Source organism: Rhodococcus sp. RS1C4 (genome assembly GCF_002258225.1).
Lineage (GTDB): Bacteria > Actinomycetota > Actinomycetes > Mycobacteriales > Mycobacteriaceae > Rhodococcoides > Rhodococcoides fascians_E.
Genome location: NZ_NOXZ01000023.1, coordinates 1 through 456631 on the forward strand (window position 1 = coordinate 1; position 456631 = coordinate 456631).

A 456631-nucleotide genomic window follows, 5' to 3' on the forward strand; every position below is an offset into this window, starting at 1 on the left:
GCAGTGATCTGCGCACGAACAGTGTCACTGAGCAGACCAGTGTTATTGGGCAGACCGGTGGCGCTGGGCAGACCTCTGCCGTTGGTGGGTGTGGGTACGGTTCCTGCTCGGCGGATCCGGCCGCGGTGGATCAGGCGCGGCACCCGAATCCGTAGGGGCGAGAGCATTTTTCTCGGTACTTGTCGTTGATTCGTCGCGGCAGCGCCGGTTCCTGCGTTCCCGGGACCGTCGGTGCCGGGCCGATCAGCTGCCTCGTCGTCTGTGCTCTCGTGGTCTTCGGTCTCGGTGTCACCTAGGCCCGCGTCAACAGGTGTGCCCGTGTCGGTATCGGTGTGGGTCCCTGTGTCGCCGGGTATCTCGGTGTCCTGTGCTGCCTCGGTCTTCTCCGCTTCCTGTGTCTGTGTTTCGGTTGAGCTGGGTTGGTGGGTGTGTGATGTTCGGGCGGTGAGGACGTCGTGGAGTTCGGTGAGCAGGCCTTGCCAGTGGGCGTCGGTGGCGATGAGGCGGGCCAGTTCCGGGTCGAGTGGGGTTCCGTCGGCCAGTACGGCGGGGTTCTGGCGTAATCCGAGCAGTGTTTCGGCGTCGAGGAGGATCTGCACCAGCGGACCCCGCCGAGGATCGGGCCGGTCCGCGGCACCGTCCAGCGGGCAATGCTCACCGCGCCCGCACTGGCATTCGAGGGCGTGTTCGCCGTGGATCAACGCCATCAACCCATCGACGCGTAACGCTGTGGTCGATCTGGGGTCTTGCTGGCAGACCGTTGCGGCGATCTCGGTCACCAATGCGTCGACTTCGGCGCCTTCGAGGTCGGTGACGATCGCTTCGAGTACCGACGCACCGCCGGAGTCGCGGCGCACCCGCATCCCCCGGCTACTGCGTACCGTGCGCTCTTGTGCGGCTGCGGCTTCGTCTCGGTCGTGGGTGAGCCACAGTCGCCACAACCACAGTCGTAGTGATCGCGGGGTCAACCGTTCCGCTGCAGCGACGGCCTCGTGTTCGAGGGCTGCGATGGTGGCATCGGATGCTTTGCCCAGCACGGCGGTCAGTACCTGGATCCGCGGCCAGTCGATTCCGCCGAGGACGAACCGCAGTGCTGTGAGCGGCATCCGCGACAGCTCTTGCCCGACGGTCAGCAACGGTCGCGTGGCGCTCTGCGACAGGCCCAGCGTCACCGCCACCTCGGTGACCACCTGCGCCAGAACAGTCAACGCATCACCACCAGTGGTGTCGGCGTCGGTGAGGCGGATGTCGGCGATCTCGCACACCGCTTCCACCGTTCTCGCGCGGGCTATGTTCTCCCGCACCCGGCACACCGCGGCATAGCCCGCCAAGCCGGCCACGCACGCCCTACTCGATCCCGCCGAAACCCCCGTATCGAACATACTTTCGAATATACGCAGAGGGTCCGACAGGTTCACCCAAAAAGCTGGTCAGGCCTCAGTGAAGCACCCGGTCGAGGAGGTGTTCGATGAGTTGCTCAGCGGAATGGCTTGTGCTGTAACCCTGCAGCATGCCTTGTGCGAGTCCGCCGACGGCCATGAGCACGAGGTCGGCATCGAGTTCGGCAGCGACTGAGGGAGATTCGGCGTCACCGCGCGCACGCGTGAGCTGGTCGGCGACGAGTGTTGCGAGTGCTCGCGGTGCGGCGAAGGTCTCCTCTGCTGTGATGCCTTGCCCAGTGATCGCGGCCCACCCGAAGGAGCCGAGTACCAGCACTTCCTCGCGGCGAGGTTCGTCCAGTGGCAGCAGTTCGGTCAGTACGGCGCGGAGGGCTTCGCGTGGCGTCGGATCGGCGCCGAGCTCGGACCAACGTTTCATGAAGCGCGCGCCTGCGTCGTCCATGACCGAGCGATGAGTAGCGAGCAGGAACTCCTTCTTGGTGCCGAAGTAGTACTGCACGAGGCGTACCGAGAACCCGGCCTCGGCTGCGACCGTCTGGAACGTGACGGACTCGAGTCCGCCGGTGCAGATGACGCGTCGCACTGCGTCGGTGACCTGACGCCGCCTGACTTCGTGGTCGACCAATCGTGGCACGAACGTCTGCCGCCTTCCTAGATGCTGGTTCAACAATGATAAGCCCGTACCAAGAAGTCTGATATGGATGTATCATCAACAGTGATATGTCCATATCAATTAAATCGGGGAGGCCGGACAATGCCGAAGATCGGACGTTTCAGCAGCGAGAAGGACAGCCGAAGGTTCACCGACGTTTACGACGCCATCGCTGATCGGTGGCCGGTGCCGTCCACTTCGGTCGACGTCGACACCTCGTTCGGATCGACGTATGTCCGACGATCCGGCACTGGCGAAGGTCTGCCGATCGTCGTGTTGCCCGGGATCGGAGGGAACAGTCTGGTGTGGGGACGATTCATCGATGCTCTGGCGCATGACCACGTCGTCTACACGCCGGACGTCATCGGATGGGCAGGGCGGTGCAAGCAAACCGCCCCGGTAAGGAACTCGGAAGACGTTGCCCGCTGGCTCGTGGAAGTCATGGACGGCCTGGGGGAGAGGCGATTCCATCTGGCGGGGAATTCAGCGGGCGCCTGGTTGGCTGCATGCGTTGCGGTCCACCAGCCGGGCCGTCTTGCCAGCTTGGCCATGGTGGAGCCGAGCGCTGCAGTCTTCGCCAGACCGCGGATCGGTCTGCTGCTGAAGTTCCTCTGGGCGGGAATTGCGCCGACGGAGAAGCGGTTACGAAAGCTCAACGAATGGCTTCAACCTCGGACTGTGCTCAGCGACGACGAATACGCTCTCGCACTGGCCGCGGTGAAGTTTCGTATGGCAATGCCGTGGGACCGCACGTTCACGGACGCGCAGCTCGGCGCGATCACTGCACCGAGCCTTGTACTGTTCGGTGCGGAGACGGTCGTCGCCGATCCGAACCTTGCTGCGGCCCGGGCACGTCGACACATCAGGTCCGTGGACGTCGGGTTCTACGACGGGGTTGGTCATGATCTGATGTGGGCCAACCCCGACGACGTGATTCCGCGGTTCTTGGCATTCACCGACAGCCATGATCCGGTTCGTGCCTGACCGAGCGTCACCAGTTCCGTAGGTACTCGAGTGCGCGTGCTTGGGCGGCGTCGGATTCGGGGTGGGTGTAGAACGCGAAGTGGGTGCCGCGGTCAAGGGTCAGCAATTCGGACTCGGCGATACCCACGTGTGCGTGCTCGCTGTTCTCCGGCAGTACGTCCGAATCCGCGCTGCCCTGCACCAGCAAGGTGGGCGCTTCGATCGCTCCCCATCCCGGGTCGGCGGATTTGGCGAATTGCACCAGATCGTTGTCCCAGCCCGCTTTGCGCCTGCCCACCTGTGAGGCGGTGAGGGCCATGTCGAGGACGAACTGCTTCTTCACCGGATCGGAGTCGATGTATTTCACGTGTTCGTCGAATTCGTCACCACTGAGGGAGCTTTCGTCCGACACGGCGCCCTGGATTACCTGAAGTGGTTGATGCGCAACGAGTTTGCGCATCAACCAATCACCGATTCTGGTGGTCTGAAAGATGCGCGACGCGATGTCCGGAGTCGGGTTGACCCAGTGTTCGCTCAGGCACGCAATGGCCACGAGCGCACCGGTTCGGTCCGGGTGTGTGGCCGCGAACTGGTAGGCCGACGGCCCGCCTCCCGACCATGCCAGCACGCCCACCTTGGCGATCCCCAACTCGTCGAGCAGCGCGGCGTACAGATCAGCCTGCTCTCGCGGCGTCGCGCGATCGCCCAGTTCGGTTCCGAGGTAGCCGGGCCTCGACACCAAGATCGCCTGGAACTCGTCGACGGGGAGGAAGCCCGCCATCGCGGCGGCGGCGTCGATCCCGCCCGGCGAACCGTGCAGCACCAACACCGGTTTTCCGGAGCCTTTGACTGCGTACTCGATGGGCCCACGCGCAGTGGAGATCACCTTCACATCGACCAGTTGTTCCATGGCTCCTCATCAGCGCTCGGCGACTGAGGATCGATTCTGCTCGCCTGCTGACCTCCTCGCTTCGCCCGAATCGTGTGAGAACAGGGCTCTACATACTGAACGCGCCGCTGAAGTCGAGGGGCGCGGCTTCGACGTGCCGTCCGCGGGGCGTTGCGTCGACCAGTACACCGCCGTCGACGACGATGTCACCGCGGACGAGGACCGTGACGGGCTTCCCTCGCAGCGGTATCCCTTCGTAGGGTGTGTAGTCGGTTGCCATGTGCAGGGTGTCCGTCCCGGCGGTCCATTCGAGGTCCGGGTCCCAGATGGCGATGTCTGCGTCCGCCCCCGGCATCAACGATCCTTTGCGGGGATACAGGCCGTTGGTGCGGGCGGGATTGGTGGAGGTGAGCTCCACGAATCGGCTCGGGGTGAGCCCACGGCCGTTCACGAACGTCGAGAAGATCACCGGCAATCTCGTTTCGACGCCGGGTAGCCCGTTCGGCATATGCCTGACGTCGTGGCTGTGCACCTGCTTCTGGGCGGTGTCGTAGCAGCAGTGGTCGGATCCGATGGTGGTGATGTGGCCGGTGAACAGGTGCTGTCCCAATTCCTCGACGACATCGGCTGCACGCAACGGAGGGCAGCACACGAAACGTTCCGGGTGCTCGCCCTCGTACGCGGAATCGTCGAGGATCAGGTGGTGTGCGACGGCTTCGGTGAAGGCGACGAGCCCACGCTTGCGGGCGTCGGCGACGAGTTCCACGGCTGCCGAGCTGGATTGGTGGACGAAGTAGACGGGTGCCTGCTGTGACTCTGCAATCGCGAGAACGGCGGCGACCGACGCGGTTTCCGCCAGTTCGGGTCGTGTCTGCGACATGTGGGCCGCGTCCACACCGTCGGATGCCGCGGCCAAGTTCTGGGCGTCGGTGACGATCGCGTCGGATTCGCAGTGGATGATCACCATTCCGCCGAGGTCGCGTGTGGTCTGCATCGTGTTGAGGATGGTGTGTTCGTTCGCCATCGTCTCACCGGCGTAGGTGGTGAACATCTTCACCGTGCGGATGCCGGCGTCGGCCATGGTCGCGAGCTGATCGGCCGTCGTGTCGTTCCAGTCCACGACGCATGCGTGCAGCGCGGAATCGCACACACCTTCCTCGGCTTTGGCGCGTTGCTTCTCCGCTGCATCCAGCGGTTCCTGGCCGGGACGGGGAATGGCGAAGTCGACGATCGTCGTCGTTCCACCGAACACCGCAGCTGTCGTGCATTCGAGATAGGAATCGAGGGAGGTGAACTCACCGGAGGTGAAACCGACGTGGCAGTGCGGATCGACACCGCCCGGCATGACGAGTTTTCCGGTCGCATCGATCGTTTCGGCGGCTTCGTCGACCTCGCTGCCGGGGCTGAGTACGGCGACGATCTTGCCGTCGTCGATGAGTAGGTCCGCCGGGCCCGCCCAATGGGGCTCGACGAGAGTTCCGCCGCGGACGACCTTCATCGCTGTGCCTCCAGGTATGCCAACCAGCCGCCGCGGTCGCTGATGTCGACGACTCCCGCTGCCGTGAGGGAGTTCTCGCGCATCCGCATCGACAACGATCCCGTGCCGTCGGCCAATTCGATGACACCGAGTTCCAGTTCGGCGGGCTCACGCGGCAACAGTTCCTCGCGGAGTACGTCGTACTCGACCTCGTACAGTTCGCCTGGGACGACGAAGCCCGCGGTCGTCACCGGATGGAGTCCAGGAAACTCGTCGCGCACGGAGTAGAAGCGATACTTCGGTGCGGTGTCGACCGCGCCGAGAAACTTCGCGCGATTCAAGGCGTCGTTGAGCGTGCCACCGGACATTGCCTGCCCGTTGACGAACATGGTGACCAGAGCCATCGTCTTCCTTCTTTCGGGGTGGAGCGTTCAGTGAGCGGTGAGTTGGGTGAGTCGTGCGGGCGAGAAGGTGGAGACGTCCAGCTGCGGGGTCGATCCGTGCACCAGAGCGGTCAGGACATCCGCCCACAGTGGCGCGAACGTGAACGAATACGTCCCGCCTGCCACGAACAGTCCGGGTGCACCGTCGAGTTCGCCGATGACGGGCATCTCGTCCGGAGTGGTGACGACAGGTCCGGTCCAGGTGTCCGTGGGCGTGTCGCGATGCAGGGACGGCAGCAGCCGCGCGACCTGTGCGAGGTTGCCGACGGTGCTCTCGGCCAGCGTCGGCGCTGCATCATGGTCGTGGAACGGCCCCGCCGGCCAACCGCCTCCGAGGACGAGACGACCACGTCGGTCCTGCTTGATCGACATTCCCTCTCCCACATGCTGAACCAGCACCTCGAGTGTGCCGGGCGCGGCGTCCAGGGAGTGCATCTGAAGGGATGTCGGAACCAGATCGAGCGAGACGCCGGCCATGGCGGCGATCCGAGCCATCCACGGTCCGGCCACATCGACGACGACGGGCGCGGTCCACGTGCGTGCCGGGCTGGCGACGTGCCACACACCGTCGACGCGGTCGAGTCCGGTGACCGGGGTCTCGGGGTGCAGGACTGCGCCTTCGGCGACAGCTTGGCGCAGCAATGCCGGTCCGGCGAGGTCCGGTTCGGCGAACCCGTCCCACGCGCACCAGGTGGCTGCCGTGACGCTCGGCCCGAGCAACGGGAGGGCGCGGCGTGCTTCGTCGCCGGTCAGCACTTCGGTCGGGATCCCTGCTGCGTCTTCCCAGGTGTGCTTCGTCTGCAGCGTGAGGGCCTGTTCGTCGGTCTCCGCGACCATGAAACCGCCGCAGCGGTTCAAGCCGAGGCCAGGAACACTCTCGCCGAGAACATCCCACAGTGCGCTGGTCGACTTCTGCAGTGGCAGCAGCTGTTCGACGTCGACGGCCGTTCCCTGACCGGGGCGTCGGGTGTGAATGGTCTGAATGTGCAGATTGCCGGCGGTCGTACCGGATCCAGCGGTGTTGGGCAGCGTTCGATCCAGCACGGCGACGCGGGAGCCGGCCCGCGTGAGTGCAAGGGCTGTCGCGGCGCCGACGATTCCGGCACCGATGACGACCACGTCGACCTCAGAGTGCATGACTTGCCCCTACCGGCCGCGCGTACGCATCCTGAATGCCGGACTGCACGACGATGTTCTGCAGCACGTCGAGGGTCTCGGGATCGGTGACCGGCAACAGTGGGTCGCGAACGTATCCGCCGGGTTGTCCGAGCAGGTTCATCACGGCCTTCAGCTGAGGAATCGGAGATGCGTGAATTCCGCTGTAGTCGCCGTTGATCAGGCTTCCGGAGAACGCGCGGTACTTGTCCACCCAGCCGCGTGCGGAGTCGGCGTCACGTTCCGCGACCGCTCGATAGAAGGGAACGGCGAACGGGGCGCCGACGCCACCGCCGTCGATGTTGCCGTCGCCACCGAGCTCGAGCAGCGTGGCCAATCCTCGGCGGTGCAGGAAGCTCCCGAACACGCGCACTCGATCGGATACTGCTTCGACGGTGTCGAGCATCCTCAGCCAGTCGCCGGTGCTGTCCTTGATCGCCACGACGTTGTCCAAGTCGGCGAGGCGTGAGAACAAGCCTGGTACCGCAGCCATGTCGACGGCCACACCGCGTGGCCAGTTGTACGCCATGAACGGTAGTTCGGTTGCTGTGGAGACTTTTTCGTAGAACCGGAAGGTCTCCTCGCCGGAGGTGTGCACGTACGGCGGGGGAGTGGACAGCACACCGTCGGCGCCTGCCGATGCGGCATGCGCCGCGAGTTCACTCGACTCGCGTGCGGTGTAGGCGCTGACGCCGATGACCACGGGAAAGCGTCCGGCGACGGCGTCGATCGCGATCTCGGCGACCTGTCGGCGTTCGTCGTCGGTCTGGCTGAACCATTCACCGGTGCTTCCGTTGACGAGGACTCCGTCCACAGCGACATCGGCGTAGAGGTTCATCAGGTCGCGGAGACCGTCGGCGTCGACGGCGCCGGACTCGGTGAACGGGGTGGGGGATGCGGGCCAGTAGCCGGACCACGCGACATCATCGCGATTCATGATGGAGACCTTTCGAACGAGATCGGTCGGACGAGCGACCGTCTCGGAGAAGTTTTGGGATCGATTGCATAGACTGCCGTCGGGTGGCCGCGATCGTCAAGCCGGAAACGTACTTGTAACGAGGGCACTGTCCAATATCCCTACCGGCCACCGAGAATGTCCGAGTGAACAGCGAGAGGAAGGTGAGGCGACCGATGGCGGTCACCTTGATCGACGTGGCCGACGCCGCCGGAGTGTCACGGAGTACGGCGTCCCGCGCGCTGAGCGGATCGTCGTTGATCTCGGCCGAGACTCGCGCTGCAGTGCAGGAGGCGGCGCGCTCGCTGGGATATCGACCGAATCGTGCCGCGAGTGCCCTCCGGTCCAATCGTTCGCATCTGATCGGCCTGGTCATGAACAACCTGATCAACGCCTCGTTCCACACTGTTGCCGAAGTGGTGCAGAAGCGTGCGTCGGCGAGCGGCTTCCAGGTTCTGCTGTGCATCACCGACGCTGATCCGGCTCGGGAGAACGACGTGCTCGCGATGCTCGGCGACCACGGAGTCGACGGCACCATCGTCATCGGCAGTGGCCGAAGCGCTGCGGCGTCGAACGCGCTGCTCGCCGAGGGCCGAGCCGTGGTCAACCTCATCAGGTCCGTGCAGGGCAGCAAGGCGTCGACGGTCCTCGCCGACGATCTCGACGGTGCCCGTGATGCCATCGCTCACCTCGTGTCGTTGGGACATCGCCGGATCGGTTACATCGGCGGCACCGAGGACGCGACATCGGGCCGGGAGCGCTACGAGGGATATCGGTCTGCGTTGTTCGACGCGGGCATCGACGTCGACCAGGCCATCGTGAGGAAAGGGCCGTTCACGACCGAGTTCGGCGCCGAGGCCGTGAACTCGCTGTTGGACGGGCCCGAGCCCATGACCGCGCTCTACGCGGCCAACCATGAGGCGGTGTTCGGGATTCTGCCGACCCTGGCGTCGCGAGGGGTTTCCGTGCCCGACGACTTGTCCCTCATCTGCCACGAGGACATGCCCTGGTTGGCGTTGTGGCAGCCGGCGATCACCGTGGTCGACAACGGTGCGGCTCAACTGGCGAATGTGGCGATGGATCTGCTGTTTCAGCAGATCAACGGGGCCGCGGTGCCGGACAGGCGGACCTACCGAGTCGGGGCCCAGCTGGTCGAGCGTGCCTCGTGTGGCGCGGTGACGGGCACAACATGAGCGGCGCGGTACGTGGGGCCGCCACCCTCGAATGGTTAAAACTTCATGTATCGCGTGTCATCCGTGTTAACCACGTTGACGCTGACGAAATGCTCTGAGACGCTTTATGCAATCGATCCCATCGGGATCGGCTCGCACCTCGCGAACATTCGAATGGTCACTGCTGCAGTGCAGTTGACGAACGAAAGGCACACCCATGCGCAGGATCATCACGCGGACTCCGCTCCTCGGAATCGCCGCCGCGGCCGTCGTGGCAGCAGGGCTCACCGGCTGCAGCTCCGCTGCGGACGAGCAGGCAGCGCCGACGGACTGTACGCCGACGCTCGGGGCCTCCGATCTGGCCGAGGAGGGTGCGTTGACGATGGCAACGAACGCCACGTTGCCTCCCATGCAGTACGTCGACGCCAATGGCGACGTCGTCGGAATGCGGGTCGAACTGGGCAAGGAAATCGCCAAGCGTCTGTGCCTGACGCCGAAGTTCGTCAACATCGAGTTCGAGGCGCAGATCCCCGGAGTGCAGAGCGGACGCTGGGACATGATCGACACAGGCATGTTCTACACCCCGGCGCGTGCGGAGACGATCGACCTGGTGCCGTACGAGGTTCAGGCGGTGTCGATTTCGGTGCCGTCGGGTAATCCCGAGTCGATTTCCAGCGTCGACGATCTGGCCGGCAAGACCATCGGCGTCGAGGCGCCGGGTTACGAGTTCGACACGCTCACTGCGTTGTCCGAGCAGTTCGCGTCCGAAGGCAAGCCGCCGCTGACGGTCCAGACCTTCAAGACCAATGCCGATGCTTACCAGGCTCTTTCGGCTGGACAGCTCGACGGAACCTCCATCGTGGAATCGGTCACGTCCTTCTACCAGGAGGACGGACGCTTCGAGACGGCCGTCGGTGGAATCAACGAGGCCCCTCTCGCAATGGGATTCGCCAAGGGCAGCGCGTCGTCCGCCGAGGTCGCACGTGTGCTGACGGAGATGCGTGAAGACGGCTACCTCCCCGAGTTGTTCGAGCAATACGACGTCACCGGGTACGAGGGCGACATCGCCGTCAGTACCGGGCCGCTGGACAGCTGATCCACATGTGGTCCTGGGACGCCTTCTTTTCCATTCTCACCAGCACGCAACTCCTCGAGGGTGCGTGGGTCACGATCTGGCTCACCGTCGTCAGCATGATCCTCGGTTTGATTCTCGCGGTCGTCGTCGCCGCGGCGAGGTCGTCGAAGCTGATGCCGCTGCGCGCGATCGCCGGGTTCTACGTCTGGCTCATGCGCGGAACACCGCTGCTGGTGCAGCTGGTGATCATCTACACCGGCCTACCTCAGGTCGGAATCAAACTCGGTGTCATCGAAGCGGCGTTGCTCGGCTTGGTGCTCAACGAGGCCGCGTACCTGTCGGAAATCGTTCGGTCCGGTTTGCTCTCGGTTCCGACCGGTCAGACCGAAGCAGCGCGTGCGCTGGGAATGTCTCCGACAAAGGTCTTCCGCGTCGTGGTTCTGCCTCAGGCTCTACGGGTGATGATTCCGCCGCTCGGCAACAGTTTCAACGGTCTGCTCAAGACCACGACGCTCGTGTCGGTCATCTCGGTGCAAGAGTTGCTCCGCCGCACCCAGTTCCTGGTGCAGATCAATTTCCGGGTGTTGGAAGGACTGTGTGCCGCCGCGCTGTACTTCCTCGTCCTCACGACGCTGTGGGGCTTGATTCAGCGCATGATCGAGGTCCGTGTGGGTCGGGGCTACGACCGTGACTACCGACGCAAAGGTGGCACGAAGACCGACAAGTTGGACGACAGTGTGATGGAAGCCGAGGCCGTGAACCGATGATCGACGCAGCGAAAGTGATCGACGCCAGGAAAGTCACCACGACGATGGTCGAGGTGCGCAACATGACCAAGGCCTACAACGATCTGGTCGTCCTCGACGACATCGACTTCACCGTCGACAAGGGCGAAGTAGTGCTGCTTCTCGGCCCGTCGGGCAGTGGCAAGAGCACGTTGTTGCGGACGTTGAACTGCCTCGAGACCATCCAGTCCGGCACGGTGCGTGTCTGTGGGGAGATGATGGGCTTCTCCGACAATGCGAATCGAACTCCGTTGTCCGAAGCACAGATTGCGAAGCAACGTCACCACACGGGCATGGTGTTCCAGAGCTTTAACCTGTTTCCGATGATGACGGCACTGGACAACGTGGCGTCCGGCCCTCGGCACGTGCTCGGCACACAGAAGGACCGTGCGCGTCGCCAAGCCCGAGAACTGCTCGATCTGGTGGGCTTGGCGGACAAGGGCGAGAACTATCCCTCGCAGCTCTCCGGTGGGCAACAGCAGCGCGTCGCCATCGCCCGAGCACTTGCCATGAAACCCGAAGTGATGCTGTTCGACGAACCGACCTCGGCTCTGGACCCGGAGATGGTCAACGAGGTGCTCGACGTGATGCTTCGCCTCCGCGACGAAGGCATGACGATGGTCGTCGTCAGCCACGAGATGGGTTTCGCCAAAGCCGCAGCGGATCGTGTGGTCTTCATGAGCGACGGCAAGATTGTCGAGGAGGCGCCCCCGAACGAGTTCTTCGACAACCCGAAGAACGCTCGTACCCAACAATTTCTCAGCCGGATTCTCTGACCGCTGAGGAGCCGATGTTTCGAAGGCCTCGGTACGTGGAAGACAAGACCGAGTTCGGACGTGATCGCCCGGGCACCGCGGTCGAGCCAGGGCCCGGAGGTTCAAACACTCGTGCCTCCGGGCCCGCCGCTGCGGGTATCGAATCCCCCCGACGAATCATCGACCGATGACGTCCAGGGCTGCTCCGATGATGGAGTCCGTGTCGATGTGGTGGTATCTGTACACCTCGTCCAGTGAGCCCACCTGACCGAAATCACTGACGCCCAACGACGTCGACGCGACTTTGTTGACGGTGGCCAGAAACGCCAGGGTGTGTGGATGTCCGTCGAGCACGGTCACCAGGGGCGTTGCCCGATCCGCGGGCAGTAGCTGATCCAGAATCCAGGAGTCACCTGCTCTGTGCCCCTGGCGTGCCTGGATTGCGCGGTAGAGCTCGCCGGGGCTGGTGACGCACAGGACGTCGGCGACGACGCCGATGCCGTCGAGTCGTTCGGCAGCCTGGAGTGCCTCGGTCATCAGCGCCCCCATCGCGGCGATCGTGACCGTGGCTCCGTCGCGCCTGACGAGGGGGTATCCGCCGGCGACGACCTGGCGTCGGCGCCGTTCCCGGGCAGCGGGGTCGGCGGGCACGTCGGCCAGTGTCTGATCGACGGGACGGGTGGACAACCGCAGGTACGCGGAGCTGCCGTCAGGCCTGCCGAGGCGGCCGATGCTGGCGAGCAGCGTCCACTCGACATCGATGGCGAACGCAGGCTCGTACGTGATGCACCCCGGTTGTTCCAGGCCGATCGACGGAGTCTTGATCGACTGGTGCGCGCCGCCCTCCGCAGCGAGAGTGACACCGGACGGAGTGCCGACGAGAATCGACTGGCCACCTGCGTAGATGCCGTAGGACCAGGGCTCGAGCGCTCGTTCGACGAACGGGTCGTACATGACCCCGATCGGGAACAAGGGCTGTCCCCACCGACTCCACGTGGCGCCGAGTTCGCCCATGAGTCCGACGAGGTTGGTCTCGGCGATACCCAGTTCCATGTGCTGACCGGTGGGCTTCTCCCGCCAATGCATGATCGTCTCCGCGTCGTCCTCGAACCAATCGTGACGCTCGGACGACGACCAGACCCCGACCTTGTTCACCCAGCCACCGAGGTTGGTGGTGGAACTGACATCGGGGCTGACGGTGACGACCCGGCTCGCGGCGTCCGGCGCATCCCGCGTCAGATCGATGAGCACGCGCCCCAGTGCAGCCTGAGTGGTGGCTGTGCCCTTCGGTGTCCGGCCGATGTCGACCGGCACGGCGGGAGGTTCGGATACAGGGACGGGATCGCGACGAAGGCGAGCAGCTGTCGCGTCGCACACCAGATCCGACGGGCTGCCCGGGGCGAACGTCGCCCACGGATCGGCCGGATCGACGCCGAGGGATCTACCCAGAGCCTCGTACTCGTCGACGGTCAGAAGCGACGAATGATTCTGCGGGTGACCCTGGGTCGGCAGGCCGAATCCCTTGACGGTGTAGGCGATGACGACGGTCGGCCTGGTGTCGTCGATGCGGGAGTACGCGTCGCGCAACGCCGCCATGTCGTGGCCGCCGAGATTACGGATGGACTCGGTGAGCAGTGCGTCGTCGAGATCGGAGATCAGGTCCGCGATCGCCGACGCGTCCTGGCCTGTTCCGGGAAGCCGGGATCGGAGTTCGTCCGCGGTGCAGCGGAGGAGCCGCTGGTACTCGGGGTTGGGCATATCGAGAATTCGGCTGCGCAGTACTTCCCCGCCTGGACGGGCGAAGAGATCCTCGAGGAGGCGGCCGAATTTGACGGTGATCACCTGCCAACCGGCGGCGTCGAACATCTTCTCGAGGCGCCGTGCAGCGATGTTGGGGACCACCCGATCGAGCGATTGACGGTTCAGGTCGACGATCCACACGATCTCGCCGAGCTCGGCGATACCGGGATCGATGATCGCCTCCCACACGGCTCCCTCGTCGAGTTCGGCGTCTCCGACCAGTGAGTACTGGCGTCCGGAAAAGCCCGACGGCCGTGATGTCTCGTCGGGATCGCCGAAGCTGGTTTCGACGTATCGGCGCGACATCGCACCCCAGATGGGTGCGGTGGCACCGATTCCCACCGAGCCCGTGGAGTAGTCGACGGGGTCGGGATCCTTGGCACGCGACGGATAGGACTGCAATCCGCCGAACGAGCGCAGAGTGGTGAGGTACTTCGCGTCGAGCTCACCCAGCAGATAGTTGATCGCATGGAGAACCGGAGAAGCGTGCGGCTTGACCGACACGCGATCCCCGGCTTCCAGCTGTTCGAACCACAGCGAGGTCATGATCGAGACCATCGATGCGCACGAGGCCTGGTGACCACCCACTTTGAGTCCCGACGGGTTGGGCCGAACTCGATTGGCGTGATGGATGATCGACGTCGACAGCCACAGCACCTTCTCGGCGATCTCGTGCAGATCGTCACGAGCGCCCCGGGGCGAATGATGTTCGGCGGGAGTGATGCTGGTCATGACTGCTCAGTCGATCAGACATCGATGTACTGCACAATGCACGAACGGGAGACTGAGCACGATGCACGGTTTCAAGTGCACCAGGCGGCGTCGAATTGGTCGAAGTGGTCAATGGCAGCCGCCCATGACATCTGTCATCACGTTTTCATGGAGAAGTCACTGCACAAGATGATGAGGCGCACTGTTTTTCGTTTCCGATGAACGACAGAGTCGTAGATGGAAAGAGCACCTGGCTCACAGCATCCACGAAGGAAACGAAGATGAGGAATTCGACCAAGTTCGCGCTGACCACCCTGGCCGCTGCCGCGCTCTTCGGGACCGCGGGTGCCGTCGGGACCACGGCAGCGTCGGCGGACACGATCGAGAACCTGACGCCGCGAAGAACGACGCGAGGAGCGCGCGTCCGCGGAATGAGGCATGAGCCGTTCACCGTGAGATAGTGGCCCATGCGGCCGACCTGTTCTGTGTACGTGGATACCGGCTACCTCTTGGCTTCTGCCGCAACTCGAAGGACAGGCACGTCTCTGCGCAGCGGAATCTTCGTGGATTACGCAACGTTGATCGCCGCTCTGGTCGACGCCGCAGAGACCCGATCGGGCTTACCGATACTCCGCGTGTACTGGTACGACTCCGCGCGGAACGGAGTTCCGGACGCCCAACAGGAGCGCATCGGTGAACTGTCCAAGGTCAAGCTCCGACTCGGCCGGTTCGGGGTCAACGGTGAACAGAAGGGCGTCGACCTCCGCATCGGACTGGACCTCGTCGCTCACGCAAGGAGCAACGCGTCGGACGTGTTCTTCCTCGTGTCCGGAGACGACGATCTGACCGAGGCCGTCGAGGAGGCACAGGCACACGGTGTGCAAGTGCTGCTCCTGACCGTCCCGACGAACGACGGCAAACCCCACGGCGTCAGTCGCCACTTGATCCGAGCGTCCGACGGACTCGACTTCTTCGACGGCGCCGCCGTGGATGCGGCCGTCATGAAGATCGATCGGCAGCCGCCTCCCGTCGTCGTCACCGATCCGGTGAGCGTCCCCAAGCCTGCGCACCGGCCGGGACCCAAGCCCGGCCCCCGCGTGCCCACTCCGCTCGACGTCGCGTCCACCGCGCAGGCACCCGCTCCCGTTCGGCCCGCGAACGTTCTCGTCTACAGCGGAACCACCGGATCGGGCAGTACCGTCCAACCCGAGTACGTGATGGCGGGTGAGGAAACCGAACTGATCGACGAAGTGGTCTCCCGCGTCCTGGCATCGTTGGAAGCGAGCAGCACACCCGAGGACAAGCTGAGCCTGCAACGCACCAGGCCGAACATCCCACCGGATATCGACCGGGCACTCCTGCTCGACGCCTCCGACGCCATGGGGCATCACGACCTCGACGAGGGAATTCGATACCGCCTGCGCGCGCGGTTCTGGGAGAAGTACGACGAACAGTGATATAGGAGTCCTTCCGCTCGGACGATCGTCGAAGTTCTACCCTCAGTTCATGACTCCGACGAAGGAAGCTCCGACGCTCCACTCTCACGTTCGAGGTGCAGGTACGCCGGTCTTGTTGTTGCACGGCCTCACGATCGATCATCGGATGATGCTGCCGTTGGACGACCATTTCGGGTCCGATGGCTGGGAACGCCACTACGTCGACCTCCCGGGATCCGGTTTGTCGCCCAGATTGCCCGCGATGAGCTCTGCCGCAGTAGTCGACGCCGTATCGTCCTACATCGACACCTGTTTCGGAGGAAGGCATTTCGCACTCGTGGGAATGTCATACGGAGGATTCGTGGCTCGATCGATCCATGTCCGGTACGGGGCGAGAGTACTCGGGGCGGCGTTGATCGCTCCCGCGGTTCGAGCATCGGAGAACAGGCGGGTTCACGAGGGTGCACAGTCGGTCGAGAACGACGGGTTCGAATCGGATCTCGACGAATCGGACGCTGCCGACCTAGCGTCGTTCAAGGCCATCAGCCCCCTGCACACGCGTCGATCGTGGGATGCGTACGTGCGAAGTGTTCTGCCGGGACTCGACTCTCACGATCGAGATGCCGCGTCGGAACTGTTGGACAACTACAACATCGAGCCGTTCCCCGAACACAAGGCCGGGCAGCTGCTGGGCGGGGTGAACATCGTGGTGACAGGAAAACAGGATTCCGTTGTCGGTTGGCGTGATCAACTAGACCTTCTCGACTACTACGAAAATCAGTCATTCGTTGTTCTGGAGGGCGCCGGGCACAACGTTCACTTGGACCGACCTGAACTGGTGGGCTCAGTGTTCGAGGACTGGCTGGGAAGTATCCGTTGATTGTGTACGCATAGAAGTCCGTCCGGGCCAACACGAACGTAGACCGGCGCGCTCAACTCGACCCGGCCCTACACTCGTCGCATGCATCGCATCTTCACCACCAGCGTCGCTTCGGTGTATCCGCTGTACGTCACCAAGCTGGAACGCAAGGGACGCACGGAAGAAGAGTTGCGTGAAGTCGTGGAATGGCTGACCGGATTCGACAGTGCTGCATTGGAACGCCATCTCTCCGCCGAAACGACGTTCGAGGATTTCTTCGCCGACGCACGGCTCAATCCGGGCGCGTCGTCGATCACCGGTCTGGTGTGCGGGGTGCGCGTCGAGAACGTCGAGGATCCGCTGATGCAGAAGATTCGCTACCTGGACAAGCTGGTGGACGAACTGGCCAAGGGAAAGAAGATGGAGAAGGTGCTGCGGACCTGACCGGACGGGTGTATGTACCGTTGCTGCGGTGAAATCAACTCGTGTTTCGGTGTCCGGTGTTCTCGTGTCCAGCGCGGCACTCGTCCTGACGTTGGCTGCGTGTAGCTCCGACTCCGATGCTCCGGCGGCGTCGACGTCCTCCGCCGCATCGTCGGTAGCGGAGGCAGCGACGTGCCCCACCGCGGAACCGGACGACGCGGGCGACCCCGAGTGGACTCTGGCGGGAGATACCGGCAGCGTGTCGGTCATCGGTTCCACGGATTCGTCGGCTCCCGTGGTGGACGTCGAGGCGCCGTTCAGCGTCGCGCAGACGCAGGTGCAGACGTTGCAGGCCGGCGACGGACCTGTCGTGGCGGACGACGCCGAGGTCTCGGTCTGCTACATGGGCGTCAACGGACGCGACGGATCGGTGTTCGACAGCAGTTACCAGCGCGGAGCCCCGGTGGAGTTCCCGCTGACCGGCGTCGTCCCCGGATTCCAGAAGGCGATCGCAGGCCAGACGACGGGGTCGACCGTGGCTGTGGCCATGAACTCCGCCGACGGCTACCCGGACGGTCAGCCCCGCGCCGGAATCGAAGCCGGCGACAGTCTTGTGTTCGCGATCAAAATTCTGGGCGTCACCGGATAACTTCTCGGCGCGTGGCACGAATAGTTGCGTGCCGTGACCGATGTTCAGCGCCACGTACCCCGGCAGAATCGATGATGTCAGATCGAGGACTTCGGCGAAGGGCGGCCCGGGATGCGCTTGCCTGGTCTTGCACTCGGATTCGTGCCGTGGGCGCTGTTTCTCGTGATGCCGCATCGCGAAGGCGACCACGCGCTGCTCTTCTCGAGCATCCTCGTTGCGCTCGTTGCACTGGTGCTCACCCACTGGACCCGCGGGCGGGCAGGAATCAAGTGGCTGGGCGCCACTGCGGTGCTCATCTTCGCGGGTTTCGCCGCAGCGTCCCTGGTGTCGGTCCCGTCGTCGACGTGGCTGTCGGAGTACGCGTCGGCAATCGCGCTGTTCGTGCTCGCCGCTGTGATGGCGACGTCGACCCTCGGCGTCACCTTCACCGAGCAGTACGCGCGTGAAAGCCTGCCGAAGGAGTACTGGGGTGCGCCGCGGCTTCGCTCGCTCAACGTGCGGATCTCGGCCACGTGGGCAGTGTGCACCTTCGCGGCCGCCCTGAGCATGACCGTTGCGGCAGCGGTCGCCGACCCGTTCTCGAAATACTTCGCACTCACGTGGATCGTCCCAGTGTGCTTGACACTCTTCGCTTCTCGTTACACAGCTACGTCGCTGGGGGCCCTCACCTCGCGCGCATGAGTAATGTCAGGTCGTCAATTGCCCGCCCGCAGAACGCCAGTGGATCAAGCCGCCGCTCATGTTGACAGCGTCGAAACCGTTCTCCACCAGAAGGTTCGCGGCGCCTGCTGATCGCAGCCCGCCCGTGCAGAAGGTGATGATCTTCTGGTCCTCCGGGAAATCGATGCACTTGTCCAGCAGGACTTCCAGCGGTGCGTGCACGGCACCCGGGATGTGCGTCCGGTTCCACTCGAACTCTCGTCGGACATCGACGACGAGCGCGCCCTCCTCCACCAAGCGAACGGCCTCCTCCGCCGAGACGGCCGGTGGTCTACGCAGATAGTGACGGATGCTCATGAGTAACTCGATCCAGGGCGAACGATCATCAGTACGACGACGATGACCCACAGCAGGTTGAAAATGCCGGTGGCCATGCCGATTTGCTTCAGTCTTGACCCGTCGTCGGGAGTCGCCAGGGCCTCGCTCTGCATGGGTGCGATGAGCAAGGCCAACAGGCCGCCGGCCACGATCGTCAGCACGAGAGCGACGCTGATCCACACTTCACCGATGCGCCCTTGAACAGCAGCGAGTACCAGTCCGACGACGGGCACGACGATGGCCAGTAGGCCGTAGACGCGGGTGATGCGATGGAGTGCCTTTGCGACGTCGATGCTGTGTCCGGGCGACGCGTACTTCGGGAACAGGCTTGCGACGACGGCGACCGGGCCGACGAAGAGGATTCCCGCCACCACGTGGATGGAGAGCAACAACGATTCCATGACCTTCAGCCTAGCTGAAGGTCATCGGTGTCGATCACTCCGTGGCCGACATCACCCGCAGCATGTGCTCCCGTAAGGCCTCCGTCAGTTCGGGGTGATTCTCGGCGAACTGCACATCCAGGGCGGTTACAGCCTGAGCTGCATCGTCCAGCAGTCTCATACCTGCGTTCGTCACCCGCAGCGTCGACGCGGCCCCGGCCTGCGCCGTGCCGTCGTCGACCAGGCCGGAACTGACAAATCCGGCGACCGCACTGTGCGCGCTCTGCACAGTGATGCGAGAGCGACGCGCAAGTTCACTGAACGAAATCCCAGGCGTACCGCGAATATGGCCCAGCAGCCCGTACTTCCGCGTCGTCAGCCCAAGCGGCTTCAGCGCCTCCGCGAACGCCGCATCCCACACCCTCGCCACCGTGAGCAACGTAATCGTGGGACTGAACGGAACAGGCGCGGACATACCGGCAGATTACCGACGGCCGGGTCGGTCCGTGTGGTGCGGCTCGAGAATTCGTGCTCAGTTGGTCAGATGCCCTGTATCACTGAGGCGAACTATCTGGCGATTGTGAAAGTAATCGTCCTCGTGCAATTCGGTGATGCTTCCGGGGCGACGCTGAACACGAAAGGTAGCCGAGCGATCCGATCGATATGCCTGCTCGAGGACCGCATCGGTGCAGTTACGGAATTTCAGCGACGCGGTGGAACGAATCGCATCGGGCGGGACCATCGTCGATCCCGAGGTGGTCCGTCACCTACTTCACCGACGGACGCGCCCGCTCGACCGCCTCAGCAAACGGGAAAAGAGGTCCTCGCCCTCATGGCCGAGGGCAGATCGAACTCCGAAATCGAAAGGTCTTTGGAACTCAGCGTCCCCGCTGTGAACAAGCACATCAGAAACGTCTTTCTCAAACTCGACCTTCCCAGCGACATCGACGGGCACCGGCGCGTACTCGCCGTCCTCACCTACCTGCGAGGCTGACGAATTCCCGAAGTGCCGCGGCGAATTTCTCCGGTTGGTCTTCCGGTATCAGTGTCCAAGAATTGTCGATCAGCACTCGACGAGAGTCGTGGAACAGGTTTTGCAGACGGTGTGCATGCTCCAGCGGCATCATTCGGTCTTCGGTTGCCCAAACGACGAGAACCGGTCGCGGGAACGACGCGAGTCGAGCAGCCCACTCCAGCAGTGTCGTTCGAGGAGGCGTCCCAGTGCAGAACTTACGTAGATCGCGTCGTATTTCGCGAGAGCGAGATGCCGGCGCGAACCAGTCGTCGAGAACCTCATCGGGAATCCCGGACTTACTGAGACCGCCCCACGTACGTTTGTCGTGTCGCACGAAGCGTGTTGCAAGACGCTTCAGGAACAGCGTCGTGCCGCCTGGGAATCGGCAGAGTGTCACCGCCGGTCGGGCGGGTCGCGCGGAAAATTGTCGAACGTCCACGGAGTCGGTGTAATGGATCGGGCCGGACGAAGTGTCGACATGCGGCATGGGTCCCCCGTTGACTGGTCATCCCGAACCTAGCCGACGCCGTGGGAAAATCGGTGTGAACTCGACCGTCGGGTAAGTTGACTCGCGGAGGAGACCGATGGGTACGTGATTACCCGATACCAGTGCACCAGGAGAGTGGGCATGTCGACGGCACCGAACGACACGAAGCGGATCGTCCGTGTCGGCGCACTCGTATCTGCATTGTCGATACTCTCCGGGTGCGCCGCCGACCAGGGCTCTGTCGATGCCGACCTCTATCCGGTACCCGTGGCCCCGGCTGCCATCGGTCAGGGAACGTTCATCAGGTTCGAGACCGGCTGGCGAAACGAAAGCTATCTCGCGGAAGGTATCGAGACTCGGTGCGCGCGGCGGGCCACCGTCGACAGCACCAGTTATTCTGCGACTACCAGTGCGTTCGATCTTTTCGACAGTGGAAGTGACAAACCTGGTCAAGACTTCAGTATCGATCTGGTCAGCTATCCGGAAGAGGCCGGCGCTGCAGTGCCTGGGCCTACGGCAAGCTTGACCATGGCCTACGTCAGCGAAGACGGTGTCCATCACGACCTCCGCGCGCTGGACAATCTGGTCATCGACATCCGCGAAGGCCCAGAGCCCGGGGTGGGATTCTCAGCCGTCGCCGATGTGTACGACTTGATGGAGAAATCCAATTCCGTTGCTGTCACGGGCTTCGTCCAGTGCAGCTCCATCGAAGAGTACTGAGCCCGTTCACAATCACCAACGTCAGCCAGGTTCAACTTGTTCAGCCCGTTCTGAGTCTTGGTTGGGCTGCAGTCATTCTTCACGAGTACTTGACGTGGTCGGCGGCGCTGGGTGGTGCAGTCGTCGTTGTATGCGCAGCGATGACCGTGCGAACGCGATCATCTCCCGAAAGACTGCGAGCGCGAAAGTAGGCCTATGACAACATCTTCAGATGTTTCTCGAAGAGTGTCACGCTGAACCATTTTCCGTCCTCGAATTCGCGACGACCGACTTCGGCGAAACCTTGACCGAGGTAGTACCGGCGGAGCGTAGGATTGGTTTCGGCGCAATCCAATCGAACACGCGAGATACCTGCGTCGGCTGCCGAGCGGGCCGCGTGGTCGAGCATGGCTGCACCCAGGCCAGTGCCCGCATGACAGCGATCGATGACGAGTCCGTGCACGTACAACGCGTCGCCGTCGTCGGGCCAGATCTCGGGGTCCGACCGTATCGTGCGCATTGCGGCCACGATTGTCGACGACCCGGGATACCGAGCGACGACGAACTCACCGCGCGAGACCTGCAGTCTAACGGTGGACAGCGGAACTTCACCCGGAGTCCACTGGTCGATCGAGCGAGATGCCAGCCAGTCCTCGGCAGCATGTCGAAGAGCCAAAATAGCTGTTGCATCGTCTGTTCGGGCGGCCCGCACGTCGAGCATGGGTCCTCTCTTTCACCGGTATCGGTGAAACACCCAGGCGGACGATGTTTCGCGTTCACAGGCTCCCTGATGGTGACCCATCCTTCGCCAGTCGCCTGCAGAAAAATGTAGCAGTGCCCAGGGTGGCGCTCGGTTAGTCTGGTCGCTGTGTCTTTCCGCATAATGCCTGTCGACGGACGATCCTGGCAGTCGTTCCGCGATCAGAGGTTGGAGATGCTGGCGGATTCACCGAAGGCCTTCGTCGAGACGCTCGACTCCGCGACGGCCCAGACCGACAACCAGTGGCAACAGCGCGCCGAGAGCACGAACTCGGCGTTGTCCTGCGGCTTCGCTGCAGTGGACGACACGGACGCGTGGCTCGGAATCATGCGTGCACGCATCGAGGACGGCAAAGTCTTCCTGCTCGGCGTCTACGTATCGCCGACGGCGCGTGGAGGGGGCGTCGCCGACGCACTGTTGCGCGAGATCGAGCAGTGGGTGTATCGACAAGGGCACCGTACCTTGATTCTGGAAGTCCACGAGGCGAACGGCCGGGCTCAGGCCTTCTACCGACGCATGGGGTTCGCAACCACAGGTGAGACCGTTCCCTATCCCTTGGCGCCGGACGAGCTCGAGATCGTCATGACGAAGCAGGTCGTGTGCGCAGGTTGAACTCTCGTGTTCGGGCCGTGTAGCGGTCGACGCACTACCCTTCGGGGTATGGAGTTCGATGACGCGCTCGCCGCCGCCGCCCCGGGACGGGTTACGCGAGACGCCGACGTCATGGCCTCGTATTCGGTCGATTGGACTCGGCGTTGGAGGGGACGACCGCGTGCGGTGGTGCGCCCCGAGTCTGCAGAGCAAGTCGCGGACGTGTTGAGAGCCTGCACCCAGCACGGGGTTGCGGTGACGGTGCAAGGCGGCAACACCGGGCTCGTCGGAGGTGCTGTTCCGTCCGATGGGAGTGTGGTTCTGTCGACGCGTGCGTTGCGCTCACACGGACCGGTCTCGGCGGACGGTTCCGTCACGGTCGGGGCCGGTGTCACTCTCGTCGAGCTCGAAACGCTTGCCGCCGAGGCGGGCTACACTGCAGGGTTGTCGCTGGCGTCGGGAGAGTCGGCCACCGTCGGCGGCGCCGCATCGACCAACGCAGGTGGGGCACGCGTGTTGCGCTACGGCTCGGCTCGCCATCGTATTTCAGGGCTCCGAGCCGTCATGCCCAGTGGCGATATCGTCGACCGTCGGACATCGCTGGTGAAGGACAACACGGGCTACGATCTGACGAATCTGCTGATCGGATCCGAAGGAACGCTCGCCGTCATCACCGACGTCACTTGGAAGCTGGTCCGTCCGCTGACCGACCACTTGGTGATAGCGATGTCGTTCCCCGATGTCCGAGCCGCTGTCGATGCCCTCCCGACGATCCTGCAGCTGCCCCGGATCGACGCCGTCGAATGGGCCGAAGGTGCCGCAGTGAGCCGCGTTGCGGAACACTCCGGTACACCGACACCATTACCCGCCGAGGGTTTCTGGGTGTTCGCAGAGATGGGTTCTTCTCTCGCATGCGCGGAGCCGGTGCTGGAGGCGTTGATGTCCGGCGGGCTGGACAGCAGCAGAATTGCGGTCGCGGAATCCGCTGCGGAACGTCGGGCACTGTGGTCGTTCCGTGAGCGAATCACCGAATCGATCTCTGTCGCTGGGGTTCCCGTCAAGCTCGATGTCGGTGTACCAGCCGAGCGGTTCGGAGAGTTCGTGGGCTCGATCACAGACGCAGTCCACTCAGTCGACATAGACGCTGTGCCCGTTCTGTTCGGTCACTTCGCCGAGAGCAACATCCATGTCAACATCCTGCCCGGCGCCGGGACATTCGCAGACGACGTTGCCGGAGCGTTGGAAGATGCTGTCCTGGAACTGGTTTTGAGTCATGGGGGCACGATCAGCGCCGAACACGGCATCGGCCGAGCCAAACGTAGATGGCTGATCCGCCAACGTGGTGAAACACAGTTGGCAGCAATGGCGCTGCTCAAGAACGCATGGGACCCGCACCGCATCCTCAATCCCGGTGTGCTGCTGGACTGACCGCGGAGTTCGGTCAGGACCAGGTCGATTCCCTCCGGTTCGGGGCAACCGTGTACGCACACACGTAACTCACGGTCAGCAGCACTACAAGAACTATGGCCGACGTCGGAAAACCTGCCCGGTCGAGCGACATGTCGCCTGTACTCGCCATCGCCACAGCGCCAAGTGCCGCGAACACAATGAGCACTCTTCCCACCCACGTCACGGACCAACTAGAACACGAAGGTTGCTTATCCGAAAATCTTCCTCACCGGCCCGCCAGGCGAATCAGGACATCGACTTCGCACCCTGGGGCGGCTGGATCGAATCCGTGCTCGTGCAGCCAACGAATTCCTCTGAGACTTCGCACCGACCACCATGCCCGGATGACCTCCCTGTCCACGGCGGACCCGTATCCCTCGAGGACGTCTGGGAGGTGTTCCGGGTGTCCCATCGTCAGTGTGGCCAGGTCGTACAGAGCGTCGCCTTGGGCGGCCTCAGACCAGTCGATCACTCCGGTCACGCGGTCGTCCAACACGAACACGTGGGAGGGTTGTAGGTCCCCGTGCACGAAGGCAGGGGCCCATGGGCGTAGTGCTTTCGCGGCCATTCGACGGTTGATCTCGACGATCTCACTCGACACGAGACCGCTGGTCCTCAACCAAGCGCATTCCCGGTCGAGCTCGGTCGAAATTGCGGCCGGGCTGGGTCCGGTCCGTGATGGGAGTGGTGCGCGGTGCAGAGTGCGGATTGCCGCACCGGCGGCGGCCCAGGAACGCGGCGTTGTCGTTGCCGGTGTGCCGAGATTGCCGAGTGGAGTCCCCGGGACAGCGCTGAGCGCGAGCACAGGGGCGCGTTGCCACAGGATGTGCGGCGTCGGGACGGGTGCTCGACCCATGGCATCGACCTCGATGTGGATGTTCGACGGATCGGTGTCGATTTTCAAGAAGACGTCGCCGACACGTACTGTTGCGCGATCTCTGTGCGCGACGACGACTTCGAGTCCGTTCACGTCGGCCATTATGTCCGCGAAGGCAGACCGAGTCAGTTCATTTTCCTCTGAGCGTCGCAGATAAGGTCCGTTCATGCGAAGCAAAAAAGGACGCAGCGGCGTATGGGTCGATATCGCAGTGGTGGCAGCCATCGTGGGAACGGGAGTAGTGGTTGCGGGGATCACCGGCACTTCTTCGTCCACCGATCTGGCGATTCCCGGTTGCGAGGAGGTGATTCAGGAAGAGGATCTGATGCGAATCAACTACGCATTCACCACGGGCGCTGAAGTTGCTCGTGCAGACGAGCCGTGGATTACCGACAGCAAATTGAATGGAATGACCGAGGCGCTCGTCGGTGCGTTGCCGGCAGGTACGGTTGTCGAACCAGATTCCGTCACTTCGCGATTGGAATTCTCCGGTGACCGAGAGACCTACAGTGTCGCAGGTTCGACCGCCGATGCAGGTGCATCCGGGACGATTACGTCGGACGGTCGAACTGGTCTGCTGGATGTAATCGTTGGACGCGCCGACCAGCCACCGGGCCCGTGCTTCGTTGGGACGGTCGACGAGCGAGTCACGTCCCAGGACGGCGCCGTCTTCGATGTCCAGGATCGCGGGGATACCCGACGGGTCGTCGCCATTACACCGGATGAAACGCGAATCGAAGTGACGTCCGTCGGGGTAATGACGATCGACCAGCTGACCGACATCGCCTCGGCACCCGGACTCAGAATCGACGCGCCCGGCCGATAGGCGGTTTGCTGGGCGGGGTGTAACACTTGCGCATTCTGCAAGCGGGATTCCGCCTGCACACGACGCAAGTGTTACACCAGAACCGCGGGGAACACGGTGGGCGAGGATGGCGCCTGTCGAATCTCTCACTTTCTGAGGCGTCAGCCATTTTCCTGTCTCGATGGCCAGAAGCACGGCCGCCAAGCCTTCTCTCAGGTCTGCGACGAAATAGTCGGGGCGTTCCAATGACGGGAAGTGCCCACCGACTCGGGTTCTTGCCAGTGAGCGATGTTTCGAAAGCGTCGCTCCACCCATGGTCGTGGGTTCTTCTCGATGTCGCGGGGGTACGTTGTAATTGCGGCGGGGACATCTACGCGTAGTTTGACCAGCGGAATCGATTCCAGCGGAGAGTCCCGATTATCGGTCCATTCAGCGAATTTGTCGAGAATCCACGCGAGCAGCCCCACCGGTGAATCGACCATGGAATAGCCAATGGTTTTGCGGGCGGTTTGCCTGCTGCTTGGCGTAATCAATTCTGCCGACCTTGAAAGCCTCTGTCCGTGGGACCCATTCGAGTTCTGCTGGATTGAGACCGTTGGTCGCCAGGTCCGGCGGAGGCTGAGCCAGAGTTGTGTGCACCCCTAACCAGATCTGTGCCGGACATCAGTGACCGAAACGTATGGATTTCATCGATTCGACCGACCAGGCCCACCCTTCGTCGACGGCAGTCTGTCCATCATCGACCCGTAGGTCTACAGCGCCTGAAACGCCAGAGCCTGACTGAGAGCGAAGGCGGCTACTTCGACGGCCACGGCTGCAACGACAATCGACATCGCAAGGCCGGGAACGGCGAAGGCCAAGACACCGATGCCCAACGCAGCAAGGGCATTTGCCGACATGACGGCAAGCAACATCGGACGTAACGCGACGTGCGCTGTGCCCGTCCAGAGAAGTGTCGCCCATACCGCCACGAGCGCGGCGACGAGGAGAACAGGGAATGCGCCGACCGACAGATGATCGGCAATGAAACGCGAGCATGCTGCAATGCTCAGTGCAGCCCCCGCACAGTAGACAGCATCCAATCGAAGCGACAAAGAACCAAATCGACGACCGTTCATGCGGACCCCTCGGTGAAATCTACGGAAAGTACCCGGCTCGGTCCTGCGCCTGAGGCCAGGTGATGCATACCGGTTCCGGCAGCGGGTTCTTTCGTGCCGGATTCGCCGTCGATGAGGACAACGTCGACCGCATGCGAGGAAAATCGTTGGCAACCGATATGGCTGCAGTGCATCTGAATCGATGCTATCCCGACGCGCCTTGTTTCGTCTGATTTGCGTCGAAGGATTCTCTGGCACGGGCAATCTCGGATCGATGTCCCTCGGTCCAGTGTACGAGGGCTTGTGTCGTCCCAAGCAAGGTTCGACCAAGGTTGGAAAGCCGATACTCCACCCGTGGTGGAATTTCCGGATACATTCGACGCACCACCAAACCGCCTCTCTCGAGATTGCGGAGCGTAACGGTCAGCATTCGCGTACTGACGCCGTTGATCTCGCGCATGCGTTCTCCGAATCTGGGCCGACATCGCACGTCGTGCATCGTCGTAGAACGGCGGGGCGTTCTCGTCGTTGTCTGCTGGGCTGAGGGCGGCATCGAATACGTCCACCCCAACGACCTGACTCGCCCGTAGCTCGACACCCAACGTCGCTATCTGCGCGAGTCCGACGTAAACCGACCGCGCCCAGTTGCTGTGCTGGTAATCCCGCGTGACCTGGCCGTGGTAGCCGTTTCGTAGTCCGATCAACTGCGAAGGGGTCAACTTGCGGCCGCTCGCCGTCACGCACGGGCGGCCAAAAGTCGTGGGTGGCGAACGGCCAGCGGGACAACTGGGGCAGCTCCACTGGGGCGTTAAGACTCAGGGCGAAGCTCCGTCTCAATGAACACCGGCGAAGTCCCGTCTCGGAACCTGATCGGAATTTCAAGCTGTGTCGCAGCAATCACCGTCGCAGGATTCTTACTGCTCAAGTCGCCGTCTCGAACACTGCTCGCGATTGTGTTACGAATCACATCGCATGACAGGCGCCGCGGAGCAAAGATGCCTCAACTCAGCCAGCATCACTACTCAACACCGATGAATTACAACGACGTAAGCCACTCGAACTGGCCCGTTGGCCGAAAGGATGTACTGGAGACCCACTCGCGCCAGCCCACGGCCGTCTCTAATGTTCCTCTCAGCCTGACCACCAAATGCAGACACCAGACGCCAGAAAATGCGCCTGTGAAGCAATCAGGGGCCCTTTCGGGTGTCTTTGCTATCAAAGCGCGCAGGGTTGGCTGTATAGTCCGCGATAGAGATTGTTCGACCGCGACAATCTGGACAGTTCACTTAGGGGATGAGGAAACCGAGAAGCGCCAAGAGGCACATCTTGTGTCGCCGCGATCCGTCGCACACAAGGTGTAGTGTCAGCAAACGAAGAAAGCCCGGCCTGCGCCAACAGACCGAGCTTTAACCTTCAAGCAAGCCCCCGTTATGCCGCTAAACATTGTCAGGAGGATGCGTTGCCTAACTGTAGCCACCCGTTCGGGTGTATTCAAGTCCCACCGGCGTGTCGAATATGCCGAAAGTCTTTAGCTAGGCGAAGTTTCTGTGTCCCCGCACTCTGCGCAGACTGGCATCCCAAAGTACCCAGTGACCCTGCCCTCACGGTCGAGCGTCACCGCGCCGTGACTGAGATGACCAGGAGCCGCGGCCCCCCCTGCAAGAACGAACCACTCCGATCCGCAATCGATGCATCGGTGGGGTTCCCCCTGCTCGGCGGGTGCCGACTTCCGTCGGCTCTCAAGATCAATCACTCCAGAAAGAGTTTTCGCCATGACAGCACCTTTTCATCATCCCCTTGCGGGTGATCGCTGGAAGACCGGCCAGCGCGTTCCCGAACGCGGCATCTGGCGCGACCAGTATGGAACTGAGACGTTCCATGAGCAATACCGCACCTTCCCCCCCTGCGTGGGCAGGAAGGGAGAGGTTGCGTACCGGACCCTCGTTCTTGCAGTTGCAGCTGCTTAATACCGAGGCACTTTTGGTTGCTCACCAGTGACAGCGGTGACACAGGGAAACCTGTGTCACCTGTCTGTCGGGCGGTAGACGAACTTCGCTACTCCCACCATGTTTGTACCAATTTGCGTAAGTCACCGAGGACAGTGGGGTCCGCAAATGTGTGACAGATCATTTGCCCAGGCTAGCGTCCGTCGATCATTTATGCAGTGTGTCGACCTCACTTGCTTGAACTGCCGACCTCAACTGCTGCGGGCCTCACTGCTTCAACCAACCGCATCACGCCCTGCGACGCACCAACACAGGTGCGCGAACTCCGCCAGAACGCCAGTACCTCAGAAGAGAGAGTTGTATATGTGTGTAGTAAACGGCTGCGTAGCCGCTCCTACCGTCCCTTACACGTTGAAGGAAACAAGCGGCTTCGACTACCCCGCTGAAGTGCCAGTCTGCGATAGCCACGCCACGGAGCTTCGCGGGGGCGCAGAGTTCCTCTTCAACCAGACCAAAAACACACTGTTTGTAGGCGTCGGAGCGCAGCAGAGTGGCAAGGTCTACCTCCAAGGCATGGAGGGGATTTCCGTGTCAGCGGCGGAGCTGTCCAACCGTCCCGACGATGAAGGCATGGTTCTGAATCTGAAGGTCCGTCGCGCGGGTAGCAACGACGTCGAAATCCTGCCGTTGGAAGCGAGCCCTCACGCGATCAGCGAACTTCGCGAATGGCTGAATCAGCCCTACATGAAGTAGCTCGCGGACCAGCGCGACGAGAGAACCCAGCCAATCGCCAGACGGCTGGGGTTCTGTCGCGTGTCCGGCATGCCTGAAAACCTTGGAACCCGTACATCCTGCGAGCCGCAGTGCACCGCGTGCTGAGTTGCACCTGGTGGGAGGCCCTCCCCCCACCACCAGCAACCTTCGGAGGTACGACGAGTCCGCGCCCCGTGCCCGTCTGCTGGTGTGGACCCGGAGCTCCTCGTTAAGCTGACTTGACCGAATCGTCTGCTGCACAGATTGTTCGCAGTTTGGCGCCGGATTTTTCGGTGCCGCCTAAACCAGCGCCACCGCCTGCAGGCGCGGCCTGAGCCATGAACGGAGACCTCCATGCCGGACAGTCTGCTTAGTTACTACGCCGATAGGCGTCGCGAAAAGCGAAGTAGGGCGGCGCAGCAGCGTCGGCTGGAGAATGCTGTTGCAGCGAAGGATCACTCGACCAAGACTGCTGCGTACTGGCGAGAGCAGGCCGAGGAGGCTGAGCGCGTGAAGGACTGGACCTACGCGACGGAGTGCTACTGGAAGGTGGCCTCGTGCAACCAGGCGCACGCGGAGGCGACGTTCGAGATTCTGCAACGGCGGAAGGCGATGGGGTTCTGATGAGGTTCAAGAAGAGGTGGGCAATCAACGACCTGAAGCGAAAGGCCGACCTGAATCAGAGCGTGCAAGCCAAATGTCGCGATCGCGCTGCGGAGTACCGCCGACTGGGCGATGAGGCGATGAAAGCCGAGGATCACGCTCTGGCGATCGAGTACTACCGGAAGTGGCGGGCCGCGAGGGGCGCTGCGGCCGATACATCCCGAAAGCAGCTCGACTTGCTCATTGCGATCGAGCGCAAGCGCGGCAAGCGAGCCTGAGATAGAGAAGAGCCCCCATCCTGTTGGGTGGGGCTCTTTCGTGTTTCAGGCCTTGGCGATCCAGTCGTATCGCAATTCGACGCCTCTGTGTCGGGGAGTGCCGGAAGGCTCACTCGACCCGATGATTCCCTCCAGCCGATGAGCGGCGGCGGCGGCGGGACGTCTCTATTTGGTGCCGCCCGCAGCTTGCCTGTTGCCTCGGCGTCGCGGTGCGGTAGGTCTTTTGACTAGATCCTCTGCTGGCTCAGCGTCGTCGGCACTCTCAGTCATGATGTTGTTGACCACCACCTTCCCCGTCGGTGCCGCACGGAACAAGGCGCTGGCGATTTACGGTGCTATCGGCGCATCCGGATTCTTGATGGGAGTTGTTGCGGGTGGTTTGCTTACAGAGTTGGACTGGAGGCTGGTCTTCATCGCGCCAGCAATACTTGCACTCGGGTTTTTCGTCACCGGTTTGATCACACTCCCGAGCGACCTGGAGGGCAGGTCGACGGGCAGAGGACGATTCGACCTGACTGGAGGTGTCCTGCTCACTGGGACCCTTGTGAGCGTGGTTATGGGCGTAGTCTCCGTGGGCGACGAGATCGGTAGCCCTGTCGGTTGGTCGGCATTGGTCATTGCGGTGCTGCTCTTCGCCGCGTTCACGGTGCACCAACAACGATCCGCGAATCCCCTGATCCCTGTGGGGCTACTCTTCAGTGGGTTGTCGCAGGCGGCATCGTCTGTACCGGCCTTCAATTCGGCGCAGCCCTCGGCGTGTCCATTGCGCGACCATTGTTCCCGTTGGGAACGAGCACTTGGTGCTGGACCTGGCCGATTACAGGCGCGCACTGATCGTGCCCTCCGTCGACGGATACTCCACAGGTAGGCGCGAAACGGCTGCTGACCTTCTATCCAGCGTCATCACGAAGACATCTTCTGTTCGATTGCCCTCGCCATAACTCGCTTCAGAGGGTTCGCAGGTGCCTTCGGGTGTGGGAGTGGCGGGTTGTGGCGAGTTGGTCGAGTGCAGCCTGGGAGGCCGGGTCGGCGGCGCGGTAGACGATGAGTCGCAGATTCGCGTCGCCGAGAGGATTGAGGACGTCGTAACTCACGGTGATCGGCCCGACGTTCGGATGGTTCATCGGCTTGTTGCCCTCCGCTCGTACGGCGACGTCCCGCGATTGCCAGTAGGCGGAGAATTCGGCACTACCGGCTTCGAGTTCCTGTATCAGGACTACCAGGTCAGGATCATGCGCGTGGTCGACCCACGCTGCTCTCAGATCGGCAACAGCTCCGCGAATTACGCTGTCGCGGTCGCCGTAAAAGTCAATGAACCGATCGTCCAGGAAGCACATTCTCAGTACATTGCGTTCTCGTGCTGTTGTGCCGTCGAGGTCGAGAAGGAGGGTCGACATCGTGTCGTTCCATGCCAGGATGTCCAGGCGGTAGTTCAAGATCATGGCGGGCAATGGAGAGACATCGTCGAGAAGACGTGCAAGACCCTCGGGGACAGACGGTTTGGTACTGCGTTCGAGTTGACGATGTCCGGCCAACGTCAGGAGGTAGTCGATCTGGTCATCGGACAGCCTCAGTGCCCTCGACAAGGATTGCACTACCTGGGCCGACGGCCGAACGTCACGCGCCTGCTCCAGACGAATCAGATAGTCCACGCTCACGCCGGCGAGGGCTGCGACTTCCTCTCGTCGCAGCCCAGGCGTCCGGGAGGATCCGAGCCGTGGCGGCAGCCCCACCATCGACGGTTGAAGCGCTTCGCGCCGCGCACGCAGAAAGGCTGCCAACTCGTGGCGGGCGATGGGCTGCGGAGTCGAACTCACGTCCCCAAGGCTATGCCACACCGATGCTGAACAGCCTGGTACTGATCTTCCCAGGATGTCCTGAGCCTTCACGGACCAGGCGAGCGCAGGCATGGTCGACCACACATCGAACTGAGGAGTAACCGTGGCGGAATTGACCGATTATCGACTGCTGGGACGATCGGGACTGAGGGTCTCGCCGTTGTCACTGGGCGCCATGACTTTCGGCGACGCGTGGGGTTGCGTTGCGAGCAAAGACGAGGCTCGACGGATCTTCGACACCTACCTCGATCGAGGCGGAAACATGGTGGACACGGCCAACATCTACACCGACGGCCAGTCCGAGAGCTTTCTGGGTGAATTTGTCAGGGATCGAAGAGATTCCGTGGTGATCGCCACGAAGTACGCTGGTACGCGGAACCCATCAGACCCCAATGCGGGAGGTGGTAACCGTAAGAGCCTCGTAACCTCGGTCGAGGCAAGTCTGCGCAACCTGGATACGGACTACATCGATCTGTTGTACCTCCATGCGTGGGACGGGCTGACGCCCGGCGAAGAGGTCATCGCTGCGTTGGGCGAGCTGGTACGCAGCGGCAAGGTGCTCTATCTCGGCATCTCCGACGCGCCGGCTTGGGAGATTTCACGCATGCAGACGATCGCCGAGCTCCGGGGATGGTCGACCCTCTCCGCACTTCAGGTCGAGTACAGCCTCATCGAGCGAACCACCGAGCGTGACCTTCTACCGATGGCGAGCGGATCAGGACTCGGAGTTGTTCCCTGGTCACCGCTGGGTGGGGGAGTACTGACGGGCAAGTACACACCCGCTGACCTTCCTGAAGATGTGACGGCTATGCCGCGCAGTCGAAGTGATCACGCCGCGGCCGGCAACAGCTTGACCACTCGAGGACTCGAGGTCGCGAACGTCGTAGTCGACGTTGCGCAGCAATTGGGAGTCACCCCGGCTCAGGTCGCCATTGCGTGGACTCTCCACAACCCAGTGGTGACGAGCACTCTCGTGGGTGCGCGAACCGCAGAGCAGTTACAGAGCAACCTTGCTGCGCTGGACGTGGAACTTTCCGACGAGCATCTGACCCAGCTCGACGACGTCAGCGCGCCCGATCTGGGCTTTCCCCACGAGTTCCTGGCGCGTCCCATGGTGCAGGGCGTCATTCATGGGCACACGCGAACCCGCCGGCGGTGATGAGTTTGCGTTCGAGCGCGCTCGAAGTCATAGCGTCGCGGCATGACGAAGAGAAGCTGGATCATCACGGGGGCGTCGTCGGGTTTGGGACGAGCACTCACCGAAGAGGCTCTGGCAGCCGGTGACACGGTTGTGGGGGCTGTTCGTCGACCGAGCAGGTTGGACGACATGGTGCGTCGATACCCGGATACTTTGATGGCGGTCGAGTTCGACGTACGCAACACCGCAGCGGCACCACAGCTGATTGCGGCCGCGGCGGAGCGATTCGGAGCGGTCGATGTGCTGGTCAACAACGGTGGGGTCGGGCAGATCGGCGCTGCTGAGGAGGTGACCGATTCCCAGCTGCGCGACATGCTCGACCAGCATCTGTTCGGCCCCGCGGCCCTCACGCGTGCTGTGTTGCCTGGAATGAGGCGGCGGCGAACCGGATCGATCGTGCAGGTCAGCAGTCAGGGCGGCCGAGTGTCGTTCCACGGAGCGGGCTCGTACTCGGCCGGGAAGTTCGCCTTGGAAGGGTGGTCGGAAGCCCTGGCCGGCGAGGTCGAACAGTTCGGTGTTCGAGTCCTCATCGTCGAACCGAGCAGGTTCCGCACCGGGTTCAACGAAGCTGGCGTCCTCAACCTCGTCGACCCCAGCGACGTCTACGACGGACTGCTCAGCGCGGTCCGCACGGACATGCTGGCCGTCGATGGGAAGCAGGAAGGCGATCCGACGCGGGCGGCCCGGATCATCATCGAACTTCTGAACGGAGAATCCGCCCCGCTACGAATCCCGTTGGGAAGAGAAGCGGTTCGGCGATTGTCGGACGGCTACAGGTGGAACCTCGACGAGGTCGAGCGTCTCGCGGAGATATCGGCCAGTGCAGATTATCCGGGGGTTGCCGAGTCCGTCCGTCCAGTCTGAACCGCTGGCCAGGGCTATCGTGACGTCATGGCGACCGTTGATCTGATGGACAAGGCTATTGCTGCGCTGGCCCAAGCGGATGTATCGATGACGATCGACATCGTCCACGGACTGATCGAACCCGGTGAAGTAAGCGAGCCGATCGGGATTTCCGAGGTCGCGCAGCTCTTGGGTGTGTCGGCGCACACCCTCCGGTACTACGAACGGTGCGGGTTGATCGAGGTCGAACGAGACGCGCACGACCACCGCCTGTACGACGCCGCCGCGGTGCGCCGCTTGGTCTTTCTCACTCGAATGCGTCTGTCCGGCATGCCGATGCGTGATCTGCAGCACTACGTGGAGCTGGTCGATCAGGGGGACGATACCGTCCCGGAACGCCTGGATATACTCGTCGAACATCGGGACACCATTCGCAGACAAATTCTCGAGCTGCAATTATCCTTGGTAGCAACCGAATACAAGATTGCAACCTACGGCGGTGCGGCCGGCGAGTAGGTCTTGCGTCCCGTCAGGAAGAGCTACCGGCCAGGACGGCTGAGATGGAGGCGTCGAGGATGTCGATGCCGTCGTGTAGTTCGGTTTCGGTTGTCGTCAGTGGGGGAGCGATGCGGAAGATGCCGCCCATTCCTGGTAGCTGGACGATGTTGAGGTGCAGTCCACGCTCCAGGCAGGCGGTGGTCACTTTCTTGCCCAGGTCGTCGGCGGGGTTCTTCGACTCCTTGTCGGTGACGAATTCGAGTCCGCGTAGCAGGCCACGGCCCCGGACGTCGCCGACGACTTCGTAGGTGTCGCGCAGTGCGTCGAGGCGGTCGGAGAGCTGTTCGCCGAGTTTTGCGGCTTGCTCGACGAGTCCGTCGCGTTCGATGACGTCAAGCACGGTGTTTGCGACGGTGGCAGCCAACGGATCCGATGCGTGGGTGGTCAGGAACAGGAAACCTTTGTCGTTGCAGACGTTCTCGATCTCGTCGCCGGTGATCACCGCGGCGACGGGAAGCCCTGCGCCGAGAGTTTTGGACAGAGTCAGGATGTCCGGGAAGACCCCATCGCGTTCGAAGGCATACATCCGGCCGGTGCGGCCGAGGCCGGTTTGCGCTTCGTCGAGAACGAGCAGCATTCCGCGTTCGACACAGAGTTCTTTGAGCCGTGCCAGGTAGCCGACGGGCGGATCGATGATGCCGCCGGACGACAGGATGGGTTCGACCAGACAGGCCGCAAGTGCGCCGGTGGACTGTCTGTCGATGAGCGAGAAGCCGTAGTCGAGCTCGGTCTCCCAGTCGTAGGAGCCGTCGGCACGCCGAAACCGAGGCCGGTAGGAGTCAGGCGTCGGCAAGGTCAGATTGCCGGGGATCACCGGGCCGTATCCTCGTCGTCCGGCGGAGAAGGTCGCGGCCGCCGCGCCGGACGTCATACCGTGCCAGGACCGATCGAACGAGACGACCTCGTATCCGCCGGTGTACAACTTGGCCATTTTCAGAGCCGCTTCGTTGGCCTCCGCGCCGGTGGTGAGCAGTAGCGTCCTGCTGAGTTCCGGCGGGAGGGTGGCGGCGAGCTTGGTGGCGAGGTCGACCACGGGTCTGCTCAACATCCCGCTGAAGAGGTGGTCCAGCGATCCGACGGACTGCGACACCGCTCGAACGATGTCCGGGTGGGAATGGCCGAGGACTGCGCTCATCTGGCCCGAGGTGAAGTCCAGTATTGCCTGGCCGTCGCTGTCGTACACGTACGTGCCTTCGGCCCGTTCGATGATGCGGGGCGTGAACGTCACGCCGTAACGAATCAGGTGGCGATCGGCGTCGCTCCAGAAGCTGTCGGTGCTCATGGGCGTCTCCTCGATTCGGCGGCCCTCCGGTCACGCACAGACTAAGCCACGCGGTGCCGATCCGTCGGCCCATGACGAATGTCATCTCGATTCCGTGACGATGTCAGCCGAGCTCGTGATCCTGCGCACTGTTGCCGAACAGCGGACGACGACAAGATCGTAAGTGACCGAAAGCCAAGCTGCAGAACACGATAGAAGGAGTCATTATGAAGAAGCTCGCCATCCGCACCGCCACTGTCGCTGCCTTGATCGGAGGGCTCGGTGCTGCCGGCGCAGCAGTCGCCACGGCCGATACGGTGACCGAACTTGTCCCGGCTATGAACGGCGGCGCTTACTGCCTGGTCGTCCAGGACGACGGGACAGAGCAGTTGCTGTACAGCAGCTTCCGCTGCGACGAAGTACAGGCCGACATCGACGAGAAGGCCCGTCAGGACGAGCGTCGCGAAGAGCGCAAGGAAGAACGACGCGAAGAGCTCCTTCGCAACGGCTGATCGCACGGCAAGTCCATGAACGAAGTAGCTCTGCCGGAACAGATTTCGATCGAAGGGCTCATCAGCCCGCCCGACCGGCCCGGCGCGTCGATTTCACCGCCACGGACTCCGGGCACACGCCGCGTCGTTTATGTGGCAACGAGTGCGTCGACGAGTGCTCGGATGGCCGGGCTGGAATCTGCACTGCGGCGCCAGACGGCGTGCAGTTCACGGGTTGGTGGGCGACGCAGTTCGAGGGATACAAGGTGTTCGCCCAAAGGGGGACGTGCGAGTCGAGGGATGAGTGCGACGGCGTTCGTCGACGCCACCAAGGCGAGTTGGCTGGAGAAGTCGTCGACCAGGTGCCGGACGTCGGGACTGTCCGGCAGGTCGGCGACGACGCGTCGAAACCATTGGTGGCACACGGTTCCCGGTGGACTCGTCACCCAGGTGAGACCGGTCAGTGCGGAGGCGGGCAACGGGTGAACTTCGCGGGTGAGTGGGTGATCTCGATGGACGACGATGTCGCCGATGTCGGTGTGCAACGACCGTCGGTTCAGAGACGGCGGTGTGGGGGCGATGAGTCCGTCTGCGTCGTGCACGAGGGCGATGTCGGCGACACCCGAATCGACGCTGTGAATCGCGCGGTCTGGATCTTGTTCGGTGATCTGCAGGCTCAGCTGTGGGCATGCCGCGCCGAGGGCGCGCATCGCCGGAGCAAGCACACCGCGGATGGCGGTGGAGAAGGCTGCGACCCGCAGAGTGCCGCGCGGTGCACCGTCGGCCACGGAACGTGCGGCTTCGGCGCATCGTTCCAGTGCATCGAAGACGTCGGGAGAGGAGTCGACGAGTGCCTGGCCTGCCGGTGTCAGCACGACACCGCGCCCTGACTGCGCGAGAACCCGAAGACCCAGCTGGCGTTCGAGTCGCTTGATCTGCTGTGAGACGGCAGAGGCCGTGAAGCCGAGTTCGTCGGCGGCCTTCGCCAGGGTGCCGAGGGTGGCCACCGACTTCAGAGCGTGTAGCGATGCGACGTCGACCATGAAGCGATGCTACGCATTATCGGCGAAAAACCATCGCTGGACCGAAAGCTTACTGCGTCGCACACTTCTGTGCATGACCACCGAACAGCTCTTCGGCACCAACTGCGTCGCCATGGTGACGCCGATGACCAAGGATGGAGAGCTCGACGAGCACTCCCTCGGCAGGCTCGTCGACCATCTCGTCGCCACGGGGTGCGACGGAATCGTCGTCGCAGGCACGGCGGGGGAGGCGCCCACGCTGACGGACGCCGAGACGGAGAAGCTCGTCGCCGCGGTGGTGTCGCGAGTCGACGGACGAGCGAAGGTGACGGCCGGCGTCGGAACCTACGACACCGCGGCCAGCGTCGCGCGGGCTCGTCGCGCGGAAGCGGCGGGCGCCGACGGACTGCTCGTCGTCTGTCCCTACTACTCGCGCCCCACGCAGGCTGGCGTCGTCGCGCACTGCACTGCCGTCGCCGACGCGACGAATCTCCCGGTGATGTTGTACGACGTGCCGGCGCGGTCCGGCACGGCGTTCTCGCCCGAATCGTTGATTCTGCTGGCCGAGCATCCGCGAATCCGAGCGGTCAAGGATGCCAAAGGTGACCTGTACGAGGCCTCGACGGTGATGTCTCGGACATCTCTCGCCTACTACTGCGGAATCGACGAGCTCAACCTGGCGTACTTGGCAATCGGCGCAACAGGACTCGTCAGTGTGGTGGGCAATCTCGTCGGCGATCGGAACGCGGCCCTCGCGGATGCGGTGCGGCGAGGTGACCTCGTCTCCGCTCGTCGAATCCAGAACGAACTGCTCCCGCTCACCGACGCCGTCATGCGTACGTCTCAGGGCGCGATCATGGCCAAGGCAGCGCTGGCGGAGATCGGCGTCATAGACTCTGCGGCAGTGCGACTTCCGCTGCTCGAATCGCCTCCGGAGGATCTTAGACGCCTGTCCGCCGCGACGAGAGAGTGCTGAACGGCGTTCTACAGCTTTCTGAGCCTCGTCAACTGGACAGCGCTGCCGATTGCCACGATGGGCCAACACACGATGGCGATCCACTCGCTGGTGGAACGTTCGCCGTGAGTGATGTCGTAGATCGCCAATACGGTCAGTGCGATACCGATCACGAGGGTGATCCAGTTGAGCCGCATGCGCGTTGCCGTCGACGTGGTTGTCATGGGAAGAAATGTACGACCGGACGGCGGGTTTTGCTCCCGAATTGTCCAGATGAGCGTGCCGGTGCGGTACGCCGACGGCGTGCGGCGTCCGGTCCGGGGTTAGTGTGACCCGGAGACTCGGACAAAGGGTGTGGGATGAGCGTCGTCGACGAAAAAGCCGGTAGATCTCCGTGGGAACCGCAGGAGATGCCGCGGCCGAACCGGGCAGCACGGCCGGATGCGGACCCGTTCTACGTCGCGCCCGACGGCTTCGAGGAGGCTGCGCCGGGTGATGTCCTGCGGTTCCGTGAGGTCGAGGTGGCGCTGTACGGGAAGATTCCGCAGCAGGTCGACGCGTGGCAACTGCTGTATCGGACGTCCGATCTCCACGGATCGCCGCAGGTCAGCGTCACCACCGTCTTGATGCAGCGCGGAGCGGTTGCCGAAACTCCGCGCCTCCTGTCGTATCAGTGCGCGATCGACGCGGTGTCGGCCACGTGCTTTCCGTCGTACGCGCTGCAGCGGGGCGCAAAAGCGTGGGGCGCGGTTCCGCAATTCGAGTTCGTCCTGGTGCTGCATGCGCTGCGCCGCGGCTGGGTCATCTCGATCCCGGACCACGAGGGTCCGGACGGGCACTGGGGCTCGCCCCGTGAGCCCGGCTTCTTCATCCTCGACGGGGTCAGAGCCTCGTTGCGGTTCGCACCGGCCGGACTGACCGACGACACCAAGGTCGGTCTGTGGGGCTACTCGGGCGGAGGGCTCGCGACGTCCTGGGCTGCGGAGATGGCCCCCGAGTACGCACCGGAGATCGCACTGGTCGGGGCGGCCCTCGGCTCACCCGTCGGCGATCCTGCGTCGGCTTTCACCAGGCTGAACGCGACGTTGCACGCCGGTCTGCCCACCTTGGTGGTCGAAGGGTTGCGTAGGACGTACCCGGATCTGGACAGGGTGGTCAGAGCCCACGTCAATGCCGACGGGCTGGCGTTGCTCGAGTCGGTGGACGACCTGACCACCGTCGCTGCCGTGCGCAAGCTCGCGAAGCACGATCTGGACAGGTACATCGACATTCCGCTCGCGGATCTGCTGGCCACACCGGAAATCCTCGAGGTGTTCGAGGCTATTCAGCCCGGCAGAACCGCTCCCACCGTCCCGATGCTCGTGGTGCAGGCCGTCCACGACCAGATCATTGCCGTCGACGATGTGGACGGACAGGTCGACCGCTACCTCGACAACGGGGTCCACGTCACGTACCTGCGGGACCGACTCAGCGAACATCTGTCCCTGCACCCCCTGTCCGCTCCGCTCACCCTCGACTGGCTACAGGACCGGTTCGACGGACGCCCGGTGCCGCCGTCGGGCGTCACCACGGTCTGGTCGACGGCGTCGTCCTTCGGCGCGGTCCGTGACCTTCTCGCGCTGGCGTGGTCGACGACGATGGCGGTCCTGGGCCGCCGGCTGTGAGTGAAAATGTGTCCTGGGGGACACATTTCCACTCACCTGGGGTCTTGCTTCTGCTGCTCTCGTTCGGCGCAGGTGCGACGGATGCGTTCGCCTTCCTCGCACTCGGCGGCGTTTTCACCGCGAACATGACGGGCAATCTGGTGCTCGTCGGACTGGTCGGCCGGGACGATTACCTTGCCAGCCTGGTCGGGGCCGCGATCGCCATCGCTGTGTTCTTCGTGGTCCTGCTGGCAGGGTTCCGCTACGCGCACCGCTCCGAGCGCGTCCCGACGTTGCCGTTGCTGGGGACGGCTGCGGCCGTCCAGGTGCTCACCCTCATGGGGTGGTGGCTCGATGTAGGCGCCGTCGTCGCTCTGGTGGCGATGTCCGCGGCGGCGATGGCGTTGCAGACGGTGGTCGCGCGCTCGTCGCTCCCCGAGGGCGGATTGTCCTCGACGTTCGTCACCGGAACGATGGTCAACATAGCCGACGACCTGGCCCGGGGCAGGACCGAGCATCTTGCGCTCAGGCTGGGCGCGATTGCCGCCTTGGTCGCGGGATCGTTCGCCGGTGCCCTGTCGATTCACGCCGAACCCCGACTCGGTCCCCTCGTAGCCGCGGTCGTCGCCTGTATCGGGTTGGCCCTGGCCGCTTTCGTCGTTCGCCGCTGACTTGCGTTGCGGCCTGCCGAGGTCGATACTCGAACTAATAGTTGTGCATCTACAAGTATTGGATTTCGATGAGCGAACTGACCAAGCGGCACCGCTACCTTGTGCTCGCAATCTGCTGCATGAGCTTGTTTCTCGTCAGCATCGACAACACGATCGTCAACGTCGCGCTGCCGGCGATCGGGTCCGACCTGCGGGCATCGGTGTCGGGTCTCCAGTGGATCATCGACGCATACACCTTGGTGCTGGCGTCGCTGCTGATGCTCGGCGGCTCGAGTGCGGACCGGTTCGGCCGCAAGAAGTTCTTCATGATCGGTACGGCACTGTTCATCGCCGGATCGTTGCTGTGCAGTGTCGCGCCGTCGTTGGGCTGGCTCGTCGCGTTCCGCATGGTGCAGGCCGTCGGAGGGTCGATGATGAACCCGGTGGCCATGTCGATCATCACCAACACCTTCACCGATCCGAAAGAACGCGCAGGAGCGATCGGAGTGTGGGGTGGCGTGGTCGGAATCTCGATGGCGGGAGGCCCGCTCATCGGCGGCGCACTGGTCACGTCGGCGGGTTGGGAGTCGATCTTCTGGGTGAACGTGCCGATCGGCCTGATCGCGCTGTTCATGACGTGGAAATTCGTTCCCGAATCCAAAGCGGCGCATGCACGACGCTTCGACCCGGCCGGGCAGGTGTTGATGATCGTGCTGCTTGCCAGCGTTGTGTTCACCATCATCGAGACGCCGACGAAGGGATGGTCTTCGCCGACGATCCTTGCCACTGCCACCATCGCTGTGGCGTCACTCCTCGGATTCCTGTACGTGGAGACACATCGGACCGAACCCCTTGTGGAACTGAGCTTCTTCCGCAGCGTTCCGTTCTCCGGGGCGACCGTCATCGCGGTGTGTGCGTTCGGGTCGCTCGGCGGATTTCTGTTCCTCAACACGCTGTATCTGCAGGACGTGCGCGGATATTCGCCGCTGCACGCCGGCCTCTACACGCTCCCGATGGCGTTGATGACGCTGATCCTCGCGCCGATATCGGGTCGGCTCACCGGCTCTCGCGGACCTCGAATCTCGCTGGTGGTGGCAGGAGTCGGCTTCATCGTTTCGTCCCTGATGCTGACCCAGCTGACGGCGACGACGTCCTTCGCGTGGCTTGCTCTTCCCTACCTCGTGTTCGGTATCGGATTCGGGATGGTCAACGCACCCATCACCAACACCGCTGTGTCCGGAATGCCCCGTAGCCAAGCAGGAGTCGCGTCGGCGGTGGCATCGACGTCTCGGCAGGTGGGCCAATCGCTCGGTGTCGCAGTGGTGGGGTCGATCGTCACCGCCGGTCTCGTCGGCACCTTCGCCGACGGGTTCGTCGACGCCGCCCGTTCGGCGTGGTTCGTCATGACTGGTGCCGGAATCATCGTCCTCGCACTTGCTTTCGTCACGACCGGTTCGTGGGCTCGCGGCACAGCAGAGCGGGTTGCGGATCGGTCGTCGGAGCTCGTGGCATGAGCGCGGAGGACGTGTGGGGTGACATCCGTACGCTTGTCTTCGACCGAGCCGATCCGCACCGCGCCGTGGTCGCGGCGACAGGAGAGAGCTTCTATCGGTGCAAGGTACTTCGGCGACTGGTGCCCGGCCCTCTGTCGGCCGGAGCGCTCGCGGAACGACTGAACACCGACCCGCCGTATCTCTCGGTGACGCTGAAAGAGTTGGAATCTCGTGGATACGTGGTACGCACCGAAGACCCTGCCGACCGGAGGCGCAGGGTCGTCGAACTCACCGACTCCGGACGTGAGCTGGCCGACCGGGCGAATGCTGCACTGAACGCACCGCCCGCGGAGTTCGCGAATTTATCGGCCGACGAATTGGGGCAACTCGAGACGTTGATGGGTAGGCTGCTCCGAAGCTGACAGGCAAACCTGGTGCTAACTCTCGGTACCCGGCATCCGGTCTGCACCCCAGCTGCGTTCGATGTAGCCGATGGTGTCCTGCACTGCCGATGCGGGAACCTTGTCCGGCTCGCCGTTCTCCAGCGGATCGGTGTGGAAGATGTACAGCCGAGACGCGAACTGCTCGAACGGAAGTGAGCCTTCGCCCGCTTTCTCGCCGTTACCGGCCGTGCCGACGACGACGCCGTCGCCCCAGTCCTGACCGCTGTCGTTGTTCGGGTTGAAGAAGTAGACCCGCATGACAGCGTCGGGGTCGGGGGCGACGCGCAGGATCGTGATGGCGTGCCACCCGATGTACCGTGCGGCGCTGTCGGTGACGGCGACACCCGCAGGCTGGGGGTGCACCAGCGGTTGGCCCCCGTTGTATTCGAGATGGTACGACGCGTAGAACTGCCGAACGAAGTCGTCCAGGTCGATCAGGTTGCCCGTTGCGACATCGACGTCGATGTTGAATCCGCGTGCGGACCACCAGCCGTGGAACTCCGGGTTGACCCACTTGTGCGGATCCCCGGGGCGGTCGGCGCACCTACGAATCATCTCTGCGTAGATGCGATCCAGATGCGGAACCAGGAGCTGCGACACAGGATCCAGGTCGAGGGGAGCAGTGGTGGCCACGCCACCGGAGCTGTCCTTCGACGACAGTGGCTGCCCCTCGAAGTGCATGACGATCTCGTCGTCGCGCGCGGCCCACACCACCATCTGCAGGAGGTAGTCCGGGTCGTTGTACGCCCACATCGACAGCGCGCGAGCGGACTGGCACGTCGGATTGTCGCCCTGCCCGACGCCCAGCGGTTGCCCGAGCATCGACAGAAGCCCACCGAGCAAACGGGATTCGGGCTCCGGCGTCGGGCCGAACACGTCGACGAGCCGCTGACGTACGCCTGGTTCCAGTCGAAGCGCCAGCTGCCGCCACAGCGACGGCACGATCGGCGGTTGGTGCAGGATGCCGCGGTCGAGCATCAGGGCGATGCCGTACAGGCATTGCGCGGCATCGGGATGCACGGCTTCGACGATCAAGCAGTGGACCAGCTCCGGGTACCGCTGAAGGCAGGTACGTCCGGTCTCGGAGACGCCGAGTGCTTCACCGAGCAGATAGGTGTTGTGCTCGATCAGGAATCGAACCAGCGTCGCGTGGTACGGCGAGACCAGACCGGTGTCGTGCATGGCCCGGGCGAACCCGCGAGCCTCGAACTCGAGACCCTCGGCGTCCATGGCGTCGAGGCGTGAGCGATACACGTCGACGCCCGGATCCTCGCGGCACGCCTCCGTCGGACCGAACAACGCCGAGATCAATCGATCCAGACCTTGCCCCGATGCCCCGAGATCCACCTCGGGGTCCTCGCGGTACACCGCGATGCGGGTCACCATGGCTTTGATGTGGTCGACCTGAATGGGCCTCTGCCGCAGTACCCGCCAGATCTCGTCGCCCAATTTGTCGAGAACGCTGTCGTATCCGATCTGGTCGGCGACGTAGCCGAACAGATCTCGGATGAGGTGCGCGACCCGGCCGAGCTTCACGCGCTCGGCCTCCGACGGTGCGGAGAACAGCACCTCGAGGTTCATCGCCAACACTTGCGACAGAAAGTGTTTCGCGTCCTCGGCACTGACCGAAGGGTGCGTGTACTCGCCTGCAGCGATTGCTACCAGTCGAAGCTCGCTCGTCGCCTCGAGGACGACGGTATCGATCACACCACTGCGCAGGGACGGCCCGACGAAACCGGGCACCAGGATGTCCGGATGCGCCCAGTCGGTACCGGTGAACAGCCCCGCTTCGTCCAACGCTGCGGCACGTTCACGGACTGCTGCGCATCCACCGCGTTGCAACAGAACTCGATGCAGCGCGTCGAGGACACGTTTGACCTTGGTGGTCTTGGAGAATTCAGGGGCCCCCGCCAATGCTTCGGTGGCGTGGTCGAGTTGTGCGACGCGACTGACCAGCGCCTGGTCGACGGGTGGGTCCAATGTCTGTGACGGACCGGTCGAGAAGTCCCCGAAGTCTTGCCTCACACGTAGAAGTCCAGTTCTTCCTGATGCTTCAGCAGGTCACGCATGCGGTACGGGTCGTCGCCGAAGAAGTACAGCAGACCCCAGTGCGTGCCGAAAGCTGTTCGCTTGGTGACGGTTTCCTCGACGGGTGCCGAGAGGTCGTTGGTTTCGTAGTAGTCGTGCTCGGCGGTTTCGGCAGGAATCTCGAGGTGGCTGACGACGCGCCGGCGTGGGTACACGCCGAAACAGCCGGCGATGCCGGTGGCGTCCTCGACCTCGGTCGGGAAGAACGCGTCGATCTCTTCCTCGGTGGTCTTCGGGTCGAACGCCAGCGCGAGCCCTTGGTAGGCGTTGAAGCCGTAGGCACGCTCGAGGAGCTCGAACACCTTGAAGCCCGGTGGCCGGTACGCGACTTCACCGAAGTACATCTCGCCGTCGCTGGTGACGAAGTATTCCGGATGCACGAATCCGAACTCGATGTCGAAGGTCTTGATGAGCTTCTCGATCTGCGCGGTGATCTGCGGCCGGTACTTCTCGAGCTCCGGAGTTGCGGGCACGAACACCGAGTACCCGAGCGTCACGTACTCGGAGATGTTGAGGAACTTGATCTTTCCGTTGTGGATCCACGCTTCGACGGCGAATTCCCAACCATCCAAATGCGATTCCATCAGCACCGGGAACTCGTCGTCGGGAATGGAGTCGACCTCGTCGGGAGTGCGGATGACGCGGTGCCCGAGGCATCCGGCCTTGTCGAAGGCCTTGAGGTGGATGGGATCGTTGGGGTCACCGTCGAGCTTGAGCAATGTCTGATTGACCCGGCGGAGGAATCGGACGACGTCTTCTCGGTCGTGCGCCTCCTCGAAGATGCCGACGCGGATGCCGCCGAGCTGCGCGCGACGCTTCATCAGCGCCTTGTCTCGCAGCAACATCGCTTGACCGAACAACCGTGGATTACCGAGCAGAACGGAGTTGATGGCACCCGCCCACTCGACAGTTTCCTCGTACAGCGGGATCGCGACGTCGACACCGCGATCCTGCAGTGCCTCGGCGATCTCGAGCGAACGGTCGTTGATGCGCTCGAAGTTCCAGGAGATGTACGGAATGTCGTGTTCGGTGCAGTACTGCTCGGCCCATTCGGGTGCCACGACCACGTACCGACGGTCGAATGCATCCAGGGCCTCCACCGCGGCGAGACTCCAGCCCAGTAGTGCGACGTAGCCCTTCTCCGGATTCTTCTCCAGTCGTGTGGGCTGCGGCATACATGGTCCTTTCCGTCGGAAACGTGTCGTCAGGTCGTCCCGTCCACCGTACAGAGGGCAGTGCGCAGGGCAAATCGCGCACGCGTGTCCCCGTCGCGACGTGCGGTGGTCACCGCCGGGCTAGCGCTGGTTGACGTCGACGGCGCCGCGGACGAGATCCGAGAAGCCTTTCTCGTCGACGACGTCTCCGGAGTGGATGTCGATCGCACGGCGCGTTCCGGCGTCGAGGCTGGCGTTGAAGATGCCCGACGGATCGGCTACGGACGCGCCCTTCGCGAAGGTCACCTTGACTTTGTCCTTGTAGGTCTCGAGCGTGCAGAGCAGCCCGTCGAGGCTGAACGTGGGCACGCCGTCGGGGTTGGACGGCTTGCGCCACTTCACTTCCTCGGTGACGCCTGGGGCCGCGGCGAGAATCAGTCCTCGGAGGGTGTCCACGGTGTCGATCCGCCAGTCTGCGCTCATGGCGAAAGACTACTGGCGTCGGCGCCACAATCGCAGGACGACGTACGTGTTCGCGACGAGAACCGCGATGTACGGCACCACGAACAACGGCGTGCCCGACGGTGTCAACGCCGAGACCCAGTCGGCCGGGTCGCCGTCGACGACGGGGCGGAACAGGTCGGTGATCTCGGCGGTGACGAGAACGGTCATGCCGAGGATTGCAGTGATGTTGCCGAACGTCGACACCGCCCGGCCGGCCCGAAAATCGCCGATCATCACCAGTGCCGCCACGCAGGCGACGATCATGATGGGAGCGAACACCGTCAGGCCGAACACCGCATACAGATTCCAGTCGCCCAGTGCGCCGGGAAGAAGATCCTGATGGTCGATCAGTGCTACGACCGGCATCGTCAGAACCAGAACGAGTAGCGGCGCAACTCCGACGGTCAATACCCATTCGATATCGCGAGGGCTGCGGGTGCGGTGCCCGACGGCCGTCGTTTGGGGGTATTTGTCCGCTTCGTGCACGGACCTACAGTGCCATACGCGCAGGTGAGATCGAAACGGTTCTCCGCAGGCCAGGCCCGGGATCTGCAAGAATCGACCGATGATCGACGACGTAGGGCTACGACGGGATTCGCTCGTGCGGATCCTGGAGGTCGTGCGCGGCCTGGGCGTCGGCGAGGGATTGGAAGTCACCCTCGCGCGCGTCGCTGCAGCCGTCGTCGATGTGCTGGGTTTCGGTGCCGTCGTCGTCAACGTCAAGGTTCCGGGCGGCGGCCTCGTCGTCTCGACGGCGACAGGCCCTCCCGAGGTCCGCGACATGGTCGGCGAGACGATGACGCACGAGGTGTGGCTGGGTCTGCTGGACGCATGCGAGCGGTGGGGAGAACTACGGTTCCACGAGAACCTGGCGGAGGTCGATGCTCTCGGAGGCGTGTCCTATCGTGACCCGCACCGAACTCACTACCTCTCCGCATCGCCGGATGGTGAGCGGAGGATCTGGCAGCCCGAGTACGCGCTTCTGGCGCCGATGTGGGCCGGGGAGAACGCGCTGCTCGGTGTTCTGAGCGTCGATCTCCCGATCTCCGGGCTGATCCCGGACGCCGAGCAGTGCGCGATGTTGGAATTGTTCGCAGGCCAGGCCGGCGCAGCCATCGCGGAAGCGGCGAGGATCGGTGATGCCGAGGACCAGCAACTGCAGTACCGCGCAGTGTTTCTCGATTCGCCGATTCCGACGGCGATGCTCGGGCTCTACTCCACCGTCGTCGAGGTCAACAGGGCGTTCGAGGAGCTCACGGGGCGGATCGAGTGCGAGCTCCGCGGTCTCGATCTGACCGCGGTGTTCGGCGCCGAGACCAGGCACGCAGGCGTCGAGGACCGTCGCGTGTTACGTGTGGACGACGAGGAACGATGGGCGCACGTCCGGGTCCAGCGCATCGAAAGTGCTTACGGCACAAGGTTCGTGTGCACTGCCGAGGATCGCAGCGCATCACACCTCGCTCTCGACCACCTGCGCCTGCGCGCGGAGCGCGACGACCTCACCGGACTCGGGGTCAAGAGCCTCGCGATGACGGAACTTCGTGATCGGCTCGAGCATCAGGCCGAGGACGACCTCGTCGCATTCCTGTTCTGCGATCTCGACGGCTTCAAAGCCGTCAACGACGGGCACGGCCACCTCGTCGGCGACCGCGTTCTGACGGAAATTGCTGCGTGCCTGCGTGAATGCGTCGAGGACGGTGACCTCGTGTGCAGACTCGGCGGCGACGAATTCGGGATCGTCGCCACCAGGACAACGGTGGACGGCATCGAGGATCTCGCGCGCCGCTGCGTCGGGAAGCAGAGTTCCGTCCACGGCAGGATGTCCGTCGGAGTGTGCATCGTCCCGGCGGGGAGCGGCAGGACGGCCGAGGCGGTGGTCGAGGCCGCCGATTCGATGCTCTATCGGACCAAGGGCGACGGCGGTGGCAACTGGCGGAGCACCGTGCTCGGGCCGGCTGTCGGGAAGCTCAGCTGATTTCTTGACTCCTCTCGGCGGGCTGTGCGAACCTGAAACGGTGACCGAGCGATCGCTCGGTCGGCCCAACTTCGAGGAGCGCGCCGGTGTCGATCGATCTGACGTATCCGCCCCAGGTCCAGACCGTGATCGACAAGACTCGGACGTTCGTTCGTGAGACGGTGTTGCCGATCGAGGACAAGTTCCTCGGAAACATCGCCGATGCGGGCGGAGACGAACTGCGGATTTCTTTGCAGCAGGCAGCCAAGGATGCAGGCGTCTTCGCGCCGCACGCGCCCGTCGAATACGGCGGGCTCGGACTGAACATGAGCGATCGCGCTCCCGTGTTCGAAGAGGGCGGCTACTCGCTGTTCGGTCCCGCTGCACTGAACATCGGCGCCCCCGACGAAGGCAACGTGCACATGCTCGCCCACATCGCATCCCAGGGCCAGAAGGAACAGTTCCTCGCGCCCCTGGCGTCCGGCGACGTGCGCTCCGCGTTCGCGATGACCGAGCCGGCCCCCGGTGCAGGCTCCGACCCGTCGGCCTTGACCACGGCCGCAGTCAAAGTCGACGGCGGATGGAAGGTCGACGGGCAGAAGTACTTCATCACGGGCGCGGACGGCGCCGGGTTCTTCATCATCATGGCCAGGACCGCGGGCAAGCCGGGTGACCGCGGCGGTGCGACGATGTTCCTCGCGCCGGCCGACACCCCCGGCATCAAGGTCGGCAGGCACATCGGAACCCTGGACAAAGCAATGATCGGTGGACACTGCGAGGTGTTCTTCGACAGCGTCTTCGTCCCCGACGAGAACGTGCTCGGTGCCGTCGACGAAGGCTTCTCCTACGCGCAGGTCCGCCTGGGACCGGCGCGCATGACCCACGTGATGCGATGGCTCGGTGCCGCCCGCCGCGGCCACGACATCGCCGTCGATCACGTAGCGCGTCGAGAGGGATTCGGATCCACGCTCGGCGATCTCGGTATGGTGCAGAAAATGGTCGCGGACAACGAGATCGACATTGCCGCGACGCGCGCGCTGCTGGTACAGGCCTGCTTCGCCCTCGACCAGGGATCACACGCTGGGAACGAGACGTCGATCGCCAAAACCTACGCGGCCGAGGCAATTTTCCGCATCGTCGACCGCAGCATTCAGATGTGCGGCGGACTCGGAGTGTCCGACGACCTGCCGTTGGCCAGGTTGTCCAGGGAAGTCCGCCCGTTCCGCGTCTACGACGGACCCTCCGAGGTACACCGCTGGGCCATCGCCAAACGAGTCGTCGGCGCAGCCAAGAAGGCAGCGCGTCAGGCCGCCGACAAATGACCGAACTCCCAGGAATGAACACTCCCGCTCTCGCCGTGTTTCTCGGCGAGAACGGCGTGGCACTCGACGGCGAGCTGCGCGTCGAACTGATCAGTGGCGGCCGATCGAACCTCACCTACAAGGCGTTCGACGACACGAACGCCTGGGTCGTTCGCCGTCCCCCGACGAGCGGTCTCACCCCGTCGGCACACGACATGGCCCGCGAGTGGGCAGTGACCAGTGCGCTGCAATCCACCGACGTACCCGTCGCCAGGACCGTGGCCTTCGACCGCGACGGAGATGTATTGGGCGCTCCGGCAACTGTTGTCGAGTTCGACCCGGGTACGGTCATCAGAACCCGCGAGGACCTGGACGCCCTGTCCGACGACGACGTCGCGGCCAACACGTCCGAACTGATCCGCGTACTCGCCCGCCTGCACCACGTGGACTACGACGCAGCGGGCCTCGGCTCGTTCGGCAAGCCCGCGGGATTCGTCGGGCGCCAGGTCAAGACATGGGCTCGCCAGTGGGAAGCCGTCAAGACGCGCGACCTCCCCGATGTCGAGAAGTTACGGGACAAACTGGAAGCGGCGGTACCGTCGTCGTCCGGTGCGTCCATCGTGCACGGCGACTACCGGGTCGACAACGTCATCCTCCGGCGCGGGAATCCAGGTTCCGTTGCCGCAGTGGTGGACTGGGAGATGTCCACCCTCGGCGACCCGCTCACCGACGTCGCCCTGATGTGCGTGTACCGGCAACCGGTGTTCGACGCGGTCCTCGGCACGGCTGCGGCGTGGACCAGTGACCGCTACCCGTCCGCGGACGAACTCGCCGAGATGTACAGCCGAGAAACCGGTTCCGGATTGTCCGACTGGAACTTCTACCTTGCCCTCGCCAACTTCAAACTCGGCGTCATCGGCGAAGGCATCACGCACCGAGCGTTGTCCGGCTCCGACTCCGGGCCGGGGGCAGCGTCGGCAGCAGAAGCAACACAGGAATTCATGGCGTCGGGACTCCGCGCGATCGAGGGGAAGAAGTGAAATCTGCACTGGTCACCGGTGGATCGCGCGGCATCGGTCTGGGAATCGCCACTCGCATGGCGCACCTGGGCTACTCGTTGACGATCACGGCGCGCGATGCCGCCGCTCTCGAGGAGGTCGCCGAAGACCTCGGGAAGGCAGGTGCTCCCCAGGTGGTGACGGTGGCCGCCGACCTCGCCGACCGGGACGCCGCCGACCGAATCACCGGCGCGCACGCGAACGCGTACGGATCCATGAACGCACTGGTCCTCAACGCAGGCGTCGGAACGGCAGGCCGCATCGAGGACTACCCGATGCGCCGCTTCGACAAAACACTCGACGTCAACCTCCGGGCGCCGTTCCACGTGCTGCAGAACTCGATCCCGCTCATGCGCACTGCCGTCGACGCCGACCCGGACAACGGAGCCAAGGTCATCGCCCTCGCATCCATGGCGGGCGTCTACTCCGAAGCAGGACTCGCCGTCTACGGCGCCACCAAGGCGGCCATGCTGTCGCTCGTCGAAACCCTGAACGCCGAGGAAAGCGCCAACGGCATCAGCGGAACGTCCATCGCGCCCGGTTACGTCGACACCGACATGAGTGACTGGACCAAGGACAAGATCCCCGGCGAATCCATGATTCGGGTCGACGACATCGTCGAACTCGCGGCCGGCATCCTGTCCCTCTCCTCCCGTGCAGTCGTACCTCGCCTGGTGGTCACCCGCGCCGGGGCCGGGCTGGGAGCGTAGCCGATAACAATCGAATGGATTGGTACACCCGCTTTCGATTGAAGACTCGCCGGTTTGCCACCCGGTCTGTGGACGAAGTTGCCCCACAATCGTTTTGGTGTGCAAAACTGCCGGTGGACACGGTCGTCGGAGCCGTCTCGAGCGCGGGGGTTTCATGGTTCACGCATGGCGTTTCGTTGTGTTCTGCGCGGTCCTCGTCGTGGGCTGGGCCGGTATCCCCACCCTCGCTGCCGCGGAACCGTCGGCCCCGAGGATCGATAGTCGAGTGGACGTCAGCACCACCCTCACCCAGCTCGCGGTGTACTCGCCGAGCATGGATCGAATCATCGACGTCCAGGTGTTGACCCCGGAGACCGAGAGCGGCCCCCGTCCGTCGCTGTACATGCTCAGCGGCATCGGTGAGGAGGACCCGACCAACAGCATGTGGCTGCGCAAGGGGGGAGCTGCCGAGTTCTTCCGCGACAAGAACGTCAACGTCGTGCTTCCGCTCGCCGGGCCGGGAAGCTTCTACGCCGACTGGCAGCGCGACGACCCGAAGCTCGGGCGGTACAAGTGGGAAACCTTTCTGACGCAGGAGCTTCCGCCGCTGATCGACGAGGAGTTCGACGGCAACGGCCGCAACGGTATCGCCGGCTTGTCGATGGGTGCGCAGTCGGCGATGATGCTGGCGTCGCGTAACCCAAGTCTCTACTCGGCCGTCGGTGCGTACAGTGGCTGCTTCGCCTCGGCGGAACTGTTGGGCCAGGGCAGTATGCGCGGGATCGTCACGGCCTTCGGTGGCAACGCGGACAACATGTTCGGGGGACCGCTCGACCCGGCCTGGGCGGCTCACGACGTATTGGTCAACGCCGAAGCGCTGCGTGGCACATCGATCTACGTCTCCGTCGGAACCGGGTTGCCGGGGCCGCACGAGAAATTCGAGACCGCCAAGGACTGGGACGTCGTTGTGGTGGGTGGCCTCATCGAGGTGGGATCGAACTTCTGCACGCATCGACTGGACGACCGGTTGCGTGAGCTCGCCATCCCCGCCACTTTCGATTTCGAGGACGTCGGCACCCACTCGTGGGCGTACTGGGTCGATCAACTGCCCAAGAGCTGGCCTACCCTCGCCGCCGGCCTCGGGTTGTGAGTTCGAGAACCGAGACCAACGTCTCCACTGCGCGAGGGAAGGCACGGTCGCTCGGTGCGGAGAATCCCACCAGGATTCCGTCGGGCATGACGTCGGACTCGACCTCGGCGGCGCTTGGATGCCTGAACCAGCCGAGACCCTCGACGGCGAGGCCGGCCTCACTCGCACCGGCCAGCACGTCGGACTCCGAGCCGGGAGGAAGCGTCAGGACGGCCTGTAGGCCGGCGGCGATTCCCATCGTTCCGATTTCGGGTACCCGCTCCCGCAGGGCATCGACGAGCGCGTCTCTTCGTCTGCGATATTTCAGTCTCATCGCCCGAACGTGACGGTCGTAGGCGCCGGTGGTGATCAAGTCCGCGAGGGTCAACTGATCCAGAGCACTCACCGTTGCCTCCCTGACGCCTTTCGCGTCCAGAATCGGGTCGAGCAGGTGCTCCGGCACCGCCATCCACCCAACACGTACGCCGGGTGAGAGAGACTTCGAGATCGAGCCTGCGTAGAGCACCCGATCCGGATCCAGGCCCTGCATTGCTCCCACCGGCGTTCGGTCGTAGCGGAATTCGCCATCGTAGTCGTCCTCGACGACAAGTCCGTCGGTGGCGCGGGCCCAGTCCACCGCCGCGGTTCTTCGCTGCGGGTGGAGGGAGACGCCCGTCGGGAACTGGTGGCTTGGCGTGAGCACCAGCGCAGCTGCCTCGATCGGCTCATGGGTTCGGCCACCGTGCTCGTCGACGCCGATCGGCACGGTCGGGCCCGAGGTGTCGAACAGGCGCCGGTGGAACGGCAGGCCGTACGACTCGACCGCGAACGGTCCGGAGACGACCGACGTGAGGATCTGCGCTGTCTGAGAGAAGCCGGAACACACGAGAATTCGTCGCGGATCACTGCGAACTCCGCGGGTACGGGCGAGGTACCCGGCCAGTGCGCGTCTCAGTTCGAGTCGGCCGTGTGGATCGCCCGGTCCGAACGCGTCGACGGGCGCGCCGCTGACCGCTCGGCGTGCCGCGGCCATCCACGCCGCGCGCGGAAACGCTGACTGATCAGGACGGCCCGGCCGAAGGTCGTGCTCGGGACGCAACTCCGGCCGCACCGTCGACGACGCCGCGCGCACCGATGCCGCTCCGCGATGCGCGACGCGGGTACCCGAGCCTCGGCGGGCGTCGAGCCACCCTTCGGACACGAGCTCACCGTAGGTCTCGGCGACCGTGTTGCGGGCGACGCCGAGATCGGCTGCCAACGCGCGGTACGACGGTAACCGGGTGCCCGGCTCCAGCCGCCCGGTCGCGATGGCGTCGCGCAGGGCGCGTCCGAGCGCGGACCGCCGCGAGCCGGTCGGGGCGAGATCCAGGTGAAGGTCGATCCCCGAATCGACCACGATTTCTGCCACGGAATTGAACCTTATTGCGGTCATCGAGGCGTCGTAGCGTTCCGGTCATGACAACACGCATCAACTTCGCATCCGCATCCCCGGCCGTGCGCACGGCGCTCGTCGCTCTCGACGTCGCCGGCCGCAACGGCATCGACCCAGCCTTGGCCGAACTGATCAAGATCCGAGCGTCACAGCTCAACGGCTGCGCGTTCTGCCTGCACATGCACACCACCGACGCCAGGAAGGCAGGCGAGAGCGAGGAGCGCTTGGCTCTCGTCGCGGTGTGGCGAGACGCGAGCAACTTCTTCGACGAGAAGGAACAGGCGGTACTCGCGCTGACCGAACAGGTCACGCTCATCTCGCAGGGAGGAGTGTCCGACGAGGTGTACGAGCGTGTCGCGCAGCACTTCGACGAGCACCAGATCGGTCAGCTGCTGGCTCAGATCTTCACGATCAACGCCTGGAACCGCATCGGCGTGTCCACCCACCTGGTGCCGGGTGTGAACAATCCGGGCCGCTCCGCCTGAGGGCGAGTGGGAATCGACGTAGTCGCTCAGGGGGAGCACGGAGATCGGAAAGGACAAACTGCACGTGCCGACACCGCAAGAGTGGTCGATTCCTCCATAGGCCGAGCGCTCTCCAACCCATAACGTGTCCCAGGTCACTCTCACCACCGAGAAAGCCGAGACACATGCCTGCAGACGCACCGAAACCCGATATCGAAACGCGGGTGGTCAAGAAGGTCGCCCGACGGATCATTCCGTTCCTGGGTCTGGCCTACTTCGTCAACTACCTCGACCGAACGAACATCGGGCTCGCGAAACTCACCATGAGCGACGAGCTCGGCCTGACCGAGACGATGTTCGGGTTGGCGTCCGGACTGTTCTTCATCGGCTACCTGCTCTTCGAGGTGCCGAGCAACCTGGCGCTGCACAGGTTCGGTGCCAGGCGCTGGATTGCCCGCATCATGCTGACGTGGGGAGTGATCGCCGCGGGCATGGCCTTCGTGCCCACCGCGGGCTGGCTCTACGGTTTGCGCATTCTGCTGGGTATCGCGGAAGCCGGCTTCTTCCCCGGCGTGCTGCTCTACATGACGATGTGGTTCCCGCGTGCGTACCGCGTGCGGTTGATGGGCCTCTTCCTGCTGGCGCTCCCGATCTCCTCGGCTCTGGGGGCGCCACTGTCCAGCGCGATCATCCAGTACTGGGACGGGCTGTTCGGGCTCTCGGGATGGCGCGTGATGTTCCTCGTCGAAGGCCTTCCCGCGGTTCTGCTCGCCGTCGTCACCTGGTTCTACCTGACCGACCGGCCTGCTCAGGCGAAGTGGCTCGACGACGACGAAAAAGCATGGCTGACGGCCGAACTGGAGTCCGAGGACTCCGCGAAGGGTGGACACGTCAGTGGCTCGGTGACTCGAGCGCTGCGCGATGCAAGGGTGTGGATGCTCGGCCTCGTCTATTTCGGTATCACCTACGGGCTGTACTCGCTCAGTTTCTTCCTGCCCAGCATCGTCGCCGGGTTCAAACAGACGTTCGACACCGACTTCTCGCTCGTCACAACGGGTCTGATCGTCGCCGTTCCGTTCGCCGTCGGTGCGGTGGCCATGGTGCTGTGGAGCAGGCACAGTGACCGGACCGGTGAACGTACCTGGCACGTCGCGATTCCAACCCTCGTCGGCGCTGTCTCCATCCCGTTCGCGCTGTACATGGACTCACCGTTCACGACGATGCTCGCGGTGACGGTCAATGCCGTCGGTGTCTTCTGCGCGCTCCCCGTGTTCTGGTACCTCCCGAGCACGTTCCTGACGGGGGCGGGTGCCGCCGCTGGAATCGCGATCATCAACTCGGTCGGCAACATGTCCGGCTTCGGCGCTCCCTACGTGACGGGGTGGCTGCTCGACACCACCGGAAACGCGCGCGCAGGGCTGTGGGTAGTGGGCGCGGTGATGCTCTTGGCCGTCGCGTTGGTTCTGATACTTCGCGGTCGTGTGGGTGCCCGACCCAGCCCCGTCGCCGCACCGCGCGAGGAATCAATGCGCACAAGATAAGCACGTTTTCGTGACCAGGAAACGTGCAACGTGCTCAATCCAAATCTGAACTATTGATCCTTCTGATGATTCTTGATTGTGTTCCAGGTAACAGTGCAACTGTACGGAGGCCGAGATGGACACCGCAATTTCACGAGCGAGCGATGACGACCTCATCCAGCTCGTCACACCCGAAGGCACGCGAACCGAGCCTTCCGAATTCACCGGCCTCGTCGAGGACATCACGACGGACAAGCTCCGCGACCTCTACGAGGACCTGATCGTCGTACGACGGATCGACGCAGAGGCCACCGCGCTCCAGCGGCAGGGAGAACTCGGGCTCTGGGCACCTCTGCTGGGACAGGAAGCCGCCCAGGTCGGATCCGCCCGCGCACTGCACCCCGACGATTTCGTCTTCGGCAGCTACCGCGAGCACGGGGTCGCGTACTGCCGCGGCGTCGACCCGACGGAAATGTTGCGGTTCTGGCGCGGTTCCACCCAATCCGGCTGGAACCCGTACGAGTACAACATGACAACGCCGGCCATCATCGTCGGATCTCAGGCCCTGCACGCCACCGGATACGGGCTGGGAATGAAATTCGACGGGGCCGACGGCGCCGTCATCACCTACTTCGGTGACGGCGCCACGAGCCAAGGCGACATCTCCGAAGCATTCGGATTCGCGGCAAGTTTCAACGCCCCTGTCGTGTTCTTCTGCCAGAACAACCAGTGGGCAATCTCCGAGCCGGTGACTCTGCAGACGCACATCACGATCGCCGAACGTGGCCGTGGATTCGGTGTTCCCGCGCTACGCGTCGACGGCAACGACGTGCTGGCCGTCCTTGCGGCCACCCGGATGGCACTGACTCGCGCACGCGAAGGCAGCGGACCGATGCTGATCGAAGCCGTCACCTACCGAATGGGACCGCACACCACTTCCGACGATCCCACCCGCTACCGGTCGGCGGCAGTCGACGACGAATGGAAGAAGAAGGACCCCATCGACCGCATCGAGCGACTGCTCGACGCCGAAGGAGCGATGGACGACGCGCTCCGCGCACGCGTCAAGGATCGGGCCGACTGGACCGCAGCCGAACTCCGCCGCGGATGCCTCGGCACCGTGGAGCCGACGGCGATGTCGGTGTTCGACAACGTGTACGCAGACCCCCATCCGTTGATCGCCGAGGAACGAGACGCCTACGCCACCTATCTCGCCGGATTCGAAGGAGCTCAGTCATGACCGCGACACTTGCCGCCCCGCAGCTTCCGCTCGGTAAAGCGCTGAACGCAGGCCTGCGTCGGGCGATGGAAGACGACCCCAAAGTAGTGCTGCTCGGCGAAGACATCGGCAAACTCGGCGGGGTCTTCCGCATCACCGACGGCCTGCAGAAGGACTTCGGACCCAACCGCGTCATCGACACTCCACTGGCCGAGTCCGGAATCATGGGCACCGCAGTCGGACTCGCCTTCCGCGGATACCGGCCGGTCGTCGAAATCCAGTTCGACGGCTTCATCTACCCGGCGTTCGATCAGATCGTCTCGCAGGTGGCCAAGCTGCACTACCGCACCGGTGGCAACGTCACGATGCCCCTGACCATCAGAGTGCCGTACGGCGGCGGAATCGGTGCCGTCGAACATCACTCCGAATCCCCGGAAGGCTACTTCGCGCAAACAGCCGGCCTACGCGTCGTCAGCTGCAGCAATGCCGCCGACGCCAACGTCATGCTGCGCCAGGCCATTGCGTCGGACGACCCGGTTCTGTTCTTCGAGCCCAAGCGACGCTACTGGCAGAAGGGCGAGGTCGACGTCACTGCGCCGATCGACGATGCGTACCCGCTGCACCGAGCTCGGGTCGTCCGTGAGGGCACGGACGCGACGATCATCGCGTACGGCCCACTGGTCGTCACCGCCCTCCAAGCAGCGGATGTCGCTGCGGGCGAGGGCCGGTCGCTCGAGGTGATCGATCTGCGTTCGCTCTCGCCACTGGACACGGACACCATCGCGAAATCGGTCCGCAAGACCGGCAGGCTCGTCATCACCCACGAGGCAGCGACGTTCATGGGTATCGGCGCAGAAATCGCCGCACGAGTACAGGATCAGTGCTTCTACAGTCTGGAAGCGCCCATCCAACGCGTCGGTGGATTCTCCACCCCGTACCCGGCGGCGAAGCTCGAGGAGTTCTTCCTCCCCGACGCCGACCGGATCCTCGACGCAGTGGACAGGACGTTCCCGGCATGACGAACAGCTTTCGCCTACCCGACCTCGGAGAAGGACTCACCGAGGCCGAACTGATCAGCTGGTCGGTCGAGGTCGGTGACACCGTCGAACTCAACCAGGTGATAGCCGAGGTGGAAACCGCCAAGGCGTCCGTCGAGCTCCCATCGCCGTTCGCCGGGACCGTCACGGCGCTGCACGCCGAGGAAGGCTCGACCGTCCAGGTGGGCAACGTCATCATCGACATAACCGACGGCTCGGCCGAGATCGCAGTCGAAGAGCCCGCCGAGAAGGAAGAACGCGTCCCCGTCCTCGTCGGGTACGGCGTAGCCGGTGAGGGCGCGAGCCGACGAGGCAATCGTCGCCCGTCGCCCCCGGCGTCGCCGCCCCCCACGAACGGCAGACCGCTGGCGTCCCCACCGGTCCGATTCGTCGCCAAGCAGCGCGGCGTCGACCTCGCGGACGTACCGGCCACCGGTACACACGGCGAGGTCACCCGGGACGACCTGGCGGCGTACACCGAACGCGGAACCGTCCCGGCCGCAGACACGGTGAAGAACGAAACCCGCACTCCCATCAAGGGAGTTCGCAAACACACCGCGGCAGCCATGGTGTCGAGCGCCTTCACCGCGCCACACGTCACCGAGTTCATCACCGTCGACGTGACCCCGTCGGTGGAACTGCTGGAGAAACTGCGCGCCACCAAGCACTTCCGCGACATCAAGCTCACCCCGCTCGCTCTCGTCGCCAAGGCACTCCTGGTGGCTCTGCGCTCCAATCCGAGCCTGAACTCGGAATGGGACGAGCAGAACCAAGAAATCGTCACCAAGAACTACGTCAACCTCGGAATCGCTGCGGCGACGCCCAGAGGCCTGATGGTGCCGAACATCAAGGACGCACACACCCTCGGTCTGAAAGACCTCGCGCACGCGCTGACCCAACTGACCGTGACGGCCAAGGAAGGCAAGACCGGCCAGGCCGACCTCGCCGACGGCACCATCACGATCACCAATGTCGGTGTTTTCGGTGTGGATTCGGGGACCCCGATCCTCAACCCAGGGGAGGCAGCGATCCTCTGCTTCGGCGCGATCCGTCGTCAGCCGTGGGAGTTCGAGGGAGAGATCGCTCTGCGCTCGGTCACGACGCTGAGCCTGTCGTTCGATCACCGTCTGGTCGACGGTGAGCAAGGATCGAGATTCCTGGCCGACATCGCGTCGATCCTCGCCGACCCGATGAACCTGGTGGCGTTGGCATGAGCGACGTCGTCGTCCTCGGAGGCGGATCGGGCGGGTACGCAGCTGCATTTCGTGCTGCGCAACTGGGACTTTCGGTCACCCTGGTGGAGAAGGACAAGGTCGGAGGAACCTGCCTGCACCGCGGGTGCATCCCGACCAAAGCCCTCCTGCACGCGGCGGAGGTGGCGGACACCGCCCGGGAGAGCTCGTCGGTGGGGGTTCGTGCGAACTTCGAGGGTATCGACATCGGCGGCGTCCACGCGTACAAGGACGGCGTGGTCTCCAAGCTGTACAAGGGCTTGCAGGGCCTCGTCAAGGCTCACAAAATCGAATTCGTCAGCGGTACAGGTAAATACGTCGGAAACAAGACCGTCGACGTGGACGGCCGCAGGATCACCGGATCATCGGTTGTCCTCGCGACTGGGTCGTACGCGAAGGTGCTCCCCGGAATCGAACTCGGGCCGCGAGTGCTGACCAGCGACCAGGCGTTGACCCTCGACTACGTCCCGAAGCGGGCCATCGTGCTGGGCGGGGGAGTCATCGGCGTCGAATTCGCCAGTGTGTGGGCATCGTTCGGCGTCGAGGTGACCATCGTCGAAGCACTGCCCCGACTGGTTGCAGCCGAGGACGAGTGGGCGTCCAAACAGCTCACCCGCGCCTTCAAAAAACGCGGCATCGTCGCACGGACATCGTCGCCGTTCACCGGCGTCAAGGAAACCCCCGACGGTGTGACGGTGACCCTCGACTCCGGGGAGACGCTCGATGCCGATGTTCTGTTGGTCGCGGTCGGGCGCGGGCCCACTACGTCCGACCTCGGCGGCGTCTCGATGGATTCGGGATTCGTCGGCGTCGACGGCAACCTGATGACCTCGGACGACGGCGTCTACGCCGTCGGTGACATCGTGCGTGGACCACAGCTGGCGCACAGAGGATTTCAGCATGGCATCTTCGTCGCCGAGCACATCGCGGGTCTGAAGCCCACCGCAGTCCCCGACGAGAACATCCCCCGGGTCACGTACTCGAACCCCGAAATCGCGTCCGTCGGACTGACGGAAGCGCAGGCGATCGAGCGTCACGGTTCTGCGGATTCCGTCGTCTACGACCTCGCCGGCAACGGCAAGAGTCAGATCCTCGGCGCGTCGGGCGGGGTCAAGCTGGTGCGGGCCGGGGGCTCCATCGTCGGCATTCACATGGTCGGCGCACGCGTGGGCGAATTGATCGGTGAGGCGCAGTTGGTCGTCAACTGGGGCGCATACCCCGAGGAAGTCGCGCACCTGATCCACGCTCACCCAACGCAGTCCGAGGCCTTCGGGGAAGCTCACCTCGCACTGGCGGGGAAGCCGCTGCACGCGCACTGACCCCCTATGTGAGTGGAAATGTAGGCCAGGGCCTGCATTTCCACTCACATAGAGAAGACCTTGCCCGGATTCAAGATGCCGTGTGGGTCGAGGGCGTTCTTCACCGAGCGGTGCATGTCGAGGACGATCGGGTCGAGTTCCTGAACCAGTCCGTCCATCTTGAGCAACCCGACGCCGTGTTCACCGGTGACGGTGCCGCCGAGTTCCAATGCTGCGTCGATGATCTCGGCGAAAGCAGTTTGCGCGCGTTCGCGCGCAGGAAGATCGTCGTGCGGGGTGATCAGCAGAGGGTGCAGGTTGCCGTCGCCCGCGTGGGCGATGTTGGCGATCGTGGTCTCGTACCGCCGGCCGATCTGCTCGATCCGTGAGAGCATTTCCGGCACATGTCTCTTCGGGACACACACGTCCTCGGTGAGGACCGGTCCGAGGCGCTCCATCGCGGGGTAGGCCAGTCGCCGTGCTGCGAACAAGGCGTCGGCCTCCTCCTGGTCGGTCGAGACGGCCGACCACGTGGCACCTGCTTCCTCGAAGCAGGACAGCATCTTCTCTGCTTCTTGGTCCCCGACGATTCCTGGGTCGTCGATCCGGCCGAGCAGGACGACGTTCGCTTCGACCGAGAGGCCCATGTTCTTCCAGGCGTCGACGGCGATGAGGCATTGTTTGTCGATCAGTTCCAGCGCGGACGGCGTGAGTCCCGCTGCGGCAACGGCAGCTACGGCTCTTCCGGCGTCGACGATCGAGTCGAAGTATCCGGCGATCGTCCGCTGGGGATCTTGCAGGGGCCGCAGTTTGACGGTGACCTCGGTGATGATGCCGAGGGTTCCTTCCGACCCGACCATCAGTCCGGCAAGATCGTATCCGGCAACACCTTTGGCGGTCTTGCGTCCGAGCCGGACCAGCTCGCCGGTTCCGGTGACCACCTGCATGCCCATGACGTAATCGCGGGTGACGCCGTATTTGACGCAGCACAGGCCTCCGGCGTTGGTGGCGACGTTGCCGCCGATGGTGGACCAGGGTGCGCTGGCCGGGTCCGGCGGATACCACAGTCCCTGTTCTGCACAGGCGGCCCGCAGGTGGTCGTTGACGACGCCCGGTTCGACGACGGCGTACCGCTCCAGCGGATCTATCTCCTTGATGGCGTCCATACCGTCGAGGGCGAGAACGACGCACCCTTCGGTCGCGTTGGCTCCGCCGGACAGTCCGGTGCCGGCGCCGCGCGTGACGACGGGGGCGCCGTGCGTCAGACAGGCTCGTACGACGGCCTGGACTTCTTCTGCGGTCCGCGGCCGGACGACCGCCACCGGCACGGCGTACGGAGCCCACTCGGCCTCGTCGTGTTGGTAGGACGCGATCACGTCCGGATCGACGACGATGCGGTCCGCGGGAAGGGAGTCCAACAGCTGTTCGACGAGCGTCATGTCTCCGAGTTTATCTGTGAGCTGGGTCTCCACCAATGTAGGTTCTGTCCATGGCGTCGGATAGATCATGGATGGATTTGCTGCTCGACGACGCTTCGATCGACGAGCTCGAGGCGCATCGCCTCGCCTTCCCCGGTCCCGACGCGCACGCTGCCCTGCGGCTTCGTGCGTTGCTGGACCAGCGTCGCCAACGCAGCACCGAGCTGGCGGCTCTGAACGACATCGCAGTGCGGTTGACGACGGCACGTGACGACCGTGTCCTGCTTCAGGAGGTCGTCGACCAGGCGCGCCGGTTGTTGGGAGTCGACCTCGCCTACATGGGCTCGGTGTACGACGACGAATTCGTCATCGAGGTCACCAGCGGTGCTCTGACTCCGAATCTGATCGGGATCCGGTTGGCTCAGGACGAGGGGTTGGTGGGCGTCATCGTGCGCGGAGCGTCGCCGTCGTGGACGCCCGACTATCAGAGCGAGCCGGCGTTCCGGCACATCACCGGTGCGGACAGCGCGGCGCGGTCGGAGAACATGCGGGGGCTGCTCGGGGTACCGCTGAAGGTAGGGGATCGGGTCATCGGTGCGTTGTTCGCGTGCAAGCGTCAGGAGCGTGACTTCGCGGACAGTGAGATCGCATTGCTGTCCGCTCTTGCCGCGCACGCTGCGATTGCCATCGAGAACGTCCGCGCCATCGAACGGCTCGAAGTGGTGAACGCCGAGCTGTCGGCACGGACCGCCGAACTGGAACAGACACTGCAGTGGGACAGGACGCTGACTCAGGTGGTGCTGCGCGGGGGTGGGGTGGGTCGTCTCGTTCGGGAGGTGGCGACTCTGTCCGGTCGACCGGCGTTCTTTCTCACCGACGCCTCGTCTGTTCCGGAGTCTCTGGAGGAACGGGTCGTTCCAGTCGAGATCCTGTTCGGGCAATGCCGCGACGGCGCCGACATCGTCGCCGACGACGTCGTCGTTGCCCACCGTGTTGCCGCTGCGGGCGAGTTTCTCGGTGTCCTGATCTCGGTGGGTCCGGACGATCAGCAGACGCGGCTGCTCCTGGACCGCGCGGTGCCCGCCATCGCGTTGTCGCTCGCCGAGGAGCGCGCGGCGGCCGAAGCCGCCAGGCGGGCGCAGGACGCGTTTCTGGTCGATCTGCTCTCTCATCCGGCATCGACCACCGACGACGAGCGACGGCAACTTCGCCTTGCCGGCCTGTCCCCGGGTGCCTCGTACTGCATCGCCGTCGCACAGGGTCTGGTGTCCCGTACCGAGATCGGCAGATCGGAATTCCCGGTGGGTACGGTTGTGGCAGAACATGGTTCGAGGGTGCTGGTCGCGGTGCCCGCGCAGGAATCGGCTGTGGTTCGGCCGATGTTCACGACGGGTGCAACGGTGGGGATCTCGGAGCCTGCCCGCGGAGCGGTCGCACTGGCGGCTGCATACCGCGAGGCTCAGCAGACCGTCGACGTGTTGATCACGCTCGGACGAGATGGCGAGGTGTCGTCGGCACGCGGACTCGGTATCTACCGAATCCTGCTGAGCCACATGGCTCGTGAGCATCTCGACGAACTGACCGAGGAGCAACTGGGTCCGCTGATGGCCGAGCAGAGCAAGCGGGGCGTACCGTTGCTCGAATCGCTGTCGGTGTACCTCGCCCACGGGCGTCACCATTCGGCCACCGCAGCAAGCCTTGGAGTGCACGTCAACACGCTTTACCAACGACTCGACGCCATAGACCGGCTCATCGGTTCCCAATGGCGTGACCCGGACAAGGCACTGGACCTGCAGGTGCTGATGCGACTCCGACGAAGCGCGGATCTATTGGGGAAGTGAACCGAGAAAGTCCAGCAGCGCAGCGTTGAAGTCCTTGGGGCGGTCCATGTTGGACGCGTGACCGCAGTTCTCCAGCACCACGGAGCGTCCGAGTGGGTTTCCGGCAATGGAGTCCGCTGCGTGCGTACACGGCCAGAACTGGCTCTCCCGACCGGCGACCATCAGTACCGGGACGTCGACGGTGGCAACGACCTCGCGCCAGTCCGCTACTGCGTGATCGTGCAGAAGCGCTTTCATCGGTGGCGTATCGGGTGAGACCATCTTCGGCATCGCGCGGAGCTTCGCGACGAGCTTCAGAATTGGCAACGCGGACTTCCACTTCGGCAGACCCTTGCCCGTGTCCGGTACCCCGTCGGCGAAGAACGTGTCCTTGTTGGAGTCGGTCAATCCGTAGAACCCGTTGGACCATTCGGCATCGTTGATCATCTTCGGGGTCTGATCCACCGACACGACGGCCTTCACACGGCCGGTCCCGAACTGCGAGACGTACGACCAGATGGTGCTCGCGCCCATGGAGCCACCACACAGCACAGCATCGTCGACGCCAAGCGACGCGAGCACATTCTCGACGTCCTGACCGTGCCTGGCCATCGTGGCACCGTGCTCGGGAGACTCCGAGTCACCATGCCCTCGGCGGTCCAGAGCAAGAACTCGATAACCGGCTTTCACCAGTGCGTCCTGCTGCATCACCCACGTCGTCGCAGGAGCGCAGAAACCTGCGATCAGAACGATCACGGGCCCGGCGCCCTCGTCGATGTAGTTCAGAGTCACATTGTCGTTGGTGACGACGGTGGGCATGGGCACTCCTTCGGGTCGCTCCCGATGCAACCACGGATCAGGCACCTACGACATGGAGGATTCCTCTACCGAGCGCATCACACCGGCGCGGTCAGGTCGTCGATCGGGCGACGGCTCGGTAGTCCTGCCTGCGGCGCCACTGGTCCGGTGGTCTTCGCACAGTTTTTCCGGAGTTCGCACACGCTTTCAGGTCCGAGCACGCGTGTCACGTCGGGAAAAAGAGTGGCAAGTTGCCGGGTGTCGCCTCGAGGGGAATTTGAGGGACTGTGACGTTGCGAATGCGGTGATCGGCGCTGAATACTTGCTCACCATGCGCTACAACAAGCTGGGTCGGACCGACCTCGAGGTGTCCGAGGTGTCCTTCGGGACCGCGCCGCTCGGAGACATGTTCGGATCTGCCGACGAGGATCAGGCCATCGCGTCGGTGCACCATGCCCTGGATGCCGGGATCAATTTCTTCGACTCGTCGCCGTACTACGGCGGGGGCCTGGCGGAGGAACGGCTCGGCGCAGCCTTGGCGGGCAGGCGCGAGGACGTCCTGATCGGCACGAAGGCCGGCCGATACGGCAACGAGGACTTCGACTTCTCGCCACGGAAACTACGGGAAAGCATCCACACCAGCCTGAAGCTGCTCCGCACGGACTACGTGGATGTGCTGCAACTCCACGACATCGAATTCGTGCCGTTGTCCCCGGTGTTCGAGGACTCCTACGCGGAACTGGTGAAGCTGAAGGACGAGGGATTGTGCCGCTACATCGGCATGACCGGGTACCCGATGCACACGTTGACGCGCGCTGTCACCGAGACCGACCTCGACGTCATTCTGTCCTACGCGCACTACACGCTGCTCAACACCGAACTCGCGACCGCATTGAAGCCCGTGTGCGACGAGCGAGGCGTCGGCGTGATCAACGCTGCGGCAGTGGGATTGGGCCTGCTGACACCCGGAGGCGTCAAGCCGCACATTCCCGCGACCGACGACGTCAAGGCGGCGGCCGCACGGGCTCGCCAGTGGGCGGCGGACAACGGACAGGACATCTCGTTCCTCGCCAATCAGTTCTCGCTGCAACGATCCGGCTGCCCGACAACCGTGATCGGCACGACCAAAGTCCATCACCTCGATTCCGCTATCCGCGCCGCGACGGAACCCATCGACACCGACGTCCTCGATGCAGTGCTGGCTCTGACCGCAGATGTGCACGACGTGTCCTGGCAGAGCGGACTTCCCGAGAACAACGGCTGACCTCAGCTCCCGGCCGGGCGCCGCCACATCGACGTCATCACGGCGCCCGACGCCAACGGGAACGTCTCGGTCACCTCGAACCCGAACTTCTCGTAGAAGGTGACGTTGTCGGCCGACGTGCACACGAGATAGGCGTCGTCGCCGTCCGAATCGCAGCGCGCGAGCCGGTCGAGCAGGAGCGTCGAGACGAAGCCCCGGCCCCGAGCCGACTGGGTACTACCCAGATTCGCCAGATACCACGCCGGTTCGGAAGGATGATGGGCATCGAGCGTCGACCTGACTCCCACCGCCGCGCCGACTCGGGTCCGCAACGCGGGAAGCAGCGCCGGCAACGCGCGCGCGGTGCGCAGCAGCGACGAGTGCTGCCGACCGGGCGGATCCCACACCTCGACGGCAACGGCTGCCCCGTCCTCCTCGACGAACCGCACCCCGCCTCCGGCGATGTGAAAGTGCCGCAGCGACGCGGTGAAGTAGCCGGTCAAAGCCGCGTGCCGTCGCGCGCGATCGGGCCAGATGGTCGCCATCAACGGATCGTCGCGGAAGGCGTCGGCCAGAACCGAGCCGCAGGTGGCGGCGTCGGCGATGGTCGCGGTGACGATTCGGCCAGTCAAGAGTCCCCCGGGGAAATAATTCGGAACAGTCGGTTCGCACTAGGGTGGCTGTGTGAAATCGAAACCGGATGCCGCGGCGCCGCAGCGCAACGTCGACGCGGGGGCACAGCCATGGATGCTGGTGGAGACGCTACATCAGGACAGAGCGACTCTGGTCTCCCTCGGCGGACGACTACGCGAGATGTCGTCCTTGCCGCGCGCCGTCAGGTCGACGGTCGGTGGTCGATCGTCGGCACAGGTCTGGGCGGAAGTCGCCCGGTCGATCGACGTCGTCCGTGAACACGCCACCTCCCGAGACGTCACGATCCCCACCGGCAGCGGACGCACCCGCGTCGTACTGCATCCCGTCGTCGGCCCGTCGGGTGCCGTGCACGGCATTGCGTTGTGGGTCGGCGACGCAGAGTCCGCCGTCCCGCAGCGGCCCGAGGACGCGCTCGCCGTGACGTTCGAGTCCGAGCGCCGCGCGTTCGTCGTCGACGCGGACTGCCTCCGCGCACTTGCCACGGACCTGCCCTCCGACATCCGAACCAGCTTCACCTCGCCCGAAGTGTTCCGGAAGATCGACGTCGACGACGCGGTGGGCGCCATCGGCGCGCTTCTCCAACCCGCTCCCGACGACGGCGCGACCTGGACCGGCCTGGCGTCGACGACGCACCTGCCCGGCGTTTCCCGCCTCGACCTCGTGTTCACCGCCGACGACGACGGGTCGACATGGCGGGGCCTGGTCCACGCCGTCGAGTCCGAGACGGTGGCACAGCCGCGGCTCGAGACCGCGGCGTTCGCCGCTCTGGGGCAGGTGTCTCCGCAGATGGCGCTGGTCCTGATGGACGTCACCCACAACCGACTGATTCGGTGGCTGACCGATCCGGTGCCACAGATCCAGTGGAAAGGCATCGTCGACGACAGAGACACTCCGCACCCGGACGACGTCACACGCATCTTCGCCGCCGCGTCGGGGATGTACGCGGGCACGGAAACCAGTACCTCCGTCGACGGCATCCGCCTCCGTCGCATCGGCGGAGGATGGACCGTCGTCGACGCTCGCGCGGCGCTGCTGCCGCGTGAGAAGTCGAGCCCGCGATTGATGCTGGTGCAGATGACCGTCGTCGGACACACCGACGACCCGGATCCTGTTCCCGTCGACGACACCGGGCACCCCAGCCTGCTCGACTGAACCCGGCAGAGTGGCCATGGTGCAGAGTGGTCGACACAACGGTGTACTAGAAAAGGATGTGACGATGGCAGGACAGCTGTGGGCACTCGAAGGGGGAAGCCCGGACATCGACCAGGACGCGTGGATCGCGCCGACGGCTACCGTGGTGGGCCGCGTGAAGGTCGGCCCGACGTCGGGAATCTGGTACGGCGCGGTGCTGCGTGCCGAGTTCGAGGACATCACAATCGGCGCGGGCAGCAATCTGCAGGACGGCGTCGCCGCCCACGTCGACCCAGGCTTTCCGCTGACGGTCGGTGAGAACGTCAGCGTCGGCCACAATGCTGTGCTCCACGGCTGCACCATCGGCGACGGCAGCCTCGTCGGAATGGGCGCGATCGTCATGAACGGCGCCGTCATCGGCGAGGGCAGCCTGGTGGCAGCCGGTGCATTGGTGCTCGAAGGGACCCAGGTGCCGCCGCGTTCACTGGTCGCGGGTGTGCCCGCGAAAGTTCGGCGCGAACTCACCGACGACGAGGTGAACCACAACGGACTCAACGCCGCCGTCTACCGCGAACTACTGAAGCAGCACCGCGCAGCCCGTCCACTCACCTGAGGAGGCCCGTCAGTGCGTGGGCATGTTCCAGCAGGAGGGTGCCCAGTTCGTGGTGCCGATCCGGGCGAAAGCGAGTCTCGACGCCGGTGAGACTGAGGGCCCATGCGGGCTTTCCTGATCGGTCGAACACCGCGGCACCGATGCCCCAGCTGCCTTCGACGAGCAGCGCGGGGTTGACGGCATAACCCGTCGTTCGTGTTGCGACGATGCGCCGCCGGAGCTCGGCAGTCGCGTGTTGCGGGCCCCACGCCGGCTCCAGGTCGACACTCGTCAGGTACTGATCGATGTCGCGATCCGGTAGATGCGACAGAATCACCAGGCCCGCCGACGCCACTCCGAGCGGCAGCCGAATCCCCTCGTACAACACGTGTGACCGCAGGGGAAAGCTGCCGTCCTCGCGGAGAAGGCAGACCGTCTCGTCTCCACGCCGAGCAGACAGGAATGCACTCTCACCGCTGGCCGCAGCCAGAGCATGTACGACGCCGCGCGCTGGGCCGGTGATGTCGTATCTGCTGGCGGCCGCAGCGCCGAGGAGATACATCTCGGGTCCGAGGGTCCACGAACCGGTGGCGGAGTCGCGGTCGAGAAACCCCTCGTGGGCGAGCGAAGTGAGCAACCTGTGCGCAGTCGGTCGGGCAAGGTCGGTGGCGCGTGCAAGTTCCGTGGTCGACGCCCCGGCCGGTTCGGCCGCACCGACGGCCTTCAGAAGCGCGGTCGAGCGCGCGACGACGTTGGGTTGCATAGGGGCAACCCTACCCGCTGCGTTCATTCAACGAACGCAATGCTCGACGCTTTTCGGTGAACGAGCAGTTTCGGTCAATCTTTCCGGATCATCTCCACGTCAGGGTCTACTGGAGGTGCGTTTACTGAATGAACACGTGAGGAGTATTCGGATGGCAAGGAAGGTGTACCGGTCGGCCGCCGCTGCCGTGGCCGACATCGGCACAGGCGCGCGGATCGCGGTCGGAGGATTCGGATTGTGCGGAATCCCGGACGCACTGATCGACGCGATCAGCGAGACGGACGCCTCCGAACTCGAGGTCTTTTCCAACAACTGCGGCGTCGACGACCACGGATTGGGCATCTTGCTGTCCCTCGGCAGAATCCGCCGAGTCACCGCGTCCTACGTCGGCGAGAACAAAGAATTCGCGCGGCAGTACCTCGCAGGCGAACTCGAAGTCGAACTGACCCCCCAGGGCACCCTCGCCGAGCGACTGCGCGCCGGAGGCACCGGCATCCCCGCATTCTTCACACCCGCAGGCGTCGGAACCCCCATCGCCGACGGCGGAATGCCGTGGCGCCACGACGCCGACGGCGGCATCGCGGTGGCGTCGCCGCCGAAGGAAACCCGGGTGTTCGGGAACAAGCGCTACGTCCTCGAAGAAGCCATCGATGCGGACTACGCGCTCGTGCACGCCGAGATCGGTGACACCGAGGGCAATCTCGTGTTCGACAAGACGGCGATGAACTTCAACCCTCTGGCCGCGATGGCGGGAAGAATCACCATCGCCCAAGTGGAGACGCTCGTCGAACCCGGTGAGATCGACCCGGGCGCAGTGCATCTGCCCGGCGTGTTCGTCCAGCGCATCGTCCACACAGGACCGCAGAACAAACGCATCGAAAAGCGCACCGTCACTGCAGGAGGACAGGCATGAGCTGGACACGAGACCAGATGGCCCAACGCGCAGCAGCGGAGATGGTCGACGGTGAATACGTGAACCTCGGAATCGGCTTGCCCACACTGATACCCGCCTATCTGACCGACGACGTCACAGTGGTCCTGCACTCGGAGAACGGCATCCTCGGCACAGGCCCGTACCCGACGGAGGAGAACGTCGACGCCAACCTCATCAACGCAGGCAAGGAAACCGTGACGGTCAATCCCGGTGCCGCCTACTTCGATTCGTCGTTGTCCTTCGGCATGATCCGCGGCGGTCACATCGACACGGCCGTTCTCGGCGGCATGCAGGTCTCGCGCACCGGCGATCTCGCCAACTGGATGGTCCCCGGCAAAATGGTCAAGGGCATGGGCGGCGCCATGGACCTCGTGCACGGTGCACGCCGAGTCATCGTCGTCATGGAGCACACCGACCGCGAGGGCAACCCCAAGATCCTCGACGCCTGCACCCTGCCGCTGACCGGCCAAGGCGTCGTGAACCGCATCATCACCGACCTCGCAGTCCTCGACGTCGTCGGTGACGGGACACTTTCGCTCGTCGAGTTGGCGCCCGACGTCACGCGTACTCAGGTGGAGCACGCAACGGGAGTAGCGCTCGTCTGAATTCGTGGTAAGGTTGAACCTTCAACTTAAGTGGTCGAAGGACAGCCCATGACGTCTGTGATGAATCCGCCGGTCGCCGGCGGTGCGTTCGATGCGTTTCTCGCCGACACAGCCCCCGCGAGTCTCGGCCAGAAGCTGTGGACAGCCGCCGACGGACCGCTTCCCGCGCTGTACATCAGCCACGGTGCACCGCCGGTGTTCGACGACCCCCTGTGGATCGACCAGCTCTTCACCTGGTCACAGGCCATGCCCAAGCCCAGAGCCATCCTCATCGTCAGTGCGCACTGGGAAGAAGCGCCGCTGAGTCTGTCCGCCATCGACGCACCGCTGGTCTACGACTTCGGCGGCTTCGCGGAGCGATACTTCTCGATGACCTACGCGACGCCCGACGCCACCGCGCTGGCCGACCGAGTGGCCGCGATGATTCCGGCATCGGCGAACCTGCACAGGCATTCGTCGCGTGGACTCGACCACGGTGCGTGGGTTCCGCTGAAGGTCATGTACCCGTACGGCGACGTGCCGGTCCTCCAGCTGAGCCTGCCGACGGATTCTCCCGACGCCCTGCTGAATATCGGGCGACGGCTGAAAGCGCTTCGCGCAGAAGGTGTACTCGTCGTCGGTTCCGGATTCATGACCCACGGGTTGCCGTTCCTCTCACGCGAGAACTTCTTCACCAACACCGTTCCGACCTGGTCACGCGACTTCGATCAATGGTCCGCCGAGGCGCTGGCCCGGGGCGACGTCGACGCGCTGGCGAACTTCCGCACCCGAGCTCCAGGAATGCCGTACGCGCACCCCACCGTCGAGCACTTCACACCGCTGTTCGTCACGCTCGGGGCCGCATCGGATCCGGAAGCCCCTGTGCACACCGAGATCACGGGCTTCCAATTCGGTTTGGCGAAACGCTCCTTCGCGGTCTCCTGACGGATCGTTAGGGTGGAGGAATGTTCGTCAACTCCGCCCGAACGTTCGTCGCCGACGCCATTCGAGGGCTCGTCGCCTCCACCGCAGACATCTCCTGGCATCCCGATCCAGGCTTCCTGACCCGGGAAGAACCACTCGCAGCGGGACAGGTAGCTCTCCTGTCCGGCGGCGGTAGCGGCCACGAACCGATGCACGCCGGATTCATCGGAGCCGGAATGCTCGCCGGGGTCTGCCCGGGGCTGGTGTTCACCTCACCCAACGCACTCCAAGTGCACGAGGCATCGAAGTCCGTGAGCGTCGGAGGCGGCGTGGTGCACATCGTCAAGAACTACACCGGTGACGTCATGAACTTCTCGATCGCGCGAGAGCTGTTGCGCGAGGACAACATCGAATCCGACTACGTACTGATCGACGACGATGTCGCGACCGAGCGGGCCGATGGTGACGGGCCGGGCAGACGCGGAACCGCAGCGACGGTGATCGTGGAGAAGATCTGCGGCGCCGCGGCCGAACGCGGAGACACACTCGCCGACGTCGTGGCACTCGGACGCCGAGTCGCGGCGAATTCACGAAGTATGGCCATGGCACTTCGGGCATGCACGGCACCGGGCTCGAACGAACCCTCCTTCGACCTGCCCGACGGCGAAATCGAACTCGGCATCGGAATCCACGGCGAGCGGGGCACCTCACGCGTACCCGACATGCCCGCCCAGGACATCGTTGCTGCACTGACGCAACCGGTAATCGATTCGCTGGGCTTGGAACGCGGCGAATCCGTCATCGCCTTCGTCAACGGACTCGGGGCAACCCACCCGATGGAGCTGCACCTGCTGTACGGCGAACTGGCGGAATACCTGTCCGACAGAGGAATCGAGGTGGCGCGTCCACTCGTCGGCAGCCTGGTCACCGCCCTGAACATGGCCGGCGCATCGATCACGCTCGTCCGCGTCGACGACTCCGTTCTCGAACTTTTCGACGCCCCGACCGACGCTCCGGCATGGCCCGCTCTGGTGCGTGACACAGTGCTGGGGGAGCGTACGGGATTCGGCCCGAGCTTCGCCCCGAGCGAAAACGACTCGCCGCGAAGCGAGTGGGTGTCGGACTGGATGGCGTCGTGGGTGCAGCGAGTGCTCACCGAAGAACCCGCACTGACCGATCTCGACCGCCGCGCGGGTGACGGAGACTTCGGGACCAACATGGTGTCCGCGCTCGAACAGGTGGATCTGGCGCAGATCCGTGAAACCTATTCCGCGCAGACGATCTTCGAAGCCGTGTCCGCTGCGTACCTCGGCCATGCGGGCGGCACCTCCGGAGCACTGTTCGGTATCTGGTTCCGACAGTTCTACCTCGCACTGCACGCGGAAGACCTCGCCGCGATCACCACCGCCGCACGCAACGGACTGGAGAGAATCACCGAACTCGGGGGCGCCCGCGTCGGCGACAAGACCATGGTCGACGCCATCGCCCCAGCAGTCGACGCCCTCGACAACGCGACGGACTTGCGCACAGGTCTGACCGACGCAGCTCGCGCCGCGACCGAAGGTGCGCAGTCGACCGAGAACTTCACCGCCAACAGGGGGCGAGCGTCCTACGTCGGTGACGCCGCCCGAGGCGTCGTCGATCCGGGCGCACTGGTCATTGCGTGGTTCTTCGAAGCGGCCGCGGACGCTGTTCGGGGCTAGAGGTTGGGTGTGGCGTAACAGTTGCGCATTCCCCAGGCGGGATCCCGCCTGTCAGAGGCGCGATTGTCACACCACACCCGGGTCAGGCGAGGGATCCGACGAAGACCGCGGCGATCTGTTCGAGACCGGCCTGGTCGTCGGCATCGAAGCGGGCGAGCAGGGGACTGTCCAGGTCGAATACTCCGACGAGTGTGTCCCCGTCGTACAGCGGCACCACCAGTTCGGATCGGGTCGCACCGTCACACGCGATGTGACCGGGGAACGCGTGCACGTCTTCCACGCGCTGGGTCTGTCGCGACGACGCCGCGGTACCGCACACTCCCTTGCCGAGCGCGATCCGCACACATGCAGGCAGACCCTGGAACGGTCCGACGACCAGCTCTGTGCCGTCGAACAGATAGAACCCGACCCAGTTGACATCCGGGACGGAGTTGAAAACAAGGGCAGACAGGTTGGCGGCGTTGGCAATCCGATCCGACTCGCCGTCGACCAGTGCCCGCGCCTGCTGCGTCAGCTGTGCGTACTGCTCGGACTTCGTACCTTCGAGTGCAGTTGCGGTGAACGACATGGCCCGATTCTAGGTATCGGCGCTTCGGAGCCTCGCGCGCACCGCGAAACCGAGCGTCAGGAGGTAGAGCGACATGCCGGTCACCTGCAGCCGCTGAGCGATACCGAGGCCGTACGAGCCCGGAAGATTGTCGGCGATCATCAACCACGCTGTCGCCAGCGACGTCACGATCAACACGACGAGTCCCACCGTGCGCAGCAGCGCAAGACTGCGGTACCGGAACGCCGCAACGGTGAACGCAACCATGGCAGTGAACACCGCGAACACAACAACTGTGCTGGTCAACGCGTGAATGTGATGCAACTGAGGAAACAGCCCACTCGGTTCCACCGGGCAGGACGGATCGTTCTCCGCAACACACTCGATCGGCAACTGTGAATCGGCAATCGTCGCTGCCCCGAAAACAACCAGCGCACTCCACCCGACATTCGTCAACCGACGACGAGGCAACGTCAACCCCGCCGCACCCGCAACGATCAGCAGAACCCCGGTGACCAAATCCGCCGTGCTGAAAAAATGTCGATACGGCTGATCAGCCGCATCGAGTTCACTGAGGAACGAATGCGCAGGGTCCAATCCCGTATCGAGAAAGAACTCCGCCACCCACGCCGAATACAACACCCCCGCCAGCACCAGCAACACCGTCAGCGCAGTGATCCTCCGTCGTTCCACTCGATCGACAGTAGTTCCACGCTCACCCGCTGTGGTGGGTGCACCTTTTCCCGGACCGAACGTGGCGTTCGGTCAGTCAGACTGACCGAACGCCACGTTCGCTCCCGAAGGGGGGCGAGGATTCGAGGGCGTGCAGGACGAGTGCTGCGGCGTCGGTGACGGGTTCGTGCTCCCAGACTCGGACGACGGTCCACCCTTCGGCTTCGAGGCGCGCGTCGGTGTCGCGATCACGCGCGACGTTCGCGGCGAGTTTGTCCGCCCACCACTGGGCGTTGTTGCGCGGTTTCGTCGCATGAACGGGGCAGCTGTGCCAGAAGCAGCCATCGACGTACACGGCAACCTTTCGGCGAGGAAAAACAACGTCGGCCCGACGCCTCATACCCTTCAGAGGGGCACGGTCGACGAAATATCGCAGGCCGAGCCGGTGCAGTTCTCGTCGAAGCGCAACCTCGGGCTTGGTGTCGCGTCGCCGTTGCTTGCTCAGCCGCGCACTCGTAGCGGCATCGGTGACCGGTCTCCCCACACCCCCACGTTACGGTCTCCCCTAGCCGTCTTCGCTGTCCTCGGGCTCGGACCAGGTGGGCGCGAATTTGTTGCGGCGCTCGACTTCGCCGTGGACGACTGAGACGAAGTCGTCGAAGGACAAGGTCTGAGTGTCCGACGGCCTGCCGTTGCGAGGAGGGGATTCGTCGACGTCGAAGAACCGGACTTCACCGTCCGGGTCGTAGAGGCCGATGAAGACTTTCTCGAACAGGTCGTACCGAGTGTCCTCGGCGCCGAGGTCGACCCACATCTTGCCGGTTCCGCCGACGACAGCGCGTTTGCCGCGACCCGACCGCTTGGACAGCGTCGTGACGTGGTGCGCGAAGGAGGACTTGCCGATGTCGCTGGCCTTGGAGGCGTCACCGTCGTCGCACGTGGCGAAGGGCTCGAACATCACGGCGATCAGCACGCTGTACGGCTGGCGCTGGTGTAGGACCATGGCCTCACCGCGCAACTCGTGGTCGTTGCGGACGATGTTCTTGGTCCAGCGGCCGAACTTGCCGGTCCGGGGGCTGAAGTCCCGGAAGCTGTACGTCTTGATGGAGACGCACAGAATCAGTCCCAGCGTGGGGTCGAGCGCTTTCACGTCCAGCCGCTTGCGGCCTTTCGCGACGTCGACCTGTGCTTCCTGGCCGACGCCCATCGCGTCGGGAGTGATGTTGGGATAGTGCGGGCGCAGGGCGTCGGCGACGGTTTGCGCCAGGTGGTTCGAGAGCCGCTGCGCGTAGTTCTTCTTGTCGCTGCGATCGGCGTCCGGCGCAGGCTTGTCTCCGGCGAGAGCAAGCGGCCGGGCGAGTGCCGGTGGATCGGGGAACAGGTGGTCGCTCATGCGGCCGGGACTGCACGAGACGTCGGGCTGGGATGCCCGCCCATACGGTCGAGGTGGGACTCGACGTCGTCGAGAAATCCCGGTTGGAACCGAAGATTGCCCATCCGAGCGCGCTTGAGGAATCCGGCCGTCGCCCGAGCCGAGAGCAGCTGGGAATCGTCGAGAAAGTCGCTGAGGTTCTCGTAGGGCTCGTGCACCGGCCACGTCGAGCGGTGCACGCGGTACGCCGAGCCCTTCGCGCCCCACGCGGCGGCGGGCCAGGCTTGACCGGGGAGGATCTGAACGTCGTCGGAGTCGTCGTGGACCTGCGGGCGCTCGATCTGCGCGGCGACCCACGACGCCATCCGAACGCTCACCGCGTTGCCGACGAGCTTCCATCGGTGCCCGGCCCTGACCCCCGGCAGACCGAGCGCCGGTGCAGTCCAGTCCGGGTCGAACCCCTGCAGTCGCTCCGCGCCGACGATCCCCGGCGTGACGATCTCGCCCGACGGCAACCGAACAGCCGGGGGACTGGCGATACCGAGGGACGAGCCGCCCTTCAGCGTCGGAACGGCGTTGACTGCCCAGCCGAGCCCACGGGTGCCCTCGGTCCAGTAGAAACCGCACGGCTGCTCCGACGGGTCACCGTCGGGAAGCGGGCCTTCGTCCTGCGCGAACAGGATTTCGCGGGGGTCCTCGGTGCGGGATGCGAGCATGAGGACTCGCTGACGGCGTTGCGGAAGACCGAACGACCTGGCGTCGACGACGCGGTAGGCCCACATGTACCCGAGATCCGACAGGGCGTCGGTGATGTGACGCATCGCGGCGCCGCGGCCGAGTTGCAGCATGAAGGGAACGTTCTCGATCAACAACCATCGAGGCCCGTTTCGGCGCTTGACCAGACGGAAAACCTCGTCGACGAGCCCGGAGCGTTCCCCGGTGATGCCCGCCGTGCGCCCCGCCTGCGACAGGTCCTGGCACGGAAATCCGGCTGCGACGAGCTCGGTGCCCGACGGCAGCGCTCGGAGCTTGGTGACATCACGGTGAAGCGGCACATCGGGAAAGTGAGCAGCGAGAACCGCGCCGGCGCCGGGGTCGATTTCGCACAGCAATTCCGTCGACCAGCCCTGCTCCGAGAGCCCCAACTCGAGCCCGCCGATCCCGGCGAACAGCCCGACCATCGATCGCGAACCCACGTGCACCCTTCTCTCCCGTAACCGAAACTCGTGGAGAACGTTACTCGAGAAGTACGACAGGTTTTCGCAGGCGCACGGTAGCAGGGCCGAGGCGTGCTTGACCTGAACAATGGTTCAGGTTCGACGATGGAATTCAGCAGTCGAAAAATCGGTTGGTCGAAGTGCTGTCGCGATGAAACCATTCACGCACGGCCGAGTAGGGAGAGCAAACGTGTCGACGGGTGTACTGGAAACGCAGGAGACGACGGCTGCAGTGCCGAACCTTCGGCAGGACGCACCCAGTTCGCTGGCGAGGTTCGTACCGTTTCTGGCCCCGTACAGGTGGTACTTCATCGGGTCGATCGCTGCGTCCATCGTCGCCACGCTGACGGGTCTGGTGATTCCGCTGGTGCTGCAGGGCGTCATCGACGGCCCCATCACCGACGGCAATTTCGCCGGTGTGTGGTGGCCGGCGGCGTTGGTGCTGTTGCTGGGCACGATCGATGCCGTGGGTATCTGGATCCGGCGCTACTTGGTGTCCGGGCCGTCGAGTCAGTTCGAGATATCGGCCAGAGCAACGGTTTTCGAGAAGTTGCAGCGGTTGTCGGTATCCGCTCACGAGGGCTGGGAATCGGGTCAGCTGCTTTCCCGCGCCATCGCCGACCTGTCCTCGCTGCGACGGTTCGTCGCGTTCGTCGGGCCGTTCATCATCATCAACAGCGTCACGTTGGTGGTCGGCCTCGGAGTGCTGTTTCTCCAGTCCTGGCAGCTCGGGCTGATCATGTTGGTCACGTCCGTTCCGCTGGTCGTGATCTGCACCAGGTTCGAGACGCTGTACCGGGTCGTCGCCCGCGATGCGCAGGATCAGGCAGGCGACGTGACCACCACCGTCGAGGAGTCCATCCAGGGCATCCGGGTGCTGAAGGCGTTCGGCCGCAGCGCCCACCTCGGGCGTCGCTTCCTGCGAGAAGCCGCGACGTTGCGTGGGACGGAGATGAAAAAGGTTCGCTACCTTGCCGTTCTGTGGTCCTTGATCGTCGGGATTCCACCGCTCGGGATCGGTGCGATGCTGGCGTTCGGCGCGTATTCGATCGTCCAGGGGACGATGACGGCGGGCATGCTCGTCGCGGCCATGGCAATCGTCGCGTTCCTGCTCTGGCCGATCGAGGCATTCGGGTTCCTGCTGGCCGAGCTGAACAACGCGCGCACTGCCGCGGACAGGTACTGGGAAATCATGGATACGGCGGAGACCATCACCGAACCCGACGACCCGGTCACCCTCCCGCAGGACACGCGCGGTGTCCTCGAGTTCCGCGGCGTCGGATTCGCGTTCCCCGACTCCGACGCAGCGCTGTTCACCGACGTCGACTTCCGGATCGATCCGGGTGAGACGGTTGCCCTCGTCGGCGTCACCGGTAGCGGCAAGACCGCGCTGACCAATCTGGTTCCCCGGTTGTTCGACGTCACCTCGGGTTCCATCACCGTCGACGGCATCGACATCAGAACCATGTCGCTCGCGGATCTTCGGTCGGTGGTGTCGGTCGCGTTCGAGGACCCGGTGCTGTTCTCGGCAAGTGTCCGCGAGAACGTCGCGTTGGGTCGACCCGATGCGACCGACGCGGACGTCGACGAGGCTCTCGGCGTCGCGCACGCACGCGAGTTCGTCGACGCACTGCCGTGGGGACTCGACACCCGGATCGGTGAGCAGGGAATGAGCCTGTCCGGCGGACAGCGTCAGCGACTCGCGCTGGCCAGAGCCGTTCTCGGCAAGCCTCGAATCCTCGTGCTCGACGACCCGCTGTCCGCGCTGGATGTGGGCACCGAGGCCCTCGTGCAACGCGATCTACGACGCGTACTGACGCACTCGACGACTCTGCTCGTCGCGCACAGGCCGTCGACTGCCGCACTCGCAGACCGAGTGCTCTACCTGGAGAACGGAACAATCGTGGAGCAGGGTACGCACGAGCGTCTGTTGGCGACGTCGACGCGGTACCGCCACGTGATGGGGTCCCTCGATGACTGACGAGAACGAGAACGATCAGAGCCCGCACGACGACACGGTCGATTGGCGCGGAGTGGCGAACGAGGAATCCGACATCGACCGCACCGGCAACTCGATTCTCGCCGGCCGATCGAGGCAGTTGTTGGCGTCGCTGGTGAGGCCGTACCGGAAGCAGGCGTTGCTGGCGCTCGCGATCATCGTCGTCGACAACATCGCGTTCGTCGCCGGTCCGTTGTTCATCGCGTACGCGTTGGACCACGGAGTGTCGGCTGCGATCGAGGGTAGGTGGGCGCCGCTGGCGTGGACCGTCTTCGGCTACATCGCATTCGGCATCCTCGGAACGATCACCACGTACACGTTCCTGATGGTGTCCGGACGGCTGAGCCAGGCAATTCTGTTCGACCTTCGCGGCCGTGTGTTCGATCATGCCCAGCGGTTGAGCTTGTCCTTCCACGAGCGTTACACGTCGGGCAAGCTCATCTCGCGGCTGACGAGCGACGTCGAGTCGCTGCAGACGCTGCTCGAAAGTGCCCTGAACGATGCATTGTCCGCGGTGCTGTCCATCGTCAGTATCGCGATCATCCTGGTGTATCTCGATGTGCCGCTTGCGTTGGTGGTGCTCGCGGGGTTCGTGCCGCTGGTGTTGATCACTCGGTGGTCGCAGCGTAGGCAGCGCACCGGTTACCGGCGGACGCGAGTGGCGATCGCGAAGGTCGTCGTCCACTTCGTCGAGTCGATGGGCGGTATTCGCGCAGTTCAGGTCTTCCGGCGTGAGAGAAGAAACAACACGATCCTGAACACCGAGGACACCGAATACCGCGACGCGACGACGGCTGCCCTGCGGGGAATGGCCACCTACACCGGCGCCGTCCGATGGATCGGAAACGTCACTCTCGCGATCATCCTCGTGTTCGGCAGCTACCGAGTGATCAACGGACACTTGGACATCGGAGTGCTCGCCGCGTACGTACTGTATCTGCGTCGGTTCTACGGCCCGCTCGACGAACTCGCCATGGTCTTCAACGCCTACCAGTCGGCAGCGGCCGCGCTGGAGAAGATCTCGGGTGTGCTGGAAGAAGAACCGTCGGTGCACGCGCCGACGGATCCGGTCGAATTGCACAGTGCGCGAGGGGACATCGAATTCGACGCGGTCCGCTTCGCCTACACCGGCGACCGCGTCGTGCTACCGGAATTCTCGCTGCACATCCCGGCCGGGCAGGTCGTCGCGATGGTCGGTGCCACCGGCGCCGGAAAGTCCACGCTCGCCAAGCTGCTCGCGCGGTTCTACGACCCGACGCAGGGAACGGTCCGTCTCGACGGCGTCGACCTCCGAGAACTGGGCGACGAGAACATGCGTCGACACATCGTGATGGTCACGCAGGAGTCGTTCCTGTTCTCCGGATCGGTCGCGGACAACATCCGCCTCGGCAAACCGTCGGCGACGGACGACGAGGTGGCGGCCGCAGCCGACGCCGTCGGGCTCACGGAATTCATCTCCACGTTGCCGGACGGAATCGACACCGACGTCCGCAAACGCGGTGGACGGCTTTCCTCCGGTCAACGTCAACTCGTCGCGTTCGCGCGGGTGTTCCTGGCGGCGCCCGCGGTGATCGTGCTCGACGAGGCCACCTCCAGCCTCGACATCCCCAGCGAGCGGCTGGTCCAGCGCGCGCTGGAGACGATTCTGCAGGGCCGTACGGCGCTGATCATCGCGCACCGGCTTTCCACCGTCGCCATCGCCGACAGGGTGCTGGTGATGGAGAACGGGCGGATCGTCGAGGACGGTACGCCGTCGGAACTCATCGAGGAGAAGGGGCGATTCGCCGACCTGCACGAGCTCGCGGTGGCGTCGACCTGAGTGTCGTCACCAGGGTGCGATGGGCGGCTTGACCCACATGATCTTCTCGTCGGCGTGCTTCGGGGAGGCCGACGGGTGACTCGAATTCGACGCCGCCCACTCGTTCTTGCGGTCGAGGAGTTCCGCGGTCATCGTCCACGTCTCCAGCGTGCTCGGGGGAGTGATGTCCGCGGCCCTCGCGAGCTTGCGTCGGGCGGCGTCGGTCATCGCGAGCAGTTCGCTGCCGTCGATACCGCGCTCCCAGATGTAGCGCGCCAACGCCGTTGCCTTGTCCTGTCGCGATTTCGCGGCCTGTTCGGAGTGCGCGAAGTCGAAGCCACCTCCAGTCATGTCGATCACAATAATGCGCCTCGAGAACGAAAAATCACCACAGCTTGTTCCGATGGCCCCCCTGTCGCTTAACGTAGTCGGGTGACCACTCCAACTTCGGGTGCAGAAGCCGCCCCTTCCGTGACCACTTCGACCTGGCCGGCGATTCTGACCTGGCGAGCACACGACGTACCCCGCATGGAGTCGGTCCGCGTCCAGCTGAACGGAAACCGAATCAAGGCGTCGGGCCGCATCATCGGCGGTGCCTGCGACGAACATCCGGCGTTCAGTGCGTCGTACGACCTGGTGACCGACGAGAACGGCATCACCCGCAGGCTTTCCCTGCGCACCGCGGTCGCCGGCGGCGAGAAGCAGGCATCGGTCAGCCGCGACAACGAGGGCTACTGGATGATCGAGGGGTCCCACGCGTCGCAGCGTTCCACCTACAACGGTGCGCTCGACGTCGACGTGGTCCTGAGCCCGTTCTTCAACACCCTGCCGATCCGCAGGCTCGGTCTGCACACCGACTCGTCGGACATCGTCGTACCGGTCGTGTACGTCAACCTTCTGGACCTGAGCATCCAGGAAGCAGGCCTGACCTACAGCAGCGGCGCCGACGGCATTCACGTGCTGTCGCCGGTGTCCAGTTCGTCGGTGACCGTGGACGCCGACGGCTTCGTTCTCGACTACCCGGGGCTTGCCGAACGGATCTGACGCACGACGCCGCCCCGTCGGCCGGCTGCCCGGAATTCTTCGATCCAGTTCTCGTCGCCCGGCTCGATGCCGGTGATGTCGAAACGTTCGTGCTGCTCGTACTGTCCGCGCGCGGCATGGCCGGCGGTGACCAGCGTGCGGGTCGACCCTTCGTCGACGAGTTCCCTACGGGCTGCAGTCAGCAGGTCCAGAGCCGCATCGAGCGCGTCGGTGAGGGCGACGGCGTTGCCTTCGCACATGGCCCGAACCAGATCGGGCGCCGACGACGCCACTCGCGTCCCGTCTCGGAACGAGCCGGCGGCCAACCCCAGCGCGAGAGGGTTGGCTGCCCCGACCTGGGCCAATGCCTCGGCCAGCAGGTGAGGCAGGTGCGAGATGCGTGCGACGGCGCGATCGTGTTCCACGCTCTCGACCGGGATCACGACGGATCCGCAGTCCACGGCGAGCGACGCGACCTGACGCCACACATCGGGATCGGCCCCGTCGTCGACGCCGACGACCCACACCGCGTCCTGGAAGAGGTCGGGATCGGCCGCCGCCCAGCCGGATCGATTCGTTCCCGCCATCGGGTGCCCGCCCACGTAACGCGACGACAGCCCGCGACGCGCGACCGCCGCGGCGACCTCTGCTTTGACGCTGACGACGTCGGTGATCGGGTTGTTCGGGGCGTGCTCGGCAATGGCGGCGAGAATGCCGTCGACGGCGGGCATCGGCACCCCGACGACGATCAATGCGCCGGTCTCCGCCGCCCGGGTGAGTGCTGCCGTCAGGTCGGTGCCGGTGTCGAACCCGGCGTCGGCCGAGCCGGCGATGGCGTCGGCGGAACGGTTGTATCCCCATGCGGTTCGTCCCGCACGAACAGCAGCCTGCAGGACCGATCCGCCGATCAGCCCGAGCCCGAGTACACAGACATCAGTGTTGGTCACGGCACCCAGTTTCACAGGTGGACACGGTGGACTTCATTTCGAGGCGGTAAGGCGACTACCGTTGCGCGCATGGCTGCACAGCGCGGGAGTAACAACTCCGCCAAGGCGAAGAAGTTCGACGGTCCGAGCAAGGAGACATTCGACGACCTCGAAGGGTTCGGCGTTGCCGTCGTCCGCGAGGACGGCAAGTGGCGCGTGACCCCGTTGACCACGGCTGCGTTGTCCTCCCTGTCGACAGCTGAGACCGAACTGCGGGAAATGCGCAGTTCCGGGGCGGTCTTCGGACTCCTGGACGTCGACGACGAATGCTTCGTGGTGCTGCGGCCCGCACCGTCGGGCACCCGTCTTCTTCTGTCCGACGCCAGTCTTGCAGGCGAGTACGACATCGCCGCCGACGTTCTCGACGAACTCAATATCGAGATTCCCGACTTCGACCCGGACGAACTCGACGACATCGAACCGTGGCCCGAAGGCGACATGGGCCTGTTGTCGGATCTGGGGCTGCCGGAGGCCGTCATGGGCATCATCGTCGCCGAGACCGACCTGTACCCGGACGAGCAGCTCGGCTCCATCGCAGGCCGCCTCGGATTCGCCGACGAGTTGTCCGCTGTGCTGGACAAGCTGCCTCGGTGACCGACGAGGACCTCGTTCGCGCAGCGCTCACCGCTGCGCAGGGAGCGTCCGACCTCGACGTACCCGTCGGTGCCGTCGTGTACGACGCCGACGGGCGAGAGCTGGCCCGCGCGGCCAACGCCCGTGAAGCGACCGGCGATCCAACGGCGCACGCCGAAGTTCTTGCACTCCGCGCCGCAGCGTCGCTTCACGGCGACGGTTGGCGACTCGAAGGCTGCACGCTGGCCGTCACGCTCGAGCCGTGCACGATGTGTGCGGGAGCTCTGGTGCTCGCACGGGTCTCGCGCGTCGTGTTCGGAGCATGGGAACCGAAGACGGGCGCCGTCGGCTCGCTGTGGGACGTCGTGCGGGACCAGCGGCTGGCCCACCGCCCCGAAGTCCGTGGCGGCATCCTGGAGAACGAATGCGGCGACGTCCTACGCCGGTTCTTCGACGCCAGACGCTTATGAAACTCTCATGTTTGTGGCCTCTACCTGTGGGTAAACCGTCGTCGAGGAACGCGGAACACGCGTTCTGAACGACGCATCCTCAGGAGGCAAAAATGGGACTCGACGACAAGATCGGTAACAAGGCCGAGGATCTGGGCGGCAAGGCCAAGGAAGCCACCGGCGCAGCCACCGGCAACGAAGAGCTCCGCCAGGAAGGCAAAGGCGATCAGCTCTCGTCCGCAGTCAAGGACGGCGCCGAGAAGGTCAAGGACGCAGCCTCCAACATCAAGGACAAGCTCACCGGAAACTGATCCGGCCGCTTGACCAGGCGATTTAGCCACAGGCCGCTACTGCGGTATTGTTCTCCGCGGTGGCGTGTCCGAGCGGCCTAAGGAGCACGCCTCGAAAGCGTGTGACGGGTAACCCCCGTCCGAGGGTTCAAATCCCTCCGCCACCGCCAAATCTCCCCACCTGCATCACGCAGGTGGGGAGATTTTTTGTGTCACTGTCTCGCGTCGATCTACACAACAAACCACTCGGTTGATTAGGGTACCCTGCCCTCATGAGCAGAGGCGTTGAAGGCATCATCATGAAGGCGTACAAGACGGACGACTACAAGTTGACCGTCACGTCCAGGGAACACGTCACCGACAAGTACGTTCGCGTCGGCTTCGACGGCGGCGGATTGCTGAAGAACCACCCGGTCCACCCGACGCAATGGGTCCGCCTGTGGATCGACGACGGCACCGGCAAGGAACGCCAGCGTGGGTACACGCTGACGCAGCAGGACCCCGCAACGGACACATTCGTCATCGAATTCGCCGTCCATTACGGCCCCGCGTCGAAGTGGGCCGAAACCGCCGAAGCCGGTGACGTCCTCGAAGCCACCCTGATGCGCGGAAACAACGGTTCCAGCTTCGAGATCCCCGAGCCTGCGCCGTCCGAGTTCTTGCTGTTCGGCGACACCGCATCGCTCCCGGCGATCAACACCATCCTCGACACCCTCGGCGACACTCCGGCGAAGGTATGGCTCGAATGGCAGTACGAATCCGACCCGACCCTCCCCGTCCACGCAGGACCCAACACCGAAGTGACCTGGCTCCAGCGCGTCGACGACGGTCGTCTCCTGCGCGAGCAAGCAGAAGCTCTCACCCCAGCGGCCGACGCCTTCGCCTGGGTCGCATGCGACGGCCGAACCACGCGCTCGATCGTCAAGACCTTCAAAACCGTCCACGGCTTCGCGAAGGACCGCATCAAGTCACAGGCGTACTGGAAGTAGGGCCGGCCCTCCGTTCCGGGGTCGCGTCAAGCGATGGAGGGATCGCGCTCCAACCTCCAGCCGCTGGACCGCGAGCGCTCGTGCCAGAAGCCGGCGTATCGGCCGTCGAGGGCGAGTAGTTCGTCGTGTGTTCCACGTTCGACGATGCGCCCGTCGTGCAGGAACAGAATTCGATTCGCGTGCGCGATGGTGGCGAGTCGGTGTGCGACGACGATGACGGTCTTGTCCCGAGTCAGCTCATGGATGCCCCGGACGACGACGGCTTCGTTGTGCGGGTCGAGGGCACTGGTTGCTTCGTCGAGAAGGACGATCGGTGCGTCCTTGAGCAACGCCCGGGCGATCGATACACGTTGACGCTCGCCGCCGGACAGGGTGGTTCCGCCTTCGCCGACTTCGCTGTCGTATCCGTCGGGGAGTCGTTCGACGATGTCGTCCACGCAGGCGATCGCGCCGGCTCGACGGATGTCGTCGTCGGAAGCGTCGGGTCTCCCGATCCTGATGTTCTCGGCAATGGACCGCTCGAACAGGTAGACGTTCTGGAACACCAGTGACAACTGCCCGAACAACGTTTCCGACGGTTGCGCACGCACGTCGTGGCCGCCGACCGTGATGCTGCCTTCGTCGACGTCGGCGTATCGAGCAGCAAGCCGAAGCAGTGTGGTCTTGCCCGATCCGCTGGGGCCGACGATTGCCGTCGTCGTACCGGCCTCGACGGAGAACGACACGTCGGAGACGACGGGGGTCTCACCGTAGCCGAAGGTGACACCGGTGAATTCCACGGCGGGCGCGTCGGGCTGCACCGACGAATTCGTCTCGGGCAGAGCAGGTTCGACGAGCAACTCCGTCGCGCGGGCGATCGACGTCGATGCCGACCGCAACGCGGTTCCGATCTGTGCCGCCTGATTGAGTGGTTCGATGAAACGCGCACTCACCGCGATCAGCGCGATGGCTGCGGCGGTGGAGATCGCACCGCCCGTCACTTGGCCGACGACTATATAGGTGAGAGCCAGGAATGCGGCCTGCACGAGAAGGCCGAACATGATCACGCCGGTGACGGCCGATACGACGTTACGAGTTGCCGCGGACTTCTGCGCTTCCAAGGCCGCGCCCAGCGCGCGGTTACCGTCGCCGACAGCGCCGAACGCACGCAGAACGGGTTGAGCCTGCGCGAATTCGACGACGCGTGTGTCCGCCTCGGTGGCAGCTGCATGTGTTCGCTCGTCCGCTCGGACGTACGCTGCGTTCCCGAGTCGGTTGACGGCGAGGAGAATCGGTGCGGCGACGAGCATGGACAGAGCAATTCTCCAGTCCACGAACAGCATTCCCACGCCAACTCCGACGGGAACGAGGATGCTGGTGATCAGCTTGGCCGTGAGGTACGCGACGGCGTGCTGGATGTCGAGGACGTTGTCGATGACGATGCGGGACACCGATGCAGCGTTGTGGGTCTCGAACCACGCGAGTGGGAGAGCATTGAGCCGATCACCCAAGCGAGTCTGCAGTCCCGACTGCATTCCGATGGCGATTCGCAGACCGAGCGTTGCTTGCAGGACCGTGAGCCCGCCCATCAGAGCGACGGCAACGGCCATGACTGCCGCCCAGCGCCATGCGCGGCCGGTGTCGCCGTCGAACAATGCCTCGAGCAGCGGCACGAGCAAGCAATACGCCGCGGCCTGCGACAGTGCCTGCGCGACCGTGACGGCGATCAGTCGGGGGTTGAGATGCGCGTACTCGTCGGGTACGAGACGGAAGACTGCAGCGATCATCGGTTCTCCTCCACGTGTACGGCGGCGCCCAACGCAGCTTCGTTGACATCCCAGAGCCTCTGGTAGAGCCCACCGCCGTGGACCAGATCGTCGTGCGTGCCGCGCTCGACGATCGCTCCCTTCTCCAACACCAGGATCTGGTCGACGCCGGTAACGGTGTGCAGGCGGTGTGCTATGACCAACACGGTTCTTCCGGAGACCAGCACCGCAAGAGCGTCCTGCACCGAGGCCTCGGACTCCGGATCGGCGAACGCGGTCGCCTCGTCCAGAACCAGGATCGGTGTGTCGGCGAGCAAGGTGCGGGCAATCGATAGTCGCTGGGCTTCACCGCCGGACAGGGAGGCGTCGATGCCTATTTCCGAGTCGTAACCGCGCGGGAGTGCAGCGATGCGCTCATGGATCCGAGCCGCGCGAGTTGCGACCTCCAGCGCCGCTTGGTCGGCGTCGGGACGTGCGAGGAGCAGATTGTCACGAATACTTCCGGCGATGAGACGGACGTCCTGGAACACGAACCCCACTGTGCTGTAGAGCTCCTCCGGTCCGATGGCGCGGATGTCCCTGCCGCCGATCGTGATTCGTCCAGACTCCACGTCGTAGAACCGAGGCAACAGGGCCGCGAGGGTCGACTTCCCCGATCCCGACGGGCCCACCAGAGCGGTGATGGTTCCCGGCGAGAGCTCGAACGATACGTCGTGGAGAACGGCACGGTCTTGTCGGTAGCCGAAGCTCACGGACTCGAACTCGACCGTCCCGTCGACGATGCCGGGCGCATCGGTGGCAGCGACGGCCAGTTCGGACTCCTCCTGCAGAGCGTGCAGTCGCTGCGCGGCAACGGCGCCGTCCCTCAGGGCCTGACCACTGTAGCCGAGTCCCATTGCAGCGCTGCCTATCCCGAGGCCGACGAGGAGGAACGGCAGGACGTCGATGGCGTCGAACCACCCCTGGGACACCCCGATCAACCCGCCTACGACCGTCAACAGCATCACGAAGACCGGAGAGATGACGACGTCCGCAGTCGCCTGCAATGGGATCATCGGTGTCTTGAACTTGCCGAGGGCGTCGGCCTGACCGTCGACGGAGTCCTGGAACGACCTGTGTGCTTTCCCTGCTTGGCCGAATGCGCGGACCACCTGGATGCCGTCGACGTATTCGATTGTTGCGGAACGCAGCCGACGATTCCATCGATTGAATACCGCGAGACGGTCGCGACTGGACTGATCCATCATGCGGCTCAACAGAATTGCGTAGACCAGCAGCGGGAGGATCAGCAACAATGCCAGTCTCCACTCGACAGTGAAGAGGTACACCAGCGTGACGAGAGGTATCACCACGGCCCCGACGAACTCCAGCCGCGCATGCGCGACGAGGTAGTGGAGTGCGTCGACGTCGTCCTGTAGATAGCCCTTGATCTCCGCGGAATTGTGAGATGCGAACCAGCCGAGTGGAACCCTGGTGAGTTTCAGCGCCAACGCTCTACGCAACGAGAGTTGAAACCCCGCATCCGTGAGGTGGGACAGAGTCATCGCTACCGCTTGCAGAAGTATCTGCGCACCCAGTGCCCCGAACGCGACGAACAGCAGCACCCAGATACGCCCGGTATCGGTGGATTCGTCCAGCAGCTCACGGCACATCTCGACGATCACGATGAACGGGGCGACGGCGCACACCGCGGCAACTGCTGCGATGACACTGGCCACCGTCAGGGTGCGACCGACCGGCGCGAGGATTGCGCGTCGGGCATGCGCTTGGTCTTTCTTGTTCTGTCGAGCAACCGTCCGCGGAAGGCTGTTGCCTGCATCGTCCGCGGTCAGCGGTTCGGATTGCACCGTCATGCGCACTCGCAATCTTCTGTTCTTCACGGGCACCAGCCCACCGGTCGGATTAGATCCTTACACATTCTCGGTAGGCAAGGCTAACCTCGAAAACCGGCAGGTCCGTTACGAGCGGTCGCTGTGTGCCGGGGTAAATGGTTTGCAGCAAACCTTGCCCGCGTCTACTATTTCCTAGTGTTATTAGGCAAAAGCCGGTTCCGGCTAGGGAGGAGGTAACGATGGCACGCGCAGGCCTCAATGCTGCTCGCCTCACCGCGGCGGCCGCGGACATGGCGGACGAGATCGGGTTCGAGAACGTCACTGTTCTTGCCCTGGCCAAATCGTTCGGCGTGAAAGACGCCAGCCTCTACTCGCACATCAAGAACTTGCGAGATCTCCGGCAACGGGTGGCTGTCGCCTCGCTGTCCGAACTGGCCGATTGGGTATCCGACGCCGTGGCGGGGCGGGCGGGCAGAGATGCGCTCGTCGCGTTCGCCAACGCGTACCGCGATTTCGCCCGTCAACATCCAGGGCGATACAACTCGACTCGATACGAGCTCGACGCGGACGTAGCGCTCGCGAGTGACGCACGCAAACACTCGCACATGTCGCGCGCGATCCTACGCGCGTACAACTTGCCCGAACCCGACGAAACCGATGCAGTCCGATTGCTGGGCAGCACATTTCATGGCTTCATCGAGATCGAGAGCTCGGGGGGGTTCGGCTACGGCATCCCCCCGCGAGAATCCGAACAGACGTGGCAGCGAGTACTCGACGTACTCCACCACGCACTCGAAAACTGGCCGAAGGCCTGACGTTCCGGGAGAACACACATGCAGTCCATCACCGAGAAAGAGATCAGACAGTCGTTCGTGAACTGTTCCAAGGGCGACGCCAAACGAATGAACCTGCCATCCACCCTGACCGACACCGACTGGGAACAACTGGATTTCCTCGGTTGGTCCGACCCGTCGTACGCAGGTCGAAGCTACATCGTCCTACCCAAGGGCGACGAGCTGGTCGGCGTCGCGCTCAAACACGAATCCGGCGGATCCGACCGCGCGCAGATGTGCACCATCTGCACGACGACGCACTCACGCGGCGACGTATCGCTCATGACCGCCAAGAAGACCGGCGAATCAGGGCGGCGCGGAAACACCGTCGGCACCTACATGTGCACGGACCTACTGTGCTCTCTGTACGCACGAGGCAAGAAGACCCCGGCGCTGGGCAACCGGTACCGCGAGAACCTCAGCACCGAGGAGCGCGTCGTACGGGTTCAGGAGAACATCGAAGCATTCATCGCCAGGCTGTACACCTGACAGCTGTACACCTGACAGCTGTACACCTGACATCTGCTGCACTCCTGCCGCCTCGGTTCAGCAGCTGCCGAGGCCGGCTGCGTCCAAACCGCGGAGCATCTGCTGCTGGTCCTCGGGAGGGACCGCCGACCAGCTCGGATTGGCCTGCAGCTGTGCGGAAATCCCGTCGACGGTCACGTTCCGTGGAGCGCCGGTGACGGCGAGGGCATCGATCGCGGCAAGGAACTGCTGGCAGGTCTCGACGTACAGTTGCTCGCCGGTGGGCCGGTTCGACCCGTCGCCCTGGTCGATGGGCAATTGCACGGGTGCCGGTGGGGGAGCGTCCGCCGGGGTGGTCTCGGGTGCGACGGATTCGGCCGGAGCGGCCGGCATCGACTCCGCAGTCGTGGAAGGGGCGGCCGTCGTCGTCGTCGACGTGGAGGGTGTGCTGGGCGCGGCCGAGGGCTGCTCGTCCGAGCCGCATCCAGCGAGGGCGAGCATCAACACTGCGCCGGTGACGATGGTCCGCTTCATGGCCAACTGTGTACCAGACGTCACTCGACATCGGCCGCGTGGGCAGCAATGGCGTCGACCGTCGTGCGCCACGCAACCGAACCGCTGTTCGTGAAATCCCCGTGCCCGGCTCCCGGTAGAACGACGACGTCGACGGTATCGCCCGCGGCACGTGCGGCGTCGGCGTAGGCCGTGCTCTGGTTCACGGACACGGTCTTGTCGGCGTCGCCGTGGATTGCCGTCACCCGTGTGCCGATGGGCAGATGCTCGATCGGTGAGGCGACGCGATACCGGTCCGGAACCTGATCGGGCATACCACCGAGGAACGCGGGCACGAGTTTGTCGCCCCCGATGTTCGCGGCACGTGCCATGTCGAAGACGCCGGCCATGATCGTCGCGCTGCGGGGCATGATCTTCGGCTGCGCGCCAGGAGCCGACGCATCCAGGGTGTGACGCCCCGCCAACCACGCGGCCAGCTGGCCGCCGGCCGAGTGGCCGGCCACATGAACGCGGCCCAGGTCCAACCGGCCCCCCGCAGCCTCCTGGACCGTGTTGGCCAGCGCCTCCGTCGCGTTGTCGACGTCAGCGAGCGTATCGCGGTAATCGCCGGTGCCACGGCGGTATTCGATGTTCCACACGGCAATTCCGCGATCGGCCACGGCTTCCGAGATCGGTCCGAAGTACGACATGTCGTACCGCTGCTGCCACCCGCCACCGTGCACCATCACGACAACAGGCAGGGAGTCCGCGCCGTTGTCCGGCAGATACAGGTCACCCACGTTGTCCTCGTCGGCGCCGTAGAGCAGTCTGATCGGCGGATCCGCCAGGGCCGGGATCAGTGCGGGAGACGGCGTCGGAATCGGGGGCGGCGTGTGCACGGTGGATCCACTGCATCCAGCCGTCAACGCTGCCGTCACGAGGAAGGCCGCTAGTCGTGTGAATTTCACCGGCTGCCACCGGTCCAGGCGAGAAGTTCGTCGGCCGACCAGGTGTTGACGACGCGTTCAGCCGGCACGCCCCGAGCTTCGGCGCGTAGGGCCCCGTAGCCCTGCCAGTCGAGCTGCCCGGGCGCATGTGCGTCGGTGTCGATCGAGAACAGGCAGCCCCGCTCGAGGGCGACATCGATGAGGCGCTCCGGCGGGTCCTGACGCTCGGGCCGGGCGTTGATCTCCACCGCGGTACCGAACTGCTTGCATCCCTCGAACACCACGTCGGCGTCGAACTTCGATTCCGGCCTCGTTCCCCGGCCACCCTCGACGAGCCTGCCGGTGCAATGTCCCAACACGTCGACGTGGGGGTTGGCTATTGCGTTGACCATGCGGCGGGTCATCGACTCGGAGTCGGCCCGCAGGTTCGAATGCACGCTGGCGACAACGATATCCAGTTCGGCGAGCAAGCCCTCGTCCTGATCCAGGCTGCCGTCGTCGAGGATGTCCACCTCGATACCGGTGAGAATGCGGAACGGCGCGAGTTCCTCGTTGAGTTCGGCAACAACGTCGAGTTGCTTCCTCAGCCGATCGGCCGACAATCCGTTGGCCACCTTCAACCGGGGTGAATGATCGGTCAACGCGCAGTACTCGTGACCGAGCCGGGCTGCGGTGCGCATCATCTCCTCGATCCCGCTGCCGCCGTCGGACCAGTTGGAATGGGTATGCAGATCCCCTCTGAGGGCAGACCGGAGATCGTTGTCGCCGATCGGCTCGGCCTCGGCACGCTTCTCGGCAAGAAAGTCCGGTACGTCGCCCGAGAGGGCCTGACGGATGATGAGCGACGTCTTGGCTCCGATGCCCGGCAACGCGGACCACGAATCGGCCTTCCGGCGCTCGGATCGCGCAGTCTCGCTCAACGATTCGACCACGTCGGCTGCACGCCGATACGCCTTGACGCGGTGAGTGTCCGCGCGCGAGCGCTCGAGCCAGTAGGCGATCTCGCGCAGAGCTTCGATCGGGTCCATGTCCCTATTGTCCAGCAGCGGGGTGGCAGCCCGACACGGCGGTATCGGACAAACTTCTCAGCAAGTTGCCAGGTGCACGAACCCCCACAGGGTTGAAGGTGCAACTAGCATTGCGAGGCATGACAAAGAAATGGTGGATAGCCGGCGCACTCGTCGTCGTGATCGCGCTCGGTGCGTACTTCGGCCCCAAGATCTATGCGTCGTTCCAAGAAGACGACGCGCCCGCCGCGACGGTCTCGACCGAGGGAGCGCAAGCCGCCTCCACCGACGACCTGGACGGAACATGGACCATCGTCCCAGGCGACGCGTCGAACACCACGGCCGCGGGATACACCGTCGACGAAGTGCTCAACGGCTCCGACGTCACAGTGGTCGGCACGACCCCCGAGGTCAGCGGCGACGTCACGATCACGGACAACACCCTCACCGAAGGTGAGGTGACAGTGCAGACGGGGTCGATCACCACGGACAGCGACCGTCGCGACAACCAGTTCCGCGGCAACATCTTCGACACCGCCACCTATCCGACGGCGACCTTCACCTTCGACTCGCCCGTGGACCTGGCATCACTTCCCAAGGACGGAACGACGGCCACCGTCACCGCGAACGGAACGTTGACCCTGAAGGACCAGTCCCGTCCTGTCTCCGTCGAGATGGAGGTCCTGCAGTCCGGTGACACGCTCATCGCGTCGGGAAGCATTCCGACGACGTGGACGGACTTCGGCATCGAGCCTCCGTCGCTCGGATTCGTGACCGTCGAGGGCTCGGGATCGGTCGACTTCCTGATCAACCTGAACTCGAACTAGTCTCTTTCGCCTCGGCCCTGCTCGGCGTCCACCCCGGCGGGCCGAGGACGAAACCGAACCGTTCACGCCACGACCGCGATGCCGCTACATCACGTGCGATGGAGCGGTATTCGTGTGTCTGGAGTGTCCAGATGTTGAATGTGTCGACCTTCTTCGTCAGGCCGTAATGCGGCCGCGCCACCTCGTCGGCGTAGCTGCCGAACAGCCTGTCCCACACGATGAAGATGCCGCCGTAGTTCTTGTCGAGATACTGCGGATCGTTCCCATGATGGACCCGATGATGCGACGGCGTGTTGAACACGAACTCGATCACGCGAGGCAGCTTGTCGATCCGTTCCGTGTGAACCCAGAACTGATACACCAGGTTGATCGAGAAACCCACGAACACCATCCACGGCGGAATCCCCAACAGTGGCAACGGAAGCCACATGACAATCTCGCCACTGTTGTTCCACTTCTGGCGAAGAGCGGTGCTGAAGTTGAAGTACTCACTGGAATGATGCGCCTGATGCGTCGCCCAGATGATCCGCGTGCGGTGTGCAGTGCGGTGATACGCGTAGAAGAGGACATCGACGCCCACGATGAGAATCACCCACGTGTACCAGGCGTCGGCCGGCAAATGCCGCGGAGCGACGTACACGTACAAGGCCGTGTAACCGAACAGAGCCAGCGTCTTCCACACCGTCGTCGTCGCAATCGAGACAACACCCATCCCGAGGCTGGCCCGCGCATCGGCCCCCTTGTAGCTGCCCAGGTCGCCGTCCTCGAGCTTGATCGCGGCACACCACTCGATCACCAGAAGCAGAGCAAACGCCGGAATCGCCAACGCCACCGGATCACGTAACGGCTCGGGGAGTGCATTCCAGGCCGACTGAACCCACTCGCCCACCATTCGACTCCTTTGCGTGACACTTGTAGCTGAAGTGTAACGCTTCGACGTGTCGTGGAACACACCCTGCCGACCCTCTTCGAGACCGAACGTGGCATTTGGTCACTTGGAGTGACCGAACGGTTCATTCGGTCCCGAGGGGGTTCGGGATTCGCCTATTTCCTATTCGAATGGTAGGAATTAGGAACCATTCGTCGGCCGAGGAGATTGCTGTGCACATTACCGCCAAGGCGGATTATGCCGTGCGGACTTTGCTGGAGCTGGCGGCCGCGGATGGGGTTCCGGGGAAGGCTGAGGCGCTGGCGGGTGCGCAGAAGATTCCGCACAAGTTCTTGGAGTCGGTGCTGTCGGATCTGCGGCGTGCTGACCTGGTGCGCAGTCGGCGAGGGCCCGACGGAGGGTATTGGCTCGCTCGGCCGGCGTCGGAGATTTCGGTTGCGGATGTGATCAGGGCGGTGGAGGGGCCGTTGGCGTCGGTGCGCGGGCAGCGTCCGGAGGATGTCGACTACCCGGGCCCCGCGAAGCCGTTGCAGCTGGTGTGGCTGGCGGTGCGGGCGAACATGCGCGCGGTGTTGGAGGAAGTGTCGCTGGCGGAGATCGTTGCCGATGATGTTCCGGCGTTCGTGTTCGAGCTGACTGCCGACCCGGCGGCCTGGGCGCGACGCTGACTCACGTCGGGGTGTGAGCTGACACACCCTGTGCGTTGGGTGTGACTCAATCGTCAAACTTGCACCCTTCTGCAATAGTGCAGAACTCTGCAACTTCCGTACCTTGGAGTTCGTGACCGCTCCCCGCACTGGCCTTCGTGATCTGAAGAAGGCCGCCACGCGCGACGCTCTAGGCCTCGCAGCAGTTCAGTTGGCGAAAGCGCGGGGACTCGACGCCGTCACCGCCGACGCCATCGCCGCCGAGGCGGGTGTGTCGACGCGGACCTTCCACAACTACTTCGCCAACAAGGAAGAAGCGGTTCTCCACCACATCGAGGCTTCGGCGCTCGAATGGTTCGAGATGCTGCGTGATCGCCCTGCCGACGAGCCCATCTGGGACGCGATGAGACACGTGGCAGTGTCGATCGTGTCCGATCCGGACAAGGACCTCGCGGAGACCTTCGCCGTTGCGCAACTGATCGAAGCGACGCCGAGTGTCATGGCCCGCAAGCTCGAAGTTCACCACTCGCTCATCCGAGTTCTCGGCGAAGCAATTGCCGCGCGTACCGGCACGGACATCGACCGTGACCTGTACCCGAACCTTCTCCAAGCTGCCGTCGGCAATGCCGTCACAGCTGCCTTGACGATTTGGACCGCCGACCCTGAAGGAGATTCTTCGCCGAAACAGCTCGTCGAAGACGCATTCGACCAACTGCAGGCCGGGCTTCCGGACCCTCGCGAAACGAAAACCAGCGCACCGAACACAGACTTCAGGAGCTGACCTGTGGCTACATTTCTCTATCGAGTCGGTAAGTTCGCCTTCCGACGAAAAGGCATTGTCCTCGCCCTATGGCTGGCGATTCTCGTACTGGCAGGCGTCGGCGCCGCCACTCTGTCCGGCCCGACGGCCAACTCGTTCAACATCCCCGGCACTCCGGCGCAGGAAGCTCTCGACCTGCAGAGCGAGCGATTCGGCAACGCCGAGGATCCGCTGACGGCGGTATCGGCGCAGTACGTCTTCAAGGCGCCGGACGGCCAGACTCTCGACACTCCGGCGTACACCGCCGCGATCGACGCGACCATCGCGGACATCGACCAGATCGCCGACGTCGACGCCGCCGCCAAGCCCGGTGGGGCCCAGCCGCTCGCCAACCCGGTCGCGGGCAACACCGCCATCGTCGAGCAGTACAGTTCGCTGGCCGAGCAGGACGGAACCCCTGCCGACACCGCCGCAGCCAACGCGGCTGCACTGTCGCCGCTGAGCCCGAACGGCAACATCGGCACGCTCGAAGTTCCGCTGTCCGTCGAGCTCGCCGACGTCACGGAGGACCTGCGCACCTCGCTCGACGAGGCTGCTCAGCCTGCACGTGACGCCGGATTGACCGTCGAGCTGGGCGGCAGCGTCGCCCAGGATGCATCGCCGCCGGGCGGCACGTCCGAGCTCGTCGGCCTCGCTGTCGCCGCCGTCGTCCTGCTGATCATGTTCGGTTCCGCCTTCGCGGCCGGCCTCCCGCTCGTCACCGCCATCGTCGGCATCGGCATCAGCAGCTTGACGATCACCACGGCGTCGGGATTTGCGGACCTGTCCACCTTCACCCCGATCCTCGCGGTGATGATCGGCCTGGCCGTCGCGATCGACTACTCCCTCTTCATTCTCGCCAGGTACAGGCACGAGCTCACGCTCACCGACGACCGAGAGGAAGCCGTCGGACGGTCGGTGGGTACCGCCGGATCTGCGGTCGTGTTCGCCGGCGCAACGGTGCTCATCGCGCTCGTCGCACTGCGTGTCGTCGGCATCCCGTTCCTGTCGCAGATGGGTTACGCAGCCGGCTTCGCAGTGTTCGTCGCAGTCCTGATCGCGCTGACGTTCCTCCCCGCGTTGCTCGGTGTGTTCAAGGGCAAGGCGTTCGGCGGCAAGATCAAGTTCGTCAACACCACCGATCCCGAGGACCCGAACGCACCGCCCACCAACGGTCTCCGCTGGGCACGTGCGCTGGTCAAGCGTCCCGCGATCGGCCTGATCGGCGGCGTCGTACTGCTCGCCGTCATCGCAGGCCCGACGACCGGCCTGTCGCTGGCACTGCCCAGCATCGCCACGTCGGACCCGTCGACCTCGGTCCGAAAGGCGTACGACCTGGTCGACGAGGGCTTCGGGCCCGGCCGCAACGGACCGCTTCTCGTCATCGCCGACGCCTCCGCAACGCCGGAAGCGGATCGCACGGCCGGATTCGGCAAGGTCATCGAGTCGATCTACGAGGAAGACGACGTCGAGAACGCGCAGATCGTCGCGGTGAACCAGGCTGGCGACACGGCACAGATCCTCGTCACGCCCAACAGTTCGCCCAACAGCGATGCGACGAAGGACCTCGTTGCGAACCTTCGTGCAGCAGAGCCGGGCTTCGCCGAGACCGACGGCGTGTCCTACGGCGTGACCGGTCAGACCGCGCTCGAACTCGACGTGTCCGAGCGTCTGCAGGATGCACTCGTGCCGTACCTCGCCGTGGTCGTCGGACTGGCGTTCGTACTGCTGATGGTGGTGTTCCGGTCGATCTTGGTGCCGCTGACCGCGACACTCGGATTCCTGCTCAGCGTCCTCGCGACGTTCGGTGCGACGGTGTTCATCTTCCAGGAAGGCGGGCTGGGGCTGATCAGCAACCCGCAGCCGATCGTCAGCTTCATGCCGATCTTCCTCATCGGTGTCGTGTTCGGCCTCGCGATGGACTATCAGGTGTTCCTGGTGTCGCGAATGCGCGAAGAGTTCGTCCACGGCACTCCGGCGAAGGACGCCGTCGTCAACGGGTTCAAGTACGGAGCCCGTGTGGTGACGTCGGCAGCGGTCATCATGATCTCGGTCTTCGCGGCCTTCATCGCCGAGCCCGACTCGTTCATCAAGTCGATCGGTTTCGCCCTCGCGGCCGCAGTGTTCTTCGACGCGTTCGTCGTCCGCATGGTCATCATCCCGTCGGTGATGGCACTGCTCGGCGACAAGGCGTGGTGGTTGCCGAAGTGGCTGGACAAGATCCTGCCCGACGTCGACATCGAAGGTGCCAAGCTGCAGAAGGCGCCCCCGAAGTCCTGACCAGCCTCGATGGCCGAAGATTGATGTTCACCGGTAGAAATGTGGAGACTGTTACCCATGTGTACGAGTAATCTTCGGCCATCATGCTGATCCCGCTTCTCAAGAAATTTCTCGCTCCCTACAAGGGCGCGATCGCGGGGTTGGTCACCCTGCAGCTCGTGGCCACGGCCGCGTCGCTGTACCTGCCCAGCCTCAACGCCGACATCATCGACAACGGCGTCACGCGCGGCGACACGGGCTACATCCTCACGACCGGTGGGTGGATGTTGCTCGTGTCGCTGGTGCAGATCGTGTGTTCGGTCGCGGCGGTACTCATCGGGGCCAAGGCCGCGATGGGCGCAGGCCGGGATCTGCGCGGTGCCATTCTGCACCGCGTCGGCACGTTCTCCGCTCGTGAGGTCGGCCAGTTCGGTGCACCCTCACTGATCACTCGTAACACCAACGACGTTCAACAGGTCCAGCTTCTGATCGTCATGGGCTTCACCATCGTCGTGATGGCGCCGATCATGTGCATCGGCGGCGTCGTGATGGCGTTGCGCGAAGACATCGGACTGTCCTGGATTCTGCTCATCGCCGTACCCGGCCTGGCCATCGCCATGGGCTTGATCGTCGCGAGAATGGTCCCGGGTTTCCGCGCCATGCAGGTGCGGATCGACGCGGTCAACCGGGTACTCCGTGAGCAGATCACCGGCATCCGTGTCGTGCGGGCCTTCGTCCGCGAACGCAAGGAGATCGACCGGTTCGGCGTCGCGAACGATTCGCTCACCGCCGCAGCACTGCACGTCGGCCGTCTGATGGCGTTGATGTTCCCGACGGTCATGCTGATCTCCAACGTCACCAGCGTCGCCGTCATCTGGTTCGGCGGACACGCGATCAACAACGGCACCATGGAAATCGGCGCACTGACCGCCCTGCTCAGCTACATCATGCTCATCCTGATGTCGGTCATGATGGCGTCGTTCATCGCCATGATGGTGCCCCGCGCCTCGGTGTGCGCCGACCGGATCAGCCAAGTCCTGTCGACCGAGTCCTCCGTCGTCCTGCCCGCCCAGCCGAAACCGTTCGCAACAGCGCCCGGAATCGTCGAGATGCGAAACGCCGAGTTCGCCTACCCCGGAGCCGAGTTCCCGGTTCTGTGCGGCGTGAACTTCACAGCGGAACCCGGCAAGGTGACTGCCGTCATCGGTGGAACCGGATCCGGAAAATCCACTCTGATCAACCTCGTCCCACGGCTCATCGACGTCACCGCCGGCCAGGTTCTCGTCGGCGGCACCGATATTCGTGACCTGGACATCGATGCGCTCCGGCAGGAGATCGGCCTGATCCCGCAGAAGCCCTTCCTGTTCTCCGGCACCATCGGATCCAATCTCCGCTACGGCAAAGCCGACGCCACCGACGACGAACTCTGGGAAGCACTGGAGATCGCGCAGGGCGCAGACTTCGTTCGCAAGATGCCGGAAGGCCTCGAAACCGAAGTGTCACAAGGCGGCACGACGGTCTCCGGCGGCCAGCGTCAACGCCTGGCCATCGCACGAGCGCTGGTCCGCAAGCCGAGCATCTACCTCTTCGACGACTCGTTCTCCGCCCTCGACCTGACCACCGACTCCAAACTCCGAGCCGCGCTGAAGCCGGTCATGAAGGACGCCTGCATGATCGTTGTCGCCCAACGAGTCTCCACCATCATCGACGCCGACCAGATCCTCGTACTCGACGACGGGCAACCCGTCGGGCTCGGAACACACGACGAGCTCATCGCCACGTGCCCGACGTACGCGGAGATCGTCGACTCCCAGCACGCGGTGGCTGCATCATGACGCGACCGGTCCCTCCCACCAGCCAGCCCACACCCGCACCGCCGAATGCACCGGTTGCGCCGGCGAAACCCGGCAAGACGATAGTGCCGGGAACGAGAGCGAAGAACTTCAAGCCGTCGCTCAAACGCATGATCGGCCTTCTCGCTCCCGAGAAGATGCTGCTCTCGATCATGCTCGTCTTCGCGGCCTCCAGCGTCGTACTGTCGGTGGCGTCACCGACGATCCTCGGACACGCGACCAACCTGATCTTCAACGGCGTGATCGGCGGTCAACTCGAGCCCGGACAGTCCAAAGCGCAAGCGGTGGACGGCCTTCGCGCGCAAGGGCAGGACACGTTCGCCGACCTGGTGAACGGAATGGACGTCACGCCCGGCATCGGAATCGACTTCTCCGCCGTCGGCAACGTCCTACTGTTCGTCCTCGCGCTGTACGTGGTCTCGGCACTGCTGGCGTGGGCTCAGGGGTACATCCTGAACATTGCGTTGCAGCGCACCATCCGCAACCTTCGCGGCAGCGTCGAACGGAAGATTCATCGGCTTCCACTGAAGTACTTCGACTCTCACACCCGAGGAGAACTGCTCAGCCGAGTCACCAACGACGTCGACAACGTCTCGACCAGCCTGCAGCAGACCCTGAGCCAGCTGATCACCGGCATCCTGACCGTCGTCGGCATCCTCGGCATGATGATCTGGATCTCGCCGCTGCTGGCTCTCGTTGCCCTGCTGACGGTTCCGGCGTCGTTCCTCGTCACCGCGGTGATCGCCAAACGCTCGCAACCGCACTTCGTCAACCAGTGGAAATACACCGGCAAACTGAACGGTCAGATCGAGGAGACCTACACCGGACACGAACTGGTGAAGGCGTTCGGCCGCCAAGCCGAGGTCGAGCGCGAGTTCGGCGAACGAAACAACAAGCTCTTCGAGTCCAGCTTCCGGGCACAGTTCATCTCCGGCATGATCATGCCCGCCATCATGTTCCTCGGGAACGTCAACTACGTCATCATCGCCGTCGTCGGCGGACTGCGCGTGGCGTCGGGCACCCTGAGCCTCGGTGAAGTCCAGGCCTTCATCCAGTACTCGCGACAGTTCACTCAGCCACTGACGCAGGTCGGTTCCATGGTGAACCTGGTGCAGTCGGGAGTGGCGTCCGCGGAACGCATCTTCGACCTCCTCGACGCCGACGACGAGGACCCCGATCCTTCTCGCCCTGCCCTCCCGGCCACCGATCACGGCCGCGTCGAATTCGAGAACGTGTCCTTCAGCTACCGCGAAGATCAACCGCTCATCGAGGATCTCTCGCTCGTCGCGGAGCCGGGGCACCTCGTCGCCATCGTGGGCCCGACAGGTGCAGGCAAGACCACACTGGTGAACCTCATCATGCGCTTCTACGACATCGACGCAGGCCGGATCACCGTCGACGGCGTCGACACCCGCTCCATGACGCGAGACGAACTCCGCGAGCGCACCGGAATGGTGCTGCAGGACACCTGGCTGTTCGGTGGAACCATCCGGGACAACATCGCCTACGGAGATCCCGACGCCACCGAGGAAGAAATTCTCGAAGCTGCGCGCGTCAGCTACGTCGACAAGTTCGTGCATTCGCTGCCGGCCGGCTACGACACGATCATCGACGAGGAAGGCAACAACGTCAGCGCAGGCGAGAAGCAGCTCATCACCATCGCGCGCGCGTTTCTGGCGAAACCGCTGATCCTGATCCTCGACGAGGCCACCAGCTCCGTCGACACTCGCACCGAACTGCTCGTGCAGAAGGCAACAGCCGCTCTACGCAGTGACAGGACCAGCTTCGTCATCGCCCACAGGCTCTCGACCATCCGCGACGCGGACCTCATCGTCGTGATGGAGGACGGCCGAATCGTCGAGCAGGGCGACCACGACTCGCTCGTCGGCGCGGGCGGTGCATACGGGCGGTTGTACGCCTCTCAATTCAGCTAGCCAGGGAAGGACGTTTAGGGTTGGGCCTGTGAGCACTCCGAACGATCCCTTCTTCAGCATCGACACCCGGCTGGAGGACCGCCTGGGACGTACGGGGACCATCCACACGCCCCACGGAGACATCGCGACGCCCGCGTTCATCGCCGTCGGCACGAAGGCGACGGTGAAAGCGGTGCTGCCGGAGGCCATGAAGGACCTCGGTGCGCAGGCGGTGCTCGCCAACGCCTACCACCTCTACCTTCAGCCCGGCCCCGACATCGTCGACGAAGCCGGTGGCCTCGGCACGTTCATGAACTGGGACGGTCCGACGTTCACCGACAGCGGCGGCTTCCAGGTGATGTCGCTCGGTGTCGGATTCAAGAAGGTCATCTCGATGGACGCGAGCCGCGTCGAATCCGACGACGTCATCGCCGAGGGCAAGGAACGCCTCGCCCATGTCGACGACGACGGAGTCACGTTCAAATCGCACCTCGACGGATCGCGGCACCGGTTCACTCCCGAAGTGTCGATGCAGATCCAACACCAACTAGGCGCGGACATCATGTTCGCGTTCGACGAGTTGACGACCCTGATGAACACCCGCGGCTACCAGGAGATGTCGGTAGACCGCACACAGGCATGGGCGAAACGCTGTGTCCTCGAACACGAGCGGCTGACGGCGGAGCGCGTCGGGAAGCCGTATCAGGCACTGTTCGGGGTGGTGCAGGGCGCGCAGTACGAGGATCTGCGCCGCAAGGCCGCACACGACCTCGAGACCATCACCGGCGAGACCGGCCGAGGCTTCGACGGCTACGGCATCGGCGGCGCGCTGGAGAAGCAGAACCTCGGCACCATCACCCGGTGGGTGAACGAAGAACTGCCCGAACACAAACCGCGCCACATGCTCGGCATCAGCGAGCCGGACGACTTCTTCACTGCCATCGAGAACGGCGCGGACACGTTCGACTGCGTCAACCCGTCACGCGTGGCCCGCAACGCAGCGATTTACGTACCGACCGGCCGATTCAACATCAACACCGCCAAGCATCGTCGAGACTTCACGCCGATCGACGAGAACTGCGACTGCTACACCTGCGCGCACTACACCCGGGCCTACATCCATCACCTGTTCAAGGCGAAGGAGATGTTGGCGTCGACGCTGTGCACCATACACAACGAACGATTCACCGTGAAACTCGTCGCCGACATCCGTGAATCCATCCAGCAGAACAGATTCCACGAATTCAAGGACGAGTTTCTCGGTCGTTTCTACGCATCGCGGTCGTGAGATAGTCACCGAGCTCGCGCTGAAGATTCTCGTCCAGAGCCCGGGCGAGCGTCGAGTTCACCGAATACACGGCCAGCTCGCGCATGCGGGTGAGCATGTCCGCCGTCGCGCCCACCTCGGTCTCGCCTGGTAGCCACCCTTCACCGTGCTGGTCGACGATGTGCTGCTTCGCCGTGGCGATCATGTCCTTGGCAACACCGTCGACCGCTGCATGAATACGTTCGTGGACGTCGATGAGCTGCCCGACGGTGAAGCCGTGGCCCGACAACGACGAGAACCCCTCGAGTAACTCCGGGTCGGTGAACACACAGTTCTCACCCTCGACCCGAGCCAGGCCCAGCGCCTCGAGCCGCGCCAATTGGTCACCCTCACCGAGGAATTCGTCGACCAGCGTCAGTGGAATCTCCACCGAGTCCTGGCGGGACCACTGCTCGGTGACGGCATTCTGCAACCCGAGGACCTCCGCGAGATCCTTACCGTTCTCCCACCCACTGATGAAGTCGCTGATGTGCGACGTCGTGAAACCACGCTGCAGCAGAATGTCGATCAACTTCAGACGCGCCAGGTGCGTGTCGTCGTAGATTCCGACGCGACCACGCTTCTCGGGAGGAGGCAACAAGCCACGTTCACGGTAGGCGCGCACGTTCCGGGTGGTGGTACCGGCCGCATGGGCCAGATCGTCGATCCGATACTCCACCCGTGATCCTCCCGACAGCCTGCCTGTGTCGGTTACACGGTAGCCGCACGGGCGGCGGTCACCCTCGCCCGGTGCTCGGTGACGGTGTAGTCGTCGTAGTTCACCGACTTCAGCTGCCCGACGTACTGGCTCGCGAAGCCGGGGAACATGGTCGCGTTGAAACCGTCCTCGGTGAGATACCAGCTCGAGCAGCCGGAATTCCACGTCGTCCGCTGCAGCCGACGCTGCAGATCCGTGTTGTACTCGCGCTGCCTGTCCGCCCTGACCTCGAGAACCGAGTTCCGTGCGATCGCGTGGGAGATGGCGTCGACGAGATAGTCGATCTGTGCCTCCATGTAGACCAGCGCGGAACTGTGCCCCGGACCCGAGTTGGGGCCGAACGTGAAGTACATGTTCGGGTAGCCCGCGACGCTGATGGACTTGTAGGCCTTCGCGCCCGAGCTCCACTCGTCGGCCAGCACACGGCCGTCGCGTCCGGTGATGGGAACCGGCGTGCCCGTCTTGGACACGTCGAATCCGGTTGCGAAGACGATCACGTCCGCCTGATGTTCGATACCTTCGACGGTGCGAATTCCCTTGGGTGCCAGACGCGCGATCGGCCAGGTCACCAGAGTGCAGTTGTCCCGCTGCAGTGCCGGATAGAACTCACTCGTCATGAGCAGTCGTTTGCATCCGGCCCGGAAATCGGGAGTGAGCTGCCGTCGAAGCCAGGGATCTCGAACCTGTCGCCGCAGGTGCAGCTTGCCGACGGCTTCGACGACGCGGGTGAGCGGCGAATTCCAGACGACGCCGAGGGCGACGGACTCGTGACCCCAGAACCAGGCCTTGCGTGCGATCGACTGCGCAGCCGGGAACTTTCGGTACAGATCCTTGGTGGTCTGACGAGTGGTCAGATTGGTGCGGGGGAGTGCCCAGCCCGGCGTGCGCTGGAAGACCTTGACCGACTGCGCCACCTTGACCAGCTCCGGCACGATCTGAACACCCGACGCCCCGGTCCCGATGACGGCCACCTTCTTGCCGGTGAAGTCGAACTCGTGATCCCAACGAGCGCTGTGGATCTTGTGGCCCTCATATGTGTCGAGGCCGCGGATGCCCGGGAAGCTGACGTTCGCCAACGGGCCCGACGCCATGACGACAGACCGTGCACGTACCGAGGGGTGATCGTCGAACGTGACCTCCCACAGTGACGATGCCTCGTCCCAATGGACACCGGTGACGTTGTGCCCGAAGCGCAGCATCGGACGCAGGGCGAAATCGTCGACCATCCGCTCGATGTACTTCAGGATCTCGGCGCTACCGGAATACGTGTGCGACCAATCCGGATTCGGGGCGAAACTGTACGAGTACAGCCTCGACGGGATGTCACACGCCGCGCCGGGGTAGGTGTTGTCACGCCACGTGCCGCCCGGAGCCGATCCCCGCTCGAAGATCGCAAGGTTCTCGATTCGCTTCTGCTTGAGTCGAATTGCGGTACCGATCCCGGCGAAGCCGCCGCCGATGATGGCTACATCGAGCGGGAGTGGAGCCTGCTGGAATGACCCATGGGACGGGAGTGGAGCCTGCTGGAATGACCCATGGGACGGGAGTGGAGCCTGCTGGGATGAGAGCTGCGTTTCGCTCATGCGACTGGCTCGTAGGTGAGTTCCTTCGACCAGGTCGGCTGGGGGCGCAGCAGCTTCTTCGGGTACTTGGCCGTTGCTCGGACCAGGGCGTCGGCGAACTTGTGGTACGGGTGCGCGCGGTTGATGACGACGCCGGAGTGCCAGCTGATGAAGCGGTACATGGGCAGACGCTTCGGGAATTCGCTTCTCTCGCCGACCTTCTTGAACCTCCGCATCGCGGTGTAGAGGCGTTCCTCGTCGACACCCATGGCCACGATGTTGTCGCGCATCTTGTTCAGCAGTGGGATGTAGCGGAGGGTGCCGATGATCAGCGACGGATTCATCCAGGCTCCGACGGTCTCCACCAGGATCTTGCGCATCGTCGCGTGCCCCAGGAGTTCGATGACCTGGAAATCGACTGCAAGATGGCGTGATTCGTCGGAGTTGATCTTCTTGAAGACCTCCTGGCAGACCGGGTCGTCGATCTCGTCGACGATGAACTTGACCAGTGCGCCGTCGAGTGCGACCTCGAGCATCGGGATGACGGTCCCGAGCACGGCGAGTGACGTCTGATCCGAGTACTTGTCCAGCCAGTCGATGACGAGTTTGACGTTGACATTGGGCTGAGGGATCTCGTCGCCGTCGAGCATGCCCCACCGCCGCATCAGTGCGAGTTCGGCGTTGGCGTGTTTCTGTTCCTCTGCGTGGAAGTAGGTGTAGATCTCCTTCAAGGTGTCCGTCGGAGCCTTCTTCGCCATGGCCGCGAAGCCGCGGGCGCCGACGTTCTCGATCCACATCAGGTCCGACATGAACGGCTTCAGCTTGGTCCAGAGTTCAGGACCGATGGTCTCCGCTCCCGGTGCGTCCCAGTCGATGTCGGCCAACGCCCACTGCTTGTCCTTGATCTTGACGAGCATCTCGTCGAAGTCGAATGCCATGTCAGACTCCTGCTTCCTGTGTGGTTTCCTGTGGTGCGAACCGAGCGAGCAACCCGAGCGTTCGGGTGTAGAGCGCAGGGGCGATGCGCTTGAGGCGCCAGATGACCTTGGCGTCGATCTGCGGCACGACGTAGAGGCGTCCGCGGTCGTACTTGTTCAAGGTGTCGACCGCGACTTTCTCCGGCGTGAACCCCGTCGTGCGCATCAGTGTTTCGGCGATCTTGTTGCCGGCAGCGGTGATACGTCCGTCCTTGGCGACATTCGTCTTCACGAACGTCGGACACAGCACGGTGACTCGCACGCCTTCGGCAGCCATGGTCTCCGACAGCGAGATCACGCCGGCCTTCCCCACGTTGTACGGCGCCATCAACGGCGCAGCACCGAATCCGGCTGCGGACGCGACATTGATGAACCCGCCCTCGCCGACCGCCTTCATTGCAGGCGCGAAGATCTCGCATCCGTGGATCACTCCCCAGAGATTGATCCCCAGCGCCCAGTTCCAGTCCTCGAACCCGATATCGCCGACGGGTGTGCCACCGATCCCGACGCCCGCATTGTTGATCACGAGAGTCGGAGGACGGCCGAGGGTCAGTTCTGCGAACAAGGCAAGGTCCTCGACCTGCTCACGTCGAGAGACATCGCACTTCACCGCATGCGCTTTGTCGCCGATGAGAGCAGCTGTCTCCTCGGCGCGCGTCAGGGAAATATCGGCGCAAATCACCTCACCACCTCGCTTCGCGAGTTCGAGCGCAAACGCACGGCCGATGCCACTGCCCGCTCCGGTCACCACGGCACGAGCGTTGTACGACGGATTCATTCGTTCAGACTCATACCGATTGTGCCATTTGTCAATGGCTCAATAGGCGCGGGAAGGTGCATGGACGAGTTCGGGCGTGACCGAATGTGTCGTTCGGTCACGCCCGAGGGGTGAGAGGTACCAGGCCGGAAGCTATGCCGCGACGGATTCCTGGTAGCTGGGTTCGCGCTTCTTGATGTAGGCGATGACGCGGTAGGTGATGGGAAGTACGAGGATTTCGACGAGGGTCTTCCAGATGAAGCCGACGATGACGTAGTTGATGAAGTCTTCCCATGTCGAGATGCCGATGACGCCGGCGGCGATGGAGCAGAAGATCAGGGTGTCGAAGAATTCGCCGACGACGGTCGAGCCGATCAGTCGCGCCCAGAGGTGCTTTTCCTTGGTGCGCTGTTTGATCTTGACGAGGACGAGGGCGTTGAGCATCTGCCCGACGAAGTATCCGGCGAGGCCGGCGATGACCAGCCGCGGCACCACGCCGACGACGGTTTCGAGTGACTCCTGATTCTCGTAGAAGCTGGCTGCGGGGAGCTCGATGGCGATCCAGAAGCAGACGGCAGCGAGGATGATCGACCCGAACCCGAGGTAGATCGCGCGTCGCGTCGCCTTGAAGCCGTACACCTCGCTGAGGACGTCGCCCAGGATGTAGGCGAGTGGGAAGAGGAAGAATGCGCCGTCGGTGTTGATCGGCAGCACCTGGAACGGGCCGAGGAATACTTCGCTGTCACCGAAGAACGCGACGCCTTTGCTCGCCGTCACATTCGAGATGATCAGGGTTGCGGCGAACAAGGCCACGATGGTCGGGTAGTAGCCGCGGCTGACGTGCGCGAACTGCGCAACGGCGCCTGGCGTGTCTTCGGATTTCTGAGCTGTCACGTGCCTCATCCAAACACGGGAAATCCCCAGGTCCGAATCGGAAGTGCACAGAATCGACCGACCGAGTCCGTTATGTCTCGAATACCCAGGGGGTCGTCGGAAGCTTCTGCGGGTCGAATCGCCGAAGAATGTTGCCCGGGGACACTTGCTCGTCGGCTTCGGCCAGTTCCAGTGATCGGGCCAGAAGGTGCAGGACGTCTCGCGGCCCGAGACCCAGCGCAGCCTGGTCCTCCAGCGTCACCGCGCCGTCGCGCTTCGCCAATCGTTTTCCCTGAGCATTGAGTGCGAGCGGCACGTGGGCGTAGGTGGGACCGGGGATGTCGAGCAGCGACGCGAGGTACGCCTGACGCGGGGACGACGTCAGGAGATCGTCCCCGCGGACCACTTGATCCACGCCTTGTTCGCCGTCGTCCACCACCACCGCGAGGTTGTAGGCCGCGACACCGTCGACGCGGCGAAGTACGAGGTCGTCGACCTGGCCGTGAAATGCGCCGAGCACGTCGTCGTGAACGGAGAACTCGGTCACGTCGGCCTTCAGGCGCACTGCGGGAGGCCTGGTTTTCGTTGCCCGTTCTGCGGCCGTCAGATTTCTGCAGGTTCCGGGGTAGGCGCCGTCGGGCGCGTGGGGTGCCGACGCTGCCTCCTGTATTTCCCGACGCGTGCAGAAACACTCGTAGGTCATTCCCGCCGCGGTGAGGTGGGCGATGGCGTCGTCGTACAGCGCGGTGCGCTCGGACTGTCGAACAACGGGGCCGTCCCAGTCGAGGCCGATGGCGCGGAGGTCGGCGAGTTGACGGGCCTCGGCGCCCTCGCGCACGCGATCGAGATCCTCCACGCGCATCAAGAACGGTCGTCCTGTGGATCGCGCGAACAGCCACGCGAGCAGCGCGGTACGGAGGTTGCCGAGATGCAGGTCGCCCGACGGGCTCGGGGCGAATCGGCCGGCAGGCATGGCTCGATGCTAGGACAGTCTCGATGCTAGGACACCGCGGGCGTGGAGCGGCAGTTGCGCGAAGTTCGGGCTACGCGCGACCCAACAGCGCGTCGCGCTGGTCCAGGACGGAGGCTCTGATGGCCTCGACGACTCGGGCGACTTCCGGGCGTCGCAAAGTCTCGGCGCGCGAGACCAGCCAATAATCCAACCGGACGGATACTTCCTGCGGCAGCAACCGCACGAGATCGTCGTGCCGATCGGCCATGAAACAGGGGAGCAGTCCGATCCCTGCCGCCGCACGGGTCGCCTCGACGTGCACGAACACGTTGGTCGACGTCACCGACTCCCGCATCAGCGGTGCGAAGCCGGGAGCGATGTCGAGGTCGTCGACCTGCAGCATCGAGTCGATGAAGTAGACCAGCGGATGAGCAGCGAGATCGTCGACGGTGGCCGGTCTGCCGTGGGCTTCGAGATAACTCGTCGACGCATACAGCCCGAGGTGGTAGTCGCTGAGCTTCATCGCCTCCGCGCGGTGCACCTGAGGTTCGCCGACGACTATCTCCACATCCATTCCGGAGCGTTGCTGCGAGGCGCGCCTGGTTGTCGCGACGATCTCCACGGCGATACCGGGGTGGCGAAGCCGAACTCGGGCGACTGCGGGAGCGATGACGTATGCGCTGAACCCGTCGGTCGCGGACACTCTGACCACGCCTTCTGCGTCGTCGTCCGGTCCCATCAGGGAACGGACCGCGGCTTCGATGTTCTCGGCGGCGGCGAGTGCATCCTTGCCGCGGGCGGTGAGTTCCCAACCGTTGCCGGACCTGGCGAGAACTCTGCCGCCCAGGCGTGCTTCGAGCGCGGCGATACGCCTGGAGATGGTGGTGTGGTTGACCCCGAGGTCGTCCGCCGCGGTGTTGTACCGGCCGGTTCTGCCCACTGCCAACAGGATCAGCAAGTCGTCTGCGCTGGGCGGCCGACCATGATCGGGGTGAGCATGCGACACATGTGCATTCTTGCAGATCCCACATGCGTTGTTGGGTATTGCGGGCGGTCCGATCTGCATCGATACTCAGCGATACCGATATGTGTGGTGGTAGTCACAATCTAGCCCGCGCATGTCCCAGAACACGAGGAGTAGCAATGAGCGTCGAAGAACGCACCGAATCACCGGGGAACGACCCCGACGCCACTCCGAGCGGCCTCAAGAAGGTCGTCGGTGCATCGATGGCGGGCACCATCGTCGAATGGTACGAATTCTTCCTCTACGGCACCGCTGCCACGCTGGTCTTCTCCAAGATCTTCTTCGCAGCAGGCACGAGTGAGCTCGACGCCATTCTCGCTGCCTTCGTCACGTACGCCGTCGGCTTCGTCGCACGTCCGCTCGGCGGCATCGTATTCGGTCACTTCGGTGACAAGTACGGCCGAAAGAAGCTGCTGCAGTTCAGCCTCGTCCTGGTCGGCGGCGCAACGTTCCTGATGGGATGTCTGCCGACGTTCAACCAGATCGGCTACTGGGCGCCTGCTCTTCTCGTCGCGCTCCGGTTCATCCAGGGCTTCGCCGTCGGCGGCGAATGGGGTGGCGCGGTTCTGCTCGTCGCAGAGCACAGCCCGAACAAGAGCCGTGGATTCTGGGCCAGCTGGCCGCAGGCAGGCGTACCCGCCGGAAACCTGCTCGCCACCGTGGTGCTGCTCATTCTGACCACCGTCCTGCCGGAGGACGACTTCCTCAGTTGGGGCTGGCGCGTTGCGTTCTGGCTCTCCGCAGTGATCGTCTTCGTCGGTTACTACATCCGCACCAAGGTCACCGACGCCCCGATCTTCGTCGAAGCACAGAAGCAGGCCGAGGTCATCAAGGCAGCGTCGTACGGTGTCTTCGAGGTCCTCAAGCGCTACCCGCGTGGTGTCTTCACGGCCATGGGCCTGCGCTTCGGTGAGAACGTCATGTACTACCTCGTCGTCACGTTCACGATCACGTACCTCAAGGTCGAGGTCGGTACCGACACCCAGACGATTCTGTGGTGGATGCTCGTCGCCCATGCCGTGCACTTCTGCGTGATTCCGTTGGTGGGCAGGCTCGCCGACCGCGTCGGCCGCCGTCCCGTCTACTTCTTCGGCGCAGTCACCGCAGGAACCTGGGGCTTCTTCGCCTTCCCGATGTTCAACAGCGGTCACAACGTGGTCATCATGCTCGCGATCATCATCGGCCTCGTGTTCCACGCCTTCATGTATGCAACGCAGCCGGCGATCATGGCAGAGATGTTCCCGACGCGTATGCGTTACTCCGGCGTGTCCCTCGGCTATCAGGTGACGTCGATCGTCGCGGGCTCGCTGGCGCCGATCATCGCGGTTGCGTTGCTCGACCGCTTCGGCTCGGGCGTTCCGATCGCCTGGTACCTCGCGGCGTCCTGCGCGGTCACGTTGATCGCCGTCATCGCCGCCCGCGAAACCAAGGGCCTGGCACTCGAGACCATCGACATCGCCGACGCGAAGAATCTGGCCACGGAAGCCGAGCTCGCCAAGGCAGGGCTGCTCGAACCGGACGTGAAGCGATGACCGACCTGACCGGACGCACCGCACTCGTCACCGGTGGTGCGTCCGGAATCGGGGCAGCGTGTGCACGCGAACTGGCCTCGCGCGGAGCGACCGTCACCATCGCCGACGTCGACGAAGTAGCGGCGAAGGAACTTGCGTCCGAGCTCCACGGCGAGACCTGGGCAGTGGACCTGCTGGACGTGGCCTCGCTCGAAGAGCTGCACCTCGACACCGACATCCTGGTCAACAACGCGGGAATCCAAACCGTCGCCTCGATCGTCGACTTCGACCCAGCCGCGTTCCGGCGGATCCAGACCCTGATGGTGGAAGCCCCGTTCCTGCTGATCCGAGCTGCGCTGCCCGGCATGTACTCGCGAGGGTTCGGACGAATCGTCAACGTCTCCTCGGTGCACGGCCTCCGCGCATCGGAATACAAGGTCGCGTACGTGACCGCCAAGCACGCCTTGGAAGGACTGTCCAAGGTCACGGCACTCGAAGGCGGCCCACACGGCGTCACGAGCAACTGCGTCAACCCCGGTTACGTGCGAACGCCGTTGGTGGAGAAGCAGATCGCCGACCAAGCGGCCGCGCACGGGATCGACGCAGACCAGGTGCTGGAGAAGGTCATGCTGACCGAGAGCGCAGTCAAACGACTCGTCGAACCGGCAGAAGTGGGATCCCTCGTCGGATGGCTGGCGTCCTCGGATGCCGGCATGGTCACCGGAGCGTCGTACACCATGGACGGTGGTTGGTCGGCGCGATAGGGCTGTCGCCCGTCACGTCCGGACGTGATGCTCGCGGACCCGAGAACGAAGAAAGCCCCCTGCACGTGCAGGGGGCTTTCTCACCGCGGAGGATAGGGGATTTGAACCCCTGAGGGCGTTAACCCAACCCGCGTTCCAGGCGAGCGCCATAGGCCACTAGGCGAATCCTCCGTAGGGAAGCATACCGGGTTACCCCCGTCCGATCCCAAACCGGCTGCTCGTGGGCCGATTCGGAGGCCTGTAGCGGGGCCTCGCGGCAGTCGTGGAACCCTGCCGGTCACCCGTCGTCGACGGTGCGGCTACACTCTTCACTGGATCCCGCGCGGCGCGCATCCTGTGAACTCCCCCAGGGCCGGAAGGCAGCAAGGGTCAACGGGCTCTGCCGGGTGCGCGGGGTCCCCTTTATGTCAAGGGACCAGCATCACGAGAGGCCGCTCCGCATGTCAGCGCAAACCCAGTTCGGGTTGATGAACCATGAGGAGCTCGTCGCCGAGCACGAGCGACAGGCAGCGAGCTACGAGCAGCTGAAGGCCCAGAATCTCTCCCTCGATCTCACCAGAGGCAAGCCGTCGCCCGAGCAGCTCGATCTGTCCTCGGATCTGCTGACACTGCCCGGTGACGATTTCCGCGACGGCAGCGGCACCGACTGCCGCAACTACGGCGGCCTCGCCGGCCTGCCGGAACTGCGCGCGATCTTCGGGGAGCTGCTCGGGATTCCCGTCTCGAACCTCCTTGCGGGCAACAACGCAAGCCTCGAGATCATGCACGACCTCGTCGTCTGGTCCCTGCTGCACGGCCTGCCGGACTCACCGCGGCCGTGGTCGGCGGAACCCAACATCCGTTTCCTCTGCCCAGCTCCCGGATACGACCGCCACTTCGCGATCTCCGAGAGCTTCGGCATCGACATGATCCCGGTCCCGATGAACCCGGACGGCCCCGACGTCGAGGAAATCACGCGGCTCGTGGCGTCGGATCCGCAGATCAAGGGCCTGTGGGCGGTCCCGAACTACTCCAACCCGACGGGTGCGGTGTTCTCCGAAGAGGTCGTGCGCGCACTGGCGTCCGTCCCGGCTGCGGCACCCGACTTCCGGATCTTCTGGGACAACGCCTACGCCGTTCACCCTCTGACCGCGGAGTTCGCACCCGCGTACGACATTCTGGGCTGGGCAGCCGAAGCCGGGTATCCCAACCGCCCGTTCGTGTTCGCGTCGACCTCCAAGATCACGTTCGCCGGTGCAGGCGTCAGCTTCTTCGGAAGTTCCGACGCGAACCTCGAGTGGTACCTGAAGCGTCTCGGCACCAAGAGCATCGGGCCGGACAAGCTCAATCAGCTTCGCCACCTTCGCTTCTTCGGTGATGCCGACGGTGTGAAGGCCCACATGGCCAAGCATCGGGAGATCCTGGCACCGAAGTTTGCTCTCGTCGGACAGATTCTGGAGGATCGCCTCGGAGCGTCGAAAATCGCCTCCTGGACGGAGCCGAAGGGCGGGTACTTCATCTCCCTCGACGTGCTGGACGGTACGGCAGCCCGGTCCATCGCTCTGGCGAAGGACGCGGGCATCGCACTGACCGGCGCAGGCTCGGCTTTTCCGTACAAGAAGGACCCCGAGGACCGCAACATCCGCCTCGCGCCGAGCTTCCCGTCGCTCTCCGAGCTGGAGAAGTCGATGAACGGCGTTGCGACCTGCGTACTTCTGGCCGCGGCAGAAAAACTCCTCCGCACCACGTGAGTACTTATGTAGCGCTCATGGTCGCTCCGCAGGCTTCGCTCCTGCCCCCTGGCCTACACAAGTACTCACAGCGGATCAGTGGCCTACTACGACTGCGCCTTCCGGGGCTGCGGGGAGCAGACCGGGCTTGACGACGATGGCCGAGATGACGGCTCCGAGCAGGAAGATGCCCGTCGCCCACCAGAACGTCGTCGTGTAGCTGGCGATCTCAGCGTTGGCTTGGAGTGCGGCTGCACTCGACGCCGACGCCAGGTTGTCGGTCACGTAGTTGGTGGCCGCGGTGGCCGCGATGGTGCTCAGAAGTGCGGTACCGATGGACCCGCCGACCTGCTGCATGGTGTTGACCGTTGCCGAGGCAACACCGGAATCGTCGGGGTTCACTCCCGAGATCGCGCCCTGCATGGCCGGAGCCATCGTCGCGCCCAAGCCGAGGCCCATGATGATCAGGCCGGGCAGGATATGCGTCGCATACGCGGAGTCGACGGCGATCTGGGTGAGCAGTCCCATGCCCAGTGCGGCGACGAGAAGGCCCGACGTCATGAGAACGCGAGGTCCGAAGCGCGGCAGCACGATTGCCGTCGACAGCGTCGCGGTGACGATGAGGGCGGCGATCATCGGCATGAACGCGAAACCGGTGCTGATCGGTGTGAACCGGAGTGTGTTCTGCAGGTAGTACGTCAGGAACAGGAACACCGCGAACATGCCAGCACCCGTCACGAAGACGGCGAGGAACGATCCGGCGCGGGTGCGGTCGAGGATGATGCGCAGCGGAAGCAACGGGTGCGACACACGCTGCTGGATGGCGAAGAACACGCCGAGCAGCACCACGCCGGCGGCGAGGAATGCGATGGTGACCGTGTTGCTCCAGCCGTCGGACTCGGCGTGAGCGAAGCCGTAGACGATGGCGAACAGCGCTGCCGACACGGTCAGCGTTCCGGGAATGTCCAGGCGTGGGCGGACGTCGGCCTTGTGCTTGGCGAGCAGGAGGAATCCGGCGACGAACGCGAGTGCGGCGAACACCAGGTTGATGTACAGGCTCCAGCGCCAGTTGGCCCATTCGGTGAGCATTCCGCCGAGCAGTAGGCCGAGTGCACCGCCGCCGCCTGCGATGGCGCCGAAGATGCCGAACGCCTTCGCTCGTTCCTTCGGGTCGGTGAACGTGGTGGCCAGGAGCGAGAGCGCCGCGGGTGCGAGCAGGGCGCCGAACACGCCCTGGCCGGCGCGTGCCGCGACCAGCATGCCGAAGTTGACGGCTGCGCCACCCACCGCGGACATCACGGCGAATCCGATGAGCCCGATCAGGAAGGTGTTACGGCGTCCGAACAGGTCGCTCAGTCGCCCGCCGAGCAGCAGGAGGCTGCCGAATGCCAGGGCGTAGGACGTGACGACCCAGGAGCGGTTGGCGTTGTCGAAGCCGAGGTCGAGCTGGGCGGCGGGCAGAGCGATGTTCACGACGGTGGCGTCGAGCACCACCATGAGCTGGGCGAGGCCGAGGGTGGCGAGGATCAGCCAGCGGTTTCGGTGTGCCCTGGCGTCGGTGGTCTCCTCCGTCGCCAAGGTCGACGACGAGGTGTCGTCCGGTGACAATGCGGTCATGGTCATCCTTCGATTCGGCTATACGGAGGTGTACCCTCCGGTTACGAAGACGAAGGTAGCAGCTAAGTGGAGGAATGTCCTCCGCTTTTCGGGTGAAACGGACATCGAATGAGTGTGAGAGCCGACACAGGCGTGAAGAAACCGTTGCGAGCGGACGCGGAACGCAACCGCCGACGAATCGTCGACGCGGCTCGCGAACTGTTCGCCTCGCGCGGAATCGACATCACGCTCGACGACGTTGCTGCTCATGCGAAAGTCGGTGTGGGGACGGTGTATCGGCGGTTCTCCTGCAAGGAGGAGCTGATCGACGGCGTGTTCGAGCAGCGTATGCAGGAAATGCTGGCCACCGCGGAAAGCGCTCTGGCTGCTGAAGATCCGTGGGACGGACTCGTTCTGTTTCTCGCGGATCTGTTCGCAGGAATGTCGGCGGACAAAGGTCTGGGCGAGGTCGTGCTCGGCACGGACGAAGGATGCAACGGAATCGCCCAGATGAGGGAGCGGATCGACCCGTACGTCGACCGTATCGTGATGCGTGCGCGCGACTCCGGCCAACTGCGCGCCGACGTGGAGGTCAACGACCTGTTTCCGCTGATCGGAATGATCGGTGCGGCTTCGGAATTCATGAAGACGGTAGAGCCGGACAACTGGAAGCGGTACTTCACGATCGTGCTCGACGGCCTGCGTTCGACGCCGGGCGCCGCGACGGAGCTACCCGGTAGGCCGTTGACGGCGGAGGAGATCTCGATCGCGAAAGCGGACATGCATCGCCGACGACGCTGACGCACTCTCGGTGATGCGCTACCCCACTCTTCCCAAGTGTGTCCCCTGTCACGTATGGTCCCAGTCGGATATCACTACCGGTGGGTAAGTACGGGGGTTGGACGATCGATGCGAGTATCACGATTGCTGGGCACTGCGGTGGGCGTTGCACTGCTGGCGGCGGTGACGGGAGTCCCGCTCGCGTCGGCGCAGCCTGGAGCGGGATCGTCCACCGGGTCGACGGGTGAGTCCGACTTCTACCTCCCGCCCACCCCCTTGCCCGACGGCGGTGCCGGAGACGTGATTCGCACCGAGCCGTCGCCTCTGGCGCTGTCGGTCCCCGGTATCGGCGGACCACTCCCGGGGACGGCGACGCGAATCATGTACCGCAGCACCGACTCCAACGACGCACCCAACGCGGTCACCGGTACCTATATCGATCCGGCGGCGGAATGGACGGGACCCGGCCCGCGGCCGCTCGTCGTGCTGGCACCGGGGACGCAAGGCCAAGGAGATCAGTGTGCGCCGTCGCGCATGCTGAATCGGCTGATCACGTACACGCCACCACTCGGATTCATGGTCGAGTACGAGGTCCTGGCCGCGTACTCCTTGCTCTCGCAGGGATACGGCGTCGTGATCACCGACTACGACGGTCTCGGAACACCCGGCGCGCACACCTACGTCAACCGCGCGGCCGAGGCGCACGCTGTTCTCGACGCCGCCCGCGCTGCCCAGCAGCTACCCGGCACCAAGATCGCTGCGGGCGGACCCGTCGCGACGTACGGATACTCCCAGGGCGGTGGCGCAGTGGCGGCCGCAGCCGAGGTGGCGGGCGATTACGCTCCCGAACTCGACCTCGTGGGCAGCTACGCAGGCGCTCCGCCTGCCGACCTGAAGCAGACCCTCGAACAGGTCGACGGCACCATCCTCACCGGCGTCATCGGGTACACCCTCAACGGTCTGCTGAAATCGGATCCCGACCTTCAACCTCTGATCGACGAGAACATCAACGACGCAGGCCAGGCCATGCTGCGGCAGGTGGCGAATCAATGTGTGGGCGAGACGATCCTGACCGTCGGACTGCATCGGACCACCGAGTACACCCGCACCGGCGAGCCGATGTCGGTCGTCCTGGATCGGCTTCCCAAGGCCCAGGAGATCCTCGCGAAGAACAAGATCGGCCTGCGCACGCCTACCGCCCCGGTGCTCGTCCAGTCCGGGACGTCCGACGACATCGTCCCGCACGGTCAAGCCGTCGAACTCGCGGGTGCCTGGTGCAGCAGGGGAGCGACGGTTCAGTTCAGCGCCGCGAATGTTCCGTCCATCGTCCCCGGTTCGGGTGCGGGACATATCATTCCGGACCTCCTCGGACTCGGCGAGGCGCAGAACTGGATCAAGGACCGTTTCTACGGCGTGCCCGCCCCGACCAACTGCTGACGCAGGCGATCCCACCAGCACAGCGCCTGGTGTAGAAAGATCAAGGTCCGGGTACAGGACTGAAGGACTTTCGACAGGCAGAGGACGGCGGATGGGGATCTCGATGGACAGGTGGGCTCGCTGTGCGTGAGAACTACAACGAGCAACTCGTCGAGATCCGAGCCGACCTCGCGGACATGTGCACCCTGGCCGAGAAGGCGATGGCGTCGGCGACGCAGGCGTTGCTGACGGCCGATCTGGCGCTGGCCGAGGAAACCATCAGCAGCCGGGAACGCATCGACGAACTCGCCGCGGCGTGGGAGCACAAAGCATTTTCGGTACTCGCGTTGCAGTCACCCGTCGCGCTGGACCTGCGAATCATGGTGAGCGGGATCCACATCGTCGCCGATCTGCAGCGAATGGGTGGCCTCGCCATCCACATCGCCGAGCTCGCGCGCAGACGTCACCCCGCTCACGTCCTCCCCGTCGAGGTGGAGAGCGTCTTCGCCGAGATGGGCCGCGTCGCGGTCGAGCAGGCCGACGCCACCCGCGAGGTTCTGCTGACCAGGGACGCGGACCTGGCCGCCGAGCTGCAGGTCAAGGACGAGAAAATGGACGAGCTGCACCGCAGCCTGTTCACCCTGACCTCGTCTCCCGACTGGCCGCACGGTGTCCCCGCCGCCGTCGACATGACGCTCCTCGGACGCTTCTACGAGCGCTTCTCCGATCACACGGTCGAAGTCGCCAAGCGTGTCATCTTTCTCGTCACGGGCGAATTCCGCCCCGACGAGTCCTGAGGGTGCTCGAGTCCGATCTGCAGGATCGAATGAACGGTGGCAGGATCATCACAATGAAACGCGAAGTCTCGGCCTACCTCGACGTGGACGTCACCGAGGCGAGCACCCTGGAATTCCAGATCGCCATCGCTCCACACCCGGGCGCCGAAGTGTGGGAAGCGCTGTCGTTCACTCTCGATGGCCAGCCGGTCGATTTCCAGGAGATCAGCGGCGCGCACGGCACCCGAATCCACAAGTTGCATGCGGGCGTCGGAAAGCTCGAGGTGTCGTACTCGGCCACCGTGTACGGCAACACCGACCCGGCGCCTGTGTCGGATTACGATCTCTCGCTGTATCTACGTCCCAGCAGATATGCCGAGGCCGACAAGTTCTTCGGTTTCGCGGCAACGGAATTCGGTTCCTACGCGGCGTCGGAGAAATTGCTCGCCGAGGTGTCGTCCTGGGTCGGCTCACGGCTCAACTACGTTCCGGGAAGCAGTGACCCGATCGACGGTGCAGTGGACACCCTCCTCGCAGGTGCAGGTGTGTGCCGGGATTACACCCATCTCGTCGTGGCGTTGCTGCGTGCGGTGAACGTACCGGCACGGCTCGTCGCGGTGTACGCACCCGGATGCGACCCCATGGACTTCCACGCCGTCGCCGAGGCATTCGTCGACGGCCAGTGGCGTGTGGTCGACGCGACGTGCCTGGCTCCGCGGTCGACGCTGGTGCGGATCGCCACCGGTCGTGACGCCGCGGACACGGCATTCCTCGACAACCACGGCGGTTCCATCACGCTCAACAACGCAGTCGTCGGGGCCGTCGTCGACGGACCACTGCCCTTCGACGACATCACTCAACTGGTATCCATCACCTAGGAGCCTCGATCCACAGGTGGCATGATCGACGACATGTCTCCCACCTTGCATCTGACTGGCGACGCGGAAGCCGACGCGTTGTTGGCCGAGGACCCGTTCGCGCTGCTCATCGGGATGCTGCTGGATCAGCAGGTGCCCATGGAATCGGCATTCGCGGGCCCGAAGAAACTCGTCGACCGTCTCGGTGACCTGAAGGTCGACACCATCGCGCAGGCCGACCCCGACGAGTTCGCCGCGGTGTGCGCGACGACCCCTGCAGTGCACCGCTTTCCGGGCTCGATGGCCAAGCGGATTCAGGGTCTCGCGGAGTTCGTCGCCGAGAACTACGACGGCAAACCCGACGAGATCTGGCGTCGCGGCGACCCGAACGGCGCCGAGGTTCTGAAGCGGCTGAAAGCACTACCGGGATACGGCGACCAGAAGGCCCGCATCTTCCTCGCGCTCCTCGGGAAGCAGATGGGCGTCACTCCCGAAGGCTGGCGGGACGCCGCAGGGGCCTACGGCGACGACGGTTCCAGGCGTTCCATCGCCGATGTCGTCGACGAGAAATCCCTGCTCGAGGTCCGCGAGTTCAAGAAGGCAGCGAAGGCAGCCGCGAAGAACAAGTGAGACGCGCTCCGGCCATGGCGGCGGGCATGCTCGACCGCCCGACGGGGTTGTGCCGGTGTCGGTGCGCGCCGGTACCCTTCCATGCGTGGCTCTCTACCGGAAGTACCGTCCTGCGACGTTCGCTGAGGTCGTCGGGCAGGAGCACGTAACCGAACCGTTGAGCACCGCGCTCAACTCCAATCGGATCAACCACGCATACCTGTTCTCCGGGCCCCGAGGCTGCGGTAAGACGTCGTCGGCGCGCATCCTCGCGCGGTCGCTGAACTGCGTCGAAGGCCCGACGTCCACGCCGTGCGGCGTCTGCAACTCCTGCGTCGCTCTCGCGCCGGGTGGGCCGGGCAACCTCGACGTCGTCGAGATGGACGCGGCAAGCCACGGTGGCGTCGACGACGCACGAGATCTCCGAGACAAGGCGGTCTACGCGCCCGCCGAATCGCGCTACGTCATCTTCATCATCGACGAGGCCCACATGGTCACGACAGCAGGCTTCAACGCACTGCTCAAGGTCGTCGAGGAGCCGCCGGAGCACCTTGTCTTCATCTTCGCGACGACGGAGCCGGAGAAGGTGCTCCCGACCATCCGTTCGCGTACGCACCACTACCCGTTCCGGCTGCTCCCGCCGTCGACCATGCGTGGGCTGCTCGAGAAGATCACCGCGCAGGAGTCGGTCCCCGTCGAGGATCCCGTCTATCCGTTGGTGATTCGAGCCGGCGGCGGATCGCCGCGTGACTCGCTGAGCGTGCTGGACCAGCTGCTCGCAGGCGCAGGACCCGAAGGCGTCACGTATCCGCGGGCACTGTCCCTGCTCGGCGTCACCGACGTCGCGTTGATCGACGAAGCCGTGGATGCACTCGCGGCCGGGGACGGTGGATCACTGTTCGGGACGGTCGACAAAGTGGTCGACGCCGGACACGATCCGCGCCGCTTCGCGACGGACCTGCTGGAAAGGCTCCGCGACCTCATCCTCATGCGCGCCGTCCCCGACGCAGGTGAGCGCGGGCTGGTCGATGTTCCCGGTGACGTTCTCGAACGTCTGCGCGACGAAGCGGGCCGCATCGGCTCGGCGACCCTGGCGCGCTATGCAGAGATCATCCACGCCGGTCTGGGGGAGATGCGCGGCGCCACCGCACCGCGCCTGCTGCTCGAAGTCATGTGTGCGCGGATGCTGCTTCCCTCGGCATCCGACGCCGAATCTGCTGTGCTGCAACGTCTCGAGCGTCTCGAGCGGCGCCTGGACGTCACGTTGCCCGCCGGCGAGCAAGCAGCCGTCGACCAGGCTCCGCAGCGTCGTGCTGAGCCGTCGACCCCCAGCGCGCCGCCGGTCGACGACACACCGCCCAAGTTCGTCCGGCCGTCCCAACGGGCGGCTGCGGCCCCCGAGCCTGCAGCGCCCGCGCCTGACGTACCTCCCGTGGTTCCGACCGCTCCCGCAGTCCCTCCGGCACCTGCCGCCAGCATTCCGACGACGCCCGAGCCCGAACCCACTCCTGAGCCCGAGCCGACGCCGCAGCCCGAGCCCGAACCCACTCCTGAGCCCGAGCCGCAGCCCGAGCCCACTGCGGTGCCGCAGCCGGACCCCGAGCCGACCCCGGAACCCGAGCCTGTTCCGGAGCCTGTGTCGACCCCGGAACCCGAGCCGACCCCGGAACCTGAAGCGGCGCCCGTAGAGCCCGAGCGTCCGGTCGCCGAACCGACCCGCGCGTTCGACTTCCCTGCGCCGGTCGAGCCCGAGCCTGCCCCGGAACAGATACCAGCCCCTGAACCAGTACCGAATCCGGAGCCCGAGCCGGTTGCGGCGGCGTCCACTCAGCCGGACGCCGCGGCGATTCGTGCGGTCTGGTCCGAGGTCCGAGCCAAGGTGCGCGAGCGCAGCCGCACGGTCGAGGTCATGCTGTCCGGTGCCTCGGTTCGAGCGGTGAGCGACGGCTCGATCACGCTCGGCCACGATTCCGCGCCGCTCGCGAAGCGGCTGCAGGAAGGACGGAATGCCGACGTCATCAGGGATGCGCTGCGTGATGTGTTCGGTGTCGACTGGCAGGTGACGTGCGTCGTCGGAGCAGCAGCTCCTGCTGAGGAAGCTCCGGTCGCCAAGGCCGCGCCCGAGCCTCCGAAAGCGCCTCCGACCAAGTTCTCGCGTCCGAGCCAGGCGAACAAGCCGGCTTCGACGGCGCGGGAATCGGGAGCGACCGACCACGGATACGACGACATACCGCCCCCCGAGGCGCCCGACTATCCCGACGACCCCGAGCCGGCCGGTCCACCGCCCCCGGAAACACCGGAGGACGAGGAAGAGCTGCTCAAAGCGGCCGCCGAACCTGCCGACCCGTCGGTGCGGCGCGACCCGGAAACGGTGGCCATGGAACTGCTGCAGGCAGAACTCGGAGCAACTCCGCTCAAGGAGTAGGAGTCAGCACCCTTCTTGCCGAGCTGACACGCCCAGTCCGCGGATAGAAGGCGTGCTGGGTCGGTAGAAAGGGTGCTGAGTCGACCACATGACCGACCTTGGTCAGGTTGCTTCGATGTCCTCGGGGTCGACGAAGACGAGTCGGCCGTCGTCGAGGGCGACGGCGTAGCGGTGAGCCCGGGCCCAGGTGCGGTCGACCGATGCCGTCTGCTCACCGAAGTCTTCCTTGACGACGCCTGATTCCTTGGGCCACTGGTCGCGTGGCAGGGAAGAATCGGAGCTGTAGCGCACTTTGACGTGCGCTCCGACCGCGAGCGGCTTCTGGGTGTCCATGGTCATCATCTCCGTAACTGGCCGAGCTCGAACCTCCCCCGCAGGCTCCACTCTGTGGAACCGGTTCGTTCCGCTGGCTGCACTCCCATATCCCCCCGAGTGGTGATGCTATCTCTACCCCTGTCTCGTCGAGCTGAAACGCACGCGCCGGTCACGGACCGCGCTCGTTTCGGTCCTTCACCGGGTTGTGTACCGCGTTCTAGTGTGAGAGGAGCCGAGGTGTGATCCTCGAGTCCTGCGGCGCCCTCGGGTGCCGCCGCCGAGTCAGAAGTACGTGGAAGGAACGACCGCGCTGTGACTACAGAAGCGTTCATTTACGAAGCCATCAGGACCCCACGCGGCAAGGGGAAGAACGGCTCACTGCATTCCGTCAAGCCCATTTCGCTGGTCACCGGCCTGATCGACGAGTTGCGTCGACGGTTCCCCGACCTCGACGAGAACCGCATCTCCGACTTGATCCTCGGTGTGGTCTCCCCGGTGGGCGATCAGGGTGCCGATATTGCGCGCACCGCGGTTCTGGCCGCGAAGATGCCGGACACCGTGGGCGGATTCCAGCTCAACCGGTTCTGCGCGTCCGGCCTCGAAGCCGTCAACCTGGCTGCGCAGAAGGTGCGTTCCGGCTGGGACGAGGTCGTCATCGCCGGTGGTGTCGAGTCCATGTCCCGCGTCCCGATGGGCAGTGACGGCGGCGCGTGGGCGATGGATCCGGCCACCAACTACGACACGTACTTCGCGCCGCAGGGCATCGGCGCCGATCTCATCGCGACGATCGAGGGGTTCAGCCGCGAAGACGTCGACGCCTACGCAGTGCAGTCGCAGGAGCGTGCCGCCGCTGCATGGTCGGGTGGCTACTTCGCCAAGTCCGTCGTACCGGTCACCGACCAGAACGGCCTGCTGATCCTCGACCACGACGAGCACATGCGTCCGGGCAGCACGGTCGAATCGCTCGGCAAACTGAACCCGGCCTTCACCGGTGTCGCTGCGATGGGTGGATTCGACGACGTCGCGCTGCAGAAGTACCACTGGATCGAGAAGATCGATCACGTCCACACCGGTGGTAACAGCTCCGGCATCGTCGACGGTGCAGCCCTCGTCCTTGTCGGTAGCGAGCAGGCAGGCAAGGACCTGAACCTGGTTCCGCGTGCGCGCATCGTCGCGACGGCCACTTCCGGTGCAGACACGACGATCATGCTGACCGGCCCGACACCCGCGTCGAAGAAGGTTCTCGCAACCGCAGGATTGACCGTCGACGACATCGATCTCTTCGAATTGAACGAGGCGTTCGCGTCCGTCGTCCTTCGCTTCCAGAAGGATCTGCAGATCCCGAACGAGAAGCTCAACGTCAACGGTGGAGCCATCGCGATGGGCCACCCGCTCGGCGCCACCGGAGCCATGATCACCGGAACCGTGCTCGACGAGCTCGAGCGTCGCGGCGGCCGGTACGCACTCATCACCCTGTGCATCGGCGGCGGCATGGGCGTTGCCACCATCATCGAGCGAGTCTGAGGAACACACCATGAGCGAAAACATGATCACCTGGGACCAGGATTCCGACGGCATCGTCGTGCTCACGATGGACGACCCCAACCAGGGCGCCAACACGATGAACCAGCTGTACAAGGACTCGATGGGCGCGACCGTCGATCGACTGGAGAAGGAACTCGACTCCATCACCGGCGTCGTGATCACCTCGGCGAAGAAAACGTTCTTCGCCGGTGGTGACCTCAACAGCCTCATCACCGCGAAGCCCGAGGACGCCCAGCGCGTGTTCGACGAGGTACAGGAAGTCAAAGCGCAGCTGCGACGCCTGGAGAAGCTCGGCAAGCCCGTCGTCTCCGCGATCAACGGTGCTGCACTCGGCGGTGGACTCGAGATCACTCTTGCGACCCACCACCGGATCGCCGCGAATGTCTCGGGCGTTCAGCTCGGTCTGCCCGAGGTATCCCTCGGTCTTCTGCCCGGTGGCGGTGGCGTCACACGCATCACGCGCCTGCTCGGCATCCAGAACGGATTCATGACGGTCCTCGCCCAGGGCACCCGGTTCCGTCCGGAGAAGGCTCTGGAGATCGGCCTCGTGCACGAGCTCGTCGACAGCATCGACGCCCTCGTGCCCGCGGCGAAGGCGTGGATCAAGGCCAACCCCGAGGGTGGCGTCGCACCATGGGACGTCAAGGGCTACAAAATCCCCGGCGGCACCCCGTCGAACCCGAAGCTCGCTGCCGTCCTGCCTGCGTTCCCGTCGAACCTGCGTAAGCAGATCAAGGGTGCGCCAATGCCGGCGCCGCGCGCGATCCTGTCGGCCGCAGTCGAGGGCGCTCAAGTCGATTTCGACAATGCGTCGACCATCGAGTCCCGCTACTTCACCGAGTTGGTCACCGGCTCGGTATCGAAGAACATGATCCAGGCGTTCTTCTTCGATCTGCAGGCGATCAATGCAGGCAAGTCCCGCCCGGACGGCATCGAGAAGACGACGTTCACCAAGGTCGCAGTGCTCGGTGCAGGCATGATGGGCGCCGGTATCGCCTACGTGTGTGCCAAAGCGGGCATCGAGGTGGTCCTCAAGGATGTCGCCATCGAATCCGCGCAGAAGGGCAAGGCGTACTCCGAGGCCATCGAGGCCAAGGCACTCTCGCGTGGCAAGACCACTCAGGAGAAGTCCGACGCGCTGCTCGCGCGGATCCATCCGACCGCCGACGCCAAGGACGTCGAAGGCGCCGATCTCGTCATCGAGGCGGTCTTCGAATCCGAGGAGCTCAAGCAGAAGGTGTTCCAGGAGATCGAGGACCTCGTCGACCCGTCGGCGTTGCTCGGTTCCAACACCTCGACGCTGCCGATCACGAGCCTCGCTCAGGGCGTGAAGCGTCAGGAGGACTTCATCGGAATCCACTTCTTCTCGCCCGTCGACAAGATGCCGCTGGTGGAGATCATCCGCGGCGAGAAGACGTCGGACGCTGCGCTGGCGAAGGCCTTCGACCTGGTACAGGTCATCAAGAAGACTCCGATCGTCGTCAACGACAGCCGCGGATTCTTCACCTCGCGCGTCATCGGCACTTTCATCAACGAGGCCATCGCGATGCTCGGTGAAGGTGTGGAGCCGTCGACCATCGAGCAGGCAGGTCTGCAGGCCGGCTACCCGGCGGCGCCGCTGCAGCTCTCGGACGAGCTGACGCTCAACCTGATGCAGAAGATCCGCAAGGAGACCTACGACGCCATCAAGGCCGCGGGTGGAACTCCTCCCGAGGATCCGGCCGGCGCAGTCATCGACAAGATGGTCGACGAGTTCGAGCGTCCGTCGAAGGCCAAGGGCGCAGGCTTCTACGAGTACGCCGACGGCAAGCGCGCCGGCCTGTGGCCTGGCCTGCGTGACGCGTTCAAGTCAGGTACCGCGGACATCCCGTTCGAGGATCTGAGGGAGCGCATGCTGTTCATCGAGGCCATCGAGACGCAGAAGTGCTTCGACGAGGGTGTCCTGAACACCACCGCCGACGCCAACATCGGCTCGATCTTCGGCATCGGCTACCCGGCCTGGACCGGTGGTGTGCACCAGTACATCGTCGGCTACGAGGCCCAGGACGGTTCCCTCGGTCAGGCTGCGTTCGTCAAGCGTGCCGACGAGCTGGCTGCCAAGTACGGCGAGCGGTTCACCGCGCCGGACTCGCTCCGTTAGGTGAGTGGAAATGTGTCCCCTGGGACACATTTCCACTCACAGGGCGCGGTACGCGATCAGGCGTTCCGCGCCATCGGTGAACTGTCGGCGCATCAGCGTGCAGGCCGCATCCACGTCGCCCGCACGGAGAGCGTCGATCAACTGTTCGTGATTACGCACCGCCGCTCGCCCCCATTCCGGATCCGACGCGTACAGCCGGGTGGGGGTGTAGCGGGTGGCGTTGTTGAGAAACCACGCCAGCTTGGTTGCACCGGTGAGGCGATTGAGAACCCGGTGGAACTCGAACTCGGCGATCTCGACTTCCTCGGCCTGATTCTTTTCCACCGCCGCGGCCAGGGACTCGTTGAACTTCTCCAGCTCGGCAACGACGTCGTCGGTGATCTTCGGTGCCGCCCGGCGGACCAGTTCGACTGCGATCTGTCCCTGTAGCCAGAAGATGTCGACGATGTCCTCGGGCGTGAGCGGGGAGACGACGTAGCCGCGGTGCGGCACCAGTTCCACCATTCCTTCGCCCCGCAACGTGAGCAGTGCTTCGCGGACCGGGGTGACGCTGACCCCGAGTTCGGCAGCCGTCTCGTCGAGTCGGATGAAGTCGCCCGGACGGACCGCGCCGGACATGACGATGTGCCGCACGTGGTTGGCGACGTCTTCGGACAATTGTGGGCGCCGACGCAATGCGGGGGCACCGTCCGCTGGTGATCGACGCTGCTGGGCCATTCGGTCAGCTTAGGCGTCGCAGGAGTGGAGCCTGCGGAATGACTTAATAGATGCAGGAGTGGAGCCTGCGGAATGACTCAGTCGAAGCAGGAGGGGAGCCTGCGGGATGAGGGGTTGTCAGTCTGCACGGACTGCGGGTGGAGCTGCAATGACTCGTGCGGCTACTGGACCCAGGACGGCCATGAGCAGTACGTAGGCGGTGGCCAGGGCGGCGAGTTCGCCTTCGACGGCTCCGGCTGCGACGGCCAGGCCTGCGATCACGATCGAGAATTCTCCTCGGGCGACGAGGGCGGCGCCGGCGCGGAGTTGTCCGGGTCTGCCGATGCCCTGACGTCCGGCGGCCCATGCGCCGGTCATCACTTTGGTGATGGTGGTGACGGCGGCCAGCAGTAGTGCCCAGCCGAGTACCGGTGGCACTGTCGCGGGGTCGGTCTGTAGTCCGAAGACGACGAAGAACATTGCTGCGAACAGGTCGCGGAGGGGTTCGAGTACGCGGGTGGCGTTGTCGGCCGTCGAGCCGGAGATCGCGATTCCCAGGAGGAACGCGCCGACGGCGGCGGAGACTTGCAGCTCGGAGGCGATTCCGGCGACGAGGAGCGCGGAGCCGAGCACTTTGAGCAGCACGACTTCGCGGTCTGGGCTGTCGACGATCGCGGACACGAATCGTCCGTACCTCAGGGCGACGACGAGCACGACGGTGATGACGAGCAGGGAGATGCCGAGCGCTTCGAGGCCGCCGAGGAAGCTGACGCCGCTGAGCACCGCTGTCAGGATCGGCAGGTAGATCGCCATCGCCAGGTCTTCGAATACGAGGATCGACAGGACGACGGGCGTCTCGCGGTTGCCGAGTCGCCCCAGGTCGGTGAGGACTTTTGCGACGATTCCCGACGACGAGATGTAGGTGACTCCGCCGAGGACGAGCGCGCCGACGCCGCCCCAGCCGAGTACGAGTGCGAGCACCGCGCCCGGGGTGAAGTTGAGGACGATGTCGACGATTCCGGCCAGCGATGACCGGCGTAGTCCGGTGACGAGTTCGGCGGCGGTGTATTCGAGCCCCAGGAGCAGCAGGAGAAGGATGACGCCGATTTCGCTGGCGATTTCGCTGAATTCGTCGATTCCGCCGAGGGTGACGAATCCGCCGTTGCCGAATGCGAGGCCGCCGAGCAGGTAGAACGGGATGGGCGACACGCCGATCTTGCCGGCGAGGCGAGCGAGAAGTCCTAGTGCGAAGAAGACCGCGCCGAGTTCGATCAGCGCGAGCGCGCTCTCGGCCATGTCGCTATCTGCCGAGCAGCTTGGCTGCGGCGTCGAGGCCGTCGGCGGTTCCTACGGCGACGAGCAGGTCGCCCGCGACGAGCGTGAAGTCGGGATTGGGTGACGGTTGCACCTGGCCTGCGCGCATGACGGCGACGATGGACACACCGGTCTTGGTGCGCATGGTGGTGTCGCCGAGGGTTCGGCCGTCGAATCGCGAGCCCAGTTTGATGGGCAGTTGGCGTGTGTTGATGCCGGGAAGGTCGCGATGCTCTTCCCCGAGCTGAGCAATGAGTTGCGGCGTGCCGAGCAGGTTGCCCAGCGCCGCCGCCTCCTCATTGCTCAGGGTGATGGACGCTTGTGTTGCGTCGGGGTCGTCTTTACGCGAAACGATCAGCTCGTTCGCCCCGTCTTTGCGGGTGATGACACCGATGCGGCGCCCGGATGCGAGGGCGAAATCCTTCCGCACCCCGATCCCGGGCAGCAGGGTCACTTCGACGTTCATGGGGAAATGCTAGCCCCGCACGAGCGAGATATGTCCTCGATAACCCTGCAGGCCGATCCAGCGTCGTATCAGGACGCGACAGCCGCCAGAAGTGCCTCGCGCTGGTTTGCGCCGAGTCCACCGATACGGCGGGTGTCTGCGATGGACAGCTGCTCGAGCAGCTGTGCGGCGCGCACCGAACCGACACCCGGAAGTGCCTTGATCAGGGCGGACACCTTGGTCTTCTTCACGATCTCGTCGTTCTCGGCCTTTGCGAGAACGTCAGCGACGCTGAGCTCGCCGGACTTGACGGCGGCCAGCAGCTTCGACCGGGCGGTGCGTGCCTCGGCAGCCTTGGCCAGAGCCGCGGTGCGCTGTTCCGGAGTCAATACTGGTAAAGCCATGGCCTGTTCTCCTCGATTGTGGTGACCCGTCGCTTTGTTGACATGGTCTTCGACCCTCTTGCATCGTGCCTGGTGGCTCCGACAATCTATCGAACCAACACGCGTGTGATTCGACGAGAGCCACCGTTCCTTCCCCGCCAGGCTACGTCCTTTGCGTTTCGGGGTGTGCCCCGACCAGCAGTTGGGCCCGATCCGGCGGCCTGCGATCATGCGGCGAGCACCCCCGCGACGGGTGTCAGCGAGGCTCGGCAGACGCCAGCAACCACCGGTCTCCGCTCCGCTCGAGCTCGATGATCATGCGCGACGAATCGGTGCGGCCGTCGGGTGCCGCGAGGTTCCGTACTTGCTGATCGAGGAACACCGCGACGGTGGCTCGATCGTCGGTCAGTTCGACGATTCCGGCGGCGACGACGTGCCCGGTCGCGGTGCCCTGTCCGGTCGTCAGGAGGTCCTGCAGTTTCGTGGAGACGTCGCGGTAGGTGCCGGCGAATTCTTCGGTCGATGCGGCGGTCACTCGGTCGAGGTTCGCGCCCGGATCGCCGAAGTCGTACGTTGCGAGTTCTTCGGTGTACTGCGTCGCCGACGCCAGTGCCGTGGACCGGAGGTCGTTCTGCTCGCGGTCGTTCAGGTGGAGGTATCCGAGGACGGCCACACCCACTGTGAGAGCGGCGATCACGACTGCGACGACGCGTGTGCGGAGTGTCATTTCCGTACTCCTTCCAGGAGTTGCTTCCAGTAGTTCAGTGCCTCCACACCGGTCGGGACGAGGAGGGGATTTTCGGCGATCGGGGGCCCGGTGACGCTGCCGGGGACGGTCGACCCGGACAGTCCGAGGTCGTTCGGTCTCGGCGCGTTCTGGGCGCCGCGCTGCTCGAGGTCGTCGCCGGGTGGGCAGTAGAGGTTCAGGTTCGCCTCGCGCGGTGTGGTGTCGCCGACGACGCGGCGTGGTGTGTCGTACCAGCAGACCGGGCCTTGGGTACCGACGAGGGTGAAGTCGCCTCGGTCGCCGTGCACGATGGATGTCAGTTTTCCGAGCGTTTCGGGCATCGCGATCAGCAGTGCGTCCAGTGCAGGGGTGCGTTCTGCGAGGACTCCGGTGACGGTGACGAGGTTGGTCATCAATGCGCCTACTGTTCCGCGCGTGTCGTCGAGCAGTCGCTGTGTTCGTGCCAGGGCGTCGGGTGATCGATCGAGTAGGTAGATCAACGACGGTTCCTGCGCGAGCAGTTGTTGGGTGACGTCGGCGGCGGCGCGCGCAGCTCCTGGCAGCGCGTCCGAGCGGGACGCGAGGGTATCCAGTATCGGTACCGAACGGTCGACGATGTTCGCCAGCGCGGGGGCGTGCTCGTCGAGCATCCGGCTGAGGGTGTCGGCGTCGTCGAGTAGTTGCTGCAGTTGGGTGCCGGTGCCGCCCACGGCGGCGCTGAACGTCTCGCCGATCGTGGTGATCGAGGCTGGATCGATGGATTCGGCGAGGGCCGCCATCCGGGCCAGCAACTCGTCGAGTCGAACGGGTGCCAGTTCGGGCGGAACGTCCAGGCTGTCGCCGTCGGTGAGGTACGGGCCTCGTTCGGTGGTCGGCGAGATGTCGAGGGTCTGGATTCCGAGGGCACTGTTGCTGGTCACGGATGCGGTGGATCCGACGGGAACGCGGGTATCGGGATCGAGGGCGATTCTCACCTCGGCGCCGCCTGCGGTGACCGAGACGTCGGCGACGGATCCGACCGCGACACCTCGGTAGGTCACACCGGTACCGACACCGATGTTCGACGCGTCGGCCATGGTTGCGTGTACGTCGATCGAGCCGCGCAGCGATTGCGATCCGAGCGCGTAGGTGCTGCCGACGACGAGTGCGACGACGGCGGTGATGGCAAACAACACCAGCTGTATGCGGACCGGCCTGTTCATCGCGGTGCCTCGGGGGCGAGCAGTTGATCCAGTGCCCCGGGGATGTCCGCGAGGCGACCCCCGGTGGTCAGTTCTCCGACGGTCTCGGGGAGGTCGAGTGCGCCGTCGAAGACGAGGTAGTCGCCGTGGACCGCACCGTTGAATCCGGCGATGAACTGGTTCATGTTGGTCAGTGCCGGAGTCACGGACGCGTTGAAGCTCTGGATCGAGTGCACGATGTGGGCCAGATCGTCGATGCCGTCGGAGATCTGGGACTGGTTGTCCGCGAACAGCTTCTGTGCGGAGGCTGCGAGTGACGCAGTGGAGTCGACGAGCGAGGCGATGTGGTCGCGTTGGGAGACGAGGAGCTCCATCGTGGGAGCGGCTACGGTCAGCCCGGCGTCGATCGCAGCGCGGTTGTCCGCCAGCATCGCAGAGACGGAGCGTGCCGCGGCCAGGACGCGGTCGAACTCGGCTTGGTGCTCGGCGGCGTTCGCCAGAATCCGGTCGGCACCGACCAGGAGCGCACGGATGTCGGGACCCCGGCCGTCGAACGCGGCGTTCAGCTCGGTGCCGATGGTGCGAAGTTGGTCGAGTCCGCTGCCGTTCAACACCAGACCCAGCGTGGCGAGCGACGTCTCGAGCTCGGGCCCGATCTCGGTGTTCTCGAGCGTGTCGCCGTCGGCCAGCGTGTCGTTGTTCGTCGAGGCATCGCCCGGGATCGTCAGCCGTACGTAGGGTTCACCCAGGGCGGAGGCGAGTTCCAGTGACGCCGTGACATCGGCCGGGAGCGGAACGGACTGGGACAGGCTCAGTCCCACCGCTGCGACGACGCCATCGGTGGACAGGTCGTCGACACGCCCGACCAGCTGCTGGCCGACGCGGACCTCGGTGCCGAGCCGAACCCGGTCGGCACGGGGAAATTGTGCGGTGACGTGGTAGTCGTCACCGTCCGCCGACCGGCCGACGGGGAGTTGTCCCAGACCGATACCGCAGCCGGACAACAGCATGCCGGACAACAACATACAGGCGGATACCAGCGCTGGACGTCTCATCGTGGTCCCCCCAACAGTTGCGGCAGGCCCAGCGGATCGGGCGTCTCGAACGGCACGGTGATCGGGTTGGTGATGCCTGCACCGGTGCAGATGGGCAACGCGTATTCGCGACACAGCGGTACCGCGGCGGCGAACTGGTCGAGATCGGTCGAGATGTTCAACCGGATCCGGGCGCGCTGGTCTTCGCCGATGGTGTTGCCGATGTTCTGCATCATCAGCGGCAGTACGTCTATGAATTCGGCGAACTGTGCTTCTCGCGCCGCGAACTGCCCGGTGAGTGCGCCCGCATTCTGCACCACGGCCCGCACGTCGTCCCCTCGGTCTGCCAGCAGTCGGTCCAGATGGTCGAACATCGATCTCAGCTGGGCGATGGGTTCCCCGATCTCGAGGTCCTGACGCTGTATCTCGTTCCCCAGATCCGCAAGCGAGTCGGTGACCGACTGCACCGCGCCCTGACGGGCCGTGACGGCGGTGATCAAGCGGTCGAGGTTCTCGATCAGCGCACCGAGTTGTTCACTGTTGCCTCCGACGACTGCGGTTGCGCGCGAGATGTCTCCTATGGCGTCGTTGATCTGCGGCCCGAGACCGGCCGTTCTGTCGGCGAGGGCGGACAGAGCGCCCCCGACATCGGCGCCCTCTCCGCCGGTACCACTGTCGGGTCCGAGCGCTGTGGCGATGGTGTCGAGGCTGTCCTGCAGTTGGTCCCAGTTGATCGGGGAGTGACTGCGTTCGACTCCGATGACCTCGTCGCCGAGGACGGGTCCGCCGCGGTATGCCGGTCCGAGTTCGACGAAGCGGTCGCTGACGACCGACGGGTTCATGACGAATGCCTGTGCGTCCGCGGGGATGTCGACGTCGCCCGCCACCGTCATGGTCACGCGGACCGAGGTGCCCTGTGGAGCGACGGCGTCGACGGTCCCCACCGGGACTCCGAGGACCTGGACCGGGCTACCCGGGTAGATTCCGTTGATGTACGCGAAATCCGCGGTGACGGTGGTGTTGTCGCCGCTTCCGTGGAACACGAACCACGCGCTTGCGGTCACTGCGACGGTGGCGAGGGCGAGCGCGGCTCTCGCGGCGCGGGTGTTCATCGGGTGCAGCCCTGTTGAACTCCGAGGGAGCAGAGGAGGTTGTCCGGAATCGGTCCCGCGGGGGCGGAGACATCGACCCAGTTGCCGTTACCCGTGGCGTCGGTGACGGCGCGCAAGGCGGGAGGAAGTGTCGTCAGGAGCGTGTCGATGTTCTGTCCGTTCCGTTCGAGGGTGTCGGTCACCGACGTCATGTCGACCAGGAGACGGTCGAGTTCGTCGGCATTGTCGTCGAGGAACGCCGACGCGGTGCCGATCAGCGTTCGGAGGTCGGTTACCAAGCGGCCGAGTGCGGTTCGGCGATCCGACAACGTGGACAGCACGAGCTGTGCGTTCCCGAGGAGTGTCGTCATCGACTGGCTTTCTGCGGCGACGGTCGACGTCAGCGACTGCGCGACGTCGAGCAGGCTCGCTATCTTGTCGTCGTTGCGGGCCAGGACCTCCGACGCCGCACTGATACCGGTGAGAGCATCGGACATCACGGACGAGTCCTCCGGCACGGTCTCGCGCAGGGTGGTGACCATGGACTCGAGCGCGGATACGTCGAGTTCTTCGGCGACCGTGCGTACTTCGGTTCCGATGTCGTCGAGAGAGTAGGGAACCGACGTCCGTTCCGTCGGGATCGTTCGATCGTCGCCGACGGGTCCGCTTCCGTCGGGAACGATCTCGAGGTATCGCTTCCCCAGGATCGTGCGGAGTTTGACGGCAGCATGGGTGCGGTCGCCGAGCGGCTGGTCGCGGTCGAGTCGGAAGTGGACGTCGACGTGATCTCCGGCCAGTTCGACGCTGTCGACGCGTCCGGCCGGCACGCCGGCGAGGAACACGGGGTCGGCTTCGGTGAGTCCGCCCGCGTGCGCGAATTGTGCTGTGTACGGCGCAGTTCGAATCAGATACCAGCCCTGTGGAATCAGGAGGGCGGACGCGAGCAGGACTGTCACGGCGAGAATTCCGACGATGCCGAGTCTGGTGGTGTTCATCGGCAGATCTCCGTGTGCGCGTCGCCGAAGATGTTCGTCTCGGCGTCGCCCGCCTTCAGGGTGAAGTTGCAGGTGTAGAGGTTCAGCCAGCCGCCGTAGTCGCCGATGCTGTTGATGGAGCTCGCCAGCTCGGGCAGCAACGTCATCGTGCGATCGAACTGCTCGGTGTTGGGTATCCACGATCGGGTCGTCGCACGGAGATCGGCGACGGTGCCGTCGAGTGGCGCCGACGCGTCGGTCGCCAGTTCGGCCAGTGCCGCCACAGCGGTCGATCCGTCGTCGAGAAGAGTGATGAGGGAGTCGTTACGGTCGGCGACGACCCGGCTCATATCGGTCAATCCGGTGATCAGGCGGGTGATGTCGGCGTCGTGGCTGTTCATGGTCTGCAGTACCGCGTCGAGGTCGGCGATCAGGTCGCTGAAGATCTGGTCGTTGTTCGCGAGTCCCCGAGTCACGCCGGCGACGTGACGCAGCAGTGAGTCGACGGTGCCGGCTTCGCCTTGGAATGCGTCGGTGATGGACCGCGCGAGCGCGTTGACCTGACTGGGCTCGATGGCGTCGAACAGTGGTTTGAAGCCGTTGACCAGGGCCGTCAGGTCGACGGGTGGCGACGTGCGGTCCAGGGGAATCGTGGAGTCGAGGGTGCCGGCGGGGTCTTCGGGTGGCACGAGCGCAAGATAGCGTGCACCGAGCATGTCGCCGTATCTGATTGCTGCCGTGACGTTTCCGGGAATCGGCACGGAGGTCTGCACGTCGAAATCCACCACGGCGATGGTTCTGGCGCCGTCGGCTTCGTAGCGCACGTCGTCGACCTTGCCGATCCGTACACCTGCGAGCGTGACGTCGTTGCCGGTGCGGAGCCCTTCGACACCGGTGAATTCTGCAGTGTGACTCCTCGTCTCACCGCTCACCGGCACACTGAGGGTGTCGACGACAACTACGGCGGACAGTAACCCTGCCACCGCGAACGCAGCGAGTGCGAACATCGGACGTGCCAGCGACGTCATCTGATGGTCACCTCCGTTCCGCGGAGAAGGGGAGCGAGCAGCATGGTGCTGGCCGGGTTCAACGGTTCCGATGTCCCGCTCGCGCTGTCCTGAACCTCGGCAAGTGCACAGTTCGGCCCGTTCAGCCCGGGGTAGCGGGGGCAGTCCGCCGCGGTGTAGGGCAGCGGCGACGAGAAGTCCGGGACGGCGGTGATGTCGAAGCGACCGGTCGCGAAGATCCGCGCTCCCGCTGCCCCGAACGGCGCGAACTGATCGAGTGTCGACGCCAGGCCGGATGAGTTCTCGGACACCGTGCCCAGTACGGGCGAGCCGCGACGAACGACGGTGATGGCGCCGGGCAGGTTCTCGTCGGCGACGGTCACTGCGGCGCCGCCGAGTCGCGCGGCCGTCGTCAGCAACGCTTCGACCCCGGTCGAGTGGTCCAGCATCGTCTGCGACAGGCTGGTCGCTGCCTCGATGGTCGCCAGGACGTCCGGTGTTGCCGCAGCGGCTGCATCGGCCACCTGCAGGGTCTGCGGGGTGCTGTCGAGGACGGCGTGGATGGACGGTTCGAGCGTCGTCGACAGTGATGCGAGCCGCTCGATCGTGGCGCCGAGTTGTTCACCTCGGCCGCGCAGGGCGGTGCTGATCGCCGTCAACGCGGCCTGTGTCTCGGCCGGTTTCAAGCTGTCCAGCAGGTCGGTGACCTGTCGATAGACCTCGCTCAGTTGCACGGCGTCCTGCCCGGTGTCCATCGCGAGTTCGTCGCCCGCACGCAGAGGTTCGGAGCCTGCCCCGTCATGGTCGACGAGGCGTAGGTAGACGTCGCCGAACAACGTCCGCGGTACGACGCGCACGAGCGCCGACGCGGGGACCTCGGTGTCGAGGCGCATGGTGACGCGGGATCGATCGACGCCGCTGTCGATGTCCACGACTTTTCCGACCTGCACTCCGTGGTACTGGACGCCGATTTCACCGATCAGTAGGCCCGCGGACGACGGGATCTCCGCGTACACCTCGGGGGCACGTTCGAACGCGCCGTTCCCGTACGCCACAGCGGCGACGGCTGCGACCACGAGGGCTGCGGGCGTGGCCAGTCCGCGCAGGGCGAGCGCTGTCCGGCTCGGGCCGAGTACACGTGGTGTCACGACACACCGAGCCCGGGGACGGAGGGGACGACGCCCCAGAGAACGAAGGTGAGGAACACGTCGGTGATACCGATCGCGAGGATCGACGTACGAAGCGCGCGCCCGGCCGCCCGTCCGACGCCCTCGGGGCCACCGGATGCGTGAAAACCGTAGGAGCAGTGCACGAGTGCGACGATGATCGCGAACACGACGGCCTTGACGACCGAGTAGACGAGGTCGCCGGGGGACAGTGCGAGGTGGAAGTAGTAGTCGTAGGTCCCGGCCGAACTGCCCCCGAAGGTGACGACGACGAGACGCGTCGCGACGAACGTCGCGATGAGTCCGACCATGTAGATCGGCACGATGCAGATCACTGCTGCGATCACCCGAGTCGTCGCCAGAAACGGTATGGGGCGCACCGACATGGAGTCCAGCGCGTCCACCTCGTCGGAGATCCGCATCGCGCCGAGTTGGGCGGTGAACCCGGTCCCTACCTTGGCGGCGAGGGCGATGCTGGCGATGACGGGTGCGAGTTCGCGGGTGTTGGCGATGGCGGAGAGCAAGCCGGACAGCGATGTGAGGCCGATCAGGTCCAACCCTCGATAGGTTTCGACGCCGACCATCATCGCGGCGACGGCGGACATCGCGAACACGATGCCGATGGTTCCGCCGCCGGCGAGCAGTGACGCGTAGCCGAAGCTGACCTCGCCGACGTGCTGTGCCACGTGCTTGGGGTAGCGGCGAAGGGTGTACGGCACGGATGCGACGGTTTCGGCGTAGAACGTCACGTGACGGCCGAGTTCGGCGAAGACGTTCGTGACACCCCGGCCGCGTCGCCTCAGCCGAACGAAACTGTCGTAGTTCATCAGTAGGTCCCCACCGCGGGAACGATCACTGCATACAGTTGCGACAGAACCGTGTTCACGACGAACACCATGACGAAGGCCAGGACGACGGCTTCGTTGACGGCGTCGGCGACCCCGCTCGGTCCGCCCTTGGCGTTCAGGCCCTTGTACGACGCGATGAGAGTCGACGTGATCGCAAAGCACACGGACTTGACCATCGCCATCGCGAAATCGGACACCCGGCCGTATTCGCTGAACGTGGCGAGGAATGCACCTGCGGATTGGTCGGCGACGAAGACCTGGTAGAAAAAGCAGGCTCCCACCCCGACCACGGTGACCATTCCGCACACGGCGAGTGCGACGAACATCGAGGCGATCAACCGGGGCACGACGAGCCTGGCGATCACGTCGAGCCCCATCACCTCCATGGCGGCGATCTCCTCGCGGATGGTGCGCGAGCCGAGGTCGGCGCAGATCGCGGACCCGGCGACCCCCGCCAACATCAATGCGCAGACGAGTGCGGCGGCCTGGCCGACGACGACGAAGGCGACGACTGCGCCCGAATACGCTCCCGCGCCCAGTCTTCCGGCCAGCGACCCGACGGACACCGCGATCAACACTCCGATGGGAAGCATCAGCAACAGCGCGGGGATCGTGCACACCCGGGCGACGAACAAGGCCTGGGTGACCGTCTCCGTGAGGGAGAGCCTCCGTTGTGCGATCGTGGTGACCGTGCGGGTCGCCGCGGTGACCGAGAACGCGATCAGACCGCCGACCTGATTCGCGAGGTCGCGCGTCGGCGACGCTTTCGCCGCGGGGTCGACAGTCACCGGTTACGCGGGTGTCGGTGAATAGGACGTGCGCAGTGCAACTTTGACGACCTTGCCACTGGCGTTGCGGGGGAGTGAATCGACGACGACGAGTTCCTTGGGGTGCTTGTACCTCGCCAGGTGATCCCCGAGCCACGAGGTCAACTCGGCCAACGTGAGGTCGTCGGAGTCGCTCAGGGCGACCACGGCAACCGGGACTTCGCCCCACTTTCCGTCCGGGCGTCCGATGACAGCCGCCTCGAGAATGCGCGGATGCCCGTAGAGGACGTTTTCCACCTCGGCGCAGTAGATGTTCTCACCGCCGGAGATGATCATGTCCTTCTTGCGGTCCACGACGAACACGAATCCTTCGTCGTCCTGCCTGACCAGGTCACCGGAGTGGAACCAGCCGCCGTGGAAAGCGTCGGCGGTGGCGTCGGGGTTCTGCCAGTACTCCTGCATGAGAGTGGGTCCGCGGTAGACGATTTCGCCGATCTGTCCGGTCGGTACGTCGTTCATCTCGTCGTCGACGATCCGCGCCGACACGGTGGGTACGACGCGTCCGACCGAGCCCAGTTTGCGTAGCGCGTCCTTGCCGTCGAGCACGCAGGTGATGGGCGACATCTCGGTCTGGCCGAACACTGCCACGTTCAGGGCGTTCGGGAACGTCTCGGCCATGGCTTTCAAGATCGTGTCCGACGCCGGTGCCGCGCCCCACGAGATGACGCGAAGGCTCAGATCTCTCGGCTTGCGTGTCTGCTCGGCGCACATGGCCTGCCACTGCACGGGCACGAGGAACAGGGTGGTGACGCCTTCTTCGGCGAGGACGTCGAGAAGGGTCGAGGGGTCGAATGCACCGACGGGGTAGATCACCGTCGGTATGCCCAGTTGCAGACTCGGTGCGAGGCTGCCGAGAGCGGCGATGTGGAACATCGGCGATGCGCAGAAACCGACCTCGTCGACACCGTGCATCTGCAGTGCTCGAATACAGGTCAGCGACTGGGCCTGCATGTTGGAGTGTGTCAGCACAGCGCCTTTGGGTCTACCGGTGGTTCCCGAGGTGTACATGATCAGCGCGGGTGCATCGTCGCGCACGTCGACAGGTGGTGCAGGCTGCGCGTCGGCGAGCAGTTCTTCGTAGGCGTCGCCGACGACGATGATGTCGCCCAGTGAATCGACCTGTGCTGCAACTGCATCGGCCAAGGGGGACAGTGTCTCGTCGGTGATCAACAGGTGGGAACCGCTGTTCTGCGCGAGGTAGGCGACCTCGGGCGGAGTCATGCGGAAGTTCACGGGGACGGCCAGTGCGCCGAGTGCGTTGATCGCGAGCACGGCTTCCAGGTACTCGGGCCGATTGAGCATCAGGATCAGCACACGGTCTCCTGAGCCGACCCCTCGTCGGCTCAGGACGCCGGCGAACCTGCCGACCCGGCTGTCGAGCTGGGCCCAGGTGATGGTGGCGCCCTGGAAGCGCAGGGCAGTGGCGTCGGGCTGCATCAGCGCATGCCGACGAACCTGGTTGTTCCAATTGTTTCGAATCGAACGATGGGGTTCGTTCAAGGGAGCGGACATCGCTCTTCCTCTTTCGTCGAAGGCGGGATGTGCAGTGAGCGTACCGAAGGTCGGGCTTACCCGAGGGCAAATCGAGACGTTTGTTTCTGCATGTCATGTGCTGTCTAAGTTTGCCGTGATTCGCCTCTGTCGCCGAGTAGTGCGCCTACTCGATTGCGAAATTCCGGCGCAGTCAGCAGTTCGATCTGCCCTTCCCTCTCGCGCGCCAACGCATCGCCCAGAAGTGCAAGCGTCGATGCCGTCAGTGCGTGCTTGGTCAGCTGCAGGGCGCGGGCCGGTCCGTGTGCCAGTCGGCGCGCGACCGATGCGACCGTGTCGGCGAGCTCGTCCGCCGGAAGCGCCTGGGTGATCAGACCCGACGCGGCGGCGTCGCGCGCGGTCATCGGCTCACCGAGCAGTGCCATCGCGGTGGCTCGGGCGCGTCCTATCGCTGCCGGGACGAGCAAGCTCGCCCCACCGTCGGGCATCAGCCCGACGCCCGTGAAGGCCAGAAGAAACGTGGCGTCCTCGGCGGCGTAGACGAGGTCGGCGGCCAGTGCCAGAGACACCCCGATACCCGCGGCGATGCCGCTGACCTGTGCAATCACCGGAACGGGTGCGTCTATGACGGCCCTGATCAAGGAGGATGCGACGTCCATCGTGTGGTCTGCCTGCAGGCGTGCTTCGGCGTCGCTTCTCGGCTGGGCGCGGGAAAGTTCGACGATGTCTGCTCCGGTGCTGAACGCAGGTCCGCGCCCGGTGATCACGACGACCCGAACGCTCGGCCCGAGTGCGGTGAGTGCGTCGATCAGTGCGGTCGTGGTGGCGCCGTCGAGCGCGTTCATTCTTTCGGGTCGATCGATTTCCAGCGTGAGTACGCCGTCGTCTTCGGTTCTGTGCAAACCGTGGGTCATCGAGAGCTCCAGCCGGGTGTCAGGACGTGGGGCGGATGCAGGAGGGGTGCATGCGAATTGCCGCTAACTTAACTCCTCAAATCGAATGTCTGTCAAGGGTCGTGGAAAATTCCTGAACCGACGGGCCGGCGACGGTCACGCGCTATCATGGTTTCTGCTGCTCTCGAGCAGCTTCATGTGCGGTGGCGCGGTGACGGATGGAGGTGTGGTGACGGAAGCGGAAGTGACGGTGAAACGTCGTCGTCCTCGAAATCGGAAGGCGCAGATTCTCACGGCTGCGGCCGAAGCGTTCAGCGAACGTGGCTACCATCCGGTCGGCATCGACGACATCGCTGCGACGGTCGGCATCTCCGGCCCGGCGCTCTATCGTCATTTTCCGACGAAGTACGCACTGTTCGTGCACACCGTCATGCGGCTGGCGGATCAACTGCTGGCCGCGACGGATCCCGCGGTGGTCACCGAGGACGATCCGGAAGCGCGTGTCGAGGCCATGATCACCGCGATCATCCGTACCACCATCGACAACCGCCGGACCGGTGGTCTGTATCGCTGGGAGGGTCGGTACCTGATCGGCGAGGACAAGACGTCGCTGCGGGACAAGCTGTACACCCTGCACGGGCGCGTGGCCGAGCCGCTCCGTCGGGTGCGTCCGGCGTTGACGGAAGCCGACGCCGCGCTGCTGGCCACCGGTGCGATCAGTGTGGTGGCGAGCATGACTGCGCACCGAACCGCACTGTCCGCCAAGCAGATCGAGGTCACCGTCCTCCAGGCCGCGTGGTCGGTACTGAGGACGGATCTACCGAAGCTCTCGACGGACGAGTCGGGTGCGGAGCGCCGAGGCGGCGACGGAGGAGATTCCAAACGCGAAGTGCTGCTGCGGGAATCGATGCAACTGTTCTATCAGCGCGGTTATCACGACGTCAGTATCGAAGACATCGGCGCAGCAGCCGGCATCAATGCGTCGAGCGTCTACCGTCATTTCTCGAGCAAGGCCGACCTGTTGGCCGCGGCATTCCACCGCGCGAACGAAAGACTGATCGCGACACTGGACGAGGCGCTTGCGGTATCGACGGAACCGGAGGCCGCTATCGCGACACTGTGCCGGCTCTACACCGAGCTGACGTTCCGTCAGAGCGAGCTCGTGGCCGTCTACTTCGCGGAGATCGGCAATCTCCCGGCCGACCAACGGTCCGGACTTCGGAACGTACAGCGGCAGAACATCGAACAGTGGGCCCGGCTTCTGCGTGATGCGCGGCCCGAGCTGTCGGTGGTGACGTCACGATTCCTGGTGCACGCCGCACTCGGAATCGTCTTCGACGTCGGCCGCGCCGTGCGGTTCGATCGGTCCGACACCACGGTCACGCGGGTGACCGCGGTCATGACCTCGGTTCTTCTGAACTGAAGCTCAGTTCTTGCGCCGCGCCAGCGCGGACTTCACGCCCAACTGTGCGAGTACGACGATAACGCCGACGATCAGGCCGAGCAACGCCGACGCGAGGGTGTTGACGATCCACGCGAGGATCGGTCCGATCCCGGCGATGTCGTGCACCGCTTCCTCGCCGTGGTGGACGAGTTCGTAGAGGGGATGGAAGCCGAGCTCGTCGATGCCGACGAGGAGGATGTGGCCACCGACCCACAGCATCGCCGCGGTGCCGACGATGCCGAGAAACGACATGACCTTCGGCATCGCCTTGACGAGCCCACGGCCGAACTTCTCGACGAATCCCGTCGACTTGTCCGCAAGGCGCAACCCGATGTCGTCCATCTTCACGATCAAACCGACGACGCCGTAGACGATCACCGTGATGACGACGGCCACGACGGCGAGGATGATCAGCCTGCTCCAGAAGCCTTCGGCAGCAATCGTGTCGAGCGCGATGACCATGATCTCGGCGGAGAGAATGAGGTCGGTGCGGACGGCGCCGGAAACGACGGAGTCCTCGTCCTTCGGCTCGTCGGCGGCCTCGTCGTGGTGGTCACCGTGGCCGAAGACGGCGCCCCAGATCTTGTGCGCAGCTTCGTAGGCGAGGTAGCAACCACCCAGCATCAGAATCGGTGTCAGCAGCCACGGCAGGAATTGGCTCAGCAGCAACGCGATCGGAAGAATGATCAGCAGTTTGTTGCGCAGCGAACCGATCGCGATGCGTTTGATGATCGGAAGCTCACGCTCGGCAGCGAGGCCGCGGACGTACTGAGGCGTCACCGCGGCGTCGTCGATCACGACACCCGCAGCCTTGGCCGTCGCACGTCCGGTTGCCGCTCCCACATCGTCGATGGAGGCCGCGGCCAGGCGCGCGAGTGCGGCCACATCGTCCAACAGGGCAACAAGTCCACCCGCCATCACTGGCCTCCACTTCGAATCGTCCGAACTGCGGCATCACCGCAGGCAGCCCACTCGAGAACGATACCGCCTGCACAGGTAATGCTTTGGTCAAGCAAAGTTGTTAGCATGCGTCACATGTCGTCGACTCGAAAGCTCGTTGCCGGTCTGTCCGCCTCCGTGTTGATGCTGGCGGGGGCGGCCACCGCTCACGCCGCTCCCATCAACACCCCGTGGTCCCCGGACGCATCTGTCGACAGCGAGCTCGAATTCGTGTCCGACGGTGTCACCTACTACGGCAGCCTGCGGCCCGCGATCGGTGAGGTACGCGGCGCTGCGCTCCTCCTGCCGGGCAGCGGACCGATCGATCGCAACGGCAATTCGCCCGAAGGCAACATCACCCCGAACACCATCGCCTACGTCGCCGACGCCCTCGCAGCCAAGGGCATCACGACGCTGCGTTTCGACAAGATCGGAACGGGCCGCACCGGCACCGAGGGAATCGACACGTCCGTTCCGCTCGGATTCACGCAGCAGATCGACACAGCCGAGGCTGCGGCCGCAGCGCTCTCCGACGCCACCGGCATCAGCGGCGAGAAGTTCTCCGTGCTCGGACACAGTGAAGGCGGGCTGACTGCACTGGCCCTTGCGGACCGCGGCGTCGAGATCGGCAACCTCGGACTGCTGGCACCGTTGGCCATCCGCTACCTCGACCTGCTCCACGCTCAGCTCGACCGCGTCCTGGACAACGTCGTCGCCTCGGGTGAAATGACACCGGAAGAAGCCGACGCCGAGCGAGGCCGAGTCGACGAGACCATCGACGCCATCCGCAACGGACGCCCGGTTCCATACCCCGACGACGAAATCCTAGCGTCCGTAGGACTCAGCGACTCGGGCGCGAAGTTCTTCTCCGAAGCAGACGCGCTGGACCCCGCCGTTCTCGCAGCCGCACTTCCCGCCGACACCGACGTGCTGCTGATCTGCTCGGAGAAAGACCTCAACGTCTCCTGCGGACAGACCGACCGCGTCGCCGACGCACTCGCCGGACGCGACCTGCAGTACTCGCGCTTCGTCAACTCGTCGCACATGCTGAGCGAACTCGGCCCGCTGCCGGCGACCGGCTTGGACATCTACGCCCCGCTGCCCCAGTCGTCAGAGTTTCGCGGCGCTCTCGACGCGTGGGCGGACAGCGCTCTGTCCTGACGCACCTGGGTACGGACAACCGAGCGCACCGAGATCGCTCGGCCGGTAGTTGTTCGGATACCCCGGGTACGTCTTGTTGTGCGGGTCGGTGGTACTGCGCGAGGACTTGCGGGTCGGGAGAAATCTCTCGGCCCGCGCCTTCGTTCGTAGGCCCGCCACAGCAAGGCGTCGAACAGTGGGGGAGCCTGCGGGGAAGCCGAACGCGTGGGCCATCTTCTCGTCGAGAAGAGCGAACACACCCTGCGCGACGGCGGGGCGCAGAGGCGTCGGGAACCAGGAGCAGAACAGGTCGAGCGTGTACGTGCCGACTTTGTGGTTGTCCTCGGTGTACCGGAACGTGCGGTCCTCGTAGTCCAGTTTGAACCGGGCGAGCTCGGTGTAGGACTCTGGAATGTCCTTGATGCCCATGCGGATTCCGACCTGGCGGTAGAAGTGGAACGTCGCCAGGCGCTCCGAGGGATGCAGTCTGCGCCACCCGAAGGTGTCGATCCACTCGATCGGTTCGTAGATGAAGGTCGTCAGCACGTAGAGCATGTCGTCGTTCGAGATGGCGTACTGCGAATGCATCCGGTTGACCATGCGTAGCGCTTCGCGGCCGCGCTCGGAATCGTAACCGTGCTCGACCATCTCGCCCATCAGCAGCGCAGTGTCGTCGTACCGCCGTTGCGGCCGGTCACGGAACTCGCCGGTCTTCTCCAGCAACTCGGAGATGGTGGGAACGCAATAGGTTCGGAACAGAGCGAATTCGAGGGTGCGTTGGTAGTCCCACGGGAACTCGTATCCGGCAGTGATGCGGTGAATGGTGTGGCAGTCCGCAACGGGGTCGAGTTCCTCGATCCGCTTCAGCCAGCCGTAGCGGCCGCGTTTCGGAGTGAGTTCCTTCGTCGTCGTCATGGCGTCAGCCTCTGCCGTGGCGAAGCTTGAGCACCAGTGCGGAGATCTTGAGATCGCGCGCTTTTCTTCGCATCGTCAGTAGATTGAGCGGCGCGGCGAACTTTTGCACGGCAAGGGATTTGACGGTACTGAACTCGCGGAGACCGTCGGCGCCGTGGATGCGGCCGAAGCCGGAGTCCCCGGTTCCGCCGAACGGCAGCGCTGGAATGCCGGCGAAGCCCAGGACGGAGTTGACGGTCACGACGCCACAGTCGAGCTTCTCCGCCGCACGTCGTCCGGCTGCGTTGTCCTTGGTGAACACCGATGCACCGAGGCCGTAGGACGATGCGTTGGCGCGTTCGATGCCCTCGTCGAGATCGCGAACCTTGTTCACGACGACGGTGGGGCCGAACGTCTCCTCGGTGATCGCTGTGGAGTTCTCGGGTACGTCGGTGAGAATGACCGGGTCGATGTACGGGCCGTGCAGCGAATCCAGGCCTCCCAGAACGGCTCTGCCACCCTTGGCGAGAGCGTCCTCGATCTGGGATCGGACGATGCCGCTCTGCTTGCCCAATGTCATCGGGCCGTACGAGGACGTGCCCGCGCCGCCGGGTTTCAGGGCCTTCGCCGACGCGGCGAACTTCCTCAAGAACTCGTCGTAGACCGGTGCAGCGACGTAGATGCGCTCGACGCCCGCGCACGTCTGGCCGGCGTTGCCCATGGCGCCGAAGGTCGCGAACTCCACTGCCGCATCGAGATTCGCGTCGGCGTCGACGAGCATGGCGTCCTTTCCTCCGCACTCGGCGACCAACGGAGTGAGGGACTGGGCGCATGTCGCCATGACCTTCTTGGCGGTCGCGGTGGACCCGGTGAACGCGATCTTGTCCACACCGGCGGTGCACAGCGCAGTTCCGGTCGAGCCGTCGCCGGTGATCGTCTGGAACACCGGATGAGCAGCAGCGATGGACTCCCACTTCTGTGCCAGCCAGACCCCGACGCCCGGAGTCAGTTCGCTGGGCTTGAACACCACGGTGTTGCCGGCAGCGAGCGAGTACGCGATGGATCCCATCGGGGTGTAGAGCGGGTAGTTCCACGGCCCGATGACGCCGACGACGCCGAACGGCCGGTACCCGACGTAGGCCTGCTGGTTGGGGCTGATCAAGCCGGAGGACACCTTGCGTTGTTTCAGGATCTTCTCGGCGTTTCTGGCGGCCCAGTCGATGTGTTCGACGCCCAGCATGACCTCGAGCAGCGCGTCCTCGTCGGGCTTGCCACTCTCGGAGGCGATGACGTCGGCGAGAGATTTCGCGTCACGCGCGATGGCGCTCTTGAATTCGAGCAGCCACCGTTTGCGGCCGGTGAACCCCTGGACGTCCCACCACCTGGCGGCGGACCGTGCGCGATCGACTGCGGCCGACACCTCGGCGTCCCCGGCAATCGGATAGGTAGCGAGTACGTCACCGGTGCGTGGGTCGAGGCTGTCGAACGTACGGGCTTTCGTCTCTACGACCTGGTCCGTCATGGTTGTCCTCCGCGTTGTCGAAATCGCATCACATATATTTGATGTGATTTACTGTTGTGGAGCTCACACTATGCGCCGCGTCCGGTCGATGACAACCCTTCGCATCCCGGCCCTCTACCGTCTGGAGCACTTCATGAGTACGGACTTCACCCAGGAACAAGCATCCTTCGCCGCGGCGGTCGCAGCGTTCTGCGCTCGCGAAGCCGGTACTCGAGAGCAGCGCGACGCGTTGACCGAGCACGGACAGCACACCCACAACCAAGGCCTGTACGACAAGATGGCCGAACTCGGATGGCTGGGCGCGACGATTCCCGAGGAGTACGGCGGAGCCGACGGCAGCGTCGTCGACATGTGCATTCTGCTCGAACAGGCAGCCAAGGGCATGGCCCCGATCGGCGGCATCGGCCCGACGCTGATCACCGGCGCCGCCTACGAGAAGTTCGGCACCGCGTCGCAGAAGGAAACGGTGCTCGGCGGCATCGTCGAGGGAAAGAGTTACTCGATCTCGATGTCCGAACCGGAAGCAGGCTCCGACGTCGGCAACCTCAGCTGCAAGGCCGAGAAGACCGAGGGTGGCTGGCTCATCAACGGCCAGAAGACCTGGTGCTCCAACGCGCACTTCGCGGATCGCATTCTGTTGGTTGCGCGAACCGGCAGGAGCGTAGCCGGTGGAGCGACCCGACAGGAGCGCGGGGAAGGGAAGCACGAGGGATTGACGATGTTCGATGTGCCCGCCGACATCGACGGCCTCAACATCGTGGGAATCGGCACGATGGGTGGCAAGGAGGTCAACGACCTCTATTTCACCGATTGCCTGCTCCCCGAGGATTCGGTGGTCGGAGTCGAAGGGCAAGGATGGGCGCAGCTGATGACGGGCCTGAACATCGAACGCCTCATCTTGGCGGCGATGATGCTCGGGACGGCGCAGCGCGCATTCGACGACACCCTCGAATTCATCACGCAACGCAAGCAATTCGGTCGTCCCGTCGGCACCTTCCAAGCACTGCGTCACCGCGTGGCAGACCTTGCGACCGAGATCGAATGCGGTCGGCTACTGGTGTACCACGTCGCCCGGCTCGTCGACGAGAACCCGACGAAGCTGTTCCCGCGGGAAGCGTCGATGGCGAAACTGAAGTTGACCGAAACTGCCAAGAAGGTCGCACTCGAAGGCATGCAGATGATGGGCGGCTACGGCTACGCCACCGAATTCGACATGGAGAAGCACGTCCGCACCACGCTCGTCTCGTCGATCTACGGCGGTACCAACGAAATTCAGCGTGACATCATCGGCAAGACATACGGGCTGTGACTGCCTCGGTACTGCGACGGCGGCCGCAACTGTCGGAAGAGGTTGCGGCACGCCTGCGAGCGCAGATCATGTCGGGAGTGCTCGGGCCGGGCACGTTCGTGCGCATCGACGACACCGCAGCAGATCTCGGCGTCAGTGCTACTCCTGTCCGCGAAGCGCTCGTGACGCTGCGCGGTGAGGGACTCGTCGAGCAAGTGCCCAATCGCGGCTACCGCGTCGGCGAACTCAGCCGCGAGGACATCGACGACATCTTCTGGCTGCAAGGCACCATCGCCAGCAAGCTCGCCAGACGAGCAGCACGAGTCATCACCGACGTGCAGATCGAAGGGCTCGTCGGCCTCAACGCCCGGCTGCGGGACGCCGTGGCGCGCGCCGACGCACAGGCCGTCGAAACCTGCGAATTCGAGTTCCACCGCTTCATCAACCGGGTGGCGGGCGGCAAGAAATTGGCGTGGTTCCTCTTCGGGGCAATCCGTTATACCCCGGCCAGGCTCTACGCCTCGGATCCGTCGTGGGGCGAGCAATCGGTCCGCAGTCACGACGCTCTGATCGCGGCCTTCTCGCGATGCGACTTCGACACCGTCGGCGAGCTTATGCGCAGGCAGTTCGCCGACGGGGCGGAGCGCCTGGTCGCGCACCTCGGTCTTCCGTGACGCCTGCTTACGCAGGAGTGGAGCCTGCGGAATGACCAGAGTGGGCAGGAGTGGAGCCTGCGGAATGACCAGAGTGGGCAGGAGTGGAGCCCGCGGAATGACCAGACCAGGCAGGAGTGGAGTCTGCGGAATGACCGGGGCGGGACCCGGTAGGGGCGGCGGCGAGGAGTAGGTCCGTGCACCAGTCGACCACGGCATTCTCGTCGAGAATCAGTTCGCCGCCCAGCCATGAGGTCAACACCTGGGCGAAGCCGCCGACGACGAAGTGGGTCGTGAGGTCGAGGCGTTCGATGGTGTCGGTGGCGTAGAACTCGCTGGCCTGCGAGGCGAGCAGTCCGGCGAACATCTGTGTCGACTCGGATCGTTTGGCGGCGAGAACGTCGTTGCTCAGGGTCGCCGAGAAGAGCAGTCGGCCTCGGCGTGGGTCCTCGGCGACCAGACGCACGATCGTGTGTACTGCGGCGTGGACGCGGTCGTGTTCGGTGTCGGGTGCGGCGCCGACGGCTGCCAGGGTCGTCGTCGTGATTTCGCCGATCACGTGGTCGTACACCGCTTCCATCAGGTCGTTCTTGTCGCCGAAGCTCTCGTAGAAGTAGCGCGAGGCGACGCCTGCTCGGCGGCAGACGCCGCGCACGGTCAGTTCCGGTTCGGTCGTTCCGAGCAGGTCGAGGCCCGCTTCGACGAGGGCTCGGCGACGTTCGGCGACCCTGGCCGAGCCGTCGACTCCGCCGTAGGTGCGCGGTGATTCGGCCATGAACACATCTTGACACCGATCGTGCAGCGCGCCTAGCGTAATCTGCACACGCACGTATGCAGATATCCGATCAGAAGGATTCGCCATGACAGTCGACAACGAACTGCTCCGCAAATCGATGACCGGGGTCGGCCTGCTCGCCGGTGGCGCCAACGTCATCATGCAACTGGGACATCCGGCCGTCGGGTACGGAGTGTTCGAGAGTCGCGTCGAAAGCGGCCAGATCAACCGACATCCGGTGAAGCGGACCCGGACCACGCTGTCCTATCTCGCCGTTGCGGGCATGGGCGACGACGACGTCAAGGCTGCGTACCGTAAGGCGACCAACAGATCTCACGCGGCAGTCAAGTCCACGGCGGACAGTCCGGTGAAGTACAACGCCTTCGACCCGAACCTGCAGCTGTGGGTTGCAGCATGCCTGTACCGAGGCTTCGAGGACGTCTACTACGCGCTGTACGACGAACCCGACCCGGAGTTCCTCGACGAGATGTACCAGCGATGCCACGTTCTCGGATCGACGTTGCAGATGCCGCGCGACATGTGGCCCGCGGACCGCATCACGTTCGAGAAGTACTGGGACGCAGCGCTGGCCGACGTGCACATCGACCCGACCATCCGTCGGTATCTCCACGGAATCGCGTCGGCGACGTTCGTCAAACCCCGAGTGCTGCATCCTTTCATCGGCCCGTTCATGCGGTTCGTGACCACCGGGTTTCTCCCCGAACGGTTCAGGGACGAAATGGAACTGCCGTGGGACCCGATCAAGCAGAAGCGGTTCGATCGGCTCATGGGCACCCTCGCCGTGATCAACCGAGTGACGCCTCAGGTGGTCCGGGAAATGCCCTTCAACGTGCTGCTGTGGGACGTGCGGTCCAGAATTCGCGCGGGGCGCGCCCTGGTTTGATGTGAGTGGAAATGTAGTGCCTTCTGGTCGCCCCGCAGGCTCCGCTCCTGCCCCATGGCCTACATTTCCACTCACACAGGGGTCAGCTGAGATGCCGCGGCTGCGGGTGGTTCTTGTGCGCCTCGTCGGATCCGACGCGATCCTGCGTTCCGTCGCTTGCACATGCGTGCGAGGTTCCCGTGCGAACGAGCTGGATCACCACGGACTTCGAGGTCGGGCAGTTGCTGTCGGTGGCCGTCGAATCGAGTGGGACAAGGGGATTGGTCTCCGGGTAGTACGCCGCCGCGCAGCCGCGCGGAGTGTCGTACTCGACGATGCGGAAGCCGTCGGCGCAGCGGTCGACGTCGTCGTCCTCCCACCGCGTCAGCAAGTCCACGATGTCGCCGTCCTGAAAACCGAGCGCCGCGATGTCCTCGCGATGCACGAACACCACGCGTCGTCCGCCTTCGATTCCGCGGTACCGATCGCTCAGGCCGTAGATCGTGGTGTTGAACTGATCGTGGCTGCGCAACGTCTGCAACAGCAGGTGGCCGTCGGGCACATGCAGTACGTCGATCGGCGACGTTGTGAATTCGCCTCTACCCGACTTCGTCTCGAACGTTCGTGAATCCCGAGGTGGATGCGGAAGCACGAAACCGCCGGGCCGTCGGACATTGACCTCGTAGCCCTCGCACCCGTTGACGACGCGTGAGATGTGCGAGCGGATGGTGCTGTAGTTCTCGCGCATGCCCTTCCAGTCGATCCCGTGGCGGTCTCCGACGGCTGCTTCGGCGATACCGGTCAGGATGGCGACCTCGGATTTGAGCAGATCGCTCGCCGGCTTCAGCGGCCCGCGCGACGAGTGCACCGAGCACGTCGAGTCCTCGACCGAAATCCACTGCTCGCCGGTCGCCTGAACGTCCTTCTCGGTGCGGCCGAGAGTAGGGAGGATGAGGGCGATGTCGCCGGTGACCAGGTGCGAGCGGTTGATCTTCGTGGAGATGTGCACCGTCATCGCCATGCGTCGCATCGCCTCGAACGTCACCGTCGAGTCCGGCGTCGCCTGAACGAAGTTGCCGCCGAGGCCGAGGAAGAAACTGGCCTTTCCGTCGCGCATGGCTCGGATGGAATCGACGGTGTCGAGGCCGTGCTCGCGCGGCGGGTCGAAGCCGAACTCGGCCTGGATGGAATCGAGGAAGTGATCGGGCACCCGTTCCCAGATTCCCATGGTCCGGTCGCCCTGGACGTTCGAGTGACCACGAACCGGAAGCAATCCGGCGCCGGGCTTTCCGATGTTGCCCTGCGCGAACGCGAGATTGGTCAGTTCCTTGATGGTCGCGACGGCGTTGCGGTGCTGCGTCAGGCCCATCGCCCAGCAGAAGACGGTGGCCTTCGAGTCGCGCAGTATCTGCGCTGCCTCGGTGATCTGGTGTCGGGACAGGCCCGTCGATGCGGTCACGACGTCCCAGTCGACGGCGGTGACGTTGTCGCGCCAGGATTCGAAGCCGGTGGTGTACTTCTCGACGAAGGCGTGGTCGATCGCGTCCCACTCGACGAGCAGCGACCCGATGGCCTGGAACAGTGCGAGGTCACCGTTCACACGAATGGGGAGGTGGAAGTCGGACAGGTCCGTTCCCGGCCCGACCATCCCGCGGGGCGTCTGTGGATTCTTGAAGTTGACCAGTCCGGCTTCGCGCAACGGGTTGATCGACAGAATCTTGGCGCCGTTCTGCTTGGCCTTCTCCAGCGCGGACAGCATGCGTGGATGGTTGGTGCCGGGGTTCTGGCCTGCGAGGACGATCAGCTCGGCGTCGTACACGTCCTGGAGGGTGACGCTGGCCTTGCCGATACCGATGGTCTCCTGCAGAGCGATCGACGTCGACTCGTGGCACATGTTGGAACAGTCGGGCAGGTTGTTGGTGCCGAACGCACGGGCGAAAAGCTGGTAGACGAACGCGGATTCGTTCGACGCGCGGCCCGAGGTGTAGAAGATCGCCTCGTCGGGGGAGTTCAGGGACCTGAGTTGTTCGCCGATGAGTCGGAACGCGTCGTCCCAGTCGATCGGCTCGTAGAACCGTCCGCCGGGAAGTTTGACCATCGGGTGGGTGATGCGACCTTGCTGGCCGAGCCAGTGTTCGCTCTTGGAGTCGAGCTCGGCGATACTGTGGGCCGCGAAGAACTCTGGCGTCGCGCGGGTCGTCGTCGCCTCTTCGGCAACTGCTTTCGCGCCGTTCTCGCAGAACTCTGCCGCGTGGCGGTGGCCGGGATCAGGGTCCGGCCACGCGCAGCTCATGCAGTCGAAGCCCTCGGCCTGATTGAGGTCGAGGAGAGTCTTGGCGGTGCGCACCGGCCCCATGTGTCCGAGTGCGCGTTTCATCGACACCGCAACGGCGACGGGTCCGGCCGCGTGTGTCTTGGGCTTGTCGATCTTCAGGTCGGCTTCGTCGTAGTCGCGCACGCGGTCCCTTTCCTCGCCGGTGACCGCGGCGCCCGCCGGGTCAGCCGAGAAGCTTTCCGACCAGGTCGACGTAGGACTGCTTCGCCGAATCCTGGCTGGTGCCCTCGAGCTTCGCCCAGGCGTCGTACTTGGCGCGGTTCACCATGTCCAGTCTTCCCGGACGCTTACCCGTGACGTCGCCATTCGAACCTTGCTTGTACAACGAATACAGGCTCAGCAGGTCGTCGTTGCTCGGCTTGGAGGTGAGGGTCTTGACGTCGACTTGAGCTTGCTGGAACGACTGATCGAGATCGGACATCTTCACTCCTGGGGCATGTGCGTCGGTGGTGCGGTCGCGTCGATCATGGCACGAGGGTGGAAGCGTCGGAAACCAGTCGGACGCAATGGGCTACGAACTTCGCTCGCGGTGTGCAGACGGTCCCGTCCAGGTATCCGACGAACAGTGCGGTGAGCGCGCCGACGACACCCACGGCAACCAGATGCCTGTCGTCCTCGGAGAGTCCCTTCAGCTGCGCTTCGACCAGGGAGACGAACGTCGGTGCGAGCGCGAGGCCGCTGCCGCTGATGGCGGACTCGGACATCGGCGCCAGCAGCAGGACTCGGCCGACGCTGGGTTGATCGAGGACCAGCTCGACGAACGCGCGCACCGGGGCCTCCGGACTGGTGGCGGGTACCGCGCCGGCGATGGCGGCGCGCGCGAGCTCGCCGACGTGGCCGTACACGGCGCGGATGAACGTGTCGCGGTCGGTGAAGCTCTCGTAGAAGTACCGCTCGGTGAGTCCCGCCGTGCGGCAGACCGCCCGGACGGTGACCGACGGAGCTTTCGGGTCTCCCAGCATCTCGATCCCTGCGTCGAGCAGGGCGTGATAACGCTGGTACTGCCTGTCCGCGAGGGATTGACTACGCATGTTGTCAATCTTAAGCTGACAACATGCGTAGTCAGAATGAGCCGCTCGGACCTGACTCACTCACCTGGAAGTACTTCGGAGACTGGCGGGGGCTGCTGCAAGGCGTCTGGGCCGGGTCGATGCAGAACATGCACCCGGGTCTCGGGGCAGGCGTCGAGCAACACTCCACATTCTTCGACGAACGGTGGGAGCGGCTCTACCGATCGCTCTATCCCATCGGCGGAGTGGTGTTCGACGGCGACCGGGCAGAACAGACTGCGCTGCAGGTGCGCGGTTACCACACCGACATCAAGGGCATCGACTCGCAGGGCAGGCGATACCACGCGCTCGACCCGGAGACGTTCTACTGGGCGCACGCGACGTTCTTCATGGGCACCGTCCTGACGGCCCAGCATTTCATGGGCGGGGTCACCGAGGACCAGAAGCGTCAGCTCTTCACCGAGCACATCCAGTGGTACCGGTTGTACGGCATGAGCATGAAACCGGTGCCGAAAACGTGGGAGGACTTTCAGCTCTACTGGAAACGGATGTGCACCGAGGTCCTCGAGGACAACAGGGCAACCCGCGGAGTGCTCGATCTGTCGAAGATCGAACAGCCGCCCCGTGCGACCTGGATTCCCGACGCAGTGTGGGCGGTCATGCGGGTGCCGATAGCACGTGGAGCCGTGTGGATGACGGTAGGAATGTACGACGAGCCGGTGCGTCGGCTGTTGGGCTACACGTGGAACGACCGTGACGAGAAGTTGTTCGAGTTGGTGGGGCGGGGAGTGAATGCGGCGTTCTCGCTGGTTCCGCGCAGGCGCCGCATGCATCCGCGGGCCAGGGCCGGATGGGACCGGGCAACCGGGCGGATCGCGCCGGACAGTCCGCTGGTGCAGACTCCGGCGCGCAACCTACCGCCGGCCGGCGCCGCGGGCGATCCGAGGCACTACCACGGTTAGCCCTCCCACCAGGGGCGCAGGGGTACGTCCGCAGCGCCCTTCGGTCCGAGCTTCACGCCCAGGACCTGATGCAGCTGAACGACATTGCGCTCGAAGCCCAGGCGTGAGCCGGCCATGTACAGGCCCCATACGCGTGCGGTTCCCTCGCCGGCTTCGGCGACGCAGGCATCCCAGTTGTCCACCAGGTTCTTGCACCACGCCTTCAGGGTCAGCGCGTAGTGCTCACGTAGGTTCTCCTCGTGCCGGACCTCGAGGCCCACGTCCTGCATTTCGGTGATGATGCGGCCGGAGCCGGTCAGTTCACCGTCGGGGAAGACGTATCGGTCGATGAAGGATCCGGCGCGGGCGTGACTCCGGTTGTCCGGGCGGGTGATGCAGTGGTTCAACACCCGGCCGCCGACGCGCAGTTTCGACTTGATCGCTTCGAAGTACGCCGGGTAGTTCTGCACGCCGATGTGTTCGGTCAGGCCGATCGAGGACACCGCGTCGAAGTTCGACTCCGGAATGTCGCGGTAGTCGGAGAAGCGAACCTCCGCGAGGTCGGACAGTCCTTCGTCGGCGATGGCCTTCTGGGCCCACGCCGCCTGTTCCTTCGACAGCGTCGCGCCGATGGTCTTGACGCCCCGGCGTGCGGCGTATCGCACCATTCCGCCCCAGCCGCACCCGATGTCGAGCAGCCGGTCGCCTTCCTTCAAGCCGAGCTTCTCGAACACGAGTCGGTACTTGTTCTCCTGCGCGGCCTCGAGCGAATCGTCCTCCGAGGTGTACGCGGCGCAGGTGTACGTCATCGACGGCCCGAGGACGTACTCGTAGAACGTGTTCGACACGTCGTAGTGGTGGGAGATCGAGTCGGCGTCGCGCGTCTTCGAGTGGCGAAGGCCTTCGGCGATTCGACGCCACCGCGGCACCACTTCCTGCGGAGGAGGTGCGATGGGTCGCAACAGATCCCAGCCGAGCGAGCGAGTGATCGACGCCAGGGTCAGCGCGCCGGGGCGCCGGAAATGCAGTTCGTCGCCCATGACGCGGAGGATGTCGTACGGGTCTCCGGGATGGACGCCGACGGCTTCGAGGTCACCGGAGACGTAGGCGCGTGCCATTCCGAGGTCGCCGGGAGCTGTTGCCAGGTAGGTGGTTCCGCGGGGACTCTTGAGGTTGAGGCCGAGGGTCGCGTCCTCGGGGCCTGCGGCGCTTCCGTCGTACGCGGTGAAGCGCAGTGGGATGTTTCCGTCGGACAGAAGCTCGAGGATCTGAGAGATGGTGAGCTTGTTCGCTCGGTGCGCGTCCTGCGCCGTGGGTTCCTTGAACGTTGTCATTTTCCTTGCACCGCCTTCGAATACAGATCCAGCAATCGGGAATCGGGGTCGTATCGTTTCTTCAGTTCTGCGAGCCTCTCGCCGCCGTAGAGCTCGGAGAACTCGGCTTCGGAGTAGAACGCATCGGAGTAGAGCGACTTGTGGCCGTCGAAATCGGTGACCTTCTTCTCGATGGCGCGGTTGGCCGCACCGTCGGGCTCACCGGGGACGATGGGGACCGAGGACCAGAAGCCGACGTTGACGTAGGTTCGTTTCGGTTCGAGGGGGTAGAGGGGCCACGGGCGCGCAGCGTCGGCGCCGGGAGGGGCCGGCTCGCGAAGTCGCAACGGGCACAACCACAGTGGCTCGATGGGGATTTCCTTCAGGAACCACCGCAGGAACGAGGCCGTGTTCTCGATCGGGACCTCGATGTCCTGAACCACCCGTTCGCGCGGCGGGTTTCCCTTGCGGGCTTCGAGTCGATCGGCGATGTCGTACTTACGGTCGAGCGCGATCAATTTCCAGTAGAAGCTGGACCGGCGGTACTTCTTGGGCCAGAAACGCCTGATCCTGGGGTTCTGAGTTCCGAACGCACGGGAGCACCAGAACCAGTCGGTGTCCCAACGCCACAGGTAATCGGCGATGGTCAGGCGGTCTGTGGTCTTCTGCTGTATCGAACGGTAGTAGATCTCGGACCCGGCGTGGTACTCGCTGACCGGACCGGGAGCGGAAGTCTGGACGCCGAGGGTCAGGTAACTTTCCTCCGGCGTGAACACGACGCCGTCGAGGTACTGCACTCCGATGCCCTCGTAGGAGCGGTCCCGCACGATGTCGTCCATCGTGGCCTGCATGACGTCGAGGTCGTGGAAACGGAGGTGGCGCAACTCCACGTACGGCAGCACGGGCTCGAGCTGGATCTTCAGGCGGGTCGAGTATCCGAGCGTTCCGTAGGAGTTGGGGAAACCCCAGAACAGGTCGGAATTCTCGCCGTCGGGAGTGGCGGTGACGACGGTCCCGCTGCCGGTGAGGATGTCGATCTGCAGGACCGATTCGTGAGGCAGCCCGTTACGGAACGACGTGCTCTCGATGCCGAGGCCGGTGACCGCGCCACCGAGGGTGATGGTCTTGAGCTGCGGTACGACGAACGGTGCCAGACCGTACGGAAGCGTCGCGGCGACGAGGTCCTCGTACGTGCACATTCCGGCGACGTCGGCCGTCCGGTCCTGTGGGTTGACCGTGATGACGCTCGTCAGGCCCGATACGTCGAGGCCGGGGGCCGTCGATGCCGCGCGGGCGCGGAAGAGGTTCGAGGTCTTCTTCGCCAGGCGCACGGTTGCGGAAGCGGGGATGGCGCGGTAACTCTCGAGCAGCAGTTCCACGCCGGCACGATGTGCGGCGAATCCGCTTTCTCGCGGGGCGGGCCTACGTCGGGGAAGAGCAATCGCAGATGGCACATGAAGACGCTATATCCAGGTGTGCCGCGGAGCCACCGAGTATGCGGCCTCGACTGCGAAATTTCACGTAAATGTTGTCGTCGAACGAGGCATTACGGACAAATGTATGCAGCATGCATGTCGTTTGTGCAGCTAAATAAATCCCGGTGAACCCTGTCACACACCCTGACATCCTGTTCCCGTCCGGGTCATCGGGAAGGGCAGGATGGAGCGCCAGGACTCACAATTCGCGTCGACCCGAGGAGACACCACGTGGCACAGGTAAGCGCCAGCAGTTCCATCACCATCGCTCAGGCACCCGAGCAGGTGTTGGCGGCACTCGTCGACTACGAGACGGTACGCCCGCGGATCCTCCCCGAGCAGTACCTCGACTACACCGTCGTCGAGGGCGGTCAGGGCAACGGCACCATCGCGCAGTGGACACTGCAGGCCACCTCGAAGCGGTCGCGCAACGTGAAGGCGACCGTCGCGGTCGACGGCTCCACCATCGTCGAACGCGACGCCAACTCCTCGATGGTCACCACCTGGACCGTTGCCCCGTCGGGAGCTGGCAGCGAGGTCACCACCACGACCGAGTGGAAAGGCGCCGGTGGTATCGGTGGCTTCTTCGAGAAGACCTTCGCGCCGCTCGGTCTGAAGAAGATCCAGGCACAGACTTTGGCCAATCTCGAGCGCGAGGTCCGCTAGTAGGTCGAGAACCGCGGGTGGTCGATGACGACCGATGCGCCCATGATGAGGGCGCGCATCGACCACTCGTAGTTCGAGTCGTCGTCACGCTTCTTTCCGTCGATGGTGCGCGGAATCAGCTTCAGATCCGACCTCGCGAGGACTGCCGCGTCGTCCTCCCGCTCACGTCCCTCGACGTGCACCATCTCCGACAACGCCACCGCGTGCTCCGCGACCACCGTCACGATGAAGTTCGCTTGCTTGGGCGTCAGCTCGTACAACGTCGAGTACTCCATCTGCACCTCGTCGATCCGCGCCAGCGCGCCCGGCGACGACGTCCCGATGTCGAGGAGATACCGAGCGATACCTGGATTACGGTGGACCAGGGAGCGCAAACGCAGGCTGAGGTCCATCAGCGATTCCTCGAGCGTGGCGTCCGCGTCAGGGATGGGGAACTCCCATCGAGCGAGGATCTCTTCCGCCACCGCGGTTCTGAGTGCATCCAGGCTGTCGATGTTGTTGTACACGGCGACGATGCTGACACCCAATTCTTCCGCCAATGCCTTGACCGTCAGGTTCGGCAACGTCAGCGAGATGCCCGTCTCGATCAATTTTTCGAGGGTCACGCGGCGACGGCTGGGTCGAGACTCTTGCATATCTGCAGCTTAAGGCGTGTTCACGTGTCGACAGGGGCCGACGTGTGGCAAACTTCGAGCAAAGTTTAGCCTTACTCAAGTCACGGTCGGGGTGAAGGGAGCGGGCTGTGGAGTATCCGCACGGCGTCATCGACGCCGCGGTGCCGACGATGCACACGTTGGCGATCGGCAGGCCACGACCAGGCACGATGCGAATGACGTCGCTTCTGTCGGCCGGGAGCTACCAGCGTGATTGGGACGAGGACGCGATAGCCGAACAGTTGCGATTCCCCGGCGTCGACGAGCGGGATTTTCGTGTCCGACGGTTCGACGCGGCGCACGGCATCGTCGACATCGAGTACACGCCGTCGCACGAGAGCACGATGATGTCGCGGTGGCTGGATTCGGTCGAGGTCGGCACGCGCACGCGAATCGCGCCGATAGGCGCTGGATTCGGACCTCGTTTCGGCGACGGACGACGTGTGCACATGTTCGTCGACGAACCGTCCATCCCCGCCGCCCGCGCCGTTCTTCGCTCGTGGCCCGCAGGAACGCTCGGCACGCTGTGGGTGGACACCCCTCGGCCGGAGGATGTCGCCGACCTGCCCGACGTGGACGGTGTCAGCGTGATGAGTTTCCACACCGAACTCGGATTCGACCCGCTGGTCACCGCCGCGAGGCGGATGAGGCTGGACAGCTCGGTCACGGTGTGGGGAACCGGCGAGTCCGGTCGGATGGACGAGATCCGAGCCGCGTGTCTGGCCGCTGGGCTGGCGGACGATCACGTCCGCGTGTTCGGCTACTACTCTCGTAGGTGACGTACCCGAACCGAGAGGACATCACTGTGCAACCCGGTGAGCAGCCAGACATCGCCTCGATCATGCAGCAGGCCCAGCAGATGCAGCAGCAGTTGATGGCGGCCCAGGCGGAGATCGCCGACGCAGAAGTGACCGGTCAGGCGGGCGGCGGGCTCGTCACCGCGACGGTGAAGGGAACCGGCGAACTCGTCGGCTTGGTGATCGACCCCAAGATCGTCGACCCGGAGGACGTCGAAACGCTGCAGGACCTCGTCATCGGAGCCATCGCCGACGCGTCGAAGTCGGCGTCCGCGGTCGCAGCGGAGAAGCTCGGCCCTCTGGCGGGTGGCCTCGGCGGTGGGTCGCTCGGCCTACCTGGATTCTGAGGTGTACGAAGGTCCTGTACAGGATCTGATCGACGAGCTCGGCAAAATGCCCGGCGTCGGGCCGAAGAGCGCTCAGCGGATAGCTTTTCACCTCCTCGGCGTCGAACCGCCCGAGGTGGACCGGCTGATCAAAGCGTTGGCGCGTGTTCGTGACGGGGTTCAGTTCTGCACCGTGTGCGGCACCGTCTCGGACAAGGAACTGTGTCGTATCTGTGCCGACCCGCGGCGGGATCGGTCGATTATCTGCGTCGTCGAAGAGCCGAAAGACGTTCAGGCCGTGGAGCGTACGCGCGAATTCAAGGGCCGATACCATGTCCTCGGCGGTGCGCTCGATCCACTCAACGGCATCGGTCCGGACCAGCTCAGGATCCGAGAACTTCTGGTGCGCATCGGAAATCAGGACGACGGCGTGGACGTCTCCGAGGTGATCATCGCCACCGACCCCAACACCGAAGGGGAGGCGACGGCGACCTACCTGGCGCGCATGATGCGCGATTTCCCCGGTCTGGCCATCAGCCGGCTGGCCTCGGGTCTCCCCATGGGTGGGGACCTGGAATTCGCCGACGAATTGACTCTGGGCAGGGCGCTGACCGGTAGGAGGTCGCTCCGCGACACGTGAGTGGAGCGGAGCCTGCGCGTCACTCCGCAGGCTCCGTTCTGCTCACGTGCGGCGGAGCCGCTCCCGACGCAACTGTGTGACCTCCGCCAGATCGAGGGGGGCCAGGATGGTCCCGGTCGCCCGCTCGAGCAGGTAATCGGCCAGTTGGGGGTTTCGGGCGAGGACCGGACCGTGCATGTAGGTCCCGATCACGGACCCCTGTACGACGCCTTCGCGGCCGTCGCCGACGCCGTTGCCGACGCCGTGGGTGACCGTCGCCAGTGGACTTGCATCGGGTCCCAGAGTTGTTCCACCACGGTGGTTTTCGAATCCGGAGAGCTTCTCGGTGAGACCGGTGACGACGGGTTCGGTGATGACTTCACCGATGGATCGTGTTTCCTGGGGTGCCGTCGTGACGTCGAACAGGGATATGCCGTCGACCTTTTCGCCGGACGAGGTCTCGTACCAGTGACCGAGTACCTGGATGGCGGCGCAGATCGCGAGCACCGGGACCCCGCGCGCCGCGGCGTTCTGCAGGCCGGGGTACTGCGTCAAATGCCGCGTCGCGAGGCGCTGAGCGGAATCCTCGGCGCCGCCCAGGGTGTAGACGTCCAGCGACTCGGGAACGGGATCGCCCAGGGTGACCTGGACGATCTCGGCGTCGATGTCCCGCATCCTGAGCCGTTGCCGCAGGATCAAAGCGTTTCCGTTGTCGCCGTACGTCCCCATGACATCGGGGAGTACCAGGCCTATGCGGACGGTGGATTCAGACATTGCCGTGCTCCCGTGCGAGTGCGCGCCCGAGGTCGCGGAACGCGGTGTAGTTGGCCAGCACCTCGACTCGCCCTGGTGGGCAGGATGCGATGGCCTTCAGCGGATCTGCGACGGTGGTGTGCTTCGACCCCGCGTACAGCAGGCGCACGCCGAGATCGGTTGCGCGCTCGCCCGATGCGACGACGGCAACGTTCTCGAAGTGTTCGAACCGCACGTCCCACAGCCAGGACAGGTCCTCGCCGTCCGGAACCTGCCCGTTGACGGCGATGACGAGTCCGTCGACGGTCGGGTCGATCATCGACAGTGCCTCCTGCCAGCCTGCTGGGTTCTTCGCGAGAAGCATTCGGACGGAATGAGATCCGTACTGGACCGTGGAGTAGCGACCGGCCACTTCGTCGACTCCCGACGCGGCGGCCACTGCGTCCTGGGGATCCGCGCCCAGCGTCACTGCTGCAGCGACGGCCTGAGCTGCGTTGCCTCGGTTGGCTTTTCCGGGGAGGGACAACGACATCGGTACGACGAGGCCGTCGGGGCCGTACAGGTTGTTCTCGTCGAGCCACCAATCCGGTGTGGGTCGGGCGAAGTCGCTTCCGGTCGAGTACCAGTGTTCGCCGTCTCGGATGATCGGTTCTCCGGTGCGGGGCCACGACACCGAGTCGCCCGCCCAGCCGCCTCCGGCGGCGACCCACACGACGTTCGGGGCGTCGAACGCAGCCGAAGTGACCAACACGTCGTCGCAGTTGGCGATCACGACGGTTTCCGGGTGTCGTGTGAGACCCGCACGCAGTTTGCGTTCGATCATGTTGATCTCGCCGACGCGATCGAGTTGGTCGCGGCTGAGATTGAGAAGTACCACCGCGGCGGGGGATACGGCGTCGCAGACGTGCGGGACGTGCAGTTCGTCCACCTCGAGGGCTGCGAGCGGGGCATCGAAATGTGCGTGCAGTGCAGCGACGATTCCTGCGTCCATGTTGGCGCCGTCGGCTTGAGTCGCCACGTCGCCGAGCGTCCCCAGCGCGGCGGCGGTCATCCGCGTCGTCGTCGATTTTCCGTTCGTTCCCGTGACGACGACGGTGCGACGCCCGGACCCGAGTCCGGTCAGAATGTCCGGGTCGATCTTGAGGGCGACGAGCCCGCCGATCATCGACCCTTTGCCGCGTCCTGCCTTGCGTGACGCCCACGTTGCAGCCTCGGCTGCCCGGAGTGCCAGCCGGCCGCGCGCTCCGATAGCCGCTCTGCGCTCGTCTGCTCGAACCATGCGCCGAGTCTGGCACAAACCTGCCGGTGGATTCTCGTCGGCGTCGACGGTGGCGCGGCCCCCTCGGCGCGGCTGTGAGGCCCACCACGCCTCACACGCGTAAGGGTTCCACGGTGGTCGCGGCGGTCCGTGTCCTTCGCTTGGTCGACATTCCGCCGAGGCACCCGGCGATGACGACCGCTGCTCCCACCATCGACAGGACGCTGGGGGTCTCGTCGAGGAAGATCCAGGCGCCCGCGATGCCGACGACGGGGACCATCAGTGAGAACGGTGCGACGACGCCTGCAGGGTGGCGGCTGATCAGGACCGTCCACAATCCGGATCCGGCGATCGTCCCCAGCAGCACGATGTAGGCGAGTCCGGCGAGCGCAGGCCAACCGTCCCAGCTGAACGCGGTGGCGAGAGCGTGCCATCCGGTGGTCGGTCCTTCGACCACGGTGGAGAGGGCGAGCATCGGGATCGGTGGAACGACGCACATCCACAGCATCGAGCGCATCGGTTCTTCCCCGCGGGCGAGGCGGTTGCCGAGGTTGCCGAACGCCCATCCGAGCCCGGCGAGAAGAGTGAGTACGACGGGTATCAGGGATGCCGCTTGGGCGCGGTCGTACCCGATGAGGCACATTCCGGCGACGGCGACGGTGATGCCCAGAATCTGACGCCTGCTGACCTTCTCGCGCAACAGCAGAGCACCGAGGATGATCGTGAACGGTGCGGAGGACTGCAGCACCAGGGAGGCAAGGCCTGTCGGCATTCCGGCGTTCATCGCGGCGAACAGGAACGCGAACTGAAGGAAGCCGAACCCGAATCCGTAGAGCAGGAGCCACTTCACGGGGACGTCCGGGCGGCGGACGAACAGGATCACCGGTACGGCGATGACCAGGAACCGGAGTGCAGCGAAGAAGAACGGTGGGAAATGGTCGAGGCCGACGCGGATGGCGAGAAAGTTCAAGCCCCAGAGCACGGCCACGGTCACTCCGAGGAGGCGGTCACGAGTGGGCACGGGTCTATGGTGGCGGAGTTCAATGCATCAGCACAATCGAATTATTCAGCACTAACAGTTAAGATTCCCTACATGAACGTGGAGCGGTTGCGGATACTCCGGGAGTTCGCCGATCGAGGGACGGCCGGGGCAGTGGCCGACGCCCTGTCGATGACCCCGTCCGCGGTGTCGCAGCAACTGAAAATCCTTGCTCGCGAGGCCGGTGTGCCGCTCCTCGAACCCGACGGTCGACGCCTCCGACTCACGGATGCGGGTGCCGCATTGGTTCTGCGGGCCGACGAGGTGCTCGGCGCACTGGACCGGGCGAGCGCGGAGATGGCGTCGTACGGTGCATCGCCGCGGGGACGCGTGCGCGTGGCGTTGTTTCCGTCGGGCGCGGGTCTGCTGCTGCCGGGTGTGCTGAATCGGTTGCACGACAGCGGAACACAGGTCGATGCACGCGACGAGGACGTTCCTGCATCGTCGGTGCCTGCGCTGCTGGCCGACTACGACGTCGTACTGACCCATCGCGACGACAGTGCACCCGCCACGGCCGCGCCCCGCCTCGAAGTGCGAACGCTGATGCGAGAGCCCATCGATCTACTTCTACCCCTGACGCACCGATTGGCCTCCGAGGAGTCCGTCGACGTGCGCCGGCTCGTGGACGAGGAGTGGATCAGCGTCCGCGACGGGTTCCCGGTGGACGACGTGTTGCTGTCGGTCGCCGCTGCCACGGGCGTTCGGCCACGAGTGATTCAGCGCATCAACGACTTCCGAGTCACCGAGGAACTCGTTGCCCGAGGCCACGGAGTCGCACTGATGCCTCGCTATGCCGTCGGGCACCCGGGTGTGATCACCCGACCGCTGGCAGGTGTGCGTGCGGGCAGGATCTACGAACTCGCGACGAGGCCGAATGCGACGACGCTGCCGGCCATCGCCGCGACAGTGGATGCATTCGAGAAAGAAGCCGCCGCTGTGAGTAGAAACGTATAGCAGGGGCGGCAGGAGCGGAGCGACCCGAAAGCAGGCGAACGCTCACGTGAGGGCTTTGGCTTTGAGCTGCGCGAATTCCTCCTCGGTGATGGTGCCGGCATCCAGGAGTTCCTTCGCGTGCGCGATTTCCTCGGCAGAGGTGCGCCCCGCGACCTGCTTGATGTACTGCTCCTGCTCGTCCTTGGCGTGCTGGAGGGCCCGCACCTGACGCTTGGTCATGTCGCCGCCCTTGACGATGATGTAGACGAGAGCGGTCAGGAACGGCGCGATGATGAGGAACAGCACCCACGCAGCCTTGGCCCATCCGGAGCTCTTGTGGTCGCGGAACAGGTCGCCGATGATCGAGAACAGCACCATCAGGTAGGCGACGAAGGCAAAGCTGACGACGATCAACCACAGAAAATCCCAGAAGGAATCCACGATTCGGTGCTCCATTCGGCAGAAGGTCCCCGAATGGTCTCAGGCAGCACCGAACAAGATCATCATCCTCAGCGGGTGAATTGGTCCCGTTCCGCTCCAGCTCACCTGCATCGGCAGGTACAGATGGAGTCATCGGAGCCGGGGGTGGTGGGAAACCACGAGAGCCCCTGCTCCGCCCGAACGGCGGAACAGGGGCCCTCGTGGGTAACAGATGCCGGGTCAGCCGGTGAGCGACGGTGCCGCCAGGCTGGAGCGCACTTCATCGGCGAAATGGCAGGCGGATCGGGATCCGTTGTCACGGGTCTCGAGTGCCGGTTCGTCTGTCGTGCAGATCTTTCGTGCGTGCGGGCATCGCGATGCGAACGCGCACCCCGCGGGCGGGTGTGCGGGATCGGGTGCGTCACCGTCGAGGACCGTTTTCGGGCGGGCACGTTGGATCGCGGGATCGGGTACAGGAATCGCCGAGAGCAACGCGTAGGTGTACGGATGTCGTGGTGACTCGTACACCTGTGCGGCGGTACCGATCTCGACGATTCGGCCCAGATACATCACGGCGATTCGGTCGCTGATGTGGCGGACCACGCCGAGGTTGTGCGAGATGAACAGGCAGGTCAGTTCGAATTCCTTGGTGAGGTGCACGAGCAGGTTGATCACCTCGGACTGCGTGGACACGTCCAGCGCCGACACTGCCTCGTCCGCGACGATGATCTTGGGGTCGAGCGCGAGCGCGCGGGCGATCGCGACGCGTTGCCTCTGGCCGCCGGACATCTCGCCCGGATAGCGAGCGGCGAACTCGGTTCGGAGGCCGACCTTGGTCAGCAACGACGCGACGCGGTCCTCGTAGTCGGACCGGCTGCGCCGATCGAAGATGCGCATGGGCTCCGCGATCGCATTGCCGACGGTCTTGGTCGGGTCCAGCGACGCATACGGGTCCTGGAAGATCATCTGCAGTTCTCGACGCTTGCGACGTAGTGCTCCGCGTCGGAGGTCGAGAAGGTTCTCACCCTGGTAGAGCACTTCGCCCTGTTCGGGTTCTTCCAAGCGCAGGATCGACCTACCGAGTGTGGATTTGCCGGATCCCGATTCGCCGACGATGCCGAGTGTCTCACCGGTCCGAACGCTGACGCTGATGTTGCGCACGGCCTGGACCGTCTCGCGTGGCCGGCCGAAGACGTCCCGCGAACGAACGAACGACTTGGACAGGTTTCGCACGTCCAGGAGGACCTGCTTCTCGGGTGCGGTCATCGGATCTCCTCCAGATCGCCGGGGTCGATGGCGGTGGCCGCCGGGACGGCTTCGATAGGAAGTGCAGGCAGGAGGTCTCCGATCTCGCCGTCGACGACCCGCACGCACCGTGTGCTTCTTCCGTCGCGGATCTCGATCGACTCCGGATGCTTGCTGTCGCATGTTCCTGCCCGAGAATGGCTGCAGCGAGGAGCGAAGCGGCATCCGACGGGCATGTTCTCCGGGCGCGGCACCATGCCGGGAATGGCAACGAGGTCGTCGCCGGGTTTGATTCGCTGCGGCAGAGACGCCAACAGTCCCGCGGTGTAGGGATGCAGTGGTTCGTCGAACACGTCGTCCGCGTGACCGGTTTCCACGGGTTCACCCGCGTACATCACGGTCACCTCGTCGCAGAAGTCCGCCACCACGCCGAGGTCGTGCGTGACCAACAGCACCGCTGTACCGAGGTCGGCCTGCAGCCGTCGGAGAAGCTGGAGTACGCCGGCCTGGACCGTGACGTCCAGCGCCGTCGTCGGCTCGTCGGCGATCAGGAGTTTGGGATCGCAGGCGATGGACATCGCGATCATGGCCCGTTGACGCATGCCGCCGCTGAAGCTGTGCGGATAGTCCTTCGCACGGCGTGCGGCAGCGGGGATGCCGACGAGGTCCAGAACCTCGACTGCTCGTGCCCATGCCTGTTTGCGTGATCTGCCCATGTGCGCGCGCACTGTCTCGGCGATCTGCTCGCCGACGGTGAAGACGGGGTTGAGGCTCGTCATCGGCTCCTGGAAGATCATCGCGATCTCGCGGCCCCTGATACGGCGCATCTGAGATTCGGTCTTGCCCAGCAGGTCGGTACCGTCGAATTCGATTTTTCCGCCGGTGATCCGGCTGTTGTGCTTGGGGAGCAGTCCGAGCACCGACAACGCGGTGACCGTCTTGCCGGAGCCTGATTCGCCGACGAGCGCCCGCGTACCGCCCGGCTCCAGATCGAGCTGAGCTCCGGTGACGACGGGCGTCCACCCGGAGTCCGTTCTGAACTCCACCTGGAGGTCTCGGATGCTGAGCAACCCGTGGCCGGTCCGTTCGGGCTTTCGTAGCGTGTGGGAAGAGGTCATGACTTCCTCCGTTCCTGGCCGACGGCATCGCGGATCCCGTCGCCGAGCATGTTCAGGGACAAGATGGTGAGCATGATCGCGAGACCGGGGGGAACAACCATCCATGGGCTTTGAAAGCGGTTGTCGAATGCGCTACGCAGCATGGAACCCCAACTTGCAGTCGGCGGTTGAACGCCGAGGCCGAGGAAGCTCAGGCCGGCTTCCGCGAGCAACGCCAGCGAGAGCATCAGCGTGATCTGAACCAGCAGCGGGCTCCTGACGTTCGGCAGTACGTGCATCAGAACCGTTCGAGGAGTGGAACATCCGACGACCTTGCTCGCCTCGATGTAGGTTTCTTCGCGTACGTTGATGGTGGAACCACGCACCACACGGAACAGTCGGGGCGCCGATGCGGCGCCGACCGCGAGCATCGCGTTGACCAGGCCTGGACCGAAGATGGCAATGATGGCCAGTGCGAGGACCAGTGCGGGAAGAGCGATGAGCGCGTCGGCGATGCGGCCGGTGATCCAATCGAACTTTCCGCCGAGGTAGCCCGCGAGCAGCCCGAGGGGCAGGCCGGTGGCGGCGGCGAACCCGACGGCGATGAGCGGAGCGACCAGCGAGATCTGGGTTGCGTAGATGAGCCGACTCAAGGTGTCGCGTCCCAATTGATCCGTCCCGAGAATGTGACCGTCGGAGAACAGCGGCAGGAATGCCGAAGCCAACTTCTGATAAGCCGGGTCGTACGGGGCGATCCACGGCGCTGCCACGGCGATCACACCGAGAAGGCCGAGGAACGTCAGGCAGACGACGTTCGTACGCGAACGCAGGATTCGACGGACGAAGATCCTGCCCGGCGACGGGGGTGCGGGCCTCGATTTCGTGCCGGCCGACGAACCGAGACGCCGTCGTGCACCGCTCAGGGGCGCGGAGAGTGGTGTGCTCGTCATGATTGCCTGGCTTTCGGGTTGAAGTACGCGTACGAGATGTCGACGGCGAGGTTGATGACGAGCACGAACAGGGTGATCACGACGACGAACGCTTGGATCACCGGGAAGTCGCGCTCGAGAATGGCCTTCAGTGCCACTGATCCGAGGCCGGGCATCCCGAACACCTGCTCGATGATGACGGCGCCTCCGATGAGCGCGGCCGCCTGAAGCCCGAACACGGTGACGACAGGAACCGCAGCGTTCTTGGACGTGTGCTTGACGATGACCTTCCACCTGGGCAGCCCTTTGGCCGTGGCGGTACGGATGTAGTCCCGTTCGAGCACATCGATGACGCCGGCGCGGGCCTGTCGTGCGATCTCCGCGGCGGTGACGGTTCCCAAGGCGAACGCCGGCAGCGCGAGGTGGGAGAACCATGCCACCACACCTTCGCTGAGCGGTGCGTATCCGGTCGCGGGGAAGAGTCGCAACTGCAGGGAGAAGAAAGTGACGAACAGAAGGCCGAGCCAGAAGCTGGGCATGGAGATTCCCAACGTCGTCAGTCCGGTCAGCGTGCGGTCGATCCACGTCCCTCGGCGCAACCCCGCCATGACACCCGCGAGTACACCGACGACCAGCGACCAGGACAGGGCGACGAACGCGAGAGACAGCGTCACGGGCAGTGCTTCGAGTATCGCGTCGATGTTCTTGTGGCTGCTCAGCAGTGACGTTCCGAAGTCGCCGGACATCAGGTTGCCGACCCAGCTGAAGTACTGCACCACGATGTTCTGGTCGAGGCCGAGTTGAGCTCTGGTCTCGGCGATCTGTTCTGCCGTGGCGTTCTCGCCCGCCGCGACCACTGCGGCGTCGCCGGGAATGAGGTGAATCATCGAGAAGCTCAGAACGGTCACGAGAATCAGCACGGGAATGGCGGCGAGTAGTCGTTTGATCATGAATATCAACACAATTGGAACACCTCGTTCGGATCGAAGGTGGATGTCACTTGCTTACGTCCAAGGTCCGCAGACCGGTGCCACCGGTCTTGTAGAACACGTAGTTTCCGATGTTGCCCTGGCTGGCGACCGATGCCACCGAGTGGCAGAGAACGATCTGCGCCGGCCCCATGTCGAATGCCTCGGCAAGAAGGTCTTCGTATGCGGATTTGCGCTCGTCGACGTCGGTGGAGCGGGCCGTTGCGTCGTACAGCTCGGCCATCCGGTCGGTAGTGAGCCTGCCGGGATTGTCACCGCCACCGGGGAGGTACGCCGACTGTGCGTAGAGGCCGGGATCGGTCCCTCCGCCGTACTGGCCGACGAGTGCATCCGCCTCGCCCGTGACGAACCGGGCACGTGCCTGCGTCGCGTCCATCACCTCGATCCGCATGTCGATACCGACATCGGCCAGATTCTGCTGGACCACCTGGGCGTTGTTCTGGTAGATGGACAAGCTCGGCACTGCTGCGGTGAAGGTGAATCCGTCGGGCAGTCCGGCGTCGTCGAGAAGAGCGCGGGCACGGTCGGGGTCGTAGGAGGACCAGCCGCTGTCGTCCAGTGCGTCGCTGTGCGCGAAGTATCCTTCGGGGTACGGCTGGGCGCCGGGAATGCAGTCACCGGAGTACAGAACTCGCGAGATGGCTGCGCGGTCGATCGCCAGATTCATCGCTTGTCGCACCTGTTTGTTGCCGAACTCGCTCCTGGCGGAGTTCAGGGAGATCCGGGCCATGCTGGTGCTCGCGCCCTCGGAGGTGAAGACCTGCAGTCCGCCGGCCTTCGCTTCCTCCTTCTGCGGGCCCACCACTCCTGTCATCGTGGACTCTCCCGCCTGGAGCGAGTTCATGCGAGTCGCGGTGTCGAGTTGGATGAGAAAGGTGAGCTTGCTGTACCGATAGGCGTCGTCGTCCCAGTAGTCGGGGCGACGCTCGAAGTGGTAAGCGGTACCGGGAATGCTGCTCGTCATCCTGAAAGCGCCTGCGCCGACCGGATTCTGATCCAGGTCGGTGTTTCCGAGCGCCGCGGGTGAGATGAGCATTCCGGGTCGTGACGCCAGAAGCGTCGGCAATGCTCCACCCGGGCCCACCAGGTCGAAGCGGACCGTCGAATCGTCGACCACATCGACGGATCCGATCGTCTTGTCGATCTGTCCCTTGATGGTGGTCTGGGGATCGTTCAGGATTCGGTCGATGTTGACCTTCACGGCTGCAGCATCTACCGGCGTACCGTCCGAGAATGTAGCTCCCGCACGCATTTTCAGGGTGAAAGTAGCGTTCTCCTCGTCCAACTCCCAACTCTCGGCCAGCATGGGTACCGGGTTGCCGTCGGTGTCGACGTCGGTGATCCGATCGTAGATGACGGCAAGTAACGGTAGGTCGTTTTCAGTAACTCCGCGATGCGGATCGAGACTGCTCGGGACGACGATCTGTCCGTACACGACGGTGGCGTCGCGGTCGAGCGCGTTCGCGTCGAATGTCCGCTGGTCGATACCGGCGCACGCCGTCGACACGGCGCACACGGTGAGGATCGCGAGGGCTCGACCGAGAATCGATCTGCGCGACATGTGGAACCTCCGTTTTTCGTAGAGGTGGCCATTCCCCCGGGCTGGGGAGGAAGTGTTCTCGGAAGTTCAGATCGACTGCGAGCCTGAGCTGCCGGGTACTTCGTCGATGTGCCACGCCCCGGGCTGCAGGGCGATTTCTAGAAGGATGTTCTAAAACCTATCCAGTGTCAAGGCTTGGCCCGATCGAGCGATTCGGTCTTGACAAACCGAGCATGGATACTTCAGGGTCGCACTAGATCGAAGTTCTAGAATGAGATTCGATCCTCCTACGAATCGTAGCTCCGAACTCCTGGAAGGGAAGTCAGGTCATGGTCGATTTCGCCCTGAACGAAGAAGAAGAATTGATGCGCAAGTCGGTGCGCGCATTCCTCGAGAAGGAGGTCATTCCGCTCGAGAGCGAAGTGCTGCGCAACGAGCGCGAAGGTAGGCCGGGCCTCGAGGACGGCGTCGTGAAGGAGCTACGCGCGAAGGCCAAGAAGTCGGGATTCTGGGGGATCAACACACCCGAGGAGTACGGCGGAGCGAACCTCGGACCGGTGATGAGCGCCATCATCGCTGCGGAGGCAGGCAGGACCTTCGTGCCGTTCTCGTTCGGTGGTTCCGCCGACAACATTCTGTACGGCGCGAACGACGATCAGAAGCAGCGGTATCTGATCCCGACGATCGAAGGTGAGCGGCGATCGTGTTTCGCGATAACCGAGCCAGGCGCCGGCTCCGATGCACGAAACATCAAGACCCGCGCGGTCAAGGACGGATCCGACTGGATCATCAACGGTGAGAAGATCTTCATCACCGGAGGTAACGAGGCCGACTTCGTCATGGTGTTCGCGGTGACCGACAAGGAGAAGGGCGCGAACGGGGGAGTCACGTGTTTCATCGTCGATCGCGACATGGGATGGACGTCCACTCCTATCCCCACGATGGGGCAGTGGGGACCGGCTGCATTGTCCTTCGTCGATGTGCGTGTGCCGGAATCGAACGTCCTCGGCGAGGTCGGCAAAGGATTCGACCTTGCGATGAGTTGGATCGGGCAGGGGCGGTACATGATCCCCGCCCGTGCCATCGGTTCGGCGGAACGGCTTCTCCAGATGGCGATCGAGCACTCGAAGAATCGAGTGTCGATGGGGCACCCGATCGCCGAGTACCAGGCAATCCAGTGGCAGATCGCAGACTCGCACGTCGAGATCGAATCCACGAAACTGCTCACGCTTCGCGCAGCGTGGGCGGTGGCGCAGGGCGTCGATGCACGGCATGTCTCGTCGGTCGCCAAACTTCACGGGTCGATCACCGCCAACAACGTCGTCGACCGAGTGCTGCAGATCCACGGCGGGATGGGATACACGAAGGAACTCCCCATCGAACGGTGGTATCGCGAACTGAGGTTGCTTCGAATCTTCGAAGGAACGGACGAGATTCAGCGCCGGACGATCGCGCGGAATCTCATCAAGGGATATGTCAATTCCGACGGCTTCGGGCACTGACGCCGGTGATGCTGGTAATCGAACGCCTCAGTCGAAGACAGGAACTCGTCACATGACCAACCCGACCATCGAAGGCATCGACCTGCGTGCGCTCTTCGAACCCCGATCCATTGCGCTGATCGGGGCGACGGACAAGTCGCCGTGGTCCCTCAACACCTTTCGAAACATCAAGGACAGCGAGTTCGAGGGGAACGTGTACCTCGTCAATCGCCGCAGCGCCGTCGTGCACGGCGAGAAGACCTACTCCGCGCTCGCAGAGTTGCCGGAGGTGGTCGACCTCGTCTTCGTCATGGTTCCCACGACGGTGGTGCTGCCGACGCTGCGCGACGCCGTCGACCAGGGCATCCGCGCGGCAGTGATCCTGACGTCGGGATTCGGCGAAACGGGTCAGGAAGGCAAGGCGCTCGAAGACGAGATAGTGGCGTTCTCGCGGGCGAGCGGGTTGACGGTGCTGGGTCCGAACGGGAACGGTTTCATCAACGCGGCCGAGGGAATCACTCCCTACGGTCTGCCCATCGGACGCCCGCTCCTGACCGGGTCCGTCGGGTTCGTCCTGCAGAGCGGTGCATTGGCCAGCTCGGTTCTACAGTTCGCGCAGACCAGGAACGTCGGCTTGAGCTTCCTGACCGCCATGGGCAACGAGTCGATGATGTCCGTGACCGACGTGATGGAGTACCTCGTCGACGATCCGGCCACCTCCGTCATCGCGTTGTTCCTGGAATCGGTACGGGATCCGGTCGAGTTCCGTCGGATAGCGCACCGGGCCCTGCACGCAGGCAAGCCCATCGTCGCACTGAAGATCGGCCGAAGCGCACTGGGCGCGCGGGCTGCACTCGCGCACACCGGGGCACTCGTCGGGGACAACTCCGTCATCGACGCCGCGTTCGAGCAGATGGGCGTCATTCGGGTCAGGTCGTTGGAAGATCTCATCCTCACGGCCGGTCTGATGGCAAGTCTCGGCGGTGGACTGCCCGGACCGCGAATGGGGGTCGTCACGCCCTCCGGTGGGGCCTCGGAAATAATCGCCGATCGCGCCGAGGACGAGGGACTGCAACTACCGACGTTCTCGGCCGACACCACTCACAGGCTGCACGAGATCGTGCCGGACTTCGCCACCGTGCAGAATCCGCTCGATGTGACCGGTTACGTCGTGATCGACCGGACGTTGATGCGCCGCTCGCTCGCGGTGGTCGCCGAGGACGACGACGTCGACTTCGCTGTTCTCCTGTCGGAACTGCCGCGAGTTCCCGGTCCGGACCCGGATGCGGCGTTGACCGCATACGGTGAGTCCGCGAAGAACATTCGCACCACGGCCGTGCCGACGGTCGTGCTCAGCACTGTTCTCACCGACGTCACGGATTACGGCCGGTCGGTGTCGAACTCCGTCGACTTTCCGCATGTGCTCGGCGGCATAGAACACGGTATGACTGCGCTGAGCAACGCTGTTCGCTGGGGAGCGTTGCATCGGGCGACGACGGCCGAGAACGCCGACGTGGCAGTCGATCCCGTGCCGCTGACGTTCGATCGTGAACCGACGGGAATGTGGACCGAGTATTCGGCAGGCAGACTCCTTGCCGAGCAGGGAGTTCCGGTGGTCCCGACGACGCTGGCGTCGACGGCGGAGGAGGCCGTGACCGCGGCAGCCGAGTTCGGTTATCCCGTCGTGCTCAAAGCCGTGGCCGACGGTCTGGGTCACAAGAGCGACATCGGCGGAGTGCGGCTGAACCTGCACGGTCCGGACGCGGTGCGCGACGCATTCGACTCGGTGACGTCGGCATTGACCGAACTGGGCTCCCGCGGCGTCGCAACCGTCGTCCAACCCCAACGCAGCATGGACGGAATCGAGATGCTCGTGGGTGTCGTCAGGGACCCGGTGTGGGGGTTGACGCTCGCCGTCGGATTGGGCGGCGTGTGGGTCGAAGTACTTGCGGACGCCGCGGTCAAGGTACTGCCGGTCACGGAGAACGACGTTCGTCAGGCCATCGAGGGCCTACGCGGAATCACCCTGCTGAAGGGTGCACGCGGCACGACCCCGGTCGACCTCGATGCGCTCGCTCGCACGGTCAAGACGGTCGCCGACGTCGCGGCCGGGCTCGGCGACCGACTGCAGGCGCTCGAGATCAATCCGCTGATGGTGAACGGTTCGCACTGCGAGGCGCTCGATGCACTCATCACCTGGACGGCGACAGACGACGAGAAGGACGAGGAGTTTCGATGACAGGGATCTGTGAAGGCAGAGTAGTGATCGTCACCGGGGCCGGACGTGGCATCGGCCGCGGGCATGCGCTCGAGTTCGCGCGTGAAGGGGCGACTGTCGTCGTCAACGACATCGGAGCCGAAGTCGACGGAACCGGCAGTGCGGACGGTCCGGCGGGCGACGTGGTCGAGATGATTCGAGCCGAGGGTGGTCGCGCCCGCGTCGACGGTTCCGACGTGTCGGACGAGGAAGGCGCTCGCCGGCTGATAACCGACACCATCGAGGAATACGGTGACCTCCACGTACTCGTCAACAATGCAGGCATCCTGCGAGATCGAATGTTGACCAACATGACTGCGGCGGAGTGGGACGACGTCATCCGGGTGCATCTGCGCGGAACGTTTCTGCCCCTCCACCATGCCGCGCAGTACTGGAAGCGCCAGTCCAAATCGGGCGCGGCAGTGGACGCTCGGGTGATCAACACCTCGTCGTCGTCCGGGATATACGGGAACGTCGGGCAGGGCAACTACGGGGCGGCCAAGGCCGGTATCGCCAGCTTGTCGATCATCGCTTCGATGGAGCTGGCCCGGTACGGCGTCACCGTCAATGCCATCGCACCCGCGGCGCTCACTCGCATGACCGAGAACCTCGGAGGAAATGCCCGACGCGAGAAGCCCGCACCCGGTGAATTCGATCCGTCCGCGGCGGACAACATCGCTCCCCTCGTCGTCTGGTTGGGCAGCGAGCAGTCGAGTGGCATCACCGGGCGAGTGTTCAACGTTCGAGGCGGCCACATCAGCGTCGCCGAAGGCTGGCATGCGGGACCGAGCGAGGACAAGGGCGCGAAGTGGCAACCAGGCGAACTCGGCGAGGTGATTCCTCGGTTGGTCGCCGAGGCCGCGCCGAACGCGGGCATGAACGGGTCGATACCCGAAGGAGTGCGCTGATGCCGCTCGACGAATCCCTTGTCGGCGTACCGAGCGATCCGGCACGGAGGACCTGGGGATCCAAGGATGCCCTCCTGTACGCGGTGGGCGTCGGCGCCGGGCAGGACCACACCCTGCACGAGCTGCCGTTCGTCACCGAGAACTCGGCCCAGGTCGACCAACGCGTGCTCCCCACGTTCGCGGTCCTGGCTACACAGGCCCCGTCCGGACGTAAGCTGGGGAACTTCGATCCCGCCATGCTGGTCCACGCCGAACAGTCGTTCCACATCGACGGGTTGCTACCGGTCGACGGGGACGTACAGGTCACCTCGCGGGTGGTATCCATGCAGGACAAGGGGAGTGGCGCGCTCGTCGTGGTCGAAGCAGATGCCGTCGACAGCGTGACGGGCGCCCCCGTCGCGTCCACTCGCTCGTCGATGTTCATCAGAGGCGAGACGGTCGGCGGTGGACGGGCCCCGAGTCCGGAGGTGGCGCCCATGCCGTCGGGTGCGCCCGACGCGAAGGTGACCTATGCGACGCGGCCGGAACAAGCGCTCGTCTACCGCCTTTCGGGCGATCGGAATCCGCTGCATTCCGATCCGTCGTTCGCGGCACGCGCCGGATTCGACCGGCCGATCCTGCACGGGTTGTGCACGTACGGAATCACCGGTCGTGCCCTGTTGCACGAACTCTGCGGATCCGATCCAGCCAGGCTGCGCTCGATGGAGGGCCGCTTCACCAAGCCGGTTCGCCCCGGTCAGGATCTGACGGTGTCGATCTGGAACACCGCCGACGGCACGCGCTTTCGAACCGAACTGTCGGACGGAACGGTCGTGATCGACCGGGGAACGGTAGTGGTCGCATGACTGCCGGAACCGACGCGGGCCCGACGCCGGCGCCCGCACCGGAACACGATGTCGGCGACGGCGCCGCATTCTTCGACGGCGACGAGGGACGGTACGTGCCGCGACCACATGCGCGTAGTCCCTGGTCGGAGAACCTCGTGCACGGACGACTCGTGTCGGGTCTGATGGCGAGGGAAGTGGAACGTTCGGATCTGGCCGGCCTGCATCCCGCGCGCATGACCACCGACCTGTTCCGGCCGATCCCGATGCAGCCGATAGACATCACCACCTCGGTCCGCCGATCGGGACGACGGGTGCGCATCGTCGAGGTGCTGGCGTCCGTGGACGGAACGCCGGTGGCGCTCGCCAGCGTGCAAGCGCTGCGGTCCGGAGGTGAGGCAGCCCAGGTGGCGTGGGTGCCGGAGCTGTACAAGGCACCGGCGCCCGACTTGCTGCCACCTCCCGAGCGTCGGGCACCACGGCACTTCGGTGAAGTTCGCCGAAGCGGCGACGGTGCACCCACACGGAAGTTCTCGTGGTTCCGCGAGACATGCCCGCTGCTGGAGGGTTCGGCGGATTCTCCGTTCGAGATCGCCGCGATGGCGGCGGACTGGGTCAGCCCGTTCACCAACATGGGTACCGACAGCCTGCAGTTCATCAATGCCGACGTGACGTTGTATCTCAGCCGCCTTCCGATCGGGCCGTGGATCGGTTTCGAGAACCTGGACCACAAGGCGGACAACGGTATAGCGGTGTCGGTGTGCGCTCTACACGACGTGCACGGCCGCATCGGCACGGCGGCATCGGCTGCAGTTCCTTACTGACCTCACGAACGTACGACGACCGAGAAAAGAGAAACCGATGACCAGTTCCACGGTCCATACTCGGCGCATCTCCGCACCCGCTGCGGCCGCGCGCCCCAAAATGGCGCCGAAACCGACGCCCGAGACCGCCCACTTCTGGGCGTGCGCCACCGAGGAACGACTCGTGGTGCAGCGCTGCTCGAAGTGCCACACGACGTACTTCTATCCGCGCGACCTGTGCCCGTCGTGCAGTTCGGAACGGGTCGAGTGGATCGACTGTTCGGGCCGCGCGACCCTGCACACGTACGTCATCGAACACCGGCCGGGACCGGGGTTCGAGAACGATGGTCCGTACGTGGTGGCCGTCGTCGAACTGGAGGAAGGTCCCCGGATGATGACCAACATCGTCGGCGTGGACCCGGACCCGGAGTTGCTGCCGCTCGACCTGCCTCTCGTCGTGCAGTTCGAGGACCGCGGCGACGTCAAGGTACCGGTGTTCCGGCCCGAAGGGAGCAACGCATGAGCTCGGGAACGGTCATCGTGGGCGCCGCCGAAACCGATGAAATCGGCGTTCTACCGGACCATTCGACGCTGAAGCTGCATACCGAGGCTGCCCGGAACGCGCTCGCGGACTGCGGCCTGACGATCGACGACGTCGACGGCATCGCTGGAGTATCCATGCCGGGGCCGTTGTCCGTCGCGCACAGCCTGGGCATCACGCCGCGCTGGATGGACACGACCAGTGTGGGCGGTACGTCCTTTCTGACGCATGTACGCCATGCGGTGGCCGCGCTCGAATCGGGCCAGTGTTCGGTCGTGCTGATCACCCACGGCGAATCGGGGCGGTCACGAGTCGGTGCACCCGCGTACGCACCGGACCCCGCGTCGCTACCGGGACAGTTCGAGGCGCCCTACGGCGTGACCGGGCCGCCGAGTCGGTTCACCCTCCCCTTCCTGCGTTTCATGAAGGAGACGGGTACCGAGGCGCGTCATCTCGCAGATGTGGCAGTGGCACAACGGAAATGGGCAGGCTTGAACCCCCGTGCGAAGTTCCGTGACCCCATCACCGTCGACGACGTCCAGAATTCTCCGGTCATCGCCTGGCCGTTCCACCTCCTCGAGTGTTGCCTGGTCACCGACGGCGGCGGTGCTCTGGTGTTGACGACCGCGGAGAGAGCGAGGGATCTCGAGGTACGACCCGTGCACGTCCTCGGAACCGGTGAGGGGTACGAAGGACCGGGTATCTCGATGATGGAGGATTTCACGTCGTTCAAGGGTTTCAAGAACTCCGGAGCCGACGCGTTCCGATCCGCCGGCCTGTCGACGTCCGACATAGACCACGTCATGATCTACGACGCCTTTGCCCATCTGCCGCTCTACGGGCTCGAGGACCTGGGATTCGTAGGGCGTGGGGATGCCGGAGAATTCGTGCGAGAGGGGAACACCGCTCCCGGAGGAACGTTGCCCGTCAACACCAATGGCGGAGGACTGTCCTACACGCACACCGGAATGTACGGGATGTTCGCGATTCTGGAGTCCGTGCGTCAGTTGCGAGGAACCGCCGCCGCCCAGGTCGACGGCGTACGGACGTCGCTCGTGCAGGGCAACGGAGGTATGTTCGCGGCCGGTGCCACTCTGATACTGGGGGCCGCCTGAGGACATGATCAGTCCGCTTCGACTTGACCGTCCGCCAATTCTAGAATTACGCTCTCCTGACGCAGAAGCGAGACGATGCTGGGGGGACACGATGACCGACAGGGCGGCTTCGGCGACGACGTGGCAGTGGAGCAAGACGGGGGAGACCCAGCGCAAGCTTCTCGACGCCGCGCTGGACGTGTTCGCCGAAGCGGGATTCCTCAACGCCAACATCTCCGACATCGTCGAGCGTGCAGGATCGAGTACCGGCAGTTTGTACCATCACTTCGGCGGCAAGGCCGAGTTGTTCAGTGCCCTGTGGGACAGGCACAATTCGGCGCATCTGGAGCAGGTTCGCTCGTCGGTTCTGGCCGCGCGCAGATCGGGTACGGCAGATCCGTTGGAGTTGTTCTGTATCGGCGCTCGCGCGTTCCTCGCGGGAAGTTGGCAACGCCGGGATGTCGCGCTGGTCTTCCTCGATACCGACGGGCCCCCCGGGTTCGAGAAATTGAGGCGTGACAGGAGGATCGAGTGGATTCGACAGAACTCGGCACTTCTCGGCCCGGGCGACGACAGTGAGCACAGGATCGCCCTGGGGGTGTTGACCGACATCATCGTGGAGTCTTCTCGCGAAGTGGTGTTGAACTGCAAAACCAAGAAGCAGGCGAACGCAGTGGCGGACATCATGTGCGACATGATTCGAAGGATTGCCGCACCCTGACACAGCTCGACAACCAGTACGGCCGGCTTGCCTGTTCTTCAGGCGGGCCGGCCGTATTCGTGTATGTCGTGAATTCTCCTTCGCTGTAGCAATTTTGGCTTTCGTGGCGCTCGAATTCGGATAGATTTTCGAGTACGATTCTAGAAGTTACTTCTGAAAGAGGCCGCGATGTGGATCTCGAACGATGCAGTGTCGAAAGAATCGGTATCGAAGAATGCCGTGCCGGTTCCTGGTGTGGCAACACGGGTGGCGCCGAGGGTCGAGTGGCTTCTCGCCCCGAATGCGGGAGCATGGACCTTCGAGGGCACCAATACGTGGATAGTCGGCGAACCGGACGCCGATGCCTGTGCGGTGATCGACCCCGGACCGAAGGATGCAGACCACATCGAGTCGTTACTTCGGGTCATCGGACGCCGCTCGGTGTCCTACGTGGTGCTGACACACGGTCACAACGATCACGAGGGTGCCGCGAGCGGCATCGTGGATGCAACGGGCGCTCGGATCGTGAAAGCCAGAAAAGAGATGTCTCACAGCAACTTTCCCGACGAGCTGGATGACGGAATCGAAGTCCGGTTGCTCCCGACGCCCGGCCACACACGGGATTCACTGTGCGTCTACTTGCCTGCCGACAGAATAGTGTTCACCGGAGACACCCTGCTGGGCAGCGGATCCCCTGTGGTGCACCCGGAACTGCTGCGAGAGATGCTCGACAGTCTGCGAACGTTGCGAGCGCTCGGAGCGTCGACCGCCGTGACCGCACTACCCGGGCACGGTCCCGTTGTCGCGGACTTGGCTGCGTCGGCAGATCGCCGACTGAACGCGCGCAACAGGAGGATTCGACAGGTGCGTGACCTGTTGTCCGAGCGGGAGATGTCCATCGACGAGCTCGTCACCCGGATGTACCCGGAGGTCGAGCACCCCGACGTCCTCTCGGCTGCCCGCAGCTCGATCCTCGCCATGGTCACCTATCTGAACGAGGAATCGGCGCTCGGCCGTACCGTCCTGCAGGACGATGCCCGATGACGGCACGTTCCGATACCGGCGAGGCCGACGCTCGGTGTGAAGCGGAGCAGGACACGCGCCCGGAACGTGAGGTCATGCGCGATGCATGGCGGACGTTGAGTGTGGTCGCCTTCGCGAGCATGGTGATAGGAATGTCCGGCAGCGCACTGAACGTCGCTCTGCCCACGGTCGCACGACATTTCGACGCCAGTAGTCTTGCCGCCAGCTGGATACTCCTCGCCTACATGCTCACCAACACGGTGTTGCTCGTGGCGTTCGGTCGCATGGCGGACATGTTCGGTCGTAGAACGATGTATCTCACCGGGCTCGCGTTCTACACCGTCGGAAGCATCGCGTGCGGGCTCGCTCCCAATGCCTGGTGGTTGGTGGGTTTCCGGGTGATCCAGGCTGCGGGCGGCGCAATGCTGTTGACCAACAGTGCAGCTCTCGTCACTGCGGCCTTTCCGCGCCGTCGCCTCGGCGAGGGAATGGGCATCTATCTCGCATCGTTTTCCATCGCTCAGCTCTGCGGACCGACGCTCGGCGGACTGCTCGCTCAACAGGCAGGTTGGCAGTGGGTCTTCTGGTTCAACGTTCCGATCGGGATTCTCTGCTTGCTGTGGGGATTCATCGCCCTGAAGCCGTCGCCGCGGACCGGTCGTTCGTACTCGCTCGATCTGCGAGGCAACGCCATGATCCTCGTGGCACTGACGTGCGGTCTTGCGGCGTTGTCGCAGGCCACATCGCTCGGATGGTCGCACCCTCTCGTCATCGGCGGGCTGATCGTCAGCGCTGCAATCGTTCCCCTGTTCCTGTGGTTCGAGAAGTCCGTCGACGATCCCTTGATCGATATCCAGTTGTTCAAGCACTGGCCGTTCGGATTCGGGCTGCTTGCGTCGTTTCTCAATTCGATTTCGCAGAGTGGCGTCGTACTGTTGATGGCGTTGTACTTCCAAGCGGTTTCGGGGGTCACACCGCTCGTCGCTGGAGTGATGGTGCTGCCGGTGGCCGTCGCAGCATTGACGGCATCGCTCAGTTCGGGTCCGTTGCAGCGGATCGTGTCGCCGTCGACCCTCGCCGTGACGGGCAATGTCGTGACAGTCGTGGCGCTCGTCGTTCTGTTCGTGGGAACAACTGGCCGAATGCCGCTCTGGGTACTTCTGGTGGGGTTGGCAATCGCCGGTTTCGGTTCGGGTCTGTTCATGCCGTCCAACGCGACAGCGATCATGGGCGACCTGCCCGACGAAAGACTGGGGATCGCCAACGCGATGCGCCTGTTGCTGCAGACAAGTGGATTCGTCGTCGGCACCGCGGTGATTCTGTCGGTCGTGACGAGTGCGCTACCGCTCGACCTGCGTAAGTTCGTGTTCGCGGGCACGATCAGCGAGATCTCGGACTCGGCTGTCGAGCAACTGCTGACCGGATACGGGCGAACAATTATCGCGATGATCGTGGTGGCAATCCTGACGGTCGGAGTCTCACTCTTCGCGCGACACTCGCGCACCGCCGGTCGACGATGACCGGCGGTGCAGCGGAGTCCTACTTCAGCGCCCGGTTGACGGCCGAGACGACGGCGCGCAGGGATGCTGTGGTGATGGAGGTCGCGATGCCCGCGCCCCAGACGGTGACGGCGGTGCCGTTGGGTCCGGTGACGGAGGCTTCGACGTAGGCGGCGGCCTGGGCGTCGTCGCCGGCGGACATGGCGTGCTCGGAGTAATCGAGGACGCTGACGTCGTAGCCGACGGTCGACAGTGCGTCGACGAAGGCTGCGAGCGGGCCGTTGCCGGAGCCGGTGATGTCCTGTTCGACGCCGTCGAGCTTGACCGTCGCGACGATGTTGTCGGTGCCGCCGTCTGTTTCGGCGGCGATGACGCGCTGCTTGATGCGTTCGAGCGGGCGGATCGGCGACAGGTATTCCTGCGCGAAGACGTCCCACATCTCCTTGGGCGAGACTTCGCCGCCTTCACCGTCGGTGATGCGCTGCACGGCCTGAGAGAACTCGATCTGCAGTCGACGTGGCAGTGCCAGACCGTGATCGGACTTCATGATGTAGGCGACGCCGCCCTTGCCGGACTGCGAGTTGACTCGGATGACGGCCTCGTAGGTGCGGCCGACGTCCTTCGGGTCGACGGGCAGGTACGGAACCTGCCAGGTGATCTCGCCGATGTCCGAACCCTGCTCGTCCGCGGTGGCTTTCATCGCGTCGAGGCCCTTGTTGATGGCGTCCTGGTGGCTTCCGGAGAACGCGGTGTACACCAGGTCGCCGCCGTACGGGTGGCGCTCGTGCACGGGCAGCTGGTTGCAGTACTCGACGGTGCGGCGTACCTCGTCGATGTTGGAGAAGTCGATCTGTGGGTCGACGCCGCGGGTGAACATGTTGAGCCCCAACGTGACCAGGCAGACGTTGCCGGTGCGCTCACCGTTGCCGAACAGGCATCCCTCGATGCGGTCGGCGCCGGCCTGGTAGCCCAGTTCGGCGGCAGCGACGCCGGTTCCGCGGTCGTTGTGCGGATGCAGCGACAGGATGATGCTGTCGCGCCGGTTCAGGTTGCGGCTCATCCACTCGATCGAGTCGGCGTAGACGTTGGGCGTCGCCATCTCCACCGTTGCGGGCAGGTTCAGGATGATCGGCTTCTCGGGCGTCGGATCGATGATGTCGACGACGGCGTCGCACACCTCTTTGGCGTACGCCAGCTCGGTGCCGGTGTAGGACTCGGGCGAGTACTCGTACCGCCAGTCGGTGTCGGGGTAGTTCGCGGCGACCTCGAGGCATTTACGTGCGCCGTCGGTGGCGATCTTCTTGATGACGTCACGGTCGGCGCGGAAAACGACGCGCCGCTGAAGAATGGACGTCGAGTTGTAGAAGTGGACAATCACGTTCTTCGCGCCCTCGCAGGCGAGGTACGTGCGTTCGATCAGTTCCGGCCTGCACTGAGTCAGGACCTGGATGGTCACGTCGTCGGGGATCGCGCCGTCTTCGATGATCTCGCGGACGAAGTCGAAGTCGGTCTGGCTCGCGGAGGGGAACCCGACCTCGATCTGCTTGTAGCCCATACGAACCAGCAGATCGAACATCCGACGCTTGCGTGCGGGGCTCATCGGGTCGATGAGGGCCTGATTGCCGTCACGCAGGTCGACGGCGCACCACTGCGGTGTTCGGTCGATGACCTTGTCCGGCCACGTGCGGTCGGGGAGCGTGATGGGCTCCACCTCGTCGGCGAACGGGCGGTACCGGTACGTCGGCATCGACGAGTTCTTCTGGGTGTTCCACACGGGCTGATCGCTGGGCGCGGGCCGTGACGGAGGGGTGATGGTGCGCGATCCGGATGTGAATGCGTCGGCAGGTGACATTGGTGTGATCTCCGAGGTTACTGGCTGTACTTGGATATCGACCGGCGCGATGAAACCCCGCGACGGGAAGCCAGTCTGGATCAGACCCCGTCGCGGCGATCGAGGAGAAGCGCGCGCTGCATGGATGCGAGTGTACTACTGCACCTCCACCTCTCACGGCCGGGTTCGCCGATCTCGTGTCAGTCGGGTAAACGACGCAATTCGACGACGGTCAGACCGAGGGCGTCGAACCGAGCCAACATGCCGCGCAGGGCGGTGTCGTCGTCGATCGGCCCGAACATTCGAGTGAACGTAGCGGGGACACGTGCGATCGACAGATCGGGGAACGCGGCCTTCGCACGTTCGGACAGGTCGCCTTCGACGACGAACTCGTACCGAACTCCGTGCGATATGCCGCCAGCGGGTTGAGCCATGTGCCCTCGCTCCACGAAGAGAATCGATGCTTCTCCACCAGCGTCCGCGCCCGGGTCGTCCACTGCATCACCCGTAGCAGATGAATGAATCGCAAGGGGAGCGTCCGTCAGAGCAGCCCGAGTTCGTGGGCGGCGGCGATGGCGTCGCGGCGAGAGCGGACTTCGAGCTTGCGGTAGATGCCGCGCAGGTGTGTCTTGATGGTGTTGACGGAGACGAAGTGGTCCGCGGCGATCTGCTCGGCCGTCCGCCATGACGGGAGTTCGCGCAGCAGTTCCAGTTCGCGACGGGTCAGTGCGGCATTCGGTGACCGGTCGACTCCGGCTCCCGAGTGTGGAACCGAGGCGCGGGCGAGGTCCGCGAAGGGCTCGAGAAGCCCGAACCTGCCGTGGTTGTGGGTCAGGACGTCGCGCACGGTGGTGCCCGCTTCCGCGAACGGAAGCAGAATCGACTCCGGTTGTGCGGCGGTCAGGGCAGCGACGGTGGAGTCGAAGGCGCGGGTGGGGTTCTTGCGTTCGACGGCGACAGCGGCGGCTGCGAGCAAGGCGCGGATCGAATTCACCGGGTTCAGGCAGCGCTTGGTGCCGTCGATGACGCGGGTCAGTTCGGCGTCGGCGGCGTCGAGACGCCCGGCTCGGCGGTGCAGTTCGGCCGCCAGGAGGTGGACTTCACCGACCGGACCGAGCCTCCGCGCGGTCAGGTCGACGAACTCCGCGGCGCGATGAAGTTCTCCCTGCGCGAGGTATCGACGTTGAATCATCGGGGCCAGCAAGGCCTCGAATCCGGGTAGCGCCGGCCGTTCCAGGTCGGCTCGATCACGCTCGCTCGGCGCGGAACGGCCCGGCTCGTCGGATGCGCCGAGGGCCCACCGTGCCCGGCGTCCGTAGCTCGCGATGGCCAGGTCCGGTGAGGTGCAGATCGCGCGCCAGACGTCGTCGGGTGCAGCGTCTGCCGGCGTCAGCCGCACGATGCCGACGAGCAACTCGACCGACTGCGCGACGGCATGCACGGGCGATCCGGTGAGTCCGTGCGTCCGCGAGTAGTGGAGTGCGTCGTGCGCGGCGGTGTGTGCGTCGGTCAATTGTGTTGCGAGGAAGTGACTTCCGGCGATCGTCGCCAGGCATGTGAGTGCGGTGAGGTGCAGATGTCCAGCCTGTGCGTGCGCGACGGCGTCGGACAGATGGACGTCCGCGGCGGCGCGTCGTCCGAGATGCAGTTCCGCGAGGCCCGCGACCATCGACGCGTAGGCGTCGAGATCCGGAGACCCTGATTGTCCGATTCCGACGCGCAGGGCCCGGTCCAGCGGCGTCGCCACGGTCCCCGTGTAGAGCGATGCGTGCAGATCGAGGGCCCTGCGCAGTACCTCGGCGCGAGGGTCGCCGAGGCCGTCGCCCGATCGTCGAAGCGCGGACAGGATGCTCACCGCGGGTGCGATCCGGCCGGTTGCCAGGAGAGCGGCCGCGCTGACCAGTCCTGTCCGAACATCGCGTCGAACATCTGCCGGGCTCTGCTCGACGGCGTCGAGTACCTGGGGGCCGTCTCCGCGCAACACCATGCCCAGGCCGGACTCGGACAGTATGTCGACGATTCGTGTGCAGTCGGCGGCGTGCACGCTGTGCTGGAGTGCGAACAACGGGTGGCGAGTGTCGGTGAACCACGAGGACGTGACGCGTTCGAGGTTCCTGATCTGCTCCGCCCCCAGACGTGCGATCTCCGCGCGGAGATAACCGCGCATGAGCGGGTGGTACCGGTAGCCGGTCTCGGGCCCGGGAATGCGATCGACGAGGAAGTTCTGGGCGAGAAGGCCGTCGATGATGTCCTGGCACCGACGGTCACCGGTGAGCTTCTCCGCGAGGTCGGCCGTGAACCAGTCGGGAACGGACGTCTCGATCAGGAACGTCCGGACGTGAGGCGGAAGGTTGGAAAGGACTTCCCCGACGAGGTAATCCGCGACGGTGTGCTGCGTCCCGGTGAATGCGTCGATGACCTCGGACGGCGGTCGCGCGCCCGTCAACGTCATTCCCGCAAGCCGCAGACCGGCCGCCCATCCCTCGGTCCGAACCATCAACTTGGACAGATCGTCCTCTGCGAGAACGGTTCCGGTGCGTGCCAACATCGCGGCAGCTTCGTCCGCGGTGAACGCGATGGCGGCCGGGGAGATGTCGTGCACTCGACCGTCCAGACGTAACTTCTGCAGCGCCAGAGGTGGTTCGAACCGTCCGGCGAGAACCGTGCGGACAGTGCGCGGCGGCCACCGCAGGAAATTGCCGAGCAACGACAGTGCGTCGTCGTCGTGGAGTAGATGCGCGTCGTCCAGGATCAACGTCACCGGACCGTCCACCGTGTCGAGTGCCTCCACGAGCAGCGCACCGAAGCTGCCCGGCGAGCCTGCAGGTGACGGCACCCGTGCCATCGCCTCGCTCAGCTCGTGCGAGCCCGCATGCTCGAACGCCGAGACGACCGACGATCGCAGATGCGCGACATCGTTGTCGGACTCCTCGACGGTCAGCCAGGCCACCGACCCGGCACGCGCACGTTCGTCGGCGCCGATCCAGTCGACCAACAGGGTCGTCTTACCCGACCCCGCCGGTGCGGTCACCAAGGTCACCACCGAGGGATCGGCGTCGTCGAGCATCGTGAGCAGGCGCGGCCGGCTGATCGTGGTTCGAGGACGAAGCGGAATTCTGCTGCGCAGCTCGGGCGGCGTCACCGAGGGCTGCCGAGACGGCGTCGAGAGTGAAGACAGGGGCAACGTGGTCATACACGACCCTCTCCCGACGAAAAAGGCGCATGTGATGCGATGGACCGGCCAATAGTATTCCGGTTCTTGCGATTTCGGGAAGTAACGCTCGATTCGGACACCGTTCGGTTCGCTTTGGAGGGGCTCAGGCGGAAGGCCGTCCGAGTAGAGTCGTCCGATCGGTACCCACCCGCCGAAACCGCCCGTTTATCCGGATGGACTCCACGTTTCACCCTCCTCGCATCGGGGTGACCCGGGCACCGGCGTCGGACGAATATCCTGGATTCGGGGCCGGGCTGGGGCGTGAGCGGCCGGGGGAGACGCTCCCGGTGCCCGTCGGCGGACGGAAGACGCAGGTCAGGGGCGCTGTTGCCGTACCACCAGCGCAAGGAGAGGCCGGACCTCGGTAAGGTAGCTCCGGCAAGTTGCACCAATCGAGACGCACCCAAGCAGCGGAGGTACACACGCGTGGCTCTCATCGTCCAGAAGTACGGTGGATCGTCGGTGGCTACCGCCGAACGTATCCGACGCGTTGCTGAACGAATCGTCGAGACCAAGAAGGCGGGCAACGACGTGGTCGTCGTCGTGTCCGCGATGGGTGATACCACCGACGAGCTCCTCGACCTGGCCGAGCAGGTCTGCCCAGCGCCACCCGCGCGTGAAATGGACATGCTGCTGACGTCGGGTGAGCGCATCTCCAACGCCCTCGTCGCGATGGCCATTCATTCCCTCGGTGCCGAGGCACGCTCCTTCACCGGCTCGCAGGCAGGCGTCGTCACGACGAGCGTGCACGGCAACGCCAAGATCATCGACGTCACCCCCGGCCGCGTGCGCGACGCCCTCGACGAGGGTTCGATCGTTCTCGTCGCCGGTTTCCAGGGCGTCAGCCAGGACAGCAAGGACGTCACGACGCTCGGACGCGGTGGCTCGGACACCACGGCCGTCGCCCTCGCGGCGGCATTGAACGCCGACGTCTGCGAGATCTACACCGACGTCGACGGCATCTTCACCGCCGACCCCCGCATCGTTCCGAATGCACGCCACCTCGACACGGTCTCGTTCGAGGAAATGCTCGAGATGGCGGCCTGCGGAGCCAAGGTGCTCATGCTGCGCTGCGTCGAGTACGCACGTCGCTACAACGTTCCCGTACACGTTCGGTCGTCGTACACCACGAAACCCGGAACCATCGTCTCCGGATCTATGGAGGACATTCCAGTGGAAGAAGCCATTCTCACCGGCGTCGCACACGATCGCAGCGAAGCCAAGGTCACCGTGGTCGGCATCCCCGACTCCCCGGGGTACGCGGCGAAGATCTTCCGCGCCGTCGCGGATGCGGAGATCAACATCGACATGGTGCTGCAGGGAGTGTCCAAGGTCGACACCGGCAAGACCGACATCACGTTCACCTGCCCCAAGTCCGACGGCCCGACGGCCGTGGAGAAGCTCACCAAGCTGCAGTCCGAGATCGGGTTCGCGCAGGTCCTCTACGACGACCACATCGGCAAGGTCTCCCTCGTCGGCGCAGGCATGAAGAGCCACCCGGGCGTCACGGCCACGTTCTGCGAGTCCCTCGCGGACGCAGGTGTCAACATCGACCTGATCAGCACGTCGGAGATTCGTATTTCCGTGTTGGTCAACGACAATCAGCTCGACGAGGCCGTGCGTGTACTGCACGAGGCATTCGATCTCGGCGGCGACGAAGAAGCCGTCGTACACGGAGGTACAGGACGATGACCGTAGTTGCAGTCGTAGGAGCCACCGGCCAGGTCGGCGCCGTCATGCGAACCCTGCTGGAAGAGCGCAACTTTCCTGCAGACACGGTTCGGTTCTTCGCGTCGGCGCGGTCGGCGGGCAAGAAGCTGCCGTTCCGCGGCGAGGAGATCATCGTCGAGGACGCATCCACCGCCGACCTCGCCGGGATCGACATCGCGCTGTTCTCCGCCGGTGCGACCCTCTCTCGCGAGCAGGCCCCGCGCTTCGCCGCGGCCGGTGCCGTCGTCATCGACAACTCCTCGGCGTTCCGCAAGGACCCCGAGGTTCCCCTCGTGGTCAGCGAGGTCAACCCCGACGCGGCGAAGAACCCTCCCAAGGGCATCATCGCCAACCCCAACTGCACCACGATGGCCGCGATGCCGGTCCTGAAGGTGCTGCACGACGAGGCGGGCTTGCAGCGCCTCATCGTCTCCAGCTACCAGGCGGTCTCCGGCAGTGGCCTGGCCGGAGTCGAAGAACTCGCCACCCAGGCGCGTGCCGTCATCGACGACGCGGAAAAGCTGGTGCACGACGGTTCGGCGGTCGACTTCCCGGCGCCGAACAAGTACGTCGCGCCCATCGCCTTCAACGTGTTGCCGCTCGCGGGATCGCTGGTCGACGACGGTTCCGGCGAGACGGACGAGGATCAGAAGCTCCGTAACGAGTCGCGCAAGATCCTCGGGCTGCCGGACCTGCTGGTCAGCGGCACGTGCGTCCGTGTTCCCGTCTTCACCGGCCACTCGCTGTCGATCAACGCCGAGTTCGCGTCGCCGTTGTCGGTGGAGCGCGCACGGGAACTGTTGGCGTCGGCACCGGGCGTCGAGCTCGTCGACGTTCCGACCCCGCTGCAGGCTGCGGGCAAGGATGCATCGCTGGTCGGTCGGATCCGTCAGGACCCGGGCGTTCCCGAGGGCCGCGGACTCGCGCTCTTCGTGTCCGGCGACAACCTGCGCAAGGGCGCTGCTCTGAACACGATCCAGATCGCAGAACTGCTCGTTTAAGCGCCTTCGGCGCGCGTGAGTGGAAATGTAGGCTCCGGGGCAGGAGCGGAGCCGGCGGAGCGACCAGAATGCACCGAATTTCCACTCACAACAGGGGGGTGTCGTGTGAACGAGATGTCACGGCGATCCGCGTTTCGCCTGGCCGCCTTCGGTGTCGTCGCCGCGGCGCTGCCGGCGTCGTCGGCCGTGCGCCGCGCGACTGCGGACGACATCTTCGGCGGCCACAGTCCACTGCTGTTCCATTCGCCGCCCCTGCAGCCGTTCCGCGACGAGCTACCCCGTCTGCCCGTCGTCTCCGGCACTGCCGTCGAGCTGAGGGCGCGAAGCGGATCGCATTCCTTCCACGCGGATCTCGCGCCCGGTCCGACGTTCGGTTACGGCGATCTCGACTACCTCGGGCCGACGATCGAGAGCGTCCAAGGCCAGCCCTGGACGTTGCGCTACAGCAACGACACGGACGGTAACCCGTTGGCCGCCGATGTCGACACCTCCCTGCACGGCATGAGCGAACACGACCGGCACATGACGCCGACCTCGCTGCATCTGCACGGGGCGATCACGCAGCCCGATTCCGACGGGCACTCCGAGATGCTGGTCCGTCCCGGTGAGTCGCTGACCCACAGTTTTTCCGGCCTGAACGACGCGGCCGGGTTGTGGTACCACGATCACGCGATGTCCATGACGCGCATCAACGTCTACGCGGGGCTCGTCGGCGTCAATATCGTTCGTGATCAGCATGATTCGGGGGCAGCGGACAATTCGCTCGGACTCCCGTCCGGCGAGTTCGAGATCCCGCTGGTACTGCAGGAGAAGATCATGAATCCCGACGGATCGATGAGCATTCGGTCCAACATTACTGTGCCGCAGGGCAAGTGGGAGGGCGGCGGAACCGGCGACGTCGGCGTTGTCAACGGAAAGATATGGCCGACGATGGAAGTCGCGCGCGGCCTCTACCGGTTCCGTATCGTCAACGCAGGTTCGTACTCGGTGTGGAATCTGTTCATGTCGGGCCAACAGAGCGCGCAGCGGCTGCAATTCTGGGTCATCGGGAACGACGGCGGACTGCTCGACGCACCCGTTCGAACCGACAGTGTTCGCCTCGCGCCCGCGGAGAGAATCGACGTCCTGGTCGACTTCGGGGCCGCAGATCCCGGCGAGCTGATCGAACTGCGCAACGACGAGCCGCCACCGGCGCAAGCCGCGTCGCTGGGAGCGATACCGATGCCGTTGTTCTGCCAGTTCAGGGTGGCGTCGGGCCGCGGGTTCACCGGCGACGTCATGACCATGTACCGAGGTGGGAAGGGGCAACCTCCGCTTCTGCCCGCGCTGCCTCAGGTGCAGGTGCAACGCACCGTGACCGTGAATCAGCCGTCGGCAGGCCTGTCGTTGGCACCGCCGATGATGACGCTCAACAATCTGCGGTACAGCGACCCGGACATCGAGATGCCCGCGCAGGGAGCCGTCGAGCAGTGGAACATCGTCAACACCACGCTCGAACCGCATCCGATTCACCTGCATCTGGTGCATTTCCGGACCCTCGGTCGTGCTCCGATCGACCTCGCTGCGTACCAGCGCGACAATCCGCGCCCCGACGTCGGGGTCAAATGGGCCCCCGACGTCGAGCGGTACGTCACCGGGCCGCTTGCTGCGCCTGCGCCGTGGGAAGCGGGTGCCAAGGACACAGTGAACACGTACCCGGGGACGGTCACGCGGATCCTCGTCCGGTTCCCCCGCGCCGACGAACTCGGATTCGACCCGGACGCAACGTTTACCGCCGGGTCCGGCGGGCACCACGGCTCGGCCGAGCTGCAGGGGTACATGTGGCACTGCCACATGCTCGACCACGAAGACCACGAAATGATGCTCCGCTACCGCCTGGTGTGAGGCCTGCCGTGTGATCGTCGACGGCCGATCCAACTGCCGAACTAAAAAGCAGTCTGGACTGTTTGTTGATTTTCGGATACGGTCAGCAGTGTGACCCAGAGCACCGAACTGACCGAACGCCGCACACAAGCGGAACGCACGGCGGGCACGCAGGCCAAACTGCTCGACGCGGCGATCGAGTGCCTCGTCGAACTCGGCTTCGCGCGGACCAGCACGCAGGAGATCGCTCGACGTGCCGGCGTGTCCCGAGGAGCGCAACTGCATCATTTTCCGACGAAGGAAGCGTTGGTCACCGCGGCCGTCGGCCATCTGGTGGACAAGCGACTCGCAGAAATACTGGCCGCGAAGCCCGATCCCGAGCGCGGTGTCGAGGTGTTGAGCGAAGCATTCTCCGGCCCACTCTTCTACGCGGCGCTCGAACTGTGGGTCGCCGCCAGGACCGACGCCGCCCTGCACGAGGCGATGCTTCCGCTCGAACGCAAGGTGTCCGAGGCGCTGATGGGAGGTGCGTCCATCGTCATGGGTAGCCGGATGTCCACCGAGAGCATCGAACTCAGCATAGAACTGGCACGTGGACTGGCCGTGTCGGCCTTGTTCCGTAGCCCCGACGCCGACGCCGCACTCCGGTCGCGGATGTTGCCCGCATGGGAGCAGAAGGTGATGGAATGGTGATCCCCAGTTCGGTCGATGTACTGGTCGTCGGCGCAGGATTTGCCGGAATAGCCGCGGCCACCAAGGTTCTCGACGCAGACCCGTCGGCGGACGTGCTCGTCATCGAACGTGCTGCCGACGTCGGCGGAACGTGGCGTGACAACACGTACCCCGGGTGTGCGTGTGACGTGCCGACGTCGCTCTACTCGTTCTCGTTCGCGCAGAGCCCCGAGTGGACGCACACGTTCGCCCGTCAGCCGGAGATCTACGCATACCTCAGGGGAGTCGTGGAACGGACGGGTCTGCGCGAGCGCATCGTCACCGAATGCGAATTACTCGGCGCCACCTGGGATTCCGCATCATCGCGGTGGAACGTGCAGACGTCGTCCGGCCCGGTGTCGACGCGTGTGCTCGTCGCGGCGACGGGTGCTCTGTCGACTCCGAAACTTCCCGAGGTGCCCGGTATCGAGACGTTCACCGGCGAGATGTTCCACTCCGCGACGTGGAACCACGATCACGACCTGACGGGTAAACGCGTCGCCGTCATCGGCACGGGCGCATCCGCCGTGCAGTTCGTGCCCGAGATCGCCGACCGTACCGAGCGGCTCACGGTGTTCCAACGAACTCCCGCCTGGGTCATTCCTCGGTTGGATCGCACCCTCGGCCGCGTCGAGAAGGCGATGTATCGGCGTTTCCCCCTGTCGCAGAAAGCGGTACGGGCGGCCATCTACAGCTACCGGGAGGCGTACGTCCTCGGTCTGGCGCGCTTTCCCAAGGTGCTACCGCTGGTGTCGATCGTAGCGAGGACGCACCTGCGTCGGCAGGTGAAGAACCCGGCGAAGCGGGCGGCTCTCACACCGAACTTCGTCATCGGATGCAAGCGGATCCTGCTGTCCAACGACTGGTTGAAGACCCTCGACCGAAGCGATGTCGACCTGGTGGCAAGCCGGCTCGCTTCGATCGGGGAGAACTCGGTCAGCGCGGCCGACGGCACGTCCTACCCGGTGGACACGATCATCTTCGCCACCGGATTCACCCCGACGGAGCCACCCGTCTCCCACCTGCTCGTCGGCGACAACGGGGAGACGCTCGCTCAGAAGTGGGGTGGCAGCCCCAACGCATTCCGAGGCACCACCGTCAGCGGATTCCCGAACCTGTTCCTGATGTACGGGCCCAACACCAACCTCGGCCACAGTTCCATCGTCTACATGTTGGAATCCCAGGCCGAGTACGTGGTGTCCGCGTTGGCGCAGATGCGTGAGCGGGGCATCGGCTCCGTCGACGTCACGGAAACCGCCCAGAAGGAATACAACACGTGGATCCACGACTCGCTGGCCGGAACGGTGTGGAACTCCGGCGGTTGCTCGAGTTGGTACCTGGACTCCGAAGGAAAGAATCCGGTGATGTGGCCGACCTACACGTTCACGTTCCGTAACTCGACCCGGACGTTCGACTTGGACAAATACGAAACGAAAGGATCTGCGAGATGACCCATTTCGACGTTCTTGTCATCGGATCAGGGTTCGGCGGTAGCGTCAGCGCGCTCCGCGCCGTCGAGAAGGGGTACAGCGTCGGCGTGCTCGAATCCGGCCGGCGCTTCGCCGACGATCAGCTGCCGAAGACCAGTTGGCGACTCAGAAAGTACCTGTGGGCGCCCGCCCTCGGATGCTACGGAGTACAGCGCATTCATCTGCTCCCCGACGTTCTCGTCATGGCGGGCGCAGGCGTCGGCGGCGGATCGCTGAACTACGCCAACACTCTGTATCAGCCCCCGAAACGGTTCTTCGAGGATCCGCAGTGGGCAAGCATCACCGACTGGCACCGTGAACTCGGCCCGTACTACGACCAGGCCAAACGCATGCTGGGCGTCGAGACCAACCCCACGATCACCCCGTCGGACAAGGTCATGAAGGAAGTGGCCGAGGACATGGGGGTGGGGGAGACGTTCACCAGCACACCCGTCGGTGTGTTCTTCGGTCAGCCGGGAAGGACCGATCCGGACCCGTTCTTCGGCGGCGTCGGGCCGGCACGGACCGGCTGCACCGAATGTGGATCCTGCATGACGGGATGCCGCGTCGGGGCGAAGAACACACTCGTCAAGAACTACCTCCATCTCGCGGAACACGCCGGCGCACAGATCTTCCCGCTGACGACGGTCACCTCCGTCCGGCCACGCGCAGGAGGAGGCTACGAGGTGGTGACGCGTCGCACGGGCGCAAAACTGCGCCGGGCCGACACCGTCATGACTGCCGACCAGGTGGTCTTCGCGGCGGGTACCTACGGCACCCAGAAGCTGCTGCTGGCGATGAAGGAGACCGGGCAGCTGCCCAAGCTGTCCGACCGGATCGGCGGCCTCGTCCGAACGAACTCCGAGGCTGTCCTCGCCGCAACCGCGCGGGGTCGCGAGATCGACTACACCCAGGGCGTCGCCATCACGTCGTCGTTCCATCCGGACGATCACACGCACATCGAACCCGTTCGATACGGCAAGGGCAGCAACGCAATCGGACTTCTGCAGACAGTGCTGAGCGACGGAGGGGGCCGCACGCCTCGGGTGCTGAAGACTCTCGGCGTCGCGCTGCGTCACCCCGGTGCTGCGCTGCGCAGCCTGTCCGTCCGTCGCTGGTCCGAACGCACCGTCATCGCACTCGTCATGCAGACCGACGACAATTCACTGGAACTGGGTTCGAAGAAAGGGCTGTTCGGCAGGCGTCTGACCAGTCGTCCCGGCCAGGGCGACCCACCTCCGCAGTGGATCCCGCAGGGGCACGAGGCAATACGCATGCTCGCGGACAAGATCGGGGGTGACCCGGGTGGCTCCATCGCAGAAATCGTCAACATCCCGATGACGGCGCACTTCCTCGGAGGGTGCGCGATCGGGGAGAACCCCGAGCGCGGCGTCGTCGACGCCTACCACCGGGTCTACGGATACGACGGCCTTCACGTCGTCGACGGCTCAGCAGTGAGCGCCAATCTGGGCGTCAATCCGTCCCTGACGATCACCGCCCAAGCCGAGCGCGCCCTCGCGTTGTGGCCGAACAAGGGCGAGACCGATCAGCGCCCGTCTCAGGGTCAGCCCTACCGCGAGATCAAGCCGACACAGCCACGCTCGCCGGTAGTGCCCGCCTCGGCCCCCGGTGCCCTGCGGCTGCCCCTGACCGTGAAAGGAGCGTGACGTCCCATGTGGAGCGTCAGTGAATCCGAGTCACCCAGAACCGAGTGGCCGCAGAGCCCGCCACCGCCGTGGCCTGCGTCGGTACGCGCCACGATCTGGTGGCATCGCGCGACCGACGAAGGACGCGCACTGCTTCCGCAGAAAGATCTGCCGGTGACCATGGCCATGGTCGTCGACTATCTGGATTCACCGGTCGGCCCGTACCGAGAGATCCTCGCCAGCCCGGTCCTGCGGCGGCCGGGGAAGCTCATCGGCGCGATGCCTCGCATGGCCGTGCCGTTCATCGCCGTCGACTCCGAGACATCCGTGCACGGAGGACGCACACATTGGAACCTCCCCAAGGTGCTCGCACACTTCGGCGGTGACGTGCTGGGGACATCGACGGCCAGCGGCGACGGATGGACTGTCGACGTCGCCGCACGAGCCGTCGGGCCGCGGTTCCCGATTCGGGGCGGTCTCGGCTTCGCGCAACCCGTCGACGAGGAAGTCTCCCTGGCCGGCGCCTCGCTGAAGGGCAAGGCGAGACTGTGCCGCGTGCAGGTCGGCGCGACAGGACCGTCGCTGGGGGACTGGCTGCGTCCCGGTTCCCACTTCGGCCTCCAGATCGTGTCCGGGACCATGTCGACAGGTGCATCGCGGCTGGTGGGTGACATCGAAGTCTGACGGCCGGTGTCATCCGGTCGTTCCCGCTGGCACCACTCGCGTCTTTTGACTGATTCAAAAAAATGGCCCGAACAGGTTCGAAAACACGCAGACCGGTTATACGAGCGTGATAGACGTTCCGAGTACAGCCATGGCAGTCGGAGCCAGCCCCTCCGACTGTCCTCAGTGAATCTCTCAGGAGGCAGCCCGAATGACAGAACCGGCCACCACCAGCAACTCCGGAATCCCCGTACCCAGCGACGACCAGTCGTTGACGGCAGGAACACAAGGCCCGATCCTTCTTCAGGACCACTACCTCATCGAGAAGATGGCTCAGTTCAACCGTGAGCGTGTCCCCGAGCGCGTCGTGCACGCCAAGGGTGCGGGTGCGTTCGGAGTCCTCGAAATCACCGAGGACATCTCGAAGTACACCAAGGCCGCCGCCCTGCAGAAGGGCGTCAAGACCGAAGCGCTCGCCCGATTCTCCACCGTCGCCGGTGAGCAGGGAAGCCCGGACACCTGGCGGGACCCGCGCGGATTCGCGCTGAAGTTCTACACCACCGAAGGCAACTGGGACCTCGTCGGAAACAACACCCCGGTGTTCTTCGTCAAGGATCCCATCAAGTTCCAGGACTTCATCCGCAGCCAGAAGCGCATGCCGGACTCCGGGCTGCGCGACCACAACATGCAATGGGACTTCTGGACGCTCTCACCCGAGTCCGCCCACCAGGTCACCTGGCTCATGGGTGACCGGGGTATCCCCAAGAGCTACCGCCACATGGACGGCTTCGGCTCGCACACGTACCAGTTCATCAACGACGCCGGCGAGCGTTCCTGGGTGAAGTTCCACTTCAAGACCAACCAGGGCATCGACTTCCTGACCCAGGAGAAGGCCGACGAGCTCGCGGGAACCTCCCCCGATCACCATCGTCAGGACCTGTTCGGTGCGATCTCCGAAGGCGACTTCCCGAGCTGGGACTTCTACATCCAGGTCATGCCGTACGACGAGGCCGAGGGCTACAAGTACAACCCCTTCGACCTCACGAAGGTGTGGTCGCAGAAGGACTACCCGAAGATCAAGGTCGGCAAGCTGACCCTGAACCGCAACCCGGAGAACTTCTTCGCGCAGATCGAGCAGAGCTCGTTCGAACCGTCGAACCTGGTACCGGGAATCGCCGCCAGCCCGGACAAGATGCTGCTCGGACGCATCTTCTCCTACGCCGACGCGCACCGTTACCGCATCGGCACCAACTACGCGCAGCTGCCGGTCAACGCACCCAAGGCCCAGGTCAACTCCTACTCCAAGGAAGGGTCGATGCGGTACTCGTTCAACTCCGCCGACACTCCGGTGTACGCACCCAACTCGTACGGCGGCCCGCACGCGGACACCGCGAAGTACGGAGACGACGGATCGTGGGACTTCGAGCCACGTTTCGTCCGCACCGGATACATCGAGCATCCCGAGGACAGTGACTTCGCACAGGCCGGCATCCTCGTCCGCGAGGTCATGGACGACGATCAGCGAGAGCGTCTGGCGGGCAACATCGTCGGCCACGCACTCAACGGAGTGACCGAGCCCGTGCTGCAACGCGTCTTCGAGTACTGGACGAACGTCGACCCCGACCTCGGCAAGAAGGTCGAGGAAGGTGTGCGCGCAGGCCAGAGTGACGCAGCGCCGACGACCAGTCAATCGCCGACCACCCCCGGCGACGAGGCCGAGAAGGTCTGACGCGTCACAATCGGGAACATCGTCCACGTCCGGGCCGTTGAGCCGAGCGACCGTTGAGAACGTAGGAGGCGCACTCATGACCAACCCCATCAGCAGCACTCTCGATGCAGGTCAGCAGAAGATTGCCGGAGATGCCCTGCAGGGCACCGTCGTCGACCTGATCGACCTGTCCCTCATCGCGAAGCAGGCGCACTGGAACGTCATCGGCAAGAACTTCCGTTCGGTGCACCTCGCGTTGGACGAACTCGTCACCGCAGCACGGGACTTCACCGATGAGGCCGCCGAACGTGCAACGGCGATCGGAGTCAGCCCGGACGGACGCTCGGCCACGGTGTCGGCCACAGCAGGCACCAAGGGATTCGGTGAAGGCTGGACCAAGGACGAGCAAGTGATCGCCGCCGTGGTGGACAACCTTGCCGCAGTGGTGGATCGGCTCCGAGGACGCATCGCGGACACCGAGGCCGCAGATCCCGTGACGCAGGATCTGCTCATCGCCATCACCGCCCGTCTGGAGCAACTGCACTGGATGTGGCAAGCGCAGGTCGACTGACCGCAACCCTGTGAGCAGGCCCTCTTCCCCATCGGGAAGGGGGCCTGCTCACGTTTCACCCCGGTACGACTCGGGTAGCCGTAGGCAATGACTTCGACTTCAGGCGCAGTCCTGTTCGACATCGACGGCACCCTGGTGGACTCCAACTACGTTCACGTGGACGCGTGGTCCAGAGCGTTCGCCGACGCCGGGGTGACCGTCCCGTCGTGGAGGATCCACCGGTGCATCGGCATGGACGGCGACAAGCTACTCGAATCGCTCGTCGGGTCCTCCGACAGTGCCGCAGCACTCGAAGCGAAGGATTTGCACACCAGCTACTACCAGCAAGCGATCGCGCGGCTGCAAATTCTGCCCGGCGCGCGAGAGTTGCTGCAGCGCATCGACGATGCAGGCCTGACCGTCGTACTGGCCACGTCGGCACCCGAGAACGAACTCGCCCACCTCCGTGACCTCCTCGATGTCGAGGACATCGTGTCCGTCGTGACTTCGTCCGAGGACGCCGACGTGGCCAAGCCGAGCCCCGAGATCGTCGACGTCGCTCTGCAACGCGCAGGCGTCGAAGCCCGCGGAGCGGTCATGATCGGCGACAGCGTGTGGGACATGAAGGCGTCCAGACGCGTCGGAGTGGCAGGAATCGGCGTCCGGTGCGGAGGAGTACCCGACGCCGAATTACGCGCGGCCGGCGCAGAAGCGGTCTACGAGGACCCGGCGGACCTCGTCGAACAACTGACCGACAGCCCCATCGCGAGGTTGACCGCCGTATGAGTCGTCAGGACGGCTACGCAGCAATCGAAGACTACGCAGCGATCGGAGACGGACGGACGGTCGCCCTGATCGCCGACGACGGCCGAATCGACTGGCTTCCCATCCCCAACCTCGACTCGCCGCCCCCGTTCGCCGCCGTCCTGGACGCCGAGCACGGCGGCACCTTCGCGCTCGCCCCCGTCGAACCCTTCTCCGTAGAGCGTGAATTCGTCGAGGGAACCAACGTGCTGACGACGTTGTACACGACCGACACGGGAACTGTCCGCGTCACCGACTCGCTCAACACCGGGGTGGCCGGCAGGCTGCCCTGGGTGGAACTCGGACGTCGCATCGACGGTGTGCAGGGAACCGTCGACATGGCGTGGAAGGTAGCCCCGGGAACCATGCTCGGTATCGCGTCCCCGTGGGCGTACGACACCCAGCACGGCACCGTGCTCCGCGCCGACGGCCTGACGATGGCCGTTCGCACCCTCGAGGCGGACGACGTGACCGTCGGAGACCAGATCATCGACGGCACGTTCACGACGGCGCCCGGATCACGTCACCTGATCGGGCTGGTCGGCACCGAGAACGAACCGCTGCATCTGCCCGAGCCCATCAAGGTCGACGAAGGTATCGACCGCACCGTCGGCAACTGGAGGATGTGGTCCGACGAATTCCACTACGACGGACCGTGGAAAGAGCACGTAGCACGCAGTGCCCTTGCTCTGAAACTGTTGCTGCACAGTCCCTCCGGTGCAATAGCCGCAGCCGCGACGACGTCCCTGCCGGAGAACAGGACCGGTGGCAAGAACTGGGACTACCGCTACGCATGGGTCCGCGACACCGCGTACACGATCCGAGCGCTCATCAGGTTCGGTCTACGTGAAGAAGTACACGCCGCAGTGGCCTGGCTGCTGAAGGTCATCCGGCTCAACGATCCTCTCGTCAACGTGTTCTACACGCTCGGTGGCGAACTCCCCGGCGGCACCGAACAACCCGACGTGCCGGGATGGCGCGGCGTCGGACCCGTCGTCAACGGCAACGCCGCCGCAGATCAGTTGCAGCTGGGGATCTTCGGAGACCTGTTCGCGATCGTGCGGTTGTACGTGGACGCAGGCAACGTACTCGACGCCGAAACCGGCAGACTGCTGGCCACCATCGCCGACGAAGCCTGCGACTCCTGGCAGCGCCGCGACGCCGGAATCTGGGAACTCGAGGACGAACAGCACTACACCAGCTCCAAACTGGGCTGCTGGCAAGCGCTCGACTGCGCAGTCCACCTCGCCGAAGAGGGGCAGATCCCCGGCGTCGCCGACAGGTGGCGCGCCGAACGCGGGCGCATCAGGCGCTACGTCGAGGAGGAATGCTGGTCCGAAGAACGACAGGCCTACCTCGCCTACCCGGGAGCAGACGGTCTCGACGCCTCGGTGCTACTGGCCGCGGAGATGGATTTCGATCGGGGAGAACGGCTTTCGTCGACCATCGATGCGTTGGGCCGTGAGCTCGGCGTCGGTCCACATCTCTACCGATACAGCGGCGTCGACAAGGAGGAGGCCACGTTCGTCGCGTGCGGCTTCTGGCGCGTCTCGGCGCTCGCCTGTGTCGGACGCGACGCCGAAGCATCCGAACTGATGGACCAACTCGTCGAGACGTCCAACGACGTCGGTCTCTACAGCGAGATGATCGATGCTTCGGACGGGTCGTTTCTGGGTAACTTCCCGCAGGGCTTGAGCCACCTGGCCCTGGTGAACGCAGCGCTGACGATTGCGCATTCGCACGACGCAACGAACTGACTCGTAGGAACGAGGACGCACACATGGATCTGGGAATCGAAGGCCGCGTTGCGGTCGTGACAGGGGCGGACTCCGGCATCGGTTGGCACACAGCTCGATTGCTTCTCCAAGAAGGAGTCACGGTCGTGGTCACCGACCGGGACGAAGAGACGCTGACGAAAGCAGCAGCCGAACTCGACGCCGCCCCGGACAAATTGTTCGCCTTCGCCGCCGACGTGACCGACGCCGACAGTGTCGCCGAACTCGCCCGGAAGACAGCAGCGGCGGTCGGCGACATCGACATACTCGTTCAATCCGCGGGAGTGACCGGCGCGCAAGGACTCTTCCACGAAATCGACGACGAAGGATGGGCCAGCACCGTCGAAACCGACCTGCTCGGGCCGGTGCGGGTGGTCCGAGCCTTCCTGCCCGCACTGCGGCGCGGTGGGTGGGGACGCATCGTTCTGCTCGCATCCGAGGACGCCGAGCAGCCCTACATCGACGAACTGCCGTACTGCGCATCGAAGGCAGGAATCCTGTCGCTGACCAAAGGACTGTCCAAAACCTATGCATCCGAAGGTATTTTGGTCAATGCGGTCTCGCCCGCCTTCATCCACACCCCGATGACGGACAAGATGATGGACAAACGTGCCGACGAACGCGGCACCGACCGCGACGAAGCAATCGAGACCTTCCTCGACGAGGAACGACCCTTCATGGAACTGAAACGACGCGGCGAACCCGACGAGGTCGCATCCGTCGTCGTGTTCCTCTGCTCGGAACGCGCATCCTTCGTCAACGGCACCAACTACCGCGTGGACTCCGGGTCCGTCGCAACCATCTAGAGGAGGCACCATGACCAACTTCGGCTACACCCTCATGACCGAACAGAGCGGCCCCAAAGAGCTCGTGAAGTACGCCGTCGGCGCCGAGAACGTCGGCTTCGACTTCGAGGTGGCAAGCGACCACTACTCACCATGGCTGTCCTCCATGGGCCACGCACCGTACGCCTGGACCACGCTGGGAGCCGTCGCACAGGCCACCGAACGCGTCGAGCTCATGACCTACGTGACGTGCCCCATCATCCGGTACCACCCCGCCGTCGTCGCACAGAAAGCCGCAACCCTCCAGATCCTCGCCGACGGACGCTTCACCCTCGGCCTCGGCAGCGGCGAAAACCTCAACGAACACGTCGTCGGCGAAGGCTGGCCGTCCATCGACAAGCGCCAGGACATGTTCGCCGAAGCACTCGACATCATCGGCAAACTCCACGCAGGCGGCTTGGTGACCTACGAAGGCAAGCACTTCCGCGTCGACTCCGCACGCATCTGGGACCTACCCGAAGGCGGCGTACCCATCGGCGTCGCCGTGTCCGGTGAAAAATCCATCGCCCGATTCGCGCCCTACGCCGACCACCTCATCGCCGTCGAGCCCAACGCAGACCTCGTGAAAGGCTGGGTCGACCACCACGACGGACCATCACGCACCATCGGCCAGATCCCCATCTCCTGGGACCCGGACAAGGACGCCGCCATCGACCGCGCCCACGACCGATTCCGCTGGTTCGCCGGAGGCTGGGCCGTCAACGCAGACCTCCCCACCACCGCAGGCTTCGCAGGCGCAACACAATTCGTCCGCAAAGAAGACGTAGCCGACACCATCCCCTGCGGCCCCGACCTCGACGCCATCGTCGAGGCCGTCAAGCCCTACTGGGAAGCCGGCTTCACCGACATCGCCCTCGTCCAGGTCGGCGACGAAACCCAGGAACGCTTCCTCGCCGAAGCCGCAGGCCCGTTGCTGGAGAAACTGCGCGCCGCATCGAGCTAGGTTCCCCCGGTTCCGGACCGAACGTGCCGTTCGGTCACTTCAAGTGACCGAACGGCACATTCGGTCTCGAAACGGAAGTACGCAGACAACAAAAAGACCCTGATTCGTGAACCGAATCAGGGTCTTTGCTGTCGGGGTGGCGGGATTCGAACCCACGACCTCTTCGTCCCGAACGAAGCGCGCTACCAAGCTGCGCCACACCCCGTGTACCGCACGCAGAAGTCTAGCTTACGACTGCCTCGGAACGCGAAACGCCCTCGTCGGACCCCTCTTTTGGGCCCTTTCGGGGTGCTGGAGTGAGTGTCAGCAGTGTCGCTTCGGGGCGGCAGCAGAAACGTGCAGGCGCGTACGGCGACGTACCGATTCCGGCCGAGACGTGCAGCTGCGTGTGCGCGCCCCACTTCGACGGGCCCTTCACACGTGATCGGTCGATCTCGCAGTTGGTAACCAGAGCGCCGTAGAACGGAAGGCACAGCTGACCGCCGTGGGTGTGTCCAGCGAGAACGAGGTCGTAGCCGTCCTCGGCGAACTTGTCGAGAACCCGCGGTTCGGGGGAGTGCGTGATACCGAGCCGCAGGTCCGCCAGTGGATTGGGTTGGCCGGCGATGGTCTCGTAGCGATCGCGCTTCAAATGAGGATCGTCGACTCCGGCGGACGCGATGCGCACGCCCGCGATCTCGAGTTCGCGACGGACGTGGGTGACGTCGTGCCAGCCACGCTCGGAGAACGCTGCTCGGAGGTCGCGCCAGGGGAGTGATTCACCCAGAACGCGCTTGTGGTTCTTCTTGAAGTACTTCAGCGGGTTCTTCGGCTTGGGCGCGAAGTAGTCGTTGCTGCCGAACACGAACAGGCCAGGCCTGGACAGGAGCGGGCCGAGAGCCTGGACGACGGCGGGGACGGACTTCGGATGCGACAGGTTGTCGCCGGTGTTGACGACCAGGTCGGGTTCGAGCCGGTCGAGCTCCCGCAGCCAGTTCTGCTTGAGCCGCTGATTCGGCATCATGTGCAGATCGCTGATGTGCAGAACACGCAGCGATGCCGATCCCGGCTCGAGGACAGCCATCGTGGCTTCGCGGAGAGCGAAGGCGTTGCGCTCGATGAGCGTCGCGTACCCGAGGCCGAGCGCTGCAGCACCGGCCGTGGCCAGGGCTGCCGTCTGCAACGGCGCCTGCTCCGCGTTGGCACGGGCGCGTGTCGCGGCGGCACGGAGAGCGTCGGATGCGAGCTGCGACTGCGGGGCGAACGGGAGGGTCCAAGCATTGTTTTTCACGGACACGTTTCCCACGATACGTCAGTACAGGTAATCGACGTGCGGATGCGGACGGCGCCCGCGTAGCGTTCTGGTACATGTCCGAACTGAAATCCCAGCTCCGAGCCGACCTGACCACATCCATGAAGGCCAAGGACAAGCTCCGCACGGCCACGATCCGTATGCTTCTCGCCGCGATCCAGACCGAGGAGGTCTCCGGCAAGGAAGCGCACGATCTGACCGACGAGCAGGTACTGAAAGTCCTTGCCAAGGAGTCGAAGAAGCGCGGCGAATCCGCCGAGATCTACACCGAGAACGGCCGCGGAGAGCTCGCAGCGAACGAGCGCGCGGAAGCGCAGATCATCGACGAATACCTGCCGACGCCGCTCACGGACGCCGAATTGGCCGATGTCGCCGACACCGCCATCGCCCAGGTGGCCGAAGAAATCGGCGAACGGCCTGGGATGAAGCAGATGGGCCAGGTCATGAAGGTCGCCTCCGCACTGGCTGCGGGTAAGGCCGACGGATCGCGCGTGTCGAAGGCCGTCAAAGACCGCCTCTGACACTGGTGCCCTATGTGAGTGGAAATGCAGGCCCTGGCCTACATTTCCACTCACATGCGGCGGAGCCGCTTATCGCGGTGCGGTGATGCCCGGGATGGCGGGAATCTGCAGCCCCGGCGGAATGGCCGGTAGTTCGATGCCCGGCGGAAGTTCCGGCAGAGCCGGAGCAGGCGGGGCCTCCCGCACCGATCCGTCGCTGACGTAGATCGTGATGGTCGATCCCGGGATTGCCGAACCCGACGGGGACACACCCGTCACCGTGCCGCGGGACGCCGAGTTGGCTGTCGTCGCGACCGTCACCTGGAAGCCTGCGCCCTGGAGCGTCGAGGTTGCCGAGCTCTGGCTCTGACCGGTCACGTCGGGAACCTGACCGTTGGCCGACCCACGCACGTACTTCTGGTCGACGGGTGGCAGCTCGACGGGGCCGAAGTTGTTCGCAACGGGGTCGATGGCGTCGTACCAGGTGCGCGCAGGTTCGTTACCGCCGTACAGGTTGCCGGACCCGCACGGACGAAGTGGGAACGAGCAGATCTCACCGGGGGTCGGCGAGTCGCCGTAGGTGTACACGGCTGCGGCGTAGCGGTTGGTGAAGCCGAGGAAGCCCGACGACATGTGAGACTCCGTCGTACCGGTCTTGCCGGACATCGGGAGCGTCCAGCCGACGGATCCCGCAGCCGACGCCGATGTGCCGCCTGCCTGGTCGTCCTTGCTCATCGCGTTCGCGAGAGTGTTCGCCAGACCAGGCTCGACGACCTGCTCGCAGGCCTGCTGGGTCACGGGAACCGGCTTGCCTTCTCGGTCGAACACCGAGTCGATCGGAGTGGGCGGGCACCACTTGCCGCCCGACGCCAACGTCGCGGCCACGTTGGACAGCTCCAGTGGGTTCACCCAGGTGGGTCCGAGTGTGTAGGAACCGAGGTTCTGGTTCTTCTGGAAGTCGGCCATGCTCTGTTCGTCGAAGCCCGAGGTGTTCGGGTCCGCGTAGGACCGCAGGCCGAGACGAACGGACATGTCGACGACGGGTGCGACTCCGACGGATTCGATCAGCTTCACGAATGCCGTGTTGGGCGACTGGGCGAGCGCATCGGTGATGGAGAGCGACGCCGGGTAGTTGCCTGCGTTCTCGACGCAGTACGTGTTGGCCGGGCAGCCACGAGCACCGCCGTCGCCCAGGCCCTTGACTTCGGCTCGGCGGGGTACCTGCAGGGTGGCGCTGGTTCCGAGTCCTCGTTCCATCGCTGCGGCGGTGGTGAAGACCTTGAAGATCGACCCGGCGCCGTGCCCGACGAGTGAGTAGGGCTGCGGCTGAACCGTTTCGTCGGTGTCGGCGTCGAGACCGTACGTGCGGCTGCTTCCCATCGCCAGGATGCGGTGCGAGTCCTGGCCGGGTGCGATGACGTTCATGACCGTGGCGACGCCGTCGAGCGTCGGGCTCGAGTTCGACGACAGCGATGCCTTGGTGGAGTTCTGCACAGCCGGATCGAGCGTGGTGCGGATGAGGTAGCCGCCCTTGTCGATCTGTTCGCGGCTGATACCGGCGTTCGCGAGGTACTGCAATGCGTAGTCGCAGAAGAATCCGCGGTCACCGGCGGCGATGCATCCTCGCGGAAGAGTCTGCGGCACCGGGAGAACGCCGAGAGGTTCGGTTTTGGCCTGGCGGAACTCGTCGGCCCGGTCCGGGATGTTCTGGATCATCGTGTCCAGCACGATGTTGCGGCGTTCGGTGACGCCCTGCTCGTTGGTGTACGGGTTGAGCGCCGAGCTGGACTGCACCATGCCCGCGAGCATCGCGGACTGCTTCGCGTCGAGCTGGCTGGCGTCGATACCGAAATAGGTCTGCGCGGCGTCCTGGATGCCGAACGACGAGTTTCCGAACGGCACCAGGTTGAGGTAGCGGGTGAGGATCTCGTCCTTCGTGAGTTCCTTGTCCAGCGTCAACGCCATGCGGATCTCGCGGATCTTACGAGCGGGCGTCGTCTCGATCGCGGCGCGGCGCTCGGCGTCGGTCTTGGCGACGACGAGAAGCTGGTAGTTCTTCACGTACTGCTGATCCAACGTCGACGCGCCCTGTTCGACCTGGCCGCTCGTGGTGTTGGTGAGGAACGCGCGCAACGTGCCCTGCCAGTCGACGCCCTGGTGCTCGGCGAACCGCTTGTCCTCGATGGAGACGATGGCGAGCTTCATCTCGTTGGAGATCTTGTCGCTCGGTACCTCGAAGCGTCGCTGCTCGTACAGCCACGCGATCGGGTTACCTGCGGCGTCGACCATCGTGGACACCGCCGGGACCGCGCCTTCGACCAATTCGGCGGACACGTTGTCCACCGTGTCCGCAGCCCGATTCGACGCATAGCCGAACCCGCCTGCCAACGGGAACATGACTCCGGCCAACAGCGCACCCGCGAGTGCGGAACATCCGGCGAGCTTCGCCACGGTTTTTCCAACTGACACGAGCACAGCGTACGTGGACTACTGCAGCTGGCCCAGAAACGCAGATGATCCCGCCGCTTCCGGGGTGCGCTGTCGAGTCGTTACGGAGCGCGTCTGCTTGTAATGGATCACAGGTCGAGCGAGGAACCGCAGGTCGGGACGGTCGTACCAGAAAGTTGCCTCTCTCGTCTTGCGTTCGTCGCCGGATTTACCTAAATTATGAGCACGGTGTGATTCACATAACACTTGTATATGAATGTGGGGCAGCTCCTAGACCGATGTGCTTCGAGCAGTGGAGATCGAGGTCGAAGCAGCGCCGCAGGGGCTTCTGGAACGTTCAGCAAGGACGTTCGAACTGCAAAGGGGATCCGCAATGCACACGACAGCAGCACCGACGCGGCTAGATGTGGAAGAAGCAGAAGCACGCATTGCGTGGGTAGCGCAGGCACGGTGCAAGGGCACCGATCCTGACCAGCTGTTCGTACGGGGAGCAGCGCAGCGCAAAGCCGCGACCATCTGCCGGCACTGCCCGGTGTTGATGCAGTGCGGTGCCGACGCGCTCGACAATCGCGTGGAATTCGGTGTCTGGGGTGGCATGACCGAACGTCAGCGTCGTGCATTGCTCAAGCAGCACCCCGAGGTCGACTCCTGGTCGGACTTCTTCGAGACGCAGCGCCAGCAGCAGGCCGCGATCTGAACGGACCTACGCGGACCTGGTGAGTTGATCCGCCACCGCGCGGAGCGCATGCAGGTCCGACACCTCGAACGGGAGGGACGGCACGCCGACGATCGGGACCCGTGGGTGTGCCGAGGTGAACCGTCGGAGCAGGCGCAGTTCGCGAGCGGCCGTCACTGCCCGGGCGGCGTGAATGCGCAGCACCGCGGCGGCGAGCTTCCCGTCGTCCGAGCCCTCCAACTGATCGGCAGCCGTGACGGCGTGATCGGCAGGCAGCGACAACAGCGTCGGGTGCGTCCGGTTCAGGATCAGGCCGGCCAGCGGCATTCCCTCACCGCTCAATCGATCCACGAAGTACGCAGCCTCGCGTAACGCATCCGGCTCGGCCGCCGCGACGACGACGAAGCTGGTGCCGCTCTCGCGAAGCAACTGGTAAGTGCGCGTCGCGCGCTCGCGGAAGCCCCCGAACATCGAGTCGAGCGACTGCACGAACGCCGACGCATCGGTGAGCATCTGACTACCGATCACCGTCGACACGCCGCGCAGGGCCAGGCTCATCGCGCTGGTCACCATCCGCGTCAGGCCGCGTCCCGGCGCCATCAACAACCTGATGAACCGTCCGTCGAGGAACGAGCCGAGACGCTGCGGCGCATCGAGAAAATCCAGAGCATTGCGCGACGGTGGGGTATCCACGACGATCAGATCCCACGTCGAGTCGGACGCGAGCTGGCCGAGTTTCTCCATCGCCATGTACTCCTGCGTTCCGGAGAACGACGAGGCCACCGTTTGATAGAACGGGTTGGCCAGCACCTGCTCGGCTTTCTCCGGCGTCGAGTGCTCGATCACCATCTCGTCGAACGTCCGACGCATGTTCAACATCATGGCGTGCAGTTCGCCCGTCGCCCCGGCAGGCAGTTTCACCGGCTGTGGCGAGTTGTCGAGCTCGTCGACCCCGAGTGCTTGGGCCAGACGCCGCGCTGGATCGATCGTCAACACCACGACCTTGCGGCCCTGCTCCGCCGCTCGAAGCGCCATCGACGCCGCTGTCGTCGTCTTCCCGACGCCACCTGCCCCGCACACCACGACGATGCGGGAGTTGGCACCCCGAAGAATCTTCTCGACGTCGAGTACGGGCGCTGCAGCCTTGCTCATTTCACACCCTGCTCTCTGAGTTCTGCCGCCAGTTCGTACAACCCGCCCAGGTCGACGCCGTCCGCCAGCATCGGCAGGCGCAGTCTCGCGGAATCCAACTCGTCGAGCTGACGGCCACTGTCCACCTGAGCTGCCAGCGTCGACGCGTGCTCGATCGTTTCCGTCAGCAAGCCTGCGAAATCGTCGTCGGACAGGGAAATTCCTGTCTTCTCCAGCCCGGTTCTGAGTGCGGCGACGTCGACGGTTCCGTGTGCCGCGTCGTCGAGCGACTCCTCCGGCAGGTACGTCGGCTCGGTGCGGTTGACGATGACGGTGCCCAACTGCAGATCGGCTGCCTCCAGCTCCGTCACGGCATCCGCCGTCTCCTGCACCGGCAACGCCTCGAGCAACGTCACGAGATGTACGACGGTGTCGGCCGAATGCAGCAACCGGACGACGCCCTCGCTCTGCGAGCGGACCGGGCCGCCCTTGGCCAGGTCGGCCATCGCCTTGGTGACATCGAGGAAGTTGCCGATACGGCCCGTGGGAGGTGAATCGACGACCACCTCGTCGTACACGCGTTTCCCGGCTTTGTCGGTGCGGACGACGCACTCCTTGACCTTGCCGGTCAGCAGGACGTCGCGTAGACCGGGGGCGATGGTGGTCGCGAACTCGATCGCGCCGATCTTGCGCATCGCGCGCCCGGCGAAACCCAGGTTGTAGAACATGTCGAGGTACTCGAGAAACGCAGTTTCGATGTCGATGGCCAGCGCGTAGACCTCACCGCCGCCGTCCGCGGACGCCACCCGCGTCTCGACTGGCGGGAGTGGGGGAACGTCGAACAGCTGGGCTATGCCCTGCCTGCCTTCGACTTCCACCAGCAACACTCGCCGACCGTCGGCCGCGAGTGCCAACGCAAGCGCGGCGGCAACCGTCGACTTACCGGTGCCGCCTTTGCCGGAGACGAAGTGCAACCGCGCAGTGTCGGCCTTCTCCGGCCAACCTTCGAAACTCGATGTGACCACAACACGACCATATAGACGAATCGGATGTCACCTCGGCGGAACCGTGCGGTCCGAGGTCGCGGCGACTATCTCGCGTCCTTGATCACGGCGACTACGTCGTCCACGGCCTGCTTCAGAATGTCGACGTAGCGGGCGTGGTCGGGGAAGGTGTCGGGGCACGCAGTCACGCAGATCGTGACCGTGTCGCCCAGGCCGTAGAAGCCGTGGGTGACGGAGCGGGCGGGGCCGAGCATCGGGAAGCCGCCGGAGAAGAGACAGGGCGCCCCGCACAGTTCCAGATCGGTGTCCCCGCGGTCGACACTGACGACCGTCAGGTTGCTCGTCACCGATTCGTGAACGGTGCGCTCACGAGGTGCATGTTTGCGTGCGCGTCTGTCCACAGCGAGAAAGACCGGAGCGGGTACGAGATTCTCGGCTTCGATCCACCGCAGAAGGAGCGGGTCGAGGACGTTCCTGCGTGTCTCGGACAACGACGCCGCGGTTCGTCTTGCGCGCTCGGCGATGTCGGGCACGCCGACGTGAAGGTCGACGTCTCCGTTCACGACGCGGTTCTCGGCGGGCCACGACACGTCCTCGGGAAGTCCCATGGGCACGAGCGCGTTCAGTGTGTCCGGGACTGGATCGCCGATGGTCTCGAGGTAGCGCTCGGTGGCGAGGCCGACGGCGGTCAACGCCGTGGTCGTGACACTGAATCGGGTCCCGGTGACCCGAAGTGGAGCACAAGGGATCACATGGGCGACACGGTTTCCGGTGGGCTCGACGTTGCCCACGATGGACGGTCGAAGGACGTTTCGATCGGTGATGGACCCGCGCGCACGCTCGAAGGTACGGCGTGAGCGGCGCGCGGCAAGACGCGCGGCCACCAGACGAAACGGAAGGGCGGCAGCGGCTCCCACCGCCACCGGAACACGCAGGTGAGGCTTGAACAGGCGTGCCTGGGATGGACGAGGGTCGGGCGGCTCCACCGAGAACAGGGCCCGCGCGAGCCGCGTCGCCCCTCGTCCGTCGGTCAGTGCGTGGCTTACCTGAAAGACCACGACCAGTGCGCGCCCCGATGCGTGCGGTATGTCCTCGACATCTCGTGCCACGTGGACCTGCCAGGCGGCTCGAGTTGCATCGACGGGCGTCTGCACCAGCAGACCGAGTTCGTCGACGACGCCTTCCCATGTGCGAGAATCGAATTGGAGAATCCTCGGAGGTTCGCCGCTTCGGGACCAATACGGGTAATCGAGGTTTCCGGGGATCTCGACGAGACGCTTGTTCAGGTCCGGAATCGATCGGGCACGTACGCCGATGAACTCCGTGATCTCGTCGAACGTCGGGGACGGGAGGTCACCTGTGTCGAAGGTCAGCAGCACGTATTGGTCTCGTGATGTGCTCTTCGAGGCATAGTGAAATGCCGCGTCGAGGATGTCCAGACGGCTCACGGCTTCGACCCTCTCACATGACGCCCGGCCGATACACCGTCGAAGCGTCCGGTCGATCGGACTGCGGCATGACCGCCGACTAGGCTCACCGGCATGAGCGAAAAGACCATCTGGGAGTACTTCACCGCGCCGGTGCTGATTCACGCGACCAAGCAGATTCTGGACAACTACGGTGCCGAGGGCTGGGAACTCGTCACCATCATGTCCGGTCCCAACGGTGGCGACACGTTGGTGGCCTACTTCAAGCGCCCGAAGGCCTAGCGATGGCGTGGAGTGAGCGCTTGGCCGAACTCGGGATCGAGTTACCTCCGGTAGTGCCGCCGCTGGCTGCGTACATTCCCGCCGTGCAGACCGGATCGCTGGTCTACACGTCGGGTCAGCTGCCGTTGGTTTCCGGTGAGCTGACGGCCACCGGGAAGGTCGGCGCGGACGTGTCGGCCGAGGATGCCGCCGACGCTGCGCGTGTCTGCGCACTGAACGCGCTGGCGGCGATCAATTCGCTCGTCGGTGTCGATTCGATCAAGCGCGTCGTGAAGGTCGTCGGATTCGTAGCGTCGGCTCCCGGTTTCACCGGTCAGCCTGCCGTCGTCAACGGGGCGTCGAACGTGATCGGCGAGATCTTCGGTGACGCGGGAAAGCACGCCAGGTCCGCCGTCGGTGTAGCCGAGCTCCCGATCGATGCCCCCGTCGAGGTCGAGCTGATCGTCGAGGTCTGAGCCGTCACACGGCGTCGAGTGCTCGCTGAAGATGGAGCCCGCGGCGAACGGAACAGGGATGCTCGACGCCCCCGGCGATCGACTCGAGGAATTCGTCGAGAAGAACTCGGAAGCAGTCGGTCGCCGGTGTCGAACGGTCCTGCAGTGACAGCACACCGTCGCTGCCGCTGATCTCCACCCGGAAGACCGACGGTTGCACCGGTGTGGCGAGCGACAGGCGCGACGTGCTCAACTTCCCGCCCTCGTGTTCGAGCACCACGGTCCAGGTGTCCGAAGACTCGTCCCGACGGCTCAGCGCCACGCCGGTGATGGGCCCGAGGGTCAGGTCCAGCAGGTCGAAGACGTGCGGCCCGACGTCGAACAGGGCGCCGTCGCGTCGACGCCACGGTGAATTCGAGTACTCGCCTCCGAGCACTGCCCCGGACAGCCAGGTCCCGGATGCCGAACTCCAATCCCGTCCGTCGGCCTCGGCGAGAAACTCACGTGTCTCCGGAGCGAACCGCCTGGTCAACGCCACGATCGAGCCGACGCCTGCGTCGGCGACGGCGTCGGCAAGCCGGGTGGCGTCGTCCAGGTTCGACGCGATGGGTTTGTCGAGCACGACGTGTTTTCCCGCCTCGGCTGCTGCGATGGCCAAGCCGGCCTGCACTTCCGGGGGCACGGCGAACGCGACGGCATCCACGTCGGCCATCAGTGTCTCTACGCTGTCGTAGACCGGGGCGCCCATCCCTGCAGCTGCATCGGGGCGGCGGGCCCACACGCCCACGAAGTCGATAGCGGGGTGCGCGGTAAGGGACGGGGCGTGTGTGGCGCGAGCCCATGGACCCGCGCCGACCAATCCGATTCTCATGCTCTTAAAGTACGACTATGACTCTCGCGCACCCGGCATACGGTCAGCTTCGACAGGTCACACCGACGGCAGCGGTTCTGCTCGCCGACAATCCCGGAAAGATGACACTCGACGGCACCAACACCTGGATTCTGCGCGCACCCGGAAGCGATGACGTGGTCGTCGTCGATCCGGGGCCGAAGGACAAGAAGCATCTCGACGCGGTGGCCGCGTCGGGCACTGTGGTTCTCGTGCTGGTGACGCATCGGCACGGCGATCACACGGGTGGGTTGAAGCGGTTCCACAAGAAGACGGGCGCACCGATCCGCGCGTTCTCCGACGAATTCGTCTACGGCAGCACAGCGTTGGTCGACGGCGAGGTCATCGAGGCGGCCGGGTTGAAGATCACCGTTCTCGCGACTCCCGGCCACACAGCGGATTCGTCGAGCTTCGTACTCGACGACGCGATTCTCACCGGGGACACGATCCTCGGTCGGGGCACGACGGTCCTCGATCCCAAGGACGGGACTCTCGCGGACTACCTGGCGTCGCTGGACCGGCTCGAAGCCGCAGGGGCAGGCAAGATCGCGCTACCCGGGCACGGAGCCGAGGTGGCCGACACAGCGGAGGTTGCGCGAATGTACCGAAAGCACCGGCTGGAACGCCTCGAGCAGATCAAAGCTGCGTTGGCGGTACTCGGCGAGGATGCCAAGCCGATGAAGGTGGTCAAGCACGTCTACGCGGACGTGGACAAGAAGTTGTGGCCAGCTGCGCGCATGTCCGTCAAGGCGCAGCTGACCTACCTTCGAGAGAGCTAGCGAGCTCGGCGAGCCAGACGCTCGGAGTCGGAGATCAGCACGCTCTTGCCCTCGAGCCGCAGCCAACCGCGGTGCGCGAAATCCGCGAGTGCCTTGTTGACGGTCTCTCGCGATGCGCCGACGAGCTGAGCGATCTCTTCCTGCGTCAGGTCGTGCGTGACGCGGAGCGAACCGGCTTCCTGGGTGCCGAAGCGCTGCGCCAGCTGGAGAAGCGCCTTGGCGACACGGCCGGGGACGTCGGTGAAGATCAGATCCGCGAGGTTGTTGTTGGTACGACGCAACCGGCGAGCCAGCACGCGCAGAAGCTGCTCGGCGATCTCGGGGCGCTGGTCGATCCAAGCCTTCAGAGCGTCGCGGTCCATGCTGACCGCGCGGACCTCGGTGACCGTCGTCGCGGTGGACGTGCGGGGACCCGGGTCGAAGATGGACAGCTCACCGAACATGTCCGACGGACCCATGATGGTCAGCAGGTTCTCGCGGCCATCGGGAGAACGGCGTCCGAGCTTGATCTTGCCGGAGACGATGATGTACAGCCGGTCACCGGGCTCGCCCTCGTTGAAGACCACATGTCCACGAGGAAAATCGACCGGCTGCAGCTGCTTCGTCAGCGCTGCTACCGCAGAGGGTTCGACTCCTTGGAAGATGCCGGCCCGTGCCAGGACGTCGTCCACTTGCGCTCCTTTTGGGATGTCGCCGGCGTGGTCACCCGCGTCGACGAAAGGCGTTTCTCGCTTACGTGCTCCCGGCGAGCCTGAGGCTCGACGAGCTCACGTCAGTAATCAAACATGACAATTATCTCGGTGAAGTCTACTTCGCCGAGATGGATAACGAGTGATCGGCACCACCGACGTGCCGTGAAGGTTGTGAACTAAACGAATTGTTCAGCCGCTGTTCATCGGAAATGCGACATTTCGGGCTCAGCTTGCGCGCTGATCCGCGAGTTCCTCGGAAGCCGGGGTACGACGCTTGCGGCTGTTGAAGCGAGCGAGAGCGTGCGGCATGCCCTCGTTCGCGAGGGTCGCGACCTCGGAGGTGCTGGCCTGATCGAGGAACTCCTGCACTTCTTGTTCGCGGACACCGAGCTTGCTCAAGCGGAACTCCACGCGCTCCATGGCGAGGGCGAACAACATCAGGAGCACAGGGAAGAGCACTACGGCGAGTCCTTGCATACCGAGCAGTAAACACCGAAAAGGTCTCGATAAGAACACAGGGCCGATTCGTTGCAGATTCTTGTCCGTACAGTTGTGGAGTGAAATCGACAGCTCCGTCGGCGCTCGACGTGCGCAAACGCGAAGAGACCGCATTGGGGCTCAAACGCCGAGCGCGACGAATGAACCGAGAGCTCGCCGTCGCGTTTCCGCACGTCTACTGCGAACTCGACTTCACCAACCCCCTCGAACTGGCCGTCGCCACCATTCTGTCGGCGCAGTGCACCGACAAACGCGTCAACATGGTTACTCCGGCGCTATTCGTGAGATATCGCACTGCCAAGGATTACGCCGAAGCCGACAGAACGGAACTCGAGGAGTACATCCGCACCACCGGCTTCTACCGAAACAAGGCGAACTCGCTGATCGGACTCGGATCCGCCCTGCTGGAGAAGTTCGACGGTCAGGTCCCGGCTCGCTTGAAGGACCTCGTCACGCTCCCCGGAATCGGACGAAAGACCGCAAACGTCGTGCTGGGGAACGCGTTCGACATACCGGGGATCACCGTCGACACCCACTTCGGCCGACTCGTCCGACGGTGGCAGTGGACCGACGCGGAGGACCCGGTGAAAGTCGAGCATGCCGTCGGCGCGCTGATCGAGCGCAAGGAATGGACACTGCTCAGCCACCGCGTGATCTTCCACGGACGCCGCGTGTGCCACGCCCGCAAGCCTGGGTGCGGTGTCTGCGTCCTCGCCAAGGACTGTCCTTCCTACGGCCTCGGCCCGACCGACAAGGTGGAGGCAGCGGCGCTCGTGAAGGGCCCGGAAACGGACCACCTCCTCGAGTTGGCAGGAGTGGAGCCTGCGGAACGACCCGGTGAAGCAGGAGTGGAGCCAGAGTCTGCGGAACGATCTGGTGGGGGGCCGCGGTGACGGGGTCTGCGGCGAGGTGGTCGTTGGCGGCGTTGCTGGTGGTCGTGGCGTTGGTCTACGCGATCTGGCCGCGCGGCGACGATCCGGAGCCGGTGACGGGGATGCCCGGGCAGGGTGCGCCGGTCGTCGAGGAGCGGCGGTCCGCGGACACCGCCGAGGCGCTTGCCCCGCTGCGTGAGCGTGCCGGGTTGCAGAGTTGCCCGGCGCCGTCCGCCGAGAACGACTCGTCCGGTCCGTTGGCCGGGATCGTGCTCGAGTGCATCGGTGACGGTTCGCAGGTGGATCTGGGCCGCGCTCTCGCGGGGACTCCGACGTTGATCAACCTGTGGGCGTACTGGTGCGGCCCGTGCGCGCAGGAGTTGCCGCATCTGCAGGAGTACGCGTCGCAGATGCAGGGACGGGTCACGGTGTTGACCGTGCACCAGGACCGGAACGAGTCGAACGGGCTGACGAAGCTCGCCGATTACGGGGTGACGTTGCCGGGTGTGCAGGACGGGGCAGGGCGCACAGCAGCAGCCGTCGGCGCACCGAATGTGCTCCCCGTGTCGATTCTCGTGGGCGCGGATGGCAATGTCGCCGAGGTGCTGCCACAACCGTTCGACAGTGTTCAGGAGATCGACGACGCCGTGTCCGCGGGGCTCGGAATCAGCCGATGACTCCGCAGTGGTTGAGGAAAGTCGTCGACGCAGCGAGTGGCGAACGAGGCTTGATCGACACGACGGGTACCAATCCGGTGCTCGAACGTACGGCGCCCGACGGCGCGATCGTGCGTGCGGCATCGGTGTTGGTGCTGTTCGGTGGTTCGGAGGATGCGGACCCGACGGCGCAGGGCGGAGTGCCTGCCGATGCGGACGTGCTTCTGACTCAGCGAGCAGCGACGTTGCGTCAACACAGTGGTCAGGTGGCTTTCCCGGGAGGGGCCACCGATCCCGAGGACGATTCGCCGGTCGCGACGGCTCTGCGCGAAGCGGTCGAGGAGACCGGCCTCGACCCGGGAGGCGTCGAACCGCTCGCCACCCTGCCCGGCATCTACGTGCCGCCGTCGAGGTTCGACGTCGTCCCGGTGCTCGCCTACTGGCGCAACCCCAGCGAGGTCGGCGTCGTCGACACCGCCGAGGCCGCACGGGTGGTGCGCGTGCCCATCCGGTCGTTGATCGATCCCGACAACCGATTCCAGGTCCGACACCCGGCGGGATATCAAGGCCCCGCATTCGCGGTCGACGGGATGCTGGTGTGGGGCTTCACCGGCGGTATTCTGGCAGGCCTGCTCGCGGTGTCCGGGTGGGAACTGGACTGGGACACCGACGACATCCGTGATCTGGAGACGAGTTTGGCCACAGTAGGGGAGGGTCTGGACCAGTGACCGGTTCGACATGGGTCGACATCATCGTCCTCGGCGTCGCCCTGGTGGCGGCATCCTCGGGATGGCGGCAGGGCGCGGTGGCGTCGGCGATGGCGTTTCTGGGTGTGGTGCTCGGTGCGGTCGCGGGCATCCTGATCGCCCCCCACGTGTTGGTTCACGTGGACGGGTCACGTATGCGTGTGCTCGTCGGGATCGCGCTGATCGTTGTGCTGGTGATCGTCGGTGAAGTGTCGGGAATGGTGCTGGGCCGGGCATTGCGCAGCGGAATGCATTCTCGCGGAGCACGATCGGTGGACAGCGTCGTGGGCGCTGGGCTGCAGGCCGTTGCGGTGCTCGCGGCGGCGTGGTTGCTCGCCATCCCGCTGACGTCGTCGTCGCAACCGGAGGTAGCCAGTGCCGTGCGCGGATCGACGGTGCTCGGAAAGGTCGACGACGTCGCGCCCGGGTGGCTTCGCGAGGTCCCCAAGGAGTTCTCCGCACTGCTCGACACGTCGGGTCTGCCCGACGTCATCGGACCGTTCGGCCGCACCCCGGTAGCGAACGTCGACGTACCCGATCCGGCTCTGCAGGCCAGCCCCGTCGTGGACCAGCTGCACGAGAGTGTGCTGAAGATCAGCGGTGTCGCGCCGAGCTGCCAGAAAGCGCTCGAAGGATCGGGATTCGTCGTCGCGCCGGAACTGGTGATGACCAACGCCCACGTGGTCGCGGGCACAGACGGAGTCACCGTCGACTCGCTCGGTACCGTCCTCGATGCCGACGTCGTGCTGTTCGATCCCGAGGAGGACGTGGCGATCCTTCGCGTGCCCGGGCTGCAGGCGCCGGTTCTGAACTTCGCTCCCGATCCTGCGGTGTCCGGCGAGAGCGCGATCGTTCTCGGCTACCCGGGCGGCGGTCCGTACACGGCCAGCCCGGCGCGGGTGCGCGAGATGCTCAACCTCAACGGCCCGGACATCTACCGCACCGGAACCGTCGAGCGTCAGGTGTACACCGTCCGCGGCACCGTCCGGCAGGGCAACTCCGGTGGCCCGCTCGTCACCGAGGACGGGCAGGTTCTGGGCTTGGTCTTCGGCGCTGCCGTGGACGACCCAGACACCGGATTCGTGTTGACCGCAGCCGAGATTGCCGACGAACTCGCGCAGAGCATGAACGCCCCGGTGCCGGTGGGTACGGGAGCGTGCATCGTCTGAGGCGGCTCCGCCGCATGTGAGTACTTATGCGCGGTCAGCGGAGGCCGGACGACTCCAGGAGCTCCTTCAGCTGATCGGTGACCTCACCGGGCGACTCCTGGTGCGCATAGTGACCGGCGCCGAGAACGGTGTGCAGACGCCGCTGCGGTGCCCATCCGACGTCGCCGTGGACGGTGCGGGCCAGGACGTACGGGTCCAGTTCGCCGCGAATCTGCAGCGCGGGGATGTCCAGCGACGTGTCCATCGCCTTCATGAAACGACGGCCGTCGCCGCGGAACTGGCTGCGGAACGCCCACCGCTGATATTCGAGCGCACAGTGCGCGGCACCGGCGATGCGGATCGCGGACCGCAGCTGGGTCACGGCGTCGGTGCATTCCTCGGTGCCCTGCCAGGCAGGGCTGGTCCGCGACCTGAACAGCTGCTCGACGGCCTCGCCGTTCTTCTTCGTCAGGGAACGCTCCGGCACGAGAGGCACTTGATAGCGCAGAAAGAACGGCAGAAGGGCTCGTCGCTGTGCCTTGTCGCGAAGTACCGACCGACGTAGCGCGATGGGGTGCGGCGACCCCACCAGGCCGATCGCGCTCACCATCCTGGGGTGCAACGCGGCCGTGGCCCAGCACACGAGTCCGCCGTCGGCGTGCCCGACGAGTGCAGCCCGCGAATGACCGAGAGCCCTGATGAGGCCGACGACGTCGCCCGCCAGCGTCCATCCGTCGTATCCGCGGGGTGGCTTGTCGCTGTCCCCGTATCCGCGTAGGTCGACGGCGACTGCGCGGTAGCCGGCTTCGGTCAGCGACGTGAGCTGGTGACGCCAGGACCACCAGAAGTCGGCGAAGCCGTGCAGCAGCACCACGAGAGGGCCGTCGGCAGGTGAATCAGCTGCCTCGACGACGTGGAAGCGGATGCCGTTGGCATGTACGTCCCGGTGCGTCCAGGGGCCGGCGAAACGCACCGTCGACGGGTCGGGCTGGCTCATGTTCGGTGCGTGCCGCCGCTACTTCTTGTAACCGGGGATGCCGGGAGTGCTCTCGTGCTGGTTCGGCAGCACCGTCGACGCCTGCTTGAGCGAGTCGATGGTCTTCTCGGGCTTGCGCAGCTTCTTGACGCGCAGGTAGCCGAGGAAGCCGAACAGTGCGGCGACGAGCAGCATGAACACGAAGACGATCAGGAACGCGGCCCACCTGGGCAGCCAGATGTCGAGCGTCTCCGCGGCGAAGAAGAAGAAGAAGAACGCACTGAAGATCAGAACCGCGAGCGCGAGCAGGAAGAACAGGCTGCCCTGCAGACCCTTCTTGATCTCACCGGTGACCTCGGCCTTGGCCAGCTCGACCTCGGCGCGCACCAGCGTCGACACCTGCGTCGTCGCGTCCTTGACCAGGTTGCCGATGCTGCCGGTGCCGGGCGCGCGGTAGTCGACGTCCGACAACGGGATGGACGAGATGGTGTTCGGCACCCCGTCCGGGTAGCCGTTCTTGCCGTTGGCAATGGTGCCTTGGCCGCGATTGGTATCGCTCAACTTCTCGACCCCTCCACTTGCTGGTGCATCGTTTGGTTCTTGCGGCCCTAACACTAGTGCCGACCCATGGTCGTACGCGTCGTGGCTGCAGGAACGACGCATCCGCTGAAATTCTCAGGTTGCTGTCAGGTAACTTCCCAGTTGTACATACCCCCATATATCGAGTGCAATCGCAGGAGCGCAGGCAGTGAGTACTTCCCCGGCCGTCCCAGGTGACGGCTCTGTAGCGGCGGCCCCGGAGGTACCACGGTCTCGTATCGTCGTGGCTTCGATGGTCGGAACGTCGATCGAGTTCTTCGACTTCTACATCTACGCGACCGCCGCGGTTCTCGTTTTCCCCAAGCTGTTCTTCCCGGCCGGGAACGACACGACGGCGTTGCTCGCGTCGTTCGCGACGTTCGGGCTCGCGTTCGTCGCGCGTCCCATCGGGTCCATTCTGTTCGGCCATTTCGGTGACCGCATCGGGCGGAAGGCGACCCTCGTCGGCTCGCTGCTGACGATGGGTGTCGCGACGTTCCTGATCGGTCTGCTGCCGACGTACGACTCCGTCGGCATCATCGCGCCTGCTCTGCTGGCCCTCATGCGTTTCGCGCAGGGTGTCGGTCTGGGCGGCGAGTGGAGTGGCGCTGCGCTGCTCGCGACGGAGACGGCGAAGCCGGGCAAGCGCGCCTGGGCTGCGATGTACCCGCAGCTGGGTGCGCCGATCGGATTCTTCTTCGCCAACGGCATCTTCCTGTTGATCGTCATCCTCACCGGGTACGACGCCGCGGTGTCCGGCAGCGACCATGCCTTCCTGACGTGGGGGTGGCGAATCCCGTTCCTGCTGAGCGCGATCATGGTCATCATCGGCCTGTACGTGCGGTTGAAGCTGGAGGAGACCCCGGTGTTCAAGCTCGCCGTCGAGCGCGGACAGAAGGTCAAGACCCCGCTGGCCGAGGTGTTCAAGACGAGCTGGCGTCAGCTGATCATCGGCACGTTCGTGATGCTGGCGACGTACACGCTGTTCTACATCATGACCACGTGGGTCGTCAGCTACGGAACCGGCAAGGTCTCCGACGTGAACGGTCCGAAGATCACCATCGCCTACACCGATTTCCTCGAGCTGCAGCTGATCGCGGTGCTGTTCTTCGCAGCCCTGATTCCGGTGGCAGGCATCCTCGCCGACAAGTACGGCCGTCGACCCACCTTGATCGTCATCACCGCGGCGATCGTCGTGTTCGGTCTGTCGTTCCACTGGTTCGCGGCGCCGGAGAACGCGTCGGCCGGACGCATGCTGGTCTTCATGTGCGTCGGTCTCGGCCTGATGGGTCTCACCTTCGGCCCGATGAGTGCTGTTCTGCCCGAGCTGTTCCCAACGAACGTGCGGTACACCGGTTCGGGAATCTCGTACAACACCAGCTCGATCCTCGGTGCCGCAGTGGCACCGTTCATCGCCACCTGGCTGGTCTCGAGCTACGGCGTCGGATGGGTCGGGGTGTACCTGGCCATCGTTGCTGCACTGACCCTGATCTCGCTGATCGTGATGAAGGAAACCAGGGACCAGCAGCTCGAGAACGTGTAACGCTCGACTGACGAAAATACCCCCGAGATGTGCGGTTCCAGGAGTCCTGGACGCACAACTCGGGGGTATTTTGCAGGAGCGGAGCCTGCGGAGTGACCCATTTGAAAGCGAAAGTGTCAGCGGCCCTTCTTGATTGCCTCGAAGACCTTGGGATCGACGAGGGTGGAGGTGTCGCCCAGGTCGCGGCCTTCGGCGACGTCGCGCAGGAGGCGTCGCATGATCTTGCCGGAGCGGGTCTTGGGTAGTTCGGGGACGATGGAGATCTCGCGTGGCTTGGCGATCGGTGAGATCTCCTTCGACACCTGTGCTTTGAGCTCGGCGATGAGTTCGTCGCCGGTGTTGTCCACTCCGGCGCGCAGGATGACGAACGCGACGATGCCCTGGCCGGTGGTCTCGTCGGCGGCTCCGACGACGGCTGCTTCGGCGACGCCGTGGTGGCTGACGAGTGCCGATTCGACTTCGCTGGTGGAGATGCGGTGGCCGGAGACGTTCATGACGTCGTCGACGCGGCCGAGGACCCACAGGGCGCCGTCGTCGTCGTACTTGGCGCCGTCACCGGCGAAGTACCAGCCTTCTTCGGCGTAGCGGGACCAGTAGGTGTCCTTGTACCGTTCCATGTCGCCCCAGATGCCGCGCAGCATCGACGGCCACGGCTGGTCGAGGACGAGGTATCCGTTGCCGCCGTTGCCGAGTGGCTTGGCGTCGTCGTCGACGATCTTGGCCGAGATGCCCGGTAGTGGGGTCATCGCCGATCCGGGTTTGGTGGAGGTGACGCCGGGGAGCGGGGAGATCATGATCGCCCCGGTCTCGGTCTGCCACCACGTGTCGACGATGGGGGCGGTGCCGCCGCCGACGACGTCGCGGAACCATCGCCATGCTTCGGGGTTGATGGGTTCGCCGACGGATCCGAGCAGGCGGACGCTCGTGAGGTCGTGTGCTTCGGGGATTTCCTTGCCCCACTTCATGAACGTGCGCACGAGGGTGGGGGAGGTGTAGTAGATCGAGACCTTGTACTTCTCGATGACGTTCCAATGCCGGTGCTCGTCGGGGGAGTTGGGGGTTCCCTCGTAGACGACCTGGGTGGCGCGGTTGGAGAGGGGGCCGTAGACGATGTAGGAGTGCCCGGTGACCCAGCCGATGTCGGCGGTGCACCAGTAGACGTCCTTGCCTGCTTTGTGGTCGAAGACGTTGTGGTGGGTGTAGGAGGTCTGCGTCAGGTATCCGCCGGAGGTGTGGATGATGCCCTTGGGCTTACCGGTGGTGCCGGAGGTGTAGAGGATGAACAGTGGGTGTTCGGCCGGGAACGGCTGCGCCTCGTGCTCTGTCGATGCCTGCGCGACGCTCTCGTGCCACCACAGGTCGCGGCCCTCGGTCCAGTCCACCTCGGAGTCGGTGCGCTTGACGACCAGCACATGCTCGACTGACGCGGCAGCGTTCTCGAATGCACTGCCGGCTGCCCCGTCGACGGCGTGGTCGACGGTCTCTTTGATGGGCGCGGGCTTGCCGCGTCGCCACTGGCCGTCGGTGGTGATGACGAGTTTGGCTTCGGCGTCGTCGATGCGTGAGCGCAGTGCGGTGGCGGAGAATCCGGCGAAGACGACGGAGTGTGTGAGGCCGAGGCGTGCGCACGCGAGGATGGAGACGATGGCCTCGGGGATCATCGGCATGTAGATCGCGACGCGGTCGCCGGCGACGAGACCGAGGTCGGTGAGGGTGTTCGCGGCCTGGGAGACCTCGGCGAGGAGATCGGAGTAGGTGACGTCGCGGCTGTCGCCCGGTTCGCCTTCCCAGTGGATGGCGACCTGGTCACCGTGGCCGTCGAGGACGTGGCGGTCGACGCAGTTGTAGGCGACGTTGAGTTCGCCGTCGCCGAACCACTTGGCGACGGGTGCATCGGACCAGTCGAGTACCTCGGTGAACGGGGTGTGCCAGTGCAGCCGGCGCGCTTGTTCGGCCCAGAACGCCAGTCGGTCCTTCTCGGCGTCGTCGTAGAGGTCGGCCGTCGCGTTGGCCTGAGCCGCGAACTCGGCCGAAGGCGGGTAGGTCTCCCCGGCGCCGTTCTCAGTGGCTTCAGGGGTACTGGTCGTCATCTCTGATTGCTCGCTTTCGTCGTCCGCGTAAGGCGCTCGATGCCATCACAGGCAGCCCTTGTGAGGGTAGTCACATGTGAGGGCGGTCGCATCGTTGCAGCGGCGTGCAACCCTCTGATCTGCGGTGATCGGTCGGTTTTCCGCGACGGACGGTATTCAGGACTGATCCGTCGGGCCTGCCCGTTCGGAGGGGCTCTCGAGCGGTGGGAAATGACTTGCCGAAAAGTTTCGATCGTGTTTCGTGCTTACTCGCGAGTCAGCAAAAACTGGGGGAGTTCACATGTTCGTTTCAGGATGTGTCTAAAGTCTGCGGTATTGAGATCGTTGCCACCCCGCACTAAAGGATGTGGCCGGCGGTCGCCCCACAGAACCCCGTGGGCGTGACGCCCGTGGGGAGAAGATCACGGCGAACCCGTGATCGACCGAAGAGAGGATTTGTCTTGCGTAGAACACGCATTGCGACAGCTGCGGTAGCGGTTGTCGTATCAGCGGCGCTGGTCACGGCGTGCTCGTCCGGTGACTCGACGAGCAGCGGAGGGTCGGGAGACGGCTCAGCGATCATCAACGCCTGGAGTGGCGAGCCCCAGAACCCGCTTGTTCCTACGAATACCAGCGAGAACACCGGTGGCCGAGTCGTCGACTCGATCTTCGCCGGCCTGGTCTCGTACACGCCCGAGGGTGGTGTGCAGAACGAGGTGGCCGAGTCCATCGACACCACCGACGGTCAGAACTACACCATCACGTTGAAGGACGGATGGACGTTCACCGACGGAACCCCCGTCACCTCCAACTCCTTCGTCGACGCCTGGAACTACGGCGCGCTGTCCACCAACGCGCAGCTGCAGGGATCGTTCTTCGACCCGATTCAGGGCTACGACGAGGTCGCCGCCGAGAACCCGACCGTCCAGACCATGTCCGGACTGAAGGTCGTCGACGACAAGACGTTCACCATCGAGCTCAAGCAGCCCGAGGCAGCATTCCCCGATCGTCTCGGATTCGCCGCGTACTACCCGCTTCCCGAGGTCGCATACGACGACATCGCGGCATTCGGCGAGAACCCCATCGGCAACGGACCGTACAAGTTCGCCTCCGAAGGTGCGTGGCAGCACAACGTCCGCATCGACCTGATCACCAACCCGGACTACGACGGAAACCGTAAGCCCGCCAACGGTGGTGTCAGCTTCATCCTCTACAGCAACCTGGACACCGCCTACACGGATCTGCTGTCGAACAACGTCGACGTCCTCGACAACGTTCCGTCCTCGGCCGTCACCACGTTCGAGACCGATCTGCCCGGCCGCACGGTCAACCAGCCGTCCGCCAGCATCGAGACGTTCACCATCCCGTCGCGTCTCGCACACTTCGGCGGCGAGGAAGGCGTTCTGCGTCGTCAGGCGATCTCCAAGGCGATCAACCGCGATCAGATCACCGAGCAGATCTTCAACAACACGCGTACCCCGGCCAAGGACTACACCAGCCCGGCCATCGAGGGCTGGACGGATTCGCTCGAGAACGAGTCCAACGTGGAGTACGACCCCGAGGCCGCGAAGGCTCTGTGGGCTCAGGCCGACGCCATCGCACCGTGGACCGGCACCTTCGCCATCGCGTACAACTCCGATGGTGGACACCAGGAATGGGTCGACGCTGTCACCAACAGCATCCGCAACACGCTCGGCATCGAGGCGCAGGGTGCTCCGTACCCGACGTTCGCTCAGCTGCGTACCGAGGCCACCAACCGCACCATCCCGACGGCGTTCCGCTCGGGCTGGCAGGGTGACTACCCGCAGCAGTACGGCTTCCTGGCGCAGAACTACCAGACCGGCGGCAGCTCCAACGACGGTGACTACTCCAACCCCGAGTTCGACCGTCTGCTCCGTGAGTCCGCAGGTGAGACGGACAAGGACAAAGCGCAGGAACTGGTCAACCAGGCTCAGTCGATTCTGCTGAACGACCTTCCCGCAGTGCCGAACTGGTACCGCAACGCAGCCAGCGGCTGGTCCGAGAACGTGACCAACGTGAAGATCGGCTGGGACGGTATCCCGATCTACAACGAGATCGAGAAGAACTGATCTTCTCTTCTTCAGCTCCATGAGACCGAGCAGGGCGGTAGGTCTTTCACCTACCGCCCTGCTCGTGTGCTTGCCCCCTCACTACTTTTCGACGCCCCGGCCTTCTCGGTGACGTCCACCTTCCTCCAAAGGAGGTGATCCGATGCTCTGGTACATCGGACGCCGATTACTTCAGATGATCCCCGTTTTCATCGGGGCGACATTCCTGATCTACGCCATGGTCTTCCTGCTTCCAGGAGACCCCATTGCCGCACTCGCAGGTGACAAGGCCATCAGCCCCGCCGTCGCCGATCAGCTGCGGGCTCGCTACAACCTCGACCAGCCGTTCATTGTCCAGTACCTGCTGTACCTGAAGGGCATCTTCACCTTCGACTTCGGAATGTCGTTCTCCGGCCGTCCCGTCAGCGAAGTTCTCGTGCAGGCATTTCCGATCACCGCCAAGCTCGCCGCGATGGCTCTCGTCATCGAGGGTGTCTTCGGTATCGGCTTCGGTCTGATCGCCGGTCTTCGCAAGGGCAAGCTGTTCGACTCGACCGTGCTGATCGTCAGCCTCGTCATCATCGCCGTGCCGATCTTCGTCATCGGCTTCCTGGCGCAGTTCTTCATCGGCATCAAATGGGGCATCGTCCCGCCGACGGTCGGTGGCAACACCAGTTTCAAGAATCTGCTGCTCCCGGCATTCGTGCTCGGTGCCGTGTCCTTCGCGTACGTGGTGCGCCTGACGCGAACCTCGGTCGCGGAGAACCTGAGTGCGGACTTCGTGCGCACGTCGACGGCCAAGGGCCTGTCCCGCAGCCGTGTCGTGAACGTGCACGTCTTGCGTAACTCGCTCATCCCGGTCGTCACGTTCCTCGGCGCGGACCTCGCTGCTCTGATGGGCGGCGCGATCATCACCGAGGGAATCTTCAACATCAACGGCGTCGGCGGCACGATCTACCAGGCGGTCATCCGAGGTGAGGCGCCGACGGTGGTGTCCTTCGTGACCGTCCTGATCGTCGTCTACCTGATCGCGAACCTCGTCGTCGATCTCCTCTACGCAGCGCTCGACCCAAGGATCCGTTATGCCTGAGTCCACATCTTCGAACGACCGCTCCGTGCGGCAAGCGCGATTCGTCGAACAAGACGAGGTCATCGACGTCAGTCAGACCGATGCGGTGAACATCGACGAGGCGCCCGCCAGCATCTGGAAGGACGCGTGGGTGAGCCTGCGCAAGCGTCCGATCTTCATCGTCTCGGCTCTCATCATTCTGGCCGTCATCGTCGTCGCTGCGTTCCCGTCGCTGTTCACCAGCGCCGACCCCAGGTACTGCAACCTGGACTTCAGCATGCAGGGACCGCAGTCCGGCCACATCTTCGGATTCGACCGGCAGGGCTGTGACATCTACGCACGCACCATCTACGGCGCACGCGCGTCGGTGCTGACCGGTGTCGGAGTCACCTTCCTCGTTCTGGTCATCGGCGTGCTGTTCGGTGCGTTCGCCGGCTTCTACGGCGGCTGGGCGGATTCGCTGCTGTCCCGTCTCACCGACATCTTCTTCGGTGTCCCGCTGATCCTCGCTGCCATCGTGCTCATGCAGCTCTTCACCGATCGCACCATCTGGACCGTGATTCTCGTTCTCGCACTGTTCGGTTGGCCGCAGATGGCGCGCATCACGCGTGGCGCCGTGCTGTCGGCGAAGAACAACGACTACGTCATGGCCTCCCGTGCATTGGGAGTCTCCAAGGTGCGCACCCTGATTCGGCACGTCCTCCCGAACTCGATGGCTCCGATCATCGTCATCACGACGATCTCGCTCGGTACCTTCATCGTTGCCGAAGCCACGCTGTCCTTCCTGGGTATCGGGCTTCCCCCGACCGAGGTGTCCTGGGGCGGCGACATCAGTGCCGCGCAGGTCACCCTGCGTCAGGGATCGACGATTCTGTTCTATCCCGCAGCGGCACTGGCAATCACCGTGCTGGGCTTCATCATGATGGGCGACGCGTTGCGCGACGCTCTCGACCCGAAGGCCCGTAAGCGATGAGCGAACGTACGAAAGACGACGCGATGACCACTGATCCAGGCAAAGCAGAGCAGCCTCTGCTCGACATCAAGAACCTCGAGGTGTCCTTCCAGTCGAATTCCGGTCCGGTACCGGCAGTTCGAGGTGTCAGCTTGACGGTCTATCCCGGCCAGACCGTGGCCATCGTCGGCGAATCGGGATCCGGTAAGTCGACGACGGCGCACGCCATCATCAATCTGTTGCCCGGCACCGGCAAGGTGACCGGCGGCGAGATCCTGTTCGACGGCAAGGACCTGGCCACGGCCAAGGAGAAGGACTTCGTCGAGGTACGCGGCAGTCAGATCGGGCTGGTTCCTCAGGACCCGATGTCCAACCTCAACCCGGTGTGGAAGATCGGTTTCCAGATCGAGGAGGCGTTGGCGGCCAACAACATTGCCAAAGGCAAGGCCGCGAAGGCTCGGGCGATCGAACTGCTCGACGAAGCAGGCCTGACGGACTCGGCGAAGCGTGTCAATCAGTACCCGCACGAGTTCTCCGGTGGTATGCGTCAGCGTGCACTCATCGCGATCGGATTGTCCGCCCGGCCGAAACTGCTCATCGCCGACGAGCCGACGTCCGCGCTCGACGTCACCGTGCAGCGTCAGATTCTCGACCATCTCGAAGGTCTGACGAAGGAACTCGGAACTGCGGTTCTGCTCATCACCCACGATCTCGGTCTTGCTGCCGAGCGCGCCGAGCACCTGGTGGTCATGAGCAAGGGCCGGATCGTCGAATCCGGTCCGGCACTGGAGATTCTGCAGAATCCGCAGCACCCGTACACGAAGAAGCTGGTCGCGGCGGCACCGTCGCTGGCGTCGCAGCGGCTGAAGTCGTCGGCGGTGCGCAAGGAGATCGTCGAGCAAGCCAAGGAGGTTGCCGGGGAGGTCGTCGCCGAGGAGCACGACAGTGCCTTCGAGCCCGCCAAGGACACCGTGCTGGTGGTCGATCATCTGACCAAGCAGTTCAAGCTGCGCGGCGGAAGCCCGTTCAAATCGACGCTCTTCACCGCCGTCAAGGACGTGTCCTTCACGGTCGAGCGCGGTACGACGACGGCCATCGTCGGCGAGTCCGGGTCCGGTAAATCGACTGTGGCGCAGATGGTTCTCGGCTTGCTCGAGCCGACCGAAGGAACGGTGAAGTTCGACGGCCGCGACGTCGCCGGGCTGTCCAACAAGGATGCATTCGCGTTCCGGCGCCGGGTCCAGCCGATCTTCCAGAACCCCTACGGCTCACTGGATCCGATGTACTCGATCTTCCGCACCATCGAGGAGCCGCTGCGCACCCACAGCGTCGGCACCAAGAAGGAGCGCGAAGCTCGGGTGCGGGATCTGCTGGACAAGGTGTCGCTGCCGGCCTCGGTCATGCGGCGGTTCCCTAACGAGTTGTCCGGTGGTCAGCGTCAACGTGTGGCCATTGCCCGTGCACTCGCGCTTCAGCCCGAGGTGGTCATCTGCGACGAGGCGGTGTCGGCTCTCGACGTACTCGTCCAGGCTCAGATCCTGTCCCTGTTGAACGATCTGCAGGCAGAACTGGGACTGACGTACCTGTTCATCACGCACGACCTCGCCGTCGTCCGGCAGATCGCCGACGACGTCCTCGTCATGCGCTCGGGTGAAATCGTCGAAGCAGCGAAGACCGACGAGGTCTTCGACAATCCCAAGGAGGAGTACACGCAGCGGCTGCTCGCCGCTATTCCGGGTGGATCCATTCAGCTCGGAGCCTGACCCTCCCGTTTACTCGCACCACCGTGCGTTCACCGCCGACGTCCCGGTCGTGAGCGCACGGTGCTGCGGTGCCGGTGAGAAGAGCACGCGGGTACCGTCGTCACTCGTGACCGATCCACTTGCACCGCTGCTCGAGCTACCGGGAATCGTCGACGCCGCCGAGCGCGCGCGTGATGCTCTCGGCGCTGTTCACCGACACAAGGCGAACCGCCGGGGTTGGCCGGCGACCGCGGCGGAGGCTGCTGTCCGCGCCGCTCGGTCGTCGTCCGTGCTCGACGGTGGCACGATGGACTTCCCCCGTGCAGGCGAGGACGGCGATCCCATTCTGGCCGGGTGCTTGCGCGTCGGGTCCGCGCTCGACGGCGACGCGCTGCAGAACATGCTGCCGGTGTGGAAGCGGGCACCGCTGCAAGCACTCGCACGGCTGCACCTGCTCGCTGCGGCCGACCTCGTCGACGACGACGCACTGCTCGGGCGGCCACGCGACGGCATCGGGAATCGGTTGGATCTTCTCGCCCAGCTCGTCACCGGGGGTACGTCCGCTCCTGCGCCCGTCGTCGCGGCGATAGTGCACGGTGAGCTGCTGACGTTGAAGCCGTTCGGAACCGCCGATGGTGTGGTCGCCCGCGCAGCGTCGAGATTGGTCGCGGCGTCGTCCGGTCTCGATCCGCACAACCTCGGGGTGCCCGAGGTCAGCTGGATGCGACGTTCGCAGGCGTATCGCGACGGCGCCGACGGTTTCGCGTCCGGCTCGGCGACGGGTGTCGGGAGCTGGATCATCTATTGCTGCGGCGCTCTCGAAGCGGGGGCGGCGGAGGCGACGTCGATTGCGGAGGCCGCCGGCTCCGCAAGTCAGTAGAAACCCCAAAAGGGCGGCGTCGTCGACCGAAGTCGACTTCGCCGCCCCTTAGCACGGACTAACCGGTTACCAAGCGTGCAAAGGTGGGCTGTGGCGATTCTGTGATCGCGAGGCCTCGGCGACGATCCGGTGAAGTAGGAGGTCATCCCTGCAACCGGTGCAGGGTTCTTGCTGCTGCTTCCCGAAACTCGCAGGCCCACAGCGCTTCTGCCCTGTCAGCGGCGCGCTCCGCGTGGGTGCCTGATGTCCGTGCTGGGAATCGCGGTCGGGAGAAACGAACCTTCTCTTCCGGTTCGAACTTGGCCTTCCGTTCTTCCGTACGTCATTTGTACCCTGTGGCGCCGCTCACATCAAGGGGTAGAGGTCATCGTTTTCTGCGGAGTAGTCCGTAGGTGATCGCACCGGCGGCCAGAGCGCTGAAACCTACTGCGGCACTTGCCGCTACGGTTGTTCCAGATGGTTTCTGGATGCGTGATCGTAGAGACACCGGGTTGGAGAACGTCAGAATCGGCCATCCCGCGGCAGCGGCTTCCTTGCGTAGCGCCCGGTCCGGGTTGACTGCTGTCGGGTGTCCGACGGCGCCCAGCATCGGCAGGTCCGTGACGGAGTCCGAATACGCGAAACACTGTGACAGATCGTAGTTTCGGGACTCGGCGAGAGACTCCATCGCCTCCACCTTGCCCTCGCCGTAGCAGTAGAACTCGACGGTCCCGTTGTAGCGGCCGTCCTCGACTTCCATCTTGGTTGCCGTGGAGATGTCCGCGCCGAGTGCCTCGGCGATCGGCCTGACGATCTCCTCGCCGGATGCGGACACGACGACGACATCGTGTCCGCGCAGTTTGTGATCCGCGATGAGATCGGCGGCTTCGGCGAAGACGAGTGGATCGACTATGTCGTGCAACGTCTCTGCAACGATCGAACGGACTTGTTCCACGTCCCAACCCGCGCACATCGCTGCGATATGAGCGCGCATCCGTTCCATCTGATCGTGGTCGGCGCCGGAGAGCAGAAAAAGAAACTGTGCGTAGCTGCTCTTCAGTACGGCGCGTCTGTTTATCAGCCCCTGATCGAAGAACGGTTTGCTGAACGCAAGCGTGCTCGACTTGGCGATAATTGTCTTGTCCAAGTCGAAGAACGCGGCAATTCTTCCGGCCGGACGAGTGGATTCGGCGTCGTCGATACGGGCGCTGGTGGTCACACTGTGAAGGATAGAGGGCCCAGGTGACGGGAGGGGAGCCTGCAGGAACGACCCAGGTGACGGGAGGGGAGTCCGTAGTGGTCGGGTGGGTGTCAGGGCTACTGGTCGGTACCGGATTTCGGCGAATGTTGAACTTGCAAAGGGCACGTGATGCGGGTGTAGTATCGGTGCAGTCCGACTAGCTCGGACGTGTTCAGCCCGACCCCCCGGGGCTGAACCCGACGACCCTCGCCTCCTCCCCCCCTGGCGAGGGTCGTCCTCTGTTCGGGGCAAGAAATCTGGTACGGGTGTCCAGTAATTCATCCACAACCCCCCGATTCATCCACAATCGCGCACCGCCCCCTGGTGGCGAGCTGATTCCGCGTCCAAGCTTCTGGCCATGGACACCGACCGAACCGGGACGAGACGCATTCGACCGTGCTTGCTGCTGACCGATGATGCTGCCCTGCGAGCAGAAGTTCTGCGGGTAGCAGCCGCGGCGGATTGCGTTGTGTTAGAACGGAACTTACCGGTCGGTAAGCCTCCGCTCTCGATGCGACTCGAATGGGAGGACGCCGGTGTCGTCCTGGTCGACGGCAGAGCAGTCCGCCTGTCGCTACCGCGACGAGCGGGAGTTGCCGTCGTCGTCCCCGGTGCTGCGGCCGTCGATCACTGGAGATTGGCCACAGCGCTCGGCGCGTCCGACGTCCTGGAACTGCCGAGCGACGACGGCGCGCTCATCGCGTTGCTCAACGCCGAGCCGGGCGAATCCGCGGGAGAGGGTGGAGTCATCACGGTGACGGGTGCGACCGGGGGAGCGGGGGCGTCCACCCTTGCTGCGGCGATAGCCCTCACCGCGTCCTCACGAGACATCCGAACGTTGTTGGTGGACGGAGACGAGTACGGCGCCGGAATGGACTTGCTCCTCGGCTGGGAGTCCAGCCCGGGGCTCCGTTGGCCGGGGCTGACAGTCGAGGCCGGTCGTATCTCCGGCGACGCACTCCGGGGTGCGCTCCCCACCGTCGGACATCTGTCGGTGCTGTCGGCCGGCAGCGTGGCGACCAGAACGCCCGGCGCGGGCCAGGGCGAGGCGTCGACGTCCGCGGTTGTCGACGCCGGACGACGCATCGGCGATCTGGTGGTCTGCGACGCACCGCGCACCATCGGATCCCATTCCGACATCTACCACGACGCGGCGGATCTCGTGGTGCTCGTGGTGACCGCGACGTTGGCGTCGGTGTCCGCCGCAGAGAACGCATCGGCGTACCTCAGCGCCAGGAACTCGAACGTCGGCATCGTCGTCCGCGGCCCCGCCCCGGGTGGGCTCCGCAGCACCGACATCGCCGACGCGTTGAGCCTTCCGCTGCTCGCGAGCATGCGTCCCGAACCGGGGCTTGCCCGACGCGTCGAACGTGGTGGATTGACCCTCTCGGCGCGATCGCCGCTGCGTCGTGCGGCGTCGGACATTCTGGAGACGTTCGCACGTAAGCCTCAGCAGGGACGGTGGGCGGCATGAGCGCCGTCGTGACGGGGGAACTTCTCGACCGGGTGCGGGGCAGGCTTGCCGGCGCGGGTGAGGAACCGACACCGACGACCGTGGCTGCAGCCATCAGGATCGAGGCCGGCGGGGTGCTCAGCGACACCGATCTGTTGGCTGCACTGCGGACTCTGCAGACGGAATTCACCGGCGCCGGACCGTTGGAACCGCTGCTGCGTGACCCGGCTGTCGCGGACGTCCTCGTGACCGCGCCGGACGAGGTGTGGGTGGACCGGGGAGTCGGATTGGAGCGCAGCAGAATCCGTTTCGCCGACGAGACGGCCGTGCGGCGCCTGTGTCAACGGCTCGCGTTGTCGGCGGGCCGACGCCTCGACGATGCTCAACCGTGGGTCGACGGTCAACTGCCCGGGGTCGGTGACGGTTCCTTCGGGGTCCGGCTGCACGCCGTGCTCGCACCGGTTGCGCGCGGCGGCACGTGCCTGTCGTTGCGGGTGCTCCGGCCGGCGACTCAGGGGTTGGGAGCGCTGGCCGAGCGCGGGGCCGTCGATCCGGAGGCGCTGGAGCTGCTGCGCGCTGTCGTGCGGGCCAGGTTGGCTTTCCTGGTGGTCGGGGGTACGGGCGCGGGAAAAACTACGTTGCTCGCCGCGCTTCTCGGTGAGGTCGACGCAACCGAGCGGATCGTGTGTGTCGAGGACGCCGCCGAGCTCGCCCCGTCTCATCCTCATGTCGTGCGGATGGTGGCGCGTGCGCCGAATGTCGAGGGTGTCGGCGAGGTGACCGTGCGCCAGCTCGTGCGTCAGGCACTGCGCATGAGGCCGGATCGTCTGGTGGTGGGTGAGGTACGAGGAGCTGAGGTCGTCGACCTGCTGACGGCGCTCAACACCGGACACGACGGGGGCGCGGGCACCATTCACGCCAATTCTCCCGCCGAGGTACCCGCGAGGTTGGAGGCGCTCGCGGCGCTCGGCGGCATGGGGCGAGATGCGCTGCACAGTCAACTCGGCGCTGCGGTTCAGGTGGTGTTGCACGTGCACAGATCGTCCAACGGCCGCAGGCGATTGAGGGAGATCGCTGTGCTCGTTCCCGACGCGACGGGCCGAGTGGGGGTGCTGCCGGCATGGTCGATCGACGGTACCGCCGGTGGCAGAGCCGACCTGGACGACATGATTCGCCGTCGGATGGACTCGCTGTGACCGCGGTGGGCATACTGCTCTGCGTAGCTGCGCTTCTGGCCGTTCCCGGTCCGCAGGCTCGCCTTCGATCGCTCCGCACTCCGCCAGTGATTGCCATGCGGTACCGAGCAGCGATCGTTCCAGTTTCGGCGGTTGTCGGTGCGGTCGCCCTCGTGTGGTTCGCGGGAGTTCATGCACTGTTCGCCGCTGTGATCGTCGGGGCCACAGTGTGGATGCGTCGACGATCCGCAACCGAGAAGAGGAAGTTCCGTTCCGAATCCGCACGTTTGATCGCCGCACTGGACACCGTCATCGGAGAGCTCGGAGTCGGATCACACCCTGCGTCGGCGTCGGCTGTCGCGGCGGCGGAAAGCTCCGGCACCGTGGGGATCGCGTTCGAACGCGCCTCCGGACACGCACGCATGGGTGGGCGGGCGCACGATGGGCTGTCGGTACCGGACGCAGCGATCTCCGGCCCACTGTCCATCGTCGCCTCCGCATGGCGAATCGCCGACGACCACGGTCTCGCCCTGGCCCGGCTGCTCGGCGCGGCTCGCAGAGACATGCAGGCGCGCAATCGGTTCCGTGACCGTACCCAGGCATCGCTGGCAGGTGCCCGCGCCACCGGAACCGTCCTCGCGTGCCTGCCGATCGTGGGCGTCGGCCTCGGTCAGGCCATGGGAGCGTCTCCACTGTCGGTGCTCCTCGGAGGAGGGCTCGGCGGCATTCTCCTCGTGATCGGAACGGCACTCGTCTGCGGCGGACTCCTGTGGACGGATGCCATCACCGACAAGGTATGCCGATGATCGGGATTGCGATGCTCTGTGCCGCAGCTGCTCTGATCACTGCACCGGTGGACAGGAGTGCACTCGGGAGGGTAGTGGGGGAGGGCGGCGTCGCCGAGAAGAGCGCGACCACGACCGTCGTCGATCGGCATGCGGTGGCAACGTGTTTCGACATGATGGCTGCCTGCCTCGCCGGTGGACTGTCGGCAGGGGCCGCGGCTCGCGCGGTGTCGACGATGGCTCCACCCGACGTGTCCACCGCTCTGCGAACCACAGCGGATCTGCTCGGTCTCGGCGCCGACCCGGACGATGCGTGGAAGGCCGTCGGTGCGCTGCCCGAGGTGGAAGCGTTGGCGCGCATGGCTCGTCGATCCTCCCGATCGGGTGCGTCGTTCGCCGACGCCGTCGCGGAATTGGCAGACTCCGAGCGCGCGAGCGCCGAGGACGCCGCGGCGGCGGAAGCCGAACGAGCGGGTGTGCTCGTCAGTGGGCCGCTGGGACTGTGTTTCCTGCCCGCCTTCGTCTGTCTCGGCATAGTCCCTGTCGTGATCGGATTGGCGAGCTCGGTGCTCGGAGGTGGTGTCCTGTGACGCCACGACTGGAATTCCGGACCGGGTACGCCGGTCCGGACGTCAATGAGGGGGAAGACCATGAAAGCTGTGATGCAACAGGCCAGGACGCGATTGATTCTCGCCGCGGTGAACGCCGACGGGATGTCCACCGCCGAATACGCCATCGGCACCATCGCCGCGGCGGCGTTCGGTGCGATTCTCTACACGGTGGTCACGGGATCGTCGATCGTCGATGCGTTGACCGGGATCATCGATCGCGCGCTCGCCACTTCGGTGTAGCCGACGGCGGTTCGGCGACGGTGGAGGCGGCCATCGCGCTCGCTTCCATCGTCGCCGTCGTCATCACCTGCATCGGTGCGATCACCGCCGTGTCGCAGCATGTCCGGTGCGTCGATGCAGCCAGGGAAGCTGCTCGGCTCGTGGCCCGAGGTGACGACGTATCGGGATCGCTGCTACCTGCGAGAGCCGCGATGTCGGTGAACACCGAGGACGGGATGGTGTCCGTTCGAGTCGAATCGTCCACGCTGCTGCCGGGGCTCACCGTCTCGGCCGATGCGGTGGCGGTCATGGAATCGATACCCGAATGAAAGCCACTCGATTCCAATCACAGGACAAGGGCAGCGTGACGGTGACCGCGGCGTTCGCGTTGACCGCATTGCTGGTGGTGGTGATAGCCGTCGTGCACGTCGGTTCCGCCGTCGGCGCGCGCCACCGAGCACAGTCGGCTGCGGATCTCGGGGCCCTCGCCGCGGCCGGTGCGCTCGATCGAGGCGTCGTGGACGCGTGTGCCACGGGCCGAGACATCGTCGAGCGCGTCGGCGGATCCGTGTCGGCATGCACCGTCGAGGGGTGGGACGTCGTCGTCGAAGTCACTGTCTCGGTGACGCTGGGACGCTTGGGTATCCGTGATGCAATGGCCTCGGCCCGCGCAGGCCCCTGACCGTCACCCCGCAGGCTCCACTCGTGCCCTAACCGCCTCTGCGCATGATGCCGTCGAGCAGGCTGCCGAATCCGTCGTCGGCGGCGGTGACGCCGTTGTCGCGCCGCTCGTCGGTCCGGGCGACGAATGTGGTTCTGGTGGTGACGACGGGTTCGCCTGCCGAGTCGCAGATTTCGTTCCTGGTGACCATGATGTCGCTGCCACCGGCCTGGCGGAACGATTCCAGGCACAGGTCGCTCCCCAGGATATCGCCGGTTCGAATCGTTCTGTGCAGCAGGATCTGCTGGTCGGAGTGCAGAATGTCCTTCAGCCCGTAACCGATGAGGAGGTTCTCGAACAGTTCCGGCAGCACGGCTGCGCCGATGACGGCGACGAACGTGACGGGCGCGATGATGCCGTCGTGTCCCAATTCGTGGCCGGCTGCATCGTCGACGTGGGCGGGGTGGTCGTCGTGGACCGCGCGGGCGAATTCGCGGATCTTCTCGCGTCCGACTTCGTAGGTGAACGTTGCGAAGTGGTGCGCGCCCACCAGGTCCCGGATGGATCGGGGCTCGGACACCTCGTGATCGATCAGCGACACCGTCGACATGGTCACCTCTCCTCGTCTCCTGAAGAGAAGTCCACCATCCGACGGGAAGTTGTGCAGCGAAGCGGTCGAACTCGCCCACAACTTACAAAAGTTGCGGCGCCGTCGTGTGGCCGATCACGACGGGCGAATTGCGGCCACCACGGCATCCAGGACCGTCACAGCGCCGTCCTTGTCGAGGGGGTCGTTACCGTTTCCGCATTTCGGCGACTGCACGCACGACGGGCACCCGGACGGGCACTCGCACGAGGTGATCGCCTCCTTCGTCGCCTCCAGCCATTCGACGATCGCTCGATGTCCCCGATCCGCGAAGCCGGCACCACCGTCGTATCCGTCGTAGACGAACACCGTCGGAAGTCCGGTGTCCGGGTGGAGCGCGGTGGAGACGCCGCCGATGTCCCATCGGTCGCAGGTCGCGACCAGCGGTAGCAGACCGATGGCAGCGTGTTCCGCCGCGTGCAGGGAGCCAGGGAACCGTTCGGCGCTAATTCCTCTGTCCTCCAGCAACTCCGGGGTGATCGTGTACATCACGGCACGGGTGTCGAGCGTCTGCTCCGGCATGTCGAGCTCGATCGAATCGAGAATCTCGCCCGAGTGCAGCCGACGCAGGTAGCCGACGACCTGGTGCGTGACATTCACCTGAACGAGCGCGACGGTGACCTGACCGTGAGTGCGTCGAGAGTGGATGTCGGTGATGGCGATGTCGGTGGTCTCGCGGGCGGACGTGCTCCAATCGGGCTGCTCGGGATGAACGAGAGCCAGACCGTCCTCCAGGTTCAGATCGTCGACGACGAAGCTCTCACCCTGGTGAATGTGTACTGCACCGGGATGCACTGTTGCCGGTGCTTTTCCGGAGTCGACCGTCCCGAGCATCCGCCCCGATCCGCCGTCGACGATGGCAACCTGGGTGCCGGTTCCACCGCGGATGTTCACCGACGCGTGCGGGGCGTACTGCTGGCCGTCCGGCGTGATGAACCAACCGTGCGGTCGCTTGCGTACCAACCCGTCCGCGGCGAGACCGTCGAGCACCGCCTCGGCTCCGAACTCGGCGGCCTCGTCGACCGTGATGGGTAGTTCGGCTGCGGCGCAGAGCATCTGGGGTGCGAGGAGATACGGGTTCGACGGATCGGTGACGGTCGCCTCGATCGGTTTGTCCAACAGGGCGGCGGGATGGTGAACGAGGTAGGTGTCCAGTGGGTCGTCTCGGGCGACGAGGGCGACGAGCGACCCCTCACCTCGTCGACCGGACCGACCCGCCTGCTGCCAGAACGAGGACACCGTGCCGGGGAACCCGGCCACCACCACGGCGTCGAGTCCGGCGATGTCGACACCCAACTCCAGTGCGTTGGTGGTCGCGACACCGAGCAGGGTGCCGTCGGACAGATCGGATTCGAGCTTTCGTCGGTCCTCGGCGAGGTACCCCGCGCGGTAGGCCGCGACGCGGCCGGGAAGGTCCCGGTCGACGTCTGCCAGGAGGCGTTGCGTGCCGAGCGCGGTTACCTCGGCGCCGCGCCGGGAACGGACGAACGTGAGTGTGCGCGCGCCCTCGACCATCAAGTCCGCCATGATGCGCGACGCCTCCGCGCCCGCGGATCGCCGGACTGGCGCACCGTTCTCGCCGGTGATCTCCTTCATGAGCGGGGGCTCCCACAGCGCGACGGTGCGTGGGCCGTGCGGAGATCCGTCGTCGGTCACCTCTTCGCACGGTGCGCCGACGAGCCTCGACGCGGCCGTGCCTGGATTGGACGTGGTGGCGCTGGCGAGGACGAAGGTCGGGGTCGCGCCGTAGCGGGCGCAGATTCGGCGGAGGCGCCTCAGGATCAAGGCGACGTTGGATCCGAACACGCCACGGTAGTAGTGACATTCGTCGACGACGACGTAGCGGAGATTGCGCAGAAACCTGGCCCAACGCTCGTGTGCGCCGAGGATCCCGATGTGGATCATGTCGGGGTTGGTGAAGAGCCACCGGGCGTTGGCGCGTGCCCACTGACGGATCTCGATCGGTGTGTCCCCGTCGTAGGCGCTGGGAAATACCTCGGCCAGTTCCGGTGCATCAGCGCGCAACTCGTCGGTGACGGCGATGGTGCTGCGTAGTTGATCGGCACCGAGCGCTTTCGTCGGTGCCAGATAGAGCGCGGTGCCTCGTGGATCGCCGAGAAGTGTGGACAGGATGGGCATCTGGTATGCCAGAGACTTCCCGGATGCTGTGCCGGTTGACAGGACAACATGATGACCATTGTGGGCGAGAGTTGCCGCGTGCGCCTGGTGTGTCCACGGACGTGCGATGCCGCGAGAACGGAGGACGGCGGCTACTTCGGGCTTCAACCATGTTGGCCAGTCCGTGAATTGGGCCTCGCGACCCGGTAGCTCCGCGACGTGGGTGAGGGGCTGCTCGCCCGACGGAGTACCCGCCAGCACTCGGTCGAGAAGCACCCTGCCGTAGCTGTTCGAATGACCCGTCGGCGTTGGATCTGGTTGGGTCACTACTGCTCTCCATGTTTCGGTTCTGTTGCAGGTGCGTCGCGATGACGTCGCGACCTGCGGGTTTCATGCTATCGGTCGGTCATTCGCACGACGACGGCGCCTCGGCATACGTGCTGGTGAGAGGGGTCGGGCGGCGCAAATCTGCCGGTGAGAAGCGTCAAGATCAACAAAATGTGCGAAAACTGACTTTTTCGACTGTTGGAAACGCGAAAAGCGTGGTTGACTTGAACCGGTCGCAGCTTCTGTGTTCGTTTTCACGCTCGCAGGATCTTATGTTGCGGGCGGTGTGCTTTTGGAGCGTTTCCTGAAGGGGTCTGTGGTTCGGCAACGCCTGTCGGACGCGGGTTCCGCCTGAGGGGGAATTCAGGAAGTACAACGGTCGGAACCGGCCCGGTGGACTGTAAGTGCTGCCCACCGCATCCGGTGTTAGAAAGAGAAGGAAAAGCATGGCACAGGGAACTGTGAAGTGGTTCAACGCCGAAAAAGGCTTTGGATTCATCGCACCAGAAGACGGCTCCGCTGACGTTTTCGTCCACTACTCCGAGATCCAGGGCAGCGGCTTCCGCACCCTCGAGGAGAACCAGCGCGTCGAGTTCGAGGTCGGCCAGGGAACCAAGGGACCCCAGGCAACCGGAGTTCGCGCAGTCTGATCGACACCCCGCTCCCCGTGAGCGGAATCGACACCTCTCATCCCCCTATCGCTTTCGGTGCATGCCGAAGCGAAGGGGGATGAGTTGTATCCACGGCCACTGCCGACACTGTCCCCTCGGATCGTTCCTGCAGGCTCCACTCTCGCATTTGTTCTACTGTCCACATTGTGAACCAGTTGTCCTTCTTCTCCGCCGAGTCGCTGCCGCCGTCGGTGACCGACTTGAGTGGACTTCTCGCGTCCACCGGGCAGGTGGTTCTGTCGGCGTCCGGTGCTCGTATCTCGGTCGTCGTCGATTCTTCCTGGCGCGCGGAGGCCATCGCGGACCTGATGGCGGAGTGCGGGCTCGTGTCCGAACTCGGCCGGTCCGAGGAGGACAGGCCGCTGGTGCGGACGGCGTCGGTGCCCGAGTTGTCGGCACTCGCGTCGTTGTGGACGAAGGGCGCGGTCAAGTCGATGCCGCCGGGTTGGGTGCCCGGCGCCCGCGAGCTCCGCGCGTGGGTGCTCGCAGGCGGCCGACCGGAAGCCGAGGGCGAACGGTATGTTCTGGGACTGGATCCGCATGCGCCCGACACGCACGCCCCGTTGGCTCAGTCGCTGATGAGAGCAGGGATAGCTCCCACCCTCATCGGCACCCGAGGCTCCAATCCAGGGCTCCGCATCACCGGGCGCAGGCGAATGCTGAGGCTGGTCGAGAACGTCGGACCTGCGCCGGAAAATCCGGACGCACGTACCAGTTGGCCGACCGCCGAGTAAGAAGATGTGAAGCTGATCTGCGAGTATTTTGACGTCGTATGCCACTCTGTTACCAGGCGGACCGGCAAGATTGTCGGTTTCGACAGGTAGAAACTGCTCGCGGAGTGGCTCTACAGGACGCAACGAGGAAGGTTCGGCAGCAAGGTGGCAACACGCAAGAACGGCACGGGGGATACCACCACCGGCGGTGCCCAGCCGCGCCGCCTTGTCATCGTGGAGTCTCCGACCAAGGCCAAGAAGATCGCCCCCTACCTGGGGAGCAACTACGTGGTCGAGGCGTCGGTCGGCCACATCCGTGACCTTCCACGCGGTGCCGCGGACGTCCCCGCGAAGTACAAGGGTGAGCCGTGGGCCCGCCTCGGCGTGGACGTCGACCACGATTTCGAGGCCCTCTACGTCGTCTCGCCGGAGAAGAAGGGCAAGGTCGCCGAGCTCAAGAGCCTGCTCAAGGACGCCGACGAACTCTTCCTCGCCACCGACCCCGACCGCGAGGGTGAGGCCATCGCCTGGCATCTCCTCGAGACCCTGAATCCCAAGATCCCTGTTCGACGCATGGTCTTCCACGAGATCACCAAGCCGGCCATCCTCGCGGCCGCTGCCGATACCCGTGAGCTGGACCAGGATCTGGTCGACGCGCAGGAAACCAGGCGCATCCTCGACCGGCTCTACGGCTACGAAGTGTCGCCGGTGCTGTGGAAGAAGGTCATGCCGAAGCTGTCGGCGGGCCGTGTGCAGTCCGTCGCCACCCGGATCATCGTTCAGCGCGAGCGCGACCGAATGGCGTTCCGGAGCGCCGAGTACTGGGACATCTCGGCCACCCTCGATGCCGGGGCAGAGGCGTCGCCGCGTAGTTTCGGCGCGCGGCTGGTCAACGTCGACGGTTCTCGCGTGGCTGCGGGTCGTGATTTCGGTGCCGACGGAAAGCTGAAGTCCGACGGTGTCACCGTTCTGGACGAACCGCGTGCCCGACGCCTCGCCGAGGCCCTTCAGGGCGTGGACCTCACCGTCGCGTCCGCCGAGGACAAGCCGTACACCCGTAAGCCGTACCCGCCGTTCATGACGTCGACGCTGCAGCAGGAAGCAGGCCGCAAGCTGCGGTTCTCCTCCGAGCGCACCATGCGCGTCGCGCAGCGGTTGTACGAGAACGGCTACATCACCTACATGCGTACCGACTCGACGACGCTGTCGGAGTCGGCTATCTCGGCGGCCAGGTCGCAGGCGACCGAGCTGTACGGTGCGGAGTACGTGCATCCGTCGCCGCGTCAGTACACGCGCAAGGTCAAGAACGCCCAGGAGGCGCACGAGGCAATCAGGCCTGCAGGCGATGTGTTCCAGACGCCTGGCCAGTTGCACTCCGCGCTGCAGACCGACGAGTTCCGGTTGTACGAGCTGATCTGGCAGCGGACCGTCGCTTCTCAGATGGCCGACGTGCGGGGCACGACGCTGACGCTGCGCATCACCGGTACCGCGGGCACCGGCGAACAGTGCACGTTCTCGTCGTCCGGCCGTACCATCACCTTCGCGGGCTTCCTGAAGGCCTACGTGGAGAGCGTCGACGACGAGGCAGGCGGTCAGTCCGACGACGCCGAGTCTCGGCTCCCTGCGCTGAAGGAAGGCGCCGCGGTCACCGCGACCCAGCTCGATCCGGACGGCCACACCACCAACCCACCCGCTCGGTACACCGAGGCGTCGCTCATCAAGACCCTCGAAGAGCTGGGTATCGGCCGGCCGTCGACGTACGCGTCGATCATCAAGACAATCCTCGACCGCGGATACGTCTACAAACGCGGCAGCGCACTCGTGCCGTCGTGGGTGGCGTTCTCGGTGGTCGCGCTGCTGGAGGCTCACTTCGGCCGCCTCGTCGACTTCGATTTCACGGCGGGCATGGAGGACGACCTCGACGCCATCGCCGGTGGTCGTGAGCGCCGCGGCGACTGGTTGACGAGCTTCTACTTCGGTGGGGACACCGGGGCCGAGGGCTCCGTCGCGAGGTCCGGTGGCCTGAAGAAGATGGTCGGCACCAACCTCGAGGACATCGACGCTCGCGTCATCAACTCCATCAGGTTGTTCGACGACGATCAGGGCCGCGAGATCCATGTACGCGTCGGGCGCTACGGCCCGTACCTCGAGCGAATGGTGAAGAACGACGACGATCCCGATGGGGATCCGATCTCGCAGCGCGCCAACCTGCCCGACGATCTGCCGCCGGACGAGTTGACCATCGACTTCGCGGAAAAACTGTTCGCGACCCCGCAGGAAGGCCGCAAGCTCGGTGCCGACCCGCTGACGGGTCACGAAATCGTTGCCAAGGAAGGGCGTTTCGGTCCGTACGTCACCGAGATCCTGCCCGAGCCGGAGCCGGAACCGACTCCTCCCGAGCCGGACATCGTGCCGATTCCACAGGACTCGGACGGTGGAGGTGGCACCAAGACCGCAGTGAAGAAAGCTGCGGCGAAGAAGGCTCCGGCCAAGAAGGCGGCGAAGAAGGCCGCCGGACCCAAGCCCCGCACCGGTTCTCTGCTGAAGTCGATGGATCTGGCGACCATCACGCTCGAGGACGCCCTCAAGGTTCTGTCGTTGCCTCGAGTCGTCGGCGTCGATCCGGAATCGAAGGAAGAGATCACCGCCCAGAACGGTCGCTACGGCCCGTACCTGAAGAAGGGCACGGACTCTCGGTCGCTGACCGACGAGGAGCAGCTCTTCACCGTCACCTTGGACGAGGCGCTGAAGATCTACTCCGAGCCGAAGCGACGCGGACGGCAAGGTGAAGCGAAGCCACCTCTGCGTGAGCTCGGCACCGACCCGGTCAGCGAGAAGCCGATGGTGATCAAGGACGGCCGTTTCGGTCCCTACGTCACCGACGGCGAGACCAACGCGAGCCTCCGCAAGGACGACGACGTTGCCACCATCACCGACGATCGCGCCTCGGAGCTGTTGGCGGACAGGCGTGCCCGCGGGCCCGTGAAGAAGAAGGCAACCAAAAAGGCTGCTACCAAGAAGGCTGCTACCAAGACCGCAGCCAAGAAGACCCCGGCGAAGAAAGCCGCAGCCAAGAAAACTGCTGCCAAGAAAACGCCTGCCAAGAAGACACCGGCGAAGAAAACTGCAGCGAAGAAAGCTCCCCCAGCGGACTCCTGATCGCTTCGAACGATGGGGTGCCTGTCGGTCTGCTCGCCTCCATCTGCTCGTATGAACGAACCTTTCGAGCGATGAGGGTGGGCGACGGAACCAACTGCGGCCTCGGTGCGTCCAAGTGGGTGTGGGGAAGAAACTGGTAGTCCTGCTGTGCGTGTTGTTGTCGGTGGTCGCATGTGCTCGGACCTCGCCCGGCAGAGCTGTCGGCCAGGATGCATGGCACGGGCAAGGTCTTGCCGCTGGTGGGTCTACGGGCGGGCAGGCGCCGTCGCCGTCCCCGGCAGCGGTCCCGTCGGCGACCCCGTCGTCCTTCGATCCGTGTGTCCTCGAGGATCTGCAGCTGAGTATCTACGCGGGCGTGGATCCGGCAACCAAGGAACCGTTGCCGGGGGTGGACGGGTGTAGCTGGACGGGCCAGTCCGGGCGTTTCTCGGTCGGGTACAGCGAAGGCGTCGACCGGACTCGGCTCGCGACCACACCCGGAGTCACCGAGTTGAGCGAGTTCGAGGCGGACGGTCAGATGGTGGACAATTTCGTGTTCGAGGGAAACAAGTGCATCTCGTTGGCCGAGATCGATGGCCGAACAGTGCAGTTCACGCTCGCGGAAACGGATTTCGATTCCTTCTGTATACGGCTGAAGGTCGCGACGACACTGATCCTGGAGGACATCTAGATGCGACGATCGGCAGCGCTGGCCATGCTGACAAGTGCGTTCGTGTTGTCCGTCGCGGCGTGCGGTTCCGGTGTCGGCGGGACGGCCACGGCGTCGGACGAGGTCCTCGATGTATCCGAAACAGAGTACGTGACAACGACTTCCGTCGAACCGTCTCCGGAATTCGACCCCTGCGCCTTGCCGGATGCGCTGCTGAGCGATCTCGATCTGGCGGAGGCTCGACCCACTGCGGTCGGAGAGCTCGGGTGTATCTGGGGGAACGACCGTATCGCGGTGTCGGTTCTGGTGTTCGAGGACACGTCGACGCTTCCCGACCCGTACACGAGCCCCTCGACCACCGAGGTTCGTACGCTGACCGACGGCGGGTACACCACCTACGCCTTCCTGCTCGACGGCGACACGTACACCACTCAGACGATGACGGCGTCGGGTGCCGTGATGCTGAGCGCGAATCGACTCGGTGTTTCGTCCGCCGAGGAGGTGCGTGCCGGCTCGATCGACGTTTTGCGCGTGGTGCTGCCACACCTGCCGCCGCCTGCGTGATGCGCCGGGCGCGAGGCGTTCGTGTCGCACCGAGCGACTAGGCTCGCTGGCATGGCGGGAGTTTTCGATCGGCTGATCGGCCAAGAGGACGTGGAAGCAGAGCTGACCGCCGCGGCCGTCGGCGCTCGTACCGGGGACTCGGGGTCCGCGATGACGCACTCCTGGTTGTTCACCGGCCCTCCCGGGTCCGGTCGATCCATCGCTGCTCTGTGTTTCGCGGCGGCCCTGCAATGCACCACGGAGGGGTCACCGGGCTGCGGTACCTGCCATCCGTGCACCACGACGATGGCCGGCACCCACGGCGATGTCCGACGGATCATCCCGCAGGGCTTGAGCATCAGCGTCAAGGAGATGCGGGAGATCGTGCAGATCGCTGCGCGTCGGCCCAGCACCGGGCGCTGGCAGATCGTCGTCATCGAAGATGCGGATCGGCTCAGCGAGGCGGCCGCCAACGCGTTGCTGAAGGTCGTCGAGGAGCCGCCGGAGCGGACGGTCATGTTGCTGTGTGCGCCGTCGACCGATCCGGAGGACATGTCCGTCACCCTCCGCTCGCGCTGCCGCCATGTGCATCTCGTGACGCCCACGACGCCGGCGATCGCGCAGGTTCTGCAGACCCGCGACAAGCTCGATGCGGAGACGGCCCAGTGGGCGGCGTCGATCAGCGGTGGACACGTGGGCCGCGCACGGCGACTGGCGAAAGACGAGGACGCTCGTGCCAGGCGCAAGCGGGCCCTCGGCCTCGCGTCGGCTGCAGCGCGGCCCAATCAGGCCTATCTCGCGGCCGAGGAGATGGTGAAGGCTGCGGAGACCGAAGCCGCGGAGATCAGTGCCGCCCTCGACGACGTGGAGATGGAAGAGCTGCGCACCGCGCTCGGCGCAGGCGGCACCGGTAAGGGCGCGGCGGGCGCGCTGCGGGGGTCTGCAGGCGTCATCAAGGAGCTCGAGGCGCGGCAGAAATCGCGTCGTACCCGTAATCTTCGAGACGCTTTCGACCGAGCTCTGATCGACCTCGCCGGGTTGTATCGCGATGCGTTGACCCGCTCCTACGGATCCACCGCTGTGCTCAACCATCCGGACATGTCGGAACAGATCGAACGTATGGCCAGGGGTGCATCGCCGGAGGCTCTGTTGAAGAGCATCGAGGCAATCCTCGAATGCCGTGAAGCCTTAGCGCTTAACTCCAAGCCCAAGTTCGCCGTCTACGCCATGGTCGCGCAATTGGGTGCAGCGCTGCGCTGAGGCGTGAGATCAGGCCCTCCGCCGCGCCCGCGAAGCCCGAAGATTCGCGATGTTCCCGCAGGTCTTGACGTCGTGCCAGACGCCGCTGTTGTTGCGGGAACGGTCGTAGAACGCAGAGCCGCACGGTTCGTTCCTGCAACGCTTGAGTCGCCGCCAGGTGTCCGCGCGTTGAGCCAGCAGAACCTCGGCCCAGATGCGCGACGTCACGTACTCGTGGCCGGTTCCAGACGGTCCCAACTGGACGGTTCCCGACGCGTCGAGGGTGAGGACGGCGTCGGCGGGCGCCGTTTCCGGGGGCGTGCCTGCGATGAGGAGTTCGATCGTCGTCCGCAGTTCGCGTAGTGCCGCGGCGTCGGCATCGCTGAGGTCGTGCCCCATCGCCGCGGATGCCACCGCGCCGTCGGCGAGCAGGTCCGGGAGTCCTTTTGCGTCGATGGCTCGGGTGTTGAGCAGGTTCTGGACGTGAGCGAGGCCGTCGGGGGCGGGGTCGAGGCGGAAGCGCTCCGTCGGCGTCGGCGTCGATGACATAACTAAACAGTATTTGACTATGTCGATCCGGGCAAGTACTACTGACATAGTCAAAAGCATTTCAGATATGTCGAAGGGTGAGTCCGATGGTGGCAATCGAAGGCGCGGTCGTAGTGGTGACCGGTGGGCAGCGTGGGCTGGGCAAATCGATCGTCGACGAGTTCCTGGCGCGCGGCGCGGCGAAGATCTACGCGACGGCCAGGACGCCCAAGCCGACGGATGATCCGCGCGTCGTCGCGAAGCCGCTCGATGTCACCGACCCGGAATCCGTCGCGGAACTGGCTCGGGAGCTGACCGATGTCACCATCGTCGTCAACAATGCAGGCGCCCCGGGATCGGGTCCGTTGCTGGGATCGACACTCGAGGACGTGCGGACCGTGTTCGAGACCAACTTCTTCGGTGCCGTGCGGGTCGCGCAGTCCTTCGCGCCGATTCTCGCGAGCAACGGCGGCGGTGCACTCGTCGACGTGCATTCGGTTCTGTCCTGGGTGGGTGGCGCCGGAGCGTACGGCGCGTCGAAGGCCGCACTGTGGTCGGCGACCAACTCGCTTCGAGTCGAACTCGGCCCGCAGGGAACCCTCGTGACGGGAGTGCATCTGGGTTACACCGACACGGACATGATCGCGGAACTGGACGTTCCGAAGAACGATCCGAAGGATGTGGCGAAAGCCATCGTCGACGGCGTCGCGAACGGGGACACCGAGGTACTCGCCGACGACGTGACCAGGTACTTCAAGTCCGTTCTCGCCGGCCCGGTCGAGGGTCTCGCCATCCCAGCAGGGGCCTGAGGGGAGTCGATTTCAGTTTCGGGCTGATGCTCCGTTAGACTCACCAACGCCGAAAGGCACGCCGCCTTAGCTCAGTCGGTAGAGCATTTCACTCGTAATGAAAAGGTCAAGAGTTCGATTCTCTTAGGCGGCTCGCAATAGGGCAGGTCGGAGGCAGTTTCTACAGCCTCGGTCCTGCCCTTTTTGGTACCCAGGGCACGTTTACGGCACGGTTTCAGCGAGGAGCCAGCTTGTCGAGTACTCCGCTGGCGTCCGGTGCCATCGCTGCGCGCTCGATGTATTGCTTCATCTGTCTGCTACGCAGAACATCAGCGACCTGTGGCGCAATGCGTCGCGGGCGAATTCAGTTCATCTCGGTTCCGCGAGGTGATGATCCAAGGCGTCCCTGAGCTCGTCGATGCGTACGCCGCTGCGGCCGGTGACGTCGCCACAGTGGTGCGAGGATGCTGCTCCCAGTCTTTCGTACCTGGCGACACCGGCCGAGCTGGCCCCGATCGAGCAACTCGAAGCATCAACCTCGTGGTCCCTACGTGCCAATGGTGATGCGGCACTGACTCGCATGGCTGGGTTCACGTCTCGCGCCATATTCGGTTCGGCACGCCAAACCATCGGTGAGAACGCCGAGAAGGAATCTGGAGCGACCTGGGCACGTCACGCGCAGGCTGGTTCGTGTGCCTTTTGTCGGATGCTCACGACCCGCGCCGAGGTGTATGCGTCCAAGGAGTCGGCTACCACCGCCCGTGGTCTCGTAGAGATCAGTACTACGATCACTGCCGATGCACCGCAGTAGCGGTCAGGCCCGGCCAGGTCTACACGCCCCCGGACTACGTCGACCAATGGGAGGAGCAGTACCAGCAAGCCGTTCGGGCGACAGCAGACGGCGGCCCCATCGACACGGGGGCAGTTCTCGCGAAGATGGACGAACTCGAGCACCCATCAATTAAGGCAGCAGCATCGACAGCCGATGAGAAGTCGGCCGACGAAGTTGCGGCGTGGTTGGCGGCCGAAAAGACTGACGTACCAACGCCCATTACGGTCCGCACGTTCACCGAGGCCGAGGGTCGCAGCTATGGCCGTGACGTCTGGCACGACTATGCCGGATCGCTCGACCAGGAGACGGTGGACGCAGGTCGGACGTACACAGGACCGGGTTACCTGTTCACCAACCCCGGCCTACGCGATGGCATCGACTTCGGCGACACACACGTCGGATCCATGCGAGCAGTTGACGCGATTCGTGGACTCGATGCGGCGATCGAGAATGCCCCGCGCGTGCCGACCGCGATCACGGTCTCGCGTGACGTGGACGCCAGCGTGTTCGGCATCGTCGATGCAGCGGACCTGGCATCGGTGGTCGGTCGTCGATTCCGCGATGAAGCGCACCTATCCACCACGATGCAGTCTCGCCTGACTTTGCCGATCGGCGACGATCAGATCGAGTTGCGCCTGGACGTGCCAGCGGGCACCAAAGCGCTGTATGTCTCATCGTCTGATCGGAATGTGCGCGGACTCGCTGCGTACGGTCCTGACGAGAACGAGTTAATCGTGTGGCGTGGCATCGACTATGAGATTTACGGGACGATGATCGGAGATGATGGTCGACCGGTGCTACTCGGACGACTGGTCGGGCAGGACGCGAAGTTGAGGGAGGTCAACTGATGGGCAGCTTGGAGGACTCCTCGGACATCGGCGCCAAGCCGATCGGCGATCAACGCTTCTACGACGGCAAGCGAGCGGGCACCGGCAGATGGGCAACCCTCAATGGGCTCGGAGTGCTGCGGACCGACGACAAGAACGCGCTACAACTTGCGTCCACCAAGGCGACCACGGACAACGACGCCGCAAACGCCACGCGGTATCGACTCATCGACGCCTGCCGCCGAGGAATCGCCGCAACCACAGCAATCGACACCCTGGTCGCCAAGCATGGCAACCCACCGGTGACGACCGGTGACCTCGGCGGTTGGTCTGACCAGGTCGCTCCCTGATTTCGGCGTCAAACTCACCGCGGCCGGGGTGAAGGTGAATTGACCGGTGAGCGGAATGCATGAGCGGGGTGGGCCCTACTGCCTGCAACCCCTCAGCGTCGAAACGGCAGCCCGCAGGACACCCATGGAACGGGTACCTGCGGGCTTCTCGTATCCCCACGAACCAGTCGATTTCGGTATCATCTTCGTCGACGCGTGGCTTCGGTTTGATGGTGCTGGAACGCCGGGCGTGCAGTTTCGGTGACCTCCTATACCTCAGATATTGGGATTTTGCCAACACCCTGGGTATGCTGGGTCGTATGAGCGGCGAGATTGGACCTCGGGTTCGCGAGTCTATTCAGTCACTCGACCCTGCGCCGACCCACAAGGAAGTAGCCGCGCGGGTCGGAATGACTCCTGACGCGTTCTCGCGCTCGGTCAACGGATCGCGTTCATTCTCCTCGGTAGAGCTTGCCGATGTCGCCGAAGTGCTCGGTGCCGATCTGCATTGGCTTATCACCGGTGCGCCCGATCCAAACCGTGTAGCTGTCGCGGCACGTCATCTGTACACCGACGGTCGGTGGAGCAATCCGGGGCAATCGCGCGACCAACTCGAACTCGACAACATCACGTTGGCCTACCGGCAGGTGTTCGCGGCGGAAGAGGATTTCGCCGGGCCGCAGTTGCCCAGTACGCCCGGGGCGGTGCGAGAGGCGCTTGGAGAAGACTTCGTTCGATACTTCGTCGGGCGTGTTGAAGCGGAACTACGTATCGACGTAGTGAGAACGCCGTCAGTGTCCACTACGTACTCGTTGACTTTCGGGCCCCACCGCGTCATAGCGTTGCAAGCAACACCGAACTGGTTCCACGAGAATTGGGCCATTGCGCACGAGCTAGGACACCTAGCCCTCGGTCACCTTGACGAAAGTTCACGTACTGGTTCGTACCACCGGAATGAGAAGTCCGCCAATGCTTTTGCCGCTGAGTTACTCATGCCCGCCGACGAAATCCGTGCTTTGGACTGGGCTACGATTACCCCTCCCGAGATTGCAGATCAGGTCTGGGATCTGGGTATCTCAACGGCAGCTCTTCTGAACCGTCTGAAGTTCTTGAAGATTGAAGTTCCCGAGCGCGTTGAGGAGCTGTTGCAGCTGAAGACGCAGCGCCTTCTCGCTAGCCATTGGAGAGACGCAAGCAAGGTTCCCGACCAAGTCGCATGGCGAATGGATGCGTCCGCTACGCGTACGTTCCCTAGCCGCTTACGTGAAGCTCATCACGACGCTGTCGACGCCGGAAGGCTGGGTCCAGAAACGTTGGCGTGGATGCTCTCGGTAGACCCAAGAACTTTCGAGGAGGATCTGCCAAAGCGGGTCGAGGATATCTCCGACGCCGATCTGCACTCAGCGCTGGGAATCTGACCAACGTGGCTCAGTTGTTCTTTGCGGATAACACAGTGCTCGTGAACTTTGGTCTGATCGATCGCCTCGACCTATTAGAGCGAGTTTTGAACGGGAAAGGCCGATGGTGCGCATCGATCGAGACCGAGTGCATTCGTTCCTCCATCAGGCCCGAGCTGTCGGCACTCGACGACGTTCCGCGGATCCTAGGCTCACCACTAGTCCCCACCCAAGCCGAGCGGATTCGTGCCCTCATTCTGCGCGAGCAACTGTCGGCTCCCGGTGATGAACGAACGGCCCACTTTGGAGAAGCCGAGACTCTTGCCGTGATGGAAAATAGGTACGCCTCGGATTTGCTCCTGACCGATGATGGTGGAGCTCGCAACCTCGCCGGTCAGCTCAACATCAAGGTGGTGTCGACATGGAAATTACTGGCCGCCGTTACTCGACTGAAGTGGGTCCAGTGCGAGGAGATGCTCGACCATTTGGATCTTCTCGGCAATCACAAAAGAGGGGGGCCACGGCCGTCGAGTGTCGGTGAGCTTAGGCAATGGGCGGGGATGCCTCCGGCACCAGTGACCGAGTAACCACCAATGCACTATGCGCAACCTCGGGTGTTCGACGCCGGGGTTGATGCACGGAGCTGAAGTCCGTGGTTCGACGGCTCAGCGGGCTAATCGCCTACCGTGCGGCCCGCATATCGCCTACGGTCAGCTGGGCAGTCCGCTTGTCGCCCCAGTCGTCGAACCACCACGGCAGGTGTTCCACGCCACCAGGCAAAGGCGCGTCGTCGGGGAACTCGTCGAGGATCTGCCCCACGTAATCGAGCGCCGATACGCAATCCATCAGCCACTTCGTTGCGGCCAGCGCCTCGCGTAATCTGTCCTCGGTGACCGCTACGCGTCGGCGCTTCTGGGCCGACCACTTCTCGTCTGCGAACTCCATGCCGTCGACGCGGACGTAATTCACAGTCCGGTGAGGGGACTCGCCCTCGATCTCCTCCAGGTAGAGCATGTGCGCGAGGTCGTTGCGCACGTCGCGGACAGTGGCCGCCGCGGACTTCATCTCCGCACCGGGTGCACGAATCCCTGCGTCGCGCGCAATGTTCTTCAGGGTCTTGCCGAGCTGTTCGGCATTTGGGTGCACGATTTCGCCCTGGTTCTCGACTCCGGCCGCGTGGTAGCGCTGCCACCGCACCTGCTCGACAAGGTTCGACCATCCGCCTAGCACCTGGAGGATCAGACGCTCAATCGTCTTCGATGGCCAGAACGCGGCATCCTCGAACTGCTGGACTCGGTCGAAGAAGCGGCGCGTGTCATCCGGACTCGTCATAGTTCGAGGTGGATTCTGCCGGTGTCGTTGAGGTCATGCCCCGCGCAGAGCCAAGCGGATACACGAACTGTGGCCTTCGGCAGATCTATACCGCCAATGCGGAGGTGCTTACCGAGCACCTCGTCCTGCCGAGTGGCGGGTGCCACGCATCCATCGACAGCGCACTTCTGATCTTGCAGTTCATCCATGCCAGCGAAGGTACGTGCCCGGAGGCAGGGCGGCAGTCGGTCGACCGAATGGACCGACCTTACATTCGGGCGCGCCACTGGTCTGTCGAGCACCGTGCAGGGGTTCGGTATTACCGTGGTGTCGGTGATCGAGCGCCCCATGACCACGAAAGAAGTTTCGGAGGTCTCCCGCCACGGCGAGAACTGGGTCCGTGACGCTGCCAACACCGGGGCACTCAAGTGCCAGCCGAACCGTGGGCGCGGACAGAAAATGTTCTTCATGCCGAAGGACGTCGAGGACTGGATTGTCCGCGGTTGCCCTCAGATGCCCGAACGCCGCCGACGCTGACCCCATATTCACGGTTGGCCGCGAAAACGGGGCTCACCAGCGGGCACCCTTTTTGGTGACAACACCAAGAAGGGTTGGGTCTGAAAAATGATCCCTAGGGGCACTTTAAGGGAACGGTAACTGTGCGCACTAGGCGAGAACGCTTGGAATGCACACAAGCGGTACAGCGCCTGACCTGGGCTGTTCGTAACCTGCGGCACCAGATGGACTGTCTAACAGGTTGGTCCGTATTGAAAAGGTCAAGAGTTCGATTCTCTTAGGCGGCTCGTAAGAGCGAAACCCCTTCCCAATGTCAGTTGGGGAGGGGTTTTGTCGTGCGGGGCGGGGTCTCATCGAGCGTTGTCGAGCAGGTGCTCGGCGAAGGCGCGGGCGGAGGCGAGGTCGGTGCTGTTCGGTCGCCCGCGTCGGATGCCACCGACGAGCTTGAACGGCATGAATGTGTCGAATCCGCGGCAGGAGAAACCTCCGACGACGTCGAAGCCTTTGTGTTCGAGCCGTTCGACGAGTGATGCGGAGAAGCGGAGCCAGCGGGATTCGGCGAGGCCGCTGGTGGCGAAGAGGAACGCGGGTTTGCCGTCCTGGGGTGGTAGTGCCTCGATGTAGGCAACCAGGTCGGAGTGGAACGAGCCGTAGTAGATGCCTGATCCGAAGCCGACGAGGTCGTGCCCGTCGAGGTCGCGGCCGGCGGGATCGGCCGATTCGGGTGAGATCACCGCGGCGCCGAGGACCCCGGCGATGGCGTCGGCGACCTGTCTGGTGTTTCCGTGGGAGACGGATGCGCAGACGAGGATCGGTTCGCTCATGCCTCCGAGCTTAGCGACGGTCGATCCACAGCCGACCGGCCTCGTTTACTCACAGGCGTGTAATTCGCATACACAGCCCCTGAGCAGTGAAAACCTGTCGCTGGCGCACGTTCATCCACACGCCATCCACAGATCGGACAGGTTGGTCCTCGAGATTTCCACAGGTTTGTCCACAGCCTGTTAGTGCATATGTTCGAATGGGCGTCGGGGAGGCGTTCTGTCTACTGTTGCTCTCGAGGCGAAAACGACGGAAAGGGACTTCTGTGGCTCGACCGACCATGGCCGATGTGGCGAAAGCTGCCGGGGTGTCACCTGCGCTCGTCTCGATCGTCATGCGGGGAGTGGAGGGGGCTTCGGAGGAGACTCGTGCGCGGATCAAGTCGATCGCCGACGAGATCGGTTACGTCCCGGACCGTCGTGCGCAGAAACTTCGTCAGACCAGCTCCCGCCTGTTGGGGGTCACGTTCGATCTTCAGCAGCCGTTCCACGGCGATCTCGTCGAGCAGATCTACGGCGTTGCCGAACGCGCCGGGTACGACGTGATGCTCGGTGCAGTCGCGCCCACTCGGGACGAGGCCAGTGCGGTGAAGACGCTCGTGCACGAGCGATGCGAAGCAGCGCTGCTGCTCGGGTCGCGAATGGATGCAACCGAACTCGGTTCGGTCGACCGTGCGGTGCCGGTCGTGACGTTGCTGCGCACCAGCGGCGTCGACGGTATCGGATCGGTGCGCGGTGACGATGTGGCCGGTGTCGGTTCGGCGGTGGAGCATCTGATTTCATTGGGACACAAGCGAATCGCCCACATCGACGGTGGCAGTTCGGCGGGCGCGCAGGACAGGCGCCAAGGCTTCACCGACGCCATGACAAGGCACGGTCTGCCGGCCCCCATCGTCGAGGGTGGTATCACCGAAACCGAAGGCGCACAGGGAATGCGGCAGCTGCTCGACTCGTCCGATCCTCCGACGGCCGTGGTGGCGTTCAACGACAACTCCGCCACCGGAGTACTGGATCACCTGCTCCGTCGCGGTGTCGACGTACCGGGGGACGTCTCGGTCGTCGGATACGACGATTCTCGCTTGGCGCGCATTGCCCACATCCAGCTGACGTCGATCTCTCAGGATGTGGCCGCGCTCGCCGAGGCTGCGGTGCAGGAAGCGCTCGCGCGCATAGCGGGTGAGACTGCGCGCGATGTGGTGCTGGCGCCGGAGCTCGTCCGGCGAAGGACGACGGCACCCCCGCGGCGAGACCCGGCCTGATCGGTTTCTACCCAGTCTGCTCGAGTGGATCTACTCATGGCCTGACGGGCTGCCATCTCCTACATTGAACGGGCGATTGTTCTTTTTGTCCGATTCGGTGTGTTCGGGGAGGGTTGTCATGGCAAGACGGAGAGTTCTCGCGACCAGGTCGGTCGCCGTGGGGGTGGCCGCGGTACTCGCGGTCGGCTGCGCATCGACGACGCAGGGGACGGCACTGTCCGAGGGGATGGGTGCGGTATCGACGGAGAGCAGGTCGATGACCATCGCGCCGCTCTTCACCACCGGAAGCGGCGACGGTGGAGTCGGTGAGGAAATCGTCACGAGGTCGGCGACCACGGACTCGTCGTTTCGCGTCGACTTCTCCGAGGACGAGGTCTCCGGCCTGGGCGACGCCTCGAGGGCGGCGTCGTGGAACGCCGCGATCGTTTCGACGTTGATCATGTCGCAGCCGATGTCCGGTCGCTTCGAGTTCGAGATCGGCGGGCAGATCGACGGTCCCAGCGCGGGCGCGTTGAAGACCGCGGCGCTCATCGCGTTGCAGCGCGACGAACAGATCTCCGACACCGCGACGATGACCGGAACGATCAACGCAACGGGCACCATCGGTCCTGTCGGCGGCATCCCCGAGAAGGTGCAGGCCGCGGGCGCCGCCGGGTACGACACGGTGCTGATCCCACTCGGGCAACGCAACAGCACCGACCGCAACGGAGACAGTGTCGATGTCGTGCGGATCGGGGACCGAGCCGGAGTGAACGTCGTCGAGGTCGGTGATATCTACGAGGCGTACGGGCTGCTCACCGGCTCCGAGTTGGAGGCACCGAGGCTGGAACCGGACACGCGGCTCGACAACCGGGCGTACGACAAGGTCGATGCGCAGTACACCGCCGCGATTGGCCGGTACGACAATGCGCTGACGATGCTGGACACGCTCGACGTGAACATCCTTCGGACGATGATGAACACCGGGCTCCCGGAGACTGCTGCGAAGGCCGCCGACCGGGCTCGAGATCTGCATCGGCAAGGGTCGATAGCCGGCGCGTTGGTCACCGCGCTAGAAGCTGCGGCCGTCATGGAAGCGTCGTATTCGGTGGGTAACTCGTTGACACCGTTGGTCTCTCAGGGTCCGGCGGGTCTGGGCGCATTTGTTGTGCAGGCTACCAACACCGGTCCGGCGGAAGCCGCGTTCTTCTCGTTTCTCGATTCCATCGCCACGTTCGAACCCAAGACCTTGCCCGACGCCGAAGCAGTGGTCAACGCGTACGCGGGCGCCTTCGACGCGCTGACGATCTTCGACTACGCCGCAAGCGAGATCGAGGCGATCGACGGCCGGATCGACACACAACCCATCGATATCGTCGAGTTCGTCGACTATCTCTCGACCCCGTTGATCTTTCTCGAAGCAGCGAAAGCACAACTGGCAGGTACGAAAGCCGTGTGGGAGGTCGGCCGCGACAATCCTGGCGCCGACATCGACTCGGGCGTCGACCTCGCTCAGGTCGGCGACTTCTTCCGCCGCGGCGCCGACGCCAACCTCGCCGCGTTTCGGACCGGAATGCCCGCCCAGGTGGCGGATCGTACGGGGCGCTCACTGGATTCGGTGATCGGCCAGCTGTCCTACATGGACATCGACGTCGCGGCAGCCGTGCACCAACGGAACGCGCAGCCCGCGATCGAGAAGTATCTCGGAGAGGGAAAACCCAACGGGCAGTACGCGACCATCGGTTACGGCGTCAGCAACTACGTCCGCAAACAGCAACTGGTCGAGAAGTACTACAACAACGCGATCACCGACGACAACCTCCGCGTCACCGGGTTCATGTACGAGAACGCGCTGTCGAACGCTTTCGACCTCGCCCGCGCGCAGTTGTCCTCCGACATCGCGGCACTGCAGGCCGGCGGTACACAACCGGTCATCACCGTCGGGCAGTTCGAAAGCGCAGGCGTCAGGCGTGCGGGCACCCCGCTGGAGCAGTTCAACGCCCTCGGCGCCTACAACAGCGGGTACGTGACGACGAGGCTCATGACGTACCTGTCCTCACCTGGTAAGTGACGATGACCGGAGTGCGCGACTGATTCGGAAGTAGCGCCAGCGGGCATGCCAGGGCGCATGACGAAACTATTGTTCGCTGTGACCGCCGCCGACCACTGGACCCTGAACGACGGAACCAAGCATCCGACGGGCTTCTGGGCCGAGGAACTCGTCGAATCTCACCGCACGTTCGTCGACGCCGGCTGGGATGTCGTCGTCGCGACGCCGGGTGGCAAGGCGCCCGTCGTCGACGAGGGATCGCTTGCGGTCGACGCCAACGGAGGCGACGAGGCGAAGGTCGCCGACCAGAAGAAATACTTGGACTCGATCGAGTCGATACTGCAGAACCCTGCCTCGCTCGAGGACCAGCGGGCATCGGACTTCGATGCAATCTTCGTGCCGGGAGGCCACGGGCCGATGGAGGACCTCGCGGTGTCGACGAGTTTCGGTGCGCTCGTGACCGATTTCCTGAGCACGGGCAAGATCGTGTCGGCAGTGTGCCACGCACCCGCTGCCCTGCTGCCTGCCACGACGTCGGACGGGGGATGGGTGTTCGACGGCTATCAGCTGACCGGTTTCACCGACGAGGAGGAAACCCAGGCAGGTCTGGCGGACAAGGCGCCGTGGCTTCTCGAATCCAGGTTGAAGGAGCTCGGCGCACGGTTCGAGAGCTCCGATCCGTGGTCGCCGCACGTCGTCGTCGACCGCACGCTCTACACCGGGCAGAATCCGGCGTCGACGAAACCGTTGGCGGACAGAGTGGTTCAAGCTCTGTCCTGACAGTGTCCGTCAGCTCGACCGGTGAACGTCGCTCGCGGGTGTTGCTGTGACGATGCGATTGCGGCCCTGTCGCTTCGCGTCGTACAGCGCCCGGTCGGCAGCGTCGAAGAGCATCTCGAGACTGTCGGATCCGTGCGCGAGTCCGATGCTGACGGTCACGCCGTGACCGGCGAAGTGCTCTGTCGCACGCTGGAACTGGCCGATGCGAATGGTGTCTGCGATGGCGTAGGCGTCGAGCTCGGAGACGTCGGTGCAGAACACCGCGAATTCTTCTCCGCCGAGCCGCGCGAACAGGTGACGGCGGCCGAGGTGAGACCGGACGTCGTCGGCGAATCGCTCGAGAGCACCGTCGCCCGCGCTGTGCCCGTACGTGTCGTTGAGGGCCTTGAAGTGATCGAGGTCCATCATCAGGACCGTGGCAACACCGTCGGCGGCGTCGCGGGTCAAACGGTGTGCGCGACGGAAGAACTCGTCCCGGCGTAGGGCGCCGGTCAGGTCGTCGTGAGCGACGGCGTGGCGTAACGCGGTGATGGCTGCGCGCCGCTCGTTGGTCACGCAGGCCACGGCGATCGGGGCGATCGCGAGGAACGACAATCCGATGCTCACCGACAGTTCCACCGGCATCGCGCCGAGGTCCGGGACCCCCATGTGCCCGTCGGCGGTGAGGACGAGCATCCACATCGTCGTCGTCCAGATGAACAGCGATGTGACGAAGACCCCCGTCGTCAACGCGGCCACGACGAGAGCGGGCATGGCGAACGTGATCGCGCCCGAGCCTCCGACCGCCCACACGAGGATCAGGCAGAGCACCAGCAACGCAGCGGCTGGGGCGACCCGCCGCGCGAGTGCGACGACCTCGCCGCGCCGACGGAATCGACGGAGGTCCGCCCTCGTGGGCGCGGTGAGAACCGCAGGCATGACCGCCATGTAGTTGAGGAACTCTCCGGAGAACCAGCGCGCCCATCCGCTCTGCCACGGTGTCGACTCGATGGCCGAGTTCGCGAATCCGCCCGCGACACCGGCGACGGAGGACGCGACGAGAATGACCGCGGCCACCAACGCAAGCGACTGGACACGCGTCAACCAGGGGCGTTGCTGGCCGATGAGACGGAAGACCAGGAACCCCGCCGCGACGCCTGCGACGTTGCACAGGTTGAGGACGAGGTTGGAGAACAGTGGACTACCGGTCACCGTGTCGGCGGCAATGTAGCCGAGCGTCGCACTGACCCAGGTGGCGGGCGTTGCGAGGCGCGGTGAGCGAAGCAGTATGCCCAGCAGCAGGGCGTTGGCGGGCCAGAACACGGCCAGCGTGCCCGGAAGGCGAGTTGCGATCCCGAACAGACAGGCGAGAAACACCACTGCGCCGACGAGTGCTGCGCGACGAGTCACGTCGGCAGCGCTGCCGACACGTGAGCTGACGCGCTGCAAATCCATCGAAATGCCCGTTTCTGAACGATTCGTAGGGAAGTTGAATGTTCAGTGTGTCAGAAACGGCGGCGGAACCTCATACCGAGGGGCCTGCCGTCGGGATCGACGAACAGGCGATACGCGACCGCCGCCAGCCGTTGCTGCCACTGCGGAGGCACGTCGATTTCATGGCGGCGAAGTCTGCCCGACGGGCGCGGCGACGCCGACGGTGCCGTGTGCCAGGCGTCGAGACGCGCCGCGCTGCTGCTCACCGCGTCGAAGAACGACGCGGGATCGACGAGGCCTTCGTCGTCGCCCGGCGCGCGGCCCAGGTGCTCGCGGATGAGTTCCAGCCGTAGTTCGCGCGCGAACACCCGTGCTCCGTCGCCGAGACCGGCCGGGTCGACGGGTTCACGAACGTCGCGTTCGTCGTCGACGATCGCGGCCGTCAGTTCGGAGTCGTGAGTCCACGACCGCCGGTTGAAGTTGTCGGAACCGACGGCGGCCCACACGTCGTCGACGATGCACACCTTCGAATGCACGTAGACCGGGATGCCGCGATCGTTCTCGAGGTCGAGGACGAGCACGCGGTCACCACCCGCATCGCGGATCACGTCGAGTGCCGCGGAGTGGCCGAGCAGAGCCGACGGAATGGTGATGGCACTGTCGTCGTCGAGATGCTTCGGGACGACGATGACCAGGCGCAGATCCTGTGAGCGTCGCAAAGCGGCGGCGAACACCCGCGCCACGTCCACCGACCACAGGTACTGATCCTCGACGTAGACCAGTTCGCGGGCGCGCCGCAGAACCTTCGCGTACGCGCGGGCCGCGCTGAACTCACCCTGAGTCGCGAACGGATACGCCGGGCGTCTGCGCGGATACGTGCGGAGAAGTTGGACGCTGCAGGTGCCCGCGGCTGCGGGTGCGTCGTGCTGCTCCGGCAGTTCCGACACCTCACGGGTGACGCCGCGGAGAATGTCGGGGATGGCGTGCCACGGCAGGCGGGACAACGCGGCCGGATCCTCCCACCGTTCACGGAAGACGTGCTCGATGTCGCGGACCGCGGGCCCCTGCACCTGCACCTGCATGTCGTGCCACGCGGGAAGTTCGCCGTACTCGGGCGGGAACGGCCGGCTCACGGGGTCGCCGAAATGATCGGCGTCGTCGCGTCGGGCACGCGCGAGATCGATACCACCGACGAACGCGAGGTCGACCGTGTCGGGATCCTGATACCGGACGACGACGAACTTCTGGTGATGACTTCCCAGCGTCAGGACCCGCTGGTCGAGAATCACCTCGCCGCCCGCCTCCTCGAGACGCAACGCCAACTTCCGGTTCTTGGGACCGGTGAAGCCGAGGGTCTCGATGTGCGAGCGCCACACCATGCCCTTGACGATGCCGCCGCGCTGCGCAACCGACGCGAGCGCGTCCTCGACGGTCGTGTCGTCGGTCAACAGCTGTTCCGGGTCACCGCGCCAATCGGTGAACAGCACCAGGTCGCCCTCGCCCGCGGCGTCCAGCGCGCTCGCCAGAGCCGCGAAATAGGGTTTGCCGTGCACGAGCGGGGTGACCCGGTTGCCGTCCGTCCAGGCCGCGATGCGGGTGTCGGGGTTGCCGCGCTCCTCGGAGCTGAGGAACCAAGGGTGTTCGGAGTCGAACTTCTGGACCTGCTCGTTCAGTGCGGCACTACTGCGGCCGAGTCGCCGAGCGAGCGCGTCGATCGTTCGGCGTAGCGGCTGCGGTATCACGAGGGGAAATACTGTCAGAGCAGTCCGACGGGGCGTGTCACGAGGTCGGGTCGAACTCCGGCTGATCGATGATGCGCAGCCACGAACCGTCCGGTTGACGCTGCACGACCTGGGCGCGGGCGCCTGCATTGTCCTTCGGTGCCGTCGAGGTGAGCGCGATGTCGCCGTACACCAGCGTCGGCAGTCCCTCCTCCAGTTCGAAACGAGGCCCGTGCGCGAGCACCGACGCCCACAGTTCACGTATTGCGGCTCGGCCTGTCGTCGTCTGTCCGGCGGGGTAGGCCATGACGGCGTTGTCGGCGTAGAGCGCCGCGACACCGTCGGCGTCTCCTGCGTTGGATCGCTCGACGAACAGGCGGGTGATGTCTTCCGGTGTCATTGCTTTGTCGGTCGTTGCATTGTTAGTCATGGTTCCATCGTCATCACACCGGTACGAGAAGTCCAACAGATAGTTGTGATGAAAGCTAGAATTACAGCTTATGGAACTGAGGCAGCTCGAGTACTTCGTCGCCGTCGCGGAGGAAGCCAACTTCACCCGTGCGGCCGAGCGGGTGAACATCAGCCAGTCCGGCATCAGTGCCCAGATCAAAGCGCTGGAGAAGGAGGTCGGGGCCGAGCTGATCGACCGCAGCAGCAGGGTGGCGCGGTTGACGGTAGCAGGGACAGCTGCCCTGGTACACGCGCGCCGCGCACTGGAATCATCTGCAGCCCTTCGCCATTCCGTCGACGAGGTGCTCTCCCTCGTGCGCGGGAAGGTCGCCGTCGGAATGGTCACCGCATGCACCGTCACACCGCTGTTCGACGCCTTGGCTGCGTTCCACTCCGCGTACCCGGGCGTGGACATCACGTTGGCGGAGGCAAATTCAGACGAGTTGATCGCGCGCGTCCGGTCGGGCGCGCTCGACGTCGCCCTCGTCGGCACCGCTCACGGTCCGCCCGAGGGGCTCGAATCGCTGGTCATGATCACGGAAGGACTGGCGGCGTGTGTACCGCCCGGGCATCCGTTGGCGTCGGCATCGGCGGTGACACTCGGCGAGGTGTGCGCCCACTGGGTGGTGTGCCTGCCGGTGGGTACCGGAATCAGATCCGTGTTCGACGACGCCTGTGCCGCAGCGGATATCACCGCGGACGTCGCGTTGGCCGCCAGTGCGCCGGGAGCTGTCGCCGACTTGGCGGCCAGAGGTTTGGGCGTTGCCATCCTGAGTCGTTCCATGGCAACGGATTTCGAGGATCGATTGGTCCCGGTACCGATCTCGGACGTGCCTGCCGACGCTGTTCTCGCCCTGACCTGGTCGCCCAAGGCGAGCACGGCGGTGAGAAAGCTCGCCACCTATGTGAGTGGTTGTGTAGGCCAGGGCCTACACAACCACTCACATAGGTGCTAGACGAGTTCGGTGATGTGATCGCGGGTGAAGGCGATGCGCTCGTTCAATCGGCCGGACTCGACCTTGTTCACCCACTCGGCGTCGGCGAGCAGGGCACGGCCGACGGCGACGATGTCGAATTCGCCCCGCTCGAACTGCTCGAACAGCGGCGTCAGATCGGTCGTTCCCGACGCACCGTCCGGACCCCAGGCGCTGCCGAACTCCTTGTCCAACCCGACCGAGCCGACGGTGATCGTCGGGAGGCCGGTGATTTCCTTGGTCCACCCGGCCAGTCCTCGGGTTGCATCGAGCTCGGGGAACTCGGGAATCCAGTGGCGACGGGTCGAGGGGTGGAGCACGTCGACCCCGGCGTCGACCAGCGGGGTGAGGATCTTCTCCAATTCCTGCGGGGTCTGCGCGATCCGAGCGTCGTAGTGATCGGCCTTCCACTGCGAGTATCGGTAGACGATCGCGAAGTCGTCACCCACCTCGGCTCGGATCGCCGCCACCACCTCGGCCGGGAAGCGGGTACGAGCTTCGAGGGATCCGCCGAAACGGTCGTCACGCAGATTGGTTGTCTGCCACAGGAACTCGTCGAGAAGGTAACCGTGCGCGCCGTGCAGCTCGACTCCGTCGAACCCGACGCTCTTCGCGTTAGCCGCTGCGTCGACCCAGTACTGGATCAGCTGGTCGAGGTCGCTGCTCGTGAAGGCGCGGCCCAACGGAGTGCCGTCCAGGGCGATGCCCGACGGGCTGACCGTTGTCACCTCGGGGTTGAGGCGCGGCGAGTCTCCGCGCTGCACGCCGAGGTGCCAGAGCTGCGGGATGATCACCGAGCCCTCGGCGTGGACGGCGTCGACGACGCTCTTCCATCCGTCGAGGCTGTCCTCGCCGTAGATGTGGGGAACTCGGGTGTCCGGGCCTGCCGCGGGGTCGGGGATCAGCGTGCCCTCGGTGATGATGAGGCTCGTTCCGCCTGCGGCCCGCCTGCGGTAGTACTCGGCGACGTTCTCGCGCGGGACTCCGCCGGGGGAGAACGCGCGGGTCATCGGCGCCATCGCGAAGCGGTTACGCAGTTTCAGGGACTTGGTTTCGAACGGAGTGAATAGCCCCGCGGATGCTGTTTCGGTCACGTCGGAGACGAACCGACCGGGGCGCAGCGGTATTCCACCTCGTCTCGGCTGGGGGGATATCGAGGTGATATACCTGGGTGATGAAGGTAACAGGCAAGGTTGCTGTGATCACCGGAGGCGGAGGCGGGATCGGCGGTGCACTTGCCCAGCGGCTCGTCGCGGAAGGCGCGAAGGTCGTCGTGTCCGATCTCGACGCGGCGTCGGCGTCGCGGGTGGTGGAGTCACTGGAACCTGGCTCGGCGGTATCTCTCGGGGGTGACGCGTCGAAAACCGACGACATCACCGCGTTGATCGCTCTCGCCGAGGACACCTTCGGTCCCGTGGACCTCTACTTCGCCAACGCGGGCATCAGTGGCGCACCGGGCCTCGACGCGACGGAAGTCGAGTGGGATCTGTCCATCGACGTCAATCTGCGCGCGCACATCCGCGCTGCGCAGCTTCTGGTGCCCGGGTGGATCGAGCGCGGCGAGGGCTACTTCGTCAGTACCGCGTCGGCTGCCGGCCTGCTCACACAGATCGGTTCTGCCACGTACGCGACCACCAAGCATGCGGCCGTGGGTTTCTCGGAGTGGCTCAACGTCACTTACGGTGACCGCGGCATTCGCGTCAGCTGCCTGTGCCCCATGGGTGTGAACACCAAGCTGCTGTACGAGGGCAAGGAATCCGGTAATTCGCTCGGGGCGGCGGCTACTGCTGCCGTGCTCTCCGCGGGCGACGTGCTCGAGCCGAGTGACGTCGCGGAGGTCGTCCTCGCTGCGATGGATGCCGAGGAGTTCTTGATTCTGCCGCACCGGAACGTGCTGGAGATGTACCGCAACAAGGGTTCCGATTACGACCGGTGGTTGCGCGGCATGCGTCGCTACCAGAAAGCCCTTCTGGGGCAAGACAACTAAAGGAGCGACGTGTCCTTCTTCGAGACCGCCGAGCGCGGCCGGAAGTATCAGCAGGATCTGTTGGAGTTCATGGACTCTCACGTCTACCCGGCGGAGTCCGTCTACGACGAGCAGATGCGCGAGCTCGGCGACCCGCACGGGCAACCCCAGATCATCGAGGAGCTGAAGAAGGAAGCCCGGTCGCGCGGGTTGTGGAACCTCTTCCACCCCCACCAGGAGTGGGGGCCTGGCCTGACCAATCTCGAGTATGCCCCGCTCGCGGAGATCATGGGCCGGAGCCTGTTGGCGCCCGAGGCGTGCAACTGCAACGCGCCGGACACGGGCAACATGGAAGTGTTCACGCTGTTCGGAACGGACGAGCACAAGGAGAAGTATCTGAAGCCGTTGCTGGACGGCACTATTCGGTCCGCCTTCGCGATGACGGAACCCGACGTCGCCAGTTCCGACGCCACCAACATCGCCATGCGAATGGAACGCGACGGCGACGACTACATCCTGAACGGCCGCAAGTGGTGGACGTCGAATGCGCTGCACAAGAACTGCAAAGTTCTCATCGTCATGGGCAAGACCGAGCCGGATGCCGCCAGCCACCGTCAGCAGTCGATGCTCGTCGTGCCCATCGATGCGCCGGGTGTCACCGTCGTACGGAACCTGCCGGTGTTCGGCTACGTCGATCGCGAAGGTCACGCCGAGGTGCTCTTCGAGGACGTGCGGGTGCCGTCGAAGGACGTGTTGAAGGGGCCGGGTGAGGGTTTCGCGATCAGTCAGGCCAGGTTGGGCCCCGGGCGGATCCATCACGCCATGCGGACCATCGGCGTCGCCGAGCGGGCACTCGAACTGCTGTGCCGCCGTGCGGTATCGAGAGTCACCTTCGGTAAGCCGATCGCGATGCGCGCCAACATCCAGGATTGGATCGCCGAGGCTCGCATCGACATCGAGAAGACGCGACTGTTGACGCTGAAGGCCGCGTACCTGATGGACACCGTCGGCAACAAGGAAGCACGCACCGAGATCGCCGCCATCAAGGTGGCAGCTCCGGAGATGGCGCTGAGGATCATCGACCGGGCCATTCAGGTCCACGGCGGCGGCGGTGTGTCCGACGACTTCCCGCTCGCGATGATGTACGCCCACATCCGGACGCTGCGGCTGGCGGACGGCCCCGACGAGGTGCACAAGATGTCGATCGCGCGGATGGAGTTGAAGAAGTACCTCTAGAGGCTTAGGCGAGGCTGTGCTAACTTCACGCGCATGAAGCGGACCGCGATGCGCATGATCATTGCCTCGGTGGCACTTGTGGGCCTCGTGGCCTGTAGCAGTGACTCGGGGGACAGTAGCTCCGCCGGGTCGAACGACAGGACGGTGACAATCGATCACGTCGTCGGCTCGACGACGATACAGGGAACGCCTGAGCGCATCGTCGCCCTCGGGCAACAGTGGGTGGACGCGCTGGCGGAGTTCGACGTCTCCCCGGTCGGGTACATCTCCGCAGGATCTCAGGGAGACGAGCGGAAGCTGTTCCCCTGGCAGACGGGCCTGACCGAGGATTCCGTGATGCTCGACTCGACGTCGGTCGACACGATGAACGCGACCCCGCCCGTGGAGGAGATCGCGGCACTGCAGCCGGATCTCATTCTGGTGGCGGGGATCGCATCTCCCGAGCCGTACCAGTCGCTCAGTGCGGTCGCGCCCACGGTTTTCCCCGAGAAGAGCACGGTGGACAGCTGGCAGTGGCAGATCGAAACGCTGGGAAAGATTTTCGACCGTGAGGACGACGCGCAGTCGATCATCGCCGAGGGCGAAGGCTTCACCGACGGCATCGCCGCCGAGTACCCAGGCTTGGACGGCAAGACCGCGGTGCTCGCCCAGTACATCGTCGCCACGCAGCAACTCGTGGCCGTCGTCGATCCCGACGACGGTGCCGCGCAGGTCTTCGACAGCATCGGTCTCAGTGTTCCTGCGGACCTCGCAGCCTCGCCGGAGGCGACGAGCGGCCGGTTGGTCTTCAGTCCCGAACGGATCAACGAACTCACTGCCGACCTGGTCGTCATGCTGCCCAACGGTGGAACCGCCGCCGACCTCCAGGCCCTGCCTGGCTTCGATTCCCTGCCCGCCGTGGCGAGCGGCGGCGTCTCGGTGCAGGACTACGCCACGGTGGTCGGATTCAATCTGCCGTCCAAGGCGTCGATCGAGTACTCGGTGGAGAAGATTCGTCCCCAGCTCGAGGCGGTAGGCGGCTAGCTAGCTCCCCCTTGTGAGTACTTATGTAGGTCAGGACCTACACAAGCCTCACAAGGGGGCGGTACTCACGTGGGTTCTAGAGGTGAATCACCCCTCGCATGTTCTTGCCGTCTCGCAGATCCTGGTACCCCTCGTTCACCTGCTCGAGTGAATACGTGTTGGTGATCAGCTCGTCGAGCTTGAGCTGGCCGGCGTCGTAGAGGCGCAGCAGCCGGACGATGTCGTACTGAGGGTTCGCGGAGCCGAACAGTGTGCCCTTGATGGTCTTCTGGTTCAGCGTCAGATCCGTGCCGGAGACGTGAACGGTCAACGCCTCGGGGTCGGCGAGACCGGTGATGACGACGGTGCCGCCCTTGCCGATGGCGGCCGTCGCTGCCTGGACCACTTCCTCGTCGACGGTGCCCACGAGAATCAGGGCCTGATCCGCGCCCTGGCCCCAGGTGAGCTCGGTGAGCTTCTCCTGGGCGCTGGCGTAGTCGCCGAAAGCATGTGTCGCACCGAACTTCAACGCCTGGTTCCGCTTGAATTCCAGCGGGTCGACGACGAGGACGTGCTTGGCGCCCGCGTGCACGGCGCCCTGCACCGCGTTGATGCCGAGACCACCGATGCCGTAGATGATCACCGAATCACCGGCCCGCACACCACCCGCGTACACGGAGGTGCCCCAGCCCGACGGCACGCCGCATCCGACGAGAACCGCTGTCTCCAAGGGCAACCAGTCGTCGATCTTCACGACGGAGTGTTGCGAGATCGTGGCGCGCTCGGCGAACGTTCCCAGCATGCACATCGCGCCGAACTCGGTTCCCTTGCTGTCGCGACGCCGGAATGAGCCGTCGGGCATGCAGCCTTCGAGAATCGTTGCGCCCATGTCGCACAGGTTCTGTCGGCCCGTCGAACAGTAGCGACAGGTACCGCAGTTGGGGATGAACGAACAGACGACGTGATCGCCGGGCTTGACCTTGGTCACGCCGGGCCCCACTTCCTCGATGATTCCGGAGCCTTCGTGCCCACCGACGATCGGGAAGCGCGGTGGGAGGTCGCCGTCGAGCAGATGGAGGTCCGAGTGGCACAGGCCGGCAGCGACGTACTTGATCAGGACTTCGCCCGGCCCGGGTCCGTCCAATTCGAGTTCGAGGATCTCGAACGGCTTGTGTGCTTCGAAAAGTACTGCAGCTTTGGTCTTCACGAAAGATCTCCTAGCGGTAGATGGACTTGAACTGCTGGAAGTTGCCGAGGGCGTCGGGGCCGAGTTCGCGGCCGATGCCGCTGTCCTTGACGCCACCGAACGGTGAACCCGGGTCGACCATGTAGCGGTTGATGCCGATGGTTCCGGTGCGAATCTGCTTGGCGACGCCGTACCCTCGTTCGTCGTCGGAGGTCCAGACGGTGCCGCCGAGCCCGAAGTCGGTGTCGTTGGCGATGCGGATGGCGTCCGCTTCGTCGCCGTACGGGATCACCGACAGCACAGGCCCGAAAATTTCCTCCTGGGCGATGGCGTGATCGTTCTCGACGTCGGCGAACACCGTCGGCGACACGAACCACCCGCGATCGAGATCGGACGGACGGACACCTCCGGTGACCAGCCGGGCACCGTCGCCACTGCCCTTCGCGATGTAGCCCTCGACTCGATCTCGTTGCCGCTCACTGGCCATCGGACCGATCTGTGTCGCCGGATCCAGCGCGTCGCCGACGGCGAGTGATTGTGCGAATGCTTCGAGCACGCCGACCACCTCGTCGTATCGACTGCGTGGCGCGAGCACTCGGGTGCCGAGGAAACACGTTTGACCGTTGTTGAGAAACGTTGCACCGAAGAGGTCTTCGCCGATCTTCGCAAGATCGAGTTCGGCGTCGTCGAGAACGATCGCCGCGGACTTTCCGCCCAGTTCCAGGGTGACGGGCCGCAGTAGTCGTCCGCAGGTCTCGGCGATCGACCGGCCGGCGGCAGTGGATCCGGTGAACGCAACCTTGTCGATACCCGGGTGCGATACGAGGTAGGCGCCCACCTCGCGCCCGCCGGGAACGATGTTGACCACCCCGGGCGGAATGCCCGCCGCCATGACGGCTTCGGCGAACGGAACCGAGTCGAGGACGGTTTCCGGTGACGGCTTGATGACGATGGTGCACCCGGCCGCCAGGGCGGGTGCGTGCTTGAATGCCGCGAGAGTCTGCGGGAAGTTCCACGGCGCGATGGCACCGACGACGCCGATGGGTTCCCGACGCACCGTCGTCGTGCCGCCGAGAAGGTGCGGGTGCGATTCCTCGAACGTCGCCGTTCTGGCAAGCCCGGCGTAGTACCTGACTACCGCGACGGGAAAGCCTGCTTCGAGCTGCAGGGCGATCGAAATCGGCATGCCGTTCTGCGCCGAGACCGTGCGGGCTATCTGCTCACCGCGCGCTTCGAGTTCGTCGGCGAGCCGGTCCAGAGCGTCGGCGCGGGCCGACGGCTCCCACTGACTCCAGCCGCTCGGATCCTCGAACGCGCGACGGGCGGCCGCGACGGCTGCGTCGACGTCTGCCTCCTGCGCCTCCGGAACCGAGCCGATGATCTGTTCGGTACTGGCCGACCGTACGTCGATCCTCGCCGACGAACTCGGGGGTGCCCACTCGCCGCCGATGAACAGCGATGCCGCGTGTATTGCCGTATCGGTACTCATGCATAGATCGTGACCCGCATCACGCCGGGTGAGTGTTCAAAAACTGTACGTTCTCCGCGCGGTTCTCAGTGGATGCCGAGTTCCTTCATTCGCTTGTACAGCGTGGTGCGGCTGATTCCGAGGCTGTCCGCGGTGGCGGCTTTGTTGCCCCCGCACCGAGCGAGTTCGTGCACGATGGCATCTCGCATCGCAGCGTCGAGAGCTGTCAGACGACTCGACGCACCCCGCGCACCGGGCCTGACCAGATCGTGTTCGCTGATGTCGCCGACGGACCTGCGGGCTGCCGCGCTCATCACTTCGTCGCGTAGTTCGCCGATGTTGCCGGGCCAATCGTGATCGATGAGAGCGCGCATGGCGTCCGGGGTGAACCGGGCACGGGAGCCGATTTCCGCGAGCATCCCGCGGACCAGGTCGGGAATTTCGTGACGCCTGGACCTGAGCGGAGCGAGCTCGACGGTGTCCGTGCACAACGACAGCAGTTGGCGGTGCTCCGCCGTGGACGTGTCCCGGATGGAGCTGGACAGTGCGAACCATCCACGCGCCGACTTCAACAGGGCATGCAGTCGGTGCGCGACGGGTGCGTCGGCCAGGTGAATGTTCTTCACCACGACATCCGTACCGGCCGTCACCTGCGTTTCGACGGATGCGAGCCACGCCGCGGGTGTCGTCGTGACGAGATCGGCGGCGTCGAACCATCGTGGCGCGCGGGCGGCAGTCAGCCTGGCCAGTGTCGTCGACTTGCCCGTTCCCGGTTCGCCGACGACACACAGGGGTTGGGACGCGGCCGCTGTCGACGTACGACGCGCGGGCTCGTCGAGCACATCTATCTCGAGGACGACGCCGGTGCCGGACACCGGCCTTTCCCATCGCACGAGTGCCCGGGCTCCGGAGTTCAGGACGACGGAGTCGATGACTCCGCTGCGACGGATCGACTCGTCCGTCAGCGACCGCAGCGCGGCGTGGTCGACGGTGTCGATGACGGCGGCTGCGGACGTGTTCTCGAGCAGAAGTTCGTCACCGATCGCGACGACGGGTGCGCCGCGCCGCCGAGCCGACGCATGTTGGAATGCCTGGAAGAGTCGTTGCTCGCCGCTGCGCGTCTCTTCCAGCAACCGCCCCTGGATGTCCTGCGCGGAATGCGCGAGCATCGGCTGGAGCAGCGGGTTGTCCTCGGATTCGAGGAACGTGATGTCGAGGACGCCCTCGATGCGTTTGGTGATCGGATGGATCAGCGGGTGGCCGTAGCAGCTGAAGCCCTTCATCGACTCCATGTAGTGCTCGCTGCCCCGAACGGCCAGGGGTTTACGGAGTTCGAACGACGTCGAGATCGAGTTGGTGCCCGACGCCTCCTCGGTGAAGGATCGGCCGACGACGGCGCCGACGCCGAACACGACGTCGCGCAGTGTTCGCGTGCCGAAGCGGAGATCGACGAGCCGGGCGTCGCGGTCGGCGAGCAGTACGCAGTAGCCGGAACCGTCGAGCATGCTTTCCATGCGGTCGAGGATCGGGTCGGCGGCTGCGAGGAGACGACTGCGCCGGTCCACGTCACGTAGAGCGGATTGTTCGAGCGAGTGGGCGGGTTCCAGCCCGCTGGAGGCAGAGCGTTGCCACGACAATGCGATCTGCTCACGCACCACACCGTGCTCCTCGTTGTCCCTCGTGACACGAGGCTAGCGCAGAGGCACCGCTCCGCGGGTAGCGTTTTCGGCATGGCTTACAGATACCTCGGCAACAGTGGACTCAAGATCTCGGAGATCACCTACGGAAACTGGCTCACTCACGGTTCGCAGGTCGAGAACGATGTCGCGACGCAGTGCGTGCATGCCGCCCTCGATGCGGGGATCACGACGTTCGACACCGCGGACGTCTACGCGAACGGCGCCGCCGAAACCGTGCTGGGTGAGGCGCTGAAGGGCGTTCGGCGTGAATCGTTGGAGATCTTCACCAAGGTGTACTTCCCGGTCGGGCCGAAGGGGCCCAACGACACCGGACTGTCCCGCAAGCACATCTTCGAGGGCATCGATGCGTCTCTCCGACGGCTGAGCACCGACTACGTCGACCTCTACCAGGCTCATCGTTTCGACTTCGAGACTCCGCTCGAGGAGACCATCGCTGCGTTCGGGGACGTCGTCCGTCAGGGCAAGGCCCTGTACATCGGGGTGTCGGAGTGGACGGCCGATCAGCTGCGCCGGGGTCAGGCGCTGGCCCGCGAGAACGGTTTCTCCATCGTCTCCAACCAGCCGCAGTACTCGGCGTTGTGGCGAGTCATCGAATCCGAGGTCATCCCGACGTCGAAGGAACTGGGCATCTCTCAGATCGTGTGGTCGCCGATCGCTCAGGGTGTTCTCACCGGCAAGTATCTGCCCGGTCAGCCGCTGCCCGAGGGCTCGCGCGCCACCGACGACAAGGGCGGCGACAAGATGATCGAGCGCTACCTCAACGACGAAACACTGACTCGCGTTCAGCAATTGAAGCCGATCGCCGAGTCGCTCGGCATCACGATGGCTCAGCTCGCGGTCGCCTGGGTACTGGCGAACGACAACATCGCCGCCGCCCTGGTCGGTGCGTCACGCCCCGAGCAGATCGCGGAGAACATCAAGGCGTCGGAAGTCACCTTGGACGCGGACGTGCTGAAGAAGATCGACGACGCCCTCGCCGGATCGATCGAGACCGACCCGGCGAAGACGCAGTCACCCGAGGCGCGCCTGGTGTAGAGCGCTCACTGACGGAAGACGTTCAACGCTTCGGCCTCGTCGACCGGACCCTCGACGGTGATGTCCACGTCCGCTGCGGCCACCACTTCGGCGCAGCGCAGCGAGAACCGTGGACCACCGTCGAGGGTCTTCGAGAACTCCGGTTCCGAGGCCCCGAACACGATGCGCGTGACGCCGGCCCACACCATGGCGGCACTGCACATGGGGCACGGCTCGCCGCTGGCGTACATGGTTGCGTTCCCGGCCGTCGCGGCGCCGCGGATCGCGACCAACTCGGCGTGGGCGGTGACGTCACCGCCCGACGCGACTTCGTTGCGGCCCTCGGCCAGCACGGTGCCGTCGGCGCCGACGAGCACGGCCCCGAACGGCCGGTTCCCTGCCTCGCCCGCCTCGACGGCGAGTTCGATCGCGCGGCTCAGGTGTGTTGTGCTCATGCCGAAAGGTCCACGGTCGTACCTACTTTCAATTCGTATGCTTTGTCGATCAGTGTGCGCGACGACACCAGATCCTGCAGTCCGATCCCGACGGAGTCGAACAGCGTCACCTCGAACATTCGGCCTGTCTCGAAGACTACGACGAACAGCGGACTTCAGTCCGAGTCTCGACGCGGACGAACCTTCGCGGAATCCGTGGATTTTCTGAAGCGCATGTGTTTCACTTTTGGCTGTGACTCAGGCCACCCCGAGTTCTGCGGACATCGAAAGAGAGTGCACACGGTGAAGAGACTTGCGACGGCGCTTCTGCCCGTCGCGCTGGTCGGTCAGCTGATGGCGGCAACGCCCGCGTCGTGGACGGGGTCGACACGATCGCGGAGAGCACGAAGGCGCAGGTCCCCGCCTGGTCGGAATTGATCGACTCGATCCGAGCGAAAGCGCCCGACGCCCGTATCGTCCTCGTCGGGTACGGCACCTACATCAGGCCGGGCGGCTGCTTCCCCGACCAGCCGATGCACCCGGCCGACGCGGATTATCTACAGGCGAAGGTCGACGACATGAACGACACCCAGCGCACCCTCGCGGCGGAGAAGGGCATCGAATTCTTCGACACCCGCCCTGTCACCGAAGGCCACGATTCCTGCGCGGCGCCGGAGGACCGGTATCTGGAAGGGCTCGTTCCCACGCATCAGGCATTGCCCTTGCATCCGAACGCTCTCGGAGCGGACGCCGTCGGGACAGCGCTGGCCGATTACCTGCGCTGACCGCAGCGGCAGGGATGCGAGAATTCGACGTGTGCAGCCCACTCCATCCCGCGCCTACGGCGGACGCTCGGCCGACGACAGACGGGCCGAGCGGCGGAGTCGATTCGTTGACGCGGCCTTCACCGTGTTCTCGACAACCGGGTACGCCCAGAGTTCGGTACCGCAGATCTGCGCGGAGGCGCGGCTGTCCTCCCGGCAGTTCTACGCGGACTTCTCCAGCCGAGAAGCGTTGCTGAGGGAGGCATACGACCAGGTGAACGAGGCGGCGCGGGCCGCGGTGACGGCTGCTGCGGCGGCGTCCGTGTCCGAGCCGTTCCAGGCTCGGGTGCGGGTGTTGGTCCGGGCGTATCTCGAGTCCGTACTGTCCGATCCGCGTCGACCTCGCTTGGCGTTCGTCGAAGTGATCGGCGTCAGTCCGGAGATGGAAGAGCACAGGAAAGTTCAGATCTCCGAGTGGATCGACGTGCTGCAATCGATCTTCCGCAGTGCCGTGGACCGAGGCGAAATCGACGACCGCGACTTCCGGCTGACGTCGACGGCGCTGATCGGGGCGACGAATGCTCTCGTGAATCTGAGCACCACCGCCTCACCCGCGCTGCCCGTCGACGTACTGGTCGACGAGCTCAGTCGCATCGCCGCCGCCTCCACGCTGCCCCCTCCGTTGTGATTGGAAATGCGCACTGGACTTCACACGCACTGAGGTGCGCATTTCCACTCACGTAGGGAGCGTCAGCGCAAGTGATGCACTTCCTGTAGGCCGTAGACCGGGGTGTCGATGCCCTCGTACCTGGCCTTGATCTGCAGAGCGAGGTACAGCGAATAGTGCCGTGACTGATGCAGGTTGCCGCCGTGGAACCACAGGTTCTCCTGCTGCGTCGGCTTCCACATGTTGCGCTGCTCGCCTTCCCACGGACCCGGATCCTTGGTGGTGTCCGAGCCCAGGCCCCATACCTTGCCGACCTTGTCGGCCGTCGCCTGGTCGATGAGGTCGGCGACCCAGCCGTTCATCGAGCCGTAGCCGGTGGCGTAGACGATCACGTCGGCCGGCAGTTCCGACCCGTCCTCCAGCACAACGCTGTTCTTGCCGATCCGTTCGACCTGTCCGGCAACGAGTTCGATCTTGCCGTCTGCGACGAGCTCCGATGCGCCGACGTCGATGTAGTAGCCCGATCCGCGGCGCAGGTACTTCATGAACAGGCCCGAGCCGTCGTCACCGAAATCGTGCTGGAACCCTGCCTTCTCCAACCGGTCGTAGAAGTCCTTGTCCTTCTCGGCGATCTGTTGGTACACCGGGATCTGGAACTCGTGCATGATCCGGTACGGCAGCGACGCGAACGTCAGATCGGCCTTGCCCGTGGTCATTCCGGATTCCACAGCCCGCTCGGAGTACAGATCACCCAAGGCGATCTCGCACAGTGAATCCGATTTGACGATGTGCGTCGAACTGCGCTGCAGCATCGTCACGTCCACGCCGGTCTCGTACAGCGCTTTGCAGATGTCGTGCGCCGAGTTGTTGGAGCCGACGACGACGACCTTCTTGCCGACGTAGGCGTCGGGACCCGGGTGCTCGCTCGAATGGTGTTGCTCGCCTTCGAAATCCTCCATCCCCGGGAAGTTGGGTACGTTCTTCTTGCCGGACATGCCGGTGGCCATGATCAGCTGCGTGGGGTGCAGGATCACTTCCTCGCCGTCGCGGTCGAGGACCACGGTCCATTTCTTCGCCGCCTCGTCGTAGGTCGCGGTCTTGGCTGTGGTGCGGCTCCAGTACGGAACTTCCATGACCTTGGTGTACATCTCGAGCCAGTCGCCGATCTTGTCCTTCGGTGCGAACACCGGCCAGTTCGGCGGGAACGGCAGGTACGGGAGATGGTCGTACCAGACCGGGTCGTGCAGACAGAGGCTCTTGTAGCGTCCGCGCCACTGGTCTCCCGGCCGGTTCGCTCGATCGACGACGATGGCAGGGACACCCAGCTGGCGGAACCGGGCGCCGAGAGCGATACCGCCCTGGCCGCCACCGACGATCAGCGCATACGGCTGCACGGTGTAGCCGAGCTCCTTCTCCTCGATCTCCTTCTTCTCCGCCCAGTTCTGGGTGTCGGCGTTGGAACCGTGGACTGCTCCCTTGATGCGGGTGTGCCCTTGACGCTCCTCGTGGCCCTTGAGCTCCTGCATGGTGGTGAGCAAGGTCCACCCTTCGTCGCCTTTCAGGCGGAGGTGCCCCTTGCCGCGGCTGGTGGCGGTCTCGAACTCGATCCACGCCGACGTCACCCCGTCGGCCTCGTCGGGTGTCTCGGTGGTGTGGAACCCGGACGGATCGGTGTCCTCCAAACGTTCCGCGAGCATCCCCTCGATTCCGTCTCGGCCCTCGACGGTCTTGAGGTTCCAGGTGAACGTCACCAGGTCGCGCCAGAAGCTGTCGACGGCGAACTTGGCCGCGACACGGCCCGGGTCACGAGCCTTCAGCGCGGCTTCGAAATCCGCGAGCCAGGCGTCGACCCGCTGCTGCGGTGTCTGCGAGAGAACGGGCGGTTCGATGGTCTGGGTCATGGAGACTCCCTTGTCGTTCGTTCGTGTGCTGTGACCCAGCACACTCCTTTCTACGACGAGCGGTCGAGAGTTGCAGTGGGTTGCACGTGATCCGCATCACGGACGAAGTCGTCGATCAGGGCTGCCACTACGTCCGGTCGGTCCTCCGACACCCATGTGCGAGACCCCTCGATCATCGTCGATCGTGCGTTCGGAAAGTCGCTGACCAGACGCTCCGCATGTTCGAACGGAAAGAACTTGTCATCCGACGCCCATGCGACCATCACCGGCTTCTCGAAATCCCGAAAGTGCTCGGCGGCATCGAGGGTGTACTTCTTGTCGACCGACCGAAGGAAACGGGCGATGTCGCGGCGGATACCAGCGTCGAGGATGGGCATCGCGAAGTGATCGAGGAGCTCGTCACCCAGTCTCGCGTGGCTCAGCCAGCCGAACCCGATCGGTGAGCGTCCGTACAGCCGGCGCAGCCACGGCACCCGCAGGGCGAGGGCAATGAGGTCGAGGGTGATCGGGACCCGCGCCAGCCGGCACAGGTAGGCGAAGAACGGCGGCGGAAAGTTCTCGTAGGCGTCGCACGGCGTGAGGACGACGCGACCGATGCGCTCCGGACGACGCGTGATCACCAGCTGCGTCAGCATTCCGCCGCCGTCGTTTCCGACGAGAGTCACATCGCGCAGATCGAGTCGCTCGATGACGTCGGCGACGACGTCGGCGATACCGGTGGCCGTCATGTCACCCCCGGGACCTACCGGAATCGCGTGACTGCCGAAGGGCCAGTCGGCGGTGATGCACCGGTGGTTCTCGGCGAGCAACGGAACGACCTTCCGCCAGATCGCGGCATTGGCGAACAATCCGTGGACGAACACGATCGGGGATCCGCTCCCTCGCTCGTACACACGGACTCCGTCGACGATCCTCGAATCACCCAAAGCAGAAACGATGCTCATGTTCCAGACCTCTTCCCTGTTGCCGGATGTGGTGCAAGCATGTCCGGCATGCGAGATGCGGCGCTTCCAGAAACGTGCTGTACCGAGCCGACGCTGTGGCTGTGGGCCGGCAAAGCCGTGTACGTCGGGCCGTCTCTGAACATCGACTACCACTCCGGTTCGATCCTGTGCTTCGCGGTCGGGGCGGACGCGCCGTTCACGCTGCGCGACGAGCACGGCGAACAGTGGAGTGTGCGCAGTGCAGCCGTCGCGCCTCGGACGGTCCATCGTGTGGAAGCGCACGGTGAGCGAATGGTGTTCGCCTACAGCGATCCTGGCGTATCCAGATCCGACCGTATCCTGGATGCGGCGAGTACCCGTACCGGCGGATTCGGCCTTCGACTTCCCTCCGAATCAGCACTGTTGGAACTCGCGGCCGCGGGCTCGCCCGACCCGCGGGCACTCGTCGAGACGCTGTGCGGCCCCGAGCCGCGGCAAGTCGACGAGCGCATCCGTGCGGCCGTACGCATCGTCCGCGAGAAACCGGGCGCCGTTGTCGTAGCAGCCGACCTCGCCGCTGCCGTCAACCTGTCGACGTCCCGATTTCTGCATCTGTTCTCCGCCGAAGCGGGTACGAGCTTCCGGCGGTACCGCCTGTGGGCTCGGATGCTGCACGTCGGCGAAGCCGTGGCGCGAGGAAGCGATCTCACGACCGCATCGGTCGAAGCCGGATTCTCGTCACCCTCCCACTTCAGCGATTCCTTCCACTCGATGTTCGGCCTGTCGGCCGCAGCGCTTCTGGCCATGGGAACGCGCATCGAGATCCTGGAGAGCGAACCCGCACCCTGACACTCGAATCGTGCTGATCGAAAGGGTTTCCCGCAGGCCCGAGTCCTCCTAGTCTTGCGAGGCAACGACGTCGGACAGAAAGTGACTCACTGCTGTGCCAGTATCGAGAACCGTTCCTGTGGGAGTGCGCCTGCGCGACGTACCGTCCGGCGGGGTAGCAGAACTCGCGCGGGCTGCATCCGCTCTCGACGCGTCGGGCACCGGGTTCGTGGTCCTCGGCACGCAGGTGGGCGGACTCGATCCCAGCACGGTCGCAAGCTTTCTCGCGCGACGCACGTCCGGACTGGGGCTGGTCGTCGAGGCCGCACCGCAACGCGACCACCCGTACAACATCGCCCGCCGTGTCGCGTCACTCGATCATCTGACCCGGGGGCGTGCGGGCTGGTGGGTGTTGTCCGACGACGATTCCACCGAACTCGGCCTGGGGGTGCGTAGTTCGTGGGTCGATGCACCACGGTCGACGCGGAATCCGGACGCCGTGACGGCGGTACGAGCACTGTGGCGGACGTGGCCGGCGGCCGCGGTCGTCGGTGATGTCGAGTCCAACATCTTCACTCGTGCCGAGGACATTCGGTACGCCGACCACCGGGGCGTCTTCGCCACGGCCGGTCCGCTCACCGTGCCGACCACCCCGCAGGGGGAGCCGGTGATCTTCGGACCGGGCACGTCGGACATCGCCGTCGAGGGAGACACCGCCTTCGCCTCGGTGTCCGTGGACGCGATCGGCAGTGCACTCGACGCCGGCGCATCGGGCGTCGTCGTCGACGTGCACGACCTCGATGCTTGGTTGCACGACGTCCTCCCCGGTCTGATCCAGGACGGCGTCGTACGTCCCCGGCGATCGACGACGACGCTGCGTGGCTATCTGAACATCGGACTACCCGCGGAACCGGACCTGTCCGCGAACAGGCCCGTCTACACCTGACGACAGGGAGCAGTGACACATGTCAGCGGAACACGTCGTTCTCAACGTGAACGTCCTCGATATCGGCATTCACCTCGCCGCGTGGCAGAATTCCGGGTTGGCGCCCACGGCGTTCGTCGACCCGGACTACTTCGCGGACATGGCGCGTCTGGCAGAGCACGGAACGCTCGACGCCTTGTTCCTCGCCGACGGCCCTGCGCTACGAGAAGACCCACGGCTCAAGCCGTCCCGTGCGCTGGAACCGTCCGCGATTCTGGCTCTGGTCGCCGCGGAAACCGAGTACCTGGGCGTCATCGGAACCCTGTCGACCACGTTCAACGATCCCGTCGAACTGGCACACAGGTTGTTGTCGCTCGACCACCTCAGCAACGGACGAGCCGCGTGGAACGTCGTGACCACGTATTCACCACAGGCCGGCCACAACTTCGGCCTGAACGACTATCCCGAAAGGAGTGTGCGGTACCGCCGCGCCGCCGAGTTCGTCGACGTCGTACTCCAGTTGTGGAGTGCGGCGGGCACTGCTGTGCCCGTCGCGCATCACGGCGAGTTCTTCGACGTCGAGGGTCTTCTGCCGCTCGGGGCGTCGCCGCAGCGGCATCCGTTGATCGTGCAGGCAGGTGGATCACCACAAGGCCGCGCACTGGCCGCACGTTCGGCGAACGCGGTGTTCAGTGCCGAGTTGACGCTCGATGCAGGACGCCACCACTATCGTCAGGTCAAGGACGACGCGCGGGGGCAGGGGCGTGGTCCGGACGACGTCGCCATTCTTCCCGGCCTGATCACGGTGTTGGGCAAGACCCGCGAGGAAGCGGTTCGCCGCTTCGAGCATCTCGAAAGCTATCTGCCCGAGTACTATTCGCTCGATCGCCTGTCCGCCGTGTTGGGCTACGACCTACGCGGTCACGACCTGGATGCTGCGGTGCCCGACGAAGCGTTGGCCGACGTCGACCCGGACAACTTCACCGCCTCGTTGGGATTTCGCGAGTCCATCGTGCGTTCGATCCAGGAGAGCGGTGCCACCGTCCGCGACGCAGTTCGCGAGTTCAGCGGTGGAGGTCACCGCATCGCCGTCGGTTCCGCCGAGGACGTGGCCGACACCATCGAGACCTGGTTCCGCGCAGGCGCCGCAGACGGTTTCAACCTGATGCCCGACGTGTTTCCCTCCGGTCTGGAGGATTTCGTCGAACATGTCGTGCCGATTCTGCGCGATCGGGGCCTGTTCCGGCGGGAGTACGCCGAAACGACACTACGAGAGCGGTTCTCCTCGGTGAACAGCCTCGATCGCGCAGTCGGCTAGAAGAAGCCGGCTTCGGGGAGTTCCGCGTCGTTGACGACGATGTCGCCCAGGACCCGAGCTTTGTACGACGTCGGGTTGTGCGAGAACAGTGTGCGCAGATTTCTCCAGTGCACGTCGAGCGCGCGACCCTGCCGTGTGGCCGATGCGCCGCCGACCTCGAACAGTCGACCCGCAGCCGACAGTGCAAGCTCTTCGACGGCTACTTTCGTCTTGGCGGCAGCGATGGATGCTCGCTCCTCCAGCGTTCGGTCGACGCCGGTGGTCCGAGCAGCGTCGGCGGCGAGATCCTGTGCCGACGCTGCGGCGGCGACCGCCGATTCGACGACGAACGCAGCCGAACTCAACCTGCCGACGACCTCCAGCAACTGTGGATCGTGCCGGGGCGACTCGGCGGCCGCGTAGGTGAACGTGCGCTTCCTGCTCCGCAGCAGTTCGGCGGCGTCGTCGGTCACCGACCGGAGAATACCCGCGGCAATGGCGTGCAGGAACAGTTGGACGAGCGCCTGACGAGGTCTGCGCTCGATGGGTTCGTTCCGGAACGGCAACGTGTCACCTTCGGCCACGGCCACGGCCGAGAACACAGTGGTACCGCTGCCGGTGTGACGCTGACCGATGCCGTCCCAGTCGTCACGGTGTTCCACACCGGGGCCGTACGACTCGACGATCGCCGAGAGCACGTCACCGTCCGGCGTGTTCGCCGAGACCCTGATGAAGTCCGAGTAGATCGAGCCGGTGCTGTAGAACTTCACACCGTCGACGACGTAGCCGCCGTCGGCGGGTGTGAGAGTGGTGTCGAAGGTCCCTCCGCCGACGTTGTGTGAGCTCAGCTCGGAGTTGGCTCCGCCGAACAGCTTTCCGTCGACCACGTGCGGTAGCCATTTCAATTTCGTCTCGGACGACGGAACGCGCAGAATGTCTTCCACGAAGGAGAAATGGACACGCAGGATGTGCGGCACGTCCGGGTCGGCTTCGGCCAGGCCGATCACGAGATCGAACAGCTGGGCCAGGGTGTACCCCGCTCCGCCGAGCTGGGTCGGTACCCGCACCGCACCGAGCCGATGCTCCTTGACCAGTTCGATCGCAGTGGTCGGTGGTTCGTGTCCGCCGTCGGATCGGCGTCGCCGGGCGTCCTCGGCGATGGCGGACACCAGCTGCCGCAATTCGTCCGAGCCGTGTGCCGGTGGGGTGCGCCGGAGTGTGGAAGTCATGGTCGAGGTCCTCTCTGTCGTGATGTGGCGTGGCTGGTGGTCACTGTTCGATCCAGGTGTCGTAGAAGAACGGCGGTGAGTTGGCCGCATTGCGGAATCCCCGAACTTCGGGTGCCACGCCGAAGATCTGAGTGTCGGCCAGTAGCGGAATCGTGTACGCGTTGTCGATGATCCGGTTCTGGGCCTCGCGCAGAATCGTTTCTCGCACCAGTGGATCGGTCGCGGTGATGTGGTCTCGAAGCAAACCGTCGAGCACGGGGTCCTTGCCCTGTAGTTGAAAGAGGTCGCCTCGATCACTGTCGTAGTTGACCGACAAGCGCACGGGGTCGGGTGCGGGCCAGCCGTTGCGTCGCAGGCTCAACTCGGGGGCCGTCGTCGCCTTCGGGTAGTTGGCGAAGTCGGTCTGTTTGATCGTCAACGAGATTCCGATTCTGCGGAGCTGCCGCTGGACGAACTCGTACAGCGGTTTCGACGTGTGGTCGTACACATCGACGTAGACGCTCAGATCGAGCGGCCGACCGTCGCGGGTACGGATTCCGTCGGCGTTCCGGTCGGTAAATCCTGCGTCGTCGAGGAGCCGGTTGGACTCGTCCGGATCGAAGCGCACCTCGTCGGATCGATCGGTCCACCCCTGCACACCTTCGGTGGTCACGTTGGTGGCCACCTTCCAGTTGTCGGTGTAGAGCGTGTCGATGATCTCGTGACGATCGATCCCGTACATCAACGCTTTGCGCACCCGGATGTCGTCGACGAACTCTGCGGTCTGACGCACGTCGAGGACATTGGCCAGCCCCGGGTTGCGGAGTCCGAGAACGGTGAAGCCGCGATCGGACAACACCTTCTCGTCCGGTGGCTGCGTGTACCGCAAGGCGTGAGCCTGACCGGACAGCAAGGCTCCGACGCGGACGCTGTCCTCGCGCACCGGGACGATCGTCAGCGAATCCAGGTATGCCTCACCCTGATGGTCGGCAGTCGGGGGTGCCCAGTCGTATCCGCGGCGCTTCACGAGCCTGATCTCCTTGGCTGGAATCTCCGATTCCGCGACGAAGGGGCCGCTGCCGATCAAGTTCGTCACCACGGACTGCTGCTCGTTGGTCGCGTCGATCGTCGCGTCGGCGACCAGCCCTGCGGTGTTCATCGACAACGTCGGAACGAACGGTGCATCGGGTCTCGCCAACGTGACGACGACCGTGCGCGCAGCGTTGTCGGCGTCGGCGGACAGTACTTCCGGGAAGATCGAGTTCCGCGGAATACCCTTGTCTGCATCGCCATTGGCGAACCACAGGAGGTTTCGGGCTACGGACGCGGCGTCCAGTGCCTGACCGTTGCTGTAGCTGACGCCGTCGCGGATCACGAAGGTGTAGACGGTCCGGGTCGGATCGACACTCCACGATTCGGCGATCCAGGGAACGAACTCGAACGTCTTCGGGTCCTGGTACACCAGGCGGTCGAGCATCTGGTCCTTCACCGCGGAGTTCTGCCAGTAACTGACCTGAACCTGCATCGACGCGGTGACCTCTGCGTCCAGGTAGACGAAGTCGCCGCCGCGCGTTCCGGTGCCCGCGGTGGGTCCGGCCGAGGCGTCGGAGCAGGCGGTGGCGGCGAAGAGCGATGCTGCGCCGAGGCCGAACGTGCGCAGCGCAGTCCTTCGGGAGATCGGGCTGGACATGACATCCTTTTCGGGAGAAACGTTCACGCGCGTACATGCGCGCGACCGGGAATGGACTCGATCAAGCGCTGGGTGTACTCCTCGCGCGGGTCGCGGAACAGATCGGCGGTGTTCCCCGACTCGACGTTTCGCCCGTGCTCGAGGACGGTCACGGTGTCCGACACCTGGCGCACGAGGGACAAGTCGTGCGAGATGAACACGTAGGTCAGTGACAGATCACGCTGCAGTTCCACCAGTAGGTCCACGATCCGTGCCTGGACGCTGACATCGAGGGCCGACGTGGGCTCGTCGAGTACGAGGATGTCCGGTGCCAGAACCAGCGACCGAGCCAGCACCACACGCTGACGCTGTCCGCCGGAGAGATCGAACGGCCTGCGCTCGAGAATGTCTCGCGGTAGGGCGACCTTGTCGAGCACATCGTGGACCCGATCTCGCCGCTCGGCTCGCGACCGAACGCCTGCGATCGACAGCGGCTCTGCGACGATGTTCTCGACGGGGTAACGAGGATCCATCGCCGCCAACGCATTCTGTTGGACCAGCTGCAGTCGTCGGGCGTTGCCGCGGCGTGCTCGCCGCGAGGTGTCGAGCGGCGAGCCGTGCACGAGCACCTCACCGGAGTCCTGCCGCTCCAGTCCGCTGACGATGCGCGCGGCTGTGGTCTTCCCGCTTCCGGACTCACCGACGACCGCATGGGTGGTGCCCCGAGCAACGGTGAAGGACACACCGTCCAACGCGGTGGATCGTTCGGTACGAGAGCCGTTGACGGCGAACGTCTTCACGAGGTCTCGCACTTCCAGTGCGGTCTCGACGCGTGCAGCCGGGCGCGAGGCGTACTTGTCCAGCGACAGCGCCGGCGCGTCGGCGATCAACCGACGCGTGTAATCGTCGGACGGTGACGCGAGAACCTCGGCGGCGCGGCCCTGCTCGCGGACGATTCCGTGGTTCAGAACCAGGACGTCGTCGGCATGATCTCGCGCGAGAGCCAGATCGTGGGTGATGAACAGGACGCCGAGACCCAGATCGCGGCGAAGATCGTCGAGCAGGTCGAGGATGCGCGCCTGTACCGTCACGTCGAGAGCCGACGTGGGCTCGTCGGCCACCAGGATCGACGGCCTGGCCGCGATCGCAATGGCGATCAGGACCCGCTGCAGTTGCCCGCCGGACAGTTGATGAGGGTAGGCGCCTGCCCGCTCGGCGGGGTTGCGGATGCCGACTCGATCGAGCAGGGCCACGGTCTCGTCGACGACGCGGCGGCGCTGGACGATCCGATGCAGCAGAAGTGTTTCCGCGATCTGATGGCCCACCTTCTTCAGCGGATCGAGGGAGCCCAGCGGGTCCTGAGGCACGAACCCGATGGTCGAGCCTCGTAGCCTGCGCCAACTGGACTGGGTGTACCGGGTGACGTCGGTACCTGCGATCCGCACCGACCCCGACGTGATCCGCCCCTCTCCTGCAAGCATGCCGATGGCCGCGCGGGCGATGGTCGTCTTGCCCGAGCCCGATTGTCCGACGACAGCGAGCGTCTCACCGTTCCGGAGTTCGAAATCGACGTCGGTGACCACTGGATCTGCGCCGTAGGAAATGGTCAGGCCTTCGACGGATACAGCGGTGGCGGTGCGAGCAGTTACCGGGCTCTCGACAAGTGTCACTATCCCACTCTCTTTCGGACGATGTGGCTGACTCGGCTGATGCTCAGAACCGTGATCACGATGGCGGCGCCCGGCGCGACGATGAGCCACGGCGCGGTGTGGATGTAGTTACGCGCCTCGGAGATCATCAGTCCCCATTCGGCGGTCGGGGGATTGGCGCCGTATCCGAGGAAGCTGAGTGCCGCGATGGACAGGATCGCGGTCCCGAACTGCAGTGCGGCCAGGGCGAGCACCGAAGAGTAGGCGTTGGGCAGTATGTGTCCTACCAGTAGGCGGCCACTACCTGCACCGAGGTGTTCGCTCGCTTCGACGAACGGAAGGTTGCGCACCGTCAGAACTTCCGAACGCATGAGTCTGAAGAAGACGACGATCGACGACACCCCTACTGCGATGGCAGCGTTGACGGTACCGAACCCCAGAGAGACGATGATCGTGATCGACAGCAGCAGAGTCGGAATGGACAGCAGCACGTCGGCGATTCGGCTGGAGATCGCGTCGACCACCCGGCCGAAGTACGCGGAGACGAGTCCCAGCGCGGTTCCGAGGACGAGTCCGATGACCACGGCGATGACCGAACCCAGCATTGTCACGGCGGTTCCGTGAATCAGCCGACTGAGCTGGTCGCGGCCGAGGTAGTCGGTCCCCAACCAGTGGACGGCACCCGGTCCTTGCAATGCGGCGTCGGGAAACTCCTGAAGGGGATCGAACGGGGCGATGACCGACGGTGCGACGACGAAGGCAGCGACGACGAGCAGGGCGGCGACCGCCGCCACGTCGCCCGGTGTCCACCCGCGCAGTCGGGAGCGCACCGTGATGGGGCTCGCGAGGGTGGGAAGTGCGAGAGTCATGCCGGCACAGCCTCCTTGGTCGGTGCGGCGGAAATACGTGGATCGATCACGGGATAGACCAGGTCGACCACGAGGTTGGTGATGACGAAGACTGCCGACACCGCGATGACGATGGCTTGGATGACCGGGAGATCTTGATTGCGTACCGCGTCTTCGACCAGATAACCGATTCCGGTCCGCGAGAAAATCGTCTCGGTGATCACCGAACCCGCCAGCAGCTCACCGACGGTGATCGCGGCGATGGTGAGAGTGGGAATCGATCCGTTCTTGGCGATGTGGCCGAACACGATGCGGTCCTCGCGCAGGCCTTTGGAGCGCAGAATGTCCACGTACGGCTGACGCGCCGCTGTGGACAGTCCCTGGACGAGCACCTGGGCAATCGGCGCGGACACCGGAATCGCCAACGCAACCGCGGGCAGCCACAGCGACTTCACCCCTTCGTCGGAGACAGCGGAGACGAGCCCGAGCTGGAACGAAAAGACCTGCAGAAGAACGAGTCCGACGATGAACGACGGCACCGACAGGAAGATCGGCGGAACGGCCCGGGCCGTCTCACGCACCGTGGACGACGGTGCGAAGACCGCCGTGAAGGCGATCACGACGGCCAGCGCGGCCGCGACGAGGAAGGCGAGTGCGGCCAGCGAGGCTGTTTGTGGAATCGCGGTGCCCAGCAGAGAGGACACCGATTTACCGCTGGTCAACGAGTATCCGAGGTCACCGTGTGCGAGCCGCTGGACCGAGATCCAGAACTGTTCGAGTGCCGACTTGTCGAGGTTGTAGTACGCGGTGAGAACCTCGGCGTCCTTCGCGGAGATGGGGTTCTCCGGACTGTGTATCCGACTCTCGATCGGGTTGCCGGGCAGGACGTTCAACACGAAGAACACGAACGTGTAGGTCAGTGCAACGACTATGAACGCCTGAGCAATTCGGTGCAGCACGTAGCGTGCGCGTAATGACATCGAAGGAGTACCTGTCGTAGAAGACGATTGCGAGTATTCAACAAGACCGAGGTTGCCGATGTCGACGGATCGGATCGCCGTGATCTTTTCTCGCTGTCACCGACTCGGCCGCAGCGAATGCAACGCTCTGCAACCCTGTCCCCTGTGGCTGGGGTCACATAGACATGACTGCATCGTTCAACGCTAGGAGAAACACGATGCGCGCAGCTGTCTACTACGGTACGAACAAGGTCGAGATCGCCGACGTACCCGAGCCGTCGCCCGGGGAAGGCGAGGTCAAGGTGAAGGTCGGCTACAACGGAATCTGCGGCACCGATCTGCACGAGTACTACGCAGGACCGATCTTCGTTCCCACCGAGCCGCATCCGTTGACGAACCAGCAGCTGCCGCTCGTCCTGGGGCACGAATTCTCCGGCACGGTCACCGAGATCGGTACAGGCGTGACGGGAATCGAGGTCGGGGACCGCGTAGCCATCGAGCCGCTGTACCGCTGCGGACACTGCGGACCGTGTCGCGCCGGGAACTACAACATCTGCCAGCAGATCGGCTTCCACGGACTCATGTCCGACGGTGGCATGGCCGAATACACCGTCGTGCCGACGAACATGATTCATCACCTGCCGGAGAACGTGTCCCTCGAACTGGGCGCACTCGTCGAACCGATGTCCGTGGCCTTCCACGCTGCGACACTCGGCGATCCCGATCCGGACGACACCGCAATGGTGTTCGGCGCAGGCCCCATCGGGATCGGGCTGTGGTTCGCGCTCCGCGGTAAAGGCCTCGAGAACGTCTTCGTCGTCGAACCGTCACCGACGCGCCGCGCCTCGATCGAAGCGCTCGGTGCCAGAACCCTCGATCCGACGTCGCTCGACGTGCCGGAGTTCGTCGCCGACTTCACGGACGGCCGCGGCGCCGACGCCATCTACGACGCGGCGGGCGTTCAACCTGCCGTCGAGACGGCACTCGGCTGCATCGGAGCTCGCAAACCACTCGTCAGCGTCGCGATCTACGAAAAGCCTTTGACCACACCGCTGCAGAAGCTCGTCATGAACGAATCCCGCATCCAGGGATCGCTCTGCTACACCTCGGCGGACTACGACGCCGTCATCGAGCTCATGGCCCAGGGCAAGTACGACACGACGGGATGGGTGGACAAGATCGCGCTCGAATCGGTCATCGACGACGGATTCGAAGCTCTTCACGCAGGCACCAAGATGAAGGTTCTGGTGGATCCTGCAGTGGGACGCGGCAGCGAGGGTCAGGCATGAGCGTCGCACTCGTCACCGGAGCCGGCCAGGGCATAGGCCGCGGTATCGCACTGCGGCTCGCGGCCGACGGCCACGATGTCGCTCTCATCGATCTGGGCTCGGACAAGATCGAGCAGGTCGCCCGCGAGATTCGGGAAATCGGCACCGACGCAACCACGTTCGTGGCCGACGTCAGTGATCGCGATCAGGTCTTCGCAGCCGTCGACCATGCGCACGAGGCCCTCGGCAGCTTCGATGTCATGATCAACAATGCCGGCATCGCACAGGTCGCCCCGCTCGACGACGTCCGTCCCGAGGACACGAAGAAGATCTGGGCCGTCAACGTCGACGGTGTGTTGTGGGGAATTCAAGCTGCGGCAACCAAATTCAGGTCACTGAGCCAGAAGGGCAAGATCGTCAACGCCTCGTCCATCGCGGGTCATGACGGCTTTGCCATGCTCGGTGTCTACAGTGCGACGAAGTTCGCCGTTCGTGCCCTCACCCAAGCCGCGGCCAAGGAGTACGCCGTGCACGGCATCACCGTCAACGCGTACTGCCCGGGCGTCGTCGGAACGGACATGTGGGTGACCATCGACAAGCGTTTCGCCGAGCTGACCGGTGCTGCCGAGGGCGAGACGTACGACAAGTTCGTCGGTGGTATCGCGCTCGGTCGAGCCCAGACGCCCGAGGACGTCGCAGCCTTCGTGTCCTACCTGTCGGGTCCTGATTCGGACTACATGACTGGTCAGGCGGGGTTGATCGACGGCGGCCTCGTATTCCGCTGACCCGGCTTTGCATGTTCTGAGTGATCTGGAGCACAATTGTCGGTGATGACGCAGACGACAGGACCGGAACCTGCGCTGGCGGCCGGAGAGGACCCGCGCCGCTACGCGCAGATTCTGACTGCCGTGTACGACGCGACGATGGCGGGCGGCAAATCCCCCGCACGTCCCCGCGACGTGATCGGTGATTCGTGGCGACGCCTGCAGACCCTCGGTATCGACCCCGAGCAACGCAGCGTGGCCTCACCGCAGATCGACGTGTCCGATCTGGAGCTGAGCCGTCGGGAATCGGGCTTGTTCGACATCCTCGACGACCTGGGTCGCGGACTCGAATCCGTCGTGCAGGACGGTGACAACATCCTCGTCGTCGCCGATCGACACGGACGGGTCCTGTGGCGGAGTGGGTCGACGTCGGTGCTCGACCGCGCCGACGGCCTCGGGTTCGTCGAGGGTGCCAGCTGGGCCGAGGATTCGGTCGGAACCAACGCGATCGGCACCGCGTTGGTGTCGCGGCGGGCGGTACAGATCTTCTCCGCGGAACATTATGTGCGCAGCCACCATCCGTGGACCTGCGCGGGTGCACCGATCAAGGACCCGCGTACCGGACATGTCATCGGGGCCGTGGACGTCAGCGGGCCCGCCAACACCGTCCACCCGACGACCCTCGCGTTGGTCGACGCCATCGCTCGACTAGCGGAATCTCAACTGCGCGAACATCACCGGCAGAACCTCGACCGTCTCCGGTCGGTCGCAGCGCCGATGCTCGCACGCCTGCAAGCGCCCGCACTCGCCGTCGACGCCAACGGATGGGTCGCTGCCGTCGAGTCCGTGGCGCTGCGCAACCGAGTACTGCTGCCCGAGGACGTCGTCGCCGGGCGGTTCTGGCTGCCGACCCTCGGGGTGTGCGACTTCGAGCCGCTTCCCGGCGGGTGGCTCGTCCGCCCGACCGGAGACGAGGCGTCGGAAACCGGTAGAACGACTGTGTCCCTGGATCTTCGGCACCACCAGCACGTGCGGGTGCAGATACGAAGCGAGGTGGGGGAGTGGACGCACGAACCCACTCCCCGGCACGCCGAGATCCTGTATCTCCTCGCGTCGAGCAGGGAAGGCCGAAGTGCAGCACAGCTGGCCGCGGACCTGTTCGGCGACGACGGCCGAGCCATCACCGTCCGGGCCGAGATGTCCCGGCTGCGCAAGCACATGTCGGGAATCGTGCAGACGCAGCCCTACCGGTTCGACGAGACCGCCGTCGTGGACGTGCTGCTGCCGGAAGACCCGAGCCGACTCCTCCCGCACTCGACGGCGCCTGCCGTGGTGCGGATGCGTCGCTCCTGAATCCATCCGTTCACGGCCGTAAGCTGGCCGAATGGGTTATCGGATCGTATCGGAGACGCTGCGGTTCCTCGCAGTCTCCGACCCCGGCAGGCTCCGGCTACGGGCAGCCGCGACGACGACGATCACCGTCGTCCTCGCGATGGCGATTCTGATTCCCGGGTCTCATCTCGTCGGCCAGCCGTTGACGGTCGCGCTGCTGGGCGCTGTCGTCGCCATGCAGTCCTCGGCGGCGGTGAAGGACAAGGACCAACGCAGCCGAGTGATCACGACACTCCTACTGGTGTTTCCGGCGATCCTCGCAGTGTCGCTGTCGGCGGTGCTCTCCCAGTTCGGCAAGGTCGCCGACGTCGGGTTCATCGTCGTGCTGTTCGCCGCGGTGTGGGTGCGGCGGTACGGCCCGCGCGGCACTGCGCTCGGCATGGTCGCGTTCATCTGCTATTTCTTCGCACTGTTCCTACGCGCTCAACCGAGCCAGATTCCTGTCCTCGCGGTGTCCATCGTTCTCGGCGTCGGGATCTCGCTCGCCGTACGCACTCTCGTCCTTCCCGAGCGGCCGGGGCTGGAACTGCGGCGTCTGGTGCGTGCACTGCGAGCCGCGTCGATCGACGTCCTCGAGGTCGCGTCGAACAGAGTCGATCGCGATCTGGTCCTGCTCCGCAAGCGTCTGGACCGGCTCGGCAGTACAGCGCTGATGATCGACGACTGGCTCGACCGCAACGATGCCTCGCAGCTGCTGAGCGTCACCAACGAGGACCTCTCGCTCCGCATCTTCGACGCGCAGATAGCCACCGAACAACTCGTGAGCGCGCTGTGGGCCCTCGACCCGATCCCATCGGGGGTCACCCCGCAGGCTGCGCTCCCGCCCAATTCTTGGCCGTCGTCGCTCGTCCAGGCCACCACCGCCCTCTCGTCGTGTCTGCAGAACAACCCGTCCGACGACCAACTCCGTGCGGCCAGGCGCCTCGCTGCCGCCGCCGCGGACGAAGCGGATCCGTCCACCCAGGCGGGCATCGCCGCGACGGTCGCGATGCGAGCAGTGCAGGCCCACATTGCCATTCACCACATCACCAGCAATGCGCTGCACACCGAATCCGCACCCAAGGAAAAGCCGGAGAAGGACGGCGACACCGGTTCGGGGCTGAACCCCAGCACCAAAGCGGCGATCCAAGTTGCCGTCGCGACCAGTGCAGCGACCGTACTCGGCGAAATCATCTCACCGGACCGCTGGTACTGGGCGGTCCTGACGGCATTCCTCGTCTTCACCGGGGCGTCGACTCGCGGTGAGATCCTCTCCCGCGCCGGACACCGCGTCGTCGGTACCGTCGGAGGTGTGCTGGCCGGAGTTCTGCTGTCCGCGTTGGTCGGTCGCAATCAACCGCTGCAACTGCTCCTGCTGGTCGTCTGCATCTTCTTCGCGTTCTACCTCGTGACGGTGGCGTACGCGTTGCTGTCGTTCTTCGTCACCGTCATGCTCGCGATGCTGTACGGACTGCTCGGCACCTTCAGCATCGAAGTGCTCGAACTACGAATCTACGAAACCGCGGCAGGAGGACTCGTCGGGATAGCGTCGGCGTACTTCGTCTTCTCCACCGGCACCAGATCGACGATGGTCGAGAAAGTCGACGACTACCTCGAACAGATGACGGCCATCATCGACACCGGCATCGACGCCGTCATCACGCCCGGTCGCCCGACGGACCTCGTCGTCGACATGCGCAAACTCGACAACGCGTTGAAAGACCTCGTCGCGGCCGGAAAACCCCTCGAGATGGGGCCCACGACACGCACACGCAAAGGCGTCAAACGGCTGCTGCGCATCATGACCGTCAGCAACCGATCCAGCCACGCACTCGCCCGCGCCGGTGTCGGCGCCTCTCACGCCGAACCCGACACCGGTCCGTCACAGGAGACCGCCGACGCACTACGCCGGGCAGCCGAGGTAACCAAAGCCACCATCGCCGACGTCGGGCGTGCACTCGCAGGCGAACACGTCGACCCACCGGAGAAGTTGACGGAGACCTCGGCCCCCGACGTCATGCTGAAGTCCACCACGACCCCCGGTCCCGTCCGCAGCGCCGTCAGGTCACTGAGCACCCTCAACCGCACCATGGGTGAGGCGCTGACACGCGTCTGACACCGTCCGTGCATACTGCGATGCGAAGCACGAAGCTGACCTGACGCAGGGGGAAGCCGGTCCGAATCCGGCGCTGACCCGCAACGGTAGGCTGCCCTCGCCAGAGGGCAGCGAGCCCGATTACCCGGCGTCGAGGTTGTGCGACAACCCATTCGTCGTGGTCTACGAATCGGAAAGTCCAGCGCGTGGCGTTCCATGCTGCGCACCGGGCCGAACATTTCGTGGCTCTGAGCTCCAAGAGGTACTCATGTCACGCTCCATCGCCTTCGGCGCCATCGCCGCCGCAACCATTGTCGCCCTTACTGGCTGTTCCCGCGGTGACACCGCACAGGACGCTCGGCAGGCGGACTCGTTCGACGACCCGGTCTCCATCACCAACTGCGACAGCACCCAGCAGTTCGACTCTCCACCTCAGCGCATCGTGTCCATGAACGACCACGTCACCGAGGTGCTCATCGAGATGGGCGTTGCGGACCGCATCGTCGGCATGGGCTATCGAAACGCAACGCCTGCGCCCGAGTTCGCCGAGGATTTCGCACAGATCCCCGGCCTCGCCGACGAGTACCCGACGAAGGAACAGATCCTCGATCTGGACCCGGACTTCGTCGTCGGCGGCATGCGGAGTGCATTCAACGACAAGGAAGGGCGTTCGAGAGAGTCGTTCACCGAGGCGGGCATCCCGACCTTCCTGTTCTCCGAGTACTGCGGATCCGGATTCCCGGACATCGGCATGCTCGAGAACGACTACAGCCAGCTCGGTGGCGTCCTCGGCGTTCCGGAGGAGGCTCAGGCCGTCACCGACGGCGTCCTCGACGGTTTGGCGGCCATCGGTGCCGAACTCGGCGACGCGGAGCCGACGCCGACCTTCTTCTACGACTCCGGTGAGGACGTCCCGACGACCATCGGTGGTGTGGGCGTCGGACAGTTGATCGCCGATCGGTCCGGCGCATCGAACATTTTCCCCGAGGGTGAGCGCCCCTACCTGGACACGACGTGGGAGATCGTCGGAGAGCGCGCCCCTCAGGCCATCGTCGTCCTCGATTACGGTGACACGTCGGCGCAGGGAAAGATCGATTTCCTGAAGAGCCAGCCGATCATGGCGACCACTCCGGCTGTGCAGCAGGACAACTTCATCGTCGTACCGCTCGACGACTTCTTCGAAAGCCCGCGACTGGTCACGAGCGTGGACACCATCGCCCGTGCATTGCATCCCGACCGGTTCACCTCCTGATGGTCACCGTTGCCGACACCGACAGGCACAGGGCCACGGCGAAAGCGGAGGTGTCCACTCGGTCGAGAATCGGGTTCGGTGCGTTGATCGCAGTTCTGACGGGCGCCTTGCTGATGGTGATCGCCACTGCGGTGTCGTTCGGGTCCGTACAGATTCCCGTCGGCGACGTCTGGGCGATCGTCGTGCACCGGTTGATGCCGGGCGCATTCGACTCGTGGTGGTCCGAGGCGAGGGCGGTGATCGTCGTCGACTCGCGGTTGCCGAGATCGCTGACGGCGGCCGTCGTCGGCGCGTCGTTGGCGATCGCGGGTGGTGTGGCGCAGGCAGTCACGCGCAACCCGTTGGCCGATCCCTATCTGCTCGGAGTGTCGTCAGGTGCCGGATTCGGCGTGGTGCTCGTGATGGCGATGGGAATCGGGGCCGGGGCCCTCGGGGTGTTCACGGTCCCGACCGCCGCGTTCGTCGGGGCCATGATTCCGCTGTTTCTGGCTCTGATGATCGGCGGGCGATACCCACAATCGACAGCCATCGTTCTCGTCGGCGTCGCACTGGGCAGTATCTTCTCCGCTCTGATCACCTTCACACTCCTGGTCTTCGCCGACGAACACACGCTCAGTGGCGTGATGCACTGGCTAGCCGGTGGATTCGGAGACGCGCGGTGGTCCACGTTGACACTGCCCGCAATCGCGCTGCTGATCATCGGCACTGGACTGCTGCTGAGTGCACCCCGGATGGATCTGTTGAAAACCGGTGACGACGGTGCCGCTGCCCTCGGTCTGAACGTCCGACGCTTCCGCGTCGTGCAACTCCTGGCGATCTCCATGCTGGCCGGCGCAGCGGTATCCGTCGGCGGCGGAATCGGATTCGTCGGTCTGCTGGTGCCACACCTCGCCGGATACATCGTCGGGACGCGAGCGATCAGACTTCTGCCGGTCGCCGCGCTGCTGGGCGCGATCGCATTGGTCGGCGCCGACACGCTGGCGCGGTCGGTTTCACGGAGCACAGAGGTGCCCGTCGGGGTCGTCACCGCGCTCGTCGGCGCACCGATCTTCGTCTTCATGCTCTACCGCCAGTACGGAAGGGCGGCTCGATGACACTCGTGGCCAATGCCGTCACCGCCCGACTCGGATCACGGGAGGTGTTGCACGGAATCGATTTTCGAGTTCGACCGGGTGAAGTTCTCGGACTCGTCGGACCCAACGGGTCCGGGAAGACGACGGCGCTCCGGTGCTGCTATCGCGCGCTGACGCCGACCGCCGGGACCGTTCTAGTCGACGGCGTCGACGCGCATGCGATGAAGCGCTCGGAACTTGCGCGCACCGTGGGCGTCGGCACCCAGGAGCCGGAAGCGTCGGTGGGACTGACAGTTCGGCAGTCGGTTGCGCTGGGCCGTGTCCCACACCGGGGCTGGTTCGACCGTCCGACGGGATCCGACGCGGACATCGTCGAACAATGCCTGGACCGGGTCGACTTGACCGGGCTCGCGGAGCGCGATGTCGGGGCACTGTCCGGCGGCGAACGTCAGCGTGTCGCCATAGCTCGGGCACTCGCACAGCAACCTCGCATACTGCTGCTCGACGAGCCCACGAATCATCTGGACCTGCGCCACCAACTCGTCGTCATGAACGCAGTCCGTGATCTCGCCGCGGAGGGCCTGGCCGTCGTCGTCACCGTGCACGATCTACGGCTGGCCGTCGAATACTGCACCTCGCTCGCCGTGCTCGACAACGGATCCGTGGTGGCGACGGGGCCGACGGCCGAGGTTCTGACCGATAATCTCCTCTCGGACATCTTCGGAATCCGAGCCACCGTCTCTGCGGTCCCACGCCCGTCCATCGACATCATCGGCCTCGCATGAGCGTCTACACCGAAGCTGCGGAGAGGGTTCCCGGACTCGCGGAGTACCTGCACGGCCCGTTCGATCTGCCGGCGTCGGCGATGACCGATGCGGACTGGTTGCGGGAGCGGATTGCCGACACAGGCAGGCGCTGGAACTGCACCGACGACCGGATCAACGGGACGCTGTGGTGGTACTCCGCCAGCTCGACGATTGCCTTGCTGGCGGTGTCGACGGCGATGGTGACGGGAACGGCGGCCGATCCGTCGCTCGAGCATTCTCGGTGTTTTCTGCGCGGCGACGGTTACCTCGGCGGGGTGCGGAGCGATCGCACGGTGACGCCGGAGCAGTTGCCCGGTGCCCTTGCCGGCACGTTTCGCGCGGTCGTCGACGCTCTCGCGGCGGCGTCGGGAGCGACGACCAACGCGCTCTGGGCGATCACGTCGGACTCGATAGCCAACCGGTGCCTCGACGTCGGCACGGCCCTCGGAGACCGAGAACGAGGCAGCGCGTTCGCCCAGGAACTCGTGGCCGCGATGTCCTCGCCGCTACCCGCTCCCCGGTTCGTCGACGTGGGAGGCCGACGCTTCACACGCCGCAGCTCGTGTTGCCTGTTGTACCTGACGTCAGCGTCGGACAAGTGCACCAGCTGCCCACGCCGGACACCGTCGGATCGGCTACGAGGGCTCCGCGCCGCCGCGCAATACTAGGAAGCGTAGTAGTCGTCTAAGGTGTCCCCATGACTTTCCGCCCCGACGCTCGTGCGCGTATGCGCGGCGCGTTCGTCGGGGCTGCCTCCGGTGCGCTGAGCATCGCAGCACACGGCGTGGGCGGCGGAGTCATGGTGCCGAGCGAATCGGCCCTCGTACTGCTCGTGGTCGTCAGTGCGGCGCTCGGCGTCCTGACCGCAGCCCTCGGGGACCGCGTCCCGACGACGGTCGTGCTCGTGCTCGGCCAAGTCGTCGGACACACGGTGCTGACGGCGGCGAGTGGGCATCACCACGGCTCGTCACTCAGTCCGTCGATGCTGGCGGCGCACGCATGCGCGACGGTGGTGTGCGCCCTGCTCATTCGTGGTGCCGTGCTCGGGCACAGTCGAGCGTTGGCCGTGTTGCGCCGGATCCTTCCCGTGTTGTGTCTGGTTCTGCCCGTGCAGGATCGGGCTCGCACCGAGAGCACCGAATACCGGCCGAACGTCGTACTCCGACTGTTGGTGTCGTCGGGAACAGGAACTCGCGGGCCTCCCTGCCCTGCTTGATCTTTCGTTCCCTCACACCCGGTGATCCCTCGCGCGTGAAGCGCCGTCGATCACCGGGGTCTTGCGACACCCGACAGAACTGGAACACCTATGTCCACAACCGGCACAGTCGTGCCCGACATCGGGCCGGGCCGACCCGATCGATCACCGCCACGTCCCTCTCTGGTCATGCGCCTGCACTTCTACGCAGGCATCTTCGTCGGACCGTTCATCCTGATCGCCGCGCTCACCGGTGGTCTCTACGCGCTCGCGCCGACGGCCGAGAACATCCTGTACTCCGACCTGCTGACCACCGACTCGGCTGGGCCCACCGCCTCGGTGGCCGAGCAGGTCACGGCCGCGACCCAGGTCAGGCCCGACCTGACCCTCGACGCCGTACGCCCGGCAACAGAACCCGGCACCACCACCAGGGTCATGTTCACCGATCCCTCACTCGGCGAGTCCGAACGGCGAGCAGTCTTCGTCGACCCGGTCACCGCGGAATCCGTCGGCGAATCGGTGGTGTACGGCAGCAGCAACGCACTGCCGGCCCGCACCTGGATCAGCGGATTCCACCGGCATCTTCACCTCGGCGAACCCGGCCGCATCTACAGTGAACTCGCCGCATCCTGGATGTGGGTCGTCGCCCTCGGCGGCGTCGTGCTCTGGGTGCGACGGTATCGACGCGGCGGACGACTCCTCACCGTCGACCGATCGTCGAAAGGTCGAGCCAGGAACCGCAATTGGCACGGAAGTGTCGGTATCTGGATAGCCATCGGTCTCGTTTTTCTGTCCGCAACGGGACTGACCTGGTCCAAGTACGCCGGTGAGAACATCACCGAACTGAGGTCCTCCTTGAACTGGGCCACGCCGGGAGTGAGTTCGTCGATCAGCGGTGACGCGCCGGCACCGCCCGGCGACCACGCAGGCCACGACATGTCGGCCATGGCACCGGAGGCCGACGTGGTGTCCGCTGGAATCGGCCGCCTCGACGCCGTCATCGGAACGGCTCGGGCGGCGGGGCTCGCCGGCGCAGTGGAAGTCACCATCCCTGGTACGGCCGACACAGCCTTCGTCGTCGCGCAGACGCGTGGGCTGTGGGTGTTCTCCACGAGTTCCCTTGCCATCGACGGAAATACCAACTCGATCGTCGATACCAACTGGTTCTCGGAGTGGCCGCCGGCCGCGAAGCTGGCCGCCTGGGGCATTGCGCTGCACATGGGCATTCTGTTCGGGATCGCCAACCAGATCGCGCTGGCACTGCTGGCCGTGGCCTTGGTGACGGTGATCGTCCGCGGATACCTCATGTGGTGGCAACGTCGTCCTTCGGCATCCGCCCCGCCCGCAGGCGGGCTGCGCCGGTTGCCGGTCCGGCAGCTCGTCCCGCTCGCTGCGATCACTGCCGTGATCGGCTGGTTCGTACCACTTCTCGGCATCAGCATCCTCGTCTTCCTTCTCGTCGATGCCCTTCTCGGGCTTCGGCGCCGCGCATCGACATCGGAGTCGCCATGAAAAAACTTCTCGTAGCCCTCGCATCGTTCGCCCTGCTCGCCGGATGTAGCTCGGAAACTCCTGCAACGGAGTCGAATTCGGTCACCATCCGCGAGGCCTGGATCAAATCTGCCGACACGGGAATGACCTCCGCGTTCGCGGAGATCCAGAACACCGGAGACACCCAGGTCCGGGTGGTCTCCGCGCAGTCACCCGCCTCGTCGATGATGGAACTGCACGAGGTGGTCGCCAGTGCCGACGGAACGATGGTGATGAAGCCCAAGGAAGGTGGATTCGCCGTCGGCGCACAGGAAACCAAGGTGCTCCAGGCGGGCGGGGACCACATCATGTTGATGGATGTGACGTCGCCGTTGACTCCGGGAGCAGACACCGACATCACGCTGACATTCGAGGACGGATCGTCGTCCACGTTCACTGCGCAGGTCCGCGAGTTCGCGGGCGCGCAGGAAAACTACGGTGGCTGACGCAGCACCACGCCGCAGTCCCGGAATCAGCAGGCGACGCCTTCTCGGTGGAGGCGTCGCCGCGCTGGGAGCTGCGGGTGTGGCGTACGGATACACAAGGGAGCCGGAGGAATTCGTCTTCGGTCGACAGGTCGTTCCGTTTCACGGGAAACATCAGGCCGGTGTCTCGACTCCGCCGCAGGCGCACGGGACGTTCGTTGCACTCGACCTCGCAGGCGGTGCAGGACGCGAACACGTGGTGTCGGTGTTGAAACTGTGGACGACGGACGCCGACAGGCTCACCCAGGGCATGCCTGCCCTGGCCGACACCGAACCGGAACTCGCGGCCGACCCGGCCAATCTGACGGTCACCGTCGGGCTCGGACCGGGCGCGTTCGCGGCGGCGAGAGTGGCGTCACCCGTCCGGCAGTTGCCTCCGTTCGGCATCGATCGACTCGAGGATCGGTGGAACGGCGGAGACCTTCTGCTTCAGGTGTGCGCCGACGACCCGTCCGCAGTGAGCCATGCGGTGCGGGTGTTGACCAAGAACGTCAGGTCGATGGCGTCGATTCGCTGGGTCCAACGAGGGTTTCGGTCCTCCCGCGGAGCCAGGACCGAAGGTACGACGATGCGCAACCTGATGGGTCAGGTCGACGGCACCGTGAACCCGGATCCGACAACGGATTTCGACACCCTGGTGTGGAACGACGACGGCAGTACGTCGATGATCGTGCGCCGTATCTCCGTCGAACTCGACACCTGGGACGAGTTGGACCGCGGCGGAAGAGAATTCGCGGTCGGTCGAAAGCTGGACACGGGAGCGCCGATGACCGGCGAACGCGAGCACGACGAGGCGGATTTCGATGCCACCGATCGGTTCGGCATCCCGGTGATCTCGCCTGCGTCGCACATTGCACGTGCCCGGCACACGCACGACGGGGAGCGGTTCTTCCGGCGTGCCTACAACTACGACGATGCACCCGAAGGAGGTTCGACGAGCAATTCGGGGTTGATCTTCGCAACGTATCAGCGCGACATCGACACACAGTTTCTTCCCGTGCAGCAGCGGTTGGACGAACACGACGCGCTGAACGAGTGGACGAGGCCCATCGGTTCGGCGGTGTTCCTCGTTCCCGCAGGAACCTCGGAAGGGGGATATCTCGGGGAGGCGCTGGTCTAGCCGCCTACGGAACCCACCAGTTGCCCTGCCCACGGACAAGGGTGAAGCCACCGGGAATGTCGGTCCAGGCCGAGACGTCACCGGAGCCGGTGCGGATCGGCCCGGACGGCAGGGGACCGGGGAACGCAACCCCGCCCTGCTGCGTGGTGTGGTTGAACCAGTTGATGGCGCAGTTGCACCAGTTGTTCAGCGAGAAGTCGGTGAGGCCGGGAAAGTACGGGTCGACGCGAACGAAGATCGGCTGGTTGACGATCGCCTGATCCAATCGCCACTCGATGACCGCAGCCGGATCGAAGCCGATGGTCGGGCTGATGGCGCCTGCAGGGACGAACTGGACCGGCCTGGCTTGCGCGGACGCGGTGCCGAACAAGGTAGTCGCGAGGAAGATCATCACGGTCGCGAACAGCAGGGTTGCCGACGATGCAACGCTGGTGCGGGCACGTCGTGTCGTCATGGACAAGCCTGGCCTTTCGGTCGATAGATGAACGGCGGTGATGTTACCCGAGCTCACGAGATGCCATACGGTTGAAACTGTGAGACTGAAGCTCGGCGTAGCGATCGTGGCCCTGACCGTCGCAGGATGCACTTCCCAGCCCGCCCAGGAGACGGCTGCGCCGCCGGTGAAGAACCAGGTCACCGTGGCCGATCGTGCGTACACGCCAGCCGACATCACCGTCTCGGTGGGGGAGACCGTCACCTGGGTGTTCGACGACGGTGGGATGGCTCACGATGTCGTCGCCGACGATCGGTCCTTCCGCAGCCCCCTCGCCAAGGAAGGCTCGTTCTCACACACGTTCACCGAACCGGGCGCCTTCACCTACCACTGCACTCCTCACCCGGACATGATCGGCAGCGTCGTCGTCGTGGCGTAGACAAATGTCTTTGTAAACCTGTGGTTCACACCGTACCCTCATCGGTGTGAACCAAAAGTTGTCAGTATTCGACCCCGGTGACAAGCCGACCGACATCGGCGACGAGCGGTCCCGTCGCACCCACGCGCTCGTGCATCTCGGGCAGGCCATCGAGAACGAAGCCCGCGTCGTCGCCGAGGCTGCCGCGGCGACGGAGAAAGCTGCGTCCACTGCAATGTGGCTCGGTGCCAGCCTGGCCGACCTCGCCGCAGTCACCGGCAAGACCCGTCAGGCGGCCAGGAAAAGGTGGCCGGCTCTGGGCGTTGTGCATCGCCGACGCCTGTGGCTCGCCAACCATGTCGACGATATTCGCTGGGCGGTGCGGGTGCTGTTGGACAACGAAGCCGACATCACCGTCCCGGACACGTCGATCTTCGCGGAGATAACAGACCTCGACGCATCCGTCGGACGCAACTTCGACGAGTCGGCAGTTCACGAGGAGGCCGGTCCGGCGGATCGATGGTTCGCCCTGGACCGCCTGGTCGACGTCGTCCTGCGCCGGATCGTCGACGACGCCGTCACGTCCGGCGGTCAGGCCGAGTTCGCGGTGTTCGGAGCGCGCGGGGTGGTCGGCTACTACGACCACGCAGTGGACAAGCCCGAGACCGACTCGGGACTCACTTAGTCTGGATGCATGACCGAGACAGGGGCGCGACGTCGACGACGCTTCGCTGCTCCCGCGGCGGTTGCGGGACTGACGGTTGCGGCGGGAGCTGTGCTGTTCGTGCGTGATCCGAGGTCGTCGACGTATCTACCGTGTCCGTTTCATGCGCTGACCGGCGTGTGGTGTCCCGGGTGTGGTGCGACGAGGGCGTTCGGAGACCTGGTGCACGGCGACGTTGCGTCGGCCGTGTCGACCAACGTGCTCGCCGTGACACTGCTCGTGTTCGGAGTGCTCCTGTGGGCGACGTGGGTTCGCGGCCGGGCCGTTCACGCGCCGCCGAGGTGGGTAGTGCTGCTCTCGGTGATCGTCGTAGTTCTGTTCACCGTGGTCAGGAATCTGCCGTTCGGTAGCGCCCTGGCGCCTTGAGGAAAGAGGAAGCACATGTGGCTCGAAGCGTTTTCCGTGGTCGTTCTCGTCGGAGCTCTGGTGGTGCTGATCCCGACGGCTCGGCGTGTGTTCAAGAAGGGTGACGACGAATGACCGACTCGTTGAAAGCGCGAGTGCGCGCGAAGCTGCTCGATCAACTCGCAGGTGACGGCGCCACCGACGCGGAGGTGGCCGAGGGCGACGACCCACGGTTCACAGCGATCCGCGACGACCTCGCTGCTCTGGACGACGCAGCAGACGACGACCCCATCGTCGACGTCCTCGCCACGAGGTACTGGGTGCCCTAGTTCGACGCCGACCGCGGTTCATCTAGTATCTATGTTGTGTCTAAGGAACCCACTGCCGCCGAGCACGCCTATGTGACGGTCAAGGAAATGATCGTCACCGGTGAGCTGCCCGGTGGGGAACTGGTCAGCGAAGGCGACATCGCCGGCCGAATGAACATCAGCCGCACTCCCGTCCGTGAGGCATTTCTGCGCCTACAGGTCGAAGGGTGGATGCGGCTCTACCCCAAGCGCGGCGCACTCGTCGTACCCATCGCTGCCAACGAGGCGGAACACGTCGTGTCCGCGCGGTGGCTCGTGGAGACCGGCAGCGTTCGAGTCGTCGCCGCGTCGCCGCACGTGCGCGAGCGGCTTCTGCCTCGGCTACGCGCGAACCTCGCCGAGCAACGGGAGATCGCCGCGACGGGTACGCGAGCCGACTTCAGCGCCGCGGACGCGGACTTCCACCGCCTGATCGTCCGAGCCGGTGCCAACCCGCTGCTCGACGCCTTCTACGACGGACTTCGCGAGCGCCAGCGGCGGATGACGACGCATTCGCTCGCCCGTGATCCCGATCAGATCTCCCGCATCGTCGACGACCACAGCCGCCTCGCGGACTTGATCGAGGCCGCCGACGTCGACGGTTTCGGCGAGGCCGTCGACACCCACATGAGACGCACACACGGATTGGACGAAGGAGGCGCGACATGACCGAGAATTCAGTGAAGGGGTCCGAAGCAACGACTCCGACGCGGACGACCGATACCAGGACGGGACGGTGGATTCTCGTAGCCGCCGGGATGTTCGCCGTCGCGTGGGGCGGAAACGAGTTCACCCCGCTACTGGTGATGTACCGGCTCGAACACGGATTCTCGGCGATCACCGTCGACACGTTCCTGTTCGCGTACGTCATCGGCATCGTTCCTGCGTTGCTCGTCTGCGGTCCGTTGTCGGATCGGCTCGGCAGGCGTCCGATCATGTTGCCGGCGACGGCCGTCGCCGCGGCGGGATCGATCCTCATCGCCATGGGTGCGGACACCGCCGCGATACTCTTCTTCGGCCGCGTGCTCAGTGGTGTGGCACTCGGTATCGGCATGGCTGTCGGCGGCAGTTGGATCAAGGAACTGTCCGCTCGGGCCGGTTCCTCGGCGGGCGCGAGGCGCGCTGCCATGAGCCTCACCGCTGGATTTGCGCTCGGCGCAGGCGTGGCGGGCGTTCTCGCGCAATGGGGTCCGTGGCCCACGCATCTCGCGTACCTGGTGCATGTCGGGATCTGCGTCGTCACCGGCCTCGGCATGATCTCGGTTCCCGAGACGCGGCCCGCAGTGCCACCCGCCGATCGGCGTCGACTCGTCGACGACCTGAAGATCCCGTCCGCCGGGCACAAGCGGTTCCTGCTGGTCGTGGTTCCGCTCGCGCCGTGGGTGTTCGGTGCGGCCAGCGTCGCCTACGCCGTTCTGCCGTCGCTGATGGCAGACCACAGCGGAGGTCATCCGATTGCGTTGTCCGCGTTGATGTCCGTGATCGCACTCGGATCCGGATTCGCGATTCAGGCGGTCGGGCGCAGAATCGACACGCCCGACGCTGCTCGCGGCGCACTCGTCGCACTGACGATTCTGGTGGTCGGCATGGTGCTGGCCGCGTGGGCTGCCTCGGTGCTGACCATCGTCGCGGCGTTGATCGCGGCAGCTGTCCTCGGTTGCGGTTACGGCATGGCCCTGGTCTCCGGGCTGCAGGAGGTGCAGCGCATCGCCGGACCCGACGACCTGGCCGGGCTCACTGCCGTCTTCTACTCGCTGACCTACCTGGGCTTCGCTGTTCCCGCGATCCTGTCGGCGCTGACCGAAGCGTGGCCGGGGGTGGTGACCTATCCGGCGATCTTCACCGCCGGTGCCGTCATCGCTGCAGTCTGCTGGGCGTTCGTTCGTACCCGTTCGACCCACCACCTCCCGGCCGAGGCGTCTAAGATCAGCTGACTATGTCGGCCTCCCCGCTCGTGACCACGCGGCGGGTCCCACTCCTCGTTCCCGTCACCGGGTTGTCGGTGTGGGATTGGCGCGAGAGTTACGCCGTGTTCCTCGCCTTCGTGATCCCGATCCTGCTGCTCACCACCGTGCCAGTGTTGTTGCCGTTCTTCGCCATCGGGCTGATCGTCGTCGGTCTGGGGCTGCGTGTGCGCCGTATCGTCCGGTGGTGGACCCTGTTGAGATTCGCGGACCCGGTCGTCGTCGATGCCGTCGAGCAAACCGTGGCGTCGCGTGGCACCGTGCGTCTCGCTCATGCGACGGGGTGGCGTGTGCACCGCGGGTGGTTCACCGGCGAGATCCACGACAACACGATCACGTACACCGTGGGCGGAGCGCCGCGCACCCTCGTGGTGCGGGGCCTCCCGTACACCTCGGGGGTCGTACTCGCACACCCGACGCGACCTGATGCACTGTGCGTCAGCGCCTTTCCGTTCGATCTCCGGTTGAGCGACGACAGTCGGTGGTCGGTGTCGGTACCACCGTCGTCGTGGCTCGGTGCGGCGGCGACGGCCGTGCTGTACTCCGCGCTGGTGTTCGTCGTGTGGTGGACCCTGTAATTGCCGTGGTTCGAGAACTACGGCAGAGCGGGCAGCTGTTCCTGCCCCAGCCAGGCGTCCCACAGCGACCGCGGGGCTCCGAAGCGCGACGCCAGATCCGTGAAATCGGCGGTACTGACGGTCGAATAGCGGTACTTCGACGTCCATTCCTGGATCAGTTCGAAGAACTTGTCGTCGCCGATGGTGGTGCGCAGCGCATGCAACGTCAACGCGCCGCGCTTGTACACGCGGTCGTCGAACATCTTCGCGGGCCCCGGATCTCCCAGAATCAGATCCCGCGGAAGCCCTCGCTGCATGGTGTGTACGCGTCGGGCCTTCTCCGCTGCGGACGAGCCTCCCGAGTTCTCCGCCCAGATCCACTCGGAGTAACAGGCGAACCCCTCGTGCAGCCAGATGTCCTTCCACTTGCCGAGAGTGAGGCTGTTGCCGAACCACTGATGGGCGAGCTCATGCGCCACGAGCCGCTCGAAATACCGTGTGCCGGAACAGTGATTGGCGCCGAAGATGGACAGTCCCTGCGCTTCGATGGGGATCTCGAGGTCGTCGTCGGTGACCACCACGGTGTACGCGGCGAACGGATACGGACCGTAGAGGCGGGTGAAGGTCTCCATCATCTGCGGTTGACGGCCGAAGTCGTGCTCGAAATTGGGCCTGAGCCGGTGCGGCAGCACGGCTTTCATGCGGACGGGAGACTCGGTGATGGTGTGCTGGCTGTACGGGCCGATCTGGATGGTCGCGAGGTAGGTGGCCATCGGCTCCGGCTGCTCGTACACCCACGTGGTGCGGCTGGCACGAGTCTGCTTGCGAACCAGTGTCCCGTTGGCGATGGCGTAGTAAGGCGAATCGGTCGTGATGGTGATCCCGTAACTGGCCTTCGACACGGGGTGGTCGTCGCACGGAAACCACGACGCCGCGCCGTTCGGCTGACTCGCGACGATGGAACCCTCGGTGAGCTCGTCCCAGCCCACTTCGCCCCAGAACCCGTCGATGGGCTTCGGGGTTCCGCTGTACTGAATGTTCACCACCAGCGCCGCGCCCGACGCAACCGGCTTGGCGGGGGTGATCTTGAGCTTGCCTCGGTGCTGGCTGAACTTCACCGACCGTGAACCGTTGACGCTCACCTTGGACACGCGTAGTGCCGGGCCGAGATCGAACGCGAACTTCGAGACGGTGTCGGTGGTGACCGCCGTGATCTTCGCCTTACCGGCGAGCCGGTTGCTCTCGACCTTGTACTCGAGGTCCAACTCGTACCGCGACACCCGGTAGCCGCGATTGCCGTTCTGTGGCAGGTAGTCGTCGATCGGTGGGTCTGCGCCGTCGATGTCGAACGTGGGCGTCACCAACTTGGAGCCACCGAATTTCATAGGCCGGCCCCGGAGTGGAGCCCGCCGGAACGATTTTCGTGGGGGGAGTGGAGCCCGCCGGAACGATTGTCGTGGGGGGAGTGGAGCCCGCCGGAACGATTGTCGTGGGGGGAGTCGAGCCCGCCGGAACGACTGTCGTCGGGGGCCGCGGTCACGATGCGTGCGAAGGGGTCGCCCTTGGCCCAGGGAGCGATGGGGTTGCCCTGCCAACGGGTGTGATGGGGAACCGTGTCTCCGCGCATGACCAATGATGCAGGACCGACCGTCGCGCCGTCACCGATACCGGCGGCAGGCAACGCGACGCAGTGCGGTCCCAAGGTTGCTCCTCGTCCCAGAGTGACGCTGTCCATGGACATGATCCGATCATGGAACAGGTGTGTCTGCACAACGCACCCTCGGTTCACGGTCGCGCCGTCGGCGAGAGTCACGAGATCAGCCTCCGGAAGCCAGTACGTCTCACACCACACTCCGCGTCCGATGTCGGCGCCGAGCCAGCGCAACCACATGTTCAGCACAGCAGTACCCTCGGCGGCCCGTGCGAACCACGGTGCGGCAACGGTCTCGACGAACGTGTCGGCCACCTCGTTGCGCCACACGAACGAACTCCACAACGGATGCTCGACCTTGTCGATGCGGCCGACCCACACCCATTTGGCGGCGGCCGACACTCCGGCCGCGACAGCTCCGGCGAGCAGCAGGACGAGGCCGCTGAGCAGCGCGGCCAGCCAGAAGCCCACGGCGTCGGCGATGGCGGTCAGCCCGAACAGAACGCCGAGCCCGATTCCGAACGTGACCATCACCGGGATCAGGCGGCACGTCTCGACGAGTGATCGCGCGATCTTCAGCTTCACCGGCGGATCGAACGTGCGCGACGAGTCGGCCCGGCCCGCTGCCCGGCGCAACCTCACCGGCGGGCTGCCGAGCCACGAGGATCCGGATTTCGCCTTGTCCGGCGTCGCCGACAGGACCGCGACGAGGCCGTTCTTCGGCACGGTGCGGCCCGGTCCGGTCATCCCGGAGTTGCCGAGGAACGCACGCTTGCCGACCTTCGCGTCACCCAGGTGCATCCACCCGCCACCGAGCTCGTAGCTCGCGACCATCGTGTCGTCGGCCAGGAATGCACCGTCGGCGACGGTCGTGAACTTGGGAATCATCAGCACGGTCGATGCCTCGACGTCCTTGCCGATCTTCGCGCCCAGCAACCGCAGCCAGTGGGGCGTGAGCAGCGACGCGTACAGCGGGAACAGGAACGTGCGGGCCGAGTCCATCAGGCGTTCGGTCGCCCACACCTGCCAACCGATGCGGCTCCGTACCGGGTGATATCCCTCGGTGAGGCCGATGCCGAGCAGGCGGACCGCCACCAGAGTGATCAGCGCGAACACACCGAGCGAGACGAGCGTGGCGACCGGAAGCATGATCGCCGCGCGCCCGACGGCACCGAGCAGGGTCGTCGCGGTGTGCAGCCACCACCCCATCAGTACGAGCGACACACCGAGGGAGAAGATCGCCATCCCGGACAGCATCAGCGACGCGACACCGTAGGCGAGGACCCAGCGCGTGGCCCGCGGGGGAGTCTCCTCCGGCCACGGATGCTCGGCCTTGCCGACCTTCTGCGCGGGCGATCCGGCCCACAGCTGCCCCGCGTTGACCCGGCCGACGACGGCCGAGCCCGCACTCACCACGGCGTTCTTGCCGACGGTCGTGCCCGGCAGGAGTGTGGACCGAGCCCCGACGGTAGCGCCCGCACCGATCTTGATACCGCCGATGTAGACGATGTCGCCGTCGATCCAGTGGCCGCTGAGATCCACTTCCGGTTCGACCGAACAACCGTCGCCCAGCTCGAGCATCCCGGTCACCGGGGGAAGGGTGTGCAGGTCGACGCCCTTGCCGATCTTCGCGCCGAGCGCGCGGGCGTAGTAGACCATCCACGGAGCACCGGACAGGTTGGAGGCGCCACTGGCGTCGGTCAGCCTCGTCGCGGTCCACAGACGAATGTGTGCGCTACCGCCGCGTCGATACGCGCCGGGCTTCAGACCGGCCAGCAGGACGCGCGAACCGACGACCGAGATCGCCATGCGGCCGACCGGAGTGATGAACGCGACGAACGCGACCAGAATCCACCACCACGACACCGTCGGCGCCCACGGAACCTCGGCGAACCAGCTCATCACGTTGAACAGGATCCCCAGCCACGTGATCCACTGCAGACCCGTCAACGTCGTCAGCGGGACCGTGGCCGCGATCTGCGTCCACTGGGCCGACCTGGACGTCGGCTCGACTTCACGCGGAACCACTTCGACGGGCGGCTTCAACTCGTCGAGATAGCGTGCGAGCGACCCGAGACGAGGGTGGTCGTAGAGCTGCGCGACGGTGATCTCCGGGAATCGCTCGCGCAGTGCCGTCACCAGCTGAGCCGCGGACAGGGATCCGCCGCCGTTCTGGAAGAAGTCCGCGTTCTCGTCGGAGACCTGCGCGCCGAGGATGTTGGTCCACAGCTCGGCGACCCATCCTGCGGTGCCGGCGAGATCGGAGCCCTCACCCATGCCGGGCAACGGCCACGGCAGGGCGTTGCGGTCCACCTTGCCCGACGTCCTCGTCGGCATTTCCTCGACGAGCGCGAGCCGCGGAACGAGTGCCGACGGCAACTGTTCGGCCAGAATCCGGCGAGCAGCTTCCAGGTCGAAGTGAGGATCGGTGCTGGCCAGATAGCCGACGAGCACCGAGTTGCCTGCGCCGGTCTTGCGCACGGCAGCGGCCGCACCGCCGACACCGGGAAGCGCCTGCAGTGCGTTGTCGATCTCACCGAGCTCGATGCGTCGGCCGCCCAACTTGATCTGATCGTCGGCGCGGCCCTGGAACAGCAGGCCTTCGAGCTCGAGCTTCACCAGGTCGCCGCTGCGGTAGGCGCGGTCCCATCCGAGCGTCGGCATCGGCGCGTACTTCTCGGCGTCCTTGGCCGGGTCGAGATAGCGGGCAAGGCCGACGCCGCCGATCACCAGCTCACCGACTTCGCCGACGGCAACAGGGTGGCCCGACCCGTCGACGACGGCCAGATCCCACCCGTCGAGCGGGAGGCCGATCCGAACGGGTCCCTTGCCGTCCATGATCGACGCGCAGGCGACGACGGTGGCCTCGGTGGGTCCGTAGGTGTTCCACACCTCGCGGCCGTCGACGGCGAGGCGCTCGGCCAGTTCCGGCGGGCACGCTTCTCCGCCGAAGATCAGCAGCCGGACGGCTTCCAACGCGACGGCAGGCCACAGGGCAGCGAGCGTCGGGACGGTCGAGACGACGGAGATGTCGCGGGACACCAGCCACGGCCCGAGATCGAATCCACTGCGCACCAGGGACCGGGGAGCGGGCACCAGGCATGCACCGTGCCGCCACGCCAGCCACATCTCCTCGCACGAGGCGTCGAAAGCCACCGACAAGCCGGCGAGGACACGGTCGCCCGGTCCCAGCGGATCGTCCTGCATGAACATCCGAGCTTCGGCGTCGACGAACGCCGCCGCGTTGCGATGACTGACCGCAACACCCTTCGGGGTGCCGGTGGAGCCGGAGGTGAAGATGACCCACGCGTCGTCGTCGGGAGTCGGGGTCGTCAGAGCATCAGGGGCGGGGGTGTCCTGCTTCTCGGCCGTACCGGCGGCGATACCGCCTGCCGTGACGACGGCGGTCACCTTGGCCTCGCCGAAGACGAGCTCGGCCCGCTCGTCGGGGTCGTCGGCGTCGACCGGCACGTAGGCGGCGCCTGCGTTCAGGATCGACAGAATCGCGACGTACAGGGAGAAGGAACCGGACGGCATCCGGATGCCGACGCGATCGCCGCGCCGGACGCCGGCCCTGGCCAGCCACTGAGCGCCTTCGTCGATGTCCTCGAGCAGTTCGCGGTAGCTGACGGAGACGGTGCCGTCGTCGATGGCCGGTGCGTCGGGAAACTGCGACGTCGTGGACCGCAGGATGTCGATGAGCGTGCGTTCCTGTGGAGCACGCTCACCGCGCAGGAACTCGGGCGGAACCCCGTTGCGGGTGTCGGCCGTTTCCGATGGTGATTGCACAGACAACCGGGTGTCCTTCTTCTCGTGTGGTACCGAAATTCGAACGAACGTCGCGCGTCGTTATCTCATGTTCGGTTGTCCAGAAGGTGAACAGTCTCGGCTGTCCCCTTCCGACACAAGTCGTAGCTCGGCATTGCGCGGATTCTACTAGGAAGTGCCCCGTTCGCCCCTGTCGAAGGGTTTCCTACCTGGGAGGTTGACAATCCCTCGCCGCGTTTGCCATCCTCTTTTCAGGTCATGAGTACCAGCATCGAGCCCCGGCTTGCTGGTCGGCAACCCTCCTCCGCGGTGGGGTGCTCCGGGTGACGACCTGGCTGGCGCCGGAAAACCGGTGCAGCAAGCGCGGACTCGATTTCCGACAGGTACGTCGGGTCCCTTGATCGACAAGGGGTTATTTGTCATGACTGCTGTTCTGAACAACTCGTGTGCGTCTTTCGCGGCCGTCAGCGGAGCTGACCTTCAGGTCCCGTTGGTCGACGGAACGAGTTGCGCATACGCCAATTTCGACTACGCGGCCAGCGCGCCTGCGCTCGCCGAGGTCACCGCACGGATCGCCGAGTTGCTTCCGTACTACTCGAGCGTGCACCGCGGAGCCGGGTACGCATCCCGTGTATGCACGGCTGCGTACGAGAAGGCCCGGGTGACGGTGTCCGATTTCGTGGGCGCACAGCCGGATTCGGTCGTCGTCTTCACCAGGAACACCACGGATTCGCTGAACCTGCTCGCGGGATGTGTACCGGGTGACACCGTGGTGCTGGACATCGAGCACCACGCGAACCTGTTGCCGTGGAGGGATCGTCGCGTTGTGGTCGCCGCCGACTCGATCGCCGAGACGCTGACACGCATCGAGGTCGAGCTGGAGACGAAACCCGCTGCGCTGCTGGCGATCACCGGCGCGTCGAACGTCACCGGAGAGGTGCTGCCGATCCGCGAACTGGCCGAGCTCGCGCACTCGCACGGTGCGCGCATCCTCGTCGACGGCGCGCAGTTGGTGCCGCATCGCCGCATCGACATCGGTGATCTGGGTGTCGACTACCTCGCGTTCTCCGGCCACAAGCTGTACGCGCCGCACGGTGCAGGCGTCCTCGTCGGCAAGCGGGACTGGCTCGACGCGGCCGAGCCATACCTCGCCGGAGGCGGCGCCGTGCGCTCGGTCTCGATCGATCGGACCGAATGGGCGCCGGTGCCCGCACGGCACGAGGCCGGAACTCCGAACGTCCTGGGAGTCGTCGCACTGGCCACGGCATGCGAGGCGCTGGCTCGGCACGAGTCGGCAGGATCGATCTCGCACGAGCGCGAACTGTCCGACCGTCTGCGCGACGGTCTGTCGTCGATCGACGGCGTCGGCCTTCTGACGGTCTGGAACGACGCACCGGACACTGTGGGCATTGTCACATTCACGGTCGACGGGTACGGCCCGGGCGAGATCGCCGCGTACCTGTCGGCAGAGCACGGAATCGGTGTGCGCGACGGCAAGTTCTGCGCGCATCCACTGCTGTCCAGGCTCGGCCACGCAGGCGGGGCCGTACGCGCCAGCCTGGGGCTCGGCAGTTCCGGAGGCGACGTCGACAGGCTGATCGACGCGGTCCGGACCCTCGCAACCGACGGACCGTCCTGGACGTACGAGGAGGACGGCGGATGGTGGAATCCGGTGCCGGATCCCCGCCCGTTCCCCGATCTGGCCGACGGTGCCGCAGGCGTGGGATCCCCATGCGCCACACAAACGGTTAGCATCGCTTCATGACAGCAATTGCTCTGTCGCAGAGCGGACTCTGGTCGGATCGCTACGTCGATCTGTGCCGTACCGCCTCGGGGTCGTGTAGGCGTTCGGGCTAGGCCTCAGCCGTCATATCCCTGCTTGCACCAGAAGGACTTCACCTTCATGTCGAACAGTTCAGCCGTACGCGTAGCACTCGTCCACCCGTCGCAGTGGACCGAAATCACCGACGCAGCCCCCACCGAGACGATCGTGCGGATCGAAGCCGCCGACCTTCGTGAAGGGCAGCAGGCACGAGCTCGTGCCCGCGCCGAGGCCGTCGAGGCGGGCAAAGACGCGGACAGCGTCGCCGTGTTCCTCGACATCGAAATCCACATCGCCGACGACGCGAGGACGGCTCGCCGCGAGTTCGCGGCCCTCGACGCGCCTACGGTGCCCGGGTCGATTCGCTACGTCGGCACACCCTCCGGACTGGCCGGCCTGATCGCCGATGTCAAGGCCGCCGACGTCGCCGACGGTGTGACCCTCCTGCCCGTCGGGCCCACGTCCCGGAATCTGGACCGCGTCGCCGACGGCGTCGTGCCGTGGCTGGAGGACCGCGGCGTGGTGTTCGCAGCGGATGCAGTTCTCGAAGGTGCAGGCGTCGCTCGTCGCAGCCGAGTGCTGGCGTCCTGATCCAGGTCACCCTCGCGGTCGGGTCACGCGTTCAGGTGACGTCGACCGCGAGTCCTGCGGTGATGCGCAGTAGTTCCGCGCTGGTGGTCCGGAAGACAGTGTTCGGATGCCCCGCCGCCGCCCACAGTTCTGTGTGTTCGGCCAGCGACTCGTCCACGTAGGTGGGCAGGTTGGTGGGGTGCCCGACGGGCGCGATGCCGCCGATCGGCTGCCCGGTCGCGTGCTTGACGAGGTCGAGCGGGGCACGCGTCAACGTTCCGTCGAGGCGGGCGCCTGTCGCCTCCAGGTTCACCTGATGCGCACCCGACACGAGCAGAAGAACCGGATCGTCGTCGAGCAGGAAGACCAGCGATTTCACGATCGCGCCGACGGCGACACCCAACGATTCAGCGGCGGCCTCGGCCGTCGGTGTCGGCTCGGGCGAGGTGACGACGACGCCGTGGTGTCCGCGCGAGATCAGAATGTCCGCGACGTGGGCTGCGTTCGGGTGAAGTAGCCGGGGCATCTTCCAATGGTATTGCCACTCGGCCCCGTTCGCAGTTACTCGTTGCGCAGTTCGCCGAACAGCCTGAGCCTCGCCATGCCGCCGTCGGGGAAGATGTCCATGCGCATCTCGGACACCGGCTCGGAGTGATCGAGCAGGAAGCGATGCCTGGTGTCCGGCTGCAGACGAGTGCGCGGCAGCAGTTCGATCCATTCACCGTTTCCGAGTTTGCCCGTCAACGACGCAGCACCGGGGGCGTTTCCGAGGAAGCACGACGTGTCGAGCTCGGCCAGATGGATCGTGCCCGTTCCGGCGAGAGTGACCTGGACCCAGTCGTTGGCGTCGTTGCGGCGGCGTGATGTCTCCCATCCTTCGCCCATCGAGCGAGGCGGTCCGGGGAACAACAGATTGTTGGGTGAGCTGTAGAACATGTTGGAGCACGCCGAGACGTACCCGCCGTTCTCGAGCGCCGCGAGATCGAACGGGCCTGCGGCGATGAAGCGCGGATCCGGCTTTCCTCGGCCCAGCACTCGCAACCGCGCGACACCGCCGTCCGGGTAGATGCTGAGCTTGACGTGGGTCCAGCGCTCCTCCGAGGCCACCTTGAAACGGTTCTCGGAGTCGCCCTCGACGGCGCTCTTCGGGACGATGGTCTCCCACGTGGTGTCCTCGTACAGTTCCTTCGCCGACGGGAAGCCTTCGACGGACGCCGCTTCGACGGAAATCTCCGGCGGGTAATTGCCGGTGAACCAGGCGGTGTCGACGACGACTGCGTCGACGACACCCGGCGCTCCGAGCCGCACGATGGCCTCGTCGTAACCCGATTCGCGACGCCGCCGCGTCTCCCAGCCGTCGTAGATCTGCCCTTTGTGACCGAAGGTGGCGGTCTGGTAATCGGCCTTCCCCGGCTTGACCAGATTCTCCTTCTCCGCGAACGTTTCGTCGTTCGCCCACACGACTGCGCCACCGAGAGTGCGTACCGCGAGATCTGGCAAGGGGAGGGGGAAGGTGGTTGTCATGGTGGTCAGGATACTGGGAGTGCGTCCGGTTGCTCGGTGCGTGCGGCCTTCGTGAAGGCGAACAGCAGGGCGATCCCCACCGCCGAATACGCCGCGAGGGCCAGTGCAGGCTGACCGAGGCCCGTCCCGGAGAAGTACACGATGCTGCGCACACCCTCGGTGCCGATTCCCGGCGTGATCCACCGCCCGACGGCGGCGTAGAACTCGGGGAGTACGTAGGGTCCGAACGCGCCTCCGGCACTCGGGTTTCCGAGGATCACGAACACGATGATGGCGATCGGTACCGCCGCCACTCCGATGGCTGCGCGCAGCCCGAGCGTGAACATCGACGTCGCGAACACCACTCCGGTGCCGAGGAGCCACAGCGGGAACCAGTGACCGGCGAACGTGCCGAGCAGGTGGGTGACGATCAGCGCTCCCAGCGCACCGGACAGCACGGAGTACGCGGCGAAGATTCCGAGTTGGGCAGCGGCGTCGCGGCGGGACTTCGGGGCGCCGACGAGCAGGCCGATCGCGGCGGCCAGCAGGTATCCGCCGACGACCCAGCCGACGGACAGATAGAACCCGGACAGTCCGCGGTTGTCGTGGATCCCGACGGGGATGTCGTCACGGACAACGAACTGGCGGCCCTGTGAGGCCTCGACCTCGGTGAAGATCGACTCGAGGGCAGCGGAGATGGAGCTTCCCGCGGCGCTCGCCGTGATGACCGTGTCCGTGCCCGAGGCGCTGACGACATAGGCGCCCAGCACCTCGCGGTCGCGGATCAACGACCTGGCATCTTCGGTGCTGGCGACCGCGCGCGCGTCGAGCGGTGTGCCGTCGATGGCGTTGAGCTTGTCCGCGGTGTCGGTGTCGATTCCTGCGGGCAGACCTTGCTCGGCCACCACCGCGATGGGTATTTCCCGCGGGGTGGGCTGATGGAACGCGGCAACATAGCTCGCGATGAAGCCGAGTTGGAGCAGTAGTACCCCGAACGCGATCCAGACGACCTTGCGCATGCGATCTCCTCCGACACGATTGTGAATACCTCAGGTATTGAATACTCTAGGTATCGTGAACCGACAGGGTCAAGCAACGTGGGCGCCGACACAACGTCCCGGCCGCGAAAACGTGCGCGAACGACTGCTCGACGCCGCCGCCGACGAATTCACCGAGAACGGCTACGCCGCAGCCAAACTGCAGGACATCGCCCGCCGAGCCGGATTCACCAAGGGCGCCGTCTACTCCAACTTCGAATCCAAACAGGCACTCTTCGCGGAGTTGCTGTCCAAGAAGTCGATGGACCTCGCCACCCGCGTCATCGACACCGTCTCCGGCCTCGGCCCGGGCGACGCCGCAGGCAGAAGCGGCGACGCCATCGCCTCCTGGGTCGTCGACGAACCGCGCTGGCCACTGCTCGTCACCGAATACGGGATCCAAGCCGGCCGAGACCCCAGCCTCGCCGACGGATATCGACACGAACGCCGCCGACTCCGCGACGAACTCGAACGACTGATCGCCGAACGAGCCGACGACTGGGGCGTCGGCGCCGGAATCGACGCACGCCGCGTCGCAACATCACTGCTCGCCCTGATCTCCGGCCTCGCCGTCGAACACTCCGTCGACCCGGAAGAGATCGACCACGACGCCATCGGCGACGCCATCTCCGCCCTCTTCACCGGCGCAATCGCACGCGCCGCTCTCGAACGTTGAACCCGGGCATTCCGAAATCTCGCAGGCTCCACTCCTGATTGGAGCCGACAGGGATGGGTAACTACGACTCATGACTGCTCAAAATCCTGAACCCGACGACACTGCAGGCCTCGAGGCCGGCGGCGGCGTCACGCCGGGCGATACCCCTCCCGCCGAGACGGGAGTGAGCGGACCGCAGCACGAGCCCCCGCAGCGCAGCCTGGCCATGCCCGTTGTTGTTCTCGGTGTGATCGGACTGGTCGTCGTGATCGTCGTGCTTGCCTTCGTCGGCCGGACGCTGGATCTGTTCTAGCGCCGATAGAGCTTCAACCCAGAAGTCGAATCAACGATTCGACCAATTCGCCTCTCCAGCACAGCCATTCGTGACCGCCGTCGAACTCGGAGTATCGAACGTCGATGCCCCGAGTTCGCAGCATGTCCGCAATGCGCTCGTTGTTCGCCGGCATGTGCCCTTCGTGAATCCCCACCGTCATGTCCACGCGGAACGGCGAAACCGCCTGATCGGCAATCATGTCCGCGATGCGCCCACCCAGTGGGCCCTGCGTGTCGCCGTGCGGCATCTGCGGCCACCAGAAGGAGCCCGACTGGCTCGCCACCAGCGCGAACCGGTCCGGCCGGGTCAGTGCGGCGAACATTCCTGCCAGGCCGCCGTAGCTCTGCCCGGCGACAACAGTGCGCGTCGGATCGTCGGTGAACGGTGTGATGTCGGCCACCAGCGGCAGCAGCTCGTCGGTGATCGCTCGCCAGAAATCGGCGTTGCAGGGGAGTTCCCTACCCCGTGTGTCGTTGTCGATCGTGTGAACGAACACCAGGACAGCCGCGGGGAACTCGCCCGCCTCGGTGGCCAGGTCCAGAACCGGCGCGAGCGGATTGTCCTCCACCCAGCGCTCGCCGTCGAGAACGATCACCAGGGGGCGTCGTGCATCGACGTCTCCCGGGGTCCGGTGCACCCAGACCCGTCGGCTGTTACCGAGAACAGTGCTGTCCCAGACCAGTTCGTGCGGATCCTCGCCGGTCTTGTCCGCCTCGTGCCACCAGCGTTGGACGGGCGCATCCGGCATCTCGGCCAATGACGCCCGGTCCGTGCCCGACGCCGAGGACCGTCGTGGATTGAACTCGTCGGCCACCGCATGATCGAGAAGCCCGAGGAACCTCGATCGGACCCCCGCTACCGTGTCGGCTATCCCGGGCGGATCCACCTGCGCAACCAACTCCGCCGATGCGGGCACGAACCGGTAACTGCCGCGCCACGTCGATGCGACCTCGGTGGACCAGAACCAGATGCCGGTGTCGTCCAGTCGACGCATCGTCGTCAACTGCGCACTGTGATGGTCGGTCAACGAGCTCGCGTCGAAATACACGCGCGCCGGATCCGCGCCGCTGGAGTGCCTGTACAGAAAGCTGACCTGCACGCGACCGTCGGCCACGGCCGCGATTCGCGGAGTTCCCGCGCGCGAGACGCGTTTCCAGAACTCGGGCTCGGATCCGGCCTCCGCGAGCTGGAAGCGCACTGTCGTTTCCACATCAACTACCATCAGGCAAGCCTAACCTCAGATCGAAAGGTTCATTCCTCGTGCCCACCAGCCGTACCTTCACCCGCGCCGCGGCGGTACTGATCGCGTCGACGGTCGCCCTCGTCGGTTGCAGTTCGTCCGCCGACGACGCGGCCGAGAACTCCGAGACAACAGCAGTAGCGTCCTCCGACGGATCCTGGCCCCGAACGGTCGACACCGAACAGGGGCCGGTGGAGATTCCGGCGCAGCCGGAGAGAATTCTGTCCACGGCGGTCACCCTCACCGGCAGTCTGCTGGCGATCGATGCTCCCGTGGTCGCGAGCGGGGCGACGTCGCCGAACACCGACGTCGCCGACGGTCAGGGATTCTTCACGCAGTGGGGTGGCATCGCGGCCGAACGTGGCGTGAAACCGCTTCCCGCGACGGACATCGACGTCGAGCAGGTGATCGGTCAGAACCCGGACCTGATCGTCGTCTCCAAGACCGGTGCGGACTCGGCGATCGACCTGTACGACCAGTTGAGTGCAGTCGCGCCGACCATCGTCGTGGACTACGGCAACAACTCGTGGCAGGACGTCACCGAACTTCTCGGCGAAGCGACCGGCCACGAGGCGCAAGCGCAGGAGAAGATCGCGACGTTCGAGGATCTGGTGGCGTCTGCGAAGGCGGAGATGGCCTTGCCGCCGCAGCCGACCACGGCGTTGGTCTACAACGGCGCCGAGGGGTCCAACGTGTGGACGGAAGAATCCGCGCAGGGAAGTCTGTTGACCGAGCTGGGATTCACTCTCGCCGACATCCCCTCGGCCGCATTGGGTGACACGTCGATGGGTGCGCGCAAGGACATCGTCCAGATCTCGCCCGAGAACTACTCGCTCGCCTTGGCCGGGCAGACAGTCGTTCTCGTGACGGCCGACGACACCGACGTGGCCGAGTACCGAGCCGACCCCCTGCTCGCACAGACTCCCGCCGTGCAGCAACAGCACGTCTACGCCGTCGGACTGGACACGTTCCGGCTCGACTATTACAGCGCAACCAACTTCGTCGAGCGCCTGCAGGAAGAACTGTCCTGACGAGTGGCCGCCGTGCTGATCGTCCGAACGTCAGTACGGCGGCCAACCGTCCTCGGGGCCGAGTACGCGCTCGATGCGCGTGCGGTTGATCTTCGCCAGCTCGTCCCGCATGACCTTGCGTTCGGTCTCGTCGGAATTGTCGAGGCGATGCCCCAGGTCGACGAGCACGGCGCGGGGGTCGAGACGGAAGGAATCGTCACCGAGCATCGTCGAGCACACGATGTAGCCGTAACCGAACCTTTCGATGTACATGCGGCACGCGTCGATGAACACACTCTGCGTCGCCGGATCCATCCCAGCGCACGTACGTCCGACAGGCCGGAGCGTCGACGCCAGGTAGTCCACGTCTGCGTCGGACAGCTCCGCAAGTTCTGCATCCGCCCGCGCGAACAACTCGGAGTACGACCCGTACGGCCGCGCGTCGGCGACTCGTGATGCCCACGTGTGCGAACAGCTGCACTCGTACAGCGCGTGCACCGCTTTGCGACGCGGCAGATCGTTGAACGTCTCGAGCCCGAGTCCCTGGTGCATCATCATGAAGAAATCATGAGCCGCCGACGATGCGAACTCCAGGCCTGAGCAGGGTCTTAGCCCAGGCGTAACGCGGCGTAACACGGTGCTGCACTTCCAGCCCTCCCGACCCGAGCCCCTGCGCCGTTCGGAACGGTGCGGGGTCGTCGGTGTCGTTTCGTTCGTGGGGTGTGGGTCAGCATGTGCAGGGTGAGTGGAGGACGAGCAAACTGCTGTTGCTGCGACCTACGCCGACAGCCGAGGTGGGCTGCCCCAGGCTTGTTACTCTCGGGTTCATGACGGAACGGAACTGGAACGCATTCTCGGTCGAGATTTCCGACCATATCGCGTCGGTGACGCTGCTCGGGCCGGGTAAGGGCAACGCGATGGGCCCCGATTTCTGGAGCGAGTGCCCGCGGTTGTTCGCCGAGTTGGACGCCGACGACGAGGTGCGCGCGGTTCTGCTCACCGGATCCGGCAAGAACTTCACGTACGGCCTCGATCTGGCTGCCATGGGCGGGGAGTTCGCGCCGCTGATGGCGGACAAGGCGCTCGCGGGTCCGCGCACCACCTTCCACGACACCATCAAGCGCATGCAGCTGGCCTCGAACGCCGTCGTCGACTGCCGCAAGCCCGTCGTCGCGGCGGTGCACGGCTGGTGCATCGGCGGCGGCCTCGACCTGATCAGCGCCGCCGACATTCGCTACGCCAGTGCCGATGCCAAGTTCAGTGTTCGTGAGGTGAAGGTCGCGATCGTCGCGGACATGGGTTCGCTTGCACGTCTACCCGCGATCATCGGCGACGGACATCTGCGTGAGCTCGCGCTCACCGGCAAGGACATCGACGCCGCTCGTGCGGAGAAGATCGGGCTCGTGAACGACGTCTTCGACGATCAGGACGCGTTGCTCGCAGGCGCTCGGGCGACCGCGGCGGAGATCGCCGCCAACCCTCCGCTCGTCGTACACGGGATCAAGACGGTCCTCGACCATTCGCGGTCCGCCGCCGTCGACGACAGTCTCCGCTACGTTGCGGCCTGGAACGCAGCGTTCCTGGCGTCGAACGACCTCACCGAGGCCATCACCTCCGTGTTCGAGAAACGGCCGGCGAACTTCAGTGGCAGCTGACATGAGCGGTACCGCCGACATCGATACCGCCGAGGAACTGGGCACTCAGCTCGTCCGACTGCAGCGCATTCGCGAGCGCAAGTTGGCTCAGATGTCCGTCGAGTCCGGTGGAGTGGAAGGCGCAGCGTTCGTGTGCCTCTTCCGGCTGCTGCGCGACGGGCCGATGCGATCGAGTGAGCTTGCGACTCTGGTGAACTCGGACCCGTCGACCGTGAGTCGGCAGGTTGCGCAGCTGGTGGAGCACGGCCACGTACAGCGAGTGCGTGACGAGAAGGACGGCCGTGCGTACGTTCTCGCGGTCACCGAGACCGGCCGCAGCGTCGCCGACCGGATGCACCGTAAGCGCACCGACAGCCTCGGGCTGGTACTGGCCGATTGGACTCAGGAGGATCGAGTTGCGCTCGTCGACCTGCTGGACCGGTTCCTGACCGACTACGAGCGAGTCAGGCCCGACGCGCCCTCCGGCCGCGACTGAACGAGTCGATCGCTCGGAGACATCGAATCCCGGGCACGCTGACCACAAGGGAGGACGCGGTGCTGGACGGCAAACGACGGTGGTTCCCGCGTACCTTCCGTCCGCACTCAGGCTCCGCCCCGGCGGATCGACTCGAGCGCAGGGTCGGTCTCGGTATCGCGGTTCTCGTTCCCGTGTTCGCCGTCATCGGCGCCGTGGTGATGCTCTCGGACGAAGGCCCGTCGTCGGATCTCCGGCGCATTCTGTGTGGTGCCGTGCTGCTCTCGACTCTTCCGGTCGGGGGGTGGTGGTGGGTGCACGGCCGCGAAGTCGTGCGCATGCCGGGATGGTTCGTCGTCTACGCCGACGTGGGCGTGGCCACCGTTCTGTTCACGTTCGCCGAGCGTGGGCTAGCGCTGTACGCGACCGTGTTGTTCGCCGTGATCGGCATCTACATCGCGTACTTCTCGTCCACCACGGTTCTACGGCTGCATTCTCTCTTCGTCAGCGCGGTGATCGTGGTCCTGGCCGTCGGCACCTACATCGAGGGAGTGCACGACGCCGCGTCCGTCGTGGCCCAGGCGCTCGTCGCCCTGGTCGTGGTCAACTCCGTGATCGTGTTCCGAGCCGTCATCAAAGCTCAGTTGGAACTCGCGGTCACCGACTCGCTCACCGGGTTGCTGAATCGACGCGGATTCGAAGTTCGGATCGAACGACTGCTCACCGAGTCCGGCGACGGGGACGACGTCGCAGTGTTCGTCGTCGATCTCGATCGGTTCAAGTCCGTCAACGACAGTCGCGGCCACGCAGCGGGAGACCGGGTGCTGAGGTCGACGGCGCACCGTCTCGAAGCCGTCGTGCCCGACGAGTCCTGCGTCGCCCGCACCGGTGGTGAAGAGTTCACGGCTGCGGTACGAGTGACCAGGTCGCAGGCGCCCGAAGTCGCGGGCATGATCCTCGAATCTCTGCACGAGCCCGCCGACGAAGTGTCGATCACGGGAAGCGTCGGAGCCGCCGTCGTGTCCGTCGATCGGTGGAAGAGCCTGCAGCCACAGGATGCGTCGGCGATGATCCATTCAGCCCTGCTGAAGGCCGACGCCGCCATGTACGAGGCGAAACGGTCGGGCGGCAATCAGGTGCGTGTGTTCGACAAGTGAACAGCCCACGTCAAGTGAACAGCCCATGCCAAGCAGACAGCCCACGTCCCGCGGGCCCCTGTCGAGGCATGCGGAACGTGGGCCGAGCCGTCAGCGCAGTGCGCTCTTCGGGTCGTTCCAGAGCTGATCGGTGAAATCTTCGAGTGCGACGAGCACCAGGTTGTCCTCCGCACGCCGAAGGATCGACTTGCTGGCCCGGACCTGAACAACGTCACCGGTCTTGTCGGTCATGCGCCACAGTGAGTCGGCGCGGGTGGCGACGGTCGTCAGGAACATGTCCGCGACGTTGACGCCCTCGGGCGCCTGGTCGGGGAAGATGTCGTGCAGGTGGAAGTCCGCGGGCTCGGACCGGTCGGTGCCGAAGAGCTCGTCGAACGCCTCGTTGGCGAACACGATCGCGCCACTGGGGTCGACGGCCAGAATCGGCACCGGGATCCGGTCGAGAACGACCGTGACGGGAAGATCGGGAAACTGTGCCGGATCGGAAATGGCTCTCGATTCCGAATTACGACGCTCGCCTGTCGTGTTGCTGTCGGTCATGTTTCTCCCCACCTGATGCTTTGCCTGGTTTACGTTGCTCGAAGTTCTCTCTTCACCCCACGATGGCCGAGCATCGTGTGTCAGTGCTCCGGATTGTCCGCCAAACGTTTGAACGATGCAGCGATTTCCGCTTCTGCCTCGGCGCGCCCCACCCAGTCGGCTGCGGTGACGTGCTTGTTCGGCTCGAGGTCCTTGTAGTGAACGAAGAAGTGCTTGATGGCGTCCAGCTCGAACGTCGACACGTCGGACAGGTCCTGGATGTGATCCCAGCGCTTGTCGCCTGCGGGAACGCACAGCACCTTGTCGTCGCCGCCCGCCTCGTCGACCATCTTGAACATCGCCACCGGGCGTGCCTCGACGATGACGCCGGGGAACACCGATTCCGGGAGCAGAACGAACGCGTCCAACGGATCGCCGTCCTCGCCGAGGGTGCCTTCGATGAAGCCGTAGTCGGCCGGGTATGCCATCGCCGTGTAGAGGTAGCGGTCAAGCCGAACGCGACCCGACTTGTGGTCGACCTCGTACTTGTTGCGCTGACCCTTGGGGATCTCGATGGTGACGTCGAACGACACGTGCACGCCCTCGCTCTTCTTCTACGTTGGGTGCGCCCGAAGTGACGCACGATGGTGGCGGCGCAAGCGTACCGGACAGGGCGATAGTGTTGAGGGACTGTCGCCGAGCCGTTGTGAGCAGAAATGCGTCCTGGGGGACACATTTCTGCTCACATGGCGGAATTGAACTGACGGAGGAATGGTGGCGGGGTTGACCAAGCGTTCTCTCGGCCCGACGGCGGGGCGCAAGCGCCGACGGACCAGAGTCCTGCTCGTGCTGGGCGTGATCGTGGCCCTGGCCGCGGGCGGAACCGCGGTCGCCGCGATCGTTCCCGGCATCTCGGGCGACGAGTCGCAGGCCGCGTCCGCACCCGAACCGGATCCGATCCAGCTCGATCCGGCGTTCACCCCGGTCTCCGATGCTGCAGTCGCGCCCACCGCAGCAGGCGTGGCGGCCGCCCTGGCGCCGGTCGTCGGAGTGGACGCACTCGGCGCGTTCACCGGAGTCGTCGCCGACGCGGTCAGCGGCGATGTTCTGTGGTCCTCCGGCGGCGACACCCCCATGACTCCTGCGTCCACGACGAAGGTGCTGACCGCGGCCGCGGCGATGCTGTCCATGCCGTCGAACCACCGAGTGACCACGCGGGTGGTCAAGGGGCAGAACGACGGCGAGATCGTGATCGTCGCCGCGGGCGACCCGACCATCACCGCCCAGCCGAAGGGAAGCCCCGGCTTCTATCCGGGAGCGGCACGGATCGACGATCTCGTGGAGCAGATCCAGCGTTCGGGTGTGCCCGTCGACCGCATCGTCGTCGACACCTCGATCTACTCCGGCCCGACGATGGCGCAGGGATGGTTCGATCCGGACGTTGCCGCCGGTTACATCACGCCCATCGAACCGATCATGATCGACGGAGGCAGGTCGGTACCGCTCGAGGACGAGTCGCCCCGCAGTGCCCAGCCTGCCCTCGACGCCGGTCGCGCGCTTGCCCGTGGGCTCGGGATCGACCAGGCGCGCGTCACGATCGGAACGGCGCAGGACGGAGCCGACCAGGTTGCCAGTGTGCAGTCGGCGCCACTGCGTGAGCGACTCGGTCAGATGATGGGCCGGTCCGACAACGTCCTCGCCGAAGCCATCGGACGCGAGATCGCGATCGAGACGAACACGTCGGCGTCGTTCACCGGGGCGGTGGACTCGATCGGGCAGGCGCTGTTCTCGGCGGGCTACGACCTCACCGGAATGACACTGCACGACGCGTCCGGCCTGTCCGTCGACGACCGCATACCCGCCCGAATCCTCGATCAGATCCTGACGTCCGCCGCCGGTACCGAGCGCGAAGAGCTTCGCCCGATGCTCGACTACCTGCCGGTCGCCGGTTCCACCGGAACCCTGTCCGACCGGTACGCGAGCGACGACCGCATCGGAGCCGGATGGGTCAGGGCGAAAACTGGCACACTGTCAGCAGCAAGCGCTCTCGCCGGATACGTCGTCGACGTCGACGGAAGGGCACTCACGTTCGCTCTGATGTCCAACGACCGACCGCCGGAGATTTCACGGCCGGCACTGGACGCAGTGGCGTCGACACTCAGGATGTGTGGTTGCCGGTGACCCGCTCGAACACGGATTCACAGCGCGAGGACGACACCCAGGCTCCCGGCGGGATCGGGGCGTCCATCGACTGGGCGTTGGCGTCGAAGACCGGCGCCAAACTCGCCCCGAAGCCTCCGTCGACGTCCCGGTACACCGCCGATGCCATCGTCGCCGAACTCGCCGAGGCGTCCGTTCGTGCCGAGGGTCCGGTTCGTGACACCACCGGTCTGGCCGACGGCCTTGCGGTGCCGCAGGCGCAGATCGTCGACCGCGCGGGCTGGATCGAGGCCGCCGCCGCGTCGATGAAGCACCTGACCGGGGAGGCGGACACCGAGCCGTCCGGCCTGCTCGGTGGCAAGCCCGCGGGATTGCAGGCGGGGGCGATGCTCGCGTTTCTGTCGAGCGCCATTCTGGGACAGTATGATCCGTTCACGGGTGAGAACGGAACGCTGCTTCTCGTCGCGCCCAACATCATTGCCGTCGAACGCGCACTTCGAGTGTCGCCCAGTGACTTTCGCCTGTGGGTCTGCCTCCACGAAGTGACTCACCGCGTGCAGTTCTCGTCGGCGCCGTGGCTGGGCGAGTACATGCGCAGCAACGTGGCCCTGCTCTCCGACGGCGTCGACGAGCCGGTGAGCGAAGTCGCGTCCCGGCTCACCGCTGCGCTCAAGAACCGCAAGGGATCGGACAAGGCCGAGGACGCCGGAATCGTCGGGCTGCTCCGCGCGACGCAGCCGGCGCAGACGCGCGACGCGATCGATCGTCTACTGGTGCTCGGCACCCTCCTCGAAGGCCACGCCGACCACGTCATGGACGCAGTCGGGCCCGCGGTCGTCCCGTCCGTCGCCCAGATCCGCAGTGCGTTCGACGGTCGTCGGAGACGAAAGCAGAACCCTCTCCAGCGAGTAGTTCGGGCGCTGCTCGGCGTGGACGCGAAGATGGCGCAGTACGTGCGCGGCAAGGCCTTCGTCGACCACGTCGTCGGCGCAGTCGGGATGGAGCGGTTCAACACGATCTGGACCGACGGTGACACGTTGCCGCTGCTCCCCGAGATCGAGGACCCGGACCGGTGGATCGCGCGCGTCCTCGGCTGAGTCGGTGCGACCAGGCGCAGCCGGTGCTGCTTCCCGAGGAACCGGCGATTCTGGGCGTCCGGCATGCCGTCCGCTCGTGGTCGGCCGATCATGGCGGGGGACCCGTCGCCGTTGCCCTGTCCGGTGGCGCGGATTCGCTGGCCCTGACCGCAGCCGCAGTCGCCGAGGTACCGGATGTTCTCGCCCTCGTCGTCGATCACGGTCTGCAGCAAGGATCCGCCGCCGTCGCGGCTGCGGCGGCAGCGCAGGCCGTGGCCTTCGGATGCAGTGATGCGGTGGTCCTGACGGTCGACGTCGGAAATTGCGGTGGGATGGAGGCGGCCGCCCGGCGCGCCCGGTACGACGCGTTGGGCGACGCGCGTGCAGGCAGGCCGGTTCTGGTCGCGCACACGCTCGACGATCAGGCCGAGACCGTGCTGCTCGGCCTGGGTCGGGGATCCGGTCCGCGTTCGATCGCCGGAATGCAGGCGTGGGACGACCCGTGGGGACGTCCGCTGCTGGGCGTGCGTCGATCCGTGACCCGTCAGGCGTGCCGCGAACTCGGCGTCGTCCCGTTCGAGGACCCGCACAACACCGACGCTGCGTTCACCAGGGTCCGGCTCCGGCACGAAGTCCTGCCGCTGCTCGACGACGTCCTCGGCGGCGCTGTCGCGGAGGCCCTCGGCCGGACGGCCGCGCAGATACGGGAGGACGCGCAGGTTCTCGACGACCTGGCCGCCGAGCTGCTCGACCTCGCGCGCGACGGTGACGCGGTTCTGGTGACGATGCTCACCGAGCGCCCTGCTGCGCTTCGTCGACGAGCACTGCGGCTGTGGCTGTTGGAGCGCGGCGCGAAAGGACTGTCGGACAAACAGTTACGGCTCGTCGACGATCTCGTGGGTGCGTGGCGCGGGCAAGGGGGAGTCGCAGTGAGCGGTGCGCCGACGGGTGCGAGGTTGGTGGTGGGGCGCCGACATGGCAGGCTGAACGCAGAGCTCGAATGGAACTGAATCCGACCACGAGAAACACCTGAAGGGACCCGGCGTGTACGAGGGCGACATCGAATCGATTCTCATCTCGGAAGAGCAGATCAGAGACCGCACCGCCGAGCTGGCCGAGACCATCGCGAAGCGGTACCCGGTGGATGCGCCGGAGGGTGATCTGTTGTTGGTCGGTGTGCTCAAGGGCGCCATCATGTTCATGACGGACTTCGCGCGTGCCCTCCCCATTCCGACGCAGCTGGAGTTCATGGCCGTCAGTTCGTACGGATCGTCCACGTCGTCCTCGGGCGTCGTGCGGATCCTGAAGGACCTGGACCGCGACATCAACGGCAGGCACGTGCTCATCGTCGAGGACATCATCGACTCGGGCCTCACGCTGTCCTGGCTCAAGCGCAACCTCGCGACGCGCAACCCGGCGTCCCTGTCGGTGGTGACGTTGCTGCGTAAGCCCGACGCCATCAAGGTCGACGTCGAGGTCTCCGATGTCGGCTTCGACATCCCCAACGAGTTCGTCGTCGGGTACGGCCTGGACTACAACGAGCGGTACCGGGACCTGCCGTACATCGGGACGCTCGCACCGCACGTCTACAGCTGATTCGTCGGCTTTCGCGACACCACTCGACGTAGCGCACCGAGGTCGAGCTCCACCGACCGGAAGATCGCGTACGACGCCACGAAGGCGGCGATGCCCCCGATGCACACCACGCGCACGACGTCGAGGACGCCGGGGATGTCCGACGCCGGAACGAACGTGAGACCGGCGACGGCAACCAGCGGGATGGCGGCGGCGACCGTCAGGTAGCCGACGCTTCGACGGCTCAGTGCGTCGAGCAGCGCGTGATCCCTGTCGCCTGCGCTTCCGTACGGAAGAAGTGACGGGTACAGGCATCGGACGGTGAACAGCGACACCAGGAAGAACGGATAGGCCGTCGCCATCGCGCCGCAGACCACCAGTGACGCGATGAAATGGACGTACGCCTGACCCGGTACCGATCCGGCGGCGATCTGCAGGGACACCGGAAACGCAATTCCGGCACATATCCACAGTCCGAGGCACACCGCCACGACCCTGCCCGCCGCACGAAGGGTGTCTGCCCGAGCCTGCGCCAGTCGGTCGTCGGACACGTCGCGCCCGCCGCGCAGGGCGGCCGGAACCGCCAGGACATGTCGGAAGAAGTAGACGATGAGGGCGAGCCCGATCGGCCAGAACAAACCGTTGATCACCACCGTGACGGTCTCGAATCTGTCCTGCGCCACCGGGACCAGATCGCCGATGATGAGCGCCTTGTTGTGCTGGTAGTTGTAGACGGCCGCCGTCACGTTGGGGATCCCGATGGCGGCGGTCATCACCGGCACCGTGAACGATCGAAGCCGGGCGCGAGCACTCGTCGGCGGCGGGTCGACCAGAGCACGCGCACGACGATCCAGGCACAGATCCAACTGTTGGGCCACGTCGTGACCGCCCGGCAGGCGCTGGTCGATGTCGGCGGACAGGCAGGTCAGCAGTACGCGACGCAACGTGGCCGGACAGTCCGCAGACAGCGACGCCTGCGCGGCCGCCGTCACGCCGTCCTCACGGGCAGTCAGCAGCGCGTCGATCACCGTGCGGTCTCCGTCGACGTTCGCCGCCGCTGCGTCGTCGAACGGTTTGCTGCCGGTGAGCAACTCCCACAACACGACACCGAGGGAATACAGGTCGCTGCGGGTGTCGAGTTGGTCGGCACGTCCCGGTCGCGACGGGTGACACGCCTCCAGCTGTTCCGGGGACATGTAGGACAGGGATCCGCCGAAGTAGGCGACGGGGCTGTCACCGTCGACCTGGTCGGAGAATCCGATGTTGAAATCGGCGAGTTTGGGCACGCCTTCGGCGGTGAGCAGAATGTTTGCCGGTTTGATGTCGCGGTGCAGAATTCCGTGCTCGCCGGCGTAGTGCAGCGCGTCCGCGAGTCGCCGCCCAAGCCACGCGACGGTCTCCGGCCACGAGAGGGTCGAAATGTGTTCGCGGATGGACGAATCCGTCGGAACCACGCTTCCTCGCGATTCGAGTGCGGCGTCGACGGTGTCCAGCAGCAGCTGACCGCTGCGCGATTCGACCGGGCAGGCACGCACCCGACGAAGAAGATCGAGAAGTGTCCCGCCTGGCAGATACTGCATGTACAGCAGACGCAGCCCTCGACCGGGAAGTATCCGTTGGTCGAAGACTCGGACGATGTAGTCGTGATCGAGCTGGGCGAGCATCTGCGGCTCGCTGCCGTGGTTCGAGGAGATCTTCACCGCGACGATTCGCCGCATCGAACGTTGCCGGGCCAGGAACACGCGGGCGAACGCGCCGCGGCCGAGGCCCATCAGCAGATCGAAATCGTCGACGCGATCACCCGCGTCGAGATCCTCCAACTCGTCCGAAGATCCGGGGTGTGTCGGCGCCGCCCCCGGTCTCGTGTCCTGGGATCTCGTGTCCTGGGGGCTTGTGTCCTGCGAGATCGTCTTCTGTGGTCCCGTCGCGTCCAGGTCGGGGGACTGCATCTCGGTGTTCTCGCCGCTGCCGATGTTCAACAACCGAGCCAACGCGTCCTCGTGCGCCGGATACTCGCGCACGTACTGGGCGGGCGTCACCGAATCCCCGCTCTGGCGGCGGATGCAGAACTCCTCGTAGACCAGGTCGACCGGAAGTGATCCCACGTCGAAATCGGTCAGGATCGAGCGGAAATCAGCGCAGTACTCGGCCAGCCGCTTCGGTCGATGCGCCCGCAGCCACCGCTCCTGAAGGTCGACGGCGATCAACTGCATCAGACACCGGCGCCGGATCGACTCCGAATCGGGGAGATAATCCGCCAGGTCCGGCACCACCGACCCGCCCTCGGCCCGAGCGGTACGCCAATCCCGGCGCAACCTGCGTTCTGCGTCTCCCGGTACCAGCCGGGCAGCGGCAACCGTCCGGACGGCGTCCGCACTGGCCGGAACGTCGTTCGCGAAGGCACTGACTCCATCCGAGCCGGGCTGCACGGACCAACGATAGACCCGAAGTTGCCCAAGCACTGCTGGTATTTTTTCGTGACCGGCACGGGGAACCGGAAAGGCGTGATGCGCGTTGGATGGGGGAGAATCGTGATACATCCGTCGGGCGAACGGCGTGGGGGATGTATCGCCGGGTTACCGCACCACGAGTACGCCGCGGCCGCTCGCGGTAACCTGGGGCATCCGGTGCTCGAGCTGAACCAGCAGAGTGGCCCGGTAACTGGAACTGGAAAGGACGAGGCCGTCTCGGCTGAAGCTGTATGAATCGGAAGACAGTTATACGGAACCTGGCCATCGTGTTTGCGATACTGCTGGCGATTTTCGCTTTCAGCTACTTCGGAAACGACACGAGGGACTGGAAGTCCGTCGACACGTCGGTGGCCATCGCCCAGCTCGACGACAACAACGTCGAGAAGGCCCAGATCGACGACCGCGAGCAGCAGGTCCGCCTCACCCTGAAGAACGGCAACGACGCCACCGAGAACGAAACGCAGATCATCGCGAAGTACCCGGACTCGGCGTCGCAGACCATCTTCGACAAGGTCAGCGCGGACGGCCTCGAAAGCTACAACACCGTCGTCAGCCAGGACAGCTGGGTGTCGTCGCTGCTGCTGTTCGTTCTTCCGATGCTGATTCTGCTCGGTGTCTTCATCTTCATCATGAGTCGCATGCAGGGCGGTGGCCGCGGCGGCGTCATGGGCTTCGGCAAGTCGAAGGCCAAGCAACTCAGCAAGGACATGCCCAAGACGACGTTCCAGGACGTCGCAGGTGCCGACGAGGCAGTCGAAGAGCTGTACGAGATCAAGGATTTCCTGCAGAACCCGGCTCGCTACCAGTCGCTCGGCGCGAAGATTCCGCGCGGCGTGCTGCTGTACGGCCCTCCCGGAACCGGCAAGACACTGCTGGCACGCGCCGTCGCCGGTGAAGCAGGCGTTCCGTTCTTCACCATCTCCGGCTCGGACTTCGTCGAGATGTTCGTCGGTGTCGGCGCTTCCCGTGTCCGCGATCTGTTCGAGCAGGCCAAGCAGAACAGCCCGTGCATCATCTTCGTCGACGAGATCGACGCCGTCGGTCGTCAGCGTGGCGCAGGCATGGGTGGTGGCCACGACGAGCGTGAGCAGACCCTCAACCAGCTTCTCGTCGAGATGGACGGCTTCGGCGAGCGCACCGGCGTCATTCTGATCGCCGCGACCAACCGGCCCGACATCCTCGACCCGGCGCTGCTGCGACCAGGCCGTTTCGACCGCCAGATACCGGTCGGTGCTCCGGACCTGGCCGGTCGACGTGCGATCCTCGCGGTGCATTCCGCCGGCAAGCCAGTCGCTCAGGACGCCGATCTGGAAGGTCTCGCCAAGCGGACCGTCGGAATGTCCGGCGCGGACCTTGCCAACGTCATCAACGAGGCCGCTCTGCTCACCGCCCGTGAGAACGGCACCGTCATCACCGAGGCCGCGCTGGAGGAATCCGTCGACCGCGTGGTCGGAGGGCCGCGCCGCAAGAGCCGGATCATCAGCGAGCACGAGAAGAAGATCACCGCGTACCACGAGGGTGGCCACACCCTCGCGGCGTGGGCGATGCCGGACATCGAGCCCGTCTACAAGGTCACCATCCTCGCCCGCGGTCGGACGGGTGGTCACGCGATGACCGTCCCCGAGGACGACAAGGGCCTGATGACCAGGTCGGAAATGATCGCGCGGCTCGTGATGGCGATGGGTGGCCGCGCGGCCGAGGAGCTCGTGTTCCACGAGCCGACGACAGGCGCATCCTCGGACATCGACCAGGCGACCAAGATCGCTCGCGCGATGGTGACCGAGTACGGCATGAGCAGCAAGCTCGGAGCAGTTCGCTACGGGCAGGAACAGGGCGATCCGTTCCTCGGCCGCTCGATGGGTGTGCAGTCGGACTTCTCGCACGAGGTCGCCCGCGAGATCGACGAGGAGGTGCGCAAGCTCATCGAAGCCGCGCACACCGAGGCGTGGGCCATTCTCAACGAGTACCGCGACGTGCTGGACACGCTCGCGACCGAACTGTTGGAGCGCGAGACGCTGACCCGCAAGGATCTCGAGAAGATCTTCACGGGCGTCACCAAGCGGCCGCGGATCACACTGTTCAACGACTTCGGCGAGCGCATCCCGTCCGACAAGCCCCCGGTGAAGACGCCGGGTGAGCTCGCGATCGAACGCGGCGAGCCGTGGCCTCCGCCGCCCATCGCGCCCAAGGTCGTTCCGCCGCAACAGTTCCCGCAGCCCAGCTACGCAGGCTCCCCGCAGCTGACCAAGTCCGGTCAGGACGGCTACAACGGTCAGGACGGGTACAACGGCGGCAGGCCGGGAGCGCACACCAACGGTGCCCCGGCCAACGGTTCCCAGCACAACGGTGGCCCGGTCAACGGTGGCCCGGTGCACGGTGGTCCTGCGAACGGTGGTCCCGCGAACGGTGGTCCCGCGAACGGCGGCACACCGTACGGCAGTGCCCCGTACAACGGTGGATCGCGCGGAGGCCAGCACTCCGGTGGTGCCGACGCCACGGGCAGCCACCCGGGCAACGGCAACTATCCGGGCGGGAACTACACCGGTGGCGGTGCTTACAACGGTGGCGGCAGCTACCGCAACCCCGAGACTCCGCGATCGCGTCCGGATTACGGCGCACCTGCCGGCTGGTCGGCACCGGGCTGGCCCCCGCGTGACGCTTCCGGTCCCGGCGGCGGTCGCCCGGGTGAATCGGGTCCGCAGTTCCAGGCGCCGCCGACGTACCAGTCTCCTCAGTACCGTCCGCCTCAGTACCAGCCCCCGGAGTACCGCGAGCCAGGTAACGATGGCAGGTCCGGCACTCCGGATTCCGATGACGCGTCCGGCAGTCAGGGTTCGGCGGGCCAGGGTGGAGGCTCGGCCGCGTCGGGTCGGTACGGCGACCAGCGCCCGTCTCCTCAGTACCGCGACCCCGCCGGTTCGCAGTGGGATCCCCTGGGCGGATTGCCGCTCGGCGGTCCCGTGCCCCAGCGTCCGAACGAACAGCGTCCGAACGAACAGCGTCCTGATGCACCGCGTCCTGATGCACCGCATCCGGAGAACCAGCGTTCCGATGCGCCGGAGTCCGAGCACGGCGGCGACGAAGGTCCTCGCACGCAGCGGTGGGAAGGTCCCGGCGGGCACAGTTAGGTCAGTCGGGATCGGGCGATAGGCTTACGCGGCGCAATGAGTGGGCCTGCGGTTGTGAGCCGCGGGTGGACCGAAGGAAAGAGCACACGTGTCAGTCACGCGGATGGACGATGAGGGCGCCCCGGTTGCGCCGGACAACCTCGTCGCAGTTGCAACAGGGCGCACGTTCGACCAGCCGCGTGCCGAGGCCGCGGTCCGTGAGTTGCTGATCGCCGTCGGAGAAGATCCTGACCGTGCCGGCCTGCTCGACACCCCGGCGCGCGTGGCCCGTGCGTACAAGGAGATGTTCGGCGGGCTGTACACGGACCCGGATTCGGTGCTGAACACGACGTTCGACGAGGGCCATCAGGAACTCGTTCTGGTGCGAGGTATCCCGATGTTCTCGACGTGCGAGCATCACCTGGTCTCGTTCCACGGCGTCGCCCACGTCGGGTACATCCCCGGCAAGAGCGGCAAGGTGACCGGCCTGTCCAAGTTGGCCCGCGTCGTGGATCTCTACGCCAAGCGTCCGCAGGTGCAGGAGCGTCTGACCAGCCAGATCGCCGACGCCGTGATGCGCAAGCTCGACCCGCGCGGCGCCATCGTCGTGATCGAGGCGGAGCATCTGTGCATGGCCATGCGCGGCATTCGCAAGCCAGGAGCCAGTACGACCACGTCGGCCGTCCGCGGACTGTTCCAGTCGAGTGCAGCGTCTCGATCCGAGGCGTTGGATCTGATTCTGCGGAAATGACGTCTTTTCGGCCGTTTCGGCCCGGCGCCCATGTGGTGATGGGCGTTCTCAACGTCACGGCGGATTCGTTCTCCGACGGTGGTCGGTATCTCGACGTCGATGCTGCCGTCGCACACGGTGTTCAGCTGCACGCCATGGGTGTGGACATCGTCGACGTCGGCGGCGAATCGACGCGTCCGGGAGCGGAACGCATCGATCCGGAGGTCGAAGCCCGACGAGTGGTGCCGGTGATTGCCGCCCTCGGTGAGCAGGGCATCCCGACGAGCGTCGACACGATGCGCGCATCGGTTGCCGCCGCCGCGATCGAAGCAGGCGTCACCATCGTCAACGACGTGTCCGGTGGCAGGGCCGACCCGGACATGGCGTCGGTCGTCGCGGACGCAGGCGTGCCGTGGATCCTGATGCACTGGCGGAGCTCGGAGAACTATGCGCACTCCGGTGCGGCCGATCACTACGACGACGTCGTGGCGGACGTTCGACGCGAGCTGCTTCACCAGGTGGATCGCGCTGTCGCTGCCGGAGTCGACCGATCCAACATCGTGTTGGATCCCGGCCTCGGTTTCGCCAAGAACGCCCACCACAACTGGCAACTGCTCCACGCGATTCCCACGTTCGTGGAATTGGGAATGCCCGTCCTGATCGGGGCGTCGCGCAAACGCTTCCTCGGGTCGCTGTTGGCGCAGGACGGCGTCGACCGCCCGCCGGCCGGCCGTGAGGTCGCGACTGCCGTCGTATCGGCGCTCGCGGTGGCAGCAGGGGCATGGGGCGTACGCGTGCACGACGCCCGCTCCACGCTGGACGCGGTGGCCGTCGTCGACGCATGGGAGGCAAGCGCATGAAGGGCGAGCATCGGGTGAGCGACCGAATCGAGTTGCGCGGGTTGAAGGTTCGCGGACACCACGGAGTCTTCGACTTCGAGAAGCGCGACGGCCAGGACTTCGTCGTGGACATCACCGTCTGGATGGATCTGAAGCCGGCTGCCGCGTCCGACGACCTGACGGCAACGTTGCATTACGGCGAACTGGCCGAGGCCGCCGCCGCCATCGTGGCGGGCCCGCCCCGGGACCTGATCGAAACGGTTGCCGCCGAGATCGCAGATTCGGTCATGACCGATACCCGGGTCGACGCCGTCGAAGTGGTATTGCACAAGCCGTCGGCTCCGATTCCTCTGGAATTCGTCGATGTCGCCGTCGTCGCCCACCGAGTGCGCTCATGACGCAGGTCGTACTGTCGATCGGCAGCAACGTCGGTGATTCGCTCGCACACCTGCGGTCCGTCACCGACGATCTCGGACCGCGAGTGCGAGCGGTGTCGAAGGTCTACGTGTCAGCGCCGTGGGGTGGCATCGAACAGCAGGATTTTCTGAACGCGATCGTCGTCGCCGACGACCCGGAGCGCGGACCGTACGAGTGGCTGGAGTTCGCCAGGGAACGCGAAGCGAACGCCGAGCGGGTTCGTGAGGTGCGGTGGGGCCCTCGCAGCCTCGACGTGGACATCGTGGTGTGCCGATCGGATGCCGGCCAGGACGTCGTCGGAACCGATCCGCAGTTGTTGCTGCCGCATCCCCGTGCCCACGAGCGCGCGTTCGTCCTGCTCCCGTGGCTCGACGTGGAGCCCGACGCCACCCTCGCGGTCGGCACGGACGCCAGGCGCGTCGACGACTGGCTCGCAACGTTGAGCGCCGAGGAACGCAGTGGCGTCCGGGCGACCGACATGACACCCGTCTCCGCAGAAGAGCGTCGAGAGTAGACGCGCGCGGATGACCGAGATGAAACCGACACGGGTACGAGACCTCGTCTCCATCGCGCTGTTCGCAGCCGTCGCGATGTGGCTGCTGGTCAGGTCGTTCTACGGGATGCTTCCGCCGATGTCGGTGCTCGTCGGCGCATCGCTGTACCCGATCGCCATCGGTGAGCTGATCTTCGCGTTCGTGCTGCGGTCGCGAGTGGGGACCAGCCGGATCGGCGACGGACCACGCCACGTTCACCCCATCACCGCCGCTCGTGCCCTGGCCCTGGCGAAAGCGTCGGCGCTGGTGGGGTCGGCCGTGACGGGTATCTGGGCCGGTTTTCTCGTTCACATCCTGCCCCAGGCGTCGACCGTGCGAGCCGCGGCCGCCGACAGGCCGGGAGCCATCGTCGGGCTGCTTGCCGGTCTCGCACTCGTCGGTGCCGCGCTGTGGCTCGAACAGTGCTGTCGCACACCGGAGGATCGCGGAGACGATCCGCGCTGACTCGCGTGGGTCCCGTCACGTGGCCGAACCACCCAGCAGGCGCTGTGGCGATCCACAACCGAGGTTGACCGGTTCGTGGCGATTTGCCAGCTACCCTGGTTGCCATGACCGAACCGACTCGCGCAAAGGCCGCACGCCGTTCGCGGCGCAGTGCGAGCCAGTTGTTCATAGCCGCGTTGGTCGTCTTCGGAGTCGCGGCGAGTGTGCTGCTGCTGTTCAGCGAGAACGTCCAATGGTTGCGGGTGGGCCTCGTCTCCGCGTTGTGGGCGGCGATCGTGGGCGCGTTCGCGATGACGAAGTATCGACGCGAGGCCGCGGCGGATCAGACGAAGGCCAAGGACCTGCAAACGGTGTACGAGCTGCAACTCGCGCGGGAGATCTCCGCCCGGCGTGAGTACGAGCTGGGTGTCGAGGCGCGTGTGCGCAGCGAAGTGCAGCTCGAGACCAGTGAGGTCGCGGCCCTGCGGGCGGAACTCGCGCACCTGCGGGAGAACCTGCAGATGTTGTTCGACGGCAATCTCCCCACCGAGCGGGTAGCCCTCCGCGCCGAGGCGACGCGGGTGGCCGAGCTCGGCGGAGGCCGCAACTACGACGGGTACCAACCAGCGCCGTCGGGGTTGTACATCCCCGGGCGTACCGGTGCCAACGAGCCCGACTCGGCGCTCAGGGATCCGCGAGGCCAGCGGCCGAGCGCCCCGGTCTCGCCGGTTCAAGGAATCGCCAACCCGTACGACGAACCAGTGACCGCGGAAACGTCGGTGCTCTACCCCGACGTGCCGATCGGCAGCGAGGTCCCCCTCGGCTACACGCACGCTCCCACCTCCCAGGCTCCCGCGCCCCAGGCGTCCGGCGATGGAACTGCCGGTGGTGGAACTGCCGGTGGTGGAAGCCCGGTACAGCCCCGGCGAGGTGACGCGCGGGCTCCCGGCGGTGGCCGACGGGTCCCGACGCCTCCCCGCGCCTCCGCTGCGCCGTCGGCGTACCCGGAGCGATCCCCCGAAGTACCAGTCAAAGCCGAGTACGCAGACGTGGTGCACGACTCGCCGGCCGAGGTCGTTCCCGAGCCACAGTCGCAGCCCGAGCCCGAGCCCCAGCCCGAAGTTCGGCAGCATTCCGAGGCCGAGCCGCAGCCCGAGGTTCGGCAGGATCCCGAGCCCGAGAGCCCGTCCCAACATTGGGATCTTCCGGATCCCGAGCCGCGGTCACGGCGTCGGCGCCGGGCGGAACCCGAGGACGGGGACACCGCCGGAGCGCACTCCAACGGTCGTTCCGTCGCGGAGATCATGGCAGGACTGCAGTCGGGTTCCGGTGAGCCCACCGAACGCAGGCACCGTCGTCGCGCCGACTGACGCGATCGTGAACTAGATCACGTTGATGCGCCGTGGCCGGTGCATGCCTTGTGAGGCTATTCTCTTGGACAGGACGTCTGGTACCCGCCGAGCGGGACTGGAACGAACGAGAGGAAGTAATCGGTGACCTCATCCGAGTTCACTGCTGATCCCGCACCTGCGCGTTTGGCGGTCGGCATCGTGTCGGCAGGTCGCGTCGGCACAGCTCTCGGCGAAGCTCTCGAGCGCGTCGGACACGTCGTCGTCGCCTGCTCTGCCGTGTCCGAGGATTCGGTGCATCGTGCGCGCACACGCCTTCCGGACACGCAGATACTGCCGGTCGACGAGGTCGCCACCCGCGCCGAGTTGCTGATCCTCGCGGTCCCCGATTCCGAACTCGCCTCGCTTGCAACGGGTCTGGCGGCAACGGGCGTCGTGGCGCCGGGCAAGCTCGTCGTGCACACTTCCGGCGCCAACGGTGTGGGCATTCTGTCGCCGCTGTCCGCTCGGGGTGCCGTGCCGCTGGCGATCCATCCGGCGATGACCTTTTCCGGACTCGCCGAGGACACGGATCGATTGGCCTCGGCGTGTTTCGGCATCACTGCGGCCGACGAGATCGGTTACGCCGTCGCGCAGGCGCTGGTGCTCGAACTGGGCGGAGAACCGGTGCACGTCGCGGAGACGGAGCGAGCGCTGTATCACGCCGCTCTGGCGCACGGATCCAATCATCTCGTCACCCTCGTCGCCGACGCCGTCGAGGCTCTGCACGTTGCTCTCGACGGCCCGGGATTTCCCGGCATGGACACCGAACCCGGTGTGCCGCAGCGTGTTCTTGCGCCGTTGCTGAATGCTGCGCTCGAGAATGCGCTTCGACGTGGACAGTCTGCGTTGACGGGGCCGGTCGCCCGCGGGGATCTGAGCGCAGTGCAGAAACATCTGAGTGTGCTGCGGGAGGTGGACCCGCGGATTGCCGAGGGGTACCGAGCCCTGTCGCTGCGGTCCGCGCAGAGAATCGGCGCACCCGCGCCACTGGTCGAGTTTCTGGAAGGCGAACGATGACACTGGCAGGTAGCTACAAGGCCGGGGAACTCACGGTCCACCACGATCCCGCCGTGATCACCTCGGTGTCCAAAGCTCTTCGCGCAGTGGGCAAAACTGTGTCTCTCGTGCCGACGATGGGTGCGTTGCACGCAGGTCACATCCACCTCGTCCGGCAGGCCAAACTCACCGGAGCTGTCGTCATCGTGTCGATCTTCGTCAATCCTCTGCAGTTCGGGGCAGGGGAGGACCTGGACGCCTACCCGCGCACGCTCGACGCCGACGTCGAACTGCTTCGTGGGGAAGGGGTCGAGCTGGTGTTCGCGCCCTCCGCGTCGGACATGTACCCGGCCGGTCCGCGCACCACCGTGCATCCAGGCCCGCTCGGGGCGGAGCTGGAAGGCGCTTCCCGGCCCACACATTTCGCGGGCATGCTCACCGTGGTCGCGAAGTTGCTGCAGATCGCGTCGCCGCACGCGGCGTACTTCGGCGAGAAGGACTATCAGCAGCTCACTCTGATCCGTCAGATGGTTCGCGATCTGAACTTCGACGTCAAGATCTACGGCGTGCCGACGGTCCGCGAGCAGGACGGGCTCGCACTGTCCTCCCGCAATCGGTACCTCGACTCCGCGCAGCGAGACGCCGCGATGGTTCTCTCGGCCGCTCTGGTAGCCGGAGCGCACGCAGCGGCAGGTGGTGTGTCGGCGATCCTGTCGACCGCGCGGGGTGTGCTGGACTCGGTCCCCGGGGTCGACGTGGACTACCTCGAGGTCCGCGGCGTGGACCTCGGGCCGGCCCCGGAACGAGGAGACGGGCGACTCCTCGTCGCCGCCAGAATCGGAACCACCCGCCTCATCGACAACGTCGGGGTGGCCGTGGGCACCGGCTTCCTCGAAGCAGGAGTGGAGCCTGCGGAACGACTCGATAAAGCAGGAGTGGAGCCTGCGCAGGCGAACGAATTTACCAAAGCTGAAGGGTGACAACATGTTTCGCACAATGATGAAGTCCAAGATCCACCGCGCCACCGTCACGCATGCCGACCTGCACTACGTTGGCTCGGTCACGGTGGATCTGGATCTGATGGAGGCTGCCGATCTGCTGGAAGGGGAGCAGGTCACCATCGTCGACATCGACAACGGTGCGCGCCTCGAGACGTATGTGATCACCGGTGAGCGGGGCAGTGGCGTCATCGGAATCAACGGTGCGGCAGCTCATCTCGTCAACCCCGGTGATCTGGTCATTCTGATCGCCTATGGAGTGATGAACGAGCAGGAGTGCAAGGACTACGCGCCGCGAGTGGTGTTCGTCGACGACAAGAACGCTCCGGTGGAGTTGGGCTCCGATCCTGCCCACGCGCCCGAGGGGTCCGGTCTGATCACTCCACGCACGCTGCGCGCCGACTCCGTGCTGGTCTAGCTGTGCTGCTCGCAGTCGACGTTCGCAATACCTCGACGACGCTCGGATTGTTCAGCGGAAGTGGTGATCACGCGACGCTGCACCGAGACTGGCGGGTGCGGACCGACCCCAACGTCACCGCCGACGAGCTGGCGTTGATGCTTCGTGGGCTGATCGGGCCCGATGCCGAGCAGATCACGGGAGTGTCGGCGTTGTCGACCGTGCCCTCGGTGCTGCGTGAGACGCGCACGATGCTGGCCCGATACTGGAAGCATGTGCCGCACGTGGTGGTGGAACCCGGTGTGCGCACGGGAGTTCCGTTGCTGGTCGACAATCCCAAGGAGGTGGGTGCGGACCGCATCGTGAACACGCTTGCCGCGCATGATTTGTACGGGAGTGCCTGCATCGTGGTGGATTTCGGCACCACGACGTGCGTCGACGTGGTCTCGGCCAAGGGTGAGTTCCTCGGCGGCGCCATCGCACCGGGCCTGGAGATCTCGACGGCGGCGATGTCGTCACGTTCCGCGGCGTTGCGTGAGGTGGAATTGCTGCGACCGCGTTCCGTCGTCGGCAAGAACACCGTCGAGTGCATGCAGGCCGGGGCGGTCTTCGGGTTCGCGGGCCTGGTCGACGGCCTGGTGAATCGGGTCCGGCGCGAACTGCCGGAGTTCGGGGGCAAGGACGTCGCCGTCATCGGGACGGGTGAGAGTGCGCCGCTCATCATGGCGGAAAGTGCGTCCGTCGAGCACCACGAGCCGGATCTGACGCTCGAGGGCCTGCGTCTGGTGTTCGAGCGAAACCTGGCGAAAAGACGGACCCGCTAGCGCAACTGGAACGGTTGTGTAAGAATCGTCGTCGTGATGATGTGCATGGGACCCCAGGAGTGTTGTCGAGGCTGACCGCTGCCTCGTTCAATTACCTATCCTGGAGAAGTTTCCATGCTTTCCACACCTGTCTTTTCTGGATCTCTGTCGTCCACTTCTGCGCCCAATCTGACGCTTCCGACTCGGTTGCGGCCTCACGACCTGCTGCGGATCACCGATCAGGGTGCGTCCGACGTCCTCGAAGGACGCTTCGACCACCTGCTGCCCGCCGGTGGCAACTGGCCCACCGGTGAGCGCTGGTCGACGCGGTTGCACGCCGACGACGACCTGGATGTCTGGTTGATCAGCTGGGTACCGGACCGCTCCACCGAGCTGCACGATCACGCCGGATCGCTCGGTGCACTCACCGTGTTGAGCGGATCGCTCGTCGAATACCGTTGGGCGGGAGACGGACTGAAGCGTCGTCGACTCGACGCCGGGGATCAGGCGTCCTTCCCGCTCGGATGGGTACACGACGTCATGCGCGCACCCGCATCGATCACCGGGCAGGAGCGGAGCCTGCGGAGTGACCCGATCACTGGGCAGGAGCGGAGCCTGCGGAGTGACCCGACGACTCCTCACCCGACACTGAGTGTCCACGCCTATTCACCGCCGCTGACCGCGATGTCCTACTACGAAGTGACCGACAAGTCGGCACTCCGACGAACCCGCACCGAGCTGACCGATGAGCCCGAAGGACCTTCGAAATGAGCAAGACCGTCGTCCAGATGCTCGACGAAGCACGGACTCGAATCGACCGGATGACCGTCTTCGAACTGCGTGACGCCGTCGAACGCGGCGCGATCGTCGTCGACATCCGTCCGCAGGCCCAACGGGCCGTCGAAGGGACGCTGCCCGGCGCGCTGGCCATCGAACGCAACGTGCTCGAGTGGCGTCTGGATCCCACCAGCGACGCTCGGTTGGTCGCGGCGGTGGATCACGACGTCGAGTGGATCGTGATCTGCTCCGAGGGGTACACGTCCTCCCTGGCTGCAGCGTCGCTGCAGGAGTTGGGGTTGCACAAGGCGACCGACCTCGTCGGTGGCTACCAAGCGCTCAAGTCCGCTGGACTGCTCGGTGTTCTGACGAAGGCGCGGCACTGCGTCCGTGAAGCAGAAGCCGTCACGGCGCACTGATTCTGTCTTTGTCGCACGCGCCGGATAAAGTGTGCTTCCGTGACTGACGCAGCTTCCCCCACCGCCGCCGTTCCAGAATCGTCGGACGCCCAAGAGCTGTCGGACACTCCGGAACAGCTTCGGATTCGTCGTGCCAAGCGGGACCGTCTGCTCGAGCAGGGGCAAGAGGCGTATCCCGTGTCCGTGGACCGCACGCATTCGCTGCTGGAGATCAGGGAGCAGTTCCCGAGCCTCGATGCCGATACCGCGACGGGCGAGCTCGTCGGCGTCGCCGGACGCGTCATCTTCGTCCGCAATACAGGAAAGCTCTGTTTCGCGACGCTGCAGGAGGGCGACGGCACCCAGCTCCAGGCGATGATCAGCCTCGCCGGAGTCGGGGAGGACGCGCTGGCGGCGTGGAAGTCGGACGTCGACCTCGGTGACTTCGTGTTCGTGCACGGCGAGGTCATCTCGAGTCGCCGCGGCGAGCTCAGCGTCATGGCCGACAAGTGGCAGATCGCGTCGAAGGCATTGCGTCCGTTGCCGGTTGCGCACAAGGAATTGAACGAGGAAACGCGCATCCGTCAGCGTTACCTGGATTTGATCACTCGCCCCGAGGCTCGTGAGGTCGCGCGCAAGCGCATCGCCGTCGTGCGTGAGCTTCGCACTGCACTCGAGCGCCGCGGCTTTCTCGAGGTCGAGACGCCCATGCTGCAGACGCTGCATGGCGGCGCGGCTGCACGCCCGTTCGTCACGCACTCCAATGCGCTGGACGCGGACCTGTACCTGAGGATCGCGCCGGAGCTGTTCCTGAAGCGCTGCGTCGTCGGCGGTATCGAGAAGGTCTTCGAGATCAACCGCAACTTCCGTAACGAAGGCGCGGATTCGTCGCACTCACCGGAGTTCGCGATGCTCGAGACGTACGAGGCGTACGGGACGTACGACGATTCCGCACGGATGACGCGTGAGTTGATCCAGGAAGTCGCGCAGGCCGCCCTCGGCACACAGATCGTGCTGCTCCCCGACGGCACCACGTACGACTTGAGTGGTGAGTGGACGACGCTCGAGATGTACCCGTCGCTCTCGGAGTCCATCGGAGTCACCGTCACCCCGGACACGACTGTCGACGAGCTGCTCGCGCTCGCCGAGAAGGTCGGGCTCGAGGTTCCTCGCAAGGACGGCAAGCCCATCTACGGCCACGGGAAGCTCGTCGAGGAACTGTGGGAGCACCAGGTCGGCGACGGCCTGTCCGCGCCCACGTTCGTTCGTGACTTCCCGGTGGAGACGTCGCCGCTGACTCGCCAGCATCGCAGCAAGCCGGGCGTCACCGAGAAGTGGGATCTCTACGTCCGCGGCTTCGAACTGGCCACGGGGTACTCCGAGCTCGTCGACCCGGTGATCCAGCGTGAGCGTTTCGAGGATCAGGCCCGTCAGGCTGCCGCCGGCGACGACGAGGCGATGGTGCTCGACGAGGACTTCCTGGCGGCGATGGAGCAGGGCATGCCGCCCACCACGGGCACGGGCATGGGAATCGACCGGCTCCTGATGGCGCTGACCGGCCTCGGCATTCGGGAGACCATCCTGTTTCCCATCGTGAAACCGCAGGGCTGAGTCCCTCGGCTGTTCGCCAGCAGCGGACAGATAATCGGAAACGAATACGCATCGGCCCGCGTTAAGAACTGTAAGCAGGCACTTCAGTCACCCACAGCAACGCCGAGCGTTGATCCGAGGGGGCCGAGGGTCGGCGAGTGAACGACCGGCCAACTACAGTGAGGCTGGAGGCGTAGACGTTGTAGTTGTCGTCGTCGAGCGCCTCCGATGCCGAGCGACCCCGTGTACTGGATACTGTGGTGCTAGAAGACCTGGTGGGAAGTGCTACCTCCCACCGAGAAGTGAGGGAGAGCGATGTTCGAGAGGTTCACCGATCGCGCGCGGCGTGTTGTCGTCCTGGCTCAAGAAGAAGCCCGGATGCTCAACCACAACTACATCGGCACGGAGCACATCCTGCTCGGGCTCATCCACGAGGGTGAGGGCGTAGCGGCGAAGTCTCTGGAGTCGTTGGGTATCTCCCTTGAAGGAGTCCGCAGCCAGGTCGAGGAAATCATCGGTCAGGGCCAGCAGGCTCCGTCCGGTCATATTCCGTTCACCCCGCGCGCCAAGAAAGTCCTCGAGCTCAGCCTGCGTGAGGCTCTGCAGCTCGGTCACAACTACATCGGTACCGAGCACATTCTGCTCGGGCTGATCCGCGAGGGTGAAGGCGTCGCCGCCCAGGTTCTGGTCAAGCTCGGTGCCGACCTCAACCGCGTGCGTCAGCAGGTCATCCAGCTACTGTCCGGCTACCAGGGCAAGGAGCCGTCGGAGTCCGGCAGCAGCCGCGGCGAGGCCGGTACGCCGTCCACGTCGCTGGTGCTCGACCAGTTCGGGCGCAACCTGACCCAGGCTGCACTCGAAGGCAAGCTCGACCCCGTCATCGGCCGCGCGAAGGAAATCGAGCGCGTCATGCAGGTCCTGAGCCGCCGTACCAAGAACAACCCTGTTCTGATCGGTGAGCCCGGTGTCGGTAAGACCGCTGTCGTCGAGGGGCTCGCGCAAGCAATCGTCAACGGCGAGGTCCCCGAGACCTTGAAGGACAAGCAGCTCTACACCCTCGACCTCGGGTCGCTGGTTGCAGGCAGCCGTTACCGCGGTGACTTCGAGGAGCGCCTGAAGAAGGTTCTCAAGGAGATCAACACTCGCGGCGACATCATCCTGTTCATCGACGAGCTGCACACGCTCGTCGGCGCAGGTGCCGCCGAGGGCGCTATCGACGCGGCCTCCATCCTCAAGCCCAAGCTTGCTCGTGGCGAGCTGCAGACCATCGGTGCAACCACCCTCGACGAGTACCGCAAGTACATCGAGAAGGACGCTGCTCTCGAGCGGCGGTTCCAGCCCGTCCAGGTCGGCGAGCCCACCGTCGAGCACACCATCGAGATTCTCAAGGGTCTGCGCGATCGTTACGAGGCACACCACCGTGTCTCGATCACCGACGGTGCACTCGTCGCGGCAGCAACTCTGGCGGACCGGTACATCAACGACCGATTCCTGCCGGACAAGGCAATCGACCTCATCGACGAAGCGGGCGCGCGGATGCGCATCCGCCGGATGACCGCGCCGCCGGACCTGCGCGAGTTCGACGACAAGATCGCCGACGCGCGTCGCGAAAAGGAATCCGCGATCGACGCGCAGGACTTCGAGAAGGCCGCGAACCTGCGCGACAAGGAAAAGCAGCTGGTTCAGCAGCGTGCCGAGCGCGAGAAGCAGTGGCGTTCCGGTGACCTCGATGTCATCGCCGAGGTCGACGACGAGCAGATCGCCGAGGTCCTCGGAAACTGGACCGGTATCCCCGTCTTCAAGCTCACCGAGGAGGAGACCACCCGTCTGCTCCGTATGGAGGACGAGCTGCACAAGCGGATCATCGGGCAGGTCGAGGCCGTCAAGGCCGTCTCCAAGGCCATCCGCCGTACGCGTGCGGGTCTGAAGGACCCCAAGCGTCCGTCCGGCTCGTTCATCTTCGCCGGCCCGTCCGGTGTCGGTAAGACCGAGCTGTCCAAGGCACTGGCGAACTTCCTGTTCGGCGAGGACGACGCGCTCATCCAGATCGACATGGGCGAGTTCCACGACCGCTTCACCGCGTCGCGTCTGTTCGGTGCTCCTCCCGGATACGTCGGATACGAAGAGGGCGGCCAGCTCACCGAGAAGGTCCGCCGCAAGCCGTTCTCCGTCGTGCTGTTCGACGAGATCGAGAAGGCACACCAGGAGATCTACAACACCCTCCTGCAGGTGCTCGAAGACGGCCGTCTCACCGACGGCCAGGGACGCACGGTCGACTTCAAGAACACCGTGCTCATCTTCACCTCGAACCTCGGTACCTCGGACATCTCGAAGGCAGTCGGTCTCGGCTTCTCCTCGGGTGAAGGCACCGGCTCGAACTACGAGCGCATGAAGCTGAAGGTCAACGACGAGCTGAAGAAGCACTTCCGCCCGGAGTTCCTGAACCGTATCGACGACATCGTCGTGTTCCACCAGCTCACCCAGGACGAGATCATCCAGATGGTCGATCTCATGCTCAACCGCGTCGAGGGTGCGCTGAAGAACAAGGACATGGCCATCGAGGTCACCGAGAAGGCGAAGTCCCTCCTCGCCAAGCGTGGATTCGATCCGGTTCTGGGTGCGCGGCCGCTGCGTCGCACCATCCAGCGCGAGATCGAGGATCAGCTGTCGGAGAAGATCCTCTTCGGCGAGATCGAGCCCGGACAGATCGTCCTGGTCGACGTCGAGAACTGGGACGGCGAAGGCGCAGGCGAGGACGCGAAGTTCACGTTCCGCGGCGAGAAGAAGGCCATCACCGTTCCCGACGAGGTTCCGGTCGACCTGGCCAAGGCCGCTGGCGACAGCGACAGCGAGTAGTCGGGTAGTTCCACCACAGCGGGCCGCATCCCTCACGGGGTGCGGCCCGCTCTGCTGCGTAGGGGTGTTCAGCTGCCTGCCTCGCCGGGGGTGTGATCACGTCGGGCAGCCGGCATCGATGCCGGGGGTGGGCCGGGATCAGTGCGCGAGGAGGCCCGCAATCCAGGGCATGACGTCGCCATAGGCGATCAATCCACCGGGGGCGTGGTTGACGCCGGGAACCGGGACGCGGGGGATCGGGTACTCGATGTAGGTGAGGTCGGTGAATCCGGCTGCTGTCCAGCGATCTCGGAGTGTCCGGCTCTGCTGGATCGGCACGGTGTCGTCGGCGACGGATTGCGACAGAAGAACCGGGGCGCTCGGCATTCCGTATCCGACGGTGTTCGCGCGCATCAGCGTTGCCGCGGGCTCCTCGGCGAGCCGTGCTGCGAGGGATCGGCCGTCGGAGGTGAGGTCGGTCGATCGCAGGAGCCGGCTGGCGGCTATATCGGTCGAGCACCAGTTCTGTGACTCGTCGAGCAGAGCCTGACCGTTCGAATTGAATTGTGAGCGAAGTCGTTCGGCGTCGTCAGGGTGCGCGTTGATCAGCCCGCCGACAGCGTAGAGCAGTGCAGGAGCAAGCGGCGTGTTGTCGAGGTTGTCGATGTTGAGCGTCGGATCGGCCGGTGGCGCGCCGATGTACGAGCCGCGGACGTCGAGTTCCGGTGCGTACGACGCCGCCAGTTCTGCCGCGGCCCCCGCGGCGTGGCCGCCTTCGGAGTAGCCGAACAGGACGACAGGTGCGTCCGAGTCCCCGGCGCCGACGCGTGCGACGTCGAGCAGGGCGTGAGCTGCGTCGACTCGTTCGAGGTAGGTGTGCCCGCCCGGGGTTCCGAGGCCCACGTAGTCGGTGGCGGCGACGGAGTATCCGGCGAGGAGGAGTGGTAGGACAGCGGGGGAAGACCCGACGGTTCCCAGCACTGCCGAACCGGCGCATCGGTCGGCCATCCCGGATGTTCCCGGGGCGTAGGCGATGACGGGCCTCGGGCCTGGCCCCGGCCAGGGTGCGGTCGGTGTCATCGTGTAGCCGGAGACTACCGTCGGGTCGCCCTGAGTGTTCGTGGTGCGGTAAAGAATTCGGTCGATGTCCAGCCCGAGTCCGTCGCCGAGAGGTGGTCCGACGCGGATCGATCGCACGACATCGCCGTCTGCTCGCGCGGCGATGTCGGGTACGGGTGCGGAGTAGAAGTCGGTGAGCGGATCGGCCTGAGCAGGTGCCGCTCCCAACGAGGCCACGACGAGGGCGATGAGCACCGTGCACCGGATTCGAGTCACAGCCGTCACCGTAGTGCGGACAGACCGGGGTCGCAGGCCAACGACGCGCCCACTCTTGCGAGCGAGAGGGGGCGGCAGAACTTCGCACCCAACAGGTGAGGCGCAGTGTGCGGGCGATGCGCTTGACTGACGGTCGTGCCCCTCGACTCGAAGCCGGCCCGCGCCGGACTGGTGTTGTTCGTTCTGATCCTGGTCGCTGCGGTGGCGAATCTGAACCTTGCCGTAGCGAACGTGGCGCTGCCGGAGATCGGCCGGGACTTCGACGCGAGCCAGACGCAGCTCAACCTGATCGCCGTTGCCTATTCGCTCGGGTTGGCGGCGTCGGTGCTGTATCTGGGCGCGCTCGGTGACCGGTACGGCCGCAAGATGCTTCTGGTGCTGGGCATGGCGTTGTCGGTGCCTGCATGTGTGATCGCCGGATTCGCGCCGAACTTCGAGGTGCTGTTCGGCGCACGACTACTGGGAGGTGTGTCGGCGGGCCTGGCGTATCCGACGACGCTGGCGTTGATCACGGCGCTGTGGTCGGGGCCGGCGCGGACCAAGGCCATTGCACTGTGGTCTGCGCTGGGCGGTGCCCTGTCCGCACTGGGACCGCTGCTGTCGGGGGCGCTGCTCGAGAAGTTTCACTGGGGTGCAGTGTTTCTCGTGACGCTTCCGCTGGCCGGACTGGCGTTGCTGCTGGCTGCCGTGCTCGTACCGTCCCACGTCAACGAGACCACCGACCCGGTGGACAACCTCGGCGGCATGGTGTCCGTGGTGTTCATCGCGGCGCTCGTGCTGAGCATCAACTTCGCACCGGTCGACGGCAAAGGGACACTCGCGATCGGACTCGGGGCGATTGCCCTGGCGGCGGGTGCGGTGTTCGTGCTGCGGCAGGCACGTGCCGAGTTCCCGCTGTACGACCTGTCCATCGCTCGCCGCAAGACCTTCTGGGCGGCGGCGCTCGCGGGCATCATCGTCTTCGGTTCGCTGATGGGCGTCATCTTCGTCGGTCAGCAATTCCTGCAGAACGTGCTCGAGTACTCCACTCTGCAAGCCGGGGCGTCGACGCTTCCCGCGGCTGCCGCCATGGTCCTCGTCGCACCGCAGTCGGCGAAGTTGGTCGAGTCGAAGGGGTCGAGGTTCACGCTGCTGCTCGGCTACTTGTTCATCGTTCTCGGTCTCGTCGTCGCGTGGGCTACCTGGAAGGAGAACGTCTCCTACCTGTTCGTCGCCCTGAGCTACGTGCTGCTCGGAATCGGCGTCGGGTTCGCCGGTACCCCGGCGTCGCGCTCGTTGACGGGGTCGGTGCCCGTCGATCGGGCAGGAATGGCGTCGGGAACGGCGGATCTGCAGCGCGATCTGGGCGGCGCGATCATGCAGTCGACGCTCGGGGCCCTGCTGACGGCGGGATATGCAGCGTCGTTGACGTCCGCGATCGCGAATTCGCCGCAGGCGAGCCAGGTCGGTACCGAGACTCAGTCGATCCTGACGAAGTCCTTTTCGTCCGCGGCCGACATGGCCGAGCGGTATCCGCAGTACGGCGATCAGATCATCGACGCCGCGAGGCAGGCGTTTCTCGACGGTGATCAACGGTCGTATGCGGCCGCGATCGCGGTGGTGGTCGTCGGAGCAGTCCTCGTGTTCTTCGCATTCCCTCGTCATGACGAGGAGAAAAGGCTTCTGGCGCACTATCATTCCCAGGACAGCAGGAGTCTGCCGGATTGAATCGCTAGCCTTCGAGTATGCGGCCCTGTCGTCCGGCCGGGCGCATGTCGAGAGGAGTCAGACGCTATGCCCACACGTACATCGCGCACTGCATGGAACGGAACTCTGGAAGCCGGTTCGGGTCAGGTGGAACTCACCAGTTCCGGCGCAGCAACGTTCGACGTCTCGTTTCCCAAGCGTGCTGCCGAGAACGCCGACGGCACCACCAGTCCGGAAGAGCTGATCGCTGCGGCGCACTCGTCGTGCTACGCGATGCAGCTGTCCGCCCTCATCGCGGAGGCAGGTGGCACGCCGCAGAGTCTCGAGGTCAAGGCCGAGGTCTCTCTCGGACCGGACGACCCAGGGTTCAAGCTGACGGGGATCGCGCTGACCGTTCGCGGTGAGGTCGACGGCCTCGACGCCGAGGGCTTCGCGAAGGCAGCGCAGGCCGCGAAGGAGACATGCCCGGTCAGCAAGGCTCTCACCGGTGTGGAGATCACCCTCGACGCAGCGCTCGAGTCCTGACGGCCGACCACCGAAGAAAACGGGCTGATCGCCCGAAATTGTGACCTGTCACTGAAGAAGTGAGGGAGGCTAGATAACCTTCCAACCGTCGTGTCTGAGATCCTGGACAAGTCGAGCAATCCGAACGGCAAACGGCATCGAATGCAGTTCGTACGCCTGACGCGATTCGAACAAACGGACACGACGGTGGTTGGGACCCGGAAAGGACTCACTCGGGGCATGAGGTGGTCGAGCTTCCTGTCGGTAGGGCTGGTGGGTACCGGCGTCTACTTGTGGCTGCCGAGCGGATTGCCCAGGATCTCGGTGTACGCGCTGATCACCGCCGCCTGCGTCGTGACGTTCGCCTGCGTCAGCAAGCACCGGAGCCTCGCCAACCGACCCACGTGGTTCTTCCTGCTGATGGGCCTCGTGGCGTGGGGCCTCGGCGATCTGATCACCGCGGTGTATCTACTGGGCGACACAACCGTGCCGATGGTCTCGCCGGCCGACGCCGCCTACCTTCTCGGGCACGCTGCGTTCATCGTCGGTGTGCTTCTGATCCACGACGACAACGGCCATCGCGTTCTCCGGTTGGAGGACGCACTGGAGGGCTCGATCGTTGCCACCGGCGTCGGGCTGGCTGCGTGGATCTTCGTCGTCGGCAGCCGCCCGGACATCTCCCTCGGGTTCGATGCGTTCTCCGAGTACTGGCCTGTGGTGGTCTACACCACCGCAGACGGCTTCGTCGTCTCGTTGCTCGTCATCCTCCTGTTGTCCAAGCGTGCACGAACATTGCCGTTCACGATGACGGCGGCGGGTTTCGTGACGTTCGCGGTGTCGGCGTGGATCAATTTCCTCGCCGTCGAGCGGTTCGAATTCCGCGACACGAGCGTGGTCAGCGCGGGATGGCTCATCGGCTACATCCTTCTGACGGCAGCGACCCTGTATCCGCCACAAAAACTCTGGACCGTGCCCGACGAGAAGCCGAGACGGGTCGTCGAACGCACTCGGCTCGCTGGGCTCAGTGCAGGCATTCTGCTGTCTCCCGTCGTGATGGGCATCGAACTCGTACGCGGCGTGCCGGTCTCCGAATGGGGCTGGGTCGTGTTCGGGTCGTCGGTTCTTGCCGTCGTACTGGTCGCGGCGCGGATGGCATGTTTCCTGGCGGCGCTGCGCCGACAGGCCGAAGCGTTGTCCATCGCCGCGGTGTCGGACCCGGTGACGGGGCTGGCCAACCGACGCCACCTCGAAGAACTTCTCGACCGCTCCCTCGCCGACGCCGGTGCCTGTGGTGTCGTCGTGTTCGTCGTCGACGTCGACCGCTTCGCGCAGATCAACGAGACCTTCGGCTATCCGGTCGGGGATCGCGTGCTCCGTGAGATCGGGCAGAGGTTGTCGGCGGCAGCGGCGAGCGATTCCGTCGTCGGGCGTCTCGGCGGTGACCAGTTCGTGGTGTCCCTGGCCGCGGACCGGTTGGTCGTCTCCACGTCGGTAGCTGCGGATCATTTTCGCAGCGCAGTCAGCGAGACCATGTTCGTCCGCGACATCAATGTGGCTCTGGACGCGACGGTCGGCGTCGTGGAGTCCTCGAAGCTTGCCGTCGTCGACGCCGAGGCCCTCCTGCAGCACGCCCACGTCGCGCTCACCTTCGCCAAGCACGGCCACGAACGCTCGTCGCTGTACAGCCCGGCTATGGACTCCGACCGCCACGATCAGATGCGACTGCTCGGGGAACTCGAAACCGCCATCCGCGAACGGCAACTGCAGGTGTTCTTCCAGCCGTGCATGGATCTGAAGACGGGCCGGATCTCGGGAGTCGAAGCACTGTTGCGGTGGCAGCATCCACGCGAGGGCCTCATTTCGCCCTGGTCGTTCCTCCCCGACGCGGAACGCTCGGGTCTGCTCCCTTCGATCACCGCCTACGTCCTCGACGATGCGCTGGAATGCTGCAGCACCCTCCGCCGAAATCGGTCGGACTTCCGCGTGTCCGTCAACCTCTCGGTCCGCAACCTGCTGGACGCCACCTTGGTGGAGAACGTGGCCACCGCCCTGCAATCCCACCGTGTCCCTGCATCGGCGGTGCAGTTCGAGGTCACCGAGACCACGGCCATGACCGACCCCCGTCGTTCCGTCGATTCGCTCGTCGCGCTCCGGGATCTGGGCGTCTCGCTCGCCATCGACGATTACGGCACCGGCTACAGCTCGTTGGCCTACCTGAGATCCTTGCCGGTCCAGACCCTGAAGATCGACAAGTCGTTCGTCACGGCCATGAACAGTCAACCGACCAATGCGTCGATCGTGCGGTCGACCATCGATCTCGGCCGGAGCCTGGGCATGACCGTCGTCGCGGAGGGCGTCGAGGACGCCAAGACTCTCGACCGCCTGCGCGCACTCGGGTGTGACGGTGCACAAGGGTTCCACATCGGTCATCCGGTCCCCGAGGAAGAACTGGAGACCTCGATCGATCGAATCGAGAGCCTCGTCGGGGCCGGCCGACCGAGCCCCGAATCGCACCCGTCACTGCCCTCGTCATCGGCTTCTCATGGTGCGAAAGCCGTCGGATCGGCAGCGAATCGAAACTGAACATCGAGGAGCCACAGGTCCCGGACTGGGTGGCAGAATTCGCCGCGATTGCCGAACGTTCGCCCGACGCGATGTACCTGCGGGGCGCGGACGGTCATGTGGCGTACGCCAATTGGGCCGCCCAGGGGCTCGTCGGGGCCGGGGCGGCCGGCATCGAGTTCAGGGAATCGCTGCGTGTCGCAGGAGATGTCGACCCAGTCCTGCGGGCACTCGGTGCAGGTGGCGTCTGGACCGGAGACAGTGTCCTGCGGCACGTGCGTTCGGGCGCCGACATCCCTGTCTGGGTATCGGCGTTCGTCGTCACGGGACGACATGCTCGCACGCCTGTCGTGGCCGTCGTCGCACGCGACCTTCGCGGACGGTTCGACGTCGAGTGCCGCCTGCGCGAAGCCGTCGCGGACGCCGCTGCCCACGCGCGTGAGCAGCGGACGGTCGCCGACCTGAGTCGAACTGCGTTGACTGCCGGTCGGTCTCGTATTCTCGCCGAGGCGACCGACGCTGCTGCGGCGCTCGCCGGGATGGACTGTGCCGTCGTCTTCGAGCCGAGCGCTCCGGATCGCTCCGAACTGTTGGCCGTGTCCTACTCCGGTCCCAGCGCCCCGCCGTCCGCAATTCCGTTGTCGCGCTTGTCGCATGCTGGACTCGCGTTGCGCTCCGACGCTCCGGTCACGTGCGCGGACCGGGACACCGAAACGAGATTCCCGACGGATTTCATGGTGGCACGAGGCGTGCGCAGCGGCGCCGCCGTGGTCATCGAAGGATCGGATGAGCCGTGGGGAGTGCTCGCGGTGTACAGCGCGGAGTCAGGGGAATTCAGCGACGGAGAGCTGGCCTACCTGCAGACGGTCGCAGGTGTGGTGTCCGCGGCGATGCGCAGGCAGGACCTGGAGACGGAACTGCGTCGTCGGATAGCGCACGATCCGTTGACCGGTCTGGCCAACAGGGTGCTGGTGCGTCAGCGCATCGCAGACGTGAGGGTCCACGGGAACCCTTGTCCGATAGCGGTTCTGGTGGTCGATCTGGACAACTTCAAGATGATCAACGACACCCTCGGTCACGCGGTGGGTGACCGGGCGCTCCAGTTCGTGGCGACTCTCCTGGCAGATGCCGTCGACCAGGGCGACATCGTGTCGCGGTTCGGCGGCGACGAGTTCGTCGTCCTGCACCTTGGACCCGATCCTGTGGGTGTGGCGATGCGCATTCTCGAGGGACTCGCAGTGTCGTTCGGAATCGACGGCTTCGACATCACCGTCGCGGCCAGCATCGGCATCGCGGTGGACGAGAACTACACCGCCGATGCCGACGACCTGTTCCGGCGCGCCGACTCGGCGATGTACACCGCGAAGAAATCACGAACGACGGGGTACGCGGTGCACAGACACTCGGACCCGCGGCACGGCTCAGCGCCCCGGAGTCACATCCAGCACGACCTCGAATTCGAGCAGTGACGCCCCCGAGGCGACCGGCTTCGCGCGTTCACCGGAATGAGCGGCCCTGGCAGGTCCCGACGCCCACTGCTGGAAGGCCTCTTCGGTCTCCCACTGCGTGACGACGAAGTAGCGGTCCTCGCCTTTGGTGGGGCGGAGAAGTTGGAAACCGAGGAAGCCGGGTGAACCCTCGACGGCACCTGCTCGTGCAGCGAAGCGCTTCTCCAGCTCGGGGCCAGCGCCCTCGGGAACCTCGATTGCGTTGATCTTGACGACAGCCATGACGCCAGATTACCTGCGCGGCTACCATCGTCCTCGATGCTGCACGACGAGGGTGGAGACGGCCCGCCGATCCTGCTGCTGCACGGGCTCATGGGCAGCTCCGGGACGTGGCGGCGCGCCCTTCCCTGGCTGCGCACCCTCGGCCACGTCCATACGTACGACGCTCCGGGCCACCGGCGTCCGCCGCCCTCGACATTGACCACCGAAGCCTTCGTCGAGGATCTGGCGGCGCATGCCGAGACGCTGGGCGGGGCGGCGGTGATCGGCCACTCGATGGGCTCCCTGCACGGATGGTGCCTGGCCGCTGCCCGTCCGGAACTGGTGACGGCCCTCGTCGTCGAGGACATCGCGCCGGACTTCCGTGGCAGGACGGCCGACGCCTGGGCCGCGATGATCAGGAACTGGCCGCAGCCGTTTCCGACGGAGGCCGCCGTCCTCGACTACTTCGGGGAGGTGGCGGGCCGATACTTCCTGGATTCGTTCACCCGACGGGAGGACGGGTGGTACCTGCACGGTGAGGTTTCGACGTTCGAGGCCATCTCGTCGGAATGGGGAAGGCGGGACTTCTGGGCGGAGTGGGAAGCCGTCGACGTGCCGTCGTTGCTTCTCGAAGGTGAGTTCGGGATCACACCCGACGGGCAGATGGCGGAGATGCACGCGCGGAACCCGAAGTCCGAGTACGTGTTCGTGCCCGGCGCGGCCCATCTGATCCACGACGAGTCCCCGCAGATCTACCAGGAGGCGGTGACGAGCTTCCTGACCGCACTACGATGACGCGAATGTCGTCGGCGAAGCTCAACGGAATCGAAATCGACTACGAGGTCACGGGCTCCGGCCCCCTCGTGGTCCTGGTGATGGGAACCGGCAGCCCGGGGCGAGTGTGGAAGGCGCATCAGGTGCCCGCGCTGGTGACGGCCGGTTTTCGGGTCGTCACGTTCGACAACCGGGGTGTTTCGCCGTCGTTCGAGGCCGGCCGGTCCATGATGCTCGACGACCTCGTCGCCGACACGGCCGCGCTGATCGAGCATCTCGGTGGCATGCGAGCACGCGTTGTCGGTACGTCGATGGGGGCGCGCGTCACGCAGGAACTCGCGCTCGCCCGCCCCGACCTCGTCTCCCACGCCGTGATGATGGCGACGTACGGGCGGTCGTCGACGATGCAGAAGGCGTGGTCGCAGGCCGAACGCGATCTGTACGACGCCGGGATCACGCTCCCCGCGTCCTACCGTGCGGCGATGACGGCGATGAACAACTTCTCGCCCGCAACGCTGCGGAACGAGCAAGCGATCGCGGATTGGCTTGCCGTGCTGGAATTCTCGGGTGGGCAGCCGACTGCGGGCCGACGCGCACAGATCGGTCTGGAGATGCGCGCGGGCACCGAGCGGCTGACGGCGTATCGCAAGATCACCGCGAAGTCTCTGGTCATCGGATTCGCCGACGACCGATTGATCCCGGCGCACCTCAGCCGTGAAGTCGCCCAGGCAATTCCGGGAGCACGCTACGAGGAGATCCCGGACACCGGGCATTTCGGCTACCTCGAACGGCCCGACGTCGTCAACAAGGTTCTGGCGGACTTCCTGCGCTGATCAGCCCTCGCCCGCCAGACAGAACAGACCGGACTCGGTCTGCTCGACCAGACCGTCGAGCAGCAGCGAATCCAGCGCCCTGTCGCGCTGACCGGGATCGGTGAGCCACACGATGTCCAACTGCGCCCGTTCCACCGGGCCGGGACTCTCCCGCAGCACGGACATCAGCTTTCCGCGCACCTGTCGATCGGTGCCGGCGAACTTCTGCACCTTCTTGGCCGGACCTGTGTACGCCGGTCTCCCCGCGTCGATCCACGAGCACTTCGGCAGCGGACACAGCAGGCAGGCCGGGTTCTTCGCCGTGCAGATCAACGCGCCGAGTTCCATCAGAGCCGCCGAGTACCGCGCCGCGCGAGCCTTCAGGCGGGGGAGCAGGGCGTCCACGTCCGCGAGATCACGCGTCGTCGACGGATTACCCGGCTCCGCCTCGCCGTGCACAGCACGGGCGACGACACGACGAACATTGGTGTCGACGACCGGAACTCGCCGACCGTAGGCGAAGCAGGCCACCGCACGCGCGGTGTACGCGCCGATACCGGGCAATCCCAGGAGAATGTCGACGTCGTCGGGCACCACGTCACCGTGCTCGGACGCCAGGACCGACGCGCATTCGTGTAACCGCAGAGCCCGACGCGGATAGCCGAGCTTGCCCCAGGCCCGCAGAACCTCGGCCTGCGACGACGCCGCCATCTTCGACGGAACGGGCCACTTCCGAACCCACTCCTCCCAGATCGGAGCCACGCGAGAGACCGGTGTCTGCTGGAGCATGATCTCGCTCATCAGTATCTGCCAGGCAGTCACTCCGGGCCGACGCCACGGCAGATCCCGCTCCTCGGCATCGAACCAGCTCAGCAACGCTGCCGTATCGATGGGCACGTGTCCTCAACAGCCTTTCGTCCGCGCGACGGTCCGGTGGCCGTCCGGGACCGGCGAGGGAACCTGACTCGCCGGTAATCGTCGACCCATGCACAATGACTTACATGCCTGCCTCCAACCCAGCATCAGCATGGAAGTCTCTCAAAGAGGGTAACCAGCGTTTCGTCGCCGGCGCCCCCCTGCATCCCAGTCAGGGTATCGAGGACCGCACCAGACTCGCCGACGGCCAGAGCCCCCGCGCAATTCTGTTCGGTTGCGCGGACTCTCGCGTCGCCGCCGAGATCATCTTCGATCAGGGCCTCGGGGACATGTTCGTCGTGCGCACCGCCGGCCACACCGTCGACTCGTCCGTGCTCGGCTCGATCGAATACGGCGTAGCCGTGCTCGGTGCGCACCTCATCGTCGTCCTCGGACACGACAAGTGCGGCGCCGTCAGGGCCACCACGGACGCACTCGATTCCGGCGACATCCCCGGCGGCTACATCCGCGACGTCGTCGAACGCGTCACCCCGTCGGTCCTGTCGGCCAGGCGCGACGGCTACACCGACGTCGACGATTTCATGGCCCGCCACGTCGAGGAAACGGGCAACCTGCTCATGCAGCGCTCCCGAATCATCGCGGCGAAAGTCGAATCGGGTGATGCCGCCATCGTCGGATTGACCTACAAGTTGTCCGAGGGAAGTGCGCGATTGCGAGAGGTCATCGGCGACATCGGCGAGAAGCCCTGACGTAAATACCCAGGTCCGACGCGACACGCCGTATGTGCTTGCGGGATGGCTGAGCTACCGCCAATTACGGTAGTTCTGTGTTGCAACCAACCGGGCCGCTGCCTCCCGAAATCTATTGGCGTCGTCGCGCACTCGCCATCGGTGCTGCCGTCGTCGTGCTCGGTTTGATCGTGTGGTTCATCAGCTCGCTCGGTGGCGGTGAGGACGATCAGCAGACCCAACCGGCGGGCGTCGTGTCGAGCGCAAGCCCCTCGACCACGGCCCCGTCGTCGACGAGTTCTCAGCAGCAGGCGTCCGCATCGGACGGCGGCTCGGGTGGGTCCGGCGGTTCGGGAGGATCCGGTGGCTCCGGCGGCGGCGCTCCCGCGTCGTCGGGAGCCTCGGGAACCTCCGCTGCTCCCGCTGCGGATCTCCCGGTGGCCTCCAACCAGTGCGCGGATCAGAGTCTCGCGATCAAGGCGACGCCGGACAAGGCGACGTACCGAGTCGGCGAAGAGCCAGGATTCACCGTCGTCATCACCAACATCAGCTCGACGGAATGCCAACGTGACGTCGGTGCCGGTCTGCAGCAGGCTCTGGTGTTCACCCTCGACGATCAGCGAATCTGGTCCAACACCGACTGCTTCCCGGACGCCCAGTCGGACCTGCGGTCCTTCAAGCCGGGTGAGCAGGCAGGGTTCACGGTCAAGTGGTCGGGAACCAACTCGGTTCCCGGTTGCGGTGAAGAACGCGTCCCCGTCGGCGCCGGTTCCTACAAGGTGATCGCCCAGCTCGGTGAACTGCGCAGCTCGCCGGAACCGTTCAACATCACCACTTAGACGTCAGTCGAACGGCCCCGCGATGGACGATTCGGCCAGGCGCGACAGGCCTTCTCGGATGTGCCGGGCCCAGAGGCCGCCGATGCCCTCGACCGATTGCAGGTCGGCGGCGGTGGCCGCGAGAAGCCCCTGCAGAGTGCCGAAGGATGCGACCAGACGGTGGATCTGGCTGAACTGCAGACGCGGTACCCGCGTCAGTACCCGGTAGCCGCGCGGGCTCATCGGAGTGTCGAGGGCCTCGATCGTCGCGGGATAGCCGAACGCACGCGCCAACGTCGTCAGGTCGAGAAGGTCGACGTCGGTCAGCTTGTCCAGAGCGCCGAGCGCACGCTCGACCGCTGCCGTGCCCGCAGGTTCCGTGCCTGCTAGGTAGTCCCGGACGACGAGTTGACGGTCGATGTCGTTGTCGCCGAGCAGCTCCTCCAGCTGCAGCGCCAATTGCCTTCCGTCCGTGCCGAGTTCGAGAACGTTCTGTTCGATCTCCACCGACACGCGTCGCACCATCTCGAGCCGCTGCGCGACGGTCAACGCGTCCCGCAGGGTCACGAAATCCTCGATCTCGACGACCGACAGTTGCCGGGTGTTGTCGTCGAGACGCGCTTTGTAGCGTTCGAGAGTCGCGACGGCCTGGTTGGCGCGCGATTGAATCGTCGCGGAACCTTCGACGACATGCCGGATACCGGCGACGTAGACGCTGACGATGCTCATCGACTGGCTGACGGAGACGACCGGGTAGCCGGTCTGCATCGCGGTCCGTTCCGCTGCGCGGTGCCGCGTACCGGATTCCACGGTGGGGATCTTGTGGTCGGGCACCAGCTGAACGTTGGACCGCACGATCCGCTTGCCGTCGGTCGACAACACGACGGCGCCGTCCATCTTCGACAGTTCTCGCAGTCTCGTCGGGGCGAACTCGACGTCCAGCTCGAATCCGCCGTCGCAGATGGCTTCCACTTCGTCGTCGTAGCCGAGCACGATCAACCCGCCGGTACGGCCTCGCAGGATGCGCTCGAGCCCGTCACGGAGAGCAGTGCCGGGGGCAAGGCGGGCAATGGTCTCCCGGAGAACAGGGGACGTCGGCTCGCCGCGTGTCGAGTCGGTCATGCTCATCCCCTCGTCGATGTCGGCGTTCACGGATGCAGGGGTGGTGCGTGTCCTGCAGGAAAGAGGTTACGTGAGCGGGAGTGGAGCCCGCGGAATGACCCGATTATGCGGGAGTGGAGCCCGCGGAATGACCCGAATTTGCGGGAGTGGAGCCCGCGGAATGACCCGAATTTGCGTGCTGACTAGCGAGAGCGGGGACGGACGGAGGTCAGGGCGTCGGCGAGGTTGGTGACTGTTCTGACTTTCATTCCGGCGGGCATCGGGTCGTCGTGTGGAGGGGTGATGGCGTGGGTGAAGCCGAGGCGTGCCGCTTCGGCGAGTCTTCTGCCGAGGCCGGACACGCGGCGGATCTCGCCTGCGAGGCCGACTTCGCCCAGGATGACGAGGCCGGGATCGAGTGGCACGTTGTTGACGCCGGATGCGACGGCGGCGGCGAGGGCCAGGTCCACGGCGGGTTCGGTGGTTTTCATACCTCCGACGGTGGCGGCGTAGACCTCGCACTTGGCGATCTTGAGGCCGCAGTGTTTCTCGAGGACCGCGAGGATCATTGCGACGCGGGCGGAGTCGAGGCCGCTGACGGCCCGTCTCGGTGACGGCATGTGTGTCTCGACGACGAGTGCCTGCAGTTCGGCGAGCAGGGGGCGCTTGCCGTCCATGGTGACGGTGACCGCCGTGCCTGCGACGGATTCCGTCCGGTGGTGCAGGAACAGCCCGGATGGGTCGGAGATGCCGACGATGCCCGTCTCGCGCAGTTCGAAACAGCCGACCTCGTCGGATGCGCCGAATCTGTTCTTGACGCCTCGGATCATCCGCAGGGTGGAGTGTTTGTCGCCTTCGAAGTGGAGGACGACGTCGACGAGGTGTTCGAGGGACCTCGGTCCGGCCACCGCGCCGTCCTTCGTGACGTGACCGATGAGCAGTACCGCGACTCCGGTCGTCTTGGCGAGCGAGGTCAGTGCACTGGTGATGGCGCGTACCTGGGTGACGCCGCCGATGACTCCGTCGACGTCGGCGGCGAGCATCGTCTGCACCGAGTCGACGATGAGCAGGCTGGGCTTGACCTGCTCCACGTGCCCGAACACCGTGGCAAGGTCCGATTCGGCGGCGAGGAACACACGCTCGTGGACAGCCCCGGTGCGGTCGGCACGCAGACGTACCTGCCCGGCGGACTCCTCACCCGTGACGTACAGAGCGCGTCTGTCCTCACCCGTCCGTGCCCACCGATGGACGACCTCGAGGAGCAGCGTCGATTTTCCGACGCCCGGCTCGCCCGCGAGAAGTACGACGGATCCGGGGACCAGGCCGCCACCGAGAACCCGGTCGAACTCGCTGATGCCGGTGGAATTGGCCTGGGACGTCGTGCTGCTGATCTGGGTGATCGCGGCAGCGGGCGACGTCGGGATCATCGGCGCGAGCGTCGACCGTGTGTTCCCGGCCCCGAGGCCGGACGCGCCTGCTCGGGTGGCGACGGGTGCGAGGACCGTGGCCTCGTCCATCGAACCCCAGCTACCGCACTCCGGGCAGCGCCCCACCCATTTGGCGACGGTGTGATGGCAGGCCGAACAGCGGTAGTTGGACTTCAGTTTGGCCACGGGAGAAGACTAGAGGTGACCACCGACATCGAATGCGTCGAAGATCAGTTGTTCCCGTCCGCGCCTTCTTCGACCTCGGTCTCGACGACGCTCTGCTCGGCTTCCGCAGCTTCGCCGTGCAGCTCCGCCTCGACGGGGGACTTCTCGGAGATGTTGCGCTCGAGGACCTGACCGGCGTCGACGGGAACGAGAAGCTCCACGTCGCCCGCGTCTTCGAAGGTGAAGGTGATCGGAACGGTCAAGCCCGGACGAACTTCCTCGCCGATGCCGTTGAGCTCGACGACGATGAACTGGAGCGGAATGTCGGGGTTGGTGGCCTCGTTGTCCACGGGCGTACCGGCGCCGAGTGCAGTCAGCGGTGCGATCTCGGTTCCACCCGGCTCTTCGCCGACGGTGATCGACGACGCCGCTGTCGTGGAGATGCGCGTCAGAGTGTCTGCGTTTGCGGGGCTGTTGTTGACGGCGATGAATCCGAGCTCCACCTTGCCGCCTGCCTCGATCGAGTACTCCTCGGTCTGCGGGTAGACGACGTGGACGTTGCGCAGCGAGATGTCACCGATGTCGGCGGAGTTTCCGTTGACGGCGGACACCTGCGTCGCCGTCTGCGAGATCTGGCCTGCACCGCACGCGGACAGTGCGAGTACACCGCCGGCTGCGAGGGCGACAACGGCTGCCAGTCGCTTTCCGGGGCGTACCGCAGGCTCCAGGCTGGTACTGGTCTTCGGGTTCGCGGTCGCAGCAATGAACGCAGTCACTTCGTCGTCCTCCAGGTGTGGCCGGTGTCGATGGCGCGGGCGAGGCGGCTGCGTCGTTCAGCCGATTCGTCGGTCCACTAGGCAGAGTAGTAGTCAGCCCGCGGCGATGGATCGCTGGGGCGCGAACACGCTGTCCGATTGCCGACTTCTCGGCGTGTCGGCGGGGTGTCGATTGCATGCTCGGAGGGGTGAGAAAGCGCTGCTCCGTGTCGTCTGCGCCACACGGAGGAGGGATGCGAATCGGGGGTCGAGACCGGAGCCCGCGGGGCGACTCGAGAGGTCGGCACTGCACGTCCAGGCGCCCATGTCAACCCCTGCCGCGTCGGCTCCGTGCCCCTGACCTGCGCCGTTGATCCGGGCGCGTGGTAAACTGGGAAAATCGAAAGGGGCACGGGACACATGATTTTCAAGGTCGGAGACACCGTCGTTTACCCCCATCACGGAGCGGCGCTGATCGAAGCGATAGAAACCCGCACCATCAAGGGTGAACCGAAAGAGTACCTAGTTCTCAAAGTAGCTCAGGGCGATCTCACCGTTCGAGTTCCTGCAGACAACGCCGAATATGTCGGCGTTCGCGACGTAGTAGGACAAGAAGGACTGGACAAGGTGTTCCAGGTTCTTCGTGCGCCGCACACCGAAGAGCCCACCAACTGGTCCCGTCGATACAAGGCGAACCTCGAGAAGCTTGCTTCGGGCGACGTCAACAAGGTTGCCGAGGTAGTTCGCGACCTCTGGCGGCGTGAGCAGGACCGTGGATTGTCCGCAGGCGAGAAGCGCATGCTGGCCAAGGCCCGTCAGATCCTCGTCGGAGAATTGGCTCTGGCCGAGGGAACCGACCAGGCCAAGGCGGACACCATGCTGGACGAAGTACTCGCCGCAGCATCCTGATCACCAGCGACACCACGGTGACAGGATCCACCTCGGGTTCCGTCGTCGCACTCGTTCCGGCGGCGGGGCAGGGCCTGCGTCTTCAGCAGGGTCTGCCCAAAGCCTTCGTGACAGTCGGTGGCACCACACTTCTTCGACGCTCGGTCGACGGCCTGATCGCATCAGGATCCGTCGACCGAATCGTCGTGATGGTGCCGGAGGAACTCGTCGAGCACACACGTGACCTGTTCGCCGACGTCACCGTCGTTGCCGGTGCAGCAGAACGAACCGACACCGTCGCCGTCGGACTGAAAGCAGCCGAGGGCGCGGACATCGTTCTCGTCCACGACGCGGCCCGCGCACTGACCCCTGCGTCGCTGATCGCGCGCGTCGTGGCGGAAGTCCGAGCCGGCCGGGGCGCCGTCGTACCCGCACTGCCGGTAGCCGACACCATCAAGACCGTCGACCTCATGGGCGCGGTTCTGGGCACCCCCGAACGCAGCGGGTTGCGCGCGATACAGACGCCGCAGGGATTCCGCGCCGACCTTCTGCACCGCGCCTACGCGGAAGTTTCGAGCATCGCCACCGACGACGCAGGCCTGGTGGAACGTCTGGGCGAAACCGTCCACACCATCGTCGGCGACGCACTTGCCTTCAAGATCACCACTCCGCACGACCTTCTTCTTGCGGAAGCCATCGTCGGGCGGGAGAACTCATGAGAGTCGGGATCGGTACCGACGTCCACCCCATCGCGAAAGGCCGACCGTGCTGGCTGGCGGGCCTCGAATTCGCCGATGCCGACGGTCTGGACGGGCACTCCGACGGTGACGTCGCATCGCACGCGCTGTGCGATGCACTGCTGTCCGCGGCTGGACTCGGTGACCTGGGTTCGGTGTTCGGCACCGGCCGCCCGGAATGGGACGGCGTCAGCGGGGCTGCGATGCTGACCGAGGTCCGACGATTGCTGATGGAGAACGGGTTCTCCATCGGTAACGCTGCCGTACAGATCATCGGCAACAGGCCCAAGATCGGCCCGCGGCGCGCGGAGGCACAGGAAGTGTTGTCCGCGGTGCTGGGGGCGCCCGTGTCGGTATCGGCGACCACCACCGACGGTTTGGGATTGACCGGCCGCGGCGAGGGAATCGCCGCCGTCGCGACCGCACTTGTCGTGAGCGAGTAAATGCACCGGTAGGATTGCTGGTCGTGACCCTTCACCTATACGACACCGAGACGAGGGCCCTGCGGGAATTCTCCCCCTTGGTCCCTGGCCATGCTTCGGTGTACCTGTGTGGGGCAACGGTTCAGGGTGAACCGCACATCGGCCACGTTCGTAGCGGCGTCGCGTTCGACGTCCTGCGTCGCTGGCTGTCGGCGCACGACTACGACGTCGCTTTCATTCGCAACGTCACCGACATCGACGACAAGATTCTGAACAAGGCACGCGACGCGGGGCGCCCGTGGTGGGAGTGGGCCGCGACGTTCGAGCGGTCCTTCACGTGGGCGTACGACAAACTGGGTGTGCTTCCGCCGTCGGCGGAACCGCGCGCGACCGGGCACATCACGCAGATGGTGGAACTGATCGAGCGACTGATCGCATCCGGTCACGCTTACGCTGCCGACGGTGACGTCTACTTCGACGTCGTCAGCTTCCCCGACTACGGCGCGCTGTCCGGCCACAAGCTCGACGACGTCCACCAGGGCGAAAGCGTCGGCGCAGGCAAGCGGGATCCTCGCGATTTCACGCTGTGGAAGGCCGCCAAACCCGGTGAGCCGTCGTGGCCGACGCCGTGGGGCCGCGGTCGCCCCGGTTGGCACCTCGAATGCTCCGCGATGTGCGAGGCGTACCTCGGATCCGATTTCGACATCCATTGCGGCGGTCTGGATCTGGTGTTCCCACACCACGAGAACGAGCGTGCCCAGAGCAAAGCCGCCGGTGACGGCTTCAGTCGGTACTGGCTGCACAACGGGTGGGTGACGATGGGCGGCGAGAAGATGTCCAAATCGCTCGGCAACGTGCTGTCGGTACCCAACGTGCTCAAAAGTGTTCGGCCGCAAGAGCTTCGGTACTACCTCGGCAGCGCGCACTACCGCTCGATGCTCGAGTACTCGGACAACGCCTTGCAGACAGCGGCGGTCACGTACCGAGGCATCGAAGGATTCGTCAAACGGACCGTCGAACGCGCGGGCGATGTTCCACTCGGGACGTGGACCGAGGACTTCGCCGCGGCACTGAACGACGACCTCGGCGTACCCAAGGCTTTGGCCGCCGTCCATGCGACGGTCAAGGCAGGCAACAGCGCCCTCGAAAGCGGCGACCTCCTGGGCGCCGTCGAGCAGGCCTCGAAAGTGCGGGCCATGCTGTCGATTCTCGGCGTGGACCCGCTCGACGCACACTGGTCGTCGGAGGCAAGCGACAACGACGCTGTCGTCGGTGCGCTCGGTGTGCTCGTCGACGCAGAGTTGCAGCGTCGCGCGCAGGCGAAGATCGACAAGGACTGGCCGACGGCGGACGCGATACGCGACCGCCTTGCCAAGGCCGGCATAGATGTGACAGATACCCCGAGCGGGCCGGAATGGACCGTCGGGGACACGAGCAGTAACGACGAAGCAGGGCAGTGATGGCAGGCAATTCCAGTAGGCGCGGCGCAGTACGCAAGTCAGGCACCAAGAAGGGGCAGGTCGCCGGATCCGGTGGCAACCGTCGCCGGGGCCTCGAAGGGCGTGGCGCGACCCCTCCGGCCGAGGCCAGGACCAAACATCCGGCGTCGCGCAGGGCGAAGCTGGCGGACAAAGCCGCCCAGAACAGCGGCGGCAGGAACGGCGGCACTCGCCAGGGTGGTGGACGCGTCGCCAGTCGCAAGAACGACGACGGTCCCGAGGTCGTTCTCGGTCGCAACCCCGTCGTCGAATGCCTCCGCGCCGGCGTCCCCGCCACAGCACTGTGGGTGGCCGTCGGAACGGACAGCGACGAACGACTGAAGGAAAGCGTTCAGCGTGCAGCCGACGCCGGCATCTCCATCCTCGAGGTGCCGCGGTCGGACCTGGACAAGCTGAGCGCCAACGGTCTGCATCAGGGTCTGGCCCTGCAGGTGCCGCCGTACCGCTACGCACACCCCGACGACCTCATCGGCAACGCTCGCGCTCAGCAGGAGCCCGCACTGCTGGTTGCCCTCGACAACATCACCGACCCGCGAAACCTCGGTGCTGTCGTCCGGTCCGTTGCCGCGTTCGGAGGCCACGGCGTCGTCATTCCGCAGCGCCGAAGTGCAAGCGTGTCCGCCGTCGCGTGGCGCACCAGCGCCGGTGCCGCCGCTCGCCTGCCCGTCGCCCGCGCAACCAACCTGACGCGAACGCTCAAGGACTGGCAGACCAAGGGCGTCACCATTGTCGGCCTCGACGCCGAGGGTGACACCACGCTCGACAACTTCGACGCCAGTGGCCCCGTCGCCATCGTCGTCGGCTCCGAGGGCAAGGGCCTGTCCCGTCTCGTCCGCGAGACGTGCGATTCCATCCTGTCCATTCCGATGGCCGGACCGGTGGAGTCCTTGAACGCCTCCGTCGCGGCCGGAGTCGTGCTGGCCGAGATCGCACGGCAGCGCAGGCTCTGACCACACGGCTCCGAATCAGCTGGTAGGTTAGGCACACCTTAGAGAGGGTGTGTCGAATGATGTCGAAGAAGTCACGGCTGTACGCCGGTGTCGCGACGGCCGGACTGTTGCTCGGATCGGTCGCATGTTCGTCGGAGTCCGCTCCCGATACGGCGAGCGACACCAGATCCGTCGTCCACAAGCTGGGTACCACCGAGGTACCCGTGGACCCGGAGCGCATCGTCACGGTCGGGTACTCCGATCAGGACACCCTGCTCGCGTTCGGTGAGGTCCCGGTCGGCGTCACCGACTGGTACGGCGACTATCCGGACGCGACGTGGCCGTGGGCGCAGGATGCCCTCGGCGACGCCCACCCCGAGGTGTTGAACCGGGGCCAGTTCACCGGTGCGGCCAACATCGATTTCGAGGGCATAGCGAAGCTCGAACCGGACCTGATCATGGCGCAGTACATCGACGTGAGCACCGACGCGTACGCCAGGCTTTCGGAGATCGCACCTACGGTGACGGGTTCGCCCGACTATCCGGATTTCGGTATGCCGTGGCAGGAAAGCGTGCGTCTCGTCGGCGACACGCTGGGCGAGGCCGACAGAGCTGCAGAGCTCGTCCAGAGCGTCGACGCCGAACTCGGCGAGCAGCGCGAGGCCCACCCCGAATTCGAAGGAAAGACAGTAGCGGTGGTCGAATCGGGTGAGCCCGGTTCGTTCTGGGTGCGGTCACCCAACGATCAGCGGTCCCGCCTGCTCACTTCGCTCGGATTCGTCATCCCGCAGCAGATCACGGACCTTGCAGGGGATCTCGATGCATTCGAGATCAGCACGGAACAACTCGGGATGCTCGACCTCGACGTTCTGGTGTGGAACACCGGGGGCACCGAAGGCACGAGCGACCGAATCAGAGCGACACCCACGTATCAGGTGCTGAACGTGGCCAAGGACGGACGGGACGTTTTCGTCGACGACCCCATCGTCTCCGGCGCCCTCACATGGGGCAGCGTCCTGAGTCTGCCGTTCGCGATCGACGCGCTCGTCCCAGAGTTGGCGGCTGCTGCGTCGAAGTGACGCGCAGGCCGAGGCATCTATCGAGGACCGAAGCGCACCGAGTCGCCCGGCCGTAGCTGCCCCAGCCGCGATAGGTCGGCGTCGCGCACCACGCCGATCACCGGGTAACCGCCGGTGACGGGGTGGTCGGCCAGGAAGACGACGGGTTTGCCGTCCGGAGGCACCTGTAGAGCTCCGATCACCATTCCCTCGCTGGGCAGTTCAGTGGAGTCGGTGCGCACCAGTGCGGTGGCGCTTTCGAGGCGTACGCCGACACGATCGGCGTCGGCGGTGACGGTCCATTCCTGCTCGAACAGTGCCGACGGATTGTCGAACCAGTCCGCACGTGGACCCGGCACGATCCCGATCGGCCCGGATGATGTGACTTGCGGCGCCAGTTCTGTTGCGGGCCAATCGGATACGTCGTCGCCGACCGCGAGGATGGTGCCTGCCTCGAGCGGCGGGGGTCCCAGGCCGGACATCGTGTCCGTCGACCGGCTGCCCAGAACCTTCGGGACGTCGACGCCGCCGCGCACGGCCAGATAGGTTCGAAGGCCCGACGTCGGTGTGCCCAGGCTCAATTCGTCGCCGTCGTTCAGAATCAGCGTGCACTCCATGCCGTCGGCGATGCCGCCGACCGTCACCGGGCACTCCGCACCGACGACGGCGACGACCACCTGTCCACGCGCCCGAACGCGGAGGCCACCGAAGGTCGCTTCGAGGGTTGCGGCGTCGACGGTGTTTCCGACGAGTCGATTCGCGGCGTCGTGTGCAGCCCGGTCCGCGGCGCCCGACCAACCGACGCCGATCCCGGAATGCCCGGGACGACCGCGGTCCTGGACGGTGCACAGGGGGCCCGGGGTGAGAACCTCGAGGGATTTCATCGTTGTTCGAACCGAACTGTGACGCCCGGCCGGAGCAGTGCCGGTGGATCACGTTCCACGTCCCACAGCACGGCATCGGTCCGGCCGATGAGCTGCCAACCACCCGGTGAACTGCGTGGATACACTCCGGAGAATTCACCGGCGAGCCCGACGGACCCGGCGGGCACCGTCGTACGCGGTGTTGTTCTCCGTGGCACGGTCAAGCGGTCGTCCTGACCGACGAGATAGCCGAATCCCGGTGCGAAGCCGCCGAATGCGACCGTCCACGTCTGCTCGGTGTGCGCCCGGACGACCTCGGCGACCGTCAGGCCGGTGGCCTCGGCGACGTCGCTCAGGTCCTCACCGTCGTAGGTGACGGCTACGACGACGGTGTCGGTGTCGTCCTCGACTTCCTGCGCGGACGGTTCGGTGCTGCGAACCCAGGCGAGTACGGCGTCTCGATTTCCGTTGTGCCGAACCAGAACTGTCCGTGTGGCCGGGACGAGGTCGACCACCGAGTCGATCCGCGATGCCGCCAACGACCGGTAGTTCGCCATGGCGTCGGCGAGATCTGCGTATTCGACGAGCACTGCCCGGTCTCCGGCGTCGCGGACGAACATCAGACGAACGCGGTGATGTCGATGTCGTTGTCGGACAGTATGTTCTGTACGGCCACGGCCATCTCGACGGCGCCGGGAGAGTCCCCGTGGACGCACACCGATTCCGCGTCGATCCGTACGGTCGACCCGTCGATCGCTTCGATCGTGCCCTCCTGCACCAGGCGCAGAACTCGCCTCGCCACCTCGGTGGGATCGGACAGGACCGCATCGGCTTCCCGCCGGGACACCAGTTCTCCCGACGGTGTGTAGGCGCGGTCCGCGAACGCTTCGCTCACCGTACGAAGGCCGGCCTGGCTCGCTTCCTCGAGGAACACCGAGCCGGGAAGCCCCAGAACCGGAAGCGCGGGATCGTAGGTGCGGACGGCATCGACGACGGCGCGGGCCTGCTCGCGATGGCCGACGATCGCGTTGTACAGCGCACCGTGCGGCTTGACGTACGAGACAGCGGAACCCGCGGCACGAGCGAGACCGTCCAGGGCGCCGATCTGATACAGCACGTCCGCAGTCAGGTCGGCCGGTTCCATGTCGACGAAACGCCTGCCGAAGCCCGCGAGATCGCGATACCCGACCTGAGCGCCGATACGAACTGCATTGTCGACAGCAGCCCGGCACGTCGCCAGAATCGTCGTCGGATCACCCGCGTGAAACCCGCACGCGACATTCGCGCTCGTGACGAGGGTCAGCATGGCGTCGTCGTCGCCGAGCTTCCACGTGCCGAAGCTTTCGCCGAGGTCGGAATTCAAATCGATGGAAGGCATCGTCGACGATTCTATGCGGCCCGAGGTGACCGAACGGCACATTCGCTCCGAGGTGCGCGGGCGACCCCAGTGCACACAAGTCGGGTCCGCAGGGCCGGATGTGACCCCAGGAGGCGATTCGTGTGCACTCAGGACCGGTGAAACCGGATCAGACGAGCACACGCCCCGAGTTGGACTTCCTCCGCGAACCGACGGCCCGGCAGACGAGGTAGATGACGAACGAGATGGTGGTGACGAACGTCGAGACGGGAACGCCGGGAGCGAGCGACAGCAGGATTCCGCCCACCGCTGCGGTCTCGGCGAACACGATCGACAGGATCGTCGCCTTCAGCGGGCTCGCGGTGACGCGGGCAGCGGCGGCGGCGGGCGTGATCAGCAGCGACAGCACCAGGAGTGCTCCGACGATCTGGACGCCCAGAGCACAGGCAACACCGACGAGCACCGCGAACACGACCGACAGTGCGCGCACCGGGACGCCACGGGCCAGGGCGACCTCCGGGTCGGTGCTGGCGAACAGCAACGGGCGATAGACGACGGCCAACACGATCAGCACGACGACGGCGCAGATCAGCAGCAACTGCAGGCCGCTCTGCCCGACGCCGACGATCTGGCCGATGAGGAGCGAGAAGCTCGTTCCGGTTCGTCCTGGGTAGAGCCAGATGAAGAGGACCGACAATCCGAGACCGAAGGACATGATGACGCCGATGACGGAGTCGCGGTCGCGTGCCTTGGATCCCAGTAGCGCGAACATCACGGCGGCGACGACGGATCCCACGATGGCACCGAGCCCGACGGTGATGCCCACCAGCAGTGCCGCCGATGCGCCCGTCAAGGACAGTTCGCTCGAGCCGTGGACGGCGAACGCCCATTGCCTGCTGACGATGAGTGGTCCCAGTGCTCCGGCGAGGAGTCCGAGGATCGCGGCGGCGATGAGCGCTTGCTGGACGAAGTCGTATCCGAGCAGGTTGGCGGTGGAACTGAAATCGAGCATCTTGGAGAAGGCGTCGACGACTTTCTCGTTCATGAGACGTCCTCGGTCGGGGGGTGGTGCGCACCTGCGGTGCCGAGTGCGTCGATGGAGTCGCCGGTTCCGACGACGACGAGGCGTCCGCGGACTCGGAGGACCTCGACCTCGGTCCCGTAGAGCTCGGAGAGAACTTCGGTGGTCATGACCGTCGACGGCGATCCGATGCGGAACTTGCCGTCGACGATGTAGACGATTCGATCGACGAGGGGGAGGATCGGGTTGATCTCGTGGGTGACGAACAGGACGGCGGTGTCGTGCTCGCGGCGTCGGCGATCGATCAGTTCGGACACGAGGCGTTGGTTGGCGAGGTCGAGGCTGAGCAGTGGCTCGTCGCACAGCAGCACCGACGGATCGCCGACGAGTGCCTGCGCGATGCGGAGCCGTTGCTGCTCGCCACCGGACATCGTTCCGACGGGTGCTCCGGCGAACGCGTTCGCGTCGACCTGGTCGATGGCGGCCTGGACGATGCGCTTGCGCTCACGCATTCCGCGGAAGCCGAGGCCCCACCGGTGCCCGTCCCATCCGAGGCCGACGAGGTCGCGTCCGCGGAGCGGCAGGCCGTCGTCGATGCTGCGTTGCTGGGGGACGTATCCGACGCCGGACTGGCCCCGCCGGACGGGTGAGCCGCCGATGGTCGCCGTGCCCGACGTCAGCTGGTTCTGGCCAAGCAACACCTTGAGCAGGGAGGTTTTCCCCGACCCGTTGGGGCCGAGGATCGCCACGAATTCTCCTGGCTCGACCTCGAGGTCGAGGTTCTGCCACAACGTGCGGTCACCGAACGACAGCCCGGCGTCGCGCAGTTCTACAGCAGACATGGGTTACAGCTTTCCAGCACCTGGGTGGTCAGGCCCACTCAGGATGCACTGAGTGCGGCTTGCAGATCCTCGGCAGCCTTGGTCTGCCACTGGATGTACGTCTGGCCTTCCGGCAAGGTCTCGGTGACCTCGACGACAGGAATGTTCGCGGCCTCGGCCGTGGAACGGATGTCCTGGGTGACTGCGTCCTGGGTCTGGATGTTGTAGATCAGAACGTCGACGCTGTTCGAGGTGAAGAGGTCGCGTGTCGCGGCGATGGACGCGGGGGACGGGTCGTTGCCCTCCTCGATGGCGTCCTTGAAGTCCTCCGGTGTGCGATCGTCGAGGCTCGACTCCTCGATCAGGTAGTGCGCGATCGGTTCGGTCTGTGCGACAGGTGCATTGGGGTGATCGGCCGCGATCTTCGCGGTCACGTCGGTGATGGCGTGGACCTGCTCGTGGAACGACTCGGCGTTCGCGGTGTACTGCGCCGCGTTGTCCGGATCCAGCTGTCCGAGCTTCTCGGCGATGGATTCTGCTGTGGCAGCGGCAACTTCGGCGTTGTACCAGACGTGCTCGTTGACCTCGCCGTGGCTGTGGCCGTGCTCGTCCTCGGTGGCAGCCTCTCCGGCGGCGGGCTCGTCCTCGTGGGTGCCCTCGCCTTCGTGACCGTGTTCTTCTCCGAGGAGGTCGAAGGCGTTGACGCTCGGGACGTTCTTGCCCTCGGAGGACAGGATGTCGTCGATGAATTCGTCGTATCCGCCGCCGTTGTAGACGACCAGGGAGGCCTCGGCGACCTTGGCTGCGTCACCGGGGGACGCCTCGTAGGAGTGGGGATCGGCCGATGGGTCCGCGATGATGGAGTCGACGGTGGCGAGGTCGCCTGCGACGGCTTCGGCGACGCTGCCCCACACGTTGGTCGACGCCACGATGGTGACGGGGCCGTCGACGGCGGTCGCGGGGGCGGAGTCGGTGGAGGCGGTGGACTGCGTGTCGGAGCTGCAGGCGCTGAGCGCGAGGGCCGCTGCACAGGACAGGCCGACGAGGGTGGTGGCGGTGCGACGCATGGGGGCACTCCTTCGGAGTGAAGAATCAGATGCAATTGGAAACGGTTACCGTTGTATTCTAGCTTCGCGCACGTCAGCGATCGAATCGGGCAAACACGGCCCGATTTTCGCTGCGACCCGGTATGCGACTAACGTCCGAGTATGTCCAGGTCGAGGGAGCCGCGTCGCCCGGCCACATTGGCGTCCATCGCCGCCGAACTGAAGGTGTCACGCACCACGGTGTCGAACGCCTACAACCGCCCCGATCAACTGTCACCTGAGCTGCGGGAACGCGTGCTGATGGCAGCCAAACGTCGCGGATACGCCGGGCCCGATCCCGTGGCACGGTCGCTGCGTACCCGGAAAGCCGGGGCTGTCGGTCTGGTTCTTACCGAGGCGCTGAGCTACTCGTTCCGCGACCCGGCCGCCATGGCGTTCCTCGCCGGCCTCGCGGAATCGTGCGAAGCCGCCGGGCAAGGCCTGCTGCTGATTCCCGCAGGCCCGGACCGAGACGACACCGCCGCCGCGGCTGTCGTCCAACAGGCAGGGGTCGACGCCTTCGTCGTCTACTCCGTCGCCGACGACGACCCCTATCTCCTGGCCGTCCGCGAACGGCACCTGCCCATCGTCATCTGCGACCAACCACGAGGCGTCCCCGAAGCCGCACTGGTCGCCATCGACGACCGCGCCGCGATGAAACTCATCGCCGACCAGGTCATCGCCCTCGGGCACAAGCACATCGCGGTGCTGTGCATGCGCCTCGGACGGGACCGACGCGACGGCGTCGTACCCCCGGTGCGGCTGGCCAACAGTCACTTCCACGTCCAGCGTGAGCGTATCGCCGGAGTCCAGGACGCGATGCGGGAAGCCGGACTCGACCCGGACGCTCTGACCGTCGTCGAACGTTTCGAGCACACACGACGGTCCGGCCACTCGGCGGCAGCCCAAGCGCTGCAAGCGAATCGAGACACCACCGCGCTGCTGTGCACCACCGACGTCCTTGCACTGGGAGCGCTGAACTTCGCGAAGGTCACCGGCATCGACGTCCCCGGCGAACTCACCGTCACCGGATTCGACGGCGTCGAGGACGCCATCCGAGAGAACGTGACGACGGTTCGTCAGGACGCCGAGGAGAAGGGTCGACGCGCAGGCACATTGCTGACGTCGACCGCGCGCTCCGGCGTCGTGACCGCCGAATTCCTGCCGACCGAATTGGTCAAGGGACGTACTGCGGGTGCTCCCCCCACCGCGTGAGCGGCGGGGGTGTTCAGCTGAGCAACGCCGCGCACCTGAGCAGTCCGAGGTGGCTGTAGGCCTGCGGGTGGTTACCCAGTGACCGCTCCGCGACCGGATCGTATTCCTCGCTGAGCAGTCCGGTGGGTCCTGCCGCGCTGACCAGCTGCGCGAACAGGGCTTCCGCTTCGGCGCGCTGCCCGACGAGCAGGTAAGCCTCGACGAGCCAGGCTGCACAGAGGTGGAACCCGCCTTCGCCGCCGGGCAAACCGTCGTCGTGGTGGTACCGGTAGACGGTCGATCCACTGCGCAGTTCGGCTTCGGTAGCGGTGACGGTTGCGGCGAACCGCGGGTCCGAGGGATCGATCAGGCCGGAAAGGCCGATGTGCAGCGTGGCGGCGTCGAGGTCCGTGCCGTCGTACGCCGCGGTGTAGGACTGGACCTCGTCGTTCCACCCCTGCTCGAGAACCTCGGCGCGAATCGTCGAACGCAGTGTCTCCCAAGTTGGTTCGGCAGTGCGGCCGAAGCTCGCGGCGAGGGTCAGCGCCCGGTCCACCGTCAACCAGCCCATGACTTTCGAGTAGACGTGGTGGCGAGGATTGCCGCGGATCTCCCAGATACCGTGATCGGGTTCGGTCCACCGCCGCATCACGGCCTCCACCATGGACCGGACCAGCGACCAATCGTCCTCGGACAGGGCCTCTTTTCCTTCCAGCCCTGTCGCCTGACGCGCGTGCGCGAGCGACGAGATGAGGTCGACGATCGGCCCGAAGACGTCGAGCTGAACCTGCTGGTTCGCGGCGTTTCCGACGCGCACCGGCCGCGAGCCGGCGTACCCGGGTAGTTCGTCGATGACGGCTTCCGGTGGGAGTCCCAGACCCCAGATGGTGTACAGCGGATGCAGACGTTCCGGTCCCGGAACCGATTGCAGCACACCGTGAATCCAAGACAGGTAGCTTTCCGCCTCGGCGGTGGAACCGACGTTGACCAGCGCCGAGGCGGTGAGGGCGGCGTCGCGTAGCCAGCAGTAGCGGTAGTCCCAGTTCCTGACGCCGCCGATTTCCTCGGGCAGTGACGTGGTGGCGGCCGCCATGATGGAACCCGACTCCGCGTGAACGAGGCCGCGCAGTGTCAGGGCGGATCGCTTCATCAGATCTCGTTTGAGCGGCGGAAGAGCCAGTCCGTCGACCCACTCCTTCCAGTACGCCTCGGCCTGCCGACGTCGCTCGACCTCGGGTACTTCCGACGGTCCGAGATCCTCTGTTCCCAAACGCAATTCGAGAACGACCGGGCCGCTCGACGGATCCACCTCGGCATGAGCGGTTTGCTGGGTGCCGTCGGACACGACGTTCCACCGCACTCCGGGGCTTCGCAAGACCATCGGGTCGGCCGTGCCGTGAATGCGGAGGCCGTCGGCTTCGGGTTCGAGTTGCACTCGGACCTTGCCGAACTCGGGGCGAGGCGCAAACGTCACGACCGCCGCGGCTTTTCCGGTGATCACGCGTGTCACACACGTCTGACCGGTGGGCACGTCGTGCGGAAGGTAGTCGGTGACCTGGAGGCTCGACCACTTGGTCTGCACGGTCATCGTGCCGTCGACGTACTGCTGGCTCAGCGGTAGAGCCGTACGCGTCGGGCCGACGCTGAAATGGCCCGCTTCGTCGCCGCCGAGAAGGTGCGCGAAGACGGCAGCGGCATCGGGCTCCGGATGGCACAGCCAGGTGAGGTCCGCGTCGGGAGTCACCAGGGCGACGGCGTTGGGGCTGGCCAGCATCGTCAGCCGTTCGATACGAGGCGCGTCGGCTCCCGAGAGCCACTGGCGTCGTTCCTCGAGCAAGAACGCCAAGGCCAGCGCAACCTGCTGCGTGGAGTCGATCCGGAACTCGGCCGAACTGTCGCCTGCACCGACCTTGACGCCGATGTCCGGACCGTGGAGGCGAGCGAAGGCCTTCTCGTCGGTGACGTCGTCGCCGAAGAAGACCGCTGCGGTCGCGCCTTCCTGGTGCCGGAGGATGTCCAGGGCGACGCCCTTGTCGGTGACGATGACAGCGAGTTCGATCACCGACTTGCCTTCGGTGACCTGCACTCCGTCACGGCGGGCGACGCCCTCGCGCACGGCGTTCAACGCCCGTTCCGCGTCGACGGGCTCGGCGTTGCGTACGTGCAGCGCAGCGCTCGCCGGCTTGACCTCCACTCCGACGCCGGGGAATCGGCCGGCGATCGACTCCATCTCGGCGGAGATGTCACCGAGCAGCTTCTTGGCCTTGTCGTCGATCGCGTGGATGAAACCGATGTCGAACTCACTGCCGTGGCTTCCGACGAGCTGAACTTCGGCGGGCAACCGGGACAGTGTCGCCAGGTCACGTAGTGCGCGGCCGGAGATGACCGCCGCGGTGGTACCGGCGAGCGTCGCGAGCCCGCGCATGGCGCTGACGGCCTCCGCGTGGGGAAACGCCTTCAGCGGATCGGACACGATGGGAGCCATCGTGCCGTCGTAGTCCGAGGTGACGAGGAGGCGAGGGGTCCGGGCGACGCCGATGAGAGCGCGTCGGAGTTCCAGTGGCAGTTCCAGAGCAGTCACTCGAATGAATCTATGCGATAGCCGCGGAACCGGCTCACCGGTCCCCTCACGTCACATCGACGCTTCGGCGTTTCCGAGGAGCAGGTCGACGGTCAATTCCAGCCTCATCGCAACATCGTTCGCCGACGATCGTCGCGTCAACCACGCCACCAGATTGGACAACCAGACGTCGCTGACGACACGAGCGATGTTGAGCTGCAACTGTGTCGGCTCACCGTCGCTCATCGCCTCGGCGAACATTCGGTCCATCAATCGACCCACATGATCGACCTCGGCGGCCGCGGAGGCGTCGGCCGACATGAATGCTCGGGTCATCGCTTCGGTGAGCAACGGATCACGCTGCATCGCACGTGTGATCTGACTCAGGACCAGATGCATGCGTTCCCGCGGCGTCCGGCCGGACGGGAACGTGCGTTTCGCGGCGATCTTCTCGAACTCGCGGGCAAGCGCGGACACGAGCAGGTGCACTTTCGACGGGAAATAGCGGTACAACGTTCCGACAGCCACGTCGGCACGTTCGGCGACCGCACGCATCTGCACCGCGTCGTACCCGCCCTTCGATGCCAGCGCGAGAGTCGAGTCCAGGATTCGTCGGCGACGTTCACGCTGCGCCTCGGAACCGAGGACCTCGTCCACCAGGGCGCCCGCGGATCGCGGTGACTCGTCACGGCCCTGGCCGGTGCGTCGAGCAGTGGGCATCGTGTCACTCACCCCGTGCCGTCGCGGACATCGCGGCGGCGGACTCGGTGACGATCTCGAGCATGGCCTGCTCCGCGGCGGCTGCGTCCCCGGCCTGGATCGACGACGCGACGACGCCGTGGAGACGAATCGCTTCCGGGTCGGCCTGGTGCGGCATCAACGCGTGCCGTGTCCGACCGGCGAGTACCTCGACGACGATCTCCGACATCGAGCGCAACATCGGATTGCCCGACGCCGCGAGCAACGTGCGGTGAAAATCGGAGTCGTGAGCGAGATAGGCGTCGGAATTCGCGGCGCGAGAGGTGGCCGACATGCCGATCACCGCCGCGGTCAACTGGCCGCACTGCTGCGGGGTCGCACGATCAGCGGCCAGGCGAGCAGCCAAAGGCTCTATGCCGGAACGAAGTTCACTGAGAACGATCAGCTGCTTCGCGCGATCGGGGCCTGCCAGTTGCCACCGGATCACCAGCGGATCGAGCGCGTTCCACGCCGTCGACTCCTGCACGGTGATGCCTACCTTGCGTCTGACGGTCAGGAGCCCGAGCGACTCGAGCACGCGGACGACCTCGCGCACCACGGTCCGCGAGACCTCGAAGCGGGCAGCCACGTCGTCGGCGGAAATCCGGGTACCCGGGACGATCGTTCCGTCGACGATGTCGCGTCCCAGTTTCTCCAGGACGGTGACGTGCAACTGCAAGGATTCGGCTACCACTTCTCGATCGTGCCACGTGTGCGCCGGGTTCTCTTCCCGCTACTGTGACGGGCGGGAGGGATGTCCAATGACTGCAGACAGAGTCGACGTGCGTTTTCCGTCCGGGGGTATCGAGTGCGCCGCCTGGTTCTACCAGGGGGCTGCCGGTGCACCGGTGGTGGTCATGGGGCACGGCCTCGGCGGCGTCAAGGAGATGAGACTCGACGCCTTCGCGGAGAAGTTCGCGGCCCAGGGATATTCGTGCCTGGTGTTCGACTACCGGCACTTCGGCGGCAGCGACGGCGAGCCGCGTCAGCTGCTCGACATCGACGAGCAGTTGGAAGACTGGGCAGCCGCCATCGCGTTCGCCCGCACCCGGGCCGAGAAGATCGTGCTCTGGGGCACGTCGTTCGGCGGCGGGCACGTGATCGTCGCGGCGGCGCGGGACGGTCACGTCGATGCGGTGATCTCCCAGTGCCCCTTCACCGACGGCATTGCATCGGCGCTTGCGACGAATCCACTGGTCGCGGTGCGTGTTACTGCTCGCGCTCTGCGCGACAAGCTCGGTTCTGCGCTCGGCCGAGCACCCCGAACGATCCCGCTCGCCGGCAAGCCGGGCGCGACGGCGCTGATGTCGTCCGAGGATGCGCTCGACGGTTACCTGGCGCTCCTTCCCAGCGGGGCGTCGTTCCGCAACGAGGTTCTCGCCAGGGTCGGGCTGGACATCCCACTGCGACGACCGGGGCGTCATGCGTCGAACGTCACGTGTCCGATCCTGTTCACGGTGTGCGAGACGGACACCGTCGCCCCGGCGAAAGCAACTCTCCGGCACGCTGCACGCGCGCCGCGCGGCGAGGTCATGAGCTATCCCGACGGGCACTTCGCCATCTACGTCGGCGACGCCTTCGAGCGCGTCGTCGCGGATCAGATCGCGTTCCTGCAGCGAGTGGTGCCTGTCTAGCTATTTGTAGTACAAATCGGCCGAGGTCTTGTCATTCGTCGTACTTTTGGGCATAGTGAGCCGAGTCACCTCCCGGGGGAGGTGCCGACCACCTCACCGAAAAGGTAAATGCCCATGCTCACGACACTTGCTCAGGCCGCCGACGGCGCCACCGCGTCGGACGCTCGACTCATCCTGTCCGCGATCGTCGGCGTCGCGGTCATCATCGGTCTCATCACCTGGCTCAAACTCCACCCGTTCGTCTCCCTGACCATCGGAGCCGTCGGAGTCGGAATCGCCGCCGAACTCGGTGCAGCCGATTCGGTCGCAGCGTTCGTCGAGGGCTTCGGATCGACGATGGGCAGCGTCGGCATCCTCATCGGCTTCGGCGCGATGTTCGGAAAACTGCTCGCCGATTCCGGCGGAGCGGACCGCGTGGTCGACACACTCGTCGGGAAATCCTCGCCCGCGCTCCTTCCGTGGACGATGGCGCTCGTCGGCGCCGTGATCGGGCTTCCTATGTTCTTCGAGATCGGCCTCGTCCTGCTGATGCCGGTGATCATCCTGGTGGCCCGGCGGTCCGGTCAGCCTCTGATTCGAATCGCCATCCCGACGCTGGCTGGACTGTCCGCGATGCACGGTCTCGTGCCGCCGCACCCGGGCCCGCTCGTCGCCGTCTCCGCTCTGGACGCCAACCTCGGACTCACGCTCGGTCTCGGAGTGATCGTCGCGATCCCGACGGTAGTCGTCGCCGGACCGCTGTTCGGCAAGCTCGCGTCCAAGTGGGTCGACGTGCCGGTTCCCGCCCTGTTCGAAACATCCGAGAACGAGGAATCGCGCCGACGCCCGACATTCGCGGCGACCCTTGCTGCGATCCTGCTGCCCGTGGTCCTCATGCTCGGCAAGGCTGCGGCCGATGTCATTGCCGCAGAATCGAGTTCACCACTGAAGGGTCTGCTCGACTTCCTCGGCACACCCGTGGTCGCGCTGGGTATCGCCGTCCTCGCGGGAATCTTCCTCCTCGGCCGCGGAGGTGGAATGGACCGGCCCGCGATCGCGAAATCCCTCGAGAGCTCACTGCCCCCGATCGCCGGAATCCTCCTGATCGTCGGCGCCGGAGGCGGTTTCAAGCAAGTACTCATCGACACCGGAATCGCCGACGTCATCGCCGACGCCATCAAATCCAGCAGCCTCCCCGTTCTCTTCCTCGCCTGGTTGGTTGCGGTACTGATTCGCGTCGCGACCGGTTCGGCAACCGTGGCCACGGTGACCGCGTCGGGAATCCTGGCTCCTGTTGCAGCAGAACTGTCCTCGACCCACGTCTCCCTGATGGTCCTGGCCATCGGCGCAGGCTCACTCTTCCTGTCGCACGTCAACGACGCCGGATTCTGGTTGGTCAAGGAATATCTGGGTACCTCCGTCGTGCAGAATCTGAAGACATGGAGCGTGATGGAGTGCGTGATCTCGGTGACAGGCCTGGCCGGTGTCCTGGCGTTGAGTGTGGTGATCTGACATGACAACGCACCCGGTACTGGTGATCATGGGCGTATCCGGATCCGGAAAATCTACCGTCGCAGGCATTCTCGCCGGAGCACTCAAATGGGACCTGCAGGAGGGCGACGACCTGCACCCCGACGCCAACGTCGCGAAAATGGCCTCGGGCCACCCACTCACCGACGAAGACCGATGGCCGTGGCTCGAGACCATCGCGGACTGGATCCGAGCGCACGCAGAAGCAGGTGAGCCAGGAATCGTCACGTGCTCGGCACTCAAACGCAGCTACCGCGACATCCTCCGCCGAGGCTCGGAGGGCAACGTCGTCTTCGTCCACCTCGCAGGCTCCCGCGAACGCATCAGCGGCAGACTCAACGCCCGCATGAACCACTTCATGCCCAGTGGCCTCCTCGACACCCAGATGTCCACCCTCGAACCCATCGACCCCGACGAACCCGCCATCGTCATCGACGTCGGCCCACCACCCGCCGACATCGCCGCCTCGATCATCGCCGAACTCGAGACCTATCTTCGGACCGAATGAACCGTTCGGTCACTCCAAGTGACCGAACGGCACATTCGCTCACTTCAAGTGACCGAACGTCACGTTCGGTTCGGCGGAGGGCGAGGTATGAAGCAGCGGTGCTGGTTTTTAAGCATACGAATGAACGACTTTCTTGCCAAAAATATGGTGAATGCGAGAAAGTGAACTAGTTCACGACTACATCATCCGCGCGGACAGGTCACGAGCCTTGTCGCACGAGCGTCCGAAGAGGAGACACCGATGGTGAGAGGTGCGCCGTCCAGGCCGGTGGAGTTGCCGGTACCGACCGCAGATGTGTGGGAGTGGCAGTTGCACGGTCGGTGTCGTGGGTACGACTCGTCGGTGTTCTACCACCCGGAGGGGGAGCGTGGACGCGCTCGCGCGCAACGCGAGCGCAAGGCGAAGGACATCTGCTCGACGTGTCCGGTGCTCCTCCGATGCCGCACGCACGCGCTGTCGGTGAACGAACCGTACGGAGTGTGGGGCGGAATGTCCGCGCACGATCGCGCCGACTACTACCGCGCCGAAGCTCGCTTCGCCTAGCGGGTCGTTCCTGCAGGCTCCACTCCTGGTCTGACGGGTCGTTTCTGCAGGCTCCACTCCTGGTCTGACGGGTCGTTTCTGCAGGCTCCACTCCTGGTGGCCTAGTCTCACCGACGTGGATCGAACTCCGTTGCCGCCTCGGGTGAAGGGATGGGACGTCGCCGTCTCGGTGACTGCTCTCGTGTTCACGGTGATGCTCGGCGGGGTGGCATTGCTGGTCGGGGTGTTCTCGCTGGCGTTTCTCGATCACTGCCCTCCGGAGACGTGCAGTGCCGACGGGGCGGTCACCGCCGTCGGAGCAACACTGGGGGCGGCGGGGCTCGTCGGCGTCGCGGGCCTGGTGACGACTCTCGTTCGCCTGGCTCGCGGACGCACTGCGTGGCCGTTCGCCGTCGGCACCCTCGTCGTGTGCATGCTCACCTGTATGGCGGGCGTCGTCGGATACGCAGCGGCCGTCGGAGCTTGAGGGGCGAGGCTTTCTGTCGGTGGGCAGGTGCAGGATGTCGAGTCATGAACAAGGTCCTGCGGGCGACGCTGGCTAGTGCGGTCGTCATCACCACCGTCATCGGTATTGCGTCGTTCGTTCTCAGTTTCGCTGCGCTGTGGGACCTGGCGACCATGGCGGGTGTTCCACGAAGCCTGTCCTGGCTGTGGCCCGTCATCGTGGACGGCACGATTCTGCAGGCCACCATTTCGGTGATCGCTCTCGCCCAGTTCGAGGATCAACGCAGTGGTCGACGCTTCTTCTGGGCGGTGTTGGTCACGGCCGCTCTCGTCAGCATCGGGGCAAACGCCATGCACGCCTTCATTTCCGGTGCAGGCACATTGCATCCGGCGCTGTCGGCGACCATCGCCACCGTTGCGCCGGTCAGCTTGCTCGCCGCCACCCACGGCCTGGGCATTCTGGTCAGGGTGCCGTCGGGCACCGTGGTGACGGTCGACCAGATTCCCGACGCCCCCACGCCCGACGCCCCCGCGCCCGAGGCCGTCGAAACCGGTGCCGGCATCGAAGACCCTCGCGAGATCACCCGGCCGACCGGACCTATCGTCGAGACCGTTCCGGACATGCCGTCCGCTCGGCCCACGCAACGAGTACAGCCGGAGACCACAGACGTCGATCCGCTCGTCGACGTGGACCGATGGGTTCTCGACGACGACCGCGTCGAGGATCTCTACCCGGTCGATGCGCCCTGAGCAGGCACGAGGCAGTGAGCTCCGATGGACCGGCGCAGTCCGTGGCACCATCGAGAGGATGACCGACGTGACGCCGCTACAGCCAGGCCCCGGGCAGGAGTCGGTGTGGGACTACCCTCGCCCTCCGCGTCTGGAGCATTCGAACCGATTGATCACCGTCAGGTTCGGGGGAATCCTCGTCGCCGAGACCAGGGAGGCGTGGCGAGTCCTCGAAACGAGCCATCCCCCGACGTGGTACATCCCGCGCGACGACGTCGCCGCAGATGCCCTGAGGCCGTCGGCGGCACGGTCCACCCACTGCGAATGGAAGGGCGCGGCGACGTACTGGGATGTCGTCTGTGGTGACGCGGTCAGCGAAGGCGCGGCGTGGAGCTACGAGACTCCGACCGAGCAATTTCTGCCCATCACAGGGCATCTCGCGTTCTCGCCCAGTCGCTTGGAGTGCGAGGTCGACGGTGAACGCGCCACCCCGCAGGAAGGTGGGTTCTACGAAGGCTGGATCACCAGCGATGTCGTCGGCCCGTTCAAGGGGATTCCGGGCAGCTGGGGCTGGTGAACTACTGCCGCCGGAACCGCTCGTGGTGAACGGCGTCGGACAGGGGACGGCGATGGCGCCAGCCGAAGCGCTCGAGGTCGGGGACCTCCTGGAATTCGCTGACCGGTCCCACGCACAGCCACGCTATGGGCCGCACCGGGGACGGTATGTCGAGTAGTTCGGTGAGGAACTGCTCCTGGTAGAACGAGACCCAGCCGACTCCAATTCTTTCCGACACCGCTGCGAGCCAGAGGTTCTGGATGGCGAGTACCGCGGAGAACAATCCGGTGTCGTCGACGGTTGCGCGGCCGAGGATGTGTGTGCCGCCGCGCTCCGGGTCGTAGGTGACGACGACCCCTGTGCGGCTCGATTCGATTCCCTCGATGCGGATCGGGTCGAACGTCGCGCGCCTGTCCGCAGGCAGCGATTCGGCGAACGCCACTCGTTCGGCGGCAACGTGCTTCGCGAACGCGGCAAGGGTGTCCGGTGACTGCACGATCACGAAGTCCCACGGCTGAGTGTTGCCCACGCTGGGCGCATGGTGCGCGGCGTCGAGAATTCGGTGCAGCATGGCATCGTCGATGCACGTTCCGTCGAACTCGGCGCGGACGTCACGCCTCGACCGGATGGCCGTGTGAACGGACATGTGTTCCCCGGCGCCGTTGCCGAAAGTCATGATGTTTGCACCTCTCCACCGATTCTCTGTTCGAGTGCAGCGACCACCGCGGGTATGTCGGCGGCCGGCACAGGACGGCCCAGATGGAAGCCCTGAGCGTGGTCGCAGCGAAGTTCCTTCAACGCCAGGAGCGTCTGCTCGTCCTCGACCCCCTCGGCTACGACGGTGAGCCCGAGTGTCCGGGCGAGGTCGATCGTGGAACGAACGATGACCTGGTGTGCGACGACCGATGTCATGTCGGCGACGAAGACCTTGTCGATTTTCAGTTGCTGCACGGGCAGGGTCTGCAGGTACGCGAGCGAGCTGTACCCGGTGCCGTAATCGTCGATGACGAGCGTGACGCCGAGATCGCGCAGCTGGTTCAGGGTTTCGATCGCCCCTGGCGGGTCCGTCATCGACGACGTCTCGGTGATCTCGATCGCGAGTGTCGACGGGTCGAGGTGCGAGGTGTCCAGTACTCGCGCAACCTGCTCGACGAGTGTGGTGTCCAACAGGTTTCGGGTCGAGATGTTGACCGACACGGTCAGGTCGATGCCGTCTTCGCTCCATGCGTGCCGTTGGGTGGCGACCTCGGTGAGCACGTAGTCGAGTAGCGGTCTGATCAGGCCGGTGCGCTCCGCCACGGGAAGGAATGCCGCGGGTTCGACGAGACCGCGTTCCGGATGGTTCCATCGCAGGAGGGCTTCGACACCGATCGCCCTCATCGTCGTCAGGTCGACCTGCACTTGATAGTAGATAGCGAGATGTCGTTGCTCGATGGCGTTTCCCAGCTCGCTGAGCAGTGACAGCTGGGCGCTGTTGTCGCGGTCCATCGAACTGTCGTACACGGCAATACGTGGCTGCACTGTTTTTGCGTATTGTGTTGCGCGATAGGCCTGTTTGGCCAATCCTTCGGTGGTGGCCGAGACGTCGGATCGAGTCCTGTTCGCCGACAGGGCAATGCCGATGCTGACTTCCACGAGCAGCGTGGCCGGGCCGACGGTAACGGGCTGATTCAGTGACGCATGCAGGCGCCCGGCGACACTGACGGCGTCCGATCGCTCGGCGTGCAGGACCACGGCGAACTCGTCGGCCCCGACTCGACCGATCACGCCGACTCGACCGATCGAAGCGCCGAGCCGAATCGCAACCGCGCGCAGCACGTCGTCACCGATACCGTGGCCGAAGGTGTCGTTGATCTCGTGGAACCGGTCGACGTCGATGATCAGGAACGCCAGTGGCGTGTCGCGGCGACTGTCGTGGGACATCCATTTCTCGACGCCGATGCGATTGGACAAGCCGGTGAGTTGGTCCGTCTCGGCGACGCTGCGCAGTGCACGCGTCTGTCGTGCCAGAAGCAGGAGCAGCTCGGACACGCGGATGAACACGAGGACGACGAGAACGGTGGCGCATGCCACGACGCCCCAGCCCCATTCCGCGACCGGTTCGCCGCGGATCAAGAGGATGGCCATGGCTGCGGGCGCGGTGAGAGTAGCGGCAGTGACGACCACGACGGTGGGGAAGCTGAACGAGGCAGCCGCTGTGTCCGCCGGGCCTCGTCGCGGTTTCGGCGACGCGAGAGTGCACACCGACGGGTGCAGAGCGGCCGTTCCGACCAGGAGGTAGAAGGCGAGATACCCGGCGTCGGTCACGCCCGTACCTATTCCGACGAACGAAGTGGAGGTCGCTTCGGCGGCGAGATCGGCTGCCAGCACGACGAGTACGGCGACGGTGAGCAGACGATAGGAGGCGCTCCGCCACTGCGGTGCGCCGACGAAGTGAACGAGCAGACCGAGCAGGTACACATCCATCGCCGGATAGGCGACGGCCAGCACTCCTTCGGCGGTGGACACGTCGACCGAATCGGGACGTACGACGAACACCCACAGCAACAGACCGAACGCGATCATCACGATGGCACTGTTGGCCACGTGACCGAGTTGGCCTCGACGCCAGCCCCGGTGGACCAGAAGGTAGAGCCCCGATGCGAGAACGGGGTATCCGGCGAGATAGATGATGTCGACGACGGTGATGGCGGGGGGCGAGTCCGCCGTCGCCAGAGCGAACGCCGTCGCGTCACCCAGGGCCCAGAGTCCGCTCCCGATCGCGATCAGAATCCACCCGGACATCGATGCGGGCCGGTTCACTGCAACGCCGACGACGACTGCGGCGACGGACGCGACGGAGACGGCCACGAAGAGCGTGTTCGAGGGAGTGCCCGCCGGCATCGACAGGTACACGGCGCAGGCGACGATGCCGAACGCGGGGAACAGCCACCATTTCACCAGGGTGCGTCCTTCCCTGCGTCCTGTACCTGCGCTCGGCCGACGTGATTCACTCTAGGTGACCGGGCGCTCGTCGGTTGGCAAGACCGGCAGGCGCGAGCGGGCCGTTTTGCTAGGTAAGGCTTAGCTGGGTTAGCTTTGCTTGCGTGTTCAACAAAGCTATCGTTCGCGCCACCTCCGCTGTGGCAGTACTCGCCCTCGCCGCCGGTTGCTCGACCACTTCCGGGAACGAACCGAAATCCACCGAATCCTGGAATTACACAACCGCATTCGGCAACACCGTGACGGCGGATTCACCGCCGGACACGATCGTCGTCGACGCGTACAGTGCTGCCGCGCTATGGGACTACGGCATCCGCCCGGACGGTGTGTTCGGATTCGGACTGGCCGACGGATCCGCGCTCGGCACTGCCGAAGCCGATCGGATGACCGTCATCGGCACCGACTCGGTGTTCGACACCGAAGCAGCTGCAGCGCTGGATCCCGACGTGATCATCGGGTACGCGAAGAAGACTGCGCCGCAGTCCTGGACGTGGTGGGACGCCGCACAGGCCGAGCAGATCGCCGCTGTGGCACCGTTTCTCGGAGTCGACGTCAGTCTGTCGATCGACGAGTCGCTCGACCAGTACCGATCCATCGCCGAGGCTCTCGGCGCCGACGTCGACAGCCCCGAGATCGCGGCGGACCGTGAGGACTTCGAGGCGGCGAAGCAGCGGGTGAAGGACGCGGTGTCGGCCAAGCCGGGGCTGACGGTCATGCCCCTGAACGTCGACACCGACGGTATCTACATCGGCACCGAGAACCTCGTCGTACTGAAACTACTGCGCGAGCTCGGTCTGACCCTCGCCGGCCCGGAAGCCGACGGCCCGTGGTCGACGGTGAGCTGGGAGAACGTGCCGCAGTACCCGGCCGACATCGTCCTCGAATACCCGGCGAGCAAACCGATCCTCGCCGACTCGGTGATCTACCGGTCTCTGCCCGCAGTAGCGGCCGGCCAGGTCCTCGACTGGGACGACAAGCGCCCCAACACCTACGCCGAGTACGCCGACTGGCTCCGGCAGCTGGCGGAGTCCATCGAGAGCGCGAACAAGCTCACCTGAACCTGCGGACGCATAATCCATGGCGTCGGCGACGAGTTCGGATTACCGTCACGGTTCGTGATCACGTTCCGACGCGTCGTCGACGCGGACTTCCCGCTGATCGGGCAGTGGCTGTCGCATCCCCACGTTGCGCGGTGGTGGAATCAGGACTCCTCCGTCGCCGCGGTGGAACGAGACTTCGGTCCCGTGGCGCGCGGCGAGGAGCCTGCGCAGGATCTGCTGGCCTTCGAGGACGGCGCGCCGTTCGCGCTGGTTCAACGCTGCAGATGGGCCGACTACCCCGAAGACCTCGCGGCGATCGCCGCGTACATCGACATGCCGCCCGAGGCCACCACGATCGACTACCTCATCGGTGAGGTGTCCGAGATCCATCGAGGCCGAGGAACGCGACTGATCGCGGCGTTCGCGGAGGACACCTTCCGGGCCTATCCCTCGTCGAACAGCATCATCGTTCCGGTCGTCGCGGGCAACCGTCAGTCGTGGCGAGCGTTGGAGAAGGCCGGGTTTCGCCGTATCGGCGAAGCGCAGCTGGACGCGGACAATCCGATCGACCCACCACTGCACTACGTGCAGCGCCTGGACCGCGTCTGACGGACGACGACGCCGGGAGCACAATCTCCTCATGGAGATTGCTGTCCTGCTCGTCGTGCTCGCGATCGGTGTCCTCGCGGTCGCGGCACTCGCCGAACGACTCGACGTCCCGGCGCCCCTGCTGCTGATTCTCGTGGGGGCTGCGGCGTCGTACGTTCCCGGAGTCCCCGAGATCCACCTCGAACCGGAGGTGGTGCTTCTCGGACTGCTGCCGCCGCTGCTGTACGCCACGGCAATTCAATCGTCGTTGGTCGACTTCAATGCCAACCGACGGTCGATCCTGCTGCTGTCGATCGTTCTGGTGATCGCGACGACCTTCGGCATCGGTGCCGTCGTACATGCACTCCTCCCCGGCATCTCGTGGCCGGCGGCGTTGGCAATGGGTGCCGTCGTCGCGCCTCCGGACGCCGTCGCAGCCACTGCGATCGGCCGCCGCATCGGACTGCCTCGTCGCGTCGTCACCATTCTCGAAGGGGAGTCCCTGCTCAACGACGCCACCGCGTTGGTCGCGCTGAGCACGGCGATCTTCGCCCTCGGACATTCGGTCCACGTCGGTCGGGTCGGACTGGACTTCCTCGTGGCCGCAGGCGGGGGCGTGGCCATCGGTCTGGTGACCTTCGTGATCGTCGCGAAACTGCGTCGGCGATTGACCAATCCTGTTCTCGACACCGCCATTTCGTTCATCGTCCCGTTCGCCGCGTACCTTCTCGCCGAGGAGGTGCACGCGTCGGGTGTGCTCGCCGTCGTCGTCGCCGGGCTTCTGCTGGGGCACAAGGCGCCCATTCTGCAGTCCGCGCAGTCTCGAATCGCCGAGCGAATCAACTGGCGAACCATCGCCTACATCCTCGAGAACGCCGTCTTCCTGTTGATCGGTCTGCAAGCGTCGTGGCTGCTCCGCGACGTCGGGACCAGTGCTCTGCCCGCGACGACGATCATTGCCGTCTGCGCCGCGACACTCGTCGGCGTCATCGCGATCCGCATGGTGTGGGTGTTCGTCGCGCGCTTCGCGCTGATTCACCCCGGCGCCGACGCGTCGACCGGTGTGGTCCCGTCCTGGCGCTACACGCTCCTGATCGGGTGGGCCGGCATGCGCGGAGTGGTGACGCTGGCCGCCGCGTTCGTGATCCCGTTGGGGACCGAGTACCGCGAAATCCTGCTGTTGATCGCATTCACCGTGGTGGCAGGAACCCTGTTCGTGCAGGGCCTCACGTTGCCGGTCCTCGCTCGTCTGTTGAAGGTGCCGTCGCCGGACCCGATGGACGACGCGTTGGCGCGGGCGACCCTGCTGCAGCAGGCGTCGAAGGCCGGGGAGAAGGCACTGGACGACCTCGAGTACGACGACCCGCACGGAGTGGAAGCCCTGGTCCGCCAACGCGTCGAGCAGCGGAATTTCTCGGCGTGGGAACGGCTGGGTACCACCGCCGAACAGGAGACCCCGAGCGAGCTGTACGCGCGGGTTCGCCTGACGATGATCGAGGCCGAGCGCGCGCGGATACTGGAGATCAGAAGCACCGGCACCGTCCCGTCCGAGGTGGTCGGCGAGGTTCTCGCCATGCTCGACGTCGAGGAGTCGATGATCGACATCGCGGGTGAGGACCGCAGCGAGATCAAGGTGTCCAATGCGCGGCGCGTCCATCCCGGGGCGGGGTGCGAGGAACTGGACCGATACCCGGTGGCGGAGAACGTGTCCGACGGTACGTGCCATGAATGCATCCGCGAGGGGACGGAATGGGTCGCCCTTCGGCAATGCCTCGAATGCGGCAACGTCGCCTGCTGCGACTCGTCGCCCAAGCGACATGCGACGGCGCACTTCCATGCCACGACGCACCCCGTCATGGAGTCCGCCGAACCAGGCGAGAACTGGCGCTGGTGCTACATCCACCACGTCACCGCCTGAGTAAATCCGCACATGTCGGACCGGCGTGCGAACATATGTTCGTGATCATGCATGCCGATCTCGACTCGTTCTACGCGTCGGTCGAGCAGAGGGACGACCCGCGCCTGAGAGGACGACCTGTCCTCGTGGGCGGCGGTGTCGTGCTCGCGGCAAGCTACGAGGCGAAGGCCTTCGGAGTGCGTACCCCGATGAGTGGGTCGCAGGCCAGGGCACTGTGCCGCGACGCCGTCGTCGTTCCTCCCCGGATGGACGCCTACATCGAGGCGAGCAAGGCCGTCTTCGAGATCTTCCGCGACACCACCCCGCTCGTCGAGGGGATCTCGGTGGACGAGGCGTTTCTCGACGTCACCGGTCTGGGAAAGATCCGCGGCACTCCGGTGCAGGTGGCGCAGCGGCTCAGACGCGAGGTCAAGGAGAAGGTAGGGCTGCCCATCACGGTCGGCATCGCGAGCACCAAGTTCCTCGCGAAGGTCGCCAGCGCAGTCGGCAAGCCCGACGGCCTCCTGCTCGTCGAGCCGGGACGTGAGCTCGAGTTCCTGCACCCTCTGAAGATCGAGCTGTTGTGGGGCGTGGGGAAGGTGACGGCGGAGAAGCTGCATGCCTTCGACATCGTGACCGTCGGTGACATCGCCGCGCAGTCCGAGGCGTCGATCGTGTCGATTCTGGGGAAGGGCGCGGGGCATCACCTGTACTCGTTGGCCAACAACCGCGATCCCCGACGCGTGCAGACCTACCGTGGACGCAGCTCGATCGGCGCCCAGCATGCACTCGGGCGTGGTCCGACGTCACCGAAGGACGTCGAGGCCTCGCTCATCGCTCTGGTGGACCGCGTGACGCAGCGGATGCGTGCCGCCGAGCGGACCGGCCGCACGGTCGTTCTGCGGCTCCGGTTCGCGGACTTCACCAAGATCACGCGCTCGCACACCCTGAACCGGGCAACAGCGGACACTCGGGACATTCTCGATGCCGCCCTCGCGTTGCTGCATGATGCTGCGCCTCTGATCGCCGATCAGGGCATCACACTGGTCGGGGTGACCGTCGCGAACATCGAGCGCACGGGCGCCGAGCAGCTCGAGCTGCAGTTCGATGCGCCACCGCGCAGCGGGGTGCAGGACGCACCGAGCGCATCGGCGTTGGACATCGCTCTCGACGGCGTGCACAGTAAGTTCGGGAAGAAGGCACTGACCCGAGGGGTGTTGCTGGGCCGCGACTCCGGACTGTCCGTGCCGCTACTTCCGGATTGACACCGTCAGCCGGAAATCCTTCGGCATCAGCGTCAGCCGCTCCTCGACCTTCAGGCGATACGTCGGATCTGCCTGGAAATCGAAGTGCTGCAGCAACGTACCGAGTACGAGGACGGCCTCGTGGATCGCGAACTGTCTTCCGATGCAGGCACGTTCGCCGGTGCCCCAGGGCTTGTAGACGTGGCCCGGGCGTGAGCGCACCTCGGCCGAGACGAAGCGATCGGGATCGAAGACTTCGGGGTTCTCACCCCAGACCGGGTCGCGATGCAACCCGGGAATCAGCACGAACGCCCAATCGCCCTGCTTCATCTCGTGTACACCGCCGATGACGGTATCCTCCCGGGCTTCCCGCGCGAAGGCAGGTGCTGTCGGCCACAGCCGCAGGGTCTCGTCCAGTACTCGCCGGACGTAGCGCAGCTTGGGTACCTGCTCGAACGACGGTGCTTCACCGCCCCAGACTTCGTCGACCTCCGCGCGTGCGGCGTCCAGTACGTGCGGATTGTTCGCGAGGTAGTAGAGGGCGAACGACAATGCCCCCGAGGTGGTCTCGTGGCCTGCGATCAGAAAGGTCAGTATCTGCTGGCGAATGTTCACTTCGCTCAGCGCATTCGGGTTCCCGGAATCCCGCGCGGCGTCCAGCATGATCTCGAGCAGATCTGCATGGGCGCCCGGGTCGGAACGTTCGTCGCGGCGGGTGCGCACGATGTCGTCGAGGACCTGTTCGAGGTAACGCTGATTCGCGAGGTTGCGCCGGTCGGCTTTCTTGAAGACGAGGTTCGCCAACCAGGGGATGGGAACGATTTCGCGACGCTGATTGTGCGAGAGCACCCCGACCATCGCGTCGACGAAGGGGTGGGGCTTGCTTCGGCTGAAGGAATCGAAACCGTAGCTGAACCCGGTGCGCCCGATGGTGTCCAGCGTCAGCTTCGTCATGTCCGAGGAGACGTCGACGGAGGTCTGCGAACGCCAGTGTGCCGCAAGCTCGGACGCGACAGTGAGCATGATGTCGTGGTATCCGCGCATGGCGCTTTGAGCGAACGCGGGGCGCAGGAGGTCGTGTGCCTTCTGCCAATTCGGTTCGTGAGAATAGGCAGTGAACAGTCCGTCACCGCCGACGGACCTGAGACCTTCGATCGCAGGGGACACGTGCTTGACGAATCTGGACTCGTCGCACAGTTCCCCCGCGAGGTCGGCGCCGGAGACGAGCACGTAGCGGCGACCGAGGACTACCCGCTCGAAGATCGGGCCGAGCCGGGCGGCGAGTGCCATCGAGTCCTGGACCGGCCTCGACGCGTGGGCGCCGACGACGTCGCCCAGGACGGGCAGGCGTCGGGGCGGGTGGGGGAGCGCTGCGCTGCGTACTCCGACGTCGACGACCATGTGCGACCTCTTCGCTCGTTACTGAACTCGGATACAACAGTGAACGTACTCGCTACTGAACTCGTGTCAAGTAGCATCCTGGGTGATGAACGGCGTTCGAAAACGACTCTCCCCTGACCTGCGGCGCGCGCAACTACTCGACATCGGGTCGAAGCTGTTCGCCGACAGGCCCTACGACGAGGTGTGGATCGAGGAGGTCGCCGACCTCGCCGGAGTGTCGCGGGGCCTGATGTACCACTACTTCGCGTCGAAGCGGGATTTCTTCGCGGAGATCTTGAAGGTCGAGTCCGCGCGCATTCTCGACACGACCGCGCCGGACACGTCACTGCCGGTGGCGGATCAGGTCGCGGCCGGCCTCGACGCCTACATTCGCTACACCGTCGAGCACGAACACGGCGTCCGGGCCATCAACCGCGGTGCCATGCTGGGCGACGCGGAAATCCAGGCCATCCTCGCCGACGAACTGCAAGTGCAGCAGCAGCGGATTCTGGCCGCGCTGCCCGCCGAGATTCGCGAGGACGAGATCACCCGGACGGCACTGCGTGGCTGGGTGTCGTTCGTGCGTGCGGTCTGCATGGACTGGCTCGATCGCCGATCCATCAGCGAGGACGAGGTCAAGGCGCTGTGCCTGCGTGCACTCGACGGGCTGCTCAGGACGTGAAGACCGGCGGAAAAGTCTATCGTGGCTGGTATGTGCCGAAACATCACCACCCTGCGCGGGCTGGAACCGCACGCGACGGACGAGGAGATCGAGGCTGCGGCCCGGCAGTACGTCCGTAAGGTCAGTGGCGTTCAGAAGACGTCCGACGCCACCCGCGATGCATTCGAGCTCGCAGTTGCCGAGGTCACCGCGACCACTCATCGACTGCTCGACGCGCTTCCCGAGCGTCGCCAGCCGCCACCGACGGTTCCGCCGCTGCGTCGCCCGGAAGTTCAGGCGCGGATCGCAGCGAAAGCCGCCGGCTGATCGATATCAGCCGACCGCCGAGAGGTACTCGCTGTAGAACAGACCCATACCGAGTGCCGAGGCGATGGCTGCCATCAACCACAGCCGGATGATGACGGTGGTCTCCGGCCAACTCGCGAGCTCGAAGTGATGATGGATCGGTGCCATGCGGAAGACCCGAACACCGTTGGTGCGGAAGATCGCGACCTGGATGACGACGGACGCAGCCTCGACGACGAACAACGCGCCGATCGCAACGGCGAGCAGCTCGGTCTTGGTGACCACGGACAGACCCGCGAGCAGACCGCCGAGAGCGAGCGATCCCGTGTCACCCATGAAGATCTTCGCGGGCGCGGCGTTCCACCACAGGAAGCCGATGCACGCACCGGCCGCGGCGGCACAGACGATCGCGAGATCGAGAGGATCCCGCACGTCGTAACACCCGACGCGTGGGTCGGTGCTGCAGGACTGCCGGTACTGCCAGAACGTGACGACGGTGTAGGCCCCCAGGGCCAGCGCCATCGATCCCGCGGCGAGGCCGTCGAGCCCGTCGGTCAGATTCACCGCATTCGACCAGGCCACGACCAGGACACAAATGAAGCCAACGAACAACAGGGTCGGCATGTACACGATGGCGAAGTCGCGGACATAGGACAGGTTTCGGCTGCCGGGCGTCACTGCGTTGCTGTCCGGAAAGCGAAGGACGAGAAGCGCGAACACGACCGCAGCGCCGATCTGGCCGACGTACTTGGCGCGCGCGGTGAGTCCGAGGTTCCTCTTGTTTCGCAGGCTCGTGTAGTCGTCGACGAAACCGACGATGCCGAGGGCCGTCGTCAGACCCAGGACGAGCAAGGCCGACGCCGAAGGGCCCCCGCCGTCGTATGCGATGCCGACCACGTGCGCCCCGCCGTATCCGACCCACAGCGCGACGAGGATCGCGACGCCGCCCATCGTCGGTGTTCCGCGCTTCGACTGATGGCTCGCCGGTCCTTCCAGCCGAATCTCTTGGCCGAAGCCCTGCTTCGAGAACTGCCGGATCAGCATCGGGGTGAGCAGAATCGACACCGCGAGAGCTGTTCCTCCCGCGAAGAGAATCAAGATCACCGCGTGTCATCCCCCTGATCGTCTGGCTGCAGTTACTGCCCGGTTATCGGCCGAGTCAACGCGTGCTGTCCGGAGGAATCTCCGGAAGCCCCTCACTGGCACGCAATTTTTCGGCCATCGAGCTCAGTAGATTCTGTGACTCCTCGGACAGATCGAACGCACGCGCCGACAGACGCTTGAGGCCATAGCCTTCGAGCTGAGTCACCAACTCGAGGTCGTGATCGATCTTGCGCGCGTAGATGTCGTTGAAGAAGTAATCCGGCTTCACCTTGAAGAACCGGGCGAGTGCAGCAACGGTGTCGTTCGACGGATTCGTCCGCTGACCGGAACGCAGCTGCGAGATGTACGGCTTGGAGATCTGGTGGCCGTGCTCGGCGAGCGCATCGGCGACTTCTGCATTGGTGTGGGGCTTACGGCCAGGTGGATGCACCGTGTTGAACAGACTGTTCAACCGTGCCGCGAAGTCTGCAGGCATCGGGATCTACTCTCACCCTTCTCGGTATGACCGGGCCGTCTTCGACGCGGCCCGGAAACGATAACGAGTAGGTAACCACATTCCAGGCCGACTGGCTGTTTCGGCGCGACGAACGGTAGAACGTGTTGCTTTCGGATCGGACGACCGGAGAAATGCGGAGCCTGGCGCGGCCCCGCCATCGACCACGTCATTCGAACGATCGACGAGGCACGGGTTCGAGCGCAGGCCGTTTGCCGAGCGTTAACTGCTCACAGCGGATCGTGCTGCACGTGTTCCATCGGGGTGCCGACCTTCCGCAATGCGTAGAGCGTCGTCCGCACCATCGACGGCGAACCACAAATCTGGATCTGCCGGTCCGCCCACGAGCCGAACTGCGTGACGACCTTCCCGATGGACCCGTGCAGCCGATGATGCATGCCCCACGGCAGTTCCGGCGTCGGACCGGAATGCCACCACGGATTCTCGTCCTCCTCGGTCACCGGAACCACCGTCAACCACGGGTTGGACAGCGATAGCTGCCACAGGGTCTCGGCGTCGTACAGATCCCGGGGATACGTGCCCCCGACGAACAGGTGCACTCGCGGGTTGTGGCTGCGTCGAGCCATGTCCATCACCTGAGCACGGAGCGGCGCCAGGCCGGTGCCGCCTGCGATCATCAGCACGTCCTCGGCGATTCCTCGGTCGATCTGCAATCCACCCAAAGGAGGGCTGACGGCCCATCGATCGCCGACGACCGACTCGGTCACCATGGCGGGGGACACCCAACCGCCGGACACCCGCCGAACGTGAAACTCGATCTCGCCCTGCGGATTACACGGAATCGCCGGCGACAGGTACCGCCAGAGTTTGGGGCGTTGCGGAATCTGCACGCTCACGTACTGACCCGGGTAGTAGTGAATGCCCTCGTCCAGTTGGAGGCGAATGATCGCCAGATCGTCGAGCACCCGTTGATGCTCGACGATCGTGGCGCCCCAGTACGGGGGCAATTCGTCCGAGTCCGCCGCAACGGCCATGTTGTCGGTGACGAGCGCTAGCGTCCGATGCCAGGCGTCCTCGACTTCGTCCGTCCACACCTCGTTGCCGACGAAGTTGCGGAACGCCGAGATCAGGGCCGAGGCACCCGCTCGGAAGTGGGTGCCGTCGACGCCGTGCTTGCGGTGGTCTCGGCCAAGTTGCTGGAGGAACGACTCGACGCGCTCGTTCTTGTCGAGATTGTCGAAGATGTAGGCCAGCGCACGGACGAAATGGTCGCGTTGCTGGTCCATCGACGCCGGAAAGAACGCCCGGAACTCCGGATGGTCGACGAACAGCTGGGCGTAGAAGGACCGTGCGAGAAGTGCCGGACCGTTCTCAGCGGCCAGAACGGACTTGAAACCGGCACGAACCAGGGAGATCGCCCGTGCATCGAGCATCGATCATCCTCCGCCGCAGCTAGACGGTTCCAAAGTAGACCGCCCGAGGGTATCCCGATTACACACCACTGGCCACAGAAGAAAACTGAGAAAATCAGACTTGAGCGGAACAGACTCAAGTCTTGGTACGTTGTACCCACCGACATCAAATTTTCTCCCAGCAGAAAGCAGGTGACCGGTGGACAGTTTCACCCCCACCACGAAAACGCAGGCCGCACTCAGTGCCGCTCTGCAGGCCGCATCCGCGGCCGGAAACCCGGACATCCGTCCGGCGCATTTGTTGGTGGCGTTGCTCGATCAGACCGACGGCATCGCCTCCCCCCTGTTGAAGGCTGTCGGCGTCGATCCTGCGACTGTGCGCGGTGAAGCTCGCACCCTGGTCGATCGACTCCCGTCGGCAACCGGATCCACGACGACTCCGCAACTCGGTCGCGAAGCGCTGGCGGCCATCACGGCTGCGCAGAACCTCGCTACCGAACTCGACGACGAGTACGTCTCCACCGAGCACCTCATGGTCGGACTCGCGACGGGTGACAGCGACGTCGCCAAGCTCCTGACCGGCCACGGCGCCGGACCCAACGACCTGCGCGACGCCTTCCAGACTGTCCGCGGCAGCGCGCGCGTCACCAGCGCCGATCCCGAGAGCACCTACCAGGCGCTCGAGAAGTACAGCACCGACCTGACCGCCCGGGCCCGCGAAGGTCAGCTCGATCCGGTCATCGGCCGCGACACCGAAATTCGTCGTGTCGTACAGGTACTGTCCCGCCGCACCAAGAACAACCCGGTTCTCATCGGTGAGCCCGGCGTCGGCAAGACCGCCATCGTCGAAGGTCTCGCGCAGCGCATCATCGCCGGCGACGTGCCGGAAAGCTTGCGCGGCAAGACCGTCGTCTCGCTCGACCTCGGCTCGATGGTCGCCGGTGCGAAGTATCGCGGTGAATTCGAGGAGCGGCTCAAGGCCGTGCTCGACGACATCAAGAACTCGGCCGGCCAGGTCATCACCTTCATCGACGAGCTCCACACCATCGTCGGAGCTGGCGCGACCGGTGAGTCCGCGATGGACGCGGGCAACATGATCAAACCGATGCTCGCGCGCGGTGAACTGCGGCTCGTCGGTGCGACCACGTTGGAGGAGTACCGCAAGTACATCGAGAAGGACGCAGCGCTCGAGCGTCGATTCCAGCAGGTCTACGTCGGCGAACCGTCCGTCGAGGACACCGTCGGCATCCTGCGTGGGCTCAAGGAGCGCTACGAGGTGCACCACGGTGTGCGCATCACGGACTCCGCGCTCGTCTCCGCCGCCACACTGTCCGACCGCTACATCACGTCGAGGTTCCTGCCGGACAAGGCAATCGACCTGGTCGACGAGGCCGCGTCGCGTCTCCGCATGGAGATCGACTCGCGTCCCGTCGAAATCGACGAGGTCGAACGAGCCGTCCGGCGACTCGAGATCGAGGAGATGGCGCTCGAGAAGGAGACCGACGATGCGTCGAAGGCTCGTCTCGAGAAGCTGCGCGCGGAACTGGCCGACGGCCAGGAAAAGCTCAACCAGTTGAGCACCCGCTGGCAGAACGAGAAGAACGCCATCGATTCGGTTCGCGTCCTCAAGGAAGAACTCGAGAACCTGCGCGGTGAATCCGAGCGTGCCGAACGCGACGGAGATCTGGGAAAGGCAGCCGAACTTCGGTACGGCCGCATCCCGACGCTCGAGAAGGAGCTTGCCGAGAAGACACAGGCAACTCCGGCGCAGGACGACGTCATGCTCAAGGAAGAGGTCGGTCCGGACGATGTCGCCGACGTCGTCGCAGCCTGGACCGGCATTCCTGCAGGCCGCATGCTCGAGGGTGAAACCGCGAAGCTGCTGCGGATGGAAGACGAGTTGGGCAAGCGCGTCGTCGGGCAGAAGGACGCCGTGCAAGCGGTGTCCGACGCCGTCCGTCGTGCTCGCGCCGGCGTCGCCGATCCGAACCGTCCGACGGGCTCGTTCCTGTTCCTCGGTCCGACCGGTGTCGGCAAGACCGAACTCGCGAAAGCGTTGGCGGACTTCCTGTTCGACGACGAGCGCGCCATGGTCCGCATCGACATGAGCGAGTACAGCGAGAAGCACGCCGTAGCTCGACTCGTCGGCGCGCCTCCCGGCTACGTCGGCTACGAGGCAGGCGGTCAACTCACCGAAGCCGTCCGCAGGCGTCCGTACAGTGTCATCCTGTTCGACGAGGTCGAGAAGGCTCACCCCGATGTCTTCGACATCCTGTTGGCCGTGCTCGACGAAGGCAGGCTGACCGACGGGCAGGGACGCACGGTCGACTTCAGGAACACCATCTTGATCCTGACGTCGAACCTCGGTGCCGGGGGATCGAAGGACCAGGTCATGGATGCGGTCAGGCGCGCGTTCAAACCGGAGTTCGTCAACCGCCTCGACGACGTGGTGGTGTTCGACGCCCTGTCCGAAGATCAGCTGGAATCGATCGTCGACATCCAGCTCGGCTTCCTGGCCAAGCGCCTTGCAGCACGCAGACTGACGCTCGACGTGACGTCGCCGGCGAAGCTGTGGCTGGCAGCTCGGGGCTACGACCCGCTGTACGGCGCTCGTCCGCTGCGCAGGCTGATCCAGCAGGCGATCGGCGATCAGTTGGCAAAGCTGCTGCTCGCAGGAGACGTCCGCGACGGTGACGTCGTGCCGGTGAACGTATCGGCAGACGGCGACGCACTCGTACTGGGTTAGACCGAGTATTTCGCTCCACTCTTGCGCGATATTTGCGGGATTCCGTGAATATCGCGCAAGAGTGGAGCTCTGTGCACGCCTGGACGTTCGTCACCCGCGAGGTGCCGGACGTACCCTCGGTGTCATGAGTTATCCGGACGATCAGCGCGCGAGAGTGGAGCCCGCGGAAGGACCCCACGACCGGCCGTGGGAAGACGGCACCGCGAATCCGCCTCCGGATCGTCCCGAATCCGATTACGTCGCCGACGGCTGGCAGGCATATCCGGACACCCAGCCGTACCCGGATTCACAGCCCTATCAGCAGGCACAGCCCTATCAGCAGGCACAGCCCTATCAGCAGGCACAGCCCTATCAGCAGGCACAGCCCTACCAGGACCAGCCGACGCAGCAGTACGGATATCCCCAGCAGTACTCGCCGCAGCAGCAGTACCCAGCCCAGCAGCCCAACCCGACCCAGGTGTTTCCGGCGTACAACCCGAGGCAACACCAGGCTCCGCCCGAGTACGGCGAGTATCAGGCTCCGCCCGAGCCGAAGGGGCCGCGGCGGTGGATGTTCGCGCTGGTCGCCCTGGCCGCGCTGGCGGTCGTCGTGCTGGCAGGAATTCTCGTGTTGACCAATCAACGATCCGACACCGAAGACGTCGCGGTTCGGCCACCGACCAGCCTGGCCCCGATCCCCACGCTCCCACCGAGCCAGGCGCCCCTCGCGCCACCGTCGGCTCCCGGTGGACTCGTCCCGGGAGGTATCCCGGAAATTCTGGGGAACTCCGGCGCGGCGATCGGAAACATCACCGCCATCGACGGTCCGACTCTGACGATCCAGGGCATCGACGGCGCCCCCGTCACGGTTCTCGTCACCCCGCAGACGCAGGTCCTGTCCCTGTCCGGCTTCGACGCCTCCTCGCTGAAGGTCGGGTCGCTCGTCGTCGTGAACGGCAGCCCCATGGAGAACGGTGCCATCACGGCGGACATCATCGTGGAAACCCCCGACCTGGGCGGGTGAGCCATCACGAGGCCGAACCTCTGGACGCTATAAGCTGACCCTCGATGACGGCTATGTGGTTCGGACTTGCAGCGATCGCCCTCCTGGGTGCGGTCGCCCTTCTGTACATCGACCGTTCGCGCCGGGACCAGGTAGGCCGGGTACGGCAGATGTGGGCCAAGGCGCAGGGATACACGTACGAGGCGTCCGACGACGACATCGTGTTGCAGTTCCGTCGTGCTGCACTCGCCAAGCCCGAGCAGACCACTGCGGTGGACCTCGTGAGCGGAGTTCGACGTGGCGAGAAGTTCGTACTGTTCGACGTCGAGGAGACGTCGACGATCGTTGCAGTCCAACGACCCGTCGGATCCGACGTGGACATCGACCTTCGGTTGAAGTCGACGCCGCCTCCGCGCGACTCGGACATGGAGCTGCTCGGGTCTATCGGCCCCCGTGTCGTGTTCGCGACGAACATCGAAGTGGCGCGGCGCGTGTGCGATCAACGTATGGCTGCGTTCACCGAATCCGTTCCGGCCGGCCTGAACCTGCTGTGGAGCGAGAACGACTGGACACTCGGATCCTTGCCGCTCGGCAGCACCGGACGCGACTGGGACGCCGCCATCGACGCAGTGGCGCGACTGTCCGGGATGCTGCATGTACTCCCGCCCGTCAACAACCGACGTCCATCCGGTCCCGCTCGAACCAGCCCTCCGCAGCGCAGTCGACCCGAAACCACCGTCGGGCGCCAAAGCCCAGAACCCAGGCAGAACCCAGAAGCTAGGCAGAGCCCAGCGCCCAGGCAGAGCCCAGCACCCAGGCAGAGCTCCGAGCCTCGTCGGAGCCCGGAACCCCGCCAGAATCCGGAACCCCGGCAGGCGCGCCCCGAGGTGCGGCGTCCCGAGGTGCGGCGTCCCGAGCCGAGGCCGCCGCTGCGTTCCGGTCCCGTCATCCAACCGTCCGGACCCCGGCCACCGAGCCGTCCGACACCCATCACTCGCGACTCGGACCGCCGCCGCCAGGACTGATCCGCAGGACCGGACATTTGGCGGTGTGGGACTCCACAACACGTCGATCGCACCGTAGCCTTCAGTTTCATGACCGCCGAACCGATCGAACCAGCGTCCCCCCTCACCGTGCGCCCGGTTGCCCTCGTCACCGGACCGACGTCCGGTCTCGGCGCAGGATTCGCCACTCACCTCGCTGCTCGCGGCTACGACCTCGTGCTCGTTGCCAGGAACGAGGTGGGGCTGCGTTCGCTCGCGGACGACCTGCGCGTCCGCTTCGGAGCCGACTCGGAGATCATCCCGGCGGATCTGGCCACCCAGGCGGGACGGGACGTCGTCGCCGAGCGGCTGAGCCGGGGCGTCGAATTTCTCGTCAACAATGCAGGTTTCGGAACTTCGGGTGAGTTCTGGACAGCGGAACCCGAGCTGCTGCAGGCGCAGCTCGACGTCAACGTCACCGCGGTGATGCAGTTGACCCGAGCAGCGCTGCCGTCGATGGTTGCTGCCGCGAAAGGCACCGTGGTCAACGTGGCGAGTGTCGCGGGGATCCTGTCCGGCCGCGGATCGACGTACTCGGCGTCCAAGGCGTACGTCATCTCGTTCTCCGAAGGACTGTCCGGTGGCCTCGCCGGCACGGGTGTCCAGGTGCAGGCACTGTGCCCCGGGTTCGTGCGCACCGAGTTCCACCAGCGCGCGGGCATCGAGATGTCCAGCATCCCGAAGTTCATGTGGCTGAACGTGGAACAGGTCGTGCGTGAATCCATGCGTGATCTGGGCAAGGGCAAAGTCATCAGTGTGCCGGGCGCGCAGTACAAGGTCCTGACGGCGCTCGGCACCAAGGTCCCCAAGAGTGCTGTGCGGAAGCTGACGAATCTGGTCGGTCGAGGTCGCGGCCGAACCTAGGCGACTTCGGCGCGTATGGGCGAGCCTCCGAGCGCGATTCGAGTATCACCGTTAAATTCAGACCTTGTGACTGTTTTCGTGATCGTGGCGATCCTCGTACTTGCAGTTCTCGCCTACGCGGCGAGCGTCGAGCGTCGGGTGCGGCGTTATCGGTCGAACACGGCCGCGAGCAGGCAGCTGGTGACCGTGGAGCTCGAGCGTCGCTACGTTCAGCTGGAGCCGTTCATCGCGGCCGTCGAATCGTCCGGCCTGGACCAGGATCTGGTTCGTCAGCTCGTCGGCGCGAGGTCGTGGTCCAAGGCGGTACGAGACAAGAACCTCGGTCTTCAGGCACAGGCAGCCGCCGAGAACGCGCTGTCGGCGGCGGTGCACGCAGTGCTGTCCGAGTCCGACACCCACCCCAAGTTGCGATCCAACTGGGCTTTCCAAGGCCCCGCCGGCGACCTGGAAACAACGGAGAAGCGCATCGCCGGCGCAGTGCGCGTGTACAACGACAACGCGTACGCGTTGGCGGAGCTACGCAGGTCGTTCGCGACCAAGCCCATGGCCACCGCACTCAAGGTCGTTCCGCCCGAGCCGTTCGTCGAGCACGTCGACCTCGTCGCCGACGAAAAGCCGGAGGACGTGCCCGCATGAGCCTGCGGGATTCCGGCCGGTAGATTCATCGACTGAATCGATCGAAGGGAACCGCACATGGCCGACAGTGCCCAGCGTGCCGAACTGGCCGAGCTGGTTCGTGAACTGGCCGTAGTCCACGGCAAGGTGACGTTGTCATCCGGCAAGGAAGCCGATTACTACGTCGACCTCAGACGCGCAACGCTGCATCACCGCGCGAGCGCGCTGATCGGAACCCTGATGCGCGAACTGGTGGCCGATTGGGACTTCGACTCCGTCGGCGGCCTGACGATGGGAGCTGATCCCGTCGCGTTGTCCATCGTCCACGCGGAAGGCCGCCCGATCGACGGCTTCGTCGTACGCAAGGCCGCGAAGGCGCACGGTATGCAGCGTCAGATCGAAGGACCCGACATCGTCGGCAAGCGGGTGTTGGTCGTGGAGGACACGACCACGACCGGGAACTCACCGCTGACTGCGGTGAAGGCGCTCCGCGACGCGGGAGCAGTCGTCGTCGGAGTTGCGACGGTAGTCGACCGGGCAACCGGAGCCGACGACGTCATCGCTGCCGAGGGGCTCGAATACCGCTCGCTGCTCGGCTTGGCCGATCTGGGTCTGTAGCGGCTTCGCCGCTGGTGGTGTGGTTAGGCGCCCCAGGGGGCACCCAACCACACCACCAGGCGCGGAGCGCCTCAGGCCACCTCGACCTCATGCATATCCATGACGAAGCCCGCTCCGGCGAAGTTGGGCATGTCGTCGGCACCGGCCTTGCCCTCCTCGGATCCGAGGGCTGCAATGGCGTCGTCCTTGGACGGGAAGTTCAGGTTGCCGACGACGAAGTGTGCAGGCTGGGATCCGTCCAGTGTTTCTGACACACCCCACTCGAACGAGATGATGCCGGGCATCTTCGCGGTCAGTGGCGCATGCACGCTTCGGTAGTGTGCCAAGAACGCATCGGGGTTCTCGGGGTGGTTGTAGGCGATGCTGATGCGAAACATTCGAGCTCCTTCTAGTGGGTGATCGTGAAGCCTTCGTAACCCTTGGATGCGACGTCGTCGCAGATGTCGCGGTAGACGTTGAGTCCGCCGACGTAGGACATGATCATGCGAGGTTTGCCGGGAATGTTGGCGCCGGTGTACCAGGAGTTGCCCTCGGGGTAAAGCGTGGTGTCGGCGAGTTCGATTGCCTGCGTAGTCCATTCCTTTGCCGCGGTCTCGTCGGCCTCGAATGTCCTGGCGCCGATCGACTCCAGATGTGCGACGGTGTCCGCTGTCCACTCGACGTGCTGCTCGATGGCGCAGACCACGTTGGTCAACACGTTGGGACTGCCGGGGCCGGTCAAGGTGAACAGATTCGGAAACTCGTCGACGGCGATACCCAGATATGTGGTGGGACCGTCGGTCCACTTGTCCTGCAGTGACTTCCCGTTGCGACCGCGGATGTCGATCTTCAGAAGCGGTCCGGTGATGGCGTCGAAACCGGTGGCGAAGACTATGACGTCGAGCGGGTATTCGTCGTGGGCGGTCTTCAACCCGGTCGGAGTCAATCCTTCGATCGGCGCATCCTTCACGCTCACGAGCGATACGTTGTCGCGATTATAGGTCTGAAAGTAGTTGGTATCGAGTGTGATTCGCTTGGCCCCCAAGGGATGCTCGCGAGGTGAGAGTGCCTCGGCAAGTTCAGGGTCCTCGACGACGGATCGGATCTTGCCGCGGAAGAACTCGGCGATGGTGTCGTTGGCCTGCCGATTGCTGAGCAGGTCCGGGTAGGCAGCGATGAGATCGATGGCCCGATGGCGACTCCATCGTTCCTCGAACACCGCCAATCGCTCTTCCTCGGAGTGGTCGAATGTGTTGACTGACAATGTGTCCACGGGCTGGCCGCCCCCGGACGCCTTCGATGCGACCTTGAAGTTCTCGATGTCGGCTCGAAAGGACTGCTTCTCGTCCTCGGTCAATGGGCGATTGCCGCAGTCGAGGCTGAAGGCAGGTGTGCGCTGGAAAACCGTCAGATGTTCGGCCTGCTCGGCGATCTTCGGGATCACCTGAACACCAGAAGATCCGGTGCCGATGACGCCGACCCGTTTGCCGGTGAAGTCGAACCCGTCGCGCGGCCACGCGCTGGTATGGATCGTCTCGCCCTCGTAGGCGTCGAGACCCGCGAAGTCGGGTGTCGATGACGTCGAGAGGCATCCCGCGGCGGTGATCAGGTACTTGGCGGTGACGTATTCACCGGCGTCGGTGCCGACCGTCCACCGTAACGCCTCCTCGTCCCAGACCGCTGATTCGACACGTACTCCGAAACGAAAGTGCTTCTTGACATCGAGTTTCTCGGCGACGAAGTCGATGTAACGCAGGATCTCCGGCTGAGCAGGATAGCGTTCTGTCCACTCCCACTCGTCGATGATGTCCTGGGAGAACGTGAACGCGTATTCCATGCTGATGCAGTCGCATCGTGCGCCGGGATACGTGTTCCAGAACCACGTACCACCGACGGTTTCTGCGGCCTCGTATCCACGGACCGACAGGCCGAGAGACTCGAGCTTGTGCGTCATGTAGACGCCGGAGAAGCCGGCGCCGATGACGACGGCATCGAAATCGCTTGTGCTCACGGAACACTCCTTTCAGGCGACAACGGATGTGAGATGGGCGCGAACGGATTCGCCGACGTACGCGATACCGGCGTCGGCTCCGGGGAGGATGTTGACGAACTGGAAGAAGCCATGCATCTGTCCGTCGAACACTCTCACCTCCACGGGTACGCCCGCGGCGGTGAGTTTCTCGGCATAGGCCTGACCTTCGTCGCGTAGAACATCGTGTTCGGCCAGCAACACCACTGCTGGTGCCACTCCTGACAGGTCCTCTGCGTGCAAGGGTGACACGTCCCAGTTGCGGCGTACTCCGGCATCGGGTGTGTAGAGATCCCAGAACCAGATCATCGACGTCTTGTCGAGCATCAACTGGTTGGCGGGGTCGGCGTACGAGCTGTTGTCGAAATCGTGGTCGGTGACGGGGTAGACCAACACCTGTAGCGAGACGGCCGGGCCGTTCTCTCGCACTGCTCGCTGCGCGACGACGGCTGCAAGGTTGCCGCCGGAACTGTCGCCGCCGACCAGTAGCGGCAACGCAGAATCGGAGCGAGAAGCGGTCCACTGCAGAACATCCCATGCGTCGTCGGCTGCAGTCGGGTAGATGTTTTCGGGAGCGAGTCGGTAGTCGGGAAGCACTACGGTGCACCCGGTCTCGACCGCGAGGCGTCTGGCAAGTGTGTCGAACTGATCCGGTGTGCCGACGACCCAGCCACCGCCATGGAAGTAGACGAACACCCCGCGTGGGCTGTCGTCAGGTGTCAGGACGCGAACCGGAATTGCATGTCCATCCGCCGCCTCCACCGTCAGGTTCTCGACCGACGCCATCTCGGGCCCTGGACCGTAGAGGTCGATGAATGTGTCGTTCATCGAGCGGACCTCGTCGGGGGTCATCTCGTGGAGCGCTTTACCGCCTCCTTCGGCGGCTTGGGCGAGGAACGCGGCGGTGGCGTCGTCGAGTGCCATGACAGGACTCCTTCGGAGTGTTCTAATTACGGACGGCATCCGTTCAGGTGATACACCTCACTCTAAACGCTGATAATCATTCGCCGCAACCATCTGTTGTCACGGCTTTTTCTGCTGCGACTTTGTCCTCAAATGTGATCTGGACAACTGGACGTTTTGGTTCTACTGTGACAGCGATCACGAGTTCATGCGCATCATTGCCATGAAATAGGAGGAGCCATGAAGTTCACCACGGGTCCCGGCAGGCTGGTCCTGTTCGGGCTGACCGGAGCCATGCTGTCGATGGCAGCATGTAGTGGGTCAGGCCCATCCGGTGCAACAGCCTCGGGGGAGATGCCCGCCGAGATCACCGTGCTCTCCACGACGGACAAGACCGGAACGCTCGCGTACGTCGGAGGTTCCCAGCTCGAAGGTATCGAACTCGCCGTCCAAGAGATCAACGAGCAGAAGTTCCTCGGCGACTCCACGCTGAAGCTCGACAGTCGCGACACCGCAGGCGACGCCCAGACAGCCGCGAGTCAGGTGACCGAAGGGATCGCGAACCCGAACGTCGCCGCCATCCTCGGCACCGTGTCCGGTGCGCAGTCCGTGGCGGTGGCGCCGATAGCAGAGTCGTCGAAGACTCCTGTCGTGTTCACCCAGTCCGGTAGTGCCGGTGTCGTCATCGGCGACTACACGTTCCGATCGACCGCACCCCAGGAGACATACTTCCCCAAGGCGATCGATCATCTGAAGACCCTCGGCGCCAAGCGAATCAGCGTGCTCTACAACGCAGGCCAGCCGACACTGGCGGAGATCGCCGAGAATCAACTCCCCGCGTTGCAGGAGAGTGAGGATCTCGAGATCCTCTCGAGCACCAGCGTGCAGTCGACCACCCAGGACTTCGCGTCGACCATCACCAAGATCGTCGGCGAAAAGCCGGATGCCGTGGTGTTCCTCCTCGTCGGTGCGCAGAATTCCACCGCGATGTCGCAGCTGCGCCAAGCAGGCTTCGACGGCCCAGCCGTCGGAAATCCCGCCGCAGGCGCCGGAAACCTCGCGCCCGCAGGGCCTGCAGGCGCGGGAATGTTCTGGGCGACGGACTTCAACTACCTTCAGACCGCACCGTCTTCGGTCTCCTTCGTCGAGGCTTACAGCGCCAAATACGGCAAGAACCCGCTCAACTACGCAGCCGAAGGCTACGACGCGGCATGGATGATCGCCAGGGCCATCAAGGAATCGGGCGGCGCCTCGCGTGAGGACATCAAGAACGGTCTCGACGCCGTGGCCACGGCCGGATTCGACGGCGCCGTCGGACCGGTGACGTTCGAAGGCAACGACCAGCGAGTGGCGGGAGTTGTCGTCGAGTGGGACGGGACCGCAGAAGGGTTGCTGGCGGAATGACGGTCACCGAACGTTCACGGAAGAGGTGATCTGAAACCATGGGCCAGACACTCATCGATGCGGCGATACTCGGATCGATCTACGTACTGTTCTGTCTCGGCATGTCCCTCGTGTGGGGCACCGTCGGCATCCTCAACTTCGCGCACGGCGCGATCTTCATGTTCGCGGGGTTCGTCGGATACCTGGTGGTCAAGGACCAACAGCTGCCGATGATCGGCGTCATTGCGGTGTCGGTGTTCGTGGGTGCGTTGTTGTCCACAGCCATCGAAGTGCTTGCTTTCCAACCGATTCTGCGGAGGGCAAAGACTCATCGGATCGCAGAGCTGCAAATTCTGATCGGCGGCATCGGCGTTGCTGCCATCCCGCTCGCGATCGCCCAGTACGTCACCAAGTCCGAACCGTTCGGATTCTCCAACAGTTCGTATGCAGTGAAGGTGTTCTCGCTCTTCGGTCTTCGCATCTCGAACACCGGTTTGATCATCGTGCTGTCCGCCGTGATTCTCACGGTCGGGATGGCGATATGGCTGCGCAAGTCCATGGCAGGACTTGCGCTCCGTGCCATCGGTGTCGATGCCGAAACGGCAGCGTTGATGGGAGTCGACCGTCGAAAGCTCTCCCTGTCCACAATGGCCTTTGCCGGTGGTCTTGCCGGTCTCGCGGGCGCCTTGCTCACGTTCAATCTCGGCGCCATCACTCCGGAAAGCGGTGAGACACTGCTGATCAAGGCATTTGCGGTCATCATCCTCGGTGGCGTCGGGAGCACGGCCGGTGTCGCTGCCGGCGCCTACATTCTGGCGTTGTCGGAGACTCTGGTGTTGCGATTCACCGGTGGTGGCTGGGTCGACGCCGTGTGCTTCGGCATGATCTTCCTCGTCCTGCTGCTTCGCCCGCAGGGTCTCTTCGGCCGCAAGGAGGTGCGAAGGGTATGAGTCAGTTCTATTTCACGCATATCGTTCTGTTCCAGAGCACGTTCACCGTTCTTCTTCTGGCTCTGAGCATCCAGGTCCAGCTTCGCATGGGCGTGTTCTCGTTCGCAGGCGCCGGGTTCTACGGTCTCGGTTCCTACGGCGCCGCGATCTTCGTGATCCGGTACGGGTTCAGCTCGTTCGCCGCGATTGCTGCCATCATGATCGTCTGCGGAGTGATCGGGTTTCTGCTGGCATTGCTGGTTCAGCGTCTCAACGGTCTCTACCTGGCGATGGCCACGGTCTCCTTCGATCTGATCATCACGGTCGTCGCGCACAACGGTGGCTCGCTCACCGGCGCGTCGGTCGGACTGTTCGGCGCACTGGCGTTCCCCCAGTTGACCATCGGGCACATCATCGCGATCACGGTGCTCGTCGTCGCGCTTCTGGCGCTGAGCGAACGAGGTCGTCTCGGTCGTAGAATCGACGCGGTCCGTGAAGATCCGGAATTGGCCGCATCCATGGGTGTCAACGTTTCTCGCTATCGAATCAGCTCCTTCGTGATCAGTGGATTGATCGGCGCACTTGGTGGCGCGATCAACGTATTACTGCGCACGACCGTGGCGCCGGAGAGCATCGGATTCCCCTTGGTGGTTCTCGGGTTGACGATCATCATCGTCGGCGGCGGGCGCTCGTGGCTCGGCATCGTCCTCGGCGCGATCATCTTCACATGGCTGCCGTACTACCTCGAGATCGTCGGGCAGTACCAGGCCATCGTCTACGGCATCATCGTCGCGATCGCTGCCGTCTACGTACCGGGCGGGATCTACGGAACCGCCCTTGATCTGGTTCGGAAGTCCAAGGCCAAAAGACTCGCAGGGGTTGCTCGTAAGAAGGAACCCGACGACACGGTCGAGGAACTCGCTCTAGCCGAGATAGGGGATAAACCGTGACTACCGACGCAGTGTCACGAGAGACTGTCGCTCGCCACGCCACAACCGAGGTGGTGCTCGGAATAGACGACGTCGCAGTCCACTACGGCGGCATCAAGGCTGTCGACGGTATTTCCTTCGACATCACCCGAGGAAAGATATTCGGCATCCTCGGACCGAACGGATCCGGCAAGAGCACCCTGTTGGCGGCGATCACTCGATTGACGCCCCTGACACGCGGTGCCTTGACGTTCGAAGGCGAACCGTTTGCGAAGGTGTCTTCGCAGAAGGTCGCCAAGCTCGGCATTGCCCGCACATTTCAGACGGTACGACTACTGCCGGACCTGACCGTTCGCGAGAACGTCGCTCTGGGGGCGGACCTCGGCTCCGAGGAAGGTGGCCTTCGCGAGTTGTTGCTCGGGCGCAAAGCCTTGCTGAAGCGCTCGAAAGATGCGGTCGCGGAGGCGCTGGAGCGGACTGGGCTCTCGGGCTTGGAGGACATCAGGCCAGGGGAGCTGTCCTATGGGTTGCAGCGCCGGGTGGAGATCGCCCGCGCAATTGCCATGTCGCCCACACTTCTTCTGCTCGATGAGCCGACAGCGGGCATGAACAAGACCGAACGCGAGGATGTATCGGAGCTGTTGAAGAAGTTGCGCGAAGAAGGCCTGACGCAACTTCTCGTCGAACACGACGTGCAGATGATGGTCGACACCTGCGACACGCTGATCGCAATGAATTTCGGCGTACTGATCGCGCAAGGGAAGCCGCAGGACGTCGTGCGCGAACCAAGTGTCCAGGAAGCATATCTCGGGAAGCGAGGAGCGCAGGATGCTCGTAGTCAGTGATCTCCACGTCCAGTACGGCAAGGTCAGCGCGGTCACGAACATCGGCCTGACGGTCGAACCCGGCCGAATTACGCTGGTTCTCGGGGCGAACGGAGCAGGTAAGAGTACGACGCTGCGAACCATCGCCGGCTTGGTGGAACCGATGTCGGGCACCATCGTTCTCGATGATGTTTCCCTCGTCGGACTCAAGGCCCACAAAGTGGTGCGACGCGGGATCTCACTCGTACCGGAGGGTCGTCAAGTCTTCGCGTCGTTGTCCGTGGCGGAGAACCTGCGTATCGGTGGATACACCTCGACCAGGGAGAAGCGCGAGAAGAACACCGAACTCGCGTATGAACTGTTTCCGATTCTTCGTGAGCGAAAGGACGGGCCTGCAGGACTGTTGAGCGGTGGTGAGCAGCAGATGCTTGCCTTCGGACGTGGACTGATGTCCGATCCGAAGTACATCATGATGGACGAGCCGTCGATGGGTCTTGCGCCCGCCGTGGTCGACACCGTCATGGCAAGTGTCCGCGAGATCGCCGACCGCGGGCTCGGTGTGCTGATGGTCGAGCAGAACGCCGAAGCGGGGCTCAGGGTTGCCGACGATGTCGTCGTGGTCAATCGTGGCGACTCCGTGTACTCCGGTGGTGCCGAGGAAGCCCGCTCGCACTCCTCGGTGGTGCTGGCGTTCCTGGGTGAAGCGGCTTTGGGCGCATGAGCAGGTTCAGCGGCAAAGTAGTCCTCATCACCGGTGCTGCCCGCGGACAAGGTCGTAACCACGCACTGCGTTTCGCCGCCGAAGGCGCCGACATCATCGCAGTGGACGCATGCGAGGACGTCGACACCGTCGGATACGACCTTGCGACGGAGGACGACCTGGCGGAGACGGTGCGGGCGGTCGAGAAGCTCGACCGTCGGATCGTGGCGTCGAAGACGAATGTCCGCGACCTCGAGGCGCTACGTGCAGCCGTCGATTCCGCAGTAGGCGAACTCGGCCGACTCGACGTAGTGGTAGCCAATGCGGGAATTGCGGGTAGCGGTGTGACGCACGAGTTGTCCGCCGAGAATTGGCACAACATGATCGACACCAACCTGACCGGCGTGTGGAACACGACGACGGTCGCCACTCCGCACATCCTGAAAGGCGGCGAGGGCGGTTCGATGGTGCTCATCAGCTCCGTCGCGGGAACGAAAGGTCTGCCGTACAACGCCCATTACACCGCAGCCAAGCACGGTGTCCTCGGGTTGATGAAGAGCCTCGCGAACGAGCTCGGCCCGCAGAACATCCGTGTCAACACGGTGAACCCGACCAACGTCGAGACTCGGATGCTGTTGAACGACGCGATCTACAGGCTGTTCCTTCCCGACGAGGAAGCACCCACTCGGGAACAGGTGGTTCCGCTCCTGCACGACATGCACGTACTCGACATTCCGTATGTCGAGCCGGACGATGTCAGCAACGCGGTGCTCTTCCTGGCGGGCGACGAATCACGCTACGTAACCGGTATTTCCATCCCCGTCGATGCGGGAGTCCTCATCAAATAGTGGCAGAGTCAGGGTTGTGCGCCCAGTTCCCAAGTGAACTCGTCGACCAGCGCGTCGATTCGTTCGCAGAACTGGATAAGCAACGGTGATTCTGGAAGTTCGGCCACCAACTGCGTTACGGCGTCGAGATGAGCCCGGGCACGGCCCAATTCTTGCTCGATCGAGTCGGTCATCGCACTGCCCTTCGGTCGGTCCAGCGTCGGGACTTGAAGTGCTGTTCGTCCAGTGTCCCGGTGGGTAGCACAGAGATCGACATCGAGATTCCGACAGTGCGCTTGATCGTCTCCGCGATATCCGCCATCAGGTTCGGGTCGACGTCGGCAGCCGCGTCGATCTCCAGCTGCAAGTCGACGGACTCGCTGCCGTTATCGGCAGTGTGAACAATCGCTCTGTAGTCGAGTACGGGCACACGGAGCACCGCCGCATCCACAGCGCTCGGCCAGATATTCATACCCCTGATCTTGATCATGTCGTCGATGCGACCGATCGATCCCGCCTCGAACTCCGGAAAGAAGCCGTCGCGCAGCAACCGGATGCTGTCGCCCATCCCGAACCGTATGCTCGGCAACCCGCGGGTCCGAAGGGTCGTGACCACTATCTCGCCGCGCTCACCAGGAGCTACGGCGACCCCGTCTGGATTGAGCACCTCGATGAGACAACGGTGTCCGATGCCGTGGAGGACGCCGCGTCCGTGTTCCTCGATCGCACCGGTTTTGGTCGCCATCACCACTCCGAGGGTCTGAGTTGCACCCCACCCTTCGTGGACTGTGGCGCTCCAGAACTCCTGCATCGACTCCGCCCACTCGATCCCGTAAGGCTCACCGGAGAGAAAGATTGCTCGTAGCGCAGAACCAGAGCGCTTCGGCTCGATCCCGAGACGCTTGGCCTCGGCTGTCATGCGGTGTAGGTAGGAGGGCGTGATGGACATGCCGGCGCAGCCGAAACGTTGCAGCATGTCGATGCGCTCGGCCGTTGATCCCGTGAATGCGTTGGTCGGAACGAGACCGGCAGCGAGAGCGGATGCCTGGAAGTACGGCCCGGCCATGGTCTGCGAGTACGGAATGGTGAGCATGATCTTCTCGCCTGCGGCAAGACCGGCCCAGAAGTACTGATAGGCGCCGCCGGTACCCAGAGCGGCGAGGTCGTGTGCCGTTCGAGGATGTACCTCCCTGCCCACCCCGCTGGTCCCGCTGGTCAGGTGTAATTGGCGAACGTCGTCCCGCACAGTGCCAGGATGCAGTTTCTGGTAGCGGAGATAGTCGGCCTTGCGGGCAACCGGGATGTGAAGGGCGAAGGACCGCTGGTCGACTACGGAATCGACATCGACGGCATGGTCTCCGTAGAACCATCGGTGGAAGGGGGACTCGTCCCGGGCGAGCCGGAGCGCACGGACCAGTGCAGTGTCGCGGAAGCGGGTCGCCGTGAGGCCGCTCATCGATTCGGTCAGCGCATTCGCGGTAGTCATCTCATACCATCCCGGACCATGATTGCCGTTGCAGTGGCAGCTCGGCGGTCGTTGTCCTGCAGCAGAATCAGGTCGACGGTTACCGATGTATCGGACTCGTCGGTGATGACGCCGCGTACGACGGCATCCTGGCCGGTAAGCACGAAATCGTGCAGGGCGATGGCCCGCAACGATTCGAGCGAGGCGCGCGTACCAGCCCACTCGCCGACGCACCGTTCGAACATCGCGAGCACAAACATGACGTCTGCGTAGGCGCCAGGCGCACCGCCGGCCCGTGCAGCCTCGTGGTCGATGTGTGCCGGAGCGAAATCTCGACTGGCAGCGGCAGACATCACGAGCCGTTGGAACGTCAGAGGCAGCCGGATCTCCGGTAGAGGTGCGTTCATCGTCGGGACTCGAACGGGAAGTACCGATAGACGCTGCACCGCTCGCGTGCGATAACAGTGCCATCCTGGCGTAGGAAGGTCAGCTCGAAATCCACGAAGCTGCCGTCGCCCACACTTGTTCGTTTCGGCGTCACGCCAGTGACCCGGTATTCGGTAGTGATCACGTCTCCGGGCCGCAGTGGGTGAAAGTACTCGAATTCCATCCTGTTGGTGACGGATTCGGCAGCGGGCACGCCGCACGCATCCCAGGGCAACGGAGGGAGGGCGCCGTCGCTCAATGACGGGTCTCCTGGCGTCCAGTACGCAGGCATGGAGAACGAGGACAGCATTGCCCATGGAGCGATGGGGTCGACTGGGTCGACGAAGCGTGGGTCGGCCATCTCGTGCGCCTCGACGAACCGTCGGATCGCCTCGCGAGTCACCGGCTCCGCGCCGACGGTGATGGCAACAGGATTGTTCATGCTTCCGTGTCCGGCGAGGTCGGGCGGTGGTCGAGTAGAACCTCGTCGAACACGGCGTCGACGTAGGGCCCGAGATCGATGGCGTCGGTGTCGTAGAAGTCGGCGAACTCCGGGTAGGTCATCGTCTCGTCGTAACCGAGATCTCGGACGAGGGTGCTCCACCGCGAGGCGGTTGCGGCCCATTCGGTCATCGAGGTGGCTGCGTCTTCCAGCGCTGGGGACTGTTTCAGCAGTTCGAGTTGTTGGTTGTTGACGCTCTGTAGTCGCTCTCGTGCATCCGGTGCGAATTCGGTGATTGTTCCGCCTGCGTCCTGGATGTCGTGCACTCCCTGCACCATCGCGTCCCACGAGGTGCGGATATTGGTTTCGAGGAAGACGTCGAGTCGATCGAACAGCAATTGCTGAACGAGCAGCGGCATGCTGTCCCAACGGTTCTGGTTGAGCGCTACGGACCCGAAGGTCAAAGCGAAGCCAGCGGACGGATCGATGATCACTTCCGGTGTCAGACCGAGGTACCCGCCCAGCACTGCGTTCTGCACCGAGGTCGCGGTGCAGTCGACCACGCCGCGTTGCAGGCTTTCGTACAGCTCCGAATACGACGCACTCACCGGTATGGCGCCCAACCCGCTGATCTGTGCGCCTTGAGTCCGGCCTGCAGCGGAAATCTGACGTCCTCGTAGTTGGTCGAGGGTCTGCGCCTCCTCGGCGCACAGTAGCGCCATGCCGCCCCCGTTGTACGACGGCATCAACAGATGCATGTCGTTGTCCGCGAATTCCTGCGCGACTTCTTCTGTTGCGTACGCAGACTCGAGCAACCACGCGTGCGATTGCAGAATGCCTGCGATAGGAGACATATCGCCGAGGAAGGACGCGTTGATCAACGTGTTGACCGCCGGATACTCGGCTGGTTGGTTGGCGACAGCGAAGCCGTCGATGTCCGTTCGTCCGTCGCCCAGTGCGTCGTCGATCTCACTGGCACCTGCGATGGCGTTGGCGTAGAAGATATCGAAGGTCACCTTCCCGCCCGACCACTCGGTGACCGCGTCGTAGTAGATCTCCATCTTGTCGCTGACGAACGAGCCCTGAGGTCCGGGGGTCTGTGCGTACAGGTGAACAGGTTCGACATCGTCGAAGGCGGCCCGGTACTGGTCCAGGGTGGCGCCGTACTCGATGCCGGGTCCACCACTGTTCGATTCGGTCGTTGTGGTGCAGGAGGTCGCCACGACCACGGTCGCGGCAATGACCATGCAGGACAGTGCTTTGGGGAAACCGAACACGTTCAACCTTTATCCACCCATCTGGCTTGGAAGAAACGTTGCGACTTGCGGGAACGCGATCAGCAGGACGACGAAGACGAGCGCGATCGGCATCACCCATGCAACGCTGGCGAATACGTCGCGCAGACTGATCTTGTTGCCGAGGTTCACTTCTGGGTCCTGCGCTACGCCGTGAATGATGTAGGACAGGATGCCGACGGGCGGAGTGATGACGGCGAGCTCGCCCATGAAGACGACGAAGACACCGAACCACAGCAGCGAGATGTCGAGGTAAGCGAGCGTAGGGATGAGCAGTGGTACCGTCAGGAGCATCATCGCGAGGGCGTCGAGGAACATCCCCATCACGAGGTAGACCACGGTCATCAACGCGAGGAACTGCCACGCCGTCAAGCCAAGGTTGGTTGTCCAATCGGTGAACCCGGTCGTCAATCCGGTCAAGGGAAGCATTCTGGACAATGCGGTTGCGCCGAGAAGCATCAGGAAGATCGATCCGGTGCTTGCTACGGCACTCACAGCAGCCTCGCTGACTGCGGCAAATGGGCGGTCGCGGCGACGTGCGAACAGTGCGACGAACAGCGCAACCATCGCCGCAGCGCCGCCGGCCTCGGTAGCGGTGAAAACGCCGGAGAACATGCCAACCACGACCACCAGCACGAGGACCGGAACCGGCCACACCGAAACGAGTGCACGCCACTTGGCACCCGTGGATTCCGGAGCGACGTCCACCTTCTCCGGTGTCTTCGGTTTGACAATCGATGCCGCGATCATCAGCGCGATGCTGAACAAGACCGCCACTGCCACACCGGGGCCGACTCCGGCCAAGAGTTGCTCTCCAACAGGGACTTCCGCGATCCCGGCGAACACGACAAGAGTGATCGAGGGTGGTATGAGCTGGCCGGGCAGTCCGGCGGCCATGACGGATCCGATGGCCAGACGCTTGTCGTAACCCGCTCGGAGCATCTCGGGGATGCCGATACGTGCCAACGCATAGGTAGTCCCGACTGTCGAACCGCTGACCGAGGCGAGCCCAGCTCCCGCGAGGTTGGTGCCGACTGCCAGGCCGCCGGGCATCCACCCCAGCCAAGTCCGTGCGACATCGTAGAGCTTCTCGGTCACTCCGGATCGCCACAGCAGCAGACCCATGAATACGAACATCGGAACGACACTCAACGTCCATTGTGCAACATTGTGATACGGCAATTTGCTGACGGTGCTGGTGACGACACCGAAGTCGCGCAGTGCCCACATTCCCATCAGCGCGGACACCAAAAGCGCGAAACCGATGTGCATCCGCAGGAAGATCAGGCTCAGTAGCAGGACGATCGACAGGACGCCGATGGTCTCCTTCGATCCGCCGAGGAACATACCGACGGTGGACCCGACGGCTGCCGCGACGAATACTGCAAGGGTGATGCTTCCGCTCGGGAATCGGCCTGCTCGAACTCGACCGGGCATTGGTTTGGAGGGTTCGCGCGTGGCTACGGCGGTCATCGTGCCTTCTCTGTGTCGGCCGCGTGGTCGGATTCGGGAGAGACAGCAAAAGAGGATCCGGAATCGTCGATGTCTTCGTCGTGTAATTGTTTCCATCCGAGACGTACGTACTGTACGGCGAAGAGTGCGAACGTGATCGGGACGAGGTACGTCAGTGGCCACGCTGCGATATCGGTCAGTCCGGCCGTCAGCTCGATGTCGCGATTGTGTTGCGCATGATCGAACGAGTAGGCGACGGTAACCAGGCAGACCGCTGCGCACACGATGCTCGAGCCTGCGGCAACGTACCGCTTGGCGGCCGCAGGGAACCGTGTGTAGAACATATCGGCCCACACGTGTTCGCCGCGATGCATCGCGATCACGAAGCCCAGTAGGACGACCAAGGGCATGTACCAGTACTGGACTCGTTCGAGGGTGCCGGTGATGGGCTCCCCGAACACAGTGCGAGAGAACGCGTTTGCGACGGTATGCACCATCATGGCGAGGAGCCCTACGACCGCAGGTATCTCGACCAGCGTGAACAGGCGATTGCCTACAGGATTCGTCAAAACAGGTGCTCCGCTCGAAAGAGTGTGATGCAAACAACTCTATCTATACGAATGATGCGAAGCAATAGAATCGGACATTCAGTACTGGCCCGATGCGCCACCATCGACGGAGATGGCCGACCCTGTGAGGAACGGGACATCTTCTCGGAGAAGGAAAACTGCTGTGCGCGCGACTTCTTCGGCACTGGCCATACCGCGACCACCGACACCCTGGGCCGGGATCGCTTGACCGTCGCGAGCGAGAAGTGCCCTGAACTTACCGATGATGGGTGTGTCGGTCGAACCAGGACAGATACAGTTCACAGCTATCCCGTGCTCGCGTACCTCGGCCGCAGCAGTTCTCGTCAGCCCGAGAATTGCGTGTTTCGCGGCAACGTAATCCGCGCGCTTGGCTGCTCCTTGCAGGCTCGCGATGGATCCTGTGTTGACGATCTGCCCCTTGCCCGTCGTGATCATGTGTGGAAGAACATACTTCAGTCCGTAGAACATGCTGTTCAGGTTGACCGACATCGTGGTCGACCACTCGGCCGGAGACATGTCCACGATCGCTCGGTTGACTCCTGCTATCCCGGCATTGTTGAAGAACTGATCCGGAATGCCGAGTGTGTCGACCGCAGCGGCTACGTAGTCCTCGACCTCAGCGGGATTCGAGACGTCAGCTCGGTGCGCGACGACGGTGCCGGCCGACATCCGACTGGTCTCTTCGGCGCCGGCGAGATCGATGTCGACGGCGAGTACCTGCGTACCTGCCTGCGCGAGTTCGAGACATACAGCTCTGCCTATCCCGCTTCCGGCGCCGGTGACGATCGCAACCACCTCAGCGCCCCTTCCAGACCGGAGTCCGTTTCTCCTTGAACGCCGACGCCCCCTCGCGGGCGTCTTCCGAGCTTCTGACCGGCTCGTAGATCTTCCACATCTCCGCGAATTGCTCGTCGTTGGACCAGTCGCGGGCCTTGGTGATGATCTCTTTGGTCGCCCGCACGGCCATCGGGCCGTTCTTCGCGATCTTCTTCGCCAGCTCCAACGCGACCTCCAGCGCCTCTCCCGCTGGGGTGAGCCGGTTGATCAGGCCGGCGTCCTTGGCTTCCTGCGCACTGATGAAGTCACCGGTGAGGCACCACTCGACGGCCAACGCGCGCGGGACCCGGTCGGGCAGCCGGAGCAATCCGCCACCACCGGCGAGCAACCCGCGCTTGACTTCGGGGAGTCCGAACACTGCCGTCTCGGACGCCACCACCAGATCACAGGCAAGCACAATCTCGAATCCGCCCGCGATGGCGTGGCCCTCGACAGCGGCGATCAGCGGTTTCGCCGGGGGAGTCTCGGCGACGCCCGCGAATCCCCGCCCCGGAATCGACGGCTTCTCACCGGCAAGGAATGCCTTCAAATCCATTCCGGTGCAAAAACTTTTGCCCTCGCCGGCAATGACACCCGCGACGAGGTCGTCGCGGGCATCCAGTTCGTCCATGGCGTCGGCGATGGCCTGCGCAGTGGCAGTGTTGATCGCGTTGCGGACCTCGGGACGGGTGATCGTGACGACCTGTACACCCTCGATCTGCTCGACCCTGACCAGAGCACTCATCGTGGCTGCATCCGGATCGCGCCGTCGAGCCGAATGACCTCACCGTTGATCATGGCGTTGTCGACGATGTGCAATGCAAGCTTGGCGTATTCGTCGGCGTCACCCAACCGGGCCGGGTGTGGAATCTGGGCGGCCAAGCCGTCGCGAATTTCCTGCGAGAATCGGGACAGAATCGGTGTGTCGAAGATTCCAGGAGCAATGCTGTTGACGCGAATCAGCTTTCGCGACAGATCGCGAGCTGCAACCAAGGTCATACCTACAACACCCGCTTTGGCCGACGCATACGGAATCTGGCCGATCTGACCTTCCCACGCTGCGACGGATGCCGTCATGATGACGACGCCACGCTCACCGTCGACCGGTTCGTTGCGGACCATGCGAGCGGCCGCGAGCCGGAGAACATTGAAGCTGCCGATCAGGTTCGTCTGGATCAGCGAGGTATAGAGCTCCAGAGAGCCCGGTGTGCCGTCCTTTTCGACGACGCGGACGGTTCCGCCGCGACCCGCGCAGTGCACAACGGACCGAATGGGAGCCCGCGCTTCGGCGAGATCCAACGCCGCATCGACGGCGTCGGGATCGGCGACGTCGGCGGGACCGAACTGCACGAAGTCGCCGAGCTCCTGCGCCACGTCCTTGCCGGCGGACTGCGGCAGATCGACGATGACGGTGTTGACGCCTGCTGCGACGAACCGCTTGACCGTCGCGAGTCCGAGGCCGGACGCCCCGCCCGTGACGACCGCGGATGAATTGGTGAGATCCATGGACCGACTCCTTATTTCAGTATCTCGATGATGGTTGCATTGGCCATTCCGCCTGCTTCGCACATGGTCTGCAGTCCGTAACGGCCACCGGTGCGTTCGAGGTGATTGATCAACGTGGTCATGATGCGGGCGCCCGACGCACCCAACGGATGCCCTAGTGCGATGGCGCCGCCGACGGGATTCAGCACGTCCTGTTCGACGCCGAGTTCCTTCGCCCACGCCAGCGGTACCGAGGCGAAAGCTTCGTTGACCTCGAACGCGGAGATGTCGGCCAGCGTCAAACCCGCCTTTTTCAACACCTTTTCGGTCGCCGGGATCGGGCCGGTGAGCATCAGCAGAGGATCGTCGCCGATCACCGCGGAGGCGACGATCCTGGCCCGGGGGCGCAGACCCAACTGGGAGGCCCGTTCCTCACTCATCACCAACAGGGCCGCAGCGCCATCGGTGATCTGTGACGCATTGCCTGCGGTGACTGTCCAGTCGAGGTCCGGGAACTGCGCTCGTCGCTCGTCGGTGCCGAACACGGCTTTCAAGCCGCCGAGCTTCTCGGCCGTCGTACCCGTCCTGATCGTTTCGTCGGCCTCCAGCCCGCCGACCGGGACGATCTCACCCGAGAAATCGACCGCCGAGGCGCGCTCGTGCGAGCGTGCGGAGTACTCGTCGAGTTCCGAGCGGGAGATGTTCCACTTCTGCGCAACAAGTTCGGCGGCTACTCCCTGCGGCACCAACACGGGGAACCGTTCACGGACTCCCTCACCGAATGGATCGGCTTCTCCGCGTGCACTACCTATAGGAACGCGGCTCATCGATTCGACGCCGCCGGCGATCGCGATGTCGTACGCACCGGCTACGACGCCCTGGACGGCAAAATCGAGTGCCTGCTGGCCGGAGCCGCATTTGCGTTCGACCGTCACCGACGGCACGTGGGCCGGGAAACCCGCGGACAGCACAGCCTGACGGCCTGGTGTTCCAGACTGCTCACCGTTGCCGCCGACGCAGCCGATGATGACGTCGTCCAGCAAGCCCGCGTCGAGCGAGGATCTGTCCGCCAACTGCCTCAATACCTGACCGAGAAGGTCGGCGGGGTGAAGGTGTGACAGTCCACCTCCGATTTTGCCCTTGCCCATGGGCGAACGTACGGCGTCGACGATGACTGCTCGTGTCATGAAAACCCTCCTGAAGCAGGTTTCTGGAAAGCTCGCGAACTATTCATGATTATGTTTAGCATGAACCTAGTGGCCGACGAGTGAGATCTTGTACCGTAGGTCACACCGGATTAGTATAATCATGAGCATGAAAGAGGTGGCCATGTCTGCCAGCACACTCACCGACGACGAGCGCGCCATCAAAGAGGTGGCCGCCAAGGTCGCCTCTGAGCGGTACGCCCCCAAGGCTGCGCAGTGGGATGCGGAGAGAACTGCGTTCCCGCTCGAAGAACGCAAATTCCTCGGATCGCTCGGCTTCCTCGGGATCGCCCTTCCCGAGCGTTTCGGCGGAGGAGGTGCGCCGCTTCAACAGGCGCTCAACGTCATCGAGGAGTTCGCCTACCACTGCAGGCCCGCCGCATTCCAGATCTTCGAGGCGAACACCGGCCCAGCCCAGGTGATCGCCCGGATCGGAACCGAGGAGCAGCGAGAGCGGTTCCTGCCTGGAATCATCGCCGGCGACCTGACGATGGCCGTGGCGATCTCCGAACCCGACGCGGGCTCTGCTGCCACGGATCTGACCACCAAAGCAACGGTAGACGGCGACACGGTTCGAGTCAGCGGAAACAAGCGCTGGATCTCCAATGGCTCCGAGGCCGACGTCTACCTCGTCTATTCGCGCATGAGCGATGCCCAGGGCGCGAAGGGGATCGGCGCTGTTCTCGTCGAAGCCAATCGCGAGGGTGTCAGCTACGGCGCACGCGAAAAGCTCATGGGCTTCCGCGGGATCCCGTCGGCCGACATCTACTTCGACGACGTCGCCGTCCCGAAGGAGAACATCGTCGTCGAGCCCGGTGGCTTTCGCACGCTCTTCACCGCGTTCTCGATCGAGCGACTCGGCAATTCGACGATGAGCCTTGCGCTCGGCCAGGCGGCGCTCGACCAGTCGATCCGCTACGTCCAGGAGCGAACGCAGTTCGGCAAGCCGTTGATCGAGTTCCAGGCCGTACAGATGACGATCGCGGACATGGCGCTACAGGTCGACGCCGCGAGGTTACTGCTGCAGCGCGCAGCGGCATCGGTGATCGACGGGGAGCAACTCCCCAACTCGCTGCACGTCTCCCTTGCCAAGTGCACTGCCAACGAGATGGCCAAGAAGGTCACCGACCTGGCGATGCAGCTCCACGGCGGCAACGGTTACACCGAGGAATTCGGCATCGAGCGCATGCACCGTGACGCGCACGGCTGGGCGCTCGCCGGCGGAACGCCGACCATGCAGCGAACCCGAATAGTTTCCGAATTACTGGGACGTTCGTTCGACCAACGCGCTTGAATAACGAAGTAACTTGAGAAGGAGTACAAGAAATGCAGCGTTATGAAGGTCGCATCGCCGCCGTCATCGGCGGAGGATCCGGCATGGGCCGTGCCATCAGTCACCGTCTCGCCTCGGAAGGCGCGTTCGTCTACGTCACCGACCTCAGTGAGGAAGCCGCGCGCAAGGTTGCCGCGGAGATCGAAGCCGACGGCGGACAGGCGACGGCCGTGACGGTCGACGCCACGAACAACGACGACCTGAAGTCGCTCTTTGCCAAGATCGACGCCGAGAAGGGTGTACTGCACGCGCTGCACGCCCAGGTCGGCATGCCAGGTCCGGGCGGACTCGAAGTCGACGATGCAACGTGGGACAAGAACATCGACGTCAACGTCAAGAGCGCCTATTACTCCACGACGCTCGGTTTCGAACTACTCAAGAAGGCAGGCGGAAAGGGCTCGGTCACGCTGACCTCCTCGACGTCGGCGCTCATCGGTTCGCCGTTCAGTCCCATCTACTCGATGACGAAGGGTGCGCTCGTGCCGTTCGGCCGTGCGCTCGCACTCAACGGCGCCAAGGACGGCATCCGCGTCAACGTTATCTGCCCCGGGCAGGTCAAGACGCCGATGCTCGCCCAGTTCTTCGGCCGCGAACCAGGATCCGACGTCTCTGCTCTCACCGCCGACTTCGTCGCGACGATCCCACTCGGCCGCGGTGCCGAGCCGGAGGAGATCGCGTCGGTCATCGCATTCCTCAACAGCGACGACGCCAGCTACATCACCGGCGTCACCATCCCCGTCGACGGCGGCCTCACCGCGCAATAAGCGCGCCACATCAGAAGGGACTCTCATGGTTCAGGTCGGCTTACTGCTCAGCGACGTGCCGAAGTCGGTGACGCCGGCGCAGCAGTTCAAGGACATCCTCCGCATCGTCGAGACGGCGGAGGACAACGGATTCAACTACATCGCCATCGGGCAGCACTTCCTCTACGGCGATCTTCGCTGGCTCCAGCCGGTGCCGCTCCTCGCTCGCCTTGCCGCGCACGTCGCGCCGACGACCAAGCTCGTCACGCAGATCATGATCGCACCGCTGTATCACCCGGTCATGCTCGCCGAGGAGATCGCGACTCTCGACGTCGTCACCGAGGGCAGGTTGATCTTCGGTGCCGGATTGGGCTACCGCCCCGAGGAATTCGACTACCTTCAGGTTCCGTACAAGGAGCGAGCCGGGCGGTTCGACGAATCCCTCCAAGTGATGAAGCAGCTGTGGACCCAGGACGAGGTCACCTTCGAGGGCAAGTACTTCCAGCTCGACGGTGTCAAGCCGCACTTGCATCCGGTCCAGCAGCCGCACGTTCCGATCTGGATCGGCGCTCACGCCATGGGCGGTGTGCGCCGAGCAGGAAAGTACGGCGACGCCTACGCCGTGCCGCCCGAGACCCCGAAGCACGAGGTCGAGGAGCGCTACCGCGTCGTGAAAGATCTGTTCGAGGCACGCGGCAAGGAATTCGGCCTACAGCCGCTTCGCCGCAACGTCCTCGTAGCGGACAGCAAGGAAGAGGCGATGGTCGAGTACGCCCGTGTCGCTCAGGGCCGGTATCTCACCTACGCCGCCAAGGGTCTCGACGTCATGGCGGGCCGCGACCTGGCGAACCAGTTCGCCGAGTCGGTGTCCGACCACGTCATCGTCGGAACTCCGGACGACGTCGTCGGCAAGCTCACCGACCTCGTGACCACCCTCCCGGTCGATCCACTGCTTCTGCGCCCCCAGTGGCCGACGATGGACGGCGACGAGACCATCGCCGCGATCGAGCGCCTGGGCAAGGACGTCGTTCCGTCGATGCTGGCCCTCGAACCGTTCCGGGATTTCAAGTGAGCCAGACATACACCGATCTGCACCCCAATTTCACAGACCCCGAGGGGTGGACGCTCAGCAACGTTCTGCGGACCCACGCCGCAGCCACGCCCGACGCCACCTTCCTGGTGACGCCCGAGGAGAAGCTGGAGTTCACCTACTCCGAGATTCTCGGCTCCGCAGAACGTATCGCCGGCTCATGGCATGCCGCAGGCGCGCAGCAGGGTGACCGCGTCGTCATCATGGCGATGAATTCCTCCCGGCTGGTGCGTAGTTGGTTCGCTGCCGCCGTCGGCGGAACCGTCGAAGTGCCGATCAACACCAACTACGAAGGCGAATTCCTCCGCCACCAGATCGTCACGGTCGGAGCCCGCTGGGCCGTCATCGACGACACGTTCGCCGAGCGCTTCGTCGCCATCGCCGAGCACAGCCGCGGCATCGAGGAGTTCTGGGTCATCGACACCGGAACCGCGGACAAGGCGATCGCCCTGCTGCGCGAGCACGGTTGGCAGGCCGAAGCCTGGGACGAGCTGGAGAAAGGTACGCCCGTCACCGTTCCTGCGCCGCGGGCGCAGGACCTCGGGGCGATCTTCTTCACCTCGGGCACCACAGGGCCGTCCAAGGGTGTCGCTATGCCGCACTCGCAGCTGTACTTCTTCGCGCAGGAAGTCGTCTCGCTCACGCGGCTCACTCCCTCGGATCGCTACATGACGACGACGCCGCTGTTCCATGGCAATGCTCAGTTCATGGCTGTCTATCCAGCGCTTGTCGCGGGCGCCAGTGCCGTGGTGCACCCCAAGTTCAGTGCGAGTCGATGGATCGACATGGTCCGCGATTCCGGCGTCACCGTCACCAATTTCGTCGGCGTCATGATGGACTTTGCGTGGAAGCAGGCTCCACGGGAGAACGATCGCGACAACCGGTTGCGCGCGGTGTACGCAGCCCCGATCGCGGACACCGTCGTCGAGCAGTTCAAAGGCCGTTACGGCATAGAGGCTTTCGTCAACGCTTTCGGTCTCACCGAGACGTGCGCGCCGATCCTCACTCCGTACGGCGAGAAGATCCCGCCCGGCGCGGCAGGCAAGGTGGCGTCGGACTGGTTCGACATCAGGCTCGTCGACCCCGAGACCGACCGTGAAGTACCCGTCGGTGAGGTCGGAGAGCTCGTCGTACGTCCGGTGCAGCCGTGGACCTGCAGCATGGGCTACTACGGCATGCCGGAGAAGACCCTCGAAGCGTGGCGCAATCTCTGGTTTCACACCGGCGATGCATTGCGCAAGGACGAGGACGGGTGGTTCTACTTCGTCGACCGCTACAAGGACGCGTTGCGGCGGCGCGGGGAGAACATCAGCTCCTACGAGGTAGAGCAGGCCGTACTCGCACACCCCGCCGTCGTCGAATGTGCCGTGATCGGTGTACCCGCCGACGTCGAGGCCGGCGAGGACGAGGTGCTCGCGGCCGTGGTCGTCAGCGAAAAGGCCGATCCGGCAGAGATTCTCGACTGGTGCAAGGGACGGATCCCGGCCTTCGCCACACCGCGCTACGTCCGTTTCCTGGACGCGCTTCCCAAAACTCCGTCCGAGAAGGTCCGCAAGGCAGTTCTGCGCGACGAGGGCATCACCGCCGACACGTTCGATCGCACCGCGGTGCCGGTCGCATAGCGCAGGAGATACACATGGACTACTCTTCCGACCCCACGCACGACGACATCCGTGCCGCGGTCAAGACGCTCTGCAAGGCGTTTCCCGACGACTACTGGATGGAACACGACGACAGCCACGAGTTTCCGTGGGACTTCTACAACGCTGTGGCCGAGGGTGGTTGGCTAGGACTGACCGTCCCCGAGGAGTACGGTGGCGGCGGACTCGGCGTCACCGAAGCGGCCATCGTCGAACGTGAGATCTCCGCATCCGGAGCGGGCATGGGCGGATGCAGTGCCGTGCACATCGGCATCTTCGGATTCGAGCCGATCATCAATCACGGTAGCGAGGCGATGAAGAAGAAGTACCTTCCGCGCGTCGTCACCGGTGAACTGCATACCTCGTTCGCCGTCACCGAGCCCGACGCAGGCACCGACACCACCAACATCAAGACCTTCGCGAAGAAGGTCGACGGCGGATTTCTGGTGTCGGGCAAGAAGGTGTGGATCACCAAGGCGCAGGAAGCAGAGAAGATGCTGCTCCTGTGCCGAACGAGTCCGCGTATCGACGGTGAGAAGCGGACCGCGGGAATGACGTTGCTGTTCGCCGACATGGACCGCAGCAAGGTACAGATCCGTCCGATTCCGAAGATGGGACGCAACGCCGTCGACACGAACGAGCTGTTCATCGACGAGCTTTTCGTCGCGGACGAGGACGTCGTCGGCGAGGTCGGTCATGGGTTCCGCACCATCCTGGGCGGTCTGAATGCCGAGCGCGTCATCTCTGCCAACGCCGCCCTCGGCATCGGTGAAGCGGCGCTGCGCCGCGGCACCCAGTACGCGAAGGAACGAGAGGTGTTCGGCCGGCCCATCGGGAAGAACCAGGGCATTGCCTTCCAACTCGCCGAGTCGCGTATCCGACTCGACGCTGCAACCGCCGTCGTCGACAAGGCCGCGTGGATGGTCGACGCCGGTCTGCCGTGCGGCCGAGAAGCCAACGCCGCCAAGTACTTGTGCGCCGAGGCAGGCTTCTTTGCCGCCGACGCAGCGCTTCAGGTACACGGCGGATTCGGGTTCGGTAAGGAGTTCCATGTCGAACGGTACTTCCGCGAATCCCGTCTCATGCGGATCGCGCCGATCAGCCAAGAAATGGTCCTCAACTACACCGCCGAGCACGTTCTCGGCCTGCCGCGCAGCTACTGAAGGGGAGTGACATGCAGCCGTATCGTTCGATCCTGTTCGTGCCCGGTCACCGCCCGCGGTGGGTGGACAAGGCCGTCGCGTCCGGCGCCGATTGCGTCGTCCTCGATCTGGAGGACTCGGTGCCCGCGGCGGAGAAAGAAGCTGCGCGCATCACCGTCACAGAATCCATCGCCCGAGTGCGCGAGACCAATCCCGATGTGGGACTGTTCGTTCGAGTGAACCCGCTTGCGACGAGGTTCACCGGTGCCGACCTGGAAGCTGTCGTCGTTCCCGGATTGACCGGAGTGTTTGCACCGAAGATCGAAAAGGCCGTCGACGTGCTGCAGTACGACGCGTTGCTCGACCACTTCGAGGCACGGAACGGTGTCGACGGCCTCGAGTACATCGTGCCGGTCGAGACCGTGAAAGCGATCCACAACTGCCTGGAGGTCGCGACGGCATCGCCGCGCGTGGGCGCCATGATCGGCCCGTCGGCCGAGCACGCCGATATTGCCCGTGAGGTCGGATACGAATGGACGCCCGAGGGGCTCGAAACCCTGTATCTGCGTAGCCGAGTTCTTCTTGCGTGCAGGGAAGCGAAGATCCACGCTCTGACCGGATTGTGGGAGGACCTCGAAAATCTCGATGGTCTTCGGGAATTCGCGGTCAAAGGCCGCCAGCTCGGATTCCGCGGCATGATCGCGATTCACCCGTCGCACGTCGAGACCGTCAACGAAGTGTTCAGCCCGTCCGAGCAGGACATCGAGTTCTACCGAGGGTTGGCCGAAGCATACGAAAAGGCAGAGGTGCAGGGGACCGGTGCACTGCGGTACCGAGGTCTGCACATCGACAAGGCGCACTACGACAAAGCAGTTCAGTGGCTGGAGCGTGCCGAAGCGATCACCAAGAGAGGCGAGAAGTAAATGCGAGGCTTGTATTTCGAAGAGTTCGAGGTCGGTAAGCACTACAAGCATGCGATGACCCGCACTGTGACCGAGATGGACAACGTCATGTTCACCTCGCTGACGATGAACATTCAGCCGCTGCACCTCGATGCGGAGTTCTGCAAGGGCACGATTCACGGTCAGCGACTGTTCAACAGTCTCTTCACCGTTGCGTTGATCGGTGCGTTCCACGTACCCGAACTGACCATGGGAACCACCCTCGGCAACCTCGGCTACGAGAAGATCACCTTTCCCAATCCGGTGTTCCACGGTGACACTCTGCGTGCCGAAACCACCATCAAGAACAAGCGCGAATCCAAGAGCCGCGACGACTCCGGCATCGTGTGGTTCGAGCACATCGGCTACAACCAGCGCGACGAGATCGTCTGCGTACTCGAGCGCGTCGGCTTGATGGCCAAGCTGCCTGCAGAACTACAGAAAGAAGGTGCGTGAGATGACTGCCGTGGCAGAGATAGATCAGACGTGGGTACCGGACACCAGGACTCTGCTGATCGGCGATACCGATGCCCAGCCGCAGGGTGAGACGTGGGACGTCTACAACCCCGCCACCGAAGAGGTCATCGCGACCGTCGGGGGAGCGTCGAGCAGCCAGGTCGACGACGCAGTCGCCGCAGCGCGGAAGGCATTTCCGGCGTGGTCCGCACTGAGTGGGGAAGAACGCTCGAAGCACATCCACCGCTTCGCCGACGCGTTGGAGAAGGCCGCGGATCGGCTGCTGCCCTCGATCGTCAACGAGGTCGGGTGCCCGGTGTCGCTGGCCTCGTACCTACAGGTGAAGATGGCCGTCGACGAGCACCTGCGCTGGGCCGCCGAGGCTGCGAAGACCGATCGCACGATCCACCTGGGTGAGTACGACAAGCCGGTACCGACGATGAGCGACGTGGTCCACCAGCCCGTCGGCGTGGTCGCCGCCATCACCGGATATAACTACCCGCTCAACCTCGCCATCTTCAAGTTCGGTGCCGCGCTGGCGGCGGGCTGCACCGTCGTGCTGCTGCCGTCGCCGCGGACTCCGCTCACCACCCTGTTCCTCGGCGACCTCATCAAGGAATCCGGCCTGCCGCCGGGCGTCATGAACGTCATCATCGGCGGTGCCGATGTGGGACAACAACTCTCGTCGCACCGCGGCGTGGATCGCGTCTCGTTCACCGGGTCCGACGGAGTCGGCGCGAAGATCATGGAGCAGGCGTCGGCCAACCTCACCGGAGTGACGCTCGAACTCGGCGGCAAGTCCCCGAACATCGTGCTCGAGGGTGTCGACGTCAAGAAGATCGCAGTCGAGATGCACCTTCGCTGGGCACGCAACGGCGGCCAGGGATGTGCCGCTCTCGCTCGGCTTCTCGTGCACGACAGCGTGTACGACGAGTTCCTCGAAGCCGGCGCATCGGCGTTCGATCAGATGGTCGTCGGCGACCCATGGGATCCCGCGACGAACATCGGACCGATGATCCGGCCCGACCATCAGGCCCGCGTCAACGGTTTCATCGACGGATCGGTCGCCGAGGGCGGCACGAAACTCCTCCAGGTCACCAAGCCGCTGCCGGAGAAGGGGTGGTTCGTCAATCCGGTTCTGCTGGGCGGACTTCCGCACAGCGCACGGGCGGTACAGCAGGAGATCTTCGGACCCGTCGCGGTGATCGTGCCGTTCTCCGATACCGAGGAAGCGATCCGTCTCGCCAACGACACCGACTACGGTCTCGCGGCGAACGTCTGGTGCGACGATCCGATCGAGGCCAGGCGGGTCGCGGAGCAGGTCCGGGCCGGAACGGTGTGGATCAACGGAGGTGGCTCGATGCGCCCCGACGCACCGTTCGGCGGTTACGGCAAGTCCGGCGTCGGCCGTGAGCTCGGCGAGTGGGGCATGAAGGAATACCTCGAGGTCAAGCACATCCAGTGGAGGATCTGATGGGCTCCACCGGTCCGCTCGCGGGCATCAAGGTCGTCGAGCTCGGCACGATGTACGCCGCGCCGACGGCAGGCCGCATGCTGCGTGACTTCGGCGCGGAGGTCATCAAGGTCGAGGATCCAGCCTCGGGTGACTATGCACGGCAGTGGATTCCGCAGAAGGAGGGCTTGTCTCTCGGGTTCTCGCGGCTCAACGCAGGAAAGCGCTCGGTGGGAATCGACCTGCGCGACGCCGAAGGTCGAGCGCTGGTCCAGCGCCTCATTGCCGGCGCCGACGTCGTGATCGAGTCGTTCAGGCCAGGACGTCTCGAAGCGTGGGGACTCGGATTCGAGGAACTGTCGAAGGACAACCCCGGGCTGGTTCTGGCTCGGGTGTCCGGCTTCGGCCAAACGGGACCGAACCGCTTGCTACCGGGCTTCGGCACCGTCGCCGAGACGGCAAGCGGATTTGCGAACGTCAACGGCTGGCCGGACTCGCCTCCCACCTCGCCGCCGTTCGGTTTCGCCGACTCCATCGCCGGCCTGTCCGCAGCGATGGGTGTGGCGATGTCGCTGTTCAAGCGGGAAAAGACCGGTCTCGGTGAGGAAGTCGACGTCGCTCTGTACGAGCCGCTGATGTTCATCGTGGGCGATATGTTCCTCAAGTACACCGCGACAGGGGAGATCCAGCAGCGCATCGGCAACTCGACCGGTGCGGCGTCACCCCGCGGCATCTACGAGGCGGCCGACGGGAAGTTCCTGTCCATCGCCGCGTCCAATCAGGCTATCGCCAAGCGATTGTTCGCGGCGATGGGCAAAGCGGAGGTCATCGACGATCCTCGCTACGCGACCAATGCCGATCGCCTGCGGAACAACGACGACGTGCAGCAGATGGTCATCGACTGGTGCAAGAGCATGCCGCGCGCCGAGGTGCTCGAGGTGCTCGAGAAGTTCGAGGTGGTGAGCGCGCCGGTCAACGACGCATCCGATGTGGTTCAGGATCCGCATTTCCTGGAACGCACGTTGGTGGAGATCACCGGAAACGACGTTCTGGGCAAGGTCCTGATGCCGGGTCCGGTCCTGCACATGAAGAGCTACGACGGGCCGGTGTACGACGGCGTGCCGGCGGTCGGGGAGCACACGGCCGAAATCTTGACGGCGGAGTTGTCCTTGAGTGCAGATGAACTCAGCGACCTTGCGACGCGCGGGATCGTCAGCGCGTAGTTCGCAGTACATGGTCGACCAAGGTGCGGGCGTACTCCTCGGAGTGCGCCCGCACTGCGTCGTCCAGCGCCTTCGGGGTGCTGAGGGTGTGCAGAATGATTGCGCCGAGCAAGGTTTCGAGCAGCAGCGTCACCGATGTGTCGGCGGGGAGCTCGCCGCGGGCGATGGCTTTGCGGACCATCTCGCGTGCCGCAAGGGTTTGCGAGTCGCGGAAGAGCGCGAACTGATCGGTGACGCCGGGGATGGAATCCCCCTCGATGGCCATCCGAAAGATCGCTCGTCCTGCGCCGCCGAGGTAGAGCCGCATGGTCTGACGGGCGAGTTCGAGGAGGTCGGTCTTGATGTCTCCGGAATCCCGGGTGGCGACGACGGTGATGCGGTCCTCGATGGCGTCCTGCAGCAGTGTGTTCTTGTTCGGCCACCGAAGGTAGATCGACGCCTTGCCGACGGAGGCCTGACGCGCGACGGCTTCGATGGAGAACTTGGCCCACCCCTGGGTTCCGAAGATGTCGACGGCAGCATCGAACACGCGTCGTTCCAGGTCGGGGTCGCGTGGGCGCCCCGTCTTGGAGGTGTCCGACACTGCCTACTCCTTCTCGTCGAAAAGATTTGTGACGTGAACCACTGAAAACCATTGATTCGTGTCAGATGAGAGTGTACTTTCCTAGTTACAGACGAAGAACGTTCAGAAACGTTCCGCCTTCCTGCTGATTCGGAAGGTGTTCTCCCTTTTCATGATTGGTGGGCGCAATGGCGCTGTTGGAGCGGTATCGCGTGCTCGACTTCACCGATGATCGTGGCCTGCTCGCGGGCCGCATGCTCGCCGATCTCGGAGCTGACGTGGTCCAGGTCGAGCCCCTGGATGGGTCGTCGGCACGTCAGGCCGAGCCGCTCGGACCTCACGGGTCGTATTTCTGGGACACCTACGCAGCCAACAAGCGTGGCGTCGCGATCGATTTCGAGAATCCAGCGGGTCTTCACGAGTTGATCGCTCAGGCCGACGTCGTGATCGAATCCGCAGGGCCCGGCGTGATGGACAGCCTGGGGCTCGGGTTCGAGAAGTTGCACACCCTGTTCCCGCGCCTGGTCTACGTCTCGATCTCGGCGTTCGGATCCACCGGACCGAAGGCGCGTTACGCGGCCAGTGACCTAGTGGTCTGGGCTGCGGGGGGACCGCTCGACCCGCATCGTGAAGCAGATCGTCCGCCGGTCAGGATCTCCATTCCGCAGGCTTTTCTGCATGCCGCCGCCGATGCAGCCGACGGAGCTTTGTTCGCATTGCTGGCTCGGACACGAACCGGTCGTGGTCAGCACGTCGACGTCTCCGCGCAGGCATGTCTAGGAACAGCCACGTTGGGAAGAGTTCTCGCCCACACCGCAGGTGATGTAGCCCCGGAGTGGGAAAAATTTGTCGATGGTCCGGTGAAGAAGATCGATCAATCCGGCAGCGGTTCCGGTACCGATCCCGCCAAGAAGAAGTGGCGGTGCGCCGACGGTCTCATCGAATTCCATCTCACTGTCGGCCGCGCGTCCGGTGCGTTCACCACCGCGTTCTTCGGCTGGATGGCATCGGAGAATTCGGACTACGAGCGGTTCGCATCCATCGACTGGCGCGAAGTTCCGAACATGTTGGCACGCGGGGAGTTCGACGACGCCTGCTTCGACGAGGCCAGGGGAGCCGTCGCCGAATTCCTGGCCGGTAAGACAAAGAACGCTGTGCTGGAAGCGGCACGCGAACACCGTCTGCTGTGCGTGCCGATCTACGACACCGGGGACGTTGCTGCGAGCCCGCAACTGGGTGCGCGGGGTTTCTACTCGGCCGTCGTCGACGACGCAGGTCGCGAGGTCAGAATGCCGGGTGCATTCGCGAAGGTCAGTGGGCAGACCCTCCAGGTCCGATCACCTGCACCATCCGTCGGGCAACACACCGAGGAAGTTCTGGCCGAATGGGTCGGTACGCGCGTCATGGAGAACGCGTCATGAGCAAGCCTCTCGACGGAGTGAAGGTCCTCGACATGTCCTGGGTGGTAGCGGGCCCACTCGTCGGACGTGCGCTTGCCGACGCAGGCGCAACCGTCGTCCGTGTGGAATCCGGTACCAAGGTGGAGACGGCGCGCCTGATGCCTCCCTTCGAAGGTGGCGTCGCCGGACATGAGAATTCGGCGCTGTACGGGACCGTCAATGCCGGCAAACTGGGCGTGTCCTTGGATCTTCGGCTCCCGGCCGCACGTGCCGTCGCCAGATCTCTTGCCGACTGGGCCGACGTCGTCCTCGAGTCGTACGCGCCCGGGCGAATGAAGAAGTGGGGGCTCGACTACGAGAGCCTGAGCGCGACGAATCCAGGCCTGATCATGGTGAGCAGTTCCATCAACGGACAGGACGGGCCCTACAGCGGCCTCGCCGGTTACGGAAATGTCGGTGCCGCGCTGTCGGGATTCCAATCCGCGGTGGGATGGGAGGATCGGCTTCCGCTCGGACCGTTCGGCCCGTACACCGACTACGTCGCTCCCCGATTCGGCCTGGCGGCGTTGCTCGCTGCCCTGCTGGAGCGTGAGCAGACGGGCGTCGGTGCCTACATCGACATCTCGCAGGTCGAGTCCGGCGCCTACCTTCAATCGCCCTATCTGGCCAAGTTTTCGGCCGAGGGCACGGTCGTCGAGCGACGTGGCAACAGCGACGCCGCGTTCGCTCCCAACGGTGTCTACGCCTGCGCCGACGGCCGGTTCGTGGCCATCACCGTTGCGGACGACGAGCAGTGGCGGATGTTCGCCACGATCATGAATCTTCCCGACGCCGCAGCCGATTTCCGTACGCTCGATGTCCGTCTGAGGCGAAGCGAGAAACTCGATCATCTCGTGGCTGGATGGACCGTGCGGCATCGCTCGCAGGACCTCGAAGATCTCCTGCAACGCGTCGGTATTGCCGCACACGTCTCGGCCGACAGCCGGTCCTTCAGCGAGGACCCGCAGCTCCGACACCGCGGCCACCTCGTCGAACTCGACCATCCGTTGCACGGACGCGTGACCGTCGAGGCCCCGAGGTACCAGCTCAGCGACACGCCGTTGTCCGTCGACCGAGCGGCCCCGGTGTGCGGCCAGGACAACACATACGTACTCAGCGACATCCTCGGCCTCACCGCCGAGCAGATCGAGACATTGGAAAGTGAAGGTGCACTGGCATGACCGCAGAACTGACGGACGTCAGGCCGTCCTGGGTGGCGGAGTGGGACGTTCTTCTGGGCCGGGTAGGCGAGGACTTCTCCGACGGCAGCATCCGCTGGGGCGGTGATCCTGTCGAATCGGGAACCGTCCGCAGGTATCTCGAACCGCTCGAGTTGGACAGCGCGATCCACTACGACGAGCATGCGGCCCGCGCAGCTGGATTCGACGGCGTGATCGCGCCGTCGACCGGTCTGCTGTCCTGGGCGATCGCAGCGATGCGTAACCCCGGTGAAGAGACGCTGTACGGCAGTGCCGATCGCGACGCGCAGCCGACGCGAAGCCCTATCAACAACGAGGAGCCGTACCCCGGACCCGATACGAGCGGGTTCCTCACGGCCAGCATGGAACTCGACTTCGTCAGGCCCGTCCTACTCGGCGAGCGGCTGGGAAACCGAGGACGACGGCTGATCTCGTGCAGTCCCAAGCAAACATCGCTGGGCCGAGGCGCGTTCCTGTCCTGGGAGAACGACATCGTCAGCGACCGCGGCGACGTCGTTGCGCGAGTACGCAACGTCGTCTACGCCTACAACCCCGTGACCGAGGACTCCGAATCATGAGATTTTTCGAAGACGTCACCGAAGGCGAACAGCTCTCGGTGCCCGAATACCCGTTGTCGATGTACCGACTCGTGATGGCCGCAGGATCGAACCGGGACTTCAACTCCATCCACCACAACTCCGAGTACGCCAAGGACTCCGGCGCGCCCGAGGCCTACGCCAACGTGCTGTTCTTGATGGGCATGTGGGAGAGGGCAGTTCGAGACTGGGCAGGACCGACCGGTGTCATCGGATCGGTGAGGGGGTTCGCGATGAAGAAGTTCAACCTCGTCGGGACCACCACGACCGTGCACGGCACCGTCGTCGGCAAGGAGATTCGAGGCGACAAAGGCATCGTGACGGTCGAACTGGTCAGCCGTAACGAAGGCGTCGTCACCGTTGGACCCGGAACGATGGAAATCGAACTGCCTCTCCAGAAAGCTCTGGTATGAAAGCCTCGATCGCCGGCCTCGGTGTGACCGAGATGGGCCGGATCTATGGCAAGACGGCGACGAACTTCGGCGCCGACGCGGTCCGTCGGGCAGCGGCCGATGCGCACCTCGAGCTGAGCGAGATCGACGGTCTTCTCATCAGCGGCGGAGTCACTGGCGAACTCGGCTTGCCGCTCGCGCAAGAACTCGGTCTCGAAGACCTGTCGCTGCTGTCGGTTATGCAGTCCTACGGCTCGACCGCCGGAGCGATGGTTCAGTTCGCGGCATCGGCCATCGAATCCGGACAGGCCACCGCGGTGGCCTGTGTATTCGCGGACGCGCCGTTGAAAGAGCGCGTCGCGACCGGGGCGTCCTATGCACAGGCCAACTCGGGCGGAGTCGGTTGGGAAGGGATTCTCGGATCGACCGGTGTCAACAGTGCCAACTCGCTGTACGCACTGGCAGCCAACCGGCACATGCAAACCTACGGCACCACCTCCGAGCAGCTCGGTGCCATTGCGGTCGCACAGCGGGCCTGGGCTGCATTGAATCCGCTTGCACAGATGCGTGATCCGATCACCCTCGCCGACCACCAGGATTCGCGGATGATCAGCTCACCGTTCCATCTTCTGGACTGCTGCCTCGTCTCCAACGGCGGCGTCGCCGTCATCGTGACGAGCGCCGAGCGCGCCAGAGATCTGGCGCAGCCGCCCGTGGACATTCTCGCGTCGGCACAGTCGCATCCCGGGCACTACATGCGCCGCAGTGAAGACTTCGGATTGGTGAGCGGCGCAGCGCAATCCGGGCCGAAGGCGTTCGCTGCCGCTGGGCTCACTCCGTCGGAGATCGACCTGGTCGAGCTCTACGACTGCTATACCTACACGCTCATGATCTCGCTTGAGGACTACGGATTCTGCGACAAGGGGTCCGGCGGCGACTTCGTCGGGACGCCTGGTCTTCTCGGGCCGGGCGGCTCGCTGAAGGTCAATACCGGCGGCGGACAGTTGTCGTCGTACTACATGTGGGGAATGACTCCGTTGTCGGAAGCGGTCATCCAGCTTCGCGGGCAGGCGGGGGAGCGTCAGGTCTACAAGCACGACACAGCGCTCGTCTCCGGCAACGGCGGCGTCCTCGATCACCATTCCACCCTTCTGTTGGGAGCCGGCCGATGACTGCAATCCTGTCCATCCCGCTTGCGCCTGTCCGCCGTGACGCCCAGACTGCCGAGTTCTTCGACGGCACTGCGCGCGGCGAGTTCCTGTTGCGCGAGAACATAGGCACCGGAGAGCTTCTCGCGCCACAGACCGCAGTTCCGGACGACGCCGACTACCGCTGGACACCTGCCAGCGGCCGCGGCCGAATCATCTCGTGGACCACCGTGTACGGCCGCAATGCCGAAGGCACCGTTGTTCCACAGCACATTCTTGCCGTCGTCGAACTCGACGAAGGCCCCTGGTGGTGGACCCGTCTGGTCGTAGAAGATCGCGAACCTGTGACCGGCGCGTCCGTCCACGCCGAATTCCACAAATCCGGCGAAGCCGACGAGTACGAATACGTGCCCGTCTTCGTACTCGACTGAACCCCTTAACTTTCGGAATGGAACCAACGATGGACGTTTCGACCGCGATCAAGACATCGCCGATCTCCCGCTACCAGTACAAAGTGCTGGCCGCCTGTCTGCTGGTCATCACCATCGACGGATTCGACGTGTTCGTGATGGGATTCGTGCTCCCGCACCTACCCGACGGATTCTTCGACAGCACCGCCGAGAAAGGCTACCTTCTCAGCGCGGGCCTGGCCGGCATGGCGGCAGGATCGATATTCCTTGCACCCCTTGCCGACAGGATCGGGCGTCGACGCCTCATCCTGTGGGGCCTCGTCCTCAACCTGATCGGCCTGGCTGCGTCGGCGATGTCGCCGAACGTCGAGGCACTCATCGCCGCCCGCTTCCTCACCGGCATCGGTATCGGCGGAATGGCCGCCAGCCTCATCGTACTGGTCCAGGAGTTGTCACCGGAGAAGCGCCGAAACACCATCATGGGTGTGTACTCGATCGGCTTCCCACTCGGCAGCCTCGTCGGCGGCGGAATCGGAGCGCTGCTCGTGGCTGCCTTCGACGGCGCATGGCAGGTCATGTTCATCTTCGGCGCTGTCATCACTGCCGGGGCAGTCGCGGTCACATTGGCCATGATTCCCGAGTCGATCGACTTCCTGATCAGCAAGAACACACCGGAAGCCGACGCCGAGATCCACCGCTTCATCGTCAAACTGAACAACCCCGCCATCGACCCGAACGCCCGACCCGCAGTAGCCCCCGTCGTCGAGGACAACACCTCGGTTCGCGGCTTGTTCGCGAACGGCATGTACTACCGGACGCTGCTGACGTGGCTGATGTACTCGTGCTTGATGTCGGCGTTCTACTTCGCGAACACCTGGACCCCGCAGTTGGTGAAAGAGTCCAGTGGTAGCGCAGAACTCGGAACCACCGCCGGCCTGATCCTCAGCCTCGGCGGACTCGTCGGAGCACTGGTGTTCGGTGTGTGGACATTGAAGATCTCTGCGGGCCGGTTGCTGTGGACGGCAATGGCGATTGCCGCAGTCTCTATCCTTGCGTTCGCGGCGTTCTTCGGCCACCCGGGGATTGCCATTGCGCTCACCGTCGCGGTGGGACTGTTCACCTATATCGCGATCACCGCGGCTGCTGCTGTCGTCCCTCCGCTGTACCCCGTTCGGGCACGCTCGACCGCCATCGGGTGGATGCTGGGTATCGGCCGATTGTTCTCCATCTCGGCGCCGATCGCCGTCGGCTACGCGCTGGCAGTGTTCGCTCCGCAGACGCTGTACTACTTCGCCGCGATCCCAATGGTGGTCGGCGCTCTGGCCACCTACGCCCTGTGGAAGCACACACGCGACGAAACTGCGCCGATGGACATGGTGGCGGAGCCGGTGCCTGGATACCCACCACTCGTGAAGGAAGGCTGACACATGCGAGACAAGCGCGTATTGGTGACGGGCGGTGGCTCGGGAATCGGACGGGCCATCGCCGTCGAGGCAGCGGCTCAGGGCGCCGAGACGGTGATCGTCGCGGACATCTCTCCGGAGCTGCTGGCCGAGACCGAGACGCTGATCGCAGCGGCAGGGGCCAAGAGCGTCGCGCTGCGGGTGGACGTGTCCGATGGAGCCCAGGTCCGGCAGATGATCGACGACGCCGTTTCCGCGGCCGGCGGGCTGGACACGCTCGTCAACAACGTGGGCGTCATCGACACCGGTTTCGTGTCGGGGGAGCAGGCCAACATCGTCGACCTCCCCGAGGACGTGTGGGACTCGGTCATGAACATCAACGTCAAATCTATGTGGTTGGCAACGAAATACGCTGCGCCGTATCTGCGCGCGTCCGATCGAGGGCCATCCATCGTCAACGCAGCCTCGGTGTCCGGGATGATGGGGTACAAGACGCCTGCGTACTCCGTCAGCAAGGCCGCGGTGATCCAGCTGACCCGCACAACGGCGATCTCACTGGCGAACGAGGTCCGGTGCAACAGCTTCTCGCCGGGCAGCTTTCGAACCACGATGGCGCAGAAGCATATCGACGCAGCCGAAGACCCGGTTGTGCAGGAACGCTTCATGAGCGGCGCACACCTGATCCCGCGACTCGGCGATCCCGTCGAGGTCGCCCGGGTTGCGTGCTTCCTCGCCTCGGACGCGGCGTCGTTCATGACGGGCACCAATGTCCCCGTCGACGGCGGCACCATGGCCTGGCGGGGTCTGCGGTCCTAGGTAGTGCAGCTCGAGCGGCGGAGCCGCCCCGAACACACTGGGAGCCGCCCTACATCCCGCCGTCCACGGTGATGATGGACCCCGTGGTGTAGCTGGAGGCATCGCTGGCGAGATACAAGGCGGCCCCGACGATTTCGTTGGGGTCGCCTCCGCGTTTGGCTGCGAAGGTCTCTGCGCGCTTGCTGAAAGCCTCCATGTCCCAGGCGTTGGAGACGTCGGTGAGGAAGGTGCCCGCCATGATCGCGTTCGTGCGCACGGTGGGCCCGAAGGTCTTGGCCAGTCCGACGGTGATGGCGTTCAGGCCGGCCTTCGCGGCAGCGTACGGCAGCACATCCGGCCGTGGCTTGGTCGACGCCGCACTCGAGATGTTGATGATGGATCCTCCGTCGCCCTGCGCCATTCTGGTTCCGATCAGGGCTGCGAGGCGGAATGGACCTTTCAAGTTCACGCCGAGGACCTTGTCGAAGAGTGTCTCGGAGATCGAGTCCACCGAGTCGTACAGCGGCGACATGCCTGCGTTGTTGATCAGCACATCAACCTTGCCGAAGTGCTCGTAGGACGTGTCGACCAGCTCGTCGAGTGCGTCCCATTTCCCGACGTGGGCGGCGATCGGGAATGCCCGACGCCCGGTCGCGTCCTCGATCTCCTTGGCCGTCACCTGGCACGACTCGAAATCGCGACTCGCGATGATGACGTCAGCACCTGCCTGGGCCAGCCCGAACGCCATTGCTTTGCCGAGGCCTCGGCTGCCGCCGGTGATCAGGGCGACGCGGCCCGAGAGGTCGAAACGAGAGGGGGCGTCGAACTGGGGCATCGTTTTCTCCTGGATCTGGACCGCTGTAGGCAATTCCTTAGTATGGTAATCATAGATTGACGAATGGAGACATGGTGTCAGAATCAGCGGGACTGTTCGAGCTCCCAAGTAAGTATGTCGAACTCCAGGTAGAAGCGCGGGCGCTTGCAGAGTCTGTCCGCGATATTGCAGAACGGGCCGACGAGTCGGACAGCATCGATGTGGACGTGCGCAAGCGTCTGCAGGCCACTGGTCTCGCAGGGGTGACGGTGCCGAAGCAGTTCGGAGGCCGGTTCGAGAAGGTCGATTCGCTCGCGGTGACCGTCGTACGCGAGCGTCTCGCTGCCGAATGCGCACACCTCGACTCCCTCTTCGCGATGCAGGGCATCGGCAGCTACGGCCTGTCGGTCGGCGGCACGCCCGCGATGCAGGAGCACTGGCTGCCGCGGGTGGCCAACCTCGATGCCATCGCCGCGCTCGGACTCACCGAGCCGCACGTCGGATCGGACCTCAAGGCGCTGACGACGTCGATCGAGGAAGTCGACGGCCAGCTCGTGGTCAACGGGCACAAGTCCTTCATCACCAACGGCGGAGACGCGGACTTCTACAGCATTCTCGGTCGTGAGGGCGACGGGTACTCGTTGGTGCTGATTCCGGCCGATGCAGCGGGAGTCACCACCGAGCGTCCGCATCAGATCATTGCGCCGCACGTGCTCTCCGACGTGATCTTGAACGACGTTCGTGTGCCGCTCGATCATCGCATCGGCGAACCGGGCAAGGGTTTCTCGCTCGTGCTCGCTACGCTCGCCACGTTCCGTGTGTCGGTCGCGGGCGCAGCCGTAGGCCTGGCCGAGGCGGCGCTGAAAGAGGCTGTACGCCATGCAAACAATCGTGAACAGTTCGGCGTCAGTCTGTCCAGGCTCGGCTCGGTGCCCGAGTATCTGGCGACGTGCTGGACCGATATCGAGATGGCACGCTCGCTGACGTACCGAGCCGCCGCGGCGTCGGCGCGCGACGCCAGGGCGAATCTGCACCTGTCCTCGATGGCCAAGGTTGCGGCCACCGAGGTGGCCGGCCGAGTGGTCGATCGCGCCGTTCAGGTGATGGGCCGTTACGGCATCACCCGCGGCAGCGTCATCGAACGCTTGTACCGGGAAGCTCGTCCGATGCGGATCTACGAGGGCTCTACCGAAGTGATTCTGGATTCGCTTGCCAAACAATTGATCAAGGGCGATTTGCTGTAGTACCAGCCCGGTGCGCCCGTCCGAGAATGCTCCGTACTCGGGCGGGCACAGGCATGTCCACAATCCTACGCATGTCACGAAATCGCCCTTGACGCAACGTGATTGATGATTATGATTGGCCTTGATGTGACCACCGTCACGACCATCTCGAGGAGCCCGCCATGTCGTCCCGTTCAGGTATCGAGAACACTCTCAGCCGCTATGCGCTCGGCTACGACGATCATCATCCGGAGATGATCGAAGCGTCGTTCACCAAGGATGCCGTTCTGACGATGAAGATCGCCGATGGCGACCTCATCGGGCCGTTCGACGGACTCGACGCGATCATGGAGCTGATGAACGGCTCGGCGCATTCGCAGTCGGATCAGCGCCGCCATCTGACAACGAACATTCTGATCGACGATATCGATGCCACGCACGCGAAAGTCGTTGCCTATCTGGTGATCATCTCGGTGGCCGAAGGGAAACTGACCGTTCTGTCCAGCGGCAAGTACGAGGACGAGTTCACCGAAGTCGACGGAACCTGGTTGATCTCCAAGCGTCACATCGCACTCGACCTCCCGTACTGAAGGCGCTGACATGCTGAATCAGGGATTGATCCCCGCGAAGTGGGCTGCGCTGACGCCGAACCGTCAGGCCGTGTTCGACGTCCCGAACGATCGTCGCATCACCTTCTCCGAACTGGACGAACGTGTCCGACGGCTTGCCAACGGACTGCGAGGCTTGGGCCTGAACAAAGGCGATCGCGTCGCAGTCCTGACCCGCAACAGTGTCGAGTTTCAGGAGCTGTACTTCGCTGCCGGACGGGCAGGACTGGTTCTGCAGCCACTGAATTGGCGTCTCGGGATCAAGCAGCTCATCGGATTGATTTCCGATGCGGCGCCGAAAGTGATCATCACCGCCGCGGAATGGTCCGAGACCAAGCGGGAGCTGCAACGCTCGGTGAACGTCGACAACTGGCTCGAGTTCGGCGCCGACTCCGACGGTTCCTACGACGAACTTCTCGCTCGCTCGAGCGCGGCCGAACCCATCTGGACGCCGTCGATCGGCGGCGACGATCCGTTCTTCATCCTCTACACGGGCGGGACCACCGGCGAATCCAAAGGTGCGATCCACACGCACACCAGTGCCGCCAACGGGATGCTCAATCAGACTGTGGCAGAACGCGTCGTGCCCACCGATGTGTACATGCTCACCGGCCAGATGTACCACATTCCCGTTGTTCTCTCGATGAACTACATGAAGCACGGTTGTCCGGTGGTGCTGGTCAACTTCGAAGCGCAGCAAGCACTCGAGATCATCGAGGCCGAGAAGGTCTCTGCATTCCTTGGCATCACCACGATGCTCAACTGGATGATGGCCGTCCCGAACTTCGCGTCCTACGACTTGAGCAGCCTCCGCAACATCCAATACGGTGGCGGGCCCATGCCGTCGACCATCGTGCGTGCGGCACTCGAGTCGTTCCCCTGCACGCTGATTCAGGGATACGGGCAGACCGAGGGCACGACGATGTCATTCCTGTCCCAGGAAGATCACCTCGCCGCGGTCAAGGGTCACGATGTGCATCGTCTGAAGTCCTGCGGCCGCGAAGGTTTCGTCACCACCATTCGCATCGTCGATGCTTTCGGTGAGGAAGTCCCACGGGACGGCAAGACCCCCGGTGAGATCGTCGTCCGATCGGAATCGAACATGATCGGCTACCTCAATCGGCCGGAACTGACCAAGGACACGCTGCGCGACGGATGGATGTGGACCGGCGACATAGCCACCTGGGACGAGGATCGCTACATCTACATTGTCGACCGAGCCAAGGACATGATCATCTCCGGCGGCGAGAACATCTTCAGCGTTCAGGTCGAAGAAGCTATCGGCGCACACCCGTCCGTGCTCGAATGCGCTGTGATCGGTATCCCCGACGACGAATGGGGTGAGGCCGTCAAAGCCGTCGTCGTGCTCAAACCTGGAACGACGGCCACCGAACAGGACATCATCGACGTAGCCAAGAAGAACCTGGCGTCGTACCAGAAGCCGCGGTCGGTGGACTTCGTCTCGGCGCTGCCCAAGGCGCCTACCGGCAAGATCATGAAACGCGACTTGCGGGCACCCTACTGGGAGGCGGCGGGCCGCAGCGTATGACCGAGGACGAACTGACGGCCCTCGTCGGAACCCGAATGCCGGGCGGTACCAGGACGTTGGAGAACTGGTGGGTCACCCTGGTGCTCGACGCCATGGACTGCGCGCCGGACGACGGGGCCTCGCATCCTACGTTCGTGTTCCTCGTCGCTACCGGATCGATGGGCTGGACGTGGAACGAACTGTTCGACGTCTTCGCCGCAACCGAAGCAGACGGTCCGATGTTCGGCGAGACCGATACGACTGTCCGCACCCCGTTGAAGACAGGGGAGTCCTACACGGTCCGTGGCGAAATCGTCTCGGCGGCGCGCAAGACAGGTAAGAAGACAGGAGTGTTCGACATCGTCGGCTACCGCTTGGACGTGCTCGACGCGCAGGCCGAGCTCGTCGCGTCGACGACCAACTCCATCGTCTTCCCGCGCCGAGGGGAGGTCACGTGAGTATCGAAGTGGGTCAGTCTATCCCGGGCCGCATCATCGAGAGCGTCGATCCGGAGAAGATGAAGCTTCTGTCGGCGCTGATGCGTGACCCCAACCCGATTCATTTCGATCGCGCGGCCGTCGCCGAGCTGGGCATGGGTGACAAGACCGTCAACCAAGGCCCGAGCAACATGGCGTACGTGCTGTCGATGCTCGGCCAGTGGGCCGGGGGCTCCGATCGCATCACTCACTATCGATTCCGATTCCTGGGCAACGTGTTCGAGGGCGACAGGCTCGAGGCATCGGGCAGCGTGACGGCGGTGGCCGAAAGGCCCGACGGACTGCAAGTCGACTGTTCACTGTCCCTGACCGTCATGGGCGGCGCCGAGGTCCTTACCGGAACCGGCACCGTACTACTACCGAAGGACTCCGTATGACCGGAAGGCTCGAAGGTAAAGTAGCATTCATCACCGGCGCGGCACGCGGCCAAGGGCGCTCGCATGCAGTCAGATTGGCGCAGGAAGGCGCCGACATCATCGCCGTGGACATCTGCGAGAACATCGATACGGTCACCCCGTTCTACCCACTTGCCACCGAGGATGAACTGGCCGAGACGGCTGCGCAGGTCGAGGCCCTCGATCGTCGCATCTTCGCCCGTCGAGCCGATGTCCGCGACCTCGATCAGTTGCAGGCAGTGTTCGACGAGGGTGTCGCGGAGTTGGGGCGCGTCGACATCGTTGTCGCCAATGCAGGTATCGCGACCTATGGGCTCTCGTGGGAACTGACGTCGGAGCAGTGGAAGGACATGATCGACGTCAATCTCACCGGTGTCTTTCACACCGCCAAGGTCGCCATTCCTTCGCTGATCGAAGCCGGAAACGGCGGATCCATCGTGTTCACCAGCTCGATCGGCGGGCTCAAAGGCATTCAGCACGTAGCCCATTACGTTGCTGCGAAGCACGGCATCGTCGGATTGATGCGGACGATGGCCAACGAGCTCGGTCAGTACAAGATTCGCGTCAACACCGTGCATCCCACCAACGTCGACACCATCATGATCCAGAACCCGGGGACGTACTCGATGTTCGCGCCGGGAGATCCGGAGCCGACCCAGGACAAGGCCATGGCTGGGTTCATGTCTCTCAACACCCTGCCGGTGCCGTGGATCGACCCTGTCGATATCAGCAATGCCGTGCTCTATCTCTCCAGTGACGAAGGCAGATACGTCACCGGTGTCACTCTGCCCGTGGATGCGGGCGCATACGTCAAGTGAAAGGACCATCATGACAACATCTCTCGTCGACCAAGACCTCGCCTACCGCGCGCAGACGACGTTGACGGCCTATGCCTGGGCAGCCGACTCCGGTGATCTCGATACACTGCGCGATCTGGCGGTCGAGGACATAGCCGTCACACAGACCACCCAGGAGAAGCGCGGGATAGAGAACTTCCTCGACATCTACCGTGCGTTCGCGGCGTCCGAGACCGAGGTGTCACGCCACGTCGTCACCAACACTCTGGTGACGGTAGAGGACGACGGCGTCCGCATCGACGCCTACTTCGAGGCGACCTTGTTCGACCCAGGCAGCACGTCCCGGATCTTCGGTCGCTACTCCGACTCGTTGGTCGAGGTCGACGGAGATCTCAAGATCAAGCACAAGCGAATCTTCGTCGACAGAGTCATGGCGCTGCCGACGTCGACCGCAGCGTTCGTGCCGTACGGGTCCTCCGACTCGTGAGTCGGGTGGGAATCGACGACAACGAGAATCTTTCGTCGGTGCGCGCATCGATCGAGGGGCGCTCGGAGTTGATCGCGACCCAGACCGAGTGCACCTTCGCGTTCACCACCGAAGCAGGCTGGCCCGCGGGCGTCGTCATGAGTTACCTGTTCACCAGGGACAGGTTCTGGTTGACGGCGGCCGCAGGCCGGGCGCACGTTCGCGCAGCGGTGCGCGACTCTCGCGTGAGCTTGGTGATCTCCAATGCCGGCACGTCGTTGCCGGGCCGCCGGATGGTCTCGATTCGAGGCAGGGCCACTGTGCACGAGGACGCTGCGGTGAAAGCATGGTTCTATCCGGAATTCTCGCGGCATCTCGCGCCAGGAGATCCCGACGCCTTCGCGCGACTGCTGGACAGCCCTGAGCGCGTCGTTCTCGAAGTCGAGCCTGTTCGCATCGCCGTCAGCCACGATTCGACGAAGATGCCCGGTGACGGGCGAGGTGGTCGAACCAGTTCTTGATCAGGGGCGGTAGGTGCTCCAGGTGGGCGCGGACTCGGGATAATCCGCTTCGGCGTACCGAGTTTGCGGCCACCTGATCCGCTTGTTCGTGCGGAAGCTCGCACTCATGGCTTCGAACGGCACCGCATACATGAAGGTGACCTCGCGGTGCTGGAATCGCCACTCACCCTCCAGGACGTATCGGTCCGCGTAGCGAAAAGCAGTCAGCATCAACGTGTCTCGCACGGCGAGTTCGGCGTGTCCGGTCATTCGGCCCGTTGCAGTGGTTGGGCTCTCGACGGTGATGAGGTGAATCTCCGGAGTGTGCAGCATGGTGGTGTAGCGGTCCATGCTGCCGATGTAGAACTCTCGGAGCTCGTCGTGGCCACGCAGCGTACTGCCGGCCACTGCGAATGTGGCGTCGGGCGTGTAAATCCCGAGGACCGCATCGATGTCGTGGTCGTCCACCGCCATCGAGTAGGCGCCTGCCAGGTCGCGGATCGCGTCCTTGGCGATCAGTACGTCGAGTCGGTCCATGAGTCTCCTTCCCACGCCCGTCAGCGGCGTGTGTACGCAGCTCTCGCACACACGCCGCTGATCGAGAAGCTGTCAGGCCTCGAACCCCTCCATCTGAGGCGGGGTGAGGGGCGAGATGACGCGGGAGGCGATTTTCCACCCGTCGTCGGTGCGGACGTACGTGTCCTCGTTCAGCGCAATCGCTTTGAACGCCCCACCGCCGTTGGTGTGGCCCTCGGAGAACACGTAGTTGGTACCGTGCGCGGCGGTATCGGAATCGAAGTGCACGATGTGGTTGGTGATGATGTGGAACTGATCCTTCACTTGCTCGGCATCGCGCTCGAAGAAGTCGAGGATTGCCTCGTGCCCTTCGTACTTCGCCAGGCCCACCGGCGTCGCATCCCACACGGCGTCGACGGCGAACGCACTCAGAGCCAGTTTGGGATCGAACTTGTCCAATCCCAACGCGTAGGTATGTGTTGCGGAAATGATCTCACTGACACTCATTCGAGCCTCCTACTCGTCGTACATGATGACGCCGCGGATGTTCTTGCCGTCGCGCATGTCCTGGATGGCCTCGTTGATCTGTTCGAGCTTGTAGGTCTTGGTGACCAGCTCGTCGAGCATGAATTCGCCGCGGCGGTACATGTCGGCGATCAACGGGATGTCGCGGCGGGCCGTCGTGGTTCCGTACAACGTGCCGTGCAGGCGCTTTCCGGACATCGCGAAGGTGAACAGATCGAATGGCACGTCGCGCTGGGTGACCGGGGCCGCAGAGGTGAGCACCAGGGTGCCGCCGCGTCGCGTCATTTCCTGTGCTGGGTTGAGGAGGTGACCGTAGGCGATGTCGACGGTGATGAGCACCTTGTCTGCGCCCTGGCCGTTGGAGAGCGTGTCGACGAGTTCCTTGGCCTGATCCAGGTTTTCGACGGTGTGCGTTGCACCGAAGAGCTTCGCCTGGTCGCGCTTGTACTCGACGGGATCGACGGCGACGATGTTCTTCGCGCCCTTGTGGCGAGCGCCCTGGACGGCGTTCATGCCGACGCCGCCGGTACCGATGACGACGACGGTTTCACCGAGAGCAACCTCGGCCGCGTAGACGGAGGATCCCCAGCCGGTGGGGACACCGCAGCCGATCAACGCAGCCTTGTCGAGGGGAATGTCCTTCCCGATCTTCACGCACGAATCGATGTTGACGACGACGTACGGCGAGAAGGTTCCGAGGAACGAGAAGGGTCCGACGCCCTGACCGCGAGCATGCACGCGATGGGTTCCGTCGGGTGCGAAGCCGGCGAGCACCCCTGCGCCCATCTCGCACATGTTCGAGCGGCCGATGGTGCACATCTGACAGTGCCCGCACGACGGAAGAAACGACAGCACGACGTGGTCGCCGACCTCGAAGCCGGTGACGTCGGGACCGAGCTCCTCGATGACACCTGCACCCTCGTGACCACCGATGATGGGTGCCCAGTCGAGCGGGATGTCGCCGGTGTCGACGTGGTCGTCGCTGTGGCAGATTCCCGAGGCTGCGAGCTTGATGCGCACTTCACGGCTCTTGGGCGGATCGATCTCGATCTCTTCCACACTCCAGCCCGACCGCGTGCCGGGCTCCCAGATCAAGGCTCCGATGGTTTTCACTTCATGCTCCTTCGATGAGACCGAACGATGCTGTCCACGTGCGGCGTTCGATTGATGCGCACCTTTACATGTGACTCCTGTCACCATAACCATGATAATGATTAGTGTAAAGGGTGGGATGTTAGAAAGTGAGTACAGAAAGAGGTGCCGCAGATGGTCGACCATCCGACTAGCCAGACCTTCACACTCGCCTACGGAGACTGCGATGCCATCGGTATCTCGTACTTCGCGATGAACTACCCCTGGATGGAACGCACCTACAGCGTGTGGCTGCATTCCTACGGTCTCGACAGCCACACGATGATGGATGCCATCGGGGTCGGTACGGTCGGATTCGGTTCCGAGTGCACCTATCTCACGTCGTGCCGTGTGTTCGACGAGATCGATTGCGGCATGGAACTCGATCACCTCGGGACCACGTCCTACATCGTCGGATTCCCGTTCACGCGCGTCGGCGAGCGCGTCGCCTACGGCAAGATCAAGTACGCCGTGCGAGGACCCGACGGACTCAAAGCTCCGATTCCCGACGCCCTGCGCGACGCGCTCTCCTCTCTCGGCCGTCCGTGACGGCACAGACCGGAGCCGATATCGCAGGTGTTGCCCACCGGCGGCGAATGCTGGGCGCCGCGACAGCAACAGCGTTTGCTGCACTCGTCGTCGGATCGAACGTGCCCGGGCCGCTGCTTCCGATGTATGCAGACCGGATGGCACTCTCGACGTTCACGGTGTCTGCGCTGTTCGCCACCTATCTCGTGGCATTGGTCGTGACGTTCACCGTGATGGCACGCACGCATCTCACTCGCTATGCGTGGCTGCTGTTGCCGGGGTCCGTGGCCGGCGGGATCGTCGCCGATGTCGCACTGATGATGGGCGGCGATTCCGTCGTCGCACTCTTCGTCGGCAGGTATCTGACCGGCACGTGTGTCGGGGTGGCCACGGGTGCGGCTGCAACCATCGCCGTAGCGGCGCGTGGTGAGAAGGGACGCACCATCGCGGCCTCGGGGGCAATATTCGGGTCGTTCGTCGGTCTGATCCTCGGAGCTGTCACAGCCGAGTACCTTCCGGGCCCGACGACGACTGTCTACGTGATCCACACGGGCCTGCTCGTGACGGTGGTGGCCGTTCTTGTCTTCGCTCTCTATCGCGCGCGAGACATCCTGCGCGCTGCTCTCGTCGAACCTGAATCTGTCGATGCCGAGGCGTTCGACACCGAGCGCGACACCCGCGCTCGCGCCGCGGGTTACGGAATCGGCCTCGCTGGATGGGCGATCGGCGGAATCGCCGTCGGAATCTTGCCGACGGCTGTTCGTGAGCAGACGGAAAGTTCGTCGCTGATCGTCGGCGCCCTCGCACCGGTTGTGTTGCTGTCGATCGCGTGGCTCTCGCCCTTCGTCTTCACCGCTCTACGGACGGCGCTGCGGCCGATCCAGTCGTTGATTCTCATCGCTGCCGGGGCCATCCTGTGCGCGGCCGGGGTGCTCTCGTCGAGCTTGATTCTCGTTCTGGCCGGCTGTGTCTGCTGGGGGCTCGGGCAAGGGTTCGCGTACGCATGCGGGCTCCGGATCTTGACGCGCGGCGCATCTGCCGTCGAGCAGGGGCGTATCGCCTCACGATTCGCCTCGTTCTGTTACGGGTTGACTGCCGTGCTGGCGCTGGTCACCGGTGCGGTGTCGACTGCATGGGGGAGCGCGACGGGGATGGCAACGGCAGGAGTGGTTTTCGTGGTGCTGTGTTCAGTTGTTGCTCTGCTCGGCCACCGCCGATGGGAAGCACCCGCCGAGCCGCTAGGACCAGAACTGCTCCAACCAGGAAGCGTCACCCGCGTGCAGTGACTCCGGCCAGTCCGCCGGCCGCCGATCTCCGTAGGCGCGCATGCTGTTCGGATCACCGAGCCCGTCCGAGTACTCGCTCGTGGGTAGGTAGTACATGTAGGACATCAACCGATCCTGAATCCTCCAGGTGCCGTCGACGCGTCGGTAGAGGTCGCGATATCGCAACGCTGTCACCATGGGTACGTCGTTGCGCACCAACTCCGCATGGCCGACGGCAATCCCGACGGCGCGGTCGTGATCACCGTCGTCGAATCGGATCACATGGCCGTGTGTGACGTGATTCGTCGGCCCGAGCGCGTCGAATCTGCCCTGAAAGACGTCGACGATGGCGTCGATGCCCGACGCCGAGAACACACCGTCGGCGGACCGCATGGTCGCATCGGCGGTGAACAGGGCTCTGATCCCCGTGGTGTTCCGTTCGTCCATGGCGAGGCAGTAGAGAATAGGGAGTTCGCCGATGGCAGTGCGTGATTCGATTCGCTCGAGGCGTGTTTCGACGTCGGAGGTGGGCATCGCGCTGATCTTCTTCCGATTCCGGTATTTCCTGGACAGGACGTCACGGACGACCCATCATGAACTCCATCCACTATATGCGCATGATTACCAGGAAATGAGAGCAACGATGAAAAGGTTTGCTGTCCCGGCGTTGGCCGCGGCTGCGGTACTCGGCATCGCCGGATGTAGCGGCGGAAGCGGCGGAAGCACCGCGTCGGGGGAAATGCCGTCGGAAATCACGCTTTTCTCCGTCACGGACAAGACCGGAACGTTGTCCTATGCCGGGTCCAACCAACTCAAGGGAATCGAGCTGGCGATCGATGAGATCAACGACCAGAAGTACCTGGGGGAGTCGACGGTCAAGCTGGAAAGCCGCGACACCGCAGGAGAAGCGCAGACCGCCGCGAGTCAGGTCACCGAAGCGACCGTAAATCCCAATGTCGCCGCGATCCTCGGCACAGTGACCAGCGCGCAGTCGATCGCCATCGCGCCTCTTGCGCAAGCGGCCAAGGTGCCCATCGTGTTCACCCAGTCCGGCAGCGAAGGCACACTCGTCGGCGAATACACCTACCGTGCAACCGCTCCCATGGCGACCTACTACGACCAGGCGGGTGAGTACCTCCAGCAGGAGGGCGTGAAGACCCTCGGCATTCTGTACAACAGCGCCAACCCGACCTTGACGCAGTTGTCGGAGAAGACCATTCCGGAGATGGCCGACCGGTTCGGCTACACCGTGGCGTCGACGTCCTCGGTGCAGAACACCACCCAGGATTTCACTGCTCCGATCGCGAAGATCCTCGCCGACAACCCCGACGGGATCGCGATCATGATGAACGGCGCCCAGAACGCCACCGCGGTCTCGCAATTGCGTCAAGCCGGTTACGACGGAACTCTGGTCACGCACACTGGTTCCGGTGCAGGTAATCTCACGCCCGCGGGGCCGGCAGGCGCGGGCATGACCTGGCCCACCGATTTCACCTACCACGGCACCAATCCCGCGACGCAGGAGTTCGTCGCCGCCTACCGCGCCAAGTACAACGGCGAGAACCCGAACAACTATGCAGCCGAGGGGTACGACGCTGCGTGGATGATCGCCCACGCCATCGAGAAGTCCGGTGGTGCGTCGCGCGAGGACATCCAGAACGGTTTGCAGCAGGTCGTGGCCGAGGGCTTCACCGGCGCAGAAGGTGACGTCACCTTCGAGGGCAACGACATGCGAGTCAAAGGCGCGGTCGTGCAGTGGAACGGCACCGAGGAAGTTCTGCTGTCCGAGAAGTAGCTTTCTACTCCGGGTCCGGGAAGACGGCCTTCCTCTTCTGAAGGAAGGCCGTCGCACCCTCGATCATGTCAGGGCTGCCGACCGCCTGGTTGAGCATGCCGAGTCCTGTCGAGAACGAGTCGCGTGCTGCGTTCCACCACACGTTGGAGCTGATCTTGGTGATCTCGAGGTAGCGGGGACTCAACGCAGAAATCTCGTCGCACCATCCCCGGACCGTCTCCTCCAGCTTGTCGTCGTCGACCACCTCGTTGACCAGACCCAGATCCAACGCCTGCTGTGCGGAATAGCGTCGGCAGAGCATGGCCATCTCCTTGGCGCGCTTCTCGCCGATCTGAACGCCCATCACGTTGGTGGCTCCGGTGACCGGGGAGCTTCCGACGCGCGGGCCGGTCTGGCCGAAGGTTGCCGAGCGGGCAGCAACAGCCAGGTCGCACGCGACGATCAGCTCGTTCCCACCGCCTGCGGCGGCGCCGTTGACGGCGGCGATCACCGGCCGTGGGCAGTTGCGGATGGAGTCGAACAGACGCAACGAGCCCCGGTACAGCCTGCGCATCTCCTTCGGCGTCGGCTCGCTGAGCTTGGCCAATGACCCGCCCGCGCAGAAGCTGCCTCCCGATCCGGTGATGACGACCGAGCGATAGCCGGAGGCGTCGTCGAGTGCGTCGGCAATCGCGGCCGACATCTCGGGGTCGAATGCATTGCGCCGCTCGGGCCTGTTGAGGCGGATCCAGAGCGTGGCCGGTGTACTTTCGATGATTACGTCAGGCATGAACGTTCCTGTTCGTCGGCGTGGGGGTTGAAGAAGTTGTAAAGCGGGGAACTGCGGTTTTGTGGTCGAAGACCAGCTCGGGCTTTATTGTTATAATCAATCGCCTTGATTTACGGGGCGTCCGCGGGCAGCGTTGTCGTCCGCGCGAAGCTGGGAGGACACACTCATGACCGTGACCAATCGCGCTCCCAAGGCGGCGATGGTGATCGCTCAACAGATCATCCGTGACACGCTGCGCCAGGGCCTCACCGTCGGCAATCTTCTTCCGCCCGAGAAGGCGATGCTCGAGAAGTATCAGATCGGCCGAGGAACGCTGCGTGAGGCGCTTCGCCTGCTCGAGTTTCAGGGAGTCATTGCGCTCAAGCCGGGACCCAAAGGTGGTCCGGTCCTGCTCGACCCCGACGCCTCGCATTTGGCCAGCACCGTCATCCTGCTCATGCAGCTCAAGAACGCGCCGTTCAAGGCCATCGCCGAAGCGCGCGTGGCGATGGAGCCGATGATCAGTAGGTTGGCCGCCGAACGCATCACCGACGAGTCTCTTGGCCAGCTCAACGGCACCATCGAAGCGATGCGCGATTCCCTCGACGATCAGTACATCTTCCTCGAGGCCAACAAGCAGTTCCACGACATCATCGCCTGGTCGTCGGGTAATCCGCTGTTCGGCTACCTCGTGGACTCGCTGCTCGGGATCATGGACGGCACGATCATCGGCATCGACTATCCGGCGCCTCGTCGCGCCGCGATCCTGACAGCTCATCAATCGATCTACGACTCTCTCCTCGCGCACGATCCAGGCCTCTCGCAGGACCGGATGGCGCAGCACATCAACGAGTACGTTCGGTACGCCGAGCGGAAGTTCCCCGACGTCATGGGCTCGGTCATTCAGTGGGATCGGGCTCTGTAACGCTGCTGGTGGCCTGTGCTGGCGGGTATGGTCGGGCCGCCAGGAGAGCGCCCGACCATCCCCGCTGCTGCACTGCGCTCAACCGACAGTGATGGCCCGCTCCGGGCAGCTGTCCGCGCCTGCCCTGGCCTCCCCGAGGTGGTCGGGTTCTTGCCCTTCGGGCAGCACGTAGGCATGTCCGTCCTCGTCGCGCAGGGCGAAGACCTGCGGTGACGTCATTTGGCACAGGCCGTGCCCCTGGCACTGGAACTCGTCGACCGATACGTTCACGACTCCTCCTTCGAAGCGCTCTTTGTTTACAGCCACTCCAGTGACTTGAACTATAAGCTGGTCACCGTTGTGATGTTGACAACATTGTAATCTAGTATAACCATTATCAGAACAAGGCCCGAATGGTTGCGCCAGATTTCGCTTGCAGGAGGAAACACAGACATGACGGAAAGCGGCCGTTGCCCGGTCATCCACTTCGACCACAACTCGCAGGAACACTCCGCTGACCCTGTCGGCTCCTACCGCAAGCTCAGGAACGCGGAGAAGCGCGGTTGGTCCGAAGCGCACGGCGGCTACTGGGTTCTCTCCGATTACGACGCTGTCTTCGACGCGTCTCGCGACGACGACACGTTCTCCTCGGCGCGTAACGAATACGGCGGCGAGGGCTTGTCGGTGGTCATTCCCAAAACGCCCATGCACTTTCACATCCCGATCGAGTTGGATCCGCCGGAGTTTCGTAAGTACCGCAAGATCGTCAACCCCATCACTTCTCCAGCTGCCGTCGAAAAGATGAAGGATCTGGTCGAGCACCACACCACCGCCTTCATCGACAGCGTCATCGAGGCGGGCGAATGCGACTTCACCTCCGTCATCGGCGTTCCGGCCATCGTCACGGTCGACTGGCTCGGCCTCGGCATCGAAGACTGGAAGACCTACGCGGCCGCGCACCACGAGGCTCTCGCTGGGGTACCGGGAACTCCGCACTACGAGCATGCGATGAAAGTCGACTTCCCGTATCTGTCTGCCAAGATGCGCTCGGTCATTGCCGATCGACGCGAGAACCCGACCGACGATGTCATCAGCTATCTCGTGCAGCAGGAGGTCGACGGCCGCGTCCTCGACGACTTCGAGGTGTTCGCGATGGTCGAGCTGTTGGTCGCGGGCGGCACGGGAACGACGGCCTCACTGGTCAGCCAGACCCTCGTCTGGCTTGCCGACCATACCGACGTACGGAAGCGGCTCATCGACGACCCGTCGCTCATGGACCACGCCGTCGAAGAATTCCTCCGGTTCTTCTCGCCGACGCAGGCGCTCGCCCGCACGGTCACCGACGACGTCGAATTCAAGGGATGCCCGATGAAGAAGGGCGACCGTGTGCTTCTGTCCTGGGCGTCGGCGAACCGCGACGAAGAGCTGTTCGAGAACCCCGACGAGATCGACATCGACCGCTGGCCCAACCGCCACACCGCATTCGGAATCGGGGTGCATCGATGCTCCGGTTCGCACCTCGGTCGTCTGATGGCCAAGACGCTGTTGACGCAGATCCTCGACCGTATGCCGGATTACACGATCGAGCGCGACAAGCTGGAGCGTTACCCGCACCAGGGCACCAACATGGGCTGGCAGCGGATTCCGGCGCACTTCACACCCGGAAAACGAATCCTGGCCGACGGCGAGGCGCTCGCCGCCGCCACCGCACCCGCAGCCCCGATGTACTGATGAAAGTTGTCATCGTCGGGGGCGGTCTCGCCGGAGCACGGTCCTGTGAAACGTTGCGTGCGCGCGGTTTCGAAGGGGAGATCGTGCTTCTTGCTGCCGAGAAGCACCTACCGTACGACCGTCCCCCTCTCACCAAGGCTGCGTTGAAGGGCGAGCTGAACACACAGTTGCGCACCGACTACGACGACTTGAACGTCGATGTCCGTATCGGTAGCGCCGCAACAGGACTCGACACTTCGGCCAGGCAGGTCCACACAGCAGGCGGGCCGATCGAGTACGACGCCTTGATCATTGCGACGGGCGCCGCACCCATCCGCGTGCCTGGTAGCGATCGGCAGACGGCCGTGCGCACCGTCGACGATTCCCATGCGCTCCGCGAGAAGCTCGTTCCCGGAGCGAAAATCGTTCTCGTCGGCGCAAGTTGGATCGGCGCGGAGGTCGCGACGGCGGCTCTTGCTGCCGGCGCCGAGGTAACCTGCATCGAGTATGGTCCCGCGCCGCTCGGGAATGCACTGGGTGAGGAAGTCGGCAAGCGATTCGTCGACTGGTGGTCGGAGGTGGACCTGCGTCTCGGGGTCGGCGTTCGCGAAGTCACCGACACCGGCGTCACGCTGACCACCGGCGAGGAGATTCCAGCCGATGTCGTCGTCGCCGGAGTCGGCGTCAGGCCGGATGTGGCGTGGTTGGAAGGATCGGGACTCGACATCGATCGCGGGGTCGTCGTCGACGAGAACCTGCGAACGTCCGATCCCCACGTATTCGCAGTCGGTGACGTCGCGGTGCGCTGGTCTCCACGTTCGAGCACGTCTTTGCTCGTCGAGCATTGGGACGACGCAAGAACCGGTCCCGACGCGATCGCCCAGACCCTGACGGGCGGCGAACCCGTCGCTCACGATCCGGTCCCGTACTTCTGGAGTGATCAATTCGGTCACAAGCTCCAGTACGTCGGTCACCACGCAGCCACCGACACAGTCGTCGTTCGTGACGGCGTGGACGGGAGATGGGCAGCGGCGTGGATCGACGACACAGGGCTGCTCACAGCACATCTCAGTATCGACACGCCAAAGCTCATGATCGGCGCACGCGCTGCTATTTCCGCAGGCGCACGGCCCGATGCAACGGCGCTTCGCGATATCGACCGACCGCTCAGCTAAATCCGTTCGGCAACAACAGGAGTGATGTACCGATGACCGCTACAGTCCCCACCGCCACGACCCTGAAGAGCTACGACAAACTGTTCATCGGTGGAAAGTGGGTGGAGCCGTCCAGCGACAAGGTGATCGACGTCGTCTCCCCGATCACCGAGGAACTGCTCGCGACGGTCCCCGAAGCGCAGCCCGCCGACATCGACAAGGCCGTCGCTGCCGCACGGAAAGCGTTCGACGAAGGCCCATGGCCGCGTCTCACCGCCGCCGAACGGGCGAAGTACCTCATCCGCATCCAAGAAGAGGTGGAGAAACGATTCGACGCCATGGCAACCGCGTTCACCGCCGAGATCGGCGCACCCGCGGGCGCGAGCGTCGCATTCCACAACAACGCCCTCAAGATGTGGGGTGACGCCTCCACCCTCCACGAACGATTCGAATTCGAGGAAGAGCGCAGCTGGCCCGAAGGCCACGGCAAACTCGTCCGCGAGCCGATCGGCGTCGTTGCAACGATCATCCCGTGGAACGGCCCGGTCGCCACGGCCTCGCTGAAGATCGCGCCTGCTCTCGCTGCCGGTTGTACGGTCGTGCTCAAGCCTGCACCCGAAGGTCCGGTCAGTACCATGCTGCTCGCCGAGGCACTCGAAGCAGCAGGTCTGCCCGAGGGCGTCATCTCGCTGCTACCGGGCGGCCGCGAGACCGGCGAGTACCTGGTGCGGCACAAAGACGTCGACAAGATTTCGTTCACCGGATCGACCATCGCCGGACGAAAGATCATGAGCATCTGCGGCGAGCGCATCGCACGGGTCACCCTGGAACTGGGTGGAAAGTCTGCCGGCATCATCGCCGACGACATCGCTCTCGACAAGGTGTTCCCCGGCCTTGCGTTCGCAGGTATCGGCCACAGCGGGCAGGTCTGCGCTGCCATCACCCGCATCGTCGTCCCGCGTCACCGTCAGGACGAGGTGGTGGAGACCATCAAGACGATCTTCGAGTCGGTGTCCGTCGGCGACCCACGTGAGGACAGCACCGTCATCGGACCACTCGCCGCCGAGCGACAGCGCACCCGCGTGCTCGACTACATCGAGGTCGGCAAGGCCGAAGGTGCCAGGCTCGTGACCGGTGGTGGACGCCCGGCCGGACTGGACAAGGGCTGGTACGTCGAGCCGACGCTGTTCGCCGACGTCACCAACGACATGCGCATTGCGCAGGAGGAAATCTTCGGTCCGGTCGTCGTGGTGATCCCGTTCGACGATGTCGAGGAGGCCGTCGCCATCGCCAACGATTCCGATTACGGACTCTCCGGAGCCGTCTACGCCGAGGACGCCGCGCTCGCGGAAAGCGTTGCCCGACGCGTCCGCACCGGACAGATCTCGATCAACGGCTGGGACATGTGCGTCACGCAGCCGTTCGGTGGATACAAGCAGTCCGGTTTGGGGCGCGAAGGCAATGTCGAAGGCTTGAGTTCGTTCCTCGAGACCAAGCTGATTCAGTTCGCGAACTAGCCTGCCCCACGAAAAGGGCCCCTCTCTCGAGAGGGGCCCTTTTCTCAGGATTACGCCGGTACGTCGACTCTGACCGAAAGTAGGCTCGCATCTCGGGTGTCCTGGCGTGCATGCTCCGAGGAGGACGGTGCAGCACACGCGAACAGCGTCCGTCCGTCCTGCCCGCCGAGCATGCAGGCGAAAACACCTGTCGGGAAGACTTTCTCTTCGACGATCTCCCCGCCTTCCATGACACGAATCAACTTCTGATGGAGGGCATCGGCAACCCAGATTGCACCTTCGGAGTCGAGCCCGATGCCGTCCGGTGCGACCTGTGCTGCGCGCATCGCGTCCTTGACCGTGGTGCGGGGAACCTCGGCGCCGAACGCCGCCCAGGTGCGCCGGTTCGACAAGCCACCATCGTCGGCGATGTCGAAGGCGGTCAACCGGTTGCCCATGGACTCGGCGACGACCAGGGTTCGGTCCTTCGTGATGACGGATCCGTTGGGGAACAGCAGATCTCCGGCCGCGATGTCGGCGTCTCCATTGGGAGCCACATGGATGAGTACTGCAGATTCGACGTACGACCTGCTGCGAAACTCGAATCCGAACGTGCTGATGTAGGCATGCCCGCGTTCGTCGACGACCATGTCGTTCAACTTGCCGGTGGCAAGGTGGGCCACGTCGGCGTGGGTGACGAGGCTGCCATCGTTCTCGCGTCGTAGCACGAGCCCATCGACCATCGAGACGATCAGCAGACGGCCGTCGGGTAGCCAGCCGAGACCGGAGGGGCGGTCGGTCAGGGTCGCCTCGACGCGAACATCACCCTCGTCACCGATCGAAAGTACCTCGTGAGCATAGAGATCCGAGATCCAGATTCGTCCGTCGTGCCAGCGCGGGCATTCCAGGAATGCCCGGTCGGTGACGATGGTGCTGATGTCGGTAGTGCTGGTCATTGTTCCAATCCTTTTCGTGTCGATCTCTATGGTGTCAAGAATCCGCCGTCGACGGCGATGGTTTGTCCGGTGACGAACGAGGCTGCGTCCGAGCACAGCCACAGTGAGGTTCGAGCGACCTCGTCCGGGGCTCCGAGCCGGCCCAGCGGCGTGCGAGTCTTGGTGTCGGACTCAGCGGTTTCCCCGCGTCGTGCGCGCGCCTGCCGCAGCATCGGAGTGTCGATCGGACCAGGACAGACCGTGTTGACGCGGATTCCGGCAGAGGCGTACTCGAGTGCCGCGGTGTTGCTCAGGCCAACTACGGCGTGCTTGGTTGCGGTGTACCCTGGTGAACCTGCCAGCGCTCGAAGCGATCTGACCGAACCGATATTGACGATGGAACCACCGCGATCGGCGTCGAGCATTGCTCTGATCTGGAACTTCATGCACAGCAGGACCGAGGTGAGATTGACCGTCAGCATTCGGGCGAACTCGGCCTCGTCGACATCGACGATGCAATGACGATCGGGAGCGATGGCTGCATTGCTGACGGCGAAATCGAGGCGGCCGAAGCTGCTGATGGTGGCGTCGACCATATTGTGAATCTGCCCGGAGTCGGCGACGTCTACCTGTACGAACTCGGCTCGTGCACCGAGTGCTTCGATCTCGGCAACCGTAGTCTTCCCAGCAGTCTCATCGAGGTCGGCGGCGACGACATCTGGGCCTTCCCTCGCGAAGGCGAGGGCCGTTGCGTTGCCCATCCCGGCGCCTGCACCGGTGACCAGTGCGGTTCTACCCTTCACGCGGATACCGAGCGACGAACGCCTGGCGTGAACGTTGCTGGGAGCGAACGGAAGCCCACGTTGACGCCCTGCCTGATGTAGCGCTGCATCTTGGACTCGTCGATGGCGAAGTCCGGCATCCGTTCGAGGATCTGGCCGATGAGTGAACGCGCCATGGCCCGGCCGAGATGGGAACCGGCGCAACGATGTACTCCCACCCCGAAGGCCGTGTGACGGTTGGGCCAGCGCTCGATGTCCAGCTCGTCGGGATTCTCGAAGCCGGCGGCCTCGTCGCGGTTC

451 protein-coding genes, 4 tRNA genes, 1 other RNA gene, 1 pseudogene and 3 riboswitches (1 of these 460 cut by a window edge) are annotated in these 456631 nt (G+C 64.7%); of the genes and pseudogenes, 277 read left to right on the forward strand and 180 right to left on the reverse strand.

Features of this window, described 5'->3' with window-relative positions:
• Nucleotides 1–1340 (reverse strand): 13E12 repeat family protein (locus CH289_RS10710; RefSeq protein WP_256977124.1); only part of this gene is annotated, 1340 nt, incomplete at its 3' end.
• A 97-nt stretch (nt 1341–1437) separates the two neighbouring features.
• Nucleotides 1438–2034 carry a TetR/AcrR family transcriptional regulator gene (locus CH289_RS10715; protein ID WP_094727880.1) on the reverse strand — a complete coding sequence of 199 codons (597 nt, stop codon included), beginning with the start codon at nt 2032–2034 and terminating at the stop codon, nt 1438–1440.
• Between the two features lie 120 nt (nt 2035–2154).
• On the opposite strand from CH289_RS10715, the gene CH289_RS10720 reads away from it, so the two are divergent.
• On the forward strand, nt 2155–3036 hold the full coding sequence (locus CH289_RS10720; RefSeq protein ID WP_179276789.1) for an alpha/beta fold hydrolase: 882 nt from the start codon (nt 2155–2157) through the stop codon (nt 3034–3036).
• A 7-nt stretch (nt 3037–3043) separates the two neighbouring features.
• On the opposite strand, the gene CH289_RS10725 is transcribed toward CH289_RS10720, so the two are convergent.
• The 5 genes from CH289_RS10725 to CH289_RS10745 form a co-directional block, all read right to left on the reverse strand.
• Nucleotides 3044–3925: an alpha/beta fold hydrolase gene (locus CH289_RS10725; protein ID WP_020111116.1), complete on the reverse strand. Its 882-nt coding sequence runs from the start codon at nt 3923–3925 to the stop codon at nt 3044–3046.
• 88 nt (nt 3926–4013) lie between these two features.
• On the reverse strand, nt 4014–5402 hold the full coding sequence (gene hydA / locus CH289_RS10730) for a dihydropyrimidinase (protein ID WP_094727882.1): 1389 nt from the start codon (nt 5400–5402) through the stop codon (nt 4014–4016).
• On the reverse strand, nt 5399–5785 hold the full coding sequence (locus CH289_RS10735) for an allophanate hydrolase-related protein (RefSeq protein WP_019667566.1): 387 nt from the start codon (nt 5783–5785) through the stop codon (nt 5399–5401). Before CH289_RS10735 ends, hydA begins: the two co-directional genes overlap by 4 nt.
• Nucleotides 5786–5812: 27 nt before the next feature.
• A complete protein-coding gene (locus tag CH289_RS10740; protein ID WP_256977126.1) occupies nt 5813–6961 on the reverse strand; it encodes an NAD(P)/FAD-dependent oxidoreductase in 1149 nt (382 codons plus the stop codon).
• On the reverse strand, nt 6951–7916 hold the full coding sequence (locus tag CH289_RS10745) for a dihydrodipicolinate synthase family protein (protein ID WP_037107872.1): 966 nt from the start codon (nt 7914–7916) through the stop codon (nt 6951–6953). Before CH289_RS10745 ends, CH289_RS10740 begins: the two co-directional genes overlap by 11 nt.
• Nucleotides 7917–8110: 194 nt before the next feature.
• Between CH289_RS10745 and CH289_RS10750 the strand changes: the two genes are divergently transcribed.
• The 4 genes from CH289_RS10750 (at nt 8111) to CH289_RS10765 (ending at nt 11742) form a co-directional block, all read left to right on the forward strand.
• Nucleotides 8111–9127: a LacI family DNA-binding transcriptional regulator gene (locus CH289_RS10750; RefSeq protein ID WP_019667569.1), complete on the forward strand. Its 1017-nt coding sequence runs from the start codon at nt 8111–8113 to the stop codon at nt 9125–9127.
• 196 nt (nt 9128–9323) lie between these two features.
• Entirely contained in the window at nt 9324–10202 is an 879-nt protein-coding gene (locus CH289_RS10755) for an ABC transporter substrate-binding protein (RefSeq protein WP_019667570.1), read from the forward strand.
• A 5-nt stretch (nt 10203–10207) separates the two neighbouring features.
• A complete protein-coding gene (locus CH289_RS10760; protein WP_019667571.1) occupies nt 10208–10948 on the forward strand; it encodes an amino acid ABC transporter permease in 741 nt (246 codons plus the stop codon).
• Complete coding sequence (locus CH289_RS10765) at nt 10945–11742, forward strand: amino acid ABC transporter ATP-binding protein (RefSeq protein WP_019667572.1); 798 nt, start codon at nt 10945–10947, stop codon at nt 11740–11742. The genes CH289_RS10760 and CH289_RS10765 overlap by 4 nt, the downstream gene beginning before the upstream one ends.
• 156 nt (nt 11743–11898) lie before the next feature.
• On the opposite strand, the gene CH289_RS10770 is transcribed toward CH289_RS10765, so the two are convergent.
• Nucleotides 11899–14253, reverse strand: coding sequence for a transketolase-like TK C-terminal-containing protein (locus CH289_RS10770; RefSeq protein WP_094727883.1), 2355 nt, complete (start codon nt 14251–14253; stop codon nt 11899–11901).
• A gap of 260 nt (nt 14254–14513) precedes the next feature.
• Between CH289_RS10770 and CH289_RS10775 the strand changes: the two genes are divergently transcribed.
• The 6 genes from CH289_RS10775 (at nt 14514) to CH289_RS10800 (ending at nt 18280) form a co-directional block, all read left to right on the forward strand.
• A complete protein-coding gene (locus CH289_RS10775; RefSeq protein WP_256977128.1) occupies nt 14514–14693 on the forward strand; it encodes a hypothetical protein in 180 nt (59 codons plus the stop codon).
• Between the two features lie 102 nt (nt 14694–14795).
• A complete protein-coding gene (locus CH289_RS10780; protein ID WP_033190024.1) occupies nt 14796–15689 on the forward strand; it encodes an NYN domain-containing protein in 894 nt (297 codons plus the stop codon).
• Nucleotides 15690–15738: 49 nt separating this feature from the next.
• Nucleotides 15739–16548, forward strand: a complete 810-nt coding sequence (locus CH289_RS10785; protein WP_094727884.1) for an alpha/beta fold hydrolase — start codon at nt 15739–15741, stop codon at nt 16546–16548.
• A gap of 81 nt (nt 16549–16629) precedes the next feature.
• Entirely contained in the window at nt 16630–16971 is a 342-nt protein-coding gene (locus tag CH289_RS10790; protein WP_020111107.1) for a DUF2200 domain-containing protein, read from the forward strand.
• 49 nt (nt 16972–17020) lie between these two features.
• A complete protein-coding gene (locus CH289_RS10795) occupies nt 17021–17599 on the forward strand; it encodes an FKBP-type peptidyl-prolyl cis-trans isomerase (protein ID WP_020111106.1) in 579 nt (192 codons plus the stop codon).
• A 111-nt stretch (nt 17600–17710) separates the two neighbouring features.
• Nucleotides 17711–18280 (forward strand): hypothetical protein, encoded by a 570-nt coding sequence (locus CH289_RS10800; protein ID WP_094727885.1) that lies wholly within the window; start codon nt 17711–17713, stop codon nt 18278–18280.
• Nucleotides 18281–18286: 6 nt separating this feature from the next.
• Here the strand turns inward: CH289_RS10800 and CH289_RS10805 are convergent, their stop codons facing one another.
• From CH289_RS10805 to CH289_RS10815, 3 genes are read right to left on the reverse strand one after another with little or no spacing between them, the layout of a single operon-like run.
• Nucleotides 18287–18616 (reverse strand): rhodanese-like domain-containing protein, encoded by a 330-nt coding sequence (locus CH289_RS10805; RefSeq protein ID WP_094727886.1) that lies wholly within the window; start codon nt 18614–18616, stop codon nt 18287–18289.
• Nucleotides 18613–19038, reverse strand: a complete 426-nt coding sequence (locus CH289_RS10810) for a hypothetical protein (protein ID WP_094727887.1) — start codon at nt 19036–19038, stop codon at nt 18613–18615. Before CH289_RS10810 ends, CH289_RS10805 begins: the two co-directional genes overlap by 4 nt.
• A gap of 34 nt (nt 19039–19072) precedes the next feature.
• Nucleotides 19073–19492: a MarR family winged helix-turn-helix transcriptional regulator gene (locus CH289_RS10815; protein WP_094727888.1), complete on the reverse strand. Its 420-nt coding sequence runs from the start codon at nt 19490–19492 to the stop codon at nt 19073–19075.
• Nucleotides 19493–19561: 69 nt separating this feature from the next.
• Between CH289_RS10815 and CH289_RS10820 the strand changes: the two genes are divergently transcribed.
• Nucleotides 19562–20011 (forward strand): response regulator transcription factor, encoded by a 450-nt coding sequence (locus tag CH289_RS10820; RefSeq protein WP_256977132.1) that lies wholly within the window; start codon nt 19562–19564, stop codon nt 20009–20011.
• Nucleotides 20012–20660: 649 nt separating this feature from the next.
• On the forward strand, nt 20661–21239 hold the full coding sequence (locus CH289_RS10830; protein ID WP_094727890.1) for a hypothetical protein: 579 nt from the start codon (nt 20661–20663) through the stop codon (nt 21237–21239).
• Between the two features lie 193 nt (nt 21240–21432).
• On the opposite strand, the gene CH289_RS10840 is transcribed toward CH289_RS10830, so the two are convergent.
• Entirely contained in the window at nt 21433–21939 is a 507-nt protein-coding gene (locus CH289_RS10840) for a GNAT family N-acetyltransferase (protein WP_094727891.1), read from the reverse strand.
• A 24-nt stretch (nt 21940–21963) separates the two neighbouring features.
• A riboswitch (ZMP/ZTP riboswitch) is annotated at nt 21964–22044 on the reverse strand.
• A 42-nt stretch (nt 22045–22086) separates the two neighbouring features.
• Here CH289_RS10840 and CH289_RS10845 point away from each other — a divergent pair.
• Nucleotides 22087–22590 carry a GNAT family N-acetyltransferase gene (locus CH289_RS10845; RefSeq protein ID WP_256977133.1) on the forward strand — a complete coding sequence of 168 codons (504 nt, stop codon included), beginning with the start codon at nt 22087–22089 and terminating at the stop codon, nt 22588–22590.
• Nucleotides 22591–22638: 48 nt separating this feature from the next.
• Complete coding sequence (locus tag CH289_RS10850) at nt 22639–23997, forward strand: FAD-binding oxidoreductase (protein WP_094727893.1); 1359 nt, start codon at nt 22639–22641, stop codon at nt 23995–23997.
• Between the two features lie 247 nt (nt 23998–24244).
• On the opposite strand, the gene CH289_RS10855 is transcribed toward CH289_RS10850, so the two are convergent.
• Nucleotides 24245–24997, reverse strand: a complete 753-nt coding sequence (locus tag CH289_RS10855; protein ID WP_094727894.1) for a phosphotransferase family protein — start codon at nt 24995–24997, stop codon at nt 24245–24247.
• A 64-nt stretch (nt 24998–25061) separates the two neighbouring features.
• Between CH289_RS10855 and CH289_RS10860 the strand changes: the two genes are divergently transcribed.
• Entirely contained in the window at nt 25062–25721 is a 660-nt protein-coding gene (locus tag CH289_RS10860; RefSeq protein WP_094727895.1) for a hypothetical protein, read from the forward strand.
• A gap of 162 nt (nt 25722–25883) precedes the next feature.
• Here the strand turns inward: CH289_RS10860 and CH289_RS28715 are convergent.
• The 3 genes and pseudogenes from CH289_RS28715 to CH289_RS10875 all read right to left on the reverse strand — a co-directional run.
• Nucleotides 25884–26360, reverse strand: a pseudogene (locus CH289_RS28715) (epoxide hydrolase); the annotation flags it as partial.
• A gap of 92 nt (nt 26361–26452) precedes the next feature.
• A complete protein-coding gene (locus CH289_RS10870) occupies nt 26453–26818 on the reverse strand; it encodes a hypothetical protein (RefSeq protein WP_143545077.1) in 366 nt (121 codons plus the stop codon).
• A 184-nt stretch (nt 26819–27002) separates the two neighbouring features.
• Nucleotides 27003–27350, reverse strand: coding sequence for a winged helix-turn-helix transcriptional regulator (locus CH289_RS10875; protein WP_094727897.1), 348 nt, complete (start codon nt 27348–27350; stop codon nt 27003–27005).
• Between the two features lie 1804 nt (nt 27351–29154).
• Here CH289_RS10875 and CH289_RS10880 point away from each other — a divergent pair.
• The 3 genes from CH289_RS10880 (at nt 29155) to CH289_RS10890 (ending at nt 30377) form a co-directional block, all read left to right on the forward strand.
• On the forward strand, nt 29155–29496 hold the full coding sequence (locus CH289_RS10880; protein WP_143545078.1) for a hypothetical protein: 342 nt from the start codon (nt 29155–29157) through the stop codon (nt 29494–29496).
• A gap of 354 nt (nt 29497–29850) precedes the next feature.
• The gene (locus CH289_RS10885) at nt 29851–30120 is read left to right on the forward strand and encodes a hypothetical protein (RefSeq protein ID WP_094727899.1); all 270 of its coding nucleotides are present in this window, start codon (nt 29851–29853) and stop codon (nt 30118–30120) included.
• Nucleotides 30120–30377, forward strand: coding sequence for a hypothetical protein (locus CH289_RS10890; protein ID WP_094727900.1), 258 nt, complete (start codon nt 30120–30122; stop codon nt 30375–30377). Before CH289_RS10885 ends, CH289_RS10890 begins: the two co-directional genes overlap by 1 nt.
• A gap of 947 nt (nt 30378–31324) precedes the next feature.
• Here the strand turns inward: CH289_RS10890 and CH289_RS10900 are convergent.
• Nucleotides 31325–32194: a helix-turn-helix transcriptional regulator gene (locus tag CH289_RS10900; protein WP_256977135.1), complete on the reverse strand. Its 870-nt coding sequence runs from the start codon at nt 32192–32194 to the stop codon at nt 31325–31327.
• Nucleotides 32195–32318: 124 nt separating this feature from the next.
• Here CH289_RS10900 and CH289_RS10905 point away from each other — a divergent pair, with 124 nt between their 5' ends.
• The 3 genes from CH289_RS10905 to CH289_RS10915 are packed head-to-tail and all read left to right on the forward strand — an operon-like array spanning nt 32319 to nt 34772.
• Nucleotides 32319–33374 carry an aldo/keto reductase gene (locus CH289_RS10905; protein WP_094727902.1) on the forward strand — a complete coding sequence of 352 codons (1056 nt, stop codon included), beginning with the start codon at nt 32319–32321 and terminating at the stop codon, nt 33372–33374.
• A 42-nt stretch (nt 33375–33416) separates the two neighbouring features.
• Complete coding sequence (locus tag CH289_RS10910) at nt 33417–34277, forward strand: SDR family NAD(P)-dependent oxidoreductase (protein WP_037183288.1); 861 nt, start codon at nt 33417–33419, stop codon at nt 34275–34277.
• A gap of 27 nt (nt 34278–34304) precedes the next feature.
• Entirely contained in the window at nt 34305–34772 is a 468-nt protein-coding gene (locus CH289_RS10915) for a MerR family transcriptional regulator (RefSeq protein ID WP_037183286.1), read from the forward strand.
• A 13-nt stretch (nt 34773–34785) separates the two neighbouring features.
• Here CH289_RS10915 and CH289_RS10920 read toward each other — a convergent pair whose 3' ends face one another.
• Nucleotides 34786–36096, reverse strand: coding sequence for an aspartate aminotransferase family protein (locus CH289_RS10920; RefSeq protein ID WP_094727903.1), 1311 nt, complete (start codon nt 36094–36096; stop codon nt 34786–34788).
• Between the two features lie 206 nt (nt 36097–36302).
• On the opposite strand from CH289_RS10920, the gene CH289_RS10925 reads away from it, so the two are divergent.
• Nucleotides 36303–36587, forward strand: coding sequence for a hypothetical protein (locus tag CH289_RS10925; protein ID WP_020111088.1), 285 nt, complete (start codon nt 36303–36305; stop codon nt 36585–36587).
• Nucleotides 36588–36715: 128 nt separating this feature from the next.
• On the opposite strand, the gene CH289_RS10930 is transcribed toward CH289_RS10925, so the two are convergent.
• Nucleotides 36716–37609, reverse strand: a complete 894-nt coding sequence (locus tag CH289_RS10930) for a LysR family transcriptional regulator (RefSeq protein WP_094727904.1) — start codon at nt 37607–37609, stop codon at nt 36716–36718.
• 73 nt (nt 37610–37682) lie between these two features.
• On the opposite strand from CH289_RS10930, the gene dapA reads away from it, so the two are divergent.
• Complete coding sequence (gene dapA, locus CH289_RS10935) at nt 37683–38564, forward strand: 4-hydroxy-tetrahydrodipicolinate synthase (protein ID WP_094727905.1); 882 nt, start codon at nt 37683–37685, stop codon at nt 38562–38564.
• An 8-nt stretch (nt 38565–38572) separates the two neighbouring features.
• Here dapA and CH289_RS27995 read toward each other — a convergent pair whose 3' ends face one another.
• On the reverse strand, nt 38573–38767 hold the full coding sequence (locus tag CH289_RS27995) for a hypothetical protein (protein ID WP_141215417.1): 195 nt from the start codon (nt 38765–38767) through the stop codon (nt 38573–38575).
• A gap of 135 nt (nt 38768–38902) precedes the next feature.
• Between CH289_RS27995 and CH289_RS10940 the strand changes: the two genes are divergently transcribed.
• The 4 genes from CH289_RS10940 to CH289_RS10955 all read left to right on the forward strand — a co-directional run bounded on the left by CH289_RS10940 (nt 38903) and on the right by CH289_RS10955 (nt 42751).
• Nucleotides 38903–40207: a lipase family protein gene (locus tag CH289_RS10940; RefSeq protein WP_033190036.1), complete on the forward strand. Its 1305-nt coding sequence runs from the start codon at nt 38903–38905 to the stop codon at nt 40205–40207.
• Nucleotides 40208–40251: 44 nt separating this feature from the next.
• Nucleotides 40252–40857 (forward strand): YoaK family protein, encoded by a 606-nt coding sequence (locus CH289_RS10945; protein WP_256977136.1) that lies wholly within the window; start codon nt 40252–40254, stop codon nt 40855–40857.
• 68 nt (nt 40858–40925) lie between these two features.
• Entirely contained in the window at nt 40926–42350 is a 1425-nt protein-coding gene (locus CH289_RS10950) for an MFS transporter (RefSeq protein ID WP_094727906.1), read from the forward strand.
• Nucleotides 42347–42751: a MarR family winged helix-turn-helix transcriptional regulator gene (locus tag CH289_RS10955; protein ID WP_037183275.1), complete on the forward strand. Its 405-nt coding sequence runs from the start codon at nt 42347–42349 to the stop codon at nt 42749–42751. Before CH289_RS10950 ends, CH289_RS10955 begins: the two co-directional genes overlap by 4 nt.
• Before the next feature lie 15 nt (nt 42752–42766).
• Here the strand turns inward: CH289_RS10955 and CH289_RS10960 are convergent, their stop codons facing one another.
• The 4 genes from CH289_RS10960 to CH289_RS10975 all read right to left on the reverse strand — a co-directional run bounded on the left by CH289_RS10960 (nt 42767) and on the right by CH289_RS10975 (nt 47004).
• Nucleotides 42767–44752: a hypothetical protein gene (locus CH289_RS10960; protein WP_094727907.1), complete on the reverse strand. Its 1986-nt coding sequence runs from the start codon at nt 44750–44752 to the stop codon at nt 42767–42769.
• A gap of 41 nt (nt 44753–44793) precedes the next feature.
• Nucleotides 44794–46035 (reverse strand): ATP-grasp domain-containing protein, encoded by a 1242-nt coding sequence (locus CH289_RS10965; protein ID WP_020111081.1) that lies wholly within the window; start codon nt 46033–46035, stop codon nt 44794–44796.
• 120 nt (nt 46036–46155) lie between these two features.
• Nucleotides 46156–46497 carry a DUF1801 domain-containing protein gene (locus CH289_RS10970; protein ID WP_020111080.1) on the reverse strand — a complete coding sequence of 114 codons (342 nt, stop codon included), beginning with the start codon at nt 46495–46497 and terminating at the stop codon, nt 46156–46158.
• A 9-nt stretch (nt 46498–46506) separates the two neighbouring features.
• Nucleotides 46507–47004, reverse strand: a complete 498-nt coding sequence (locus tag CH289_RS10975) for a hypothetical protein (RefSeq protein ID WP_019662783.1) — start codon at nt 47002–47004, stop codon at nt 46507–46509.
• A 79-nt stretch (nt 47005–47083) separates the two neighbouring features.
• Here CH289_RS10975 and CH289_RS10980 point away from each other — a divergent pair, with 79 nt between their 5' ends.
• From CH289_RS10980 to CH289_RS11000, 5 genes are all read left to right on the forward strand, one after another.
• Nucleotides 47084–48493 (forward strand): GGDEF domain-containing protein, encoded by a 1410-nt coding sequence (locus tag CH289_RS10980; protein WP_094727908.1) that lies wholly within the window; start codon nt 47084–47086, stop codon nt 48491–48493.
• A gap of 86 nt (nt 48494–48579) precedes the next feature.
• A complete protein-coding gene (locus tag CH289_RS10985; protein WP_094727909.1) occupies nt 48580–49794 on the forward strand; it encodes an acyl-CoA dehydrogenase family protein in 1215 nt (404 codons plus the stop codon).
• Nucleotides 49791–50813: a phosphotransferase family protein gene (locus tag CH289_RS10990; protein WP_019662786.1), complete on the forward strand. Its 1023-nt coding sequence runs from the start codon at nt 49791–49793 to the stop codon at nt 50811–50813. Before CH289_RS10985 ends, CH289_RS10990 begins: the two co-directional genes overlap by 4 nt.
• Complete coding sequence (locus CH289_RS10995) at nt 50810–51541, forward strand: SDR family oxidoreductase (RefSeq protein WP_037183266.1); 732 nt, start codon at nt 50810–50812, stop codon at nt 51539–51541. Before CH289_RS10990 ends, CH289_RS10995 begins: the two co-directional genes overlap by 4 nt.
• A gap of 154 nt (nt 51542–51695) precedes the next feature.
• A complete protein-coding gene (locus CH289_RS11000) occupies nt 51696–52670 on the forward strand; it encodes an alpha/beta hydrolase (RefSeq protein WP_019662788.1) in 975 nt (324 codons plus the stop codon).
• Here the strand turns inward: CH289_RS11000 and pdxR are convergent.
• On the reverse strand, nt 52642–54081 hold the full coding sequence (pdxR, locus tag CH289_RS11005) for a MocR-like pyridoxine biosynthesis transcription factor PdxR (RefSeq protein WP_141216378.1): 1440 nt from the start codon (nt 54079–54081) through the stop codon (nt 52642–52644). The genes CH289_RS11000 and pdxR overlap by 29 nt on opposite strands.
• Before the next feature lie 23 nt (nt 54082–54104).
• Here pdxR and CH289_RS11010 point away from each other — a divergent pair, with 23 nt between their 5' ends.
• The 6 genes from CH289_RS11010 (at nt 54105) to lpdA (ending at nt 60872) form a co-directional block, all read left to right on the forward strand.
• Nucleotides 54105–54566: a carboxymuconolactone decarboxylase family protein gene (locus tag CH289_RS11010; protein WP_019662790.1), complete on the forward strand. Its 462-nt coding sequence runs from the start codon at nt 54105–54107 to the stop codon at nt 54564–54566.
• Nucleotides 54567–54730: 164 nt separating this feature from the next.
• The gene (locus CH289_RS11015; RefSeq protein ID WP_037198729.1) at nt 54731–56086 is read left to right on the forward strand and encodes an MFS transporter; all 1356 of its coding nucleotides are present in this window, start codon (nt 54731–54733) and stop codon (nt 56084–56086) included.
• Nucleotides 56087–56201: 115 nt separating this feature from the next.
• Complete coding sequence (gene pdhA / locus CH289_RS11020; protein WP_020111075.1) at nt 56202–57305, forward strand: pyruvate dehydrogenase (acetyl-transferring) E1 component subunit alpha; 1104 nt, start codon at nt 56202–56204, stop codon at nt 57303–57305.
• Nucleotides 57302–58303: an alpha-ketoacid dehydrogenase subunit beta gene (locus CH289_RS11025; RefSeq protein WP_019662793.1), complete on the forward strand. Its 1002-nt coding sequence runs from the start codon at nt 57302–57304 to the stop codon at nt 58301–58303. The genes pdhA and CH289_RS11025 overlap by 4 nt, the downstream gene beginning before the upstream one ends.
• Nucleotides 58300–59535 carry a dihydrolipoamide acetyltransferase family protein gene (locus CH289_RS11030; RefSeq protein WP_019662794.1) on the forward strand — a complete coding sequence of 412 codons (1236 nt, stop codon included), beginning with the start codon at nt 58300–58302 and terminating at the stop codon, nt 59533–59535. Before CH289_RS11025 ends, CH289_RS11030 begins: the two co-directional genes overlap by 4 nt.
• The gene (lpdA, locus tag CH289_RS11035) at nt 59532–60872 is read left to right on the forward strand and encodes a dihydrolipoyl dehydrogenase (RefSeq protein WP_020111074.1); all 1341 of its coding nucleotides are present in this window, start codon (nt 59532–59534) and stop codon (nt 60870–60872) included. The genes CH289_RS11030 and lpdA overlap by 4 nt, the downstream gene beginning before the upstream one ends.
• A 44-nt stretch (nt 60873–60916) precedes the next feature.
• Here lpdA and CH289_RS11040 read toward each other — a convergent pair whose 3' ends face one another.
• Nucleotides 60917–62290 carry an FAD-binding oxidoreductase gene (locus tag CH289_RS11040; protein ID WP_020111073.1) on the reverse strand — a complete coding sequence of 458 codons (1374 nt, stop codon included), beginning with the start codon at nt 62288–62290 and terminating at the stop codon, nt 60917–60919.
• A gap of 71 nt (nt 62291–62361) precedes the next feature.
• Here CH289_RS11040 and CH289_RS11045 point away from each other — a divergent pair, with 71 nt between their 5' ends.
• Nucleotides 62362–64110, forward strand: a complete 1749-nt coding sequence (locus CH289_RS11045) for a helix-turn-helix domain-containing protein (protein ID WP_094727910.1) — start codon at nt 62362–62364, stop codon at nt 64108–64110.
• On the opposite strand, the gene CH289_RS11050 is transcribed toward CH289_RS11045, so the two are convergent.
• Nucleotides 64096–64908, reverse strand: coding sequence for an alpha/beta fold hydrolase (locus CH289_RS11050; protein ID WP_094727911.1), 813 nt, complete (start codon nt 64906–64908; stop codon nt 64096–64098). The genes CH289_RS11045 and CH289_RS11050 overlap by 15 nt on opposite strands.
• Before the next feature lie 310 nt (nt 64909–65218).
• Between CH289_RS11050 and CH289_RS11055 the strand changes: the two genes are divergently transcribed.
• Entirely contained in the window at nt 65219–66151 is a 933-nt protein-coding gene (locus CH289_RS11055) for an aldo/keto reductase (protein ID WP_026347378.1), read from the forward strand.
• Nucleotides 66152–66153: 2 nt separating this feature from the next.
• On the opposite strand, the gene CH289_RS11060 is transcribed toward CH289_RS11055, so the two are convergent.
• Nucleotides 66154–66762, reverse strand: a complete 609-nt coding sequence (locus CH289_RS11060; protein WP_094713674.1) for a GNAT family N-acetyltransferase — start codon at nt 66760–66762, stop codon at nt 66154–66156.
• Nucleotides 66763–66814: 52 nt separating this feature from the next.
• On the opposite strand from CH289_RS11060, the gene CH289_RS11065 reads away from it, so the two are divergent.
• Both CH289_RS11065 and CH289_RS11070 read left to right on the forward strand, forming a co-directional pair.
• Nucleotides 66815–67936 carry a GAF domain-containing protein gene (locus tag CH289_RS11065; protein ID WP_019662823.1) on the forward strand — a complete coding sequence of 374 codons (1122 nt, stop codon included), beginning with the start codon at nt 66815–66817 and terminating at the stop codon, nt 67934–67936.
• Nucleotides 67937–68000: 64 nt separating this feature from the next.
• Nucleotides 68001–68528: a gamma carbonic anhydrase family protein gene (locus CH289_RS11070; RefSeq protein WP_020111068.1), complete on the forward strand. Its 528-nt coding sequence runs from the start codon at nt 68001–68003 to the stop codon at nt 68526–68528.
• Here CH289_RS11070 and CH289_RS11075 read toward each other — a convergent pair.
• Complete coding sequence (locus CH289_RS11075) at nt 68521–69270, reverse strand: IclR family transcriptional regulator (protein ID WP_020111067.1); 750 nt, start codon at nt 69268–69270, stop codon at nt 68521–68523. The two genes, CH289_RS11070 and CH289_RS11075, sit on opposite strands and share 8 nt — an antisense overlap.
• A 151-nt stretch (nt 69271–69421) precedes the next feature.
• On the opposite strand from CH289_RS11075, the gene CH289_RS11080 reads away from it, so the two are divergent.
• Genes CH289_RS11080 through CH289_RS11095 form a run of 4 tightly spaced genes read left to right on the forward strand, consistent with a single transcriptional unit; the run spans nt 69422 to nt 73415 of the window.
• Nucleotides 69422–70183, forward strand: coding sequence for a CoA transferase subunit A (locus CH289_RS11080; protein WP_179276791.1), 762 nt, complete (start codon nt 69422–69424; stop codon nt 70181–70183).
• Nucleotides 70180–70809 carry a 3-oxoacid CoA-transferase subunit B gene (locus CH289_RS11085; RefSeq protein ID WP_019662827.1) on the forward strand — a complete coding sequence of 210 codons (630 nt, stop codon included), beginning with the start codon at nt 70180–70182 and terminating at the stop codon, nt 70807–70809. Before CH289_RS11080 ends, CH289_RS11085 begins: the two co-directional genes overlap by 4 nt.
• Before the next feature lie 48 nt (nt 70810–70857).
• Nucleotides 70858–71733: a dioxygenase family protein gene (locus CH289_RS11090; RefSeq protein ID WP_037143135.1), complete on the forward strand. Its 876-nt coding sequence runs from the start codon at nt 70858–70860 to the stop codon at nt 71731–71733.
• A gap of 20 nt (nt 71734–71753) precedes the next feature.
• Nucleotides 71754–73415, forward strand: a complete 1662-nt coding sequence (locus CH289_RS11095) for a dihydroxyacetone kinase family protein (RefSeq protein ID WP_094727913.1) — start codon at nt 71754–71756, stop codon at nt 73413–73415.
• Nucleotides 73416–73497: 82 nt separating this feature from the next.
• On the opposite strand, the gene CH289_RS11100 is transcribed toward CH289_RS11095, so the two are convergent.
• The 5 genes from CH289_RS11100 to CH289_RS11120 all read right to left on the reverse strand — a co-directional run bounded on the left by CH289_RS11100 (nt 73498) and on the right by CH289_RS11120 (nt 77187).
• Complete coding sequence (locus CH289_RS11100) at nt 73498–73983, reverse strand: GAF domain-containing protein (protein WP_020111063.1); 486 nt, start codon at nt 73981–73983, stop codon at nt 73498–73500.
• 9 nt (nt 73984–73992) lie between these two features.
• Nucleotides 73993–74655 (reverse strand): DUF998 domain-containing protein, encoded by a 663-nt coding sequence (locus CH289_RS11105; protein ID WP_020111062.1) that lies wholly within the window; start codon nt 74653–74655, stop codon nt 73993–73995.
• Between the two features lie 76 nt (nt 74656–74731).
• On the reverse strand, nt 74732–75178 hold the full coding sequence (locus tag CH289_RS11110; protein WP_020111061.1) for a very short patch repair endonuclease: 447 nt from the start codon (nt 75176–75178) through the stop codon (nt 74732–74734).
• 21 nt (nt 75179–75199) lie between these two features.
• Nucleotides 75200–76027 (reverse strand): hypothetical protein, encoded by an 828-nt coding sequence (locus CH289_RS11115; protein ID WP_019662833.1) that lies wholly within the window; start codon nt 76025–76027, stop codon nt 75200–75202.
• On the reverse strand, nt 76024–77187 hold the full coding sequence (locus tag CH289_RS11120) for a DNA cytosine methyltransferase (RefSeq protein ID WP_051127737.1): 1164 nt from the start codon (nt 77185–77187) through the stop codon (nt 76024–76026). The genes CH289_RS11115 and CH289_RS11120 overlap by 4 nt, the downstream gene beginning before the upstream one ends.
• A 226-nt stretch (nt 77188–77413) precedes the next feature.
• Here CH289_RS11120 and CH289_RS11125 point away from each other — a divergent pair, with 226 nt between their 5' ends.
• Both CH289_RS11125 and CH289_RS11130 read left to right on the forward strand, forming a co-directional pair.
• Complete coding sequence (locus CH289_RS11125) at nt 77414–79204, forward strand: ABC transporter ATP-binding protein (protein ID WP_094727914.1); 1791 nt, start codon at nt 77414–77416, stop codon at nt 79202–79204.
• Nucleotides 79197–81041 (forward strand): ABC transporter ATP-binding protein, encoded by a 1845-nt coding sequence (locus CH289_RS11130; RefSeq protein ID WP_020111057.1) that lies wholly within the window; start codon nt 79197–79199, stop codon nt 81039–81041. The genes CH289_RS11125 and CH289_RS11130 overlap by 8 nt, the downstream gene beginning before the upstream one ends.
• 6 nt (nt 81042–81047) lie before the next feature.
• Here CH289_RS11130 and CH289_RS11135 read toward each other — a convergent pair whose 3' ends face one another.
• On the reverse strand, nt 81048–81371 hold the full coding sequence (locus CH289_RS11135) for a hypothetical protein (protein WP_027498681.1): 324 nt from the start codon (nt 81369–81371) through the stop codon (nt 81048–81050).
• Nucleotides 81372–81548: 177 nt separating this feature from the next.
• Between CH289_RS11135 and CH289_RS11140 the strand changes: the two genes are divergently transcribed.
• On the forward strand, nt 81549–82064 hold the full coding sequence (locus tag CH289_RS11140; RefSeq protein ID WP_037143148.1) for a putative glycolipid-binding domain-containing protein: 516 nt from the start codon (nt 81549–81551) through the stop codon (nt 82062–82064).
• Here CH289_RS11140 and CH289_RS11145 read toward each other — a convergent pair.
• On the reverse strand, nt 82037–83005 hold the full coding sequence (locus CH289_RS11145) for a prephenate dehydrogenase (RefSeq protein ID WP_019662839.1): 969 nt from the start codon (nt 83003–83005) through the stop codon (nt 82037–82039). The genes CH289_RS11140 and CH289_RS11145 overlap by 28 nt on opposite strands.
• Nucleotides 83006–83059: 54 nt before the next feature.
• On the opposite strand from CH289_RS11145, the gene CH289_RS11150 reads away from it, so the two are divergent.
• From CH289_RS11150 to CH289_RS11170, 5 genes are all read left to right on the forward strand, one after another.
• On the forward strand, nt 83060–83623 hold the full coding sequence (locus CH289_RS11150) for a tRNA adenosine deaminase-associated protein (RefSeq protein ID WP_019662840.1): 564 nt from the start codon (nt 83060–83062) through the stop codon (nt 83621–83623).
• Nucleotides 83620–84072, forward strand: a complete 453-nt coding sequence (locus CH289_RS11155; protein WP_019662841.1) for a nucleoside deaminase — start codon at nt 83620–83622, stop codon at nt 84070–84072. The genes CH289_RS11150 and CH289_RS11155 overlap by 4 nt, the downstream gene beginning before the upstream one ends.
• A 92-nt stretch (nt 84073–84164) precedes the next feature.
• Entirely contained in the window at nt 84165–84362 is a 198-nt protein-coding gene (locus tag CH289_RS11160) for a CsbD family protein (RefSeq protein ID WP_019662842.1), read from the forward strand.
• Between the two features lie 58 nt (nt 84363–84420).
• A tRNA-Ser gene (locus CH289_RS11165) sits at nt 84421–84511 on the forward strand.
• Nucleotides 84512–84613: 102 nt separating this feature from the next.
• Nucleotides 84614–85330, forward strand: coding sequence for a siderophore-interacting protein (locus CH289_RS11170; RefSeq protein ID WP_020111054.1), 717 nt, complete (start codon nt 84614–84616; stop codon nt 85328–85330).
• Nucleotides 85331–85356: 26 nt separating this feature from the next.
• On the opposite strand, the gene CH289_RS11175 is transcribed toward CH289_RS11170, so the two are convergent.
• Together CH289_RS11175 and CH289_RS11180 are read right to left on the reverse strand one after the other, a co-directional pair.
• Nucleotides 85357–87096, reverse strand: a complete 1740-nt coding sequence (locus CH289_RS11175; RefSeq protein ID WP_094727915.1) for an ABC transporter ATP-binding protein — start codon at nt 87094–87096, stop codon at nt 85357–85359.
• Nucleotides 87093–88928 (reverse strand): ABC transporter ATP-binding protein, encoded by a 1836-nt coding sequence (locus CH289_RS11180; RefSeq protein ID WP_256977142.1) that lies wholly within the window; start codon nt 88926–88928, stop codon nt 87093–87095. The genes CH289_RS11175 and CH289_RS11180 overlap by 4 nt, the downstream gene beginning before the upstream one ends.
• 218 nt (nt 88929–89146) lie before the next feature.
• Between CH289_RS11180 and CH289_RS11185 the strand changes: the two genes are divergently transcribed.
• Together CH289_RS11185 and CH289_RS11190 are read left to right on the forward strand one after the other, a co-directional pair.
• On the forward strand, nt 89147–89722 hold the full coding sequence (locus CH289_RS11185; RefSeq protein WP_019662846.1) for a TetR/AcrR family transcriptional regulator: 576 nt from the start codon (nt 89147–89149) through the stop codon (nt 89720–89722).
• 18 nt (nt 89723–89740) lie between these two features.
• Entirely contained in the window at nt 89741–90229 is a 489-nt protein-coding gene (locus CH289_RS11190; RefSeq protein WP_020111051.1) for an FBP domain-containing protein, read from the forward strand.
• 57 nt (nt 90230–90286) lie between these two features.
• Here the strand turns inward: CH289_RS11190 and CH289_RS11195 are convergent, their stop codons facing one another.
• Genes CH289_RS11195 through CH289_RS11205 form a run of 3 tightly spaced genes read right to left on the reverse strand, consistent with a single transcriptional unit; the run spans nt 90287 to nt 92675 of the window.
• The gene (locus tag CH289_RS11195) at nt 90287–90742 is read right to left on the reverse strand and encodes a hypothetical protein (protein WP_094727917.1); all 456 of its coding nucleotides are present in this window, start codon (nt 90740–90742) and stop codon (nt 90287–90289) included.
• A gap of 20 nt (nt 90743–90762) precedes the next feature.
• Nucleotides 90763–91668 (reverse strand): alpha/beta hydrolase family protein, encoded by a 906-nt coding sequence (locus tag CH289_RS11200; protein ID WP_020111050.1) that lies wholly within the window; start codon nt 91666–91668, stop codon nt 90763–90765.
• Nucleotides 91665–92675: a PHP domain-containing protein gene (locus CH289_RS11205; protein WP_033190063.1), complete on the reverse strand. Its 1011-nt coding sequence runs from the start codon at nt 92673–92675 to the stop codon at nt 91665–91667. Before CH289_RS11205 ends, CH289_RS11200 begins: the two co-directional genes overlap by 4 nt.
• A 119-nt stretch (nt 92676–92794) precedes the next feature.
• Here CH289_RS11205 and CH289_RS11210 point away from each other — a divergent pair, with 119 nt between their 5' ends.
• Nucleotides 92795–93481, forward strand: a complete 687-nt coding sequence (locus CH289_RS11210) for a YceI family protein (RefSeq protein ID WP_019662851.1) — start codon at nt 92795–92797, stop codon at nt 93479–93481.
• Here the strand turns inward: CH289_RS11210 and CH289_RS11215 are convergent.
• Nucleotides 93462–94373, reverse strand: a complete 912-nt coding sequence (locus CH289_RS11215) for a sterol desaturase family protein (RefSeq protein WP_179276792.1) — start codon at nt 94371–94373, stop codon at nt 93462–93464. The genes CH289_RS11210 and CH289_RS11215 overlap by 20 nt on opposite strands.
• Nucleotides 94374–94582: 209 nt before the next feature.
• Between CH289_RS11215 and CH289_RS11220 the strand changes: the two genes are divergently transcribed.
• The 6 genes from CH289_RS11220 (at nt 94583) to tgt (ending at nt 103129) form a co-directional block, all read left to right on the forward strand.
• A complete protein-coding gene (locus CH289_RS11220) occupies nt 94583–95038 on the forward strand; it encodes an RrF2 family transcriptional regulator (RefSeq protein ID WP_026347383.1) in 456 nt (151 codons plus the stop codon).
• A gap of 103 nt (nt 95039–95141) precedes the next feature.
• Complete coding sequence (locus tag CH289_RS11225; RefSeq protein WP_019662854.1) at nt 95142–95798, forward strand: TetR/AcrR family transcriptional regulator; 657 nt, start codon at nt 95142–95144, stop codon at nt 95796–95798.
• Between the two features lie 3 nt (nt 95799–95801).
• The gene (locus tag CH289_RS11230) at nt 95802–98096 is read left to right on the forward strand and encodes an MMPL family transporter (RefSeq protein ID WP_019662855.1); all 2295 of its coding nucleotides are present in this window, start codon (nt 95802–95804) and stop codon (nt 98094–98096) included.
• An 83-nt stretch (nt 98097–98179) separates the two neighbouring features.
• Nucleotides 98180–99910 carry an ABC transporter ATP-binding protein gene (locus CH289_RS11235; protein WP_019662856.1) on the forward strand — a complete coding sequence of 577 codons (1731 nt, stop codon included), beginning with the start codon at nt 98180–98182 and terminating at the stop codon, nt 99908–99910.
• Nucleotides 99907–101862, forward strand: a complete 1956-nt coding sequence (locus CH289_RS11240; RefSeq protein ID WP_020111046.1) for an ABC transporter ATP-binding protein — start codon at nt 99907–99909, stop codon at nt 101860–101862. Before CH289_RS11235 ends, CH289_RS11240 begins: the two co-directional genes overlap by 4 nt.
• Nucleotides 101863–101890: 28 nt before the next feature.
• Nucleotides 101891–103129, forward strand: coding sequence for a tRNA guanosine(34) transglycosylase Tgt (gene tgt / locus CH289_RS11245; RefSeq protein WP_094727919.1), 1239 nt, complete (start codon nt 101891–101893; stop codon nt 103127–103129).
• Here tgt and CH289_RS11250 read toward each other — a convergent pair.
• The 7 genes from CH289_RS11250 to CH289_RS11280 form a co-directional block, all read right to left on the reverse strand.
• Nucleotides 103086–103826, reverse strand: coding sequence for a MerR family transcriptional regulator (locus tag CH289_RS11250; protein ID WP_094727920.1), 741 nt, complete (start codon nt 103824–103826; stop codon nt 103086–103088). The genes tgt and CH289_RS11250 overlap by 44 nt on opposite strands.
• Nucleotides 103827–103858: 32 nt before the next feature.
• Complete coding sequence (locus CH289_RS11255) at nt 103859–105448, reverse strand: flavin-containing monooxygenase (protein ID WP_094727921.1); 1590 nt, start codon at nt 105446–105448, stop codon at nt 103859–103861.
• Nucleotides 105445–106365: a reductase gene (locus CH289_RS11260; protein WP_019662861.1), complete on the reverse strand. Its 921-nt coding sequence runs from the start codon at nt 106363–106365 to the stop codon at nt 105445–105447. Before CH289_RS11260 ends, CH289_RS11255 begins: the two co-directional genes overlap by 4 nt.
• A 1-nt stretch (nt 106366) precedes the next feature.
• On the reverse strand, nt 106367–107182 hold the full coding sequence (locus tag CH289_RS11265) for an SDR family NAD(P)-dependent oxidoreductase (protein WP_094627894.1): 816 nt from the start codon (nt 107180–107182) through the stop codon (nt 106367–106369).
• A gap of 132 nt (nt 107183–107314) precedes the next feature.
• Nucleotides 107315–108064 carry a queuosine precursor transporter gene (locus CH289_RS11270; RefSeq protein ID WP_094714022.1) on the reverse strand — a complete coding sequence of 250 codons (750 nt, stop codon included), beginning with the start codon at nt 108062–108064 and terminating at the stop codon, nt 107315–107317.
• A 61-nt stretch (nt 108065–108125) separates the two neighbouring features.
• Entirely contained in the window at nt 108126–109007 is an 882-nt protein-coding gene (gene gluQRS / locus CH289_RS11275; RefSeq protein WP_094727922.1) for a tRNA glutamyl-Q(34) synthetase GluQRS, read from the reverse strand.
• 70 nt (nt 109008–109077) lie between these two features.
• Nucleotides 109078–110052 (reverse strand): LysR family transcriptional regulator, encoded by a 975-nt coding sequence (locus CH289_RS11280; RefSeq protein ID WP_094727923.1) that lies wholly within the window; start codon nt 110050–110052, stop codon nt 109078–109080.
• A gap of 77 nt (nt 110053–110129) precedes the next feature.
• Here CH289_RS11280 and CH289_RS11285 point away from each other — a divergent pair, with 77 nt between their 5' ends.
• Both CH289_RS11285 and CH289_RS11290 read left to right on the forward strand, forming a co-directional pair.
• Nucleotides 110130–111542: an MFS transporter gene (locus tag CH289_RS11285; RefSeq protein WP_019662866.1), complete on the forward strand. Its 1413-nt coding sequence runs from the start codon at nt 110130–110132 to the stop codon at nt 111540–111542.
• On the forward strand, nt 111539–112285 hold the full coding sequence (locus CH289_RS11290; protein ID WP_033190068.1) for a 3-hydroxybutyrate dehydrogenase: 747 nt from the start codon (nt 111539–111541) through the stop codon (nt 112283–112285). The genes CH289_RS11285 and CH289_RS11290 overlap by 4 nt, the downstream gene beginning before the upstream one ends.
• An 86-nt stretch (nt 112286–112371) precedes the next feature.
• Here the strand turns inward: CH289_RS11290 and CH289_RS11295 are convergent.
• Nucleotides 112372–112456: transfer RNA gene (locus CH289_RS11295), tRNA-Ser, on the reverse strand.
• A 138-nt stretch (nt 112457–112594) separates the two neighbouring features.
• Between CH289_RS11295 and ffs the strand changes: the two genes are divergently transcribed.
• Nucleotides 112595–112691: signal recognition particle sRNA small type (ffs, locus tag CH289_RS11300), an RNA gene on the forward strand.
• A gap of 34 nt (nt 112692–112725) precedes the next feature.
• On the forward strand, nt 112726–114015 hold the full coding sequence (locus tag CH289_RS11305; RefSeq protein ID WP_037164420.1) for an aminotransferase class I/II-fold pyridoxal phosphate-dependent enzyme: 1290 nt from the start codon (nt 112726–112728) through the stop codon (nt 114013–114015).
• Between the two features lie 75 nt (nt 114016–114090).
• On the opposite strand, the gene CH289_RS11310 is transcribed toward CH289_RS11305, so the two are convergent.
• Complete coding sequence (locus tag CH289_RS11310; RefSeq protein ID WP_094727924.1) at nt 114091–115611, reverse strand: DHA2 family efflux MFS transporter permease subunit; 1521 nt, start codon at nt 115609–115611, stop codon at nt 114091–114093.
• A gap of 132 nt (nt 115612–115743) precedes the next feature.
• Here CH289_RS11310 and CH289_RS11315 point away from each other — a divergent pair, with 132 nt between their 5' ends.
• From CH289_RS11315 to CH289_RS11340, 6 genes are all read left to right on the forward strand, one after another.
• Nucleotides 115744–116391: a TetR/AcrR family transcriptional regulator gene (locus CH289_RS11315; protein ID WP_019662871.1), complete on the forward strand. Its 648-nt coding sequence runs from the start codon at nt 115744–115746 to the stop codon at nt 116389–116391.
• Between the two features lie 108 nt (nt 116392–116499).
• A complete protein-coding gene (locus CH289_RS11320; RefSeq protein ID WP_371828086.1) occupies nt 116500–117807 on the forward strand; it encodes a lipase family protein in 1308 nt (435 codons plus the stop codon).
• Between the two features lie 122 nt (nt 117808–117929).
• The gene (gene phoU, locus CH289_RS11325; protein WP_019662873.1) at nt 117930–118583 is read left to right on the forward strand and encodes a phosphate signaling complex protein PhoU; all 654 of its coding nucleotides are present in this window, start codon (nt 117930–117932) and stop codon (nt 118581–118583) included.
• 53 nt (nt 118584–118636) lie between these two features.
• A complete protein-coding gene (locus CH289_RS11330) occupies nt 118637–119440 on the forward strand; it encodes a transglutaminase-like domain-containing protein (protein ID WP_026347385.1) in 804 nt (267 codons plus the stop codon).
• Between the two features lie 33 nt (nt 119441–119473).
• The gene (locus tag CH289_RS11335) at nt 119474–120049 is read left to right on the forward strand and encodes an HhH-GPD-type base excision DNA repair protein (protein ID WP_026347386.1); all 576 of its coding nucleotides are present in this window, start codon (nt 119474–119476) and stop codon (nt 120047–120049) included.
• 85 nt (nt 120050–120134) lie between these two features.
• Nucleotides 120135–122453 carry a DNA polymerase III subunit gamma and tau gene (locus CH289_RS11340; protein WP_027498678.1) on the forward strand — a complete coding sequence of 773 codons (2319 nt, stop codon included), beginning with the start codon at nt 120135–120137 and terminating at the stop codon, nt 122451–122453.
• 102 nt (nt 122454–122555) lie between these two features.
• Here the strand turns inward: CH289_RS11340 and CH289_RS11345 are convergent, their stop codons facing one another.
• On the reverse strand, nt 122556–122795 hold the full coding sequence (locus CH289_RS11345; RefSeq protein ID WP_019662877.1) for a hypothetical protein: 240 nt from the start codon (nt 122793–122795) through the stop codon (nt 122556–122558).
• Nucleotides 122796–123080: 285 nt separating this feature from the next.
• Here CH289_RS11345 and CH289_RS11350 point away from each other — a divergent pair, with 285 nt between their 5' ends.
• Nucleotides 123081–124292 (forward strand): acetyl-CoA C-acetyltransferase, encoded by a 1212-nt coding sequence (locus CH289_RS11350; RefSeq protein WP_020111033.1) that lies wholly within the window; start codon nt 123081–123083, stop codon nt 124290–124292.
• A gap of 10 nt (nt 124293–124302) precedes the next feature.
• Entirely contained in the window at nt 124303–126453 is a 2151-nt protein-coding gene (locus CH289_RS11355) for a 3-hydroxyacyl-CoA dehydrogenase NAD-binding domain-containing protein (protein WP_094727925.1), read from the forward strand.
• A 36-nt stretch (nt 126454–126489) separates the two neighbouring features.
• On the opposite strand, the gene CH289_RS11360 is transcribed toward CH289_RS11355, so the two are convergent.
• The 15 genes from CH289_RS11360 to CH289_RS11430 all read right to left on the reverse strand — a co-directional run bounded on the left by CH289_RS11360 (nt 126490) and on the right by CH289_RS11430 (nt 140551).
• Nucleotides 126490–127170, reverse strand: a complete 681-nt coding sequence (locus CH289_RS11360) for a GntR family transcriptional regulator (RefSeq protein WP_176458757.1) — start codon at nt 127168–127170, stop codon at nt 126490–126492.
• A 117-nt stretch (nt 127171–127287) separates the two neighbouring features.
• Nucleotides 127288–128445: a cation:proton antiporter gene (locus CH289_RS11365; protein WP_019662881.1), complete on the reverse strand. Its 1158-nt coding sequence runs from the start codon at nt 128443–128445 to the stop codon at nt 127288–127290.
• Between the two features lie 4 nt (nt 128446–128449).
• Nucleotides 128450–128929 (reverse strand): cation:proton antiporter regulatory subunit, encoded by a 480-nt coding sequence (locus CH289_RS11370; protein WP_019662882.1) that lies wholly within the window; start codon nt 128927–128929, stop codon nt 128450–128452.
• Nucleotides 128930–128997: 68 nt separating this feature from the next.
• Nucleotides 128998–129312 carry an integration host factor, actinobacterial type gene (gene mihF, locus CH289_RS11375; protein ID WP_026347388.1) on the reverse strand — a complete coding sequence of 105 codons (315 nt, stop codon included), beginning with the start codon at nt 129310–129312 and terminating at the stop codon, nt 128998–129000.
• A gap of 235 nt (nt 129313–129547) precedes the next feature.
• The gene (locus CH289_RS11380; RefSeq protein WP_033190071.1) at nt 129548–130018 is read right to left on the reverse strand and encodes a hypothetical protein; all 471 of its coding nucleotides are present in this window, start codon (nt 130016–130018) and stop codon (nt 129548–129550) included.
• Nucleotides 130015–131220: an MlaD family protein gene (locus tag CH289_RS11385; protein WP_094727926.1), complete on the reverse strand. Its 1206-nt coding sequence runs from the start codon at nt 131218–131220 to the stop codon at nt 130015–130017. The genes CH289_RS11380 and CH289_RS11385 overlap by 4 nt, the downstream gene beginning before the upstream one ends.
• Nucleotides 131217–132254, reverse strand: a complete 1038-nt coding sequence (locus CH289_RS11390) for an MCE family protein (RefSeq protein ID WP_256977146.1) — start codon at nt 132252–132254, stop codon at nt 131217–131219. The genes CH289_RS11385 and CH289_RS11390 overlap by 4 nt, the downstream gene beginning before the upstream one ends.
• The gene (locus CH289_RS11395) at nt 132251–133345 is read right to left on the reverse strand and encodes an MCE family protein (RefSeq protein ID WP_094727928.1); all 1095 of its coding nucleotides are present in this window, start codon (nt 133343–133345) and stop codon (nt 132251–132253) included. The genes CH289_RS11390 and CH289_RS11395 overlap by 4 nt, the downstream gene beginning before the upstream one ends.
• Nucleotides 133342–134319, reverse strand: coding sequence for an MCE family protein (locus CH289_RS11400; protein ID WP_019662888.1), 978 nt, complete (start codon nt 134317–134319; stop codon nt 133342–133344). The genes CH289_RS11395 and CH289_RS11400 overlap by 4 nt, the downstream gene beginning before the upstream one ends.
• On the reverse strand, nt 134316–135326 hold the full coding sequence (locus CH289_RS11405; protein ID WP_020111024.1) for an MCE family protein: 1011 nt from the start codon (nt 135324–135326) through the stop codon (nt 134316–134318). The genes CH289_RS11400 and CH289_RS11405 overlap by 4 nt, the downstream gene beginning before the upstream one ends.
• Nucleotides 135323–136453 carry an MCE family protein gene (locus tag CH289_RS11410; protein WP_094727929.1) on the reverse strand — a complete coding sequence of 377 codons (1131 nt, stop codon included), beginning with the start codon at nt 136451–136453 and terminating at the stop codon, nt 135323–135325. Before CH289_RS11410 ends, CH289_RS11405 begins: the two co-directional genes overlap by 4 nt.
• Complete coding sequence (locus tag CH289_RS11415; protein ID WP_080732928.1) at nt 136450–137298, reverse strand: MlaE family ABC transporter permease; 849 nt, start codon at nt 137296–137298, stop codon at nt 136450–136452. Before CH289_RS11415 ends, CH289_RS11410 begins: the two co-directional genes overlap by 4 nt.
• Nucleotides 137298–138107, reverse strand: coding sequence for an ABC transporter permease (locus CH289_RS11420; RefSeq protein WP_033190078.1), 810 nt, complete (start codon nt 138105–138107; stop codon nt 137298–137300). Before CH289_RS11420 ends, CH289_RS11415 begins: the two co-directional genes overlap by 1 nt.
• A 3-nt stretch (nt 138108–138110) precedes the next feature.
• Entirely contained in the window at nt 138111–139658 is a 1548-nt protein-coding gene (gene fadD5 / locus CH289_RS11425) for a fatty-acid--CoA ligase FadD5 (protein ID WP_052083221.1), read from the reverse strand.
• 104 nt (nt 139659–139762) lie between these two features.
• A complete protein-coding gene (locus tag CH289_RS11430; RefSeq protein WP_170947542.1) occupies nt 139763–140551 on the reverse strand; it encodes an enoyl-CoA hydratase-related protein in 789 nt (262 codons plus the stop codon).
• Between the two features lie 175 nt (nt 140552–140726).
• Between CH289_RS11430 and CH289_RS11435 the strand changes: the two genes are divergently transcribed.
• Complete coding sequence (locus CH289_RS11435) at nt 140727–141953, forward strand: TetR/AcrR family transcriptional regulator (protein WP_020111019.1); 1227 nt, start codon at nt 140727–140729, stop codon at nt 141951–141953.
• A 3-nt stretch (nt 141954–141956) separates the two neighbouring features.
• Here the strand turns inward: CH289_RS11435 and CH289_RS11440 are convergent, their stop codons facing one another.
• Nucleotides 141957–142892 carry a DUF808 domain-containing protein gene (locus CH289_RS11440; RefSeq protein ID WP_033190080.1) on the reverse strand — a complete coding sequence of 312 codons (936 nt, stop codon included), beginning with the start codon at nt 142890–142892 and terminating at the stop codon, nt 141957–141959.
• Between the two features lie 117 nt (nt 142893–143009).
• Between CH289_RS11440 and CH289_RS11445 the strand changes: the two genes are divergently transcribed.
• Nucleotides 143010–144074: an alpha/beta fold hydrolase gene (locus CH289_RS11445; protein WP_179276793.1), complete on the forward strand. Its 1065-nt coding sequence runs from the start codon at nt 143010–143012 to the stop codon at nt 144072–144074.
• Here the strand turns inward: CH289_RS11445 and CH289_RS11450 are convergent.
• Entirely contained in the window at nt 144024–144968 is a 945-nt protein-coding gene (locus CH289_RS11450; RefSeq protein WP_094727931.1) for an oxygenase MpaB family protein, read from the reverse strand. The genes CH289_RS11445 and CH289_RS11450 overlap by 51 nt on opposite strands.
• 4 nt (nt 144969–144972) lie before the next feature.
• A complete protein-coding gene (locus tag CH289_RS11455) occupies nt 144973–146469 on the reverse strand; it encodes an aldehyde dehydrogenase family protein (protein ID WP_019662899.1) in 1497 nt (498 codons plus the stop codon).
• A 133-nt stretch (nt 146470–146602) separates the two neighbouring features.
• Here CH289_RS11455 and CH289_RS11460 point away from each other — a divergent pair, with 133 nt between their 5' ends.
• Nucleotides 146603–147778 (forward strand): acyl-CoA dehydrogenase family protein, encoded by a 1176-nt coding sequence (locus CH289_RS11460; RefSeq protein ID WP_026347391.1) that lies wholly within the window; start codon nt 146603–146605, stop codon nt 147776–147778.
• Complete coding sequence (locus CH289_RS11465; RefSeq protein ID WP_019662901.1) at nt 147775–148431, forward strand: GntR family transcriptional regulator; 657 nt, start codon at nt 147775–147777, stop codon at nt 148429–148431. Before CH289_RS11460 ends, CH289_RS11465 begins: the two co-directional genes overlap by 4 nt.
• A gap of 7 nt (nt 148432–148438) precedes the next feature.
• On the opposite strand, the gene CH289_RS11470 is transcribed toward CH289_RS11465, so the two are convergent.
• Nucleotides 148439–149185: a TetR/AcrR family transcriptional regulator gene (locus CH289_RS11470; RefSeq protein WP_094727932.1), complete on the reverse strand. Its 747-nt coding sequence runs from the start codon at nt 149183–149185 to the stop codon at nt 148439–148441.
• An 85-nt stretch (nt 149186–149270) separates the two neighbouring features.
• Between CH289_RS11470 and CH289_RS11475 the strand changes: the two genes are divergently transcribed.
• Nucleotides 149271–150089 carry an oxygenase MpaB family protein gene (locus tag CH289_RS11475; protein WP_033190081.1) on the forward strand — a complete coding sequence of 273 codons (819 nt, stop codon included), beginning with the start codon at nt 149271–149273 and terminating at the stop codon, nt 150087–150089.
• A gap of 82 nt (nt 150090–150171) precedes the next feature.
• Here the strand turns inward: CH289_RS11475 and CH289_RS11480 are convergent, their stop codons facing one another.
• Genes CH289_RS11480 through CH289_RS11490 form a run of 3 tightly spaced genes read right to left on the reverse strand, consistent with a single transcriptional unit; the run spans nt 150172 to nt 153434 of the window.
• Nucleotides 150172–152526 (reverse strand): FdhF/YdeP family oxidoreductase, encoded by a 2355-nt coding sequence (locus CH289_RS11480; protein WP_094727933.1) that lies wholly within the window; start codon nt 152524–152526, stop codon nt 150172–150174.
• A gap of 40 nt (nt 152527–152566) precedes the next feature.
• Nucleotides 152567–152824: an acyl-CoA-binding protein gene (locus CH289_RS11485; protein WP_026347392.1), complete on the reverse strand. Its 258-nt coding sequence runs from the start codon at nt 152822–152824 to the stop codon at nt 152567–152569.
• A gap of 43 nt (nt 152825–152867) precedes the next feature.
• Nucleotides 152868–153434: a TetR/AcrR family transcriptional regulator gene (locus CH289_RS11490; RefSeq protein ID WP_094727934.1), complete on the reverse strand. Its 567-nt coding sequence runs from the start codon at nt 153432–153434 to the stop codon at nt 152868–152870.
• Nucleotides 153435–153457: 23 nt separating this feature from the next.
• On the opposite strand from CH289_RS11490, the gene CH289_RS11495 reads away from it, so the two are divergent.
• Complete coding sequence (locus tag CH289_RS11495; protein ID WP_094727935.1) at nt 153458–154375, forward strand: oxygenase MpaB family protein; 918 nt, start codon at nt 153458–153460, stop codon at nt 154373–154375.
• Here CH289_RS11495 and CH289_RS11500 read toward each other — a convergent pair.
• Both CH289_RS11500 and CH289_RS11505 read right to left on the reverse strand, forming a co-directional pair.
• On the reverse strand, nt 154372–155688 hold the full coding sequence (locus tag CH289_RS11500) for a class I SAM-dependent methyltransferase (protein ID WP_094727936.1): 1317 nt from the start codon (nt 155686–155688) through the stop codon (nt 154372–154374). The genes CH289_RS11495 and CH289_RS11500 overlap by 4 nt on opposite strands.
• Complete coding sequence (locus tag CH289_RS11505) at nt 155685–157109, reverse strand: FAD-binding oxidoreductase (protein WP_256977182.1); 1425 nt, start codon at nt 157107–157109, stop codon at nt 155685–155687. Before CH289_RS11505 ends, CH289_RS11500 begins: the two co-directional genes overlap by 4 nt.
• Nucleotides 157110–157373: 264 nt before the next feature.
• Here CH289_RS11505 and CH289_RS11510 point away from each other — a divergent pair, with 264 nt between their 5' ends.
• Entirely contained in the window at nt 157374–157808 is a 435-nt protein-coding gene (locus CH289_RS11510; protein WP_094727938.1) for an SRPBCC family protein, read from the forward strand.
• Here the strand turns inward: CH289_RS11510 and CH289_RS11515 are convergent.
• Nucleotides 157805–158413: a TetR/AcrR family transcriptional regulator gene (locus tag CH289_RS11515; protein ID WP_019662911.1), complete on the reverse strand. Its 609-nt coding sequence runs from the start codon at nt 158411–158413 to the stop codon at nt 157805–157807. The two genes, CH289_RS11510 and CH289_RS11515, sit on opposite strands and share 4 nt — an antisense overlap.
• A 137-nt stretch (nt 158414–158550) precedes the next feature.
• Between CH289_RS11515 and CH289_RS11520 the strand changes: the two genes are divergently transcribed.
• From CH289_RS11520 to recR, 3 genes are read left to right on the forward strand one after another with little or no spacing between them, the layout of a single operon-like run.
• The gene (locus CH289_RS11520) at nt 158551–159240 is read left to right on the forward strand and encodes a siderophore-interacting protein (protein ID WP_019662912.1); all 690 of its coding nucleotides are present in this window, start codon (nt 158551–158553) and stop codon (nt 159238–159240) included.
• 26 nt (nt 159241–159266) lie between these two features.
• Entirely contained in the window at nt 159267–159605 is a 339-nt protein-coding gene (locus CH289_RS11525) for a YbaB/EbfC family nucleoid-associated protein (RefSeq protein ID WP_026347394.1), read from the forward strand.
• Between the two features lies 1 nt (nt 159606).
• Complete coding sequence (gene recR, locus CH289_RS11530; RefSeq protein ID WP_026347395.1) at nt 159607–160224, forward strand: recombination mediator RecR; 618 nt, start codon at nt 159607–159609, stop codon at nt 160222–160224.
• Nucleotides 160225–160266: 42 nt separating this feature from the next.
• Here the strand turns inward: recR and CH289_RS11535 are convergent, their stop codons facing one another.
• From CH289_RS11535 to CH289_RS11545, 3 genes are all read right to left on the reverse strand, one after another.
• Nucleotides 160267–160977, reverse strand: coding sequence for a type 1 glutamine amidotransferase (locus CH289_RS11535; RefSeq protein WP_026347396.1), 711 nt, complete (start codon nt 160975–160977; stop codon nt 160267–160269).
• Nucleotides 160970–162235, reverse strand: a complete 1266-nt coding sequence (locus tag CH289_RS11540) for a Mur ligase family protein (RefSeq protein ID WP_094727939.1) — start codon at nt 162233–162235, stop codon at nt 160970–160972. Before CH289_RS11540 ends, CH289_RS11535 begins: the two co-directional genes overlap by 8 nt.
• Before the next feature lie 91 nt (nt 162236–162326).
• A complete protein-coding gene (locus CH289_RS11545) occupies nt 162327–163235 on the reverse strand; it encodes an EamA family transporter (protein ID WP_019662917.1) in 909 nt (302 codons plus the stop codon).
• A 72-nt stretch (nt 163236–163307) separates the two neighbouring features.
• Between CH289_RS11545 and CH289_RS11550 the strand changes: the two genes are divergently transcribed.
• A complete protein-coding gene (locus CH289_RS11550; protein ID WP_019662918.1) occupies nt 163308–164207 on the forward strand; it encodes a LysR family transcriptional regulator in 900 nt (299 codons plus the stop codon).
• A gap of 42 nt (nt 164208–164249) precedes the next feature.
• Here the strand turns inward: CH289_RS11550 and CH289_RS11555 are convergent, their stop codons facing one another.
• The 6 genes from CH289_RS11555 to CH289_RS11580 form a co-directional block, all read right to left on the reverse strand.
• On the reverse strand, nt 164250–164642 hold the full coding sequence (locus CH289_RS11555; protein ID WP_094655268.1) for an SHOCT domain-containing protein: 393 nt from the start codon (nt 164640–164642) through the stop codon (nt 164250–164252).
• 204 nt (nt 164643–164846) lie between these two features.
• Nucleotides 164847–165872: an ABC transporter ATP-binding protein gene (locus CH289_RS11560; RefSeq protein WP_033190085.1), complete on the reverse strand. Its 1026-nt coding sequence runs from the start codon at nt 165870–165872 to the stop codon at nt 164847–164849.
• A complete protein-coding gene (locus CH289_RS11565; RefSeq protein ID WP_094727940.1) occupies nt 165869–166969 on the reverse strand; it encodes an ABC transporter ATP-binding protein in 1101 nt (366 codons plus the stop codon). The genes CH289_RS11560 and CH289_RS11565 overlap by 4 nt, the downstream gene beginning before the upstream one ends.
• Nucleotides 166966–167898 (reverse strand): ABC transporter permease, encoded by a 933-nt coding sequence (locus tag CH289_RS11570; RefSeq protein WP_020111007.1) that lies wholly within the window; start codon nt 167896–167898, stop codon nt 166966–166968. Before CH289_RS11570 ends, CH289_RS11565 begins: the two co-directional genes overlap by 4 nt.
• A complete protein-coding gene (locus CH289_RS11575; RefSeq protein WP_020111006.1) occupies nt 167895–168827 on the reverse strand; it encodes an ABC transporter permease in 933 nt (310 codons plus the stop codon). The genes CH289_RS11570 and CH289_RS11575 overlap by 4 nt, the downstream gene beginning before the upstream one ends.
• Before the next feature lie 46 nt (nt 168828–168873).
• The gene (locus CH289_RS11580) at nt 168874–170427 is read right to left on the reverse strand and encodes an ABC transporter substrate-binding protein (protein ID WP_052060071.1); all 1554 of its coding nucleotides are present in this window, start codon (nt 170425–170427) and stop codon (nt 168874–168876) included.
• Between the two features lie 308 nt (nt 170428–170735).
• On the opposite strand from CH289_RS11580, the gene CH289_RS11585 reads away from it, so the two are divergent.
• From CH289_RS11585 to CH289_RS11630, 10 genes are all read left to right on the forward strand, one after another.
• Entirely contained in the window at nt 170736–171908 is a 1173-nt protein-coding gene (locus CH289_RS11585) for an acyl-CoA dehydrogenase family protein (protein WP_020111004.1), read from the forward strand.
• Nucleotides 171909–171960: 52 nt separating this feature from the next.
• Nucleotides 171961–174126 (forward strand): acetate--CoA ligase family protein, encoded by a 2166-nt coding sequence (locus CH289_RS11590; protein ID WP_094727941.1) that lies wholly within the window; start codon nt 171961–171963, stop codon nt 174124–174126.
• The gene (locus CH289_RS11595; protein ID WP_094727942.1) at nt 174123–175052 is read left to right on the forward strand and encodes an SDR family oxidoreductase; all 930 of its coding nucleotides are present in this window, start codon (nt 174123–174125) and stop codon (nt 175050–175052) included. The genes CH289_RS11590 and CH289_RS11595 overlap by 4 nt, the downstream gene beginning before the upstream one ends.
• Nucleotides 175052–175897 carry a MaoC family dehydratase gene (locus CH289_RS11600; protein ID WP_094727943.1) on the forward strand — a complete coding sequence of 282 codons (846 nt, stop codon included), beginning with the start codon at nt 175052–175054 and terminating at the stop codon, nt 175895–175897. Before CH289_RS11595 ends, CH289_RS11600 begins: the two co-directional genes overlap by 1 nt.
• Nucleotides 175894–176700, forward strand: coding sequence for an acyl-CoA thioesterase domain-containing protein (locus tag CH289_RS11605; RefSeq protein WP_020111000.1), 807 nt, complete (start codon nt 175894–175896; stop codon nt 176698–176700). The genes CH289_RS11600 and CH289_RS11605 overlap by 4 nt, the downstream gene beginning before the upstream one ends.
• 37 nt (nt 176701–176737) lie before the next feature.
• Entirely contained in the window at nt 176738–177202 is a 465-nt protein-coding gene (locus tag CH289_RS11610; protein ID WP_020110999.1) for a Zn-ribbon domain-containing OB-fold protein, read from the forward strand.
• On the forward strand, nt 177199–178335 hold the full coding sequence (locus CH289_RS11615; RefSeq protein WP_037143219.1) for a thiolase C-terminal domain-containing protein: 1137 nt from the start codon (nt 177199–177201) through the stop codon (nt 178333–178335). The genes CH289_RS11610 and CH289_RS11615 overlap by 4 nt, the downstream gene beginning before the upstream one ends.
• A 91-nt stretch (nt 178336–178426) precedes the next feature.
• Nucleotides 178427–179035 (forward strand): TetR/AcrR family transcriptional regulator, encoded by a 609-nt coding sequence (locus CH289_RS11620; RefSeq protein ID WP_094727944.1) that lies wholly within the window; start codon nt 178427–178429, stop codon nt 179033–179035.
• Nucleotides 179036–179203: 168 nt separating this feature from the next.
• Nucleotides 179204–180058 (forward strand): MBL fold metallo-hydrolase, encoded by an 855-nt coding sequence (locus CH289_RS11625; RefSeq protein WP_020110996.1) that lies wholly within the window; start codon nt 179204–179206, stop codon nt 180056–180058.
• On the forward strand, nt 180055–181557 hold the full coding sequence (locus CH289_RS11630) for a DHA2 family efflux MFS transporter permease subunit (RefSeq protein WP_033190090.1): 1503 nt from the start codon (nt 180055–180057) through the stop codon (nt 181555–181557). Before CH289_RS11625 ends, CH289_RS11630 begins: the two co-directional genes overlap by 4 nt.
• Before the next feature lie 19 nt (nt 181558–181576).
• On the opposite strand, the gene leuA is transcribed toward CH289_RS11630, so the two are convergent.
• The 3 genes from leuA to CH289_RS11645 form a co-directional block, all read right to left on the reverse strand.
• Nucleotides 181577–183388: a 2-isopropylmalate synthase gene (gene leuA, locus CH289_RS11635; RefSeq protein WP_019662920.1), complete on the reverse strand. Its 1812-nt coding sequence runs from the start codon at nt 183386–183388 to the stop codon at nt 181577–181579.
• 179 nt (nt 183389–183567) lie between these two features.
• The gene (locus CH289_RS11640) at nt 183568–183801 is read right to left on the reverse strand and encodes a hypothetical protein (RefSeq protein WP_019662921.1); all 234 of its coding nucleotides are present in this window, start codon (nt 183799–183801) and stop codon (nt 183568–183570) included.
• A 107-nt stretch (nt 183802–183908) separates the two neighbouring features.
• A complete protein-coding gene (locus CH289_RS11645) occupies nt 183909–186560 on the reverse strand; it encodes a LuxR C-terminal-related transcriptional regulator (protein WP_256977151.1) in 2652 nt (883 codons plus the stop codon).
• Between the two features lie 447 nt (nt 186561–187007).
• On the opposite strand from CH289_RS11645, the gene CH289_RS11650 reads away from it, so the two are divergent.
• From CH289_RS11650 to CH289_RS11710, 13 genes are all read left to right on the forward strand, one after another.
• A complete protein-coding gene (locus CH289_RS11650) occupies nt 187008–188273 on the forward strand; it encodes an aspartate kinase (protein ID WP_019662923.1) in 1266 nt (421 codons plus the stop codon).
• Nucleotides 188270–189292, forward strand: coding sequence for an aspartate-semialdehyde dehydrogenase (locus CH289_RS11655; protein WP_019662924.1), 1023 nt, complete (start codon nt 188270–188272; stop codon nt 189290–189292). Before CH289_RS11650 ends, CH289_RS11655 begins: the two co-directional genes overlap by 4 nt.
• Before the next feature lie 114 nt (nt 189293–189406).
• Entirely contained in the window at nt 189407–191176 is a 1770-nt protein-coding gene (locus CH289_RS11660) for a multicopper oxidase family protein (protein ID WP_256977183.1), read from the forward strand.
• A 90-nt stretch (nt 191177–191266) separates the two neighbouring features.
• Nucleotides 191267–191848 carry a TetR/AcrR family transcriptional regulator gene (locus tag CH289_RS11665; RefSeq protein WP_094727947.1) on the forward strand — a complete coding sequence of 194 codons (582 nt, stop codon included), beginning with the start codon at nt 191267–191269 and terminating at the stop codon, nt 191846–191848.
• Nucleotides 191842–193317: a flavin-containing monooxygenase gene (locus CH289_RS11670; RefSeq protein WP_020110991.1), complete on the forward strand. Its 1476-nt coding sequence runs from the start codon at nt 191842–191844 to the stop codon at nt 193315–193317. The genes CH289_RS11665 and CH289_RS11670 overlap by 7 nt, the downstream gene beginning before the upstream one ends.
• Nucleotides 193314–195002 (forward strand): GMC oxidoreductase, encoded by a 1689-nt coding sequence (locus tag CH289_RS11675; RefSeq protein WP_037164354.1) that lies wholly within the window; start codon nt 193314–193316, stop codon nt 195000–195002. Before CH289_RS11670 ends, CH289_RS11675 begins: the two co-directional genes overlap by 4 nt.
• Before the next feature lie 6 nt (nt 195003–195008).
• On the forward strand, nt 195009–195665 hold the full coding sequence (locus CH289_RS11680; protein ID WP_037164351.1) for an acetoacetate decarboxylase family protein: 657 nt from the start codon (nt 195009–195011) through the stop codon (nt 195663–195665).
• A gap of 190 nt (nt 195666–195855) precedes the next feature.
• A complete protein-coding gene (locus tag CH289_RS11685) occupies nt 195856–197373 on the forward strand; it encodes a catalase (protein WP_019662930.1) in 1518 nt (505 codons plus the stop codon).
• A gap of 76 nt (nt 197374–197449) precedes the next feature.
• Nucleotides 197450–197923: a Dps family protein gene (locus tag CH289_RS11690; RefSeq protein WP_019662931.1), complete on the forward strand. Its 474-nt coding sequence runs from the start codon at nt 197450–197452 to the stop codon at nt 197921–197923.
• Between the two features lie 87 nt (nt 197924–198010).
• Nucleotides 198011–198688: an HAD family hydrolase gene (locus CH289_RS11695; RefSeq protein ID WP_019662932.1), complete on the forward strand. Its 678-nt coding sequence runs from the start codon at nt 198011–198013 to the stop codon at nt 198686–198688.
• A complete protein-coding gene (locus CH289_RS11700) occupies nt 198685–200463 on the forward strand; it encodes a glycoside hydrolase family 15 protein (protein ID WP_019662933.1) in 1779 nt (592 codons plus the stop codon). The genes CH289_RS11695 and CH289_RS11700 overlap by 4 nt, the downstream gene beginning before the upstream one ends.
• Before the next feature lie 23 nt (nt 200464–200486).
• Nucleotides 200487–201287 (forward strand): SDR family NAD(P)-dependent oxidoreductase, encoded by an 801-nt coding sequence (locus tag CH289_RS11705; protein ID WP_019662934.1) that lies wholly within the window; start codon nt 200487–200489, stop codon nt 201285–201287.
• Between the two features lie 10 nt (nt 201288–201297).
• Entirely contained in the window at nt 201298–202269 is a 972-nt protein-coding gene (locus CH289_RS11710; protein ID WP_094709684.1) for an LLM class F420-dependent oxidoreductase, read from the forward strand.
• Between the two features lie 131 nt (nt 202270–202400).
• Here the strand turns inward: CH289_RS11710 and CH289_RS11715 are convergent.
• Nucleotides 202401–202474, reverse strand: a tRNA-Pro gene (locus tag CH289_RS11715).
• Nucleotides 202475–202492: 18 nt separating this feature from the next.
• Nucleotides 202493–203431 carry a metallophosphoesterase gene (locus CH289_RS11720; RefSeq protein WP_170947552.1) on the reverse strand — a complete coding sequence of 313 codons (939 nt, stop codon included), beginning with the start codon at nt 203429–203431 and terminating at the stop codon, nt 202493–202495.
• Between the two features lie 185 nt (nt 203432–203616).
• On the opposite strand from CH289_RS11720, the gene CH289_RS11725 reads away from it, so the two are divergent.
• Complete coding sequence (locus CH289_RS11725) at nt 203617–204081, forward strand: GatB/YqeY domain-containing protein (RefSeq protein ID WP_019662937.1); 465 nt, start codon at nt 203617–203619, stop codon at nt 204079–204081.
• 69 nt (nt 204082–204150) lie between these two features.
• Here CH289_RS11725 and CH289_RS11730 read toward each other — a convergent pair whose 3' ends face one another.
• A complete protein-coding gene (locus CH289_RS11730) occupies nt 204151–206511 on the reverse strand; it encodes a penicillin-binding protein (protein WP_020110986.1) in 2361 nt (786 codons plus the stop codon).
• Between the two features lie 370 nt (nt 206512–206881).
• Between CH289_RS11730 and CH289_RS11735 the strand changes: the two genes are divergently transcribed.
• Entirely contained in the window at nt 206882–207205 is a 324-nt protein-coding gene (locus tag CH289_RS11735) for a WhiB family transcriptional regulator (protein WP_026347399.1), read from the forward strand.
• Nucleotides 207206–207211: 6 nt separating this feature from the next.
• Here the strand turns inward: CH289_RS11735 and CH289_RS11740 are convergent, their stop codons facing one another.
• The 3 genes from CH289_RS11740 to CH289_RS11750 form a co-directional block, all read right to left on the reverse strand.
• The gene (locus CH289_RS11740; protein WP_020110985.1) at nt 207212–208336 is read right to left on the reverse strand and encodes an ArsA family ATPase; all 1125 of its coding nucleotides are present in this window, start codon (nt 208334–208336) and stop codon (nt 207212–207214) included.
• Nucleotides 208333–209340 (reverse strand): ArsA family ATPase, encoded by a 1008-nt coding sequence (locus tag CH289_RS11745; RefSeq protein ID WP_019662941.1) that lies wholly within the window; start codon nt 209338–209340, stop codon nt 208333–208335. The genes CH289_RS11740 and CH289_RS11745 overlap by 4 nt, the downstream gene beginning before the upstream one ends.
• 65 nt (nt 209341–209405) lie before the next feature.
• Nucleotides 209406–210767 (reverse strand): wax ester/triacylglycerol synthase domain-containing protein, encoded by a 1362-nt coding sequence (locus CH289_RS11750; protein ID WP_094727948.1) that lies wholly within the window; start codon nt 210765–210767, stop codon nt 209406–209408.
• Between the two features lie 93 nt (nt 210768–210860).
• On the opposite strand from CH289_RS11750, the gene CH289_RS11755 reads away from it, so the two are divergent.
• Both CH289_RS11755 and CH289_RS11760 read left to right on the forward strand, forming a co-directional pair.
• Nucleotides 210861–211028 (forward strand): DUF4177 domain-containing protein, encoded by a 168-nt coding sequence (locus tag CH289_RS11755; RefSeq protein WP_019662943.1) that lies wholly within the window; start codon nt 210861–210863, stop codon nt 211026–211028.
• Between the two features lie 2 nt (nt 211029–211030).
• Complete coding sequence (locus tag CH289_RS11760; protein WP_026347400.1) at nt 211031–211483, forward strand: RidA family protein; 453 nt, start codon at nt 211031–211033, stop codon at nt 211481–211483.
• A gap of 4 nt (nt 211484–211487) precedes the next feature.
• On the opposite strand, the gene CH289_RS11765 is transcribed toward CH289_RS11760, so the two are convergent.
• A complete protein-coding gene (locus CH289_RS11765) occupies nt 211488–212333 on the reverse strand; it encodes a Gfo/Idh/MocA family protein (protein WP_094725695.1) in 846 nt (281 codons plus the stop codon).
• Between the two features lie 17 nt (nt 212334–212350).
• Here CH289_RS11765 and CH289_RS11770 point away from each other — a divergent pair, with 17 nt between their 5' ends.
• Nucleotides 212351–213130 carry an MBL fold metallo-hydrolase gene (locus CH289_RS11770; RefSeq protein ID WP_019662946.1) on the forward strand — a complete coding sequence of 260 codons (780 nt, stop codon included), beginning with the start codon at nt 212351–212353 and terminating at the stop codon, nt 213128–213130.
• On the opposite strand, the gene CH289_RS11775 is transcribed toward CH289_RS11770, so the two are convergent.
• Both CH289_RS11775 and CH289_RS11780 read right to left on the reverse strand, forming a co-directional pair.
• Entirely contained in the window at nt 213127–213801 is a 675-nt protein-coding gene (locus tag CH289_RS11775; protein WP_019662947.1) for a Crp/Fnr family transcriptional regulator, read from the reverse strand. The genes CH289_RS11770 and CH289_RS11775 overlap by 4 nt on opposite strands.
• Before the next feature lie 246 nt (nt 213802–214047).
• On the reverse strand, nt 214048–214299 hold the full coding sequence (locus tag CH289_RS11780) for a hypothetical protein (RefSeq protein WP_019662949.1): 252 nt from the start codon (nt 214297–214299) through the stop codon (nt 214048–214050).
• A gap of 80 nt (nt 214300–214379) precedes the next feature.
• Between CH289_RS11780 and nth the strand changes: the two genes are divergently transcribed.
• From nth to marP, 4 genes are read left to right on the forward strand one after another with little or no spacing between them, the layout of a single operon-like run.
• Entirely contained in the window at nt 214380–215213 is an 834-nt protein-coding gene (gene nth, locus CH289_RS11785; protein WP_094727949.1) for an endonuclease III, read from the forward strand.
• On the forward strand, nt 215210–215869 hold the full coding sequence (locus CH289_RS11790; RefSeq protein WP_094727950.1) for a TlpA family protein disulfide reductase: 660 nt from the start codon (nt 215210–215212) through the stop codon (nt 215867–215869). The genes nth and CH289_RS11790 overlap by 4 nt, the downstream gene beginning before the upstream one ends.
• The gene (locus CH289_RS11795; protein WP_019662952.1) at nt 215866–216576 is read left to right on the forward strand and encodes an NUDIX hydrolase; all 711 of its coding nucleotides are present in this window, start codon (nt 215866–215868) and stop codon (nt 216574–216576) included. The genes CH289_RS11790 and CH289_RS11795 overlap by 4 nt, the downstream gene beginning before the upstream one ends.
• Nucleotides 216573–217763, forward strand: a complete 1191-nt coding sequence (marP, locus tag CH289_RS11800) for an acid resistance serine protease MarP (RefSeq protein WP_019662953.1) — start codon at nt 216573–216575, stop codon at nt 217761–217763. Before CH289_RS11795 ends, marP begins: the two co-directional genes overlap by 4 nt.
• 34 nt (nt 217764–217797) lie before the next feature.
• On the opposite strand, the gene CH289_RS11805 is transcribed toward marP, so the two are convergent.
• Both CH289_RS11805 and CH289_RS11810 read right to left on the reverse strand, forming a co-directional pair.
• The gene (locus tag CH289_RS11805; RefSeq protein ID WP_019662954.1) at nt 217798–218739 is read right to left on the reverse strand and encodes an alpha/beta fold hydrolase; all 942 of its coding nucleotides are present in this window, start codon (nt 218737–218739) and stop codon (nt 217798–217800) included.
• Nucleotides 218740–218757: 18 nt separating this feature from the next.
• A complete protein-coding gene (locus tag CH289_RS11810; RefSeq protein WP_019662955.1) occupies nt 218758–219279 on the reverse strand; it encodes a phage holin family protein in 522 nt (173 codons plus the stop codon).
• Nucleotides 219280–219466: 187 nt separating this feature from the next.
• Here CH289_RS11810 and CH289_RS11815 point away from each other — a divergent pair, with 187 nt between their 5' ends.
• A complete protein-coding gene (locus tag CH289_RS11815) occupies nt 219467–220840 on the forward strand; it encodes an MFS transporter (protein WP_026347401.1) in 1374 nt (457 codons plus the stop codon).
• Nucleotides 220841–220956: 116 nt separating this feature from the next.
• On the opposite strand, the gene acs is transcribed toward CH289_RS11815, so the two are convergent.
• Nucleotides 220957–222930 (reverse strand): acetate--CoA ligase, encoded by a 1974-nt coding sequence (gene acs / locus CH289_RS11820; protein ID WP_019662957.1) that lies wholly within the window; start codon nt 222928–222930, stop codon nt 220957–220959.
• A 440-nt stretch (nt 222931–223370) separates the two neighbouring features.
• Between acs and CH289_RS11825 the strand changes: the two genes are divergently transcribed.
• The 5 genes from CH289_RS11825 to CH289_RS11845 all read left to right on the forward strand — a co-directional run bounded on the left by CH289_RS11825 (nt 223371) and on the right by CH289_RS11845 (nt 229621).
• Complete coding sequence (locus CH289_RS11825) at nt 223371–224999, forward strand: peptide ABC transporter substrate-binding protein (RefSeq protein WP_019662958.1); 1629 nt, start codon at nt 223371–223373, stop codon at nt 224997–224999.
• Nucleotides 225000–225141: 142 nt separating this feature from the next.
• A complete protein-coding gene (locus CH289_RS11830) occupies nt 225142–226068 on the forward strand; it encodes an ABC transporter permease (RefSeq protein ID WP_019662959.1) in 927 nt (308 codons plus the stop codon).
• Entirely contained in the window at nt 226061–227020 is a 960-nt protein-coding gene (locus tag CH289_RS11835; protein ID WP_019662960.1) for an ABC transporter permease, read from the forward strand. The genes CH289_RS11830 and CH289_RS11835 overlap by 8 nt, the downstream gene beginning before the upstream one ends.
• On the forward strand, nt 227017–228762 hold the full coding sequence (locus CH289_RS11840) for a dipeptide ABC transporter ATP-binding protein (RefSeq protein WP_094727951.1): 1746 nt from the start codon (nt 227017–227019) through the stop codon (nt 228760–228762). The genes CH289_RS11835 and CH289_RS11840 overlap by 4 nt, the downstream gene beginning before the upstream one ends.
• Before the next feature lie 106 nt (nt 228763–228868).
• Complete coding sequence (locus CH289_RS11845) at nt 228869–229621, forward strand: hypothetical protein (RefSeq protein ID WP_027498670.1); 753 nt, start codon at nt 228869–228871, stop codon at nt 229619–229621.
• A gap of 364 nt (nt 229622–229985) precedes the next feature.
• On the opposite strand, the gene CH289_RS11850 is transcribed toward CH289_RS11845, so the two are convergent.
• A complete protein-coding gene (locus CH289_RS11850) occupies nt 229986–230819 on the reverse strand; it encodes an HAD-IB family hydrolase (protein ID WP_020110975.1) in 834 nt (277 codons plus the stop codon).
• 379 nt (nt 230820–231198) lie between these two features.
• On the opposite strand from CH289_RS11850, the gene ssd reads away from it, so the two are divergent.
• Genes ssd through CH289_RS11885 form a run of 7 tightly spaced genes read left to right on the forward strand, consistent with a single transcriptional unit; the run spans nt 231199 to nt 235765 of the window.
• Nucleotides 231199–232314, forward strand: a complete 1116-nt coding sequence (ssd, locus tag CH289_RS11855; RefSeq protein WP_081631854.1) for a septum site-determining protein Ssd — start codon at nt 231199–231201, stop codon at nt 232312–232314.
• Entirely contained in the window at nt 232311–233489 is a 1179-nt protein-coding gene (locus CH289_RS11860; RefSeq protein WP_170949319.1) for a TadA family conjugal transfer-associated ATPase, read from the forward strand. The genes ssd and CH289_RS11860 overlap by 4 nt, the downstream gene beginning before the upstream one ends.
• Nucleotides 233486–234274: a type II secretion system F family protein gene (locus CH289_RS11865; protein ID WP_020110974.1), complete on the forward strand. Its 789-nt coding sequence runs from the start codon at nt 233486–233488 to the stop codon at nt 234272–234274. The genes CH289_RS11860 and CH289_RS11865 overlap by 4 nt, the downstream gene beginning before the upstream one ends.
• Nucleotides 234265–234843 (forward strand): type II secretion system F family protein, encoded by a 579-nt coding sequence (locus CH289_RS11870; RefSeq protein WP_094727952.1) that lies wholly within the window; start codon nt 234265–234267, stop codon nt 234841–234843. The genes CH289_RS11865 and CH289_RS11870 overlap by 10 nt, the downstream gene beginning before the upstream one ends.
• A 60-nt stretch (nt 234844–234903) precedes the next feature.
• Nucleotides 234904–235104: a DUF4244 domain-containing protein gene (locus tag CH289_RS11875; protein ID WP_020110972.1), complete on the forward strand. Its 201-nt coding sequence runs from the start codon at nt 234904–234906 to the stop codon at nt 235102–235104.
• A 20-nt stretch (nt 235105–235124) separates the two neighbouring features.
• Nucleotides 235125–235412, forward strand: a complete 288-nt coding sequence (locus tag CH289_RS11880) for a TadE family type IV pilus minor pilin (RefSeq protein WP_020110971.1) — start codon at nt 235125–235127, stop codon at nt 235410–235412.
• Nucleotides 235409–235765 (forward strand): Rv3654c family TadE-like protein, encoded by a 357-nt coding sequence (locus CH289_RS11885; RefSeq protein ID WP_020110970.1) that lies wholly within the window; start codon nt 235409–235411, stop codon nt 235763–235765. The genes CH289_RS11880 and CH289_RS11885 overlap by 4 nt, the downstream gene beginning before the upstream one ends.
• Nucleotides 235766–235793: 28 nt before the next feature.
• Here the strand turns inward: CH289_RS11885 and CH289_RS11890 are convergent, their stop codons facing one another.
• A complete protein-coding gene (locus tag CH289_RS11890) occupies nt 235794–236354 on the reverse strand; it encodes an FAS1-like dehydratase domain-containing protein (protein WP_037188108.1) in 561 nt (186 codons plus the stop codon).
• Between the two features lie 114 nt (nt 236355–236468).
• Entirely contained in the window at nt 236469–238784 is a 2316-nt protein-coding gene (locus CH289_RS11895; RefSeq protein ID WP_019662972.1) for a DEAD/DEAH box helicase, read from the reverse strand.
• A gap of 497 nt (nt 238785–239281) precedes the next feature.
• Here CH289_RS11895 and CH289_RS11900 point away from each other — a divergent pair, with 497 nt between their 5' ends.
• From CH289_RS11900 to CH289_RS11925, 6 genes are all read left to right on the forward strand, one after another.
• Nucleotides 239282–239485, forward strand: a complete 204-nt coding sequence (locus CH289_RS11900) for a cold-shock protein (RefSeq protein ID WP_005248460.1) — start codon at nt 239282–239284, stop codon at nt 239483–239485.
• Between the two features lie 167 nt (nt 239486–239652).
• Nucleotides 239653–240240 carry a hypothetical protein gene (locus tag CH289_RS11905; RefSeq protein WP_019662973.1) on the forward strand — a complete coding sequence of 196 codons (588 nt, stop codon included), beginning with the start codon at nt 239653–239655 and terminating at the stop codon, nt 240238–240240.
• A 144-nt stretch (nt 240241–240384) separates the two neighbouring features.
• A complete protein-coding gene (topA, locus tag CH289_RS11910) occupies nt 240385–243378 on the forward strand; it encodes a type I DNA topoisomerase (protein ID WP_020110968.1) in 2994 nt (997 codons plus the stop codon).
• A 121-nt stretch (nt 243379–243499) separates the two neighbouring features.
• Nucleotides 243500–244048: a hypothetical protein gene (locus CH289_RS11915; protein WP_020110967.1), complete on the forward strand. Its 549-nt coding sequence runs from the start codon at nt 243500–243502 to the stop codon at nt 244046–244048.
• A complete protein-coding gene (locus CH289_RS11920; protein WP_020110966.1) occupies nt 244049–244591 on the forward strand; it encodes a DUF3558 domain-containing protein in 543 nt (180 codons plus the stop codon).
• A gap of 51 nt (nt 244592–244642) precedes the next feature.
• A complete protein-coding gene (locus CH289_RS11925) occupies nt 244643–245830 on the forward strand; it encodes a DNA polymerase III subunit delta' (protein WP_020110965.1) in 1188 nt (395 codons plus the stop codon).
• A 9-nt stretch (nt 245831–245839) separates the two neighbouring features.
• On the opposite strand, the gene CH289_RS11930 is transcribed toward CH289_RS11925, so the two are convergent.
• Nucleotides 245840–246358 carry a CGNR zinc finger domain-containing protein gene (locus CH289_RS11930; protein WP_020110964.1) on the reverse strand — a complete coding sequence of 173 codons (519 nt, stop codon included), beginning with the start codon at nt 246356–246358 and terminating at the stop codon, nt 245840–245842.
• A gap of 86 nt (nt 246359–246444) precedes the next feature.
• Between CH289_RS11930 and CH289_RS11935 the strand changes: the two genes are divergently transcribed.
• The 7 genes from CH289_RS11935 to CH289_RS11965 all read left to right on the forward strand — a co-directional run bounded on the left by CH289_RS11935 (nt 246445) and on the right by CH289_RS11965 (nt 251097).
• The gene (locus CH289_RS11935; protein WP_020110963.1) at nt 246445–247146 is read left to right on the forward strand and encodes an SDR family oxidoreductase; all 702 of its coding nucleotides are present in this window, start codon (nt 246445–246447) and stop codon (nt 247144–247146) included.
• A gap of 60 nt (nt 247147–247206) precedes the next feature.
• Nucleotides 247207–247279: transfer RNA gene (locus CH289_RS11940), tRNA-Thr, on the forward strand.
• A gap of 264 nt (nt 247280–247543) precedes the next feature.
• A complete protein-coding gene (locus tag CH289_RS29015) occupies nt 247544–247936 on the forward strand; it encodes a VG15 protein (RefSeq protein WP_442978526.1) in 393 nt (130 codons plus the stop codon).
• A complete protein-coding gene (locus CH289_RS11950; RefSeq protein ID WP_462052401.1) occupies nt 247825–248805 on the forward strand; it encodes an ADP-ribosyltransferase in 981 nt (326 codons plus the stop codon). Before CH289_RS29015 ends, CH289_RS11950 begins: the two co-directional genes overlap by 112 nt.
• The gene (locus tag CH289_RS11955; protein ID WP_020110962.1) at nt 248805–249134 is read left to right on the forward strand and encodes a hypothetical protein; all 330 of its coding nucleotides are present in this window, start codon (nt 248805–248807) and stop codon (nt 249132–249134) included. The genes CH289_RS11950 and CH289_RS11955 overlap by 1 nt, the downstream gene beginning before the upstream one ends.
• 299 nt (nt 249135–249433) lie before the next feature.
• Nucleotides 249434–250531, forward strand: coding sequence for a helix-turn-helix domain-containing protein (locus CH289_RS11960; RefSeq protein WP_027498666.1), 1098 nt, complete (start codon nt 249434–249436; stop codon nt 250529–250531).
• A gap of 5 nt (nt 250532–250536) precedes the next feature.
• On the forward strand, nt 250537–251097 hold the full coding sequence (locus tag CH289_RS11965; protein ID WP_020110960.1) for a hypothetical protein: 561 nt from the start codon (nt 250537–250539) through the stop codon (nt 251095–251097).
• 94 nt (nt 251098–251191) lie between these two features.
• On the opposite strand, the gene CH289_RS11970 is transcribed toward CH289_RS11965, so the two are convergent.
• Nucleotides 251192–251842, reverse strand: a complete 651-nt coding sequence (locus CH289_RS11970; protein WP_020110959.1) for a hypothetical protein — start codon at nt 251840–251842, stop codon at nt 251192–251194.
• A 312-nt stretch (nt 251843–252154) separates the two neighbouring features.
• On the opposite strand from CH289_RS11970, the gene CH289_RS28000 reads away from it, so the two are divergent.
• Nucleotides 252155–252358, forward strand: a complete 204-nt coding sequence (locus CH289_RS28000) for a helix-turn-helix domain-containing protein (RefSeq protein ID WP_143545079.1) — start codon at nt 252155–252157, stop codon at nt 252356–252358.
• Nucleotides 252359–252687: 329 nt separating this feature from the next.
• Here CH289_RS28000 and CH289_RS11985 read toward each other — a convergent pair whose 3' ends face one another.
• On the reverse strand, nt 252688–253161 hold the full coding sequence (locus CH289_RS11985; RefSeq protein WP_020110957.1) for a flavodoxin family protein: 474 nt from the start codon (nt 253159–253161) through the stop codon (nt 252688–252690).
• A gap of 278 nt (nt 253162–253439) precedes the next feature.
• On the opposite strand from CH289_RS11985, the gene CH289_RS11990 reads away from it, so the two are divergent.
• The 3 genes from CH289_RS11990 to CH289_RS12000 all read left to right on the forward strand — a co-directional run bounded on the left by CH289_RS11990 (nt 253440) and on the right by CH289_RS12000 (nt 257226).
• Complete coding sequence (locus tag CH289_RS11990) at nt 253440–254417, forward strand: LacI family DNA-binding transcriptional regulator (protein WP_020110956.1); 978 nt, start codon at nt 253440–253442, stop codon at nt 254415–254417.
• Between the two features lie 118 nt (nt 254418–254535).
• A complete protein-coding gene (locus CH289_RS11995) occupies nt 254536–256467 on the forward strand; it encodes a S16 family serine protease (protein ID WP_256977159.1) in 1932 nt (643 codons plus the stop codon).
• Between the two features lie 57 nt (nt 256468–256524).
• On the forward strand, nt 256525–257226 hold the full coding sequence (locus CH289_RS12000) for a type 1 glutamine amidotransferase domain-containing protein (protein ID WP_094727954.1): 702 nt from the start codon (nt 256525–256527) through the stop codon (nt 257224–257226).
• 9 nt (nt 257227–257235) lie between these two features.
• Here the strand turns inward: CH289_RS12000 and CH289_RS12005 are convergent, their stop codons facing one another.
• From CH289_RS12005 to CH289_RS12015, 3 genes are read right to left on the reverse strand one after another with little or no spacing between them, the layout of a single operon-like run.
• Nucleotides 257236–258660 (reverse strand): GGDEF domain-containing protein, encoded by a 1425-nt coding sequence (locus CH289_RS12005; protein ID WP_094727955.1) that lies wholly within the window; start codon nt 258658–258660, stop codon nt 257236–257238.
• Nucleotides 258661–258710: 50 nt separating this feature from the next.
• Nucleotides 258711–260381: a phospholipase D family protein gene (locus CH289_RS12010; protein WP_094727956.1), complete on the reverse strand. Its 1671-nt coding sequence runs from the start codon at nt 260379–260381 to the stop codon at nt 258711–258713.
• A gap of 37 nt (nt 260382–260418) precedes the next feature.
• Nucleotides 260419–260790, reverse strand: a complete 372-nt coding sequence (locus tag CH289_RS12015) for a YybH family protein (protein ID WP_256977161.1) — start codon at nt 260788–260790, stop codon at nt 260419–260421.
• 70 nt (nt 260791–260860) lie between these two features.
• On the opposite strand from CH289_RS12015, the gene CH289_RS12020 reads away from it, so the two are divergent.
• Nucleotides 260861–261766 carry a LysR family transcriptional regulator gene (locus CH289_RS12020; RefSeq protein ID WP_094727957.1) on the forward strand — a complete coding sequence of 302 codons (906 nt, stop codon included), beginning with the start codon at nt 260861–260863 and terminating at the stop codon, nt 261764–261766.
• On the opposite strand, the gene CH289_RS12025 is transcribed toward CH289_RS12020, so the two are convergent.
• Nucleotides 261763–262878 (reverse strand): NADH:flavin oxidoreductase, encoded by a 1116-nt coding sequence (locus CH289_RS12025; RefSeq protein ID WP_033190118.1) that lies wholly within the window; start codon nt 262876–262878, stop codon nt 261763–261765. The genes CH289_RS12020 and CH289_RS12025 overlap by 4 nt on opposite strands.
• 80 nt (nt 262879–262958) lie before the next feature.
• Here CH289_RS12025 and CH289_RS12030 point away from each other — a divergent pair, with 80 nt between their 5' ends.
• Genes CH289_RS12030 through CH289_RS12040 form a run of 3 tightly spaced genes read left to right on the forward strand, consistent with a single transcriptional unit; the run spans nt 262959 to nt 266009 of the window.
• Complete coding sequence (locus tag CH289_RS12030; RefSeq protein ID WP_094727958.1) at nt 262959–263771, forward strand: SDR family oxidoreductase; 813 nt, start codon at nt 262959–262961, stop codon at nt 263769–263771.
• A 9-nt stretch (nt 263772–263780) separates the two neighbouring features.
• On the forward strand, nt 263781–264986 hold the full coding sequence (locus tag CH289_RS12035) for an acyl-CoA dehydrogenase family protein (protein ID WP_094727959.1): 1206 nt from the start codon (nt 263781–263783) through the stop codon (nt 264984–264986).
• Between the two features lie 33 nt (nt 264987–265019).
• Nucleotides 265020–266009 carry an ABC transporter substrate-binding protein gene (locus CH289_RS12040; protein ID WP_256977162.1) on the forward strand — a complete coding sequence of 330 codons (990 nt, stop codon included), beginning with the start codon at nt 265020–265022 and terminating at the stop codon, nt 266007–266009.
• 76 nt (nt 266010–266085) lie between these two features.
• On the opposite strand, the gene CH289_RS12045 is transcribed toward CH289_RS12040, so the two are convergent.
• The 3 genes from CH289_RS12045 to CH289_RS12055 all read right to left on the reverse strand — a co-directional run bounded on the left by CH289_RS12045 (nt 266086) and on the right by CH289_RS12055 (nt 270297).
• Nucleotides 266086–267195, reverse strand: coding sequence for an NDMA-dependent alcohol dehydrogenase (locus CH289_RS12045; RefSeq protein WP_019662993.1), 1110 nt, complete (start codon nt 267193–267195; stop codon nt 266086–266088).
• A gap of 10 nt (nt 267196–267205) precedes the next feature.
• Entirely contained in the window at nt 267206–268663 is a 1458-nt protein-coding gene (locus tag CH289_RS12050) for an aldehyde dehydrogenase (RefSeq protein WP_019662994.1), read from the reverse strand.
• 65 nt (nt 268664–268728) lie between these two features.
• Nucleotides 268729–270297 carry a sigma-54-dependent Fis family transcriptional regulator gene (locus CH289_RS12055; RefSeq protein WP_230621051.1) on the reverse strand — a complete coding sequence of 523 codons (1569 nt, stop codon included), beginning with the start codon at nt 270295–270297 and terminating at the stop codon, nt 268729–268731.
• A 75-nt stretch (nt 270298–270372) separates the two neighbouring features.
• Here CH289_RS12055 and CH289_RS12060 point away from each other — a divergent pair, with 75 nt between their 5' ends.
• Nucleotides 270373–271377, forward strand: a complete 1005-nt coding sequence (locus CH289_RS12060) for an aldo/keto reductase family protein (RefSeq protein ID WP_019662996.1) — start codon at nt 270373–270375, stop codon at nt 271375–271377.
• 5 nt (nt 271378–271382) lie between these two features.
• Here the strand turns inward: CH289_RS12060 and CH289_RS12065 are convergent, their stop codons facing one another.
• On the reverse strand, nt 271383–271811 hold the full coding sequence (locus CH289_RS12065) for a nucleoside deaminase (RefSeq protein WP_094727961.1): 429 nt from the start codon (nt 271809–271811) through the stop codon (nt 271383–271385).
• The gene (locus CH289_RS28720; RefSeq protein WP_256977163.1) at nt 271808–271930 is read right to left on the reverse strand and encodes a hypothetical protein; all 123 of its coding nucleotides are present in this window, start codon (nt 271928–271930) and stop codon (nt 271808–271810) included. The genes CH289_RS12065 and CH289_RS28720 overlap by 4 nt, the downstream gene beginning before the upstream one ends.
• A 234-nt stretch (nt 271931–272164) precedes the next feature.
• On the opposite strand from CH289_RS28720, the gene CH289_RS12070 reads away from it, so the two are divergent.
• Nucleotides 272165–272575, forward strand: coding sequence for a GDSL-type esterase/lipase family protein (locus CH289_RS12070; protein ID WP_037143312.1), 411 nt, complete (start codon nt 272165–272167; stop codon nt 272573–272575).
• A gap of 31 nt (nt 272576–272606) precedes the next feature.
• A complete protein-coding gene (locus CH289_RS12075) occupies nt 272607–273242 on the forward strand; it encodes a TetR/AcrR family transcriptional regulator (RefSeq protein WP_037183115.1) in 636 nt (211 codons plus the stop codon).
• Between the two features lie 62 nt (nt 273243–273304).
• On the opposite strand, the gene CH289_RS12080 is transcribed toward CH289_RS12075, so the two are convergent.
• Together CH289_RS12080 and CH289_RS12085 are read right to left on the reverse strand one after the other, a co-directional pair.
• Complete coding sequence (locus CH289_RS12080) at nt 273305–275122, reverse strand: NAD(P)-binding domain-containing protein (RefSeq protein ID WP_026347408.1); 1818 nt, start codon at nt 275120–275122, stop codon at nt 273305–273307.
• Nucleotides 275123–275172: 50 nt separating this feature from the next.
• Nucleotides 275173–276066 (reverse strand): alpha/beta fold hydrolase, encoded by an 894-nt coding sequence (locus CH289_RS12085; RefSeq protein ID WP_179276796.1) that lies wholly within the window; start codon nt 276064–276066, stop codon nt 275173–275175.
• Nucleotides 276067–276105: 39 nt separating this feature from the next.
• Here CH289_RS12085 and CH289_RS12090 point away from each other — a divergent pair, with 39 nt between their 5' ends.
• The 3 genes from CH289_RS12090 (at nt 276106) to CH289_RS12100 (ending at nt 279116) form a co-directional block, all read left to right on the forward strand.
• On the forward strand, nt 276106–276894 hold the full coding sequence (locus CH289_RS12090; RefSeq protein WP_179276797.1) for a helix-turn-helix domain-containing protein: 789 nt from the start codon (nt 276106–276108) through the stop codon (nt 276892–276894).
• A gap of 94 nt (nt 276895–276988) precedes the next feature.
• Nucleotides 276989–277819: an LLM class flavin-dependent oxidoreductase gene (locus tag CH289_RS12095; RefSeq protein WP_230594329.1), complete on the forward strand. Its 831-nt coding sequence runs from the start codon at nt 276989–276991 to the stop codon at nt 277817–277819.
• Between the two features lie 19 nt (nt 277820–277838).
• Nucleotides 277839–279116, forward strand: a complete 1278-nt coding sequence (locus CH289_RS12100) for an LLM class flavin-dependent oxidoreductase (protein ID WP_094727964.1) — start codon at nt 277839–277841, stop codon at nt 279114–279116.
• On the opposite strand, the gene CH289_RS12105 is transcribed toward CH289_RS12100, so the two are convergent.
• The 5 genes from CH289_RS12105 to CH289_RS12125 are packed head-to-tail and all read right to left on the reverse strand — an operon-like array spanning nt 279113 to nt 285449.
• Nucleotides 279113–280324, reverse strand: coding sequence for an acyl-CoA dehydrogenase family protein (locus CH289_RS12105; protein ID WP_094727965.1), 1212 nt, complete (start codon nt 280322–280324; stop codon nt 279113–279115). The genes CH289_RS12100 and CH289_RS12105 overlap by 4 nt on opposite strands.
• Before the next feature lie 40 nt (nt 280325–280364).
• Nucleotides 280365–281993: an ABC transporter substrate-binding protein gene (locus CH289_RS12110; RefSeq protein WP_230595760.1), complete on the reverse strand. Its 1629-nt coding sequence runs from the start codon at nt 281991–281993 to the stop codon at nt 280365–280367.
• 23 nt (nt 281994–282016) lie between these two features.
• Nucleotides 282017–283642, reverse strand: coding sequence for a dipeptide ABC transporter ATP-binding protein (locus tag CH289_RS12115; protein ID WP_094727966.1), 1626 nt, complete (start codon nt 283640–283642; stop codon nt 282017–282019).
• Nucleotides 283642–284490: an ABC transporter permease gene (locus CH289_RS12120; protein ID WP_094727967.1), complete on the reverse strand. Its 849-nt coding sequence runs from the start codon at nt 284488–284490 to the stop codon at nt 283642–283644. The genes CH289_RS12115 and CH289_RS12120 overlap by 1 nt, the downstream gene beginning before the upstream one ends.
• The gene (locus CH289_RS12125; RefSeq protein ID WP_026347411.1) at nt 284487–285449 is read right to left on the reverse strand and encodes an ABC transporter permease; all 963 of its coding nucleotides are present in this window, start codon (nt 285447–285449) and stop codon (nt 284487–284489) included. Before CH289_RS12125 ends, CH289_RS12120 begins: the two co-directional genes overlap by 4 nt.
• Before the next feature lie 197 nt (nt 285450–285646).
• Between CH289_RS12125 and CH289_RS12130 the strand changes: the two genes are divergently transcribed.
• The 12 genes from CH289_RS12130 to CH289_RS12185 all read left to right on the forward strand — a co-directional run bounded on the left by CH289_RS12130 (nt 285647) and on the right by CH289_RS12185 (nt 298387).
• Nucleotides 285647–286717 carry a 2,3-butanediol dehydrogenase gene (locus CH289_RS12130; protein WP_094727968.1) on the forward strand — a complete coding sequence of 357 codons (1071 nt, stop codon included), beginning with the start codon at nt 285647–285649 and terminating at the stop codon, nt 286715–286717.
• Nucleotides 286714–287481, forward strand: a complete 768-nt coding sequence (locus CH289_RS12135) for an acetoin reductase (RefSeq protein WP_094727969.1) — start codon at nt 286714–286716, stop codon at nt 287479–287481. Before CH289_RS12130 ends, CH289_RS12135 begins: the two co-directional genes overlap by 4 nt.
• Nucleotides 287482–287526: 45 nt before the next feature.
• Nucleotides 287527–288813: a GAF domain-containing protein gene (locus CH289_RS12140; RefSeq protein WP_019663013.1), complete on the forward strand. Its 1287-nt coding sequence runs from the start codon at nt 287527–287529 to the stop codon at nt 288811–288813.
• Between the two features lie 31 nt (nt 288814–288844).
• On the forward strand, nt 288845–290947 hold the full coding sequence (locus CH289_RS12145) for an FUSC family protein (RefSeq protein WP_094727970.1): 2103 nt from the start codon (nt 288845–288847) through the stop codon (nt 290945–290947).
• A gap of 16 nt (nt 290948–290963) precedes the next feature.
• A riboswitch (cobalamin riboswitch) is annotated at nt 290964–291093 on the forward strand.
• A gap of 101 nt (nt 291094–291194) precedes the next feature.
• Nucleotides 291195–292178, forward strand: coding sequence for an ABC transporter substrate-binding protein (locus CH289_RS12150; protein ID WP_019663015.1), 984 nt, complete (start codon nt 291195–291197; stop codon nt 292176–292178).
• Entirely contained in the window at nt 292178–293272 is a 1095-nt protein-coding gene (locus tag CH289_RS12155) for a FecCD family ABC transporter permease (RefSeq protein WP_094727971.1), read from the forward strand. Before CH289_RS12150 ends, CH289_RS12155 begins: the two co-directional genes overlap by 1 nt.
• Nucleotides 293269–294036, forward strand: a complete 768-nt coding sequence (locus tag CH289_RS12160) for an ABC transporter ATP-binding protein (RefSeq protein ID WP_020110940.1) — start codon at nt 293269–293271, stop codon at nt 294034–294036. Before CH289_RS12155 ends, CH289_RS12160 begins: the two co-directional genes overlap by 4 nt.
• Nucleotides 294033–294725 (forward strand): (2Fe-2S)-binding protein, encoded by a 693-nt coding sequence (locus CH289_RS12165; RefSeq protein WP_020110939.1) that lies wholly within the window; start codon nt 294033–294035, stop codon nt 294723–294725. Before CH289_RS12160 ends, CH289_RS12165 begins: the two co-directional genes overlap by 4 nt.
• Before the next feature lie 59 nt (nt 294726–294784).
• Nucleotides 294785–295273: a hypothetical protein gene (locus CH289_RS12170; RefSeq protein WP_020110938.1), complete on the forward strand. Its 489-nt coding sequence runs from the start codon at nt 294785–294787 to the stop codon at nt 295271–295273.
• A 90-nt stretch (nt 295274–295363) separates the two neighbouring features.
• The gene (locus CH289_RS12175; RefSeq protein ID WP_256977165.1) at nt 295364–296764 is read left to right on the forward strand and encodes a PepSY-associated TM helix domain-containing protein; all 1401 of its coding nucleotides are present in this window, start codon (nt 295364–295366) and stop codon (nt 296762–296764) included.
• Entirely contained in the window at nt 296761–297228 is a 468-nt protein-coding gene (locus CH289_RS12180) for a copper chaperone PCu(A)C (protein WP_019663021.1), read from the forward strand. Before CH289_RS12175 ends, CH289_RS12180 begins: the two co-directional genes overlap by 4 nt.
• Nucleotides 297221–298387: a Dyp-type peroxidase gene (locus CH289_RS12185; protein ID WP_094727973.1), complete on the forward strand. Its 1167-nt coding sequence runs from the start codon at nt 297221–297223 to the stop codon at nt 298385–298387. Before CH289_RS12180 ends, CH289_RS12185 begins: the two co-directional genes overlap by 8 nt.
• Before the next feature lie 4 nt (nt 298388–298391).
• On the opposite strand, the gene CH289_RS12190 is transcribed toward CH289_RS12185, so the two are convergent.
• On the reverse strand, nt 298392–298841 hold the full coding sequence (locus CH289_RS12190) for a hypothetical protein (RefSeq protein WP_019663023.1): 450 nt from the start codon (nt 298839–298841) through the stop codon (nt 298392–298394).
• 79 nt (nt 298842–298920) lie between these two features.
• On the opposite strand from CH289_RS12190, the gene CH289_RS12195 reads away from it, so the two are divergent.
• The 7 genes from CH289_RS12195 (at nt 298921) to CH289_RS12225 (ending at nt 303196) form a co-directional block, all read left to right on the forward strand.
• Nucleotides 298921–299259 (forward strand): plastocyanin/azurin family copper-binding protein, encoded by a 339-nt coding sequence (locus tag CH289_RS12195; protein ID WP_094727974.1) that lies wholly within the window; start codon nt 298921–298923, stop codon nt 299257–299259.
• A gap of 46 nt (nt 299260–299305) precedes the next feature.
• Nucleotides 299306–299923 (forward strand): hypothetical protein, encoded by a 618-nt coding sequence (locus tag CH289_RS12200; RefSeq protein ID WP_019663025.1) that lies wholly within the window; start codon nt 299306–299308, stop codon nt 299921–299923.
• 9 nt (nt 299924–299932) lie between these two features.
• Nucleotides 299933–300328 carry a DUF2752 domain-containing protein gene (locus CH289_RS12205; RefSeq protein ID WP_019663026.1) on the forward strand — a complete coding sequence of 132 codons (396 nt, stop codon included), beginning with the start codon at nt 299933–299935 and terminating at the stop codon, nt 300326–300328.
• Between the two features lie 110 nt (nt 300329–300438).
• On the forward strand, nt 300439–300636 hold the full coding sequence (locus CH289_RS12210) for a hypothetical protein (RefSeq protein ID WP_019663028.1): 198 nt from the start codon (nt 300439–300441) through the stop codon (nt 300634–300636).
• 36 nt (nt 300637–300672) lie between these two features.
• On the forward strand, nt 300673–301323 hold the full coding sequence (locus CH289_RS12215) for a GntR family transcriptional regulator (RefSeq protein WP_019663029.1): 651 nt from the start codon (nt 300673–300675) through the stop codon (nt 301321–301323).
• Nucleotides 301320–302588, forward strand: coding sequence for an MFS transporter (locus CH289_RS12220; protein ID WP_019663030.1), 1269 nt, complete (start codon nt 301320–301322; stop codon nt 302586–302588). The genes CH289_RS12215 and CH289_RS12220 overlap by 4 nt, the downstream gene beginning before the upstream one ends.
• A 2-nt stretch (nt 302589–302590) precedes the next feature.
• Nucleotides 302591–303196 (forward strand): hypothetical protein, encoded by a 606-nt coding sequence (locus tag CH289_RS12225; RefSeq protein ID WP_019663031.1) that lies wholly within the window; start codon nt 302591–302593, stop codon nt 303194–303196.
• A gap of 17 nt (nt 303197–303213) precedes the next feature.
• Here the strand turns inward: CH289_RS12225 and CH289_RS12230 are convergent, their stop codons facing one another.
• Together CH289_RS12230 and CH289_RS12235 are read right to left on the reverse strand one after the other, a co-directional pair.
• The gene (locus CH289_RS12230) at nt 303214–304560 is read right to left on the reverse strand and encodes a M1 family metallopeptidase (protein ID WP_094727975.1); all 1347 of its coding nucleotides are present in this window, start codon (nt 304558–304560) and stop codon (nt 303214–303216) included.
• Nucleotides 304557–308621: a Pls/PosA family non-ribosomal peptide synthetase gene (locus CH289_RS12235; protein WP_094727976.1), complete on the reverse strand. Its 4065-nt coding sequence runs from the start codon at nt 308619–308621 to the stop codon at nt 304557–304559. The genes CH289_RS12230 and CH289_RS12235 overlap by 4 nt, the downstream gene beginning before the upstream one ends.
• 227 nt (nt 308622–308848) lie before the next feature.
• Nucleotides 308849–308964, forward strand: a riboswitch (SAM riboswitch).
• Between the two features lie 51 nt (nt 308965–309015).
• On the opposite strand from CH289_RS12235, the gene CH289_RS12240 reads away from it, so the two are divergent.
• Both CH289_RS12240 and CH289_RS12245 read left to right on the forward strand, forming a co-directional pair.
• On the forward strand, nt 309016–310359 hold the full coding sequence (locus CH289_RS12240; RefSeq protein ID WP_094727977.1) for an aminotransferase class V-fold PLP-dependent enzyme: 1344 nt from the start codon (nt 309016–309018) through the stop codon (nt 310357–310359).
• A 138-nt stretch (nt 310360–310497) separates the two neighbouring features.
• Nucleotides 310498–311007: a hypothetical protein gene (locus tag CH289_RS12245; protein ID WP_230594324.1), complete on the forward strand. Its 510-nt coding sequence runs from the start codon at nt 310498–310500 to the stop codon at nt 311005–311007.
• A 31-nt stretch (nt 311008–311038) separates the two neighbouring features.
• On the opposite strand, the gene CH289_RS12250 is transcribed toward CH289_RS12245, so the two are convergent.
• From CH289_RS12250 to CH289_RS12260, 3 genes are read right to left on the reverse strand one after another with little or no spacing between them, the layout of a single operon-like run.
• Nucleotides 311039–311512, reverse strand: a complete 474-nt coding sequence (locus CH289_RS12250; RefSeq protein WP_020110929.1) for a YbaK/EbsC family protein — start codon at nt 311510–311512, stop codon at nt 311039–311041.
• Between the two features lie 35 nt (nt 311513–311547).
• On the reverse strand, nt 311548–312510 hold the full coding sequence (alc, locus tag CH289_RS12255; RefSeq protein WP_037143357.1) for an allantoicase: 963 nt from the start codon (nt 312508–312510) through the stop codon (nt 311548–311550).
• Between the two features lie 5 nt (nt 312511–312515).
• Complete coding sequence (locus CH289_RS12260) at nt 312516–313508, reverse strand: hypothetical protein (protein ID WP_019663038.1); 993 nt, start codon at nt 313506–313508, stop codon at nt 312516–312518.
• A 112-nt stretch (nt 313509–313620) separates the two neighbouring features.
• On the opposite strand from CH289_RS12260, the gene CH289_RS12265 reads away from it, so the two are divergent.
• Both CH289_RS12265 and CH289_RS12270 read left to right on the forward strand, forming a co-directional pair.
• The gene (locus CH289_RS12265; protein ID WP_094727978.1) at nt 313621–314202 is read left to right on the forward strand and encodes a TetR/AcrR family transcriptional regulator; all 582 of its coding nucleotides are present in this window, start codon (nt 313621–313623) and stop codon (nt 314200–314202) included.
• A 70-nt stretch (nt 314203–314272) separates the two neighbouring features.
• Nucleotides 314273–314494, forward strand: coding sequence for a DUF6480 family protein (locus tag CH289_RS12270; protein WP_094727979.1), 222 nt, complete (start codon nt 314273–314275; stop codon nt 314492–314494).
• A gap of 13 nt (nt 314495–314507) precedes the next feature.
• Here CH289_RS12270 and fes read toward each other — a convergent pair whose 3' ends face one another.
• The gene (gene fes, locus CH289_RS12275) at nt 314508–315737 is read right to left on the reverse strand and encodes an enterochelin esterase (RefSeq protein ID WP_256977167.1); all 1230 of its coding nucleotides are present in this window, start codon (nt 315735–315737) and stop codon (nt 314508–314510) included.
• A 38-nt stretch (nt 315738–315775) separates the two neighbouring features.
• On the opposite strand from fes, the gene fepB reads away from it, so the two are divergent.
• Entirely contained in the window at nt 315776–316786 is a 1011-nt protein-coding gene (gene fepB / locus CH289_RS12280) for a Fe2+-enterobactin ABC transporter substrate-binding protein (protein ID WP_094709807.1), read from the forward strand.
• Nucleotides 316787–316816: 30 nt separating this feature from the next.
• Here the strand turns inward: fepB and CH289_RS12285 are convergent, their stop codons facing one another.
• Complete coding sequence (locus CH289_RS12285; protein WP_019663043.1) at nt 316817–317323, reverse strand: 2-oxo-4-hydroxy-4-carboxy-5-ureidoimidazoline decarboxylase; 507 nt, start codon at nt 317321–317323, stop codon at nt 316817–316819.
• A 269-nt stretch (nt 317324–317592) separates the two neighbouring features.
• On the opposite strand from CH289_RS12285, the gene CH289_RS12290 reads away from it, so the two are divergent.
• The 3 genes from CH289_RS12290 to CH289_RS12300 are packed head-to-tail and all read left to right on the forward strand — an operon-like array spanning nt 317593 to nt 320031.
• A complete protein-coding gene (locus tag CH289_RS12290) occupies nt 317593–318420 on the forward strand; it encodes a crotonase/enoyl-CoA hydratase family protein (protein WP_094727981.1) in 828 nt (275 codons plus the stop codon).
• A gap of 1 nt (nt 318421) precedes the next feature.
• Nucleotides 318422–318895: a MarR family winged helix-turn-helix transcriptional regulator gene (locus CH289_RS12295; RefSeq protein ID WP_230594322.1), complete on the forward strand. Its 474-nt coding sequence runs from the start codon at nt 318422–318424 to the stop codon at nt 318893–318895.
• Between the two features lie 59 nt (nt 318896–318954).
• Entirely contained in the window at nt 318955–320031 is a 1077-nt protein-coding gene (locus tag CH289_RS12300) for a GGDEF domain-containing protein (RefSeq protein ID WP_094709813.1), read from the forward strand.
• Between the two features lie 90 nt (nt 320032–320121).
• Here CH289_RS12300 and CH289_RS12305 read toward each other — a convergent pair whose 3' ends face one another.
• Both CH289_RS12305 and CH289_RS12310 read right to left on the reverse strand, forming a co-directional pair.
• Entirely contained in the window at nt 320122–320571 is a 450-nt protein-coding gene (locus tag CH289_RS12305) for a PAS domain-containing protein (RefSeq protein ID WP_019663047.1), read from the reverse strand.
• Nucleotides 320572–320651: 80 nt separating this feature from the next.
• Complete coding sequence (locus tag CH289_RS12310) at nt 320652–321143, reverse strand: inorganic diphosphatase (RefSeq protein ID WP_026347416.1); 492 nt, start codon at nt 321141–321143, stop codon at nt 320652–320654.
• 178 nt (nt 321144–321321) lie between these two features.
• Here CH289_RS12310 and dacB point away from each other — a divergent pair, with 178 nt between their 5' ends.
• From dacB to hpt, 4 genes are read left to right on the forward strand one after another with little or no spacing between them, the layout of a single operon-like run.
• On the forward strand, nt 321322–322731 hold the full coding sequence (dacB, locus tag CH289_RS12315) for a D-alanyl-D-alanine carboxypeptidase/D-alanyl-D-alanine endopeptidase (RefSeq protein WP_020110923.1): 1410 nt from the start codon (nt 321322–321324) through the stop codon (nt 322729–322731).
• A gap of 53 nt (nt 322732–322784) precedes the next feature.
• Nucleotides 322785–323807, forward strand: a complete 1023-nt coding sequence (locus CH289_RS12320; RefSeq protein ID WP_256977185.1) for a zinc-dependent metalloprotease — start codon at nt 322785–322787, stop codon at nt 323805–323807.
• A complete protein-coding gene (gene tilS / locus CH289_RS12325) occupies nt 323783–324796 on the forward strand; it encodes a tRNA lysidine(34) synthetase TilS (RefSeq protein WP_094727983.1) in 1014 nt (337 codons plus the stop codon). The genes CH289_RS12320 and tilS overlap by 25 nt, the downstream gene beginning before the upstream one ends.
• Nucleotides 324797–324830: 34 nt before the next feature.
• On the forward strand, nt 324831–325382 hold the full coding sequence (gene hpt / locus CH289_RS12330; protein WP_019663052.1) for a hypoxanthine phosphoribosyltransferase: 552 nt from the start codon (nt 324831–324833) through the stop codon (nt 325380–325382).
• On the opposite strand, the gene CH289_RS12335 is transcribed toward hpt, so the two are convergent.
• Nucleotides 325373–327790 (reverse strand): serine/threonine-protein kinase, encoded by a 2418-nt coding sequence (locus tag CH289_RS12335; RefSeq protein WP_094727984.1) that lies wholly within the window; start codon nt 327788–327790, stop codon nt 325373–325375. The genes hpt and CH289_RS12335 overlap by 10 nt on opposite strands.
• Before the next feature lie 272 nt (nt 327791–328062).
• Between CH289_RS12335 and ftsH the strand changes: the two genes are divergently transcribed.
• The 15 genes from ftsH (at nt 328063) to CH289_RS12410 (ending at nt 344108) form a co-directional block, all read left to right on the forward strand.
• Complete coding sequence (gene ftsH, locus CH289_RS12340) at nt 328063–330960, forward strand: ATP-dependent zinc metalloprotease FtsH (protein WP_094727985.1); 2898 nt, start codon at nt 328063–328065, stop codon at nt 330958–330960.
• Between the two features lie 103 nt (nt 330961–331063).
• Nucleotides 331064–331690 (forward strand): GTP cyclohydrolase I FolE, encoded by a 627-nt coding sequence (gene folE, locus CH289_RS12345; RefSeq protein WP_019663055.1) that lies wholly within the window; start codon nt 331064–331066, stop codon nt 331688–331690.
• Nucleotides 331687–332529, forward strand: coding sequence for a dihydropteroate synthase (folP, locus tag CH289_RS12350; RefSeq protein ID WP_026347420.1), 843 nt, complete (start codon nt 331687–331689; stop codon nt 332527–332529). The genes folE and folP overlap by 4 nt, the downstream gene beginning before the upstream one ends.
• Before the next feature lie 14 nt (nt 332530–332543).
• Entirely contained in the window at nt 332544–332906 is a 363-nt protein-coding gene (folB, locus tag CH289_RS12355; protein WP_026347421.1) for a dihydroneopterin aldolase, read from the forward strand.
• The gene (gene folK, locus CH289_RS12360; RefSeq protein ID WP_019663058.1) at nt 332903–333439 is read left to right on the forward strand and encodes a 2-amino-4-hydroxy-6-hydroxymethyldihydropteridine diphosphokinase; all 537 of its coding nucleotides are present in this window, start codon (nt 332903–332905) and stop codon (nt 333437–333439) included. The genes folB and folK overlap by 4 nt, the downstream gene beginning before the upstream one ends.
• A gap of 19 nt (nt 333440–333458) precedes the next feature.
• The gene (locus CH289_RS12365) at nt 333459–333923 is read left to right on the forward strand and encodes a DUF3180 domain-containing protein (RefSeq protein WP_179275297.1); all 465 of its coding nucleotides are present in this window, start codon (nt 333459–333461) and stop codon (nt 333921–333923) included.
• A 104-nt stretch (nt 333924–334027) separates the two neighbouring features.
• On the forward strand, nt 334028–335272 hold the full coding sequence (locus CH289_RS12370) for a DUF6779 domain-containing protein (RefSeq protein ID WP_094727986.1): 1245 nt from the start codon (nt 334028–334030) through the stop codon (nt 335270–335272).
• 123 nt (nt 335273–335395) lie between these two features.
• On the forward strand, nt 335396–336310 hold the full coding sequence (locus CH289_RS12375; protein WP_019663061.1) for a Rossmann-like and DUF2520 domain-containing protein: 915 nt from the start codon (nt 335396–335398) through the stop codon (nt 336308–336310).
• Nucleotides 336307–337269 (forward strand): pantoate--beta-alanine ligase, encoded by a 963-nt coding sequence (gene panC / locus CH289_RS12380; protein ID WP_094725740.1) that lies wholly within the window; start codon nt 336307–336309, stop codon nt 337267–337269. Before CH289_RS12375 ends, panC begins: the two co-directional genes overlap by 4 nt.
• Nucleotides 337270–337273: 4 nt before the next feature.
• Nucleotides 337274–337705: an aspartate 1-decarboxylase gene (gene panD / locus CH289_RS12385; protein ID WP_019663063.1), complete on the forward strand. Its 432-nt coding sequence runs from the start codon at nt 337274–337276 to the stop codon at nt 337703–337705.
• Nucleotides 337706–337707: 2 nt separating this feature from the next.
• Nucleotides 337708–338508, forward strand: coding sequence for a type III pantothenate kinase (locus CH289_RS12390; protein WP_019663064.1), 801 nt, complete (start codon nt 337708–337710; stop codon nt 338506–338508).
• A gap of 114 nt (nt 338509–338622) precedes the next feature.
• Complete coding sequence (locus tag CH289_RS12395; RefSeq protein WP_094627817.1) at nt 338623–339258, forward strand: cupin domain-containing protein; 636 nt, start codon at nt 338623–338625, stop codon at nt 339256–339258.
• Entirely contained in the window at nt 339255–339683 is a 429-nt protein-coding gene (locus CH289_RS12400; protein WP_019663066.1) for a rhodanese-like domain-containing protein, read from the forward strand. The genes CH289_RS12395 and CH289_RS12400 overlap by 4 nt, the downstream gene beginning before the upstream one ends.
• Before the next feature lie 39 nt (nt 339684–339722).
• The gene (lysS, locus tag CH289_RS12405) at nt 339723–341273 is read left to right on the forward strand and encodes a lysine--tRNA ligase (RefSeq protein WP_019663067.1); all 1551 of its coding nucleotides are present in this window, start codon (nt 339723–339725) and stop codon (nt 341271–341273) included.
• Between the two features lie 294 nt (nt 341274–341567).
• Entirely contained in the window at nt 341568–344108 is a 2541-nt protein-coding gene (locus tag CH289_RS12410) for an ATP-dependent Clp protease ATP-binding subunit (RefSeq protein ID WP_019663068.1), read from the forward strand.
• A gap of 138 nt (nt 344109–344246) precedes the next feature.
• On the opposite strand, the gene CH289_RS12415 is transcribed toward CH289_RS12410, so the two are convergent.
• Nucleotides 344247–345422 carry a lipase family protein gene (locus CH289_RS12415; protein ID WP_256977169.1) on the reverse strand — a complete coding sequence of 392 codons (1176 nt, stop codon included), beginning with the start codon at nt 345420–345422 and terminating at the stop codon, nt 344247–344249.
• A gap of 135 nt (nt 345423–345557) precedes the next feature.
• Between CH289_RS12415 and CH289_RS12420 the strand changes: the two genes are divergently transcribed.
• The 4 genes from CH289_RS12420 to CH289_RS12435 all read left to right on the forward strand — a co-directional run bounded on the left by CH289_RS12420 (nt 345558) and on the right by CH289_RS12435 (nt 351643).
• Complete coding sequence (locus CH289_RS12420; RefSeq protein WP_019663070.1) at nt 345558–347129, forward strand: MFS transporter; 1572 nt, start codon at nt 345558–345560, stop codon at nt 347127–347129.
• A gap of 66 nt (nt 347130–347195) precedes the next feature.
• A complete protein-coding gene (locus CH289_RS12425; protein ID WP_019663071.1) occupies nt 347196–347633 on the forward strand; it encodes an OsmC family peroxiredoxin in 438 nt (145 codons plus the stop codon).
• 219 nt (nt 347634–347852) lie between these two features.
• Nucleotides 347853–350195, forward strand: a complete 2343-nt coding sequence (locus CH289_RS12430) for a putative bifunctional diguanylate cyclase/phosphodiesterase (RefSeq protein ID WP_256977170.1) — start codon at nt 347853–347855, stop codon at nt 350193–350195.
• Between the two features lie 29 nt (nt 350196–350224).
• Nucleotides 350225–351643, forward strand: coding sequence for a sensor domain-containing diguanylate cyclase (locus CH289_RS12435; protein WP_094727989.1), 1419 nt, complete (start codon nt 350225–350227; stop codon nt 351641–351643).
• On the opposite strand, the gene mhuD is transcribed toward CH289_RS12435, so the two are convergent.
• Nucleotides 351596–351904, reverse strand: a complete 309-nt coding sequence (mhuD, locus tag CH289_RS12440; RefSeq protein WP_019663074.1) for a mycobilin-forming heme oxygenase MhuD — start codon at nt 351902–351904, stop codon at nt 351596–351598. The genes CH289_RS12435 and mhuD overlap by 48 nt on opposite strands.
• A 36-nt stretch (nt 351905–351940) precedes the next feature.
• Here mhuD and CH289_RS12445 point away from each other — a divergent pair, with 36 nt between their 5' ends.
• Both CH289_RS12445 and CH289_RS12450 read left to right on the forward strand, forming a co-directional pair.
• Nucleotides 351941–352678, forward strand: coding sequence for an alpha/beta fold hydrolase (locus tag CH289_RS12445; protein ID WP_020110912.1), 738 nt, complete (start codon nt 351941–351943; stop codon nt 352676–352678).
• A 5-nt stretch (nt 352679–352683) separates the two neighbouring features.
• A complete protein-coding gene (locus CH289_RS12450) occupies nt 352684–353490 on the forward strand; it encodes an alpha/beta fold hydrolase (protein ID WP_019663076.1) in 807 nt (268 codons plus the stop codon).
• Here CH289_RS12450 and CH289_RS12455 read toward each other — a convergent pair whose 3' ends face one another.
• Nucleotides 353491–354366 (reverse strand): HhH-GPD family protein, encoded by an 876-nt coding sequence (locus CH289_RS12455; RefSeq protein ID WP_094727990.1) that lies wholly within the window; start codon nt 354364–354366, stop codon nt 353491–353493.
• A gap of 104 nt (nt 354367–354470) precedes the next feature.
• Here CH289_RS12455 and CH289_RS12460 point away from each other — a divergent pair, with 104 nt between their 5' ends.
• Nucleotides 354471–355094 (forward strand): carbonic anhydrase, encoded by a 624-nt coding sequence (locus CH289_RS12460; RefSeq protein ID WP_094727991.1) that lies wholly within the window; start codon nt 354471–354473, stop codon nt 355092–355094.
• 77 nt (nt 355095–355171) lie between these two features.
• Complete coding sequence (locus tag CH289_RS12465) at nt 355172–355912, forward strand: hypothetical protein (RefSeq protein ID WP_020110910.1); 741 nt, start codon at nt 355172–355174, stop codon at nt 355910–355912.
• 3 nt (nt 355913–355915) lie between these two features.
• On the opposite strand, the gene disA is transcribed toward CH289_RS12465, so the two are convergent.
• The 3 genes from disA to CH289_RS12480 form a co-directional block, all read right to left on the reverse strand.
• Nucleotides 355916–357013 carry a DNA integrity scanning diadenylate cyclase DisA gene (gene disA / locus CH289_RS12470; protein WP_019663080.1) on the reverse strand — a complete coding sequence of 366 codons (1098 nt, stop codon included), beginning with the start codon at nt 357011–357013 and terminating at the stop codon, nt 355916–355918.
• Between the two features lie 182 nt (nt 357014–357195).
• Entirely contained in the window at nt 357196–358605 is a 1410-nt protein-coding gene (radA, locus tag CH289_RS12475) for a DNA repair protein RadA (RefSeq protein ID WP_020110908.1), read from the reverse strand.
• A gap of 44 nt (nt 358606–358649) precedes the next feature.
• On the reverse strand, nt 358650–359312 hold the full coding sequence (locus tag CH289_RS12480) for a copper chaperone PCu(A)C (RefSeq protein ID WP_371828088.1): 663 nt from the start codon (nt 359310–359312) through the stop codon (nt 358650–358652).
• Between the two features lie 447 nt (nt 359313–359759).
• On the opposite strand from CH289_RS12480, the gene carD reads away from it, so the two are divergent.
• The 6 genes from carD to CH289_RS12510 are packed head-to-tail and all read left to right on the forward strand — an operon-like array spanning nt 359760 to nt 364893.
• Nucleotides 359760–360248: an RNA polymerase-binding transcription factor CarD gene (gene carD / locus CH289_RS12485; protein ID WP_019663083.1), complete on the forward strand. Its 489-nt coding sequence runs from the start codon at nt 359760–359762 to the stop codon at nt 360246–360248.
• 17 nt (nt 360249–360265) lie between these two features.
• Entirely contained in the window at nt 360266–360946 is a 681-nt protein-coding gene (ispD, locus tag CH289_RS12490; protein WP_019663084.1) for a 2-C-methyl-D-erythritol 4-phosphate cytidylyltransferase, read from the forward strand.
• Nucleotides 360943–361407 carry a 2-C-methyl-D-erythritol 2,4-cyclodiphosphate synthase gene (gene ispF, locus CH289_RS12495; protein WP_094727992.1) on the forward strand — a complete coding sequence of 155 codons (465 nt, stop codon included), beginning with the start codon at nt 360943–360945 and terminating at the stop codon, nt 361405–361407. The genes ispD and ispF overlap by 4 nt, the downstream gene beginning before the upstream one ends.
• Before the next feature lie 23 nt (nt 361408–361430).
• Nucleotides 361431–362846, forward strand: coding sequence for a cysteine--tRNA ligase (gene cysS, locus CH289_RS12500; RefSeq protein WP_026347424.1), 1416 nt, complete (start codon nt 361431–361433; stop codon nt 362844–362846).
• On the forward strand, nt 362846–363835 hold the full coding sequence (gene rlmB, locus CH289_RS12505; RefSeq protein ID WP_094727993.1) for a 23S rRNA (guanosine(2251)-2'-O)-methyltransferase RlmB: 990 nt from the start codon (nt 362846–362848) through the stop codon (nt 363833–363835). The genes cysS and rlmB overlap by 1 nt, the downstream gene beginning before the upstream one ends.
• A 56-nt stretch (nt 363836–363891) precedes the next feature.
• Nucleotides 363892–364893 carry an iron-siderophore ABC transporter substrate-binding protein gene (locus CH289_RS12510; RefSeq protein ID WP_026347425.1) on the forward strand — a complete coding sequence of 334 codons (1002 nt, stop codon included), beginning with the start codon at nt 363892–363894 and terminating at the stop codon, nt 364891–364893.
• A gap of 17 nt (nt 364894–364910) precedes the next feature.
• Here CH289_RS12510 and CH289_RS12515 read toward each other — a convergent pair whose 3' ends face one another.
• The 6 genes from CH289_RS12515 to CH289_RS12540 form a co-directional block, all read right to left on the reverse strand.
• Complete coding sequence (locus CH289_RS12515) at nt 364911–365756, reverse strand: 5-oxoprolinase subunit C family protein (RefSeq protein WP_019663089.1); 846 nt, start codon at nt 365754–365756, stop codon at nt 364911–364913.
• Nucleotides 365753–366355, reverse strand: coding sequence for a 5-oxoprolinase subunit B family protein (locus CH289_RS12520; protein WP_019663090.1), 603 nt, complete (start codon nt 366353–366355; stop codon nt 365753–365755). The genes CH289_RS12515 and CH289_RS12520 overlap by 4 nt, the downstream gene beginning before the upstream one ends.
• Nucleotides 366355–367113: a LamB/YcsF family protein gene (locus tag CH289_RS12525; RefSeq protein WP_019663091.1), complete on the reverse strand. Its 759-nt coding sequence runs from the start codon at nt 367111–367113 to the stop codon at nt 366355–366357. Before CH289_RS12525 ends, CH289_RS12520 begins: the two co-directional genes overlap by 1 nt.
• Nucleotides 367114–367261: 148 nt before the next feature.
• Nucleotides 367262–368137, reverse strand: a complete 876-nt coding sequence (locus CH289_RS12530) for a metal ABC transporter permease (protein WP_020110905.1) — start codon at nt 368135–368137, stop codon at nt 367262–367264.
• Nucleotides 368134–368955, reverse strand: coding sequence for a metal ABC transporter ATP-binding protein (locus CH289_RS12535; RefSeq protein ID WP_019663093.1), 822 nt, complete (start codon nt 368953–368955; stop codon nt 368134–368136). The genes CH289_RS12530 and CH289_RS12535 overlap by 4 nt, the downstream gene beginning before the upstream one ends.
• Before the next feature lie 38 nt (nt 368956–368993).
• A complete protein-coding gene (locus CH289_RS12540; RefSeq protein ID WP_019663094.1) occupies nt 368994–370001 on the reverse strand; it encodes a metal ABC transporter solute-binding protein, Zn/Mn family in 1008 nt (335 codons plus the stop codon).
• 141 nt (nt 370002–370142) lie between these two features.
• Here CH289_RS12540 and CH289_RS12545 point away from each other — a divergent pair, with 141 nt between their 5' ends.
• A complete protein-coding gene (locus CH289_RS12545) occupies nt 370143–371234 on the forward strand; it encodes a LacI family DNA-binding transcriptional regulator (RefSeq protein ID WP_026347426.1) in 1092 nt (363 codons plus the stop codon).
• A 13-nt stretch (nt 371235–371247) separates the two neighbouring features.
• Here the strand turns inward: CH289_RS12545 and otsB are convergent, their stop codons facing one another.
• Genes otsB through CH289_RS12560 form a run of 3 tightly spaced genes read right to left on the reverse strand, consistent with a single transcriptional unit; the run spans nt 371248 to nt 375205 of the window.
• On the reverse strand, nt 371248–373794 hold the full coding sequence (otsB, locus tag CH289_RS12550; RefSeq protein WP_019663096.1) for a trehalose-phosphatase: 2547 nt from the start codon (nt 373792–373794) through the stop codon (nt 371248–371250).
• Nucleotides 373795–373845: 51 nt separating this feature from the next.
• Nucleotides 373846–374493: a cholesterol catabolism transcriptional regulator KstR gene (kstR, locus tag CH289_RS12555; RefSeq protein ID WP_026347427.1), complete on the reverse strand. Its 648-nt coding sequence runs from the start codon at nt 374491–374493 to the stop codon at nt 373846–373848.
• Between the two features lie 4 nt (nt 374494–374497).
• Complete coding sequence (locus tag CH289_RS12560; protein ID WP_019663098.1) at nt 374498–375205, reverse strand: FadR/GntR family transcriptional regulator; 708 nt, start codon at nt 375203–375205, stop codon at nt 374498–374500.
• 67 nt (nt 375206–375272) lie between these two features.
• Between CH289_RS12560 and CH289_RS12565 the strand changes: the two genes are divergently transcribed.
• The 7 genes from CH289_RS12565 to CH289_RS12595 all read left to right on the forward strand — a co-directional run bounded on the left by CH289_RS12565 (nt 375273) and on the right by CH289_RS12595 (nt 380455).
• Nucleotides 375273–376145 carry an alpha/beta hydrolase gene (locus tag CH289_RS12565; protein WP_094627802.1) on the forward strand — a complete coding sequence of 291 codons (873 nt, stop codon included), beginning with the start codon at nt 375273–375275 and terminating at the stop codon, nt 376143–376145.
• 114 nt (nt 376146–376259) lie between these two features.
• On the forward strand, nt 376260–377636 hold the full coding sequence (locus tag CH289_RS12570) for a GntP family permease (RefSeq protein WP_019663100.1): 1377 nt from the start codon (nt 376260–376262) through the stop codon (nt 377634–377636).
• Nucleotide 377637: 1 nt separating this feature from the next.
• Complete coding sequence (locus tag CH289_RS12575; RefSeq protein ID WP_019663101.1) at nt 377638–378162, forward strand: gluconokinase; 525 nt, start codon at nt 377638–377640, stop codon at nt 378160–378162.
• A 240-nt stretch (nt 378163–378402) separates the two neighbouring features.
• Nucleotides 378403–378705 carry a WhiB family transcriptional regulator gene (locus tag CH289_RS12580; protein WP_033190153.1) on the forward strand — a complete coding sequence of 101 codons (303 nt, stop codon included), beginning with the start codon at nt 378403–378405 and terminating at the stop codon, nt 378703–378705.
• 142 nt (nt 378706–378847) lie between these two features.
• The gene (locus CH289_RS12585; RefSeq protein WP_094727994.1) at nt 378848–379171 is read left to right on the forward strand and encodes a hypothetical protein; all 324 of its coding nucleotides are present in this window, start codon (nt 378848–378850) and stop codon (nt 379169–379171) included.
• Nucleotides 379172–379215: 44 nt separating this feature from the next.
• A complete protein-coding gene (locus tag CH289_RS12590) occupies nt 379216–379899 on the forward strand; it encodes a DUF2637 domain-containing protein (protein WP_094727995.1) in 684 nt (227 codons plus the stop codon).
• A gap of 58 nt (nt 379900–379957) precedes the next feature.
• On the forward strand, nt 379958–380455 hold the full coding sequence (locus tag CH289_RS12595) for a DUF427 domain-containing protein (protein WP_026347429.1): 498 nt from the start codon (nt 379958–379960) through the stop codon (nt 380453–380455).
• Nucleotide 380456: 1 nt separating this feature from the next.
• Here CH289_RS12595 and bluB read toward each other — a convergent pair whose 3' ends face one another.
• Both bluB and CH289_RS12605 read right to left on the reverse strand, forming a co-directional pair.
• The gene (bluB, locus tag CH289_RS12600; protein ID WP_179276799.1) at nt 380457–381080 is read right to left on the reverse strand and encodes a 5,6-dimethylbenzimidazole synthase; all 624 of its coding nucleotides are present in this window, start codon (nt 381078–381080) and stop codon (nt 380457–380459) included.
• Nucleotides 381081–381106: 26 nt separating this feature from the next.
• A complete protein-coding gene (locus tag CH289_RS12605) occupies nt 381107–383374 on the reverse strand; it encodes a putative bifunctional diguanylate cyclase/phosphodiesterase (RefSeq protein ID WP_037183020.1) in 2268 nt (755 codons plus the stop codon).
• 146 nt (nt 383375–383520) lie between these two features.
• Between CH289_RS12605 and CH289_RS12610 the strand changes: the two genes are divergently transcribed.
• Genes CH289_RS12610 through dinB form a run of 4 tightly spaced genes read left to right on the forward strand, consistent with a single transcriptional unit; the run spans nt 383521 to nt 388206 of the window.
• Nucleotides 383521–384474 carry an ABC transporter substrate-binding protein gene (locus CH289_RS12610; protein WP_230594315.1) on the forward strand — a complete coding sequence of 318 codons (954 nt, stop codon included), beginning with the start codon at nt 383521–383523 and terminating at the stop codon, nt 384472–384474.
• 57 nt (nt 384475–384531) lie between these two features.
• The gene (locus CH289_RS12615; protein WP_019663109.1) at nt 384532–385065 is read left to right on the forward strand and encodes a GNAT family N-acetyltransferase; all 534 of its coding nucleotides are present in this window, start codon (nt 384532–384534) and stop codon (nt 385063–385065) included.
• Between the two features lie 31 nt (nt 385066–385096).
• On the forward strand, nt 385097–386962 hold the full coding sequence (locus tag CH289_RS12620) for a Na+/H+ antiporter (protein WP_094727997.1): 1866 nt from the start codon (nt 385097–385099) through the stop codon (nt 386960–386962).
• A gap of 35 nt (nt 386963–386997) precedes the next feature.
• Nucleotides 386998–388206 carry a DNA polymerase IV gene (gene dinB, locus CH289_RS12625; protein ID WP_094727998.1) on the forward strand — a complete coding sequence of 403 codons (1209 nt, stop codon included), beginning with the start codon at nt 386998–387000 and terminating at the stop codon, nt 388204–388206.
• Here dinB and CH289_RS12630 read toward each other — a convergent pair.
• Entirely contained in the window at nt 388192–389586 is a 1395-nt protein-coding gene (locus CH289_RS12630) for a cytochrome P450 (protein WP_037143432.1), read from the reverse strand. The genes dinB and CH289_RS12630 overlap by 15 nt on opposite strands.
• Before the next feature lie 85 nt (nt 389587–389671).
• Here CH289_RS12630 and CH289_RS12635 point away from each other — a divergent pair, with 85 nt between their 5' ends.
• The gene (locus CH289_RS12635; protein ID WP_094727999.1) at nt 389672–390247 is read left to right on the forward strand and encodes a TetR/AcrR family transcriptional regulator; all 576 of its coding nucleotides are present in this window, start codon (nt 389672–389674) and stop codon (nt 390245–390247) included.
• Nucleotides 390248–390277: 30 nt separating this feature from the next.
• Nucleotides 390278–390553 carry a DUF2277 domain-containing protein gene (locus CH289_RS12640; protein ID WP_019663114.1) on the forward strand — a complete coding sequence of 92 codons (276 nt, stop codon included), beginning with the start codon at nt 390278–390280 and terminating at the stop codon, nt 390551–390553.
• Nucleotides 390554–390559: 6 nt separating this feature from the next.
• Here the strand turns inward: CH289_RS12640 and mraY are convergent, their stop codons facing one another.
• The 3 genes from mraY to CH289_RS12655 all read right to left on the reverse strand — a co-directional run bounded on the left by mraY (nt 390560) and on the right by CH289_RS12655 (nt 393523).
• Complete coding sequence (mraY, locus tag CH289_RS12645) at nt 390560–391636, reverse strand: phospho-N-acetylmuramoyl-pentapeptide-transferase (protein WP_019663115.1); 1077 nt, start codon at nt 391634–391636, stop codon at nt 390560–390562.
• Nucleotides 391637–391691: 55 nt separating this feature from the next.
• Nucleotides 391692–392111, reverse strand: a complete 420-nt coding sequence (locus CH289_RS12650; RefSeq protein ID WP_019663116.1) for a helix-turn-helix domain-containing protein — start codon at nt 392109–392111, stop codon at nt 391692–391694.
• Between the two features lie 248 nt (nt 392112–392359).
• On the reverse strand, nt 392360–393523 hold the full coding sequence (locus tag CH289_RS12655; RefSeq protein WP_019663117.1) for a globin domain-containing protein: 1164 nt from the start codon (nt 393521–393523) through the stop codon (nt 392360–392362).
• 178 nt (nt 393524–393701) lie between these two features.
• Here CH289_RS12655 and clpB point away from each other — a divergent pair, with 178 nt between their 5' ends.
• From clpB to pyrE, 6 genes are all read left to right on the forward strand, one after another.
• Nucleotides 393702–396248, forward strand: a complete 2547-nt coding sequence (gene clpB, locus CH289_RS12660) for an ATP-dependent chaperone ClpB (RefSeq protein WP_020110893.1) — start codon at nt 393702–393704, stop codon at nt 396246–396248.
• A gap of 124 nt (nt 396249–396372) precedes the next feature.
• The gene (locus CH289_RS12665; RefSeq protein ID WP_256977175.1) at nt 396373–397251 is read left to right on the forward strand and encodes a DUF5666 domain-containing protein; all 879 of its coding nucleotides are present in this window, start codon (nt 396373–396375) and stop codon (nt 397249–397251) included.
• 53 nt (nt 397252–397304) lie between these two features.
• Nucleotides 397305–398255, forward strand: coding sequence for a type III secretion system chaperone family protein (locus CH289_RS12670; protein ID WP_094728001.1), 951 nt, complete (start codon nt 397305–397307; stop codon nt 398253–398255).
• A 69-nt stretch (nt 398256–398324) separates the two neighbouring features.
• Nucleotides 398325–399137, forward strand: a complete 813-nt coding sequence (locus tag CH289_RS12675) for an SDR family NAD(P)-dependent oxidoreductase (RefSeq protein ID WP_019663121.1) — start codon at nt 398325–398327, stop codon at nt 399135–399137.
• A gap of 66 nt (nt 399138–399203) precedes the next feature.
• Nucleotides 399204–399773: a LemA family protein gene (locus CH289_RS12680; protein WP_094728002.1), complete on the forward strand. Its 570-nt coding sequence runs from the start codon at nt 399204–399206 to the stop codon at nt 399771–399773.
• A gap of 57 nt (nt 399774–399830) precedes the next feature.
• Nucleotides 399831–400370, forward strand: coding sequence for an orotate phosphoribosyltransferase (gene pyrE, locus CH289_RS12685; RefSeq protein WP_019663123.1), 540 nt, complete (start codon nt 399831–399833; stop codon nt 400368–400370).
• Between the two features lie 71 nt (nt 400371–400441).
• On the opposite strand, the gene CH289_RS12690 is transcribed toward pyrE, so the two are convergent.
• The 3 genes from CH289_RS12690 to CH289_RS12700 are packed head-to-tail and all read right to left on the reverse strand — an operon-like array spanning nt 400442 to nt 403302.
• A complete protein-coding gene (locus CH289_RS12690; RefSeq protein ID WP_019663124.1) occupies nt 400442–400747 on the reverse strand; it encodes an EthD family reductase in 306 nt (101 codons plus the stop codon).
• An 11-nt stretch (nt 400748–400758) separates the two neighbouring features.
• Nucleotides 400759–402360 carry a flavin-containing monooxygenase gene (locus CH289_RS12695; protein WP_094627792.1) on the reverse strand — a complete coding sequence of 534 codons (1602 nt, stop codon included), beginning with the start codon at nt 402358–402360 and terminating at the stop codon, nt 400759–400761.
• Nucleotides 402361–402372: 12 nt separating this feature from the next.
• On the reverse strand, nt 402373–403302 hold the full coding sequence (locus tag CH289_RS12700) for an alpha/beta hydrolase (protein ID WP_019663126.1): 930 nt from the start codon (nt 403300–403302) through the stop codon (nt 402373–402375).
• 219 nt (nt 403303–403521) lie between these two features.
• Here CH289_RS12700 and CH289_RS12705 point away from each other — a divergent pair, with 219 nt between their 5' ends.
• Genes CH289_RS12705 through CH289_RS12730 form a run of 6 tightly spaced genes read left to right on the forward strand, consistent with a single transcriptional unit; the run spans nt 403522 to nt 408894 of the window.
• A complete protein-coding gene (locus CH289_RS12705) occupies nt 403522–404685 on the forward strand; it encodes an ABC transporter substrate-binding protein (protein WP_019663127.1) in 1164 nt (387 codons plus the stop codon).
• A 38-nt stretch (nt 404686–404723) separates the two neighbouring features.
• The gene (locus tag CH289_RS12710; RefSeq protein WP_019663128.1) at nt 404724–405614 is read left to right on the forward strand and encodes a branched-chain amino acid ABC transporter permease; all 891 of its coding nucleotides are present in this window, start codon (nt 404724–404726) and stop codon (nt 405612–405614) included.
• Nucleotides 405611–406543, forward strand: a complete 933-nt coding sequence (locus CH289_RS12715; RefSeq protein ID WP_019663129.1) for a branched-chain amino acid ABC transporter permease — start codon at nt 405611–405613, stop codon at nt 406541–406543. The genes CH289_RS12710 and CH289_RS12715 overlap by 4 nt, the downstream gene beginning before the upstream one ends.
• On the forward strand, nt 406540–407367 hold the full coding sequence (locus tag CH289_RS12720; RefSeq protein ID WP_019663130.1) for an ABC transporter ATP-binding protein: 828 nt from the start codon (nt 406540–406542) through the stop codon (nt 407365–407367). The genes CH289_RS12715 and CH289_RS12720 overlap by 4 nt, the downstream gene beginning before the upstream one ends.
• A complete protein-coding gene (locus CH289_RS12725; protein ID WP_020110889.1) occupies nt 407351–408067 on the forward strand; it encodes an ABC transporter ATP-binding protein in 717 nt (238 codons plus the stop codon). Before CH289_RS12720 ends, CH289_RS12725 begins: the two co-directional genes overlap by 17 nt.
• On the forward strand, nt 408064–408894 hold the full coding sequence (locus CH289_RS12730; protein ID WP_019663132.1) for a mycofactocin-coupled SDR family oxidoreductase: 831 nt from the start codon (nt 408064–408066) through the stop codon (nt 408892–408894). The genes CH289_RS12725 and CH289_RS12730 overlap by 4 nt, the downstream gene beginning before the upstream one ends.
• 8 nt (nt 408895–408902) lie before the next feature.
• Here the strand turns inward: CH289_RS12730 and CH289_RS28285 are convergent, their stop codons facing one another.
• The 11 genes from CH289_RS28285 to CH289_RS12780 all read right to left on the reverse strand — a co-directional run bounded on the left by CH289_RS28285 (nt 408903) and on the right by CH289_RS12780 (nt 418031).
• On the reverse strand, nt 408903–409067 hold the full coding sequence (locus CH289_RS28285) for a hypothetical protein (RefSeq protein ID WP_019663133.1): 165 nt from the start codon (nt 409065–409067) through the stop codon (nt 408903–408905).
• Nucleotides 409064–410359, reverse strand: a complete 1296-nt coding sequence (locus CH289_RS12735) for a phenylacetate--CoA ligase family protein (protein WP_033190156.1) — start codon at nt 410357–410359, stop codon at nt 409064–409066. The genes CH289_RS28285 and CH289_RS12735 overlap by 4 nt, the downstream gene beginning before the upstream one ends.
• Nucleotides 410356–410745, reverse strand: a complete 390-nt coding sequence (locus CH289_RS12740) for a MaoC/PaaZ C-terminal domain-containing protein (protein WP_019663135.1) — start codon at nt 410743–410745, stop codon at nt 410356–410358. Before CH289_RS12740 ends, CH289_RS12735 begins: the two co-directional genes overlap by 4 nt.
• Nucleotides 410742–411206 (reverse strand): FAS1-like dehydratase domain-containing protein, encoded by a 465-nt coding sequence (locus tag CH289_RS12745; RefSeq protein WP_019663136.1) that lies wholly within the window; start codon nt 411204–411206, stop codon nt 410742–410744. The genes CH289_RS12740 and CH289_RS12745 overlap by 4 nt, the downstream gene beginning before the upstream one ends.
• Entirely contained in the window at nt 411203–412483 is a 1281-nt protein-coding gene (gene dctP, locus CH289_RS12750) for a TRAP transporter substrate-binding protein DctP (protein ID WP_230621060.1), read from the reverse strand. Before dctP ends, CH289_RS12745 begins: the two co-directional genes overlap by 4 nt.
• A gap of 9 nt (nt 412484–412492) precedes the next feature.
• Nucleotides 412493–413938 (reverse strand): TRAP transporter large permease, encoded by a 1446-nt coding sequence (locus tag CH289_RS12755; RefSeq protein WP_019663138.1) that lies wholly within the window; start codon nt 413936–413938, stop codon nt 412493–412495.
• Nucleotides 413939–413970: 32 nt separating this feature from the next.
• Complete coding sequence (locus CH289_RS12760; protein ID WP_019663139.1) at nt 413971–414522, reverse strand: TRAP transporter small permease; 552 nt, start codon at nt 414520–414522, stop codon at nt 413971–413973.
• Nucleotides 414523–414600: 78 nt separating this feature from the next.
• Complete coding sequence (locus CH289_RS12765) at nt 414601–415338, reverse strand: SDR family NAD(P)-dependent oxidoreductase (RefSeq protein ID WP_019663140.1); 738 nt, start codon at nt 415336–415338, stop codon at nt 414601–414603.
• Nucleotide 415339: 1 nt separating this feature from the next.
• Nucleotides 415340–416104, reverse strand: coding sequence for a crotonase/enoyl-CoA hydratase family protein (locus CH289_RS12770; protein WP_019663141.1), 765 nt, complete (start codon nt 416102–416104; stop codon nt 415340–415342).
• On the reverse strand, nt 416101–416865 hold the full coding sequence (locus tag CH289_RS12775) for an SDR family NAD(P)-dependent oxidoreductase (protein ID WP_019663142.1): 765 nt from the start codon (nt 416863–416865) through the stop codon (nt 416101–416103). Before CH289_RS12775 ends, CH289_RS12770 begins: the two co-directional genes overlap by 4 nt.
• Before the next feature lie 11 nt (nt 416866–416876).
• On the reverse strand, nt 416877–418031 hold the full coding sequence (locus CH289_RS12780; RefSeq protein WP_094709873.1) for a thiolase family protein: 1155 nt from the start codon (nt 418029–418031) through the stop codon (nt 416877–416879).
• Nucleotides 418032–418152: 121 nt separating this feature from the next.
• Between CH289_RS12780 and CH289_RS12785 the strand changes: the two genes are divergently transcribed.
• Genes CH289_RS12785 through CH289_RS12825 form a run of 9 tightly spaced genes read left to right on the forward strand, consistent with a single transcriptional unit; the run spans nt 418153 to nt 428070 of the window.
• Complete coding sequence (locus CH289_RS12785; RefSeq protein WP_019663144.1) at nt 418153–419343, forward strand: acyl-CoA dehydrogenase family protein; 1191 nt, start codon at nt 418153–418155, stop codon at nt 419341–419343.
• 32 nt (nt 419344–419375) lie between these two features.
• Nucleotides 419376–420146 (forward strand): SDR family NAD(P)-dependent oxidoreductase, encoded by a 771-nt coding sequence (locus CH289_RS12790; protein ID WP_094709875.1) that lies wholly within the window; start codon nt 419376–419378, stop codon nt 420144–420146.
• Between the two features lie 25 nt (nt 420147–420171).
• On the forward strand, nt 420172–421197 hold the full coding sequence (locus CH289_RS12795; protein WP_019663146.1) for an LLM class flavin-dependent oxidoreductase: 1026 nt from the start codon (nt 420172–420174) through the stop codon (nt 421195–421197).
• A complete protein-coding gene (locus CH289_RS12800) occupies nt 421194–422837 on the forward strand; it encodes an AMP-binding protein (RefSeq protein WP_094728003.1) in 1644 nt (547 codons plus the stop codon). Before CH289_RS12795 ends, CH289_RS12800 begins: the two co-directional genes overlap by 4 nt.
• Before the next feature lie 14 nt (nt 422838–422851).
• Entirely contained in the window at nt 422852–424018 is a 1167-nt protein-coding gene (locus CH289_RS12805; RefSeq protein ID WP_094728004.1) for an acyl-CoA dehydrogenase family protein, read from the forward strand.
• Nucleotides 424019–424029: 11 nt separating this feature from the next.
• Nucleotides 424030–424920 (forward strand): HpcH/HpaI aldolase/citrate lyase family protein, encoded by an 891-nt coding sequence (locus tag CH289_RS12810; protein WP_094728005.1) that lies wholly within the window; start codon nt 424030–424032, stop codon nt 424918–424920.
• Nucleotides 424921–425394 (forward strand): MaoC family dehydratase, encoded by a 474-nt coding sequence (locus CH289_RS12815; protein ID WP_019663150.1) that lies wholly within the window; start codon nt 424921–424923, stop codon nt 425392–425394.
• Between the two features lies 1 nt (nt 425395).
• On the forward strand, nt 425396–426868 hold the full coding sequence (locus CH289_RS12820; RefSeq protein ID WP_094728015.1) for an aldehyde dehydrogenase family protein: 1473 nt from the start codon (nt 425396–425398) through the stop codon (nt 426866–426868).
• Nucleotides 426868–428070, forward strand: a complete 1203-nt coding sequence (locus CH289_RS12825; protein ID WP_179276798.1) for a CaiB/BaiF CoA transferase family protein — start codon at nt 426868–426870, stop codon at nt 428068–428070. The genes CH289_RS12820 and CH289_RS12825 overlap by 1 nt, the downstream gene beginning before the upstream one ends.
• On the opposite strand, the gene CH289_RS12830 is transcribed toward CH289_RS12825, so the two are convergent.
• The gene (locus tag CH289_RS12830) at nt 428060–428653 is read right to left on the reverse strand and encodes a TetR/AcrR family transcriptional regulator (RefSeq protein ID WP_019663153.1); all 594 of its coding nucleotides are present in this window, start codon (nt 428651–428653) and stop codon (nt 428060–428062) included. The two genes, CH289_RS12825 and CH289_RS12830, sit on opposite strands and share 11 nt — an antisense overlap.
• Nucleotides 428654–428820: 167 nt before the next feature.
• On the opposite strand from CH289_RS12830, the gene CH289_RS12835 reads away from it, so the two are divergent.
• Genes CH289_RS12835 through CH289_RS12870 form a run of 8 tightly spaced genes read left to right on the forward strand, consistent with a single transcriptional unit; the run spans nt 428821 to nt 436035 of the window.
• Nucleotides 428821–430053 (forward strand): CaiB/BaiF CoA transferase family protein, encoded by a 1233-nt coding sequence (locus CH289_RS12835; protein WP_019663154.1) that lies wholly within the window; start codon nt 428821–428823, stop codon nt 430051–430053.
• Nucleotides 430050–431252, forward strand: coding sequence for a CaiB/BaiF CoA transferase family protein (locus CH289_RS12840; protein WP_019663155.1), 1203 nt, complete (start codon nt 430050–430052; stop codon nt 431250–431252). The genes CH289_RS12835 and CH289_RS12840 overlap by 4 nt, the downstream gene beginning before the upstream one ends.
• Nucleotides 431249–431848: an FAS1-like dehydratase domain-containing protein gene (locus CH289_RS12845; protein ID WP_019663156.1), complete on the forward strand. Its 600-nt coding sequence runs from the start codon at nt 431249–431251 to the stop codon at nt 431846–431848. The genes CH289_RS12840 and CH289_RS12845 overlap by 4 nt, the downstream gene beginning before the upstream one ends.
• A complete protein-coding gene (locus CH289_RS12850; protein ID WP_094728007.1) occupies nt 431845–432279 on the forward strand; it encodes a hotdog family protein in 435 nt (144 codons plus the stop codon). The genes CH289_RS12845 and CH289_RS12850 overlap by 4 nt, the downstream gene beginning before the upstream one ends.
• Nucleotides 432276–433430, forward strand: coding sequence for a thiolase family protein (locus CH289_RS12855; RefSeq protein WP_019663158.1), 1155 nt, complete (start codon nt 432276–432278; stop codon nt 433428–433430). Before CH289_RS12850 ends, CH289_RS12855 begins: the two co-directional genes overlap by 4 nt.
• Nucleotides 433427–433837 (forward strand): Zn-ribbon domain-containing OB-fold protein, encoded by a 411-nt coding sequence (locus CH289_RS12860; protein ID WP_094728008.1) that lies wholly within the window; start codon nt 433427–433429, stop codon nt 433835–433837. Before CH289_RS12855 ends, CH289_RS12860 begins: the two co-directional genes overlap by 4 nt.
• Before the next feature lie 29 nt (nt 433838–433866).
• Nucleotides 433867–435240: an MFS transporter gene (locus tag CH289_RS12865; RefSeq protein ID WP_037164056.1), complete on the forward strand. Its 1374-nt coding sequence runs from the start codon at nt 433867–433869 to the stop codon at nt 435238–435240.
• Between the two features lie 3 nt (nt 435241–435243).
• Entirely contained in the window at nt 435244–436035 is a 792-nt protein-coding gene (locus CH289_RS12870; protein ID WP_020110876.1) for an SDR family NAD(P)-dependent oxidoreductase, read from the forward strand.
• Between the two features lie 49 nt (nt 436036–436084).
• Here the strand turns inward: CH289_RS12870 and CH289_RS12875 are convergent, their stop codons facing one another.
• The gene (locus tag CH289_RS12875; RefSeq protein ID WP_027498649.1) at nt 436085–436849 is read right to left on the reverse strand and encodes an SDR family NAD(P)-dependent oxidoreductase; all 765 of its coding nucleotides are present in this window, start codon (nt 436847–436849) and stop codon (nt 436085–436087) included.
• A 71-nt stretch (nt 436850–436920) separates the two neighbouring features.
• Here CH289_RS12875 and CH289_RS12880 point away from each other — a divergent pair, with 71 nt between their 5' ends.
• The 8 genes from CH289_RS12880 to CH289_RS12915 all read left to right on the forward strand — a co-directional run bounded on the left by CH289_RS12880 (nt 436921) and on the right by CH289_RS12915 (nt 442863).
• On the forward strand, nt 436921–438072 hold the full coding sequence (locus CH289_RS12880) for an acyl-CoA dehydrogenase family protein (RefSeq protein ID WP_094728009.1): 1152 nt from the start codon (nt 436921–436923) through the stop codon (nt 438070–438072).
• A 161-nt stretch (nt 438073–438233) separates the two neighbouring features.
• Nucleotides 438234–438641, forward strand: a complete 408-nt coding sequence (locus tag CH289_RS12885) for a nuclear transport factor 2 family protein (protein WP_020110873.1) — start codon at nt 438234–438236, stop codon at nt 438639–438641.
• 10 nt (nt 438642–438651) lie between these two features.
• Nucleotides 438652–440208: a class I adenylate-forming enzyme family protein gene (locus CH289_RS12890; protein ID WP_020110872.1), complete on the forward strand. Its 1557-nt coding sequence runs from the start codon at nt 438652–438654 to the stop codon at nt 440206–440208.
• Nucleotides 440205–440645: a hypothetical protein gene (locus CH289_RS12895; protein WP_019663166.1), complete on the forward strand. Its 441-nt coding sequence runs from the start codon at nt 440205–440207 to the stop codon at nt 440643–440645. Before CH289_RS12890 ends, CH289_RS12895 begins: the two co-directional genes overlap by 4 nt.
• Nucleotides 440642–441061 carry a MaoC family dehydratase gene (locus CH289_RS12900; protein WP_020110871.1) on the forward strand — a complete coding sequence of 140 codons (420 nt, stop codon included), beginning with the start codon at nt 440642–440644 and terminating at the stop codon, nt 441059–441061. Before CH289_RS12895 ends, CH289_RS12900 begins: the two co-directional genes overlap by 4 nt.
• Nucleotides 441058–441897 (forward strand): mycofactocin-coupled SDR family oxidoreductase, encoded by an 840-nt coding sequence (locus tag CH289_RS12905; protein WP_020110870.1) that lies wholly within the window; start codon nt 441058–441060, stop codon nt 441895–441897. The genes CH289_RS12900 and CH289_RS12905 overlap by 4 nt, the downstream gene beginning before the upstream one ends.
• A 10-nt stretch (nt 441898–441907) precedes the next feature.
• Complete coding sequence (locus tag CH289_RS12910) at nt 441908–442363, forward strand: nuclear transport factor 2 family protein (RefSeq protein WP_019663169.1); 456 nt, start codon at nt 441908–441910, stop codon at nt 442361–442363.
• On the forward strand, nt 442360–442863 hold the full coding sequence (locus CH289_RS12915) for a pyridoxamine 5'-phosphate oxidase family protein (RefSeq protein ID WP_019663170.1): 504 nt from the start codon (nt 442360–442362) through the stop codon (nt 442861–442863). Before CH289_RS12910 ends, CH289_RS12915 begins: the two co-directional genes overlap by 4 nt.
• Here the strand turns inward: CH289_RS12915 and CH289_RS12920 are convergent, their stop codons facing one another.
• The 3 genes from CH289_RS12920 to CH289_RS12930 all read right to left on the reverse strand — a co-directional run bounded on the left by CH289_RS12920 (nt 442864) and on the right by CH289_RS12930 (nt 444996).
• Nucleotides 442864–443379, reverse strand: coding sequence for a nuclear transport factor 2 family protein (locus tag CH289_RS12920; RefSeq protein ID WP_020110869.1), 516 nt, complete (start codon nt 443377–443379; stop codon nt 442864–442866).
• Between the two features lie 72 nt (nt 443380–443451).
• A complete protein-coding gene (locus tag CH289_RS12925; RefSeq protein ID WP_020110868.1) occupies nt 443452–443865 on the reverse strand; it encodes a nuclear transport factor 2 family protein in 414 nt (137 codons plus the stop codon).
• A 9-nt stretch (nt 443866–443874) separates the two neighbouring features.
• Nucleotides 443875–444996, reverse strand: a complete 1122-nt coding sequence (locus CH289_RS12930; protein ID WP_094728010.1) for an NDMA-dependent alcohol dehydrogenase — start codon at nt 444994–444996, stop codon at nt 443875–443877.
• 153 nt (nt 444997–445149) lie between these two features.
• Here CH289_RS12930 and CH289_RS12935 point away from each other — a divergent pair, with 153 nt between their 5' ends.
• Both CH289_RS12935 and CH289_RS12940 read left to right on the forward strand, forming a co-directional pair.
• Nucleotides 445150–445563, forward strand: coding sequence for an acyl-CoA thioesterase (locus CH289_RS12935; RefSeq protein ID WP_020110866.1), 414 nt, complete (start codon nt 445150–445152; stop codon nt 445561–445563).
• Complete coding sequence (locus CH289_RS12940; RefSeq protein WP_230621061.1) at nt 445560–446828, forward strand: MFS transporter; 1269 nt, start codon at nt 445560–445562, stop codon at nt 446826–446828. The genes CH289_RS12935 and CH289_RS12940 overlap by 4 nt, the downstream gene beginning before the upstream one ends.
• Here the strand turns inward: CH289_RS12940 and CH289_RS12945 are convergent.
• Entirely contained in the window at nt 446781–447341 is a 561-nt protein-coding gene (locus tag CH289_RS12945; protein ID WP_020110864.1) for a nuclear transport factor 2 family protein, read from the reverse strand. The two genes, CH289_RS12940 and CH289_RS12945, sit on opposite strands and share 48 nt — an antisense overlap.
• Before the next feature lie 109 nt (nt 447342–447450).
• Between CH289_RS12945 and CH289_RS12950 the strand changes: the two genes are divergently transcribed.
• Nucleotides 447451–448602 (forward strand): ABC transporter substrate-binding protein, encoded by a 1152-nt coding sequence (locus tag CH289_RS12950; protein WP_027498647.1) that lies wholly within the window; start codon nt 447451–447453, stop codon nt 448600–448602.
• A 4-nt stretch (nt 448603–448606) separates the two neighbouring features.
• On the opposite strand, the gene CH289_RS12955 is transcribed toward CH289_RS12950, so the two are convergent.
• On the reverse strand, nt 448607–449371 hold the full coding sequence (locus CH289_RS12955; RefSeq protein WP_020110862.1) for an enoyl-CoA hydratase/isomerase family protein: 765 nt from the start codon (nt 449369–449371) through the stop codon (nt 448607–448609).
• Between the two features lie 166 nt (nt 449372–449537).
• Here CH289_RS12955 and CH289_RS12960 point away from each other — a divergent pair, with 166 nt between their 5' ends.
• Nucleotides 449538–450275, forward strand: a complete 738-nt coding sequence (locus CH289_RS12960) for a FadR/GntR family transcriptional regulator (RefSeq protein ID WP_019663179.1) — start codon at nt 449538–449540, stop codon at nt 450273–450275.
• Nucleotides 450276–450353: 78 nt separating this feature from the next.
• Here the strand turns inward: CH289_RS12960 and CH289_RS12965 are convergent, their stop codons facing one another.
• The gene (locus tag CH289_RS12965) at nt 450354–450545 is read right to left on the reverse strand and encodes a ferredoxin (RefSeq protein ID WP_019663180.1); all 192 of its coding nucleotides are present in this window, start codon (nt 450543–450545) and stop codon (nt 450354–450356) included.
• Nucleotides 450546–450707: 162 nt separating this feature from the next.
• Between CH289_RS12965 and CH289_RS12970 the strand changes: the two genes are divergently transcribed.
• Genes CH289_RS12970 through CH289_RS12980 form a run of 3 tightly spaced genes read left to right on the forward strand, consistent with a single transcriptional unit; the run spans nt 450708 to nt 454635 of the window.
• A complete protein-coding gene (locus tag CH289_RS12970) occupies nt 450708–451985 on the forward strand; it encodes a cytochrome P450 (RefSeq protein ID WP_020110861.1) in 1278 nt (425 codons plus the stop codon).
• Nucleotides 451985–453139 carry an NAD(P)/FAD-dependent oxidoreductase gene (locus CH289_RS12975; protein WP_020110860.1) on the forward strand — a complete coding sequence of 385 codons (1155 nt, stop codon included), beginning with the start codon at nt 451985–451987 and terminating at the stop codon, nt 453137–453139. The genes CH289_RS12970 and CH289_RS12975 overlap by 1 nt, the downstream gene beginning before the upstream one ends.
• A gap of 32 nt (nt 453140–453171) precedes the next feature.
• A complete protein-coding gene (locus CH289_RS12980; protein WP_019663183.1) occupies nt 453172–454635 on the forward strand; it encodes an aldehyde dehydrogenase in 1464 nt (487 codons plus the stop codon).
• Nucleotides 454636–454685: 50 nt separating this feature from the next.
• Here CH289_RS12980 and CH289_RS12985 read toward each other — a convergent pair whose 3' ends face one another.
• The 3 genes in view from CH289_RS12985 to CH289_RS12995 are tightly spaced (at most 26 nt apart) and all read right to left on the reverse strand, a layout consistent with a single transcriptional unit that may run on beyond the window.
• Nucleotides 454686–455570, reverse strand: a complete 885-nt coding sequence (locus tag CH289_RS12985; RefSeq protein WP_019663184.1) for an SMP-30/gluconolactonase/LRE family protein — start codon at nt 455568–455570, stop codon at nt 454686–454688.
• A gap of 26 nt (nt 455571–455596) precedes the next feature.
• Complete coding sequence (locus CH289_RS12990; protein ID WP_094728011.1) at nt 455597–456352, reverse strand: SDR family NAD(P)-dependent oxidoreductase; 756 nt, start codon at nt 456350–456352, stop codon at nt 455597–455599.
• On the reverse strand, nt 456349–456631 hold the 3' end of the coding sequence (locus CH289_RS12995; protein ID WP_020110858.1) for a cytochrome P450. It continues 956 nt past the right edge of the window; only the last 283 of its 1239 coding nucleotides appear in the window; the start codon falls outside the window, past its right edge — the gene reads right to left on this strand; it ends in the stop codon at nt 456349–456351. The genes CH289_RS12990 and CH289_RS12995 overlap by 4 nt, the downstream gene beginning before the upstream one ends.

Bases quoted from the DNA above. Each gene is read 5' to 3' on its own strand.
- CH289_RS10720 (WP_179276789.1), top strand. From the start codon at position 2,155: ATGCCGAAGATCGGACGTTTCAGCAGCGAGAAGGACAGCCGAAGGTTC.
- CH289_RS10725 (WP_020111116.1), bottom strand. From the start codon at position 3,925: ATGGAACAACTGGTCGATGTGAAGGTGATCTCCACTGCGCGTGGGCCC.
- hydA (WP_094727882.1), bottom strand. From the start codon at position 5,402: ATGAAGGTCGTCCGCGGCGGAACTCTCGTCGAGCCCCATTGGGCGGGC.
- CH289_RS10735 (WP_019667566.1), bottom strand. From the start codon at position 5,785: ATGGCTCTGGTCACCATGTTCGTCAACGGGCAGGCAATGTCCGGTGGC.
- CH289_RS10740 (WP_256977126.1), bottom strand. From the start codon at position 6,961: ATGCACTCTGAGGTCGACGTGGTCGTCATCGGTGCCGGAATCGTCGGC.
- CH289_RS10745 (WP_037107872.1), bottom strand. From the start codon at position 7,916: ATGAATCGCGATGATGTCGCGTGGTCCGGCTACTGGCCCGCATCCCCC.
- CH289_RS10750 (WP_019667569.1), top strand. From the start codon at position 8,111: ATGGCGGTCACCTTGATCGACGTGGCCGACGCCGCCGGAGTGTCACGG.
- CH289_RS10755 (WP_019667570.1), top strand. From the start codon at position 9,324: ATGCGCAGGATCATCACGCGGACTCCGCTCCTCGGAATCGCCGCCGCG.
- CH289_RS10760 (WP_019667571.1), top strand. From the start codon at position 10,208: ATGTGGTCCTGGGACGCCTTCTTTTCCATTCTCACCAGCACGCAACTC.
- CH289_RS10765 (WP_019667572.1), top strand. From the start codon at position 10,945: ATGATCGACGCAGCGAAAGTGATCGACGCCAGGAAAGTCACCACGACG.
- CH289_RS10770 (WP_094727883.1), bottom strand. From the start codon at position 14,253: ATGACCAGCATCACTCCCGCCGAACATCATTCGCCCCGGGGCGCTCGT.
- CH289_RS10775 (WP_256977128.1), top strand. From the start codon at position 14,514: ATGAGGAATTCGACCAAGTTCGCGCTGACCACCCTGGCCGCTGCCGCG.
- CH289_RS10785 (WP_094727884.1), top strand. From the start codon at position 15,739: ATGACTCCGACGAAGGAAGCTCCGACGCTCCACTCTCACGTTCGAGGT.
- CH289_RS10790 (WP_020111107.1), top strand. From the start codon at position 16,630: ATGCATCGCATCTTCACCACCAGCGTCGCTTCGGTGTATCCGCTGTAC.
- CH289_RS10800 (WP_094727885.1), top strand. From the start codon at position 17,711: ATGCGCTTGCCTGGTCTTGCACTCGGATTCGTGCCGTGGGCGCTGTTT.
- CH289_RS10805 (WP_094727886.1), bottom strand. From the start codon at position 18,616: ATGAGCATCCGTCACTATCTGCGTAGACCACCGGCCGTCTCGGCGGAG.
- CH289_RS10810 (WP_094727887.1), bottom strand. From the start codon at position 19,038: ATGGAATCGTTGTTGCTCTCCATCCACGTGGTGGCGGGAATCCTCTTC.
- CH289_RS10815 (WP_094727888.1), bottom strand. From the start codon at position 19,492: ATGTCCGCGCCTGTTCCGTTCAGTCCCACGATTACGTTGCTCACGGTG.
- CH289_RS10820 (WP_256977132.1), top strand. From the start codon at position 19,562: ATGCCCTGTATCACTGAGGCGAACTATCTGGCGATTGTGAAAGTAATC.
- CH289_RS10830 (WP_094727890.1), top strand. From the start codon at position 20,661: ATGTCGACGGCACCGAACGACACGAAGCGGATCGTCCGTGTCGGCGCA.
- CH289_RS10840 (WP_094727891.1), bottom strand. From the start codon at position 21,939: ATGCTCGACGTGCGGGCCGCCCGAACAGACGATGCAACAGCTATTTTG.
- CH289_RS10850 (WP_094727893.1), top strand. From the start codon at position 22,639: ATGGAGTTCGATGACGCGCTCGCCGCCGCCGCCCCGGGACGGGTTACG.
- CH289_RS10855 (WP_094727894.1), bottom strand. From the start codon at position 24,997: ATGGCCGACGTGAACGGACTCGAAGTCGTCGTCGCGCACAGAGATCGC.
- CH289_RS10860 (WP_094727895.1), top strand. From the start codon at position 25,062: ATGCGAAGCAAAAAAGGACGCAGCGGCGTATGGGTCGATATCGCAGTG.
- CH289_RS10870 (WP_143545077.1), bottom strand. From the start codon at position 26,818: ATGAACGGTCGTCGATTTGGTTCTTTGTCGCTTCGATTGGATGCTGTC.
- CH289_RS10875 (WP_094727897.1), bottom strand. From the start codon at position 27,350: ATGCCGCCCTCAGCCCAGCAGACAACGACGAGAACGCCCCGCCGTTCT.
- CH289_RS10885 (WP_094727899.1), top strand. From the start codon at position 29,851: ATGCCGGACAGTCTGCTTAGTTACTACGCCGATAGGCGTCGCGAAAAG.
- CH289_RS10890 (WP_094727900.1), top strand. From the start codon at position 30,120: ATGAGGTTCAAGAAGAGGTGGGCAATCAACGACCTGAAGCGAAAGGCC.
- CH289_RS10910 (WP_037183288.1), top strand. From the start codon at position 33,417: ATGACGAAGAGAAGCTGGATCATCACGGGGGCGTCGTCGGGTTTGGGA.
- CH289_RS10915 (WP_037183286.1), top strand. From the start codon at position 34,305: ATGGCGACCGTTGATCTGATGGACAAGGCTATTGCTGCGCTGGCCCAA.
- CH289_RS10920 (WP_094727903.1), bottom strand. From the start codon at position 36,096: ATGAGCACCGACAGCTTCTGGAGCGACGCCGATCGCCACCTGATTCGT.
- CH289_RS10925 (WP_020111088.1), top strand. From the start codon at position 36,303: ATGAAGAAGCTCGCCATCCGCACCGCCACTGTCGCTGCCTTGATCGGA.
- CH289_RS10930 (WP_094727904.1), bottom strand. From the start codon at position 37,609: ATGGTCGACGTCGCATCGCTACACGCTCTGAAGTCGGTGGCCACCCTC.
- dapA (WP_094727905.1), top strand. From the start codon at position 37,683: ATGACCACCGAACAGCTCTTCGGCACCAACTGCGTCGCCATGGTGACG.
- CH289_RS27995 (WP_141215417.1), bottom strand. From the start codon at position 38,767: ATGACAACCACGTCGACGGCAACGCGCATGCGGCTCAACTGGATCACC.
- CH289_RS10940 (WP_033190036.1), top strand. From the start codon at position 38,903: ATGAGCGTCGTCGACGAAAAAGCCGGTAGATCTCCGTGGGAACCGCAG.
- CH289_RS10950 (WP_094727906.1), top strand. From the start codon at position 40,926: ATGAGCGAACTGACCAAGCGGCACCGCTACCTTGTGCTCGCAATCTGC.
- CH289_RS10955 (WP_037183275.1), top strand. From the start codon at position 42,347: ATGAGCGCGGAGGACGTGTGGGGTGACATCCGTACGCTTGTCTTCGAC.
- CH289_RS10965 (WP_020111081.1), bottom strand. From the start codon at position 46,035: ATGCCGCAGCCCACACGACTGGAGAAGAATCCGGAGAAGGGCTACGTC.
- CH289_RS10970 (WP_020111080.1), bottom strand. From the start codon at position 46,497: ATGAGCGCAGACTGGCGGATCGACACCGTGGACACCCTCCGAGGACTG.
- CH289_RS10980 (WP_094727908.1), top strand. From the start codon at position 47,084: ATGATCGACGACGTAGGGCTACGACGGGATTCGCTCGTGCGGATCCTG.
- CH289_RS10990 (WP_019662786.1), top strand. From the start codon at position 49,791: ATGACCGAACTCCCAGGAATGAACACTCCCGCTCTCGCCGTGTTTCTC.
- CH289_RS11000 (WP_019662788.1), top strand. From the start codon at position 51,696: ATGGTTCACGCATGGCGTTTCGTTGTGTTCTGCGCGGTCCTCGTCGTG.
- pdxR (WP_141216378.1), bottom strand. From the start codon at position 54,081: ATGACCGCAATAAGGTTCAATTCCGTGGCAGAAATCGTGGTCGATTCG.
- CH289_RS11010 (WP_019662790.1), top strand. From the start codon at position 54,105: ATGACAACACGCATCAACTTCGCATCCGCATCCCCGGCCGTGCGCACG.
- CH289_RS11015 (WP_037198729.1), top strand. From the start codon at position 54,731: ATGCCTGCAGACGCACCGAAACCCGATATCGAAACGCGGGTGGTCAAG.
- pdhA (WP_020111075.1), top strand. From the start codon at position 56,202: ATGGACACCGCAATTTCACGAGCGAGCGATGACGACCTCATCCAGCTC.
- CH289_RS11025 (WP_019662793.1), top strand. From the start codon at position 57,302: ATGACCGCGACACTTGCCGCCCCGCAGCTTCCGCTCGGTAAAGCGCTG.
- CH289_RS11030 (WP_019662794.1), top strand. From the start codon at position 58,300: ATGACGAACAGCTTTCGCCTACCCGACCTCGGAGAAGGACTCACCGAG.
- lpdA (WP_020111074.1), top strand. From the start codon at position 59,532: ATGAGCGACGTCGTCGTCCTCGGAGGCGGATCGGGCGGGTACGCAGCT.
- CH289_RS11040 (WP_020111073.1), bottom strand. From the start codon at position 62,290: ATGACGCTCGTCGAACAGCTGTTGGACTCCCTTCCCGCGGACCGCATC.
- CH289_RS11045 (WP_094727910.1), top strand. From the start codon at position 62,362: ATGGATTTGCTGCTCGACGACGCTTCGATCGACGAGCTCGAGGCGCAT.
- CH289_RS11050 (WP_094727911.1), bottom strand. From the start codon at position 64,908: ATGCCCACCGTCGTCACCAACGACAATGTGACTCTGAACTACATCGAC.
- CH289_RS11055 (WP_026347378.1), top strand. From the start codon at position 65,219: ATGCGCTACAACAAGCTGGGTCGGACCGACCTCGAGGTGTCCGAGGTG.
- CH289_RS11070 (WP_020111068.1), top strand. From the start codon at position 68,001: ATGGCAGGACAGCTGTGGGCACTCGAAGGGGGAAGCCCGGACATCGAC.
- CH289_RS11075 (WP_020111067.1), bottom strand. From the start codon at position 69,270: ATGCAACCCAACGTCGTCGCGCGCTCGACCGCGCTTCTGAAGGCCGTC.
- CH289_RS11080 (WP_179276791.1), top strand. From the start codon at position 69,422: ATGGCAAGGAAGGTGTACCGGTCGGCCGCCGCTGCCGTGGCCGACATC.
- CH289_RS11085 (WP_019662827.1), top strand. From the start codon at position 70,180: ATGAGCTGGACACGAGACCAGATGGCCCAACGCGCAGCAGCGGAGATG.
- CH289_RS11090 (WP_037143135.1), top strand. From the start codon at position 70,858: ATGACGTCTGTGATGAATCCGCCGGTCGCCGGCGGTGCGTTCGATGCG.
- CH289_RS11095 (WP_094727913.1), top strand. From the start codon at position 71,754: ATGTTCGTCAACTCCGCCCGAACGTTCGTCGCCGACGCCATTCGAGGG.
- CH289_RS11100 (WP_020111063.1), bottom strand. From the start codon at position 73,983: ATGTCGTTCACCGCAACTGCACTCGAAGGTACGAAGTCCGAGCAGTAC.
- CH289_RS11115 (WP_019662833.1), bottom strand. From the start codon at position 76,027: ATGAGCGACCACCTGTTCCCCGATCCACCGGCACTCGCCCGGCCGCTT.
- CH289_RS11120 (WP_051127737.1), bottom strand. From the start codon at position 77,187: ATGGTCGGGCTGTTCGCCGGGATCGGCGGGCTCGAGTTGGGGCTCTCG.
- CH289_RS11130 (WP_020111057.1), top strand. From the start codon at position 79,197: ATGACTGACGAGAACGAGAACGATCAGAGCCCGCACGACGACACGGTC.
- CH289_RS11135 (WP_027498681.1), bottom strand. From the start codon at position 81,371: ATGACTGGAGGTGGCTTCGACTTCGCGCACTCCGAACAGGCCGCGAAA.
- CH289_RS11140 (WP_037143148.1), top strand. From the start codon at position 81,549: ATGGAGTCGGTCCGCGTCCAGCTGAACGGAAACCGAATCAAGGCGTCG.
- CH289_RS11150 (WP_019662840.1), top strand. From the start codon at position 83,060: ATGGCTGCACAGCGCGGGAGTAACAACTCCGCCAAGGCGAAGAAGTTC.
- CH289_RS11160 (WP_019662842.1), top strand. From the start codon at position 84,165: ATGGGACTCGACGACAAGATCGGTAACAAGGCCGAGGATCTGGGCGGC.
- CH289_RS11170 (WP_020111054.1), top strand. From the start codon at position 84,614: ATGAGCAGAGGCGTTGAAGGCATCATCATGAAGGCGTACAAGACGGAC.
- CH289_RS11175 (WP_094727915.1), bottom strand. From the start codon at position 87,096: ATGATCGCTGCAGTCTTCCGTCTCGTACCCGACGAGTACGCGCATCTC.
- CH289_RS11180 (WP_256977142.1), bottom strand. From the start codon at position 88,928: ATGACGGTGCAATCCGAACCGCTGACCGCGGACGATGCAGGCAACAGC.
- CH289_RS11185 (WP_019662846.1), top strand. From the start codon at position 89,147: ATGGCACGCGCAGGCCTCAATGCTGCTCGCCTCACCGCGGCGGCCGCG.
- CH289_RS11190 (WP_020111051.1), top strand. From the start codon at position 89,741: ATGCAGTCCATCACCGAGAAAGAGATCAGACAGTCGTTCGTGAACTGT.
- CH289_RS11195 (WP_094727917.1), bottom strand. From the start codon at position 90,742: ATGAAGCGGACCATCGTCACCGGCGCAGTGTTGATGCTCGCCCTCGCT.
- CH289_RS11205 (WP_033190063.1), bottom strand. From the start codon at position 92,675: ATGGACCCGATCGAAGCTCTGCGCGAGATCGCCTACTGGCTCGAGCGC.
- CH289_RS11210 (WP_019662851.1), top strand. From the start codon at position 92,795: ATGACAAAGAAATGGTGGATAGCCGGCGCACTCGTCGTCGTGATCGCG.
- CH289_RS11215 (WP_179276792.1), bottom strand. From the start codon at position 94,373: ATGGTGGGCGAGTGGGTTCAGTCGGCCTGGAATGCACTCCCCGAGCCG.
- CH289_RS11235 (WP_019662856.1), top strand. From the start codon at position 98,180: ATGCTGATCCCGCTTCTCAAGAAATTTCTCGCTCCCTACAAGGGCGCG.
- CH289_RS11240 (WP_020111046.1), top strand. From the start codon at position 99,907: ATGACGCGACCGGTCCCTCCCACCAGCCAGCCCACACCCGCACCGCCG.
- CH289_RS11255 (WP_094727921.1), bottom strand. From the start codon at position 105,448: ATGAGCGAAACGCAGCTCTCATCCCAGCAGGCTCCACTCCCGTCCCAT.
- CH289_RS11260 (WP_019662861.1), bottom strand. From the start codon at position 106,365: ATGGCATTCGACTTCGACGAGATGCTCGTCAAGATCAAGGACAAGCAG.
- CH289_RS11265 (WP_094627894.1), bottom strand. From the start codon at position 107,182: ATGAATCCGTCGTACAACGCTCGTGCCGTGGTGACCGGAGCGGGCAGT.
- CH289_RS11270 (WP_094714022.1), bottom strand. From the start codon at position 108,064: ATGAGGCACGTGACAGCTCAGAAATCCGAAGACACGCCAGGCGCCGTT.
- gluQRS (WP_094727922.1), bottom strand. From the start codon at position 109,007: ATGCCTGCCGGCCGATTCGCCCCGAGCCCGTCGGGCGACCTGCATCTC.
- CH289_RS11280 (WP_094727923.1), bottom strand. From the start codon at position 110,052: ATGCAGATCGGACCGCCCGCAATACCCAACAACGCATGTGGGATCTGC.
- CH289_RS11285 (WP_019662866.1), top strand. From the start codon at position 110,130: ATGAGCGTCGAAGAACGCACCGAATCACCGGGGAACGACCCCGACGCC.
- CH289_RS11290 (WP_033190068.1), top strand. From the start codon at position 111,539: ATGACCGACCTGACCGGACGCACCGCACTCGTCACCGGTGGTGCGTCC.
- CH289_RS11305 (WP_037164420.1), top strand. From the start codon at position 112,726: ATGTCAGCGCAAACCCAGTTCGGGTTGATGAACCATGAGGAGCTCGTC.
- CH289_RS11310 (WP_094727924.1), bottom strand. From the start codon at position 115,611: ATGACCGCATTGTCACCGGACGACACCTCGTCGTCGACCTTGGCGACG.
- CH289_RS11320 (WP_371828086.1), top strand. From the start codon at position 116,500: ATGCGAGTATCACGATTGCTGGGCACTGCGGTGGGCGTTGCACTGCTG.
- CH289_RS11330 (WP_026347385.1), top strand. From the start codon at position 118,637: ATGAAACGCGAAGTCTCGGCCTACCTCGACGTGGACGTCACCGAGGCG.
- CH289_RS11335 (WP_026347386.1), top strand. From the start codon at position 119,474: ATGTCTCCCACCTTGCATCTGACTGGCGACGCGGAAGCCGACGCGTTG.
- CH289_RS11345 (WP_019662877.1), bottom strand. From the start codon at position 122,795: ATGATGACCATGGACACCCAGAAGCCGCTCGCGGTCGGAGCGCACGTC.
- CH289_RS11355 (WP_094727925.1), top strand. From the start codon at position 124,303: ATGAGCGAAAACATGATCACCTGGGACCAGGATTCCGACGGCATCGTC.
- CH289_RS11360 (WP_176458757.1), bottom strand. From the start codon at position 127,170: ATGGCCCAGCAGCGTCGATCACCAGCGGACGGTGCCCCCGCATTGCGT.
- CH289_RS11365 (WP_019662881.1), bottom strand. From the start codon at position 128,445: ATGGCCGAGAGCGCGCTCGCGCTGATCGAACTCGGCGCGGTCTTCTTC.
- CH289_RS11370 (WP_019662882.1), bottom strand. From the start codon at position 128,929: ATGAACGTCGAAGTGACCCTGCTGCCCGGGATCGGGGTGCGGAAGGAT.
- mihF (WP_026347388.1), bottom strand. From the start codon at position 129,312: ATGGCTTTACCAGTATTGACTCCGGAACAGCGCACCGCGGCTCTGGCC.
- CH289_RS11380 (WP_033190071.1), bottom strand. From the start codon at position 130,018: ATGACACTCCGCACACGCGTCGTCGCAGTCGTGATCGCCGCTCTCACA.
- CH289_RS11385 (WP_094727926.1), bottom strand. From the start codon at position 131,220: ATGAACAGGCCGGTCCGCATACAGCTGGTGTTGTTTGCCATCACCGCC.
- CH289_RS11390 (WP_256977146.1), bottom strand. From the start codon at position 132,254: ATGAGACGTCCAGCGCTGGTATCCGCCTGTATGTTGTTGTCCGGCATG.
- CH289_RS11395 (WP_094727928.1), bottom strand. From the start codon at position 133,345: ATGAACACCCGCGCCGCGAGAGCCGCGCTCGCCCTCGCCACCGTCGCA.
- CH289_RS11400 (WP_019662888.1), bottom strand. From the start codon at position 134,319: ATGAACACCACCAGACTCGGCATCGTCGGAATTCTCGCCGTGACAGTC.
- CH289_RS11405 (WP_020111024.1), bottom strand. From the start codon at position 135,326: ATGACGTCGCTGGCACGTCCGATGTTCGCACTCGCTGCGTTCGCGGTG.
- CH289_RS11415 (WP_080732928.1), bottom strand. From the start codon at position 137,298: ATGAACTACGACAGTTTCGTTCGGCTGAGGCGACGCGGCCGGGGTGTC.
- fadD5 (WP_052083221.1), bottom strand. From the start codon at position 139,658: ATGTCCGCTCCCTTGAACGAACCCCATCGTTCGATTCGAAACAATTGG.
- CH289_RS11430 (WP_170947542.1), bottom strand. From the start codon at position 140,551: ATGACCCACGGTTTGCACAGAACCGAAGACGACGGCGTACTCACGCTG.
- CH289_RS11435 (WP_020111019.1), top strand. From the start codon at position 140,727: ATGTGCGGTGGCGCGGTGACGGATGGAGGTGTGGTGACGGAAGCGGAA.
- CH289_RS11440 (WP_033190080.1), bottom strand. From the start codon at position 142,892: ATGGCGGGTGGACTTGTTGCCCTGTTGGACGATGTGGCCGCACTCGCG.
- CH289_RS11445 (WP_179276793.1), top strand. From the start codon at position 143,010: ATGTCGTCGACTCGAAAGCTCGTTGCCGGTCTGTCCGCCTCCGTGTTG.
- CH289_RS11450 (WP_094727931.1), bottom strand. From the start codon at position 144,968: ATGACGACGACGAAGGAACTCACTCCGAAACGCGGCCGCTACGGCTGG.
- CH289_RS11455 (WP_019662899.1), bottom strand. From the start codon at position 146,469: ATGACGGACCAGGTCGTAGAGACGAAAGCCCGTACGTTCGACAGCCTC.
- CH289_RS11460 (WP_026347391.1), top strand. From the start codon at position 146,603: ATGAGTACGGACTTCACCCAGGAACAAGCATCCTTCGCCGCGGCGGTC.
- CH289_RS11470 (WP_094727932.1), bottom strand. From the start codon at position 149,185: ATGGCCGAATCACCGCGCACCTACGGCGGAGTCGACGGCTCGGCCAGG.
- CH289_RS11475 (WP_033190081.1), top strand. From the start codon at position 149,271: ATGACAGTCGACAACGAACTGCTCCGCAAATCGATGACCGGGGTCGGC.
- CH289_RS11485 (WP_026347392.1), bottom strand. From the start codon at position 152,824: ATGTCCGATCTCGATCAGTCGTTCCAGCAAGCTCAAGTCGACGTCAAG.
- CH289_RS11490 (WP_094727934.1), bottom strand. From the start codon at position 153,434: ATGCGTAGTCAATCCCTCGCGGACAGGCAGTACCAGCGTTATCACGCC.
- CH289_RS11495 (WP_094727935.1), top strand. From the start codon at position 153,458: ATGCGTAGTCAGAATGAGCCGCTCGGACCTGACTCACTCACCTGGAAG.
- CH289_RS11500 (WP_094727936.1), bottom strand. From the start codon at position 155,688: ATGACAACGTTCAAGGAACCCACGGCGCAGGACGCGCACCGAGCGAAC.
- CH289_RS11535 (WP_026347396.1), bottom strand. From the start codon at position 160,977: ATGTCTGAATCCACCGTCCGCATAGGCCTGGTACTCCCCGATGTCATG.
- CH289_RS11540 (WP_094727939.1), bottom strand. From the start codon at position 162,235: ATGGTTCGAGCAGACGAGCGCAGAGCGGCTATCGGAGCGCGCGGCCGG.
- CH289_RS11550 (WP_019662918.1), top strand. From the start codon at position 163,308: ATGAACGTGGAGCGGTTGCGGATACTCCGGGAGTTCGCCGATCGAGGG.
- CH289_RS11555 (WP_094655268.1), bottom strand. From the start codon at position 164,642: ATGGAGCACCGAATCGTGGATTCCTTCTGGGATTTTCTGTGGTTGATC.
- CH289_RS11560 (WP_033190085.1), bottom strand. From the start codon at position 165,872: ATGACCGCACCCGAGAAGCAGGTCCTCCTGGACGTGCGAAACCTGTCC.
- CH289_RS11565 (WP_094727940.1), bottom strand. From the start codon at position 166,969: ATGACCTCTTCCCACACGCTACGAAAGCCCGAACGGACCGGCCACGGG.
- CH289_RS11570 (WP_020111007.1), bottom strand. From the start codon at position 167,898: ATGACGAGCACACCACTCTCCGCGCCCCTGAGCGGTGCACGACGGCGT.
- CH289_RS11575 (WP_020111006.1), bottom strand. From the start codon at position 168,827: ATGATCAAACGACTACTCGCCGCCATTCCCGTGCTGATTCTCGTGACC.
- CH289_RS11580 (WP_052060071.1), bottom strand. From the start codon at position 170,427: ATGTCGCGCAGATCGATTCTCGGTCGAGCCCTCGCGATCCTCACCGTG.
- CH289_RS11585 (WP_020111004.1), top strand. From the start codon at position 170,736: ATGGTCGATTTCGCCCTGAACGAAGAAGAAGAATTGATGCGCAAGTCG.
- CH289_RS11590 (WP_094727941.1), top strand. From the start codon at position 171,961: ATGACCAACCCGACCATCGAAGGCATCGACCTGCGTGCGCTCTTCGAA.
- CH289_RS11595 (WP_094727942.1), top strand. From the start codon at position 174,123: ATGACAGGGATCTGTGAAGGCAGAGTAGTGATCGTCACCGGGGCCGGA.
- CH289_RS11600 (WP_094727943.1), top strand. From the start codon at position 175,052: ATGCCGCTCGACGAATCCCTTGTCGGCGTACCGAGCGATCCGGCACGG.
- CH289_RS11605 (WP_020111000.1), top strand. From the start codon at position 175,894: ATGACTGCCGGAACCGACGCGGGCCCGACGCCGGCGCCCGCACCGGAA.
- CH289_RS11610 (WP_020110999.1), top strand. From the start codon at position 176,738: ATGACCAGTTCCACGGTCCATACTCGGCGCATCTCCGCACCCGCTGCG.
- CH289_RS11615 (WP_037143219.1), top strand. From the start codon at position 177,199: ATGAGCTCGGGAACGGTCATCGTGGGCGCCGCCGAAACCGATGAAATC.
- CH289_RS11620 (WP_094727944.1), top strand. From the start codon at position 178,427: ATGACCGACAGGGCGGCTTCGGCGACGACGTGGCAGTGGAGCAAGACG.
- CH289_RS11625 (WP_020110996.1), top strand. From the start codon at position 179,204: ATGTGGATCTCGAACGATGCAGTGTCGAAAGAATCGGTATCGAAGAAT.
- CH289_RS11630 (WP_033190090.1), top strand. From the start codon at position 180,055: ATGACGGCACGTTCCGATACCGGCGAGGCCGACGCTCGGTGTGAAGCG.
- leuA (WP_019662920.1), bottom strand. From the start codon at position 183,388: ATGTCACCTGCCGACGCATTCACATCCGGATCGCGCACCATCACCCCT.
- CH289_RS11640 (WP_019662921.1), bottom strand. From the start codon at position 183,801: ATGGCTCAACCCGCTGGCGGCATATCGCACGGAGTTCGGTACGAGTTC.
- CH289_RS11645 (WP_256977151.1), bottom strand. From the start codon at position 186,560: ATGACCACGTTGCCCCTGTCTTCACTCTCGACGCCGTCTCGGCAGCCC.
- CH289_RS11655 (WP_019662924.1), top strand. From the start codon at position 188,270: ATGACCGTAGTTGCAGTCGTAGGAGCCACCGGCCAGGTCGGCGCCGTC.
- CH289_RS11660 (WP_256977183.1), top strand. From the start codon at position 189,407: ATGTCACGGCGATCCGCGTTTCGCCTGGCCGCCTTCGGTGTCGTCGCC.
- CH289_RS11670 (WP_020110991.1), top strand. From the start codon at position 191,842: ATGGTGATCCCCAGTTCGGTCGATGTACTGGTCGTCGGCGCAGGATTT.
- CH289_RS11675 (WP_037164354.1), top strand. From the start codon at position 193,314: ATGACCCATTTCGACGTTCTTGTCATCGGATCAGGGTTCGGCGGTAGC.
- CH289_RS11680 (WP_037164351.1), top strand. From the start codon at position 195,009: ATGTGGAGCGTCAGTGAATCCGAGTCACCCAGAACCGAGTGGCCGCAG.
- CH289_RS11685 (WP_019662930.1), top strand. From the start codon at position 195,856: ATGACAGAACCGGCCACCACCAGCAACTCCGGAATCCCCGTACCCAGC.
- CH289_RS11690 (WP_019662931.1), top strand. From the start codon at position 197,450: ATGACCAACCCCATCAGCAGCACTCTCGATGCAGGTCAGCAGAAGATT.
- CH289_RS11695 (WP_019662932.1), top strand. From the start codon at position 198,011: ATGACTTCGACTTCAGGCGCAGTCCTGTTCGACATCGACGGCACCCTG.
- CH289_RS11700 (WP_019662933.1), top strand. From the start codon at position 198,685: ATGAGTCGTCAGGACGGCTACGCAGCAATCGAAGACTACGCAGCGATC.
- CH289_RS11705 (WP_019662934.1), top strand. From the start codon at position 200,487: ATGGATCTGGGAATCGAAGGCCGCGTTGCGGTCGTGACAGGGGCGGAC.
- CH289_RS11710 (WP_094709684.1), top strand. From the start codon at position 201,298: ATGACCAACTTCGGCTACACCCTCATGACCGAACAGAGCGGCCCCAAA.
- CH289_RS11725 (WP_019662937.1), top strand. From the start codon at position 203,617: ATGTCCGAACTGAAATCCCAGCTCCGAGCCGACCTGACCACATCCATG.
- CH289_RS11735 (WP_026347399.1), top strand. From the start codon at position 206,882: ATGCACACGACAGCAGCACCGACGCGGCTAGATGTGGAAGAAGCAGAA.
- CH289_RS11740 (WP_020110985.1), bottom strand. From the start codon at position 208,336: ATGAGCAAGGCTGCAGCGCCCGTACTCGACGTCGAGAAGATTCTTCGG.
- CH289_RS11755 (WP_019662943.1), top strand. From the start codon at position 210,861: ATGAGCGAAAAGACCATCTGGGAGTACTTCACCGCGCCGGTGCTGATT.
- CH289_RS11760 (WP_026347400.1), top strand. From the start codon at position 211,031: ATGGCGTGGAGTGAGCGCTTGGCCGAACTCGGGATCGAGTTACCTCCG.
- CH289_RS11765 (WP_094725695.1), bottom strand. From the start codon at position 212,333: ATGAGAATCGGATTGGTCGGCGCGGGTCCATGGGCTCGCGCCACACAC.
- CH289_RS11770 (WP_019662946.1), top strand. From the start codon at position 212,351: ATGACTCTCGCGCACCCGGCATACGGTCAGCTTCGACAGGTCACACCG.
- CH289_RS11780 (WP_019662949.1), bottom strand. From the start codon at position 214,299: ATGCAAGGACTCGCCGTAGTGCTCTTCCCTGTGCTCCTGATGTTGTTC.
- CH289_RS11795 (WP_019662952.1), top strand. From the start codon at position 215,866: ATGACTCCGCAGTGGTTGAGGAAAGTCGTCGACGCAGCGAGTGGCGAA.
- CH289_RS11805 (WP_019662954.1), bottom strand. From the start codon at position 218,739: ATGAGCCAGCCCGACCCGTCGACGGTGCGTTTCGCCGGCCCCTGGACG.
- acs (WP_019662957.1), bottom strand. From the start codon at position 222,930: ATGACGACCAGTACCCCTGAAGCCACTGAGAACGGCGCCGGGGAGACC.
- CH289_RS11830 (WP_019662959.1), top strand. From the start codon at position 225,142: ATGCTCTGGTACATCGGACGCCGATTACTTCAGATGATCCCCGTTTTC.
- CH289_RS11835 (WP_019662960.1), top strand. From the start codon at position 226,061: ATGCCTGAGTCCACATCTTCGAACGACCGCTCCGTGCGGCAAGCGCGA.
- CH289_RS11840 (WP_094727951.1), top strand. From the start codon at position 227,017: ATGAGCGAACGTACGAAAGACGACGCGATGACCACTGATCCAGGCAAA.
- ssd (WP_081631854.1), top strand. From the start codon at position 231,199: ATGGACACCGACCGAACCGGGACGAGACGCATTCGACCGTGCTTGCTG.
- CH289_RS11860 (WP_170949319.1), top strand. From the start codon at position 232,311: ATGAGCGCCGTCGTGACGGGGGAACTTCTCGACCGGGTGCGGGGCAGG.
- CH289_RS11870 (WP_094727952.1), top strand. From the start codon at position 234,265: ATGCCGATGATCGGGATTGCGATGCTCTGTGCCGCAGCTGCTCTGATC.
- CH289_RS11875 (WP_020110972.1), top strand. From the start codon at position 234,904: ATGAAAGCTGTGATGCAACAGGCCAGGACGCGATTGATTCTCGCCGCG.
- CH289_RS11885 (WP_020110970.1), top strand. From the start codon at position 235,409: ATGAAAGCCACTCGATTCCAATCACAGGACAAGGGCAGCGTGACGGTG.
- CH289_RS11890 (WP_037188108.1), bottom strand. From the start codon at position 236,354: ATGTCGACGGTGTCGCTGATCGATCACGAGGTGTCCGAGCCCCGATCC.
- CH289_RS11900 (WP_005248460.1), top strand. From the start codon at position 239,282: ATGGCACAGGGAACTGTGAAGTGGTTCAACGCCGAAAAAGGCTTTGGA.
- CH289_RS11920 (WP_020110966.1), top strand. From the start codon at position 244,049: ATGCGACGATCGGCAGCGCTGGCCATGCTGACAAGTGCGTTCGTGTTG.
- CH289_RS11925 (WP_020110965.1), top strand. From the start codon at position 244,643: ATGGCGGGAGTTTTCGATCGGCTGATCGGCCAAGAGGACGTGGAAGCA.
- CH289_RS11930 (WP_020110964.1), bottom strand. From the start codon at position 246,358: ATGTCATCGACGCCGACGCCGACGGAGCGCTTCCGCCTCGACCCCGCC.
- CH289_RS11935 (WP_020110963.1), top strand. From the start codon at position 246,445: ATGGTGGCAATCGAAGGCGCGGTCGTAGTGGTGACCGGTGGGCAGCGT.
- CH289_RS29015 (WP_442978526.1), top strand. From the start codon at position 247,544: ATGCGTACGCCGCTGCGGCCGGTGACGTCGCCACAGTGGTGCGAGGAT.
- CH289_RS11955 (WP_020110962.1), top strand. From the start codon at position 248,805: ATGGGCAGCTTGGAGGACTCCTCGGACATCGGCGCCAAGCCGATCGGC.
- CH289_RS11960 (WP_027498666.1), top strand. From the start codon at position 249,434: ATGAGCGGCGAGATTGGACCTCGGGTTCGCGAGTCTATTCAGTCACTC.
- CH289_RS11970 (WP_020110959.1), bottom strand. From the start codon at position 251,842: ATGACGAGTCCGGATGACACGCGCCGCTTCTTCGACCGAGTCCAGCAG.
- CH289_RS11985 (WP_020110957.1), bottom strand. From the start codon at position 253,161: ATGAGCGAACCGATCCTCGTCTGCGCATCCGTCTCCCACGGAAACACC.
- CH289_RS11990 (WP_020110956.1), top strand. From the start codon at position 253,440: ATGGCCGATGTGGCGAAAGCTGCCGGGGTGTCACCTGCGCTCGTCTCG.
- CH289_RS11995 (WP_256977159.1), top strand. From the start codon at position 254,536: ATGGCAAGACGGAGAGTTCTCGCGACCAGGTCGGTCGCCGTGGGGGTG.
- CH289_RS12000 (WP_094727954.1), top strand. From the start codon at position 256,525: ATGACGAAACTATTGTTCGCTGTGACCGCCGCCGACCACTGGACCCTG.
- CH289_RS12005 (WP_094727955.1), bottom strand. From the start codon at position 258,660: ATGGATTTGCAGCGCGTCAGCTCACGTGTCGGCAGCGCTGCCGACGTG.
- CH289_RS12015 (WP_256977161.1), bottom strand. From the start codon at position 260,790: ATGACTAACAATGCAACGACCGACAAAGCAATGACACCGGAAGACATC.
- CH289_RS12020 (WP_094727957.1), top strand. From the start codon at position 260,861: ATGGAACTGAGGCAGCTCGAGTACTTCGTCGCCGTCGCGGAGGAAGCC.
- CH289_RS12030 (WP_094727958.1), top strand. From the start codon at position 262,959: ATGAAGGTAACAGGCAAGGTTGCTGTGATCACCGGAGGCGGAGGCGGG.
- CH289_RS12040 (WP_256977162.1), top strand. From the start codon at position 265,020: ATGAAGCGGACCGCGATGCGCATGATCATTGCCTCGGTGGCACTTGTG.
- CH289_RS12050 (WP_019662994.1), bottom strand. From the start codon at position 268,663: ATGAGTACCGATACGGCAATACACGCGGCATCGCTGTTCATCGGCGGC.
- CH289_RS12060 (WP_019662996.1), top strand. From the start codon at position 270,373: ATGGCTTACAGATACCTCGGCAACAGTGGACTCAAGATCTCGGAGATC.
- CH289_RS12065 (WP_094727961.1), bottom strand. From the start codon at position 271,811: ATGAGCACAACACACCTGAGCCGCGCGATCGAACTCGCCGTCGAGGCG.
- CH289_RS28720 (WP_256977163.1), bottom strand. From the start codon at position 271,930: ATGTTCGAGGTGACGCTGTTCGACTCCGTCGGGATCGGACTGCAGGAT.
- CH289_RS12080 (WP_026347408.1), bottom strand. From the start codon at position 275,122: ATGACCCAGACCATCGAACCGCCCGTTCTCTCGCAGACACCGCAGCAG.
- CH289_RS12085 (WP_179276796.1), bottom strand. From the start codon at position 276,066: ATGAGCATCGTTTCTGCTTTGGGTGATTCGAGGATCGTCGACGGAGTC.
- CH289_RS12090 (WP_179276797.1), top strand. From the start codon at position 276,106: ATGTCCGGCATGCGAGATGCGGCGCTTCCAGAAACGTGCTGTACCGAG.
- CH289_RS12100 (WP_094727964.1), top strand. From the start codon at position 277,839: ATGTCAGCGGAACACGTCGTTCTCAACGTGAACGTCCTCGATATCGGC.
- CH289_RS12105 (WP_094727965.1), bottom strand. From the start codon at position 280,324: ATGACTTCCACACTCCGGCGCACCCCACCGGCACACGGCTCGGACGAA.
- CH289_RS12110 (WP_230595760.1), bottom strand. From the start codon at position 281,993: ATGTCCAGCCCGATCTCCCGAAGGACTGCGCTGCGCACGTTCGGCCTC.
- CH289_RS12120 (WP_094727967.1), bottom strand. From the start codon at position 284,490: ATGACTCTCGCACTTCCCACCCTCGCGAGCCCCATCACGGTGCGCTCC.
- CH289_RS12125 (WP_026347411.1), bottom strand. From the start codon at position 285,449: ATGTCATTACGCGCACGCTACGTGCTGCACCGAATTGCTCAGGCGTTC.
- CH289_RS12130 (WP_094727968.1), top strand. From the start codon at position 285,647: ATGCGCGCAGCTGTCTACTACGGTACGAACAAGGTCGAGATCGCCGAC.
- CH289_RS12135 (WP_094727969.1), top strand. From the start codon at position 286,714: ATGAGCGTCGCACTCGTCACCGGAGCCGGCCAGGGCATAGGCCGCGGT.
- CH289_RS12140 (WP_019663013.1), top strand. From the start codon at position 287,527: ATGACGCAGACGACAGGACCGGAACCTGCGCTGGCGGCCGGAGAGGAC.
- CH289_RS12145 (WP_094727970.1), top strand. From the start codon at position 288,845: ATGGGTTATCGGATCGTATCGGAGACGCTGCGGTTCCTCGCAGTCTCC.
- CH289_RS12150 (WP_019663015.1), top strand. From the start codon at position 291,195: ATGTCACGCTCCATCGCCTTCGGCGCCATCGCCGCCGCAACCATTGTC.
- CH289_RS12155 (WP_094727971.1), top strand. From the start codon at position 292,178: ATGGTCACCGTTGCCGACACCGACAGGCACAGGGCCACGGCGAAAGCG.
- CH289_RS12160 (WP_020110940.1), top strand. From the start codon at position 293,269: ATGACACTCGTGGCCAATGCCGTCACCGCCCGACTCGGATCACGGGAG.
- CH289_RS12165 (WP_020110939.1), top strand. From the start codon at position 294,033: ATGAGCGTCTACACCGAAGCTGCGGAGAGGGTTCCCGGACTCGCGGAG.
- CH289_RS12170 (WP_020110938.1), top strand. From the start codon at position 294,785: ATGCGCGGCGCGTTCGTCGGGGCTGCCTCCGGTGCGCTGAGCATCGCA.
- CH289_RS12175 (WP_256977165.1), top strand. From the start codon at position 295,364: ATGTCCACAACCGGCACAGTCGTGCCCGACATCGGGCCGGGCCGACCC.
- CH289_RS12180 (WP_019663021.1), top strand. From the start codon at position 296,761: ATGAAAAAACTTCTCGTAGCCCTCGCATCGTTCGCCCTGCTCGCCGGA.
- CH289_RS12190 (WP_019663023.1), bottom strand. From the start codon at position 298,841: ATGACGACACGACGTGCCCGCACCAGCGTTGCATCGTCGGCAACCCTG.
- CH289_RS12205 (WP_019663026.1), top strand. From the start codon at position 299,933: ATGACCGAGACAGGGGCGCGACGTCGACGACGCTTCGCTGCTCCCGCG.
- CH289_RS12210 (WP_019663028.1), top strand. From the start codon at position 300,439: ATGACCGACTCGTTGAAAGCGCGAGTGCGCGCGAAGCTGCTCGATCAA.
- CH289_RS12220 (WP_019663030.1), top strand. From the start codon at position 301,320: ATGACCGAGAATTCAGTGAAGGGGTCCGAAGCAACGACTCCGACGCGG.
- CH289_RS12225 (WP_019663031.1), top strand. From the start codon at position 302,591: ATGTCGGCCTCCCCGCTCGTGACCACGCGGCGGGTCCCACTCCTCGTT.
- CH289_RS12230 (WP_094727975.1), bottom strand. From the start codon at position 304,560: ATGAAATTCGGTGGCTCCAAGTTGGTGACGCCCACGTTCGACATCGAC.
- CH289_RS12240 (WP_094727977.1), top strand. From the start codon at position 309,016: ATGACTGCTGTTCTGAACAACTCGTGTGCGTCTTTCGCGGCCGTCAGC.
- CH289_RS12245 (WP_230594324.1), top strand. From the start codon at position 310,498: ATGTCGAACAGTTCAGCCGTACGCGTAGCACTCGTCCACCCGTCGCAG.
- CH289_RS12250 (WP_020110929.1), bottom strand. From the start codon at position 311,512: ATGCCCCGGCTACTTCACCCGAACGCAGCCCACGTCGCGGACATTCTG.
- alc (WP_037143357.1), bottom strand. From the start codon at position 312,510: ATGACAACCACCTTCCCCCTCCCCTTGCCAGATCTCGCGGTACGCACT.
- CH289_RS12260 (WP_019663038.1), bottom strand. From the start codon at position 313,508: ATGCGCAAGGTCGTCTGGATCGCGTTCGGGGTACTACTGCTCCAACTC.
- CH289_RS12270 (WP_094727979.1), top strand. From the start codon at position 314,273: ATGACTGCTCAAAATCCTGAACCCGACGACACTGCAGGCCTCGAGGCC.
- fes (WP_256977167.1), bottom strand. From the start codon at position 315,737: ATGGTAGTTGATGTGGAAACGACAGTGCGCTTCCAGCTCGCGGAGGCC.
- CH289_RS12285 (WP_019663043.1), bottom strand. From the start codon at position 317,323: ATGATGATGCACCAGGGACTCGGGCTCGAGACGTTCAACGATCTGCCG.
- CH289_RS12290 (WP_094727981.1), top strand. From the start codon at position 317,593: ATGACGGAACGGAACTGGAACGCATTCTCGGTCGAGATTTCCGACCAT.
- CH289_RS12295 (WP_230594322.1), top strand. From the start codon at position 318,422: ATGAGCGGTACCGCCGACATCGATACCGCCGAGGAACTGGGCACTCAG.
- CH289_RS12305 (WP_019663047.1), bottom strand. From the start codon at position 320,571: ATGACCGACAGCAACACGACAGGCGAGCGTCGTAATTCGGAATCGAGA.
- dacB (WP_020110923.1), top strand. From the start codon at position 321,322: ATGGTGGCGGGGTTGACCAAGCGTTCTCTCGGCCCGACGGCGGGGCGC.
- ftsH (WP_094727985.1), top strand. From the start codon at position 328,063: ATGAATCGGAAGACAGTTATACGGAACCTGGCCATCGTGTTTGCGATA.
- folE (WP_019663055.1), top strand. From the start codon at position 331,064: ATGGACGATGAGGGCGCCCCGGTTGCGCCGGACAACCTCGTCGCAGTT.
- folP (WP_026347420.1), top strand. From the start codon at position 331,687: ATGACGTCTTTTCGGCCGTTTCGGCCCGGCGCCCATGTGGTGATGGGC.
- folK (WP_019663058.1), top strand. From the start codon at position 332,903: ATGACGCAGGTCGTACTGTCGATCGGCAGCAACGTCGGTGATTCGCTC.
- CH289_RS12365 (WP_179275297.1), top strand. From the start codon at position 333,459: ATGAAACCGACACGGGTACGAGACCTCGTCTCCATCGCGCTGTTCGCA.
- CH289_RS12370 (WP_094727986.1), top strand. From the start codon at position 334,028: ATGACCGAACCGACTCGCGCAAAGGCCGCACGCCGTTCGCGGCGCAGT.
- panC (WP_094725740.1), top strand. From the start codon at position 336,307: ATGACACTGGCAGGTAGCTACAAGGCCGGGGAACTCACGGTCCACCAC.
- panD (WP_019663063.1), top strand. From the start codon at position 337,274: ATGTTTCGCACAATGATGAAGTCCAAGATCCACCGCGCCACCGTCACG.
- CH289_RS12395 (WP_094627817.1), top strand. From the start codon at position 338,623: ATGCTTTCCACACCTGTCTTTTCTGGATCTCTGTCGTCCACTTCTGCG.
- CH289_RS12400 (WP_019663066.1), top strand. From the start codon at position 339,255: ATGAGCAAGACCGTCGTCCAGATGCTCGACGAAGCACGGACTCGAATC.
- CH289_RS12410 (WP_019663068.1), top strand. From the start codon at position 341,568: ATGTTCGAGAGGTTCACCGATCGCGCGCGGCGTGTTGTCGTCCTGGCT.
- CH289_RS12425 (WP_019663071.1), top strand. From the start codon at position 347,196: ATGCCCACACGTACATCGCGCACTGCATGGAACGGAACTCTGGAAGCC.
- CH289_RS12430 (WP_256977170.1), top strand. From the start codon at position 347,853: ATGAGGTGGTCGAGCTTCCTGTCGGTAGGGCTGGTGGGTACCGGCGTC.
- mhuD (WP_019663074.1), bottom strand. From the start codon at position 351,904: ATGGCTGTCGTCAAGATCAACGCAATCGAGGTTCCCGAGGGCGCTGGC.
- CH289_RS12445 (WP_020110912.1), top strand. From the start codon at position 351,941: ATGCTGCACGACGAGGGTGGAGACGGCCCGCCGATCCTGCTGCTGCAC.
- CH289_RS12450 (WP_019663076.1), top strand. From the start codon at position 352,684: ATGTCGTCGGCGAAGCTCAACGGAATCGAAATCGACTACGAGGTCACG.
- CH289_RS12460 (WP_094727991.1), top strand. From the start codon at position 354,471: ATGCCTGCCTCCAACCCAGCATCAGCATGGAAGTCTCTCAAAGAGGGT.
- disA (WP_019663080.1), bottom strand. From the start codon at position 357,013: ATGACCGACTCGACACGCGGCGAGCCGACGTCCCCTGTTCTCCGGGAG.
- carD (WP_019663083.1), top strand. From the start codon at position 359,760: ATGATTTTCAAGGTCGGAGACACCGTCGTTTACCCCCATCACGGAGCG.
- ispF (WP_094727992.1), top strand. From the start codon at position 360,943: ATGAGAGTCGGGATCGGTACCGACGTCCACCCCATCGCGAAAGGCCGA.
- rlmB (WP_094727993.1), top strand. From the start codon at position 362,846: ATGGCAGGCAATTCCAGTAGGCGCGGCGCAGTACGCAAGTCAGGCACC.
- CH289_RS12510 (WP_026347425.1), top strand. From the start codon at position 363,892: ATGATGTCGAAGAAGTCACGGCTGTACGCCGGTGTCGCGACGGCCGGA.
- CH289_RS12515 (WP_019663089.1), bottom strand. From the start codon at position 365,756: ATGAAATCCCTCGAGGTTCTCACCCCGGGCCCCCTGTGCACCGTCCAG.
- CH289_RS12520 (WP_019663090.1), bottom strand. From the start codon at position 366,355: ATGTTCGTCCGCGACGCCGGAGACCGGGCAGTGCTCGTCGAATACGCA.
- CH289_RS12525 (WP_019663091.1), bottom strand. From the start codon at position 367,113: ATGCCTTCCATCGATTTGAATTCCGACCTCGGCGAAAGCTTCGGCACG.
- CH289_RS12530 (WP_020110905.1), bottom strand. From the start codon at position 368,137: ATGAACGAGAAAGTCGTCGACGCCTTCTCCAAGATGCTCGATTTCAGT.
- CH289_RS12535 (WP_019663093.1), bottom strand. From the start codon at position 368,955: ATGTCTGCTGTAGAACTGCGCGACGCCGGGCTGTCGTTCGGTGACCGC.
- CH289_RS12540 (WP_019663094.1), bottom strand. From the start codon at position 370,001: ATGCGTCGCACCGCCACCACCCTCGTCGGCCTGTCCTGTGCAGCGGCC.
- CH289_RS12545 (WP_026347426.1), top strand. From the start codon at position 370,143: ATGTCCAGGTCGAGGGAGCCGCGTCGCCCGGCCACATTGGCGTCCATC.
- kstR (WP_026347427.1), bottom strand. From the start codon at position 374,493: ATGCCCACTGCTCGACGCACCGGCCAGGGCCGTGACGAGTCACCGCGA.
- CH289_RS12565 (WP_094627802.1), top strand. From the start codon at position 375,273: ATGACTGCAGACAGAGTCGACGTGCGTTTTCCGTCCGGGGGTATCGAG.
- CH289_RS12570 (WP_019663100.1), top strand. From the start codon at position 376,260: ATGCTCACGACACTTGCTCAGGCCGCCGACGGCGCCACCGCGTCGGAC.
- CH289_RS12575 (WP_019663101.1), top strand. From the start codon at position 377,638: ATGACAACGCACCCGGTACTGGTGATCATGGGCGTATCCGGATCCGGA.
- CH289_RS12580 (WP_033190153.1), top strand. From the start codon at position 378,403: ATGGTGAGAGGTGCGCCGTCCAGGCCGGTGGAGTTGCCGGTACCGACC.
- CH289_RS12590 (WP_094727995.1), top strand. From the start codon at position 379,216: ATGAACAAGGTCCTGCGGGCGACGCTGGCTAGTGCGGTCGTCATCACC.
- CH289_RS12595 (WP_026347429.1), top strand. From the start codon at position 379,958: ATGACCGACGTGACGCCGCTACAGCCAGGCCCCGGGCAGGAGTCGGTG.
- bluB (WP_179276799.1), bottom strand. From the start codon at position 381,080: ATGTCCGTTCACACGGCCATCCGGTCGAGGCGTGACGTCCGCGCCGAG.
- CH289_RS12620 (WP_094727997.1), top strand. From the start codon at position 385,097: ATGGAGATTGCTGTCCTGCTCGTCGTGCTCGCGATCGGTGTCCTCGCG.
- dinB (WP_094727998.1), top strand. From the start codon at position 386,998: ATGTTCGTGATCATGCATGCCGATCTCGACTCGTTCTACGCGTCGGTC.
- CH289_RS12630 (WP_037143432.1), bottom strand. From the start codon at position 389,586: ATGGTCGTCGACGTCGGAGTACGCAGCGCAGCGCTCCCCCACCCGCCC.
- CH289_RS12635 (WP_094727999.1), top strand. From the start codon at position 389,672: ATGAACGGCGTTCGAAAACGACTCTCCCCTGACCTGCGGCGCGCGCAA.
- CH289_RS12640 (WP_019663114.1), top strand. From the start codon at position 390,278: ATGTGCCGAAACATCACCACCCTGCGCGGGCTGGAACCGCACGCGACG.
- CH289_RS12650 (WP_019663116.1), bottom strand. From the start codon at position 392,111: ATGCCTGCAGACTTCGCGGCACGGTTGAACAGTCTGTTCAACACGGTG.
- CH289_RS12655 (WP_019663117.1), bottom strand. From the start codon at position 393,523: ATGCTCGATGCACGGGCGATCTCCCTGGTTCGTGCCGGTTTCAAGTCC.
- CH289_RS12665 (WP_256977175.1), top strand. From the start codon at position 396,373: ATGAGTTATCCGGACGATCAGCGCGCGAGAGTGGAGCCCGCGGAAGGA.
- CH289_RS12670 (WP_094728001.1), top strand. From the start codon at position 397,305: ATGTGGTTCGGACTTGCAGCGATCGCCCTCCTGGGTGCGGTCGCCCTT.
- CH289_RS12675 (WP_019663121.1), top strand. From the start codon at position 398,325: ATGACCGCCGAACCGATCGAACCAGCGTCCCCCCTCACCGTGCGCCCG.
- pyrE (WP_019663123.1), top strand. From the start codon at position 399,831: ATGGCCGACAGTGCCCAGCGTGCCGAACTGGCCGAGCTGGTTCGTGAA.
- CH289_RS12690 (WP_019663124.1), bottom strand. From the start codon at position 400,747: ATGTTTCGCATCAGCATCGCCTACAACCACCCCGAGAACCCCGATGCG.
- CH289_RS12700 (WP_019663126.1), bottom strand. From the start codon at position 403,302: ATGGCACTCGACGACGCCACCGCCGCGTTCCTCGCCCAAGCCGCCGAA.
- CH289_RS12705 (WP_019663127.1), top strand. From the start codon at position 403,522: ATGAAGTTCACCACGGGTCCCGGCAGGCTGGTCCTGTTCGGGCTGACC.
- CH289_RS12710 (WP_019663128.1), top strand. From the start codon at position 404,724: ATGGGCCAGACACTCATCGATGCGGCGATACTCGGATCGATCTACGTA.
- CH289_RS12715 (WP_019663129.1), top strand. From the start codon at position 405,611: ATGAGTCAGTTCTATTTCACGCATATCGTTCTGTTCCAGAGCACGTTC.
- CH289_RS12725 (WP_020110889.1), top strand. From the start codon at position 407,351: ATGCTCGTAGTCAGTGATCTCCACGTCCAGTACGGCAAGGTCAGCGCG.
- CH289_RS12730 (WP_019663132.1), top strand. From the start codon at position 408,064: ATGAGCAGGTTCAGCGGCAAAGTAGTCCTCATCACCGGTGCTGCCCGC.
- CH289_RS28285 (WP_019663133.1), bottom strand. From the start codon at position 409,067: ATGACCGACTCGATCGAGCAAGAATTGGGCCGTGCCCGGGCTCATCTC.
- CH289_RS12735 (WP_033190156.1), bottom strand. From the start codon at position 410,359: ATGACTACCGCGAATGCGCTGACCGAATCGATGAGCGGCCTCACGGCG.
- CH289_RS12740 (WP_019663135.1), bottom strand. From the start codon at position 410,745: ATGAACGCACCTCTACCGGAGATCCGGCTGCCTCTGACGTTCCAACGG.
- CH289_RS12745 (WP_019663136.1), bottom strand. From the start codon at position 411,206: ATGAACAATCCTGTTGCCATCACCGTCGGCGCGGAGCCGGTGACTCGC.
- CH289_RS12755 (WP_019663138.1), bottom strand. From the start codon at position 413,938: ATGCCCGGTCGAGTTCGAGCAGGCCGATTCCCGAGCGGAAGCATCACC.
- CH289_RS12770 (WP_019663141.1), bottom strand. From the start codon at position 416,104: ATGAGTGCTCTGGTCAGGGTCGAGCAGATCGAGGGTGTACAGGTCGTC.
- CH289_RS12775 (WP_019663142.1), bottom strand. From the start codon at position 416,865: ATGGATCTCACCAATTCATCCGCGGTCGTCACGGGCGGGGCGTCCGGC.
- CH289_RS12780 (WP_094709873.1), bottom strand. From the start codon at position 418,031: ATGACACGAGCAGTCATCGTCGACGCCGTACGTTCGCCCATGGGCAAG.
- CH289_RS12785 (WP_019663144.1), top strand. From the start codon at position 418,153: ATGAGCATGAAAGAGGTGGCCATGTCTGCCAGCACACTCACCGACGAC.
- CH289_RS12790 (WP_094709875.1), top strand. From the start codon at position 419,376: ATGCAGCGTTATGAAGGTCGCATCGCCGCCGTCATCGGCGGAGGATCC.
- CH289_RS12795 (WP_019663146.1), top strand. From the start codon at position 420,172: ATGGTTCAGGTCGGCTTACTGCTCAGCGACGTGCCGAAGTCGGTGACG.
- CH289_RS12805 (WP_094728004.1), top strand. From the start codon at position 422,852: ATGGACTACTCTTCCGACCCCACGCACGACGACATCCGTGCCGCGGTC.
- CH289_RS12810 (WP_094728005.1), top strand. From the start codon at position 424,030: ATGCAGCCGTATCGTTCGATCCTGTTCGTGCCCGGTCACCGCCCGCGG.
- CH289_RS12815 (WP_019663150.1), top strand. From the start codon at position 424,921: ATGCGAGGCTTGTATTTCGAAGAGTTCGAGGTCGGTAAGCACTACAAG.
- CH289_RS12820 (WP_094728015.1), top strand. From the start codon at position 425,396: ATGACTGCCGTGGCAGAGATAGATCAGACGTGGGTACCGGACACCAGG.
- CH289_RS12825 (WP_179276798.1), top strand. From the start codon at position 426,868: ATGGGCTCCACCGGTCCGCTCGCGGGCATCAAGGTCGTCGAGCTCGGC.
- CH289_RS12835 (WP_019663154.1), top strand. From the start codon at position 428,821: ATGGCGCTGTTGGAGCGGTATCGCGTGCTCGACTTCACCGATGATCGT.
- CH289_RS12840 (WP_019663155.1), top strand. From the start codon at position 430,050: ATGAGCAAGCCTCTCGACGGAGTGAAGGTCCTCGACATGTCCTGGGTG.
- CH289_RS12845 (WP_019663156.1), top strand. From the start codon at position 431,249: ATGACCGCAGAACTGACGGACGTCAGGCCGTCCTGGGTGGCGGAGTGG.
- CH289_RS12850 (WP_094728007.1), top strand. From the start codon at position 431,845: ATGAGATTTTTCGAAGACGTCACCGAAGGCGAACAGCTCTCGGTGCCC.
- CH289_RS12855 (WP_019663158.1), top strand. From the start codon at position 432,276: ATGAAAGCCTCGATCGCCGGCCTCGGTGTGACCGAGATGGGCCGGATC.
- CH289_RS12860 (WP_094728008.1), top strand. From the start codon at position 433,427: ATGACTGCAATCCTGTCCATCCCGCTTGCGCCTGTCCGCCGTGACGCC.
- CH289_RS12865 (WP_037164056.1), top strand. From the start codon at position 433,867: ATGGACGTTTCGACCGCGATCAAGACATCGCCGATCTCCCGCTACCAG.
- CH289_RS12870 (WP_020110876.1), top strand. From the start codon at position 435,244: ATGCGAGACAAGCGCGTATTGGTGACGGGCGGTGGCTCGGGAATCGGA.
- CH289_RS12875 (WP_027498649.1), bottom strand. From the start codon at position 436,849: ATGCCCCAGTTCGACGCCCCCTCTCGTTTCGACCTCTCGGGCCGCGTC.
- CH289_RS12880 (WP_094728009.1), top strand. From the start codon at position 436,921: ATGGTGTCAGAATCAGCGGGACTGTTCGAGCTCCCAAGTAAGTATGTC.
- CH289_RS12885 (WP_020110873.1), top strand. From the start codon at position 438,234: ATGTCGTCCCGTTCAGGTATCGAGAACACTCTCAGCCGCTATGCGCTC.
- CH289_RS12890 (WP_020110872.1), top strand. From the start codon at position 438,652: ATGCTGAATCAGGGATTGATCCCCGCGAAGTGGGCTGCGCTGACGCCG.
- CH289_RS12895 (WP_019663166.1), top strand. From the start codon at position 440,205: ATGACCGAGGACGAACTGACGGCCCTCGTCGGAACCCGAATGCCGGGC.
- CH289_RS12905 (WP_020110870.1), top strand. From the start codon at position 441,058: ATGACCGGAAGGCTCGAAGGTAAAGTAGCATTCATCACCGGCGCGGCA.
- CH289_RS12910 (WP_019663169.1), top strand. From the start codon at position 441,908: ATGACAACATCTCTCGTCGACCAAGACCTCGCCTACCGCGCGCAGACG.
- CH289_RS12920 (WP_020110869.1), bottom strand. From the start codon at position 443,379: ATGGACCGACTCGACGTACTGATCGCCAAGGACGCGATCCGCGACCTG.
- CH289_RS12925 (WP_020110868.1), bottom strand. From the start codon at position 443,865: ATGAGTGTCAGTGAGATCATTTCCGCAACACATACCTACGCGTTGGGA.
- CH289_RS12935 (WP_020110866.1), top strand. From the start codon at position 445,150: ATGGTCGACCATCCGACTAGCCAGACCTTCACACTCGCCTACGGAGAC.
- CH289_RS12945 (WP_020110864.1), bottom strand. From the start codon at position 447,341: ATGCCCACCTCCGACGTCGAAACACGCCTCGAGCGAATCGAATCACGC.
- CH289_RS12950 (WP_027498647.1), top strand. From the start codon at position 447,451: ATGAAAAGGTTTGCTGTCCCGGCGTTGGCCGCGGCTGCGGTACTCGGC.
- CH289_RS12955 (WP_020110862.1), bottom strand. From the start codon at position 449,371: ATGCCTGACGTAATCATCGAAAGTACACCGGCCACGCTCTGGATCCGC.
- CH289_RS12960 (WP_019663179.1), top strand. From the start codon at position 449,538: ATGACCGTGACCAATCGCGCTCCCAAGGCGGCGATGGTGATCGCTCAA.
- CH289_RS12970 (WP_020110861.1), top strand. From the start codon at position 450,708: ATGACGGAAAGCGGCCGTTGCCCGGTCATCCACTTCGACCACAACTCG.
- CH289_RS12975 (WP_020110860.1), top strand. From the start codon at position 451,985: ATGAAAGTTGTCATCGTCGGGGGCGGTCTCGCCGGAGCACGGTCCTGT.
- CH289_RS12980 (WP_019663183.1), top strand. From the start codon at position 453,172: ATGACCGCTACAGTCCCCACCGCCACGACCCTGAAGAGCTACGACAAA.
- CH289_RS12985 (WP_019663184.1), bottom strand. From the start codon at position 455,570: ATGACCAGCACTACCGACATCAGCACCATCGTCACCGACCGGGCATTC.